This window comes from Hymenobacter sp. DG01, assembly GCF_006352025.1.
Taxonomy (GTDB): Bacteria; Bacteroidota; Bacteroidia; order Cytophagales; family Hymenobacteraceae; genus Hymenobacter.
In genome coordinates, this window is record NZ_CP040936.1 from 1,145,748 (window position 1) to 1,600,251 (window position 454,504).

The 454,504-nt window shown below is 60.1% G+C and carries 413 protein-coding genes, 2 tRNA genes, 2 pseudogenes and 1 riboswitch (2 of these 418 only partly in view); of the genes and pseudogenes, 191 read left to right on the forward strand and 226 right to left on the reverse strand.

Features of this window, described 5'->3' with window-relative positions; genetic code table 11:
- The 3 genes in view from FGZ14_RS04805 to pxpB are tightly spaced (each overlapping or abutting the next) and all read right to left on the reverse strand, a layout consistent with a single transcriptional unit that may run on beyond the window.
- Positions 1-316, reverse strand: partial view of a LamB/YcsF family protein gene (locus FGZ14_RS04805; RefSeq protein ID WP_139921756.1) — the 5' portion only. Its footprint begins 464 nt before the window's first position; the window shows 316 of its 780 coding nt (coding positions 1-316); its start codon is at positions 314-316; the stop codon falls past the left edge of the window.
- Complete coding sequence (locus FGZ14_RS04810; protein WP_139921758.1) at positions 313-1,320, reverse strand: biotin-dependent carboxyltransferase family protein; 1,008 nt, start codon at positions 1,318-1,320, stop codon at positions 313-315. The genes FGZ14_RS04805 and FGZ14_RS04810 overlap by 4 nt, the downstream gene beginning before the upstream one ends.
- Complete coding sequence (gene pxpB / locus FGZ14_RS04815) at positions 1,310-2,053, reverse strand: 5-oxoprolinase subunit PxpB (RefSeq protein WP_139921760.1); 744 nt, start codon at positions 2,051-2,053, stop codon at positions 1,310-1,312. Before pxpB ends, FGZ14_RS04810 begins: the two co-directional genes overlap by 11 nt.
- Before the next feature lie 51 nt (positions 2,054-2,104).
- On the opposite strand from pxpB, the gene FGZ14_RS04820 reads away from it, so the two are divergent.
- Positions 2,105-4,735, forward strand: a complete 2,631-nt coding sequence (locus FGZ14_RS04820) for a M1 family aminopeptidase (protein ID WP_139921762.1) — start codon at positions 2,105-2,107, stop codon at positions 4,733-4,735.
- Positions 4,736-4,757: 22 nt separating this feature from the next.
- Here the strand turns inward: FGZ14_RS04820 and FGZ14_RS04825 are convergent, their stop codons facing one another.
- From FGZ14_RS04825 to FGZ14_RS04875, 11 genes are all read right to left on the reverse strand, one after another.
- Positions 4,758-5,216 carry a hypothetical protein gene (locus tag FGZ14_RS04825; protein ID WP_139921764.1) on the reverse strand — a complete coding sequence of 153 codons (459 nt, stop codon included), beginning with the start codon at positions 5,214-5,216 and terminating at the stop codon, positions 4,758-4,760.
- A gap of 38 nt (positions 5,217-5,254) precedes the next feature.
- The gene (locus tag FGZ14_RS04830) at positions 5,255-7,615 is read right to left on the reverse strand and encodes a DUF5682 family protein (protein WP_139921767.1); all 2,361 of its coding nucleotides are present in this window, start codon (positions 7,613-7,615) and stop codon (positions 5,255-5,257) included.
- A gap of 28 nt (positions 7,616-7,643) precedes the next feature.
- A complete protein-coding gene (locus tag FGZ14_RS04835) occupies positions 7,644-8,126 on the reverse strand; it encodes a hypothetical protein (RefSeq protein ID WP_139921770.1) in 483 nt (160 codons plus the stop codon).
- 7 nt (positions 8,127-8,133) lie between these two features.
- Complete coding sequence (locus FGZ14_RS04840) at positions 8,134-8,784, reverse strand: SMI1/KNR4 family protein (protein WP_139921772.1); 651 nt, start codon at positions 8,782-8,784, stop codon at positions 8,134-8,136.
- A gap of 95 nt (positions 8,785-8,879) precedes the next feature.
- Complete coding sequence (locus FGZ14_RS04845) at positions 8,880-9,452, reverse strand: SMI1/KNR4 family protein (protein WP_139921774.1); 573 nt, start codon at positions 9,450-9,452, stop codon at positions 8,880-8,882.
- Between the two features lie 88 nt (positions 9,453-9,540).
- The gene (locus tag FGZ14_RS04850) at positions 9,541-10,248 is read right to left on the reverse strand and encodes a DUF1963 domain-containing protein (protein WP_139921776.1); all 708 of its coding nucleotides are present in this window, start codon (positions 10,246-10,248) and stop codon (positions 9,541-9,543) included.
- Positions 10,249-10,274: 26 nt separating this feature from the next.
- Positions 10,275-11,372 (reverse strand): AAA family ATPase, encoded by a 1,098-nt coding sequence (locus FGZ14_RS04855; protein WP_139921778.1) that lies wholly within the window; start codon positions 11,370-11,372, stop codon positions 10,275-10,277.
- A 304-nt stretch (positions 11,373-11,676) separates the two neighbouring features.
- Positions 11,677-13,281 (reverse strand): DUF5691 domain-containing protein, encoded by a 1,605-nt coding sequence (locus tag FGZ14_RS04860; RefSeq protein ID WP_139921780.1) that lies wholly within the window; start codon positions 13,279-13,281, stop codon positions 11,677-11,679.
- Positions 13,281-14,702 carry an SWIM zinc finger family protein gene (locus FGZ14_RS21680; RefSeq protein ID WP_180754497.1) on the reverse strand — a complete coding sequence of 474 codons (1,422 nt, stop codon included), beginning with the start codon at positions 14,700-14,702 and terminating at the stop codon, positions 13,281-13,283. Before FGZ14_RS21680 ends, FGZ14_RS04860 begins: the two co-directional genes overlap by 1 nt.
- 59 nt (positions 14,703-14,761) lie before the next feature.
- Entirely contained in the window at positions 14,762-15,112 is a 351-nt protein-coding gene (locus tag FGZ14_RS04870) for a hypothetical protein (RefSeq protein ID WP_139921782.1), read from the reverse strand.
- Between the two features lie 347 nt (positions 15,113-15,459).
- Positions 15,460-16,086, reverse strand: a complete 627-nt coding sequence (locus FGZ14_RS04875; protein ID WP_139921784.1) for a hypothetical protein — start codon at positions 16,084-16,086, stop codon at positions 15,460-15,462.
- A 39-nt stretch (positions 16,087-16,125) separates the two neighbouring features.
- On the opposite strand from FGZ14_RS04875, the gene FGZ14_RS04880 reads away from it, so the two are divergent.
- Positions 16,126-16,647 carry a hypothetical protein gene (locus FGZ14_RS04880; RefSeq protein WP_139921786.1) on the forward strand — a complete coding sequence of 174 codons (522 nt, stop codon included), beginning with the start codon at positions 16,126-16,128 and terminating at the stop codon, positions 16,645-16,647.
- A 66-nt stretch (positions 16,648-16,713) separates the two neighbouring features.
- Here the strand turns inward: FGZ14_RS04880 and FGZ14_RS04885 are convergent, their stop codons facing one another.
- On the reverse strand, positions 16,714-19,014 hold the full coding sequence (locus tag FGZ14_RS04885; RefSeq protein ID WP_139921788.1) for an RND family transporter: 2,301 nt from the start codon (positions 19,012-19,014) through the stop codon (positions 16,714-16,716).
- A 194-nt stretch (positions 19,015-19,208) separates the two neighbouring features.
- On the opposite strand from FGZ14_RS04885, the gene FGZ14_RS04890 reads away from it, so the two are divergent.
- The 7 genes from FGZ14_RS04890 (at position 19,209) to FGZ14_RS04920 (ending at position 23,471) form a co-directional block, all read left to right on the forward strand.
- Positions 19,209-19,436, forward strand: coding sequence for a hypothetical protein (locus tag FGZ14_RS04890; protein WP_139921790.1), 228 nt, complete (start codon positions 19,209-19,211; stop codon positions 19,434-19,436).
- Positions 19,437-19,611: 175 nt separating this feature from the next.
- Positions 19,612-20,781: a dienelactone hydrolase family protein gene (locus tag FGZ14_RS04895; protein WP_139921792.1), complete on the forward strand. Its 1,170-nt coding sequence runs from the start codon at positions 19,612-19,614 to the stop codon at positions 20,779-20,781.
- Positions 20,782-20,796: 15 nt separating this feature from the next.
- Positions 20,797-21,441 (forward strand): energy transducer TonB, encoded by a 645-nt coding sequence (locus tag FGZ14_RS04900; RefSeq protein ID WP_139921794.1) that lies wholly within the window; start codon positions 20,797-20,799, stop codon positions 21,439-21,441.
- Positions 21,442-21,607: 166 nt separating this feature from the next.
- Positions 21,608-22,402, forward strand: coding sequence for a thymidylate synthase (locus tag FGZ14_RS04905; protein ID WP_139921796.1), 795 nt, complete (start codon positions 21,608-21,610; stop codon positions 22,400-22,402).
- Between the two features lie 15 nt (positions 22,403-22,417).
- The gene (locus FGZ14_RS04910) at positions 22,418-22,723 is read left to right on the forward strand and encodes a hypothetical protein (protein WP_139921798.1); all 306 of its coding nucleotides are present in this window, start codon (positions 22,418-22,420) and stop codon (positions 22,721-22,723) included.
- 269 nt (positions 22,724-22,992) lie between these two features.
- The gene (locus FGZ14_RS04915) at positions 22,993-23,178 is read left to right on the forward strand and encodes a hypothetical protein (protein WP_139921801.1); all 186 of its coding nucleotides are present in this window, start codon (positions 22,993-22,995) and stop codon (positions 23,176-23,178) included.
- A gap of 86 nt (positions 23,179-23,264) precedes the next feature.
- On the forward strand, positions 23,265-23,471 hold the full coding sequence (locus FGZ14_RS04920) for a hypothetical protein (protein ID WP_139921803.1): 207 nt from the start codon (positions 23,265-23,267) through the stop codon (positions 23,469-23,471).
- 27 nt (positions 23,472-23,498) lie between these two features.
- Here FGZ14_RS04920 and FGZ14_RS04925 read toward each other — a convergent pair whose 3' ends face one another.
- The 4 genes from FGZ14_RS04925 to FGZ14_RS04940 form a co-directional block, all read right to left on the reverse strand.
- Positions 23,499-24,332 (reverse strand): aminotransferase class IV, encoded by an 834-nt coding sequence (locus tag FGZ14_RS04925; protein WP_139921805.1) that lies wholly within the window; start codon positions 24,330-24,332, stop codon positions 23,499-23,501.
- 56 nt (positions 24,333-24,388) lie between these two features.
- Positions 24,389-25,516 (reverse strand): DNA-processing protein DprA, encoded by a 1,128-nt coding sequence (gene dprA / locus FGZ14_RS04930; protein WP_139921807.1) that lies wholly within the window; start codon positions 25,514-25,516, stop codon positions 24,389-24,391.
- 334 nt (positions 25,517-25,850) lie between these two features.
- Entirely contained in the window at positions 25,851-26,210 is a 360-nt protein-coding gene (locus FGZ14_RS04935) for a MerR family transcriptional regulator (protein ID WP_139921809.1), read from the reverse strand.
- Positions 26,211-26,354: 144 nt separating this feature from the next.
- Positions 26,355-27,431, reverse strand: a complete 1,077-nt coding sequence (locus FGZ14_RS04940; RefSeq protein ID WP_180754499.1) for a glycosyl hydrolase 53 family protein — start codon at positions 27,429-27,431, stop codon at positions 26,355-26,357.
- A 310-nt stretch (positions 27,432-27,741) separates the two neighbouring features.
- On the opposite strand from FGZ14_RS04940, the gene alaS reads away from it, so the two are divergent.
- The 6 genes from alaS (at position 27,742) to FGZ14_RS04970 (ending at position 36,142) form a co-directional block, all read left to right on the forward strand.
- Positions 27,742-30,426, forward strand: a complete 2,685-nt coding sequence (alaS, locus tag FGZ14_RS04945; protein ID WP_139921813.1) for an alanine--tRNA ligase — start codon at positions 27,742-27,744, stop codon at positions 30,424-30,426.
- Between the two features lie 202 nt (positions 30,427-30,628).
- Entirely contained in the window at positions 30,629-31,510 is an 882-nt protein-coding gene (locus FGZ14_RS04950) for an energy transducer TonB (protein ID WP_139921815.1), read from the forward strand.
- Between the two features lie 82 nt (positions 31,511-31,592).
- Positions 31,593-32,561 (forward strand): hypothetical protein, encoded by a 969-nt coding sequence (locus FGZ14_RS04955; protein WP_139921817.1) that lies wholly within the window; start codon positions 31,593-31,595, stop codon positions 32,559-32,561.
- 175 nt (positions 32,562-32,736) lie between these two features.
- Positions 32,737-34,194 (forward strand): Asp-tRNA(Asn)/Glu-tRNA(Gln) amidotransferase subunit GatB, encoded by a 1,458-nt coding sequence (gene gatB, locus FGZ14_RS04960; RefSeq protein ID WP_139921819.1) that lies wholly within the window; start codon positions 32,737-32,739, stop codon positions 34,192-34,194.
- 106 nt (positions 34,195-34,300) lie between these two features.
- Complete coding sequence (locus FGZ14_RS04965) at positions 34,301-34,819, forward strand: peroxiredoxin (protein WP_139921820.1); 519 nt, start codon at positions 34,301-34,303, stop codon at positions 34,817-34,819.
- 177 nt (positions 34,820-34,996) lie between these two features.
- On the forward strand, positions 34,997-36,142 hold the full coding sequence (locus FGZ14_RS04970; RefSeq protein ID WP_180754500.1) for a TlpA disulfide reductase family protein: 1,146 nt from the start codon (positions 34,997-34,999) through the stop codon (positions 36,140-36,142).
- Between the two features lie 75 nt (positions 36,143-36,217).
- Here FGZ14_RS04970 and FGZ14_RS04975 read toward each other — a convergent pair whose 3' ends face one another.
- From FGZ14_RS04975 to FGZ14_RS04985, 3 genes are all read right to left on the reverse strand, one after another.
- Positions 36,218-37,048, reverse strand: a complete 831-nt coding sequence (locus FGZ14_RS04975) for a hypothetical protein (protein ID WP_139921824.1) — start codon at positions 37,046-37,048, stop codon at positions 36,218-36,220.
- A 75-nt stretch (positions 37,049-37,123) separates the two neighbouring features.
- The gene (locus FGZ14_RS04980; RefSeq protein WP_139921826.1) at positions 37,124-37,645 is read right to left on the reverse strand and encodes an acyl-CoA thioesterase; all 522 of its coding nucleotides are present in this window, start codon (positions 37,643-37,645) and stop codon (positions 37,124-37,126) included.
- Positions 37,646-37,786: 141 nt separating this feature from the next.
- Positions 37,787-38,440 (reverse strand): protein-L-isoaspartate(D-aspartate) O-methyltransferase, encoded by a 654-nt coding sequence (locus FGZ14_RS04985; protein ID WP_139921828.1) that lies wholly within the window; start codon positions 38,438-38,440, stop codon positions 37,787-37,789.
- A 210-nt stretch (positions 38,441-38,650) separates the two neighbouring features.
- On the opposite strand from FGZ14_RS04985, the gene FGZ14_RS04990 reads away from it, so the two are divergent.
- The 3 genes from FGZ14_RS04990 to FGZ14_RS05000 all read left to right on the forward strand — a co-directional run bounded on the left by FGZ14_RS04990 (position 38,651) and on the right by FGZ14_RS05000 (position 41,043).
- The gene (locus tag FGZ14_RS04990) at positions 38,651-40,066 is read left to right on the forward strand and encodes a sugar transferase (protein ID WP_257883342.1); all 1,416 of its coding nucleotides are present in this window, start codon (positions 38,651-38,653) and stop codon (positions 40,064-40,066) included.
- A gap of 122 nt (positions 40,067-40,188) precedes the next feature.
- A complete protein-coding gene (locus tag FGZ14_RS04995) occupies positions 40,189-40,779 on the forward strand; it encodes a riboflavin synthase (protein ID WP_139921830.1) in 591 nt (196 codons plus the stop codon).
- Between the two features lie 54 nt (positions 40,780-40,833).
- Positions 40,834-41,043 carry a hypothetical protein gene (locus FGZ14_RS05000; RefSeq protein WP_139921832.1) on the forward strand — a complete coding sequence of 70 codons (210 nt, stop codon included), beginning with the start codon at positions 40,834-40,836 and terminating at the stop codon, positions 41,041-41,043.
- Positions 41,044-41,142: 99 nt separating this feature from the next.
- Here FGZ14_RS05000 and FGZ14_RS05005 read toward each other — a convergent pair whose 3' ends face one another.
- The 3 genes from FGZ14_RS05005 to FGZ14_RS05015 all read right to left on the reverse strand — a co-directional run bounded on the left by FGZ14_RS05005 (position 41,143) and on the right by FGZ14_RS05015 (position 43,842).
- Positions 41,143-41,733 carry a phosphatase PAP2 family protein gene (locus FGZ14_RS05005; RefSeq protein ID WP_139921834.1) on the reverse strand — a complete coding sequence of 197 codons (591 nt, stop codon included), beginning with the start codon at positions 41,731-41,733 and terminating at the stop codon, positions 41,143-41,145.
- Positions 41,730-42,686 (reverse strand): oxygen-dependent coproporphyrinogen oxidase, encoded by a 957-nt coding sequence (gene hemF / locus FGZ14_RS05010; RefSeq protein ID WP_139921836.1) that lies wholly within the window; start codon positions 42,684-42,686, stop codon positions 41,730-41,732. Before hemF ends, FGZ14_RS05005 begins: the two co-directional genes overlap by 4 nt.
- A gap of 634 nt (positions 42,687-43,320) precedes the next feature.
- Positions 43,321-43,842, reverse strand: a complete 522-nt coding sequence (locus FGZ14_RS05015; RefSeq protein WP_139921838.1) for an N-acetyltransferase — start codon at positions 43,840-43,842, stop codon at positions 43,321-43,323.
- Between the two features lie 166 nt (positions 43,843-44,008).
- Between FGZ14_RS05015 and FGZ14_RS05020 the strand changes: the two genes are divergently transcribed.
- Positions 44,009-46,135 carry a thiamine pyrophosphate-dependent enzyme gene (locus tag FGZ14_RS05020; RefSeq protein WP_139921840.1) on the forward strand — a complete coding sequence of 709 codons (2,127 nt, stop codon included), beginning with the start codon at positions 44,009-44,011 and terminating at the stop codon, positions 46,133-46,135.
- A gap of 84 nt (positions 46,136-46,219) precedes the next feature.
- Here FGZ14_RS05020 and FGZ14_RS05025 read toward each other — a convergent pair whose 3' ends face one another.
- Positions 46,220-48,835: a BamA/TamA family outer membrane protein gene (locus tag FGZ14_RS05025; protein ID WP_139921842.1), complete on the reverse strand. Its 2,616-nt coding sequence runs from the start codon at positions 48,833-48,835 to the stop codon at positions 46,220-46,222.
- A 53-nt stretch (positions 48,836-48,888) separates the two neighbouring features.
- On the opposite strand from FGZ14_RS05025, the gene FGZ14_RS05030 reads away from it, so the two are divergent.
- Positions 48,889-49,638 carry an RNA methyltransferase gene (locus tag FGZ14_RS05030; RefSeq protein WP_139921845.1) on the forward strand — a complete coding sequence of 250 codons (750 nt, stop codon included), beginning with the start codon at positions 48,889-48,891 and terminating at the stop codon, positions 49,636-49,638.
- Positions 49,639-49,852: 214 nt separating this feature from the next.
- Here FGZ14_RS05030 and FGZ14_RS05035 read toward each other — a convergent pair whose 3' ends face one another.
- The 7 genes from FGZ14_RS05035 to FGZ14_RS05065 form a co-directional block, all read right to left on the reverse strand.
- A complete protein-coding gene (locus tag FGZ14_RS05035) occupies positions 49,853-50,989 on the reverse strand; it encodes a porin family protein (RefSeq protein WP_139921847.1) in 1,137 nt (378 codons plus the stop codon).
- 26 nt (positions 50,990-51,015) lie between these two features.
- Positions 51,016-51,837 (reverse strand): hypothetical protein, encoded by an 822-nt coding sequence (locus FGZ14_RS05040; RefSeq protein ID WP_139921848.1) that lies wholly within the window; start codon positions 51,835-51,837, stop codon positions 51,016-51,018.
- Positions 51,818-52,405, reverse strand: a complete 588-nt coding sequence (locus FGZ14_RS05045) for an RNA polymerase sigma factor (protein WP_110979353.1) — start codon at positions 52,403-52,405, stop codon at positions 51,818-51,820. Before FGZ14_RS05045 ends, FGZ14_RS05040 begins: the two co-directional genes overlap by 20 nt.
- Positions 52,406-52,666: 261 nt before the next feature.
- Positions 52,667-53,026 (reverse strand): CoA-binding protein, encoded by a 360-nt coding sequence (locus tag FGZ14_RS05050; RefSeq protein ID WP_139921850.1) that lies wholly within the window; start codon positions 53,024-53,026, stop codon positions 52,667-52,669.
- A 73-nt stretch (positions 53,027-53,099) separates the two neighbouring features.
- Complete coding sequence (locus FGZ14_RS05055; protein WP_139921852.1) at positions 53,100-54,680, reverse strand: NAD(P)/FAD-dependent oxidoreductase; 1,581 nt, start codon at positions 54,678-54,680, stop codon at positions 53,100-53,102.
- 150 nt (positions 54,681-54,830) lie between these two features.
- Complete coding sequence (locus tag FGZ14_RS05060) at positions 54,831-55,148, reverse strand: hypothetical protein (protein WP_139921854.1); 318 nt, start codon at positions 55,146-55,148, stop codon at positions 54,831-54,833.
- A 132-nt stretch (positions 55,149-55,280) separates the two neighbouring features.
- Positions 55,281-55,688, reverse strand: coding sequence for an acyl-CoA thioesterase (locus FGZ14_RS05065; RefSeq protein WP_139921857.1), 408 nt, complete (start codon positions 55,686-55,688; stop codon positions 55,281-55,283).
- Positions 55,689-55,883: 195 nt separating this feature from the next.
- Positions 55,884-56,095: riboswitch (cobalamin riboswitch) on the reverse strand.
- A gap of 100 nt (positions 56,096-56,195) precedes the next feature.
- Between FGZ14_RS05065 and FGZ14_RS05070 the strand changes: the two genes are divergently transcribed.
- On the forward strand, positions 56,196-57,515 hold the full coding sequence (locus tag FGZ14_RS05070) for an MFS transporter (RefSeq protein WP_139921859.1): 1,320 nt from the start codon (positions 56,196-56,198) through the stop codon (positions 57,513-57,515).
- Here the strand turns inward: FGZ14_RS05070 and FGZ14_RS05075 are convergent.
- A complete protein-coding gene (locus tag FGZ14_RS05075) occupies positions 57,509-57,925 on the reverse strand; it encodes a hypothetical protein (protein WP_139921861.1) in 417 nt (138 codons plus the stop codon). The two genes, FGZ14_RS05070 and FGZ14_RS05075, sit on opposite strands and share 7 nt — an antisense overlap.
- Before the next feature lie 193 nt (positions 57,926-58,118).
- Here FGZ14_RS05075 and FGZ14_RS05080 point away from each other — a divergent pair, with 193 nt between their 5' ends.
- On the forward strand, positions 58,119-58,676 hold the full coding sequence (locus FGZ14_RS05080; protein ID WP_139921863.1) for a DUF2911 domain-containing protein: 558 nt from the start codon (positions 58,119-58,121) through the stop codon (positions 58,674-58,676).
- Positions 58,677-58,758: 82 nt separating this feature from the next.
- Here the strand turns inward: FGZ14_RS05080 and FGZ14_RS05085 are convergent, their stop codons facing one another.
- Entirely contained in the window at positions 58,759-59,736 is a 978-nt protein-coding gene (locus FGZ14_RS05085; RefSeq protein ID WP_139921865.1) for a tryptophan 2,3-dioxygenase family protein, read from the reverse strand.
- A 264-nt stretch (positions 59,737-60,000) separates the two neighbouring features.
- Between FGZ14_RS05085 and sdaAB the strand changes: the two genes are divergently transcribed.
- From sdaAB to FGZ14_RS05115, 6 genes are all read left to right on the forward strand, one after another.
- Positions 60,001-60,681 (forward strand): L-serine ammonia-lyase, iron-sulfur-dependent subunit beta, encoded by a 681-nt coding sequence (sdaAB, locus tag FGZ14_RS05090; RefSeq protein ID WP_139921867.1) that lies wholly within the window; start codon positions 60,001-60,003, stop codon positions 60,679-60,681.
- A gap of 152 nt (positions 60,682-60,833) precedes the next feature.
- Positions 60,834-62,357 (forward strand): TolC family protein, encoded by a 1,524-nt coding sequence (locus FGZ14_RS05095; RefSeq protein ID WP_180754501.1) that lies wholly within the window; start codon positions 60,834-60,836, stop codon positions 62,355-62,357.
- 60 nt (positions 62,358-62,417) lie between these two features.
- Positions 62,418-63,860 carry an efflux RND transporter periplasmic adaptor subunit gene (locus FGZ14_RS05100; protein WP_257883343.1) on the forward strand — a complete coding sequence of 481 codons (1,443 nt, stop codon included), beginning with the start codon at positions 62,418-62,420 and terminating at the stop codon, positions 63,858-63,860.
- Positions 63,861-64,082: 222 nt separating this feature from the next.
- Entirely contained in the window at positions 64,083-65,072 is a 990-nt protein-coding gene (locus FGZ14_RS05105) for an NAD(P)H-dependent glycerol-3-phosphate dehydrogenase (RefSeq protein ID WP_257883344.1), read from the forward strand.
- A gap of 567 nt (positions 65,073-65,639) precedes the next feature.
- A complete protein-coding gene (locus FGZ14_RS05110) occupies positions 65,640-66,035 on the forward strand; it encodes a DUF4259 domain-containing protein (RefSeq protein ID WP_139921872.1) in 396 nt (131 codons plus the stop codon).
- Between the two features lies 1 nt (position 66,036).
- Entirely contained in the window at positions 66,037-66,465 is a 429-nt protein-coding gene (locus tag FGZ14_RS05115; RefSeq protein WP_139921874.1) for an EamA family transporter, read from the forward strand.
- An 88-nt stretch (positions 66,466-66,553) separates the two neighbouring features.
- On the opposite strand, the gene FGZ14_RS05120 is transcribed toward FGZ14_RS05115, so the two are convergent.
- Positions 66,554-66,988 (reverse strand): Fur family transcriptional regulator, encoded by a 435-nt coding sequence (locus FGZ14_RS05120; RefSeq protein WP_139921876.1) that lies wholly within the window; start codon positions 66,986-66,988, stop codon positions 66,554-66,556.
- 464 nt (positions 66,989-67,452) lie between these two features.
- Entirely contained in the window at positions 67,453-69,519 is a 2,067-nt protein-coding gene (locus FGZ14_RS05125; RefSeq protein WP_139921878.1) for an ATP-binding protein, read from the reverse strand.
- Between the two features lie 135 nt (positions 69,520-69,654).
- Between FGZ14_RS05125 and FGZ14_RS05130 the strand changes: the two genes are divergently transcribed.
- Positions 69,655-70,518 (forward strand): DNA/RNA non-specific endonuclease, encoded by an 864-nt coding sequence (locus tag FGZ14_RS05130; protein WP_139921880.1) that lies wholly within the window; start codon positions 69,655-69,657, stop codon positions 70,516-70,518.
- Positions 70,519-70,620: 102 nt separating this feature from the next.
- Positions 70,621-71,007, forward strand: coding sequence for a 4-fold beta flower protein (locus FGZ14_RS05135; RefSeq protein WP_139921882.1), 387 nt, complete (start codon positions 70,621-70,623; stop codon positions 71,005-71,007).
- Between the two features lie 162 nt (positions 71,008-71,169).
- Here the strand turns inward: FGZ14_RS05135 and FGZ14_RS05140 are convergent, their stop codons facing one another.
- The 5 genes from FGZ14_RS05140 to FGZ14_RS05160 form a co-directional block, all read right to left on the reverse strand.
- Positions 71,170-71,394, reverse strand: a complete 225-nt coding sequence (locus tag FGZ14_RS05140) for a hypothetical protein (RefSeq protein WP_139921884.1) — start codon at positions 71,392-71,394, stop codon at positions 71,170-71,172.
- A 157-nt stretch (positions 71,395-71,551) separates the two neighbouring features.
- The gene (locus FGZ14_RS05145) at positions 71,552-71,974 is read right to left on the reverse strand and encodes a hypothetical protein (protein ID WP_139921886.1); all 423 of its coding nucleotides are present in this window, start codon (positions 71,972-71,974) and stop codon (positions 71,552-71,554) included.
- 418 nt (positions 71,975-72,392) lie between these two features.
- The gene (locus tag FGZ14_RS05150; protein ID WP_139921888.1) at positions 72,393-72,896 is read right to left on the reverse strand and encodes a hypothetical protein; all 504 of its coding nucleotides are present in this window, start codon (positions 72,894-72,896) and stop codon (positions 72,393-72,395) included.
- A gap of 287 nt (positions 72,897-73,183) precedes the next feature.
- The gene (locus FGZ14_RS05155) at positions 73,184-73,414 is read right to left on the reverse strand and encodes a Kazal-type serine protease inhibitor (protein WP_139921890.1); all 231 of its coding nucleotides are present in this window, start codon (positions 73,412-73,414) and stop codon (positions 73,184-73,186) included.
- A 67-nt stretch (positions 73,415-73,481) separates the two neighbouring features.
- Positions 73,482-73,859, reverse strand: a complete 378-nt coding sequence (locus FGZ14_RS05160) for a VOC family protein (protein WP_139921892.1) — start codon at positions 73,857-73,859, stop codon at positions 73,482-73,484.
- 161 nt (positions 73,860-74,020) lie between these two features.
- Here FGZ14_RS05160 and FGZ14_RS05165 point away from each other — a divergent pair, with 161 nt between their 5' ends.
- Complete coding sequence (locus FGZ14_RS05165) at positions 74,021-74,638, forward strand: DUF6624 domain-containing protein (RefSeq protein ID WP_139921894.1); 618 nt, start codon at positions 74,021-74,023, stop codon at positions 74,636-74,638.
- A 115-nt stretch (positions 74,639-74,753) separates the two neighbouring features.
- Here the strand turns inward: FGZ14_RS05165 and FGZ14_RS05170 are convergent, their stop codons facing one another.
- Complete coding sequence (locus FGZ14_RS05170) at positions 74,754-75,137, reverse strand: hypothetical protein (RefSeq protein WP_139921896.1); 384 nt, start codon at positions 75,135-75,137, stop codon at positions 74,754-74,756.
- 66 nt (positions 75,138-75,203) lie between these two features.
- Here FGZ14_RS05170 and FGZ14_RS05175 point away from each other — a divergent pair, with 66 nt between their 5' ends.
- Entirely contained in the window at positions 75,204-75,467 is a 264-nt protein-coding gene (locus tag FGZ14_RS05175) for a barstar family protein (protein WP_139921898.1), read from the forward strand.
- 43 nt (positions 75,468-75,510) lie between these two features.
- Positions 75,511-75,981 (forward strand): hypothetical protein, encoded by a 471-nt coding sequence (locus tag FGZ14_RS05180; protein ID WP_139921900.1) that lies wholly within the window; start codon positions 75,511-75,513, stop codon positions 75,979-75,981.
- 137 nt (positions 75,982-76,118) lie between these two features.
- Here FGZ14_RS05180 and FGZ14_RS05185 read toward each other — a convergent pair whose 3' ends face one another.
- From FGZ14_RS05185 to FGZ14_RS05200, 4 genes are all read right to left on the reverse strand, one after another.
- Positions 76,119-76,373: an SHOCT domain-containing protein gene (locus FGZ14_RS05185; protein ID WP_139921902.1), complete on the reverse strand. Its 255-nt coding sequence runs from the start codon at positions 76,371-76,373 to the stop codon at positions 76,119-76,121.
- Positions 76,374-76,443: 70 nt separating this feature from the next.
- A tRNA-Thr gene (locus FGZ14_RS05190) sits at positions 76,444-76,516 on the reverse strand.
- Positions 76,517-76,688: 172 nt separating this feature from the next.
- On the reverse strand, positions 76,689-78,896 hold the full coding sequence (locus tag FGZ14_RS05195; RefSeq protein ID WP_139921904.1) for a DUF349 domain-containing protein: 2,208 nt from the start codon (positions 78,894-78,896) through the stop codon (positions 76,689-76,691).
- A gap of 42 nt (positions 78,897-78,938) precedes the next feature.
- Positions 78,939-79,505, reverse strand: a complete 567-nt coding sequence (locus FGZ14_RS05200; protein ID WP_139921907.1) for a YqgE/AlgH family protein — start codon at positions 79,503-79,505, stop codon at positions 78,939-78,941.
- Between the two features lie 249 nt (positions 79,506-79,754).
- Here FGZ14_RS05200 and pdxH point away from each other — a divergent pair, with 249 nt between their 5' ends.
- The 7 genes from pdxH to FGZ14_RS05235 all read left to right on the forward strand — a co-directional run bounded on the left by pdxH (position 79,755) and on the right by FGZ14_RS05235 (position 87,194).
- Positions 79,755-80,405: a pyridoxamine 5'-phosphate oxidase gene (gene pdxH, locus FGZ14_RS05205; RefSeq protein ID WP_139921909.1), complete on the forward strand. Its 651-nt coding sequence runs from the start codon at positions 79,755-79,757 to the stop codon at positions 80,403-80,405.
- A 155-nt stretch (positions 80,406-80,560) separates the two neighbouring features.
- Complete coding sequence (locus FGZ14_RS05210) at positions 80,561-81,883, forward strand: DUF1015 domain-containing protein (RefSeq protein WP_139921911.1); 1,323 nt, start codon at positions 80,561-80,563, stop codon at positions 81,881-81,883.
- On the forward strand, positions 81,864-82,475 hold the full coding sequence (locus FGZ14_RS05215) for a Maf family nucleotide pyrophosphatase (RefSeq protein ID WP_139921913.1): 612 nt from the start codon (positions 81,864-81,866) through the stop codon (positions 82,473-82,475). Before FGZ14_RS05210 ends, FGZ14_RS05215 begins: the two co-directional genes overlap by 20 nt.
- Positions 82,476-82,608: 133 nt before the next feature.
- Positions 82,609-83,175 (forward strand): biliverdin-producing heme oxygenase, encoded by a 567-nt coding sequence (locus FGZ14_RS05220; RefSeq protein WP_139921915.1) that lies wholly within the window; start codon positions 82,609-82,611, stop codon positions 83,173-83,175.
- On the forward strand, positions 83,157-85,472 hold the full coding sequence (locus FGZ14_RS05225; protein WP_139921917.1) for an ATP-binding protein: 2,316 nt from the start codon (positions 83,157-83,159) through the stop codon (positions 85,470-85,472). Before FGZ14_RS05220 ends, FGZ14_RS05225 begins: the two co-directional genes overlap by 19 nt.
- A 1-nt stretch (position 85,473) precedes the next feature.
- The gene (locus FGZ14_RS05230) at positions 85,474-85,926 is read left to right on the forward strand and encodes a response regulator (protein ID WP_219601058.1); all 453 of its coding nucleotides are present in this window, start codon (positions 85,474-85,476) and stop codon (positions 85,924-85,926) included.
- On the forward strand, positions 85,884-87,194 hold the full coding sequence (locus tag FGZ14_RS05235) for a hybrid sensor histidine kinase/response regulator (RefSeq protein WP_139921923.1): 1,311 nt from the start codon (positions 85,884-85,886) through the stop codon (positions 87,192-87,194). Before FGZ14_RS05230 ends, FGZ14_RS05235 begins: the two co-directional genes overlap by 43 nt.
- On the opposite strand, the gene FGZ14_RS05240 is transcribed toward FGZ14_RS05235, so the two are convergent.
- From FGZ14_RS05240 to FGZ14_RS21980, 3 genes are all read right to left on the reverse strand, one after another.
- On the reverse strand, positions 87,189-87,848 hold the full coding sequence (locus tag FGZ14_RS05240; RefSeq protein WP_139921925.1) for a flavin reductase family protein: 660 nt from the start codon (positions 87,846-87,848) through the stop codon (positions 87,189-87,191). The genes FGZ14_RS05235 and FGZ14_RS05240 overlap by 6 nt on opposite strands.
- Positions 87,849-88,021: 173 nt before the next feature.
- Positions 88,022-88,594, reverse strand: a complete 573-nt coding sequence (locus FGZ14_RS05245; RefSeq protein ID WP_139921927.1) for a fasciclin domain-containing protein — start codon at positions 88,592-88,594, stop codon at positions 88,022-88,024.
- Between the two features lie 414 nt (positions 88,595-89,008).
- Positions 89,009-89,140 (reverse strand): hypothetical protein, encoded by a 132-nt coding sequence (locus tag FGZ14_RS21980; RefSeq protein WP_257883345.1) that lies wholly within the window; start codon positions 89,138-89,140, stop codon positions 89,009-89,011.
- Positions 89,141-89,401: 261 nt separating this feature from the next.
- Here FGZ14_RS21980 and FGZ14_RS05250 point away from each other — a divergent pair, with 261 nt between their 5' ends.
- From FGZ14_RS05250 to FGZ14_RS05270, 5 genes are all read left to right on the forward strand, one after another.
- Positions 89,402-90,076 (forward strand): HD domain-containing protein, encoded by a 675-nt coding sequence (locus FGZ14_RS05250; protein ID WP_139921929.1) that lies wholly within the window; start codon positions 89,402-89,404, stop codon positions 90,074-90,076.
- Positions 90,077-90,092: 16 nt separating this feature from the next.
- Positions 90,093-90,335 (forward strand): hypothetical protein, encoded by a 243-nt coding sequence (locus tag FGZ14_RS05255; RefSeq protein ID WP_139921932.1) that lies wholly within the window; start codon positions 90,093-90,095, stop codon positions 90,333-90,335.
- A 129-nt stretch (positions 90,336-90,464) separates the two neighbouring features.
- A complete protein-coding gene (gene gyrA, locus FGZ14_RS05260) occupies positions 90,465-93,053 on the forward strand; it encodes a DNA gyrase subunit A (protein ID WP_139921934.1) in 2,589 nt (862 codons plus the stop codon).
- Between the two features lie 87 nt (positions 93,054-93,140).
- Positions 93,141-94,280, forward strand: coding sequence for a lipopolysaccharide assembly protein LapB (locus FGZ14_RS05265; RefSeq protein ID WP_139921936.1), 1,140 nt, complete (start codon positions 93,141-93,143; stop codon positions 94,278-94,280).
- A 1,348-nt stretch (positions 94,281-95,628) separates the two neighbouring features.
- Positions 95,629-96,684 carry a hypothetical protein gene (locus FGZ14_RS05270; RefSeq protein ID WP_139921939.1) on the forward strand — a complete coding sequence of 352 codons (1,056 nt, stop codon included), beginning with the start codon at positions 95,629-95,631 and terminating at the stop codon, positions 96,682-96,684.
- Between the two features lie 147 nt (positions 96,685-96,831).
- Here FGZ14_RS05270 and FGZ14_RS05275 read toward each other — a convergent pair whose 3' ends face one another.
- Positions 96,832-98,514, reverse strand: coding sequence for a glycosyltransferase family 39 protein (locus tag FGZ14_RS05275; protein WP_139921941.1), 1,683 nt, complete (start codon positions 98,512-98,514; stop codon positions 96,832-96,834).
- 75 nt (positions 98,515-98,589) lie between these two features.
- A complete protein-coding gene (locus FGZ14_RS05280) occupies positions 98,590-99,468 on the reverse strand; it encodes a glycerophosphodiester phosphodiesterase (protein WP_180754502.1) in 879 nt (292 codons plus the stop codon).
- 176 nt (positions 99,469-99,644) lie between these two features.
- Between FGZ14_RS05280 and FGZ14_RS05285 the strand changes: the two genes are divergently transcribed.
- Complete coding sequence (locus FGZ14_RS05285) at positions 99,645-100,619, forward strand: GDP-mannose 4,6-dehydratase (protein ID WP_139921945.1); 975 nt, start codon at positions 99,645-99,647, stop codon at positions 100,617-100,619.
- Between the two features lie 84 nt (positions 100,620-100,703).
- Here FGZ14_RS05285 and FGZ14_RS05290 read toward each other — a convergent pair whose 3' ends face one another.
- From FGZ14_RS05290 to hisG, 11 genes are all read right to left on the reverse strand, one after another.
- Complete coding sequence (locus FGZ14_RS05290; protein WP_139921947.1) at positions 100,704-101,354, reverse strand: lipid-A-disaccharide synthase N-terminal domain-containing protein; 651 nt, start codon at positions 101,352-101,354, stop codon at positions 100,704-100,706.
- Positions 101,355-101,369: 15 nt separating this feature from the next.
- A complete protein-coding gene (locus FGZ14_RS05295) occupies positions 101,370-102,158 on the reverse strand; it encodes a glycosyltransferase (protein WP_139921949.1) in 789 nt (262 codons plus the stop codon).
- A gap of 100 nt (positions 102,159-102,258) precedes the next feature.
- The gene (locus FGZ14_RS05300) at positions 102,259-102,537 is read right to left on the reverse strand and encodes a hypothetical protein (RefSeq protein WP_110979280.1); all 279 of its coding nucleotides are present in this window, start codon (positions 102,535-102,537) and stop codon (positions 102,259-102,261) included.
- A gap of 250 nt (positions 102,538-102,787) precedes the next feature.
- On the reverse strand, positions 102,788-103,432 hold the full coding sequence (hisIE, locus tag FGZ14_RS05305; RefSeq protein ID WP_180754600.1) for a bifunctional phosphoribosyl-AMP cyclohydrolase/phosphoribosyl-ATP diphosphatase HisIE: 645 nt from the start codon (positions 103,430-103,432) through the stop codon (positions 102,788-102,790).
- Positions 103,433-103,607: 175 nt separating this feature from the next.
- Entirely contained in the window at positions 103,608-104,366 is a 759-nt protein-coding gene (gene hisF / locus FGZ14_RS05310; protein WP_139921951.1) for an imidazole glycerol phosphate synthase subunit HisF, read from the reverse strand.
- A gap of 137 nt (positions 104,367-104,503) precedes the next feature.
- On the reverse strand, positions 104,504-105,220 hold the full coding sequence (gene hisA / locus FGZ14_RS05315; RefSeq protein WP_139921954.1) for a 1-(5-phosphoribosyl)-5-[(5-phosphoribosylamino)methylideneamino]imidazole-4-carboxamide isomerase: 717 nt from the start codon (positions 105,218-105,220) through the stop codon (positions 104,504-104,506).
- A 103-nt stretch (positions 105,221-105,323) separates the two neighbouring features.
- Positions 105,324-105,914 carry an imidazole glycerol phosphate synthase subunit HisH gene (gene hisH, locus FGZ14_RS05320; protein WP_139921956.1) on the reverse strand — a complete coding sequence of 197 codons (591 nt, stop codon included), beginning with the start codon at positions 105,912-105,914 and terminating at the stop codon, positions 105,324-105,326.
- 166 nt (positions 105,915-106,080) lie between these two features.
- Positions 106,081-107,193, reverse strand: coding sequence for a bifunctional histidinol-phosphatase/imidazoleglycerol-phosphate dehydratase HisB (gene hisB, locus FGZ14_RS05325; protein ID WP_139921958.1), 1,113 nt, complete (start codon positions 107,191-107,193; stop codon positions 106,081-106,083).
- Between the two features lie 66 nt (positions 107,194-107,259).
- Positions 107,260-108,309: a histidinol-phosphate transaminase gene (gene hisC, locus FGZ14_RS05330; RefSeq protein ID WP_139921961.1), complete on the reverse strand. Its 1,050-nt coding sequence runs from the start codon at positions 108,307-108,309 to the stop codon at positions 107,260-107,262.
- Positions 108,310-108,354: 45 nt separating this feature from the next.
- Positions 108,355-109,650, reverse strand: coding sequence for a histidinol dehydrogenase (gene hisD, locus FGZ14_RS05335; RefSeq protein ID WP_139921962.1), 1,296 nt, complete (start codon positions 109,648-109,650; stop codon positions 108,355-108,357).
- A 110-nt stretch (positions 109,651-109,760) separates the two neighbouring features.
- A complete protein-coding gene (gene hisG / locus FGZ14_RS05340) occupies positions 109,761-110,612 on the reverse strand; it encodes an ATP phosphoribosyltransferase (RefSeq protein ID WP_139921964.1) in 852 nt (283 codons plus the stop codon).
- A 513-nt stretch (positions 110,613-111,125) separates the two neighbouring features.
- On the opposite strand from hisG, the gene FGZ14_RS05345 reads away from it, so the two are divergent.
- The 3 genes from FGZ14_RS05345 to FGZ14_RS05355 all read left to right on the forward strand — a co-directional run bounded on the left by FGZ14_RS05345 (position 111,126) and on the right by FGZ14_RS05355 (position 113,345).
- Complete coding sequence (locus tag FGZ14_RS05345; protein WP_180754503.1) at positions 111,126-112,139, forward strand: DUF2911 domain-containing protein; 1,014 nt, start codon at positions 111,126-111,128, stop codon at positions 112,137-112,139.
- A gap of 93 nt (positions 112,140-112,232) precedes the next feature.
- A complete protein-coding gene (locus FGZ14_RS05350) occupies positions 112,233-112,799 on the forward strand; it encodes a Crp/Fnr family transcriptional regulator (protein ID WP_139921968.1) in 567 nt (188 codons plus the stop codon).
- Positions 112,800-112,874: 75 nt separating this feature from the next.
- Entirely contained in the window at positions 112,875-113,345 is a 471-nt protein-coding gene (locus FGZ14_RS05355; RefSeq protein ID WP_139921970.1) for a hypothetical protein, read from the forward strand.
- A gap of 9 nt (positions 113,346-113,354) precedes the next feature.
- Here the strand turns inward: FGZ14_RS05355 and FGZ14_RS05360 are convergent, their stop codons facing one another.
- The 6 genes from FGZ14_RS05360 to mnmA form a co-directional block, all read right to left on the reverse strand.
- Entirely contained in the window at positions 113,355-115,916 is a 2,562-nt protein-coding gene (locus FGZ14_RS05360; protein WP_139921972.1) for a carboxypeptidase-like regulatory domain-containing protein, read from the reverse strand.
- A gap of 8 nt (positions 115,917-115,924) precedes the next feature.
- The gene (gene rpe, locus FGZ14_RS05365; protein ID WP_139921974.1) at positions 115,925-116,626 is read right to left on the reverse strand and encodes a ribulose-phosphate 3-epimerase; all 702 of its coding nucleotides are present in this window, start codon (positions 116,624-116,626) and stop codon (positions 115,925-115,927) included.
- A gap of 208 nt (positions 116,627-116,834) precedes the next feature.
- Positions 116,835-117,155, reverse strand: coding sequence for a hypothetical protein (locus FGZ14_RS05370; RefSeq protein WP_139921976.1), 321 nt, complete (start codon positions 117,153-117,155; stop codon positions 116,835-116,837).
- 185 nt (positions 117,156-117,340) lie between these two features.
- Positions 117,341-119,056 carry a S8 family serine peptidase gene (locus tag FGZ14_RS05375; RefSeq protein ID WP_180754504.1) on the reverse strand — a complete coding sequence of 572 codons (1,716 nt, stop codon included), beginning with the start codon at positions 119,054-119,056 and terminating at the stop codon, positions 117,341-117,343.
- Between the two features lie 164 nt (positions 119,057-119,220).
- Positions 119,221-119,964, reverse strand: a complete 744-nt coding sequence (locus FGZ14_RS05380) for a hypothetical protein (RefSeq protein ID WP_139921980.1) — start codon at positions 119,962-119,964, stop codon at positions 119,221-119,223.
- A 187-nt stretch (positions 119,965-120,151) separates the two neighbouring features.
- Positions 120,152-121,300, reverse strand: a complete 1,149-nt coding sequence (mnmA, locus tag FGZ14_RS05385) for a tRNA 2-thiouridine(34) synthase MnmA (protein WP_139921982.1) — start codon at positions 121,298-121,300, stop codon at positions 120,152-120,154.
- A gap of 318 nt (positions 121,301-121,618) precedes the next feature.
- Here mnmA and FGZ14_RS05390 point away from each other — a divergent pair, with 318 nt between their 5' ends.
- The gene (locus tag FGZ14_RS05390; protein WP_139921984.1) at positions 121,619-122,239 is read left to right on the forward strand and encodes a hypothetical protein; all 621 of its coding nucleotides are present in this window, start codon (positions 121,619-121,621) and stop codon (positions 122,237-122,239) included.
- 80 nt (positions 122,240-122,319) lie between these two features.
- On the opposite strand, the gene FGZ14_RS05395 is transcribed toward FGZ14_RS05390, so the two are convergent.
- The 12 genes from FGZ14_RS05395 to FGZ14_RS05450 all read right to left on the reverse strand — a co-directional run bounded on the left by FGZ14_RS05395 (position 122,320) and on the right by FGZ14_RS05450 (position 136,395).
- A complete protein-coding gene (locus FGZ14_RS05395) occupies positions 122,320-123,162 on the reverse strand; it encodes a maleylpyruvate isomerase N-terminal domain-containing protein (protein ID WP_139921986.1) in 843 nt (280 codons plus the stop codon).
- Between the two features lie 55 nt (positions 123,163-123,217).
- Positions 123,218-123,880: a tRNA (guanosine(46)-N7)-methyltransferase TrmB gene (trmB, locus tag FGZ14_RS05400; protein ID WP_139921988.1), complete on the reverse strand. Its 663-nt coding sequence runs from the start codon at positions 123,878-123,880 to the stop codon at positions 123,218-123,220.
- Between the two features lie 142 nt (positions 123,881-124,022).
- Positions 124,023-125,324 (reverse strand): folylpolyglutamate synthase/dihydrofolate synthase family protein, encoded by a 1,302-nt coding sequence (locus FGZ14_RS05405; protein WP_139921990.1) that lies wholly within the window; start codon positions 125,322-125,324, stop codon positions 124,023-124,025.
- A gap of 104 nt (positions 125,325-125,428) precedes the next feature.
- Complete coding sequence (locus FGZ14_RS05410) at positions 125,429-126,325, reverse strand: energy transducer TonB (protein WP_139921992.1); 897 nt, start codon at positions 126,323-126,325, stop codon at positions 125,429-125,431.
- A gap of 165 nt (positions 126,326-126,490) precedes the next feature.
- Complete coding sequence (locus tag FGZ14_RS05415; protein ID WP_110979256.1) at positions 126,491-126,901, reverse strand: biopolymer transporter ExbD; 411 nt, start codon at positions 126,899-126,901, stop codon at positions 126,491-126,493.
- Between the two features lie 105 nt (positions 126,902-127,006).
- Entirely contained in the window at positions 127,007-127,741 is a 735-nt protein-coding gene (locus tag FGZ14_RS05420; RefSeq protein WP_110979255.1) for a MotA/TolQ/ExbB proton channel family protein, read from the reverse strand.
- 110 nt (positions 127,742-127,851) lie between these two features.
- On the reverse strand, positions 127,852-129,114 hold the full coding sequence (locus FGZ14_RS05425) for an SPOR domain-containing protein (protein ID WP_139921994.1): 1,263 nt from the start codon (positions 129,112-129,114) through the stop codon (positions 127,852-127,854).
- A gap of 187 nt (positions 129,115-129,301) precedes the next feature.
- A complete protein-coding gene (locus FGZ14_RS05430; RefSeq protein WP_139921996.1) occupies positions 129,302-130,987 on the reverse strand; it encodes a hypothetical protein in 1,686 nt (561 codons plus the stop codon).
- A 188-nt stretch (positions 130,988-131,175) separates the two neighbouring features.
- On the reverse strand, positions 131,176-134,436 hold the full coding sequence (locus FGZ14_RS05435; protein ID WP_257883346.1) for a tetratricopeptide repeat protein: 3,261 nt from the start codon (positions 134,434-134,436) through the stop codon (positions 131,176-131,178).
- A gap of 198 nt (positions 134,437-134,634) precedes the next feature.
- A complete protein-coding gene (locus tag FGZ14_RS05440) occupies positions 134,635-135,093 on the reverse strand; it encodes a hypothetical protein (RefSeq protein WP_139921998.1) in 459 nt (152 codons plus the stop codon).
- 121 nt (positions 135,094-135,214) lie between these two features.
- Complete coding sequence (locus FGZ14_RS05445; RefSeq protein ID WP_139920978.1) at positions 135,215-136,117, reverse strand: IS3 family transposase; 903 nt, start codon at positions 136,115-136,117, stop codon at positions 135,215-135,217.
- Complete coding sequence (locus FGZ14_RS05450) at positions 136,114-136,395, reverse strand: transposase (protein WP_139921999.1); 282 nt, start codon at positions 136,393-136,395, stop codon at positions 136,114-136,116. The genes FGZ14_RS05445 and FGZ14_RS05450 overlap by 4 nt, the downstream gene beginning before the upstream one ends.
- Before the next feature lie 324 nt (positions 136,396-136,719).
- Here FGZ14_RS05450 and FGZ14_RS05455 point away from each other — a divergent pair, with 324 nt between their 5' ends.
- From FGZ14_RS05455 to FGZ14_RS05465, 3 genes and pseudogenes are all read left to right on the forward strand, one after another.
- Positions 136,720-137,358: a hypothetical protein gene (locus FGZ14_RS05455; protein WP_139922001.1), complete on the forward strand. Its 639-nt coding sequence runs from the start codon at positions 136,720-136,722 to the stop codon at positions 137,356-137,358.
- 81 nt (positions 137,359-137,439) lie between these two features.
- Positions 137,440-139,134 carry an alpha/beta fold hydrolase gene (locus tag FGZ14_RS05460; RefSeq protein ID WP_139922003.1) on the forward strand — a complete coding sequence of 565 codons (1,695 nt, stop codon included), beginning with the start codon at positions 137,440-137,442 and terminating at the stop codon, positions 139,132-139,134.
- Positions 139,135-139,344: 210 nt separating this feature from the next.
- Positions 139,345-140,090 (forward strand): annotated as a pseudogene (locus tag FGZ14_RS05465) (IS5 family transposase).
- A 31-nt stretch (positions 140,091-140,121) separates the two neighbouring features.
- Here FGZ14_RS05465 and FGZ14_RS05470 read toward each other — a convergent pair.
- The 5 genes from FGZ14_RS05470 to holA form a co-directional block, all read right to left on the reverse strand.
- The gene (locus tag FGZ14_RS05470; RefSeq protein WP_139922006.1) at positions 140,122-140,403 is read right to left on the reverse strand and encodes a hypothetical protein; all 282 of its coding nucleotides are present in this window, start codon (positions 140,401-140,403) and stop codon (positions 140,122-140,124) included.
- Between the two features lie 150 nt (positions 140,404-140,553).
- Positions 140,554-143,907 carry a DEAD/DEAH box helicase gene (locus tag FGZ14_RS05475; protein WP_139922008.1) on the reverse strand — a complete coding sequence of 1,118 codons (3,354 nt, stop codon included), beginning with the start codon at positions 143,905-143,907 and terminating at the stop codon, positions 140,554-140,556.
- 231 nt (positions 143,908-144,138) lie between these two features.
- Positions 144,139-144,600: an RES family NAD+ phosphorylase gene (locus FGZ14_RS05480; protein ID WP_139922010.1), complete on the reverse strand. Its 462-nt coding sequence runs from the start codon at positions 144,598-144,600 to the stop codon at positions 144,139-144,141.
- 10 nt (positions 144,601-144,610) lie between these two features.
- Positions 144,611-145,072, reverse strand: a complete 462-nt coding sequence (locus FGZ14_RS05485) for an MbcA/ParS/Xre antitoxin family protein (RefSeq protein ID WP_257883347.1) — start codon at positions 145,070-145,072, stop codon at positions 144,611-144,613.
- A gap of 477 nt (positions 145,073-145,549) precedes the next feature.
- Positions 145,550-146,626, reverse strand: coding sequence for a DNA polymerase III subunit delta (holA, locus tag FGZ14_RS05490; RefSeq protein ID WP_139922012.1), 1,077 nt, complete (start codon positions 146,624-146,626; stop codon positions 145,550-145,552).
- A gap of 222 nt (positions 146,627-146,848) precedes the next feature.
- Here holA and tyrS point away from each other — a divergent pair, with 222 nt between their 5' ends.
- The gene (gene tyrS, locus FGZ14_RS05495) at positions 146,849-148,147 is read left to right on the forward strand and encodes a tyrosine--tRNA ligase (protein WP_139922013.1); all 1,299 of its coding nucleotides are present in this window, start codon (positions 146,849-146,851) and stop codon (positions 148,145-148,147) included.
- Between the two features lie 398 nt (positions 148,148-148,545).
- Here the strand turns inward: tyrS and FGZ14_RS05500 are convergent.
- A pseudogene (locus FGZ14_RS05500) lies at positions 148,546-148,719 on the reverse strand (histone H1); the annotation flags it as partial.
- A gap of 241 nt (positions 148,720-148,960) precedes the next feature.
- Positions 148,961-150,211: an aminotransferase class I/II-fold pyridoxal phosphate-dependent enzyme gene (locus tag FGZ14_RS05505; protein WP_139922017.1), complete on the reverse strand. Its 1,251-nt coding sequence runs from the start codon at positions 150,209-150,211 to the stop codon at positions 148,961-148,963.
- Between the two features lie 351 nt (positions 150,212-150,562).
- On the opposite strand from FGZ14_RS05505, the gene accC reads away from it, so the two are divergent.
- Entirely contained in the window at positions 150,563-152,071 is a 1,509-nt protein-coding gene (accC, locus tag FGZ14_RS05510) for an acetyl-CoA carboxylase biotin carboxylase subunit (RefSeq protein ID WP_139922019.1), read from the forward strand.
- 94 nt (positions 152,072-152,165) lie between these two features.
- Here the strand turns inward: accC and FGZ14_RS05515 are convergent, their stop codons facing one another.
- The 4 genes from FGZ14_RS05515 to bshB1 form a co-directional block, all read right to left on the reverse strand.
- On the reverse strand, positions 152,166-152,633 hold the full coding sequence (locus tag FGZ14_RS05515; protein WP_139922021.1) for a hypothetical protein: 468 nt from the start codon (positions 152,631-152,633) through the stop codon (positions 152,166-152,168).
- Positions 152,634-152,731: 98 nt separating this feature from the next.
- Positions 152,732-153,241, reverse strand: coding sequence for a hypothetical protein (locus FGZ14_RS05520; protein ID WP_139922023.1), 510 nt, complete (start codon positions 153,239-153,241; stop codon positions 152,732-152,734).
- A gap of 113 nt (positions 153,242-153,354) precedes the next feature.
- Positions 153,355-154,053, reverse strand: a complete 699-nt coding sequence (locus FGZ14_RS05525; RefSeq protein WP_180754505.1) for a hypothetical protein — start codon at positions 154,051-154,053, stop codon at positions 153,355-153,357.
- 262 nt (positions 154,054-154,315) lie between these two features.
- Positions 154,316-155,035: a bacillithiol biosynthesis deacetylase BshB1 gene (gene bshB1, locus FGZ14_RS05530; RefSeq protein ID WP_139922025.1), complete on the reverse strand. Its 720-nt coding sequence runs from the start codon at positions 155,033-155,035 to the stop codon at positions 154,316-154,318.
- Between the two features lie 249 nt (positions 155,036-155,284).
- Between bshB1 and FGZ14_RS05535 the strand changes: the two genes are divergently transcribed.
- The gene (locus FGZ14_RS05535; protein WP_139922027.1) at positions 155,285-156,310 is read left to right on the forward strand and encodes an aldo/keto reductase; all 1,026 of its coding nucleotides are present in this window, start codon (positions 155,285-155,287) and stop codon (positions 156,308-156,310) included.
- A gap of 147 nt (positions 156,311-156,457) precedes the next feature.
- Here FGZ14_RS05535 and FGZ14_RS05540 read toward each other — a convergent pair whose 3' ends face one another.
- The 7 genes from FGZ14_RS05540 to FGZ14_RS05570 form a co-directional block, all read right to left on the reverse strand.
- Entirely contained in the window at positions 156,458-157,609 is a 1,152-nt protein-coding gene (locus FGZ14_RS05540) for a M23 family metallopeptidase (protein WP_257883348.1), read from the reverse strand.
- A 126-nt stretch (positions 157,610-157,735) separates the two neighbouring features.
- Entirely contained in the window at positions 157,736-158,683 is a 948-nt protein-coding gene (trxB, locus tag FGZ14_RS05545) for a thioredoxin-disulfide reductase (protein ID WP_139922029.1), read from the reverse strand.
- A gap of 209 nt (positions 158,684-158,892) precedes the next feature.
- On the reverse strand, positions 158,893-159,756 hold the full coding sequence (locus FGZ14_RS05550; RefSeq protein WP_022823752.1) for an RNA polymerase sigma factor RpoD/SigA: 864 nt from the start codon (positions 159,754-159,756) through the stop codon (positions 158,893-158,895).
- Positions 159,757-159,894: 138 nt separating this feature from the next.
- A complete protein-coding gene (gene pnp, locus FGZ14_RS05555) occupies positions 159,895-162,054 on the reverse strand; it encodes a polyribonucleotide nucleotidyltransferase (protein WP_139922031.1) in 2,160 nt (719 codons plus the stop codon).
- A 200-nt stretch (positions 162,055-162,254) separates the two neighbouring features.
- The gene (gene rpsO / locus FGZ14_RS05560; protein ID WP_110979237.1) at positions 162,255-162,530 is read right to left on the reverse strand and encodes a 30S ribosomal protein S15; all 276 of its coding nucleotides are present in this window, start codon (positions 162,528-162,530) and stop codon (positions 162,255-162,257) included.
- A 144-nt stretch (positions 162,531-162,674) separates the two neighbouring features.
- Complete coding sequence (locus tag FGZ14_RS05565) at positions 162,675-164,108, reverse strand: LptF/LptG family permease (protein ID WP_139922032.1); 1,434 nt, start codon at positions 164,106-164,108, stop codon at positions 162,675-162,677.
- Positions 164,109-164,225: 117 nt separating this feature from the next.
- On the reverse strand, positions 164,226-164,636 hold the full coding sequence (locus FGZ14_RS05570; RefSeq protein ID WP_139922034.1) for an START-like domain-containing protein: 411 nt from the start codon (positions 164,634-164,636) through the stop codon (positions 164,226-164,228).
- A 135-nt stretch (positions 164,637-164,771) separates the two neighbouring features.
- Here FGZ14_RS05570 and FGZ14_RS05575 point away from each other — a divergent pair.
- Positions 164,772-164,845 (forward strand) — tRNA-Met (locus FGZ14_RS05575).
- A 713-nt stretch (positions 164,846-165,558) separates the two neighbouring features.
- Complete coding sequence (locus FGZ14_RS05580) at positions 165,559-165,960, forward strand: hypothetical protein (RefSeq protein ID WP_139922036.1); 402 nt, start codon at positions 165,559-165,561, stop codon at positions 165,958-165,960.
- 516 nt (positions 165,961-166,476) lie between these two features.
- On the opposite strand, the gene rplT is transcribed toward FGZ14_RS05580, so the two are convergent.
- The 8 genes from rplT to FGZ14_RS05620 form a co-directional block, all read right to left on the reverse strand.
- Positions 166,477-166,821 (reverse strand): 50S ribosomal protein L20, encoded by a 345-nt coding sequence (rplT, locus tag FGZ14_RS05585; protein ID WP_110979439.1) that lies wholly within the window; start codon positions 166,819-166,821, stop codon positions 166,477-166,479.
- A 166-nt stretch (positions 166,822-166,987) separates the two neighbouring features.
- Positions 166,988-167,182, reverse strand: coding sequence for a 50S ribosomal protein L35 (gene rpmI, locus FGZ14_RS05590; RefSeq protein ID WP_139922038.1), 195 nt, complete (start codon positions 167,180-167,182; stop codon positions 166,988-166,990).
- Positions 167,183-167,274: 92 nt separating this feature from the next.
- Positions 167,275-167,871 carry a translation initiation factor IF-3 gene (infC, locus tag FGZ14_RS05595; RefSeq protein ID WP_257883349.1) on the reverse strand — a complete coding sequence of 199 codons (597 nt, stop codon included), beginning with the start codon at positions 167,869-167,871 and terminating at the stop codon, positions 167,275-167,277.
- Positions 167,872-168,199: 328 nt separating this feature from the next.
- Positions 168,200-170,143, reverse strand: a complete 1,944-nt coding sequence (thrS, locus tag FGZ14_RS05600) for a threonine--tRNA ligase (RefSeq protein ID WP_139922042.1) — start codon at positions 170,141-170,143, stop codon at positions 168,200-168,202.
- Between the two features lie 137 nt (positions 170,144-170,280).
- Positions 170,281-171,405: a lipopolysaccharide assembly protein LapB gene (locus tag FGZ14_RS05605; RefSeq protein ID WP_180754506.1), complete on the reverse strand. Its 1,125-nt coding sequence runs from the start codon at positions 171,403-171,405 to the stop codon at positions 170,281-170,283.
- Positions 171,406-171,463: 58 nt separating this feature from the next.
- Positions 171,464-172,321: a hypothetical protein gene (locus FGZ14_RS05610; protein WP_139922047.1), complete on the reverse strand. Its 858-nt coding sequence runs from the start codon at positions 172,319-172,321 to the stop codon at positions 171,464-171,466.
- Between the two features lie 169 nt (positions 172,322-172,490).
- Positions 172,491-175,268, reverse strand: coding sequence for a DNA gyrase/topoisomerase IV subunit A (locus FGZ14_RS05615; RefSeq protein ID WP_374221713.1), 2,778 nt, complete (start codon positions 175,266-175,268; stop codon positions 172,491-172,493).
- Positions 175,269-175,587: 319 nt separating this feature from the next.
- Positions 175,588-177,507, reverse strand: coding sequence for a DNA topoisomerase IV subunit B (locus FGZ14_RS05620; protein WP_139922049.1), 1,920 nt, complete (start codon positions 177,505-177,507; stop codon positions 175,588-175,590).
- 192 nt (positions 177,508-177,699) lie between these two features.
- On the opposite strand from FGZ14_RS05620, the gene FGZ14_RS05625 reads away from it, so the two are divergent.
- The 4 genes from FGZ14_RS05625 to FGZ14_RS05640 all read left to right on the forward strand — a co-directional run bounded on the left by FGZ14_RS05625 (position 177,700) and on the right by FGZ14_RS05640 (position 181,815).
- Entirely contained in the window at positions 177,700-178,884 is a 1,185-nt protein-coding gene (locus FGZ14_RS05625; RefSeq protein WP_139922051.1) for an AI-2E family transporter, read from the forward strand.
- Positions 178,885-179,097: 213 nt separating this feature from the next.
- On the forward strand, positions 179,098-179,568 hold the full coding sequence (locus tag FGZ14_RS05630; protein WP_139922053.1) for a PA2169 family four-helix-bundle protein: 471 nt from the start codon (positions 179,098-179,100) through the stop codon (positions 179,566-179,568).
- 172 nt (positions 179,569-179,740) lie between these two features.
- Positions 179,741-181,252, forward strand: coding sequence for an exonuclease domain-containing protein (locus FGZ14_RS05635; RefSeq protein WP_139922055.1), 1,512 nt, complete (start codon positions 179,741-179,743; stop codon positions 181,250-181,252).
- 110 nt (positions 181,253-181,362) lie between these two features.
- Complete coding sequence (locus FGZ14_RS05640; protein ID WP_139922057.1) at positions 181,363-181,815, forward strand: hypothetical protein; 453 nt, start codon at positions 181,363-181,365, stop codon at positions 181,813-181,815.
- 185 nt (positions 181,816-182,000) lie between these two features.
- On the opposite strand, the gene FGZ14_RS05645 is transcribed toward FGZ14_RS05640, so the two are convergent.
- Positions 182,001-183,608 carry a hypothetical protein gene (locus tag FGZ14_RS05645; protein WP_139922059.1) on the reverse strand — a complete coding sequence of 536 codons (1,608 nt, stop codon included), beginning with the start codon at positions 183,606-183,608 and terminating at the stop codon, positions 182,001-182,003.
- A 150-nt stretch (positions 183,609-183,758) separates the two neighbouring features.
- On the opposite strand from FGZ14_RS05645, the gene FGZ14_RS05650 reads away from it, so the two are divergent.
- Entirely contained in the window at positions 183,759-185,354 is a 1,596-nt protein-coding gene (locus FGZ14_RS05650; protein WP_139922062.1) for a hypothetical protein, read from the forward strand.
- 228 nt (positions 185,355-185,582) lie between these two features.
- Here FGZ14_RS05650 and FGZ14_RS05655 read toward each other — a convergent pair whose 3' ends face one another.
- Entirely contained in the window at positions 185,583-186,704 is a 1,122-nt protein-coding gene (locus tag FGZ14_RS05655; RefSeq protein WP_139922064.1) for a DNA topoisomerase IB, read from the reverse strand.
- A 363-nt stretch (positions 186,705-187,067) separates the two neighbouring features.
- Between FGZ14_RS05655 and FGZ14_RS05660 the strand changes: the two genes are divergently transcribed.
- Complete coding sequence (locus FGZ14_RS05660) at positions 187,068-187,877, forward strand: M48 family metalloprotease (RefSeq protein WP_139922066.1); 810 nt, start codon at positions 187,068-187,070, stop codon at positions 187,875-187,877.
- A 147-nt stretch (positions 187,878-188,024) separates the two neighbouring features.
- On the forward strand, positions 188,025-189,206 hold the full coding sequence (locus FGZ14_RS05665) for an App1 family protein (RefSeq protein WP_139922068.1): 1,182 nt from the start codon (positions 188,025-188,027) through the stop codon (positions 189,204-189,206).
- A 223-nt stretch (positions 189,207-189,429) separates the two neighbouring features.
- Here FGZ14_RS05665 and FGZ14_RS05670 read toward each other — a convergent pair whose 3' ends face one another.
- Positions 189,430-189,879: a DUF4440 domain-containing protein gene (locus FGZ14_RS05670; protein ID WP_139922070.1), complete on the reverse strand. Its 450-nt coding sequence runs from the start codon at positions 189,877-189,879 to the stop codon at positions 189,430-189,432.
- 63 nt (positions 189,880-189,942) lie between these two features.
- Entirely contained in the window at positions 189,943-190,740 is a 798-nt protein-coding gene (mtgA, locus tag FGZ14_RS05675) for a monofunctional biosynthetic peptidoglycan transglycosylase (protein WP_308217169.1), read from the reverse strand.
- A gap of 78 nt (positions 190,741-190,818) precedes the next feature.
- On the opposite strand from mtgA, the gene FGZ14_RS05680 reads away from it, so the two are divergent.
- Both FGZ14_RS05680 and FGZ14_RS05685 read left to right on the forward strand, forming a co-directional pair.
- The gene (locus FGZ14_RS05680) at positions 190,819-191,454 is read left to right on the forward strand and encodes an LON peptidase substrate-binding domain-containing protein (protein WP_139922072.1); all 636 of its coding nucleotides are present in this window, start codon (positions 190,819-190,821) and stop codon (positions 191,452-191,454) included.
- Positions 191,455-191,535: 81 nt separating this feature from the next.
- Entirely contained in the window at positions 191,536-192,789 is a 1,254-nt protein-coding gene (locus FGZ14_RS05685; RefSeq protein WP_257883351.1) for a metallophosphoesterase, read from the forward strand.
- Here FGZ14_RS05685 and FGZ14_RS05690 read toward each other — a convergent pair.
- Complete coding sequence (locus FGZ14_RS05690) at positions 192,781-193,695, reverse strand: diacylglycerol kinase family protein (protein WP_257883352.1); 915 nt, start codon at positions 193,693-193,695, stop codon at positions 192,781-192,783. The two genes, FGZ14_RS05685 and FGZ14_RS05690, sit on opposite strands and share 9 nt — an antisense overlap.
- A 123-nt stretch (positions 193,696-193,818) precedes the next feature.
- Positions 193,819-194,592, reverse strand: coding sequence for a M48 family metallopeptidase (locus FGZ14_RS05695; RefSeq protein ID WP_257883353.1), 774 nt, complete (start codon positions 194,590-194,592; stop codon positions 193,819-193,821).
- Positions 194,593-194,819: 227 nt separating this feature from the next.
- Between FGZ14_RS05695 and FGZ14_RS05700 the strand changes: the two genes are divergently transcribed.
- Positions 194,820-195,014 carry a hypothetical protein gene (locus tag FGZ14_RS05700; protein ID WP_110979162.1) on the forward strand — a complete coding sequence of 65 codons (195 nt, stop codon included), beginning with the start codon at positions 194,820-194,822 and terminating at the stop codon, positions 195,012-195,014.
- 107 nt (positions 195,015-195,121) lie between these two features.
- On the opposite strand, the gene FGZ14_RS05705 is transcribed toward FGZ14_RS05700, so the two are convergent.
- Positions 195,122-195,934, reverse strand: coding sequence for a murein L,D-transpeptidase catalytic domain family protein (locus FGZ14_RS05705; protein WP_139922076.1), 813 nt, complete (start codon positions 195,932-195,934; stop codon positions 195,122-195,124).
- 117 nt (positions 195,935-196,051) lie between these two features.
- Here FGZ14_RS05705 and FGZ14_RS05710 point away from each other — a divergent pair, with 117 nt between their 5' ends.
- A complete protein-coding gene (locus FGZ14_RS05710) occupies positions 196,052-196,459 on the forward strand; it encodes a hypothetical protein (RefSeq protein WP_139922078.1) in 408 nt (135 codons plus the stop codon).
- A gap of 114 nt (positions 196,460-196,573) precedes the next feature.
- On the opposite strand, the gene FGZ14_RS05715 is transcribed toward FGZ14_RS05710, so the two are convergent.
- Both FGZ14_RS05715 and FGZ14_RS05720 read right to left on the reverse strand, forming a co-directional pair.
- Entirely contained in the window at positions 196,574-196,981 is a 408-nt protein-coding gene (locus FGZ14_RS05715; protein ID WP_139922080.1) for a hypothetical protein, read from the reverse strand.
- Between the two features lie 252 nt (positions 196,982-197,233).
- Positions 197,234-197,707 (reverse strand): DUF4199 domain-containing protein, encoded by a 474-nt coding sequence (locus FGZ14_RS05720; RefSeq protein WP_139922082.1) that lies wholly within the window; start codon positions 197,705-197,707, stop codon positions 197,234-197,236.
- Between the two features lie 296 nt (positions 197,708-198,003).
- Here FGZ14_RS05720 and FGZ14_RS05725 point away from each other — a divergent pair, with 296 nt between their 5' ends.
- Positions 198,004-199,626 carry an ABC-F family ATP-binding cassette domain-containing protein gene (locus FGZ14_RS05725; protein ID WP_139922084.1) on the forward strand — a complete coding sequence of 541 codons (1,623 nt, stop codon included), beginning with the start codon at positions 198,004-198,006 and terminating at the stop codon, positions 199,624-199,626.
- An 18-nt stretch (positions 199,627-199,644) separates the two neighbouring features.
- Complete coding sequence (locus tag FGZ14_RS05730) at positions 199,645-200,409, forward strand: hypothetical protein (protein ID WP_139922087.1); 765 nt, start codon at positions 199,645-199,647, stop codon at positions 200,407-200,409.
- A 104-nt stretch (positions 200,410-200,513) separates the two neighbouring features.
- On the opposite strand, the gene FGZ14_RS05735 is transcribed toward FGZ14_RS05730, so the two are convergent.
- Positions 200,514-200,684, reverse strand: a complete 171-nt coding sequence (locus FGZ14_RS05735) for a lmo0937 family membrane protein (RefSeq protein WP_139922089.1) — start codon at positions 200,682-200,684, stop codon at positions 200,514-200,516.
- A gap of 344 nt (positions 200,685-201,028) precedes the next feature.
- Between FGZ14_RS05735 and FGZ14_RS05740 the strand changes: the two genes are divergently transcribed.
- Together FGZ14_RS05740 and msrA are read left to right on the forward strand one after the other, a co-directional pair.
- Positions 201,029-201,919, forward strand: coding sequence for a 3-hydroxyacyl-CoA dehydrogenase family protein (locus tag FGZ14_RS05740; protein WP_139922091.1), 891 nt, complete (start codon positions 201,029-201,031; stop codon positions 201,917-201,919).
- A gap of 226 nt (positions 201,920-202,145) precedes the next feature.
- The gene (gene msrA / locus FGZ14_RS05745; RefSeq protein ID WP_139922093.1) at positions 202,146-202,691 is read left to right on the forward strand and encodes a peptide-methionine (S)-S-oxide reductase MsrA; all 546 of its coding nucleotides are present in this window, start codon (positions 202,146-202,148) and stop codon (positions 202,689-202,691) included.
- 98 nt (positions 202,692-202,789) lie between these two features.
- Here the strand turns inward: msrA and FGZ14_RS05750 are convergent, their stop codons facing one another.
- Both FGZ14_RS05750 and FGZ14_RS05755 read right to left on the reverse strand, forming a co-directional pair.
- Positions 202,790-203,596, reverse strand: a complete 807-nt coding sequence (locus FGZ14_RS05750; protein ID WP_139922095.1) for a hypothetical protein — start codon at positions 203,594-203,596, stop codon at positions 202,790-202,792.
- 159 nt (positions 203,597-203,755) lie between these two features.
- Positions 203,756-204,580: a 2,3,4,5-tetrahydropyridine-2,6-dicarboxylate N-succinyltransferase gene (locus FGZ14_RS05755; protein ID WP_139922098.1), complete on the reverse strand. Its 825-nt coding sequence runs from the start codon at positions 204,578-204,580 to the stop codon at positions 203,756-203,758.
- A 112-nt stretch (positions 204,581-204,692) separates the two neighbouring features.
- Here FGZ14_RS05755 and FGZ14_RS05760 point away from each other — a divergent pair, with 112 nt between their 5' ends.
- From FGZ14_RS05760 to FGZ14_RS05780, 5 genes are all read left to right on the forward strand, one after another.
- Positions 204,693-205,880, forward strand: a complete 1,188-nt coding sequence (locus tag FGZ14_RS05760) for a glycosyltransferase (protein ID WP_139922100.1) — start codon at positions 204,693-204,695, stop codon at positions 205,878-205,880.
- 115 nt (positions 205,881-205,995) lie between these two features.
- Positions 205,996-206,991 (forward strand): 3-oxoacyl-ACP synthase III family protein, encoded by a 996-nt coding sequence (locus FGZ14_RS05765; protein WP_257883354.1) that lies wholly within the window; start codon positions 205,996-205,998, stop codon positions 206,989-206,991.
- Positions 206,992-207,113: 122 nt separating this feature from the next.
- Positions 207,114-207,773, forward strand: a complete 660-nt coding sequence (locus tag FGZ14_RS05770) for a metal-dependent transcriptional regulator (protein ID WP_139922104.1) — start codon at positions 207,114-207,116, stop codon at positions 207,771-207,773.
- A gap of 127 nt (positions 207,774-207,900) precedes the next feature.
- Positions 207,901-209,289: a tRNA uridine-5-carboxymethylaminomethyl(34) synthesis GTPase MnmE gene (gene mnmE, locus FGZ14_RS05775; protein ID WP_139922106.1), complete on the forward strand. Its 1,389-nt coding sequence runs from the start codon at positions 207,901-207,903 to the stop codon at positions 209,287-209,289.
- Positions 209,290-209,563: 274 nt separating this feature from the next.
- Positions 209,564-210,856: a citrate synthase gene (locus tag FGZ14_RS05780; protein ID WP_139922108.1), complete on the forward strand. Its 1,293-nt coding sequence runs from the start codon at positions 209,564-209,566 to the stop codon at positions 210,854-210,856.
- A gap of 92 nt (positions 210,857-210,948) precedes the next feature.
- Here FGZ14_RS05780 and FGZ14_RS05785 read toward each other — a convergent pair whose 3' ends face one another.
- From FGZ14_RS05785 to lepA, 7 genes are all read right to left on the reverse strand, one after another.
- Entirely contained in the window at positions 210,949-211,311 is a 363-nt protein-coding gene (locus tag FGZ14_RS05785) for a hypothetical protein (RefSeq protein WP_139922110.1), read from the reverse strand.
- Between the two features lie 190 nt (positions 211,312-211,501).
- Positions 211,502-211,870 (reverse strand): hypothetical protein, encoded by a 369-nt coding sequence (locus FGZ14_RS05790; protein WP_139922111.1) that lies wholly within the window; start codon positions 211,868-211,870, stop codon positions 211,502-211,504.
- A 291-nt stretch (positions 211,871-212,161) separates the two neighbouring features.
- Positions 212,162-214,111: an OmpA family protein gene (locus FGZ14_RS22225; protein WP_139922113.1), complete on the reverse strand. Its 1,950-nt coding sequence runs from the start codon at positions 214,109-214,111 to the stop codon at positions 212,162-212,164.
- Positions 214,112-214,125: 14 nt separating this feature from the next.
- On the reverse strand, positions 214,126-214,776 hold the full coding sequence (locus tag FGZ14_RS05800; RefSeq protein ID WP_257883355.1) for a 7-carboxy-7-deazaguanine synthase QueE: 651 nt from the start codon (positions 214,774-214,776) through the stop codon (positions 214,126-214,128).
- 287 nt (positions 214,777-215,063) lie between these two features.
- On the reverse strand, positions 215,064-215,975 hold the full coding sequence (locus FGZ14_RS05805) for a bifunctional 5,10-methylenetetrahydrofolate dehydrogenase/5,10-methenyltetrahydrofolate cyclohydrolase (protein WP_139922115.1): 912 nt from the start codon (positions 215,973-215,975) through the stop codon (positions 215,064-215,066).
- 10 nt (positions 215,976-215,985) lie between these two features.
- Positions 215,986-216,177: a hypothetical protein gene (locus FGZ14_RS05810; protein ID WP_139922117.1), complete on the reverse strand. Its 192-nt coding sequence runs from the start codon at positions 216,175-216,177 to the stop codon at positions 215,986-215,988.
- A gap of 105 nt (positions 216,178-216,282) precedes the next feature.
- Positions 216,283-218,070 (reverse strand): translation elongation factor 4, encoded by a 1,788-nt coding sequence (gene lepA / locus FGZ14_RS05815; protein WP_139922119.1) that lies wholly within the window; start codon positions 218,068-218,070, stop codon positions 216,283-216,285.
- A gap of 271 nt (positions 218,071-218,341) precedes the next feature.
- On the opposite strand from lepA, the gene FGZ14_RS05820 reads away from it, so the two are divergent.
- The 9 genes from FGZ14_RS05820 (at position 218,342) to FGZ14_RS05860 (ending at position 228,976) form a co-directional block, all read left to right on the forward strand.
- Positions 218,342-218,749, forward strand: coding sequence for a heme-binding protein (locus FGZ14_RS05820; RefSeq protein ID WP_139922135.1), 408 nt, complete (start codon positions 218,342-218,344; stop codon positions 218,747-218,749).
- A gap of 88 nt (positions 218,750-218,837) precedes the next feature.
- The gene (locus tag FGZ14_RS05825; protein ID WP_139922137.1) at positions 218,838-220,688 is read left to right on the forward strand and encodes a glycoside hydrolase family 15 protein; all 1,851 of its coding nucleotides are present in this window, start codon (positions 218,838-218,840) and stop codon (positions 220,686-220,688) included.
- A gap of 104 nt (positions 220,689-220,792) precedes the next feature.
- The gene (locus tag FGZ14_RS05830) at positions 220,793-221,188 is read left to right on the forward strand and encodes a hypothetical protein (RefSeq protein WP_257883356.1); all 396 of its coding nucleotides are present in this window, start codon (positions 220,793-220,795) and stop codon (positions 221,186-221,188) included.
- A 175-nt stretch (positions 221,189-221,363) separates the two neighbouring features.
- Positions 221,364-222,215 carry a carboxypeptidase-like regulatory domain-containing protein gene (locus tag FGZ14_RS05835; protein WP_139922139.1) on the forward strand — a complete coding sequence of 284 codons (852 nt, stop codon included), beginning with the start codon at positions 221,364-221,366 and terminating at the stop codon, positions 222,213-222,215.
- 52 nt (positions 222,216-222,267) lie between these two features.
- Entirely contained in the window at positions 222,268-222,870 is a 603-nt protein-coding gene (locus FGZ14_RS05840; RefSeq protein WP_219601059.1) for a Uma2 family endonuclease, read from the forward strand.
- Position 222,871: 1 nt separating this feature from the next.
- Positions 222,872-223,324: a hypothetical protein gene (locus tag FGZ14_RS05845; RefSeq protein ID WP_139922141.1), complete on the forward strand. Its 453-nt coding sequence runs from the start codon at positions 222,872-222,874 to the stop codon at positions 223,322-223,324.
- Positions 223,325-223,412: 88 nt separating this feature from the next.
- Positions 223,413-224,285: a carboxypeptidase-like regulatory domain-containing protein gene (locus FGZ14_RS05850; RefSeq protein ID WP_139922143.1), complete on the forward strand. Its 873-nt coding sequence runs from the start codon at positions 223,413-223,415 to the stop codon at positions 224,283-224,285.
- A 133-nt stretch (positions 224,286-224,418) separates the two neighbouring features.
- Positions 224,419-227,895: a methylmalonyl-CoA mutase family protein gene (locus FGZ14_RS05855; protein ID WP_139922145.1), complete on the forward strand. Its 3,477-nt coding sequence runs from the start codon at positions 224,419-224,421 to the stop codon at positions 227,893-227,895.
- Positions 227,896-227,971: 76 nt separating this feature from the next.
- Complete coding sequence (locus FGZ14_RS05860) at positions 227,972-228,976, forward strand: hypothetical protein (RefSeq protein ID WP_139922147.1); 1,005 nt, start codon at positions 227,972-227,974, stop codon at positions 228,974-228,976.
- Between the two features lie 220 nt (positions 228,977-229,196).
- On the opposite strand, the gene FGZ14_RS05865 is transcribed toward FGZ14_RS05860, so the two are convergent.
- Both FGZ14_RS05865 and FGZ14_RS05870 read right to left on the reverse strand, forming a co-directional pair.
- Positions 229,197-229,511 carry a hypothetical protein gene (locus tag FGZ14_RS05865; RefSeq protein ID WP_139922149.1) on the reverse strand — a complete coding sequence of 105 codons (315 nt, stop codon included), beginning with the start codon at positions 229,509-229,511 and terminating at the stop codon, positions 229,197-229,199.
- Positions 229,512-229,560: 49 nt separating this feature from the next.
- On the reverse strand, positions 229,561-230,040 hold the full coding sequence (locus tag FGZ14_RS05870) for a ferritin-like domain-containing protein (protein WP_139922151.1): 480 nt from the start codon (positions 230,038-230,040) through the stop codon (positions 229,561-229,563).
- A gap of 798 nt (positions 230,041-230,838) precedes the next feature.
- On the opposite strand from FGZ14_RS05870, the gene FGZ14_RS05875 reads away from it, so the two are divergent.
- From FGZ14_RS05875 to FGZ14_RS05885, 3 genes are all read left to right on the forward strand, one after another.
- Complete coding sequence (locus tag FGZ14_RS05875) at positions 230,839-232,548, forward strand: penicillin-binding protein 2 (protein WP_180754508.1); 1,710 nt, start codon at positions 230,839-230,841, stop codon at positions 232,546-232,548.
- A gap of 192 nt (positions 232,549-232,740) precedes the next feature.
- Entirely contained in the window at positions 232,741-233,196 is a 456-nt protein-coding gene (locus FGZ14_RS05880; protein WP_139922155.1) for a DUF1572 family protein, read from the forward strand.
- A gap of 109 nt (positions 233,197-233,305) precedes the next feature.
- A complete protein-coding gene (locus FGZ14_RS05885) occupies positions 233,306-234,712 on the forward strand; it encodes an APC family permease (RefSeq protein WP_139922157.1) in 1,407 nt (468 codons plus the stop codon).
- Positions 234,713-234,774: 62 nt separating this feature from the next.
- Here FGZ14_RS05885 and FGZ14_RS05890 read toward each other — a convergent pair whose 3' ends face one another.
- Positions 234,775-235,743 carry an alpha/beta fold hydrolase gene (locus tag FGZ14_RS05890; protein ID WP_139922160.1) on the reverse strand — a complete coding sequence of 323 codons (969 nt, stop codon included), beginning with the start codon at positions 235,741-235,743 and terminating at the stop codon, positions 234,775-234,777.
- 217 nt (positions 235,744-235,960) lie between these two features.
- The gene (locus tag FGZ14_RS05895; protein WP_139922162.1) at positions 235,961-236,827 is read right to left on the reverse strand and encodes a helix-turn-helix transcriptional regulator; all 867 of its coding nucleotides are present in this window, start codon (positions 236,825-236,827) and stop codon (positions 235,961-235,963) included.
- Positions 236,828-237,048: 221 nt separating this feature from the next.
- Between FGZ14_RS05895 and FGZ14_RS05900 the strand changes: the two genes are divergently transcribed.
- From FGZ14_RS05900 to FGZ14_RS05950, 12 genes are all read left to right on the forward strand, one after another.
- Positions 237,049-238,881 carry a penicillin-binding protein 2 gene (locus tag FGZ14_RS05900; protein ID WP_139922164.1) on the forward strand — a complete coding sequence of 611 codons (1,833 nt, stop codon included), beginning with the start codon at positions 237,049-237,051 and terminating at the stop codon, positions 238,879-238,881.
- 112 nt (positions 238,882-238,993) lie between these two features.
- The gene (locus FGZ14_RS05905) at positions 238,994-239,479 is read left to right on the forward strand and encodes a hypothetical protein (protein ID WP_139922166.1); all 486 of its coding nucleotides are present in this window, start codon (positions 238,994-238,996) and stop codon (positions 239,477-239,479) included.
- Positions 239,480-239,542: 63 nt separating this feature from the next.
- Complete coding sequence (locus tag FGZ14_RS05910; protein WP_139922168.1) at positions 239,543-240,145, forward strand: hypothetical protein; 603 nt, start codon at positions 239,543-239,545, stop codon at positions 240,143-240,145.
- Positions 240,146-240,160: 15 nt separating this feature from the next.
- On the forward strand, positions 240,161-240,850 hold the full coding sequence (locus FGZ14_RS05915) for a hypothetical protein (RefSeq protein ID WP_139922170.1): 690 nt from the start codon (positions 240,161-240,163) through the stop codon (positions 240,848-240,850).
- A 117-nt stretch (positions 240,851-240,967) separates the two neighbouring features.
- Complete coding sequence (locus tag FGZ14_RS05920; protein ID WP_139922172.1) at positions 240,968-241,888, forward strand: hypothetical protein; 921 nt, start codon at positions 240,968-240,970, stop codon at positions 241,886-241,888.
- A 184-nt stretch (positions 241,889-242,072) separates the two neighbouring features.
- Positions 242,073-242,948 carry an aldo/keto reductase gene (locus FGZ14_RS05925; RefSeq protein ID WP_139922174.1) on the forward strand — a complete coding sequence of 292 codons (876 nt, stop codon included), beginning with the start codon at positions 242,073-242,075 and terminating at the stop codon, positions 242,946-242,948.
- Positions 242,949-243,098: 150 nt separating this feature from the next.
- Complete coding sequence (locus FGZ14_RS05930; RefSeq protein WP_139922176.1) at positions 243,099-243,902, forward strand: polysaccharide deacetylase family protein; 804 nt, start codon at positions 243,099-243,101, stop codon at positions 243,900-243,902.
- A gap of 245 nt (positions 243,903-244,147) precedes the next feature.
- On the forward strand, positions 244,148-244,285 hold the full coding sequence (locus FGZ14_RS21685; protein WP_180754509.1) for a hypothetical protein: 138 nt from the start codon (positions 244,148-244,150) through the stop codon (positions 244,283-244,285).
- A gap of 261 nt (positions 244,286-244,546) precedes the next feature.
- Entirely contained in the window at positions 244,547-245,173 is a 627-nt protein-coding gene (locus FGZ14_RS05935; RefSeq protein ID WP_139922179.1) for an FKBP-type peptidyl-prolyl cis-trans isomerase, read from the forward strand.
- A 163-nt stretch (positions 245,174-245,336) separates the two neighbouring features.
- On the forward strand, positions 245,337-245,939 hold the full coding sequence (locus FGZ14_RS05940) for a hypothetical protein (RefSeq protein WP_139922181.1): 603 nt from the start codon (positions 245,337-245,339) through the stop codon (positions 245,937-245,939).
- 134 nt (positions 245,940-246,073) lie between these two features.
- Entirely contained in the window at positions 246,074-248,011 is a 1,938-nt protein-coding gene (locus tag FGZ14_RS05945; RefSeq protein ID WP_139922183.1) for a KUP/HAK/KT family potassium transporter, read from the forward strand.
- Between the two features lie 292 nt (positions 248,012-248,303).
- Complete coding sequence (locus tag FGZ14_RS05950; RefSeq protein WP_139922185.1) at positions 248,304-248,489, forward strand: hypothetical protein; 186 nt, start codon at positions 248,304-248,306, stop codon at positions 248,487-248,489.
- Between the two features lie 362 nt (positions 248,490-248,851).
- On the opposite strand, the gene FGZ14_RS05955 is transcribed toward FGZ14_RS05950, so the two are convergent.
- Positions 248,852-250,660, reverse strand: coding sequence for a M61 family metallopeptidase (locus FGZ14_RS05955; RefSeq protein WP_139922187.1), 1,809 nt, complete (start codon positions 250,658-250,660; stop codon positions 248,852-248,854).
- Between the two features lie 193 nt (positions 250,661-250,853).
- Here FGZ14_RS05955 and FGZ14_RS05960 point away from each other — a divergent pair, with 193 nt between their 5' ends.
- The 7 genes from FGZ14_RS05960 (at position 250,854) to FGZ14_RS05990 (ending at position 258,098) form a co-directional block, all read left to right on the forward strand.
- The gene (locus FGZ14_RS05960) at positions 250,854-251,408 is read left to right on the forward strand and encodes a C40 family peptidase (RefSeq protein WP_139922189.1); all 555 of its coding nucleotides are present in this window, start codon (positions 250,854-250,856) and stop codon (positions 251,406-251,408) included.
- 264 nt (positions 251,409-251,672) lie between these two features.
- Complete coding sequence (locus tag FGZ14_RS05965; protein ID WP_139921999.1) at positions 251,673-251,954, forward strand: transposase; 282 nt, start codon at positions 251,673-251,675, stop codon at positions 251,952-251,954.
- Complete coding sequence (locus FGZ14_RS05970) at positions 251,951-252,853, forward strand: IS3 family transposase (RefSeq protein WP_139920978.1); 903 nt, start codon at positions 251,951-251,953, stop codon at positions 252,851-252,853. The genes FGZ14_RS05965 and FGZ14_RS05970 overlap by 4 nt, the downstream gene beginning before the upstream one ends.
- Before the next feature lie 334 nt (positions 252,854-253,187).
- Positions 253,188-255,116, forward strand: a complete 1,929-nt coding sequence (locus FGZ14_RS05975) for an alpha/beta hydrolase-fold protein (RefSeq protein ID WP_139922191.1) — start codon at positions 253,188-253,190, stop codon at positions 255,114-255,116.
- A 39-nt stretch (positions 255,117-255,155) separates the two neighbouring features.
- Positions 255,156-256,115 carry a glycoside hydrolase family 43 protein gene (locus FGZ14_RS05980; protein WP_139922193.1) on the forward strand — a complete coding sequence of 320 codons (960 nt, stop codon included), beginning with the start codon at positions 255,156-255,158 and terminating at the stop codon, positions 256,113-256,115.
- A 712-nt stretch (positions 256,116-256,827) separates the two neighbouring features.
- Complete coding sequence (locus tag FGZ14_RS05985; RefSeq protein WP_139922195.1) at positions 256,828-257,268, forward strand: DUF2147 domain-containing protein; 441 nt, start codon at positions 256,828-256,830, stop codon at positions 257,266-257,268.
- A 203-nt stretch (positions 257,269-257,471) separates the two neighbouring features.
- Complete coding sequence (locus tag FGZ14_RS05990; protein WP_139922197.1) at positions 257,472-258,098, forward strand: hypothetical protein; 627 nt, start codon at positions 257,472-257,474, stop codon at positions 258,096-258,098.
- An 86-nt stretch (positions 258,099-258,184) separates the two neighbouring features.
- Here FGZ14_RS05990 and FGZ14_RS05995 read toward each other — a convergent pair whose 3' ends face one another.
- Positions 258,185-260,209: a M1 family metallopeptidase gene (locus FGZ14_RS05995; protein ID WP_139922198.1), complete on the reverse strand. Its 2,025-nt coding sequence runs from the start codon at positions 260,207-260,209 to the stop codon at positions 258,185-258,187.
- Positions 260,210-260,347: 138 nt separating this feature from the next.
- Here FGZ14_RS05995 and FGZ14_RS06000 point away from each other — a divergent pair, with 138 nt between their 5' ends.
- Positions 260,348-262,594: a gliding motility-associated C-terminal domain-containing protein gene (locus tag FGZ14_RS06000; protein WP_139922201.1), complete on the forward strand. Its 2,247-nt coding sequence runs from the start codon at positions 260,348-260,350 to the stop codon at positions 262,592-262,594.
- 117 nt (positions 262,595-262,711) lie between these two features.
- Here the strand turns inward: FGZ14_RS06000 and FGZ14_RS06005 are convergent, their stop codons facing one another.
- The 3 genes from FGZ14_RS06005 to FGZ14_RS06015 form a co-directional block, all read right to left on the reverse strand.
- Positions 262,712-263,356: a cytochrome c oxidase subunit 3 gene (locus FGZ14_RS06005; RefSeq protein WP_139922203.1), complete on the reverse strand. Its 645-nt coding sequence runs from the start codon at positions 263,354-263,356 to the stop codon at positions 262,712-262,714.
- A gap of 243 nt (positions 263,357-263,599) precedes the next feature.
- Positions 263,600-263,947, reverse strand: a complete 348-nt coding sequence (locus FGZ14_RS06010) for a hypothetical protein (protein ID WP_139922205.1) — start codon at positions 263,945-263,947, stop codon at positions 263,600-263,602.
- Positions 263,940-264,173: a hypothetical protein gene (locus FGZ14_RS06015; protein ID WP_139922208.1), complete on the reverse strand. Its 234-nt coding sequence runs from the start codon at positions 264,171-264,173 to the stop codon at positions 263,940-263,942. Before FGZ14_RS06015 ends, FGZ14_RS06010 begins: the two co-directional genes overlap by 8 nt.
- A 201-nt stretch (positions 264,174-264,374) precedes the next feature.
- Between FGZ14_RS06015 and FGZ14_RS06020 the strand changes: the two genes are divergently transcribed.
- The 4 genes from FGZ14_RS06020 (at position 264,375) to FGZ14_RS06035 (ending at position 268,560) form a co-directional block, all read left to right on the forward strand.
- Positions 264,375-265,172, forward strand: a complete 798-nt coding sequence (locus tag FGZ14_RS06020; RefSeq protein WP_139922210.1) for a hypothetical protein — start codon at positions 264,375-264,377, stop codon at positions 265,170-265,172.
- Positions 265,173-265,214: 42 nt separating this feature from the next.
- Positions 265,215-265,763: a DUF4920 domain-containing protein gene (locus FGZ14_RS06025; RefSeq protein ID WP_139922212.1), complete on the forward strand. Its 549-nt coding sequence runs from the start codon at positions 265,215-265,217 to the stop codon at positions 265,761-265,763.
- Positions 265,764-265,948: 185 nt separating this feature from the next.
- On the forward strand, positions 265,949-268,102 hold the full coding sequence (gene ligA, locus FGZ14_RS06030) for an NAD-dependent DNA ligase LigA (RefSeq protein ID WP_139922214.1): 2,154 nt from the start codon (positions 265,949-265,951) through the stop codon (positions 268,100-268,102).
- Between the two features lie 80 nt (positions 268,103-268,182).
- Positions 268,183-268,560, forward strand: a complete 378-nt coding sequence (locus tag FGZ14_RS06035; protein ID WP_139922217.1) for a rhodanese-like domain-containing protein — start codon at positions 268,183-268,185, stop codon at positions 268,558-268,560.
- Positions 268,561-268,850: 290 nt separating this feature from the next.
- Here the strand turns inward: FGZ14_RS06035 and FGZ14_RS06040 are convergent, their stop codons facing one another.
- Positions 268,851-269,783: a polysaccharide deacetylase family protein gene (locus FGZ14_RS06040; protein ID WP_139922219.1), complete on the reverse strand. Its 933-nt coding sequence runs from the start codon at positions 269,781-269,783 to the stop codon at positions 268,851-268,853.
- A 126-nt stretch (positions 269,784-269,909) separates the two neighbouring features.
- Between FGZ14_RS06040 and dapA the strand changes: the two genes are divergently transcribed.
- Entirely contained in the window at positions 269,910-270,782 is an 873-nt protein-coding gene (dapA, locus tag FGZ14_RS06045; RefSeq protein ID WP_139922221.1) for a 4-hydroxy-tetrahydrodipicolinate synthase, read from the forward strand.
- Between the two features lie 192 nt (positions 270,783-270,974).
- Positions 270,975-271,529, forward strand: a complete 555-nt coding sequence (locus tag FGZ14_RS06050) for a VOC family protein (RefSeq protein ID WP_139922223.1) — start codon at positions 270,975-270,977, stop codon at positions 271,527-271,529.
- 32 nt (positions 271,530-271,561) lie between these two features.
- On the opposite strand, the gene FGZ14_RS06055 is transcribed toward FGZ14_RS06050, so the two are convergent.
- Both FGZ14_RS06055 and FGZ14_RS06060 read right to left on the reverse strand, forming a co-directional pair.
- The gene (locus FGZ14_RS06055; RefSeq protein ID WP_139922225.1) at positions 271,562-272,299 is read right to left on the reverse strand and encodes a (Fe-S)-binding protein; all 738 of its coding nucleotides are present in this window, start codon (positions 272,297-272,299) and stop codon (positions 271,562-271,564) included.
- A 148-nt stretch (positions 272,300-272,447) separates the two neighbouring features.
- Positions 272,448-273,302 carry a hydroxymethylglutaryl-CoA lyase gene (locus FGZ14_RS06060; RefSeq protein WP_139922227.1) on the reverse strand — a complete coding sequence of 285 codons (855 nt, stop codon included), beginning with the start codon at positions 273,300-273,302 and terminating at the stop codon, positions 272,448-272,450.
- Positions 273,303-273,622: 320 nt separating this feature from the next.
- Between FGZ14_RS06060 and FGZ14_RS06065 the strand changes: the two genes are divergently transcribed.
- The 5 genes from FGZ14_RS06065 (at position 273,623) to FGZ14_RS06085 (ending at position 278,502) form a co-directional block, all read left to right on the forward strand.
- Positions 273,623-274,957, forward strand: a complete 1,335-nt coding sequence (locus tag FGZ14_RS06065; protein ID WP_139922229.1) for a M23 family metallopeptidase — start codon at positions 273,623-273,625, stop codon at positions 274,955-274,957.
- Positions 274,958-275,269: 312 nt separating this feature from the next.
- Positions 275,270-275,752 carry a thioredoxin family protein gene (locus tag FGZ14_RS06070; RefSeq protein ID WP_139922231.1) on the forward strand — a complete coding sequence of 161 codons (483 nt, stop codon included), beginning with the start codon at positions 275,270-275,272 and terminating at the stop codon, positions 275,750-275,752.
- A gap of 93 nt (positions 275,753-275,845) precedes the next feature.
- Positions 275,846-276,895 carry an FAD:protein FMN transferase gene (locus FGZ14_RS06075; RefSeq protein ID WP_139922233.1) on the forward strand — a complete coding sequence of 350 codons (1,050 nt, stop codon included), beginning with the start codon at positions 275,846-275,848 and terminating at the stop codon, positions 276,893-276,895.
- A 25-nt stretch (positions 276,896-276,920) separates the two neighbouring features.
- Entirely contained in the window at positions 276,921-277,160 is a 240-nt protein-coding gene (locus FGZ14_RS06080; protein ID WP_139922235.1) for a DUF4266 domain-containing protein, read from the forward strand.
- A 43-nt stretch (positions 277,161-277,203) separates the two neighbouring features.
- Positions 277,204-278,502 carry a DUF3570 domain-containing protein gene (locus FGZ14_RS06085; RefSeq protein ID WP_139922237.1) on the forward strand — a complete coding sequence of 433 codons (1,299 nt, stop codon included), beginning with the start codon at positions 277,204-277,206 and terminating at the stop codon, positions 278,500-278,502.
- Between the two features lie 92 nt (positions 278,503-278,594).
- Here FGZ14_RS06085 and FGZ14_RS06090 read toward each other — a convergent pair whose 3' ends face one another.
- The 3 genes from FGZ14_RS06090 to FGZ14_RS06100 all read right to left on the reverse strand — a co-directional run bounded on the left by FGZ14_RS06090 (position 278,595) and on the right by FGZ14_RS06100 (position 281,947).
- Entirely contained in the window at positions 278,595-279,197 is a 603-nt protein-coding gene (locus tag FGZ14_RS06090) for a hypothetical protein (RefSeq protein ID WP_139922239.1), read from the reverse strand.
- A 282-nt stretch (positions 279,198-279,479) separates the two neighbouring features.
- A complete protein-coding gene (locus tag FGZ14_RS06095) occupies positions 279,480-280,208 on the reverse strand; it encodes a hypothetical protein (RefSeq protein WP_139922241.1) in 729 nt (242 codons plus the stop codon).
- A complete protein-coding gene (locus tag FGZ14_RS06100) occupies positions 280,205-281,947 on the reverse strand; it encodes a S8 family serine peptidase (protein WP_180754510.1) in 1,743 nt (580 codons plus the stop codon). The genes FGZ14_RS06095 and FGZ14_RS06100 overlap by 4 nt, the downstream gene beginning before the upstream one ends.
- Before the next feature lie 194 nt (positions 281,948-282,141).
- On the opposite strand from FGZ14_RS06100, the gene FGZ14_RS06105 reads away from it, so the two are divergent.
- Both FGZ14_RS06105 and FGZ14_RS06110 read left to right on the forward strand, forming a co-directional pair.
- Complete coding sequence (locus FGZ14_RS06105) at positions 282,142-282,948, forward strand: OmpA family protein (RefSeq protein WP_257883357.1); 807 nt, start codon at positions 282,142-282,144, stop codon at positions 282,946-282,948.
- A gap of 376 nt (positions 282,949-283,324) precedes the next feature.
- A complete protein-coding gene (locus FGZ14_RS06110; RefSeq protein WP_139922245.1) occupies positions 283,325-283,558 on the forward strand; it encodes a hypothetical protein in 234 nt (77 codons plus the stop codon).
- A gap of 58 nt (positions 283,559-283,616) precedes the next feature.
- Here the strand turns inward: FGZ14_RS06110 and FGZ14_RS06115 are convergent, their stop codons facing one another.
- From FGZ14_RS06115 to FGZ14_RS06130, 4 genes are all read right to left on the reverse strand, one after another.
- The gene (locus tag FGZ14_RS06115) at positions 283,617-284,171 is read right to left on the reverse strand and encodes a 2'-5' RNA ligase family protein (protein WP_139922247.1); all 555 of its coding nucleotides are present in this window, start codon (positions 284,169-284,171) and stop codon (positions 283,617-283,619) included.
- Between the two features lie 150 nt (positions 284,172-284,321).
- Positions 284,322-285,716: a M28 family peptidase gene (locus FGZ14_RS06120; protein WP_139922249.1), complete on the reverse strand. Its 1,395-nt coding sequence runs from the start codon at positions 285,714-285,716 to the stop codon at positions 284,322-284,324.
- A 104-nt stretch (positions 285,717-285,820) separates the two neighbouring features.
- Positions 285,821-286,393 (reverse strand): histidine phosphatase family protein, encoded by a 573-nt coding sequence (locus FGZ14_RS06125; protein ID WP_139922251.1) that lies wholly within the window; start codon positions 286,391-286,393, stop codon positions 285,821-285,823.
- A 96-nt stretch (positions 286,394-286,489) separates the two neighbouring features.
- Positions 286,490-287,485, reverse strand: a complete 996-nt coding sequence (locus FGZ14_RS06130; protein WP_139922253.1) for a DUF1028 domain-containing protein — start codon at positions 287,483-287,485, stop codon at positions 286,490-286,492.
- 215 nt (positions 287,486-287,700) lie between these two features.
- Between FGZ14_RS06130 and FGZ14_RS06135 the strand changes: the two genes are divergently transcribed.
- Positions 287,701-289,125 (forward strand): T9SS type A sorting domain-containing protein, encoded by a 1,425-nt coding sequence (locus FGZ14_RS06135; protein ID WP_139922255.1) that lies wholly within the window; start codon positions 287,701-287,703, stop codon positions 289,123-289,125.
- Positions 289,126-289,226: 101 nt separating this feature from the next.
- On the opposite strand, the gene FGZ14_RS06140 is transcribed toward FGZ14_RS06135, so the two are convergent.
- Entirely contained in the window at positions 289,227-289,937 is a 711-nt protein-coding gene (locus tag FGZ14_RS06140; protein WP_257883358.1) for a TIGR04283 family arsenosugar biosynthesis glycosyltransferase, read from the reverse strand.
- A gap of 175 nt (positions 289,938-290,112) precedes the next feature.
- On the opposite strand from FGZ14_RS06140, the gene FGZ14_RS06145 reads away from it, so the two are divergent.
- The 3 genes from FGZ14_RS06145 to FGZ14_RS06155 all read left to right on the forward strand — a co-directional run bounded on the left by FGZ14_RS06145 (position 290,113) and on the right by FGZ14_RS06155 (position 292,577).
- On the forward strand, positions 290,113-290,799 hold the full coding sequence (locus FGZ14_RS06145; protein ID WP_139922258.1) for a response regulator transcription factor: 687 nt from the start codon (positions 290,113-290,115) through the stop codon (positions 290,797-290,799).
- A 113-nt stretch (positions 290,800-290,912) separates the two neighbouring features.
- Positions 290,913-292,238, forward strand: a complete 1,326-nt coding sequence (locus FGZ14_RS06150) for a cell wall metabolism sensor histidine kinase WalK (protein WP_139922260.1) — start codon at positions 290,913-290,915, stop codon at positions 292,236-292,238.
- Positions 292,239-292,313: 75 nt separating this feature from the next.
- Entirely contained in the window at positions 292,314-292,577 is a 264-nt protein-coding gene (locus tag FGZ14_RS06155) for a hypothetical protein (protein WP_139922262.1), read from the forward strand.
- Positions 292,578-292,918: 341 nt separating this feature from the next.
- On the opposite strand, the gene surE is transcribed toward FGZ14_RS06155, so the two are convergent.
- A complete protein-coding gene (gene surE, locus FGZ14_RS06160; RefSeq protein WP_139922264.1) occupies positions 292,919-293,797 on the reverse strand; it encodes a 5'/3'-nucleotidase SurE in 879 nt (292 codons plus the stop codon).
- A 134-nt stretch (positions 293,798-293,931) separates the two neighbouring features.
- Between surE and FGZ14_RS06165 the strand changes: the two genes are divergently transcribed.
- A complete protein-coding gene (locus FGZ14_RS06165) occupies positions 293,932-294,630 on the forward strand; it encodes a hypothetical protein (RefSeq protein WP_139922266.1) in 699 nt (232 codons plus the stop codon).
- Positions 294,631-294,746: 116 nt separating this feature from the next.
- Positions 294,747-295,181, forward strand: a complete 435-nt coding sequence (locus FGZ14_RS06170; RefSeq protein ID WP_139922269.1) for a DoxX family protein — start codon at positions 294,747-294,749, stop codon at positions 295,179-295,181.
- Between the two features lie 36 nt (positions 295,182-295,217).
- On the opposite strand, the gene FGZ14_RS06175 is transcribed toward FGZ14_RS06170, so the two are convergent.
- Positions 295,218-295,892, reverse strand: a complete 675-nt coding sequence (locus tag FGZ14_RS06175) for a response regulator transcription factor (RefSeq protein WP_139922270.1) — start codon at positions 295,890-295,892, stop codon at positions 295,218-295,220.
- A 55-nt stretch (positions 295,893-295,947) separates the two neighbouring features.
- On the reverse strand, positions 295,948-297,333 hold the full coding sequence (locus FGZ14_RS06180; protein WP_139922273.1) for a cell wall metabolism sensor histidine kinase WalK: 1,386 nt from the start codon (positions 297,331-297,333) through the stop codon (positions 295,948-295,950).
- 141 nt (positions 297,334-297,474) lie between these two features.
- Between FGZ14_RS06180 and FGZ14_RS06185 the strand changes: the two genes are divergently transcribed.
- A complete protein-coding gene (locus tag FGZ14_RS06185; protein ID WP_139922275.1) occupies positions 297,475-298,215 on the forward strand; it encodes a DUF6624 domain-containing protein in 741 nt (246 codons plus the stop codon).
- Between the two features lie 397 nt (positions 298,216-298,612).
- A complete protein-coding gene (locus tag FGZ14_RS06190) occupies positions 298,613-300,346 on the forward strand; it encodes a M14 family metallopeptidase (protein ID WP_139922277.1) in 1,734 nt (577 codons plus the stop codon).
- A gap of 106 nt (positions 300,347-300,452) precedes the next feature.
- Here FGZ14_RS06190 and FGZ14_RS06195 read toward each other — a convergent pair whose 3' ends face one another.
- From FGZ14_RS06195 to proC, 4 genes are all read right to left on the reverse strand, one after another.
- Complete coding sequence (locus FGZ14_RS06195; protein WP_139922279.1) at positions 300,453-301,220, reverse strand: hypothetical protein; 768 nt, start codon at positions 301,218-301,220, stop codon at positions 300,453-300,455.
- Between the two features lie 120 nt (positions 301,221-301,340).
- Positions 301,341-302,138 (reverse strand): hypothetical protein, encoded by a 798-nt coding sequence (locus FGZ14_RS06200; RefSeq protein ID WP_219601063.1) that lies wholly within the window; start codon positions 302,136-302,138, stop codon positions 301,341-301,343.
- Positions 302,139-302,319: 181 nt separating this feature from the next.
- A complete protein-coding gene (locus FGZ14_RS06205; RefSeq protein WP_139922284.1) occupies positions 302,320-303,564 on the reverse strand; it encodes a bifunctional 3,4-dihydroxy-2-butanone-4-phosphate synthase/GTP cyclohydrolase II in 1,245 nt (414 codons plus the stop codon).
- A gap of 212 nt (positions 303,565-303,776) precedes the next feature.
- Positions 303,777-304,580: a pyrroline-5-carboxylate reductase gene (gene proC, locus FGZ14_RS06210; RefSeq protein ID WP_139926032.1), complete on the reverse strand. Its 804-nt coding sequence runs from the start codon at positions 304,578-304,580 to the stop codon at positions 303,777-303,779.
- 178 nt (positions 304,581-304,758) lie between these two features.
- On the opposite strand from proC, the gene FGZ14_RS06215 reads away from it, so the two are divergent.
- Positions 304,759-305,385, forward strand: coding sequence for a hypothetical protein (locus FGZ14_RS06215; protein WP_139922286.1), 627 nt, complete (start codon positions 304,759-304,761; stop codon positions 305,383-305,385).
- A 155-nt stretch (positions 305,386-305,540) separates the two neighbouring features.
- Here FGZ14_RS06215 and FGZ14_RS06220 read toward each other — a convergent pair whose 3' ends face one another.
- The 4 genes from FGZ14_RS06220 to FGZ14_RS06235 all read right to left on the reverse strand — a co-directional run bounded on the left by FGZ14_RS06220 (position 305,541) and on the right by FGZ14_RS06235 (position 311,508).
- Positions 305,541-306,746 carry a glycosyltransferase gene (locus FGZ14_RS06220; RefSeq protein WP_139922289.1) on the reverse strand — a complete coding sequence of 402 codons (1,206 nt, stop codon included), beginning with the start codon at positions 306,744-306,746 and terminating at the stop codon, positions 305,541-305,543.
- Positions 306,730-307,956, reverse strand: coding sequence for a glycosyltransferase family 4 protein (locus tag FGZ14_RS06225; RefSeq protein ID WP_139922291.1), 1,227 nt, complete (start codon positions 307,954-307,956; stop codon positions 306,730-306,732). The genes FGZ14_RS06220 and FGZ14_RS06225 overlap by 17 nt, the downstream gene beginning before the upstream one ends.
- A 100-nt stretch (positions 307,957-308,056) precedes the next feature.
- The gene (gene dnaG, locus FGZ14_RS06230; protein ID WP_139922293.1) at positions 308,057-310,129 is read right to left on the reverse strand and encodes a DNA primase; all 2,073 of its coding nucleotides are present in this window, start codon (positions 310,127-310,129) and stop codon (positions 308,057-308,059) included.
- A 113-nt stretch (positions 310,130-310,242) separates the two neighbouring features.
- Positions 310,243-311,508 carry a hypothetical protein gene (locus FGZ14_RS06235; RefSeq protein ID WP_139922295.1) on the reverse strand — a complete coding sequence of 422 codons (1,266 nt, stop codon included), beginning with the start codon at positions 311,506-311,508 and terminating at the stop codon, positions 310,243-310,245.
- Positions 311,509-311,693: 185 nt separating this feature from the next.
- On the opposite strand from FGZ14_RS06235, the gene FGZ14_RS06240 reads away from it, so the two are divergent.
- Both FGZ14_RS06240 and FGZ14_RS06245 read left to right on the forward strand, forming a co-directional pair.
- Positions 311,694-312,797, forward strand: a complete 1,104-nt coding sequence (locus FGZ14_RS06240) for an Mrp/NBP35 family ATP-binding protein (RefSeq protein ID WP_139922297.1) — start codon at positions 311,694-311,696, stop codon at positions 312,795-312,797.
- Positions 312,798-313,018: 221 nt separating this feature from the next.
- Positions 313,019-313,354, forward strand: coding sequence for a NifU family protein (locus FGZ14_RS06245; protein WP_139922299.1), 336 nt, complete (start codon positions 313,019-313,021; stop codon positions 313,352-313,354).
- A 246-nt stretch (positions 313,355-313,600) separates the two neighbouring features.
- Here the strand turns inward: FGZ14_RS06245 and FGZ14_RS06250 are convergent, their stop codons facing one another.
- The gene (locus tag FGZ14_RS06250; RefSeq protein WP_139922302.1) at positions 313,601-314,446 is read right to left on the reverse strand and encodes an HNH endonuclease signature motif containing protein; all 846 of its coding nucleotides are present in this window, start codon (positions 314,444-314,446) and stop codon (positions 313,601-313,603) included.
- Positions 314,447-314,704: 258 nt separating this feature from the next.
- On the opposite strand from FGZ14_RS06250, the gene fahA reads away from it, so the two are divergent.
- Entirely contained in the window at positions 314,705-315,988 is a 1,284-nt protein-coding gene (gene fahA, locus FGZ14_RS06255) for a fumarylacetoacetase (RefSeq protein WP_139922304.1), read from the forward strand.
- Positions 315,989-316,155: 167 nt separating this feature from the next.
- Here fahA and FGZ14_RS06260 read toward each other — a convergent pair whose 3' ends face one another.
- From FGZ14_RS06260 to FGZ14_RS06310, 11 genes are all read right to left on the reverse strand, one after another.
- On the reverse strand, positions 316,156-316,713 hold the full coding sequence (locus FGZ14_RS06260) for a DUF1003 domain-containing protein (protein WP_139922306.1): 558 nt from the start codon (positions 316,711-316,713) through the stop codon (positions 316,156-316,158).
- 212 nt (positions 316,714-316,925) lie between these two features.
- The gene (acs, locus tag FGZ14_RS06265) at positions 316,926-318,839 is read right to left on the reverse strand and encodes an acetate--CoA ligase (RefSeq protein WP_139922308.1); all 1,914 of its coding nucleotides are present in this window, start codon (positions 318,837-318,839) and stop codon (positions 316,926-316,928) included.
- Positions 318,840-318,911: 72 nt separating this feature from the next.
- Positions 318,912-319,292: a response regulator transcription factor gene (locus FGZ14_RS06270; RefSeq protein WP_139922310.1), complete on the reverse strand. Its 381-nt coding sequence runs from the start codon at positions 319,290-319,292 to the stop codon at positions 318,912-318,914.
- Positions 319,293-319,402: 110 nt separating this feature from the next.
- Complete coding sequence (locus FGZ14_RS06275; protein WP_139922312.1) at positions 319,403-322,144, reverse strand: sensor histidine kinase; 2,742 nt, start codon at positions 322,142-322,144, stop codon at positions 319,403-319,405.
- A 185-nt stretch (positions 322,145-322,329) separates the two neighbouring features.
- On the reverse strand, positions 322,330-322,554 hold the full coding sequence (locus FGZ14_RS06280) for a hypothetical protein (RefSeq protein ID WP_257883359.1): 225 nt from the start codon (positions 322,552-322,554) through the stop codon (positions 322,330-322,332).
- A gap of 275 nt (positions 322,555-322,829) precedes the next feature.
- A complete protein-coding gene (locus FGZ14_RS06285; protein ID WP_139922316.1) occupies positions 322,830-324,344 on the reverse strand; it encodes an MFS transporter in 1,515 nt (504 codons plus the stop codon).
- Positions 324,345-324,475: 131 nt separating this feature from the next.
- On the reverse strand, positions 324,476-326,008 hold the full coding sequence (locus tag FGZ14_RS06290; RefSeq protein WP_257883360.1) for a hypothetical protein: 1,533 nt from the start codon (positions 326,006-326,008) through the stop codon (positions 324,476-324,478).
- Positions 326,009-326,147: 139 nt separating this feature from the next.
- Positions 326,148-326,570 carry an IS1 family transposase gene (locus tag FGZ14_RS06295; protein WP_139922318.1) on the reverse strand — a complete coding sequence of 141 codons (423 nt, stop codon included), beginning with the start codon at positions 326,568-326,570 and terminating at the stop codon, positions 326,148-326,150.
- A gap of 730 nt (positions 326,571-327,300) precedes the next feature.
- The gene (locus tag FGZ14_RS06300; RefSeq protein ID WP_139922320.1) at positions 327,301-328,155 is read right to left on the reverse strand and encodes an SDR family NAD(P)-dependent oxidoreductase; all 855 of its coding nucleotides are present in this window, start codon (positions 328,153-328,155) and stop codon (positions 327,301-327,303) included.
- 23 nt (positions 328,156-328,178) lie between these two features.
- Entirely contained in the window at positions 328,179-328,961 is a 783-nt protein-coding gene (locus FGZ14_RS06305) for a DUF2490 domain-containing protein (protein WP_139922322.1), read from the reverse strand.
- 75 nt (positions 328,962-329,036) lie between these two features.
- Positions 329,037-329,957: a M28 family peptidase gene (locus tag FGZ14_RS06310; protein ID WP_139922325.1), complete on the reverse strand. Its 921-nt coding sequence runs from the start codon at positions 329,955-329,957 to the stop codon at positions 329,037-329,039.
- A gap of 99 nt (positions 329,958-330,056) precedes the next feature.
- Here FGZ14_RS06310 and FGZ14_RS06315 point away from each other — a divergent pair, with 99 nt between their 5' ends.
- Positions 330,057-330,983, forward strand: coding sequence for a flavin reductase family protein (locus tag FGZ14_RS06315; protein ID WP_139922327.1), 927 nt, complete (start codon positions 330,057-330,059; stop codon positions 330,981-330,983).
- Positions 330,984-331,006: 23 nt separating this feature from the next.
- Here FGZ14_RS06315 and FGZ14_RS06320 read toward each other — a convergent pair whose 3' ends face one another.
- From FGZ14_RS06320 to tsaE, 3 genes are all read right to left on the reverse strand, one after another.
- Positions 331,007-331,471 carry a hypothetical protein gene (locus FGZ14_RS06320; protein WP_139922329.1) on the reverse strand — a complete coding sequence of 155 codons (465 nt, stop codon included), beginning with the start codon at positions 331,469-331,471 and terminating at the stop codon, positions 331,007-331,009.
- A 113-nt stretch (positions 331,472-331,584) separates the two neighbouring features.
- Complete coding sequence (locus FGZ14_RS06325; RefSeq protein WP_139922331.1) at positions 331,585-332,814, reverse strand: alanine dehydrogenase; 1,230 nt, start codon at positions 332,812-332,814, stop codon at positions 331,585-331,587.
- Between the two features lie 104 nt (positions 332,815-332,918).
- A complete protein-coding gene (gene tsaE / locus FGZ14_RS06330; protein ID WP_139922334.1) occupies positions 332,919-333,344 on the reverse strand; it encodes a tRNA (adenosine(37)-N6)-threonylcarbamoyltransferase complex ATPase subunit type 1 TsaE in 426 nt (141 codons plus the stop codon).
- 92 nt (positions 333,345-333,436) lie between these two features.
- On the opposite strand from tsaE, the gene FGZ14_RS06335 reads away from it, so the two are divergent.
- The 5 genes from FGZ14_RS06335 to FGZ14_RS06355 all read left to right on the forward strand — a co-directional run bounded on the left by FGZ14_RS06335 (position 333,437) and on the right by FGZ14_RS06355 (position 341,130).
- Positions 333,437-333,784 carry a hypothetical protein gene (locus FGZ14_RS06335; protein ID WP_139922336.1) on the forward strand — a complete coding sequence of 116 codons (348 nt, stop codon included), beginning with the start codon at positions 333,437-333,439 and terminating at the stop codon, positions 333,782-333,784.
- An 89-nt stretch (positions 333,785-333,873) separates the two neighbouring features.
- Complete coding sequence (locus tag FGZ14_RS06340; protein ID WP_139922339.1) at positions 333,874-335,130, forward strand: pyridoxal phosphate-dependent aminotransferase; 1,257 nt, start codon at positions 333,874-333,876, stop codon at positions 335,128-335,130.
- Between the two features lie 280 nt (positions 335,131-335,410).
- Complete coding sequence (locus FGZ14_RS06345) at positions 335,411-337,873, forward strand: outer membrane beta-barrel protein (protein WP_139922342.1); 2,463 nt, start codon at positions 335,411-335,413, stop codon at positions 337,871-337,873.
- Positions 337,874-338,040: 167 nt separating this feature from the next.
- Positions 338,041-338,475 (forward strand): MarR family winged helix-turn-helix transcriptional regulator, encoded by a 435-nt coding sequence (locus tag FGZ14_RS06350; protein WP_139922344.1) that lies wholly within the window; start codon positions 338,041-338,043, stop codon positions 338,473-338,475.
- Positions 338,476-338,667: 192 nt separating this feature from the next.
- The gene (locus FGZ14_RS06355) at positions 338,668-341,130 is read left to right on the forward strand and encodes an outer membrane beta-barrel protein (protein WP_139922346.1); all 2,463 of its coding nucleotides are present in this window, start codon (positions 338,668-338,670) and stop codon (positions 341,128-341,130) included.
- A 617-nt stretch (positions 341,131-341,747) separates the two neighbouring features.
- Here FGZ14_RS06355 and FGZ14_RS06360 read toward each other — a convergent pair.
- Positions 341,748-343,313 (reverse strand): PglZ domain-containing protein, encoded by a 1,566-nt coding sequence (locus FGZ14_RS06360; RefSeq protein WP_139922349.1) that lies wholly within the window; start codon positions 343,311-343,313, stop codon positions 341,748-341,750.
- A 295-nt stretch (positions 343,314-343,608) separates the two neighbouring features.
- Between FGZ14_RS06360 and FGZ14_RS06365 the strand changes: the two genes are divergently transcribed.
- The 7 genes from FGZ14_RS06365 to FGZ14_RS06395 all read left to right on the forward strand — a co-directional run bounded on the left by FGZ14_RS06365 (position 343,609) and on the right by FGZ14_RS06395 (position 351,466).
- Positions 343,609-344,838 (forward strand): HD domain-containing protein, encoded by a 1,230-nt coding sequence (locus tag FGZ14_RS06365; RefSeq protein ID WP_139922351.1) that lies wholly within the window; start codon positions 343,609-343,611, stop codon positions 344,836-344,838.
- Between the two features lie 6 nt (positions 344,839-344,844).
- The gene (locus tag FGZ14_RS06370) at positions 344,845-346,647 is read left to right on the forward strand and encodes a hypothetical protein (protein WP_139922353.1); all 1,803 of its coding nucleotides are present in this window, start codon (positions 344,845-344,847) and stop codon (positions 346,645-346,647) included.
- Between the two features lie 21 nt (positions 346,648-346,668).
- On the forward strand, positions 346,669-347,709 hold the full coding sequence (lpxD, locus tag FGZ14_RS06375; protein ID WP_139922356.1) for a UDP-3-O-(3-hydroxymyristoyl)glucosamine N-acyltransferase: 1,041 nt from the start codon (positions 346,669-346,671) through the stop codon (positions 347,707-347,709).
- Between the two features lie 110 nt (positions 347,710-347,819).
- On the forward strand, positions 347,820-349,214 hold the full coding sequence (locus FGZ14_RS06380; RefSeq protein ID WP_139922357.1) for a bifunctional UDP-3-O-[3-hydroxymyristoyl] N-acetylglucosamine deacetylase/3-hydroxyacyl-ACP dehydratase: 1,395 nt from the start codon (positions 347,820-347,822) through the stop codon (positions 349,212-349,214).
- Positions 349,215-349,326: 112 nt separating this feature from the next.
- Entirely contained in the window at positions 349,327-350,127 is an 801-nt protein-coding gene (lpxA, locus tag FGZ14_RS06385) for an acyl-ACP--UDP-N-acetylglucosamine O-acyltransferase (protein ID WP_139922359.1), read from the forward strand.
- A 107-nt stretch (positions 350,128-350,234) separates the two neighbouring features.
- Positions 350,235-350,867 carry an ABC transporter ATP-binding protein gene (locus FGZ14_RS06390; RefSeq protein WP_139922361.1) on the forward strand — a complete coding sequence of 211 codons (633 nt, stop codon included), beginning with the start codon at positions 350,235-350,237 and terminating at the stop codon, positions 350,865-350,867.
- Positions 350,868-351,097: 230 nt separating this feature from the next.
- Positions 351,098-351,466, forward strand: a complete 369-nt coding sequence (locus FGZ14_RS06395; protein WP_139922363.1) for a hypothetical protein — start codon at positions 351,098-351,100, stop codon at positions 351,464-351,466.
- Between the two features lie 124 nt (positions 351,467-351,590).
- Here FGZ14_RS06395 and FGZ14_RS06400 read toward each other — a convergent pair whose 3' ends face one another.
- The gene (locus FGZ14_RS06400; RefSeq protein WP_180754511.1) at positions 351,591-352,352 is read right to left on the reverse strand and encodes a DUF4197 domain-containing protein; all 762 of its coding nucleotides are present in this window, start codon (positions 352,350-352,352) and stop codon (positions 351,591-351,593) included.
- A gap of 279 nt (positions 352,353-352,631) precedes the next feature.
- The gene (locus FGZ14_RS06405) at positions 352,632-353,432 is read right to left on the reverse strand and encodes a DUF4197 domain-containing protein (protein ID WP_139922365.1); all 801 of its coding nucleotides are present in this window, start codon (positions 353,430-353,432) and stop codon (positions 352,632-352,634) included.
- A gap of 98 nt (positions 353,433-353,530) precedes the next feature.
- Here FGZ14_RS06405 and FGZ14_RS06410 point away from each other — a divergent pair, with 98 nt between their 5' ends.
- The 3 genes from FGZ14_RS06410 to FGZ14_RS06420 all read left to right on the forward strand — a co-directional run bounded on the left by FGZ14_RS06410 (position 353,531) and on the right by FGZ14_RS06420 (position 356,688).
- Positions 353,531-354,781: a competence/damage-inducible protein A gene (locus FGZ14_RS06410; protein ID WP_139922367.1), complete on the forward strand. Its 1,251-nt coding sequence runs from the start codon at positions 353,531-353,533 to the stop codon at positions 354,779-354,781.
- 155 nt (positions 354,782-354,936) lie between these two features.
- Complete coding sequence (locus FGZ14_RS06415) at positions 354,937-356,346, forward strand: dihydrolipoamide acetyltransferase family protein (protein WP_139922369.1); 1,410 nt, start codon at positions 354,937-354,939, stop codon at positions 356,344-356,346.
- A 135-nt stretch (positions 356,347-356,481) separates the two neighbouring features.
- Positions 356,482-356,688, forward strand: a complete 207-nt coding sequence (locus tag FGZ14_RS06420) for a hypothetical protein (RefSeq protein ID WP_139922371.1) — start codon at positions 356,482-356,484, stop codon at positions 356,686-356,688.
- Between the two features lie 120 nt (positions 356,689-356,808).
- Here FGZ14_RS06420 and FGZ14_RS06425 read toward each other — a convergent pair whose 3' ends face one another.
- The 7 genes from FGZ14_RS06425 to FGZ14_RS06450 form a co-directional block, all read right to left on the reverse strand.
- On the reverse strand, positions 356,809-357,216 hold the full coding sequence (locus tag FGZ14_RS06425) for a DoxX family protein (RefSeq protein ID WP_139922374.1): 408 nt from the start codon (positions 357,214-357,216) through the stop codon (positions 356,809-356,811).
- 95 nt (positions 357,217-357,311) lie between these two features.
- Complete coding sequence (locus tag FGZ14_RS06430; protein WP_139922376.1) at positions 357,312-357,920, reverse strand: nitroreductase; 609 nt, start codon at positions 357,918-357,920, stop codon at positions 357,312-357,314.
- Between the two features lie 110 nt (positions 357,921-358,030).
- A complete protein-coding gene (locus tag FGZ14_RS06435) occupies positions 358,031-360,610 on the reverse strand; it encodes a TonB-dependent receptor domain-containing protein (RefSeq protein ID WP_139922378.1) in 2,580 nt (859 codons plus the stop codon).
- Between the two features lie 114 nt (positions 360,611-360,724).
- Positions 360,725-360,886 (reverse strand): hypothetical protein, encoded by a 162-nt coding sequence (locus FGZ14_RS21690; protein ID WP_180754512.1) that lies wholly within the window; start codon positions 360,884-360,886, stop codon positions 360,725-360,727.
- A gap of 108 nt (positions 360,887-360,994) precedes the next feature.
- Positions 360,995-363,124: a S9 family peptidase gene (locus FGZ14_RS06440; RefSeq protein WP_180754513.1), complete on the reverse strand. Its 2,130-nt coding sequence runs from the start codon at positions 363,122-363,124 to the stop codon at positions 360,995-360,997.
- A 251-nt stretch (positions 363,125-363,375) separates the two neighbouring features.
- Positions 363,376-366,006: a valine--tRNA ligase gene (locus tag FGZ14_RS06445; RefSeq protein ID WP_139922380.1), complete on the reverse strand. Its 2,631-nt coding sequence runs from the start codon at positions 366,004-366,006 to the stop codon at positions 363,376-363,378.
- 164 nt (positions 366,007-366,170) lie between these two features.
- Positions 366,171-366,521 carry a 4Fe-4S dicluster domain-containing protein gene (locus tag FGZ14_RS06450; RefSeq protein ID WP_139922382.1) on the reverse strand — a complete coding sequence of 117 codons (351 nt, stop codon included), beginning with the start codon at positions 366,519-366,521 and terminating at the stop codon, positions 366,171-366,173.
- 235 nt (positions 366,522-366,756) lie between these two features.
- Between FGZ14_RS06450 and FGZ14_RS06455 the strand changes: the two genes are divergently transcribed.
- Positions 366,757-367,782, forward strand: a complete 1,026-nt coding sequence (locus FGZ14_RS06455) for an acyl-CoA reductase (protein ID WP_139922384.1) — start codon at positions 366,757-366,759, stop codon at positions 367,780-367,782.
- A 122-nt stretch (positions 367,783-367,904) separates the two neighbouring features.
- On the forward strand, positions 367,905-368,216 hold the full coding sequence (locus FGZ14_RS06460; RefSeq protein WP_139922386.1) for a hypothetical protein: 312 nt from the start codon (positions 367,905-367,907) through the stop codon (positions 368,214-368,216).
- Between the two features lie 149 nt (positions 368,217-368,365).
- Here FGZ14_RS06460 and FGZ14_RS06465 read toward each other — a convergent pair whose 3' ends face one another.
- The 5 genes from FGZ14_RS06465 to FGZ14_RS06485 all read right to left on the reverse strand — a co-directional run bounded on the left by FGZ14_RS06465 (position 368,366) and on the right by FGZ14_RS06485 (position 373,948).
- A complete protein-coding gene (locus FGZ14_RS06465) occupies positions 368,366-369,238 on the reverse strand; it encodes a nucleoside phosphorylase (protein ID WP_139922389.1) in 873 nt (290 codons plus the stop codon).
- Between the two features lie 232 nt (positions 369,239-369,470).
- Positions 369,471-370,424 carry a rhodanese-related sulfurtransferase gene (locus FGZ14_RS06470; protein WP_139922392.1) on the reverse strand — a complete coding sequence of 318 codons (954 nt, stop codon included), beginning with the start codon at positions 370,422-370,424 and terminating at the stop codon, positions 369,471-369,473.
- Between the two features lie 80 nt (positions 370,425-370,504).
- Positions 370,505-371,137 (reverse strand): NeuD/PglB/VioB family sugar acetyltransferase, encoded by a 633-nt coding sequence (locus FGZ14_RS06475; RefSeq protein ID WP_139922395.1) that lies wholly within the window; start codon positions 371,135-371,137, stop codon positions 370,505-370,507.
- 210 nt (positions 371,138-371,347) lie between these two features.
- Entirely contained in the window at positions 371,348-372,604 is a 1,257-nt protein-coding gene (locus FGZ14_RS06480; RefSeq protein ID WP_139922398.1) for a hypothetical protein, read from the reverse strand.
- 60 nt (positions 372,605-372,664) lie between these two features.
- Positions 372,665-373,948, reverse strand: a complete 1,284-nt coding sequence (locus FGZ14_RS06485) for a DUF2851 family protein (protein ID WP_139922400.1) — start codon at positions 373,946-373,948, stop codon at positions 372,665-372,667.
- Between the two features lie 104 nt (positions 373,949-374,052).
- Between FGZ14_RS06485 and FGZ14_RS06490 the strand changes: the two genes are divergently transcribed.
- Positions 374,053-374,913, forward strand: a complete 861-nt coding sequence (locus tag FGZ14_RS06490) for a tetratricopeptide repeat protein (RefSeq protein WP_139922403.1) — start codon at positions 374,053-374,055, stop codon at positions 374,911-374,913.
- Positions 374,914-374,993: 80 nt separating this feature from the next.
- Here the strand turns inward: FGZ14_RS06490 and FGZ14_RS06495 are convergent, their stop codons facing one another.
- The 3 genes from FGZ14_RS06495 to FGZ14_RS06505 form a co-directional block, all read right to left on the reverse strand.
- On the reverse strand, positions 374,994-375,638 hold the full coding sequence (locus FGZ14_RS06495; RefSeq protein ID WP_139922406.1) for an outer membrane lipoprotein carrier protein LolA: 645 nt from the start codon (positions 375,636-375,638) through the stop codon (positions 374,994-374,996).
- 129 nt (positions 375,639-375,767) lie between these two features.
- Entirely contained in the window at positions 375,768-378,803 is a 3,036-nt protein-coding gene (locus tag FGZ14_RS06500; protein ID WP_139922410.1) for a DNA translocase FtsK 4TM domain-containing protein, read from the reverse strand.
- A 164-nt stretch (positions 378,804-378,967) separates the two neighbouring features.
- Entirely contained in the window at positions 378,968-380,701 is a 1,734-nt protein-coding gene (locus FGZ14_RS06505) for a DUF6044 family protein (RefSeq protein ID WP_139922413.1), read from the reverse strand.
- Positions 380,702-380,821: 120 nt separating this feature from the next.
- On the opposite strand from FGZ14_RS06505, the gene FGZ14_RS06510 reads away from it, so the two are divergent.
- The gene (locus FGZ14_RS06510; protein ID WP_139922415.1) at positions 380,822-381,244 is read left to right on the forward strand and encodes a hypothetical protein; all 423 of its coding nucleotides are present in this window, start codon (positions 380,822-380,824) and stop codon (positions 381,242-381,244) included.
- Positions 381,245-381,269: 25 nt separating this feature from the next.
- Here the strand turns inward: FGZ14_RS06510 and xerD are convergent, their stop codons facing one another.
- A complete protein-coding gene (xerD, locus tag FGZ14_RS06515) occupies positions 381,270-382,172 on the reverse strand; it encodes a site-specific tyrosine recombinase XerD (protein ID WP_139922418.1) in 903 nt (300 codons plus the stop codon).
- Between the two features lie 146 nt (positions 382,173-382,318).
- Between xerD and aroQ the strand changes: the two genes are divergently transcribed.
- The 6 genes from aroQ to FGZ14_RS06545 all read left to right on the forward strand — a co-directional run bounded on the left by aroQ (position 382,319) and on the right by FGZ14_RS06545 (position 386,555).
- Positions 382,319-382,765, forward strand: coding sequence for a type II 3-dehydroquinate dehydratase (aroQ, locus tag FGZ14_RS06520; RefSeq protein ID WP_139922420.1), 447 nt, complete (start codon positions 382,319-382,321; stop codon positions 382,763-382,765).
- Positions 382,766-383,010: 245 nt separating this feature from the next.
- Positions 383,011-384,078, forward strand: a complete 1,068-nt coding sequence (locus tag FGZ14_RS06525; protein WP_139922423.1) for an aminotransferase class V-fold PLP-dependent enzyme — start codon at positions 383,011-383,013, stop codon at positions 384,076-384,078.
- Between the two features lie 102 nt (positions 384,079-384,180).
- Positions 384,181-384,741, forward strand: a complete 561-nt coding sequence (locus FGZ14_RS06530; RefSeq protein ID WP_139922426.1) for a MarC family protein — start codon at positions 384,181-384,183, stop codon at positions 384,739-384,741.
- 123 nt (positions 384,742-384,864) lie between these two features.
- Complete coding sequence (gene rnhA / locus FGZ14_RS06535) at positions 384,865-385,332, forward strand: ribonuclease HI (protein WP_139922429.1); 468 nt, start codon at positions 384,865-384,867, stop codon at positions 385,330-385,332.
- 5 nt (positions 385,333-385,337) lie between these two features.
- A complete protein-coding gene (locus FGZ14_RS06540) occupies positions 385,338-385,826 on the forward strand; it encodes a hypothetical protein (protein WP_139922432.1) in 489 nt (162 codons plus the stop codon).
- Between the two features lie 6 nt (positions 385,827-385,832).
- Positions 385,833-386,555, forward strand: a complete 723-nt coding sequence (locus FGZ14_RS06545; protein WP_139922435.1) for a tRNA1(Val) (adenine(37)-N6)-methyltransferase — start codon at positions 385,833-385,835, stop codon at positions 386,553-386,555.
- A gap of 12 nt (positions 386,556-386,567) precedes the next feature.
- On the opposite strand, the gene FGZ14_RS06550 is transcribed toward FGZ14_RS06545, so the two are convergent.
- The 3 genes from FGZ14_RS06550 to FGZ14_RS06560 are packed head-to-tail and all read right to left on the reverse strand — an operon-like array spanning position 386,568 to position 389,622.
- On the reverse strand, positions 386,568-387,278 hold the full coding sequence (locus FGZ14_RS06550) for an ABC transporter ATP-binding protein (RefSeq protein ID WP_139922437.1): 711 nt from the start codon (positions 387,276-387,278) through the stop codon (positions 386,568-386,570).
- Complete coding sequence (locus FGZ14_RS06555; protein WP_139922441.1) at positions 387,271-388,215, reverse strand: hypothetical protein; 945 nt, start codon at positions 388,213-388,215, stop codon at positions 387,271-387,273. Before FGZ14_RS06555 ends, FGZ14_RS06550 begins: the two co-directional genes overlap by 8 nt.
- 39 nt (positions 388,216-388,254) lie before the next feature.
- Positions 388,255-389,622 carry a saccharopine dehydrogenase C-terminal domain-containing protein gene (locus FGZ14_RS06560; RefSeq protein ID WP_139922445.1) on the reverse strand — a complete coding sequence of 456 codons (1,368 nt, stop codon included), beginning with the start codon at positions 389,620-389,622 and terminating at the stop codon, positions 388,255-388,257.
- A gap of 264 nt (positions 389,623-389,886) precedes the next feature.
- Between FGZ14_RS06560 and cdd the strand changes: the two genes are divergently transcribed.
- Both cdd and FGZ14_RS06570 read left to right on the forward strand, forming a co-directional pair.
- Entirely contained in the window at positions 389,887-390,381 is a 495-nt protein-coding gene (gene cdd / locus FGZ14_RS06565; protein WP_139922449.1) for a cytidine deaminase, read from the forward strand.
- A gap of 88 nt (positions 390,382-390,469) precedes the next feature.
- Positions 390,470-391,144, forward strand: coding sequence for an alpha/beta hydrolase (locus FGZ14_RS06570; RefSeq protein WP_139922451.1), 675 nt, complete (start codon positions 390,470-390,472; stop codon positions 391,142-391,144).
- A 49-nt stretch (positions 391,145-391,193) separates the two neighbouring features.
- Here the strand turns inward: FGZ14_RS06570 and FGZ14_RS06575 are convergent, their stop codons facing one another.
- The 4 genes from FGZ14_RS06575 to FGZ14_RS06590 all read right to left on the reverse strand — a co-directional run bounded on the left by FGZ14_RS06575 (position 391,194) and on the right by FGZ14_RS06590 (position 395,776).
- A complete protein-coding gene (locus tag FGZ14_RS06575; protein WP_139922454.1) occupies positions 391,194-391,946 on the reverse strand; it encodes an SDR family NAD(P)-dependent oxidoreductase in 753 nt (250 codons plus the stop codon).
- 15 nt (positions 391,947-391,961) lie between these two features.
- Entirely contained in the window at positions 391,962-392,774 is an 813-nt protein-coding gene (locus tag FGZ14_RS06580) for a porin family protein (RefSeq protein WP_139922457.1), read from the reverse strand.
- The gene (gene ubiE, locus FGZ14_RS06585; protein WP_139922460.1) at positions 392,723-393,451 is read right to left on the reverse strand and encodes a bifunctional demethylmenaquinone methyltransferase/2-methoxy-6-polyprenyl-1,4-benzoquinol methylase UbiE; all 729 of its coding nucleotides are present in this window, start codon (positions 393,449-393,451) and stop codon (positions 392,723-392,725) included. The genes FGZ14_RS06580 and ubiE overlap by 52 nt, the downstream gene beginning before the upstream one ends.
- A 129-nt stretch (positions 393,452-393,580) precedes the next feature.
- Positions 393,581-395,776 (reverse strand): OmpA family protein, encoded by a 2,196-nt coding sequence (locus tag FGZ14_RS06590; RefSeq protein ID WP_139926036.1) that lies wholly within the window; start codon positions 395,774-395,776, stop codon positions 393,581-393,583.
- A gap of 508 nt (positions 395,777-396,284) precedes the next feature.
- Between FGZ14_RS06590 and yihA the strand changes: the two genes are divergently transcribed.
- From yihA to FGZ14_RS06605, 3 genes are all read left to right on the forward strand, one after another.
- On the forward strand, positions 396,285-396,902 hold the full coding sequence (gene yihA, locus FGZ14_RS06595) for a ribosome biogenesis GTP-binding protein YihA/YsxC (RefSeq protein ID WP_139922463.1): 618 nt from the start codon (positions 396,285-396,287) through the stop codon (positions 396,900-396,902).
- Positions 396,903-396,978: 76 nt separating this feature from the next.
- Positions 396,979-397,446, forward strand: coding sequence for an energy transducer TonB (locus FGZ14_RS06600; RefSeq protein WP_139922466.1), 468 nt, complete (start codon positions 396,979-396,981; stop codon positions 397,444-397,446).
- Between the two features lie 29 nt (positions 397,447-397,475).
- Entirely contained in the window at positions 397,476-398,039 is a 564-nt protein-coding gene (locus FGZ14_RS06605; RefSeq protein ID WP_139922469.1) for a DUF5606 domain-containing protein, read from the forward strand.
- An 83-nt stretch (positions 398,040-398,122) separates the two neighbouring features.
- Here FGZ14_RS06605 and fbp read toward each other — a convergent pair whose 3' ends face one another.
- Complete coding sequence (gene fbp, locus FGZ14_RS06610) at positions 398,123-399,151, reverse strand: class 1 fructose-bisphosphatase (RefSeq protein ID WP_139922472.1); 1,029 nt, start codon at positions 399,149-399,151, stop codon at positions 398,123-398,125.
- Between the two features lie 155 nt (positions 399,152-399,306).
- Here fbp and FGZ14_RS06615 point away from each other — a divergent pair, with 155 nt between their 5' ends.
- From FGZ14_RS06615 to FGZ14_RS06645, 7 genes are all read left to right on the forward strand, one after another.
- Positions 399,307-400,596, forward strand: coding sequence for an aspartate kinase (locus tag FGZ14_RS06615; protein WP_139922474.1), 1,290 nt, complete (start codon positions 399,307-399,309; stop codon positions 400,594-400,596).
- Positions 400,597-400,611: 15 nt separating this feature from the next.
- Positions 400,612-401,148, forward strand: a complete 537-nt coding sequence (locus FGZ14_RS06620) for a GNAT family N-acetyltransferase (RefSeq protein ID WP_139922477.1) — start codon at positions 400,612-400,614, stop codon at positions 401,146-401,148.
- A 153-nt stretch (positions 401,149-401,301) separates the two neighbouring features.
- On the forward strand, positions 401,302-401,760 hold the full coding sequence (locus FGZ14_RS06625; RefSeq protein ID WP_180754514.1) for a Fur family transcriptional regulator: 459 nt from the start codon (positions 401,302-401,304) through the stop codon (positions 401,758-401,760).
- Positions 401,761-401,866: 106 nt separating this feature from the next.
- The gene (locus tag FGZ14_RS06630; RefSeq protein WP_139922484.1) at positions 401,867-402,505 is read left to right on the forward strand and encodes a peroxiredoxin; all 639 of its coding nucleotides are present in this window, start codon (positions 401,867-401,869) and stop codon (positions 402,503-402,505) included.
- 249 nt (positions 402,506-402,754) lie between these two features.
- Positions 402,755-404,005, forward strand: coding sequence for a 3-deoxy-D-manno-octulosonic acid transferase (locus tag FGZ14_RS06635; RefSeq protein WP_139922487.1), 1,251 nt, complete (start codon positions 402,755-402,757; stop codon positions 404,003-404,005).
- A gap of 97 nt (positions 404,006-404,102) precedes the next feature.
- Complete coding sequence (gene rsgA / locus FGZ14_RS06640) at positions 404,103-405,029, forward strand: ribosome small subunit-dependent GTPase A (protein WP_139922490.1); 927 nt, start codon at positions 404,103-404,105, stop codon at positions 405,027-405,029.
- A 266-nt stretch (positions 405,030-405,295) separates the two neighbouring features.
- On the forward strand, positions 405,296-406,180 hold the full coding sequence (locus FGZ14_RS06645; RefSeq protein WP_257883361.1) for an NAD(P)-dependent oxidoreductase: 885 nt from the start codon (positions 405,296-405,298) through the stop codon (positions 406,178-406,180).
- Positions 406,181-406,311: 131 nt separating this feature from the next.
- Here the strand turns inward: FGZ14_RS06645 and FGZ14_RS06650 are convergent, their stop codons facing one another.
- Positions 406,312-406,965, reverse strand: coding sequence for a fasciclin domain-containing protein (locus tag FGZ14_RS06650; RefSeq protein ID WP_139922492.1), 654 nt, complete (start codon positions 406,963-406,965; stop codon positions 406,312-406,314).
- A 188-nt stretch (positions 406,966-407,153) separates the two neighbouring features.
- Between FGZ14_RS06650 and FGZ14_RS06655 the strand changes: the two genes are divergently transcribed.
- Together FGZ14_RS06655 and FGZ14_RS06660 are read left to right on the forward strand one after the other, a co-directional pair.
- On the forward strand, positions 407,154-407,612 hold the full coding sequence (locus FGZ14_RS06655) for a peptidylprolyl isomerase (protein ID WP_139922496.1): 459 nt from the start codon (positions 407,154-407,156) through the stop codon (positions 407,610-407,612).
- Between the two features lie 256 nt (positions 407,613-407,868).
- Complete coding sequence (locus FGZ14_RS06660) at positions 407,869-409,161, forward strand: dicarboxylate/amino acid:cation symporter (RefSeq protein WP_139922499.1); 1,293 nt, start codon at positions 407,869-407,871, stop codon at positions 409,159-409,161.
- 94 nt (positions 409,162-409,255) lie between these two features.
- Here the strand turns inward: FGZ14_RS06660 and FGZ14_RS06665 are convergent, their stop codons facing one another.
- Both FGZ14_RS06665 and FGZ14_RS06670 read right to left on the reverse strand, forming a co-directional pair.
- Positions 409,256-409,435: a hypothetical protein gene (locus FGZ14_RS06665; RefSeq protein WP_139922502.1), complete on the reverse strand. Its 180-nt coding sequence runs from the start codon at positions 409,433-409,435 to the stop codon at positions 409,256-409,258.
- A gap of 234 nt (positions 409,436-409,669) precedes the next feature.
- Positions 409,670-411,199, reverse strand: coding sequence for a sigma 54-interacting transcriptional regulator (locus FGZ14_RS06670; protein WP_139922505.1), 1,530 nt, complete (start codon positions 411,197-411,199; stop codon positions 409,670-409,672).
- A 160-nt stretch (positions 411,200-411,359) separates the two neighbouring features.
- Between FGZ14_RS06670 and FGZ14_RS06675 the strand changes: the two genes are divergently transcribed.
- The gene (locus FGZ14_RS06675; RefSeq protein ID WP_139922508.1) at positions 411,360-411,692 is read left to right on the forward strand and encodes a 2'-5' RNA ligase family protein; all 333 of its coding nucleotides are present in this window, start codon (positions 411,360-411,362) and stop codon (positions 411,690-411,692) included.
- Positions 411,693-411,718: 26 nt separating this feature from the next.
- Here the strand turns inward: FGZ14_RS06675 and FGZ14_RS06680 are convergent, their stop codons facing one another.
- Both FGZ14_RS06680 and FGZ14_RS06685 read right to left on the reverse strand, forming a co-directional pair.
- On the reverse strand, positions 411,719-413,197 hold the full coding sequence (locus tag FGZ14_RS06680; RefSeq protein WP_180754515.1) for a TlpA disulfide reductase family protein: 1,479 nt from the start codon (positions 413,195-413,197) through the stop codon (positions 411,719-411,721).
- A 91-nt stretch (positions 413,198-413,288) separates the two neighbouring features.
- The gene (locus tag FGZ14_RS06685; RefSeq protein ID WP_139922514.1) at positions 413,289-414,395 is read right to left on the reverse strand and encodes a VWA domain-containing protein; all 1,107 of its coding nucleotides are present in this window, start codon (positions 414,393-414,395) and stop codon (positions 413,289-413,291) included.
- A gap of 147 nt (positions 414,396-414,542) precedes the next feature.
- Here FGZ14_RS06685 and FGZ14_RS06690 point away from each other — a divergent pair, with 147 nt between their 5' ends.
- Together FGZ14_RS06690 and FGZ14_RS06695 are read left to right on the forward strand one after the other, a co-directional pair.
- Positions 414,543-414,824: a DUF427 domain-containing protein gene (locus FGZ14_RS06690; RefSeq protein WP_139922516.1), complete on the forward strand. Its 282-nt coding sequence runs from the start codon at positions 414,543-414,545 to the stop codon at positions 414,822-414,824.
- Between the two features lie 226 nt (positions 414,825-415,050).
- Complete coding sequence (locus FGZ14_RS06695; RefSeq protein WP_139922519.1) at positions 415,051-415,713, forward strand: hypothetical protein; 663 nt, start codon at positions 415,051-415,053, stop codon at positions 415,711-415,713.
- 74 nt (positions 415,714-415,787) lie between these two features.
- Here the strand turns inward: FGZ14_RS06695 and FGZ14_RS06700 are convergent, their stop codons facing one another.
- Together FGZ14_RS06700 and FGZ14_RS06705 are read right to left on the reverse strand one after the other, a co-directional pair.
- Positions 415,788-416,768, reverse strand: coding sequence for an acyl-ACP desaturase (locus FGZ14_RS06700; RefSeq protein WP_139922524.1), 981 nt, complete (start codon positions 416,766-416,768; stop codon positions 415,788-415,790).
- 109 nt (positions 416,769-416,877) lie between these two features.
- On the reverse strand, positions 416,878-418,521 hold the full coding sequence (locus tag FGZ14_RS06705; RefSeq protein ID WP_139922527.1) for a hypothetical protein: 1,644 nt from the start codon (positions 418,519-418,521) through the stop codon (positions 416,878-416,880).
- Positions 418,522-418,777: 256 nt separating this feature from the next.
- Between FGZ14_RS06705 and FGZ14_RS06710 the strand changes: the two genes are divergently transcribed.
- Positions 418,778-420,466, forward strand: a complete 1,689-nt coding sequence (locus FGZ14_RS06710) for a glycosyltransferase family 39 protein (RefSeq protein WP_180754516.1) — start codon at positions 418,778-418,780, stop codon at positions 420,464-420,466.
- Here FGZ14_RS06710 and FGZ14_RS06715 read toward each other — a convergent pair.
- The 3 genes from FGZ14_RS06715 to FGZ14_RS06725 form a co-directional block, all read right to left on the reverse strand.
- Positions 420,463-421,356, reverse strand: coding sequence for a glycosyltransferase (locus FGZ14_RS06715; RefSeq protein ID WP_219601065.1), 894 nt, complete (start codon positions 421,354-421,356; stop codon positions 420,463-420,465). The two genes, FGZ14_RS06710 and FGZ14_RS06715, sit on opposite strands and share 4 nt — an antisense overlap.
- 81 nt (positions 421,357-421,437) lie before the next feature.
- The gene (locus FGZ14_RS06720) at positions 421,438-422,739 is read right to left on the reverse strand and encodes a hypothetical protein (protein WP_139922537.1); all 1,302 of its coding nucleotides are present in this window, start codon (positions 422,737-422,739) and stop codon (positions 421,438-421,440) included.
- Positions 422,740-422,799: 60 nt separating this feature from the next.
- Positions 422,800-423,807, reverse strand: a complete 1,008-nt coding sequence (locus FGZ14_RS06725) for a GNAT family N-acetyltransferase (protein WP_139922540.1) — start codon at positions 423,805-423,807, stop codon at positions 422,800-422,802.
- A 186-nt stretch (positions 423,808-423,993) separates the two neighbouring features.
- Here FGZ14_RS06725 and corA point away from each other — a divergent pair, with 186 nt between their 5' ends.
- Complete coding sequence (gene corA, locus FGZ14_RS06730; RefSeq protein ID WP_139922544.1) at positions 423,994-425,202, forward strand: magnesium/cobalt transporter CorA; 1,209 nt, start codon at positions 423,994-423,996, stop codon at positions 425,200-425,202.
- A 150-nt stretch (positions 425,203-425,352) separates the two neighbouring features.
- Here corA and FGZ14_RS06735 read toward each other — a convergent pair whose 3' ends face one another.
- Positions 425,353-428,094, reverse strand: a complete 2,742-nt coding sequence (locus FGZ14_RS06735) for a hypothetical protein (RefSeq protein WP_139922547.1) — start codon at positions 428,092-428,094, stop codon at positions 425,353-425,355.
- Between the two features lie 136 nt (positions 428,095-428,230).
- Here FGZ14_RS06735 and FGZ14_RS06740 point away from each other — a divergent pair, with 136 nt between their 5' ends.
- Positions 428,231-429,694: an APC family permease gene (locus tag FGZ14_RS06740; protein WP_139922550.1), complete on the forward strand. Its 1,464-nt coding sequence runs from the start codon at positions 428,231-428,233 to the stop codon at positions 429,692-429,694.
- A gap of 105 nt (positions 429,695-429,799) precedes the next feature.
- On the opposite strand, the gene FGZ14_RS06745 is transcribed toward FGZ14_RS06740, so the two are convergent.
- Together FGZ14_RS06745 and FGZ14_RS06750 are read right to left on the reverse strand one after the other, a co-directional pair.
- Entirely contained in the window at positions 429,800-430,486 is a 687-nt protein-coding gene (locus tag FGZ14_RS06745; protein ID WP_139922552.1) for a carboxypeptidase-like regulatory domain-containing protein, read from the reverse strand.
- A 281-nt stretch (positions 430,487-430,767) separates the two neighbouring features.
- The gene (locus FGZ14_RS06750) at positions 430,768-431,172 is read right to left on the reverse strand and encodes a hypothetical protein (RefSeq protein ID WP_139922555.1); all 405 of its coding nucleotides are present in this window, start codon (positions 431,170-431,172) and stop codon (positions 430,768-430,770) included.
- 258 nt (positions 431,173-431,430) lie between these two features.
- On the opposite strand from FGZ14_RS06750, the gene FGZ14_RS06755 reads away from it, so the two are divergent.
- A complete protein-coding gene (locus FGZ14_RS06755) occupies positions 431,431-431,661 on the forward strand; it encodes a hypothetical protein (protein ID WP_139922557.1) in 231 nt (76 codons plus the stop codon).
- A gap of 99 nt (positions 431,662-431,760) precedes the next feature.
- Here the strand turns inward: FGZ14_RS06755 and FGZ14_RS06760 are convergent, their stop codons facing one another.
- From FGZ14_RS06760 to FGZ14_RS06795, 8 genes are all read right to left on the reverse strand, one after another.
- Positions 431,761-432,321: a hypothetical protein gene (locus FGZ14_RS06760; RefSeq protein WP_219601067.1), complete on the reverse strand. Its 561-nt coding sequence runs from the start codon at positions 432,319-432,321 to the stop codon at positions 431,761-431,763.
- A gap of 188 nt (positions 432,322-432,509) precedes the next feature.
- The gene (locus FGZ14_RS06765) at positions 432,510-433,448 is read right to left on the reverse strand and encodes a hypothetical protein (RefSeq protein WP_139922562.1); all 939 of its coding nucleotides are present in this window, start codon (positions 433,446-433,448) and stop codon (positions 432,510-432,512) included.
- A gap of 58 nt (positions 433,449-433,506) precedes the next feature.
- On the reverse strand, positions 433,507-434,142 hold the full coding sequence (locus FGZ14_RS06770; protein WP_139922564.1) for a TIGR04282 family arsenosugar biosynthesis glycosyltransferase: 636 nt from the start codon (positions 434,140-434,142) through the stop codon (positions 433,507-433,509).
- Positions 434,143-434,183: 41 nt separating this feature from the next.
- Positions 434,184-435,230, reverse strand: coding sequence for an arsenosugar biosynthesis radical SAM (seleno)protein ArsS (gene arsS / locus FGZ14_RS06775; RefSeq protein WP_139926038.1), 1,047 nt, complete (start codon positions 435,228-435,230; stop codon positions 434,184-434,186).
- A gap of 67 nt (positions 435,231-435,297) precedes the next feature.
- Positions 435,298-435,630 (reverse strand): arsenosugar biosynthesis-associated peroxidase-like protein, encoded by a 333-nt coding sequence (locus FGZ14_RS06780; RefSeq protein ID WP_139922567.1) that lies wholly within the window; start codon positions 435,628-435,630, stop codon positions 435,298-435,300.
- A gap of 89 nt (positions 435,631-435,719) precedes the next feature.
- A complete protein-coding gene (locus tag FGZ14_RS06785; RefSeq protein WP_139922571.1) occupies positions 435,720-436,262 on the reverse strand; it encodes a heme NO-binding domain-containing protein in 543 nt (180 codons plus the stop codon).
- A gap of 124 nt (positions 436,263-436,386) precedes the next feature.
- Positions 436,387-437,289, reverse strand: coding sequence for an anti-sigma factor domain-containing protein (locus FGZ14_RS06790; protein ID WP_139922573.1), 903 nt, complete (start codon positions 437,287-437,289; stop codon positions 436,387-436,389).
- A 2-nt stretch (positions 437,290-437,291) separates the two neighbouring features.
- On the reverse strand, positions 437,292-437,849 hold the full coding sequence (locus FGZ14_RS06795) for an RNA polymerase sigma factor (RefSeq protein ID WP_257883362.1): 558 nt from the start codon (positions 437,847-437,849) through the stop codon (positions 437,292-437,294).
- Positions 437,850-438,097: 248 nt separating this feature from the next.
- On the opposite strand from FGZ14_RS06795, the gene FGZ14_RS06800 reads away from it, so the two are divergent.
- From FGZ14_RS06800 to FGZ14_RS06810, 3 genes are all read left to right on the forward strand, one after another.
- A complete protein-coding gene (locus tag FGZ14_RS06800) occupies positions 438,098-439,498 on the forward strand; it encodes an NAD-dependent succinate-semialdehyde dehydrogenase (protein WP_139922579.1) in 1,401 nt (466 codons plus the stop codon).
- 174 nt (positions 439,499-439,672) lie between these two features.
- The gene (locus FGZ14_RS06805) at positions 439,673-440,641 is read left to right on the forward strand and encodes a YafY family protein (protein ID WP_139922581.1); all 969 of its coding nucleotides are present in this window, start codon (positions 439,673-439,675) and stop codon (positions 440,639-440,641) included.
- Between the two features lie 81 nt (positions 440,642-440,722).
- On the forward strand, positions 440,723-441,115 hold the full coding sequence (locus FGZ14_RS06810) for a RidA family protein (protein ID WP_139922583.1): 393 nt from the start codon (positions 440,723-440,725) through the stop codon (positions 441,113-441,115).
- Between the two features lie 87 nt (positions 441,116-441,202).
- On the opposite strand, the gene FGZ14_RS06815 is transcribed toward FGZ14_RS06810, so the two are convergent.
- Positions 441,203-441,598: a DUF2809 domain-containing protein gene (locus FGZ14_RS06815; RefSeq protein ID WP_257883363.1), complete on the reverse strand. Its 396-nt coding sequence runs from the start codon at positions 441,596-441,598 to the stop codon at positions 441,203-441,205.
- 132 nt (positions 441,599-441,730) lie between these two features.
- Between FGZ14_RS06815 and FGZ14_RS06820 the strand changes: the two genes are divergently transcribed.
- Positions 441,731-442,516 (forward strand): oxygenase MpaB family protein, encoded by a 786-nt coding sequence (locus FGZ14_RS06820; RefSeq protein ID WP_139922584.1) that lies wholly within the window; start codon positions 441,731-441,733, stop codon positions 442,514-442,516.
- Between the two features lie 492 nt (positions 442,517-443,008).
- Positions 443,009-447,532, forward strand: coding sequence for an Ig-like domain-containing protein (locus FGZ14_RS06825; RefSeq protein WP_139922586.1), 4,524 nt, complete (start codon positions 443,009-443,011; stop codon positions 447,530-447,532).
- Positions 447,533-447,724: 192 nt separating this feature from the next.
- On the opposite strand, the gene FGZ14_RS06830 is transcribed toward FGZ14_RS06825, so the two are convergent.
- Entirely contained in the window at positions 447,725-448,774 is a 1,050-nt protein-coding gene (locus FGZ14_RS06830) for an LLM class flavin-dependent oxidoreductase (protein WP_139922587.1), read from the reverse strand.
- 216 nt (positions 448,775-448,990) lie between these two features.
- Between FGZ14_RS06830 and FGZ14_RS06835 the strand changes: the two genes are divergently transcribed.
- Together FGZ14_RS06835 and FGZ14_RS06840 are read left to right on the forward strand one after the other, a co-directional pair.
- Positions 448,991-449,629, forward strand: coding sequence for a sulfite oxidase-like oxidoreductase (locus FGZ14_RS06835; protein ID WP_139922589.1), 639 nt, complete (start codon positions 448,991-448,993; stop codon positions 449,627-449,629).
- On the forward strand, positions 449,626-450,366 hold the full coding sequence (locus tag FGZ14_RS06840; protein ID WP_139922591.1) for a ferredoxin reductase: 741 nt from the start codon (positions 449,626-449,628) through the stop codon (positions 450,364-450,366). The genes FGZ14_RS06835 and FGZ14_RS06840 overlap by 4 nt, the downstream gene beginning before the upstream one ends.
- A gap of 116 nt (positions 450,367-450,482) precedes the next feature.
- On the opposite strand, the gene FGZ14_RS06845 is transcribed toward FGZ14_RS06840, so the two are convergent.
- The 3 genes from FGZ14_RS06845 to FGZ14_RS06855 all read right to left on the reverse strand — a co-directional run bounded on the left by FGZ14_RS06845 (position 450,483) and on the right by FGZ14_RS06855 (position 453,721).
- Positions 450,483-451,253, reverse strand: coding sequence for a YdcF family protein (locus FGZ14_RS06845; protein ID WP_139922592.1), 771 nt, complete (start codon positions 451,251-451,253; stop codon positions 450,483-450,485).
- A gap of 203 nt (positions 451,254-451,456) precedes the next feature.
- Complete coding sequence (locus tag FGZ14_RS06850; RefSeq protein WP_139922595.1) at positions 451,457-451,807, reverse strand: thioredoxin family protein; 351 nt, start codon at positions 451,805-451,807, stop codon at positions 451,457-451,459.
- Positions 451,808-451,939: 132 nt separating this feature from the next.
- Complete coding sequence (locus FGZ14_RS06855; RefSeq protein WP_139922597.1) at positions 451,940-453,721, reverse strand: DUF885 domain-containing protein; 1,782 nt, start codon at positions 453,719-453,721, stop codon at positions 451,940-451,942.
- A gap of 156 nt (positions 453,722-453,877) precedes the next feature.
- Here FGZ14_RS06855 and FGZ14_RS21695 point away from each other — a divergent pair, with 156 nt between their 5' ends.
- Together FGZ14_RS21695 and FGZ14_RS06860 are read left to right on the forward strand one after the other, a co-directional pair.
- Positions 453,878-454,018, forward strand: a complete 141-nt coding sequence (locus FGZ14_RS21695; protein ID WP_180754517.1) for a hypothetical protein — start codon at positions 453,878-453,880, stop codon at positions 454,016-454,018.
- Between the two features lie 54 nt (positions 454,019-454,072).
- The gene (locus FGZ14_RS06860) at positions 454,073-454,318 is read left to right on the forward strand and encodes a hypothetical protein (protein ID WP_139922599.1); all 246 of its coding nucleotides are present in this window, start codon (positions 454,073-454,075) and stop codon (positions 454,316-454,318) included.
- Positions 454,319-454,372: 54 nt separating this feature from the next.
- Here FGZ14_RS06860 and FGZ14_RS06865 read toward each other — a convergent pair whose 3' ends face one another.
- Positions 454,373-454,504: the final stretch of a hypothetical protein gene (locus tag FGZ14_RS06865; protein WP_139922601.1), read on the reverse strand. It continues 408 nt past the right edge of the window; the window shows 132 of its 540 coding nt (coding positions 409-540); the start codon falls outside the window, past its right edge; it ends in the stop codon at positions 454,373-454,375.

Genomic DNA, 454,504 nt, shown 5'->3' on the forward strand with positions numbered 1-454,504 from the left:
CCTCAGCACGCACGAAAGCGGCCAGGGCACCCAGCTGGTACACCGTCATGTCGTAGGCTTCCTCGGGAGAAACCGCCATTTCCCGGCGGCCGAAGCCTACCAGGTCGGGCAGGCCGGGGTGGGCCCCAATGGCTACTCCGTGCCGCAGGGCCAGGCGCACGGTGCGCTTCATCACGGCCGGGTCGCCGGCGTGGTAGCCGCAGGCAATGTTGGCGGAAGTCACGAAGGGCAGAATGGCTTCGTCGTGGCCCAGGGGGTAGGCGCCGAAGCTTTCCCCCATGTCACAGTTCAGATCAACGGCGTAGGGTTGGTTCATCGATAGTGGAAAAGGGCGAGGCCCCGTTGGAGTTGCTGAAGGATTTTTTCCTGGTGTAGGTACCAGTAGTGCGCTTCCGTGAGGCTGACCTCCTGAAAGCGCAGCCTACCCCCCGGCGGCACCTGAGCCAGGCGGGAAAAGTCGGCGGTGATAACCTGCCCGATGCGGGGGTAGCCGCCGGTGGTCTGATGGTCGGCCAGCAAGACGATGGGCGCGCCGGAAGCGGGTACCTGCACGGTGCCGAATGTAACGGCTGAAGAGAGAATTTCCTGATCGGCGCGGCGCTGCAGTTCCGGCCCGGCCAGCCGGTAGCCCATGCGGTCAGATTGCGGCGTCACGGTAAACTCTTCTTCCCAGAAAGCCCGCTGGCTGGCCGGCGTGAACAAGTCGTACTCCGGCCCCCGCAGGGCCCGAATGACCGGCGCCGCTTCTGGCCCCGGCGTCAGGGTCGGCTCCGGAAACCAGGGCGTAGTGGCCCAGCGCGGGCCGGGTTGTGGCTTGAGCAGCTGCTGATGCAGGCGCTGCCCGGCGGGCGTTGGGCCGGGGGCAGGCAGCACGTCGCCGGCCCGCAGGGCGCGCCCTGCCAGGCCGCCGATGCCGGCTCGTAGGTAGGTTGATTGGCTGCCCAGCACCGCTGGCACGGCCAGTCCCCCGGAAAAAGCCAGGTAGGCCCGACAGCCCGCGCGGGCCGGCCCGAAGGCCAGCTCACTGCCGCGCCTGACGGCTACGGGCCGGTTGAGGGGTAGGGCCTCGCCATCGAGCGTAGCGGAGAGGTGGGCGCCGGTCAGGGCTAGCAGGTGGTCGGCTTCAAACCGAAGGGTAGGCCCCAGCAAGGTAATTTCCAGGCCGGCCGCTTCGGGCGAATTTCCTGCCAGCAGGTTGGCTACGCGCAGGGCCAAGGCGTCCATCGGGCCGCTGACAATCACGCCCGCCTGCCGGTAGCCCCGGCGGCCGCCATCCTGAATGGTGGTGAGCAGGCCCGGCCGAAGAATGCTACAGCTCATGTTCCTGCAGGTGCTGGTACTCGGCTTCGGAAATGGGCACGAACCGCAGCCGCTGGCCCGCCCGCAGCAAGCTCGGCGACGCGGCCTCGGGCGTGAACAGGCGGCGCGGCGTGCGCCCAATCAGCTGCCAGCCGCCCGGGGTGGGGAGGGAGTAAATGCCCGTCTGGCGGCCGGCAATGCCCACCGCGCCCGCCGGCACCAGGGGCCGGGGCTGGGTTTTGCGCGGGGCCGCCAGCCGTTCGTTCATTCCGCCCAGGTAGGGAAAGCCGGGCGCAAAACCAATCATGTACACCAGGTACTCGGGCTCGGTATGCAAGCGGATAACCTCCGCCGCCGTCAGGCCGGTGTAGCGGCTCAGCAGGTCCAGATCAGGCCCGAAAGCGCCGCCGTAGCACACCGGTATTTCCACCACCGGCGCCGCGTCAGAGGCGGGCAACTCGGGCAGCTGGTGCAGCAGCTGCCGGAGCGACTCCGAAACGCGTTGGTAGGGGTCTTGCTGGCCGGCCTGGCTCACCACCCACGGGTCGTAGTACACAGTGAGGGTAGTGAAGGCCGGCACGTATTCCAGCAACCCCGGAAACGGGTGGGCATCGAGGCCGGCGCCCACGGCCTGAATGGTGCGGTGCGTGGCCTCGCTGATACTTTCGCCGAATTGCAGCACCACGGCCGCGTCGCCGAGGGGGTAGAGCTGTACCGGCGTTGGGCCGGAAGGAGGGGGTAGGGGCTGGTCCATCGGAGGGTTTGCGTTACCTTGGGTGTTCGACCTGATGGAATTTCTCTCGGAATGAAGCTTCAATATAGTACCGGCGCGCGCTGCAGCGTGTTTTTGTTGGCCCTAAGCCTGGTAGCCTGCTCTAAAAAACTCGTGGTTTCTAACCCTGCTACCCCCGCCGCCCCGGTTGCCGTGGTACCCGGCGTCAGCCAGGAGCTGGCCCAGGACCGCGCCCGCCGCCTTTCCCGCCTGTGCTATGAGCTGCATCTGTTCGTGCCGTCGCGCAAGGAGCAGCCCATTGCCGCCACCGAAACCGTCCGCTTTCACCTCACGGAGGCCAGCCAGCCCGTGCAGCTCGATTTCAAGGAGCAGCCCGACCACCTGAAAAGCCTGACGGTGAACGGCAAACCCACGGAAATTGACTTCCGGCAAGAGCACTTGGTGCTACCCCCCGCCAGCCTGCAAACCGGCCCGAACAAGGTGAAGATTGAGTTTACGGCCGGCAACCAGAGCCTCAACCGCAACGAGGACTTCCTGTATACCCTGCTGGTGCCCGACCGTGCCCGCACCGTGTTTCCAGTCTTCGACCAGCCCAATCTAAAGGCGTCCTTTCAGCTCACGCTCACGCTGTCGCCCGAATGGCAAGCCCTGGCCAACGGGCCGCTGCTGGACTCTACCGCCACGGCCGAGAGCAAAACCCTGCGTTTCGCGCCTTCGGACACTATTAGCACCTACCTGTTCTCGTTTGCGGCAGGTAAGTTTGAGCGGGTTTCGCGCACGCTGGGGGGTAGGCCGATGCAGTTTCTGCACCGGGAAACCGACCAGGACAAGGTGCGGCTGAGTCTGGACCCCATCTTCCAGATTCATGCCGATGCATTGAAGTTTCTGGAGCAGTACACCGCCATTCCATATCCGTTCCGCAAGTTCGATTTCGTGGCCCTGCCCGATTTCCAGTACGGGGGCATGGAGCACGTGGGCGCCATCGACTACAAAGCCAGCACCCTGTTTCTGGACGAAGGCGCCACACGTGACCAAGAATTGGCACGGCGTAATCTGATTAATCACGAAACCGCTCACATGTGGTTCGGCGACTTGGTGACCATGCAGTGGTTTAACGACGTGTGGATGAAGGAGGTGTTTGCCAACTTCATGGCCGATAAGATGAGTAGGGAAAGCACAGAGGGAGAGGAGCAACTTCTCAAGTTTGTGACTGAACATTACCCCACAGCTTATAGCGTTGATCGTACAACTGGTGCCAATCCCATCCGCCAAGAGCTGGAAAACTTAAAAGATGCTGGCTCACTTTACGGCAACATCATTTACCACAAAGCACCCATCATGATGCGGCAGTTGGAGGGGCTAATGGGTGAGGAACCCTTCCGCTTGGGCTTGCAGGAATACTTGCGCAAATACAGCTTCGGTAACGCCACTTGGCCCGACCTCATACAAATCCTTGATGCTCGCACCCCCGCTGACCTACAGGCTTGGAACAAAGTGTGGGTAAACCAGCCTGGTCGCCCGGTTTTCAGTTATGATTTGCAAACAGCAAATGGAAAAATCATTCGATTACAAATCAAGCAAAAGGCTGAAGATGGCTCGGACCGCCTCTGGCCGCAACAATTTGATATTACGTTAGTCTATCCAACTGGTGCGCACCATGGCAATGTGAACATGACAAAGGGCACCGTAGACTTACCTTGGGCTACGGGTGAAAAAGTGCCTAGCTATATAATATTTAATACATATGGGCTTGGCTATGGAGTCTTTCCGGTGCAAAAGGAGCTGATAAAGCAATTACCGACACTAACTGACAAAAGCAGTGGTTTTACTTACCGGGAGGCTTCCGTACGGGCGTCCATCTATATTGCTCTGTTTGAGAATATGTTGAATGGCCAAGAGAATAAACCACGCCAGTTGCTAGATATATACAGAAAGCAGTTGACTGCAGAAGATGAAGAGCTGAACATTAAATTGCTAACGGGCCAGCTGACTGATATGTATTGGAAGCTGCTGAAGCCCGCGGAGCGCCTGGCTTTGGCGCCGACTTTGGAGAAAGAACTGTGGCAAGCCATGCAGCAAAATCCGGCCGCCAACTCCAAAAAGCTGCTGTTCAAGGCCTATCAGTCGGTGGCCCTGACCAAGGGCGCGCAAACGCGCCTCTACCAGATCTGGGACCAGCAGCAGGCCCCCGCGGGCGTGAAACTCACCGAAGACGACTACACCGCCCTGGCCCTCGCCTTGGCCGTGCGCGACTACCCCGCCGCTACCCCCATCCTACCCAAGCAACTCACCCGCATCCAGAATCCCGACCGCAAAAAGCGCATGGAGTTCCTGATGCCCGCCCTCTCGCCCGACGTACAGACGCGCGACGCCTTTTTTGCCTCGCTCAGTGAAGAGAAAAACCGTGAGAAAGAGGCCTGGGTAACGGCGGCGCTGGCCTACCTGCACCACCCGCTGCGAACTGCTACCTCCGAGAAGTATCTCCCCCAAAGCCTGGCTTTACTCGAAGAAATTCAGCAAACCGGCGACATTTTCTTTCCGGCCTCCTGGCTGCAGGCGACGCTGGGTTCCTACCAAACGCCTACCGCCGCCCGCACCGTCCGCGACTTCCTGGCTGCCCACCCGAACTACAACCCTAAACTGCGCGCTAAGCTGCTGCAAGCCGCCGATGATGTATTTCGGGCCGAAAAGCTGGTGTTGTAGGCTTATATCATCTTCGGTAGGGCTAGGGAAGACTAAGGGTACTCTCGTAGAGCTGGGTGACTAGTTGGTCGCAAGCCGTGCGCACGTCGAGCAGGGCCGTTTCTGCTTCCGAAACGGCATGGCCTGTATCAACTCCCTGGAGCAGCCGCCCGAAGGGCTCTTCCACCTCAATGCGGTGAATACCCGCGGCCGTTTTGCCTACTACGAATCGGGCTCCTAAATCGTCCCAGTAAGCGGAATAGCGAGACGGAAGCTGCAAAAAGTCAGGCTGTGCCAACAAGGCTTTAATGGCCTGCGCTACTGTTGAAGGCAGCACATCAGCGAATACGTGCTCGTGCAGTTCATACTTTCCTTGGCACTGGTGGTGATACTGGACCTGAGCAAAGTAGTTGTACAACTTATCTACTGTGAGTACCACGCTCAAGTGTCGGGCTGTGAACCCATCGGAGTGCAGATAGAGGAAGATTTCGTTTTCATCCAATACTAGGTTAGGATACCTTGCCGCACTCTCATAGCATCTCATAGCAGTGCGGCAGTCGCGCTTTGGCTAGCCGCTGCCGGCTCGACAAGGCCTAATAACTCCCGCAACCCGGGCAACACCCGTAGCCCCCGTTCCAGGTCGAACTCCGCTTCTGGAGCCGCCGTGGCGGCTGGGCCGCCGTTGGCCAGCGCCAACACCTGCTGGCGCTCCGGCTGGCTGAAATCAGCGAAGGAGCGGCGCAGCAGGGGCACGGTTTCCTGAAATACTGCTTCATCTAGGCCAGTAAGCCACTGATCGAGCAGGCCGAAGAGCACGCGGTTGTGGATGAGCAGCAGGCCGCTACCGCGCAGGAAGCCCTCAACCCAGGCCGTGGCATAATCGGTGGGCTGGGCTGGGGCCAGGGCGAGGCCCAGCAGGGTAGCCGTGTCTTCCGGGGCGAGTTGCTGAGTGTCGAAGAGCAGGCGGGTAGCCACGCCGGCCAGGAGGCCACTGCTGGCCGGCTGGCGCGCAATGAGGTGCAGGGCAGCATACCAATGCGCCTGCTGGTCCTCGTCGGGGAGCAGGCGAATGGCTTGGTGAGCTGCTTCAATGCGCTCCAGGAGCTGACTGGCCGCGTCCCGGTCGAGGCCGGTGCAGGCCAGGGGCAGGGAGATGCACAGGCGCTGCACCAGGTGGTGCACTACCTGGGCTACCTGGGCGGTTTCGGTGCGGCGCACATTGCCGTAGCGCAGCACGTTTACCAGCGGGGGCAGGGCCGTGAGCAGGTGGGCGACGTCGCGGGTGCCGGCGCTCAGGGTTTCCAGGCGGGCCACCAGGCCGGGCAGGGCGGGCGCTAGGTCAGCGTGCAGAGCCTCTTCCAGTAACTGACTGATCTGGCCCAGGTCGGTGGCTTGGTGGGCGCGGTGGTGGGCCGCGCCGCTGGCGGCGGCCAGAATGGTATTGCCCCAACGGCCAGCTTCCAGCACGCCCAGCACCATTTCGGGGCGCCACTGCAGCTCCCACACCTCATGGAAGGTGCCGCTCTTGCCCTGCACGCGCTGGGGCCGGCCCCACCGGATGTTGAGAAGCTGCAGGCGGTGGAGCAGGTGGCTGCGGCCTAGGTCGAGGTCTTTGCGCAGGTCGAGGGCTAGGGTTTTGTGGGTGGCTTCGGGTTTGAGGCGGAGGGCTTTTTGCTGCTGGGCCAGGTCTTGCTGCAAAGGCGAGGCGGGCAACTCCTCGGGTACTTCACCCAGGGCTTCTCCAATTACCAGCTGCTGGTGCACCAGGTCCAGGGCCTCGGCGTAGCCACCCCCGAAAATGCTCACGGCCGCTTCTTCCAGCTCCTCAATGCCGGGCAGGGCCAGTCCGCGCACGGCGGCCAGGGCCTCGGCCAGGCGCACGGCCTCAATGGCGTGGGCCGACGACGCGTCAATCTGCTGGGCCCGCAACAGGTGGGCCGCCCGCACCATCCAGTGGGTGACTACCCGCTCGTGGGGCTCCTGAAACAGCAGCTCGTACCAGGCCGGCGACAACACCCCTGCCCCGTAGCCCGACTGCCGAGCCAGGCGCTCGTAGGTCCAGGGTACCCAGGTAGCTTCGGTGGAGGCTTTCTTGAGGCCTTTGAGGCGGGCTTTGTCATCCTTGGCGTAGGCAGGCAGTACCTCGGCGCGCAGCACGGGCGCGTGCCAGGCTCCGCAGACTACGGCTACCCGCTGGTAGCCCTGCTTGAGGGTAGCGCGCAATGTTTCGCGCATGTAGGCCTCCCGCAGCAAGGTTTCTTCCGATTCAGGCTGAGCCAGCTCCTCACGCAGGGCCGTCATCATTTGCAGCACTACCTCGAAGGTATCGGCATGGCCGGCGCTGTGCTCAATGCGTGCTTCCCACCACCGTTCTCCGTCGGTGTAGCCATCTAGGCGGGCCAAGTGGGCAATGGGGTCGAGGTGCAGCGGGGCTTCTTCGGGAACTGGTGCTTCGGCGGGTTCTGAATTTGTAGCGGGAGCTTCCGCTTCTGGTGGCGCAGGCTCCGAATCAGGTGCTGAGGGCGCTTCGGCAGCTACTGCAGCCGGTGGCAGCGGCTCGTGCTCCACGGCATCCGGGAGGGCAAAGCGTAGCGTCATCGGCAGGTCGAAGCAGCGCAGGTGGGCGCCGTGCTGCTGGCACCACTGCGCCGCCTGCCACTCCGGCGAGAAGTAGGCGAAGGGCAGAAACGTGGCCTGAGCGTGCTGCTTAGGGTTGTAAATGAGTAGGGCCACCGGCGGCTTCAGCTCCGGGTTAGAAGCCAGCGCCAGGGCCTTTTTCCCATCGGCGGGACACTCCAGCAGTACGATGTCGGGCTGGTAGTCGTCCAGGGCTTTGAGCAGGGAAGAAGTGCTGCCGGGGCCGTGGTGGCGGATGCCGAAGAGGCGGAGTTCGGAAGGCATAAGGGGGTAGGACTACAATAGGGGTAACTCAGGTTTCGGCAATGCCGCCCATTTCGGCCAGCTGGTTCGCCTCAAACCTGATTTCCAGGCCGTGTTCCGTGTCAAGGCCGTAGCGAATGGACAGGCGGAGCGTTTGTTCGTCCGTAATACGGAGGTAGGCCACGTCCTGCAAATAAGCAAAATGCTCCTCGGGCGTGCGCAGGTGCAGCACCGAGGCACCCGACTGGGCCGGGTTCTCATAGAGGGAAGCATACAGCTCCTGGTAGCGGGCAAAGGTCTGCTGCTGGAGCTCGGGGAGCAGGCGCGGCGCATCCGCAACGAAGGCCTGGAACGTAGCTGCGTACTCGTCGAGCTGCGCCGGGGAAAGATCGTATTCCTCGTCTTCCTCAAACAGCTCCTCGCCCAGAAACACCTCTACGGGCTGCTCAAAGCCTGGCAATACAAACTTCTTTTGCGGCGCCATGCCGGCCCAGCTTTCCTCCACAATTCCCCAGAACGGATGCTTTAGCATAGATAGTTTAGTTATAAGCGGCAGGAGGTAGCACGCCCTGCCACCGCTCTGCCACGTACCAGATGTTCACGTCAATACTTTCCTCAGGGCTAAGATATTCCTCCCCATCTTCCAGGGCATCGGGCTCCAAAGTGTAGCGCCCTTGCTCCAGGTCATCCGCAAACTGGGCGAGCAGGGCCGCCACAGATTCGGCCACCTGAAAAACAGATTCGTTTACCTCATCCACAAAAATAACCTGCCCGTAGGAGCCTGCCGGGGCCGGGTCAAGGTCCACGCACAGCCACGTATGGGAGCCGTCGAAGCTGAGTTGAAGCCAGTAAGGATTCAACACGTTATCGGCTTTTACTGAAGCCTGCGCATATACCGGCGGACACAGTTCTGAGTCTTGAGCGCGACTTTGAAAGGCGGCTGCTACCCTCGCCAGGGGAATAAAGCTCAGGCCGTAGAACAGGCTGCCGAAGTTATCAGCGTCTTCATCTAGGCCGTTGCGCCAGCGGTATAAGGCCTTATAGTCTTCAGGCAGCGGCTTGCCAACGGCAGCCTCCAGGCCACTCAGCTCGCGTTCGGCAGCGCCATCGTTCAGCGACTCAGTTAGAATTCGCGGGGCGTGGGTGGCCAGCCAGGTTTCGATTCGGTGGATAGATTCAGATAAGCTCATGAGGTAGGGAAAGGGTTGGCCGGGCTACCGGTTTTCGGTTCGGGAAATTGAATGGGGTAGGACGCGGCCATAGGCAACGACGCACCGGGAGCAGCCTACCCCGCTTCAAATTCCTGCGGAAACCCTTTCGGATGCTCTGGTTCCAGCTCTTCTAATTGCTCATCGGTCAGCAACATAGATTCGGCGCCGGCTTGCTCGTAGGCCTGTACCACGGCCGCCAGCCAGGCCGTCAGGTCGGGAAACAGCACGGTGCGGGCTTCCCAGTTGTGCCAGTGCTCTATGATCTGCCCGACCTGGCCGGTGAAGGTGCCGTGCAAATCCACGCAGACATGGTCGCCACCGCCATTTTCCAGGAAGGGCACCCAGGCCGGATGCCACCAGTTCGCCACGAAGTCGCCATCGGCCAGCAGCTCGTTGTTGATGCGCATGCTTTCGGCCGCGCTATCCAGCGACTGAAGGCAGTTGTTCTGGAAGAAGCTGTCGTAGCCTTCCTGCCCGTTGTGCCAGCCAAACCACTGCCGCAGCTCCGTCGGCAACACTAGGTTAAACTCCGCCTCAAAAGCGGCCAGCTCCGCCCCCGTAGCCGGTGGGCCCAGGGTAGCGTAGTACTCCGGCCGGTGCTGTTGGAGCAGGGTATCGAGGCGGTTGAGGAGGGAGGAAAAGGTCATGCGGTTAATTAGAAGCAGTGGCTGCTGGTGAAGTCGTGGTGGCGGATGCTAAAGAGGCGGAGTTCGGTGGGCATGGGACAAAGTTTTCTTACGATTGACCCCAGGCAAACTGGCAATTGGTAAAGTCGCGGCGGCGGAGGGCGTCGCGGTCAATCAGCACGCTGAACACACCCTCGTCGTTGAAATCTTCGCCCACTTGTAGTAGCAGTATTTGGTCGGAGAAGGTTATGGCTTTGATTTCTTCCTCTGACAGCTGGCAATGGGTATATATACCGAACAGCTTGGATTTCTTGCTGCCGGCGAAGTCGTTCCAGCCGGGCCAGTCATCCTCGTCATCCTCCTCCCCTGGACCATAACGCTCGGCCAGGGTTTCCGTTTCCGCGAAAAACCGGCCGATCAGCCGGCCTTCAAAGAAATTGTCCTCGTGTTCCTGCACGGTGCGCACCAACTGCTCGTTGGGTACATCGGCATAGAACACTATGCCTTGAGTGGTCGTGATATCGGCGAAAAAGTAGAGCTGGCCGGAAGTGGGCAGCAGGCCCGACGGGTCATGCGGGGCTACCTGGCTCAGGTCGAGTTGGGCGGCAAAGCGCAGGCCATCGGGCGGAGCCATGCCAGGCGGCAAATCGACAACTGGCCCACCGTAGCGGGCAAGGCCCAGTGGAATGTCCAGCTCGGTGTGCTTCACATATTCGCCTGATTCCAGTAGAATTGGCTGGAACTGAATGGAGGCCCCATAATAGCGTGGCCCCGTCGGGGTGAAACGGATGATGTCGAAAGCGGCATCTTGATGCATAATAAGCTGTTATAGTCTTTAATTCCTTACTCCACCACCTCCCGGCATGCGCGGTAGAGGTCTTTCCAACCGTCGCGCTCTTTTACTACGGTTTCCAGGTATTCCAGCCATACCACGCGGTCCTGGACGGGGTCTTTGATGACGGCGCCGGTGAGACCGGCGGCGAGGTCGGCGGCTTGCAGGGTGCCGTCGCCGAAGTAGGCGGCCAGGGCCAGGCCACTGTTGAGCACGGAAATGGCCTCGCCGGTGCTGAGGGTGCCGCTGGGGCTCTTGAGCTTGGTTTTACCGTTCTCCGTCACGCCCGAGCGCAGCTCCCGGAAGATGGTCACGAGGCGGCTGATTTGCTCCAGGGCCGCCGTGGTTTCGGGCAGCTGCAGGGCCCGGCCGGTTTTCTCCACCCGCGAGTGCACAATCTGCACTTCCTCGGCAATGGAGGTGGGTAGGGGGAGCACCACGGTGTTGAAGCGGCGGCGCAGGGCGCTGCTCAGCTCGTTCACGCCTTTGTCCCGGTCGTTGGCGGTAGCAATGACGTTGAAGCCGCGGGCGGCCTGCACCTCGGTGGCTAGCTCCGGCACGGGCAGCACCTTTTCGGAGAGGACGGTGATGAGCGTATCCTGCACGTCGGAGGGGATACGGGTAAGTTCTTCCAGGCGCACCATGCTGCCTTCCTGCATGCCCTTGAGCAGGGGCGAGGGCACCAGGGCAGCCGGGGAAGGGCCCTCGGCAATGAGGCGGGCGTAGTTCCAGGAATAGCGGATGGCATCTTCAGAGGTGCCCGCCGTGCCCTGAATCAGCAGGTTGGAGTGCCCGCTGATGGCCGCCGTGAGGTGCTCCGAAACCCAGCTTTTGGCTGTGCCCGGCACACCCAGCAGCAGCAGGGCGCGGTCGGTGGCGAGGGTTGCCACGGCAATTTCCATCAGTCGCCGCTGCCCGATGTACTTGGGCTCAATCACGAAACCATTATCCAGGGTACCGCCCAGCAGGTACGTCACCACGGCCCAGGGCGAGAGCTGCCAGTTAGTGGGCTTGGGTCGGTCGTCGAGGGCTTTGAGGGCGGCGAGTTCTTCGGCGTATTGCACCTCAGCGTGGGGCCGCAGGATATCGGAGGACGAATTTAAAGCCATATATGCGAAGGGTTTGGAAGCGGAAGTGGGGTAGGGAAGATGAAGCGTGGACTAAAGCTAGTTTTTAGCTCCCCTCCTCAGATGAGGAGGGGTTGGGGGTGGTTGATAGGGTAGGACCGATGCTAGCTAGAAGCTAGAGCTGCGAGTTGAGCTATGTGCTCGTCGGTATCTGCACCGGAACGATATTAGAAGTTAGAGGCTGTTCAACGACGGGTCAACCACCCCCAACCCCTCCTCATCTGAGGAGGGGAGCTAGTTGCTAACTCTAGCCTGCAGTGTGATTTACTCATTGCTTATCAATGGTCTAGCCCGGGCCAGGTGGCTCATCCAGCGCCGCCTCGAGCTGCTGGCGGAAGTGCAGGGTGTTGAGCAGGCGGGCGAGGCTGTTGTGGAGGTAAGGCACATCCTGGAGCAAGGGCTGCAGGGGTTGGGCACAGAGGTCGTACTGGGCGGCCGGCACCACGCGGCCCATGTGCTCCAGCAGCTGACTGGCGGCGTACTGGATGCGGTAGAGACGCTCGGGCTGGCTCAGAGCCGCGCGCAGCACCTCCACCACGCGGCGGGTGAGGCGCTCGGGCCAGGGCCCCGGCGTCAGCTGCAGTAGAGGCAGCCAGCGCACCTCCGGCCCAAATTCCGGGGCGGCGTCCAGCAAAGGCAGCACCAGCGCCAGCAGCTGCGCGGAGCTGAGCTGCTGGGTTAAACCGGCCAGGGGCAGGGAGAAAGGCTGCTTGCGGGGCAGCTCAAACAGCCAGCGCAGCAGTTCACCGGCCCATTCGGCGTCGTGGTGCAGAATGGCGGTTTCGGCCCAGGTGTTGAGCAGCAGCGCGGCCCACTCGGTAGCGGCGGCCAGCTCCAAAAGGCGGGCGGGGGGTAGGTTCCAGTGAGCTGCCCAGCGAGCAGGCGGAATCAGGGCCAGCACTTGGCCCAGCAGGGCGGCCTTTTCGCCCTGAAAGCGAGCGTCGCGCTGCTCAATGCCATCTGCCAGCCAGGTTTTGTCCCAGTCGGCGGCCGGCAGCTCCACCAGCAGCTTCTTGGTGAGCAGGCCTTTTTTCAATCGCACCAGGGGCTCGGCCCGTTGCCACAGGCGCTCCAACAGGGCGCTGTCGGGGAGGCGGGCCAGCAGGGGCAGCACGGTTTGGCGCACTTCCTTGCTTTTCGACGTCAAGTACTGGCCTAGCAGCTCCGCATCCGCCGCCGAGGGGTTTTCGCGGAGCGTAGCCAGCAGCGCCGCCTGGGTTTTGGCTGGTTCCTGGGGTAGGGTGGCGGCCAGTAGCTTACGGGCCTGCTCGGACTGTTGCCGGCGCAGGGAAGTCAGGTAACTCACGCGCTGAGGCAGGGTGCCGGTTTCCCACACGGCCTCGGACTGCGGGTGAGTTGAAGCCGCGAGGATGGGTGCCCAGTCGGGGTTTTGGGCGGCCAGCCACTCCCCGCGCCGACCTAAAACAGCAGCCGTGGCGGGTTGCAGGGCCGGACGGGTGCGCGCATATTCCAGCAGATACACCAGCTGCGGATGCGGCACCCGCCGCTGGTGCTCGGCCAGGGCCGTCAGGAAATCGGGCAGCAGATCAGTGTACTGGCCTTCTAACAGCACGTTCAGGGACTGAGCCCCGTTGGGACCTAGCGTATCCTCGGTTTCGGCGGGTGCGGGCGAGACAAAGGGCGTAGCGCTGGAGGCGGGCTGGTAGCCAGCCTTGCGAATCAGCGACAGTGCCCCGGCCGCTTGCAGCAGGTGCTTTTCGCGGGATGCTTCGTCGGTTTCCGACGCGGCAGGCAGATCGGGAATCGTGGGCAGCGCGTCGGGGCTTTGGCGGGTGCCCAGCAGGGCCACGCGCACCAGCTGCTGCCAGTCGGCAGCGGGCCGGAGGGGGTTGGCCGCTAGGTCGGGGGTAGGGGCTTGGAGGTTGGGCATCAGAGAGCAGATGAAGTTTCTACCGCCGCGCCCCAGCCTACCAGCGGGCGCAGTCCCTGGCCGGTCCACTCGCCGAATATAGTGAGTGGTACGCCCCCACCAACGGCCTGCAACTCCCACCCAAACAGGTCGTCGCAAAGCAGGGGAACTTCCTGCATAGCCGGAGTGGCAGGCTCAGGCAAAGCGGAAGCTAACGCTAGTTCGGGCGTGAACCGTAGCACCCAGCGGCCATCCGGGGTGAAAGCTGGGGTGCCGCCGGTCAGGAGCACGGGCCACTCGCGCAGCCAGGGCTGGCGGGCCAAGGCATTGGCGTAGGCATCCAGCAGTTCGGGCAGGGTAGTGGGGTAGGGCGGAGAGGCGTCGGAGGTAAGGCCGGCAAATGAGAGGGTGCCCGGTACGGCACGCAGGGAAAGCAGACCGGGGTAAAAGGTAAGGGTGCCGGTGTAGTGGCCGTCGGGTACCAGGGCGGTAGCAAACGCCTGCCCCCCGAAGGAAAACTCTACTACCAGCGCGTAGCGGCCAGTTTGCTGGCCCTGCAGCCAGCAGCGGCGCACTGTCAGGCGGTCTTCCTCAGTAACGTCCACCGAAAGCACCCGCCACTCATCGGCCACCGCCGGTTCCATGGCCAAAATGTCTTCTTTCTTCAAATTCACCCCCACCAGCTGCAGCAGTTCCTGGCGGGCGGCCTCCGGCAGCTCAGGCAGGCGCCGAAATGCCTGGGTCAGCAGGTACAGCTCGCCCAGGCGCGCCAGCATCCGCTCAGGCCAGTCGGCGCCCTGGTGGCGCAGGGTGGGCAGCTCCCGCACTATGCCGGCCAGGCCGGGCAGCTGGTTATCTACCAGCCGGGCCGCCTGGTTTTCCCAGAAACTCAAGGGCTGGTTGTCAGTGGCGGCCAGCCCGGCCCGCACCAGGTCCAGGAGCCACATCTGCAGCTCCTCAGCGCCGCGCTGCATACGGGCCATGCGCTGGGCCTCGCGCTTCTGCCGGGCCAGCTCGTTGTCGGTGGGGCCGGCGGCCGGAGTGGGACCCGTACCATCAGCGGCTGCTGAGGGTTCGGTTCCAGGCGCTTTCGTGGCTTTCTTGCCGGCCGACTGCTGGCGCTTTTCCAGCCACTCCTGCAGCCAATCGGGCGGGGTGGGGCCATTCAGCAGCTGGGGCTGCCGGGCCAGCAGCAGGAGCAGGGCCGCGCCGTGCTTACAGGGAAACACCCGGCTGGGGCAGGAGCACTTAAAGGCGGGCTCCGTCAGGTCGAGGCCGGTTTGGTATGGCTTGCTACCGCTGCCCTTGCACTCGCCCCAGGCGGCGGTGTCGGTGCGGCCCAGGTTGCTCCACTTGGCAGGAGCGGCCAGTTCCAGCCCGCGCTTCAGTGTGCCGGAGTCGGTGATGAGGGCGCGGGCCTGTTCTTCGGTCCAGGAGGTCAATGTTAGGCAAGGATTACGCCCGCAGTACATCGGGCCGGATACCCCGGCAAAGTAGGAGTTCAGCGGGGAAATTCCGCGTCGCAGCTCCGGCATTTGTGCAGGGTAGTGCCAGCGTAAAACAGCCGTTTCCACCACGCCGGCCGCGAAACCGGCACCGGGTCCGGCGCGCCACACCGGGGGCAGCGCGGTGCCGCTGGGGTAGTGCGCTGTTGCTCAAAGGCTTCCACTGTGGCCCGCGCCGAAGCGGTGTCGGCCTCCTCAATCAGCAACTGGTAGTACATGCCCTCGCCAAAAGGAAAGGTGGGCGGGCCGCCCGTCTTCACCAGGGCATCGACGCCAGCGGCCTGCAACTGCTGGTAAAGCGTTACGGCTTCGGCATAAGTCAGGTACTGGGCGGCGGGGGTGAGCATACGGCAAAAGCAAGGTCACAAACAAGGCGCAAAACCCCGGCTTCCGCAGTGGTCATTAGCCTGAAAAGAGCCGCCCGGAGGTAGTGGCGGGGGTAAGGCCGCTGGCATTGTGGTGAAGAGTGCTATTGCTCCTGCTTTCAAACAAGTCACAACCGGCGGGGCTTTTTCCTTTCCAATGCGGGTGAAAGGGCCTCTCTTTGCTGCGGCAGGAACAGGGCGCGGCCCCACACCCCGCAGCGCGTTCAGATGGTGAGTGACGAAGGCCGCAGCGGGTGGGCCTCTCCGCTGCAACGGGGAGGCCTTTTGCTGTTTCAGCCCTACCCCAGGCAGCCGCTCAAACCCTCCGCCTACTTCCGCCGTCGCGCGGGGGTAGCCAGGCGGCCGCGCAGCTTCATAATGTACCAGAGCAAACCCGCGCAGAGTACGGCCAGACCGGCCGCTAGCAGCTCCCGACTGGTGCGGGCCTGAGTAGCTTCGTCGGCGGTGGCCTGCAGCTCCAGCAGCTTTTTCTCCCGCTGCTTGTCGCGCAGCTGTAAGTTGCTAATCTGATTTTCCAGGTCGTAGAAACGCTGGCGGGTGCTGCTTTGGTCCGTCTGAGCGACGGTGATTTGCTGCTTGGCCTGCTGATTTTCGGCTACCACGGCGGCGGTGCGGCGCAGGGTAGCGGCCTGCACGGCCCGCACAATTTCGGTGTCTTTGCGAATGATGCCTTTCAGGGCATCTACCACTTCCTGCAGGTCTTTTTTGCTGGGCTTGTTGCCGAACAGGCTGTTGCGCTGGGCGTTGGCCTCTTCGTACTGCTGCACCATCTGCTGGCGCTCCTGAATCAGGCGGGGCAAGGGGTCGTTGTCGGTGGCAGAGGGGGTAGGCGTCTGGGCCAGGGCAGGAGCGGTCAGCAGCAGGGCGCCGGCCAGCAGCCCCCGCAGCGCGGAGCAACCAAAAAAGCGGGTAATGGAAACAGGAAGGTGGGTCATGAGGGCGGAAAGCTAGTAAATTGTGCGTATCTCGAAGCCATGAAACGACTATACTATCTGCTAAGTCTATCGGTAGTAATGCTGGCCGCGCCGGCCTGCCGCACCGCTAAAACTACGGCGCCCGCCTCCAGCGCTGCGGGCGCCCCGAACACGGACGCCAACCCCCGCATTACGGGCTCCATCAACGCACCGCAAAGCTACTACGACAATGCTCGTCGCACCGTGGAGCCCTTTTTCGTGGCCGGGGTCAGTGAAGACGCTACCTATGGCGTCACCCAGAAAAACCCGGTGTGCGTGGGCGGTAAAACCGATAGCGGGGCCCGCAATCAGCAACGCTACCTGAATGCGTTGCGCGGACCTCAGGGCGAGGAAATCAGCTACCGGCGCCGTGGTAGCTGCTGCGCCTTCGAAACTCCCAACGGCATTATCGGGGGCATGGGTATGCTGGATGTGTACGAGCTAACCTGGGCCGGGGCCGCCAAGCCCCTGCTGCTCTACCTCAACTTTTACGATGAAGGCCCCCTGCGCGCCCCGGCGGGCCTGACGGTGGTTAAACCCTGACCCCGACTCTCGGTTCAATACGTCAACGCCCCACTGCCGACGGTCTGGTAGTGGGGCGTTGTACGTTTAGGCTTCCAGCAGAGGCACCGGCTGCCGGATTTCCTTGGGCCGGTGGCGGTAAAACCACAGAATCAGGATGGGCAGCAGAGTCAGCTCGGCCACTACCCCGAACAGGAGCGTAAGGCCGATGAGCAGGCCCACGTAGAAGGTCCCGTCGAAGGAGGAGAAGATCAGGGTCGAGAAGCCGCCCACCAGAATCAGCGACGTAACGATAACCGCTTTACCGGCCATGAGATAGGTTTTGCGCACGGCCTTGAACAGGCTGGGCTCATCGAGCAGTACCAGCTTGAGCTTGCTGATGAAGTGGATAGTGTCATCGACGGCAATGCCAAAGGCAATGGTGAAGATGATGCTGGTGCTCACCTTCATGCTCACGCCGGCCGCACCCATCACGCCCGCCACAATCAGGATGGGCACCAGGTTGGGCACCAGCACCACCAGGGTCATGCGCAGGCTCCGGAACAAAAGCAGCACAATGAGCGTGACCATCACAATATCGATGCTCATGCCTGTAATCATGTTCAGGGTGAGGTTCTCGTTGTTTTTGTCGATGAGGTTAGCCGAGCCGGTGAGGCGGGTTTGCAGCACGGCGCTGTCCACGGAGGCGCGCAGGTAGCGGCGCAAATCGGCGTTTAGGGCATCGGCCCGAATGGAGCCCACATCGGGCATGCGGCCGGTGAGGCGGCCTTCCGTACCATCGGGCAGGGCCAGGGCCCGGAACTCCGGCTTCTTCCGAAACAGCTTCACCTTGCGCGTCAGGCGCTCCAATTCGGCTTCGGAATCGGGCAGGCGGTATTCCGTCAGCAGGCCGCCGTTCAGGGCCTTGCGCACCGATTTGATGATGGCAACCGGCGAGGCCACGAAGTTCAGCCCGTAGGTTTTTTGCAAATAGCCCTCAATTTTCTCCGTCTGGCGCAGCACTTCCAAGTCGTAGATAGTGCGGCCGGGGGCGGGTTTCAAATCCAGCTCAAAGGGGCGCACCCCGGCAAACTGTCGCTCGAAAAACTTGAAATCCAGCTTCACCGGGTCGTTTTGGGAAAGGTCGTCGAGCAGGGCCGAGTTGATGCGGATGCGCGAGGCCGAGGCCACTGATAGCACCAGCACCAGGGCGCTGATGGCCACTACCCAGTGCCGCCGCGCCAGCACCACCCGAAACAGGCGGCCCAGCACGCCGTCCCAGCTGTGGCCGGTTTCGCGGGGCACCCGCAGCTGGGGCTTGCGCAGGAGCACCAACATGGCCGGCAACAGGGTAAACGACAGCGCAAACGTTAGCAGCACGGCAATGCCCGTAAACAGCCCGAAGTTGTAAATGGGCCGGATAGTGCTGGTCATCAGGGTGAAAAAGCCGATGCTGGTCGTCAGGGCCGAGAGCCCCGAGCCGAAGCCGGATTCTTTCAGGGCAATCAGCAAAGAATCCCGCTTGCTGGCCCCGTAGCCCAACTCCGTAACGTAGCGCGTGATGATGTGGATGGTATCGGACATGCCCACCACGAACAGCATCACCGGCAGCAAGGCCGTCATCAAATCAATGCTCACCCCAAAGGCCGACATCACGCCCAGGCCCCACACAATGGCGCCCAGCACCACCACCAGCGGCAGCATTACCCCCCACCAGGTCCGGAACGTCAGCCACAGCAGCCCCGTCACGAGCACCACCGACAGGCTCATAAACACCATCAGCTCCACCTGCAGCCGGTCCACGAACACCGACTGGGCCACCATTTTGCCGGCCAAGTGGTACCGTTCTTCCGGAATGCCCTGGCGCTGCAGCTCCCCGCGCACGGCTGCCAGCAGGGAGTCGCCGGGGGGCTTGCTGAGGTTGGGCGAGGTCTGGAACAGGATGGTGGCCGCCCGCGCATCCCGGGAAATCAGGTTGCCCACCAGCCCCGGCGTGCGGTACACCAGCGCCGAGTCCTGGGCGCGGCGGGTTGGGTCCTGGGGGTGGAGGTAGGGAATGTTGAACACGCCCAGCCCCTCTACCACCGGGTTTACGGCATTGGTAGGCGACGACACCTGCGTAACGTGGCGCCGCTGCTGGATAAAGCGCGTCAGGGAATCTACCTGGGTCAGGAAGCGGGGCTCAAACACCGTCTGGCCCGCCGGGGCTTCCAGGCCCAGCAGCACGTAGTCGTTGTCGTTGCCGAAGCGGGCAGAGTACTGGGTGTAATAATCCAGGTCCGGGTCGCCGGCGGGGTAGAAGTCGTTGAAATTGTAGTTGAAGCGCAGCTGGGCCACGAAAAACACTGCCAGGGCCGTGAGCAGCCCGAGGGCCACGAGGGTAAGATGAGCGAGTTTACGAAGGGGCATAGGGTAGTAACGCGAAGCGGCAGCGCCCGGCCGGGGCCACCCTGCTTACAGATCTATACCGGAGTGGTGCCGGGAAGGCGCTGCCGGAGCGCGAGCGGCCCAGGGCTTTTTGGCGGATTCCGGTATCTTGGAAGCGGCAGCAAGCCAACTGTCAGTTTCCCGCTTTTGTTTCCTCTTCTCTATCCTTCTCGCTTATGAAGAACGTTCTGCTCGCCCTGGTTCTGTTTGCCTCCGTTGGTTCTGCTACTGCCCACGAGGGCCACAATAAGGGCAAAGGCAAGAAAACCAGGAAAGAAGCCTGCTCCGCTGACATGAAAGCCCACTGTGCCAAAACCGGCGCCACTGCGGGCACGCCCTCGTGCTGCATGAAGAAAGACGCCAAAGCTGCTGCTACCCCCGCCCCGGCCGTAAAGTCACTGTAGCGTACAGTAAAAACACAAAAAGCCGCTCCTAAGGAGCGGCTTTTTGTGTTTTTGTCTTTCAATTCACGGGTAGTAAGTAAGTCAGTAAATATTTTTCAATAGTACCTTGTATTGCATAGTACGATTGTTACCTTTAGATCAGTTTGAATAAAATCTACTTTATCTTATAAAAGCCATGCGTCAAGTAAGTATCCTACTAGGAATAAGCGGCTGGCTATGGGCCGCCCCCAGCTTGGCCCAAACCTACGACCAACACCTGCAACAGGCGTCGGCCAAGTTGAGCCAGCAAGACTACTGCGGAGCGGTACCGCATTTTCAGGCGGCTTTTGCGGACAGCGCCAAAGCCGGCCCGTTCGATGTGTTTGCTGGCACCGTTGCGGCTGCCAACTGCCCGGCCCAGCGCACTCAGGCCCTGCGGTGGCTGCTCCGGATTACGCGTTTCGCTGAGCTGCCCGTCAGCAGCCAGGATGTGCGCAACATCGCCCAGGAAGCGGGCCTGCGTCCCCTGCACGATACCCCACAGTGGGCCTACTTCCTAGAGCAGCTGCAGGTCCACGCCACCCGGCGCGAAGCAGCGGCCCGCCTGGCTGCTGAGCAGTGGCTAACAACGACCCAACGCAATGCGCTACCCGCTGCCACCCGCCGCAAGCGGTACGGGGCCGCTACCCCTGGTTTCGCCCGCTACGTGTTGTCTGTCGATACTGTACGAGCCCCCTATCTGGTGTACGTGCCCAAGAGCTATAACCCCGCCACGCCGGCGCCCCTGCTGGTGTACCTGCACGGCGGTGTAGCCAGCGCTACCCAGTTTCAGGTGCAAGAGCCCAGGGTGGCGCAAGAACCCATTTTTCAGGCCGCTGAGCAGCAGCGGGCCATTGTGCTGTACCCGTATGGGCGCAAATCATTCGGGTGGTTGGAGCACGAAGCGGCCTTGGCGGCGGTGCGCCGCATGGTCGCCGACGTGCAGGCGCGCTACCATGTGGATGCCCGGCGCGTGTACCTGGGCGGCATGTCGAATGGCGGCACGGCGGCTTTCTGGTATGCGTGCCAGCAGCCTCAAGGTTTTGCCGGCTTCTACGCCTTGTCAGCCATGCCCGTGAGCAGCTTAGGTCCGTTGCGCTTTCAAACCCTGGGCCAGGGGGCGCCACTCTACTCACTGCATGCCGAAGATGATGAGGTGTATCCTTACCAGAAAGTAGCCGCCATTCACCAGCAGTATCGCGCCCAAGCTCCTAACTGGCATTTCGCGTCCCGGCCCGCCGGCGGCCACGGCTTCCTCTACGGCCCGGATGGAACTCAAGCGCTAGAGGAGTTGCTGAAGAAGATGATGTCCGCTACGGCACCTTAAATAATACTTTTTAAAATGTATTCAACCCCGCAGTTGGATGACCTCTACGGTTTGACTTCGCGCATTCGGGTGGCCGTACAGCGCCTTAACAAGCATTCTGTTCCACTGCTGCTCCTGCTATTGCTTATCACTAGCTTTGGGGGTAGCCCTGCCTGGGCGCAGACGGGCTATAACCGCTGGGACGCCAAGCCGGTAACCACGCCCAAACCCGCTACCTCTGCCGCGCAGCGAGGGGCGCAGTTGGCGAGGGCCAAAGCACGGCAGGATTCTATTGTCAGGGCTCAACATCTCTATCAGGATTCCCTCCGCATAGCCGCCGCCACCGCTCCAACACTACTAAAACGCGGCATTGGTCAACGAATCAAGGACAAGCGCCTCCAACCCGAAGACGCTACATACTTTGAGTACATCCGCCGATTCATCAAGTACCCAGTAGAAGCTTTGCGAGCCCAGATTGGAGGCGACGTAGTAATGAAGCTTTCCATTGACGCCACCGGGAGAGTAACACACCTAAAACTTGTGGAGAGCACTATTCCGCCGGGTGCTGCTGGGGAAGTTGCCATGATTCAGCAGGCCCGCTTGCTGCTGCGGCAGCTGCGGTTTGAGCTCGCTGCTGGGGTTACCGAAGAGGAAATGAGAATAGGGTATCGATTCGAATAAAGAGATGATATGCATGAGGTTGATATGCAGGGCGACGAGGTAACCGGTGGATACTACACCCGGATGCATCCTGCCACCTAGCTATGAAAGAGCTACCTCTTGGGTAGAAGAGAAGCTACGGCCTAAAGTAGATTCCTTACTTTTAGGCTCTCATTTGGCCTACCCCATGCATCAGTACCAAACCCTTCTGCAGCACATTCTCACGCACGGCACCCGCAAAACCGACCGTACCGGTACCGGTACGCTCTCCGTGTTCGGCTACCAGATGCGCTTTAACCTGCAGGAAGGCTTCCCCCTGGTGACCACCAAGAAGGTGCACCTGAAAAGCATCATCTACGAGCTGCTCTGGTTTCTGCGCGGTGATACTAACATTGCCTACCTCAAGGAGCACGGCGTAAGTATCTGGGATGAGTGGGCCGACGAGAACGGCGAGCTGGGGCCCGTGTACGGCAAGCAGTGGCGCGCCTGGACCGGCCCCGACGGCCAGACCATCGACCAGATCAGTGACATTGTGCGTCAGCTGCGCCAGACGCCCGATTCGCGCCGCATCGTGCTGTCGGCCTGGAACGTGGCCGACTTGCCCCAGATGAAGCTGCAGCCCTGCCACGCCCTGGTGCAGTTCTACGTGGCCGATGGCCGCCTCAGCTGCCAGCTCTACCAGCGCTCCGCCGACGTGTTCCTGGGCGTGCCCTTCAACATTGCGTCCTACGCCCTGCTCACCCTCATGATGGCCCAGGTAGTGGGGCTGGAGCCCGGCGAGTTTATCTGGACCGGCGGCGATACCCACCTCTACAGCAACCACCTGGAGCAGGCCCGCCTGCAGCTAGAGCGGGAGCCGCGCCCGCTGCCTCAGATGCGCCTGAACCCGGCCGTGCAGGACATCTTCGGCTTCCAGTTCGAGGATTTCAAGCTGGAAAACTACGACCCCTGGCCCGCCATCAAAGCGCCGGTAGCGGTATAAACGCTACTGAAAGCCGTGCTGGACATCGACGATATTATTGGAGAGGCCGTTGCGGAATCCATCTTCGGCAGCCTGTTTCGCTTTGTAGGCCGGCTATTGAAAGCGGTGTTTTTATTCGTGGTGTCGCCCTATTTATTGCTGCGGGGCTGGCTGCGCGTCAGGCCCCGCGCTGCCGGCGTACGGGAGCTATACCAGCAAGGCAAGCAGGCGGCCGCCCACGATATGCAGTATGTGCTGTCGGTGGTGGTAGCGCTACCTCTGGCGGTACTATTGGGCGTGGCGGCGTGGCAGGGCTGGAAGGCGCTGTTGAGCTGGTTTTAGCGCTGAGGGTTTCGCGGATACGGCTGGCAGTCCGTGCCAGCACCGGGTAGCACCTCACATTCTCGGGCCAGTTCCCGACTATATTGGGTATTTGTCTGGCCGGCCAATAACATCTAAAAAATAGAACAACAGATAATTACCTACCCAGTAGTATATATATAATGCCATATGCCAAGAAAATTTATAAAAAAAGTATTGACGAGCTAGATCCGTTTTCTATTTTGACTGCGTAATGGTACTGTATGAAGGAAACTTTTACTCAACTACCTGTGTTCACCCGCTTTTCTTTGCTCACCCGGCAGCAGCGCGCGTGGGTAGCCCTGTATTCCTTGAGCGCGGGCTGCGCTAACCGCGCCGAGATATTGGAGCAAAACGAGGTGACGGAAGCCGACCTCGCCGAGTTTATTGACAGCTGGCTGCGCCTGCGCAGCCGTACCGCAATGCGCAGCTACTGAGCAAGAAAGAATTTGGACAGCTGATCAGGAAAAAAGTATAGGGCGGCTGAAAAATCCAATTAGGTGGAGTATGCGTATAGCGTAGCATGTCCCCCGGAGCGCTAACCTATTCTGCTACCAGTACCACTATCCCCGCTTTAAGCCGTCGGCAACGCGCCTGGATTGCCCTTTACTCCCTGGATGCCGGTCACCGCGACCGGGCAGCCGTGCTGCGGCAAAACAATATTACGGAAGCTGACCTGGCCGAATTCGAGGAAAGCTGGCTGCAGATGCGCTGCCGCTTGGATCAGTAGTTTCAGGGTCAGCCGTCAGAGGGCCGGTTACCGGGCCAGGGCCTCTGCCTCGCGCAGCCGAACCAGCAGCGGGTGGTGCTCAGACGCAAAGACAACCTCTTCTACCTGCTGCACCGCTCGGATACCCGCCACGTTGGCCGTGAATACGGCCTCGGCCGCTAATAGCTCCTTCGGCTCAAACAAACCTTCCTGCCAGGTAATATGAAGCTGCCGGGCTACCTCCCGTAGGTGGCCTAGCCGGGTGCCTAGTACGCACCCCGTGCTGAGGGCCGGACAGTAAATCGTACCATTCCAAATCCAGACTACGGCGGCGGCTACGGCCTCGGCTACGTGGCCCGCTCCGGAGAGCAGCAGTATTTCATCCAGATTGCGCTGCTCTCGTTCCCGGGCCGCCAGCACGTAGGTTAGGGCGTTGGGGCCTTTGCAAAAAGAGACGGGCGAGGCGGCCACGCGCACCGTATGGGCAAACGCCGCCTGGCCAACCGGCGCATTGTGCTCGGTAAAGGGTTGCAGAGTAACCAGCCAGTCGGGCTGCGGGGTAGTGGGCGCGTACAGGCCGCCGCCGCCGCGCCACAGCTGCAGCCGCACCCGGGCCGCCGCGGTGGCATATTCGGCATGCTGCCGCACCAGGCGCTCGATGGTAGAGGCCAGCGCCTGCGCAGAGGCCAGCTCCGGCGGCAGGGCAAAACCCAGGGCCGCCGCCGCTGCTTGTAGCCGCTGCCAGTGGTAGGGCAGGTAGCGCAGCGTACCCCGGGCCCAGACCATAGTTTCAAAAAAGCCGTCGTTGAAGTACAGCCCCCGGTTAGGAAGCGGCAGCGCAAAGTGGTCGTCGGGGTGAAGCTGGCCGTTGTAGAGAAGCACAGGGGTAGGATAGGAGGGCACGGCGGCCAGGCCTTGGAGCCTGGAACGCGAACAAGTTAGAGCAGCGCGAACCGCTTGCCCGGCAGGGCCTTGATAACGGCCCGGAACTCCAGGCCCAGCAGCAGGGAGGCCGCCGTATGAATGGGCAGCTGGGCCTTCCAGGCCAGGGTATCGAGGTGTTCTTCGCGGCCGGTGGCAGTTTGCAGCACCGCCACCAGCTGAAACTCCTCCGTGGTGAAGTCGGCGGGGTCGTAGGGGGTAGGGCCCTTGAATTTGCCCTGCAGGTGCAGCGCCGCGTCCCAGTTCAGCAGCTGCTCCAGGTCTTTGGGCTCGGAGTACAGCGCGGCCTTATTTGCTTTGATCAGCTCATGGCAGCCTTCGGAGGCCGGGGAGCCCAGGGGGCCCGGCACGGCCAGCACGTCACGGTTGTAGCCCTGGGCCAAATCGGCGGTTATCAGGGCGCCGCCCTTCCTTGCGGCTTCCACTACCACCGTGCCATCAGAGAGGCCGGCAATAATTCTATTCCTCGCGGGGAAGTTATATTTATCGGGCTGGGTGCCGAAGGGAAACTCCGTGAGCAGGCCACCCTGCGTGAGCATCTTCTCGGCGGTTTTGCGGTGGGCCGGGGGGTAGAGCTTGTCCAGGCCCGTAGCCATGACCCCGATGGTTTCCAGCCCTTCCTGCAAGGCGGCGCGGTGGGCGGCAATGTCAATACCGTAGGCCAGGCCGCTGATGATAAGGGGCTGGTGGGAGGCAATGCCTTTTACCAGCTTCTCGGTTTGTTCCCGGCCGTAGTCGGTGGCCTGGCGGGTGCCTACCAGGGCCACGGTTTTGGGGTGATTCAGGTCGGCGGTACCCTGGTAGTAAAGCAGAGTAGGCGCGTCGGGCAGCTGCTTGAGCCGCGCCGGAAACTGCTTGCTGGTGTAAAACAGAATCTGCACGCCATCCTTCTCCGCTTTGCGCAAAGCGGCTTCGGCTTGGTTCAGGGCAGCGGTGCGCTCAGCCCCGGTCAGGATGGCGACGGTAGCGGGGCCTACCCCCGGAATCTTGCGCAACTTACCCGGCGGCAGGTGCAGCACGTTCTTGGCCGAGCCTCCGTAGCTCATCAGCTGCCTCGTCAGCTGCGGCCCGATGTTGGGGAATAAGGTAAGCGCGACTTCGTGGAGGAGGGTGTCGTCGAACATTAACTATATATTAAGTATATAAAATAGACTTCTAGTGCCAGCAGTGGAATAACGCCAGCTACTAGTCCTTTGAAACGATATGGTGAGCAACGGCTCCTCTGCTTAGCGCAAACCCATAATCCGATTAGAATGAGTATGGCCAAATAAAACGTAACCCATCTGCCGTAAATAACATCCGTTTCAACGGAACCAGGATGTTGATGAATGGCACCTAGTAAGCCGGCTAAGATGACTAAGAAAGCATCTGTTAGAACAGTAAACAGAAAGACGGTCAGCCCGACGCCTTGTGTATCACGGGGTGTATTCGCAGCATTAGAGCTGATCGGAATTTCCATTAACCCTGCGCCTTCCCAATAGCGTCCAGCTCCTTTTTCATCGTCACCATAAACTTGCGGACCCGCTCCAGGCTCTGAATCACGTCGATTTTTTCCTTGAGCTGGGGGCCTTTCTGCTTGAGCATGTCGCGGGCGCCGGGAATGGTGTAGCCGCGCTCCTTTACCAAGTGATAGATGGTGCGGAACGTGTCGATGTCCTGGGGCGTGTAGAGGCGGTTGCCCTTCTTGCTTTTGCGCGGGCGCAGCTCCTCAAACTCCGTTTCCCAGAACCGAATCAGGGAAGGCGCCACGTTGAACTGAGCCGCTACCTCGCCAATGGTGAAATACTGTTTTTCGATGTCGCGCTCTTTATAAGGCATAGGAGGGGTAGCAGCACAAAGTGAAGGGGCCGGCCGAAAGCCTGATTACAAATAAAGCAAAACCGGCGCCAACCGCCTACCCCCATGCAGCACAGCTAACGTTTGGGCGGACAGTTGGCGCCGGTCAGGCGCTTGGCTGCTAGGCTACTTTACCTTGTGCTTTTTGCTGACTTCATCATAAATAGGCAGCAACTCATTGGCCTTGCCTTCCTTGTCGAAAATCTGCTCCCAGGTGTTGAGCGGCTCCCAGATAAAGGTGCCCTTTCCCTTGTTGCCAGGCAGACTGAACGCAATATCGTTTACCTCCCGCTTCAGCTCCGAGTACTCCACTACCACCACATCCTGAGGGTAGCGAGCGGCTAGGTCGGTGAGGTTGCGCTGCAGATCCGGCAGGGTGCGGTGCCACTTGGGGTAGTACGACTGCCCGATAACGTCGCAGGTGACGCCGCGGGCGAACATATTGTCGAGCCAGTACCTCGACTGCTCGTTCTGCCCGCCCAGGGCAATGTGCATCATGATGAGGCTTTGCGGAGTTGTTTCGCGCACGGCCGAAACGCCAGCTTTCAGCAGTCCGGCCAGGTTATCGAGGCGGGCTACGCTGTCGGCGCTGTGGATGTCGCCGTCGGGCCAAAGCAGACCGTGGTTGATTTCGTTGCCCACCTGCACCATATCGGGCGGGGTGCCCTGGGCCTGCAAGGACAGCAGCACGTCGCGGGTGTAGTCGTGCACGGCCTGCTCCAGCTGGGCGCCGTGCAGGTCTTTCCAGGCTTCGGGCTTAAACTGCTTCTGCGGATCGGCCCAGGTGTCGCTGTAATGGAAATCGAGCAGGAGCTTCATGCCCGCCTTCTTGGCGCGCGCGGCCATCTGCTGGGTGTGCGCTAGGTCGCAGAAGCCCTTCTGGGGCGAGTACCCGCTGTCGGCCGCCGGGTTGTGGAACAGGCGAAGACGCACGTAGTTGAATCCGTGGTCCTTCAGAATCTCAATGGCATCTTTCTGCTGGCCCTTGTCGGAGAACTTGATGCCTCGAGCTTCCAGCTGGGGTAGGAAGGAAATATCAGCCCCAAGCATCTTGCTTATTTTCTGCTTTTTACGGCCGATGGATTGGGCTATTTGGTCGGGGGTAGGCTGCCGCGTGGTTTGCGCCTCCGCGGGGGTAGGCAGGCACAGCCACACCAGCAACAGTTTGAGCAGCAGGCAGGGATAGGAAATGGGTAAGCGCACTGGGAAGGGGGGATGAAGTGAATAGAAAGGAAGAAAGGAACAGAACGTCATTCCGAGCGCAGCCGAGGAATCTCGCGTGCTGACGTTGCAATGGTAATGATACGTCAGCACGCGAGATGTCTTGACAAGCTCGACATGACGTTCAGACGAAGCAGTGCGAAGTACCGCAACAAGTACTGCTTCCACTTCCGGGCGAAGTGGCTACCTTTGGCAGCAAATGCCTTTCGGGCCCGGCCAGCCGGATTTCTGCATCGGCAAAGTAGCTAAAATTGTTGCCGCCACCGGTGTGGCGCATCCTTATACCTGTCTCATGTCACTCCCTACCGCCAGCCACGTCCGCCAGCAGTTTCTGGATTTCTTCGCCTCCAAAGGCCATCACATTGTGCCCTCAGCGCCCATCGTGGTGAAGGACGACCCCACGCTGCTGTTCATTAACTCGGGCATGGCCCCGTTCAAAGACTACTTCCTCGGCAACAAGCCAGCCCCCTTCAAGCGTATCGCCGACACCCAGAAGTGCCTGCGCGTGTCGGGCAAGCACAACGACCTAGAAGAGGTGGGCTACGATACCTACCACCACACCATGTTCGAGATGCTCGGCAACTGGTCGTTTGGTGATTATTTCAAGAAGGACGCCATTGCCTGGGCCTGGGAACTGCTCACGGACGTGTACAAGCTGCCCAAAGACCGTCTCTATGTCACCTACTTCGAGGGCGACAAAGGCGACGGGCTCGGCCCCGACACCGAGACCCAGGACCTGTGGCGCCAGTACACCTCCGACGACCGGATTCTGCCCGGCAACAAGAAGGATAACTTCTGGGAAATGGGCGACACCGGCCCCTGCGGCCCCTGCACCGAAATCCACATCGACCTGCGCGACGAGGCCGAGGTGGCCCAGAAAGGCGGCGCCGAGCTGGTTAACGCCGACCACCCCCAGGTAGTCGAAATCTGGAACAACGTGTTCATGGAGTTCGAGCGCCGCGCCGATAAGTCGCTGCTAAAACTACCTCAGCAGAACGTAGATACGGGCATGGGCTTCGAGCGTTTGATGATGGCCGTGTCGGGCGTGAAGTCGAACTACGACACCGACGTATTCCAGCCCCTCATCCAGTTCATTGCCGCCGAGGCCGGCCTGCAGTACCACGGCACGGCCCCCGCCACCGTGAACGACCAGCCTGCCACGGAGAACGAGAAAACGGATATTGCCATCCGGGTTATTGCCGACCACATCCGGACCATCAGCTTCACCATTGCTGACGGCCAGTTGCCCAGCAACGTGAAGGCTGGCTACGTGATTCGCCGCATCTTGCGCCGCGCCGTGCGCTACGCGTTTTCCTCGCTGAACCAGAAGCAGCCCTTCCTCTACAAGCTGGTGCCCGTGCTGGCCGACCAGATGGCGAACATCTTCCCCGAGCTGAAGGCCCAGCAGCAATTCGTGCAGCGCGTGATTGAGGAAGAGGAAATTGCCTTCCTGAAAACCCTGGAAAACGGCCTGCGCCGCCTCGACGCCCTAGAAGAAGCGGCCCGCCAGAACGGCAACCGCATCGATGGCAAAACAGCTTTCGAACTGTCAGATACCTTCGGCTTCCCCCTGGACCTCACCGCCCTCATTGCCCGCGAAAAAGGCCTGACTGTGGACGAGGAAGGCTTCAAGACGGAGCTGGAAGCGCAGAAAAGCCGTTCGCGCAATGCCCAGGAGGCCGAGCAGAGCGACTGGGCCATCGTAACGGAATCGGAGGAGCAGCCGGCGTTTGTGGGCTACGACCAGGAGCAGGCCCCGGCCCGCCTGCTGCGCTACCGCCGCACCGACCGCAAAGGCAAAACCGAGTACCAAGTAGTGCTCGACCAGACGCCGTTCTACGCCGAATCGGGCGGACAGATTGGCGACACGGGCTACCTGGTGTCGCCCCTGAGCAAGGTGCGGGTACTGGACACGAAAAAGGAAAACGACCTCATCGTGCACACCGTTCTGGAACTGCCCCAGGATCTGGATGCCGAGTTCAGCGCCGAAGTGGACCATGCCCGCCGCGACCAGATCCGCCGCAACCACACGGCCACCCACTTGCTGCAGGCCGCCCTGCGCGAGGTAGTAGGCACCCACGTAGCCCAGAAAGGCTCGTTGGTAAACGAGAAGCTGCTGCGCTTCGACTTCTCACACTTCACCAAAGTAACCGACGACCAGCTGCGGCAGGTGGAAACCATCGTGAACCGCAAAATCCGGCAGCAGATTCCGCTGGATGAGCGCCGCAACGTGCCCATCGACGAGGCCAAAGCTCTGGGTGCTACCGCCTTGTTCGGCGAGAAGTACGGCGAGTTCGTGCGCGTCATCACCTTCGACCGGGAATTCTCGGTAGAGCTCTGTGGTGGCACCCACGTCCGCACCACCGGCGACATTGGCTTCTTCAAAATCACCTCGGAAAGCGCGGTAGGAGCAGGTGTGCGCCGCATTGAGGCCGTAACCGCCGAAGCGGCCGAAGCCTTCGTGAACCAGCAGCTGGATTTGCTAGGCCAGGTGCGCGAGGCCCTGGGCAACCCCCAGCACCTCATTCCCAGCATCGAAAAGCAAACCGAGGAAATTGCCGGCCTGCGCAAGCAGATCGAGCAGTTTGCCCAGCAGAGCATCAACCAGCAGAAAGACCAGCTGGTAGGCCAGGTGAAGCCCCTCAACGGCGTGAGCTTCCTGGCCGCTCAGGTGCAGGCCACGTCCGCCGATGCCCTCAAAACCCTGGCCTTCAACCTGCGTCAGTCGGTGCCCAACCTGGTGGCCGTACTCGGCGCTGAAATCGACGGTAAGCCCCAGCTGGCTGTTATGCTCGACGACGAACTGGCCAAAGGCGGCAAGCTGAACGCCTCCCAGCTGGTGCGCGAGCTGGCCAAGGAAATTCAGGGCGGCGGCGGTGGTCAGCCGTTCTTCGCCACGGCCGGCGGCAAGAACGTAGCTGGTTTGGGTGCTGCTATTGGGAAGGCTGAGGAGTTGGTGAGCAAGGTGCTGGTATAGCAATACATGACTTCACCTATAGTCCGTTAGCGGGCCGGGGCGATATTAAAAATTTAATATCGCCCCGGCCCGTAATTTTTTATAGTTCCTAGTTTTTTAGGACTGGGAAGTACATCAGAGTTGGAATCAACACATTCTGATAACCGATATATAGCCGTCCAACATTTATATTTGGATACGTATCTTATTTCCGCATAATAAAGTGAGAAAACATCTACTGCTACTCAGTCTTGGGCTGAGCAGTATTGCCACTCAGGCTCAAGAGTATACTGGTTCGTCAACAACTACTACTGCTAAGTATTTCAACAAACAGGGAGACATACAGCCTACCGCCGAAGGGGCCTCTTACAGTGAGGAAACCGAACTGAAGGAGGGCAATGCCGCAACGGTTCGTACATTCTACATAAGCGGCAAACCTCGCTCCGTAATCTTCTACGAAGACCTGGCACGCCATATGGTGCATGGCATCAGTGAGGGCTGGCATGAAAACGGAAACCTGAGCTGGCATTCAGAAATGCAGCACGGCAAGCCTTCAGGTCCTTATAGAAACCACTATCCCAGTGGTCAGTTGCATTACGAGCAGAACTATGCAGATGGTAAACGGCAAGGAGAGCTAGTTGTCTATTACCCCGATGGCAGGCTCAAGAGACGTGAAATATACGCAGATAATCAGCGGGTAAACGGTACTTGTTACAATCCGCAAGGCCAGGAAATGCCTTGTTACGAATTTGAAGTGATGCCCTCGTTTCCGGGTGGTCAGCAAGCGCTGCTGCAATATATTGGTCAGAATACCCGGTATCCAGGTAAGGCTTTGCGACGGGGCGTGGAAGGTAAAGTATTCGTAAAGTTTGTCGTTGACACTACAGGTGTGGTAAGCAATGTGCGCATTGACAAAGGAGTTGACCCATTGCTAGATACAGAGGCTGTACACGTAGTCAAAAATTTGCCTCGTTTCGAGCCTGGAAGACAAGATGGGCGGCCGGTGCCGGTGTACTTTACTGTTCCCATCACTTTCTCTATAAATAAATCCTCTCTGTTCAGACAAAAGCCGCGTGCAGGCAATCAGCCGGCGTCAGGGCTCTAGCTCACTTCTACTCTATGCTAAGATTCTGCAGGCAGTGGAATGTATTAACTCAATAAGTCTTCATCACCTCTTACCATACTCTATGCGCCTTTCTACCTTCCTGCTTACCGCTGGCCTGCTCACCGGCCTCGCTACCACCGCCTCAGCCCAGACCTTCACCGATCCTGGCGCCTACAACAATTTTATCGTAGCCGAGCAGCGGGCCATGCTCAAGAAAAACCTGCGCTATATCAGTAAATCGGCCCACTCGGACAACGAGAAGAAGATTGACGCCAAGCGTCAGGACCTGATTAAGCAGACGGAAGCCTCCCTGAACAAAGTGGCTAAAATGCCCGCGTTCAAGGACGATAAAGGCTTCAAGGAGCAAACCACCGAGGCGTTTTACCAACTGCTGAAAGTGTACTCCGAGGATTACAAAGCCGTGGATATGATGGCGGCTACGCGCACGGCCACCGTCGAGAACATGGAGCAGTATTTTAAGCTCCAGGAAATTGCTGAGGCCAAGCTGCAGGTGGTCAACGACTCGGTGGACGCGGCCCAGCGCCGCTTTGCCCGGCGGCACAACATGACCATTTCCGCCGATCCTGAGGGCAAGCGCCTGGCCGAGTATATGCGGCAGGTGTCGGAGGTGAATAGCTACCAGCACAAGGTGTACCTGGCGCAGTTTCGGATTGAAAAGGCCACGGCCAAGCTCACCGATGCCCTAAGCGCCCAGGACCCGGCCGCTTTCGAAGCGGCCCGCCTGCAGCTGGTGGCCGATTCCAAAACCGCTACCACCGAGCTAACGGCCATTCCGGCCTTCCGGGGCAAAGACGCCCGCTACCGCGACGCGGCCCGCAACCTGGTGAAATTCTATGCTGGCTTTGCCGCCACCCAGGCCGCCCAGATGAAGGAGTTGCTGGAGCGCAAAGACGCTCTTACCAAAACCGACGCCGATAAATTCAACGGCTTTATCAACCTGTATAACACCCAGAATCAGAAGCTGGCTCAGGCCTACAACCAGGCTGGCAACGCCTTCCAGGCTACCTATATTCCGGTGTTCAACGATTAAGGAGGGGTAGGGCCTGCAGTATCATTCCGAGCGGAGCAAGAAATCGGGGTTGCCTTGGTGGTTCACCCAGATTCCTCGTTCCGCTCGGAATGACAAGTTTATGGGCCCGGCGGAATAGTGCTTACCTTGCAAAAAAATCAGCGCAATCAGCCTTAGCAGCGCGCATCAACGATTTATGGACGAAAGCATCAAAGCCAAATACCAGCCCGTCATTGGTCTGGAAGTACACGCCCAGCTGCTCACGCGCAGCAAAATGTACTCCTCCGACGAAAACGAGTACGGCGCTCTGCCCAATAACAACCTCAGTGTCATCACGCTGGGGCACCCCGGCACGCTGCCGCGCGTGAATTACACGGCCGTGGAGTACGCCATGAAAATGGGCCTGGCCACCAACTGCCAGATCCGGCGCGACAACCTGTTCGCGCGCAAAAACTACTTCTACCCCGACCTTCCCAAGGGCTACCAGATTACCCAGGACAAAACCCCCATCTGCACCGGCGGCCACGTAGAAGTGCGCCTTTCGGATGGCTCGACCAAGAAAATCGGCATTACCCGCATCCACATGGAGGAAGATGCGGGTAAGAGCATGCACCTGGCGGGCGAGGTGGAAACCCTGGTGGATTTGAACCGGGCCGGGGTGCCTTTGATTGAAATTGTGTCGGAGCCGGACATCCGAAACGCCGAGGAAGCCTACGCCTACCTCTCTGAAATCAAGAAACTGGTGCAGTACCTGGGCATCTGCGACGGCAACATGGAGGAAGGCTCTCTGCGCTGCGACGCCAACATTTCGGTGATGCTCAAGGACGCCGACCAGTTTGGTACCAAGGTGGAGGTCAAGAACATGAACTCCTTCCGCAACGTGCAGCGGGCCATTGAGTACGAGATTGAGCGGCAGATTGCCCTGGCCGAAGCCGGCGAGGTAATCGACAGCGAAACCCGGGGCTTTGATGCGCAGACCGGCACCACCAGCGGGCAGCGTAGCAAGGAAACCATGAACGACTACCGGTACTTCCCGGAGCCCGATCTGCCCCCGGTTATTATCGACGACGAGTGGCTGCACCGCGTGCAGGCCGAGCTGCCGGCGCTGCCCCAGCAGCTCTACGCCCGCTTCACCGGCGAGCTGGGCCTCTCGGATTACGACGCCAACGTGCTGACCGCCGACAAGGACGTGGCTCTGTATTTCGATGAGCTGACGCGCCTGACCACCAACGCCAAGGCCGCCGCCAACTGGGTAACCGGCCCCGTGAAAGCCTACCTCAACGAGCGGGCCCTAACCCTCGACCAGTTCCCGCTCACGCCCCAGCACCTGGCCGATATCATCGGGCTGATTGATGAGAACAAGGTAGGCCACTCGGTGGCTAGCAAGCAGCTGTTCCCGTACCTGCTCGAAAACCCTGCCCAAACCGCCGCTGCCGCTGCCGAAGCACAAGGCCTGTTGCAGCAGTCGGATGCCGGTGCGCTGGAAGCCATGATTCAGCAGGTACTCGACGCCAACCCGGCCAAAGTAGCCGAGTACCGCGCCGGCAAAAAGTCGCTAACCGGCATGTTTATGGGTGAGCTGATGAAGCTGACCGGCGGCAAGGCCGACCCCAAGATGGCCAACCAGCTGCTGCGCCAAAAGCTCGACGCTTAGGCCTCGCTACATTCAATATAAAACCACCGGCCCGGCGGCCGGTGGTTTTTTGTTTACTTGGGGGTAGGGCTATTTATTCCATTTGGTTTCAATTCACTACCCCCTTATGATGCGCCGAACTCTTATTGGGCTGCTAGTGCTGCTAAGCGGCGGTAGCTGCCAGCGGCCGGCGGTGCCTGCTACTTCAGCCGCCGCAACGCCCCGCGCCGCCCCCGAAGCTCCTGACATCAACCTGCCCGGGCTCGATGGCACCAAGCTGGCGCTGAGCAGTCTGCGCGGCAAGTATGTGCTGGTTGATTTCTGGGCTTCCTGGTGCGGGCCCTGCCGGGCCGAAAGTCCCAATCTGCGCAAAATTTACGGGCAGTTTCATAGCCGGGGGCTGGAAATCTACAGCGTGTCGCTGGATGTGAACCGGGCCCGCTGGCACCAGGCCATTGCCGCCGATGAGCTGACCTGGCACCACGTTTCGGACCTGCGCGGCTGGCAGAGCGCCGGGGCCCAGGCCTACGGGGTGCATTCCATTCCGTACTCGGTGTTGCTCGACCCGGAGGGCCGCGTACTGGCTTATAATCTGAGAGGTCGGGCCCTGGGCCAGAAGATTTCGGAATACATTCCGCTGGATTAACTACCCGCTGGCCGGCTGGCGCCAATGCCGGAACCAAACCCCGCGCCTCGCGTGTAGGTAGGCCAGGGAAGCCCAACCGCAATTCCGCCTAAAAGTGGCAACTTGCGGCCGGTTTCTACGTCCATAGCCACACGGTACCGGTGCCATCACCGGTCAGTTTTCCGAATGATGCACAAGATGAAAAGCTTGCTTTACGTAGGCGCCCTGCTGGGCATGACCAACGCCTGCAATAAAAACACTACCCCCACCAGCAGTACCAACGGGGCGGCTACCGATGCCAGCAGCTACCAGCTCACGGGCCAGCTGCAGAACGCCCCGGCCGGCACTAAGGTCTATCTGGCCGAGCTAGGCGAAACCCAATTCGTGTCGCGCGATACGGCTACGGTGGATGAGAAGGGGCAGTTTACGTTCAGCGGCAGCCTGCCCGAGGCGGGCATCTACCAGGTAAAGCTCAACGACCAGAACCAGGCGCTGGTGGCCCTGGAAAACGGCCGCCAGGTGCAGCTTTCCGGCGACGCCCAGCAGTTCGGGCGGAGCTATACCGTGAAAGGCTCCCCTGATTCGGACCTGCTCCAGCAAATCAGCCGGACCATGGAAACCTCGCGCCAGCAGATGCAGCAGCTGGAGCAGCGCTTTAACCAGGCCGCCGAGCAGAACCGCCGCGACTCCCTGAGCATTCTGCAGGAGAAGGCCATGGCGCTGCAAAAGCAAGGTTCCGCGAGCCTGAGCCGCCTGGTGCGCCAGAGCCCCAACTCGGTGGTGTCGGCCTTCGTGGTGACCAGCCTTATTAACCCCGACGACAACTTCGCGCTGGCTGACTCGGTGGCGAACGTGCTGAAGAAAAACCGCCCCGATTCGCGCTACACCAAGGCCCTGGTGGCCCGCCTGGAGCCCCTACGGACCACGGCCGTAGGCGTGGAAGCCCCCGAAATCAGCCTGCCAACCCCCGAGGGCAAAGCCGTGAGCCTGAGTAGCCTGCGTGGCAAGTACGTGCTCATCGACTTCTGGGCCAGCTGGTGCGGCCCCTGCCGACAGGAAAATCCCAACGTGGTGAAAGCCTACAACAAGTTCAAGGCCAAGGGCTTCGAGATTTACAGCGTATCCTTCGACCAGGACCGGGGTAAGTGGCTGAAGGCCATCCAGACCGATAAGCTCACCTGGACTCACGTTTCCGACCTGAAAGGCTGGGAAAGCGCTGCCGGCCAGACCTATGGCATCAAGTCTATCCCGCAGTCGTACCTGCTCGACCCCCAGGGCCGCATTATTGCGAAAAACCTGCGCGGCGAGGCTCTGGACGCTACCCTGGCTTCGGTGCTGAAGTAGAAGAGCGCTGCGCATTAGCCGCATAAAAAAGCCCCTGCAGCCAATGCTGGAGGGGCTTTTTTTATGCCGTTTCGTTTAGCTCATGAACATGCGCTGCACGGCCTGCCAGAGTTGCTTTTTGCGGCCGGCGTCGTATTCCAGCATGCTGATTTCGCTGGCCCCCAGGAAGGCGGTGTCTCCGAAGAGCAGCACAGGCTCATAGGGCTGGGTAGTGTACACGGCCACGTCGAGCAGGTTTTTGCCGAAAGCCAGAAACTGCCTGGCCGCCAGATGCTGACGCAGGCTGCACAAGGCCACTGGGTAGCTGGGGTGCTCCACGTTCACCAGCACCACGTCCTCCACAATCAGCCGAATGGCCTTGAGCAGGTTGTTGAGGAATACGTTGCGTGGCAGCTTCTTAAACTCCTCGGCCGGCAGGCGCACCAGAATAATGAGCCCGTTGGCATTGCTGCCCAGCGTGGAGAAGGGGATATGCGCCACCGGCGACTGGGTAGGCGTGGGCTGCACCCGGCCGGCTGGGGCTGCCGCGGCTGCCGGCAGTTGCGCTACCGTAAGGGTGGTAGCCTGGCGCGGAGCCTCTGCGGCCGGCAGGGGGGTAGGCGCGGGAGAAGCAGGCACTGCTGCCGGCACAGGCGTAGCAGGCGGCGAGGGGGGAGTGGCCCCTACCGAAGGCAAGCTGCTCAGGGAAGGCAGTTTGCCGGGCAAAGCAAGGGGTACAGCCGCTGCTACCGGGGTAGCAGGCACCGGGGCAGCAGGCGGCGCGGAGTTCAGGCTGGCAGCAGAGGTAGGCGCCGCTGCCGCCTCGGGGCTGCCGGCCGGGGTAGCAGCCGTGGGCTCCGGTACCACGTAGAGCGCGGCATCGGTATAGAAGTTCTGGAAGAAAGCCAGGGTAGCAGCAGTATCCATAGGGAGGGGCGCGGTGAGCCGGTAACAGCCGAAAAGATGGAATATTCAGGGCCTGACAGCCACCAGGCAAGCGGGTTATTCCAGGTCGAAAAGTGCCTTAAGCTCGGTGGCTTCGTGGGGGCTCATGCGGCCGCCCAGCACCAGGCGCAGCTGACGGCGGCGCAGTGCGCCATCGTAGAGGCTGATTTCCTCCGGGGTTTCCGCCACGGCTTCCGGCACGTCAATCGGTCGGCCCGACTGATCCACGGCCACGAAGGTGAGAAACGCCTCGTTAGACTTGATTTTAGTGCCACTCGGAATGTCCTCGGCCCACACGTTGATGTGCACTTCCATAGAAGAGCTGAAGGAGCGCGTCACCTGGGCTTCCAGCGTTATCACGCTGCCCAGCTTGATGCCTTCCCGAAACGAAACGTTATCGACGGAGGCCGTTACCACGATGCGGTTGGAGTGGCGCTGGGCCGAAATTGCCGCGCACACGTCCATTAGGTGCATCATACGGCCCCCCATCAGGTTGTTGAGCGTGTTGGTATCGTTGGGCAGCACGAGTTCGGTCATCCGAACGAAGGAGTCTTTAACGGGCTTTTGTTTGCGCAGCATGCGGGAGCAGATAGTCTGAATATTTTGACAAAGGTACGGAGGTAGTGAGATGGTGAAGTAGTGCAGTGGTGAGTTTGTCGTTCTGACGAGCCTAGCTGCGCAGATAGAACGTCAAGCTCACTATTGCACCAGTTCACCACTTCACTTATTCCAACCGGCCTGGCCCAGCAGGGGCACGAAGCGGAATTCTTCCAGCACCTGCCGCGAAAACTCTTCCTCGCTTTCCCGCACCACGCGCACCATGCGCTGGGTTTGCTCATCGCCTACGGGAATGACCAGCGCACCGCCTACCCGCAGCTGGCGCAGCAGGGGGCGCGGCAGGGCTGGGGAGCCGGCCGTAACCAGAATCTTATCGAAGGGGGCATGCTGGGGCAGGCCCAGGGAACCGTCGCCGCCGAAGAGGTGGGCGGGGCGGTGCATGGCGGCCAGGCGGCGGGCCGTGCGCTCGAACAGCACCGGGTTGTACTCAATGCTGAACACATGCGGGGTCAGCTCCAGCAGCACGCAGCACTGGTAGCCCGAGCCCGTCCCGATTTCCAGCACCCGCTCGCCGGGCTGCACCTGCAGCAGCTCGGTCTGGTAGGCCACGGTGTAGGGCTGCGAAATCGTCTGGCCCTCGCCAATCGGAAAAGCCTTATCCTGGTAGGCGTGGGGCTGAAAGGCATCCTCGAAGAACAGATGGCGCGGCACCGTGCCGATGGCCGTCAGCACCCGCTCGTCGCGGATACCTTTGCGGCGCAGCTCCTCCACCAGGGTGCGGCGCAATCCACGATGGCGGTAGGTGTCGGCGTGCATGAGACGAAGAGGAGGAATCAACTACGGATGAGGCGAGCCAGGCGGGGCGCCCATAAAGGCCTTCTGCGCAGATTGCGGGTAATTCCTACCTTTGCGCGACTCCGAGAAGCTGGGCCGCCCAGGCCCGGGGTTTTGAATGGAGCGCGAAATTACGCCTTTAGGCCATAAAATTACCCCGATTGCCGGCCCGGCCGGATAGTTTCCTCGCTCTTGATTCGTACTCTCCAAAAACTGAAGCTGATAGGAGCCGACTTCGGGGCGGCGTTGTTGGCGTGGATGTGCTTTTTCCTGTTGCGCAAGTATCTGCTCCAGGAAATCAACGTCAACTACCGCTTCGCGGCCGATGCGGCTTTTCTCTCGGGCTCGGCCCTGCTGATTGCCGGGTTCTGGACGGCGCTCTACGCCCTGATTGGGGAGTACAACGACATCTTTCGCAAGTCGCGCCTCTCGGAGCTGATTCGGCTGGGACAGGTGTCGGTGCTGGGGGCCATCATTATCTTTTTCGCCCTGCTGCTCGACGACCAGGGCGTGCAGAACTACCACAGCTACTACAAAACCATTTCGGCCTATTTCCTGCTCCACTTCTCCCTCACGGCCGTGCTGCGGGTGTGGGCCGTGAGCAGCGTGCAGCGACTGGTGCGGGGCGGCGTCATCACCTTCAATACCCTGCTGGTGGGCTCCGGGGCCCTGGCCCGCGACACCTACCAGGAACTGCGCCGTACGGGGCGGCACCTGGGGCTGCGGCTGGTAGGGTTCACGCCCCTGGGAGAGGTAGTGGACGAAACGCTGGCGGCTGAGCTACCCGCCCGGGGCTCCTACCGCCGCCTGCCCGCCCTGATTCGGGTACTTCAGGTTGAGCAGATCATTATTGCCATTGAGCCTTCCGAGCACCGGGTTATTGAAGAAATCCTGACCCTGCTGGAGGGTACGCCCGCCCGGGTAAGCATCCTGCCCGACCTTTACCAGATGCTGCTGGGCTCGGTGAAGGTGAGCCATGTGTTCGGGACCCCACTCATTGAAATCAAGCAGGACCTGCTGCCGCCCTGGCAGCGGGTGCTGAAGCGCCTGCTCGATGTGGTTTTATCGGTGCTGTTTCTGCTGCTGGCCTGGCCCGTGTATGCCTTTACAGCCGTGATGGTCAAGCTCTCTTCGCCCGGCCCGGTGTTTTACTCCCAGGAGCGTATTGGGAGGCACGCGCAGCCGTTCCGCATCTATAAGTTTCGCTCTATGTACGTGGATGCCGAGCGGCAGGGCCCGGCCCTGAGCTCCGACCACGACCCCCGTATTACGCCCTGGGGCCGCTTTATGCGTAAGGTGCGCCTTGATGAGCTGCCCCAGTTCTGGAACGTTATCCGGGGCGATATGAGCATAGTAGGGCCCCGGCCGGAGCGGCAGTTCTTCATCGACCAGATTATGCAGCTGGCTCCGCACTACCGCCACCTGCACCGGGTGCGGCCCGGCCTCACCTCCTTGGGCCAGGTGAAGTATGGCTACGCCGAAACCGTTCCGCAAATGGTAGAGCGCCTTAAGTTCGACATTCTCTATATCGAGAACATGAGCCTGGCCATGGACTTCCGGGTGCTGCTCTACACGCTGAAAATCATTATTGAAGGCCGGGGGAAATAGCGGACGATGTGGGCAATGCAGCACAGGCAAGGAGTGTGAAAACTTTCATCCGTACCAAGCGTGTTTTGCTACTTTGCTCCCAGCCTGCTGGTCGTATTTACCACATTTAGCGCATTCACTCTGTGTTCACCGGAATCATTGAAACCTTAGGCACCATCACCGACGTGCGTCGGGATGCCACCAATATTCACTTCACCGTAGCTTCCGGCTTTGCCTCGGAGCTGAAAATCGACCAGAGCGTGGCCCACGACGGCGTGTGCCTGACGGTGGTAGCCGTGGATGCAGCGGCCGGCACCCACGTGGTAACCGCCATCGACGAAACCCTGCAAAAAACCAACCTGAGCCAGTGGGCACCGGGTCGGAGGGTAAACCTGGAGCGCTGCCTGGCGGCGGGTGGCCGCTTTGATGGACACATCGTGCAAGGCCACGTGGACCTCACGGCCGAGTGCGAAGCAGTGGAGGACCAGAACGGCTCCTGGCTGTTTCGCTTCCGCCACGAGCCCGGCCCCGGCCGCGTAACCGTAGAGAAGGGCTCCATCTGCATCAATGGCACCAGTCTGACCTGCTTCAACAGCACCGACGACGGCTTTTCGGTGGCCATCATTCCTTACACCTACGAGCACACCACCTTCCAGGACCTGCGCCCCGGCCACCGCGTGAATCTGGAGTTTGATATTGTGGGCAAGTACGTGGCAAAATTGCTGGGGAAATAGGCCAACCGGCGGCATGGGGGTACGTATCAGGAGGGTACCTACCCGTTGAATCTCATGTCTAGCAAACGCGAATTGATAGAGCCCACGCCCGGCGACAAGCGCTACGTGCGCCGTAATGAAAAGGGCGAGTTTACCAGCAACGTGGACCTGAACCGCTCCCTCTCCCAGGACGACCGCCACAACTCCCAGGTGACCAGCAAGCCCGGCCAGGGTGACCACGGCGACGGCCACACGGGCAACCGCAAGCCCGCCGGCAAAAAGTAATAACAGCCACAAAGCCAAAAGCCCCCGCAGCGTAGTGCTGCGGGGGCTTTTGCGTGTGATTAGGGGTAGTAGGACTTGGAATGAGTTAAAAATGGCCTGTTACGCTGCCATTATAGGCTCATTCGCCGGCCACCAGCGCGGGGCCAGGTGCCGGTAGGCCGCTACGCACGCCCAGGCCGTACCGGAACCGAGCAAAGCGCCCGCCAGCACATCGGAGGGGTAGTGGGCGCCCAGGTACATGCGGCTGTAGCTCACGATAGCGGCCCAGATGAACAGCATCACCTTGGCTACCCGGTAGCGGGCCGGCAGCAGCAAGCCCATAAATACAGCCAGCGCAAAGGAGTTGGCCGCGTGCGATGACAGAAACCCGAACTGCCCCCCGCAGCCATTTACCAGGTTGAGCGTGGTAGAGAGAGTAGCGTCGTGGCAGGGGCGCAGCCGGGCGAAGTAGGGCTTGAACAGGCGGCTGGAAATGCCGTCGGCCAGGGCCACGCTCAGGCCCAGTAGGGGCAGAATGAGCAGGGCCCGCCGCTGGTAAAGGTACACCAGCACCACCACCAGCACGAAGTAGGCCGGAAACCACACAAACCGCTCCGAGAAAAAAACCATCCACGCATCTAGCTTGCGCGAGTGGTGCGAGTTGGCAGCCAGCAGCAGCCAACGGTCCAGGGATTGAAGGTGCTCGATCAAGCGGTAACGGGTGGGTCGGTGAGCCAGTCGATGCCCTTTTGGAGCCACTGCTGGGTAGCGGCTTCGGGGGAGCCGGGCTGGGGTTGTAGGTTATAGTGCCACTCGCACTGCGGGGGCAAGCTCATCAGAATGCTTTCGGTGCGGCCCCCGGTTTCCAGCCCAAAGCGCGTGCCCCGGTCAAAGGCCAGGTTGAACTCGGCGTAGCGGCCGCGGCGCACCAGCTGCCACTGCTTTTGCTGCTCGGTGTAGGGGAGGGCCGCGTTCTGGCGCATCAGCGTCACGTAGGTACGGCCATAGATTTCGCCCACGGCCCGCACAAAAGCAAACAGCTCATCGAAGGAACCGTCCTTGCCCACGGCGAGGCGGTCGAAGAACAGCCCGCCAATACCGCGGGTTTCCTGGCGGTGGGGCAGGAAAAAGTACTCATCGGCCCACTGCTTGAAGCGGGGGTAGTACGTGGCGTCATGCTGGGCACAGGCTTCAGCAATCTGCTCGTGAAACCAGCGGGCCTGAGCTACATCCACATAGATAGGCGTTAGGTCCAGGCCTCCCCCAAACCAAGCCTCACCGTTAGCAGCCTCAAAGTAGCGCACGTTCATGTGCGAAATCGGCACTAAGGGGCTGCGCGGATGTTGCACTACTGATACACCGGTAGCGAAGTAGCCAGGGTCAGGCATGAGCAGCACGCGGGCCGCCTGCTCGCTCATGGTGCCTTCCACGGCCGAGAAGTTGACGCCGCCCTTCTCGATAATGTGGCCCCCAGTCAGGACGCGGGAGCGGCCGCCGCCGCCGCTGTGGTGCTGCCAGGCATCTTCCTGAAAGCGGCCCAGCCCATCGGCGGCTTCGAGCTGCCGGCACAGCCAGTCCTGAAACTGGCGCATCCAGTGCTCCACCGTGTCGCGGTGGCGGGGCTGGGTGGCCGCAACGGGAAAATCAGAAGGGGAAGTGGGCATACTGGAAAGTTCAGGTGGCAGGCAGGGCGGGGCAGGTTGTCCGCCTAAAGAGGGGTAGCCCGGCGGCAATTTTCAGGCCGCAAAGGTAAGGGTTACGCCGCGTTTGGAAAGCGGGCGGTGTTAGTGGCGCTTGCCGAGTTAACGGAGCCTGTTCTTCAGACTATTCCAACCAACTGGCTTTGCCGCCGTTCATTTGATAAGTAGCGCCAAAATCTGACGGGCTCTTTGTGGGCGCACTTCTAGCTGCGTGATAGAATCTCCACGGGTGAGATAGTAGTTTCCATCTGCTCCCCGGCGCGGTATGGCTAGGGCTTCAACGCCCAAAGAATCCTGTCTTAAGATGCGGATGGCTCGGCTAAAGAAAGGTGTCCGGCTAAAAAGAGAATCCAAATTAGGCTCTTTCCTCAATTCATTCCGAAAGGTTACTGCATTAATATAGGTACTCTCATACTCTATATTCCTCTTCTCGTGGATGTCATGCCTTATCCCCGGGAGTGCTGCCCGCTTATAAGTTGCTATGCCAAAGCATGCTATCAGGCTAGCTAATGCGATACTTACGTTGATCCAAGCTTTCAAGGAAATGACCATTGCTTCAGCAAGACATCAGTATATGTAATCAAACATGGGCTGAGTGTTACAACTCCTTCCGTAGCAACAGCAGCTCCAGCTTCTGGCGCGTAACCCCAAAGCGGGTATCCGTCGGGAAAGCCATCGTTTCGCCGGTACGCCGGAAGCCGTGGCGCTCGTACCAGGCCAGCAGCTCTGCCCGCACCGAAATAACCGAAATCAGGATGCTGGTGCAGCCCAGCTGCCGGGCGTGGGTTTCGGCCGCGGCCAGCAGATGCTTGCCCAGGCCCTGGCCCTGCTGAGCAGGTTCCACAGAGAGCATGCCTAAATACAGGTCAGGGCGTTGGTTCTTCAAATAGACGCTGCCCAGCAGGTCGCCGGCCGGGTTGCGGGCCAGCAGGAAGGTAGCGCCCGGCGCGTGGAGCAGCTCCCGCAAGTCGTCGGGGTCGGTGCGCTGCCCGTCCAGCAGGTGGGCTTCGGTGGTCCAGCCCTGGCGGGAAGCATCGCCGCGGTAGGCGCGGTTTACCAGCAGGAGCAGGTCGGGCAGGTCGGCATCAGTAGCGGCGGAGAGCAAGGGAGCAGTGAGCATGAGGCGAAGGTAAAGCCGGCAAAATAAAACAGGAAAAAGCGGGCCATAGGGAAGCAGAAACTGAGTTTTGAGGGTTGTGCTCACAGAAAGCTTCCGGCTTGGTAAGCTCCTACTCCTTCCTTACCGCCGAACCCGTAATTTCGCCGGACCAACCCACCCTCCATCCATGTTCACGCAACCCGCCCCGACCCTGGAACCCGACTTTGCTACCACCCGCCCCAACCGCGAAACCCTGCGCCGGGCCTACCTGCTGATGCGCACCGCCGACGAGCTGGCGCGTCTCTACGAAGAAAACAAGGCCGTTACGGCTCGCTACGTGCACGCCACGGCCCGTGGCCATGAGGCCATTCAACTGGCCGCCGCCTTCCACCTCACGCCCCACGACTACGCCGCACCCTACTACCGCGACGATGCCTTGCTGCTGGGTATGGGGGTAGCCCCCTACGAGCTGATGCTGCAGCTCATGGCCAAGCGCGACGACCCTTTCTCGGGTGGCCGTACGTACTATAGTCACCCCTCGCTGCGGCGGCCGGGGCAGCCTACTATTCCGCACCAAAGCTCAGCCACGGGCATGCAAGCCATTCCGGCTACCGGTGTTGCCCACGGCATCAAATACCTGGAAGGGCAGGGGCTCACGCCCAAAGGCTCGGGTGAGCCAGCTGCTACCCCCCCGGTGCCGCCCGTAGTGCTCTGCTCCATCGGCGACGGGGCTATGACCGAGGGCGAGGTAGCGGAGGCCCTGCAAATGGCCGTGCTGCACCAGCTGCCCATTATTTACCTGGTGCAGGACAACGACTGGGGCATTTCCGCGACCAGCCAGGAGATGCGCGCCATGGACGCCTACGAATTTGCGGCCGGCTTCAAAGGCCTGTACCGTCTGCAGTTCGATGGGGCCGATTTCCTGGCCAGCTACGCCGGTATGCAGCAAGCCACCGAGTACGTGCGTGAGCGGCGCGGCCCCGTGCTGGTGCACGCCAAATGCCCTTTGCTGGGCCACCACACCAGCGGCGTGCGCCGCGAGTGGTACCGCGGCGACAACCTGGCTCAGCACACCCTCCAGGACCCGCTCCCGCGCTTTCATCAGCAGCTCCTAGAGTTAGGCTTCGAGGAAGCCGACCTGGAGGAGCTGGGCGCCCAGGCCCGCGCCACCGTGCTCGCCGACTACGAGCGCGCCCTGGCTGCTCCGAACCCCGACCCGGCCACCTTCGCCGACCACGAGTTTGCCCCGCCGGCCGTAACCGAAGAAACCGGTGAGCGGAGCCCCGCCGGGGCCGATAAAGCCCTGATGGTGGATGCCGCCCTGCACGCCGTGGACGACATCCTGCGCGAGTTTCCGGAGGCCTTGTTCTACGGGCAGGACGTAGGCGGTGAGCTGGGCGGCGTGTTCCGCGAGGCTGCCCTGCTGGCCAAAAAGTATGGCGATGCCCGCGTGTTCAATACGCCCATTCAGGAGGCTTACATTGTGGGCAGCACAGCCGGGATGAGCGCCGTGGGGGCCAAGGCCATTGTTGAAATTCAGTTTGCCGACTACATATGGCCTGGCCTCAACCAGCTGGTAGAGGAATTGAGCAAATCGTGCTACCTCTCCAACGGCAAGTTTCCGGTGCAAAGCCTGATTCGGGTGCCGGTGGGAGCTTATGGTGGTGGCGGGCCCTACCACTCGGGTTCGGTGGAAAGCACTTTGCTCACCATTCGGGGTATTAAGGTGGTGTACCCCAGCAACGCCGCCGATATGAAGGGCCTGCTGCGCTCGGCCTTCCTCGACCCCAACCCCGTAGTGCTGCTGGAGCACAAAGGCTTGTACTGGAGCAAAGTGCCTGGTACCGAAGACGCCAAAACCATTGAGCCGGCGGCGGGCTACGCTATTCCGCTGGGCAAAGCTGCTGTGGCGCAGGAAGCCGACGCTACCAAGCTCCGCAACGGCGAAACCTGCGTGGTAATTACCTACGGCATGGGCGTGCACTGGGCCAAAACCGCCAGCAAGCAGTTCCCCGGCCAGGTGGAAGTCCTGGACCTGCGTACCCTCAATCCTCTCGACTGGGATGCGGTGCAGGCCGCCGTGCGCCGCCACGGCAAGGCCCTGGTGCTCACCGAAGAGCCTCTGCTCAACTCCTTCGCCGAAAGCCTGGCCGGCCGCATTCAGCGCCACTGCTTCCGCCAGCTCGACGCCCCGGTGTTCACCCTGGGCGCTGCCAACCTGCCCGCCATTGCCCTCAATGTGGAGCTGGAAAAGCAGATGCTGCCCAACCCCGAAAAGGTAAGCGCCGCCCTGCAGGAGCTGCTGGCTTACTAACCGTGCAAAGGTCGGCTCCTAACGAAAGGCGCCCCACGACTGCAGTCGTGGGGCGCCTTTCGTTAGGAGCCGACCTTTGTATCGTTAGAAGGGGTAGCCGATGCCCAGGTTGAACGCCGTCTGATCCTCGGCCAGGCTGAACTTGCGGATAGCCCACTTGCTATCCGGCGCAGTGGGGTCATACACCTTCGTTGCCACGTCGAGGCGCAGAATCAGGAAGGTAAAATCAAAGCGGAAGCCAATGCCCGAGCCCACCGCGAACTGCCGGTAGAAGGCGTTGGGACGGAAAGTAGCATCCTGCTGCCGCTGCCGCTGCTCCGCCTGTTGGGTTGGGGTCTGATTGGGGTTGATGGGCTGGTTGCGCAGGGTCCAGACGTTGCCAAAGTCAGTAAACACCGCGCCTTTAATGAAGCTGTACAGCGGAAACCGAAACTCCACGTTGCCCTCCAGCAGCAGCTCGCCGGGTTGCTCCAGGTCGTAGTCGCGGATTAGGTTGCCATTTTTGTCCCGCAGCTCCTCCGACGGATTGGCCGGGTTCAGCTTGTACTGTGTGGCCGAGCCCACTCCCAGACGGCGGGGCTTCCAGGCCCGTACGCTGGAGCTGCCGCCCGCAAACAGGTACTTATCGTACGGAATCAGGTAGCCTTTATCTACCTGTTTGGTCACAGAGTTCTGAATGCGCGTGGCCGTCAGGGCTGCCGCCACGCCCCCGGCCAGCCGGTACACGAAGTACGTTTCGGGGCCTAGCTTGTAGTAGCGCCGGTAATCGGCCGTGAGCTTGGCGAAATCGTAGATTTTCAGCTTATTATTTCTCAGGTCCTGAGGGTCGTTTTCCAGGGGTTGGTCCTGGTACAGTTTCCGCGTCAGGCCACCTACCTCCGCAAACAGACGAAGGTAGCGCGCATCGCGGGTTTCGTTGAAGTCGTTGGAGTTATAGAGGGAGGTAGCGTTGAAGCTGGGAACAAACAGGTTATCGAAGCTGCGGTAAAGAGGGGAGCCCTGGCGGATGAGCAGGGTTTGCAGGTAGGCCGCAAACTCCGGGTCGATTTTAGCGGTACGAATTACGCTCACGTCGAACGGCGTGAGCACGTACTGATGATAGGCCGAGCGCTGCCAGATATAGTCCAGCGTGCCCTCCACGTTCGTGCGGGTGTAGTCCGGGCGCTGCACGTAGGTGTAGGTAGCGTTGAAGCGCGTGCGCGGGTTATATCGGCTCAGAAAGCGGCCTGAGCGCCAGGGCAGCAGAAACTGAGGCAGGATGAGGTTCACGTTGGCCCCCAGCTGGGTGGTGAGCACACTGCGGCCGGTAGTCACGTCTCCCACATTGCCTACCACGCTGTATTGGCCTTCGAAGCCCGCCCGCAGGCCAAACTCCAGCAGCTCGGCCCCGCCAAACACGTTCCGGATTTTCAGGCGCACGTTGCCGAAGGGGCCGGCCCGCTCCGCCACGTAGGTGCCCCCAAACTCCGAGGTTTCCTGAAATTTCTTAGCCGGAGAGGCATTTACGGTGGCATCCAGCAGCCCCCGGGCCGAGTCGGCAGGCGCCTCGGCGCCGCGCACACGCCGGTAAGTAACGGTGCTGAACCGGAACATATCCAGGTCGGAAAGCTGGCGCTGGGTGAGCTGGGTGTTGCTAAGGCTGTAGGCGGCGCCGGGGCGCACGGCCAGCTTGCGGTCCAGGGCCCGGGTGCTGAACTTATGCTGGTAAGCCAGGTAGTACACCGAGTCGCGGATAATGGTGTCGCGCTGCCGCCCGAAGCGTACCAGGCCCGCATCGGTAATGAAGTTTACCCGCCGCACGGTGTAAAGGCGGTGCTGCTCCCCGCGGGTTGGCTTGCTGATGAGCGTACGCAGCCGCACGGTGGTCGGCGCAAAGCTGGTATCGGCCTCCAGCGTAACGTACTGCTGGCGGAAATCAAAGTAGCCCTGGTTTTTCAGCAGGTTCTCGATGCGGCTGCGCTCGGCCCCGATCTGTTCCTCGTCATACTGGTTGCCCACCCGCAGCAGGCTCTGGGGCTGCGAGGCCAGCACCCGCCGCGAAATAGCGGTGTCGGCAATGTCGTAGTCGAGCTGGGAGTAGTGGAACGCCGGCCCCTCGTGAATGTGGTACACCACCGTCACGCGCTGCGAATCGGCATGGAACGGGGAGCGTAGCGTGAAGATGCGGAAGGGCGCAAACTGCCGGGTCGGCACAGTATCCGTCACGGAAACCGAGCTGCGGAAAAAACCCTTTGACCGCAGGAACGTGCCCAGCTGCTCCACGGAGGTAGCCGTCAGGGACGAATCGTAGATAACCGGGGGCTCGCCCAGGCGCATAATGGCGTTGCCTTTGTCGAGGGCCAGCTGGTGGCGCTGTACGTGCCGCTCGCGCTTGGTGAGCAGCTTGCCTACCTCCGCCGAGTCGGTACCGGCGGCTTTAATCAGCTGGTCGTAGTGGGCGCGGTCCGCCTCTAGCTTGCGCTGCAGGCGCTCGGGGTCATAAAACGAGCGGCCTAGCTGGTAGATGGCTACCTTTGGCAGCGGAAAGGTACTGTTGGGCTTCTGCTGCACCAGGGCCTGCAGGCGCTCAGCGTCGGCCTTTTCCGTGCCTTCTATCTTCACGCGGCTAAGCAGGCGCTGACCCGGCTGCAGCAGGCGCAGGGGTGAGCAGCCGCTGAGCCCGCCTGCTACCAGCAGACCGCCCAGCGCCACGCGTGCCACGTTTTTACCTGAAAAAAGACCCTGAGCGGGCCTCTGACCGTTAATTGACGAATATGGTTTCAAAAGCAGTAGCGAAATACGTGCACGCGCTGCACCTGAAGAAGTACCGAACCCGGCACGAAGCCTTCCTGGTGGAAGGCGGCAAAAGCGTGCGGGAGCTGCTAAGTTCCGGGATTCTAACGGAACGCCTCATCGTTACGTCTGAATTCGGTGAGAAAATCCGGTCGGAAATTCCGGCGGGCCTGCCCGTTGATGTTGTATCGGAGGACGAGCTGACCCGCCTGGGCACGCTCAGCACCAACAACACGGCTCTGGCCGTGGCCCGCCTACCCCCCGAGAAACCCCTGAACCCCACCGCCGGACAGCTTTTTCTGGCCCTGGATGAAGTTCGGGACCCGGGCAACGTGGGCACCCTCATCCGCCTGGCCGACTGGTACGGGTTGGCCGGCGTGGTCTGCTCCGAAACCTGCGCCAACCCCTGGGCACCCAAAACCGTGTCGGCCACCATGGGCTCCTTTACCCGCGTGCCCGTGTGGCAGCGCGAGCTGCCCGCCTGGCTGAGCGCCCTCCCCCCTGAACTGCCCGTGTACGGTGCCGACCTGCACGGCGACAACGTGCACCGCCTTACCCTGCAGCCCACCGGCGTGCTGGTGATGGGCAGCGAAAGTCACGGCCTCACGCCTCCCGTCGAAGCCTGCCTGACCCAGCGCCTGCACATCCCCGGCCGCGGCCAGGCAGAAAGCCTGAACGTCGCGGTTTCAGCGGCTATCCTGCTGGATAACTTCTACCGGCATACGGCCTAGCGGTGAGCTAGTGAGCTAGTGCGATGGTAAATGGTTATGGCGAGGGCGCCGAAGCCATCCGTCCTCTCCTCTGTGACAAGCCAGATAAACAGACAAGCCCTTACTTCCAGCTCGGAGGTAAGGGCTTATCACGTTTCAAGGGGGTAGCAGGTTGGTCGGGAAGGATGGCTTCGGCACCCTCGTCATGACCACTTACCATTTCACTAGCTCACCACTACTGCAGCAGGGAGATGCCGAAGCTCAGGGTTTGGGCCTGGGGGCCGCGGTTATTTTTGAACGTGTCGTTGAGGTTGTACTTGGCGAAGAGGTCGATGCTGCGGATACCGATGGTCCCCTGCAGACCGTATTGGAAATCGGCCAGGTTGTAAGAGCCGCGGTCCTTGTCTTTCTTGGTGTTGCCGCCGTCTTCGTACTTGATTTTGGTGTGCGAACCCAGGCGGTAGCCCACGAACCCGCCGGCCCCAATGCGGAAGGCGTCGCGGCCTTTCTTGTTCTTGAAGTCCAGCACGGGCATCAGGGGCAGGTTGATGCTGGAAACGGCCAGCTTGCTTTTTTGCAGCTCCCGGTTGGGGGTTTCCAGGTTCTGGCTGATGATGGTGCGGCCATCCACATCAAAGAACTGATTGTTTTTGTCCAGCATGTAGTTGTTGAAAGCCAGCTCAGGGCCCGTAATCAGGTGGAAAGGTGAGCCCTTTTTGCCGACCCGGATATCGTAGTGCCAGTTCAGGCTGAGGTAGCGCGAGCCGATGGGACGCAGGTCGAAATCCTCGCCGCCGGCGGGCGTTTCGCGGTTCACCAGCGTGTTCAGGCCCAGGTCGATGTTGAAGTTGCTGCGCACGGCCCGGTTGGCGCGTTGTTCGTCGCGGGCCTTGCGCTGAGCCTGTCGAGCCGAGTCAGACAGGGCGCCAACCCGCACGGAAACCCGGTCGTTGTCGCCGTTGGAACTTTCGTCCACCGTCACCCCAAACACACGGCCCAGGGTCACATCCACATGATCCGCCGATTTATTCTGGCTGCCGGGGCCCTGGTTGCGCACCGTAATCCGAATCTGCTCGGGTACTTTTTTGCCCGGCTGCTCCTTGGCGGGGTAGAATTCCATGGTTATCTGCTCCGATTTGGAGTTTTTGCCAGCTGCCTCGGCCTGAGTGATGTAGGCATCGAGCAGTACCAGGAGGGAATCAAGCTTGTACTGGCGCATTTGCCGGAGCTGGGCTTTGTCCTTCACGTAAAGGGTCATGGTAGCCTGGTTGGGCAGCTTCACCAGAATGGTGTCATCGTTGCCGGGGCGCGTGGCAGCCTGCGAGGCGAAACCCAGCAGCAGAAAGGCGAGGAGAGCGAAAAAGCGTTTCATGATAAAAGGCGCGTAAAGCGGGAGAGTTAGAGTTGGATGGTTTTGGTGAGCGTGCGGCCCGCTACGTGGGCCTGCACCGTCACCGACTCGGGCAAGCCAGCCTCCGTGAGGCTGACCCGCTCGCCTTTCACAGCATTGCGGGCCTGCCGGAGCAGGGAGGTCAGGCGGGGCCGACGAGCCGGCTCAGCGGCTAGTGCCGTAGCCTCCGTACCAGGCCGCACTTCCACCTCAATGGGACCTGTAAGGGCCACCGTGGCAGTAGGCAGCTCCGTTGGGCGGGCCAGCTCCGGGTCGGGCGTACGCTCCGGAAGCGTAGCGCGGGCGGGGGGAGTAGCGGTAGGGGCAGGCTGGGTAGCGGCGGGGGCGCTGGCCAGGGCTAGCTGGCGGGGCGCCGGCGCTGTGGAAGCCTGGGGCCGGGCGGGCCGGCGGCTCTCCGAAGCGGGGTCTGGTTGTACACCCGCAGACCGGGTTTCAGGAGAAGGTGCCGTAGTGGCCACTACGGCGGCTGGCTTATTGGCCTGGGCTTCTGGGAGGCTAGATGAGGAAGCGGGGGTAGGAGTTGCCTGAGGATTAGAAATATTTTTTGTTGAACCCTTAGGCGTGAAGCGGGCCGTGTTGGCCGCTATTTCGGTGGTGCCAGGGCGGCTGGGGTTGCTACCCGTCAGCACCCACCACGCGCCGCCCAGCAGCGTGAGCAGGGCCACGGCCGCCGCGGCCAGCCACAGCACGGGGCGTTTGCGGCGGGGCTGAATCTCGGCTTCAATTTCGGCCCAGAGGAAGGCGGGCGGGGTAGGCGCGTGGCCCTGCAGCCGCTCGCGGAACAGCTTATCAATATCTTCCGGTTGCATACAGTTCTTTCGGGGTGTGGGTGGAGGAGGCCGGCTGGGCTTGGGCGTTGGCTACCGCGAGGCGGCGCTGGAGCATGGCCCGGGCCTTACTGAGCTGCGACTTGCTGGTGCCCTCCGAAATACCGAGCAGCTCGCCGATTTCGGGGTGGGTGTAGCCCTCCAGGGCGTACAGGTTAAAAACGGTCCGGTAGCCAGCTGGCAACTCAGCCAGCAGGGCCAGCATGTCGTCGGCGTTCAGGCGGCTTTCGGCTTCGGCGGGGGTAGCAGGCGTTTCGTAGGTCAGGTCCTCGATGGCCAGGTGCAGGGGCTCTTTGCGCCGCAGCATGCCCAGGGCTTCGTTCACTACAATCCGCCGGATCCAGCCCTCAAAGGAGCCCTCGTGCCGGTACTGGTCCAGCGCCCGGAATACTTTCGTGAACCCCACAATCAGGGCCTCTTCCGCGTCTTCGCGCCGCCGCAGATAGCGCATGCACACGGATAGCATCAGCCCGGCAAACCGCTCGTAGAGCAGCTTCTGGGCCCGACTGCTCCCTTGGCGGCAGGCGGCTATGAGGTCAGCATCAGTCACGGAAGGAAGCGTAAGGTTCAGATCAAATCAGGGCGTTTGAGGGGCTAGATGTAAAGGGAGGGGTAGGGGTTGCCTGGGAAGTGAAAAAATATCCTGGTTAGTCCAATAAGGTTGTAATAATGCTGATAACCAATGGGAAAAATTTATAATCCAGCCTAGATATAAAGCCAGCCAGGAGAGATAAGACAGAAAAATGACCTCACAAAAAAGCCCCGATACCTAATGTATCGGGGCTTTACTGAAAACTGAGGGGTAGGAAACTTAGTAGTTACCAACTGAGAGCATTACCAGCGTGCAGGCTTCCTCAGTGCGGATACCGCGCTGCTGGGCCAACTCCTCCAATTCCGGGTTTTCGGTGCCGGGGTTGAAAATGATGCGCTTGGGGTTCAGGTCCAGAATATAGTCGTACCAGCCGGGCTGGTTTTGCGGGCCTACGTAGAGGGTTACGGTGTCAATGCCTTCGGCCGTAGGGCGGTCCGTGCGAATATCGAGGCCGGCTACCTGGCCTTTGCGGATGCCCACGGGCACTACCTCGTGGCCATGGCTCTTGAGCTGATGAACGGCGCGGTAGGCGTAGCGGGAGGGGTTATCAGTAGCCCCCAACACAAGGGTCTTTTTCATAGGAAGGAAGTTTGCCCTGCTGCTCCTGTAGCGGAGCGAAGAAGAACAGAAGAATGATTTCTCCTTATAACGATTATTTCGCGCCGATGGCTGCAAAAGCCGCTTCCGCGCACCGCTCGCCATCCATGGCGGCCGACACAATGCCGCCCGCGTAACCCGCGCCTTCTCCGCACGGGAACAAGCCTTGTACCTCGGGGTGCTGCAGGGTGTCCCGGTCGCGGGGGATGCGGACGGGGGAGGAGGTGCGGCTTTCTACCCCCACAATCTGGGCCAGGTTGGTAGCGTAGCCCGGAATCTTGCGGCCGAAGTTCTGGAAGCCCTGGCGCAACCGTTCTGCCAGCGCCGGCCCCAGCACCTGGTCCATGGGCACCGACACGAGGCCTGGTTGGTAGCTGGTTTCCAGCAGCTCCGGCGACACCTTGCTTTTCAGGAAGTCGCCGAGGCGCTGGGCGGGGGCCAGCTGGGTGTTGCCGGCTAGGCGGCAAGCGCGCTGCTCAATTTCCTGCTGAAACTTCAGGCCCGCCAGTGGCCCGTATTGGCGCACGTCCATGTCTTCCAGCTCCACGGCGGCCACAATGCCCGAGTTGGCAAAGCGCGAGTCGCGACGGCTGGGGCTCATGCCGTTTACCACCACCTCGCCGGGCGAGGTAGCGGCCGGCACGATAAAGCCCCCCGGGCACATGCAGAACGAGAAAACGCCGCGCTGCTGGTTTTTCCACTGCGTCTGGTGCACCAGCGAGTATGAGGCCGCCGGCAGCACGCCCCGGTCTGGGCGGCGATACTGGGCCTGGTCGATGAGGGCCTGCGGATGCTCTACCCGCACGCCCAGGGCAAAGGGCTTGGCCTCGATGAGCACGCCCCGGCGGTGCAGCAGCTCATAGATGTCGCGGGCAGAGTGGCCGGTAGCCAGAATAACGGCGTCGGCTTCCAGGGCCTCACCGGTGGCGGTTACTACCCCGCGCAGGCGGTTATTCTCCAGAATGAGGTCATCGACCCGGGTATCGAAAAGAACGTCGCCGCCCGCCTGGCGCACACTCTCGCGCAAGGCCGCCACCACGTAAGGCAGCTTATTGGTACCGATGTGGGGGTGGGCATCCACCAGAATATCGGGGGTAGCGCCGTGCTGCACGAAAATGCGCAGGATGCGCTGAATGTCGCCGCGCTTGCTGGAACGGGTGTAGAGCTTGCCGTCGGAATAGGTGCCGGCCCCGCCTTCGCCGAAGCAATAGTTGGAATCGGGGTTGACAAGGTGCTCTTTGTTGAGGGCAGCCAGGTCGCGGCGGCGGGTGCGTACGTCTTTGCCACGCTCCACCACAATGGGCTTAATACCCAATTCAATAGCGCGCAGGGCCGCAAACAAACCGGCCGGACCCGCGCCTACAATCAGCACCGAGCGGCGGGCGCGGCTAACATCGGGGTACTGAAACCAGGGGCCGAACAGGTCGGTGGGTGGGGGCGTCTGGTAGATATCGGCCCGCAGGCGAACCAGGGGTTGGCGGCCGCGCGCGTCAATGGAGCGCTTGCGCAGGTGCACAAAATCGGCCTGGCCGGGCACGAGGCCGGCGGCATCCAGCAGGGCACGGTAGCGCGCCAGTTCATCGTAGGCTACCTCCGGCGGGAGCAGTAGCTCAATTTCTTGTTTTTGAGAAGACATAAAAGAGGTGAAAGGGAGTTAGCCTTTGAACCGGTAACCAGGTTACGGAACTGCAAAGATACGCAGCCAAAAACAGCGTCTGGCCTCAGAAAGCCAATAAAAGACTCCTGAGGCCAGACGCGACAGATTAGGTGGTAGTCAGGGCGGGCCTTACTCGCCGATGGGGCGGGTTGGGTTATTCTGTAAGCGAGGCCAGAACTTTTCCATCGACTCATTAAACAGCGTGAGAACCTGGCTCCGCACCTCCCCGGAAGGGTGGCGCAGCAGCTGGCCAAGTAAGTGACGGTACATTTCCGTCGTGATTTCCAGGCCTTTGGCGCTTACCAAGCCGTGGTGGAGAAGGTCGCAGTTAGCGGCCACAGAATTTGCCATAGAGTCAGTGAGTTCTTCGCGGGCGAGGTCCGCTTCCCGAAACGACTGTTCCAGGCGGGCATTCATTTCGGGCGTGTAGTGCTGGTCGTTTGCCATAGCTACTCAGTAGGGAAGTAGCCTGTTTAACCTCAGGCATAGGCGGAAAGGTTCAGGCGGTTCCGGTAAAAGTCCACTCATTTCTGGTAACCGCCATAAAGCTAATTTGTTATATATACCCGCCGCGCCTTATTATCGGGCCAGAGTATCGGCCTGCAGGATGCGGACGGGGCGTTTATGTTCGTCGATAGCCACAAACGTAAACAGGCCCGATACGGCCCGGTGGCGCTCCTCGGAGTACATCTGCTCCACGAATAACTCGACGCGCACCTTCAGGCTGGTGTTGCCTACGTGCTCTACTCGGCCAATGAGTTCCACCAGCGTACCGCCCGGAATGGGATGGGTGAAATCCACTTTGTCGGAGGAAACCGTCACCATTTTGAGGCGGCTGAACCGGGTGGCCGTAATAAAGGCTACCTCATCCATGAGGTGCAGGGTAGTACCCCCAAACAGGGTGTCGTAATGGTTGGTGGTGTTGGGAAATACGGCTTTGAAAATCCGGGTTTCGGCGCGGCTGATTTTCTCTTCGAGGGTAAGCATGGGTAGCAAAAAAGTGAAAAGTAAAAGTCTTTTCGCTTTGGCCGCAGTTCACGGCTCCTCCCCAGTATTTTGGCCTTTATCGGGCTGAGGCGCACTGCGGTTAGCACGGAACGGACACAGATATACGCATCCCTACCCGCCGTAACCGGCCCTACGCCGCAGAACCCGACAAGGCCCTCAAGTCGCGAAGGAGCCTTATCAACAAGAGCGGCGGGCAGGTCTCCTGACTTACACCCTGCTTCCCACCCTTCTCACCCGGTAGGGCAATGGGCGTCATGGGGAAGCAGATGCCGGCACGCGGGGTGCTGGCGGGTACTTACAGTAGCGCGTCTGTCCGGGAGTTGCACCCGGTTCCCTTTTCATGCCTACCCCCAACGGGGCCGGCAACCTGCCGCTCGTCTGACTGAACTGAACAGACAAAGAACGAAGCGCCAAAGGTAGCAGAACCGGCGGCTTCGGGGCACTTTCGCTAGTTTGCGGCCGTCTGCCGCCTTCCGCTTTGTTTCCATGCCCCAACTTTCGCCCACCCCTGCGCGCACCATGGCTTCCCGCGTCCGCTCTATTTTCAGCGGCTCAGTAGGCAACCTCGTGGAGTGGTACGACTGGTACGTGTACTCGGCCTTTGCCTTGTACTTCGCGCCGGCCTTCTTTCCCAAAGGCAACCTCACGGCCCAGCTGCTCAACTCGGCAGCCATTTTCGCGGTGGGCTTTCTGATGCGCCCCCTGGGTGGGTGGCTGATGGGCATCTACGCCGACCGCGCCGGACGCAAAGCGGCGCTGCTGGCCTCCGTGCTGCTTATGTGCGGGGGCTCCCTGCTGATTGCCCTCACGCCTTCCTACCAGCAGATAGGGGTAGCAGCGCCGGTACTGCTGGTGGTGGCCCGCCTCTTACAGGGCCTGAGCGTGGGCGGTGAGTATGGCACCTCAGCCACGTACCTGAGCGAAATGGCCGACCAGCGCAACCGTGGCTTTTTTTCCAGCTTTCAGTACGTGACGCTCATTGCCGGGCAGCTGCTGGCTTTGCTGGTGCAGCTGGGGTTGCAGCAACTACTCACGCCCGCCGAAATGTACGCCTGGGGCTGGCGGGTGCCCTTCGGTGTGGGGGCAGTGGCCGCGCTGGTGGCCCTGTACCTGCGCCGCAGCATGGAGGAAACCGACCAGTTTACCCGCCGCACGGCGGCTACCCCCACCCAGCGGCCCAACCAGATGCGCCTGCTGCTGCGGCACCCCCGCGAAATCCTGACGGTAGTGGGCCTGACGCTGGGCGGCACGGTAGTGTTTTACACCTTCACTACCTACGTGCAGAAGTTTCTGGTAAACACTACGGGCTTTTCCAAAGGCCAGGCCACGCTTGTTTCCTTTGGGGCGCTGGGCGTGGCTATGCTGCTGCAACCCCTGTTGGGGGCCATTTCCGACCGGGTAGGCCGGCGGCCGGTGCTGCTGTTTTTCGGGGTAGGGGCCACGCTGCTGACGGTGCCGCTGCTGCGGGCGCTGGGGCAGGCCCCGGGGCCGGGCGTGGCCTTTGGCCTGCTGCTGGTGGCCTTAACGGTGGTCAGCGGCTACACCTCCATTAATGCGGTAGTGAAAGCCGAACTGTTCCCAACGGAAATCCGGGCCCTGGGCGTTGGGCTGCCCTACGCCCTGACCGTGGCTATTTTCGGGGGCTCGGCCGAGTACATTGCCCTGCTGGCCAAGGACCACGGGGTAGAGGAATGGTTTTACTGGTACGTGACGGCCTGCGCGGCCTTCTCCCTGCTGGTGTACCTGCGCATGCCCGATACCCGCACTACCTCCCGCCTGCGCGAGGAAGAGCCGGCCGCTCACTGAACGATAAGCGTATCGGTCAGGGGAGTAGCGGTGGCGCTGGGGAAGTGAAAAATATAGGTGCCGGGCTGGGTGGCCGTGAAGGGGTAGCTGCCCTCGTAGCTGGAAACTACCTCGGGGCAAACGCAGCCCTCGTACGCCACCACCGGACTGAGGTAGATGTGGTTGCCGCTACGCTGCTCGCTTACCGACTTGAACTGCCCGCAGCCGTTGATAATCTGGAGGGTGTAGCGCACGGTTACGGGCGTGCCTACCGTCCCGGTTTCCGGGCTGACCACGCGGGTAGTGGGGGCCAGTACCTCCGTAGAGCACTTGTCGGGCTTGCTGTCCAGGCTCAGGCAACCCGTAAGCACTGCTGGGAGCAGCGCGGCAGCTCCTAACCGGAAGCTCCGAAACAAAGCAGAATAAATCATGAATTGTAAATATTGCTTATCACCCAAAGATGCCGCAAATCATTGGTATGGTTGCACTGTTGGGCCGCAGCCCGGAGTATTTTTGGGCGCCGGGTAACCCAGGGCAGCGACTTAAGGTATAATTCTTGCTTCAAGCCGCTTTACCCCTAGCGTGCGGCCTGGGCCACCGGGGTATTCTTCCCTGGCTTCGCGTATGTATTACTTTCCCTTTATGCCCCTCGTGTATCCGCCTGCGCGGTTGTGCTTTCTGCTAACCCTGGCGCTGCCAGTAGCAGCGGCCTGTACCCAAGAGAAAAATCCGGACGGAAAACCTGCCCGCCCCAGCCCGCCCGCCGTAGTGACGGGTGGTAGCGGCGCGGCCACGTTCACGATTCGCTATAGCCGCCCTTCGGCCAAAGGCCGCAAAATATTCGGGGGCCTGGTGCCCTACGGCCAGGTGTGGCGCACGGGGGCCAATGAGGCTACTACCTTCTCCGTAAACCAGAGCGTAACCGTGCAGGGCCAGCCTCTGCCGGCGGGCAAATATGCCCTGTTTACCATCCCCGATGCCCAGCAGTGGACCATCATCTTTAACCGCACTCCCAATCAGTGGGGGGCCTATGAGTACCAGCAGGCCGACGACGTGCTGCGCGTGAAGGCTACCCCCGCCGCTACCCCCCGAACCCTGGAGCAGTTCCTGGTAACGGCCGACAAGACCGGCCGCGTAACCCTGGGCTGGGAAAATACCCAGGTGAGCTTTGTAGTGAAGTAGTGCCGGACAATACGTAGCGCTTCGGCTGGTTCTGAAAAGACGGAAGGCGGCAGGATCCCCTGCCGCCTTCCGTCTTTTGGAGCTACTCCCCGCCCAGCACGCTTTCCACCCAGCCTTTGCCCCAGTCCTCTAAATCCTGCGCGGTCCAGAGCTGGGGGTAGAAGATGCGACGCTGAAACTTGGGAGGCAGGTACTGCTTCCAGTTGGTGCCCCCGGTAGCGGCAATGGCATCGGGGCGACGCTCCAGGTAGCGCACCGCCGACTTATAGTGCATCAGGGGCCAGTTTACGTTCACGCACACATCCAGCTGCTTTAGCTGGCGCAGCAGGCGCGGGTGCTCCTGGCCGGTGGGGCCAGGCGGCAGGCGCTGCACCACGGCCCACACGTTGCGCTGCTCAAAGTGGCGGGCGTGCTGCAGCAGCTTATCGGCGTACTTCTTCTCAAACTCCACCAGGGTAAGCGCCTTGGCTCCGGTTTCCACCACCGTCGCCCCCGATTTCCAGTAGATGCAGCCCATCAGCTCGTCGTGGGCGGCGGCCTCGCCCAGCAGGCGGCGGCGCTCCTCGGGCACGAGGTTGCTGAGGCTGGTACTAGCCAGCTCAATCATGCGGTACTGCACGCTCTGGAAGCCCGAGGCCGGCATCAGGGCCATCCGGAACTCCAGGAACTGCTGCTTGTCCATGCCGTCCACCATCACATCAAACGAGTCGATCAGGTTTTCGAAGTAGCGGTTAATCCGGCCCACGCGCAGTACTATCTCGTCCACGGTGGGGGTAGTGAGGTCACCCAGCTGCTCGTACTCGCAAAGGCAGAGCTGGAAGTACAACTCAGTTATCTGATGATAGATGATGAAAATCTTCTCATCCGGAATCTTGGTCAGGGGGCGCTGCAAACTCAGCAGGGTATCCAGCTGAATGTAGTCCCAGTAGCCCAGGTAACGGGTGTGGTATAGGCCTTCGAGGTAGGCGGCCAGGTCCTGGTCGTCGGCGGAGTAGCGCTCCTGCAGGCGCCGCAGCTGCGCCAGCACTGCGGGCGAGAATTCAGATTCCGGAGAGGTCATGGGGGTAGGGCGGATGGATACTACACTGCAAAGATGGGAAATGGTAGTGAGGTGATGGGGTGAAGAGGTAATGAGGTAAATAGTGATGAGGTGAGAAGGTAAGGAGTGAACGGTCTGGCATAGAGCTTTGGCCGCAGGCCAGGCGTCTGCCGCTAGAACGTCCACCCCTTACCTTCTCACCTCATCACCTCGTCACCTCATTACCATTCACCTCTTCACCTCATTACCCCATCACCTCTTCACCTCTTCACCTATATTTACGCAATGGCAGAGAAATCCAGTATTTTCGACATGATCGGGCCCGTAATGATTGGGCCCAGCTCCTCCCACACGGCCGGGGTCGTACGCATTGCCCGCGCCGCAATCCGCATCCTGGGCAGCAGCCCCACCCACGCCACCATCACGTTCTACAACTCCTTTGCCCGCACCTATGAGGGTCACGGCTCCGACCGCGCCATCGTGGCCGGCCTGCTGGGCATGCCCACCGACGATGTGCGCATCCGCGAGGCCTTCGACCACGCCAAGGAAGCCGGCCTGCAATACACGTTTCAGGGGGTAGGCAATGCCTCCACCATGCACCCCAACACCATTCGCCTGCAGCTGCGCGACGAGCGTACCGGTCAGGCCGTGGAGGTTATCGGGCAGAGTCGGGGTGGGGGCGTCATTCGGATTGTGGAGGTAGATGGCTTTCCGTCGGACTTCTCCGCTTCCCTGCATACGCTCATCATCGACGCCGACGATGTACCGGGCTCCATTGCCTTTATTGCCTCCGTCATTGCTCATGATGAGTGCAACATTGCCACCATGTTCGTTTCGCGTAAGGGCAAGAACGACGCGGCCCGGCAGTTCATCGAAATCGACTCGGGCCTGCGCGACATCACCCTGGACTACCTGCGGCAGCTGCGCTGGGTGCACCGCGTTACTTATATTCCTACTATTGACTAACTAAGCGCCCGGCCGCTCCGGTTAAGGGCAAATTTCACCGGGTTGGTTGATTTCTGTCCATGCTACGTCGGCAGACTGATACCTTTGGTGGCCAGGGCCACCGCGCCGGATTGCGGTGTCTCCTACCTATTACAGCCTCATTTACTCTCCCTATGAAGCGTTTTTACTGGCTGCTGATGAGCGTGTCGGCCGGATTACTGGCCGACGGATCGGCGCGGGCCCAGACTACGGCGCCCACAGCGCCCGCCCAGCCCCCGGCGGGTACGCTGCGGGCCGCAACTCCTACCGGGCCCTGGACCCTGCAGCGGGCCATCGACTACGCCCTGCAGAACAACCTGACGGTGCGCCAGCAGCAGCTGACCTCGGAGCTTCAGAACGCCACCCTGCGCCAGAGCCGGGCCGCCCTGCTCCCCTCGGCTAATATCTCTGGCACCCAGGCCTGGAACTACGGCACCAGCCTTGATCCGCTCACCAACGACTTCGTGAGCCAGACCATTCGCTCGAACAACTTCTCGGCCAATTCCCAGGTGACCCTGTTTTCGGGGTTTCAGCTGCGCAATACGGTCAAGCGCAACGCCCTCGACTCACAGGCCAGCGGCCTGGATATTGAGAAGTCGCGCAATGATCTGGCCCTGAACGTGGCCTCTGCCTTTTTGCAGCTGGTACTGGCCGAAGAGCTGGTGCGCACCAACGAGGTGCGCGTGAGCAGCACCCAGGCCCAGGTAGAGCGCACCCAGAAGCTGCTGCGGGCCGGCTCCATTCCGGAAAGCAGCCTGCTCGATATTCAGGCCCAGCTGGCCAGCGACGAGCTGAACGTGATTACGGCCCAGAACCAGCGCGACCTGGCTCGCCTGACCCTGACCCAGCTGCTGAACCTGCCTTCGCCCACCGGATTCCAGATTGAGGTGCCCCCACTGGCCGACCCCGACGATGAGCCCCTGCTGGAGGCCGACCCCGACGGCACCTACCAGACGGCCCAGAGCCTGCTGCCCGAAATCAAGGCCGCGGACCTGCGCGTGCGCTCGGCCCAGAGCAGCCTCGATATTGCCCGTGGCGGTTACTACCCCCGCTTGGCGTTCGGGGCCGGTATTTTCACCGGTTTCTCCTCCTCGCGGCTGGCGCGCGTGTTCAACGGCGACTCCACGGATGCCGTGGCGGTGCCCGTATTTCAGCCCGGTACGGGCGGCCAGCCCGTGCCTTCGCAGTATTTTCTGCTTCAGCCCAAGCAGGCCATTCCGGAGCTGCTGCCTTCCAGCTTTAGCAGACAGCTCAAGGATAACTTGGGTAAAAGCCTGCAGTTTTCGCTGCAAATCCCGATCCTGAACGGCCTGCAGACCCGCACCGGCGTGCAGCGGGCCCAGATCAATATTCAGCAGCAGGAGTTGCGCGCCGAGCAGACGCGCCTGCAGCTGCGCCAGAGCATTCAGCAGGCCTACGCCGACGCCATTGCCGCCCAGCGCCGCTACCTCTCCTCGCGCCGCCAGGTGGAGGCTCTCACCACGGCCTACCGCAACGCCGAAATCCGCTTCAACAATGGCCTGCTCAACGGCACGGAGTTCAACATTGCCAAAAACAACCTCACGGCCGCCGAATCGACGATGATTCAGGCCAAGTACGAGTTTATCTTCCGCCGCAAAGTGCTGGATTTCTACCAGGGCCGTCCCATACAGCTGTAATAAGTAAACAAGGGAAGAAGTGAGGCACGAAGAGATGCCCGCTCACTCACCTATTTACTCATGCGCTCATTCACTCATTCACTCATTGATTTTATGCGAAATAACCGCACCCTGTACATTCTGCTGGCTATTGTACTGGTACTGATTGGCGGCATCGTGGTGGCGAAGAAACAGGGCTGGATCGGTAAGCCAGCCGGCACCGAGGTGCTGGCAGCCAAAGCCGCGCCGGCTACTATTGTGGAGAAGGTCAGCGCCTCGGGCAAAGTACAGCCCGAAACCGAAGTGAAAATCTCGCCCGACGTTTCGGGCGAAATCACGGAGCTCTATGTGGAGGAAGGCGACTCGGTGCAGAAGGGCCAGCTGCTGCTGCGCATCCGCCCCGATAACTATCAGGCCGTGGTTAGCCAGCAGAGCGCCGTAGTAGGCACCCAGCAAGCTAATGTGGCCCAGAGCCAGGCCCGCCTGCAGCAGCTGATAGCCAGCGCCCGTCAAACCGAGTTGACCTACCGCCGCAACGCCTCGCTCTACAAGCAGAAGGTGATTTCGCAGTCTGATTATGAAGCCAGCAAGGCCGCTTACGATGCCTCCCAGGAGGAAATCAACTCGGCCCGCCAGAACATCCGGGCGGCCCAGAGCAGCGTGCGCAGCGCCCAGGCCGGCCTGGAGGAAGCTCGCAAAAACCTGAACAAAACCACCATTTACGCCCCCGTAAGCGGCACGGTAAGCAAGCTCAATGTGAAGAAGGGCGAGCGGGTAGTAGGTACCTCTCAGATGGCCGGTACCGAAATCATGCGCATTGCCAACCTCAATAACATGGAGGTGCGGGTAAGCGTGAATGAAAATGACATCATCAATGTGGACCTGGGCGACTCGGCCGAGGTGGAGGTGGACTCCTACGCCAGCCAGGACCAGAAGTTCCGGGGCATTGTGACGGCCATTGCCAACACGGCCAAGGACGCCCTCACGGCCGAAGCCGTAACCGAGTTTGAAGTGCGCATCCGTCTGCTGCCGGAGTCTTACCGCAACCTGACCCGCACCATCAAGGGTCGGACGGTGGTACCGTTCCGCCCTGGCATGACGGCCTCCGTGGACATCATCACCAACCGCAAAGCCAACGTGCTGAGCGTGCCCCTGGCCGCCGTTACCACTCGCTCCGACAGTGCCCGCACCGCGGGCAACGACCAGAAGTCGGCTCCGACGGTTCGCGTGGGCCGCGGGGGTAGCAGCGGGGCCACGCCCGCGCCGGCCGCCGGCCCCAAGGACGACGTGCAGGAAGTGGTGTTCCTGATCCGCAACGGCAAGGCCGTACTGACGCCCGTGAAAACCGGCATCAGTGACTTCCAGAACATGGAAATCGTGAGCGGTATTCAGGCCGGCGACCAGGTAGTGAGCGGGCCGTTCCGGGCCGTATCCAAAACCCTCAAGGACGGCGCCCTGGTGGTTATCAAGGATGTCAAGACCCTCGACAAAGCCGCTTTGAAGGAAGATGGCGGAGGAGAGTAAGCTAACTGATAAGAAAAGTTACTGGCTCAGCTTGAGCCGCTAACCCCCATTGGAAGGCCGCTCTTGCAGCACGCAGGGGCGGCCTTCCGTTTTTTTTACCTAAGATTGACGTAGCGGTGAAATGGTGAGCTTATCGCTCAGGCGTGCGGTTCTGCGGCGCTAGCCCGTCACCTCACTATCTCGCCATTTCACTATCTCACCACCTCACCACCTTCCCACCCCTTGGAAAAAATAGCCATGCTTGGCGGCGGCTCCTGGGCCACCGCGCTGACCAAAATTCTCGCTGAAAATGGCAGCCGCGTCCACTGGTGGATGCGCAGCAAGGACGACGTGCAGCACCTGCTGCGCACCCGCCACAATCCGCGCTACCTCTCCTCCGTTGCTCACGACCTGAACCGGGTGTTCCCGACCAACGATCTGGAAGACGCCGTGCGCGAGGCCGACTGGCTGGTGCTGGCCGTGCCGGCCGCGTTCGTGCAGAGCACCCTCGATAAGCTGGACCGCGACGCACTCAAGCACAAGCGGATTATTTCGGCCATTAAGGGCATGATTCCCGGCAAAAACGTGCTGGTGACGGATTACGTAGCCGAGCGGTTTCGGCTTTCGCACGCCCGCCTGGGGGTAGTGGCCGGCCCCTGCCACGCCGAGGAAGTAGCCCTGGAAAAGCAGAGCTACCTCACCATCGGCTCCCCCGACGCCGACCTGGCCGAGGACTTCAGCCGCCTGCTGCGCAACCGCTACGTGAAGGCCAACCCCGCCCAAGACCTCGACGGGATTGAGTACTGCGCCGTGATGAAAAACATCATTGCCCTGACCTGCGGCATTGCCCACGGCCTAGGCTACGGCGACAATTTCCAGGCGGTGCTGGTCAGCAACGCGGTGCAGGAAATTAGGCGCTTCGTGCACGCCGTGAACCCCCAGCCCCGCGACCTGTCGGCCTCCGCCTACCTCGGTGACCTGCTCGTAACGGCCTATTCGCAGTTTTCGCGCAACCGCACCTTCGGCAGCATGGTGGGCCGGGGCTACTCCGTGAAATCGGCCCAGCTGGAAATGAACATGATTGCTGAGGGCTACTACGCCGTGAAAAGCATTTATGAGATGAACCGCAAGCTGCAGGTGAACATGCCCATTACGGCGGCCGCCTACCACATCCTCTACGAGAAGATTTCACCCGCTATTGAAGTAGAACTGCTAAAGGAGAAGTTTAAGTAGAATGGAAACAAGGGGTACTGGAGAATCCTGGCGCACAAGCTGGTATTTTGCTTTGGGCGCTGGCTGCTGCGGTTTTCTGTTACTAGCTGGCTCTTGGCTGGTGGCCGGCAAGCCGTATTGGCTGCAGCTTATGGATGGCACGAGTGGATGGACTATTTACCCGCCTTTATCCGCTAGGCCTCAGGTCATTCCAGGAGGAGAAGAAACTGTGCGGAGCTTGCTGGAAGCAATAGGGTGCGGTGGTCTCTTTCTGGCCGCGTGGCTGCGAGCATGGTGGCAGCGGCGAACTCAGCAGGGCGTATCGCACAGCTCCTGGTTCAGGTGGTCTTTCCTGTTGTTAGTGCCAATTGTAATCCAGATAGGGGGCATCCTGTACACCGTCCGACTAATACGTGCCGCCGAAGCTGATGTATTGTGGCAAATGCGCAATATGCCGTCTGATACGACTGCTGTGGACTAGTTGCCTGACCCTGGGTCAGAGAAACCCAACGCATTTTGAAGGGGTATAGGAACAATTCAGCGGTTTTTCCGTCTGCTAGCCAATATCTCTCGCCTAACAGTTATCACATGGCCACCTGGGACTACCATAATTTCGACAATGATGCCGCGGCCGACCTGGCCGAGGAATTCCGCAGCAACCCCAACGAAGCGCTGCTCTACGAAGTGCTGGCCACCGCCGCCGAGGCCGAGGAAGAGCTGGACGAGGAGGAAGCCAGCCAGGCCCTGGCCGCCGCCGAAATCGTAGCGGCTATCCAAGGACATCCTACCCCCGATTTTCTGCCAGGTCTTACTCTGGCCGTGAATGGCATGGAAGCCGATGAAGACCTGGCTGAGCTGGCCCAGGAAGCGGTAGAAGCCGTACTGAACAGCTCGGCCCTGCAGGTGCGCTGGGCCGAATCGGCGGAGTATGGAAACTGGCAGCAGCTGCAGCAGGACCTGCTGGCGCGCTTAACGGCCGAGTAGTATGCATTGGCTTGTGCTGGCCCTGCTCACGGCGTTGTGTCTGGCCTTTTACAACTTCTTTATCAAGCTGGCCGCCGACCACGTTTCGGCGGCGGCGGGCGCGGTAATTCTGCAATTGGTAGCCGCCGGCCTGGGCGGGCTGTGGCTGCTGTGGCTGCGCCTGAAAGGTCAGTCCCTGGAACTAAGCAGTAAAGGGGTAGGCCTGGCCGTTGCAGCCGGACTAGGAGTAGGCTTGGCCGAAATCCTGACGTTCGTGGTATTTAGCCGGGGTGTGCCTTCCTCAGTGGGTACGCCGGTTATCGTGGGCGGCTCAGTGCTGCTAACGGCCGTTCTGGGCCTGGTGGTACTTCGGGAGGCCTTGTCGTGGCCGCAGGCGTTGGGCCTGGTAAGCATAGTAGTAGGCATTGCCCTGCTGGCCCGTGGGCACTAGCAGGGGTAGGGATCCATCTGATACCAAAACAAGCAGGCCCACCGGACAAATCCGGCGGGCCTGCTTGTTTTGGGGTACTGTAGAGTGGTTACGCTTCCGTCTGGCACTGCTGGCACACTCCGGCCAGTAGGTAGTCGCGCGACTCCACCCGGAAGCCCTGGGGTAGCAGCACCGGCGGAATCGTGACGTGGTCGAGGCAGTAGGTATGCTGGCACTGGGTGCATTTGAAGTGCACATGGTCGTCGGAGTGGGCATGCTCACTGCAGTGGTCGGAGCAGGCCGCGTACCGAATGACGTCGGTGTTATCGATAACCCGGTGGATAAGGCCTTTTTCCTCGAAGGTCTTGAGGGTACGATAAAGCGTAATCCGGTCCGTATCATGGCCCAGGGCCTGTTCCAGCTCGTGGCTGGTAAGCGCGAAGGGGGAGCTGGTCAGCAGCCGGAGTACCCCGCGGCGCACCGGCGTCTGACGCAGGCTGTGCCGGGCTAGTAGGGAAGTAAGCGAATCAGCAGAAGCTTTCATGATTCTGCAAACATACTGCACATTGCGTCGCGTTCAGTGGAAGCCGAGGATTAGGCGTAGAATGCCCAAAGGCCAGAGCGGGTAGCTCTGGCCTTCGCGTAGTGGTTGTGGAAAAGGAACGGGAACGGTTTCGGGGGCAGGAGCAAGGACATCCTGACCGCCGGAGGGATAAGCAAATGTGCGGGGTTTAGGCCTCTCCGGCAAGGTAAAAACGGGCCTGTTTGTGACAGACGAGTTTTTTGCCCTTACACTAAAAAAAACAGCTTTAGAATGCTCACGCTATGTTTTTCGCTGCACGGCAGCTATAAATGACCCCCGAAAAGAATGATTTGTGACATAAGTGCCTGGGCTGGGGAGGATACCCTGAGCCGGCGGCCGGGCCAGGCAGGTCAGCCTAGCGGGAATCACTTCTGCTGGCCCTCCGCCAGGCAATGAACAGGGTGTAGTGGGTAGTGCCAGCCGCCTCAGGCAACCGTGTCGAGGGGGAGGGGCAGCGTAACAACATACTCGGTGCCCAAGCCCGGCTGACTGGTAGCTGTAAGCTGCCCCCTGAGCCCCCTCGTGACCAGATCATAGCTCAGGGGCAAGCCCAGGTCGGTGGAAGCATCCCGGTCGGGAAAGCGCTGAAAGAGCGTGGCCATAACTTCGGCCGAGAGGCCAGGCCCGTTGTCACGCACCAGCAGTTCTACGGTTTCGGCGGTGCGTCGGGTATGTAGCTCTACCTGCGGGATATAGTTTTCCTCGGCCTCTGCCGCCGCCTGGCGCTGCAGCACCGCCTGCAGGGCCGCACTGAAAATGCCCACCAGGGCCCGTCCGATGTCCTGCCGAACCACCTGCACCGAGCCTACTGCCGGATCAAGGCGCAGCAGCAGGGCCGCGTTGAAGTAGCGGTTTTTGGCACGCAGGTCGTGGTAGGTCAGGCGCAGGTATTCTTCGGCCAGCACATTGAGCTTGGTGAGCTGGCGCGGCCCGCTGCTATCCTGAGAATACTCCAGCATGCCCTGCACAATGGAGTCGGCGCGCTGGGCAAATTGCAGGATACGGGTCTGATTCTGGAGCAGGTTCTGCAGCATCTCATCCAGTATCTCCCGGTCGTAGGGGCGGGTTATCAGCCGGGCAGCTTCGTGGCGCAGCTCGGTGCACAGCTCGGCGCTGATAGCGGCAAACTTGCGCGCCGAGCTTACCGGCGTCTGAATCTCGTGGGCTACGCCGGCCATCAGCTCGCCCAGCGACGCCATTTTTTCGCGCAGCACCAGCTGGCTCTGGGTTATTTTCAGCTCTTGCAGGGTCCGGGCTAGGTTGTCGCGCTGGGCCGTGAGCTGCCGCGCCTGGTGGGTTACCTGCTCGTTGAGGCTCTGCAGGCGCTGGTTGGCCCGCTGCTGCTGCCGGTTGCTGCGCCCCAGCAGCACCGACACCAGCAGCAGCACGGCCACGCCGGCCAGCAGGGCCGCCGTCCGGATCTGGCCGGCCACCTTGTCCCGTTCTTCCTCCAGCTGGCGCAGGCGCTGCTGCTCGGCAAAGCCAATGGCATCCAGTTGCTTGATGCGCTGCGGGTTGTGCAGGCTGTCCTGGGCCATCAGCAGCAACTCCATATACTTAAGAGTGCTGTCGGGCTGCTGCCGCTGCCCGAACGCCTGGGTCAGCAGCTTGCTGTTGCGCACAATGCCCACCGTAAAGGGGAGGGACTGGCCCAGTGCCAGGGCCTTACGGGCGTAGTAGATGCTGGAATCCGGCTGCTGGAGGGCGTGGTAAAGCTCGGCCATGTACTGGTAAGAGCGGCTGGCACTGCGCCGGTCGTTTTCGGGTGCGGCCACCCGTACGCTCTGGCGGTAAAAGCGCAGTGCCGCCTCCGGCCGGCCCAGGGCCACCTGCAGCAGACCCAGCTCGCGTAGGACGTAGGGCGCGGGTGTGCCCCAGCAGCTTTGGTGCAGGGTGCGGGACCGGCGGGTAAGCTCCCAGGCCCGGTTCAGGAAAAAAGCGGCCGAGTCGTAGCGGCGCAGACCTTCATAGCTGGCGCCCATGTTCGTGAGTACGCTAACCAGCTGGGACGTGTCGGCGGTGCGGGCCTGCTGATAAAGGCGCCAGGCGCGGGAGTAGTACTGCAGAGAAGGACGATAGTCGTCAAGCGAGAAATACAGCAGACCGGTTTGGTTGAGGGTGCGGGCCGTGCCTTCCAGATCGTGGCTGGCCTGGTTCAGGTGCAGGGCCTGCAGATCCACGCGCAGGGCCTGGGGCAGGTTGCCCCGCTCGCCCAGCAGCAACGCAATGCGCGAAAGGCAGCGCCCTTCGCCTTTGGGGTAGCCGATGCGGCGGGCCAGAGCCAGGCCCTGCCGGGCATACCACTGCACGGAATCGAAGCGGGAATAGCGGTAAGTCGCCGCCAGGTCGGCCAGCAGCAGCGTACGGGCCGTGTCGGAGGTGGCGTTGCGCAGCGCTCGTTGCAGCACGCGGGTTTGCGGGCTTTGCGCCCATCCGGCCGTACTCGCGAGTACGACGGCCGCCAGCAGCAACCCCAGGAAGCGTTGAATCATGGGGGAAGGTACGCAAGGAAAACGGCCCCGGAAAGCCTGGGCCGGCCGCTGCCCACCCCTGGCTTTCCGCGCTACCCACCAGCCCAGCGGCCTCCGAGCCGGGGCATACTCGGCCCGCCGGCCTACCTTTGCCGCATGAGCTTTCTCTTTTCCTTCCGGCGGGGCAAGGGCCTCGGGCTAATGCTGGCGGTACTGGCCGGCGCCTGGTCCTGCTCTTCCCCTGACCCCGCCCCGGCCAATGAATCGGAGCACCTGACCCTGGGCAACCCCAGCGGGGCCACGGCCGATGTCAAAATGCCGTCCAACTACCTGCTGCTCAAGCCGCAGTTCGCGCTTTCCTACCACCGCAGCCAGGGCAAGCCCAATTGGGTAAGCTGGCACCTGACAACCCGCTGGCTGGGCAGCGCCGCCCGCCAGGACAACTTCCGGCCCGATTCTCAATTGCCTCCTACCTGGTACCGGGTTACAAGCGCCAGCTACGCGGGTTCCGGCTTTGATCGGGGCCACAACTGCCCCTCGGCCGACCGCACCAGCACGGCCGCCGACAACTCGGCTACTTTTCTGATGACCAACATGATGCCCCAGGCCCCGCGCAATAACCAGCGCACCTGGGCCGGGCTGGAAGAGTTTTGCCGACGCCAGCTTCAGAACGGCGCCAATGAGCTTTATGTGGTATGCGGAAGCTACGGCCGGGGTGGTACCGGCTCTGAGGGCTACAAAACCACCCTCGACCAGGGCCACGTAACCGTACCGGCCCGGGTGTGGAAGGTGGTGGTGATTTTGCCCGAAGGCGACGACGATGATGCCGCCCGCGTGACGGCCAGTACCCGGGTTATTGCCATTGACATCCCCAACGACAACAACCTGACCGACAGCTGGGAAGACTACCGCACCAGCGTGGATGCCATTGAGGCCGCAACGGGCTACGATTTGCTTTCGGCCGTGGCCCCGGCGGTGCAGCAGCAACTGGAGCGCCGCATCGATCAGGGGCCTATTTAGACCCGGGTTTCAGGGGGAGGGCACCGCTGACGCGGGCTAATAGCCGGGTTCCGGCGGGGCCGGAAATCCGCTTGGGGTGCAGCGCTCGTTTATAGCGCCAATATGATGCCCTATCCCATGATTCCGCTGTATAACGCTACCGGTATGCCGGTTGCTTACGCCGACGATGCCTGCCAGGCCATTTACGACGCCCAAGGAAACGTCGTCGCGTGGTTTGAGCAGGAGCTGCTGTACACTGTGCAGGGGCGCTACCTGGGTTGGGTGCAGCAGGGGTGGCTGTACGACCGGTGCGGCCGGCCCGCGCTGTTCGCTGAAAACGCTACGGGTGGGCCCGCCCGCCCGCCGCTAAGCCAGGGTACGGCGGCACCGGCCCGCTTCCGGCTGGCTGCTTTGTCGCATCCGCTGCCCCGCCGCCAGCCCCGGCCCGCCCGCCGCTCCCGCACGCTGGAATGGTCGCCTTTGTCGAGCATCACATACTTCGTGCAGTAGCCGACCAGAGCGCGGGCGGCCTGGTTCCCGTTACTTCCCAGGGAAGCATGCCTTAGCACAGCAGTGCTGAGACTACGCAGCGGCTGGTAGGTATGGGCTTGGTGAGCTAGAGGGGGGTAGGAAACGTGGAAGCGGCTGGGCCCTTCTCCTAAAAAGCCATACCTATTGCGGCAGCCATTGGCCGGCAGCCCTGATCAAGGCATCAGCTCCCGATACGGAGCGTTGACTAAGCAGATCCAGGCAAATGCGCTGCAACTGAATGTCCTGCACGAGGGTAAGCGGCTGCTGCGCATACCGGGCCGAGATAAGCTGGGCCAGCAATACGGCAGCGGTAGAAAACTGTTCTTCGTGCAAGGCAGCGCGAAAAGCTACTTCGGTATCCGACATCAAAAGAGAAATTAGACTCTTCTGGCGAGGCAATAAACATACCAAAGTACAATGCCACAGTGCCGCCCCGCTCCGGCGGCAACATCCCGCCCGGGAATTCGGCAGGGCTACCGCAGCTATTTTCAAAGTGGCCCTTAGCCGCGCCTGGTGTGGTTGGTTAGCTGGTTTGGCCGAGCCACGCCGCGGCCTGCTGCGCATCATTGAAGACGCGGTACACCAGCACGCCCTCGCGCTGCACGCCCTGCATCAGATTGCTCATCGACAAGCGCGCGAATACATCCTGGGGCAGGAGAACGGCCGCAATCATTTCGCGCTGCAGCGCATGAGAAACCGTCAGCCACTGCTCCCGAATCCAGTGGCTTTCCTCCGGGCTGAACGGCGTCAGTAAGCGTTGGTTGGCCAGCATCTTGTTCCAGCCCCGGCGTTTGAGCAGGTTTTCCAAGTGATTCAGAAATGCCTGAAACGTGTTAAACTGCCGTTGGCCAGCATTGTAATCTACTACTACATAACCATCGGGGTGCTCATATAACCGGCCAATAGGGTTTTCATAGTACAGAGGAAGACCTGCAAGCTGAAGCATAGGGTGGAGGGCGCGGAAAAGGGACGGTAAAAGCTGTGCAAGGTAGGGCATACCATCTTACGCATCAACTGTACGCTTCTGGAGCCCGTAAGTGAATTATAAAGCAAAAGCCCCAGCCTGTTTGGGTCGGGGCTTTTTTGTATCGTTGTGGCTATGACACGACTACTGGTTGCTACGATTTTCTCCCTTGCCTTGAACAGCTGCAGTCAGGCACCTCAGGAACAGGAGGCACAACAAGCCAATATTCCGATGAGAGGAGATAGTACTTTGCTGGATAGTGAAGACACGACCATAGAACTCGCTGATTCAGCTCAACATCTGGATTAGCTTCCACAGGTCCTTACTTCATTGTTTATAATAGTAGGCCTGTACGGATGCGACCTACCCGTTTGGTGCGAATAAGTTGTGGCCGCTTTGGCTAAGGCGCAGTTGTATATTGAACTCGGAAGGAGCCGTCTGTAAACTGCACTGTTTCCTGTTGTGCTGACCAATGCTTGTCACGCACCAGAGTCGCCGTAAAGCGTCCTTCCACCACTTTGGACACCGTATCGAGCCGCGTGATTTCCAGGGCGGGCACACCGGGGGTATCCGTGAGGCCGTAGCTATTGCTGATGACATCACCGCCGACGACCGTAACCCAGGAAGCCGACAAGGCCTGCACGGGCGTGAGTTGCGGCGCGGCAGGTAGCGCAAAGCTCAGATTAAGTATTTCGGCCTGTGCGGCATCACCCACCTGCCCGAAGACATAGAATTGCTTACGAGACTTGCTGAAAGTACCACTTCCTGCTGCCGTCCAGGAAGCACGGTCTTTCGTGGCTCGCACAAAAAAGTCTGGCTGCGGCGGGGAGTCTTCTTTGGTGCAGGAAGCTATTGCTGTGAGCAGGAGCAGGCTCCCGATAATCGAGGAAAAAGCAGGTTTCATAATGTGGCGAGGAAGTGGTTAGCTGTAAGAGGCCGCTGAGCACCGAAATAGTTGCATAGCCGCCAGATTGGGCTTCCGTCCGTTTTCTATTCCTCAGCTGGCATGCGCTTATTTCCCCCTGATGGGTCATCCATCTGCATATGCCTACCTAGGGGTAGCATCAAGGAACGGATTGCCGGGGTATGAAAATGCTAAGCGGAGTTGGATGCAAAAAAGCCCCGCCATGTGGGAGAGGCATTTAGTTTGCTGCATTCCATAGTCAAGGAGCAAGAGAATAGTAGAAGAATCTACTTACAGGCTCCAGGCGTAGCAGAAACCACCCCCGCACGACCGGCTTCACAGCTATTCAAATACGTCTTGCCATCGCAGCCGCACACCGGATCTACGTTAGTAGGGCAGGGGCCCGGCTTGATTTTGGTCACGTCGATGCAGGAAGAGGCAGGTTCCGCATCGTTATTCTTCGTAGCACAGGCTGCCAGGCACAGCAGCAGCAGGAAGGAGGGTAGTGATGTACGCATGGTAAGGTGGGTAGAGGTGACGTTACCAAGTATATTACACCAGCATCCAAAATGGTTGCACCCTTAGTTACTGCGCGGCGGTTTCGGCGGCTGGCTGTGGACAGGAGGCCAGATCCATGTACAAAATATTCCAGAGGTGGCCGTCCAGGTCCTGGAAGTTGCGTTCGTACATGAACTCCATTTCGTTTTCCGGCTGCTGGGGCACGGAGTGGCCCCCGGCGGCCACGGCCGCGTTGCCGATGCAGTCCACCTCGGCCCGGCTCTCGACCGACAGACAGATAATGACCTCGTTGGCCTGGTGGGCATTGACCAGGGGCTTAGCCGTGAACGTTTGGAAGAAGGACTGCTCCAGCAGCATTACGAAGATGGTGTCGCTGACGACCATGCAGGTGCCTCGTTCGTCGGTCATCTGCGGATTGAAGCGAAACCCAAGCTGAGTAAACAAAAGTAGAAGCTAAAACGCCCCCTGCAGGGTCGCTGAATGCGACAACTTGCGGGGGTGTTTGCGACACGTATTTTAGCAAGCCAGAGGGCTACCTGCTCCTGGTGGCAGCGCCTGGAGCGGTAGTAATCCGTAATTAGTACGAATTCGCTAGTTTGCTAAGGATGAAACGACTTGCCGTATTTACTGCCCTCTGGGGCCTATGCCTGGGGGCCGCGACGGCCCAGACCAAGCCGGTGCTGTATCCGAAGCTGAGCAAGACGCTGGACAGCTTGGCTTACGTCGATCAGTGGCCCATGCAGCAGATGTTCAAGCAGCTGCCCGACAGCGCCGGCCGGCACCTAGTCGAGGTGGAGAAGGAGAACTATGCCCGCCACCAGCCCGTGCTGGAAAAGATTGTGCGGCAGGTGGGGTACCCGGGTTTCCGGCAGGTAGGGGAGAAAAGCTCCCACAACTTCTGGCTGCTGGTGCAGCACGCCGACGCGCATCCGGCCTTCCAGCGGCAGGTGCTCAAGCTGATGCTACCCCAGGTAAAGCGCCAGAATGCCAGCTCCGTCGACTATGCCTACTTGGTTGACCGGGTAGCCCTGAATGCGGGTCAGCCGTTGGAGTACGGCACGCAGGTGGAGTACAAAGGCCCAGGGATAGGGAAGGCCGTACCCAGGTCGTTGCGCGACCCAAAGAACGTGGATAAGCGCCGCGCTGCAATGGGCATGGAGCCGCTGCAGCAGTATCTGGATAGGATGAGTGCATCGCACGAGCAGATGAACAAGCCTAAGTAGGCAGCACTGCAGGAGTAGATATAAACCCCAAGCCCCTCTCACGGAGGCGCTTTGGTTTGATAGGATGCCGTCCCTCTATGACTTTGTTGTGTAGGTTGAACCGAATAGTTAATGCTTATTGTCGTGCGGCGGTTACTATGGATACCAGCAGTGCAGCAAGTGCTATCACGACACCAATCTTAGCCCACAGTGTGCTTCGATCAGCAGCCTCCGCACTACGCACTGCCGCATCCGCGCTACGAACAGTTGCTTCAGCGGTAGTTCTGCTTAGTTCCTGTTGCTCTTCTTGGGCCTTGCGCTGGCGTTCTGCTTCTTGTTGTTGTCGAAGGGCATGCTGCTTATATCCCCCTCTTTGGTAAATGTCATTGCCTTTTGGGGTGATTGTTACGGAGCGGCTGATCTTAGCCGAAGCCTTTACCAAACCTTCTGCCTCCATCTGCTTTTGCACCAAGCTTATTTCTGCGTAGGAACAGTTAAGAAGCTTCTCGGCATCCTCCATATAGTATTAGCGTATTGGTACATCTACCCCAGCAATATCTTTCATTCCCTACTATCTTCCTAGGCTATGATCCTTGACCTTTCTGGTATTACCACAGAACATGCACTACACAAGCTCTTCAAAACACATCTCGGCTTTCCTGATTTTTACGGCCATAACTGGGATGCCTTCAGGGACAGCATCCGAGGGCTTGTAGAAATGCCGGATGAGTTAGTGCTGGTGAATTGGCATGCGTATGCCCAAGCCTGCCCCAAGGGTATGGCTATCCTGCAGGAAATCATACAGGACTATCCGCTGGATATGCCCGGCAAGCAAATCATCCTAGCCTAGGTAGTACCTTGCCATAATGCGTTTTATTTCCTTTAACCCCGCAATGCTCGCAGCTGTCCAAGCCGGCCGCAAAACGGTAACCCGCCGGCGCCTCCCTTTGGGCTTGCCAATTCAGCAGGAGCCCAGCCGTTACCAGTACTGTGGTATGGTTAAGGAAGGTGCCCTATTCGAAGATCCGCAGGCTCAGATGATTCCACCGGTTCCATGTCCCTTCGGTCAGCCGGGTGATATACTGCAGGTGCAGGAAGACCCAGCGCTACGCTTGCAGGTAGTCAGCCTTCGGGCTGAGCAGGTCCGCTGCCTTACCGAAGCCGACGCCTTGGCCGAAGGCATTCGCTCATTGGAGCAGGGCGGGCAGATACAATGGGGTGGGGTAGAGACGGATGCGGTAGGGGAATTGCAGTGGTTCAATACGCCGATAGCTGCATTCCAGAACTTACTCGAATCTATATATCCAACTGCCTGGTCGCGCAATGAGTGGATGTGGGTGGTGGAGTTTAGTAGATTGATATAGTTGCAAATAGGATCAACACGGCTGCCCAATAACAGCGAGGCCCCAGCTGTTCCACCAGCCGGGGTTTCAGGAAGGAGGAAGCGGCAACACCTTACTTCTCAGCAGTAATTCAACTTACGAAAGCAGTGGTGACGTTGCTACCGCAACAGCCGCCGCTTCTGCTCTTCAAACTCCTGCTCGCTGAGCACACCCTGCTCACGCAGCTGCTGGAGCTTGCGTAGCTCATCGGCCACGGAGACAGGAGCGCCCGGCTGCTGCACGATGACGGTCGGCTTGGCCGGACGAAGTAGGCGCCAGATGCCGGACAGGATCAGGATCAGCAGTAGGCACATGATGATAAGCACTTCGGCGCCACCGATGGCGCCTATAAGTAGGAATAAGGAGAGGAGCATGGCAAAAAAAGATACATAACGAAAAAACCCGTTGTAAATCAATGATTTACAACGGGTTTAGAATCCTGTGAGCCCCCTGCCGGGATCGAACCAGCGACCTACTGATTACAAGTCAGTTGCTCTACCAGCTGAGCTAAGGAGGCGTTAAGGTGGGACAAAAGTAGTAGTTGAAGGGAAACGGACCAAAGGTTTAGCCAGAAATTCTGCGCAGATGTAAGTAAGTGCCTGAGCTTCCGAAAAATAAAAAACGCCTCCGGCACGAAGCCGGAGGCGTTTTTCAAGAATGGCAAGAGCTGACGGCCGTGTCGGCCTGGACTAGCCGCGAATAAGCCGCAACTGTTTTTTCAGGCCGTCTATTTGCACCTGCGCTTCATTGATACGGCCCTGGTACTCCTCCCGCAGCTGGTTGGCATTTTTGGAGCGGGCAAAAAACTCCAGGTTGGTCTTCAGGGTGGAAATATCATTTTCCAGCTCGTTGATTTCCCGCCGCAAGGCCTGCTCTTTTTTGTACAGATGCTGCTGGGCATCGGGACCCGCTTTGAGGCGTTCTACCTGCAGGGCCAGCAGCAGGTCGCGCCGCTCAGAGGCCGGCAGGCCCGGCACCTGATCCAGGTACTTCGCCATCAGGCTCTGAAACTTCTCCTCGGCCCGGTCGGCGTGGCGGGCAGCCCCATCAAAGGCGCGCCAGCCCTGTACCAGCTGCTGGAAGCCCTCCACAGTGCCGGGCTGCTCGGGGGAGAGGGCCGCAACTACCTCGGCTACTTGGCTAAGATGCTGGCTCTGCTCCTGGCTGAGCTGCTGAGCATGCTGCTCGCGCTGGCGGGTTTCTTCTTTCTTACGGTCGAAGAAAGAGTCGCAGGCCGTGCGGAAGCGGTTCCACACTTTGTCGGATTGCTTTTCCGGAACGCGCCCAACAAGCTTCCATTCCTTCTGCAGCCGAATAACGGTTTCCCGGGCTTCCTCCCAATTGGGGTTCTGCAGGGCAGCCTCGGCCTGTTCGCACAAGTCCAGCTTGCGCTTCAGATTGGCATTCTTTTCCTCATCGAGGGCCTTGAAAAACTGGTTTTTACGCTGAAAGAACCCTTTATAAGCGCCCCAGAACTGCTTGTTCATGGCCTCAGCCTTGTCGCGCGGTACCAGGCCGGCCGCATCCCAGGCCTCCTTCAGCTTCTGCAGCTCGTCGGTTTTGGTCCGCCACTCGTTTACGCGCTCCGTCTGAAACTCGGCGTAGGGCCGGAGCTGGTCAAGCAGAGCCGTCTTGCGCTCGAGGTTGGTGTTTTCCTGGGTCTGGCGTGCGGTCAGAAACTCCTTCTTACGGTCGTGTACCTGCTCGGAAGCCTGCAGGAAGCGCTGCCAGAGGGTTTCGCGCTGCTCATTCGGAACGGGACCGATGTGCTTCCATTCCTCGTGCAGCTGCCGCAGCTCCTGCAGGGCCTTATTGATGCTGGGCTGCTGCTGCAGGGCCTCGGCCCGGGTAATCAGGGCTTCTTTGGCTTCGAGGTTGCGCCGCCGGTCCAGCTCCTTCATCTCGAAGAACAGGCCGCGGTTGTTATAATATATATCCAGCAGGGCGTGGTAGCTGTTCCAGAGCTCCTGGGCTTCCTTCTGTGGCACCGGGCCGGTTGCCTTCCAGTCGCTCTGCAGGGCCTTGATGCGGGCGGAGCTGTCCTTGGTTTCAGCCGACTCCACCAGCTGCCGGAGCTGCGTGAGTAGCTGCTGCTTGTGAGCCAGGTTTTTGGCGCGCTGCTCATCCTCGGCTTTGGCGTCGCGGGCGCGGCTGTCCCGGAACTCCTGGAGGGCCTTGCTTAGCTCAGCGTGGCCGGCGGGCCCGGCGTAGCTGAATTCTTCGGCCGGGCTGCCTTCCTCGGTGAAGCGCTGCCGGGCAGCGGCCCGGTCGGCTTGCTGGGCTGTCTCGTAAAGGCGGTGCAGCTCGAAAATCTGCTTGCGGTTCTGACGGGCATCGGGGCGCTGAAGCAGGGAAAGCAGGTGAGCGGCCTGCTCCGGCAGGGAGAGGGTAGCAAAATCAGTGGCCCCCTGTTCGGGTACGTATTCCTCATCCTCGTCCGTAGTGGCCGGCGCGTCGGATGAAGTAGGCAGTGAGCCTACCGTGGGCGCCGTTTCCAGGGCCGATTCTACGGTTTGCGTGGGCGCGACATCTACCACGGGGGTTACGTGAGGCGCTTCGGGCTGGCTGGCCTCGGTGGAAGCTGGCTCCGACTCAGAACCTGGGGTAGGCGTACCGTAATGGGCCACGGCGCGGGCCTCACCGGCCGAATGAATCGGCTGTGCGGCGGCCTCCGGAGCTACGTGAGAAGCTGACTCGGCTGTGGCCGCGGCTTCGGGACTCCCGGCGGCGTCGGGTGCGGGATGCGGGGAGGCTGCCGGCAGGGGGGGCTCGGCATTCGTCTCCGTAGGTTCCTGCCGGCCGCGGATTTCGGCCAGCCGGCGTTCCAGAATGCTCTGGGGCGACTCCGCCTCGTTGCCGGAATTAGTGGGGGTAGGGGCGTCTTGTTCGGGTAGCATAAAAGTCAGCAGAAGAACCCCGTAAAAAGGGGTGTGGAGCGCTTAGTTAAGACGGGGGTCGGTGGGGTAATTGGACAGGACGCGGTAGCGGCCGCCTTTTTCGCGCAAAATGGACCGCCAGAGGGCATCCGTGTCCAAAGTAAATACTTTCCCGGCAGCATTGGGATGCACAATCCAGACATTTTCCCGCACTTCCTCGGCCAGCTGCCCGGCCGTCCAGCCCGAGTAGCCCATGTACAGCCGCACGGCGTCGGGGGCAATAGTACCGGCCAGCAGATGGTCGAGCAGGGGGGCAAACTCACCTCCCCAGTACACGTCCTGTCCCAGACTTTCGGCCTGGGGCAGGCCGGGCTGCTGGTGCAGGTAGTGCAGCGTATCGGGCTGGACGGGGCCGCCAACGCCGAGCGGGATGCGTGCGGCCGGCAGAACGCTGCCGCCGGGCAGCTCCAGCACGTCGCCGAGCTGCAGGGTGGCGGGGCGGTTAAGCACCAGCCCGAAGGAGCCCTCTTCCTCGGAGTGGCTGCAGAGCAACACCACGGTACGCTCAAAATTGGGGTCCCCCAGGTACGGCTGGGAGATAAGTAAACTACCCGGACGAAGACGCGGCATGGGGAAGAAGGTTTGGTGAAGAAAGGCCAGGGGCCGGAAGAAAAGGCAGGATGCCCCAGGAGCGGCCCGGCCCTGGGTTATGGACGCGGGGCGGCCGGCCCGGTAGCAGAAAGTACGCGAAGCAGGGGGGCAGAGGTTCCGGCCCCCGGCCCTATTATGCTACCTTGCGCCCGAATTGGTTGTTTTAGGCAGTAGCAAGGTCGCTTGCCGACCCCGCTATTTAGTTTTTCGGTCCTACTTCTTTCTCCCATGACTGACCAGCAACTGGCCGCCCTGCGCCAGACGTATTCCCAACGCACCCTCACCGAGGCGGACGTGCTGCCTGATGCCGTGGGGCAGTTCCGGGCCTGGCTCGAGGAGGCCATTGCGGCCCAACTGGATGAGCCCACGGCCCTGACCCTGGCCACTGTAAACGAGGCCGGGCAACCGGCCGCGCGCATTGTGCTGCTCAAGGGCCTGCCCAACGATGAGGGCTTTCTGTTTTTTACCAATTATGATTCGCGCAAGGGCCAGGAGCTGGCCAGCTCGCCCTTGGCGGCCATGACGTTTTTCTGGCCGGGTCTGGAGCGCCAGGTGCGCATAGAAGGACGGGTGGAAAAAGCGCTGGAATCCGTCTCGACGGAATACTTCCAGAGCCGGCCCCGGGGTAGCCAGGTGGGCGCCTGGGCCTCGCCCCAGAGCCAGCCGATCCGGAGCCGGGAAGAGCTGGAGCAGCGGGAGCAGGAAATCGAGCGGCAATTCGCCGGCCAGGAGCCGCTGCCGCGCCCTCCGCACTGGGGAGGCTACCTGCTGCGGCCCCAGCGCGTGGAGTTCTGGCAGGGGCGCCCGTCCCGCCTCCACGACCGGATTGTGTACGAACGGGTAGGGCTGGACTGGCGGCTAAGCCGGCTGGCACCCTGAGCCAGTAACGGCTGCTGCCGGGGCTGAGGACGGCGCGGCGCGTCCGGCCGGAAACAGGTCGGCGCCGCCCGGTGGGGTAGGGAAGAAGCACCACCGCTTCTGGCGCCCCGCCTCCTCACCACCCTTCTTTCTTTATCACCTCATCACCTACTACGTTGCCTGATATTCAACCCGTACGGGGCTGGCGCTACAATCCCACGCTGAGCCAGCGGATTGACGAGTATGTTTCGCCCCTCTTCGACGTGGTATCGCCGAAGCAGCGGGAGGCCTTGTACCGCAACCCGCTCAACAGCATTCACTTATCGGTTCCGCGGGGCGAAAACCCGGCCGAAGCCGCCCGCCTGCGCCTGCAGCAGTGGCAGCAGCAGGGCGTGCTGGTGCAGGATGAGCTGCCCGGCATTTATGCCTATTATCAGTATTTCAGGCTGCCGGGTAGCCCCCGCGAGTACTGCCGCAAGGGGTTTATGTGCCACATCCGGGCCACGGAGTGGAATGAAAACGTGGTGCTGCGCCACGAAAACACCCTGCCCGCGTCCGTCAACGACCGGGCGGAGCTGCTGGCCTGCACTCAGTTTCAGACCAGCGCCACCCACGGCCTCTACCGCGACGATGCCTTCGAGCTGGAAGGCTACCTGGATGAGGCTATCTGGAACCCGCTCTACCAAACGGAAGAAGACTACCAGGGGGCCCGCGACGTGCTGGCCGTGATTCAGGACGCGGGCGTAATCCGGCGGTTTCAGGAAGTGCTGGCCGCGCGGGAGGTAATTCTGGCCGACGGGCACCACCGCTACGAAGGCTCCCTGGCCTACCGGCGGGTCCGGCGGGCGGCCGCCGGCGCGGGCTACACCGGCCAGGAAGCTTGGAACTTCCACCTGATGTACCTGACCAACGCCGCCGCCGACGACTTACGCATTCTGCCTACCCACCGCCTGTTGCTGGAGCTACCCGAAGGCCTGACGACGGAGCAGCTGCTTGCTCGCCTCACGCCTTATTTTACCTTGCTTCCCCTCGATGACCCCTACGATCTGCCTGAGCGTATCGCGGGCAAGCCGTGGGCCTTTGGCCTGTACCTGGGCCAGGGGCAAAGCTACAAGCTGCGCCTGCGGCCGGAGGTGCATTCCCAGCTGGACTGGGCGACGACCCCCGAGGTAAAGGCCCTGGATCTGACGGTGCTGCACTACTTCGTGCTGGAAAAGGCGCTGGGCATCGTCGGCCCCGAGGCCCAGCGGCAGTGGACCGGGGTAGCCTACGTGCGCAGCTTTTCCGAGTGCCTGAGCCGGGTGGACCGCGGGGAGGCGCAGGCCGCGCTTATTACCAACGAGGTGACCATGGCGGAAGTGGAGCGGGTTTGTCACTCGGGAGCCGTCATGCCGCCCAAGTCCACCTTTTTCTATCCTAAAACCATCGGCGGGTTTCTGTTCAGCAGTATCCGCGACGAGGAAACCGCTTCGCCCTTCTATGCTGCCTTCCGCAACTGATTTGCCCGCCGCCCGGCCCCGGCTAGTGCTGGCTTCCAACTCGCCCCGCCGCCGCCAGCTCCTGCGGGAGTTGGGGCTGACCTATGAGGTACGCCTGCGGGAAGTCGAGGAAAACTTCCCGCCCCACCTAGTGCGGGCGGAAGTGGCCGAGTACTTGGCCGCTCACAAAGCCGTCGCCTACGCCCCTGACCTGGCCTCGGATGAGCTGGTCATCACGGCCGATACCATTGTGTGCCTCGACGATGACGTGCTCAACAAGCCCGCCGACGCGGCCGAGGCCGTGCAGATGCTCCGGCGCCTGCAGGGCCGTGCCCACGACGTGTACACGGGCGTGTGCCTGCTGCACGGCGACGGCCGCCGGGTGGTTTTTTCCGACCAAACCCGGGTGCACTTCCGTTCTCTTTCGCTGGCTGAAATCGAGCATTACGTGGCCACGTACTCTCCCCTCGACAAGGCCGGTGCCTACGGGGCGCAGGATTGGATTGGCATGGTGGCTGTGGCGCGCCTGGAGGGATCTTACTTCAATGTGATGGGCCTGCCCGTGCACCGGGTGTGGGAAGAGTTGGAGAAGCTGGGCGCGGTAGGCGTCTGATCTACAGCTGAATAAGGCCTGTTTGCTAGAGTTGGCCGCGGCCTCCGGCGGCTGAGCTGGTCGGTAGTGTCCTCGCCGGTTTGGCCGGGATTAGTTTACTTCGTGGTTTCGCCGCTCCACTTTTCCTGCCCGTATGCTGCCCGCTTCCGCCTCTGTCTCCGTTTTGCACCGCCTGCGTCATGAAACCCAGCCCTACCACACGGCCCTGGAGCAGAATGCGTTCAACCGGGCGCTGATGGCCGGCACCGTAACCCCCGAAGACACGGCGCGCTTTCTCGCCAAGCTGTACGGTTTCCTGCTACCCTACGAAGCCGCGCTCCGGGCGCATTCGTTTCCGGCCGAGTGGGAGGTAGCCGCCCGTTGCCGGGCTCGTCTGATTGAGCAGGATGTGGCGCAGGCCGCCGGCTTACCCCAGTGCCCCGATATGCCTCCACTGCGCACCCGGAGCCAGTTGCTGGGCGCCCTATACGTGCTGGAAGGCTCTACACTGGGAGGCCAGGTTATAACCCGGCAGCTGGCCCGGGCCGGTATCGCGGCCCGCACGTACTTCACCGGGTACGCCGAGCAGACCGGCGCCCGATGGAAAAGCTTCTGCGGGCTGCTGAGTGACGCCGCCACCCACCCGGCTGAGCAGGACGAGGTGGTAGAGTCGGCTATTGTTACCTTTCAAAAGCTACACGCGTGGATCGAGCAACCGTAATCAACTCCGATGAGCCCCTGCTCAACGCACCCGTCACCCTGACCAACTGCGACCGGGAGCCGATTCATATTCCCGGTTCGGTGCAGCCCTACGGGTTTCTGCTATGCCTGACCGAGGATACCCACCGCATTGTGCACGCCAGCCAGAACACCCAGCAGCTGCTGGGCTGGCCGGCTCAGCAGCTGCTGGGCGGGGGGTTGGAGCAGCTGATGGGGCCGGAGCAGGTCGCCCACGTGCGGGAGCAGTTTGCTACCCTCACGGAGGCAGCCCGGCTGTTGGGTGTGCGCCTCGATGAGGTGGCCGGCCAGCCCTTCTACAAGCTAATTCTGCACCGCTACGATCAGCTGCTGTGGCTGGAATTTGAGCCCGTGAACGAAGCCGGGGCCAGCGTGCTGGACCTGCCCGCCCTGAACGTAACCCTGGGCCAGATGCTGACGGCCAGCTCCGTGCGCGAGTTCTGCCAGCGGGCCGTGGATGAAGTCCGCGCCCTGACCGGCTTTGACCGGGTGCTGATGTACCGTTTCGCCGAGGATGCCAGCGGGGAGGTAGTTGCCGAGGCCAAGCGCGAAGACCTGGAGCCCCTGCTGGGCCTGCACTACCCCGCCACCGACATTCCGCAACAGGCCCGGGCCCTGTACCTGAAAAACTGGCTGCGCTTTATTCCGGATGTGGCCTACCAGCCCGCCCCGCTCGTGCCCGTGCTTCACCCCACGGCCGCCCGCCCGCCCGATATGACCCACGCGGTGCTGCGCAGCGTTTCGCCCGTGCACCTGGAGTACCTGCGCAACATGGGGGTAGCCGCCACCATGACCATTTCCGTGATTCAGGAAGGCCGGCTCTGGGGGCTGATGACCTGTCACCACCTCACTCCCCGCCTGATCAGTTACGAGCTGCGCGAGTTGTGCCTGTTTATCGGTAAAACGTTTTCGGCCCTGCTGGCTACCAAGCAGCAGCAGGATGACTATGCCTACCAGCTGCACATCCGTCAGACCCAGGCCCAGCTGTTTGAGCAGGTAAGCCGGCACACCGATTTCATGGAGGGCCTCTACCAGCACACCCCTACGGTGCAGGACGTGATAAACTGCGGTGGGGCGGCCGTGTGCTTCGAGGGCCGGATAGTCACGCTGGGTACTACCCCCACCAACGACCAGATTCAGGAGCTGCTGCGGTGGCTGCGGGAAAACGTGCGGGAAGACGTGTTCAGCACCAATTCCTACGCCCGGCATAACCCCGCCGGAGTAGCCCTGCGCAATACGGCCAGTGGGCTGCTGGCCATTGCCCTGGCCCACGAGCCCGGCGACTACATTATCTGGTTTCGGCCGGAATTGGTGCAAACCGTGACGTGGGCGGGCAAAACCCAGAAAGCGGAGGTACTGCAGAATGGGCAGCTGCACCTCTCGCCGCGCCAGTCGTTTGAGGCTTGGAAGCAGCTGGTGGATAATACCTCCGCCCCCTGGACTCCGCTGGAGCTAACGGCCGCCGGAGAAATCCGCCTTCACCTCTCTGATGTGCGCCTGAAAATAGTGAACGAGCTGCAGGCTCGGGCTGCTATTCTCAGCCGTCTGAATACCGAGCTAGAGCGCAGTAACAACGAGCTGGACTCTTTTGCCTACGTGGCTTCCCACGACCTGAAGGAGCCCCTGCGCGGTATTCACAACTATTCTATCTTCCTGCTGGAGGACTACGCCGACCAGCTTGATGCCGACGGGGTCAGCAAGCTGCAAACCCTGGTGCGCCTGAGCCAGCGGATGGAGTCCCTGATTGAGTCGTTGCTGCAGCTCTCGCGGGTAGGGCGCCAGGAGTTGGTGGTAGCCGAAACCGACCTGGGGGAAGTGGTAACCGAAATTCTGGAGTTGCTGCAGCCCCGCCTGGAAGAGCTTCGTACCACCGTCACGGTGCAGGATCCGCTGCCTACCCTGCGCTGCGACCGAATCCGGGTACAGGAGGTGCTGGCCAACCTGCTGACCAATGCCATGCGCTACCACGACGGGCCCGAGGGCCGCGTGAGCATCGGGCTGGCCCCGGCGGGTACCACGGGCCCGCGCGGCACCGGAAACCCTCAGGATTATTTCGTGTTGTATGTGCGCGACAACGGCATCGGCATTGACCCCAAGCACCACCACGCCATCTTCCGGATCTTTAAGCGCCTGCACGCCCAGGACAAATACGGGGGGGGCACCGGCGCCGGCCTGGCCATTGCCCGCAAAATGGTGGAGCGTCACGATGGCGAAATGTGGGTAGAATCCGTACCAGGTCATGGCGCCACCTTTTACTTTTCCCTCTCAAAGCATTTATAAAGTGATTACCTCATCTCTCAAGCCCATCCTGGTGGTGGAAGACAGCGTGGAGGATTTTACGGCTCTGGGACGTGCCTTCCGCAAGCAGGCGCTGCCCAACCCGCTGTTGCGCTGCGAAGACGGCGACCAGGCGCTGGAGTACCTGCAGGGCTACGGCAGGCGCCCCGGCTGGCCGCAGACGCTGCCCGCCTTTGTGCTGCTGGACCTGAACCTGCCCGGCACGGATGGGCGCACGGTGTTGGGTATTCTCAAGCAGGACCCGCTGCTGCAGTCTATTCCGGTTATTATTTTCAGCACGTCTTCCAGCAGCCGCGACGTGGAGGAGTGCTACCGCCTGGGGGCCAATAGCTACCTTACCAAACCTATTGAGTACGCTTCGCTGGAAGAGAAAATGCGGCTGCTGGTAAGTTATTGGCTGAAAGCTTCGGAACTACCCCCGATAAGCCAGGCATGAGCGGAGCGAAGAAGATTCTACTGGTAGATGACAATGAGCAGGACCGGGTGCTCTATAAGCGCTACCTGCGCAAACACCTGGGGGCGGAGCAGTTTGAGGTATGCGAGGCCTCGTCGGGAGAGGAGGGCCTAGCCGCCTTCCAGTCCTGGCAGCCCGACTGCATTCTGCTGGACTACAACCTGCCCGATACCGATGGCCTGAGTCTGCTGCTGGCCCTGCAGCGCCTGGCTCCGCCCCATACCCTGTGCGTGGTAATGATTACGGGTGGCGGCAGTGAGCAGCTGGCTGTGCGCGCCCTCAATAACGGGGCTCTGGATTACTTGGTGAAGCAGCATTTCGACCAGGAGCTGCTGGGTAAGACGGTGCTCCATGCCATCGAGAAGAATGAGTGGCGCCAGCACATCAGCCAGCACCACGCCCAGCTGGAGGTTGTAAACCAGCAGTTGCGCGACTCCCTGCGGGAACTGACCGAAACGCGCCGGCAGGTGCAGGAGTCCAATCAGCAGCTGCAGCTGGCCCACGAAGAAGTGCAGGCCCGTAACCAGGCCCTGGATGCCGCCAACCAGGAGTTGGCCCGCACCAACGCCGACCTGGATAATTTTGTGTACGCTGCCTCCCACGACCTGCGGCAGCCTGTCAATAACCTGGAAGGGCTTTTTCAGGAGCTGCGGCGCTCGGCTACCTTCCACGACCCGGAGCAGGCCTACGTGCTGCGCCTGGTAGAGGAATCGTTGCGCGACCTCTCCACCACTATCAATGGCCTGACGGCTGTAGTGCAGGAAGAGCGCCCGCCCGGCCAGGATCTGACGGAGCCTGTGGAGCTGGCCGGCCTCACGGCCGACGTGCTCCAGACCCTGCGCCCCCAGGTGCTGGATACCCAGGCCACCATCCTGACGGAGTACGCGGCCCTGCCTCAGATAGTATTCGTGCGGGCCAACCTGCGCACCATTCTGCTTAACCTGATTGCCAATGCCCTTAAGTACCGGCACCCGGCGCGCTTGCCGCGCGTGCGCCTGCGCAGTTGGGCGTCGTCGGGGCAGGCCGTGCTGGAGGTAGCGGATAATGGCCTGGGTATTGACCTGGAGCGCCATGGTCAGGAGCTGTTCAAGCTGTTCAGGCGCTTTCACCACCACGCCGGTGAAGGAACCGGGGTAGGCCTGTTCCTGGTAAACCGGCTGGTGCAGGGGCAGGGCGGCCGTATCGAGGTCGAAAGCCAACCCGAGGTGGGTACTACCTTCCGGCTGTATGTCCCGGCCCTGCCGCTATAGCGGGTTGGGTTCGGGAGGCAGGGGTAGCTCCTCTAGGGGCTGGCCGGGTCGGGCGTAGCCATAGCGGGCTACTGGCGTAGCCGTGTAGTACGTGTCGAGGCCGCTCAGGGCCACAGTACCGGCCGCGGGCAGATCCAGGGAGCCATCGGGGCGTAGGGCGTCGGCGGGCAGGTATAGGTGCAGCACCCGCCCGATGAGCAGCACGGTGCCGTTGGCTTCAATGGGTACTTCCTGCACCAGCTCCAGGCCTATCTGCAAGCGGCTTTCCTGCACGTAGGGGGTAGGAAAGTCGTCCCGGAACTCCGGTGTCAGGCCGCAGGCCTCAAACTCCGATACCTCTGCTTCAAAATTGGCTGAGGTATAGTGGGCCTCCCGCACTATATCGGCGTGCACGTGGTTGAGCGTGTAGTAGCGGGTAGCCCGGATGTTGTCGTAGGAGTGGCGCGGTACGCTGGGTGGGCGCATAACCAGGCCCAGCAGTGCCGGGTTGGAGCCCAGGTGCACCACCGAGCTGATAATAGCCAGATTGGGCTGCCCCGCCGCATTGGCAGTGCTCAGCAGATTGGCGGATTTAAACCCAGTAATGGCGTTGATCAGATTGAGCCGAAAAACCTTTTCCAGCTCGGCCAGATCAGAAGCGGTAAAATGAGGCATAGAATAGCAGCGAAGGGGGTACGAGAAGCATAACCGCTTCGGCGGGAAAATGTCAGGATAACTGTTGCTTTTATTTTAAAATAATATCCATGATAAAAATAAAATACCGTCACCCCATTAAATTTATTAATGGGGTGACGGTATTTTATTTCGTAAATAATAAGGCTGCCGGGTTAGGGCATCAGAACCTTATCAATTACGTGAATTACGCCGTTGCTCTGCGTTACATCGTAGGTGGAAATCGTGCTGATATTTCCTTTTTCGTCCTGGAGCACAATGTTTTTCGGACCGTTCATCATGGCCTTCAGCGTGCCGCCGCTTACCGTCTTGAGCGTGGCCGTGCCCTTACCCGATTTAATAGCGGCCATAATCTTGTCGGCTGTCAGGTTGCCAGCTACCACGTGGTAGGTCAGGATTTTGGTGAGCGTGGCCTTATTCTCCGGCTTCACCAGGGTTTCCACGGTACCGGCCGGCAGAGCGTTGAACGCAGCGTTAGTGGGCGCAAACACTGTGAAAGGGCCTTTGCCTTGCAGCGTTTCTACCAGCCCGGCGGCTTTCACGGCCGCTACCAGGGTCGTGTGGTCTTTGGAGTTAACGGCGTTTTCAACAATGTTCTTGTTGGGGTACATGGCTTCGCCGCCTACAGCTACGGTACCTGGGGTGAGTTTGGCCTGAGCCACGGCCGAAGTGATGGAAACCGTGCCCAGCAGGGCGGCGCAGGCAAAAGAAAGCAGGTGCTTTTTCATAAATGTAATTAGGGGAGGGGTGAGGAGGAAAAGATATTTGACCGCATTTACGCCGCCCCTTATTTAATCGGATTTACCTGCTTGTAAATATTTTTATGCTGCTGCGAAACGGGGCGTCTATCTATTTGAGCTCACGGAGTTAATATTTCTGATTTTAAGTTAATTCCCGAGCTGGCGTATCAGCCATTCGGGGCCGGGTGTGGCAATCAAGCAGCTGCCATCCTGGTGCCTTGGTATTGGATAAGCCAGGCCACTCAGTTGGAGTAGTTGGGGCGGCCCAGTAGTTGCAGTTATGCGAAAAATCAGCCTATATTTGTTGACCCGCTGACCGGCGGTGAAGGCAGGGGGCAAACGGCTCCTGCCGGAAACAAATAACGGGATAAGCCCGTAAGCCTACCCCGTTACCGTGTTCTATCAGTGGCGTTCCAGAATAAAGGAAACCACCGCGCGAACGATTCCTCCCAGGGCTGCTTTGCCCAGCTCCAGGAGGACGCGGGCCAAACCAAGCTGCTCGGTTTGTTCCGCTTTCACACGTACCTTCTTCATTGGAGTCAGAAGTTAGGTGTTTGCCCACCTGCTTCTTGAAACCCCGGCTGCGCCAACAGCCGGGGTTTTCGCTTTTCTGAAGCGACCCGCGTTGGTGAGATGGTGTAACCGTGCGTTTGGGGCAAATATACCGGGCGCCGGCTCCAGACCCGCGCTCCGGCCGGGTTTTAGGCTCGAAAGGGGGTAGGGACGGCCGCGCGGGTGTCGGGCAAAGGCCAATCCGGCGTACTTTTGCCGGCTCATCTTTCCCGCTTGTTTTCTATGCCAACTGCCCCCGAGGAGCTTATTCAGCATACCGCCGACTTTATCCGCGACAAATTCCTGCACGAAGGCTCCGGTCACGATTGGGAGCACATCCGGCGGGTGTGGCAGGTGGCCCGCGCCCTGGCTCGCCAAACCCCCCAGGCCAATCTGCTCGTGACCGAGCTGGGAGCTCTGCTGCACGACGTGGCCGACTGGAAGTTCCACGATGGGGACGAGGAGGCTGGCCCCCGCGCCGCCCGCCAGTGGCTGGAAAGCCAGCAGACGCCGGAAGCTGTTATCGGGCAGGTAGAGGCCATTATCCGGGAAATCAGCTTTAAGGGCTTGGGGGTGGCTACCCCCATGAGCAGCCTGGAAGGGGAGTTGGTGCAGGACGCCGACCGCCTCGATGCCATTGGGGCCATTGGGGTAGCGCGGGCCTTTGCCTACGGCGGCCACAAAAACCGGCCCCTGCACGACCCCTCGGTGCCGCCGGTTCAGCACGAAAGCTTCGCGAGCTACAAGCAGAATACGGCGCCCACCATCAACCACTTCTACGAGAAGCTGCTGCACCTGCGGGAGCGGCTGAACACACCCGCCGCCCGCCGGGTAGCCGAGCAGCGTCACGCTTATATGGAGCAGTTTCTGGCCCAGTTTCTGCGCGAGTGGGAAGGCCAGGATGTGGAGGAGTTGTAATTCCTATCTTTACCCCATGGCCTTTTTACCCTCTGTTTCCCGCTGCCTGGCGCCCTTGTTGGTGCTGGTAGCGGTGGCTTCCTGCCGCACCTGCCCCATTGTTTCCTGTCATACCCGCAAGGTGCACCTGCACAGCGGCGTCAAGTACCGTGGCCAGCCTTTATTCAAAAAGCAAAACCCCGCAATTGGCGAAAAAATCAAGGTGCACAAGCAGGAAACGGGCAAGCACAAAAACGACCGGAGCAAGCCGCTGAAATAGCCCGCAAATCGGGCTTCTAGCTAGGTAAAACGGGTTTTTTTGCCTATCTTGCAGGCTTAAAGAAGTTCACTCTCACGGGCCGGCAAGCTCCACTATTCGGGGCCGCCGCCGGCCGACTACACTCTCCCTATGGCGGAAGGCGAAAAGATCATTCCGATAAACATTGAAGATGAGATGCGTGGGGCCTACATCGACTACTCGATGTCGGTTATCATCTCCCGGGCCCTGCCCGACGTGCGCGACGGCCTTAAGCCTGTGCACCGGCGCGTGCTCTACGGCATGTCGGAGCTGGGCGTATCCTACAACAAATCCTATAAGAAGAGCGCCCGTATTGTGGGGGAGGTACTCGGTAAGTACCACCCCCACGGCGACTCCTCGGTTTATGATACGATGGTGCGCATGGCCCAGGACTGGAGCCTGCGCTACCCCCTCGTGGATGGCCAGGGTAACTTCGGTAGCATCGACGGCGACTCGCCGGCGGCGATGCGCTATACCGAGGCCCGCCTTAAGCGCCTCTCCGACGAGATGCTCGGGGACCTGGACAAGGACACGGTGGATTTCCAGCCCAACTTCGACGACTCCCTGGAGGAGCCATCGGTGATGCCGGCCAAGTTCCCGAATCTGCTGGTAAACGGCACCACCGGTATTGCCGTGGGTATGGCCACCAACATGGCCCCGCACAATCTCACGGAGGTAGTGGACGGCATTGTGGCCTACCTGGCCAACCCCGAGATTACCGTGGCCGAGCTGATGGAGCACGTAACTGCGCCCGACTTCCCGACCGGTGGTATTATCTATGGCTACGAGGGCGTCAAGCAGGCCTTCGAAACCGGCCGTGGCCGGGTGGTGATGCGCGCTAAGGCTCATTTCGAAACCCTGCCCTCAGGCAAGGAGCAGATCATCGTTACCGAAATTCCCTATATGGTGAATAAGGCCGGCATGATCGAGAAAACGGCGGCCCTGATCAACGAGAAGAAAATTGAGGGCATTGCCGATCTGCGCGACGAGTCGGACCGCGACGGTATGCGCATCGTGTATGATCTGAAGCGCGATGCCATGCCTACGGTGGTACTGAACAATCTGTTCAAGTACACCCAGCTGCAGTCCTCGTTCGGAGTCAACAACGTGGCGCTGGTGAAGGGCCGCCCAATGACGCTGAACCTGAAGGATCTGATCCAGCACTTTGTGGAGCACCGCGCCGATGTAGTCGTGCGCCGGACCCGCTACGAGCTGGCCGAAGCCCAGAAGCGCGCCCACATCCTGGAGGGTCTGCTCATCGCCCTCGACCACCTCGATGAGGTAATTGCCCTGATCCGGGCTTCCCGCGACGGGGATGCGGCCCGTCTGCAGCTGATTGAGCGTTTCTCGCTGAGTGAAGTGCAGGCCCGCGCCATTCTGGACATGCGTCTGCAGCGCCTCACCGGCCTGGAGCGCGACAAGCTGGTAGCCGAGTACAACGAGCTGATGGCGCAGATCGACCACCTGAAGGCCGTGCTGGCCTCGGAAGACCTGCAGCGCGACATCATTCGTCAGGAGCTCATCGACATCAAGGACCGCTACGGCGACGCCCGCCGCACCAGCATCGAGTACGCCGGCGGCGACTTCTCAATGGAGGACATGATTGCCGACGAGAGCATGGTGATTACCATCTCCCGCGAGGGCTACATTAAGCGTACCCCGCTGGATGAGTACCGGGCACAGGGTCGGGGAGGGGTAGGCGCCCGCGGGGCGGCTTCCAAGCAGGATGACTTCACAGAGCATCTGTTTGTGGCCACCACCCACGAGTACCTGCTGTTCTTCACGGAGCTGGGCCGGGTGTTCTGGCTGAAAGTGTACGAAGTGCCGGAAGGAGGGAAGAACACCAAAGGTCGTCCTATCCAGAACCTGATTGAGATTCCGCGGGAAGACTCCGTCCGCTCCGTGTTGAACGTGCGCGGTCTGCGCGACCCGGACTACCTCGACAATACCTTCCTCATGTTCTGCACCGAGCAGGGCACCGTGAAGAAAACCCCGCTGGAAGCTTACTCGCGGCCCCGGGCTGCCGGCATCAATGCCATCACCATCAACGAAGGCGACCGACTGCTGGACGTGCAGCTGCTCAACGGCAACTCGGAGGTAGTGCTGGCTCTGCGCTCAGGCCGGGCCGTCCGTTTCCCCGAAGAGAAAGTGCGCTCCATGGGCCGCACGGCCGCCGGGGTGCGTGGCATTACGCTGGCCGAAGACATGGCTGACGACCGGGTAGTGGGTATGGTGTGCATTGATAAAGACAGCCAGGATGAGTTGCTGGTAGTATCGGAAAACGGCTACGGTAAGCGCAGTCCGCTGGAAGAATACCGCATCACCAACCGTGGCGGTAAAGGCGTGCGGGCCATGAAGCTGACCGACAAAACCGGCCAGCTGGTGGCCATCAAGACTGTCAGCGACTCCGACGACCTGATGATTATCAACAAGTCCGGTATTACCATCCGTCTGCGCATGAGCGAGTTGCGCAGCATTGGCCGGGCCACCCAGGGGGTGCGGCTGCTGAAAATTAGCCAAGGCGACGAAATTTCGTCGGTGGCCAAAGTAGCGGCCGAAGAAAAAGATGCCGAGGCGGAGGAAGCCGGCCTCGACGGGCTGTTCCCGGCGGTTAGTCCGGACGGGGAGGAGCCAGTCGGCGCCGCGCCGGACGCCGACCTGGAAGACCTGACGGGTCCGGATTCCATCAGCGCTAATTAACTTGCGACGGCAGAACTCATCGGTGAGTTCTGCCGTTTGCGTTGCAATTCCTTTCACTAACCCTGCTCATTCTTCAGTAAGACTCCCATGAAGAAGACTATTTTGACCCTCGTGGCCGCCGCCGCTTTCTACACGGCTTCGGCGCAGAACTCGGCCGTTACCAATGCCATTCTGTTTCAGAAGCAAGGCACGCTGGACAAGGCCCGCACCGAAATCGACAAGGCTATTACCAACGAGAAAACCCAGGGCAAAGCCAAAACCTGGTACACTCGGGGTGAGATTTACGAAGGCATTGTAGCCAGCCCGATTTATGGTAAATCGTTGCCGGCCAGCGAAGGCACCAAAACGGCCTTTGAGTCGTATTCGAAAGCTGTGAGCCTGGAAGGCAAAGACAGCGAGTACGGCAAGATGGCCTCGCAGAAGCTCGATGGCCTTTATGGCCTGGCCCTTAACTCGGGGGTAGAAAGCTACAACGGCAAAGACTACGCAAAAGCCATCGAAGCATACCGCATGGCCCAGCAGATCCGACCCCAGGACTCGACGGCGTATCTCTACGCTGCCTATGCTTCGGAAGCCAACCAGGATTTCACGGGCGCAAAGGAAATGTACAGCAAACTGCAGGGCATTGGCTATAAGTCGCCGCAGATGTATGGCCGACTGCTGCAGATTGCCCGTCAGGAGAAGGACGACGCGGCAGCGCGTAAAGTGCTGCAGGACGCGCTGGCAGCGTATCCTGCCAACAAAGGCTTTATGCTCGAAGACCTGAACATGGAGCTGAGCGCCGGTCGCGGCAAAGAAGCCATCAGCAAGATTGAGCGCGCCATTGCTGCCGACCCGACCAACTCCAACCTGTACGCAGTGCTGGGTTCCGTTTATGACCAGGACAAGCAGCCTGCCAAAGCTCTGGAGGCCTACAAGAAGGCTGTGGAAGTGGACCCGAATAACTTCGATGCCAACTTCAACCTAGGGGTGTACAACTACAACAAGGCCGCCGACTTGTACACACGGGCCAGCAAAATGAGTCTGGCTGAGTACCAGAAGTCGGGCAAGAAGTATGAGGCTGATGGGAAGAAGTTCTTCCAGGAGTCGATTCCGTACTTCGAGAAGGCGCTGCAGGCTCAGCCCGATGATCGTTCTACCATCTCGTCGTTGCAGAAAGCTTACCTGCGGGTTGGCCGTACCGCCGACTCAGAGCGAATGTCTGCCAAGCTGGAAGCAAAGAAATAAAAGGAACTCCTCGGCTTAAGCAGGGGAGTTGATTTACAGCCCGAGGTGCACGATCAAGCGCTTCGGGCTGTTTGTTAGAAACTCTAATTAACATAATATAAATTATAAGACAAAAGAATATGGCCTTCGATCAGCGAATAATCATCTATATCAGCCCTTGTGGTCAGACAGGATATTCTGCAGTTAGGCAACCAGCGCAATCGGCAACGCGTGTGGGACCGTGCGGCAGTTGATACCTATTAAGAAGGAGAAGTTGTGACGCGGAAACTGCGTGATGCTTTAAGTGTCTAATCCATTTCCATTGTCATACTTGTCATATGTGGCAGACAAGGCCGCGCTGCATTCGCAGATTGTGCACTCTATATGGTTATGCCTCGGTCCCAACAACGACTCAGCAACTGAGCGCACGAAAGCGTCCCTAGATCTTCGAGCTGCCTTTGCGGCTGGCTGAAGCTAGTGACACGCGATTGAGGGCTAAATTTACTAGGACAGCGTGTCGGATACTTACGCGTTGCGGCAAGAAGCTAGTGGAACGTCGGCAATGATGTTAGCCGGTATTAGTTTCCAGACGTTGCGTCTAGTGGGGACGGCAAGGTGCTGCGTGTGGATCAAGCAGCAGTGGGCAAGATCATCTGCTGCTTTAAACAGTATTGTTGAGCGGCTACTCGTGAGGCTAAATCGACAACCAGGTTCAGTTTATACACCTGGTAACTATTAGGCTATTGCTCGGCCGGGTGCAGTACTGCAATGGGCGTCAAATCTTAACTAATCTACGGGACGGATATCACAAAGCACATGGTCTTTGGGTTTGTATGCCATCTTTTAATGGCCAATCCCAGAGCTGTGATAAGGAGAATTATGTACTGACTGAGGTAGCCACTGTTCGAAGGAAAGTAAAGGTTCAGTCTGGCCTCTCCCCTATCCAACCTCGGGTTCTAGTCTTTACTTAAGCTGAAATCAGCATAGTATGAATTGGAAAGCTTGGTTACATGATTTGATGCTCTATAAGACATTCTAAGCATCGGGCATGTCGGATGTGGCTTCAGTAGCTGAAGTTTTGGTAGAGCAGATATATACTTGTGAGAAAGGCGTTTTATGTCCCCTACCCGCCCGGGCCCCCCTCCTCCATTGGGTGGTAATAAAAAAAGGAGTTAATAAAATACGATATGCAAAGGAGAGAGTATGTAGTAGATAATACAAGTATATAAAAGCACAAAAAGTATAATAAGGTAATACTTTTATATATTATTTTGTGCTTTTTATGCCTTTTATACACTTGCTCTGACAACATTGTCTTCTTATACCTCGTATATTTACTACCTCACATTCCTTCTTACAACTCTCTCTTATGCCTAAGACTATTGATTATCCCCGCACTAGCTATACAGGTGCTTGGGAAGTGGCTGAAGTGGTAGATGATACTGGGGGCAAGTGCGCTATTGAAACGGCAGCGCGTAAGCTCAATCGTAAAGTCAGCGGCTCCTTCAAGGCTATCATTGGCTCTGCTGTAAAGTTCGGTTTGCTTACTAGCAAGCGGGAACTGCTAACGACTACCAACCTGTTCCGACGCATCAAGCACGCCTACGATAAGCATGAGGAGAAAATTTATCACCGTGAAGCTTTCCTTCACCCCCCACTCTTTACCCAGATATGCCGCAAGTTCAGGAACCGGGAACTGCCTGTGCACATGTTCGACGTGATGCTTATTCGGGAGTTTGGGGTTGAAGAGATAAACGCACAAGGTGTAGCAAAGGCTTTTGTGGACGGAGCACGAATGGCAGGCATCCTGGATGAGCGAAACGTGATTATTGACATTGATCAGTTAGCAGCTCAACAAACGCCCCGGCGCGAACTGGCCAGCTCTGAAATGCCCCTGAATATGTTCCGGGCTGGATCAGCTGCTGCTACGGAATCTCAGCCACCACGAGCTGCTTCTAGTGCTCCTGCAGAGCCACAACAGACGCTCCCCCCTTCTAGTGGTATATCATCCATACCGTCTCTTGTACCTTCCGGGCGGACAATGGATGCTGTATCCAGCCTATTTGGCCTGGATACTTCGGATCTGGAAGACTTTACCCAGGAAGGCATCACGCTTGCGGGGCCAACCGGTGCTGGACCTGAGGCCGTGTTTATACCACCCGTAACGACTAATACTACCAATACGGGTAGCGTTCCTACACCCGAGCCGACCACCATACCCAGTGGCACTGCAAGCAGCATACCAGAGGCCCCGCAGCGGCCAGCACCAATTCCCCCCGCAGAACCTGCCGTAACGCCAGCAGTGTCCTACACCATCCGGATTAGCGGGCCTGGGTTGGACTCGCAGCTGTCCGTACAGGAACTGGATGATCTGGACATTGTAGAAGCGCTTTTGGAGAAGATCCGACGAAGGTTGAAAAGCTGAAACCCTTCCCTCCTTAATGAGTCCCGGGCAATTCACGCTAATGAGTGATTGACCCGGGACTCACTTCTCCAACTCTTGGTTATCTATTATGTTAAATAAATGTTTTATTCAATCAACTGCTTATCAGGCATTAATCAGCAACGCCGTTTATTCATTAATTGGATCTAGCCGGGAAACAAACCAATAACCCGATTGCCGGTCGCGGCCCAGATAGAATGTATCCAGTGGGGTGACCCGCACCCAGCTGGCCCAGCCAACGGGTAGTCGGCTTTTGGCGGGGGAAGCACTGAAAACCGCTAAGGGCTCGCGCAGAGACTGCAGCGTGGCCGCCGTGGGATGCCATACCGCAACCGTACGGCCGGCCGACCACACCTGCTTTACATGCAGGGTATCCAGGCTGCGCCAGTTCGCAACGCCCGCCAGGCCCGGGAGGGTACGCATGTTGGGCATACGACGTAGGCCGGGGGTCTGCTTGCGGGATTCCCAGGCCGGGTACGCGGGTACCAGCAGCGCTACCATAGCTACTCCCCCCAGCAGCGTGGCGCTAATCATCACCTCGGTGCGGACAAGGCGTATCCCCCACCCCCACACCCAGGCGGCCAGCCCTCCAAAAAGCACGACACCCAGTATAAACCGAGGACTAGCCCAGGCCAGTTCGGGCAAACGGCTCAGAACCATAGCCACGGGCAAAGCGGCATACGCCACCGCCAGCAGACTCCCCCAAACCCGGACCAGCCAAGCATCTGGGGTTGTTCGGGCCGTGGTCCGGGTACTTTCCCAGTACCGCAGCATTCCAGCAACAAGTAAAGCCAGTGCCGGCATGAGGGGTAACATATACCGCTCCTTTTTCTCGGGCACCAGACTCAGCAGTACCAACCCGATCATCACCCACCCCAACGCCACGGCGTACGGAATAAACCGCCCGGCCCGGGGCCGGGCGTAAGGGCTGACCAGGACAACCAGGGCAACCAGAGCCCACAATCCGGTGAAGGCAAAAAACGACCAGTAATACCACAGGGGCTGCACGTGCCGCTCCCCCCAGGAAGATATTTCCGTGCGGGCCACTTTTAAGGCCACCGGCGCAACTTTCAGCCAGATGTACACCGGCCAGCTGCCACCAATAAGCAACGCCACCGCTGCCGCGGCCAGAGTGCCCGCCTTGTGCTGCCCTAGCTGCCGGCGGTGCTGGGCCCGGGTAAGCAGGTAGGCCCCCACAAAGGGTAACAAAACGGCATATACCGCTACGGGCCCCTTACTCAGGATAGACAGCCCGGCCAGTACCCCGGCCCCAAACAACGGCAGCCACGAGTGTTGCGGGCGCTGCCAGCCGCGCACCAGCAGCCACAGGCTACCCACCATCATACTGGTGGCAAATATGTCCCACTGCCCCTCCCGGGCCGTAGTAACCACCAGCAGGCTACTGGCAAGCACTAGGGCCCCGAGCCAGGCGGTGCGGCCGGGGCGAAGGTCCTCCCCCGGGGCATGGCGGGTCAACTCCCGCGCCAGCCCCCAGAAAAACAGCACCAGCAGCGTGCCCGCCAACCCGGCCGGCACCCGCAGCAAACCTAGCTCTTCGGTGGGCCCAATCAGTTGCTGCCAGGCCGCTACGGCCCAGGTAGGCAGAGGCGGCTTGGCAAGGCGCAGCTCACCGTTCATCGTTGGGATAAGCCAGGACCCACCAGCTACCATTTCCCGGGCCGCCACAAAATTGCGCGCCTCCATCAGGCTGACTTCCGGAGCACCGGCGTACAGAAAGAAATTAACCCCACACACGGCCAGTACCACTACCCACCGCCCCCAGTGGGCAGTCCTACTCGTTGAAATCCGCATAAAATCTGTTCAGTATTTTCCTAAGGTAAGGGCCGTTGCGCTTCGGGCGTGGTAAGCCGGGGCAGCACCCGCTGGCTAGGGCCGACGCAAGATGGCCCGCAGGCGCCGCACGTTGTCCACCTCATACGCGTCGGGCCCTACTCCCGCCACTCGCCGGAGGGCCCGGGCCGAGCGCCCCCCAAACACCACCACCTGCTTGCCCAGCCCCCGCAGGCAGGCCACCCGCTCGGGGGTAACATCGTCTTTGTGCAGCACCGCAGACCCCACCGTGGGCAGCCCCTCCAGCTCCCGAAGCCCGGTTTCAAACTCCCCGGTAAACTCAAGGCCCAGCGCCACGGCCGGCAACAACCGGTGCAGATACCGGAGCGTAGCGGGGCGGTTGGTGAGGATAAGGACCCGCTCAGCCGGCACCTGGTAGCGCGTCAGCAGTTGCCGCAGCCTTCGGGCCAGGGCCTCGCTACGGGCCACGTCACCGCTGGAGCAGGCATCATCTTCGTGCAGATCCAGGTGGAGGTAGGGAAAGACCGGGCGCCGGGCGAGCTGCGCGAGTATCATTTCCAGCGTGGCTGGCTGCTCGTGCTGCCGCCAGTTGTGAAGCCAGCCCACCCGGTAGCGCAGCTGGGTAAGGCGGGCGGCCGGGGTCTGACTAACGCAGCCGGTACCGTTGGTCATGGAATTCAGGGTGTGGTCGTGGTAGAGGACCGGAATGCTGTCCTGGCTTAGGCGCACGTCCGCCTCTACCCCATCGGCCCCGTGCGCCAGGGCCCGCTGAAGGCTTCGCAGACTGCTGGGGGGTAGGGAATTGAAGACATGCACGAAGCCCGAACCGGCGTGGCCGATGACCAACGGCGGCCCGGGAGCCGTTTGGGCCAGCAACCCACCGGCAGGCGTCACAAAACTCAGCAGCAGGCCACCAAGCCAGCCCCACACCGCGGCCCGCGTAACTAGCATCATAGGTAGGGAGAGCAGAAAAGGAAAGAAAAACCAGACAGACGGCGGCCGCCCCATCCTGGGGAGCCATCTGCTGCTTAGCGTAACCGTAGAAGGGCATTTCCGGTTACATTTGCGCCCCACCCCTCCCACCGGGGCTTCTCCCCTTCATACACACTCTCTCCCGCTGCACTTCACGCATGGCTTCCATTCTGGTTACAGGCTGTGCGGGCTTTATTGGCTCGCACCTCGCCGAGCGGCTGCTCCACGACGGGCACCGCGTGGTGGGCCTGGATAATTTTGACCCCTTCTACGACCGTGCCCGCAAGCAGCAGAACCTCCGAATCTGCCTCCAGCACCCTCGCTTTACCTTCCATGAAGCCGACCTGCGCCAGGGTATGGATGCGCTGGTTGACGCCCTGCCCGCCGACCCCATAGAAGTAGTGGTACACCTGGCGGCCAAGGCAGGGGTAGGCCCTTCGGTGCGGGAGCCCATTGCCTATTTGGAAAACAACGTGGTGGGGACGACGCACCTGCTGGAATGGATGCGCCTGCGGGATATCCGAAAGCTGTTTTTCGCTTCCTCGTCCTCGGTGTACGGCAACACCCCGGAGCGGCCCTTCCGCGAGGATATGAACCTGCTGGCCTCCTGCATTTCGCCCTACGCGGCCTCTAAGCTCAGCGGCGAGCAGCTCACCTACACCTTCCATCACCTCCATGGGCTGGATGTACTCAATGCCCGCTTCTTTACCGTGTATGGCCCCCGCCAGCGCCCCGACCTGGCTATCCATAAGTTTGTGCGGCTGCTCCGGGCCGGCGAACCTATTCCGGTATTCGGCGACGGCACTACGGCCCGCGACTATACCTTCGTGCTCGATACGGTGGACGGTATTGCCCGGGGTGTGGCCTACCTGCTGACCCACGACCAGGTCTATGAAACCATTAACCTGGGCAACAACCGCCCGGTGGCCTTGCTGGAGCTGATTGAAGCCGTGGGGCAGGCCGTACACACTACCCCCCAGTTGGCCTTCCAACCCATGCAGGCCGGCGACGTGGACGTCACTTATGCCGACATCAGCAAAGCCCAGCGCCTGCTGGGGTACGAGCCCCAAACTACCCTGGCCGACGGGCTACAGGCCTTTGTGCAGTGGATGGACCAGTCGGAACCTATCTGACATCTCCTATACTCAGCCTCCTATCAAACAACAAAGGCCCGCCAGATACATTCTGGCGGGCCTTTGTTGTGCTTTCAGGTAAGGTTAGAGGGTAGGCGTCCGGGCCATGCGGGCTTCTTCCCGCCGCAGCAGCACAATGTTGCGGGCGTACACCACCGTGCCGAAGATATTCCCGATCAGCAGCACCACATCCCGCCGCAGAATGGCGTAAATCAGGATGAGTACAGAGCCCACGAAGCTGATCAGCCAGAAGCTCAGGGGTAGCGACGATTCGCCTTTGCGTTCTGAATACAGCCACTGGTACACGAAGCGCAGCAGAAAGATGGTTTGGCCCACTGCACCCAGCATGAGTACCCCGCGTGGAATGCGACTGCCCAGCATGGCCCGCAGGCTAAAGTGCTGGTTGCCGGCCACAAACCAGCCCAGCATAGCCACCGGAAACACGTAAGCCCCGGCCCGAAACCAGGGGTTCAGCTTGTTCCACTCGCCCAGCAGCTGCAGGTTGCGGATATAGATGGCGTAGCTGATGAGCTGAGCGGCCAGGATGATGGGGTCGTGACGCAGGATGCCGTACACAATCATCAGAAACGAGGACACCAGACTGATCTGCCAGAACAAGGTAGGCACCAGCACCCGCTTGGCCCGCTCGCTTTGGATCCACTGCAGCACAATCCGGCTGGAAAACAACAGCTGCGAAACCAGCCCAATACCCAGCGCCAGGGTTTGCGTGCTCATATCTAGGGCCCCCACTTAGCGGCTTGCGTTAGGAAGGCTATCCACCGAAGCTTCTGAGACCGACTGGCGGTGGTGCTCCCCGATTTCATAGTTCTTCCAGCGGCTGCGGATCCAGCGGAACCCGAAGGTATCGACCAGGGGCTTCCAGGCCCGGTTCCAGAGGTTGTACTTAGCCGTGCCCGCAAAACGCGGAAAGTGGCGCACCGGCAGCTGCTTCACCTTGCCGCCTTGCAGCTGCACCAGTGCCCCCAGGAAGCGGTGCATGCCGTGAAACAGCGGAATCCGACGGGCATACTCGATTTTCATAATCTTGAGTGGGCAGCCCGTATCCTGAATTCCATCGTTGATGAGGGTGCGCCGCACCCCGTTGGCAATCTTGGAGGAAAGCTTCTTGACGAAGGTGTCCTGGCGCTTGGCCCGGATGCCGTTCACCATGTCATACTCCGGGAAAAACGGCAGGAACTCCAGAAAATCCAGTGGGGTGGTTTGGATATCGGAGTCAATGTAGCCAATCAGGGTGGTGCGGGCGTAGTCAACGCCGGCTTTGATGGCCGTGCTCAGCCCCCGATTCTGGCTTAGGCTGATAAACTCGTAGTGGGCACTGCGGCCGCATACCTCGCGCAGAATGGCCAGGGAGCCATCGGTAGAGCCATCATTGACGAACAGGACGGTGGTAGCCACGGGCGTTACGGCCAGAAACTTGTCCATCTCCACCACAAACTGCCCCAGGCTTTCTTCTTCGTTATAAACGGGTACCAGCACCGTCAGGCTTTGCTGGGCTAAATACGCGGCATTATCGGGCATACAGGAAGGTTTCTGAGGGAAAGCCTGCAAGGTAACACAGATTTAACGTGTGCTCTTCCTTACGCAAAAGCGCCCTACCGGGTAGATAGGGCGCTTGCAGTTAATTCAGCCGAAGTTGCGACAGGGGCACCGCGTGCCATTTGGCAAACGCCTGCCACTGCCGTCGCCAGTAGGTGTATTCGCCCAGCACACAAATCACCTTGTCGCCTTTAAAGTAGATGCGGGTTTTAACCTGCTGGTTTTTCCAGTCTATGGGCCCAGCTTCATCGGGTTCCATATCTTCTACATTCTCCCAGAGAAAGGAGCGGGGCGTTTCATGTTCCTGGCCTAGCATATCCTGCCAGAGCCGCATAGCGTGGGCAACGGGTGAGGGAAACATACGAGCTGAAAAGTAAATCAAACCTGCGCCAGGCTCCATACAGCAAGCCCGACAGTTCAACTAATATAGTTATAAAAACTACATCATAATCAGCTCCGCCCCTCACTAGAATGAAATTATCTTATTCCATTTGGTTTACTCTTATCACCCGGCAAAACACGCGAGCAAGCATATTAAAAGTATGGTATATCCCAGTTGAAACATTATCCGCGCCTTACCCCATGTTTAATGGAATAATACAGATACCTGTTTACTCCCGCCGAACTCCCGCAGCAATGGTGGTGTGGCGCTGACGCAGTACCTGCACAATGTCTTCCAACGACAGACCTGAGGCCGTCAGGAGCACTAGCAGGTGGTAGAGCAGGTCGGCGGCCTCCCCTTTCAGGCCTTCCAGATTTCCGCCTACGGCATCAATCACCGTTTCCACGGCCTCCTCTCCCACTTTCTGGGCAATCTTTGGCATGCCCTTACGGAACAACGACACCGTGTAGGATTTGGGGTCTTCGTCGGGGAACTGCTGGCGGCGCTGCACTAAGCGCTCCAGTTCAGCAATAAAGCTAACAGCCGGGGCCGGGTAGGCCATTTGATCAGGCTGTTCAAAGCAGCTAGTCGTGCCGCGGTGGCAGGTGGGCCCGTCCGGTATGGCCCGGATCAGCAGGGCGTCCTGGTCGCAGTCGGGGTGTTGGCTCACCACGGTGAGGTAGTTGCCCGAGGTTTCGCCCTTGGTCCAGAGGCGCTGCTTGGAGCGCGAATAGAAGGTCACGCGGCCCGTTTGCTCGGTAACGCGCTGGGCTTCCTCGTTCTGATAGCCCAGCATCAGCACCTGGCCCGTGTGGGCATCCTGCACAATCACGGGAATCAGGCCATCGGGCATTTTAGCAAAGTCCATTTTCATAAAACTCATGAGGTGACAAAGGGATGAGAGGATAAGGTAAATGGCGACAAGTGACACGGCTGGGAGCTGCTCCATGAATCAGGCCGGATTCCTCCGCCTGATATGCAGGGCTGGCCTACCCCCTGCTTCCTTCTTAATCTGTCAACCTTTGCCCTATCACCTCCTCACCTGAAAACTACAGCCGCACCGGAATACCATCAGCCCGCAGGTGCTCTTTCAGCTCTCGGATACCAATCTCGCCGAAGTGAAAAATGCTGGCAGCCAACCCGGCGTCGGCGTGGGCCTGCTGGAATACGTTGGTGAAGTCCTGCTTGGAGCCCGCCCCACCGGAAGCCACCACCGGCACCGACACAGCCCGGCTTACGGCCCCGGTAATATCCAGCGCGAAGCCGTCCTTGGTGCCATCGTTGCTCATAGAAGTCAGCAGTAGCTCGCCGGCGCCCCGCTCAGCCGCCTCCCGACACCACTGCACCGCGTCGCGGCCGGTATTATGAGTGCCGGCCCGGGTGTAGATCTGCCAGCCGTCGGCATCGTTGTAGCGGGCATCAGCAGCTACCACAATGCACTGCGAACCAAAACGGGCGGCCAGCTCGTCAATGAGCTCGGGCCGGGCCAGCGCCGCGGAGTTGATGCTGACTTTATCGGCCCCGTTCAGCAGCAAGGCTTCCACATCGGCCACGGTGCCAATACCGCCGCCTACGGTGAACGGAATGTCCAGCTCACGCGCTACGTCGCGCACCAGCGCCACCAGGGTCGCGCGCTTTTGGTTGGTAGCGGTAATATCGAGGAACACCAGCTCGTCGGCGCCCTCGCGGGCATAGCGGGCAGCCAGGGCCACGGGGTCACCGGCATCGCGCAGGCCCTCAAACCGGACGCCCTTTACAGTGCGGCCATCCTTTACGTCGAGGCAGGGTATAATTCGTTTGGTTAGCATGGGTTGCTGAAATATGCTGTCATCCTGAGCGGAGCGAAGGACCTTATCACGCCGGCACGAAGCCGTTGTTATCCTTCAGCCGTAATAAGGTCCTTCGCTCCGCTCAGGATGACAAAAGAACCAATCAATAAACGCCCCTACAGCCAGGGTTGGAGCTCGGCCAGGGTAATGGTGCCCTCATAGATGGCCTTGCCAATAATAGCGCCGTGCATCCCGATTCTCGCCAGGGCTTCCACATCGGCCAGGGTCGTGACGCCGCCGCTGGCCACCAGCTGGGCAGCGGGTAGCTGCTTGCGCAATTGCTGGTAGGTAGCCAGCGCGGGGCCCTGCAGCTTGCCATCTTTGCTGACATCGGTGCAGATGAAGGTACTCGCGCCCGCCGTCAGGTAGTCGGCCACGAACTCCTGTAGGGTCCGCTCGCTCTGCTCGGCCCAGGCGTTAATGGAAATAAAGTTGTCGCGAAAATCAGCCCCCACGATGATGCGCTCAGCCCCAAAGGCGCGCAGCCAGCCGGCCACCGTTTCGGGTTCCCGCACGGCTATGCTGCCGGCCGTAATCTGACGGGCGCCCGCCTCAAAGGCCTGCCGCACGGTATCCTCGCTTTGCAGCCCCCCGCCAAAGTCAATTTCCAGGGCGGTGTGCCGGGCAATGCGCTCCAGTACCGGCAGGTTCACCGGCTGCTTGGCCCGGGCCCCGTCCAGGTCCACCAGATGCAGGCGCTTTACCCCATGCTGTTCGAAGCGCTGGGCTACGGCCAGGGGGTCGGAGTCGTAGGTGGTCTGCTGGGAGAAGTCGCCCTCGGTGAGGCGCACGCACTGGCCATTGATAAGGTCAATAGCGGGAATGATTTCCATGGGTGTCTGCTAGAATGATGAGGGTAGAAAGCGCCGCGGCACTTGGCCTGGCCACAGGGGGTAGCAGAATAATCCCTACCCCCTGTGGCCAGGCCAAAGGCGGCTAGAGCTTCAGAAAATTTTCCAGAATCCGCGTCCCGACCGGGCCGCTTTTCTCGGTGTGAAACTGCACGGCGTAGAAGTTCTGGTACTGCACGGCGGCACTAAATGGCGTGGGGTACTCGGCCTGGGCAATGGTATAATCCCCGACGGGTGCGTAGTAGCTGTGCACAAAGTATACGTAGTCCTCCTCGCGCAGCCCTTCAAAGAGCGGGGAGCGAAGCGCCTGCAGGTTGTTCCAGCCCATGTGCGGCACTTTGTACTCCGGAGCACTGGGGAAGCGAATCACGTTAAAAGGCAAAATACCGAGCAGGTCGGTACCGCCGCCTTCCTCACTATGTTGGCCCAGCAGCTGCATGCCCAGACAGATGCCCAGGAAAGGTTGAGTAAGCGTCGGTAGAAGCTCATCCAGGCCCTGGGCCCGCAGCTCGCGCATAGCCGAAGCAGCTTCGCCTTCGCCCGGAAACAAGACCTTATCGGCGCGCCGAATCACTTCGGGCTCCGAGGTCAGGGTAGCCTGTACTCCCAGGCGTTCTAGCGCAAACAGCACGGACTGTACGTTGCCGCCTTTGTAATCAATTACTGCTATTTCCATTTGAGGAGTTAAGAACAAATTGTCATTTACTCATTTGTATAAACATATGGTGCAACCCTTGCTCGCATTCAGCTGCCTTAATTCCCCTTCTTGACTCTCTAAGCAGATGTACTTGACAAACTAGAGACAATGAAGTCTTTACCATATGTTTATACAAATGTTAAAACTACAAAACTCCCTTCGTACTGGGAATTTCCATGCGGGCAGCATCCCGCACCAAAGCCATCTTGATGGACTTGGCTACGGCCTTGAAGATGGCCTCAATCTTATGGTGTTCGTTTTGCCCTTCGGCTTTAATATTGAGGTTGCAACGAGCCGCATCGGAGAAACTTTTAAAGAAATGGTAAAACATTTCCGTGGGCATGTCACCAATTTTTTCCCGCTTGAACTCCGCGTCCCATACCATCCAGGGGCGGCCGGAAAAGTCGATGGCGGCCTGGGCAAGCACGTCGTCCATGGGGAGCAGGAAACCGTAGCGGGCCAGACCACGCTTGTCGCCGAGGGCCTGGGTGAAGGCCTCGCCCAAGGCAATAGCCGTGTCTTCGATGGTATGGTGCTCGTCGATGTGCAAGTCACCCTGTACCGAAATTTTCATATCCACGCCCGAGTGCTTGCTGAGCTGATCAAGCATATGATCGAAGAACCCTAGCCCAGTGTGTATCTGCGGACGACCATTTCCATCGAGGTTTATTTCGATGCTGATTTTAGTTTCGTTGGTGTCGCGTTGTACTACCGCCGTGCGGGCGGGCAACCGCAGGAATTGGTATATCTTTTCCCAGTTGGTGGTTGTCAGAGCAGCGCGTTCATCCTCCTCCCCTTCCGGCCGGATCAGAATAGACTGGCAGCCTAAGTTCTGGGCCAGCTCCACATCGGTGAGCCGGTCGCCGATAACAAAGGAGCCGGCCAGGTCGTAGCCGCTTCCTTCTCCCAGGTACTGCTGCAGCATTCCAATGCCGGGCTTGCGGGTAGCCAGGTTTTCGTGGGGGAAGCTCCGGTCGATATGCTCGCGGGCAAACTCCACTCCTTCCGAGCGCAGAATATCGAGCATCATGGTGTGGGCCGGCCAGAAGGTGTCTTCCGGAAAGCTGTCGGTGCCCAGGCCATCTTGGTTGCTCACCAGCACCAGCTCGTAGTCCAGTTCGCGGGCAATGCGCGCCAGTCCGGTGATGGAGCCCGGCACAAACTGAAATTTTTCCCGGCTCAGGGAGTCAACCTGAAAATCGGTGGGCGGCTCGATGAGGATGGTGCCGTCCCGGTCAATGAAAAGAACTTTCTTCATGGTGGAGAGATGACCCCGCGGGGTCAGATGAAATCTGGAATGTCGTAACGTCGGGCAGATGCGGACTTACTCGAACTTCTGGAGGGCATCCAGCAGCTGCTCATTTTCCTGGGGTGAGCCCACCGTGAGGCGGAGCGTGCCGGCGCAGCCAGGCTGGGTAGTACGGTTGCGCACAATGATGCCTCGGCTTACCAGGAAGTCGTACACGGCTGTGGCATCAGGCCGGAAGCGCACCAGCAGGAAATTCGCATCCGAAGGAAATACGGTTTCCACGATGGGCACGGCCGGCAGACGCTCGGCCAGCCAATCGCGGCCCCGAAGCAGCTCCTGGCGCATACCCTCGAAGCGGGCGGCGTCGCGCAGGGCCTGCAGGGCGTGCTGCTGGGTAGCCTCCGATACGTTGTAGGGTGGCTTGATTTTGTTGAGGTAGCCGACGATTTCCGGACTGGCAAAGGCCATGCCCAAGCGCAGGCCCGCCAGGCCCCAGGCCTTGGAGAAGGTCTGCAGAATAACCAGGTTCGGAAACTCCTGCAGGCGCGTGGTCCAGCTGGGAGCCGCAGCAAAATCGGCATAAGCCTCATCCACTACTACCAGTCCCCGGAAGCCGCGCAGAATTTGCTCGATGGCTTCGGCGTGGAGCAGATTGCCCGTCGGGTTGTTGGGCGAGCACAAAAATACCAGCTTGGCCTCGGAAGCTACTACCCCCGCCACCGTCTCGGAAGAGAGCTGAAAGTCCTCGGTAAGCGGCAGCCGTTCAATACGCACATCATTCAGATTAGCGGCTACCTCATACATGCCATAGGTAGGCGGCAGAATCAGAATGCTGTCCTGGCCGGGAGTGCAGGTCAGGCGCACCAGCAGGTCGATGGCTTCGTCGGAGCCGTTTCCCAGAAAAATCTGCTCGGGCCGCACGCCTTTCAGCGGGGCCAGCTCGGCTTTCACGGCCCGCTGCACGGGGTCAGGGTAGCGGTTGAACCGCTCGGGGCCGGCGCTGCCCAGGCTATTCTCGTTGGCGTCGAGCATCACATGCGCCTCCCCCTGAAATTCATCGCGGGCCGAAGAATAGGGTTTCATGGCCCGGATGTTGGGCCGCACGAGGCTATCGAGGTTAAACATTGATTCTGAATTTAGGATGACCACGCTGTTAGCGCGGATTCTGTTCTATTGACCGTCGAGCGACTCCAGCCGCAGCGTGATGGCGCGGGCGTGGGCCCGTAGGCCTTCGGCTTCGGCCATCAGCTCCACCACCGGTCCCACATTGCGCAGGCCTTCGGTGGAAAGCCGTTGGAACGTTATCTTTTTCAGAAACGAATCCAGAGATACACCACTGTAGTTGCGGGCATAGCCGTTGGTGGGCAGCGTGTGGTTGGTGCCGGAAGCGTAGTCGCCGGCGGCTTCCGGAGTCAGGTGGCCCAGGAATACGGAGCCAGCGCTGGTAACACCTTCGGCCAATTGCTCGGGGTTCTCAACGGCCAAGATGAGGTGTTCGGGCGCGTACTGGTTCGAGAAGTAAAGCATTTCCTCCGGGGTGCGGAGCAGAATGGCCCGGCTTTCCTGCAGGGCCTGGGCGGCTACCTCAGCCCGGGGCAACTCCTGTAGCTGGCGGGTTACTTCGGCCTGAGTAGCTTCCAGGATGCTCATTGAATCCGAGAGCAGAATCACTTGCGAGTCGGGGCCGTGCTCGGCCTGGCTCAGCAAATCGGCGGCGACGAAAGCGGGGGTAGCCGAGGCGTCGGCAATAACCAGCACTTCCGACGGACCCGCCGGCATGTCAATGGCTACCCCATAGCGCGTGGCCAACTGCTTGGCGGCCGTCACGTAGCGGTTGCCGGGGCCGAAGATCTTATCAACAGCGGGCACCGAGGCCGTACCGCCGGTAAGGGCGGCAACGGCCTGGGCGCCGCCGGCTTTGATAATGGTGGTGATGCCCAGCAGCTGCGCCGTGAACAGAATCACTGGGTTCACGGAGCCGTCGCGCTGGGGCGGAGTGCACAGTACTACCTCCGGGCAGGCTGCCAACCGAGCCGGGACGCCCAGCATCAGCAGGGTGCTGAACAGCGGCGCCGTGCCGCCCGGGATGTAGAGGCCCACCCGCTGCACGGGCACCGCCCGGCGCCAGCAGTGTACGCCCGGCATGGTTTCTACTTGTTCTGGCTGCGGCACCTGTGCCTCGTGAAACCGTAAAATGTTGGCATAGGCCTGCCGAATGGCCGCCTGCAGCTCGGCCGGGACCTGGGCCGCGGCGGCCGTTAGCTCATCGAGACTGACGCGCAAACCGCCCGAGAGGTCGGCGCCGTCGAAGCGCTGGGCGTAGTCGAGCAGGGCCGCGTCGCCGCGCTGGCGCACATCCTCAAAAATCTGCTGTACCCGCTGGTCGATGTCCTGGGCCTGCTGGGCAGCGGCCCGCTGCTGCAGGGCGGGCCAGTCCGTTTGGGCGGGGTAGGAAAAGAATTGCATGAAGTTTTCTGGCTGACGTTTAGTAGTGATTTTACTAATGACTGCAAGTAGACGGCGCGAGTGCACTCCTATATATAAGGAGTAGCTGCTCGCGGCCTACCCCCGCCGGCTCAGGCAATCATCTTCTCAATCGGCAGCACCAGAATACCCTCGGCGCCTACGGCTTTCAGCTGCCCAGTAATGTGCCAGAAATCATCCTCATTGATGACCGACTGCACCGACACCCAGCCTTCCTCGGCCAGCTTGGTAACAGTTGGCGACTTGATACCGGGTAGCAACGCCTTCACGGCATCTAGCGAGGCCACCGGAGCGTTCAGCAGAATGTACTTGTTGCGCCGGGCCCGGCGCACGGCCTGCATCCGGAACTGTAGCTGCTCTAGCAGCTCCTTTTTCTCAGCGCTCAACTGCTGGTTGGCAATCAGCACGGCTTCGGAGCGAAACACGGTTTCTACTTCCCGCAGCCCGTTGCCAAGCAGCGTAGAGCCGCTGCTCACAATATCACAGATGGCCTCGGCCAGCCCAATGCTGGGGGCAATTTCTACCGAACCGCTAATGGTGTGCAGGTTAGCGGTTACGCCCCGCTCCTGCAGGTAGCTGCCCAGAATCCGGGGGTAGGACGTGGCAATGTTCTTACCTGAGAGGTCAGCCACGGAGTCGTAACCAGCGGCGCGGGGCACGGCCAGGCTCAGGCGGCACTTGCTGAAACCCAGCCCTTCGATTTCCAGCTGGGGTAGGCCGGCTTCTACCAGCACGTTTTGCCCCACAATGCCCAGGTCGGCCACGCCGTCCTGCACGTAGCCGGGAATATCGTCGTCGCGGAGGTAGAGGATTTCGAGGGGGAAGTTGGTCGCTTCAGTTTTAAGCTTGTACGAGGAGCTGAGGAAGCTGATACCGCACTCCCGAATCAGGTTCAGGGAGTCTTCGCTAAGGCGGCCCGATTTCTGGATGGCCAGACGGAGCATATAGTTAAGTTAAGGGGTGGGACGAAGAACTGACCAAAAGGCAGTTCCTGCTTGTACTTCAGTAAGATTCGGGAGGGAGTCGGGACCCAGGTCGTTGGAAAACGGCAATACGCTGCCGGGGCCACCTGTTTGCGGGGGCCGGGGAACCAAGTGCGGTTCGCCCAACGGGGTCAATATGATGCGTGCATTCCTCTAGAAAGAGGAATGATGCCCGTGATGATGATGGTGCTGCTGCGACGCGCTGGACCCGGCCCGGCGGCCCAGAGAGCGGGCGGCCATAGTACGGCAAGGGGTCAGAAACAACGCGGAGAAAAGCATACGGGGCTGATAGTAGCGGGACAAATGTACGGGCCAACGGGTAGGATGAAAACTTTTCAGCAAAAATTTTACATGAAAGCCGGACCTTTGCGTTTTCCGTGTTCCTGCAACCTGATTTTTGGCATCATTGTTTCAGGAAAATCTCAACCCGCATGCCCGCTAGGGTTTCGCTCCTTCCACCTACTGCTCTTTTGTATGCATAGTGTCCGGCTTCTGGCTCTTCGTCTGGGATTAGGAATCAGCCTGCTTGGGGCCGCTTCTCTGGTGCAGGCCCAAACGGCGGCCCCTACCCCCGCCGCGGCCGCCGAACCGGCTAGCCCTACCCCTGCTCCGGCTTCAAACACTCCCGCCTCAACAATTCCGCCCGTTACCAGTCAGGCCCCTTCTCCGGTTATGGGTGCCCAGCCGGTTCAACTGCCTCTGCCCCAGGCCAGCCCCCGGGCCTCAGTTATCCAGACGTTTGGCCTTACCGAAGTAACCGTGGACTACCATGCTCCCTCCGTGCGCGGCCGGGCCGTGTGGGGGGGCCTCGTTCCCTACGACCAGATCTGGCGGGCCGGCGCCAATGAAAACACCCTGATTAAGTTCTCGACGCCTGTGCTATTGCGCGGCCAGACGGTGCCGGCCGGGCAGTACTCCTTTTACGTCATGCCCCACCAGGATCGGGACTGGGAACTGGTGCTTAACCGCGTAACCACCCACTGGGGCGCCGAGGGCTACGATCAGCGCGACGATGTTATTCGGGTGCCGGTGATACCCGAGACGGCCCCTTTCCACGAAAACCTGCTGTACTGGTTTTCCGATATCAAATCTACCGGGGCTCACCTCAACCTGACCTGGGAAAAGCGGACGCTCGTTCTGCCCATCGAGACGGAAGTGCACAAGCAGGTACTCAGCGGCATTGAGCAAGTACTGCAGCAAAAGCCCGGCGACTGGCAGCTGCTAGCCCAGGCCGCCGACTACCTAGTGCAGAACAACATCGAAGCCGAACGCGCCCTGACGTATATTAATGAATCGTTGCGCCTGCAGGATGCGGCCTCCAATAATTGGATTAAGGCCCGGCTGCTGGCCCAGCAGCAGGACTTCGGCACGGCCATCGTATATGCCCGCAAGGCCATCAAGTTGGGCGACAAGGAAGACAGCGCCTTCAAAAATCAGTTACCCAGCATGCGCATTGCCCTCACGGAGTGGCAGGCCAAGGCGTATTAAAGGGACTCGTACAAGGAATACTTCCCTTGAAAAAGCAGCCCTCCTGAGGGCTGCTTTTTTGTTGCTTTCTCGCCGAGCCCTTTATTTCATGATATGGAGGAGTTTTTAGCGCTTTGTCATGCTATTCAGGCTTTGTCGCCGGAGCTGGAACTGGCCCTACGCCAGCAGGTACGGCAGGAAACTGTGGTCCAGCGGCAGCTCTTGCTTCAACCCGGCCAGATTGCACACCGCCTCTACTTTCTGGAAACCGGCCTGGTGCGGGGCTTCCACCTGAAAGACGGTAAAGAAGTAACCGCGTGGTTTATGCGGGAGGGCGACTTTGTCATCTCCATTCTGAGCTTCTTTTCCCAGCAGCCTTCGCACGAGTATCTGCAGGCCCTGACGCCCTGTACCTTGTGGTCGTTGAGCTACGAGCAGCTGCAGCAGCTCTACCAGCAGTTTCCGGAGTTTAACTATATCGGCCGCGTACTCACGGAGAAGTACTACGTACTCAGCGAGCAACGGGCTCTGCACCTGCGCATGCTTTCGGCCCCGGAGCGCTACGACAAGCTCCTGCTCGACTTCCCGGATATCTTTCAGCGCGTCCCGCTGAAGCTATTGGCGTCGCACCTGGGCCTCACCCCCGAAACCCTCAGCCGCTTGCGCGCCCGCCGTTCTTGATAAATGTCAAGAGTTGCCAGAAGCAGAAACCTCACCTTTGAGCATGGTTTCACCTTCTTTTCTGGTAACAGCGCCATGCTCCACCAACGCCTAACTATTTTAACGGCCACTTTGCTTTCAGCTCTGTTGCTGGGTAGCAACGTCCTGCTGGGCTACTATGCCGCGCCGTGGGAAATTCTGCTGACTCCGGTAGTGCTCGTAGCTACCAGCCTGCTCCTGCTCACCACCCGCAGTGTACGCCCTACCCCCGTACTCCGCGCTCTACTGCTAGCCCTGCTGATTTGTGGCCACGATATGGGGGTGAAGCTCTACGGCGGGGGTAGCCACGACGCGGAAGGCCAGGGAGTTATCCATGCCTTTCTGTTTATGGGCCTTCTGCCGGCCTACTGCATTCTGATCCTGAAAGTTAGCCAGCTGAAAGGACTGGCACCCTGGCACATCCGGCTGGCGGCCTGCCTGCTGTTTCCGCTGGTGCTGGCGGTCCATCTGTACTTCTTTGGCGCGCTTGGTTATGGCGTCTCAAATGATTGCCGGTACAGCTGCTGACGCGCCCGGCTAGAAACGGGCAATAACCCGCAGGTTCACCAGGCGGCGCGACAGAAAGTTAGGAACAGCGTAGGTGCGCCCGTTCAGGTCCTGGACGTAGTTGTAGCCGGCCAGGTTATCGGCGGCTAGAATATTGAGAATTTCCAGGCTGGCCCACAGGGTCTTGAGCTGCACCGCGCGGCCACTGGCTTCTTCCACGGGCGTGCGCAGGGTGAGCACTTTGGTAAAGCCCAGATCCACGCGCTTGTAGGCCCGGGTCAGCTCACTGGTACCGCGCAGGTCGGGGTCGTCGGGGGGGCTAAACGGCAGGCCCGTACCAAACACCAGGTTCACGTAGCCCTTCACGGAGGGATTACCCGGCAGGTTATCCTGCAGAAATATGCCCAGGTTCAGGCGCTGATCCGAGGGGCGCCGGATGTAGCCCTTGGGCTGGCGGCTGATTACGGTGGTCCGATCTTCGTTATAGATGTTGAGGGAGTCGCCGGCCAGGTTTTCGCGGGTGGTGAGCAGGCCCAGGCTAAACCACGACTCGGTGCCCGGAATAAACTCTCCGCTTACGCGGGCATCGAGGCCGGCGGCGTATGCTTTGGCGTTGTTCTGGGCGTAGTAGCGCAGGCGCACGTTATCAATGTCGTAGGGCACGACGTCGGTGAGGTACTTGTAGTAAGCCTCGCCGGTAAAGCGGAACGGCCGCCCCCACTTGGTAAAGCGCAGCTCATTGCCCACAATAAAGTGCAGGGAGCGTTGGGCCCGCAGCTCCGGGTTCAGCTGGCCCTGCTGGGCCTGTGGCGCCCCCGACTGGTAGCGCAGCTCCCGGTAGAACGGAGGCTGGTAGTACATCCCGGCGGCAGCTTTCCAGGATACGCGCGGGTTGCGGGCGCTGGTAAAAGCGTACTGCACCCGTGGGCTAACGGTGAGTTGCTGGTTGATGGACCAGTGGTTCAGACGCAGTCCGTAGGTGAGGGTTTTCAGCGAATCGAACTGGTAGGTGTGCTGGAGGTAGCCCTGGGTGCGGGTGCTTTCCAGCTTCAGATCGGAAACCAGCCGGGTGCGCCGGGCCTCCGGCACGTAATCGGCCGAGTCGGTGAAGCTGTATTCGTTGAGCTGGTCCTCAATCCGCTCCCGGCCCGCTTTCAACCCCCAGCGCACCGTGCTCCTCTCCCCGGGCGTCCAGGTGCCGCGGGTTTCCACGGTAGCAATGCGGGCCGTGAGGTTGTTGCGAGAGTGGTCGAAGCGCGAGCCCAGCCCCCGCCGGTTCACATCCAGGTTATAGTCCGGCGAGTTCGGGTCGCGGTTGATTTCAGCAATGCTGTAGGCGGCTTCCACGTCGCGGTACTCAAACTCGCGCGAATACAGCAGCCCGCCCAGTAGCTCCAGCTGCAGGTTGGGTCGCAGCTCGTGGCGCAGGTTCAGTCCGCCCTGGTAGGTATCGTACTGCATGCGCTCCTGCCCGGCGTAGCCAATATAAAGGCGGGAAAGCTGGTTGGCGGCCGTGCTGAAGGTGCTTTCCCCGCTTTCCGGGTTGAAGCGGTAATCGTTGTGGGCAAAGGTGTTTAGCAGGCCCAGCGTGGTACGCTCCGGGTTGTTCCGGGGGCCCAGGGCTACCGTAATCAGGCTTTGCCCGTCATAGAAGGTAGGGTTGTAGCGGCCCTGCTGTTGTTGCAGGGAGTTAAACACGTAGGTGGCATTCTTGTAGCGCACCCCGGCCAGGTAGCTGATGCGCTTGTTCGGTGAGGACGCTTCCACGTGGGCCGTGCCCCCCACCAGACTGGCCGTGGCCGAGGCACCAAACTTGGCGGGCTGCTTGTACTCGATATTCAGCACCGAAGACAGCTTGTCGCCAAACCGGGGCTGCCACCCCCCGGTCGAAAACTCGACCCGGTTGACCAGATCGGGGTTAATAAAGCTGAGGCCTTCCTGGGTAGCGGCCGTCACCAGAAACGGCCGGTACACCTCAAAGCCGTTGACGTACACCAGGTTTTCCTCGTAGTTGCCGCCGCGCACGGAGTAGGTGCTAGTTAGCTCGTTGGTGCTGGCTACCCCCGGCAGGGTCTTGAGCACGGCGCTGAAGTCGCCGAAGGGCGAGGGAATTTCTTTGGCCGTGCGCGGCTCCAGCTGCATAACGCTCACTTGCTCGCGCGTATCGGCCGCATCAGAGCGGCCCCGCACGGTTACGTTGCCCAGGGCCCGGGAATCTTCGATCAGAGTCAGGCTCAGCTCCCGCTTCTCCTGCAGGTTTAAGGGCAGGCGCAGGGTCTGGTAGCCCAGGCGGCGCGCTACCAACACGGGTTCCTTGCCGCTCTGGGGCCGCACCACGCTTAGGGCAAAGCGGCCCCGGTCATCGGTATTGGTGCCCCCGGCCAGGCCCTCCACTCCCACCGCTACCTGCTCCAACGGCTGTCCGGCCGCATCGCGCACGGTGCCCGTTACCAGCACCCGCGCCGTTGCCGGTTGCTGGGCCTGAAGTATCCCGAGGGGGCTGGCCACCAGCACCAGGGTAGCGCAGACGGGAAGCGGCCGGAGCAGCAAGGGCAGCCACAGCAGCGGATAAGAGCGGAAAAGAGTGGGCATCCGCGGGCTTAGTTGTAGTCTTCTGTATCAGCGGGGGCCGCTAGCTGCTGGCGCATCTGGGCCAGGGTAGCCACCGGATCAGCGGAGTTAAATACAAAGGAGCCGGCCACCAGCACGTCGGCCCCGGCTTCTACCAGCGCCGCAGCGTTGTCCAGGGTTACGCCCCCGTCTATTTCAATTAGTGCCCCCGAGCCGCTGTCCACCAGCAGTTCCTTGAGGGCGGCTACCTTGCGCAGGGTGTTCGGGATAAACGTTTGACCGCCGAAGCCCGGATTTACCGACATCACACAAACCAGATCCAGGTCGGCGGCAATTTCCTCCAGCACCCACACCGGCGTATGCGGATTGAGGGCTACCCCCGCCCGGCAGCCCAGCTGCTTGATCTGCTGCACCACCCGGTGCAGGTGAGGGCAGGCCTCGTAGTGCACCGTAATGTTGGCGGCCCCGGCGTCGCGGAAGGCACTGAGGTAGTGCTGGGGCTCCTCTATCATCAGGTGCACATCAATGGGCTGCCGGGCGTGCCGGTGCACGGCCTGCAGCACCGGAATACCGAAGGATATATTGGGCACGAAGCGCCCGTCCATCACGTCGAAGTGCAGCCAGTCAGCGGCCGAGCCGGCCAAACGCTCGGTTTCGAATTGCAGATTGCCAAAATCAGCGGCCAGAAGTGAGGGGGCCAGTAGCGGGGCCATACGGCGGGTCGGGTTCATAGCACGAAAGTAGCGGATTGCCGTGAGGTGCAAACAGGGTCAGCCCCGGATACTCACCGGAAAGCCAGGGGCAGTTCCGCCTGCTATGCTGCCCCTGGCATTTTCCCGGGCTACCTGCGGGCCCGTCAGGACGCCACCTCATATAAACGAGGCGCCGGAACAACCAGTGTTCCGGCGCCTCGGCTTCTATCAGGCAGCAGGCTAAAAGCTAGCTGGGCTTTTCCCAGGCTCGCCAATCGAGCTTGCCATCCTCGGTTTTACGCAGAAATACGGTTTGGTCGTCGTCCTGGCGCTTGCCAAAGGTCACGTCGCCGCGGCAGTCCAGGCACTTTACGGAGGTGTACTTGAACTTGTCCTGGGCTACCCGGGCCGTCAGATCCAGGTTGTCGGAGCCGCAGAGGCCGCACTTCGGCACATCGGGGAAGCTCAGCCGGTCGTATTCGGCCACCACTTCGTGGAAGTTGGCGCCTTGCACCGTGAAGTGAAACTGCCGGCGCCCGATGCGCTTGGAGACCATCATTTGTAACATACTGGAAGAGAGTTGGAAGTGTATAAATGCCTTGATGGCTGTTCTTATGAAACAAAGCAGGCCCCTGATGAGTGCCCTTTTGACTAATTAAATTTGCACATTACTAACCAAAATAGCAAACTAAAAACATCATTTCCATTAAAAAGCCGATGGAACCTGGTGTCCCTTGCCCCCGAAGCCGCTGTCTATAGCTTCACGAACCGCACGGTGCGCTGCTCCCGGCCGGCACTCACAGTGCAGGTGTACACCCCTTTTATCAGCAGGCCCGGCCGCAGGCGCACAGCCGCCGCCGTGGTGGCTGCTACCTCTTCCTCTGCCACCAGCGCCCCCCGGGCATCGTAAATCCGTACGCGCAGGGGTACGCCCTGAAAGCCTACCGCCAGCTGCAGATACAGCTCCGTTTCCTTCACCGGGTTGGGGTAAATAAATAACTCCTGCCGGGCCGAGGCGGTCTGGGTGGCCAGTGGGGTGCCGGGGTTAGCCAGGTTGTATGCCCGCACGAAGTCGGGGATGCCGTAGCCTACCTCATCGTTGGGGGTAGTGGCCCGGCTACCGGAGCGCTGCAGAAAGCTGATAACCTGCTGGGCCGTTAGCTGGGGGTTGGCCTGCCAGAAACCGGCCACCATCCCCGCCAGCACCGGGCACGAGTACGAGGTGCCGTTGCCACGGTTTACACGGCCATCCGGCGACACAATGGCGGTTTGCTGCCCCATAGCCGACAGGTTAGGCTTGATGCGCCCATCGGCCGTAGGGCCGCGGGAACTGAAGCTGGCTCGCGCCAGCAGTGAGTCCACGGCCCCTACGGTCAGGATGGAGTCGGCATCGGCGGGAGCCGTGACGTAGCGCCAGGTGTTGCCTCCCTCGTTGCCGGCGCTGTTCACCACCAGCATGCCTACCCGGGCGGCCAGGGTAGCGGCGCGGGTCGAAATAGCCGTGCGTCCGTTCAGGTCGGCGTAGGTATAGTCGATGGAAGGGTAATCAAAAGTGGTGTAGCTCAGCGAGGAGCTGATGATATCCACGCCCGCAGAGTCGGCATACTCGGCCGCAATCAGCCAGTTGGCTTCTTCTACGGGGTGTTCAGAGTAAATATCCTCCGTGATGCAGAGGTGGTAGGTAGCCTGGGGTGCCGTCCCGATATAAGCGCCGGGCTCGTTGGCGGCCATGGTGGACAGGCAGTGAGTGCCGTGACTGTTGCGCTGATAAACCGCCGTGTTCTTATCCACGAAGTTAAAGGTGCTGGCCAGGCGTTGCTCATTACGCAGGGAAGCAAAGGCAGGCGCCGTATTTACGCCCGGAAAACCGGCATCAAACACGGCAATCTGCAGGCCTTCGCCCCGGAAGCCGGCCTCATGCATACGCACGGCCCCAATCATGTGGGCCTGCGTGTACGCCTTGCCGTAGGGGTTGGCGCTGGTGCTTTCCGGCGTGGTGGGGGTCTGCTCGCCTTCCCCCCGCTTGCGGCTGCCGGGCAGGCCCCGGTTCAGGGTCCGGGCCCCGCGTACGCACGGCAGGGCCTGCAGCTGTTGCAGCGTGGCCGAGTCGCAGGCCACCACGGCGGCGTTAAACCAGCGGGAGGTGTACCAGAGCTGGGCGCCGGGCACGGCCTTTACCTGCTGCACGTAGGCCGGACTTACCGGTAAGTCGCGGGGTAGCAGGGCAATGTTCTGGCGCTGGCGCCGCTGCACGGCCCGGGCCGAGAGAAACGTCTGAGGCTGGCTAAGCTGGTGGGGTGTGCCGGCTTTATCTTTGAAATAAATCAGGTGCTTGCGCACGGTACCAGGGGCCGGGGAAGTGGGCCCCGGGGCCGCCAGACGGGAACTGGCTTCGACGGGCGCGGGGGCTGCCGATGCACTCAGCCCAAGGGCCAGCGCCAGGCCGGAAAAGAAACGAGAAAAAACCATTCGGATGGCAACTAGACTTGCCGGAAGATACAAAGGAATCCGGTCTTTTGTCCTTTTCCGGGGCATTTTGTACTGCCTCATCTACCCCCCGGAAAGCAAAAAACCGGCTAGTACAGCAAGCTGCACCAGCCGGTTTTGCTGGCAGAGTACTCCGCGTGAAACGCCTACTTGCCCGAATCAATCAGGACCTCACTGCGCGACTGGCCCTGCTGCCGGAAGGCCGGGTTGCAGCCAACGGCGTCGCAGCGGCTGATGAAGCGGCGGCGCACCCGGTACACCGGACCTACTCCCCGGGCAAAGGTGCTGCGGATGACGGTGTAGTATGCCGCGTTTATTTCCTTGTCCGATACGTCGCTGGTGGTGGTCACCGTGTTATCGTACTGGTAAGTTTTCCCGCCCCGACTGATGCTGAAGGGCTGCCCCACCCGGGTGTAAAAGCGGTTCACGGCCACCAACGTATCCAGGGAGTTGAAGGCGTTCCAGTTCCAGGACTTGTCTTCCTGCACCGGAAAAACCAGCTCTACGGTGCGGCGATTGTTGCGCTGCTCGGTCAGGGACCGGCTGGTGGCTGTCACGGTAATAATGGAGTCCACCTTCCAGGCATCTGTGGGCAGTGTGCGGCGCGAGCGGATAATGCGGTACACGGGTTGCCCGGTAGCATCGGTTTCCAGCCCGGTATCTACCTGCTCCTTAAACTGAAAGCGGCTGACGGTGGGCACATTGGCCTGGTAGGACGTATCTACCACGTCGTACACCCGGTAGGCGCCTGCTTCCAGGGGAAAATAATCGCGCCCCGACTCAGGAACGGCTTCTGTCTGGTTTTCGCAGCCGGCCAGTCCGGCCGCCATAAGTCCGCCCAGCAACAGGCTGGCCCGGCGGCCCGATACGAGAGTAGCTAGTGAATACATCTGGCACATAGAGTTGTAATAAGGGCAGAAAAATAGCACAGGATTCGGACTCCTACCCCCTACCGTCGGCCGAACCACCATTACGGCCGACCAGGGCAGGCACGGTCCATACCGGAAGCCGCAACACCTGGGGGCGCAAACAAGGGTTTGCGCCCCCAGGCCATAGGGCAGCGGCAGGACCGGCAGCTTAGCCGGCCGTGGCTACGGCGGCGGAAGGCTCCGGAATGTCGCCGATGGTGTGGCGCTCAATCCAGCCACCACCCAGCACATCCTGGCCCTCGTAGAACACGGCCGCCTGCCCGGGGGTAACAGCGTGTACTGCCTCCTCGAAGTAGATATAAATCTTGTCGCCCTTCTGCTCCAGGAAAGCCGGGGAGCCGTCGTGGTTGTAGCGGATTTTGGTGATGCTGGGCACCAGGCCGCGGCCTTCCAGGGAGGCGTACTTGCCCATGTTGAGCTTGCCGACTACCGTGCGGGTGCTGGCCAGATCCTCGAAGTTACCCAGCACGACCCGGTTGGTTTCGGGGTCGATGGCCGTGACGTAGGCCGGGAAACCCAAGGCCACGCCCAGCCCTTTGCGCTGCCCGATGGTGTAGAAGGGGTAGCCTTCGTGCTTGCCCACCACTGTGCCGTCGCGCAGTACAAACTCGCCCCCGGCTACGCGCTCCTCCAGGCCCGGCACCCGTCGGCGCAGGAAGCCGCGGTAGTCGTTGTCGGGGATAAAGCAGATTTCGTAGCTCTCGGGCTTGTTCACCAGCTCGGTAAAGCCCCGCTCCCGGGCAAAGTCATAAATGGCAGTTTTACGCAGCTGGCCCAGCGGGAACAGGGTGCGGGCCAGGCTCTCCTGGGTCACGCCCCAGAGCGCGTAGCTTTGGTCCTTGTTTTCGTCGATGCCCTTACTGATGACGTAGCGGCCGTTTTCCTCGCGCACCTGGGCGTAGTGGCCCGTAGCAATAAAGTCGCAGCCCAGCTGGTCGGCCCGGCGCAGCAGCGCGTCCCACTTGATGTGGGTATTGCAGAGCACGCAGGGGTTGGGCGTACGGCCCGCCAGGTATTCTTCGGTGAAGTTGCTGATGACAAAGTCGCCGAACTCGTCGCGGATATCAATGATGTAGTGCGGGAAGCCGAGCTCCACGGCAATCTGCCGGGCGTCGTTGATGCTGTCGAGGGAGCAGCAGCCGGTTTCCTTCTTGCTGCCGCCCGCCGAGGCGTAATCCCAGGTTTTCATGGTCATTCCCACCACTTCGTAGCCCTGCTCGTGCAGCAGCACGGCGGCCACGGAGCTGTCGATGCCGCCGCTCATGGCAACCAGCACCCGTCCTTTCGTTGTGTTCATATGCAGTGAAATTGCGCCCGAAGCGTGAAAGGTTCCGGCCGAATACGCAAAGGTACGCCAATTGCCAGTTTTGCCGATTGCCGGGGGGCGCGTTTCTGCCGGGGGCCTGTTTGGGCTGGCCCTAGTACCCGCCCCACGCGAAACGGTTATTTCTTTTTAGCGGGCTAGCGGTATGTTTTACAGGCATTTGCCCGCTCCGGATCAAGCAGTTCATACCAGGCACATAAAAATCCCCGAATATTGCACTCCCATACCGCGCCGGCTTTTCGCCGGCCCCCGCTTCTTCGGTTTCTTTTTGCCTCTGCTTACTCTTTTTCTATGCCTTTGATTGTTCCCGTGATGGTGCGCGGCATTAATAACCTTTCCGATGCCCGGTACTGCGCCGGCATGGGCGCCGACTCGCTCACCTTCCGTCTCGACCCCGCCTTCCCCGATGCCCTTACGCCGGAAACCGTGCAGGAGCTCAGCAGCTGGGTGGCGGGTGTGCAGCTCATCGGTGAGTTTGATGCCCTTCCCATCGACCAGATCAATGCCCTGGCCCAGCAGTGCGGCCTGCACGCGGTGCTCCTGCACCGCCGCCACACTCCCGACGAGCTGGCCGAACTGACCATTCCGGCCCTGCGTTCTATCAGCTGGGTTCCGGATATGCTGCCCGAGGACGTGGATATGCTTCTGCGGGAGCAGGCGTCGCACTACGCCGGCTTTGTTATTGCCACTGCCCCCCAGCCCCTACCGAACCCGGCCGAAGTAACCCGCCTTACAGAGCATGCCCGCATGTACAATATCTGGCTGGGAGCCGGCTTCGCGCCCGATAATCTGCGCAGCTACGTGGAGGCCGTAAACCCGGCCGGCATCGTGCTGCAGGGTGGCGACGAAATCAAGCCCGGCCTGCGCGACTTCGACGAAATGGAAGCCGTCTTCGAGCAGCTGGAAGACTAGTTCAGCGAGCCATACGCATACGGAAAGGGGGCTTCTCTGCGCAGAGAAGCCCCCTTTCCGTTTAGGGGTGCCGGTACTCCCTAAGCCATTACCGTCAGCAGAGAATAAACTGGAGCCGTTAAGAGCTCTGGCCCCCGTAGCACGAGGCGGGTTTCGGCCTCGGCGGGGGGTAGGCTTTTGGTGAGCAGCCGCCACGCTACCTCACCGGGCAGCTCCATATCAGCGGCTACCGGGCCCCCGGTATAATTCTGCCCCAGAACCCAGCCCTCTGCCGTCCGGAGTAGAAACCATGTGTCGCCGCCCTCGCCGGTAACGTGAAAGCGTATCACCGTGCCTTCCGGCGCCATCACGGCCCGGTAGTGATACGGCAGGGCCTGCAGGCTGGTAGCCAGGAAGGGCCGGTACAGCCGGGGGCTCAGCAGCGGGGCCTCCTGCCCCACTGCCTGCCGGATTTGCTGCTGATGATGCCACTTCTCGGTGTACTCGCGGGCCACGTGGAAGTGGTTGGTTGACTGCGCCTCTCCGGCCCACGCCACCGAGAACATGGCCGGGGCAGCAGGGTCCAGCGAGGTCAGAAAGGCGTTATACTCGGGTCCTACCCCTTCCAGCAGCCCAAGCAGCACCGCCGGGCTCAGCCGCTGCCCCACTTTTACCCAGGAGTTGTTCAGCTCATTGAGGTAGCGCACCACGTCCTGGTACTCGCCGCTGGCGGGGCCGGGGCCGGCGAAGTGGCCGTCGCGGAGCATGGAGAGGCTGCGCAGGCTGCCATCGAGCAGGTGCAGGGCCACGTCGCGCACCGTCCAGGCGGGCGCCAGGGTGGGCCGTTCCCAGCCGGCCGCAGAAAGGCTGCGGAGCACTTCCAGCAGCAGGCGGTCCAGCTCCGGGAACAGCGGCAGAGTGTCGGGGGTAGAAGCAGGTGTCATGGCGCTAAGCTAGCAGTTCCGGGCTTTCCTCCTACCCCTGTTACCGGCCCGAACACTAACTCAGTTGAAACTGCAGGTACTTGATGGGCACACCCAGCGTGCGGTATTTACGCTCGAAGGTCGTTTGGATGTACTCAGCGTGCGGGAGCAGTTCGGGGGTTTCGTAGAGGTCCTTGGTGTGCGCGAGGATGGTAGCGCCGGCCCGCTGCTGCAGGGTTTCGAGGGAGAAATCGAACAGACCTTCGTTATCCGTTTTGAGGTGGACGAGGCCGCCGGGGCGCAGTACCTGCTGGTAGAGGTCGAGGAAGCGCGGAGCCGTAAGGCGGCGCTTGATGTCCCGGTCGCGGGGGCGCGGATCAGGGAAGGTAATCCAGATTTCGTGCAGCTCGCCAAGCGCAAAATGCGTGAGCAAATCGTGGGCGCGAGTGCGCAGGAAACCCACGTTGGTCAGGCCCAGGGACTCGGCGCGGGTGCTACCCCGCCAGATTCGCTCCCCCTTGATGTCGAGGCCCAGAAAGTTGCGCTCGGGGTAGCGCTCAGCCAGCCCCACGGTGTATTCGCCCTTGCCGCAGCCCACTTCCAGGGTAATGGGGTTAGGGTTGCGGAAGAACTCTTCGTGCCAGCGTCCGCCTAGCTGCTGGTAGGTAGCCTTACCGGGTTCAATTACGTCGGGGCGCTCGGCGTTATCGGCGAAGCGCTTCAGTTTAACTCGACTCAAAACGAGGAAATGGTGAAATAGTGAAAGAGAGGGTTCGAGCAACCAACGGAGGTAGGAATACTCCGTTTGTGCTCAGATTTGGGAAAGCAGCGCCGGAAATCAGGCGGCCGTCTCGTGCAAAGACCTAGAAGCACCAGAGGCGCTACAGCCCTTCGATTTCGGCCACCACAAAAGTACTACCCCCGATGAAGACCACATCATCGGGCGCGGCGGCGGCGCGCGCGGCGGCTACGGCAGTAGGCACTGGTCCATACGCCTGGCCGTGTAGTCCCACAGCAGCGGCCCGCTCGGCCAGCTCTGCAGCCGGCAATGCCCGCGGAATAGTAGCCTGGCAGAAATAGTACGTAGCGTGCCGGGGCAGTAAGCTCAGCATCTTGCTCACGTCCTTGTCATTTACTACCCCCAGCACGAAGTGCAACTGCCGCTGCGGCAGCCGCGCCAGCTGCCCGGTGATGAAGCGAATCCCCGCTTCGTTGTGACCCGTGTCGCAGACCACCAGGGGCCGGCGGCCCAGGATGGTCCAGCGGCCCCGGAAACCGGTGAGGCGACCCACCTCCCGCAGCCCTTCGCGCACGGCCGCTTCGGGTATCTCGAAGCCCTGGCGGCGCAGCTCATCCAGCACGGCCAGCACGCCGGGCAGATTCAGGCGCTGGTAGTCGCCCACCAGGCCTAGCTCTACGTCTTCCAGGTAGGGCGCATTCTGGTAAGTCAGGCACAGGCGTTGCGTGTCGTCCTCGGGGGTAGGCTCCTGCAGTAGCTCGGCGCGGTACTGGTCATCGGCAAACAGCAGCGGGGCGCTTTCTAGCTGAGCTTTCTGCTCGAACACCGGGGCTACCTCGGGCTGGGTCTGGCTGATGATGGCCGGCACGCCTGGTTTAATGATGCCGGCCTTTTCGCTGGCAATCAGGGGTAGCGTGTGGCCCAACAGGTTCTGGTGGTCGAAGCTGATGTTGGTAATCAGGGAAACCAGGGGCCGGATGATGTTGGTAGAATCGAGGCGCCCGCCCAGGCCGACTTCTACCACGGCAATGTCCACCTGCTCCTCGGCAAAGTAATCGAAGGCCATGGCCACGCACATTTCAAAAAACGAGGGCTGCACCTCCTCGAAGTACCCGCGCCAGCGTTCCACCCAAGCCACCAGGTAGTCGGGGGTTAGGTCCTGGCCGTTTACTTTGATGCGCTCGGTAAACTCCTTGAGGTGGGGCGAGGTGTAGAGACCCACCTTATAGCCGGCCGCCTGCAGCACCGCCGCCAGCAGGTTCGAGGAGCTGCCCTTACCGTTGGTCCCCGCTACGTGCACACTTTTGAACTTCCGCTCCGGGTTGCCCATTGCCGCCGCCAGGGCCTCCGTGCGCTCCAGCCCCGGCTTGTACCCCGCTTCCCCTACCCGCTGAAACATGGGCAGCTGCTGGTAGAGGTAGTCGAGGGTTTGCTGGTAAGTCATGGGTAGGAAAGCGAGGAGTTCAGGGCGCAAAGGTACGTCCCGTCACTGCAAACTGCCGCCCTGGTAGCCCAGAGCGGCAGTTTGAGTTTGTGAGAATCTGCTACTTAGCGTCCACCAATGATATAGGTCACTGTCCCGGTAGCCCCTCCGCTGCCATCGGCAACCCTGCGAAACGTAGCTTTTCTTTGCACCATAGCCCGGTAAAACTCAGCTACGTTGCGGGAGACAGTGCTTTTGAAGATGCTGACACTTTCAACGCTTCCATCTTCATCAATCTTAATCTTCAGGGTAACTGAGCCTCTTTCATCAGATGGATCAACATCCCGCGGCTGATTTTCAAAGGCCCACCCGGGCATGCTGAGGGAACCGCCGCTACCGGGGCTGGTGCCGCGGCCACCCTTGCCCGGCTCACCAGAATAAGCGGTACCGCCGTAGGTGCCACGTGGGTCGCCTTTGTCGCCCACAGTGCCGGGGTTGTCGCCGTTGTTGTTGCCGGTAGGTGCGTTGCTGGTACCGTTCACGCCGTTACCACCCCCATCAGCGCGGTTGGCGCGCGGCGTAAATACGGCCCGCTGATCCACTTTCGGACGCGGTGGTTCAGGCTTCACTTCTTCCTTGGGCGCCTCGGCTACCTTTTTCGCGGGCGGCACCGTTACGGGGCTTTCCTCGGCCTCACTGGTTACTACCCGCTGCTCAGTGGGCGGTGTGAGGTCGGGTTGAGATACGGGGCGGGGCGGTGTGGGGTCAGGCTGCGAAGCGGGCGGGCGGCTGTCCTCCCGGTTCTTCGACTCATTGGCGGGGGCCTGGCTCTGGATGTCGCCGGAGCCTACCTCATCCACCCCGTAGTTTAGCTCTACCCCGTCGCCGCCGGCCAGCTCCTCCAGGGGCGGATCGGGACCCTTGAACACGGTAAAGAAGAACAAGGCAGCCAGCGCCGCATTTATCATCACCGTGCCCAGGAGGGCTTCCCGCCGATGCTCTTCCCGATATTCGGTTGCCATGGGACTTGTCTTTTTAAGAGGGCTACCCCGCCGGCAACAGCCAGCTGGCAGCTTCTGGTAATCAATACGCCCCGCTCCGAAAAACGGCAGACGGGGCGCTGTATTGTTTTCTATAACGGCCGAACCCGCTTAGCTGGTTCACGAGCCGCCGGCTGAGGTGGCAGCCTACTTACCCGACGCTTGCTGGGCCTGGGTGGCCATTACCATTTTAATCTTGAGGCGGTTGCCTACCTCCAGAATATCTACCAGCTTCTGCACGTTCAGTGAGGCATCTACGCGCAGCACAGCCGTGGGGCTCTCCAACCCCTGCACGCGGCGAGCCAGCTCGGGCTCCAACTGATCGGGGGTGATGTTCTGGCGGTCAATGAAGTACTTTCCGGCCGCGTCCACGGAAACCGTAATGGGCTGCTTCATGGCCTGCTTGCCCGAGCGGGCGTTAGGCAGCATAAGCTTAATAACGTTGGGGTTCACCATCGTCGAGACAATCAGGAAGAACAGCATCAGGAAGAACATGATGTCGTTCATCGAGCTGGTCTCGACGTGGGAAGAAACTTTGCGGCGCCGGCTGAGGTCCATGCGGTGAAATTGTGAACTTGTGAAATGGTGATTTTGAGGTTCTCATGGTGCGAATAGGAATAACTGAACGTCAACTCACTATTTCACCAACTCACCATCTCACCTTTAGTTATCCTGAAGAATGTCCATGAACTCGATGGCCGAGTTTTCCATGCGGAACACCATGCGCTCCACCATAATGCTGAGCCAGTGATAGCCGATGTGAGCCACAATACCCACAATAAGGCCGGCCGCTGAGGTTACCATTTTGGTGTACAGACCACCCGAAATCTGGGCAATACCGAAGTCGCCGGTGGAGCTGATGGCGTAGAAGATTTTGATTACGCCAATAATCGTACCCACGAAGCCGAGCATGGGCGCAATACCGGCCACAATGCCCAGCACGTTGATGTTCTTCTCGAGGCGGGCAATTTCAATCTTCCCCACGTTTTCCACACTGGTTTCGATTTCCTTGAGGGGTAAGCCAATGCGGCGGATACCTTTCTCAATCATGCGGGCCAGTGGCGTAGGGTTCTGGGCGCACAGCATTTTGGCTCCCTGCAAATCACCTTTCACCATCAGCCCCCGGATGCCCGGCATAAACGACTCGGGCACGGCGCCGGCCTTGCGGATGGTCAGGTAGCGCTCCAGAATGATGTAGACCGAAACGAAGAAGAGCAGGAACAGCGGCACCATAATCCAGCCCCCGGCCAGAATCAGGTCGATAAGCGAGAGGCCGGGCGCGGCATTGGCGGCCGCATTGGCAGCGGTAGCAGCCGAGTCGGCAGCGGCGGGCGAAGCGGCGGGAGCCGCGTCGCTGCCTACCTGGAGTTGCAGCAGCAGGGAGAGCAGGTGCGTCATGCGTGGGATACGGTGAGAAGCAAAAGAATAGCTAAAACACCCGAGGCTTATAATGCTTTGCCTGAGCGTTTTAGCTATTCAAGATTTCGAATTATTGATTCAAGTTCTGGTTAGTAGTTTTTAATCCACAGGTCGCCCATGCGCTTGCGCAGAATGCTGGCCTGACGGTCAGCCGAAGCCCGGTCGGGATAGTCGGCTACGGACAGCATGTACTGGCGGCTACCGGGCGCGGGCAGAATCACACGGGCCGGGTGACCCAGGCGCACCAGGGCCTGGCGGCCCTTCTCGGCGTTAGCCAGGCTGGTGTACGAGCCCGCTACGATGTAGTAACGGCCCGTTCGGCTTTTAATTGTCGCGGCCGAGGCCCCGGCGGTTGCATTGGTAGCGGCAGCTTTTTCCCAGCCCGGTGCTTTGGGCTTAGCGGCGGGCTTGCCTTTTACGGTTTGTACCGGTGCACCGGTTACCGTCACGGCGGGCTTAATTGCCGAAGCAGGTACTGTGGCCTTCACAGCCGGTTTAACTGCCTTGGTGGGGGTAGTAACGGGCTTGGCGGCTGGCTTCAGGGCGGCGGCTTTGGGAGCGGCAGCCGGGGTAGCGGCTTTCTCCCATTCGTCGTTAGCAGCGGCTTCGGCGGCTGTTATGGCCGGCGTGGGGGTAGCGGCCAGTTCCGAGGGCCGGGCGGTATTTGCCAGGTCAGCCTGCTGGCGCAGCACCGGCTTGGCGGCCAGCGTGGGGGTAGCAGCCGGAGCCTCCGCCGTGGTAGCCGACAGGGCGTTCAGGCGCAGGTTTTCGGGGAGGTAGCCGAACATATCGGCAAAGATGTAGTTGGCCGACAGCACCAGCCCGGCAATAGCCACCGAGCCGATAACGCGGAAGACGCGGGCTGCCCGTGCCGAACGGCTCGAAGCCAACAGCGGAGCTGCCACCGGCCGCTCGCGGGCCAGCAGGGCGTCCGTTGCGCGCACGGGGCGAGACACCAGCTCGGGCAGCCCGAAGCTGGCGTTGAGCAGGTTCTGACCGCCGGTGTACTCGAAATCCAGACCACGGCCAGGAGCCCGGCGGAATACGCCTACCCCCTGCAGCTCGGTGCGCTGCCCGGTTTCCAGCTCGGTTTCCATGCGTACCACGGCCTCGCGCACCAGTTGGCGGGCCTGGGCGGTGCTCACGTTCAGCTCCCGGCTCAGGGCATCTACCAGCAGCCCGTCGTTGCGGGTCAGGGACTGGTTGAAGGCCACGCGCTTGGCCGGCGGAGCCAGCGTATGCCGCACCGGATGAATCTGGGCGGGCGCATAATCGGCAATCAGGCCGCCAAAATCGGGGATGATGACGCAGTCATGGTCCCGGAGCAAGGTGCGGATATGGTCAGAAAGCATTCTGGAGGATTAGGCGAGGTGGGAAGAAGTTGAAGCGCCGGAAGGAGGTAGCAGCCCAGGCACGGCAAAGGACCTTATCAGAGTAGAACGGAACGCTGTTACGTTGGCTGTTCTCGCGTGATAAGGTCCTTCGCTATGCTCAGGATGACAGATGGCTAGTGCCGCGCCGCATCAATTTCAGATCAGATTAAAAGTCGTAGGTGACACCAGCCAGGACGTTGATTCCTTTCACGGGGTAGTTCAGGAATCGTTCGTATTTCTTGCCGATGAGGTTGTTGCCCAGAGCAAATATGGACAGATTTTCCATAATGCGGTAATCTCCGCGCAGATTCAGGTCGATGACCGTATCGGTGGGGCGCACCACGGCTTCGAAGGGCAATCCTACCGTGGTGGGCCGCCGGTAGCCCGTACCGTAGCTCGAACTATAGGTGTACAACTCGGCTCCTAGCAGGAGCTTGTCGTAGAGGTTATACGTGCCGAACAGCACCGACTGGAAGGCCGGGCGGTGGTAGGCTTTAGCCAGCGTTTTCACGTTGTACCCGTTGTAATCGGCCTTAAGGCCCAGGCGAAATTGTTCGGCGGCGTTGTAAATAATTTCGCCGTGCACGTTGATCAGTTGGGTAGCCTTGGGGTCGTACACCAGGTCAAACTTGCTGGAGTCGCGGCGGGAGTTGTTGTAGAAGTACAGGTTCCGGTCGTTAGACAGGGTCACGCGGGCGTTTACCTGCAGGGCCCGGGCCGGGGTAGCATTGAAGCCGAAGTAGAGGGTAGGCCCGCGGCGCGTATCGGCCACGCGTACGTTGGGAGCCAGCCAAGGGTTCTCGGTGGTCAGGTCGTACATCGTCACGCGCTGGATGGCGCCGCCCAGGCCCGCAAAGGCCACGAACTTATCCTCCGTTACGGTGTAGGCGACGCGCACGGCCGGGTAGGCGTTGAACTGTCGGGCCTTGCCAATGGTGTCGCCGGTGTAGCCCAGAGTAGCGCCCACCGACAAGGCCAACCGGTTCAGGGTCACTTCGTAGGCGGGCGTTACCTGCACAAAGGGCCGGCTTACGGTCAGGGAGTCCTTGTGGGACAGGAACGACACGTCGCCGTTGATGCTCACGCGGCTGGTTTCGCCCAGGCGGTAGCCCGAACGCAGCGTAGCGTACACGTTGCTTTCCCGGGCCTGGTAGTAGTCGCTCCAGTAGTTGAAGCCCAGCCCGAAGTCGTACTGGAAGGCGGCGTCCTGGGCGCGGTTGCGGGCGTACACCTTGATGGCCGCACGCTTGAACACCTGCTTGATGCTGTCCTGGGTGGGCAAATCGGCTACGTTGCGGTTGTAGCCATAAAAGTTGTACCGCTCACGCCCCAGGTCGATTTTGGCGCCCAGCGCCACGGGGCCGCTGTAGGTTTCCCCGTTGAGGCCCAGGCTGGTTTGGGCCTGGCTGGAGTTCTTCTTGTCAACTGGCCCGCGGGAAGACGACAGGTGCTGGAAGTCGAGGCCGTAGGAGGCTGTTTCGGAGCGGGTGTTGTGCAGGTAAGCCCGGCCGTAGGCCGTGCCGTAGTTACCCAGGGCTGCCTTGAGGTAGTTGCCCGTGAGCGGGGCCAACTCCTCTTGCCGAATGGTGAGTACCCGCACCGAGGGGTTGAGCTTATCGGCTGGCAGGCGGAAGTCGGGGTAGGTGTAGCCGACAGCCTCGCCGGTTTTGGCCGGGGCTTCAATCTTTACTTTCTCGAAGTTGCGGGTAGCCTCGGGTAGCTCGTTTACCCGCTCCTTCACAATCTCAATTTCGGCGTCCTCAATCTTGCCGCGCGTCTTCTGCGCCCAGGCATCCGTAGCCGGAACGGTGGTAGTCAGCAGGGCCGCGGCGGCCAGTAGTTTATGCTTCATATAGGGTCTTGGGGACTTGGGGTTTTGGATCCTGAATGATGCTCATAGGCTCATCCTTGCTTGCCACCCCCTCTCCTATTATTTTCTGACTTTAAATGATTTACAACCTTCTCCCTGAATACATACTTCAGGAAAATTCCCACCGTACTCCGTCCCGCTCGCTGCGGGACGGAGTACGGTGGGGTCGGCTACTCTTCCTGGGGTGAGGCCGTGGAGTTGGTTGTAGAATCGGTGGGCATGGCCTCGCTCGGCACCAGGGAGCTGCGCACCGACGTTTTGCCGGTAGCAGGCTTGCTGGTGGTTTTACCGGTAGCTGGTTTGGTAGCCGGCGTGGTAGTTTTGGGCGTGGCCTTGGGGGTAGCAGGTGTGGTCTTGCTGGGCTGGGTTTTGGGCGCGCTCGGGACCGGCGTGGCGGCCGGGTCGGCGGGCAGGGCAGCCAGGCGCTGCTTAGCACCCTCCACAATTTCCGCTACCGGGAATTTGTTGTCGATGATGGAGTTGAGCGTGGCGCGGGCTTGGAAGATTTCGTTCTGCTCCTTGTACACGTCGGCAATCAGCAGGAAGGCCCGTCCCAGCCACAAATCGTAGTTGGCGAAATCGGAGTTGCTCTTGTAGGCCGCATCCAGGGCTTCGGGGTACTTCTTCTGCTGGTAGAGGGCGCTGGCAATGAGGTACTGGGCTTCGGCCCCGCTTTCATCCTTGGCCGTGTTGGCGGCCGTGGTCAGCTCGCCAATGGCCTGCTCCAGGCTGCCGGCTTTGTAGCTGGCTTTGCCCATATACAGCAAGGCCAGGTTGGTGGCGTTGAGGGAAGCCCCGCCCTGAGCCTGCAGCTCCTGCGCTACCCGGCGGGTGCCTTCCAGGTCGCCGGCCTCGTAGTAGCTCTTCATCAGCCCGATACCGGCGTTGGCTACCTCCCGCTTGTTCTGGGACACTTCGCGCAGGCGGCTGTAATAGCGGGCTGCTTCGGAGTAGTTCTTGTTTTCAAACTCCAGATCAGCCACCCGGCCCACGGCACGGTTCACAAACTCGCTCTTGCCTTCCTCTACCACGGCCTTCAGGCGGGGCAGGGCGTCGGCTTTGCGGCCTGTGCGCAGATAGGCATCGGCCAGGAAGTAGCGGCCATCGGCGGCCAGGGTGGTGCTGGGATATTGCTGCAGGTAGCTTTCCAGGCGCGGAATGGCCTGGGCGTACTTCTCCGCCAGGTACAAGGACTTGGCGGCCTCAAACTCTACGCTTTCGGTGGCCTTGCTGTCGGGGTTCTGCTGCTTGAACTGGGCCAGGTACTGATCGAACTCCTCGGTTTTGCCCTGGGCCGAAAGGCTTTCCTGCAGGCTGTAGATGGCGCTGCCGGCCGCCTTCGTGCGCGGGTACTGGCTGAGCACACGCTTGAAGTCCTCGGCCGCCTTGGCGTGCTGCTCCAGGTTCTGGTAGGCCACGCCGCGCTTCTGCAGGGCCTGCGGAATCAGGGGGGAGTTGGGGCGGTTGGTAATCAGGCGGGAGAAGCCCTCCACGGCGGGCTGAAACGAGCCGGCCTCGAAGTCGAGCTGGGCCTGCTGGTACACCGCGTCGTCGGCGTAGCGCGAGGTAGGCGAAGTTTTCAGCAGAGTGCTCAGGGTGCTGCTGGCTTCTTCGCGGCGGCCCATCAGCCCCAGCGTTACGCTCTTCTGGTAGTAGGCGTAGTCCTTGTCGGCGGCGTTGGCCTGAATGACTTTGTTGTACTGATCCAGGGCCTGCTGGTACTGCTTGGCTACGTAGTAAGTGTCGCCGAGGCGCAGGGTCACGTCGTAGTAGTTCGGGTCGGCGGGCTTAGCTACTGGGTCCTGGAGCCAGGCCTGGAACTGCTGGCGGGCCCGGTCGTACTGCTTGGTGTTGTAGTAGGCGTAACCCAGGCCGTAGCGGGCTTTCTGGTCGAAGTCGGTTTCCGAAGCCGAGCCGGTGCGGGCCGTGCGCGCGGCCGCCGTGTAGGCTGTAATGGCAGGCTGGTACTGCTGGCCGTAGCTATAGATTTCGCCTTTCAGCACCTGAGCGGCAGCGCGCAGGGCGTCGTCCTGGGGGTACTTCAGGCTCTTGTCCAGCACGGGCAGCGCGTCCTGGTAGCGGTTGTTGTTGTAGAGGGTAGCGGCCTGCAGGTAGGCCACGCGCTGGTAGGTGGCGTTGAGCTTGGTGCTCCGCTCGTCGAGGTTATCGAGGTAGTTGAGGGCCTGGGCGTAGTCGGAGGAGTTCAGGAAACTCTCGCTCAGAATGTCGTCGGCGGCCGCCTGGTTTTTGGAGCGGGGAAAACGCTTGGAGAAGTCGCGCAGGGCGGCAATAACTTCCTGGGTGTTGCCTAGCTCGTAGTTTACCTGGGCATACTTCAGGGTCGCGTTTTCGGTGATGACCTTATCGAACGTCACCTTACGGGCCGCATCGAATGAGTTCAGCGCCAGCGGCTTCTGGCTGGTTTTCAGGTAGCTCAGGCCCAGGTGGTAGGCGGCGTTCTGGCCCAGGGAGTCGCGGCGGGCCGCTACCCCCTTCAGGCTACCAATGGCGCCCTTGAAGTCGCCTTGCTTGAAGTTGGCGTACCCGATTTTGTACTGCACCTTGGGGTCGATGTTCTTGCGGCCGGCGGCGTACTTATCAAAATACTCGGCGGCCTGCTTGAAATCTTCCTTCTGGTAATAGGCATCCCCCACCAACAGCTGAATTTCGTCGGCGCTCTGGGGCGGCGGGGTTTGCTGCAGGGCCTGGGTGCCGTAGGTAATCAGGCCTTCGTAGTCGCCCTCCTTGTAGTAAATCTGCGACATCACGGCCGGCACCACGGGCTTGTAGGCGTCGTTCTGCTCGGCCACGGCCAGGTCCTTGCGGGCCCCGGCGTAGTCGCCGGCGCGGTAGGCCAGGTAGCCGGCGTAGTAGGAGCTGGCGTAGCGGTACTCGCTGGCCCCGGCCTTGTTGCGGTCAAACTGCAGCTTGGCCTTGTCGAATTCCTTCTGGGCGAAATAGGCGTAGCCGAGCTTGAACTCGGCCTCGGCCCGCTGGTCGTCGCTGAGGTTGTCGGGCCCTACCTTCTGCAGGTAGTCAATGGCCTTCACATAGTCCTTCTTATCGAAGTAGAACTTGCCCAGCTCGAAATAGGCCTGGGCGGCTTTGGGGTGGGCCGGGTTGTTGGTGGCAAAAGCCAGAATGCGCGACTCCGAATCGGGGTGGAACAGGTAGAGGCCCGACACGGCGTAGTAGTACTCGGCATCGGTGGTGCGGCCTGGGGCCAGCTCGCCGGTGCGGCGCCGGGTTTGGTCGAGGTAGCGCTGGAAGGCTTGCTGGGCCGCGCCGTACTTGCCGCGGTCGAAGAGTTCGAGGCCTTCCTGGTAGTGGCGTTCGTCGGCGGTGAACACCTGCGTTTGCTGGGCCTGCGCGGCCAGGGGGGCGGCAGCGGAAAGGGAGGCGGCCAGCGCCAGGCGGGGGAATAGTTTCATCAGAAAGCGTTACGCACAAGGGAGGCCGGCGCCGCCAGGGCACCGGGAATCAGCCAAAAGTAGCGAAAAGTTCGGCCGAGGTTGCCCGGAAACGGCCCTTTTTGCCGGTGGTAACGCGGTGCGCGGTCGGTTTGGTGTACAGAAGCGGATCGGCAGCTCAGGTTTCCCCTCTCGTTTCACTCTGTTGTCACCTGATTTTTAACGCGCCAAAGCGTAGTCCGCAGCGGTTATTGTGTAGTTGAACCGACTAGTATGTTCACTCAAGGCCTCCACTTGGTATTGATTCAGGGCTAGAAGGTTGCGAGCAGGTAGGCACTGGCCGTTGATCTGCTGGGCCTGGGGGCAATAGTGCAGCAACTGCTTCCCGTCCTGGAATAGCAGCCGAACGGAATCACCCTGCGAAAACAATTCAGGATAAGCAATATTACCCGCCCCACCGTAGCTGACACGCTCTATACTAGCGGCATTAGGCAGCCGCAGAATCAAGGGCAACCGCTGCCGGTTGCTGGTGCTGTATATTTTCAGTTCAAGGTCCTGGCCGGATTGATTGTTAATGATAAAAACGCCTTTCTGTTCCTCATCCACCATTTTTTGGCAAGCGCCTAGCATTGCCGCGCTTAGGAGGAGCAAAGTCCCGTAGTGCAAATACTTATTCATCTTTATTTCCGGTAAAAATCAGAGCTAGTTACTTCCCTTACTAATAGCGCTACTTAGTTGTTAGAGCGTGTTTGGACTGCTACTGGCGCCGCTAAATGTAGTGAAAAGTGAGGTGGTCCAGTTAGAGCGTAGAGAATAGGGCGGTATTTTTAAGTTGTTGGAGGTAAAAGGTTTGCGGGGTCTGATACGCGAGTGCTGAATGCCGGCGCTCGTGGTTGTAGTAGTCGAAATAAGTGGCCACGCTGTGCTGCGCGTCGGCTAAGTCGCGGAACACGGGCCACTCGCGCGGCCCCAGCTCCTCAGTTTTGAGCCGCGACCACAGGCTCTCGGCCTGCGCGTTGTCCAGGCATTCGGCGCGGCGGCTCTGCGAGCGCTGACAGCCGTACTGGTCGAGCAGGGCGCGGTAGGTGTTGGCGCAGTACTGCCCGCCGCGGTCCGAGTGCACCACCAGGCCGGGGGCGGGCCGACGGGCCAGCAGGGCTTGGCGTAAGGCACTGGTGACCAGCTCTTCGGGCATCGTATCGAGCACCCGCCACCCGACCACCTGCCGGGTACAGGCGTCCTGAAAGGCGCACAGGTAGGCCCATTGCCCCGAGGCCAGCGGCAGGTAGGTGATATCGCTGACCCAGACCCGGTTAGGCGTGGTTGGCTTGGGCTGGTCGAGCAGCCGGTTGGGCGCGCAGCGCAGCCCGTGGGTCGAATCGGTGGTGCGCGGGGTGTAGGCGCGGGGCTGCAAGGCCCGCAGCCCATGCCGCCGCATGGCCGAGCGCAGGCGCTGGCGGCCCACGCAGTGGCCCTGGGCTTGCAGCTCGACCCGTAAGCGGCGGGTGCCGTAGCAACGTTTGTGCTGGCCGAAGGCTTCTTTCAGCGCCTCTTCCCAGTTCGCTGCCGTCGGCTGAGCCGGGGTGGGCTGCTGCTGCTTGCGCCAGGCATAGTAGCGGCTGGCGGACACCTGCAGCATCCGGCAGAGCAACTCAACCGCGTAGCTAGTACGCTCCTGGTCAATAAATTGCCAGCAGCTCATCGGGCAGGTGGGGTGGAGAAGATGGCGATGGCTTTTTTTAAAATTTCCAGCTCCTGCTCCAGCCGCCGGTTGGCGGCCCGCAGCTGGCGCACCTCGGCGGCCTCGGCCGGGTCGGCGGGCAGCGGCGGTTGGGCGGCTTTTTGCCACTCACAAATCAGCTTCGGGCGAATGTTGAGGGCGCGGGCCGCCGCCTGCGCCGAGCGGCTCTCACGGGCCACGCGCAGGGCTTCGGCTTTGAAGGCCTCGTCGTATTTGCGGCGCTTATCAGTCTTGTCCATGGGTCGGAAATTACCACCCAATTCTCTCTCCTCTAACTAGACCACCTCAAAGCTCAACCGATTTTAAGTCGGTACGCGGCTGGTTTAGTGTAGAAAACCCGAGGGTTCTGCCGTGTTTAGAGAACCTATTTCCTATATAGCTCTATGCAACGGTTCTATTCTGCTTTGTTCGCCGGGCTTACCGGCCTCTTCTTCGGTGGGGCCTCTGCTCCTATTTCTCCTACCCCCGCCTACCCATAAAACCCCGCCATTTCCGATGCGCAGGGCCGGCCCCGGGATACGACCACATTTTATTTTCCGGCAGCTTTATCATCTGTTGATCAGTTGACGGACAAAATGCAGTATTCGCAGACCGCTTACTGTCAGATGGCGTTGGTTTCTGCCTCGGCCAATCTGTTTTTCTTTAAGGCTCCAGTATTGTCGAACTATTACCTGGGCAACGATACCTACCGGTTTCTGTGGCTGCGCTCCTTCCACCGGCCCGTACTGCTGACGCTAACTCAGCAGACCGGCGGCGCCACGTTACGGACCCAGTTTCTCACTAAATCGGCTACAGCGCCCAGGCTTGAGCAAATTCTGTTCGTTCCACCTACCGCCTCGCAAGCTGAAGCTGCACGATTACAACAGGATTTCGATGCAAAACGCAAAAACCCAAAGGTGCAGCGCGAACTAGCCGAGCATAACCGTCCAGCGGAGCCACTACCTCAGCTAGAGAATGTTCATTCTATTACGCCGCGGCAGTGGCAACAGGTCGAACAGCTGCTAGCGACTAGTAGCTTTCAGCAATTGCCGCCTTGCGAGTTATCTCCCGCAACGGATGGGGCTTATTGGGTATTCGAATCCCACCAAGCCAACGGCTACCACATGGTTTTTCGCCATAGCCCAGATAAGCGGGATGGTTTCCGCAAAGCCTGCGAATATCTTATCGAGTTGAGCTCGGCACGCAACGAGGAGCGATACTAAGCCAAACCGGGTGCTTGGGTAGCTAAAGGCAACTTTCTTTCCGCCGTGCGGCTCCCTTAGCCAAGTCCCTACCTCCCTTCCATGCGTCTGTTTACGAGTTTGCTTTGCCTGCTGAGTTTAGTTACTACCCCCCATGTACTTGCCCAAACCCTGCTGCAAGGCACCGTGCTGGATGCACAGACCCAGGCGCGGGTACCCTTTGCCTCGGTGGGCGTAGTAGGCAAGCCGCTCGGGACGGTGGCCGATGAGCAGGGGCGTTTCCAGTTTACTACCCCTACCGACCTAGCCGAACCCGTAGTTGTTTCGTGCGTGGGCTACCAGTCGACCACCGTTGCCGCCGCTACGTTGCAGGCCGCCGGGCAGGTAGTGCGCCTGCGCCCCAGCGGCGTTAGCCTGGCGGCCGTGACGGTGCGGCCGGGCAAGGTGAAAACCAAGACGTTTGGCCGCACCAGCAGCTCCTCGCTGATGGGGGCCAGCCTGTACACCGAGGCTGGGTTAGTAAGCGACGCCCTGGCCAAAGAGCAGGGCACCATCATCGGCCTTGACAAAGACTGCCGCCTGCGCGACTTCAACATGCACGTGGCCTTCAACCGGTTCAAGTCCGTGAAGTTCCGGCTGAACCTATACAGTGTAAAAGACGGCCTGCCCGACCAGCCCCTACTCCGGCAGGATGTACGCTTCGACGTGACCCAGCCCCGCGGTTGGGTGCGGGTGGATCTTTCGCCCTACCAGGTGCAGCTGCAGGGCCAGCGGGAGGTAGCCGTAACCATCCAGTGGCTGCAGAGCGAGGCCCAGGAAGGCAGCCCGAAGGCTTTTGGCATATCGGCCGTACCCGCGCCGGGCCACAGCATCCTGACCCGCAACAAAAGCCAGGCGGCCTGGCAGCAACTGAAGGCCAGCTACCTCAGCTTCTACCTCACTGCCGATTCTTACGGTGCTAGTAAAACCGCACCCACTTCCCCTGCTGCCGACTACGAACTACCCGACAGCCTGCGGTATCTGCGCTACCTCGCGGCGCCTACCCTGCCGGGCCTCACCAACCCCCATCTCTACGGCGAAAATGCGCAAGCGGGCCGCTACGTAGCCGTGAAGGGCGGACGGCTGTACTACGAGCGGTACGGGAAGGGTACCCCACTCCTGCTTCTGCACGGCAATGGCCAATCCATTGCTGCCTTCCAGCGCCAGATTGGTGAGCTAGCTCAGCACTTCGAGGTACTTGCCGTGGACACCCGCGCCCAGGGCCGCAGCCAGGACCACACCACCGCCGACTTCACCTACGACCTGTTTGCGGAGGATATGCGCCAGCTGCTCGACTCGCTGGGCCTGCGCCAGGTCGATATTCTAGGCTGGAGCGACGGGGGCAACACGGCCCTGACGCTGGCGCTCCGCCACCCCGCGTACGTGCGGCGCTTGGCCGTCATGGGAGCCAACATGTTTCCCACGCCCGAGGCCATTGAGCCCGATTTCCTGGCGCTTCTGCGCCGGCAGCTGCGGGAAGAACAGCAGCTCCCCGCCCCAGATCTGAACCGTACGCGCTTACTGCGCATCCTGCTGCAAGAGCCCCAGCTGACGTTTGCCGAGCTGCAGGGGGTAGCGGCTCCTACCCTGGTCATGGCCGGTCAGCACGACGTAATTCTGGAAGCGCATAGCCGGGCCCTGGCGAAGGCCTTGCCCCATAGCGAGCTGGTTATCTTTCCCAACACCACCCACTACGCTCCCCAAGAGGCCCCGGAGGCATTTAATAAAGCCGTGCTGCGGTTCCTGCAGCAACGCTAGCGGCTTATCCAGTCAGACTGCTTGAATAGCTCATAAACAAGGTCATGCTTAATCCAACTACTTCGTGTCATGCTGAGCTTGGCGAAGCATCTCTACTGCTTCGTCCTCACAGTGGGACTTAGCCAGAGGTAGAGATGCTTCGCCAAGCTCAGCATGACATATTCTCTATCTAGGAAGTGTTAACAGTGAATATCTTGCGGTATGGAGCAGATGTTAACCGAGGCACAATGGGCGCGGCTAGCGCCGCTGCTGCCGGGCCGGCCGGGCACGAGCGGGGGGCGAGGGCGCGACAACCGGCAGTTCGTGGAGGCCGTGCTGTGGCTGGCGCGCAACGGGGCCCGGTGGCGGGCGCTGCCGAAAGAGCGCGGCAATTGGCACACGACGTACACGCGCTTCCAGCGCTGGGCCGCCTCGGGCGTGTGGCAACGCGTGTTCGAAGCCGTACAGGACGAGGCCGCCCTGCACACGCTGCTGGTGGACTCGACCACCGTGCGGGCGCACCAGCACGCGAGCGGCGCGCGCAAAAAAACGGGCCGCAAGCCCTCGGCCGTTCGCGCGGCGGGCTGACATGCAAGCTGCACCTGGCCGCCGATGCGCGCGGCCGGCCGCGGCGCTGCCGCCTGACGGCGGGCCACAGCCACGACGCCCCGCAGGCCTTGCCCTTGCTGGAGGGCCTGGCGCCGGCTTATGTGGTGGCCGACCGCGGCTACGACTCGGACCCGCTGGTGGCCGCGCTAGCCGCCCGCGGCACGCAGGCCGTGATTCCGCCCCGGCGAAACCGCCGCCAGCCGCGGGCCTACGACGCGGCCCGCTACGCCCAGCGCCACGCCGTGGAGCGGCTCTTCAGCCGCCTCAAGCAGTTTCGCCGCGTCGCCACGCGCTACGATAAGCTCGATGCCCATTTCTTGGCCTTCATCCATCTCGCGGCAACCGTCGTCTGGTTACGTGATTGTTAACACTTCCTAGTACGGTCTGCCTAGGCTAGCCCTACCCCTGGCGCACCAGCGTCACCTCGTCGCGGGTGAAGTCGAAGCGGCTTTTCTCAACGGGCGTGCGGCTCACGGCCACGCGGGGCGGCTGGAGCTTGCCTTTGCGGCCGGCTTCAATCTGGGCCTCGCCGGTGATATCCAGGGTGGCTACTACCTCCTCGTTCAGGCGCAACTCCCACGGGCCGGGCTTCATGGGTCCGTCGAGCCGGCCCACGAGAAAGGTTTCCTTCGGCGACATAACAATGATGTCGAGCACTTGCATGGTGGAAGTTTCGGGCATGGGATGGGATAGGAAAAATAATGGAGAGCGGATAACCGGTAGGGCCAAGTTACGGGCCTGATGCCAAACCACCTGTCATTCCGACGCAGGAGGAATCTGGGTTACCTTCTTAACCGAAACCCAGATTCCTCCTGCGTCGGAATGACAAGATTACGCAAACAACTCAAGCAGCTCTTGCTTCGAGAGGGTTTTCAGCAGGGCGGCGTCGGTGCGGATGAGGTCCTGGGCCAGCTCGCGCTTGGTTTGCTGGAGCTGCATGATTTTCTCCTCCACGGTGCGCGGGCAGATAAGGCGCACGGCTACTACCTTCTTGGTTTGCCCGATGCGGTAGGCGCGGTCAATGGCCTGGTTTTCCACGGCGGGGTTCCACCAGGGGTCTACCAGGTACACGTAGTCGGCCTCGGTGAGGTTGAGGCCGGTGCCGCCGGCTTTCAGGCTGATGAGAAACACCCGCACCTGCTCGTTCTGCTGAAACTCCTGCACGGCCGCGGCCCGGTGGCGGGTTTGGCCGGTGAGCTGCTGGTAGGGAATGTCGTGAGCTTCCAGCATGGGCCGGATTAGATCGAGCATGCCCACGAACTGGGAGAAGATGAGGATTTTGTGCTGGGGCGCGTGGTTCTGCAGCTCCTCCAGCAACACTTCCAGCTTGGCCGAGGCCGCCCCGTAATCGGGCCCGTCGGGGAGCAGGGCGGGCGAGTTGCAGATTTGCCGGAGGCGCGTGAGGCCCTGCAACAGGTGCATATGGTCTTTACCGAGCACGTCTTCGCGGCGGCCTAGCAGCAGGTTGCGGTAATCTTCCTTACAGGCCTCGTACACCCGGCGCTGCTCGGGGCCCATGTCGCAGTAGAGCACCATTTCGGTTTTGTCGGGCAGCTCGGGGGCTACCTGGGCTTTGGTGCGGCGCAGCACAAAGGGCCGGATTTTCTGCTGCAGCACCCGCGCTTGGCTGTCGTCCTTGAACTTATCAATGCGGGTAGCGAAGTGGGCCTTGAAGTGGGCCCGGCTTCCCAGCAAACCCGGACAGGCAAAGGACAGCAGCCCGTAGATGTCGTAGGTGTTGTTTTCCAGGGGCGTACCCGTGAGCACCAGCCGGTTGCGGGCCTGCAGCCGGCGCGCCGCCTTATAGCGCTGCGAGTCGGGGTTTTTAATGGCCTGGGCCTCGTCCAGAATCACGTAGTTGAACTGGTAGCTCTGCAGGGCGCGTACGTCGGCTACCAGCGTGCCATACGTAGTCAGCACGATATCGTAGCCGTCGAATTCTGCGGTGTGCTTGGTGCGGCTGGCTCCGTGCAGGGTATGCACCCGCAGCGTGGGCGCGAACTTCGCTACCTCGGCCTGCCAGTTAAACACCAGGGAAGTGGGTACAACTACCAAACTGGCGGACCGCTCCCCTTTTTCGCGCTGGAGCAGCAGAAACGCCAATACCTGCAGGGTTTTGCCCAGGCCCATATCATCGGCCAGGCAGCCCCCAAAGTGGAAGGTATCCAGGAAATTCAGCCAGTTCAGGCCCTGGTGCTGATAGTCGCGCAGGGTAGCCTGCAGCCCCGCCGGCACGGGCGCGGCCTGAATGCCGCCAAAATCGGCCAGGGCGGCGCGGTAGTCAGCGAGTTGGGTGCGGGCCTCGGGGGTGAGTTCTTCGGGCTGATACAGCTCCTCCACGGCCGCGAAGTTGACGGCGGGCGTGCGCAGCTGGTCTTCTACTACCTCGGCAGCGGCAAAGTAGCGGGTGAACTTATCAAGCCACTCCTGGGGTAGGATGCCGCGGGTTCCGTCGTCGAGGGTGACGTAGCGGCGCTGGTGGCGCACGGCCTGGTAAAGCTGGGGCAGGGTAGCGTGCTGCTTGCCGAAGCGCACGCCCAGTTTGGTGTCAAACCAGTTCGTTTCCCGGCTCACCTGCACCGTAACCCGGGCCTTGTGTGGGTTGAGGTTATTGCCCTTGAGCTGGTTGAAACCTAAAATAGTAATGCCCTGGGTGCGCCAGTCCTCAAAGGCCTCCAGAAACCAGTCCTCGTCCAGAAACTGCTTTTTCGATACGTACAGGGCATCGAGGTGGAGTTGCTCCTCAAAATGGGGGTAGTGGCGCAGCAGAGCCTTTAGCAGTCGGGTTTCGGCCGCCGCGTCGCGAGTCACGGCAAAGGTCTGGCCCAGGGCGTCCGTGTCCTGGAGTTGCTTGCGCGAAAGCACCGACACTTCCCGCTCGCCGTAGCGCATCACGGGCAGCACCTCTACGTGCGCGCCGGCCTCAGAGAGGTAAAGCAGCGGCCTGGGTTCTTCCTGGTACCCACCCAGGGCCAGCTGCTGGGGCGTCGCGGGCCGCACGTAGGTGTAGTGAATGTGGAGCTTGTCTTCGAGGCCGGCCAGCACGTCCTGCTGAAACTCCGGAAACTTGCTCTGGTGCAGCAGCAGGGTGTTGCTGCGCTTCTTGAAAAACTCCACCACCCGCCACACGTCCAGGTCATCGAGCAGGTACAAGTTGTCGTGCACGGCCACGAAATAGTCGTAGCGAATAGTCACGTCTTTCAAATCCAGCAGCTGATCCAGCACGCTGAGCTGGCCCGACACGCGGTAAAATTCGCCCTGCTCCGTCACTAGTAAGCGCAGTTCCAACCGGGCCCGATGCACCCACACCGGCACTACCGACTGGGCCGTGGGCTTCTCGCCCTGGGCGGCTTGGTGGGCGTACACGGGCAGCCCCAGCGGGTTTTTCACTACCGCCCGCAGCGCCTCCAGCGCCTGAGCCGACCGTTCTTCCTCATAGTTATGCTGGAAGCGCGCCAGGCCGGTGTAAAACTTGAGCACTTCGGGGTCCTGAATATTCCAGAGGCCATCCAGCGGGTTGAGGGTAGTCAGCGGGTTTTTCAGCTTGCCCGCGGCGGTGGTTTCGGCTTCGATGAGTTGCAGGGTCAGGTGGCCGTAGTAGCGGTGGCGGGTGAGTAGTACGGCGCGCGTGGCGGCGGGCCCGGCCGAGGGCAGCTGCCGTTTCTCGGGCAGCAGTTGGCGCACCAACTCCTGCTTACTGGCGGCCGTGAGGGGTAGCAGTTCCGGCTGGCGGGGCGTGATGCTGGTTTGCCCTTCGGCGTAGGTCAGCTGGAAATGTTTGTCGAGGTTGGGTTGCTGCTCCAGCCCGTAGTCCCGCGCCACGGTGCGCAGGCGACTTTGGCGCAGCGAGGCATCAAAGAAAATCCGCAGCTCCCGGCGCTGCACCAGGGCCAGCAGCACCAGCGCCTCATGCGCACACAAATGCCCGCCGAGGGCGGCGCATGTGCATTGCAGTACCAGGTCTGCGCTCTGGCTTACGACGACCTCTGGCCCTAGCCCGCCGCCCAGGCTAAACCTTCCATGATTAACGGTTAATTCTTCAGGGACCACCGCATTCAGGGCCCGGCTCTCTGGTAGCATGTCAGCGCCGCCATGCTGCTCGATGATGGCGCTGGTCAGGTCCGGAATAGTGAGCCCGGGAAAGGTGAACTGGTGTTCGTAAGGTGGCTCCGGCGTGTTGGGCATTGCTCCCGCTTCGGTGGTTCAGGCGCGTATTCTCGCCTTTCGTTGTTTAGATTGTCATTCCGAGCTGCGCGAGGAATCGGGTTCAGACTTCAACTCGCTTAACTCAGATGATGTATTCCACAATTCAGAGCCTGTTTCGTCAGACGCCAGCTGGTGAAATCAGATTCCTCGCGCTGCCCGAAATGACGGCTGGTATCAGTCGTGCTGGCGGCGAGACGCGAATACGCGCCTCTACCCCACCTCCGCGGCTTTAATGCGGGCGTCAAAGCTAAATTCTTCCCGCCCTACTATCTGAATGCGCTTGAACTCGGGATGGCGGCTGTTGAGGATGTAGTTGTACTCCTGCGGGATGATGGACGAAGGCACTCGCAGCACCGCCGACTGGCGTGCCGTGTACCAGGCCGCGCCCAGAGGCTGACAGAGAGCGTAGCGGCTGGCTTTTTCCCAGTTTTTGGGTAGTTGGGTCAAGTCTATTTCTTCAATTACCAGATCGTCGGACACGTCAATCACCAACACCCGGAACTGGTCGTTGAGCCCCTCTCCGCTTCGGTGCACCACGTTCTCAAGGCAGGCCAGCGCCCGCGAAGAGGCCGTGTAAATCACGAATTGGTCTTTGTAATTCCAGCGCGCCCGGTAGCCGGAGGCAAACAGGTCATCGGCGTATTTGGCCAGGCAGATGCGGTATACCAGCATACCGGAGGGGCTAGGATAAGTCGCCGTAGGCAATACGGGTCAGTTCCTCGGCTACCAGATCAATCCCCCCGCTGGTTTCCAACAGCCGCAGCGGCACCTCCTGGTCGAGGCCGTGGGCGGGTTTATCCAGCCAGCGCAGAAACGCGGCCGCCTCCCCGAATACTTCCAGCCCCAAGTTATAGAGGCTGATAATCTTCAGGGTCTTCTCGCTGCTGGCAACGCTCAGGGTTTTCTTTTCCTGCGAATACGTGCGCAGGGTTTTCGTGGAAAGCTCGTAGATGGCTTCCAGCTCGTTGGCCTGCAACTGAAACGCCTCCGCTACCTCAAACGCCGTGGCGGCCGGCACCCCTTTGCGCGCTTCCATTACCAAGGCAAACGCATCTTGGCCCGCTTGCCCCCAGGCTGCCCACTTCTTGCGCAGGGCGGCGGGCATGGTGGCGGTAATTTTAGGAGGATGAGCAGCAGCAGCCATAGGTGTGTTGGTTTAACAGGTCGAACGTAGGGAAATTTTTCCAATTAACGCGGAATTTTTTCCTTTGGTTCTTTTCTCGCACCACAGCTACTTAATCACCGAAGTCTAGTGTGTTCAGATAATCCACTTCAATAAGACGAATATTACGAACAAGAATAGTGAGGCGAGGCAACCTACACGCCTGAACTTGTCCTGCGCGCTCAGCTTGTTGCTGTACCTAACAGCTGACTTTTCTGGTAGGAAATAACCACGCCAAGAGTTTTCTGGCTCTGACAGCACCCATACGTCCTGGCAGCTACCACACTGATAATGGCGCTTATTCTCCAAAGTCGCCTCCTCACCTGGCCGCTGGATAAGAACCAACTGTTGGCTCAACAATTTCTTCTCAAATACTTCAAAATCCTGCCACGTAGCAAATTCATAAAAACCTGTCAAGAAGCAATTTTCACACATTTCCTTGGCCTACTAAACCGTTCCCTACATCCCCGCTACCGCGTGCAGAGGCACAGGGTGCAGAATCAGCCATATCAGTTCCCGCAGAATTTCGCCATCGGTCATGGAGCCCGAGTCGATGCCTTTGCTTTGGGCGTCGGCGCGGCGGATAAGGTGGACGATGTCGCGGGTGCGCTCGAAGTTGAACACTTTTAGACCGGTTTGGTAGTCGCGGCGGGCGTAGGCGTTGGCGAGGTTCAGGCGCTTCCAGTCGGCTTCGGTGGGGTTGGGCAGCTGATGCAGGGCCAGCAGGCGCGAGAAGTAATTGAACAGCAGCGTCAGGTTCGGGATGAGCGGGTTGTTCTTGGGGTTGGCCTCGAAATAGAGTAGAATGCGGTTGGCCTTGAGCACGTCGCGGCGAATAAGCGCCGACTGCAGCTCGAAGATGTTGTACTCCTTGCTGATGCCCACCATGCGCTGCACCAGGTCCTCATCGATGCTGTGGCCGGGCAGCAGGTTAATAAGCATCTTATCGACCTCGTTCGTGAGCCTGCCCAGCTCCGCCCCAATGTATTCGGCCAGCATGTTGGTAGCCTGGGGCGTAATCTGCTGGCCTTTCGAGCGCACGTAGTTCGTGAGCCAGGGCGCCACCTGGTTGTCGTAGAGCTTTTTGCTAGTAAGCAGCACCGTGCCGGCAGGTGCGGGGTTGTTTTTGTCGCCGGTGAGCAGCTTGCCCAGCTTTTTGCGGGCATCCAGGGTTTTGTGCTTGTAGCAGAAAACCAGCACTGTGCTTTGCAGCGGATTCTTGAGGTAGGCCTCCAGAAACGGCCACGCTTTTTCGGCTTCCAGATCAGCTACGGCTTGGGCTTCCTTCACAATGACCACGGAGCGCTCGGCCATCATGGGGAAGCGCTTGGCCTGGTTCAGGATGCCGGCCACGTCGGTGTCCTTGCCGTAGAGCACTACTTGGTTAAAGCCTTTTTCGTGCTCCTGCAGCACGGTTTTTTCCAGCAGATCGGCTACCAGATCAATATAGTACGGCTCCTCCCCTTGCAGAAAGTACACGGGCGCAAACTGCCGCTGCTGGAGCTGCTTCAGAATTTCGTCGGCGGTGAGGGTCAAGGGTGAATGAGTAAAGGAGTGAATGAGTGAAGTGGGTGGCAGGGCGTCCTTTCAACGAAAGCAGCCGGTGATTTTCACTCTCAAAAAGCAAAGGTACTGCTACCTTTGTCCAGTTGTGATAGGCCTCAGCTGGTTTCTCAAGGAGTACTAGCTGGGCCTGCTGGCAGCCTCCCTGGTTTGCCAGGGCCAACTCACTCATTCACTCACTCACCCATTCACTCAGTGGATTTAATAGAAGAACTGCGCTGGCGGGGCATGTTTCACGACATGATGCCCGGTACCGACGAACACCTGCGCCAGAACGCGCCCATCACCGGCTACATCGGCTTCGACCCCACCGCGCCTTCCCTGCACATCGGCAACCTGGCTACTATTATGCTGCTGGTGCACCTGCAGCGCGCCGGCCACCGCCCTCTAGCCCTGGTAGGCGGCGCCACCGGCATGATTGGTGACCCCTCGGGCAAGTCAGCGGAGCGGAATCTGCTGGATGAAGAAGCCCTGCGCCGCAACCAGGCCGGTATCCGGGCTCAGCTGGAGAAGTTCCTGGTGTTCGACGACTCGCCTACCGGTGCCCGCGTGGTGAACAACTACGACTGGTTCAAGGAGTTTGGCTTCCTGCAGTTCCTGCGTGAGGTAGGCAAGCACCTCACCGTGAACTACATGATGGCCAAGGACTCAGTAAAGCGCCGCATTGGGGGCAACGAGGAGTCCGGGGCCGAGGGCATCAGCTACACCGAGTTCAGCTACCAGCTGCTGCAGGGCTACGACTTTTACCACCTCTACAAAGAGCTGGGCACCACCCTGCAAATGGGCGCTTCGGACCAGTGGGGCAACATCACCACGGGCACCGAGCTGATCCGGCGCATGTCGGGCGGCGAGGGCAAAGCCTACGCCCTCACCGGCCAGCTCATCACCAAGGCCGACGGCACCAAATACGGGAAGAGTGAAACCGGTACCGTGTGGCTGGATGGCTCCATGACCTCGCCCTACCAGTTCTACCAATTCTTCCTCAACGCCGCCGACGCCGACGTGCCCCGCCTGATCCGGGTGTTCACGCTCCTACCCCAGCCGGAAATCGAAGCTCTGGAAGCTGAGCACGCCCAAGCTCCGCACCTGCGCACCCTGCAGAAAGCCCTGGCCCAGGACGTCACCATCCGGGTGCACGGCCAGGCGGCCTACGAGGCGGCCCTGGCGGCCTCCCAGGTGCTATTTGGGGGCGGCGACCTGGCTACGCTCGACGAAGCAACCCTGCTGGATGTATTTGCCGGCGTGCCGCGCGTAGAAGTATCCCGCGCCGCCCTAGCGGAGCAAAACGTCGTTGGTCTGCTGAGCGAAGCCACTAACAGCATCATCTTCCCTTCTAAGGGCGAAGCCAAGAAGATGATCCAACAGGGCGGCGTGAGCCTCAACCGCAGCAAAGCTACCCTGGAGCAGCAGGCCGCGGAAGTGCCGTTACTGCTGGGTCAGTACATTGTGGCCCAGAAGGGCAAGAAGAACTACTACCTCATCAAGGTAGTATAGCTCCTACCCTCCTAAAATGCTTAAAACCCCTGATGCCGGCCGGTATCAGGGGTTTTGTTTTGTAGAGCAGCCCGAGCCCTGAGCCGAGAGCAAAAGCGGCGGATCGGCAAGGTTTGGGTAAGCAGCGAGGGGTAGCCGGACCGGTTGCCCGGAGAGAAGAACTTGACGCAGGCAGCGCAGGATGCCCGGCAAGGGGTAGCCGGACCGGCTGGCACCCTCTCTGCCTATCCCACCGCAACCAAAAAGGCCCCATCAGCAACTGATGGGGCCTTAAGTGAAGCTATTACCACCGCAGAAGCTGCGGTGCCGAATTACTTCTTTTTAGCGGGAGCGGCTTTCTTAGCGGCCGGGGCGGCAGCTTTCTTAGCCGGAGCAGCTTTAGCCGGAGCGGCTTCGCCACCTTCGTTCTTTTTGTTCTGCACCTCGGTGCGGATGGTCTGGGCCATGTTCTTCAGCTCCTGCATGCCCTTGCGCACACGGGTGCCAGCGGCCGAGTTGCCCTTGTCGTAGAACTTCTCGAAGTCAGCTTCCAGCGACATCACGAGGTCTTTCAGTTGGCTAAAATTGCTCATTTGGGAGGGGTTGTTTGGTGTGGAAAAATGTGTTTAACCGGCTCTAATATACAGGGATTTCAAATACAAGCAAGTTGCCAAGTTTTTTTCTCAAACCCGTTTTCAAGCCTGTCAAGGCACTTTTTATACGTAAACAACTCAACAATAGGTTACCTGCCCATTAGCAGGTTCTTCAAATAATACTAAAACAAAAAGCCGACTCCCGGATGGAAGTCGGCTTTTGTACTTAGCGAAGCCCTGATTAGCCCTGCAGACCAGCAGGCACCTCGGCCTTGGAGTATAGCCCGTTGCGCAGCTTCTCCTGCACGGCCTCAAAGGCCTTGATGGTAATGGCCACGTCGTCGAGGGTATGCACGGCCGTAGGGATAATACGGAGCATAATTACGCCTTTGGGTACCACCGGATATACCACGATAGAGCAGAAAATACCGTGATTCTCACGCAGATCGAAGGTTACCTGGGTGGCGTCGGGAATTTGGCCCTCCAGCAGCACCGGCGTTACGGGCGAGGTAGTGGTGCCAATGTTGAAGCCTTTTTCGCGCAGGCCGCTCTGCAGGGCCCGCACGATGGTCCAGAGGTTTTCCTTCAGCTCGGGGCGGGTGCGCAACAGCTCCAAACGCTTCAGAGCGCCCACTACAAGCGGCATGGGCAGGCTTTTCGCGAAAATCTGGCTGCGCATGTTGTAGCGCAAATATTCAATTACGTTCTCGGGGCCGGCCACGAATGCGCCGATGCTGGCCATCGACTTCGCAAACGTTGAAAAATAAAGGTCGATGCCATCCTGCACGCCCTGTTCTTCGCCCGTTCCGGCGCCCGTAGTGCCCATCGTGCCGAAGCCGTGAGCATCGTCCACGAACAGGCGGAACTGGTATTTCTCTTTCAGCTTTACTACCCCGCGCAGGTCGCCCTGGTTGCCCGACATGCCGAACACACCCTCAGTAATTACCAGAATGCCGCCGCCGGTTTCGTCGATGATGCGCTGAGCGCGTTCCAGCTGCTTCTCCAGGCTGGCCATATCGTTATGCACGTACACGAAACGCTTGCCCGCGTGCAGACGCACCCCGTCAATAATACAGGCGTGCGACTCGGCATCGTACACAATCACATCGTGGCGGCCTACCATAGCATCAATAATCGATACCACACCCTGGTAACCGAAGTTGAGCAGCATGCAGTCTGGCTTTTGCACGAACTCAGCCAGCTCATTCTCCAACTGCTCGTGCAGGTTGGAGTTGCCCGACATCATGCGCGCGCCCATGGGCAGGGCCATGCCATATTCAGCGGCCGCATCGGCGTCGGCTTTACGTACTTCAGGGTGGTTAGCCAGGCCTAAATAGTTATTCAGGCTCCAGGTGAGAACCTCTTTACCGCGGAAAATCATGCGGGGCTTAATCTCGCCTTCCAGCTTGGGGAAAGTGAAATAGCCGTGTGCGTAATGTGAATGGCTACCCAGCGGGCCGCGGTTGGCGGCAATCTTCTCAAATAGATCCACGAGGGAACGGGTTGAATGTGAAACGAAAACGAGCGGTTATGCCCAAGGACCTAACGCCCGAGTAATGTACAAAGTTATGGCAATCCGCAAAGGTAGCCGCTTTCAGGCTGCATCCAACCTTCAGGAAAATGCCCGAAAGCGTTTTCTGGTGCGCCCGGAATGGCGTTTCTTTGGGTATTGAACGGTGCTGCTGCGCTAATTTCAGGCCGCTGTGTCGAGCTTGCCAAGACCTCTCACCGGGCTGATGTCTGGACAGCATTACAAAGTCAGCACGCGAGATGCTTCGGCAAGCTCAGCATGACGTTCTTATACAAAAGCTCTACCCTCTCTCCCACCCGCCTACCCTCTCACATGAAGAAAATCACCAAGCTGCTCGTTGCCAACCGGGGCGAAATTGCGTTGCGCGTGCTGCGCTCGGCCAAGGAAATGGGCCTGCAAACCGTGGCCATCTACTCCGAGGCCGACCGCAACGCCCTGCACGTCCGCTATGCCGATGAGGCCGTATGCGTGGGCCCCCCGGCCAGCAAAGACAGCTACCTACGCGGCGACAAGATTCTGGAAGTCTGCCGCCAACTCGGCGTCGATGCTATTCACCCCGGCTACGGCTTCCTTTCTGAAAACGCCGAGTTTGCCCGCATGGTAAAGGAAGCCGGGCTGATTTTCGTGGGCCCTTCGGCCGAGGCCATGGACATCATGGGCGACAAGCTTTCGGCCAAGCAGGCGGTGCAGGCCTACAACATTCCACTGGTGCCCGGCACGGCCGAAGCCATTTCGGATGTGCAGGAGGCTAAGCAGATTGCCCAGCAGGTGGGCTTTCCCATTCTGATTAAGGCCTCGGCCGGGGGCGGCGGCAAGGGCATGCGCCTAGTGCATAACGTAGAGGAATTTGAGGAGCAGATGCAGCTGGCTATCAACGAGGCCGTGTCGGCCTTCGGCGACGGGGCCGTGTTTATTGAGAAGTTCGTGACCGGCCCGCGCCACATCGAAATTCAGGTACTCGGCGACGAGCACGGTAACATCGTGCACCTGTTTGAGCGGGAGTGCTCCATTCAGCGCCGCCACCAGAAGGTAATTGAAGAGGCGCCTTCCTCAGTGCTTACGCACGAGCTGCGCGCCGAAATGGGCCGCTGCGCCGTGGATGTGGCCCGGGCCTGCAACTACACTGGGGCCGGCACGGTGGAGTTTCTGCTCGACGACCAGCGCAACTTCTACTTCCTGGAGATGAACACCCGCCTGCAGGTAGAGCACCCCGTTACGGAGCAAATTACCGGCCTCGACCTGGTGAAAGAGCAGATTAAGGTGGCCCAGGGCCTACCCCTCGCCTTCCAGCAAACCGATCTGCAGATTCAGGGCCACGCCCTGGAGCTGCGCGTGTACGCCGAAGACCCGCAGAACAACTTCCTGCCCGACATCGGAAACCTGACTACCTACGTGCGTCCCCAGGGCCCCGGCGTGCGTGTGGATGATGGCTTTGAGCAGGGCATGGACATCCCGATTTACTACGACCCCATGATTGCCAAGCTCGTTACCTTCGGGGCTACCCGCCAGGAGGCCATCGAGCGGATGCTGCGTGCCATCGACGAGTACCAGATTACCGGCATCGAAACCACCCTGGGCTTCGGCCGCTACGTGCTGCAGCACCCGGCCTTCGTGAGCGGCAACTTCGACACCAACTTTATCAAGGACCACTTCACCCCCGAGTCTCTGAAACCCGCCGCCCCGGACGAGGCCACCGCCAAGCTCGCCGCCGTACTCACGGCCATGCTCCTGACGGAAAAGAAAGCGCCGGTAGCCACTTCGGATGCTCCGGCCACTTCCAGCGGCTCCGCCTGGAAACGCAACCGACTGGGGGTGCGGTAAAATTTATTAATCCCGATAAAGTAAAATACCCGGCCTCACGGCTGGGTATTTTACTTTGCATTTATACCCCCTTGATAGATAACAGCCGATTTTATTACCACTGGTGCATGGGCATTTTCCTAAGGATGTCATTTCTTTGCTCTTCGGATAATGGCTTTAAAATTAAAAACAGCCCTTTTCTATCAAGAACATAGACTTTATTTTTCCATAAAATATTACCACCTACATCCACCTGCATTGATGTAGCCGTATTTTTTCCGCGGTTAAGAACAACCATAGCCCTTATATAATTATAGCCGAAACTATCTAAACTACTTGTTTTAGCGCTAGCCATCCACTCCTCAATTTCCGACAGGATTTCGTTGTTCCTATTTATTGTCTTATTAACTGTACAAACGCTTTTTATATTAGTGCTATCGATATGTAACCTGGTGAATCCGCTTATAGGCATTACGTAAAGATCAATACTCGATATATTTTTCTTTGTGAACAAGTTTGATGCACAGGAAAGCACAGTAAAAGCAAAACTAAATAGTAAAAGGCATCTAAGTATATTTTTCATACTAGGGTCATTTGTACATTATTACCAATCCAATGAGTTAATAAAGAACAAGGAAAGATATAACCTAGCTAGCCTACAGAAACTGGAAGCTTCGTTTACTAGGCTTGAGCCTGCTCTTTATTCGGATTTGTAACCTCTGTCGATTCAGTCCATTTGTAGCGCAGCAATACATACCACAGGATGAGTGCAGCAACCACATTCACTCCAAAAAACCACTCTTCCTGATTGTCTATCGCAAAACTGAATTTGACTTCAATGAGGGCATTTAGGGTCAGGCCTATGCTACTCGAGGCATCGAGGCCAAAAACGGCCAGCACCCCATTGCTAAGCGCGTACTTTACCCCTCCATATCGAAAGACCGGTAATTGCAGAATGGCCATAACGCCTATCAGTGTGGGGTCTTGCCGCTGCTGATATGTGACAAAAGAGAGGATGGAGAGCATGAAGGCCAACGCCGCGTATATGCCGCTGCCAATCTTTAGGCCTGATTGGCTTAACTCAGATATATGAGATGCTACGATAACCAGGCCAGCAATACCACCTACCAGATTGTAATAGCTCAGCAGCTTCAGGACTTTGTTTTGCAGGGCAGCGTTATCGGCGGGCATTGAGGAGTAGCATTATTAGACAGCTCAGAACCCAGAATTGACATATGAACAAACTGAGTAAGAAGTTTAATTTCCATCACAAGGTATAGTAGCCGAAGAGAATCTACCGTGTCCTAGGCTCGCTTCCAAGATAACTTGCTTGAATTGGATGCTAGCTCTTCCTCAAAAGAAACTGCTTGTTTTGGGGCCAGCCAGCGGCGCAGAGCCCAATGCGTGGGCAGATAAACTACTACCAACAGCGTAAGCATCCAACCCATTAAATAAAGCGGAGCCGGCAGCCAGGTTTGCGGGTGCGCGTCGTCGAAGCCGAACACGTAGTTGATGTTGACGGGAATTTTAGGATCAGGCATAAGCGCGCCGGCCGGTGGCAGGAAGAAGTAAGCCACCAAGCACAGGCCCCAGGCCAGCAGCGTCCAGGCCGGTAGGGCGCGGCGGTCGTAGCCCAGGCGCTTAACTAAAAACAGAATCAGGAAGGGCAGCCAGCCGTGAAAAAAGGAAAGTCCCCGCAGAAACAAGGACCGGTTCGGGTCGAACATGTAAGACGTCAGGCCCACCAGATGAAAGCCGAACAGCTCGCCCAGAAAATCGGCGCACCATAGCACCTGGGGCAGCAAGATACCCACCGCCGCCATAGAGGCCGGCAGTCGGCGCTGGGTCCACACACTGATGAAGCACAGCAGCAGCGCTACATCACAGAAATACAGAAAGTTGGTTGGGCCATAGTTTACCCAATACACCGGCACCATTACGACGAGAAAGGCGCTAAAACTCAGCTTTAGGCCCAAGGGTAAGGAGGTTTTTACAGTGCTCATGATAGATGGAAAGGTTACCAGATTTCAGACAATGGCGGGGCTCCCTGAGCCTTACCGAGAAACATGGCACCAAGTAGCATACAGCTTCTCCGAATGCAGCGCGAATAGAATAGCTTATCAGACTTTTGCATTCACACACAACCAGCCAAAAAATAGCCTAAACCCACTTTTTAGCGTATTAATCAGACTTTGATTTAGCTCTAACACATGCAAAAAGGGGAGCCAATCCAATGGATTGGCTCCCCTTTTTGCTCGATGCTTTCTAAATCAGCTCCGTCACCTCCCTTACCCCAATCGGACGCTCGCGGGTGAAGCCTTCCCCAAATTCTACCCCAATCAGGTGGCCGAACTCGCGGGCGCGGGCTTCCATAAAGTTGCTGAACACCGGCGTGGAAAGGTAGGTCGTGGGTTCGGTGCTTTCGGGGTCGTGGAACTGGGTGCGGTACGCCTGAATGCTTTCCCACTTCTTGGGCCAGTGGGCCGAAATGTCCACCACGAAATCGGCCGGAATCTGGCGGTCCTGGATGTAGTGGAACACCAGGCGGGGGCGCCAGGGCTGCTGGGGCTGCCCGTCGTCGCCGAGGGTTTCAATCATGCGCAGCCCCGAGAGAAAGCAGGATTCTGATACGAGTTGTGAGCCGCGCCCGTGGTCGGGGTGGCGGTCATGAATGGCGTTACAGAGCACGATGTCGGGCTGGTAGCGGCGCAGGGCGTCAATAACGGGCAGCTGGTGCTCCCGGTCGTTGCGGAAGAAACCGTCGGGCAGGCCCAGGTTTTCGCGGGCGCTCAACCCCAGGATGCGGCTGGCCGCTTCGGCTTCCTGGGCGCGGGTAGCGGGGGTGCCGCGGGTGCCCAGCTCACCCCGGGTCAGGTCCACGATGCCAATTTTCTTACCAGCGGCGGCGGCGGCTAGCAAGGTACCGGCACACGACATTTCTACATCATCAGGATGGGAGCCAATGGCCAGGATATCAAGTTTCATGCGGTTGAGGGAGAATACAGCGAAAAACGGCCGTCACTACGGCTGTTAAGCCGGGGCCATATTACCGGCCCGGCGGAAGCGGCAAAAGTACAAGGTTCCGGAGCTTTTACGGGGTAGCCCGGCCCGCAGGCGCTGCTCAGCTGAAAACCCAGGGGCGCGTCCAGGAGTTATTCAACCCGAACTGCGGCTCACGACGAGTTATCGGCCGGCCCCTTCACTGGCAGCACATCTGCCCCTACCCCTCATTCTATGGAATACCGTCAGCTTGGCCGCTCCGGCCTGCGCATCCCAGTCCTGAGTTTCGGCACGGCTACTTTTGGTGGCGGCAATGAGTTTTTCAAAGCCTGGGGCAGCACCCAGGTCGAGGAAGCCCGGCGGCTTATCGACATCTGTCTGGAGTCGGGCGTCACGCTCTTCGATACGGCCAACGTGTACTCCCAGGGCCTCTCGGAGGAAATACTGGGCAAGGCCCTGGAGGGCAGGCGCGGTGAGGTGCTGCTATCCACCAAAGCCACCTTCCCCATGGGCGAGGACCCAAACGGCTACGGCTCCTCCCGCCAGAACCTCATCAAAGCCTGCGAGGACAGCCTGCGCCGTCTCGGCACCGACCATATCGACATCTACCACATGCACGGCTTCGATGCCCACACACCGGTAGAGGAAACCCTGCGCGCCCTCGACGACCTGGTGCGGAGCGGTAAGGTGCGCTACATTGCCTGCTCCAACTTTTCGGGCTGGCACCTGATGAAGTCCCTGTCGGTGTCGGAGCGTTACGGCTGGGCTCGCTACGTGGGTCACCAGGCCTATTACTCGCTGGCCAACCGGGAATTTGAGTGGGAACTCCTGCCCTTGGGCCTCGACCAAGGGGTAGGAACTATTGTCTGGAGCCCGTTGTCGGCGGGGCTGCTGAGCGGCAAAATCCGGCGCGGTCAGCCCCTGCCGGAAAGCAGCCGCCTGGCCCAGGGCGGCGGTCAGGGCCCCAAGGTGCCCGACGAGCTGCTGTTCAACATTATTGATTCCCTGGACAAAGTAGCCGCCGAGACCGAGAAAAGCGTGGCCCAGGTGGCCCTGAACTGGCTTCTGCAGCGCCCCACGGTGGTTAACCTGGTTATCGGGGCCCGCAACGAGGAGCAGCTGCGGCAGAACTTGGCCGCTGTGGGCTGGAACCTAACGCCCGGGCAGGTTGCCCGGCTTGATGCCGCCAGCGACATCCCGCCCATTTATCCCTACTGGCACCAGCGCAACTTCCCCATGCTGCACCCCCGGCTGGTGTAACGCTATAACTCGGAATGGGGTGAGAAATATGAATTAGCTTTATTTGACGGCTCTCCAGGTTCCTAACTCCGCTCCAAATGATAAACGCCCCGCCCTGAGTTACTCGGAGCGGGGCGTTTTATTGAAATACTGACGGTGCGTAGCTGCCTACTTAATGCGCAGCGTCCGGCCGGGCCGCAGCACACCTACGTTGCCATTCAGGCGCCGCAGCTGGGCCTGCGACACCCCATACTTATCGGCAATTTCCGAGAGCGTATCGCCACTCCGGATTTTGTGGGTTACCACGCGCCGGGCCGCGGTAGGCCGGGCGGCGCTGCTGCTCCGACTACTACCACTGCCACTGCCCGCTCCTGGTACACTCCCACCTCGGTATTTCAAGGATTTGCTGTAGTAGGCAAACAGAGCCGAGGTAATCTGGAAGTTATCCTTAATCAGGCGGTAGTCGGGGAAGTCGTACATACGCTCCGGGTCAATAGGGTTACCCTCGTAGCGCACCTCAAAGTGCAGGTGGGAACCGCTGCTGCGCCCAGTGCTGCCGCCCCAGCCAATCAGCTGGCCGGCCTTCACGAAGGTGCCCGGCGTGACCAAGGTTTTCTGCATGTGCCCGTAGAGGGTCTCAATGCCGTTGTAGTGGCGCACCAGGGCGTAGTTACCGTAGCCCGAGCCATCCCACTTCACAATGCGCACCACCCCATCGAAGGCTGCCTTTACGGAATCGCCGGTTTCCAGGTCCAGGTCCACGCCGTAGTGCCAGCGGTAGCCCCGGAAACCGAAGTCGGAGGTGATGGGCGTGCGGTTCAGGGGCATTTTGGCGTAGCGCTGCTTCTCGGGCTCCGTCAGCTTGAGGTTGAGCGTGTCCTTGATGCGGCGGCCATCTACCCGGTAGGGGTTGATGTTGTGCGTGTCCCAGATAGCGTAGTAGCCGGCAACCTGAATCCAGCTGGAGTCAATCTGCACTTCTTCTTTCACCTCCACAATGTGCTGCTCGCCCTCGTTAAGCGTAGTGGTGTCTTCGCTGACGATGGAGAGCTTTTTGGCGGGATTAAAGAAAATGGACTTAGCCGCGTCGGAGCCCTCATCGGGCAGCTCCTCCGTTTCAATAAGAATGGTCGTATCGGGCCGCACGTAGCGGATAGTCGGGGATTTAATGCGGAAGAAATCTTTCCGCTTGCCCGCCGAGCCGGCTTTCGCCTTAGGCTCCGGCGCTTTCCGCCGCTGGGCCAGCAGCTGGCCGGGCAAGCCAAAAAACAGCCCGATCAGTAGCAGCGGCAGCAGCCAGGATTTTACAAAATTCAGCAAGAGAAAATCAGTGAAATGGTGAAGTAGTGAAATGGTGAGCGGTGAAACGGGAAGCTAACGTCCGGCGGGCCGATTTCGCGCAGCGCCAACGATAAAACTCACCATTTCACCACTCACTCATCTCACTTAATGGTCTCCTAGGGCGGCGAGGTAGCGCTCGGCATCCAGCGCGGCCATACAGCCAGAGCCGGCGGCCGTCACGGCCTGGCGGTAGGTAAAGTCCTGCACGTCGCCGCAGGCAAACACCCCGTCCACGTTGGTTTTGGCCGTACCCGGAATGGTTTTCAGGTAGCCTTGCTCGTCGTGGTGGAGGTAGGGCTGGAAAATTTTGGAGTTAGGCTCATGGCCAATGGCCACGAAGAACCCTTCAATAGCAATTTCGCGGGTAGTGCCGTCCAGGGTGTTCTTCAGGCGGGCACCTTCCACGCCATGCTCCCCTAGAATCTCGTCGGTTACCGTGTTCCAGAGCACTTCAATCTTGGGGTTGTCGAGCACACGCTTCTGCATGATTTTCGAGGCCCGCATCTCCCCTTTCCGCACAATCATGTACACTTTGGAGCACAGGTTCGCAAGGTAGGTAGCCTCCTCAGCGGCCGTATCACCGGCGCCCACAATGGCCACGTCCTTGCCCCGGTAGAAGAACCCGTCGCACACGGCACAGGCCGACACCCCCGAGCCGTTCAGGCGCTGCTCGGAGGGCAGGCCCAGCCACTTGGCCGAAGCCCCGGTAGCAATGATAACCGTGTCGGCGGTTAGCTCCAGAGTTTCGTCAATGGTTACGCGGTGCGGGCGACCCGAGAAGTCCACCGCCGTAGCAATGCCGTAGCGGATATCCGTACCAAAGCGGGCGGCCTGCTTTTTCAGGTCTTCCATCATCTCCGGCCCCATGATGCCATCGGGGTAGCCAGGAAAGTTTTCTACGTCGTTGGTGATGGTGAGCTGGCCGCCAGGCTGCAGGCCCTGGTACATCACCGGCTTCAGGCCCGCCCGCGACGCATAAATAGCTGCAGTATAGCCGGCTGGGCCGGAGCCGATAATCAAACACTTGATGTGTTCCGGGGTGGTAGTCTCCATGAGAAAGTAAGGCAGCAACCTAAGTTGGAGCCGTGAAAAGTTAAAAGAACGGAGTGCAAAGGTAATAAGCAGCACGTAGCACGGGCTCTAGCCCGTAGTACCGTTGCTCGTTACTTGCCAGCCGGCGCCAGAGCAGCCAGCTGAAGCCCACGCTACAACAAAAAACCCCAACACAAGGCCGGGGTTTTCGGTAATGGGGTAATATTTCCTTACCCCAGGTAAGGCTTCAGGGCCTTGCTGCGGGAGGTGTGGCGCAGGCGGCGGATGGCTTTTTCCTTGATCTGACGAACCCGCTCGCGGGTCAGGTTGAATTTCTCCCCGATTTCTTCTAGCGTGAGCGAGTGTTCCCCGTTCAGGCCGAAATAAAGAGTGATAACGTCGGCTTCGCGCTTGGTGAGCGTGCTTAGGGCGCGCTGCACTTCCTTGCGGAGCGAGTCGTTCATCAGACCCGTGTCGGGGCTCTCCTCGTCCTCGTTTTCGAGCACGTCGAGCAGACGGTTTTCCTCGCCCTGCACGAAAGGGGCATCCACGGATACGTGGCGACCCGAAATCTTCAGGGTATCCACCACTTCCGAGGTCGTCAGCTCCAGTACTTCAGCAATTTCTTCGGGCGAAGGCTCCCGCTCGAATTTCTGCTCCAGCTCGGAGAAAGACTTGGAAATCTTGTTCAGCGAGCCTACCCGGTTCAGGGGCAGACGCACGATACGCGACTGTTCAGCCAGGGCCTGCAGAATGGACTGGCGAATCCACCACACAGCGTAGGAAATAAACTTAAAGCCGCGGGTTTCGTCGAAGCGCTTGGCGGCTTTGATCAGACCGAGGTTGCCCTCATTGATCAAGTCACCCAGCGACAAACCCTGGTTCTGGTATTGCTTAGCCACCGACACCACGAAGCGCAGGTTGGCTTTGGTCAGTTTTTCCAGCGCCTGCTGGTCACCTTCCTTGATGCGTTGCGCCAGCGTCACCTCCTCATCGGGGGTCAGCAGATCCACCTTGCCAATCTCCTGGAGGTACTTATCCAGCGACTGGCTTTCGCGGTTGGTGATCTGCTTGCTGATTTTTAGCTGTCTCATTGCGGGCGCGTGAGAATTGAGTTATGGTTGCTTGTAAACGTCGTTGTCAAGTCCGATGTACGGAAGATACCCAAACGCGGGTACCGGCATTGATTCTGTGCAACACACCGGTACCCGCGAAAGTTCGGAAAGATCGGGTTACGCGGCGCCGTTCGAGTCGGCAGCGCGCTCGGGTTTGGGCAGAAGCACCTTGCGCGAGAGACGATATTTACCCGTTTTCTTGTCGATATCGAGCAGCTTCACGTCAATCTCCTGTCCTACTTCCAGCACGCCTTCCAGCGAAGCCAGACGCTCGTGGGCTACCTCTGAAATGTGCAACAGGCCGTCTTTGCCCGGCATGATTTCCACGAAGGCCCCGTAAGGCTGAATCGAGCGAACCTTGCCTTTGTAGGTTTCGCCTACCTCCGGCACGGCGGCGATGGCGCGGATACGACCAATGGCAGCTTCCATGTCTTCCTGGTTGGAAGCAAAGATGCTTACGTGGCCTTTCTCGTCCTTCTCCTCGATGATAACCGTGGCGTTGGTATCCTTCTGGATCTGCTGAATCACCTTGCCACCCGGCCCAATTACCGCACCAATAAACTCCTTGTCGATGAGCATCTTGTGCGAGCGGGGCGTATGAGGCTTCAGGTCAGCGGCGGGGGTAGCAATGGTCTTGGCCATTTCACCTAGGATGTGCAGACGACCTTCGCGGGCCTGGTGCAGGGCCTTGGTCAGGATTTCGTTGCTGAGGCCCTGGATTTTGATGTCCATCTGGCAAGCCACGATGCCCTTCTCGGTGCCAGTCACCTTAAAGTCCATGTCGCCGAGGTGGTCTTCGTCGCCCAGGATGTCCGAAAGCACGGCGTAGTCGCCGGTTTCTTTGTCCTGTACAAGACCCATGGCAATGCCCGATACAGCCGCGCGCAGCTTAATACCGGCGTCCATCAAAGCCATCGACGAAGCGCACACTGTCGCCATCGACGACGAACCGTTCGACTCCAGAATGTCAGATACTACCCGGATGGTGTAGGGGTTTTCGTCCTCTGAGGGCAGCACTTTCTTGATGGAACGCATAGCCAGGTTGCCGTGGCCTACTTCCCGGCGGCCGGGGCCGCGGTTGGGCTTCACCTCGCCGGTCGAGAAGGCCGGGAAGTTGTAGTGCAGCATGAACTTGTTGTAGCCCGAAACCATAGCCGAGTCCACAATCTGCTCATCGAGCTTGGTACCCAGGGCTACCGAAGTCAGCGACTGGGTTTCGCCGCGGGTGAACAGGGCCGAGCCGTGCGCACCGGGCAGGTAGTTCACCTCCGACCAGATAGGGCGGATTTCCGTCAGCTGACGACCATCGAGGCGGGTGCGCTCCTTGATCATCATGTCGCGGATGGCTTTCTTCTCAGCCGAGCCGTAGTAACGGCCGAACATCTTCATGTCCAGCTCGGGGTTCTCGGCCTGCAGCTCTTCTACCAGCGCTTTCTTGATAGCACCGAAGCCCTCCTTGCGGCCCGACTTGCTGGTATTGCCCGACTTGGCTACCTCGTAGGCTTTCTGGTAAACCGCCTCCGTGATGCGCTGCTTCAGCTCGTCGTTTTCTTCGTACTTGGGGTAGTCGCGCTTTACCTGCGACTTCTCCACGGCGGCGGCCAGCTCCTGCTGCACGCGCACCTGCTCTTTTATGGCTTCGTGAGCGTAGGCAATGGCTTCTACCATTTCCTCTTCGCTTACTTCGTCCATCTCCCCTTCCACCATGGCCACCGAGTCGGCCGTAGCGCCTACGATGAGGTCGATGTCGGCGCGCTCGATGTCGGCGGTTTTGGGGTTAATCTGCAGCTTGCCATCAATGCGGGCTACCCGCACCTCCGAAATCGGTCCAGCAAACGGAATATCGGAAACCGACAGGGCAGCCGAAGCGGCCAGAGCGGCCAGCGCATCGGGCTGCACGTCTTTGTCGGCGGAAATCAGCGAAATCATTACCTGCACCTCGTAGTGATAGTCCTTGGGGAACATCGGGCGCAGAATACGGTCCACGAGGCGCGACACCAGCACTTCGTAATCGGAGAGGCGGCCTTCGCGGCGCTGGAACGAACCGGGAATTTTACCGGCACCACCGAATTTCTCCTGGTAGTCAACCGAGAGGGGCAGGAAATCCACGTCGCCGCGGGCGCTGGGCTGGGAAACTACCGTCGCCAGCAGCATGGCGTCGCCGAGGCGAACGACTACCGCGCCATCGGCAAACTTAGCCAGCTTGCCGGTTTCAATGGAGATCTGCCGGCCGTCAGGCAGGGTAATGTGTTTGGTAACCGCGTTGTAATTGGGCATCTTCTAGGGTTGCTTTTTTAGAAAGCGTGCAGCGGGCGAGCAGCCGTAAAAACGGGGCCGCCAGTGGCCCCGCTTTGCTCTGGGGAATGATTCTTCGGGGGAGTAAACAACGAAACCGGCAGAATAATGCGGCCGGCTTCGGATAAAAAAAGAGCAGGGAACCTCCCCAGTGGAAAGGCTCCCTGCTCCGGAGCGTGGGCTTACTTGCGAATGCCCAGTTCCTTGATGATGGCGCGGTAGCGGTTGATGTCGCGGTGCTGGAGGTAATCCAGCATACGACGACGCTTACCAACGAGCTTGAGCAGACCCAGGCGGGTCGAGTAGTCCTTCTTGTTCACCTTCAGGTGCTCGGTCAGGTGAGAGATGCGGTGCGTGAACAGCGCAATCTGCGACTCGGCCGAACCGGTGTCGTTAGAGGACTTCTGCAGGCTGTTTTTTTCGAAAATAGCCTGTTTTGCTTCAGTTGTAAGTTGCATCGGCAGATAGGTTTCCCCGTCTTGGATTAAAAAAAGTGAAAAAGCCACCCCGCACTTCGGGGTGGCCGCAAAGGTAGTAGTTTAATGTGAGAACCGCGCTGAAATGTTCTTCCCCTCAAAGAAAAGCGGTGCTGGCTTTCACCTTTACGCCGCTTTTTTATAGCCGCGCAACGGCCAGCGCAGCCAGGAAGGAAATATCTGTGCCCAGTTAATGTCGAGCAGGCCGGAGTCGTGACGAGCCTGGTAGAGAAAGAACAGGCCAATGGGTAACAGGACGGCGGCGGCCATCCACATGCCTACCCCAACGGGCATCACCATCTCGCGACCGTACTTCTCCCCCATTATTGATACGACGTAGTACACAATAAAGAAGACGATAGAAACCAGAATGGGCACGCCCAGGCCGCCTTTTTTAATAATGGCTCCCAGCGGTGCCCCAATCAGGAACATGAGCAGGATGGCGGCCGACTGGGTGTACTTCCGAAAGCTTTCAATTTGATAGTTAGCGGTTTCCTTGGTAAAGCCAGTTAGCCGCTCGGCCGAGGTTCCCAGGAAGGAGCGCACGTTACGGGCCCGGTTGGCGGCCTGCTGCGCCACCGACATATTGACGGGCTGCAAGCGGGTTACGGGCACCTGCCAGCCAGCAATTCGCTGCTGAGTCGCCCGCCCGGTGGTGTCGAACCGGAGGTAGGTATAATAGGGATTGAGCTGGGTTATTAGCTGGGCGCGCTCCGTTCGCAGGCGCTGCTGCAGAGAATCAGTGTAGTGAGTCAGCTGCCGCAGGTTCAGCATCATCTTGTTGTCCTTAAACAGCTCCTTCTTCGTGCGGTCCAGCCCGAACGACTCCAGGGAGAAGGTTATCAGGTTGCGGCTGAAATTCTGGCGCGTGAACGTAGCACCGGACCGGTTGCTGGCATCGGGCTGCTCTACATACACCCGCCCCCGAAACAGCTCTAGGCCGAGGTACTGCCCGCCAAAACGCGTAAACATGCGGCCGGAGTCAGCCAGAATAACCCGCATGCTCCCCGAACTCTGCGTGTGGTCATAAATCATGATACCCTTGAGAATGTCTCCATTCTCGCCCAGCTTCTGGTTTACTTTGATCGTGCGCCCTGGAATGCCATTATAAAATACCCCCTCCCGGATATCGAGGGCCAGCTTTTGCTGGCGCACATCCCAGAGCAGACTGTATGCTTCCAGGTTGGCCAGGGGCACAATGGTATTGTTAAACCAGAACGCTCCGCCTGCCAGCAGCACACTAAAAATGAGTACCGGCCGCAGAATGCGCGTCAGGGAAATACCCGCCGTTTTGATGGCCGTCAGCTCGTGGTGCTCTCCAAGCGTGCCGAAGGTCATGAGCGAGGAAAGCAGCACGGCCAGCGGCAGGGAAATGGGCACGATCAGTACGCTGAAGTAAAATAGCAGCTGAGCAATAACCCCAAACCCCAAGTCCTTACCCACCAAGTCGTCCATGTATTTCATCATGAACTGCATCAGGAAAATAAACTGCACCACCGCGAAAGTGAGTAGAAAAGGGCCGGCGAAGGCTTGCAGAATCAGCTTATCGAGTTTTTTCATAATGAGTCGAAACCAGCAGTTTCCATTCCTGGTGGCTTCCTAACAAAAAAGGAGCAGACGAGAAACGAAGATACGGCTCGTTTCGCGTCTGCTCCCTGGCCTACGGCCAAAACAGCTTTACCCTCCTACCTGTTCCCGCAGCTTTTGAATCAGGCTATCCCACATTTCCTGCAGCTCCACGGTATCGGTTTCCTCTGAGTAGTCAACAATGCGCAGGTACACTTCCTGGGTTAGCTGCGATTCCTCAACCAAGAAGTCCAGGTAGTTGGCGTCGGGGGCGTGGCGTCTGTGTTCATCGAGGAAGACAAAGCGAACCGAGCGGTTCGTTCGGTGCGAAGCCATTTCCGCGTAATGGGGCTGATTGTCCCAAATGAAATTGTAACGCCCATCCTCCACGCGCACATCCTGGCAAAACCAATGCGACAAACCGGAAGCCGACGCTAGGTAGGGATACAGAATTTTGGGAGAGGCATTAATGGGATACTCGACCGTGAAGCGGTGTTTGAGGCGAGTGGCAGAAAGCGGCATAAGCAAAACAGTGTAAAGAATTTAGCGAGCTAGCTTCCTCGAAAAGCGGCCCAGCAGCCAATATACATGGGTTTTTTTTTGCGCAATGCTTGCATTACATTAAATCTTGTTCCTACATTTGCACCACCAAAACAGGGCGGGGTAGCTCAGTTGGTTAGAGCACAGGATTCATAACCCTGAGGTCACGAGTTCAACTCTCGTCCCCGCTACAAGTAAAAAGGCCTTCCTTTCACGGGAAGGCCTTTTTCGTTTTTCCAGGAAGCACTTCGGGGACATCCCATAAATTATCGGTATGTCAAGATGCTCTCAGTCCTGCGCTCCTATATTTACCGTTGTGCTTTAATTCACTTCTTAGTGCACTCCGACTCGAGTCACTGGCAGATCTATATCGCCCTAACTACTCCTACTCACTATCTACATACTTATACTGTAAGAATTATCTTCTCCTCATGAGGACAAGCAAGTATCCTTCAATTTTGTGGCCGTTCCCATCCGCGAGAACGACATCAAGGCGTCGGATCTGTTTTTACCAGCCTAGGAGTTGAGGGCGCTCGTGACGACCCTATCAGTGGTTTACTCCGACCTTTCCATCTTCTTTTCTCTCCTCATCATAGTATAGCCTTATTTTCCTCTATTGCCGGTACCCTGTTTTGCATTGGCATGGCGTTAGGGGTCAGGACCGGGTATTACTAGGTCAAGATTTTCTTCGTCATCTATTGTCTGTTTACCTTAACGCTAAATCTATTTAGCCTGACCACCTCGGCAATACCACTACCTCTAAAATTGTTGAAACTTTTGTTCCCCATTCTCTGCATCTGGGCTGCTATTATCGTCGCCCGTAACCCGTTGCGCCGGCCAACGGCTGAAGAGGCTAATGTTACAGCGGGGCAGTAGAAATCGACCGAATTAACTCACCTAAGCAATGGTACTACTTGCCGCGTATCCGTTTGTCAGTTTCTACCTACACGACATTGGTTGCTGCACCATTGAGGCTGTTTGGGGCGAGGACACCAACGACATATTCTTCCGTGAGGCCGTTCTACAGGGTCTTATGTTCATCCGGCAGCATAAAGTGGAGAGTTGGATAGCGGATGACCGGCGGCTTGGCCCTATGGAGCCGCACGTGCTGGAATGGGTCGCTGAAGAAGTGCTGCCAGCCATGGCCGCCAGTGGCCTGCGCCGGCTGGCCATGGTAGAGTCAGGCGACTGGCTAAACCGCGACCTCATCAAGGAAGCCTACATGCCGCCGGTTGAGAACCTTTCCATAGAAATAAGGCACTTTGCCGACGTATCCTCTGCCCGCGCCTGGGCACGCAGTAAGTAAGTTCTTGCCCCGTGACACGGTTTACAGAAGTAACGCTGTTACAATCAGGCAGCCACTAGTAATGCTGATGTATGTGCAAATCACAAGTATAGCAATAGGTTTTGACTGCTCTATCTTATCTAATGTCCTATCCGTAACACGAATGGCCTGTCTAAAACATTGTTATTTCACCTTTATCACAGGTCGAGTAAAGAAGCTTTTAGCCTATTTAGAAACCCAAAACTGCAGGGTTATATATAACACTAGCTTTTGCAGGCCGTATCAGGAGCAATTATGTGCCCTGCTTTTCTTGGTTAGCTTATGCGTACGCCCTTCATTAAGCAACGCCCCCGTAGCAACGGTAATATGCCCCGTGAGTCAGGCAATTGGCTTTGGTACGTTGTGGGGCTGCTCACCGTGCTGTGGCTTGTGTACACCTGGTTTTTTGAGTGATAACCAGCCAGCAAAAAAAGCGCCCGACCAGTTTTGGTCGGGCGCTTTTGGCTTATCAGAAACGCACCGGTAAACCGGTAACGCTTACTTGATTTTTTCTACGATACCTTTGAAGGCCTCAGGATGGTTCAGGGCCAGATCAGCCAACACTTTGCGGTTCAGATCAATGCCAGCCTTCTTCAGGCCGCCCATGAACTGCGAGTACGACAGACCATGCTCACGAGCTCCGGCGTTGATACGCTGAATCCAGAGGGCGCGGAACTCACGCTTCTTAACTTTCCGGTCACGGTAGGCATACAGCAGACCTTTTTCAACCGCGTTTTTGGCAACGGTCCATACGTTTTTGCGACGGCCGTAGTAGCCTTTCGCCAAACGCATTACTTTTTTCCGACGGTGACGCGAGGCCACGTGGTTTACACTTCTTGGCATAACCAGTTTTTTTTGGCGGCCGGCGGCGGCTCTAGCCGCAGCTTGCTTTCCTACCGGACGCCTGGTTTGGAGGAATTAAAAACTAAAAATTGGTAATTAAAAATCCGTAACCTGAAATGCCATAGCGCATCAATTCCTGATTTTTAATTCTCAATTTTTAATTGAATTAGATGGCAAGCATGTCCTTTACGCGGCCCATATCAGCCGAGCTAACCAGACCAACGTGCGTGAGGGCACGCTTCTGCTTGGTGGTTTTCTTGGTCAGGATGTGGCTTTTGAAGGCGTGCTTACGCTTCACTTTGCCCGTGCCGGTCAGCGAGAACCGCTTTTTGGCGCCGGACTTGGTTTTTACTTTCGGCATTGTCGTGAAAAAAAAGGTGAAAAAACTGCGGCGGTCGGCTGCCTAGGGCCGGTGCGCCAGCGAAAAACAGGAATGAAATTCCTGGAAAAAGCTTACTCAGCTGCCTTGTCGGCGGGAGCGGGCTTGGCCTCCTTGGGAGCATCCTTACCAGCTTCTTTCGGGGCGGCCTTCTTTACCGGAGCGGCTGCCTTAGGCGCCAGGTACAGGAACATACGCTTGCCTTCGAGTTTAGGCAGCTGCTCTACCTTAGCCAGATCCTCGAGGGCCTGGGCAAACTTGAGCAGCAGGATTTCGCCCCGCTCTTTGAACACAATGCTACGACCGACGAAGTGAACGTACGCTTTAATCTTGGCGCCTTCCTTCAGAAACTCCTGAGCGTGCTTCAGTTTGAAAGCAAAGTCGTGGTCATCGGTATTCGGTCCGAAACGGATTTCCTTGATGACTACTTTGGTTTGCTTGGCCTTCAGCTCGCGGGTTTTCTTTTTCTGCTCGTACTTGAACTTGGAGTAGTCAATTACGCGGCACACGGGCGGTACAGCCGTGGGCGAAATTTCGACGAGGTCGAGGTTCTGCTCCTGGGCCATACGGCGGGCCTGCTCGATGGAGTAGATGCCCTGCTCAATGTTGTCGCCAACAAGGCGAACTTCCCGGGCCGTAATCTTTTGATTGATTTTAAACGGCTCCTCCACTTGAGCGCGGGGGATATAGCGGCGGTTTGGGGTAGCTATGGCGTTTCTCCTTAAGGTGAAAATCGAAATCTATACTGAACTACTAGGACGTCGGAATGTCGTAGCGGGTTCAATCAGCGGGCGAATATCCGTCATTTTTTCCAAACGCTCAAAAATGACTATATAAAATTGTCGGACCCTCCCCTCCCCGAACTGCTTAAAAGAGGTTCCGTTTGCTTGTTTTGCACACCGGATGCCTACCCCCGGATACGACGCCAGCCCTATGCTGCTAGAGAGCAGCATAGGGCTGGGAGGTTGACCCGAAAAGGGAGCGGGCCGGATGGAGCGGCTATTTACCGTCCATCATGTCGTTTACTTGCCGCTGGAAGTTGGCAATGAATTCATCTACCGGCATAGAGCCCAGGTCGCCTTCGCCGTGCTTGCGCACCGATACGACTCCATTCTCCTGCTCCTTCTCGCCCACGATGAGCATGTAGGGCACCTTCGATACTTCGGCGTCGCGGATTTTGCGGCCGATTTTCTCGTCGCGGTGGTCCACGGTGCCGCGCAGCTCGGCGGCCTGCAACCGGTCGTACACCTGCTGGGCGTAATCGTGGTACTTCTCCGAAATGGGCAGCACGGCAAACTGCTCGGGCGAGAGCCAGAGCGGGAAGTTACCGCCGCAGTGCTCAATCAGAACGGCCACGAAGCGCTCCAGCGAGCCGAACGGAGCCCGGTGAATCATCACGGGGCGCTGGCGGGAGTTGTCAGGCGCTACGTATTCCAGCTCAAAGCGCTCGGGGAGGTTATAGTCAACCTGAATCGTGCCCAGTTGCCACTTGCGGCCCAGCGCGTCGCGCACCATAAAATCGAGCTTGGGGCCGTAGAAGGCTGCCTCTCCCAACTCGGTTACCGTGTTAAGGCCTTTTTCGGCGGCAGCTTCCTGAATAGCCGCCTCAGCGCGGGCCCAGTTTTCATCGGAGCCGATGTACTTGGTTTTGTTTTCGGGGTCGCGCAGAGAAATCTGAGCCGTGAACTCGGGGAAGTCGAGGGCTTTCAACACGTAGAGCACAATGTCGATAACCTTCAGGAACTCTTCTTTTACCTGGTCGGGGCGGCAGAAGATGTGGGCGTCGTCCTGGGTAAAGCCGCGCACGCGGGTCAGGCCGTGCAGTTCGCCCGACTGCTCGTAGCGGTACACCGTACCAAACTCGGCCAGGCGCACGGGAAGGTCGCGGTATGAGCGGGGCTTGCTACGATAGATTTCGCAGTGGTGGGGGCAGTTCATGGGCTTGAGGAAGAATTCCTCGCCCGGATTCGGCGTTTTAATGGGCTGGAACGAGTCGGCGCCGTACTTCTCGTAGTGGCCCGAGGTAACGTACAACTCCTTGGCGCCAATGTGCGGCGTCACTACGGGCTGGTAGCCGGCCTTCATCTGAGCCCGGCGCAGGAACTGCTCCAGCCGCTCGCGCAGGGCCGTGCCTTTGGGCAGCCACAGAGGTAGGCCGGCGCCTACCTTCTCCGAGAAGGTAAACAGCTCCAGCTCCTTGCCCAGCTTGCGGTGGTCGCGGCGCTTGGCTTCCTCCAGCTTCTCGAGGTATTCGGTCAGCTCTTTGGCCTTGGGGAAGGTGATGCCGTAGATGCGCGTGAGCTGTTTGTTTTTCTCATCGCCACGCCAGTAGGCTCCGGCCACGTTGAGCAGCTTAACAGCCTTGATGGGGCTGGTATCGGGGATGTGCGGGCCGCGGCACAGATCCGTGAAGTCGCCCTGGGTGTAGAAAGTGATAGAGCCGTCTTCGAGGCGCTCCAGCAAATCCAGCTTGTAGGGGTCGTTCTTCTCGGTGAAGTAGGCAATGGCATCAGCCTTACTTACTTCGCGGCGCTCGTACTGGCTTTTTTTCTTGGCCAACTCCAGCATCTTTTTCTCGACTTCCGGCAGGTCGTCGGTGGAGATGGTGCGGCCTTCGCCCAGATCGATGTCGTAGTAGAAGCCGTTTTCGATGGCCGGACCGATGCCCAGCTTCACGCCAGGGTAGAGGGCTTCGAGGGCCTCGGCCATGAGGTGAGCCGAGGAGTGCCAGAAGGTGGACTTACCTTCCGGGTCGTTCCAGGTCAGAATGGCCACTTCGGCATCCTGTTCAATGGGGCGGTGCAGGTCGCGCACTTCGCCGTTGACGCGCACGCCGAGGGCATTGCGGGCGAGGCCTTCGCTGATGCCGGCGGCAACGTCGTAGCCCGTGGCGCCATCTACAAACTGGCGCACCGAGCCGTCGGGGAGGGTGATGTTGAGCATAGAATGGGGATAATGGCTATACAAACAGCCGTGAAGCCGCAAGTTAGGAGTTTCTGCTTGCTCCGGGCGCAACTTTGGCGCCGCTGCCCCAGTAGGCCGCCGGTTCAGAGGCCCGGGCCGGCCCTACCCCTGTAGCGCTACAAACCGCTGTTGGGCTTCTCTACTACAATAGGCTCAACAGCTTCTACCGTCGGGCGACGAATTTCTTCCACCAGAATGCCTTTGGCGCGGTTGCTTGTCTTCCACACCTTATAGGTCCAGTGCCGATTACCCGGGTTTTCGGCTACCAGCAGCCGGTATTGCTCAGCGGCTTCGGGCCAGCGGGCCAGGCTTTCCAGACTTTCGGCCAGCATCTGGCGGGCGCCGGTCAACCGCGGAGCCCGGCGCAGGGCCCGTTGCAGGTGAGGTACGGCCACTGCGTACTGGTGGCGCTTGTAAGCGACCAGGGCCAGGCGGTAGTCGGCGCGGTAGAAGGTAGTATCGAGCTGCACAGTGCGGGCGTAGATGCGGGTGGCACTATCCGGCTGGTTCTGAAGTTCAAACTGCCGCCCGTAATCGTACCAGAGCGGGCCGTAGGTTGGGGCCAGCTTAAGGCCCCGGGCCGCGTAGAGGGCGGCTTGCTGGGGTTGCCGGAAGGCATTCGACAGAAAGGCCAGCTGGTGCAGGGTTTCCGGCTGGCGAGGGTCGCGGGCCAGGCTGGCCCGCAGGTAGTCCAGGGCCTGTACCGTATCCTGCAGGCCTACGTAGGCAACTCCTTTATAGAACAGCGCCGCGGCATCGTCGGGCTCCTGCTGCAGGGCACGGTCCAGCTGATCGAGGGCATCCTGGTAGCGGCGCGTGGCCAGGTGCATTTCCCCAACCAGCAGGTTCAGGCTGGGAGAGGCATAGCCACGGCGCCCCGCTTCCGTAGTAGCCGCCAGAGCCGACTTGATTTGCCCCCGCGCCCGCAGGGCCCGGGCCTTGGTGAAATAAAATTCCCCCGGGGCGTCATCCAGCTCCAGGGCTTGGTTGATGTCGCGGAGGGCGGCTTCGACCTGCCCGGCGTCGAGGCGAAAAGCGGCGCGGCGAGCGTACAGGGAAGCATTACGCGGTTGACGGGCAATGGCTCCATCCAGCTCTTCGGCCTGAATGCGGGGCCCGCTCTGTACCGTGCGCAGGTTCACCATGGTATCCGGGCGCTCGGCGGGCGCATCGGTGCAGGCAGCTAAGCCCAGGGCGCCGGCGGCGGGTAGCAGCAAACGATAGAAGGAGAAATGAGGCACGGTAGAAAGCAAGGACGCCGCAAAGATACGCCCCGCTACTATTCGTGCGGCCTCCAGCCTACAGCTTCCGGACGTGGCGGCTGATCTGGCGACGCAGCTTGCGGTTGAGCTGCTCCAGCATGCGGCGGCAGCGGCGGCTGATTTCCAGCTCATCGGCCGTAACGGGGGTAAGCGTTACGGCTTCCTGCAGCACGGCCGTGGCCCGGGTTTGCTGGCTGCGGTTGAGGTACACCCGCGCCAGATCATAGGCATACTGAATGCGCTTGGGGTCCAGCTCGTGAGCACGCTGCAGGGCATCGATGGCCCGAAACGTGCTGGCCCCGGCGGGCATTCCTCCCAGAAACAACCGGCTGAAAAGCCGCTCGAGCGGGTTGTAATGGTCAACGCGGTAATGCCAGCGGCCCAGCAGCTGCCAGGCTTCGGCCCATTCCGGGCGCAGCTCTACGGCCCGGAAAACATGAGGGCGCATTTCGCGGTAAGCCAGCAGCCGGCCCCGGGCCGTAAACAGGGTAGCCTGGTTGGCCAGTGTCAGGGCTTCGGCATAGTGGCCTTCGGCACCGTCGGGGTGCACCACCAGTGCCCGGCTGGAGTAGAGGCGGGCCGCCGCGAAATACGCCGATTTCCGGGTTTCATCGGTGTAGCGGGCCCCGATCCGGACGCTGAGTACGGCGGCCTGCCACAGAGCTTCATACGTGGCGGGAGCTTTACTAAGAGCTTGCTCGTACTTGGCCAAAGCCTCCGATTCGTGGTATTGGGCTTGCAGGCTGCGGGCCTGGACCAGCAGCTCAGCAACCGTGGGGGCGGGCGCTTCGGGAGGGCGGCTGGCTGACTGCGCCTGCTGGGACCTTGCCTCCCTACCCATCAGTAACAAGCCAAGCAGCACTATCCGCAGGAAAATCAGACCCGAACGCAACATGATAAGCAAAGGTACTTTTTAGGAGCCGGCAAGGGTACGGAACAGATCTGGGTGCGGCGCTTACCTACCCCAAACCTACTCATGAACCTGACTTCTTCTGAAATTCCTACCCCCGCTTACAAGAAAAGGCCGACCTGTTGGGTCGGCCTTTTCCGGTAGGCAAGCGCCGCTAAAACAATTTTAGCTGCGACTTAGGGGTTTTGAGCACGGCCTGGGCCTGGGCAACGTCGGCTTCCGAGATGTCTACAGGGCCGGTTAGCTCGGGCAGGGGCTCGTTATCGTTGGCAACGGCATCGGGGGTAGCAGCCGGGCGCGGAATGGTAGCCGGGCCGCGTTTCTTGGCTACTACGCGGCGCTCCGGCTCGGGACCTTCGTCGGTGAGCAAGGCTACGGCGTGCACCTTGAAGTAGTTAAGCTTGTTGCCCATGGCCTTCCAGCCTTTCACGTCGATGAATTCGTGCAGGTGGAACTTCTCCGTTTCCTTATCGGCCTTTTTGTCGCGCTGAAGCTTCACTTCTACCTGGGGCTCGGTGTGGCAAGTAGCGCACAGCAGCTTCGAGCCTTTGGTTTCCGATATGAAGACAAAGCGCTTTTCCAAGGTGCTGGTTTCAATCTTAAACCGCTTAACAAAGTGGGTTTTCGATTCGCCCTCCACGTACACGCTGCTGATAACGGTTTCGGGTTCCAGCTTACGGAGCAGCACAATATTGGGCACGTCGGCGTGCCAGGCTAAGTCAGGCAGGCGCACCTCGTAGGAGCCATCTTTGTACACCACCAGCAGGGTATCTTCGGTATCAAAGGTGCCCAGGTAGCGGCCGTGACCGGCGTGGTTGAAGCGGCCGACCACCGCATCAAAGAACACTTCGCGCCCGCCCAGGGTTGAGTCGCCCACGGCTTTGCGGGTGATTTTCTTGATGGGCTGCTTGGTTACAATGTTGCCCATGGAGCCCTTGCCCTTGATGGCCAGTTCGGCAAAGTCGAAGTCAAACTGCTTCACCCGGGCCGGGGCCTTGTCGGAAAGCTGCACGCTCACAATCTCCGACTCAGAGTTGGGGTTAGCCGTGAGGTAAAGTGTTTTGGTGCCCTTGGTGCCCTTGGTAAGGTCGTACACCTTGTCGCGGGTGATACCGGTCACCAGAAAGCGCTTAGCGAAAGCAATGCCCGAGGCACCATCCTGGTAAATCATGTTGTACACCAGCCGGTCGTCGTTCTTGTTGTAAACGCCGACGTGCAGGATGTCTTTACCAATGAAAGTCTTCTCGGCGATTTTGGACACCATAAAGGTCCCGTCGCGGCGGATGGCGATGATGTCGTCGAGGTCGGAGCAGTCGCACACGAACTCGGCCTTCTCGTCCTTTTTCAGCCCAAAGCCCACGAAACCATCCTGGCGGTTCACGTAGAGCTTCTGGTTGGCAATGGCTACTTTCTGGGCCGTCACGACGTCAAAAGTGCGCAGCTGAGTTTTCCGCTCCCGGCCGGCGCCGTACTTTTTCAGCAGGCCTTCGAAGTACTGGATGGCGTAGCGGACGATATTGGCCAAGTGGTCGGCTACCTCCGCTAGTTCAGCTTCCAGCTTCTGAATGTACTCGTCAGCCTTGAAGCCGTCGTACTTGGAAATGCGCTTGATGCGGATTTCAGTCAGGCGGGTGAGGTCGTCCTCGGTGATGGGGCGGCGCAGCACAATGCGCGTGTCGTTGGCCTTCTGCTTCTCCCCTTCCACGCGCACAAATTTCTTCAGGCCGGCGTCGATGGTCTGCAGAATTTCTTCCCAGGTTTCGCACTCCTCAATTTTGCGGTAGATGCGGTTCTCGATGAAGATTTTCTCTAAGGAAGCCGAATGCCACTTTTCCTGCAGCTCTTCCTGTCGGATTTCCAACTCACGCTCCAGTAGGCGCACCGTTTTCTGGGTGCTTAGCCGCAGCATATCCTCTACCCCCACAAAACGCGGTTTATCCTCGATAATCACGCAGGTGTTGGGCGAAATGCTGATTTCGCAGTCAGTGAAGGCGTAGAGCGCGTCCATGGTGAGGTCGGGGCTCACGCCTGCGGGCAGATGCACCTGAATCTCCACCTCAGCAGCCGTGTTATCGACCACCTTCTTGATCTTGATTTTATTCGCTTCCGAAGCCTTCACGATGCTTTCCATCAGCGCCGTGGTGGTGGTGCCGTAAGGAATGTCGCGAATTACGAGCATGGTCTTATCGACCTTCTCGATGGTAGCACGCAGGCGGATTTTAGCCCCGCGCAGGCCACCGTTGTAGTTGGACACGTCGCAGAGGCCGCCGGTCGGAAAGTCGGGGAACAACTGAATTTCCTTACCCCGCAGCACGTCAATAGAGGCCTTGCACAACTCGCGGAAGTTGTGGGGCATAATCTTGGTGCTCAGACCCACGGCAATGCCTTCTACCCCCTGCGCCAGCAGCAATGGAAACTTCACAGGTAGCGTGGTGGGCTCGCGCTTGCGACCATCGTAGCTCATTTGCCACTCCGTGATGTCAGGATTGAACACCACATCCAGGGCAAATTTGCTCAAGCGAGCCTCAATGTAACGCGCAGCAGCAGCTCCATCCCCGGTCCGGATGTCGCCCCAGTTACCCTGGGTTTCAATGAGCAGATCCTTCTGCCCCAGGTTCACGATGGCGTCGCCGATGGAGGCATCACCGTGGGGGTGATACTGCATGGTCTGGCCAATGACGTTGGCTACTTTGTTGAAGCGGCCATCGTCCATCTCGTTCATAGCGTGCAGAATGCGGCGCTGCACAGGCTTCAACCCGTCCTCAATGGCGGGCACGGCGCGTTCCAGAATCACGTAGGAAGCATAGTCCAGAAACCAGTTCTGGTACATGCCATTCACCGTAGCTACATCGTGGATGGTTTCGCCGGGAGCGAATTTGGGCTCCTCCTCCGTTTCTTCCGTAACTGGTTCGGGCTCGGTTACGGCGTCCACATCGGCGCCAGACTCAGCCAGCAGTAGCTCGCCGGTTTCGCTTACAACCAGTTGGGTAGTATCCTCTTCAGACTCAGAGGGCACAGCAGCATCCGCCGGCGTAGCCGACTCGGCCCCGAACTCAAAGGAGTCGCCGGCCCCGAAGGTGTTCGGCTGCTCGTCCTGGTTCGGGTCGTGGGGGTTCGTCTCTTCTGACACAGTAGGGTGTGGCGCTTGCCACGATTATTGTTCTTGTACCTCTCTCCCGCTCCCAGGGGGTAGCAGAAGGTTAAACTCATTTTTGTGGGCAGCCAAAACGCGTCCGGCAACCGCTTTGCCTTTAGGCCAAATCTGCTTCCGCCACTTCCTCCAGGGGTAGTACGTCGGAAGTCACCAGATCTTTCTCCAAACGCAGGTTTTCAATGATGAATTCCTGACGAGCCGGGGTATTCTTGCCCATATAGTAGGTTAGTACCTGCTGAATGGAGCGGTCGGACTGCAGGATGACGGGCTCGAGCTTGATGTTGTCGCCAATGAATTTACCGAACTCGTCGGGCGAGATTTCACCCAAGCCTTTGAAGCGGGTCACCTCGGGATTACGGCCCAGCTTGCGCATGGCAGCCTGCTTCTCCTGCTCGTTGTAGCAGTAGATGGTCGTTTTCTTGTTGCGGACACGGAACAACGGCGTTTCCAGAATGAAAACGTGACCATTGCGTACTAAGTCGGGAAAGAACTGCAGGAAAAAGGTGAGCAGCAGTAGCCGAATGTGCATACCGTCTACGTCGGCATCAGTGGCAATTACGACCCGGTTATAGCGCAGGTTTTCAATACCTTCCTCGATGTTTAGCGCGTGCTGAAGCAGGTTTAGCTCCTCGTTCTCGTACACGATTTTCTTTTTCAGCCCAAAGCAGTTCAGGGGCTTACCGCGTAGGGAGAAAACGGCCTCTGTTTCCACATTGCGGCTTTTGGTGATAGAGCCCGAGGCAGAATCACCCTCGGTAATGAAGAGGGTAGTAAGCAGTTCTTTCTCCGCATCCTTAGTTTCGCCCAGGTGCAGACGGCAGTCACGTAGCTTACGGTTATGCAGGTTGGCTTTTTTGGCGCGCTGGTTAGCCAGCTTCTTCACGCCGGCCATGTCTTTCCGCTCCCGCTCGCTTTGCTCAATGCGCTTGCGTAGCGCCTCGGCTACTGCCGGGTTTTTGTGCAGGTAGTTATCGAGGTGCTCCTTCAGAAAATCGACAACGAAACCGCGTACCGTAGGCCCATCGGGGCCCATGTTGATGGAACCTAGCTTGGTTTTGGTCTGTGACTCGAACACCGGCTCCTGCACGCGCACCGAAATGGCCGCAATGATAGAGCTGCGGATATCGGCGGCATCGTACTCTTTCTTGTAGAACTCGCGTACCGTTTTCACTACCGCCTCACGGAAAGCCGCCAAGTGCGTACCGCCCTGGGTGGTGTACTGGCCGTTTACGAAGGAGTAATACTCCTCGCCGTAATCATTACCGTGGGTCAGGGCTAACTCGATATCCGGACCTTTGAGGTGAATAATGGGGTAGCGCAGGCTTTCCGGGTCGGCTTTGCGAGCCAGCAAATCCAGCAGGCCATTCTCCGAGTAGTACTTCTGGCCGTTGAAGTTAATAGTCAGACCGGCGTTCAGATAAACGTAATTCCAGATCTGATTTTCCAGGTACTCCGGGATGAAGCGGTAGTTGCGGAAAATAGAATCGTCGGGCTGGAAGGTCATCAGCGTACCGTTGCGCTGGCTGGTTTTCACCGGCTTAGGGTCACTGGTAAGAACTCCCTGCGAAAACTCCGCCGACTTCATCAGGCCTTCGCGCACGCTCTGAACTAAAAAGTAGTTGCTGAGCGCGTTAACCGCTTTGGTGCCTACCCCGTTTAAGCCCACAGACTTCTGGAATACTTTGGAGTCGTATTTACCGCCCGTGTTAATCTTGCTTACTACCTCCACCACCTTGCCCAGCGGGATGCCGCGCCCGTAGTCCCGTACCTGTACGCGGCTGTCCGAAATCTTAATGTCGATGGTGCGGCCGTGGCCCATCACGTGCTCATCGATGGAGTTGTCAATCACTTCCTTCACGAGCACGTAAATGCCATCGTCGTAGCTGGAGCCATCCCCGAGCTTACCGATGTACATGCCGGGGCGCAGCCGGATGTGCTCGCGCCAGTCGAGGGAGCGGATGCTGTCTTCGGTGTAGCCGTGGTCGGGGGTAGCGGCGGGTACTTGTTCTTCAGCCATGAAATCGGGTAATCAAATTTGAGGTAAAATAACACAGAAAATTGGCCTTTTCCGCGTCTTTCTTTCGCTATTCAAGTTAGCAAAACTTCATTTACCAACCCAGTTGAGCGCCGGATTGTTCCTCTCAAACCGTACAAATCCTGCCAACCTCCTTGCTTTCACTTCTTTTGTTTTACCAATTTACTTAGCAACATGTTTCCTCCCGCTACCCAACATCATTTGCCTCCTTCGGGCCACAAACCCAATCCGGAGGTAAAGCAGGCTCCGGTGGTTCAGTTTGCCTTCCTCATGATTGGGGCAGTGCTGCTGGTGTACTCCCTGCGCGTTCTGGATGATGTGCTGCTGCCCTTGGTTTTTTCGGGCATTTTCTCGCTGCTGCTCCTGCCCATTTGCCGGTGGCTGGAGCTAAAGGGCCTACCCCGGGTGCTGGCCATCATCCTGTGTTTGCTGCTGCTAGTGCTTATTGTAGCCGGCGTGGTGGTAGGCTTTGGCTCGCAGCTAGCCCAGTTCAAAAACGAGATACCCAAGCTGCAAACAAAAACGATGGAGTTCTTCAACTCGGCTCAGGAGTGGGCGCACCAGCGCTTTGGCTACCAGCCCATGAGCATTGAGGAGGTAAAGGACTCCACGATGAAGGCGCTGAAAAAGTCGGGCGGCACGTATCTGGGCACCACGCTCAACACCACTACCTCGGCCCTAAGCAACATTCTGCAGGTTTTCATATACATCTTCTGTCTGCTGCTCTACCGCGACCATCTGCGCCAGTTTATGTTCCGCTTTGTGGCCCCCGATAAGCGCACGGCGGTGCTGCATACCGTGGACAGTATTCAAACGGTAGTGCAGGCGTACATCTCCGGCCTAGTGAAGGTGATTATCATCGTGGCCGTGCTCAACGGAATTGGGCTGGTAGCACTGGGGGTGAAATTTGCGGTGTTCTTCGCCATTTTCGCTTCGGTGCTGGCCGTCATTCCCTACATCGGCATCATGATTGGGGCTACCATTCCGGCCATTATTACCCTGGTAGAAACCGGCTCCATCGTGCAGGCCGCGCTAGTGATTGGGGTATTCGTAGTGGTGCAGTTTCTAGAAGGTAATTTCATCACGCCCATGATTACCGGCTCACAGGTGAGCATTAACCCGCTGGCTGCTATTCTGGCCCTGATTCTGGGCAACGAGCTGTGGGGCACACCGGGCATGATTCTGAGCATCCCGATCATGGCTGTTATCAAGGTAGTGCTGGATGCCAGCAAGGTTACCGAGCCCTGGGGCTTCCTGCTCGGTGATACGGCAGAAGGGGAAGATTCCACTAAGCCCGGCGAAAAGCAACCCGGTTTCTTTGGCCGGATCTGGGCACGCGTAACCGGCAAAGCTGCCTAGCACTTACGGGTAAGCGCCTGTTGCTTCAATGAATCCTCATCAGCCCCGGCCGGTGAGGATTCTTTTTTGGCCCGGGGTCAAAAAAGTACTGATAACCGAAATTTTATAATCCGGGGAAGGCAACCCGCGCAAGCCCGGCGGGGTATAAAAGCCCATCTGTCCCCTACTTCAGGACGCATAAATCTCTTTCCTTTCATTCAAAAACTCTTGATCATGGCCACTATAACCGGCGATACTGCCCGCGCTTACAACGACCTCGTAGAAATCAACAAAACCGCCGCTAAAGGCTACCAGGAAGCCGCCGAAGGTGCCAGCAGCGCTGATCTGAAAGCGAAGTTCAGCCAGTTCAGCCAGCAGCGCGCTCAGTTCGCTTCCGAGCTGTCGCAGCACGCCCAGCAGTACGGCATCAGCACGGAAGAAGGCAACACGGTAGAAGGCCTGGTAGCTGACGCCGCCGCCGCCGTACACCGCGGCTGGATCAACATCAAATCGGCCATTACGGGCCAGGACGACAGCGCCATTCTGGGCGAGTGTGAAACCGGCGACGCCGTAGCTCTGCAATCGTACGAAACGGCTCTGAAGGCCTCCGAACTGCCCGCCGAAGCCCGCAACGTACTGCAAAAGCAGCACGGCGAAATTCTTTCGGCCAAAAACTGGGTTACCCAGCAGAAAGGCACCCGCTAGGCCGCCTGCCCACATAATCACAAAAAAGCCCGCCTCATTGGCGGGCTTTTTTTGTTTTCCGGCTTCGTGCAGCTGGTACGGGTTTGGTGCTCCTACCCTATGCAACCTTCCGGGGGCCTATCTTTGTTACCAATAGGATTAGCATTTTTGTTTACCTGATTACGCGCCTCGTTTGTACGCTATCATTGACCTTGAAACTACCGGAGGGCAGCCCGCGCAGGACCGCATCACGGAAATAGCCATTTACATCCACGATGGGGAGAAGGTGGTGGATGAGTTCAGCACCCTGCTGAACCCCGGCCGGCCCATCCCGTTTTTCATCACCCAGCTCACCGGCATTACGGATGATATGGTGCGCGACGCCCCGAAGTTTCATGAGGTGGCGCGCCGGATTGTGGAAATAACGGAGGGGTGCGTGTTCGTGGCCCACAACGTGCGCTTCGACTATTCTTTTCTGAAAAAGGAGTTTGCCGACCTGGGCTACAACTACTCGCGCAAGACCCTGTGCACCGTGCGCCTGAGCCGCTCCCTGATGCCGGGGCAGCCCAGCTACAGCCTGGGCAAGCTCTGCCAAAACATTGGCATTCCGCTCAACGACCGGCACCGGGCCACCGGTGATGCCGCCGCTACGGCCATCCTGTTTGGGCGGCTGCTCAAGATCAGTCAGCAGGAAGAGGCGCTGCAGGCACCGGGCCTGAGCCCGGCTGAAACCCTGGCGGCGGTAGATGCCAACGCGCCTTCGGGCCGGAAGCCGGCAGCTAGCGCCACGGCACCGGCTACCAAGCAGCCCTCGGCCCGCAAAATCAAGGCCGTGCAGGATGCCATCCGGACGGCCCTGCTACCCCCCAACATCACCCCGGAAAAGGTAGCCTCCCTACCCCAGGAAGCTGGGGTGTACTACTTCCACGATGAGCAGGGGGAGGTTATCTACGTCGGGAAGAGCATCAACATCTATAAGCGGATTCAGCAGCACTTCGCCGTTGATTACAAGTCGCGCAAGAGCATTGAGTTCAAGAACTCTATTTCCGACATCACCTGGGAGCTGACGGGCTCGGAGCTGGTGGCGCTGCTCTATGAGTCGCATGAGATAAAGCGCCTGAAGCCCTTGTACAACCGGGCGCAGCGCCGCTCGGTGTTTCCGGCCGGCATCTTTCTGCGCACTGATGAGAATGGGTACAAGCACCTCTACTACGGCCGCGCCGACGACCACGCCCAGTCGCACCCGCTAATTGCGCTGGGCAACCAGTACAAGGCTAAGGGCTTCCTGTTTCATAAGGTCGCCAAGTTCAATCTGTGCCAGAAGCTCTGCGACCTGTACAAAACCACCGGTTCCTGCTTTGATTATCAGGTGCACCGCTGCAAGGGCGCCTGCATTGGGCTGGAGCCGGCCGAAGAGTACAACCAGCGCGTAGAGGCCGCCATTGAGTCGTTTACGTATGAGCACGGCTCCTTTGTAGTTACCGGCCCCGGCCGCCGCCCCGACGAGAAAAGCATTGTGGTGGTAGAAAACGGTCGCTACCTGGGCTTCGGCTACGTGGATGACACCTTCACGGCCCGCCGCCTCCCTGACTTTATTGAGGCCATTACCCGCTACAACGACAATAAGGATGTACAGCAGATCATCCGGCAATACCTGCGCACCAAGCACAAAGACAAGGTAAAAATCTTCAAGAATGCGGGGTAAAACCTATTGCCAGGTGTAGTGGGCGTGCCCTGCATTTAGCTGTTGTATTGAATAGCAGAACTGCTATCTTCAGGGCAGACGGTCGGTGGCCGCCTGCAACCCGATGAAGTATGGCCGTTGTGTACGAATCTTCCTACCTGCGAATACGGCACGAACCAGACAACCGACTGCTGGAGCTAGAATGGCTGCACCCAGTCAGTGGCGAGCAGCTGCGGGCCGGACTCATGGTAAGCCTGCGCTCGGCCGAAGAACTCCAGATCAGGGCCTGGATTGGCAACATGAAAAACCTGCAGACCATTGTGTTTCCCGATCAGCAATGGATTTACGAGGAGTGGTTTCCGCGTTTTGCACGGTTGGGGGTGCGCCGGCTGGCCGTGGTAGAGCTGGGCAATAGCGGCAGCCGGATGGGCATCGCGCAGATTATGCGCCATTCGGAGGGGCTGGTTCCGCTGGCTACGGCCTACTTTGCTACCCCCGAAGCGGCCCGCAACTGGGCCCGGCATTGGCGCGACGAAACTATGCTGCCGGGCAACGGGATTCCGGCTTATCCCTCGGGTTCCTGATTTAGGAAGAGGCACTGCCACTTTGCTGTTGTGGAAGCCACTGTAAGGCCTGGGTTTCCAGGCATTTGTTCGCGGAAGGAAGGGGCAGTGTAATCATACAATCCAGCACCGAAAGCTAAACTAATTGCCTACCCCTCCCGGCTAGGCCCGCGCCGGGCAGGTAGCGCTCCTGCCCAGCCGGGCGGCTAGTATAAGCGGTGCCGCAACAGCCAGCCGGCTCCATCAAACTCTTCGGCCCGGGGCTGGTATTTCTCTACCGCTGTTTTTCCGAGGCGCAGGGTGTTGCCATCGGCGTTGTCGTACACGGTGAGGCGGCTGCGGGGGCGGGCCGGCGCGGAAGCAGCCTCCAGCAAGTCCTGGCCGGCCCCATCGTACACCCCAATCTTGAACCGAGGGTCCGGGTCGCCGCGGAGCTCAAAGGCATCGTTGCCGCCTAGCCCAAACAGCTTGATGGAGCGGGTTTCGGGGCTATGGAATACGCGCTGCTGCAGCAACGTGGCGCCCTGCGGCGTGAGCCGGTACACCTGCACCCGCACCTGCCGGGGCCCAAGGGCCTCCAGCACAAACCGCTCGGCCTCATCAGTGCCCGGCAGCTCTACGTCCCGGGCCAGCAGCTCGTAGAACCGGGCGGCCACGGCCGGCAGCTGCTCGCGCCGGCTGCGCAGCTTACGGGTAAACTCATCGGCGCCCAGCTGCTGCACCTCCCGGGGCCACACAGCCAGGGCCCGCGCAATAACATCATCCGACAGAGCGCCGCGCAGGGAATCGGCAATCTGCTGAAAATCCTGCCGGGTCAGGTAGGGTAGCAGGGATTTATCCATGGGCCGGGCGGCGCTGTTCAGGCCCTCCACATCAGAAAGCCGGATTTTTTCGTGGAAGCTCTGGTAGTTGGGCTTCACCCACCCGATGATGTGGGTTAGCAGGCCGTCATCAAACTTAAAGAAGGCGTGGTCCCGGTCGCGCGGAATGGCCCGGTACACCGTACTGCCCCCGGCGGCCGGGAAGCTGGCCCAGCGCCACTGGTCCTCGCGGCGGCTCCAGTCGCCGAGCCACATATCAAACAGGCGACTGCGCAGATACTGGCGAGCATCTACCTGATACTGGGAGCTGGTTACCAGGTTGGTAAAGGCTTGGCGCGAGCTTACTACCTGGCTGGAAAAGCCGAAGCTACCGACGGTACGCTGGTCGCCCTCGGGGCGCTCCTCAAACAAGTACAAGGCATTCCCAAAACTTTCGCGGTACTCGCCCAGGGCTGGGTCATCGGCCACATACACCAGTCGCGGATTGGTATAGTATATGCCCGCGGCCTGGGCCAGGGGCGGCACTATATAGGCCCCATACGGATGAATTACGCTGGTCTGGTCCTTCATCAGACGACCAATGGGACCTTGCTGCAGGCCTTCGGGCAGGGCCTTGGTAGCATCCTTGTCCACGGAGCGCAACACGTACTGTACGCCGTTGCGGTCCACCAGACGCAGGTTTTTGGTCTGGAATGAGCCACCCTCCCGAATGGGGGTAAGTCCGCCCGGCACGGCCGTGCGCAGGTTGAATACCGGCGCCGTAACCGGCAGGGCCCACAGCGCCCGGTAGTGCGTGCCCCAGAAAAAGCGGTGCACGGCTCCCCGCTCGTACTGAGGGCCGGCCGCTACCAGCACGGTAGAATCGGGGCGGATGGCAGCCGGGGGGGCGGACGCAACGCGTTGGGCCGGGGCCGAGCAGGACATGAGTAGCAGGCCGGCGGCCGGTGCTACCGACCAGCGGACCGGCCGGAACACGCGAGAAGAAAAGGGCACGGAACCGAGTAGTTACTGACGAATAAAGGCCGCCCGTTCCCGGACCGCCGCCCTTATAGCGCAAACCGAGGGGTAGCGGTTGTACAGTGGAGCATGTACTTTTCCGCGGGAACTGCGTTCAAGGAGCCTAGCCGCGTCTTTTCGCTCTGCATGAACCTTCGCTACTCCAGTCTTCTGCTGCTTTTCGCCGCCGCGGCCTGCGGCCGGGAAACTTACTTCCAGCCCGATGCCCGGGTGGATTTTGCCACGCCCCTCCCCCCTGCCGCCGACAGTGCCCGCGTAACGGCCGGCCGCCATTACCAGCGCGGGGTGCCGGGCCGCCTGCTGCTGGGTACCCACCACCGACCCAGCTGGACGCAACCCGTTACCCTACCCGTGCTGCACCCCCAGCGAGTAGTAGCGGGCGGCTTGAAATTCAGCAAGATGGGCGGCGGCTTCCAGACTACCAGCGTGACACTGGTAACCCCTGAAGGCCGCAACTACGCCCTGCGTTCCATCGACAAGGACCCCTATCGTACCCTGCCCAAGGTACTGCGCCAGGGCTTCGTGCTGACGGCCGTGCGCGATGCTACCTCGGCTGGCATGCCTTACGGGGCGTTTGTGGTCCCGCCCCTGGCAGAGGCCGCCGGGGTTCCCCATACTTCCCCGCGCCCTTTCTACGTCCGGGCCGATGAGGTAGGGCTGGGCGATGCTTCGGAGCGGTTTCAGGGGAAGGTGGTGCTGCTGGAAGAAAAATTTGAGGGCAAACAGAACATCTTCGGGCCGGTGGCCGGGGCCACGGCCCTGGAAGAATCGGATGATGTGCTGGCTGAGCTGTACGCTACCCCTGGCCACAAGCTGGACGGAGAGGCCTTTCTGCGGGCGCGGCTGCTGGACATCTGGCTGGGCGACTGGGACCGGCACGAGGGGCAGTGGAGCTGGGCCGCCTACCCCCAGCCCAGCGGCCAAACCTTATGGAAGCCCGTTCCCCAGGATCGGGACCAGGTATTTTTCCGGTTCGACGACGGTTTGGTGCCCTGGTTGGTCAGCAAGCTGGTTAGCAAGTTCCGCACATTCGGGCCGCGCTACCAGAGCACCGAGGGGTACACCCGCAACGCCAGCTTCATTGATGAGCGGGCCCTGGCCGAGGTAAGCCGGCCCGCCTACCGCCGCATCGCCCTCGACCTGCAGGCCCGCCTCACCGACGACGTAATCCGGCAAGCCGTTCGCCAGGGCCTGCCGGCTGAAGTGTACCAGAAAGAGGGCCTGAAGATGGAAAACGCCCTCCGAGCCCGCCGGGCTAAGCTGCCGCAGGTAGCCGACGAGTTCTATGCCCTGCAGGCGCACCATGTAGTGGTAGCCGGCACCGACCAGAATGAGCGGTTTGTGGTGGAGCGCCGCTCCGATACGGCCACCGTGGTATCGGTGTACCAGCTGGCCAACGACAAAAGCCGGAAAACGCCCTTGCTGCTCTACCAGCGCAGCTTCAACCCTACCGACACCCGCACGGTAGCCCTACATGGCCTGCAGGGCAAAGATGAGTTTGTTGTGTCGGGTCAGGTGCGCCGCTCGCCCTTCCTGGACATTTATGGCGGGCCCGGCTCTGATCTGGTGCAGGATTCTTCGCGCGTGGCCGGCTGGCGCAAGCGCACCCGTTTCTACGACACACGCCGCAACAATGAGCTGGAAATCGGCCCCGAATTCAAGGACCGCACAGAGCACAGCGTTAAACCGCACGCCTTCGACCGTGACGGCTCGGGGCGGTAAATGGTGAGGTGGTGAATGAGTAAGTGAGTGAAGTGTCCTGGCGAGGAGGCACGACGAAGCCATCCGTCCTGACCACCGTGCTACCCCTTTAAGATGTGACAAGCCCTTACCTCCGTGCTGGAGGTAAGGGCTTGTTTATTTAGCAGGCTTTGAGCAAATCAGAGGAGGGATGGCTTCGATGCCCTCGCCATGGCACCTCATCCATTCACGGCGTCACCACTTCATTCCTCACTTCGCGGCTTCCAGCTCCTGGAGCATTTCCAGCACCATGTGCTCGGTGGGAGTCAGCAGGTCGTTTTCGGCGGGGTCGGCGTCGTGGCGGCGCAGGTAGTCGATGAGCTGGTCGGAGTTGAAGAGCTCTACTACCTGCGGGTGGATGTAGTATTTGGAGCAGACGCTGGGCGTATTGCCCAGGTTCTCGGCCACGTCCTTCAGAGCCCGTTTCAGCGACTTGGGCTTCGGAAACGCAGGCTCCTCATCAATGACCCGCTCCAGAGCTTCCACCATTTTCACGGTGCCGCCCCAGGTGCGGAAGTCTTTAGCCGAGAGGTTCATGCCGGTTACCTCGTGCAGGTACTCGTTCACGTCGCCCGATTCCAGCTCCTCGCGGTGCCCATCGGGGGCGTAGTACTGGAACAGGTGCTGGCCGGGTATTTCCTTGCACTTCTGCACCAGGCGAGCCAGCTTCCGGTCATGAATGGTCAGGTCGTGGGCTACCCCCTTCTTTCCCACGAAGCTGAAGCGCACATCGGCCCCGCTCACCTGCACGTGCTTGTCGCGGAGGGTGGTAAGGCCGTAGGTTTTGTTTTTCTTGGCGTACTCTTTGTTCCCGATGCGGATAAACGACTGGTCCATCAGGGTCAGCACCAACGCAATAACCTTGCGCTTATCCAGGGCGGGGCGGGCCAGATCTTTGTGCAGCTGCTGGCGCAGCTCGGCCAGTTTTTCGCCGAAGGCCCGCAGGCGGCTGAACTTGGTGAGGGCCCGGGCCTGGTCCCAGGCGGCGTGGTAGAGGTACTGCTTGCGGCCCTTGGCGTCGCGGCCGGTTACCTGCAGGTGGCTGTTGGGTGAGGGCGAAATCCAGACCTCCGTCCAGGCCGGCGGAATCACGAAGCCACGGATGCGCTCCAGCGTTTTCTCATCTTCTACCGGCTCACCCTTGGCCGTGAGGTAGCGAAACTCGCCCGTGGCGCTAGCCTCGCGGGTCAGGCCGGGCTTGGTATCCGTGAGGTAGCGCAGGCCGGCCAGCTCGGCCTGGCGGGCGGGGTCCTTGTAGAGGATGTGCGCTTCTTCCAGGGGCTCGAGCTTCATTTTGCGGGTTTTGGGGCGGGCGGTGGCGGTAACAGACATAGTTCAGAGTCGAAAGGCCGCCCGCTACACTGGCGGGCGGTTTTCTCTCTACGCAAGCTGCCCCCGAAATGATGAGGTTGCCCGGCAGGCTAGGATGCTGCTGGCAGTCTGTCAGCTCAGCCGGTGGCGCTGCCGGCCGGTTTTGGTTGCTCAAAATGCGGTTTGTTGCGGGCAGGACCAGAGGCCGCGCGGGTACTTTTTCCGGCTGATACTCCGAGGGGTATCTTCAGGAAAACCGCTTTGGAGCGCGCTAAAGTAACATCCCGCGCAGGAGTACCGTTAGGAGCCTGCTGGTTCTGGCATTATTTTTTCCAGGGGGCCAACATCATCTTTCTTTCCGTACATCCTTTTTCTCCGCGTTTTATGCGTCGCTTTCTGCTCAAACCCTGGCTGCTTCTCGGCCTGCTAGCTTCTCTTGGTACCTTTGCCTCCTGTTCGAAAGACGGCGACGGGGTTCTGCTGTTTTCGGTGGAGGACGATAAAGCCCTCGGCCAGAAAGTAGCCGCCGAAACCGATTCTACCTTCCGCGCCAAAGGCCAGCTGCTGGAGCCCGGCAGCAACCCCACCGCTTACGCGGCCCTGGGCCGCATTGTAACGCGGGTGCTGGACAGCGGCAAGCTTCAGTACCGCAACGACTTTCCCTGGGACGTTAAGATTATTCGCGACGACCAGGTGCAGAACGCCTTTGCTACCCCCGGCGGCCACATCTACGTGTACTCCGGCCTGATCAAGTACCTCGACAATGAAACTGAGCTGGCGGGCGTGCTGGGCCACGAAATTGCCCACGCCGACCGCCGCCACACCTCGCGCCAGCTCCAGAGCCAGTACGGCATCAGTGTGCTGCTGAGCTTGCTGCTGGGTGAGAATGAGAATACCCTGGTGGACGTAGCCGCCAGCCTGGGTCAGCTTAAGTTCAGCCGCGACTATGAAACTGAGGCGGACTCCTACTCGGTGGAGTATCTGAACGGCACCAACTACTACGCCTGCGACGGGGCCGCCGGCTTCTTTATCAAGGCCGAGAAAGAAGGCCAGGCTGCTACCCCTGAGTTCCTGAGCACCCACCCCAACCCCGGCTCCCGCATCCAGAACATTCAGAGCAAAGCCGACCAGATGGGCTGCCGCAACCGCACGGCGGGGAGCACTGACTTTAACACCCTCAAAAGCTCCCTGTAAGAGTATCAAGCTGCTTTACGCAACAGGCTCCCGGCGCTGGCCGGGGGCCTGTTTTGGTTTCGGGAGCGGGCAAATTCCCTACCCCACGCAACACCTCAAGGCCCGGCCTGCGTAAGGAAGGCTTCGTTTCTGCTTTCTTTACGCCCGATGCCTCTACTCGACAAACTCAGCAGCTGGGCCGAACGGGCCGATGATGCCCTAACCCGCGCCCGCGCCCGCCTAGGCCTGCTCCACCCGCTGCAGCTGCTTTCCTACCGCAGCTATGGTACTCCCGGCCGCCTCTACGTGAAGGGCCGCCTGCTCACGGACAAGGGCATTGGCGAGCCTGACCCCACCGACTCGCGCTGGCACAACCTGCTGAACATGTACCGCCGCTTCGACAGCAACGAAATCGGCGGGGCCCAGCTGCAGGTGCGGCCCGTCGATGGTTCGGAGCACTTGGTGGTAACGGATGAAGAAGGTTACTTCACCCTGAACCTGGAGCCGAAGGCCCTGCCCGAGCCTATTGATTTTCTGTGGTACCCCGTGGATGTGCTGCTCCGGCAGGCCCCCGCGCCCTTTCCTACCCCCGACAAGCTCGATACCAAGGCTCTGGTCCTGATTCCGCCGGCTGATGCGGAATACGGTATCATTTCGGACCTCGATGACACGGTTATTCAGACCTCGGCCACGGATTTGCTGCGCATGGCCCGCACGGTGCTGCTGCGCAACGCCCGCTCCCGCCTGCCCTTCAAAGGCGTGGCTGAGTTTTACCGGCAACTGCAGTTGGGGCGCAACGGCAAGCGCAACAATCCCTTTTTCTACGTCAGCAGTTCGCCCTGGAACCTGTATGATCTGCTGGAGGACTTTCTGAGCCTGAATAATATTCCGCCCGGCCCGCTGCTGCTGCGCGACATGGCCCTCAAGCGCAAGCAAAGTACCGATGCCTCGGAGCACCACGGCCACAAGCTCAAGGAAATCCACAACCTGCTACTGACCTACCCCACCTTGCCCTTCATCCTCATCGGCGACTCAGGCCAGGAAGACGCCAACATTTACCGGGAGGTAGTGCGCCGCCACCCCGGCCGCATTCTGGCCATCTACATCCGCGACGTAAACCGCCCCGACCGTGCCGCGCTGGTGGAGCAGGTTTCCGAGGAGCTGCGCTCTGATAAGGTGGAAATGCTGCTGGTGCAGGATACAGTGCAGGCCGCCCGCCACGCCGCCTCTACCGGCCTGATCTTCCAGGAGGCCATTCCGGCCGTGGAGCAGGAAAAACAGAAAGACGAATCGGCGGACGACGATACGGAGCTGGATGGACAAGGTACCGGCGAGCCGGTTATGCAGTAGTAGTGGATGCGCCGTCATGGTGAGGCGGTAGCTGAACCCATCCGCCCTGATCAATGCCCTACCCCCTGAAACGTGACAAGCCCTTACCTCCGTGCTGGAAGTAAGGGCTTGTCTGTTTAGCAGGCTTTTCACAGAGGTGAGGATGGATAGTTTCGGCAGTGACTTGAGGCGCCACATGCTCGCCATGACCAATCACCAGTTCACCATCTCATCAGTTCACTACTTAACTGGAATGGTCGGCCACCACGACCCATTTGCCGGCAATGCGGCGGCATACTAACAGGAAGTGCCCCTGCAGGTCGCCCTGGGTAGGGCGGGCCAGGTGCCAGCGCCCGATTACGTGGGCAGCATTGGGGCTGAGGGGCTGAATGCGCAGGTTGCTGAAATCGAGCTGCCCCATGGCGGCTGCATTGGGGTAGCTGCGCTGGTAGTTGGTGAGGGTAGGCTGCCAGCCGTAGGTCAGGCCGCTTTTGCCAATAAACACCAGGGAATCGTTTTGCCAGTAGCCCTGCATAAAGCCGGCAATATCGCCGCGGTTCCAGGCGGCGGTTTGCGTCTGGAGCAGCTGCGCTATGTCGCGGCGGGCCTCGGCCGAAGCGGCGGCGCTGAGTGGCTGGGAGCTGCTGCAGGCGCTGAGCAGCGGAAGGGCAAGGAGCAGAAGAAGGCGTTTCATGCCCGGAAGATAGAAGCCAAATGGCAAGCTACCCCACCGCCAGCGGCACAGGCACCGCTCCGCTTAGCGGTCCATCAGCTCGCGCACGTAGGCCGTGCCGCCCAGGCGGCGCATGTTGCGCATTACGCGCTGCTGCTTGGCGCGGGCCTGTGGGCCGGGGTTGGCAGCCCGGAACCGCAACGGGTTGGGCAAAACGCCGGCCAGGAGGGCGGCTTCGGCCGGGGTCAGGCGCTTGGCTGGTTTGTGGAAATACTGTTGGGAAGCAGCTTCGGCCCCGAAAATACAGTCGCCCATCTCGGCCACATTCAGGTACATCTCCATAATGCGGCGCTTGTTCCAGAGCAGCTCAATGAGCAGCGTGAAGTAGGCCTCGGCCCCTTTGCGGATGTAGCTCCGGCCCGACCACAGGAACACGTTTTTGGCGACCTGCTGCGAGATGGTGCTCCCCCCGCGCAGCTGCTTGCCTCCGCTCAGGTTTGACTTGGCCGCTTTCAGCAGAGCATCACCATCAAAGCCGTGGTGAATCAGGAAACGCTGGTCCTCGGCGGCCACCAGCGCCAGGGGCAGGTGAGGCGACACCTCATCCAGGGTCTTGAAGTGGTAGCTGATGCGGCGGTCCTGCTCCCGGATGCCGTGGTAGCCCATCCCGACGGGGGCATGGGCACGGCGGTCCAGCATCAGCCAGGTGGCCGGCGGGCTTACCCAGCGGTAGAGCAGCACCCAGGCAATGGAAGTCAAGAATAGCGCGGCCACTACTTGCAGGGCTACCCGCCCCACGCGGCGCAACGTTTGCCGGTAATCCGTCACGAAATCAGCAACTAACGTAAGATGAAAAGCCGAAGCCCGGGGCTTCGGAGGCAAAAGTAGCAGATTTTAGCCCCCAGGCGCGGTTCGGGCCCGGGGCCACAGACATTTCCTCGCTTTTTTGGTTATCTACCCATGACTCGTCCGCTGGCCCTGTTTCCGCTGAACCTGGTTGTGTTTCCGGGGGAAAAACTCAACCTGCACATTTTTGAGCCCCGCTACCGCCAGCTTGTGCACGACTGCGAACAGGAAGGCATCACCTTTGGTATTCCCTCCTACCTCAACAATCAGGTAAGCACCCTGGGCACGGAGATGAAGCTGGTCAGCGTGGAGAAAACCTATCCTTCGGGCGAAATGGATATCCGGACCCAAGCCGTGGGCGTGTTCCGGATTCAGGAATTCTTTCGCCAGCTACCCCAGAAGCTCTACGCCGGAGCCACTGTGGAAGACGTACCTGACGACCTCACGCCCGACCCCGCCCTGCACGAGCGTACCCGGGGGCTAGTTCGGCAGTTATATAGTATTCTGGGGCTACAGCGGCTGTTTCTGGAGCTCCCTCCCAATTTTCGGGTGTACGATATTGCCCACCACTTGGGCTTCAGCACCGAGCAGGAGTACCAGTTGCTGGAGGCAACTAGTGAGGTAGAGCGGCAGCAGCTGGTGCTGACTCATTTGCTGCAGATTCTGCCTGTGCTGCAGGAAACCGAACGCCTGAAGGAGCGGGTGCGCCTGAACGGCCACTTCAAAAACCTGACGCCGCCTTCTTTCTAGGCAGCCTGCAGCGGGCGAAGCGTGCCTTTTTCTTCGCCCCCATTGAGCAGGCCTCGTATAGCCCACGTATAACCTGACGCCGTGCCCGACCTGACGCTGCTTTTATATGGAAGTGCATCCGTAGCCCTGCTGCTGCTGGGCTGGCTGCTGTGGCGTTTCTGGCAGGAGCGGCAGTACCGGCGGCGCCCCTACGTGGCACCAGCCCACAACGACTGGGCCCGGCAGCCCCTACCCCCGCAGTCGCCCCTGCACCGGGTAGCCCTGCTCGGCGACCCGGGCGCCGTGGCTACCGATGGCACCGACCCCATTCTGAACCTGCTGAAAAGCTGGCAGCACGATACCGGCCCGGCCGGCACCATCATTATCCTCGGCGACAATGTGTACCCGACCGGCCTGCCTGCGGCCGGGCACCCCGGCCGGGCCGCTGCCGAAGCCCGCTTTACCAGTTTGCTGACCACGCTGGGTAGCTTTCCGGGGAATGTGGTTTTCCTCAGCGGCAACCACGACTGGAACAAGGGCCGTCCCGATGGCTGGGAATATCTGCGGCGGCAGGAGGCTTACGTGCGCGAGCATCTGCCCACGGCCCACTACCTCCCCCCCGATGGGCACCCCGGTCCCGTTACCCTGCAGCTGACCGATGGCCTGCTCCTGATTGTGCTCAATACCCAGTGGTGGGTGCAGCGCGGCCCCCGGCCGGCCGCCGATGCCAAAGAGCCTTTCCGGAAGCTGCGCCGGTTGCTGCAGGCCAATCGTCATCAGCAGGTGATAGTGGCGGGCCACCACCCGCTGTATTCCAATGCCCTGCACGGCGGCAAGTTCACAGCCAAACAGCACGTGTTTCCACTTACTACCGTGCACAAGCAGGCCTACGTGCCGCTGCCCGTTATCGGCTCCTTGCTGCCGCTGTACCGGAAGGTAGTGGGCGCCGCCGAGGACATGGCCCACCCCCGCTACCGCAAAATGCGCCGGCGTCTGCTACGGGTACTGCAGGAGTTTCCGGGCGTTGTGTACGCCGCCGGCCACGACCACAACCTGCAGTATTTTCAGCACAAGGGGGGGCATTACCTGGTTAGTGGCTCGGGTAGCAAAACCGCCTTCGTGCAGAAGGGCGGCCGCGCCACTTTTGTGCATGAGCACAAAGGATTTTTCAGCCTGGAGGTGTATGCCCCGGGCGAAACGTGGCTCCGGACGCTGGAGCCCGGGCAGACCGAAGAAGTGTTTCGGCTGCGCCTGGAGCCGCCAGCGCCTGCTCATCCGGTTTTGCTACCCCTGCCCGCTACGGTAAGCCAGCTAGCCGCGCCTTCCGGCCAGGCAACCGGCAACGGCTTACGCTGAGGCAGGCGGCCCGAGAATGCGCAGGCTCCGAGGATCAATTTCTACTTCCACGGGGGTAGGCAGCTGGCAGGGTTCCCCATCTATCTGAACTAGTACTTCCGTTTGACCCGGCACGCTAATGCGGGCACGCCGGCAGCACAGGCGCCGGGTATAGTCCGAAACGTCAAAATCGTTGGTGTACAGGTGGTAAAGCAGCCCGGGGGCGGCCAGGTTGGGAAAGGGCTCGATCAGGCAGATTTCAAACTGGCCGTCATCCAGCTCACTATCCGGGTTAATGATGACGTTGCTGCCGAAGGTGTTGGCGTTGGCAATGGTTACCATAAACGCCGGGCCTTCCCAGGTTTCCTGGTCGGTTTCAATATGATAGGTAGCTGGTTGGTAGCTGGCGTACTCCTGAGTGGCAATGCGCACGTAGGCACCCGGCCCGCGGGCATCACCCTGGTCGAAGCGTTCCACCACCAGGGCATTAAAGCCCAGATCGGCCAGGTGAGCCGAGAACTTGCCCCCTACCCGCAGCGTGTCCACGGTACGCAGCTGGTAATCCCAGGTAAGCCGCAGGGCCTGCTCTACCTCCTGCGGTATGCCCAGGTCCTTAGACAGGCCATTGCCGGAGCCCAGCGGGATGATGCCCAACGGTATTTCGCCGCCGGCCAGCGCCTCGGCCACCAGGCTGGCGGTACCATCGCCGCCGGCCGCGAAAACGGCATCGAAGGAGTGCGCGGCCAGAAAACGGCGCAGGCGGCCTAGGTCATCGTCGCCGCTGGTGTGAAAAAAGGCCGCCACGCGTCCCCGCTCCTGGCAGTAATGCCGGATGGTGGTTTCCAACTCCGTTTTATCAATGTCCCCGGATATGGGGTTGAGCACAAAAAGCAGGTGCCGCAGCACAGGACAGGCAAGGGGTGGCATGGCAGGCGAAAACTAGGGTTCAGGGTCTTTACGGGGGTAGCCTTTCCGGAAACAGGCTAGGTATAAAACAAGCATAGCCGACTCTAAGGTCGGCTATGGTACGCACTTTTGGCGAGGCGGGTACTAGGGTTTCAGGTTGCCGGGCAGGCCTTGGGGGTAATCTTCGGCTATATCGCGCTGCAACTCCTGAATGCGGTTGCCGGGGTTAGGGTGAGTGCTCAGGAACTCGGGCGGGCCACCGCCGTGGTTGGACTGCTCCAGAATTTCCATTACCTGAATCATGGACCGCGGGTCGTAGCCGGCGGCCGGGGTGAAGTCAACGGCGAGCCGGTCGGCCTCCAGCTCGTCCTCGCGGCCGTAGCGCAGCGTAAGCAGCTTACCGACCATCGCCGCCGCGGCTGCGCTGGCCATGGTGGCGGGCCGGTCGGGGTCGTAGAGGCCGATGGCGGCGGCGCCGGTCAGGCCCTGGGTCAGGCGCGACTTGGCAATCTGCTCGGCTGAATGTCGGCCTACCACGTGCCCGATTTCGTGGGCCAGCACGCCGGCCACCTGGCCTTCGGTTTTCAGGTTTTTCAGCAGGCCGGCCGTAATAAACACCTGTCCGCCGGGCAAGGCAAAGGCGTTAATCGTGTTTTCGTCGGCCAGCAGGTGAAACTGAAACTTGTAGGGGCTCTGGCGGACTTTGGTGCTCTGCACAATTTGCTGGCCAATCCGCTCGATGGCGGCGCCGGCCTGGCGGTCGGGGTGAATACCGCCGTATTGCTGGGCCATTTCGGGGGCGGCCTGCAGGCCCAGGGCTATTTCCTGGTCGGCCGACATATCCACGTGCTGCACTTCGCCGGTCACTTCGTTTTTCTGCGTGTTGCAGTAGTACGGGATGAACGCGAAGGCTGCCATGACCAAAGCAATTATATATCGAAGGCTTCCTCGCATGGTTAGGGGTAGGGAAAAGGGAGTGAAACAAGCTAAAAAGGGGCCGGGTGGCCTCTATGGCCTTGTAACGCGAAGCCTACGGTAGGGTTGTCGGAGCGGGTAGAACCCAAATCTGGCCACTCCACGTATCAGTCACTATTCCGGCCCGCTTACCTGGCGGGCTATTCCCCTCCACTGCAATTTCTCTCCTCATGAATCAGAAACGCACCTTTGGCAGCATCCTCACTGTCCTGGGCATCCTGGGCATTATTGCCGGCGCCCTGGCCTTCCTCCAGATCGGGGGGTTGGGCCTGAGCAAGATGAATTCGTTTGTACCGTTCGTAATCGGGCTGATTTTCTTTTTTGCCGGCATCAACCTGGTTAAAACCACCGGCGACCGGGCCTGACCCGCTCCCGGTTCACCCGGGGGTACCCCACTAGCATAGCCAAAGCCCCACCAACTGGTATAGCACAGTTGGTGGGGCTTTGTGATGTTTTGAAATCGAGGGCGATTCTATCCTACCTGCCCGAGCAGGCCCTTGCTACGGGCAAAACCTAGCAGGGCCGGGTCCAGGCTTAGCCAGTTGGAGCGGTAGCCGGCCTGGGTAGGTCCGTTGGCGAAAAGCACTGTCCCGCCTTTTATCGTCCGGATAATGGCAGGCGTTTCCTCCACGGGCAATGCCGGGCAGCCCTGGCTGCGCCCCAGCCGCCCGTGCTGCCGAATGAACTGCTGGCTCACGTAATCGGCCCCATGCACTACCACGGCGCGACTGAGGGCATTGGTGTTATAGCCGGCATCTACCCCATGCAGCTTCAACGACAGGCCGTGCTTGCCCTGGTAAGTAGCCCCCGTGACGTAGAAGCCCAGGCTGCTCATCTCCGAACCTTCGCGGTTCGAGAAATTCCGGGCCAAATCCTCGCCCGTGTACTTGCCGTGCGCTACCAGGGTGTGGTGCAGCAGCTTTCCTTTGGCTACATCCAGAATCCAGAGACGCTTTTGCGTGCTGGAGCGACTGAAATCAATAATGGACAGCACTTGGGTGGGGGCGCTGGCGGTGCCCCGCTGCTGCAGATGGTAAAAGCCAATCAGGGCACGGCGGTACACATCCAGGGGCAGGCCGGTGGCACTCAGGCCGGCCTGAGCGTAGGACAAGGCTACGTGCTGCTCAAAAGCGGCCATTACAAACGCTTTTTCCGGTCCGCTAAGGCGGGTGGTTTTGGCAACGGTGGCGGGTATCCGCCCGGTAGGCGGCGCGGCTACCACCGGAGTAGCTAGGCTGAGGGCGGTAAGCAGCAACCCGGCAAAGCGGGTAAACACATTCGTCATCGGCTAATTCAGTCGGGGCGAAGTAAATTGCGGAGGCATTGGGCCGCTAAGCGGCCCTGGGCAAATCAAAAATAGCTCTTTTCATTCACTACCCTCCGGGGGCCTAACTCTTTGTCTGTGCAAACCGTTCCCTCTTTCCTTCGGCGCTTCGCAGTCATCTTGGCGGTAGGAGCACTAACCGCCAGCTGCGGCCACTCCCTACCCGGCCTTCCGGGCTTCAACTCCGAAGCCTGGCGTGCGGATGCGTACGGCTGCCAGAGCCAGCGGGCGGCCCAGCTTCCGGTTCTGGAGAAACACCGCAACGAGCTTTACGGCGCCCGCGTCAATGATGTAACCCGCCTGCTGGGCCACCCCGACGAGGAAGAGTTGGGCGAGCAAAGCGACAAAGTGTACATCTATTACGTAACCACCGGCCTGCAGTGCGCCCCCGGACACCCCCGCACGGCCCGCGGCCGGGTACTGCTGCGCAGCGGCGCCACGGGCACTATCACGGAAGTTATCCTTCCGGTATTACAGGCCCAATAAGGCCCACCCCACCGGCACCCCTCTTACACACGGGGCTGGAACCCTGATAAAAACGAGAGGCCGCGCCATACAATATGACGCGGCCTCTTGGGCTTGAAAAAGTAAATAGGCGGCTTAGCCCAGCCCTCCCTCGTTGGAGTTAGCGGGCGGGGTAGGCACGGTGTCTCGCTTTTGCTCCTCCCGGAACAGGCTCAGCTGCGAAGGCGTCAGGATGCGGCTGCATTCGGCTTCATACTGCGCCTCCAGCTCGGCCATTTTGGCGTTGCGCTGCATCGGGTCCTCCTGATACTGCCACTGAATTTCCTCCAGTCGGGCCAGCTTTATCTTATTTACTTCGCGCAGCTTAATAAACTGAGCTTCATTCAATTGAAGCTGAGAGCTCATCTGCCGGGTAACTTCCTCTACCCGCTCCACGGCTACATCGGGGGCCCCGGGGCGCTCGGCATACCGGTCCCGGCGTTGCGCCACCGAAACGGTGCTCAGAATGGCAACAAGCAGAAAGGTGAGTACTGAAGTTTTCATATGAAAACGGAAAGCATGCAGGTATAAAGACTAAGTGCTGAGTTAACCAACATTTCCCAAGAAAAATTCAGCCCCTCTGCCCTTTTGTTAATACAAATATATACCAAAAAAAGCACAACAACAGAAACTCACTATATTTTTTATATAATTTATTATAAAAATAATCATGTATATTTATCTACTTCTATATAGCTAGGTATCAAAAGAGCGGACCCGCCGGGCCCGCTCTTGATTTAAGGCATGTGGCAGCGCCTACTCAATGCCCGTGATAGGCTTGTGGTCGGGGCTCTTGTAGTACTGCATGGCTACCAGGGAGATAATCACGCCAGACATGGCTCCCTGCAGGATAATTGCCAGGAAGGCAATGGTTACCGAAAGGTCGAACCCAAACAGATCCTCGGCGCGGATGCCTTCCATAATCTGGCGGTTAAGCACACCCGCATACACAATAAAGAAGAGGGCAAACACAATGGAGGCTACCAGGGCCGTAATGATGCCCGTGCCGAAGCCATGCAGGTAAGGCATGCGGTCCTGGCGGAAGCGCTTGTAGTTTACGATGGCCATGCACACGCCAATGGCCAGTATTACTCCGTTCAGGAAGCTGAACTCGATGCGTTGAACCAAGCCCGTCAGGGAAGCAACGATAAAATATACAATCATGCCGACCGATGTAAACAGGCCGTAGCGAATGCCATTGGTTTCGGGCGTAATGTGCGAAGTAGCCATACGGAAAGAAGGTGTTGGGAAAGATGGACAATCAAGGATGCTGACCGGCGGGGAACCAGCCTCGCAGATACAAGTGTTTTACCTATGCTCCGCGGGCGCTGGCAGTAGCCATCAGCTACTTTTTATACCGCATTGCTGGGCAGGTAGTTGTGTATTACGACGGCTTTTTTTTGAAAACCGCCGCAACTCTTTTCCGCAGCTCCGCCCGGCCGGGGCATTTTGCCTATTTTTGCGGGCTGCCACGCTGGGCCCTCATCTGGGCCGGCCGGCCCGAAGTTTCTCCGCATATTTTTCCTATGATCAGCACCTCCAACGTAAGTCTGCGCTACGGCAAGCGCGTATTGTTCGAAGACGTTACCATTAAATTTATGCCCGGCAACGTGTACGGCCTCATTGGGGCCAACGGGGCGGGTAAATCAACCTTTCTGAAGATTCTCTCGGGCGAGATTGAGCCGAACACGGGCTCGGTGGATATGCCCAAGGGCGCCCGCCTTTCGGTGTTGAAGCAGGATCAGTTTGCCGCCGACGCCTTCCCGGTTCTGCAGACGGTTATCATGGGCCACCAGCGCCTGTGGCAGGTAATGGAGGAGAAAGACGCTCTGTACGCCAAAGCCGATTTCTCGGACGCAGACGGGGAGCGGGCCGCTGTTCTGGAGGGTGAGTTTGCCGATCTGGAAGGCTGGAATGCCGAGTACGAAGCAGCCGAGCTGCTCTCCGGCCTGGGCATCTCAGAGGACAAGCACCACACCCTGATGGGCGACCTAGGCACCTCGGACAAAGTGCGTGTGCTGCTGGCCCAGGCGCTATTCGGCAACCCCGACGTGCTGCTGCTGGACGAACCCACCAACGGCCTTGATGCCGAAACTGTGCTGTGGCTTGAAAACTTCCTTGACTCTTTCCAGAACACGGTGATTGTAGTTAGCCACGACCGTCACTTCCTCGACGCGGTGTGTAACTACATGGCCGACCTCGACTTCTCCAAGATTACCATGTATCCCGGCAACTACTCGTTCTGGTACGAGTCGTCGCAATTGGCTTTGCGCCAGCGCCAGGAAGTAAACAAGAAAACGGAAGATAAGCGCAAGGAGCTGGAAGAGTTCGTGCGCCGCTTCTCGGCCAACGCCTCGAAATCCAAGCAGGCTACCTCGCGCCAGAAGCTGCTGCAGAAACTCACGCTGGAAGAAATCAAGCCTTCTTCGCGCAAGTACCCCTACATCGCCTTCAAATCGGAGCGTGAGGCCGGCAACCAGCTGCTGACAGTGGAAAACCTGAGCAAGTCGGTTGATGGGCAGACGATTTTCCGGAATGTGTCTTTCTCCCTGGACAAAAAAGACAAGGTAGCCATCATCAGCCGCGACGACCGGGCCGCCTCCCTCCTTTTCGATATTCTCTTTAATGAGACCAAGCCCGACACGGGCGAGTTCAAGTGGGGCACTACCATCACGCCCAGCTACTTCCCCAAGGAAAACACTGAGTTCTTTAATACCGATCTGAACTTGGTGGATTGGCTGCGCCAGTACAGCACCGAGAAAGACGAATCGTTTATCCGGGGCTTCCTGGGCCGCATGCTGTTTTCGGGTGAGGAGTCGCAGAAAAAGTCGAACGTGCTGAGCGGGGGCGAGAAGGTGCGCTGCATGCTGAGCAAGATGATGATGGAAGGTGGCAACGTACTCGTGCTCGACGACCCGACCAACCACCTGGACCTGGAAAGCATCACGGCTCTGAACAACTCCCTGAAGGACTTCGGCGGCACCCTGATTTTTGCTTCCCACGACTTACAGGTGATAGAAACCGTAGCTAACCGCATCATTGAGCTGACTCCGGACGGCATCATCGACCGCCGCATGAGCTACGAGGAGTACCTGGCCGACGAAAATATCAAAGCTCAGCGCCAGCGTATGTATCAGTTGGTTTCGTAGTTACGTTGTAACCAGCATATGAAACGACTCCTGTTATTTATATTGTTTGGTGGGGCCAGCCTTGGGTTGGCCCCTACCGTTTCGGCGCAGGTAACCGACACCACGCGCAACGTAAAGCCTCAGCTGAACACGGCGCCGCCTGGCTCGGCTCCGGCCCGTACACCGGCGCCCGTGTACCAGCCTACCCCCACGCCGCCTACTGAACCGGCCCAGCCCGGGGTACCGGCCTCCAACGCCCCTTACGACCCCAACCGCCCCTCTGGCCTCGACCTGCCGCAGCGGCCGGGGGTAGCGGCTCCCGAGCCGCCTATGCGCCGGTACTTCCTGTACAGCAACTTTGGCTTGGGCTTTAGCAGCTTGTATGGCCTCAACCAGTTTAGCGCCAGCCTTGCCCCAGCCATCGGGTACCGCATTTCCAAGAAGTTTGCGGTTGGCCCGGGCATTTCCTACGCCTATAACAGCTTATCGGGTCGGGGTTTTGAAAGCATCAAAACCAACAGCTTGGGGCTGAAAGGATTTGCCCAGCTGATGGTGTTTAACCAGTTCTTCCTGCACGGGGAGTACGAGGTAACCAAAGCCGAGGTGGTGTTTCAGGACCAGTACGGCCAGCTGCGTAAAGGCAAGCTGACAGTGAAGACGCCCCTGGCCGGAGCCGGCTACCGCCAGCAGATCAGCGACCGGGCCGCCGCCGACATTGTGGTACTCTACAATTTCAACGACGGCATCAACGACATCTACGGCCAGCCCGTTATTCGCTTCAGCTTTCTGTTCGATCTGAAATAAAACCTACGACGGGTAGCACACAAAAAAGCCTGACTCAAATGAGCCAGGCTTTTCGCGTTTTTCGGACTAAAGAATTCCACTACCAAGTGGAATGAGGTAGCTGGTTACACTACTCGCCCACCGCGAATAACACGCAGCAGAATGGCGATGATAGCAATAACGAGCAGTACGTGAATCAGGCCGTTGCCTTGAATGCCGCCACCGAGTACTCCAAAGAAACCCAGGGCCCAAATGATGATCAGAATGACGGCGATGATATACAGCAGATTACCCATGATGGAGAGGAGAGAGTAGGTGAAAAAAGGGAGAGAACTAAGGCCGGCTACCCGTCTGGAATAGGGAGAACAGGATGGGTAGCCGATCTGCGGTTTTGTACGCGCCAACTCCAGCAAAAGGTTTATCCTATATTCATATTTTTTTTCGCAACAGGATATTTCAACGGCAAAAACCCTATTTAAGCCTCAAAAACAGTATTTATTAAATCAATAAAATATGTATAGGCATACACAAATTTATGAGCTATGCACTGCCTGGGCTGGGTTTGGTGTAGCTTTGCAGCAGTCCTTTCGCGGCTACCATCCCTGTTTTTTCAGTTCCTCCCACCCACTCTTATTTCTCCATGCTTAACGTCGCCGTTATTGGCTCGGGCACCATGGGCAATGGCATTGCCCACGTGTTTGCCCAGCACGGATTTCCCGTCGCCCTCATCGACATCAACCAGCCGGCCCTGGACAAAGGCCTGGCCACCATCGGCAAAAACCTGGACCGCCAGGTAGCCAAAGGCGCCCTCACCGACGCCGACAAAACCGCTACCCTGGGTCGCCTCACTACCTATACCAGCATAGCAGAAGGCGTGAAAAACGCGGGCCTGGTGGTAGAAGCCGCCACCGAAAACGTGGAGCTGAAGCTGAACATCTTCCGCGAGCTAGACCAGCACGCCCCCGCCGAGGCCATTCTGGCTTCGAATACGTCCTCGATTTCCATTACCCGGATTGCGGCCGTTACCAAGCGCCCGGCCCAGGTCATTGGCATGCACTTCATGAACCCGGTGCCGGTAATGAAGCTGGTGGAGGTTATCCGGGGCTACGCCACTTCCGACGAGGTAACCCAGCGCATCATGGACCTGTCGCGGGAGCTGGGCAAAACGCCCACCGAGGTAAACGACTACCCCGGCTTCGTGGCCAACCGCATCCTGATGCCCATGATCAACGAGGCCATTTACAGCCTTTATGAGGGCGTGGCCGGCGTAGAAGAAATTGACACGGTGATGAAGCTGGGCATGGCCCACCCCATGGGCCCTCTCCAACTGGCCGACTTTATCGGGCTGGATGTGTGTCTGGCTATTCTGCGAGTATTGCACGAAGGCCTGGGCAACCAGAAATACGCCCCCTGCCCCCTGCTGGTAAACATGGTAACGGCTGGCCGCCTGGGTGTGAAATCGGGCGAAGGGTTCTACTCCTGGACCCACGGCACCAAGGATCTGGTGCTGGCCGAGCGGTTCCGGAAGTAATTTCCTACCCCTGCTTTGAAGTTAAACCGGCCCTTTTGCCTTCCCGGCAGAGGGGCCGGTTTGTTTTTATGGCAGCTCAACGGTATTCGCTAAACTTTTCGGCCCTCAAAATCCTTTTACCCGTATGATACGAGCTGTATTAACCGCTTTGCTGTGGATGGGCCTGCTGACGGCCGCCACCGCACAACGAGCAACCCCTAAGCCATCAACTACGAAACCCCCACGAATGGAACAGGCAACTTTTGGAGCCGGCTGCTTCTGGTGCGTCGAGGCTGTTTTTCAGGACCTCAACGGCGTCGAGAAAGTAGTATCGGGCTACAGCGGCGGACGCATCGCCAACCCTACTTATAAAGAGGTATGCAGCGGCCTGACGGGTCACGCCGAGGTGGCCCAGATTACCTACGACCCCAGCAAAATCAGCTTCGCGGAGCTGCTGGAAGTGTTCTGGAAAACCCACGACCCCACGACCCTCAACCGCCAGGGCGCCGATGTGGGTACCCAGTACCGCTCGGCCATCTTCTACCACAACGATGAGCAGCGCCGCCTGGCGGAGGAGTACAAGAAGAAGCTCAATGCGGCCCACGCCTTTCCTAACCCCGTGGTAACTGAAATTGTACCCTTGCAGAAGTTCTATGTGGCCGAGAACTACCACCAGAACTACTACAACCAGAACGGCCAGCAGCCCTACTGCCAGTTTGTGGTGAAGCCCAAAGTAGATAAGGTACGGCAGGTATTTGCCGACAAGCTTAAGCCGGAAGCCAAAGTGCACTAAGCCGCAGCTACTACAAAAAAGCCCGTCCTGACAGTGTCAGGACGGGCTTTTTTGTGTTCATTCTCGCCTGAGCGCGCAATAATACGCTCAAGTGAGCCTTACTGCTGCTCAATCAAATCAATCTGGAAGGGGCCATGCTCGCGGCCGAGGGCGTAGAACATTGCTACCTGGTTCATCAGGGTGCGAGCGTACAAATCGAGGCCGCGGGTTTCCAGAATCTGGTTGTTTTTCACGATAATGAAGCTGACCAACTCGCCGGGGTAGGCCCCATCCTCGCCTACGGGCGGAATTGCCTCGAAGGGGGAGTGCGACTTGACGGGAATAAAGCCGGTTTTGGGCAGCTCCATGAGGGTTTTCTCGCCGTAGGGAATAAAGCCCTTCAGGTGCGAGTAGCGGTAGTTGGGGTTCCAGACCCAGCTGCCATTAAAGATGTAGTACTCATCGGTGCCCAGGCGCAGAAACTCCCGCAACGACACATTGACGGCAATGCGCCAGTTGGTACGCTCCTCCAGCGTCTGGGTGATGATGGCCAGGCGCGTGGGGTCGGTTACGTCGGTGAGGGGCTGGGTCAGGCGTGCCTGCACTACCAGCTCGCAGCCGGCGTACAGGTTCAGCAGCTGCTGGCGCCAGGCGTTCTGGGCTCCCAGCTGGTAAGCATCAGCCCGGCTGAACTCGAAGAAGTTGTGGGTGTAGGGCCCGGCAATGGCTACCCCGTCGCGGCCGTTGGGTTCGGCCCACTCCACCAAGAAGCAAGGGCGCGTACGGCCATCAACCCAGGGCAGCTCCCGGTTAAAGGCCACACGGGTTTGCACCTGCTCGGGGCTGATGCCTAATTCCTGGGCTACGTAGTCGCGCACTTCGTCGCGGGCCTGGGCCGCAGACACTACTGATTTTAGGGTACTCATCAAGAAGGAAAATCGGGGGAATTCAGGTGAGTAGCTCACTCACCGCAGCGCAATATCTTGTATCTGACCGTGGAAAAAAAGAACCCCGGCACAAAGGCGCAGGGTTCTTTTTCGGGTTTCGGGCCCGTTACGCCGTGGCAACCGGGCCGGCCGGCAGATTTACACGGCTACGTTATGCTCGCGCAGGGCGTCGTTGAGCGAGGTTTTCAGGTCGGTGCTGGGCTTGCGCTGTCCAATGATAAGGGCGCAGGGCACATGGTACTCGCCGGCCGGGAACTGCTTGGGCAACGAACCCGGAATAACTACTGAGCGGGCCGGCACATAGCCGCGGTACTCCTTGGGCTCCGAGCCGGTGACATCGATAATGCGGGTGCTGCCGGTAATGGTCACACCCGCCCCGATAACGGCCTCTTTGCCCACAAAGCAGCCTTCTACCAGAATGCTGCGTGAGCCCACGAAGGCGCCATCTTCTACAATAACGGGGGCAGCCTGTACGGGCTCCAGTACCCCGCCAATGCCTACCCCCCCACTCAGGTGCACACCGGCCCCAATCTGGGCACAGGAGCCCACGGTGGCCCAGGTGTCCACCATGGTACCCTCGCCTACCCAGGCGCCGATGTTTACGTAGCTAGGCATCATAATTACGCCGGGAGCCAGGTAGGCGCCGTAGCGGGCTACGGCCGGGGGCACTACGCGTACGCCCTGCTGCTCGTAGTTGGTTTTCAGCCGCATTTTGTCGCGGAACTCAAAGGGGCCTACCTCAATGGTTTCCATCTGGCGGATGGGGAAGTACAGGATAACCGCCTTCTTCACCCAGTCGTTTACCTGCCAGTCGGCGCCTTCAGTAGCCCCGGGCTGGGCTACGCGCAGGCGGCCTTTATCAAGCTCTTCAATTACGTGCTGGATGGCCTCCGTGGTGGCGGCTTGCTGCAACAGGCTCCGGTCGGTCCAGGCAGCCTCAATCAGGGTTTGGAGTTCAGACATGAAATATGAGTTGTCGGTTGTCAGTCAGTTGCCGGTTGAAAGTGGCCAGCTTCCTGCCGGAAAGGCCTACCCTCTCAACACCTGACAACCGGTAACTCCCAACCGGCAACTGATGCCGTGCAAACTTACCATCTTCGCGGGCAATATGCCGCCTTCCCTGACCATTTTACTGGCCTCCGTGCTTAAGCCCCTCGACGATACCCGCATGCTGGGCAAGTTTGGGCGCACGCTGGCCCAACGGCCGGGGGCAGCGGTGCACGTAGCGGGCCGCCTGGCGCCTGCCCCCCCCGCCCTGCCCGACAACCTGCACACCCACGCTCTGCTTGCGGGTAGTCGCCTGAGCCTGGCCCGGCTACGGGCGCAGCGGAGCTACTGGCAGCTGCTACGCCGCCTGCAGCCCCAGGTGGTGGTAGTGCACGCCCCCGAGCTGCTTCCCCTTACGGTACTGTGGCAGTTGCTGGGCCCGGGCCGGCGCTTTGTGTACGACGTGCGCGAAAACTACGCCCTCAACATTCGCACCCAGCAGGTGTATCCGGCCTGGGCTCGGGCCTTGCTGGCGGGGTTGGTCCGTGGCCTGGAAGCCTTAGCTGCGCGCCGGGCCTGGGCCCTACTGTTGGCCGAACGCAGCTACGCCCAGGAGTTGCCCTTTGCTACCCCCGCCAAGACGCTGATTGTTGAAAACAAATACCAGCCCTATGCCGCCGAGGTGACCTCTACGGCTTTTCCACGCAGGCTCCCTACCCCCGCCGAACCGCTGAACCTGCTTTACTCCGGCACTATCTCGGAGCTGAACGGGGTATGGGAGGCCATCCGTTTTACCCAGCACCTGCGCGCAGCCTGGCCCCTGGCCCACCTTACGATCATAGGGGCCTGCCAGCAGCCGGGGCTACTGCCGAAACTGCAGGCGGCTGTTGCGGCAGCCGGTGGAAAGGTAACGCTAAGGGGCGGCGCGGAATTAGTGCCCCACGCGGAGGTAGTGGCCGAAATCCGGCGGAGCCACCTGGGGCTGCTGCCCTACCGTCCGCACCCGAGCACGGCCCGGTGCGTGCCCACCAAGCTGTTCGAATACCTGGCGCACGGGTTGCCAATGGTAGTGCCGCCCAACCCACTTTGGCAGGGGGTAGTACAGCAGCACGGGGCCGGGCTGGTGCTAGATTTTCAGCAGCCCGTGTATCCGGCGGCGACCGAACTGGCGGCGGCGCTGGTCCGGCCAGACTACTATGCTGCCGGCGTTCCGGCGGAGGCTTTCTGGGATTCCGAAGCCGAAAAGTTGCACCACCTCATGGATTCTATCCGGTAACTGCCGACCTTTGCGGGCCGTTTACGGGGCAGCGCCGAATTTTTCTACCTTCGGCTTGGTTTTCCTGTTCCAACTGCCCCGCAAATTCCCCCCTTTGATGAACAACACCCTACGAATGTCTGAAATTGCCGGTGTGGGCCACTACGTGCCCGACCGGGTAGTAACCAACGCCGACCTCACTACCCTGATGGAAACCACTGACGAGTGGATTCAGGAGCGCACCGGCATCCGGGAACGGCGCTGGTTTGAGGAAGGCAAGGACACGACGGCCAACATGGGCGCCAACGCGGCCCGCAAAGCCCTCGAAATGGCCGGCCTCACCCCCGACGACGTGCAGCTGATTGTGTTTGCTACGTTGTCGCCGGACTACTTCTTTCCTGGCTCCGGCGTGCTGCTGCAGCGCGAGCTGGGCATTCAGGCTCCCATTCCGGCCTTCGACGTGCGCAACCAGTGCTCGGGCTTCGTGTACGCGCTTTCGATGGCCGACCAGTTCATCAAGACGGGCATGTACGACACCGTACTGGTAGTCGGCTCTGAGATTCACTCCTCCGGGCTCGATATCAGTACCCGAGGCCGGGCAGTATCGGTTATTTTCGGCGACGGCGCCGGCGCGGTGGTGCTGCGCCCCAGCACCCGCGAGGGGCACGGCATCCTGAGCACGCACCTGCACTCCCAGGGCGAACATGCTGAGGAGTTGATCGTGAAAGAGCCCGGCTCGAACCGTAACAACCGGGTAGAGTACGTGGTAGCCAACGAGTTGGACATGTACCCCTACATGAACGGCCAGAATGTGTTCAAGCACGCGGTGGTCCGCTTCCCGCAGGTAATCAAGGAGGCCCTGGACCAGAACGGCTACCAGCCCCAGGACCTCAACATGCTGATTCCCCACCAGGCCAACCTGCGCATCACCCAGTACGTGCAGCAGAAAATGGGCCTTTCGGACGATAAAATCTTCAGCAACATCCAGCGCTACGGCAATACTACCGCCGCCTCCGTGCCCATGGCCCTGAGCGAGGCCGTGCAGGAGGGCCGCATCCAGCGCGGCGACCTGGTGTGCCTGGCCGCGTTCGGCTCGGGCTTCACCTGGGCCTCGGCCCTAATTAAGTGGTAGCGAAAGGTCAATTAAAAATTGAGAAGTAAGAATGAATAATGGCCGTTTCGCGACCCTCACGCAGGTTGTGAGCGGCCGTTATTCATTCTTACTTCTCAATTTTTAATTTTTAACTCAACCCAATGCCCAGCTACACCGAGGAAAACTACTTAAAAGCCATATATAAGCTGGCCGAAGCCACTCCCGGGACCGAGGTAAGCACTAACAGCGTGGCCGAGGCCCTGCAAACACGGGCTGCCTCGGTTACGGATATGTTGCGTCGCCTCGGCGAGAAAGGCCTGTTGCACTACACCCGGTACCGAGGCGTAACGCTCACGGCGGAAGGCCGCCGCCTGGCCCTGCTTACCATTCGGAAGCACCGCCTCTGGGAAGTGTTTCTGGTGCAGCAGCTAGGCTTCAGCTGGGACGAGGTGCACGACGTGGCCGAGCAGATGGAGCACATCGATTCCGACCTACTTATTCAGCGCCTCGATGAGTTTCTGGGCTACCCCCAGCTGGACCCTCACGGCGACCCTATCCCGACGGCCGAGGGAGTGCTGCACCGGCCCCAGCACCGGCTGGTAGCCGACCTCCGCCCCGGCGACCAAGGCATTGTAGTAGCCGTCAAGAATACCTCCGTGCCCTTCCTGCAATATCTGGATAAAGTCGGCCTGAACCTGGGCACGCACATTGAAGTATTGGATAAGATTTTATTCGATAACTCATTTGAAATCAGAATCAACAAGACCAGAGAGCATCTGATTTCTGCCGAAGTCAGCCGCAACCTTTTCGTGACGGGCTAAAGCCATCCGTAAGCAGGCAACGGGTGTGGATTGGGTTTACGGGGCAGCTCGGCAGGAGCTTGCCCACGCTACTTTTTCCCGCGGCCGAACCCCTACCTTTGCGGCCAACACTATCTTCTTCGCCACTGTGGCAGCTCTTCCTACCTCCCTTTCCGATACCATCGTTGCCCTCTCAACGCCCCCCGGCGCCGGCGCCATTGCCCTGGTCCGCCTCTCGGGGCCCGAGGCCATCCGCCTCACCGATGAGGTGTTTGCCGGTAAGCAGCTGCGCGACCAGCCCGGCCACACCCTGCACTACGGCACCATCCGGGACGGGCAGCGAATTATTGACGAGGTAGTAGTTTCACTTTACCGGGGGCCGCATTCCTATACCCGCGAGGATGTGGTCGAAATCAGTACCCACGGCTCCGACTATATCGTGCAGGAGCTATTAGGACTACTCACCAGGCGTGGTGCGCGCCTGGCCGAAGCCGGCGAGTTTACCAAACGGGCCTTCTTGCACGGCGCCTTCGACCTGGCCCAGGCGGAAGCCGTAGCGGACCTCATTGCTGCCGACTCGGCGCTGTCGCATCAGGTGGCCCTGCGCCAGATGCGCGGGGGCTTTTCGCAGGAGCTGAAGGACCTGCGTGGGCGGCTGGTACAGTTTGCGGCCCTACTGGAGCTGGAGCTGGACTTTGGAGAGGAGGACGTAGAGTTTGCCGACCGGACCGGGCTGGTGCAGCTGCTGCAGGAAGTGCAAACCCTGGTGCGTCGGCTCCTGCGGTCCTTCGAGTTAGGCAACGTCATCAAGAACGGCGTAACTACCGTTATTGCGGGGCGGCCCAACGCGGGCAAAAGCACCTTGCTCAATGCCCTGCTCAACGAGGAGCGCGCCATCGTTTCGGACATAGCCGGTACCACCCGCGACCTGATTGAGGATGAAGTCAGTATTGAAGGAATCCGGTTCCGGTTTGTGGACACGGCCGGTCTGCGCGACACCACCGACGTAGTGGAATCCATAGGCGTGGAGCGCACGCTCAAGCGCGTGCAGCAGGCCGCTTTCGTTCTATATCTGTTTGATATAACGAGCACTACCTCCGCTGAACTTGAAGCAGAGATTGAGGCTTTACAACTCCCGGCCGGTACCGCTGTACTGGCAGTGGGCAACAAAATGGATGTAGCGTCAGAGGTGGAGCTGGATGCCTTCCGCTCTCGCCCCGGCACAGTTCTGATTGCCGCATCCCGCGGCGACGGCCTCGACGAGCTACGGCAGGAACTGCTGAACCGCGTACGAATAGAGGGCCTGGACCGCACCGGGGCCAGCACCATTGTCACTAACGTGCGCCACGCCCGCAGCCTGGAGCAGGCCCACCAGCACCTCGACGCCGTGCTGGTAGGCCTCAGCAGCGGGGCCGGCACCGAGCTGCTGGCCGCCGACTTGCGCCACGCCCTGGCGGCACTGGGCCAGATTACCGGCGAAATCAGCAACGATGACCTGCTCACCAGCATCTTCACTCAGTTCTGCATCGGTAAGTAGCCACCTGTTGCGGCCGCAGGGGTGGCCTGCGGCCGGAAACAGCTGGAGTCGGCCGGCGTAATCGTACAGAATCAGGGCAGAAATGCGGTTAACGGTCGGAAAAAATCGGTTGGAATGCCGGACTTATCAGGTTGGGGGCTTTTCTTTGCGCTTTACCCAACTCAAACAACAACCCGGGTCGGATTGTAGTATAGGCGCCAAACTCTCACGGGGTTTTACTGCTAGTTGGTAATTCTTTAGTTTCGCCCCGCAACCCACCCTTCAACCCACGCTTATGGCAGAATCTGCTGAACTGATCCTCGACGGGAAATCGTACTCTCTCCCCGTTATTGAAGGCACCGAGCACGAAAAGGCCTTCGACATTGGCAAGCTGCGCGACCAAACCGGCTACGTAACCCTGGACTCGGGCTACAAAAATACCGGGGCCACCAAGAGCGCCATTACCTTTCTCGACGGCGAAGAAGGCATTCTGCGCTATCGGGGCTACCCCATTGAGCAGCTGGCCGAGCAGTCATCGTTTATTGAAGTAGCCTACCTGCTGATTTACGGTAAACTCCCCACGCAGGCTGAGCTGGCCGATTTCTCGGGGCAGATAACCAAGCATACCCTGGTGCACGAAGACGTGCGCAAGATTTTCGACGGCTTCCCGTCGGCGGCCCACCCCATGGCCATCCTAAGCAGCCTGATCTGCGCCCTGACCGCCTTCTACCCCGAAAGCGTGTCGCCGGACCTGAGCAAGGAGGAAATCGACCTGAACGTAATTCGGTTGATGGCCAAGCTGCCCACCATTGCGGCCTGGACCTACAAAAACCAGATGGGCCACCCGCTGAACTACCCGCGGAATGACATGGACTACTGCTCCAACTTCCTGCACATGATGTTCAGCTTCCCTACCGAGAAGTACGAGTTGAATCCGGTGGTAGTAAGCGCCCTGAACAAGCTGCTCATCCTGCACGCCGACCACGAGCAGAACTGCTCTACTTCCACGGTGCGTCTGGTAGGCTCGGCTAATGCCTCGCTCTACGGCTCGGTTTCGGCTGGTATCAACGCCCTGTGGGGCCCGCTGCACGGCGGCGCCAACCAAGAGGTAGTTGAGATGCTGGAAGCTATTGAGCGCGACGGTGGCGACACCAGCAAGTTCATTGCCAAGGCCAAAGACAAGAACGACTCGTTCCGTCTGATGGGCTTCGGCCACCGCGTGTATAAGAATTTCGACCCGCGCGCTACCATCATCAAGAAAGCCGCCGATGAGGTGCTGACGGCCCTGGGCCTGCAGGATAGCCCCCTGCTGAAAATTGCCAAGGAGCTGGAGCAAGCCGCCCTCACCGACGAATATTTCGTTCAGCGCAAGCTGTACCCCAACGTGGACTTCTACTCAGGCATCATCTACAAGGCCCTGGGCATCCCAACGGAGATGTTTACGGTGATGTTTGCCCTGGGCCGCCTGCCCGGCTGGATTGCCCAGTGGAAAGAGATGCGCGAGAACAAGGAGCCCATCGGCCGCCCGCGTCAGATCTACACCGGCGAAACCGTGCGGGACTACGTAGGCATCGAGCAACGCTCGTAGTAGCTTGGCCCTACCAACCTGTCAATAAAAAAGCCCGCTGCAGCGGGCTTTTTTATGTCCAGAAGTATTCTGATACACTTGTCGTGGGTCGATTAGCGTATGTTGGTGGCGGTAAAAGTCTGCTTCATGTCGTCGTAGGCGGCTATCTGCTTGGGCCGCAGCACACAGGCCAAGTCCCACTCGTAGCGCATCTGAATATCGGCCAGGGCCTTGTCCAGCTCTTCCACGTCGGCGCTGAACTGCTTACGCGCTTCCGCCATTTCTGTGAGCAGGCGCAGGTTCAGCTGACGCACTTTCACATATTGTCCTTCACTGAGCTTGGTGCGCTCAGCCATGCGGCGGGTGAGCTCACTGGCCCGGGCCGTTAATTTTCCGCCGTCTCCGGGGGCCGCCTGGGCGGTAGTTCCTGCGGTTACCAGCAATGCAAATGCGAGGCAAACGAATACGTTTTTCATAATGGTGTAGGGTTAGTGGAGGATGAAACCAGAAAGAAAATCGACTCTATAGCAGGTAATTAAATATAAACCTTATCTATAACATATCCAATATTATATTTTAACAAAATCATGTCATTTGACTTTTTCGAACTCTTCCTGCGGCCGCGCCTTCGCTTAGACACCGGCACGGCCGCGGAAGTAGCGGCTACTATTTAGGAGTAGCGCCCAACGCCGTCATGCTGGTGCGGCTCTGCTGAAACAGGGCCAGTTGGGCCGGACGGAGCATAGCAGTCAGGTCGGTTTCGTAGCGGGCCTGAGCTTCGGCCAGACGCTGGTCCAGGAGAGTAGCATCGCTGGCAAAGCGGGTCTTCAGATCTTCCTGCTCCAGCAGCATACGGATGTTGAGTTGCTTTAACCGCAGGTACTGGCCTTCATCGAGTCGGGCCTTATCTGCAATGGAGCGCGTCAGGGCGGTAGCGCGTGCCTGAATGCTGGTCGGGCCGTCTGGTTCAGTGCCAGCCGACACGGCGCCCTGCAGCCCAAACAACAAAACCGCGAAGAGAGTAGCTTTTTTCATGGTATTGGAATGAAAGTGAATAGAAAAAGAGGCAACCCGCTAACACTTTGAAAAGGGACGGATGTAACACAAATCCTTTCTCATGTGATTTTCGGGGTGGCCAAATATAGAATCTAATATTTAATAAAAAAAAGATTTTCTATAACTATTCTACTTTAATACTTTCACCAAAAAGTTCTATTTGCCTCATTTTGAATCCGGTAATAATCGTATTGCAAAGGAATACTACAACACAAAAAAGCCCGGCTGCTTATGCAGCCGGGCTCCAGAAAGAGTAACTAACCCTACCTCTTACAGGATACGAAGCTCAATGCGTCGGTTCTGCTGCCGGTGCTCATCGGAGTCGTTTGGGTTCAGGGGCTTGGTTTCACCGTAGCCTCTGAAACGTAGCCGCGTGGCCTTCACGCCCTGGCTCACCAGGTAAGTGTACACCGACTTAGCCCGATTTTGCGACAATACCAGGTTGTCGTCGTCGGAGCCCACATCATCCGTATGCCCCGAAATTTCCACCTGAATGTCGGGGTACTGCTTCATGAAGTTGATCAGGCGGTTCAGCTCGGTCCGCGACTTAGGTTTCAGCTCATACTGCTTCGTATCGAAGAATAGGTTATTCAGTACGATGCTGCGCCCCGAGCGCACGGGTTCGAGGTAGATATCCAGGGTCAGGGGGTCGAAATTGCGCTTGTCGCTGTAGTCGAAGCTCAGGCTTTTCATTAGGTACTTGTCGGCGGCGGCGTACATGGCGTACTGCCGACCCTCGTTGAGAACCACGGTGTATTCACCGTTTTCAGCGTCGGAGCCCACGTACTGCACCAACTCATCGGTATTGAGGTCGTAAAGCTGCACATCGGCCTGGATGGGCTTCTTGGTGTAGGCATCGAACACCCGACCCTGCGTGTAGGTACTGGTTTCGCGGGCCTTCACTTCCTTGGGTACTTCGAAGCCAAACAACTCCACCGGCCGGTCGCGCTCCTGCCGGACACCCGGCTCCGCCGCCCGGGAACGGGAGCAGAAGCCGCGCCGGTTATCCGAGCTGATGAACAGAGAAGCCTCATTCTCGAAGGTATTCAAGGGGTAGCCGAGGTTCTGGGGCGCACCCCACTTAGTACCAGCTACTTGTTCGCAGCGGTACACATCCAGCCCGCCCATGCCCACCAGCCCATCGGTAACGTAGTAAAGGGTAGTACCGCTGGCGTGAATGAAGGGAGCCATATCCTTGCCGGAGGTGTTTACCGGTTCCCCCAGGTTGCGGGCCAGGGTCCAGTTACCGTCGGCATCGAGGGTAGTCACGTAGATATCTTCCTGGCCCTTCCCACCCCGCCGGGTGCTGGTAAAGTACAAGGTGCGACCATCGGCCGAAAGCGTGGGCTGCGAGTCCCATTCCGGGGAATTCACGTTGCGGCCCAGGTTCTGGGGCTTGCTCCAGGTATTGCCCGTACGCCGGGAAATGTACAGGTCGCAGTTGCCCACGGAGTTAGGCCGGTCGCAGGAGGCAAACACCAGCGTCTTGCCGTCGCCGGAAATAGTGCCGGCTCCCTCGTTGTAGGGGGTATTAATGGCGGTTGAAATGGAGGCCGGCGCCCCCATGCTACCATCCTTATTCTGACGACTGACAAACAGGTCTTCCCCGCTTTCCGCCGTAGGCCGCCCCGTAAAAAGCAGAAAGCGGCTGTCGGCCGTCAGAGCCGGAAAATACTGAAAGCGGTAGGTGTTCAGGGGCTCTGGCAGGCGCTCGGGCTGAATGCCGGTGGGAGCAGCCAGAGCCTTCTGGGCAAACTCGCAGTTGAGCAGTTGCCGCTGGGCCCGGGGGGCGTAGCGGGGGCTTTTCGTGGCGGTTTTCAGATACTTTTTATAGCTATCTGCCGCCGCCGCATACTCTCCAAAGCTCATGGCCAGCTCTCCCAGGGTGTAGTAATCATTGGCCCGGCCGGGGTCCAGGGGGAGTTTGGCCAGTCCGTCGCGGTAGGCTTCAAAGGCGGAGCGGTTTTCGCCCAGCGCCTTCAGTAGCGAGCCTTTCATGACGTAAGGCTCCCCCAGGGACGGAAACTTCTGGTTTAACTGGGTAAGGGTTTCAATGGCCTTGTTGAAATCCCGGTCCTTGGCCTGCGCCTGCGCCTTGTCCCATAGGTTCCGGGCTTTCGTATTGGTACTACTCAGCTTGGCCTGAGCAGCGGCATCCAGGGAAATAACCTCACTCACTGCCAGCAACACCACGAACGGAACTATAAACAAAGGGCGCATAGGCGGGTAGGGCGCTACGGAATATCGAGAAACTTATGTGTCTGCAGCGACACCTGCCACTGCGGATTAGCTTTTACGTAGTCAACAATCAGCGGCATCATGGCCGAGGCTTTGCTCCACTCGGGCTGCAGGTACAAGCGGCACCCGGGCCCGACCTGGGCGGCGTGCTGCTCGGCCCAGTCGAAGTCGCTTTTGTTGAACACCACGATTTTCAGCTCGTGGGCCGCAGCCAGCACCGAGGGCAGAGGGGCCTTGAATTTTTTAGGGGAAACGCAGATCCAGTCCCACTGCCCACTCAGGGGGTAAGCCCCGCTGGTTTCAATCCAGGTGCGGCAGCCTGCCTGGCGCAAAGCGGCGGTTAGTGGCTCCAGATCGTGCATCAGGGGCTCACCACCGGTTATTACTACGTTACGCCCCGGCTCGGCGGTTACAGCCGCCACTAATTCCGCTATGTGCTGCCGGGGGTGCGCATCCACGGGCCAGGATTCTTTCACATCGCACCATACGCAGCCCACGTCGCAACCGCCGAGGCGGATGAAGTAGGCAGCGCGGCCAGTGTTGTAGCCCTCGCCCTGAATGGTGTAAAACTGCTCCATCACGGGCAGTGTGGGCGCCGCAGCCGCCTGGGCCGGGGCCGCCGACGTAACAGGAAGTTCGTGCAGCAAAATCGGGTAATCTGAAAAACAACCATGGGGATTCCGGGGATAAGCAACACACTTAGTGCCCAGCCTATTTTCCGGCAGCCCAATCTTAAAAGTAGTACACAGCCCCGAATTCTAAAAGCCTGACCAGGTTTTCATTGGATTTTACGAAACAAAGTCGAGGTTGAACTTCCCGCTCCTGCCGGCACGTAAAGAAAACACGCCCGGTAAAGTCGTGAGCAGCAAACAACACGGCCCCCTGATGCGGGCATCAGAGGGCCGGATGAGTAATGTGTATCAGGGACGAGAAACTATTTGGGGTACACTTCTCCCTTGGCCGCTCGCAGGGTGTTGAGCAGTAGCATGGCAATGGTCATGGGGCCTACTCCACCCGGCACGGGCGTGATGTAGGATGTAAGGGGTGCTACCTCGGCAAAGTTCACGTCGCCTTTCAGAGCCCAGCCCGATTTCTTGGTGGCGTCTTCTACCCGGGTAGTACCCACATCGATAACCACCGCGCCGGGCTTCACCATGTCGGCCGTTACGAACTCCGGCCGGCCCAGGGCGGCCACCAGAATATCGGCCGTGCGGGTTATTTCGGCCAGGTTCTGCGTGCGCGAGTGGCATAAAGTAACCGTGCAGTTGCCGGGCTCCAAGTTCTTGGCCAGCAATATACTAACCGGCGTACCTACGATGTTGCTACGCCCGATTACTACGCAGTGCTTGCCATCCGTCACGAGTTCGTAGCGGCGCAGCAGTTCCACGATGCCCGAGGGGGTAGCAGGCAACAGGGCCGGCAGCCCAGCTACCATCCGCCCGATGTTCATGGGATGGAAGCCATCCACATCCTTCTCGGGCCGAACGGCTTCGATGACCTTGTTGGTGTCGATGTGCCGGGGTAGCGGCAGTTGCACAATGAACCCGTCTATTTCCGGGTCCTGGTTTAGCTCTTCCACTTTGGCCAACAGCACCGCCTCCGTAATATTATCCTCGAAGCGCAGCAGCGTGCTCCCGAAGCCTACCCGCTCGCAGGCCAGCACCTTGTTGCGCACGTAGGTTTCCGAGCCCCCGTCGTGGCCTACCAGGATGGCGGCCAGGTGGGGCACCTTCTGGCCGGCAGCTTTGCGCTGGGCTACCTCAGCGGCAATTTCTTCTTTGATGGCCTCGGCGGTTTGCTTGCCGTCGATGAGGCGGTAGGTAGTGGCGTCGGGGGCGGTGGTCATAGGTACGGGGTTAAGCTGGGTCCTGAGGTTGGTTAGGCGTTGATTTGTTTTCGTAGGCGGCAATTGCGGCGGTACCAGCGGCCTGCAGCGCTGATTCCATAGCGGGCCAGTCGTCGCGCCACCGGAACTTGCGCTCCTGCCCTTTGATGATTTTGTCTAGCTGCTCCTGGCTTGTACAGTTCTTGAGAAGGGTATCGGACATGTTTGGGGGTAGTAAATCATAACACGCCCTGTCAAGAAGTGTATGAGGTGAAAAATAAAGTGAGAGCAAAAAAGAAACGCGCCCCGATGGAGCGCGTTTCTGGACTTAATCGATTTTTAGCACGGCCAGGAAGGCCTCTTGCGGAATTTCTACGGAGCCTACTTGGCGCATCCGCTTCTTACCTTCTTTCTGCTTTTCAAGCAGTTTGCGCTTGCGCGAGATGTCACCGCCGTAGCACTTGGCAATTACGTTTTTACGCAGGGCCTTTACGGTTTCGCGGGCAATGATCTTCTGCCCAATGCTGGCCTGGATGGCAATTTCGAACTGCTGGCGGGGTAGCAGTTCCCGGAGCTTTTCGCAGAGGCGGCGGCCCCAGTCGTAGCTCTTGGAGCGGTGTACGATGGCCGAGAGGGCATCCACTTTTTCGCCGTTCAGCATCACGTCCAGCTTTACCATGTCCGACTCGCGGAAGCCGATCAGCTCGTAGTCCAGGGAAGCGTACCCGCGCGAGATGGTCTTGAGCTTATCGAAGAAGTCGAACACAATTTCCGAAAGGGGCAACTCAAACGTCAGCTCCACCCGCTCACTGGTCAGGTAGCTCTGGCCCTTGATGATGCCACGCTTCTCCATGCACAACGTGATGATGGGCCCCACGTACTCGGCAGCCGTAATAATCTGGGCCTTAATGTAGGGCTCCTCGATGTGCTTGATCATGTTCGGCTCCGGCATTTCACTCGGGGCGTTAATGGTCAGCAGCTGATCTTTGGTGCCGGTAGCGTGGAACTGCACCGAGGGCACGGTGGTAATTACCGTCATGTTGAACTCGCGCTCCAGGCGCTCCTGCACAATTTCCATGTGCAGCATGCCCAGGAAGCCGCAGCGGAATCCGAAGCCCAGGGCCACGGAGGTTTCCGGCTCCCACACCAGGGAGGCATCGTTGAGCTGCAGCTTCTCCATGCAGGAGCGCAGCTCCTCGTACTCGGTGGTATCTACGGGGTAGATGCCGGCGAATACCATGGGCTTCACGTCCTCAAAGCCCTGAATGGCTTCCGACGTGGGCCGGGCTACGTGGGTAATGGTGTCGCCAACCTTTACTTCGCGGGCTTCTTTGATGCCGGAAATGAGGTAGCCTACGTTGCCGGCGCCAATTTCGGGGCGGGGCTCCTGGTTGAGGCCCAGAATCCCGATTTCGTCGGCGCCGTACTCCTTGCCCGTGGCCATGAAGCGGAGCTTATCGCCCTTGCGCATGGTGCCGTTCTTGATGCGAAACAGCACCTCAATGCCCCGGTAAGAGTTGAAAACAGAGTCAAAGATGAGGGCCTGCAGCGGGGCCTCCGGGTCGCCCTTCGGGGCCGGAATCCGCTCACAGATGGCGTCCAGAATTTCCTTGATGCCGATGCCCGCCTTACCCGAAGCAGGAATAATTTCCTCCCGCTCGCAGCCGATCAGGTCCACAATTTCGTCCGAAACCTCCTCCGGCATGGAGTGGGGCAGGTCGATTTTGTTGAGAACCGGAATAATAGTCAGGTCCGAGCCGATGGCCAAGTAGAGGTTGGAAATCGTCTGGGCTTCAATCCCCTGCGAGGAATCGACGATGAGCAGGGCACCTTCGCAGGCAGCAATGGAGCGCGAGACTTCGTAGCTGAAATCGACGTGGCCGGGCGTATCAATCAGGTTGAGCGTGTACTGCTCGCCCTTATACTGATACTGCATCTGGATGGCGTGGCTCTTGATGGTGATGCCCCGCTCCCGCTCCAGGTCCATGTTGTCGAGCAGCTGGGCTTGCATATCGCGCTTGGCTACCGTGCTGGTGAATTCCAGCAGGCGGTCGGCCAGCGTGCTTTTGCCGTGGTCGATGTGGGCGATGATGCAGAAATTGCGAATGTTCTTCACTAGAGGCGGTTTTTTGCAACCGCGAAGGTAGGCAAATCGGCCCGGAAAAGCTAACCAGTGGCTCCGGGCGGCCGCCGGCACATTCTGCCGGCCTACCCCCGGCTGAGCCCGCAACCCGCCTTGCCTTTCCCGGGCGGCGCGGGTCTCATACTAAGGACTAGGCAGCGGCCGGCGCCGGGTTTCGGCCTGGGCTCTACCCCCTATAGACCTGAACAAACCCTACGTAATCCCGTTGGGATAAAGCAACTTCCATCTACTCTTCTTCACTACCATGGGAATTACCCTGAAGCAAGCACAAACGGCCGTGCAGGCGGCCCACGACAAAGCCCTGGAAATGGGCGTAAAGATGAACATTGCCGTGGTCGATTCCGGGGCTAATCTGGTGGCCTTTATCCGCATGGACGACGCCTGGCTAGGCTCCCTGGACATTTCTATCCGGAAGGCTAAAACGGCCCGTTTTTTTGATATGCCTACCGGCGACCTAGGCAAAGCCTCGCAGCCCGGCGGCTCGCTTTATAACATTGAGCACTCCAACGGGGGGTTGATTACGTTTCCGGGCGGCATTCCGCTAAAGAATAGTGAAGGCCAGATATTCGGCGCCATCGGGGTTTCGGGCAGCACCGTGGAAGACGACCATGCGGTAGCAGAAGCCGGTGTCCGGGCTCTTCAGGGCCAATAGCCGGCCGCAACTATCCATCTTTCCTTTCTTATATCCCCCGCTCAGCCCCGGCTCCGGTTACCGGGGCTGAGCGGGAGCCTGGTCCTGCATGGCAGCCTACCTTCCGCTTGAAGACTACGGCCTGATTGGCAACCTGCACACCGTGGCACTGGTTTCCAAGATTGGGTCCCTTGATTATCTGCCCTTCACCCGCTTCGATTCGCCCACCATTTTCGCGGCCCTGCTGGATGCGGAGAAAGGCGGCTCCTGGGTGTTGCAGCCCACGGGCGCCGGCGTGCGCAGCAAGCAGCTGTATCTGCCCGATACGGGGGTACTGCTCACGCGCTTTTTCACCGATGAGGGCATAGCCGAACTCACGGACTTTATGCCCGTGAAGCGCTATGAGCAGAACTGCGCGGTAGTCCGGACGGTGCGGGTAATCAAGGGCTCTATGGAATTCCGGATGCAGTGCGCGCCCCGCTTCGACTATGCCTGCACCTCCCACCAGGCCCAGCCGCAGCCCGACGGCAGCATCCTGTTTAGGAGCGACGGGCCCGACGGATTTCAGTTCCGGCTCCTGGGCAACCAACCGTTTGATGCCACCGGCCCGGGCGACGCTGTAGGCTGCTGGCGCCTGCAGGCCGGCGAAACAGCCGGCTTCGTGATTGAGGCTACCCCCGTCAGTGACCCCAGCTTCATTGCCCGCGACCTGGCCCACTACACCGAGGCCGCGTTTGCAGATACACTCCGCTTCTGGCGGGAGTGGGTGGAAAGCAGCACCTACACCGGCCGCTGGCGCGAAACCGTGCTGCGCTCGGCCATCACCCTCAAGCTACTTACCTCCCTGCAGTATGGCTCCACAGTAGCCGCTGCCACCTTCTCGCTGCCTGAAGCCGTGGGTGGGGTCCGGAACTGGGACTACCGCTACACCTGGATCCGGGACGCGGCCTTTACCATGTACGCCTTCCTGCGCCTGGGCTTCATGCAGGAATCGAAGGCTTTTCTGCGCTGGATTATGGACCGCTGCGTGCAACTCCCGGAGGCCGGCGACCTGCAGCTGATGTACGCCGTGGATGGCACCTCCGACCTGCCGGAGCAGGAACTGGACCACCTCAGCGGCTACCGCGACTCCCGGCCCGTGCGCATCGGCAACGGCGCTTCCCGGCAGTTTCAGCTGGATATCTACGGGGAGCTGCTCGATACCATTTACCTCTACAACAAGTACGGCGGGGCCATTACCTACGATTTCTGGCAGCACGTATGCCGGCTGGTAAACTACGTGGCCGATAACTGGCAGCGGGCCGACCACGGCATCTGGGAAGTGCGCGACGAGGACCGGGAGTTCCTTTCGGGCAAGATGATGTGCTGGGTGGCCTTGGACCGCGCCATCCGCATTGCCCGCGACCGGTCGTTTCCGGCTCCGCTGGTGGAGTGGCACCGCATCCGCGACGAGATTTACCAGGATGTGTACGAGCACTACTGGAGCGAAGAGCGGCAGGCTTTCGTGCAGGCCAGGGGTAGCGAGGTGCTGGATGCCTCCGTCCTGCTCCTACCCCTGATCCGGATGTTCAGCCCCGCTGAGCCCCGCTGGCAGGCCACCATGCGCACCCTGGAAAAAGAGCTGCTGCTGGACTCCCTGATGTTCCGCTACCGCACCCAGGATGGGGCCACTGACGGCCTCACGGGCGAGGAGGGCACGTTTACAATGTGCTCGTTCTGGTACATCGAAAACCTCTCGCGGGGCGGCGAGGTGGATAAGGCGCGGCTGTTGTTTGAAAAGCTACTGGGTTTTGCCAGCCCCTTGGGCCTGTACTCCGAGCAGATTGGGCCGCAGGGGGAGCAGATTGGCAATTATCCCCAAGCCTTTACCCACCTGGCCCTGATCAGTGCCGCCTTTCAGCTCAACCGCGACCTGGACGCCCGGCACGAGGGCCGGGCCGGCGGGCACCAGTTTGTGTAGGTGGCGTGGCTGCTCCCGCGTTCTGGTGGGTAGTAGCTGCGTGAGGGCTGCAGCTCCACAGGAACGGAAAGCCACCGGCAGCGTACGTAAGCAAGTGGCAGGGCATGCCCCTACCCCTTCTGTTCACCCAAACCCCTCCCCTCCACATGAGTATGCACCTGAACCACGAGGCCGTCACGTTTGCCAAGCAGCTGATCCGGGACGGCAAACTGAAAAACGACGAAGGCCACTGGGGCCAGCACAACCCCGACAGCCGCCAGGAAAACGCGTTTCTGGAAAAGCATGAAATAGCCGAGTACGCCAATTGGCACTTGGGCCTGGATACCAGCAAAGGCGAGGACACCAAGGGCCGCTACCACTTCCCCTACGGCGACTTTAAAACCGTGCACCGAGACGGCCTGATTGCAGCCAAGGAGCGTGCCGCCCAGCAGGGCTACACCGACATAGAAAAAGCTGCCGATGAATTGCTGCAGGCCCTGGAAAAGCAGGCGGCTACATAGTTTACTTTATCTTCGTACCAGTTGTAAAGAGGGCCGCCCGAGAGCGGTCCTCTTCGCTGAACACTCCGCCCATTTCGTCTGTTTCGCTCGTTGGCTTCCCTGGCACGGGCTACCCCACCTACCGGTACCATGGGCTTGCTGAGAGCCACGGTCCGGGCTTTGCTCTTTACTCGGTATGCTGTACCGCTTGTTTTCCCTCCTGCCGCTTTGCCTGGCCGGCTTCAGCCTGCAGGCACAAACCATTCTGGAGGGCCGCGTTCTGAACTCTCAAACTAACGAGCCTGTGCCCTTTGCTACCCTTGGGGTACCCGGCCGGGGCATTGGTACCGTAGCCGACGAGCAGGGCCGCTACCTGCTGCGCCTGCCGAGCCTGCAGGATACTCTTATTGTTTCCTGCGTAGGCTTCGACCGGCAGGTGGTGCTGCCCGGGGCGCTGGCTGCCGGCGCGCACGAGTTTCTGCTGGCACCGCAGGAGCAAGCCCTGCGGGAGGTGAAAGTAGAGCGCCGCCGCGTGCACGACGGCCTGCTGGGCCGTAACAAGGAAAAGGCCGACGTACTCTGGATGGGCGGCTCCAGCGGCAAGGAAACCGTGGACGATGAGTGGGGCTGGGAGTTGGGGACCGTGCTTCGGCCCGTCCGCCGCACCTACCTGGAAGAGTTCCATCTGTTTCTTTCCGCCAATACCTACGAGCACCTGCGCTTCCGCCTCAACCTGTACACCCTGGAGCAGGACCGCCCTGGCCGGATGCTGCTGTCCCAGGATATTCAGCTGGTGCTCACGCGCCAGCAGCGCGGGTGGCAAACCGTGGACTTGCGACCTTACGGACTGCAGCTGGAAGCTCAGCAGCCCGTAGTAGCCACCATCCAGTGGCTGCAAAGCGAAAAAACCAACCCCTGGGACAAATACTTCTCTATTCCGGTTACCCGACAACCCAAGCAAATGATGGTGGAGCGCGAGAACAGCCAGGCCATCTGGACCGTGCACCCCCTGCAGCCAAGCCTGTATTTCACGGTGCTGACGGAGTAAGATGGCACTAAAGCGAGTAGCGGCAGTAGCGGTTTTTGCGTATGTTTAACGTATGCGTACTTCCTTCGAATCTGGTGGCATTCTGCTGGGCGGCTCCTACCTGGGGCGCATGACCGACGACGAATTCTTCGACTTCTGTCAGCAACACCCCGAGTTGCGCATCGAGCGTACCGCTCACCACGAAATCCTGCTTATGTCGCCCACCGGCAGCCGCTCCGGCAAACGTAATTTTCGCCTTAACCTTCAACTCGGTAAATGGTGGGAGCAACACCAGCACCTAGGCGAAGCCTTCGATTCTAACACCGGCTTCACCCTCCCCGACAGCTCCGTGTTGTCGCCGGATGCCTCCTGGGTTTCGGCTGCCAAGTGGAACGCCCTGACCCTGGAGCAGCAGGACAAGTTTGCGCCCGTGTGCCCGGAGTTTGTGGTGGAGCTGAAATCAGCCACCGACTCCCTGAAAACCTTACAGGCCAAAATGCTCGATTGGCTGCGTAACGGCGCTCAACTGGCTTGGTTACTCGTGCCGGAAACCGAAACCGCCTACCTCTACCGCCCGGGCCAACCCGAACCGGAGGTGGTGCAGGGGTTCGATAATGAGCTGTCCGGGGAAACGGTGCTGCCGGGGTTCCGGCTGCGGCTCTCGGAGCTGCGGTAGCATGCGTATTTATGGCATCTTGTTTTTCCTGGCATCAGCCATCAACTGTCAGCCTGTTCGGCAGGTAGGCGACACCGAATTTACCGACGCGCAGCGGCAGCGGCGCTTCCGGCTCACACCAGCTAAAGTGGAGGTTCTGCGGCGCGCTGCTAATAATAGGCTGCCGGCGGAGTATCGCGACAACCCTCAGCTTTTGAAGCGCTATGACTACTGGCCTATTGTGGTGGATCAGCACTTCCGGGGCCTCTGGCACTTCGACAACTACTCGCACGAAGGCCCGATTCTGGTCATTAATGGCAGGAAAACAGCCACTGTAGTTCCACTCAAGCTGGACAAAACCTCGACCCTGGATTCCGTAAATGCCGCACTTCGGAAATATTCACTCACCGAACTCAACGCGAAGGTGCGTACCGGAATACTACAGCACATTGAATCCATTCGGTTTCTCCGATAACGGCTACCCCACCAAGGCATACTTCCTGCGGTTTGCAACGCTTTACGCTTCTAGCTGCTCTCCTGCCTGAACCTATTCGGCAAGATGTATGCGTTTGATTTTTTGGTGGAGCGTTGTGTTTACCTTACTTCCATTTTGCAGGCTACAAGCCCAAACTCTGCGCGGCTCCGTGCTGCACGATTCCCTGGCTACACCCGTGCCGTTTGCCTCCGTAGGCGTCCGCAATAAACCCCTGGGAACGGTAACCGACGCGCAAGGGCGCTTTAGTTTTCCCGACTCGCCGGAACTGTCGGCTCAGGATACCGTCATTGTTTCCTGCGTGGGCTACTGGCCGGTTCAGCTGTCAGTGCCGCTGCTGCGGCAACATCCGGCCCTGGTTCGGCTGCGGCCCCGGCCCCAGGAGTTGCGGGAAGTGACCGTGCGCCACCAGCAGCTCCGGCCGGAAACATTGGGCCACACGGGCAAAATAGGCCTGGCCCGCTGGGGCGTCAGCAGCATGACCCTGGACAGTTCCCGCCGCGACATGCGGGGCCGGGAATTCGGCACCTTTCTCCGGCCCGCCCGCAGCTGCTATGTGGATGGCTTCAACGTGTACATCGAAAGTAATCCGTTTCAGGCAGTGCGGTTCCGGCTGATGCTCTACACTGTGCTTGATGGGAAGCCGGCTACGCCTCTGCTGCCCGATGACGTGCAGTTTGTGGTGCGCGACCAACGCACCGGCTGGATTTCAGTGGATTTGCGCTCCTATAACTTACAGCTGGAGAAGAAGCAGCCGGTGGCCCTGGCCCTGCAGTGGCTTGACAACGATACTCCTACCGCAAAACGCTGGTTTTTTGGTATTCCGGCCGTGTTTCCTGCCCCGCTGCACCGGGTGTTCGGTCGGGATAAAAGTCAGGCCAACTGGACTACCTACCCCATGCAACCCAGTATGTACCTGCGGGTTCAGAGCTGGCGAGAGTGAGGTAAGTGGTGAGCTAGCTGCTGCACTGCACTGCCAACGCGCTGCTCCTTACCGCTGAACTGGCCCCGCACTACCCCGCCGGGGCTTTTTTCGTACCTTCGCTACCCCCAAATCCACCCAAACCCTTCGCGCTATGCAAGCAGCTCCCGTAGCTCCGTATAAGCCCCAGAACCACATCCGTATCGTGACGGCCGCCGCCCTGTTCGATGGGCACGACGCCGCCATTAATATCATGCGCCGCATCATCCAGAGCAGCGGCGCCGAAGTCATTCACCTGGGCCACAACCGCTCGGTGCAGGAAATTGTGGACTGCGCCATTCAGGAAGACGCCCAGGCTATTGCCATTACCTCCTACCAGGGCGGGCACAACGAGTACTTCAAGTACATGTTTGACCTGCTGAAGGAGCGCGGCGCCGGCCACATCAAAATCTTCGGTGGCGGCGGCGGCGTGATTCTGCCTTCGGAAATCGAGGAGCTGCAGGGCTACGGCATCACCCGCATCTACTCCCCCGACGATGGCCGCGCCCTCGGCCTGCAGGGCATGATTAATGACCTGCTGCAGCAGTCGGACTTCCCCACCGGACAGCACCTCAACGGCGAGGTGAAGCACGTAAAAGAAAAAGACGCCCGCAGCATCGGCCGCCTCATTTCGGCCGCCGAGAACTTCCCCCAGGAGTTTGAGCGGGTGAAAGACCAGCTGATTGCCGACTTCCAGAAGGCAGAAGGCGACGCGGATCAGCGCCTGACCCCTACCCCCTCTGACACGGCAAAGGCTCCCATCCTGGGCATCACCGGCACGGGCGGCGCGGGTAAGTCTTCGCTCGTGGATGAGCTGGTGCGCCGCTTCCTGCTCGACTTCCCGGAGAAGACCATTGCCATTATTTCCGTGGACCCGAGCAAGCGCAAAACCGGCGGGGCCCTGCTCGGGGACCGTATCCGAATGAACGCCATCAACTCGCCGCGGGTGTACATGCGCAGCCTGGCCACGCGCCAGAGCAACCTGGCTCTGAGTAAGTACGTGCAGGATGCTGTGGACGTGGTAAAAGCTGCGGGCTTCGACCTCATCATCCTCGAAACCTCGGGCATTGGGCAGTCGGACACCGAAATCATTGAGCACTCCGACGCCAGCCTTTACGTGATGACGCCTGAGTACGGCGCCGCTACCCAGCTGGAGAAAATTGACATGCTCGATTTCGCCGACGTTATTGCCCTCAATAAGTTCGACAAGCGCGGCGCCCTCGACGCCCTGCGCGACGTGCGCAAGCAGTACCAGCGCAACCACCAGCTCTGGGACAAGCCCCTGGACGAGATGCCCGTGTTCGGCACTATCGCCTCGCAGTTCAACGACCCCGGCATGAACCGCTTGTACCGCGCCGTGCTGGCTACCGTAGAAGGCAAGACGGGCGTCACGTTTGCTTCCCAGCTTGAAACCAGCGCCGAGCAGTCGGAGAAGGTGTACATCATTCCGCCCCACCGCACGCGCTATCTCTCTGAAATCACCGAAACCATCCATCAGTATGACCAGTGGGTTGAAAAACAAGCTGACACCGCTCAGCAGCTCTACGGAATCCGGCAAGCCATCGGAGCCGTTGAAAGCCTCGGGAACAACGCCGCTGGAGGATATGGCGCCGGGAACGGCCGCGACGGATCCGAACCAGGAGGGCTCGTGGCCGGCCTGGAGAGCACCTTCGAGGAGGTCAAGCTCCGGCTGGACGGCCAAAACTGGAAACTCCTGGAAACCTGGCCGCAAAAGGTAGCCGCCTATAAAGCCCCGGAGTTCATCTTTAAGGTGCGCGACAAGGAGCTGCGCCTGAAAACGCACACCGAAAGCCTCTCCCACCTCCAGATTCCGAAGGTGAGCCTGCCGCGCTACACCGCCTGGGGCGACCTGCTGAAGTGGCAGCTCCAGGAAAACGTACCCGGTGAGTTCCCCTATACCGCTGGCGTGTTCCCCTTCAAGCGTGAAGGCGAAGACCCCACCCGCATGTTTGCCGGGGAAGGCGGCCCCGAGCGTACTAACCGCCGCTTCCACTACGTATCGGCCGGGCTGCCGGCCAAGCGCCTGAGTACGGCCTTCGACTCGGTGACCCTCTACGGCGAGGACCCCGACCACCGGCCCGACATCTACGGCAAAATCGGCAACTCCGGCGTGAGCATCTGCTGCCTCGACGACGCCAAGAAGCTATACTCCGGCTTCAACCTGGCCGATGCCATGACGTCGGTTTCCATGACCATCAACGGCCCCGCCGCTACCCTGGCTGCCTTCTTCATGAACGCGGCCATCGACCAGCAGTGCGAGCTGTACATCAAGGAAAACGGCCTGGAAGAGGAAGTAAACCGGAAGATTGACGCCATCTACCAGGAGAAAGGCCAGCCCCGCCCCCGCTACCAGGGCGAGCTGCCCCAGGGCAACGACGGCCTGGGCCTGATGCTGCTCGGCGTAACCGGCGACCAGGTACTACCCCTCGATGTGTACCAAACCATCAAGACTCGTACCCTGGCACAAGTGCGCGGCACCGTGCAGGCCGACATCCTGAAGGAAGACCAGGCTCAGAATACCTGTATCTTCTCAACGGAGTTCAGCCTGCGCCTCATGGGCGACGTGCAGCAGTACTTCATCACGAACAAGGTGCGGAATTTCTACTCCGTGTCGATTTCGGGCTACCACATTGCCGAGGCCGGCGCCAACCCCATCACCCAGCTGGCCCTCACGCTCAGCAACGGCTTCACCTTCGTGGAGTACTACGTGAGCCGGGGCATGGACGTGAACGACTTCGCGCCCAACCTGTCGTTCTTCTTCTCCAACGGCATCGACCCCGAGTACGCCGTGATTGGCCGGGTAGCTCGCCGCATCTGGGCCAAGGCCATGAAGCTGAAGTACGGCGCCAACGCCCGCTCGCAGATGTTGAAGTACCACATCCAGACCAGCGGCCGGAGCCTGCACGCCCAGGAAATCGACTTCAACGATATCCGCACCACGCTGCAGGCCCTCTACGCCATCTACGACAACTGCAACTCCCTGCACACCAACGCCTACGACGAGGCCATTACCACGCCCACCGAGGAATCGGTGCGCCGGGCCATGGCCATCCAGCTCATCATCAACCGGGAGCTAGGCCTGGCCAAAAACGAAAACCCGCTGCAGGGCTCCTTCATTATCGAGGAGCTGACCGATCTGGTAGAAGAAGCCGTACTGGCCGAGTTCGACCGGATTACGGAGCGCGGCGGTGTGCTGGGTGCCATGGAAACCATGTACCAGCGCGGCAAGATTCAGGAGGAAAGTATGCACTATGAGATGCTCAAGCACACGGGCGAGTATCCCATCATCGGCGTGAACACCTTCCTCTCCTCCAAAGGCTCGCCCACGGTCATCCCGGCCGAGGTAATCCGCGCCACGGAGGAGGAAAAGCAGTATCAAATCACGATGCTTCAGAACCTGCATGCCCGCAACGAAGGCACCGCCGAGCAACGCCTGAAGCAGCTGCAGCAAGTAGCAGTCGCCAACGGCAACCTCTTCGAGGAGCTAATGGAAACCGTGAAGTTCTGCTCCCTCGGGCAGATTACGAATGCACTGTTCGAGGTTGGCGGGCAGTACCGCCGGAATATGTAAGCTGTCAATTTATTTGAATGAAAAAGGGCGCTATCTTAGTGGATTAGCGCCTTTTTTTAACAAACCAATTTTCATAATGAAACATTTCTCTCTCACAATTATCAGATCAATATTCTTTTTAATCTGTGTATTTGTTTCCAAAGAATCTAACTCACAAAATATTTCAAGCAAGAATCAGTTATCTGAAGTCAGTAGAACATACGGTTATTTACTAGGACAAGATTATTCATTAGACAGAATATCCAGAGAACATCCCAACTTACAAATGCAAGCAATACAAGCAAAAGGCGAATTCAAAATAAAATTTGGCAATGCCAGAGAAAAAATAGAAAGCGCCTTAAAAAATATTTTGGCAGAATCATACAATACATACGAGAACAACTTGAATCACCAACTGGACTCAGTATTAAGCAAGCAGTTACTAACTGAAGAAATTTCTAATAACTTCATCAAAGAGGTGATTGATAGATCGAAAGGAAACATACCTAGCCCAATTATAGAAACTCTATTAATTTATCAATATAACAGCAACATAGAAGAAGAATTTACAGATAAATATACATTCAATTTTAACACTAAGGGACATATAAAATCAAAAGGGACTGATTGGAAGATGAAGATACCTAAGAGCTGGAAAGCATCAGAGGCTGAAAGGCCTAATATTATCCAGAAATTTACAAGTGAAAATGGCAATGGAAATTACACCTTGATGTTAATGATTAAAGACCTTCCACTACCCAAAGGATATAAGATATCAAACAAAGAGCTACTGGAAACTTTCTCTCTCAGTAATGCAAAATCAATGATTCCAGAAGGGGGTGTTTTTATATCACACAAGAGAATGATAATTGATAATCAACCAGGAATGGCAGTTGAGTCTAGTCACATAGAGAAGCGTCTTGACCTAGAAATAAAATTCAGGATGATTCAATATATGTTCATCTATAAAAATCAAATGTATATAGCACAAAGTATGATTACTCAAAAATCATCAAGCATGAATCTAGATCAACTAAGTGTAAGGTTTTATCCTTTACTCAGGTTGATGATGAACTCGATTGTTTTAAATGCACAATACTAATCTCTATCTGGCATCTAGCGCGAGTTTAGGCGCAGCCGTAACTTGTGACCAGCCATAAAGTGCAGGTTGTACCTCCACTATCGCAACGCAGCAAACCCGGAACTGCGCCGCCTGGAGAAATTCGGACGGCGTGGTGCATTCGTATCAAATCGTAACAGCACCCCCAAATACAAAACCGGCCCACTCACACGAGCGGGCCGGTTCTCATTTCACCCAACCCCTACACTGCTGCTCCTCCTCTCCCGCCCGTCGTTACCAGCTTGCGGGCCTGGGTGTAGCCGTCGTACAGGCTCCGGTCCAGCAGCTTGAAGGCTTTCATGTCGGCGTCCAACTGGCGCACCTCGTCCATCAGGGCATCCACCAGCTCTTCCAGCGCGGCCCCGGCCACCACCCGCTCATTGATGGTTTTGCGCGTGGCGGGCTGAGCCGTTTTGAAGGCGGCCAGCGCGTCGCGCAGGGGCTGCAGGGCTTTGGCCGTGAGGCCCTGCTTGGCCAGCTCGGGCACCACGTCGGGGCGGGCGGCACTGGCCAGCACCGCCTCTACTACCGCCGCGAAGGCTAGGGGCCGCAGCTTCCGCAGCTGCTTACTGCTCGGCGAGGATACGCTGGGCGATGTCGGTGTGCTTGTCGTCGGCTTGCTTGGCTTCCTGCACGCAGGCTTTCAGGTTTTGCTCGGTTTGGGTTAGGCCTGCGGAGGCGGCATACGAGGCTACCGTGCCGAAGGAAGCAATCCAGTAGTGCAGGGCCAGTTGGCCGCTGGCGATGATGCCCAGGTCGCGCGTGGTATCGGAGGTAGCTTTGGCCCGGATTTCCTTGCTCACCCGGTAGTGGGCCTCCAGAATTTCGTTGTTCTGGTTTTCGGCGCCGCCTACTTCGGCAATGGCGTCCTCAATACGTTGGGCCCACTTCTTGGAGGTTTCGTTGCCTTCCTGCAGGGCGGCTTTCAGCTCGGGGTGCTTAGCATCGTTGAGGATTTCGTCGGTGGCCTGGGCTGCTACCTGGCTGCCGGCCCGCTGGGCCGATAGGCCGTCTTTGATGAGTTGTTTTAGGTCGTCGGTTTTCATAGCTCAGAAAGTTGATAGATCAAGAGCAAGTATCACATGCTCAGCCATTTCAACGGCCCATATTTCACTTGGTTGGCCTCTGCTGCTATCAGTAAACACCGCGCATTTGTTTGGGCTTACATTCTTATTATCAATATTTTACACCTGCAAAGTATCTGTTTGGCTCTTGTTACCAGGAAGGATGCGTAGCGCTTCGTATCCGCTAAATCCAATTGGTGTTGCTACCTGGCTTCTAGCAGAATACTTCAATTTTATAACTCAAGGTATTTGCCTGGTAATCAATAGTGTATTACCTACTCCGTAGCGTGAATATTATAAATAAGAACCATAGGCCTTCACGCATAAATCGTTCTTTAATAATACTTTATTATCACTCATTGAGGAGCCAGAAAAGACGTGTTAAGTATCGGTTACCTTATCACTACACTCTATCAAACCGAATTGAGTAAGCTGAAAATGACAATATCCTGTAGGTAACTCCTCGTGAGTAGAGGGCCTACCCCTTATAAGTCAACAAAGTATGTTTTGCTTGGTCTTGTGACAGAGCTCTGGGTAAAGTAGTAACTACAGAAAGGCCAGTAAAGCCACTCTACTTATTGGTAGCAGATAACCCACGCTTGAAGGTTTGGGCAACACATCTAGGAACTCGGCAACTGCGTAAAGAACCCCGAATGCCCGTGGCCTTACCTGTTTGCAATTTGAAGAATGAGTTTACTAACCGTGTTTTTGGTGCTGGTCACCTGTTCCTCATTTCAACAGCCGCAAACTAACATCCCGCCACCGGCTCCCGATACGAGCATGGTTTACACCAAACGGCGCATCGTGCTGCCCGAGGTGCCCCAGCGCGGCCGCATCCTGGACCGCCACGATTCGGTACTGGTAGCCACCCGTCCGCAATACCTCCTGAAACTCCCGCGCCGACCGCCGCTTGATACGCTGGCCCTAGGCCAGTTGCTGGGCTGGGGCCCTACCACCATCCGGAGACGAATTGCCGATGCCCTGCCGTACGAGGAAGCTCCTGCGGGCTACCCAGTACAGTTGCGCCTCACGGCGGCCGAAGCGGCGCGGGTACGCCGCAAAAGCCGTGACTGGCCTACCCTCACCTTAACCGAAGGCCGCCAGCGCACCTACACCACCAGCGTGGGCGCCCATGCGCTAGGCTACATGGCAGCCGAGGCCGAGGCCTTCTATAACCAAGCTCAGCGCTACCGCCGGGGCCGTTTCTACCAACTGCGCAACAGTGGTATAGAGGGGTACTATAATGGCATTCTTAACGGGCGCCGGGGCACGCTACACCCCTTGGTGGATGAGCAAGGCCAGACGCAGGGCAGCTGGGCACCCGATACCACCTTTCAGCAAGGCCAGGATCTGCACCTGACCCTTGATATAAAGCTCCAAGCTTACGCCGAACAACTTCTGGGCCGCCGTAAAGGGTACCTGGTGGCCCTCGACCCGCGTACCGGTGAGATACTGGCCTACGTGTCGGCGCCCATCTACAAGCCCGCTACCATTACCGCCCCCGATCTGGCTGCGGTGCGCGCCAAGCTGCTGCAACAGGAAGGCATGCCGCTGATTAACCGTCCGGCCATGCGCGCCAATCCGCCCGGCTCCGTGTTCAAGCTGGTGAATGCCGCCGTGGCGTTGCAACTAGGTTCTATTACCCCTGCTACCGGTTTCCGCTGCGACCAGAAACTCGTCAGCTGTGTGCATCGCCACCCGGCGCCCAGCAACCTAACCGCCGGGTTGAAGTACAGCTGCAACCCCTACTTCTACCAGGTGATGGGGAAACTCATCAACTACGTGCCCGATAGTCTGGTGCAGGACACCGTAGCTGCCCGCCACGCCAACCTGGCCCAGTGGCGGCGCTACGTCCGCTCATTTGGCCTCGACTCCGTGCTGGGGGTAGATATGCCGCGCGAGGCACCGGGCTTTCTGCCTACCCCCGAGTATTACGACAAGGCCCGGGGCACCACCCGGTGGCGGTACCGCTCCATCTACTCCCTCAGTATTGGGCAGGGTGAAATCAATATGACGGGCTTGCAGATGGCCAATATGGCCGCCATTGTTGCTAACCGCGGCTGGTACTACCCCCCTCATTTGGTACGAAGCATCGGGGAAGGTGGGCCACTGCCGCGCTTTACCCAGAAGCGCCACACCCTCATCGACAGCGCCCACTTTGCGGCCCTGGTGCCGGGCATGGTAGCTGTGATGCAGAAGGGAGGCACGGCCGATGCCTCCAGTCTTGCTGATGTAGGCATTACGGTGGCGGGCAAAACCGGCACCGTGGAAAACGACGAAGGCGACGACCATGCCGCCTTCGTCGGCTTTGCCCCGGCCGATAATCCCAAAATAGCCGTAGCCGTGTATATTGAGAATGGGGGCTTTGGCGCTGATGCCGCTGCACCCTGCGCCGCGTTGGTCATGGAGAAGTACCTGCGCGGCTACATCGCGCCCAAGCGCAAACGCTGGGAGGCCCGCATTCAGAGCCGGGCCCGGCATGGCTACTAGCTGGTACTGGGATATACTCGTTGGTTGCTTACTGCCGTGTTGCCTAACCGCAGCTGAAGCCGAGCAGGTTTAAGCTACCTTCATTCGAGCCGTTGGACAGGCTGGCGAGACACTATGGGTAACTAGATATAGCCTTTAAAGCGACTCCCGAAGCAAAACCAAGCGCTGGTCCAAGTAAATGACCTACTGTATATGCTGATTGATACTCTCCGCCACCTGTTCCAACGTGACCTGAACCGGGTGAAGCAGGAACTCACCTTGTACAACGACGAGCACATAATTTGGCACGTTGAAAAAGGTATAGCTAATTCGGCCGGCAACCTATGCCTGCATTTGATTGGGAACCTGAATACGTATATCGGGGCTGAACTTGGTGGTATAGCGTATATCCGGCACCGCGAATTAGAATTCTCGCTAAAAAATATTCCTCGGCTGGAGCTTCTGGAAATGCTACAGGACACCAGCCGCAGAGTAGATGTATCACTAAAGCAAGTAAACCCCGACATGTTGGCGCGGGAATACCCCCTCCTGGTTTTTGACCAGAAGACATCGACCGAATATTTCCTGGTGCATCTGGCCACTCATCTGGCCTATCACTTGGGCCAGATTAATTACCACCGGCGCTTACTCGACTCCGGGCAGCAGTAGCCAGTTTAGCTACGCGCATAGGTAGGAGTTGAGACTTGGGGCCTGCTTCGCTATCCATATGACAAACCAGCATTGCGCCGCTCAGTAGCAAACCCATTTACCTTGAACCATGAAAGATCCAGAAAAGCTACCCGGTGCCGCTCCCGTAACGCTGGTTCGGGCCTTTGGGGTAGTGAGCGGGACGCTGCTGGTGGCAGGCATCGTGATTGGGTCCGGGGTGTTCAAGAAGATTGTGCCGCTGGCGCAGAGTGGCCTGAGCGCCGAGTGGATTCTGGCCGCCTGGGTGGTGGCGGGCCTGGTGACCATCTGCGGAGCCCTGAACCTATCGGGCATGGCCTCACTCACCGAAGAATCGGGGGGCGTGTATGAGTACCTGCGGCTGTCGTTTGGCAATTTTGCTTCGTTTCTGTTTGGATGGACGGATTTTGCCATCATTGGGTCGGCGTCGGTAGCGGCGCTGGCCTTCATCTTCGCTCAATCGGTGAATGCCCTGCTACCCCTGCCCAACCCGGCCGAGGCTTGGGCGCACCTCTCCATTGGCGGGCTGATTTACCCATTTGCTGACTCGGGCATCAAGCTGCTGGCTATTGGCACCACGGCGGCGCTTACCTGGGTAAACTACCGCGGCGTGAGTGACAGCGGAAGGCTGAGCAACGTATTTACAGCAGCCAAAATCACGGGGATTCTGCTGCTCATTCTAGCGGGCCTGTTTCTGGCTTCACCGGATTCGGGCAGCACCGCAGCAGCGGTAGGGCCTGTGCGGGAAGTGTCGCTGGGCAGTGCTTTTTTTGGCGCCTTGCTCAGCGTATTCTGGGCTTACGACGGCTGGGTGGACCTTTCCTTCGTCACGGGCGAAATCAAGAACCCGCGACGCAATGTGCCCCGCGCCATCGTGGGTGGGGTGAGCATAGCCATTGTGCTGTACGTGCTGATTAACTACGTGTACCTGCGCACCCTACCCCTAGGCCAGCTGGCAGCCGTTGGCCCGAATGAAATCGGGGCAGCCGTAGTAGCGGAGGGCTTGCTAAGCCAGTGGGGCAAAACGGGCGTCACGGTCCTGATTCTGGTGAGCGTATTCGGCACGCTCAACTCGGTGCTGCTCTCGCACACCCGCGTGCATTTCCGCATGGCCCAGGAGGGGTATTTCTTCCAGTCGGCCGCGACGGTACACCCGCGCTTCCGCACTCCTTCCCGTGCCCTGGCCTACACCTTTACGTGGAGCAGCCTGCTGATTGTCTCGGGCACTTTCGAGCGCCTGACCGATCTGGTTATTTTCGCCACTTTCCTGTTTTATGGTTTGCTGGCCGTAGCCGTTGTGAAGATGAAGCACCAGGGGCGTATTCCCGGTCCGGTGCCGGGCTACCCTTTTGTGCAAAGCGTGCTCATCCTGTTTGCTCTCACTTTCACGGGCCACACGCTCATTACCCAACCTACTCAGTCGCTGCTAGGCCTAGGCCTCATTCTGACAGGGCTACCGTTTTTCGTGTTCTTCCGGCGGCAGCAAGCCCGTGATTAGCTGGTCGTGGCCTACGAGGACGCAAGCTGTTGTTAACCCCGCGTCCCCGTAGGCCACTCATGCTACCGCTGGGCAGGCTTAGCCTGCAGGAAGGGCAATACCACATCGAGCACCCGGGCAGGCTTCTCCTCAAACATGTAGTGGCCACTGTCGGGCAGCCCGATTACTTCTACGTTCTCGGCTACGTGGGGCAGGCCCATGCTCATGTGGTTGTAGGCCACGTAGCTCGCAATGCCCAGCACGGGCATGGTCAGGCGGGGGTACGAGTTGGCATCGGCAATATCCTGGTTAAAGGCCTGGTACCAGCCAGTGGCAGCCCGGATGCTGTCGGGGTGGTTGTAGGCGGCGGCATACACCTCCCGGTCAAATTCCGACATGTGGCTATCGTCAATCATTACGTACCCAAAGAGCCAGTCGAGCAGATAGCGGAAGCGGCCGGCCAGCAACTGCTCGGGCAGCTCCTTGATCTGGTTGAACGCCATCCACCACATATAGGGGTTGTCGCCGTTCATCTTGGCCTCGAAGGTGCCGGGAGCGGGTAGCATCGTCATGTAGCGCATGCCTTCGGTGGGGTGGCTGCCGTCCAGCAAAATCACCTTGTCCGTGGCCTCAGGGTAGTTAAAGGCAAAGCTCAGGGCCACCATCCCACCGATGTCGTGCCCCATCAACGCCACTTTCGAGAGGCCTAGCTGCTGGGTCAGGGCATACACGTCCTGGCCCATGGTCTTTTTGTCATAGCCCGTGGCGGGCTTGTCGGAGGTGCCCATGCCGCGAATATCCAGCATGATGACGCGGTAGTGCTCGGCCAGCTGGGCCGCCACCGGATGAAACGACCACCAGGTTTGCGGCCAGCCCGGCAGGCAAATCAGCGGCTCGCCGCTACCCCCTTCCACATAGTGGACTTGGATGCCATTGACGGTGACGTAATGATTGGTGAAGCCAGGCAGCTTTTTCACCAGCTCGGCATCGGAGTAGCTATCTGGGGCTACTGTGGGGGCGGCGGGGCTGGCTGTTGGGTGGGGCGTTTTCATAAAGAAAGAAGTGAAGGTTGGGGCAGATGGTAACTGCCGGTTTGCATGTTGCAAAGCTCCTCCCATTACCTCCGGCACTCTGCCCGATTCCTGCTTACTTCTTACACATTCTTGCTGTTGTTATCCTGAGCGGAGCGAGGAATCCGGGTTGCCCCGTAGTAGCTACTCTGGCCTCTCCACTTAAGCAACTCTTACCAAAGCTCCTTCCAGACTTGGCCTAGCCGCGCTGAAACTCACGTGGCCCCTGGCCTACGGCTCGTTTGAAGGCCGACGAAAAGTGAGCCGGCGATGCAAAGCCGAGCGCGTCGCTGATGGCAGCAATGGGTAGGTCGCCGGTACGTAGCAGGTGACGGGCCCGCTTGATCTTCCAGTCAAGCACATATTGGTAGGGCGAACTGCCCGTAGTCAGCTTGAAGCGACGCGCGAAGTGAAAGACGCTCAGATTGGCGAGGCTGGCCAGCGCGGCCAGCGTGACGGTCTGCTCCGCGTAGGCCTTCAGATACGCGTCGATGCGGGCCAGCACCGCCGCCGATAAGCGGGCCCCGGTGCCCGCAATGCGCCGCTCATAAGAGGCATGGTACTCGATGAGATGGTAGCCCAGCGTGTTCACAAGCGACTCCACGTACAGCTGCCCCAACGGGTGCTCCTTCCCGGCTGCAGTCAGCAGTTGCCGCCCTAGGTGGGCCAGCAGTGCATCCTCAAACCGAAACCGCTCATGCAACCTGAAATGCGCCAGATCCAGACTTTGGCGGGCGCGGCTTTCCAGCCAGTCAGGGTCTATGTGCACATGAATAACGTCAGCGGGCCCATCCCAGGCAGATGGTCCGTACTCACCGGCCGGGTACAGGCCTGTATCGCCGCACCGAAACAGGCCTTCCTGTACCCCGTTTCCCTGCGGGCGATGCGAGTGTACGGCCTGTGCCGCCTGATGAATAAGTAGCAGGTGCTGCCCGTGAAAATGCGCTGGCACTCCTCCAGCAGCCAATTCGTAACGCTCCACCCGCACCCCCGGCCAGGCCTGTGCCGCGCTGGTTTGCACGGCTGGGACAGCATACAGCTCGGAGGTATAGGTGGAGTAGTTCATTGATGTAACCTAGGTAGCAGATAACTGTTGAGGCAGCTATATGTTCGCTTTGCCAAGGTCCGACTCTTTGTTCAGTTCTCATACCGGGGGCCCGGGTAGGCTATCAGGATAAACAGGCCTCCTTCCGCAACGAAGCCCCCCGGGCCGGCTTCAACTGGCAACCAGTACCGTTGACCGAGAACCTCCGGACCTACTTCGGGCAATTGCATAGCTTTGCCCGCATGCGTATTGGTTTCAACAGGTGGGGCAAGAGTCTATTCGTTCTGCTGCTAGGCCTGGCCGCCTGCTCGTCACCCGAACACCCCACCAGCACCCCCACCCAGGAGGACCCCACAACCGGCGAGGTGTACACCCGCCGCCGCGTAGTAGTAGCTGATTCGCTGATCCGGGGCCGCATTCTTGACCGCAACGATTCCGTGCTGGTGGATACCCGCCCGCAGTTTCTGCTGAAGCTCCCGCTACGCCCCCCGCTCGATACCCTGGCCCTGGGCCAGCTGCTGGGCTGGGACTCCACTACCGTGCGCCGGCGCATTGCTGAGGCCCTGCCCTACCCCGGCGCCCGGCCCGGCTACCCCGTGCAGCTCCGCCTGACCAAAGCCGAAGCCGAGCGCATCCGCCGGGACAGCAGCGCCACCGTCCCGCGCCTGACATTGCTGGAGCGCCCCCGCCGCACCTATACCACGCCGGCCGGAGCACCCATACTGGGCTACCTTGGCGCCGAGGCGCAGGCCTTCTACCGCCAGGCCCAGCGCTACCGCCGGGGCCGCTTCTACCGCCTGCGCAACGGGGGTGTGGAGAGCTACTACAACGGGTTGCTCACCGGCCGCCACGGCTACCTGCACCCCCTGGTTGACAAGCAGGGCCGTCAGCACGGTACCTGGGCCCCGGACACGACCTTCCGGCAAGGCCAGGACCTGCACCTGACCCTGGATGTGAAGCTGCAGGCCTACGCCGAAAAGCTGATTGGGAGCCGCAAAGGCTACCTCGTGGCCCTCGACCCACGCACGGGCGAGATACTGGCCTATGTATCGGGGCCGGTGTACCCGGCGGCTACCCTCACGGCCCCCGATCAGGCCGGGGTGCGGGCTGAGCTGCTGGAAGATGAAAACATGCCCCTGCTCAACCGGCCCGCCATGCTGGCCAACCCGCCGGGCTCGGTATTTAAGCTGGTAAACGCCGCCGTAGCTCTGCAGATGCAGGCCATAACTCCGGCTTCGGCCTTCCCCTGCGACCAGCGCCTGGTAAGCTGCGTGCACCGGCACCGGCCGGCCAGTAGCCTCACGGCGGGGCTCAAGTACAGCTGCAACCCCTACTTCTACCAGGTGATGCGGAGCCTTATCGACTGCGTGCCTGATTCCCTGGCGCAGGATACGGTAGCGGCCCGCCACGCCAACCTGGCCCAGTGGCGGCGCTACGTGCGCTCCTTCGGGCTCGACTCCGTGCTGGGCGTGGACCTGCCTCGGGAGGCGCCCGGCTTTCTGCCTACCCCTGCTTACTACGACAAGGCCCGCCGCACCCGCAACTGGACGTACCGCTCCATCTACTCCCTCAGCATCGGGCAGGGCGAAATCAACCTGACGGGCTTGCAGATGGCCAATATGGCCGCTATTATTGCCAACCGGGGCTGGTACTACCGGCCTCATCTGGTGCGTAGCGTGGGCAGCACCGGCCCGCTACCGCGCTTCCGGGAAAAGCGCCACACCCTCATCGACAGCGCCCATTTCGCGGCCCTGGTGCCGGGCATGGTGGCCGTAATGCAGCGCGGGGGCACCGCCGATGCCTCCAGTCTCGCCGATGTGGGCATTACGGTGGCCGGCAAAACCGGCACCGTGGAAAACGACGAAGGCGACGACCACGCGGCTTTCGTGGGCTTTGCCCCGGCCGATAACCCCAAAATAGCCGTGGCCGTGTACCTGGAAAACGGGGGGTTTGGGGCTACGGCCGCCGCGCCCTGCGCCGTGATGGTGATGGAGAAGTACCTGCGCGGCTACATCGCGCCTAAGCGCAAGCGCTGGGAGGCCCGCATTCAGCACCGGGCCCGCAACGGGTATTAACGCCCCTGGCAAATATGGGGCGGTGGCAGGCCTAGGGTGCGAGGCTGAAAGCTTAACACGTGATGGTTTGGGTAAAAATCTCTAAGCTTACCGCTTCAAACCCCTTATACAGATGCGAAAAACCTACCCTCTATCTAGCCTTCATAAGTTATTAGCGGTCCTGGTACTGGCCGCACCGCTTAGTGCCTGTGACAGCCTATTCGGCAAAGAAGTAGCGCGCCTTCCTATCAACACGATCAGCACGCCGGGCCAAGAGGTAGTGAAAGACGCTACCTTGCAGTTGCAGCAAGGCGAAGAGCTAGCCCTGTGGTCGGATATAGACATGGCCTACGATGGCGAAGCTCCGGTACGCTTTCAGGTGCAGGTGTTTCAAAACGGTGCACCATACCAGCAGCTTGAGCTTGATCCGACGGAGAAAAATGTAACGGTGGGTGAAGTAAAAACCACCGTTAACGGCAAAACCAACTGGAGCTTTACAGGCAAAAACGCGACTCTCACGGCACCTAAAATGGGTACCTATATGTTCAAAGCGCGTTTGGTAGCGGCCCCCAACCCTACACTAGTGGTCAAGAAGGCTGAGCTAGTACTGAAAAAATAAGCGCCTGGGCAATTTATTGTCCAGCGCTTTTCTCAGCAGCTCTGCAAGCCATAAGCCGCGCGTATGACACCTGAAATCCGCCAGCAACTTCATCGTCTGGGCGGGACCACTACGGCCGGGCCCACTGCTACGCTGGCAGAGTTTCTGCAGGCCACTACCTTTTCTCATCCGCTCTACCCCCGAAGCTACGCCGAACAGCCCTCAGGCCTCGATGAGTTCTACCAGCGGCACTCGGCACTATACTCCACCAATGCTACAGCTTTCTACGAGGCCTTGCTGCAGCACTTTTTCTCCAACCACGAGCTTCCCTACGGGCAAGACTTCTTCCGCAACTTCCGCTTTACGCCCTTCACCCCAAACACTCCCGATTTTGGCGAGTTGGAGGGCCTGGTAACTCCCAACGACCTCCGCCCCATTGTAGCCGGAACCGACCCGTTGGAGTTCAGTTGCATCTGCTATTCTTATGGCTTCCCCGACCATTATTTTGTGTGTCTGAGCGACCCCAGACCCCATAACCCGACCGTATATGGTACCGATCATGAAGTTTTCTTCGAGGAACTAACCGTTGTGGGCAGCCTGCAGGACTTCTTGGACCGCTACCTATCGAAAGAGGAATTTCTGCGTATCGCCCAGCAGCATTTTACCTCCCGAAACGCCGCCAACTAAGCTATCTGTTTACGCATGGTTCGTGCTCTTTTGCTTGTTTTCGGGCTCGGAACCGCCTCTATCGGCCCAGGTCCGCGTAGCTTTACCGTTACCCAGGGCTCGGCGCGCTACGCTGCTACCATTACCGTGGCCGATTGCGCCGACGACCACTGCGCGGGTGCGGGTACCATCCGGCTACTTAACAAGCAAACCCGGCAGCTCGTCCAGTCCTTCACTTCCGAGGACCTTTCCTTCTACCTCGACGCCCCCGGCCGGCAGCCTACCGTGAATACAGTGGAGCTGTACGGCGAGCAGAGCCCTCTCATTTTCGGCGACTTCAACTTTGATGGCAGCGAGGACCTGGCTATCCGCAACGGCAACCGCAGCAGCTACGACGGCCCCTCCTACGATGTGTACGTGTACGCCAGCCGCTCCCGCCGCTTCATCCGTAGCGCCGAGCTGACGGCCCTGGCCTCCGACAATCTGGGCATGTTTCAAGTGGATAAGGCTCGCAAACGCCTCATTACTTTTCAAAAAGATGGCTGCTGCTGGCACCTGACCACGGAATACGAGGTAGTGCCCGGCCAGGGCCTGAGCGAGGTATTGACCCTGGAAGAGGATGCCCGCGGCGGGGAGAAAGTCACCGTTAAGACGCGCCGGAAAACCAATGGCCGCTGGACCAGTACTACCCGCTCCTACCCCATCAAGGAGTATTACAAGGACTAAGCCGCCCCTAGCATTCCAGATTATCTATATAGATTACCGCCCGTTATCCGGCTTTTTGTCTAAACCAGTCGGGTAGCAACCTTGCCCTTACCTCCTCCTTTCCTACTCCTTACACGCATGCGCATTCGTCGTTCCGTGATGTTCTCGGTGCTGCCGCTGGCGGCCATGCTGGCTGCGGCTGGCTATTCTACTATCCCACTGGCCGGTCCGGAGCCATTTAGCCAGGGGGTTATCGTAACCAAGGTATCGTTGCCGGGCAACCCCTACGACAAAATGCTGAGCCGGATTGACCCCTCGAAAGGCAACGTGCAGGCTCAGGTACAACAGCTGGCCGCCAGCCTGACGCCCGCCGAGCAGCGCCAGTTCCAGGCCGAGGCACAAGCCATGAGCCCGGCCATGACCATGGGTGCCCTGATGCTGCCGCGCAAAGGCACGATTTACTGCCGAGGGCAGGAAGTACGTGTGAACACCGACGGCCTCACCTACCACCTGGAAAACTATTTTAACGGAGCTAAAAACGCGGGTCTGGTGCTGCTGAAAAGCCACACGGCGGCGGAGCAGGTAGCCTATACCTATGACGCGGCCTCCGTGAAGAAAACCTGGCAGAGCATTGTGGTAGTGGACACCGATTACACCATCCAGCCCACCACCGAAACCGTGCTGGTGGCCGGTTACCCCAGCCAGAAAACCACCTATACCCTGAAGCCCGGCGCGGCCGCAGCAAACGCCAACGAGCAGAAGCCCGTGGCCCTCGACGTCTGGACGGCTCCCCAGCTGCCGCAGGTACTCAATTTTGCGCACCCAGTGTACGTGAAGCAGAAAAACGGCATTTCCAAGCTCACCGTGTACTTCGATCAGGCCCGCAAGCAGCAGCTGGTGTACGAAGTAGCCAGCGTGCAGGCCAAACCCGTAACCCCCGAGGATCTGCAGGTCAAAACTACCTCCCCGGTGCTCGATTACGCCAAGGACGAAATGCAGATCGGTATGAAGTTGCTGGCCATCATGCTGGGCGGCCGGCCCTCGGCTACCGACGAGTAAACGCCCGGTTGCCGGCTGCCCGGCGCTGTGGGCACTAGGCAGGAAGCGGGTCACTACTTCCTGCGGCGGCCGCGAAGTGGAAGCATGGCTTTCACCTCGCGGCCGCTTTTTTTTGGCAGATACTCAGAGAACAAAAACTGATGGAGCCTGTACTACAGGGCATCTGCCCGCTAGCTACTTCCTTATGTCCTCGACCATCACCATTGCCCCCGGCTCTGCCCAGCCCCTTACCGTGTCGCGCCTCGGCTACGGCACCATGCGCCTGACGGGCCCCGAAATATGGGGCGAGCCCGCTAACCGCCCCGAAGCCCTGCAGATTCTGCGCACGGCCGTGGAGTCGGGCGTGAATTTCATTGATACGGCCGACTACTACGGCGAGGACGTAACCAACCGCCTGATCCGCGAGGCCCTGTACCCCTACGCCCCCGGCCTGGTGATTTGCACCAAGGTAGGCGCCACCCGCCGGCCGGACAAAAGCTGGGTGCCCTTCAATACCCCCGAAAACCTCCGTCAGAGTATTGAGAACAACCTGCGAACCCTGGGGCAGGAGCAGATTCAGCTGGTGCACCTGCGCCTAATGGGCCACGGCCCCGTGCCTCTTGACGAGCAATTGGGCGCCATGTTCGAGCTGCAGCGCGAGGGCAAGATTCAGCACGTAGGCCTGAGCAACGTAACCCGCGCGGAGCTGGAAGCCGGCCTGCGGCTGGGCCCCATTGCCACCGTAGAAAACATGTACAGCTACGCCCAGCGCACCACCGTGCAGCTGCCCCACGGCCATAACCCCGGCGGCGAGGAGGTACTGGACCTCTGCGAGCAGCACCAGATTCCGCTGATTCCGTTTTTCTCCCTGCTGCATGCGCTGCCCAAGTCCCTAGATAAGATTACCGAGGTAGCCCGCCAGCACGAGGCCACTCCGGCTCAAATCAATATCTCCTGGCTGCTGCACCGCTCCCCGTGGCTGCTGCCCATCCCGGGCACATCGTCGCTGGCCCACCTGCACGAAAATCTGGCGGCCGCTGCCATTCAGCTGAGCGCGGAAGACATGGCCTACCTAGGCTAGGCAAAGCTGCCACAACGGCCTGGCCACAGCATTTTTTGGCGCTTGTGGTCCGCCGGAAGTCGGTGCTGAACATATTTGTACCCGCCTTTTGCCTAAGGGCCGGGGTACTGCTACCTTCCCGGCCGCGGCTTCTTTCTCCGCTTTTCCTGCATGAACCGACTCGTTCTTTTTTCCCTCACTGCTACCCTGCTGCTCAGCGCCAAGCCGGCCAGCCAGGCCCAAACCACTGGCCCCTGGAACAACAAATCGTGCGCCGTGGTGCTGACCTACGACGACGCTATTGATGTGGACCTGGACAACGTGGTGCCCGCACTGGATTCAGTGAAACTGCGGGGTACGTTTTACCTGATTGGGTCCTCGCCGGTGGTGGCCCGCCGGCTGCCGGAGTGGCGCCGGGCCGCCCAGCGCGGCCACGAGCTCGGCAACCACGCCCTCATGCACCCCTGCGACGGTAGCCTGCCTGGCCGCGGCTTCGTGACGCCTGACAACGACCTGAGCAAGTACACCGTGACGCGGGCCGTGAGTGAGGTGCGCGCCAACAATACCCTGCTCAACGCCATTGATGGCAAAACGGCCCGCACCTTCGCCTACCCCTGCGGCGACCGGCAGATCGGGGGAGTGTACTTCTACGAGCAGCTCAGGAACGATTTTGTGGCGGCCCGGGGCGTAACCGGGGGCCTGCAGACCGCCGCCCAGGTGGACCTGACCAACATCAACAGCTACATGATAAACGGGCAAACCGGCGCCCAGCTGATTGACCTGGTGAAAAAGGCCCAGCAGTCGGGTACGGTGCTGGTATTCCTGTTTCACGGCGTGGGCGGCGGCCACTCCCTGAACGTGGACCTAAAGGCTCACCGGCAGCTGCTGCGCTATCTTAAAGCCCACGAACAGGACATCTGGGTGGCTCCGATGGTGGATGTAGCCGCCAAAATCAGGGCGACTCAGCAACGCTAGGCTGCCAAGCAGCTCCGGCTGTGCCCGCACCGTGGCAGCCGGTGACCCTAACCTTTTTTCCGCCTTCAGCATCATGCTTAACTTAACTGCTCATGCTGCAGGCCGAACCCTTACGGGCAGGGCGCTGACTGCCTGTGCGTAAGGCTAAGGCAACAAATAAATGATGCTTGCATAACAATTTTGTTACGCAGCCGTATTATCTTTGCATCCAACAACTTGATCTGCAACCTTCTATCTGCCTTGCCATGAAAAAGAGCGCCGCTGCCGTTTCCTCCCTGCTGTTTCTGGGGGGCCTGGGGTCTTTGGGTTACCTGGCCTCCCAGGTTCGCGACCTGAATCTGTTTTTTGATCTTCGCGACGAAGAAGAGCTGCACTTCTGCTAGCGTAGTCAGATAGCCGAATTTTGCGCAAACCCCGCCGCTGGCGGGGTTTGTTGCGTTTGGGGGCTGCACAAACCGAGGTTCAAAATCAGGGCATTACCTCTCTGGTCCGAAAAAAACAACATCCATTCGCGGCGGTTTTCGGTACTTCACGCTAGCGGCGGCCCACGGTGGGCCGCCTTACCTCTCACGCGCTGACGGGCTGAAAGGATTTCTACGAAGGAAATCAGCGTTATCAGCTCTGTCAGCGGAAATCTGTGATTTATGAACCTGACCGGCTTGAAAGAGCAAATCAGCTACATCATCGGGCGCGACATGGCCCGCAACTTTGCCCAGCAGGGCCTCGACCTGGACATTGACGTATTTGCCCAGAGCATGAAGGAAGCCCTGGGCGGGGAGCCCAGCCGCCTGACTCCTGAGCAGATGCAGAGCGCCATGCAGCAGCTGCAGCAGCAGATGGAGGCCCACGAAGAAGCCAACCAAGACCCCAGTGCCATGAGCAACAACAAAGCCGAAGGCGAATCCTTCCTGAAAGAAAACGCCGGCAAGCCTGGCATTACTACCCTACCCAGCGGCCTCCAGTACGAGGTGCTGAAGGAGGGTAATGGCCGCAAGCCCGGCCCTGGCTCGTCGGTGACCACGCACTACCACGGCACCCTCATCAACGGTAACGTGTTCGACAGCTCTTACCAGCGCGGCCAGCCTGCTACCTTCGGGGTAAACCAGGTAATTGCCGGCTGGACAGAAGCCCTGCAGCTGATGCCCGAAGGCTCGAAGTGGCGCCTCTACATCCCCTCGGACCTGGCCTACGGCAAGCGTGGCGCCGGCCGCGACATCGGCCCCGACTCGGCCCTGATTTTCGATGTTGAGCTGCTGAAAGTAAATAATTAAGGCCACTGGCCTGCCCGGGCTCGATAGTGCTTCTGCCGGGCTTTGGGCTGCCTACCCCCGGCTTTCTTTTTAACCTCCCAGTACGGCCCCGCTGTTGCCCATGCTTGTTGCTGCGCCCCTTCACCGGGGACGGGCTACCGGGGCCGGCGGGGCTTTTTCGGCCATGTCTGATGCATCTGTTCCCCTTCCTCCTGACCCGGATACCCCGCTACACGGTGCGCGCCCGCTATTGCCGGCTGGCTCCTTGCCTGCCTTGCCGGAGCCCAGGTTTCAGGCTCAGCCGCCCCTACACCCCACACAATTCCGAACCCTACGCAGCGAGGATGGCCGGGTGGCCCTTACCAACGACGCGCTGGAAATTAATGGCGAGCTGTTTGGCTGGCGCGAGCTGGCAGGAGTAGATGTGCAGCCGGTGCGGTGGCTGCTGGGGGTGCTGCTGGGAGGCTTTGTGCTGTGCGGGTTTATGCTGGGCTACTTGCAGTTCTGGCTGCGCACCATGCCAGCCGCACTGGGCCTGAGCGTGGGGGCCTTACTGCTGGTGTGGGGCGTGCGGGGCACTAACCGCTGGCGCCTGCATCGCCCGGGCCAGGAGCCCCGCCATTTTGCGTTTTCCGGCCCGGCCCGCAGCTGGCAACAGCTGGCCCAGGAAGCCAACTACCGGATTCGGCAGCGCCACCACGAGGCCGCCACGGAGGCCGCCTATTGGCTGGCCAGATCCGATGAAGCCACTGATTTGCCCGCGCCGGACCCGCCGCTGCCGGCCTGATTTTCAGGTAAACTGTCACTTTTCGTGGGGTGGCTGCGTAAGCGCGGCTGAGTTTGTAGCCGGCATTAGCGCTCAACTCCTACCTTTGGCCCCGCTCGTCAAAAAACGGCTTCCCTCACCCTTTCATTTCTCTCATGGACGCCAAACATCAGCACACCGCCATTTCAACGGCCGGGCTGCTTATTGCCCTGGGCATCATCTACGGCGACATCGGCACCTCGCCCTTGTACGTGATGAAGGCCATTGTTCCGGGGCGCATCGATCCGGACCTAGTGTACGGGGGCATTTCCTGCGTGCTCTGGACCCTCACGCTGCAAACCACCATTAAGTACGTGCTGCTAACCCTGAACGCCGATAACAACGGCGAAGGCGGCATTTTCTCGCTCTATACCCTGGTGCGGCGGCGCGGGGCCTGGCTTTCGGGCATTGCCATCGTGGGCGGGGCTGCCTTGCTGGCCGACGGCGTGATTACCCCACCGGTATCGGTTTCCTCGGCCATTGAGGGGCTGGAGACGGTGTACCCGCATATTCAAACGGTACCCATCGTTATTGCCATCCTGATTGCCCTGTTTCTGCTTCAGAGCTTCGGCACCCAGATTGTGGGCAAGGCCTTTGGACCCATTATGTTTTTGTGGTTCTCGATGCTGGCGGCCCTGGGCGTGCACGGCATTCTGCAGCACCCCGAGATTCTGAAGGCCATCAACCCTTACTACGCTTACAACATGCTGGCCAACCGGCCCGGCGGGTTCTGGCTGCTGGGCTCGGTGTTTCTGTGTACTACCGGGGCCGAGGCCTTGTACTCCGACCTGGGCCACTGCGGCAAGGGCAACATCCGCATCAGCTGGGTTTTCGTGAAGCTATGCCTGGTGCTCAACTACTTTGGGCAGGGCGGCTGGCTGGTGGCGCACCAGGGCGAGCAGCTTAACGGCCGCAACCCCTTCTATGCCCTTATGCCCGACTGGTTTCTGCTCATCGGCATTGGCATTGCTACTATTGCGGCCATCATTGCCTCCCAGGCCCTGATTACGGGCTCGTTTACGCTGGTGGCCGAGGCTATCCGGCTGAACATGTGGCCGAAAGTGCGTCTCAACTACCCTACCGATGTAAAGGGCCAGCTGTACGTTCCCAGCATGAACCGCCTGCTGCTGCTGGGCTGCATTGCGGTGGTGCTCTACTTCCGCCGCTCCGAGAACATGGAGGCGGCCTACGGGCTGGCCATTACCGTCACCATGCTCATGACCACGATTCTGCTGTCCATGTGGCTGTTGTTCGTGAAACGGGTGCCCAAGCCGGTGGTGGCGCTGTTTGTGCTGGTGTACGGCCTGATTGAGGGCTCCTTCCTGGTGGCTAACCTCATCAAGTTCCCGCACGGGGGCTGGGTTTCGGTGGCTATCAGCCTGGCCCTGATTTCGGTGATGTACGTGTGGCTGCGAGCTTACTTTATCAAGCGCCGCCTCACCGAGTTTGTGAAGATTGAGCCCTACGTAGAAGCCCTCAAGCAGCTCTCCAACGACGAAACGGTATCCAAGTACGCCACCCACCTGGTCTTCATGTCGTCGGCGGAGCGGCAGTCGGAAATTGAGTCGAAGATTATCTACTCTATCTTCCAGAAGCGCCCGAAGCGGGCCGATATCTACTGGTTTGTGCACGTAGATACCACCGACGAGCCCTACACCATGGAGTACAAGGTAACCGAGCTGGCCCACGACGACGTGTTCCGCATTACCTTCCGCCTGGGCTTCCGGGTGGAGCAGCGCATTAACCTCTACTTCCGCAAAGTGGTAGAGGACCTGGTGCGCAACAAAGAGGTGGACATAACCTCGCGCTACGAGTCGCTGAGCAAGCAGCACGTCACCGGCGACTTCCGCTTCGTGGTGCTGGAGAAGTTCTTGTCGGTGGAAAACGAATTCCCCATGGTCGAGAAGCTGGTGATGCAGGCCTATTTCTACATCAAGCAGTTCATTGCTTCGGAAGACAAGTACTTTGGTCTGGATACTAGCTCGGTGAAAGTCGAGAAGGTGCCGCTGGTAATTACGCCGGTCCGCGAGGTAGCCCTCAAGCGCATCCGCTAGCCCTGCCCAGTCCGCAGCGTAATCAAGAAAGCCCTACTGAAGATATCAGTGGGGCTTTTTTTCTTTAGAAAGAAGTGAACTGGAGGCCTCATTTGATTCAACTACGTTGTCAGACTCCGACGTACACCTTGGCTCCGGTAGGAAGCGGCAGGTTTCTCCTGCTACACAATACCTACTCAGGGGTACGCGCCGGGACTAAGCGATGGTAGCACCACCCGTACACACCGCCGGCGCAAGTGTATATAAATAGCAGCTTACCATTATGCCACGGGCTATGTAGAAGCCACTGATCTTGGAAGATGCTGGCGTAGAGACAAGCAACCCCACCGATGACTGCCCCCAGCAGTACGTGCTGCCAGAGGCTGGCCAAAGCCCTACCCTTCGTTTTGGCAACAACCCAATAAATGCCAGTTGCCAGAAGGTGCGCCCAGCCAACGTAAAGCAGCTCAAAGGCAGGCCCCGCGAGCAAGCTGCCTAACCAGAAAGAAACCGGCTGCCCTATTGTTTCAGACCAGGACCTGATGGATAATGTCGGGTCCAACATGCTCAGCCAGCCACTGGAGGCCGCACTAATCAAGAGTAAAACCAGATAGGAAAAGATAGAACGCATTGTAGTACGGCGCTGTGCTGAGCGATTCAGGCTGCTTGAGCGCCTCTTTTTGCGCGCTGCCAGTTAAGACAATTAGCGGGGAAATATAACCTGTAGTGTTCTTCTATGGCTATTCACGAAGTCCTACCTTCATCCAGAACCTAACCCAGTGGCCCCTACCCCGGCTGGCAAGCAAAACCCCGGCCTGCTGGGCAGGACCGGGGTTTGAATAATTGAACGGGGTAGCCTGGTTACTTGCGCACCGGCAGCCACTTGGCCAGTACGGTCTGCTGTTCGGCAGTGGGGCTGGCCTGCCGCTCAATGCGGTAGCGGCGCAGGGAGTTGGCCAGCAGCGGGAAGCTCAACTCCTTGATCTGCCCGTCGCGGTTTACCAGCAGCCGCACCGTGGAACCGGCAGTTCGGCCGGCCAGCAACCGGTTTACATCGTCGGTTACGCGGGCGCCATCTACGGCCAGAATTTCGTCGCCCACGCTCAGGCCGCCCTGCCAGGCGCTGCCCTCGCGCAGTACGCTGCTCACCGTTTGGCGGCCACCGGCAGCGCTGATGCTGGCACCCAGGCTGGCCTCCGTGGCCGCGGCGGGCGTTACCGTCAGCTTCAGGCCGGCATAGCCCAGGGCCTGCTCGTAGGGCAGGGTCTCTACCCCGTACACGTGGCGGCGGAAAAAGTCATCGAAGCGGCGGCCGGCTACTTTGGCCACGGCATCCTGGTACTCCTCGTCGGTAAAGCCCCGGCCCAGCTGCTTGTAGTACCGGTCGTAGAGGTAGCGCATCACGTCATCGAGGCTTTTCTGGCCTTTGGTTTCGTTGATGATCATCAAATCCAGCACAGCCCCGATTACCTCGCCTTTATCATAGTAGCTGATGCCGGTATTCGCGGAATTTTCGTTCGGGCGGTAGTACTTGATCCAGGCATCGAAGCTCGACTCAGCGGCCGACTGCTGCCGGTTGCCGGGCGTGTTTTCTACGCGGTTGATGCCGTTGCTCAGGTCGCCCAGGTACTCATCCGGCGACACAAAGCCGGCCCGCTGCACAATCAGGTTCGAGAAGTACTCGGTGCCGCCTTCACTTACCCACAGCATGCGGGTATAGTTTTCCTGGTCGTAGTCGAAGGGGCCCAGGGCTACGGGCCGGATGCGCTTCACGTTCCAGAGGTGGAAGTACTCATGGGCCACCAGTCCCAGAAACCCTTTCCAGCCGGCCTCCGAGGAGTAGGCATTGCGCGAGACGGAGAGGGTAGTAGAAAAGAGGTGCTCCAGGCCGCCGGTGCCCCGGTCGATGTTGTGCACGATGAACACGTAGCGGTCCAGGGGGTTTTGGCCTACCACTTTCTGGGCCTCTTCGCACACACGCTGCATGTCGCGGGTCAGGCGTTGCTCGTCCACTTTCGGGTCGCCGAACATGGCTACCGTGTGGGGCGTGCCGTTAGCCGTGAAGGTGTAGAGCTTCTGGTTACCGATTTCGATGGGTGAGTCGGCCAGCTCATCGTAGCTGGAGGAACGGAACGTGAATGTGCCGCCAGCCGGCTTCAGGCTGGTGCTTACCTGGCTCCACCCCTGCGCGGGCTGCACTTCCAGAGTGCTGGGCAGCTGCTTGCCCTCGGCCGGGTACATAAACACGCTGGTACCGTTTACGTAGCCGTGGGCCGCGTCAATAAAGCTGGTGCGCACGCTCAGCTCGAAGGCATAGACCCGGTAGCGCACCGCAAAGCTCTTGGCCTTGGGATGATAGACGCGCCAGGTATTCTTGGTTACTTTCTCTACCCGCAGCTGCTCGCTGCCGGCCGTGGCCTGAAAGCCTTCCACGTTCTTGGCAAACTCGCGCACGAGGTAAGACCCAGGGGCCCACACCGGCATTTTCACGTCGGTGTACGCTTTATTGAAGCCATCGAGCTTCATTTCTACCTCGAAGTAGTGCGTTTGCGGCGCGGGCATCGAGAGGGTATAGCGCAGAGTGGGTGCGGCGGCCGCGGCCGAGCCGGCCTGGCTCAGCAACAGTCCCAGGGCCGCTACCGCCAGATGGCGGGTACGAATCAGGAGCATCAGGAAAGAGGGTGAGGAGGTGAATGAGCTGATTTGGTCGTCAAAGAACGGCGAAAACTGCCCGAAGCTGCAAGGTAACGCCCAAAAGCCACCCGATTACTTCCCGGGCAGCCCAACCATACGGAACCCGCTCCCGGCCGGACCCGTTACGAAAGCAGTCCGGTTTCTCACTGCTCTTTTCCTACCCCCACTTATGCGTTACGTCTGGCTTGGATTTCTGCTGCTGGTTAGCCTGGTGGTTGGGTGGGCCATGTACTCGGGGCCTGAGGCGCAACCCACGGCCCGGCCGCAGCCCCGCACGGTGCCGGTACATGCTACGGCCTACGTAATCAGCACGAAGCCCCTACCCCGCGCCGACAGCGTGGTGGCGTTTGCCCTGCGCCAGTTGGGCACCAATTACTGCTACGCCGGCAGCACCCCCGAAACCGGCTTCGACTGCTCGGGCTTTGTGAACTACGTATTTGCCCGCTACCGCATTCCGGTGCCCCACTCCACGGCCCTGCTGATTAGCACTGGTCGGGCAGTGGAACGCACCCAGGCCCGCCCCGGCGACATTGTAGTATTTACGGGAACAGCCGCCACCTCCACTACCCCCGGCCACGCCGGCATTGTCATCAGCCGCCCCGGCGAGCAGCCCCTGCGCTTTGTGCATTCTTCCTCGGCCCGTCGCGAATCGGGGGTGAAAATCAGCCAGGTGGAAGGCACCGACTACGAGCGTCGCTTTATGCAGGTACGCCGGGTGCTATAACAAGTAATGCATTGGCGAGGTAATAAGGTAACAGTCAGCATTTCGCGGCATAAGCCAAGGCTTAGCTGACGAGTTGGCGCCGACTTACTTTCGGCCGGCTGCGGATATGCTCCTGCCTGCTTGTTGCAGCCCTTCCTACTCAGCTGCGGCTATGCTCCTGCTCTGTTTCTACGGCCTCATTCGCTACGCCCAGCGTCCAATCGCCTGAGCAACTCTGAGGTGGTCTAGTTAGAGGAGAGAGAATTGGGTGGTAATTTCCGACCCATGGACAAGACTGATAAGCGCCGCAAATACGACGAGGCCTTCAAAGCCGAAGCCCTGCGCGTGGCCCGTGAGAGCCGCTCGGCGCAGGCGGCGGCCCGCGCCCTCAACATTCGCCCGAAGCTGATTTGTGAGTGGCAAAAAGCCGCCCAACCGCCGCTGCCCGCCGACCCGGCCGAGGCCGCCGAGGTGCGCCAGCTGCGGGCCGCCAACCGGCGGCTGGAGCAGGAGCTGGAAATTTTAAAAAAAGCCATCGCCATCTTCTCCACCCCACCTGCCCGATGAGCTGCTGGCAATTTATTGACCAGGAGCGTACTAGCTACGCGGTTGAGTTGCTCTGCCGGATGCTGCAGGTGTCCGCCAGCCGCTACTATGCCTGGCGCAAGCAGCAGCAGCCCACCCCGGCTCAGCCGACGGCAGCGAACTGGGAAGAGGCGCTGAAAGAAGCCTTCGGCCAGCACAAACGTTGCTACGGCACCCGCCGCTTACGGGTCGAGCTGCAAGCCCAGGGCCACTGCGTGGGCCGCCAGCGCCTGCGCTCGGCCATGCGGCGGCATGGGCTGCGGGCCTTGCAGCCCCGCGCCTACACCCCGCGCACCACCGATTCGACCCACGGGCTGCGCTGCGCGCCCAACCGGCTGCTCGACCAGCCCAAGCCAACCACGCCTAACCGGGTCTGGGTCAGCGATATCACCTACCTGCCGCTGGCCTCGGGGCAATGGGCCTACCTGTGCGCCTTTCAGGACGCCTGTACCCGGCAGGTGGTCGGGTGGCGGGTGCTCGATACGATGCCCGAAGAGCTGGTCACCAGTGCCTTACGCCAAGCCCTGCTGGCCCGTCGGCCCGCCCCCGGCCTGGTGGTGCACTCGGACCGCGGCGGGCAGTACTGCGCCAACACCTACCGCGCCCTGCTCGACCAGTACGGCTGTCAGCGCTCGCAGAGCCGCCGCGCCGAATGCCTGGACAACGCGCAGGCCGAGAGCCTGTGGTCGCGGCTCAAAACTGAGGAGCTGGGGCCGCGCGAGTGGCCCGTGTTCCGCGACTTAGCCGACGCGCAGCACAGCGTGGCCACTTATTTCGACTACTACAACCACGAGCGCCGGCATTCAGCACTCGCGTATCAGACCCCGCAAACCTTTTACCTCCAACAACTTAAAAATACCGCCCTATTCTCTACGCTCTAACTGGACCACCTCACTCCTCCTGCCTCACTCAAAAGAAAGCCCGATTTCCAGAGCAGAAATCGGGCTTTCTTATATACTACATTGCCTATACTTAGCTGGCAATAGCACCGGCACTGTAATAGCCAGCATGAAAAAGCTCCGGTGGCTACCATCCGTCCGTGCGTGTGCTGCGTGGTCTGATATGCCAAACCCTACCCCCTAGTACGGTGTCTTTAGCCTGCTTCCATCGTTTTGCAGGGAACAGCCCAGCAGGAAAAATCCGCCGCTTAACTCTGACCGCGTTGATGGAAAACCGGTTACTTTTCCATTCGTTACGAGCCTCTTTCGCCAAGCTATGAGAAACATACTACCCCTGATTGTGAGCGTTGTGTTACTGGGTGCAAGTAGTGCAGTTGCCCAAAAGGCGCCAACTGAAGCCCCCAAAGGCTTCGATCAGCCAAGAATGGGTATAGCTACCGGTAGTATAGACAGCATCAGCTACCCCTCCAAAACAGTGGGCACGGTGCGTAAGGCGCTGGTGTACACGCCGCCGGGCTATTCCAAGAAGAAAAAGTATCCGGTGCTCTACCTGCTTCACGGCATTGGGGGCGACGAAAAGGAATGGCTTAAAGGGGGGCACCCGCAGGTGATTCTCGACAACCTATACGCGGCCGGCAAGCTCAAGCCCATGCTGGTGGTAATGCCCAACGGCCGGGCCATGAAAGATGACCGGCCCGTCGGGAATATCTACGGCCCGGAGAAGGTGGCTGCTTTCGCCAACTTTGAAAAAGACCTGCTGACGGACCTGATTCCTTTCATAGAAAAGAGGTACCCGGTTCTCACCAACCGCGAAAACCGGGCTATTGCCGGGTTGTCGATGGGCGGCGGGCAGTCGTTGAACTTCGGGCTGGGCAACCTGGATAAGTTTGCCTGGGTAGGCGGCTTTTCCTCGGCCCCGAATACCAAACTGCCCGAGCAGCTCCTACCCGACCCCACCAAAGCCACAAAGCAGCTCAAGCTCCTCTGGATTTCCTGCGGCGACCAGGACGGCCTGCTGCCCGTCAGCCAACGCACCCACGACTACCTCTACGAGCACCGCGTGCCGCACGTGTACTACCTGGAGGCTGGCGGGCACGATTTCAAGGTCTGGAAGAATGGGCTGTACATGTTTTCGCAGCAGCTGTTCAAGCCCGTTGATGTGGCGGCACTGCCCACCTTCACCGTGCTTGGCACCCCGGCCGCTACCAACGTGCGCAACGCCAAGTACCCCCAGATTCTGCCCGACAATCGCGCTGTGTTTCGCCTGAAAGCCCCCGGCGTGCAGCGCGCCCAACTGGACCTAGGCCGCAAATACGACATGGTGAAAGACAGCGCCGGCACCTGGACCGTGACCACCGACACGCTGAGCCGGGGCCTGCACTACTACTCGCTGGTACTCGATGGTCTGGCCGTAGCCGACCCCGCCAGCGAAACCTTCTACGGAATGGGACGCATGGCCAGTGGTATTGAGGTTCCCGGCCGCGGCACCAGCTTTTACGCCCAGAAAGACATGCCGCATGGCGAGGTGCGACTCAGGCGCTTCTACTCAACGGTTACCAACTCGTGGCGGCAGATGTACGTGTACACGCCGGCTGGCTACGATACCAACACCGCCACGAAGTACCCGGTACTGTATCTGCTGCACGGTGGCGGCGAAGACGAAACTGGCTGGGCCCGGCAGGGCAAAGCCGATATAATTCTCGACAATCTGATTGCCGCCCAGAAAACGAAGCCCATGCTGGTAGTGATGCTGGATGGAAATATGGGCGGCCCAGGTGGCCCGGCGGGCTTCGGCGAGGGTACCCTGAAAAGGTTTGAAGACGAGCTGAAGAAAACTGTGCTGCCGGTGGTGGAAAGCAACTACCGGGTAGCTCCCGGAGCCCAGAGCCGGGCCCTGGCGGGCTTGTCGATGGGGGGCCTGCAAACCCTCTACGCCGGCATGAAGAACACTGATATGTTCGCCCACCTCGGCGTGTTCAGCTCGGGCTTTTTCGCCAACAATCCGGCCCTGTCAGACCCGCAGTATGCGTTTATGAAGGCCAATACCAGCACCATCAACACCAACCTGAAACAGCTGTGGCTCTCCATGGGCGGACCGGCCGATATTGCCTACGCCAACAACAAGGTAATGCGGGCCAAGCTGGATGAGTTGGGTATTAAGTATGTGTACAGCGAGTACCCTGGCGGCCACACCTGGCCCGTGTGGCGCCACGATTTATACCAGTTTGCCCAAGGGTTATTCTAGGCTACTCTGTCTGTTTTCCTACCCTATTACTTTGGTTCGATGAAGAATACCTGGCTTGGAGCCCTGCTGCTGACCTTCGGGGCTTACCTGCCTGTGCAGGCACAGAATCCAATCATTAAGGGTGTGTTTACGGCTGACCCGGCCCCGCTGGTGTACCGCGACACCCTATTTCTGTACACCAGCCACGATACGGCTTCGGTGCAGGAAACCAACTATAAAATGCCCGACTGGCGGATCTACTCCACTACTGATATGGTGCACTGGAAAGATTACGGCACCCGCCTCTCGCCCCGCACTTTTGCCTGGGCTACCGGCGATGCCTACGCGGCACAGTGCGTGTATCGGAATGGCAAGTTCTACTGGTTTGTCTCTACCTTTCACAAGAAAGACGATAACAGCCAGGGTGGTGCGGCCATCGGCGTAGCCGTGTCGGATAGGCCAACGGGACCTTTCAGGGATGCCATCGGCAAGGCACTCATCGTCAATGAGATGACCAAGGACAAGCCCCACGCCTGGGACGACATCGACCCCACCGTGTTTATATATGACGACCAGCAGGCCTACCTGTACTGGGGCAACGGCAGCTGCCGATGGGCGAAGCTCAAGGATAACATGACCGAGCTAGCGGGCCCTATCACGGTGCTTACGCCCAAAAACTACATTGAAGGCCCGTGGGTGTACAAGCGCAAAAACCTGTACTACCTGGTATATGCCAGTGAAGGCACCAAGCCCGAAATGATTGAATACTGCACGGCCCCTAGTGCTACTGGCCCCTGGACGTACCGGGGCATTCTCCAGGAAAACGTACCGAACAGCTTTACTACGCACCCCGGCATCATCGATTACAAAGGCAAAAGCTACTTTTTCTACCACAACGGAACCTTGCCCACGGGTGGCAGCTACCGCCGCTCCATCTGCGTAGACTATCTGAACTATAATCCCGACGGCACTATCCAGAAAATTGTACAGACGGTCAATGGGGTGGCCCCCGTTAAGTAGAGGCGGCTGTTTCCGGGTCAGCGTGCTGATTTTGGGAGTTCTGGTGAGGCTACTCTAATGCGTTATCTATACGCATGTAAACTCCCCTCTTTGTTCCTATTGACCTAAACGAACGATGCCCGGTCGCCTATGCAGATCCTCTTACTGAGGCTGCTGGGCGAACCGGGCATCTAATCCTTCAAATCTTACCAAGCGATGAGTCTGGGGTAACAGCCCCATCATCCACTTAACCAGTAAGACCTTGCCAGAATGCGGGAACTACTCAAATGGGAGTGGGTTCCGCGCGAAAGCTGTTGTTAAGCGCGTCCGGCGGTGAAGCGGACTACATTCGACAGGCTTGGCAGGATTTGGTTGGGACTACTAGACATTTTGTACCTCCTTTCTTTAGATCCGACATAACCCGGGCCGCGCTACCCAGCACCTTAGGGCTGCTTGGCGGGGGCTGTAGCACTCGCTACGGTAGGTAAAGTTAAAAGCCCCTCGGATGGTTCAAAATAAAAACACTATTATTTACAGCCCCGAGGCCGCTTTTTAGCCATCTACTTGACCATCAACCGCTTTAAAACACAAATATTTTTCTCAAACAGCACCGGGCATAATCTGGCCCTAAAGTTGCCCTTCGGCCAGTGTTGAAAAAACGGGGCTGCAGCACTTCTTCCCGACTTTTTCCTATCTTTTTCCCGGAAAAACTCCACTCACCACTTCTCTCACCATGAAAAAAATTCTGTTCCTCTGCCTGGGTATGTTCTTGGGTTTGCTAGGGGCCGCCTCCGCCCAGTCTCTCTCTCCCCTGGGGGTGTGGACCAACGCCGAGAAAAAGGCCACCTTCGAGATTTACAAGTGCGGCAACAAGCTGTGCGGCAAAATTGTAAGCCTGACGGTACCGAACGACCCCAAGACCGGCAAACCCAAAATGGATACCATGAACCCCGACCCCAAACTGCGCACCCGTCCGCGCCTGGGCCTGGTGTTTTTGCAGGACTTCGAGTACGATGACGACAACAAGTGGGATGATGGCAAAATCTATGATCCGGAGAGCGGCAAAACTTACTCCTGCTACATGAAAATGCTGAATGCCAATAGCATGGAAGTAAAAGGCTACATCGGTTTTTCGCTGATTGGCAAGTCGCAGACCTGGACGCGGGTTAAATAAATAATAGGTAGCAGCTGTTTTCCGCTGCCGCAGGGCGGCGCTTCCGGTCAGGAGGCGCCGCCCTGTTGTTTTTAGCTGGGTTAAGCCCCTTATATGGGCGGCCTGGCGTAAAGTGGCGCCCTGTTTGGTAGCTGCGGATTCGTGGCCCTCAAAACCATTTGCAGGGGGGCATGTTACTCTCCTACACCTTACCTACTACGTTGTTGAATCTGTTCAAACGGCTTTTTTCAGGCTCTGCTCCCGCTTCTGCCGACTGGCAGCCGCTGCAGCGCAGCGCGGCCGAGGAGCAGACCCGCCAGCAGTGGGTGGCCCAGCAGGTTTACCTGAACTGGATGGGCCCCTACTTCAAGGCGTATCATTACCAGAAAGCGGGGCTGCCCAACAGCCAGTTTCGGGTAGAGCTGGCCCGGGATGAGGCGCGGCCGGGCGCCGTGTTTCTCTACGACCCCAGCATTGGACCCGGCAACTTCCGCCACCTGTTTGATTTTATCCGGGACCGGATTCTGGCCCTGGGCTACCATCTGGGTGCCTCCAGCCAGCGTACCCTCCACCACGAGCAGTACACCGAAACGACCCAGAAGCACTTTCTGAAGCCCCGCCCCCAGGATTGCACGGCCACCGGGCGGTGCAACCAGCGCTACGGCAACATTACCGTTGACCTGGTGAGCATCAATGGGCAGCCGGGCTTTCTGCGCCTGCTGAGCAACCCCTTCGCCGATGCCATCTTCACCCCAGCTCATTCCTTTGATGAGCTGATGGAGGCCGTATTCAAAATGCCTGAGGCGCCGCCCGAGGTGCAGCAGCTTATCAGCAAATACGCCCGGCGGTAGCTCTTGCCGGTTGCTGGCACGAGCATCAACGCAAAACAGCCCTTCTGCCGGTGGCAGAAGGGCTGTTTTATTGAACACGTGGCCTCCTAGTCAGCCTCGCGGACAAAGCGGGCTTGTGAAATCAGGCCGTTGGCATCGGTCAGGCGCAGGTGGTAGAGGCCGGGAGCCAGAGGGCCAGTCTGCAGCAAGGGCGCCGCGGCGCTAATGGTCTGGCGCAGCACTACCCGGCCCGTAGCATCCGACACCTCGGCCTGGGCGCGGGGGCCCGCAAAATCCGCGAAGCGAAGCTGGCTGCGGCAGGGGTTGGGATATACCGTGAGGGTAGCAACCGACTGAGCGCGCTGGTTGGCGGTTATCAACCCATTGTCGCGGATGTTCATGCCCGCGCCGCTGAGAATCCACTTATTGGGGTTGGGCAGGATAGTGAATATTGGGCGAGACTCGGTGAAGCTCACCGACATCTGGGGCTTGTCCTGGCGCAGGCGCACGATGCGGCTGGTGTTGTCGGTGAAGGTGAGCAGGTACTCCATCTCCACGTCAAAGAAGGGCGTCACGGTTGGCATGGAAACGGTTTCGGTGGTAGCCAGATATACCGTAGAGCCTACCTGATTCCAGCGGATGGAAAAGATAGGGTAGCCCTCACCCCGAAACCACTGGTCAAAGAAATACTGCAGCGAGCGGCCGGCTTCGGCCTCGAAGATGCGCTGCAGGTCGCGGGTGCGGGCGGTGCGGCCGGCGTAGGTGGTCTGGTAAGTGCGCAGGGCCCGGAAAAACTTGGCGTCGTCGTTCAGCAGGTAGCGCAGCATATGAATGACTGCCGCACCTTTCTTGTAACTGAGGCGGGAGCTGAAGATGCGGCTGACGTTAGTGGTATCGGAAACAAAAACGCTGCCGCCCGGCTGGCTCATAGCCGAGTTGTGGGCCTGGTCGAGCCACTCTCGCCCGGCCTGCGGGGTAGAAAACCGGGTCAGGGACAGGTACTCCCCATAAGAAGCAAAGCCCTCATTCAGCCAGATATCTTCCCAGGCTCCGCAGGTTACATTGTCGCCAAACCACTGGTGAAACAGCTCGTGGGCCGTAAGCGTGAAGTTGAAGCCATCCTGAGTGGTCATGGTCTGGTGCTCCATACCGCCCCCGATGGGTGCCATGCTGTGGCCGTACTTTTCACCCGCGAAGGGGTAGAGCCCTACCAGCTCCGAGAAGTTTTCAATAAAGCCGGGGGTGCGGTCAATTTCGGCGCGGTAGAAGTTTAGGGCCTCCTGATTGTACACGTAGTTGACGATGGGAATGCGCGGTCCGCCGGCCGGGTTGGCGTAGTTCACATACTCAACGTAGGGTCCCACGGCCACCGAAATCAGGTAGTAGGCAATGGGGTAGCGCGACTTCCACTCGTAGCGCACCTGGTTGCCGGGCTGGGGCGTCACGGCCCGCAGCACCCCATTGGACCCCACGCGGTTGGTAGCGGCCGTGGTAATCCACACATCCACGGAGTCGGCCTTATCGGTGAGGACCTGCTTGCAGGGCCACCACTCGTAGGCGTTGTAGGGCTCCGACAAGCTCCAGGTAGTGCTGACGTTGAAGCCCGGCGCCACCCGGGTATTGAGGGCATTGCCAATGGCAGCCGCGTTGCTGTTGGGGGCCGTGCCGTGGTACACAATCTGGGCCGTGAACAACGCATTGGGCTTCACGGGCTGGCTCAGGCCCACGGTTACATCGCCCAGGCCCTGGCGGCGCGTGCCCTGCGCGCTGCTGCCATCCATATACACGGCGTCAATTATCAGGGAAGAGTACAGCTCGAAAGCCAGGGAATCGAGCCCCTGGGGACCGGCCTGGCCCTTGATGGTCACGATGCCCCCCACGTTGCGGGAGGTGTTGCTCAGGTTCAGATCCAGCTTGTAGTACTTCACATCGTAGCGCGCCATTTTCTGGCGGTGGCTGAGGCTGGCGTAGCTGGTGGAGCGCTGAGCGGCTCCTTCGTGCGCCTGGGCACAGGCCGCGGCGGCGGCCCCGGTCAGGTCGGCTGGTACGGGCTGGTACGTGGGCAGCTGGGCCGCGGCCATCAGGCTACAGGCCAAACCGGCAAGCATGAGAATAAAGCGTAATGCAGGCATAGGGACAGGAAAAATAGAAAGGCGGGATGCTGGTAGCAAGGTAAGCAGTGGCCCCTAGAAAAACGCTGAAGGGCAATGACTTTGGGGTGAATGCCTTGTATCTTTCCGTACTGCTCACTCACTACCTGCACTGCCTATATGCCAACTTCTACTCTTGTGGTTATTTTCCAGCGTGGCGTTCTGCTGTGGCTGCTCTGCCTGCTGGCCCCGGCAGCCCGGGCCACCCACATTGTGGGCGGCGAGCTGGACCTGCAATACCTGTCGGGCAACCGCTACCAGCTGACCCTTAACCTGTATTTCGATGCCGTAAACGGGCAGGCCGGCGCCCTCGACCGGGAGCTTACGGCCAGCATTTTCGAGAAGGGCAACAACCGCCGGATGCTGGACGTGCCGCTGCCCCTGACCAGCAACACCCTCGTCAACTACACCAACCCGGCCTGCACTACCCCCTCCCTGGTTACTAGGCGCCTGATTTATTCCCAGGTCATTACCCTGACCAGCCAGGCCTACGGCAGTCCGAACGGCTACTATGCGGCCGTAGAGCGCTGCTGCCGCAACAATGGCATCAGCAATATTATTGATCCGGGCGGGGCCGCTCAGACGTTCTACCTGGAGTTTCCGGCCGTGGTGCGGGGCGGGCAGGCTTTCCGTAACTCCACGCCGCGCATTTTCCCGCCCCTGAGCGACTATGCTTGCCGCGGCGAGCTGTTCTATTACAACTTCAGCGGTACTGATGCCGACGGCGACTCCCTGGTGTACGACCTGGTAACGCCCCTGAATGGCTCGTCCAACACGTTTACCCCCAAACCCGCCCGGGCCTCCGCGGCCCCCTACAGCACCATACGCTGGGCCGACAGCCTCTCGGTAAACCGCCAGATTCCGGGGCGGCCTACCCTGAGCATCGGGCGGTTTACGGGGCGGCTGGAGGTACGGCCTACCCGCCTAGGCCTGTTTGTGTTTGGGGTGCGCTGCACTGAGTACCGGAAGGGAGTGCGATTAGGAGAAGCCCGGCGCGATTTTCAGCTCAAAGTCATCAACTGCCCCACCAATGCCCGCCCGAAAGTAGTAATGCAGGTACCCGGCCGCAGCCGCCCCTACCAGCTCGGGCGCGATACGCTGCGCATGACGCCCACCACCGGCCGCTGTTTCACCCTGAAGTTCACTGACCCGGACCCCACCTCGACCCTGACGTTGTCGTTGCGGCCGGTTAATTTCTCGGTGCCCCTGCCCACGCTCAGCGTGCAGCAGGGCATGGTGCGGGCGCCCGGCGCCCCCGATACGCTGGTGTCGCAGCTTTGCTTCCCGGCCTGCTTTAACACCCGGGGCCAGGTGTTTCTGCTGGATGTGATTGTGGCCGACGATGGCTGCAGCCTGCCCAAGCGCGACACCGTGCGGGTAGCCGTTACCTCCATTCCTGACCCCAATGCCCCACCCCTGCTGCGCACCACTGCCGCCCTGCCCCTGCGCGCCCGTCCCGGCGACCTGATTAACTTCGAGTTAGTAGCGGCCGACCCCGACAACGACCCGCTCACCCTGGAAATGAGCGGCCGGGGCTTCTCGCCGACGGCCCTCGGCGCCCAGCTTACTCAACTGCAAACCAATGGCCAGCTAACGGGCCGCTTCAGCTGGCGCGTTGATTGCCGGGCTGTGGATAAGCCACTCTATGAGTTTGAATTTACGGCGGCGGCTACCCCCTGCGCCGAGCGGCAGGCCACCACGGTGGTCGTGCCCATCCAGATTGATTACCTCAACCACGCCCCCGCCCTAACCAGTACCCTGCCGCCTGCGGCTGGCTCTTCGCCCGTGCCCGTCGTGATTAGGCGGCCCATCGGGGGCATGTACGAAGCAACGTTGGCGGGGCTGGATATTGACCAGGATGCCCTGACCCTGGCAGCTACGGGCGCCGGCTTCGACCTGGCCGCGGCCGGCATGAGCTTCGAGGCTCGCAACGGCACGGGCCAGGCCGCTGGCACATTCCGGTGGGAAGCCAACTGCGAGGCCGTGCGCCGTAATGGCCTGGAGGTAACGTTCGTGCTCCAGGAAAGCACCTGCCGCCCGCAGCCCCAGACCCGGGTGGTTCGTTTTGAGGTAGAGCCCCCGCCCGCGCGCGAATTCATTCCCTCCAACATCATTACGCCCTACCAGCGCGACGACAAAAACGACTACTTCGAGCTGGATAACCTAAAAAACAACCTGCCCCCGGATTTCTGCGACTCCCGCTTTGCCGACATCGACATCTTCAACCGCTGGGGCGCCCGCGTGTACCACACCACCAACCGCAGCTTCCGCTGGGACGGGGACGGCCTGCCCGCCGGGGTGTATTATTACCTCATCGAATTTACGGACAAGAAACGCTACAAAGGCACCGTTACCATTGCCAACTAAGCGGCTTCGGTACACACAGAAAAAGCCCGGCCGGGCCGGGCTTTTTCTGTGAAACGCGGGGGCTTTCTACCTCCCGCCAAAGTATTAGGCAACGGGGCAGCCGGGTCGAGGCGGGCTTTAATACAGGAACAGAAACACCGCGAACAGCCCTACCCATAGCACATCAATGAAGTGCCAGTACAGGGTAATCATGCGCAGCTGCAGGCGGCGGTAGGGGTTGCGAATGAATACCAGGCTCCGGACGGCGTCGCGGGAGGCATGGTGGGTACGCAGCAGCAGGGCCAGCAGAAACAGCATGCCCCCCAGCAGGTGGGCTACGTGCAGGGCCGAGAGCAGGTACACAAACGTGCCGCTGGCTACCCCATCCAGGGCCACGCCCTGGGTAGTCAGCTCGCGCCAGCCCAACACCTGCAGGCCGGCAAATACACTGCTCAGCAGCAGCGTAGCCCCCAGACAACGGCCCAGCCCGGTCAGGTCGTCGTGGGCGTAAAGGCGGCGGGCCTGGTTGATGGTGTAGCTGCTAATGAGCAGCACAATGGTACTCAGGGAGAAGAAGCGCGGGAGCGGGTAAATGCCCGTAGGGGCATCACTCTGGTGGCGGGTGTAGGCATAGGCTACTACCAGCATCAGGAACAGCACGGTAATGCCGCCCAGGCCCAGGTAAAGCATCAACAGCATGGGCGGTACCCGCTCCATACGCTGGAAGGCCGAAGCCGGCCGGCCGGCTCCAATTTTGTTGGTTCGTTCTTGGTCGGAATTCATGAGGTGAGAGGCGGGACTACGTGCCAGTAAGCAAACCAATCTGCAGCCCTTTAGTTCCGGCCCACCGGGGCCAACCTGACAGGAAGAGCGTTGGAGCAAGATACGTAAAAAGCTCCTCGCCCGGCGTGCTTCTTTCGGGCGAAAAGCACACGCAGCGAGGAGCTTACTACTCCGGAATACATATCAGTCCAGCCCCTGACCCCGAGCCGCCGGAAAGCAGGCTCGCCCGGGTAAAGCGTACAGCTAGCTACCCCGAAAAAACGAGCCGATTTTGCCCAGCACGGCATTCAGGGTAATCTTGGCTGAGCGGCCCGTACCGAAGGTGACGTGGGTTTTGCCCGCTACCCGCATATCCAGCACCAGGCCTAACTGCAGGGCCAGGTCGTTGAGCTGCTGCAGCGGGTCGAGGGGGGAGCCGGTTTTGGGTTTGGGGGGCGCGTTGGGGTCTTTAGGCGGGCCGCTGGTGATTTTATCGAAAACGCGCTGGCTGGGAAAGTTGACGATGAGGTAGCCCCCGGAGCCCGCCACCTGCACGTCGTCGCCGTCGAGGGTGATAACCAGCCGGGCTTCTACGTCGAGGCCGCTAGCCAAGGGTACTGGGGTTGGCGGGGGGTAGGGCGCCGGAGGGCGGGTTTTCGCCGCGGGTCCGGATGCGCAGGGAGCCGTTCAGGCGCCAGGTGGTGGGCGTGGTTGGGTTGGCGGGGTTGGGCACCTGCAGTTCCATTTGCTCGAAGTTGAAGGCTACCTCTACCCCGCCCGAAAGCTTGGATAACAGGGAAGCGGCCGTATCGGCCCAGGAAGTAGGTTGGTCTGGCATAGCTGCGAAGCTAAAGGAAGAATGAATTGAAAAGCGCGGAAACGAAGCCGCCGGCCTCTGCAAACGGTCCGGCGCGGGGCAAGTTACGAGTTGGGGCTGGCAAGACCTTTGCAACGGCCGGTTTGGCCCTCCGGTATCAAAACCCGAAAAGCTTGCGTATGCAGCTCAACGGTTGGTTTTCCACCTCCTTCTTTCTGCTCTATGTCTTCCCTTCGTCTTTTGGTAACCGGCCTCAGCCTGGCCGCTACCCCCGCCCTGGCCCAAAACCTTCCTTCCATCGACTGTGCCCACCCCTTCGGCCTTTACGATAATATGGAGATGGTGTATCAGCTGCAGGATGCCCGCGGCAAAGCCACTGGCACCATCCGCAACCGTGTGGTTAGCCTGGGCTCCGAGCAAAACAAGAATCAAACGATTACTACGAATACCGTGCTGCTGAAAAGCGGTATGTACGATACGAAAAACAAGCTCCTGCGCCTTCAGGACCTTACCTTCCGCTGCCGCCAGGATACCAGCTTCACCGATGGCAGCGCTGAGCTAAATCCCGAGAGCCTGCGCTCCTTCCGCGACCGGCGCTTTGCCTACGCGCCCGTGCCTTTGGCCTGGCCCAACCAGCCTACGGTAGGCTCGGAGCTGCCCGGCGGCGGTATTACGGTGCAGGTCAGCAGCACGGCCGTGGATATTGCCCAGGTATATACCAGTGTGCGGAAGCGGCGCGTAACGGGCACTGAAAGCGTGACTACCCCGGCCGGTACCTTCCAGTGCTATAAGGTGGAAGCCGAGCGGGAAAGCGCCACCGCCGCCCGCGCCGATATGGTGATGCGCAACGTGGTGCGCGTAGTTGATTACTACTCCCCGGCCGTGGGCCTTGTGAAGTCGGAGGTGTACGATAAGAAAGGCAAGCTGGAGCAGGTGCGCCTGCTGGCCGCCATCAACAAAGAGTCGGCGGCGGATGCAGTGGAGAAAACCAAGGAGAAGTACAAGGTCAAAAAATCGTAACTTCAGGTCGGGTTTTCCTTTCACCTCTCAGCCTCTCTGATCATGCCGAAGTCCTTCTTATATGGTACCGCATTTGTTCTGCTGGCCCTAAGCCAGCCCTTGAGTGCCAGCGCCCAGAAAAGCAAAGCCAAACCCAAAGAAGCCTGCGACGACAAGGCGGAAACAGCTGCTCAGGCCAAGGCCGCAACCCAAGCCCCCGGCAGCATTTACGGCGCTAGCTTTGCCGCCGCCGACGCCCGCCCCATAAGCGAGCTGCGCCAGCTCCTGGGTACCCGCGACTCGGCCCAACTGAAGCTGGTGGGCACGGCCGAGGCGGTGTGCCAGGCCAAAGGCTGCTGGCTTACCATGGCTATGCCCGACGGCCAGAAGGTGCGCGTGCGCTTTAAGGATTACGCTTTCTTCGTGCCCAAAGACATTACCGGCCGCCGGGTGGTAGTAAATGGCTGGGCTCACCGCGAGGTAGTATCGGTGGCCGCGCAGCAGCACTACGCCCAGGATGCCGGCAAATCGGCCAAGGAAATTGCGGCCATCACCCGCCCCCAGGAGCAGCTCAACTTTGAGGCCGACGGGGTGCTGATTGAAGGCAAATAACCTAGCTTTTCAGGCGCCGGCCTGATTCACTAAGACTGTATTTGGGCAAGCCCGTCTGCTAACTCCAGGCGGGTTTGCTCGTTCACAGACTCACATAAAGCCGTAGCTTGCAGTCCTGAAATCGGGCGGGCAGCCAGGGCTTTGCCCTCCGGCCGGCGCTTGTACCTGTGCTCCAACTTCTTCCCATGACGACCGACATCCAGCAGCAGATAACGGCCCTCACCGAGCGCCTCCACCACCTCAACTACCAGTACTACCAGCGCGATATTTCCGAAGTACCGGACCAGGAGTTCGACCAGATGCTGGCCGAGCTGGCCCGCCTGGAGCGGGAGTACCCACAGTTTGCCCACCCTAACTCGCCCACCCAGCGCGTAGGAGGCACCATTACGAAGCAGTTTCCCACGGCCAAGCACCGCTACCCCATGCTAAGCTTGGGCAATACCTACTCCGAGGCCGACCTGCGCGAGTTCGACGAGCGGGTGCGTCGGGGCCTGGAAGGGGCTGATCTGCATTACGTCTGTGAGCTGAAATTCGATGGGGTAGCCATGAGCCTGACCTACCAGGAAGGCCAGCTAACCCAGGGCGTGACGCGCGGCGACGGCACCCGCGGTGATGTAGTCACCAGCAACGTGCGCACCATCCGGACCCTACCCCTGCACTTGCGCGCTGAGGGTCCTACCCAGCCCCCGGAGTTTGAAGTGCGCGGGGAAGTATTTATGCCCCTGCCGGTTTTTGCCGAGCTGAATGCCGAGCGGGAAGCCAACGGTGAGGCCCTGCTAGCCAACCCGCGCAATGCCGCCAGCGGCACGCTCAAGCTCCAGGACTCGGCGCAGGTGGCGGCCCGCAAGCTGCGCTTCTACGCCTACTCCTTCCTGATGCCGGGGCGCAACCAGTTTCCTACCCATAGCGCCTCGCTGGAAGCCCTGCAAGCCTGGGGCCTGCCTGTGTCGGATACGTGGCGTTTGTGTGGCACTATTGAGGAGGTGCTGGATTTCGTGCATGAGTGGGAGAAAAAGCGGTTTACGCTACCCGTTGCTACCGATGGCATCGTAATTAAGGTAGATGATTTCCGCCAGCAGGAGCTGCTGGGCTTCACCGCCAAAAGTCCCCGCTGGGCCATTGCCTACAAGTACCCCGCCGAAGCCGCCCGCACCCGCCTCAACACCATTCAGTACCAGGTGGGCCGCACCGGCGCTGTAACGCCCGTTGCCCTGCTCGATCCGGTACCCTTGGCCGGCACGGTGGTGAAGCGCGCCTCGGTGCACAACGCCAACCAGATTGCCGCCCTCGACCTTCGCCTCGGCGACTTAGTGTTTGTGGAGAAAGGCGGCGAAATCATTCCCAAGATTACAGGCGTTGATTTTGCTTCGCGCCCCGCTGATGCCGTTCCTATTGTGTACCCCACTGAGTGCCCGGCCTGCGGCACTCCGCTAATTCGGCCCGAGGGGGAAGCCCACTTCCGCTGCCCCAACGATCGGGGTTGTCCGCCCCAGCTCAAAGCCAAGCTGGAGCACTTCGTGTCGCGCAAAGCCATGAACATCGACGGGCTGGGCGCCGAAACTGTGGGCCGCTTCTTCGACCTGCGCCTGGTGACCAACGCCGCTTCCCTCTACGATCTGCCGGCCAAGGCCCACGAGCTAGCCCAGTTGGAACGCATGGGCGAAAAATCGGTGCAGCGCCTCACTACTGGCCTGGAGCAGAGCAAGCAGGTACCCTTTGATCGGGTGCTGTTTGGCCTGGGCATCCGGTACGTGGGCGAAACCGTGGCTGAGAAGCTGGCCAACCACTACCGTACTGTTGATGCGCTGGCGGCGGCTTCGGCTACGGAGTTGGCGGCCGTGCCGGAGGTAGGCGGGGTTATTGCCGAGTCGGTGGCTGCGTGGTTTCAGGAGCCAGAGAACCGGCAGCTGGTAGAAGGCTTGCGGGCCGCCGGCGTGCAGCTGGCCCTGACCGGCGAAGCGCCCCAGCCCGTGAGCGACCGGTTGGCCGGCCTTACGTTTGTGCTTTCCGGAGTATTTGAGCAGCACAGCCGCGAGGAGCTGCAGCACCTGATTCAGCAAAACGGCGGCAAGATTACGGGCAGCATCAGCAAAAAGCTCAGCTACCTGGTAGCCGGCGACAAGATGGGCCCTGCCAAGCGCGAAAAAGCCACCGACCTGAAAGTGCCCATCATCACCGAAAACGAGCTGCTAGCCATGATTCCAACCAGCCTCGATGCTACCGACGCCGTGCTGGACCAAATCCTGGGTGCTCCGGCTACCGAAACCTCGGCGGCTTCGGAGGAAACCCTACCCCCCGCTCCTTCTTCAAACCCCGGACAGCAGGGCACGCTTTTCTAATCGATTTTGTCCGTTGCGTGGGGTAGCAACTTCCCGGAGAAGCTGCCTCAGCTTGTTCCTTTGATTCTTCTTATTTGCTTATGTCTCTTCGTTTGTTTGCCGCTGCTGCTCTGCTGAGCATCGCCAGCCCCGGCTGCTCCCAAGATGGGGGCCAGTCCATTACGCCGCCGGCTGCCGTGCAGCAGCAACTCAACCAGCCCGGCACCGTGCTGCTGGATGTGCGTAGCCCCGAGGAATTTGCCGCCGGCCACTTGCCCGGCGCTCAAAACCTGGACTACCGCGCCGATGACTTCGCCCAGCAGGTCGCCAAACTCGACCCCAAGCAAAACTACGTGCTTTACTGCGCCTCTGGCAACCGCAGCGGCAAAGCCGCCATCCTCATGCAGGAGAAAGGCTTTAAGCAAGTGGTCAACGCCGGCGCTTACAAGACGCTGCAAGAGAATGGCGTGAAAAAGTAAGGCCTTCCTATCAATACAAAAAGAAGCCAGGGCATCAGCTGATGCCCTGGCTTCTTTTTGTCATTCCGAGCAGAACGGGGAATCTGCGTTAGCAACTCATGGTGACAACTGACTAATAAGACCGTCATGTCGAGCTTGTCGAGACATCTCGCCCGAATCGTTGGGGTAGTAATCCAACATCAGTACGCGAGATGTCTCGACAAGCTCGACATGACAGGTTAGAAGGCAGGATGCTTCGGCTACGCATGAAGTTCTTGTAACTACCTACCAGCTCCGGCATCCCTACCCCCTTAGAAGCTTTGAACCATGCTGTTGTGCAGGGTGCGGGGGCTCCAGTAGCCGCTGGCAATGATGCGGCGAATGGTGTAGAGTGGGTCCTGCTGGTCGCGCTTCTCAGCCAGGATGAAGGCCGCATCCATGCCGCGCTTCTTCAGCTCCGGAATAGCCTCGGGGTTCCAGAGGCCAAAGGGGTAGGCGAAGTAGTTGATTTTCTTGCCGGTAATTTCTTCCAGTTGCTTAGTGGGTTTCTCGATCTGCGTCACCCAATCATTGCCCTGGTATTTCTTTACGTTATGGTGGTCCCAGGTGTGCGAGCCAATCACGTTGCCTTCATCCGAAAGCTGCTTTACCTGCGCCTTGCTCATGTAGTTGGGGCGGCCCAGGCTTACCGTCATGATAAAGTACACGGCCTTGAAACCATACTTGTCCAGCGTGGGGCGGGCCACCGTGAACTGGTCGAGGTCGGTGTCGTCGAAGGTCAGCATCACGGGCTTGCTGGGCAGCGGAGCGCCGGTGGTGAGGTAGGCGAACAGCTGGTCGGGCAGGATGGTGTGGTAGCCCGAGTCGGCCAGCATCTTGATCTGGGCCTTAAACTGCTCTACCGGCACGATGTAGTCCTTGGCTCCTTTGGAGTCCTTGGCGCGCCAGTCGCGGATCTGGTGGTAGCACAGGATGGGCACCTGGGGCCGGGCAATGATGGTAGCGGCGTCGGCGCGCTTGTTGGCCGGGATGGTGGCGGGGCTGCCGCCATTGCCGACACTAGCGGCAGTGGCATTACCGGCAGTGGCAATAGTAGCCGTTTCGGCCGAGTCGGCGGCCAGGGCCGAGGAGGTGGCGGCGTTGCTTTCAGCGGCGGTAGCATTTTTGGCGTCGCTGCAGGCCGTGAGGGCGCCTAGGCTGGCCAGAGAAACCGCGGCCAGCAGCGGGTAATAAGTAAATTTCATGAAGGAGAGAAACGCGGCCGGCACCAGGGGAACCGTACTTTTGAAAGAAACGGGCCGACCTTCGCCGCTGGTATTGTACCTTCGCCGCGGGTCTTCCCTCCTACAAATCAACCGCTAATTTCCCGCATGGACAAACTCCGTGGCACTGGCGTAGCCCTCGTTACCCCCTTCACTCCTACCCCCGAGCGCGCCGTGGACTACGCCGCCCTGCGCCGCCTCGTCGACTTCACTATTGAAGGCGGCGTGGAGTACCTCGTTATCAACGGCACCACGGCCGAATCGGCTACCCTCACCACCGAAGAGAAGGCCGAAGTGCTGCGCGTAGTGCGAGAGCAGGTGGCCGGGCGCGTACCGCTGGTGTACGGCATCGGGGGCAACGACACGGCCGCTACTGTGCGCACCATCCAGAATACCGACCTGACCGGCATTGTGGCCCTGTTGTCGGCCTCGCCCTACTACAACAAGCCCAGTCAGCGCGGCATCATCGCCCACTACCAACAGCTGGCCGACGCCTCACCGGTGCCCGTGATTCTGTACAACGTGCCCGGCCGCACCAGCTCCAACATGACGGCGGCCACTACCCTTACCCTGGCCCAACACCCCAACATCATCGGCATTAAGGAAGCCAGCGGCAACCTGGAGCAGTGCATTGCCATTGCCGCCGCCAAACCCGATGGTTTCCTACTGATTTCCGGCGACGACATGATGACGACTTCGCTCATCAGCTTCGGGGCTGTGGGCATCATTTCGGTACTGGCTAACGCCTTCCCGCGCCGCTTCTCCGATATGACCCGTGCCGCCCTCCAGGGCGACTTCAAGGCGGCCAGTAAGCTGCTGTTCAGCTTCGTGGAACTGAACCCGTTGATGTACGAGGAAAGCAACCCCGTCGGGGTAAAAGCCGCCCTGGCCGCCCAGGGCCTCTGCGCCGATGCCGTGCGCCTACCCCTGGTAGAGGGCTCAGAGAGCTTAAAGCAACGGATTGCAGCTTGCGCTCAATAGAATACTGCAGGATGTATAATAAGAAAAGGCGGCCTTGTGCCGCCTTTTCTTGTAAGTGGTTATCCGTGCCAGCCATAAGCAAGGCTATGTTCCCTGCTCATGCCTTTGTCTTATTACCCAACTTATGTTGGTAATACGCTTCTGCAAAAACTGAAATATTCACCATAGCGCCCACCAGAAAGCTCCGGACCTTTGTATTACTCAGTTACTTACTCTTTCGGTCGTCCCGAGGTAGCCGACGAGCTTTTTGATACAGCACCAACGGCGGCTTACGGTTCGTCTTACGCGAAAAACACGATGGAAAACACTCAGTTGCCAATGCCAGCCAAAGCACCACACGGCATCAACGGAAAAATGCGCGCCGCCCACGTTGGCCTGCGCACTACCGACTATGCAGGCACCCTGAACTGGTACACGGAAAAACTAGGCTTCCGAATAGTAAAGGAATGGACGGTAGGAAACTTACAGCTAGCGTTCCTGGCGCCGGCCAATGATGACAACTTTTGGCTAGAAGTAGTTTGCGAAGAGACACTGGACTCTACTCCCGAACCGCCCCGCCCCATTACCTCAGGCTTCCATCATCTGTGTCTGGAAGTCGACAATGTGGAAGAAACTCTGTCAGCGTTGCGGGAAAAGGAAGTTCGGGTTATCCGGGAGCCTTTCTCTGTGCCGGCCATTGGCAAGCGCTGCGGGTTCATTACCGACCTGCATGGCAATGTGATTGAGTTTGCTGAGAACATCAACTAACTTCTATCAGACCCTGGCACAGTACTTCCCAATTACCACCCACTAGCCAGCACATCGGCCACGTGCAGGGTTTTGATGGGTTTCTTCTCGCGGCGGATGTAGGCGTCGAGGTGCATGAGGCAGCTCGTGTCGGTGCTGATCAGGTAGTCGGCGCCGGTAGCCAGGGCGTGTTCCACTTTCTGCTCGGCCATGGCCACGGATATAGCTTCGAACTTCACGGCGAAGGTGCCGCCGAAGCCGCAGCAGGTTTCGGTTTCGGCCATTTCCAGCCGCTCCAGGCCCGGAATAGCATCGAGCAGCTGGCGCGGAGCCTCTCGAATACCACACTCCCGCAGGGCCGAGCAGGAATCGTGGTAGGTGTATTTGCCGGCCAGCTGAGCCTTCGGGATGGACGTAACGCCCAGCACTTCTACCAGAAACTCCGTCAGCTCGAAGGCCCGGCGCTGCACCCCATGGTAGCGACCCGAGTCGGGGGTGCCCTCAAACAAATCGGCGTAGGTGTTGCGCACCATGCCAATGCAGGAAGCTGAGGGGCTTACAATGTAGCGCTCCTCCTGGGTCGGGAAGTCATCGAGAAACTTGCGAGCCACCTCGCAGCTCTGCTCCTTGTAGCCTGCGTTGTAGGCCGGCTGCCCGCAGCAGGTTTGGTTGGCGTTGTAGTGCACCCGGCAGCCCACAGCTTCCAGCACTTTCACCATGTTCAGGGCAGTGTGCGGGAACAGCTGATCTACAAAGCAGGGAATAAACAGATCGACTTGAGGAGCTGGCATGGTGTGGAGGGGGAAGTCAGGTAAAACTGGCTGTCATCCTGAGCGCAGCGCAGGACCTTGTTACGGTATCACCAGTCGTTGGTGCGCTTGCTGTTCCCGCGTGATAAGGTCCTGCGCTGCGCTCAGGATGACGGACGGCAAAGTACGGCTAATGCCCTGAAAAAATCTGCTGATTCAGCCGCATGACCTTTGCCAGAGCCGGCTGGTTAAGCTGCGGCCCTACCCCCGCCGCCTGGGCAAACTCCAGGAGCCGCTCGGTGGGCATATTGCCGGTGAGCTGGTCAGCGGCCATGGGGCAGCCGCCGTAGCCGCCCAAAGCCCCATCGAAGCGGCGGCAACCGGCCTCGTAGGCGGCCTGCACTTTTTCGCGCCAGGTGTCGGGGGTAGTGTGCAGGTGGGCCCCGAAGTTAATTTGCGGGAAGGCGGCCGTCAGCTCCCGGAAGGCCGGGCCAACGGTAGCGGGCGTGGAAACCCCGATGGTATCGGAGAGGGCCACGATGCCCACCTTCAGGTTGGCCAGCTTCTGGGTGAACTCGCCGAGCACTTCCGGGCTCCAGGGGTCACCGTAGGGGTTGCCGAAGCCCATGCTCAGGTACACTACCTGCTCCTGTCCGCTGCGGGCGCACAGCTCCTGCATCCGGGCTACGTCGTCGAGAGCCTGGGTTATGCTTTTGTTGGTGTTGCGCTGCTGAAAGGTTTCGGACACCGACAGCGGGAAGCCGATGTAGCGGATCTGCGGGTGCTGGGCGGCGGTTTCGGCCCCGCGCAGGTTGGCCACGATAGCCAGCAGCTGGGTTTGGGTCTGGCTCAGGTCGAGGCCGGCCAGCACCTCGGCGGTATCGGCCAGCTGCGGAATGGCCTTGGGCGACACAAAGGAGCCGAAATCGAGGGTATCAAATCCTACCTGCAGCAGGGCGTTGAGGTAGGCCGTCTTATCGGGGGTAGGAATGAACGTGGGCCAGCCCTGCATGGCGTCGCGCGGGCATTCGGTGAGGTGGAGCATGGGTGGGGAGGTGGTGAAGGTGCGAAGTTGGGAAAAGTGGTGAAATAGTGAGGTGGTGAGTTAGTTGTTCTAGTGGCGCTAGCGGCCCCGATTGCCCGGTAACCTCGGCGTCCCCTACCCCCTTGCAACAACCAAAGCCCCATCGGGGCGGCTGGTCGTTGAATGTTTCATGTTGCCCCTCCGCGGCTACCCTATCTGCGCATACTGAACATTAAACTCACCATTTCACTAGTTCACTATCTCACCGCTCCCCTATCGAACTACTAACCGCCAACTGGGGTTTGTCCTATTACCTACCTCCTATTACCCACTACCCCTTGATGCTACTTCGCTTGCGGACCCTATCGGCCGCGCTGTTCGTCCTATTTCTTACTGCCTGCAGCCAAAGCCAGACGCTGCAGGGAATCTTCCAGCAATCCACTCCGCACGAAGCCTACGCCCGCAAGCTAAAACAGGCCGGCCTGGCTGAAACCGCCCTGGGCCGCGACTGGCTACGGGCCGCCGACCAAGCCCTGCGCGACTCGTTGGTGGTGAAGCTGCCGTTTCAGGAAAGCGGCTTTTTCCCCGCCGACCGGGCCGTGGCCACTGGTCTGCGCTACCTCGTGCGGGCCGGTGAAACCATTCAGATCAGCCTGACGCTGGCGCCCGGCACCCAGGCTCCCAAGGTGTTCGTAGATGCCTTCGAGCTGAGCCCCGACCGTTCTGCTCCCCGCCATCTGGCAGCCGCTGATACCGCTGCCCTCTCATTTCGCTACGTGGCCGAGGCCGACCGCCAGCATGTGCTGCGGGTGCAGCCGGAACTGCTGCGCGGCGGCCGCTACACCCTGCGCATTCGGCGCGAGCCCAGCCTGAGCTTCCCGGTAAAAGGCAAGACCGATGCGGCCGTGGGTTCGTTCTGGGGCATGCCCCGCGACGGAGGTGCCCGCCGCCACGAGGGCATCGATATTTTTGCTCAGCGCGGTACGCCGGCCGTAGCCTCGGCCCACGGCTATATCACCCGCGTCAACGAAACCAAGCTGGGCGGCCGGGTAGTATGGCTGGCCGATACCGACCATAATCAGCACCTATACTATGCCCACCTCGATAAGCAGCTGGTGCAGCCCGGCCAGCGCGTGAAGCCCGGCGATACGCTGGGGCTGGTGGGCAACACCGGCAATGCCCGCACCACCTCGCCCCACCTGCACTTTGGGGTGTACCGCAACGGGGCCGTTGATCCGTTTCCGTTTGTGCGCCGCCCCGATGCGATGCCGCCCGTGCCCAAGGTACTGCCGAGCCGCCTGGGCCAGTGGGTAAGGGCCCGCGAAACCCGCCTCACGCTGCGCCGCATGCCTACTACTACTGGCGTAACGGCCGCCACCGCCACGCGCCCTACCCCCCTGCTGGTGCTGGGCGCTACCGCCGAGTGGCTGCGGGTGCAGCTGCCCACCGGCCGCACGGGGTTCGTGCCGGCCAAAGCTGTGCTGACGGCTACCCCCCTGCGCCGCGAAAACCTCACGCTCCCCACCGATTTGCGGGCCCGCCCCACTGCCGATGCCCTGACCATAGCGGCCCTCCCGGCACAAACCACCGTGGCGGTACTGGGCGAGTACGGCAAGTTCCGGCTGGTGCGCCAGCCTAACGGCCGCACGGGCTGGCTGGCGGTAGCCGCCTCGTAGGGTACGGCAGGCCACACGTAGCCCGGCTTACCTTAGTTCGGTAGATAGTCTTGTTCTTCAGTTACCTCGAGCCGTAAGCGGCAGAAGGCAGGCGGGAAGCGCGGGCTCCCGTTTTTGCTTCTTAATTTTTCTTATAAAAAAGATGACGCGAGGGAGGTTCTTCATCTGTTGCTCATGTAACGGCTAGTAGGTTTGTTGTGGTGATTGGAGTAAAAACGCGGAGTAGTTTCTTGTGGGAAACTGCTCCGCGTTTTCCGTTGTACCCGCCGGGCCGTCTCCCGTATATCGCTGAACATTCCTTTTCTGCCCCTCATGCGCACTCCCCTCCTGCTCCTGATCTGCTCCCTACTGCTGGCAGCGCCCGGCGGCGCAACGCCTCCGGCACCCACCCAGGCGGCGGCTCCGGCCGTGGCCTGGGTTTCTACCCTCGATGCGGCCCTGCAACAGGCCAAAGCCACCAACCGCCCCGTGCTGGCCGTTTTCTCGGGCTCCGACTGGTGCAAGCCCTGCATCATGCTCAAGCAGGAGGTATTCGATCAGCCTGAGTTTACGCGCTACGCCCAGGACAAGCTAGTGCTGGCCCGCTTTGACTTTCCGCGCAGCAAGAAAAACAAGCTCCCGGCCGAGCAAACCCGCCACAACGAGCAGGCCGCGGCCCAACTCAACAAGGAGGGCTCCTTCCCGCTGGTGGTGCTACTCTCGCCCGAGGGCAAAGTGCTGGCCAAAACCGGCTACCGGCCGGGCGGAGCTGCGGCTTACACCAGCTACCTCAGCTCCCTGCTGGCCCGGCGGTAACGGGGCATAGCCCACCAACGGTATTGCGGCCTGTTGCGGTGGCTGGTGCTGCAGTGCGGCCCCTTCGTCCTGACCCTTTGTATTCCCCTCCCTATGCTGTTTAACCTGCGCTTTGCGTGGTTGTGGTGCTTGCTGGTGCTGCCCGCGCTGGCGGTGGGGGCTACCCCTGGCCGCCTACGCAACTACACCAAAGAGGCCCGCCTGATGGGCTCCCACTTCGCCTACACCGTGGTAGCCGATAACGATACGGTGGCCTGGCGGGCCCTGGAAGCTGCCGTGGCCGAAACCCGCCGCATCGACCGGCTCATGTCGTTCTGGGATTCGACCTCCCAGATTACCCAGATCAACCGGGCGGCGGGGCTGCGCCCGGTGGCAGTTGACCAGGAGGTGTTCGATTTGATTAAGCGCACCCTGCGGATTTCGGAGCTAAGCGAGGGCGCGTTTGACATCACTTTTGCCTCGGCCGACAAGATTTACCGCTTCGACCGCCAAGAGCACCCGCTGCCCGCCCCGGCCGTGATGCAGGCCGCCGTGGCCCGAATCAACTACCGAAAGGTGGTGCTCGATCCGGCTCGCCGTACGGTACTGCTCCAAGACAAGGGCATGCGCCTGAATCTGGCCGGGGTGCTGCAGGGCTACGGCATCCGGCGAGCCCGGCTGGTGCTCGACCAGCTCGGTATTAAGGGCGGCCTGCTCAACGGCTCGGGCGATATTCTGTGCTGGGGCCGGCAGGCCGATGGCTCGCTCTGGCGCGTAGCCATCGGCGACCCCGACCACCCGGCCAGTATTTCGGCCTGGGTGCAGGTAACGGACGTAGCCGTGGTAACAGCTGGCAACTACGAGCAGTATTTCACCGCCCAGGGCCGGGTCTATGGCCACATCATCAACCCCGCCACCGGGCTGCCGGCCACGGGGCTGCGCTCGGTTACCATCATCTGCCCCGATGTGGAGCTGGCGGACTGCCTGGATGAGGTGGTGTTTGTGAAAGGACCCGAGGCCGGGCTGGCTTTCATCAACACCCTGAAAGGCGTTGACTGCACGCTGATTACCGACGACAACCGCACCCTGGTTTCCAGGAACATGCAGATTAATTACTACCGCGGCAACGCCCTGGCCCAGCCGGGGTCGGCGGCCCGGCCCTGATTTTGCGCCCTAACTCCCCTCTGCCATGACTCCGCATCTTTATTTCCTACCCCGCCCCGCGCTGCTGGCCCTCGGGCTGCTGGCTGCGGCGGCGCTGCCCGGCTGCGTGTCGGTGGCGGCCTATCAGAAAGCCTACCTCAACGATGAGGACATGAAGCTGGCCAACAAGCGGGTGGAAGTGTACGAAACCAACTTTGAGTCGTACCGCGAGGGTGCCGGCGGCGCCAACGGCGGCAAGGTGGGCGGGGGCTGCGGCTGCAACTAGCGGCCTTTGCTTTTTATTTCTGATCCTGTCCTTCTCCCCTTATATGAGCAATACAATTACGTCTGTAGCTAGCCGGCTCCGGCCGCTCCTGCTCTTGCTGGCGCTGGGCCTGGCCCCGGTTGGGGCCTGGGCCCAGGGCGGCATCACCCCTAACCGGGTTGACGGCTACGGCGTGCCTGCCACGCCCACCAGCACCAACACCAGCCACGCTCCCGGCGAAACCGAAGTCAACATCCTGACCAGCTACTATGAGCAGGATGGTATTCACGGGGCTGTGCAGGGCGGGCGCGGCACCGAGAAGCTCACCGACATTACGCCCACCATCATCCTGAATATTCCGCTGGATACGGCAAGCCTGTTTTCGGCCAACATCGGGGCCGATTTCTACGCCTCCGCGTCCACCGACCGCATCGACGGGGTAGAGGGCCTTTACCTTTCCACGCCCTCTTCCCACGACACCCGCTACCACGCCGACCTGGGCTACACCCGTCAGAACACGGCCAAACGCCGCACGGTGGGCTTTGGCGGGGGCGCCTCGAAGGAATATGACTACCTCTCCCTCAACGTGGCGGGCTCCTGGGCTCAAACCTCTCGCGACGGCAACCGGGAGTTTAGCGCGGCGGGGCAGGTTTTCTTCGATAAGGCCAAGCTGATTTACCCCGTGGAGCTGCGCACAGGCCAGCAGCTGGTGCCCACCGACCGGCGCCAGAGCTACAATTTGTCTTTGGTGCTCTCGCAGGTGCTCACCCAACGCCTGCAGGTGGCCCTGAGTACTGAGCTGGTGTACCAGCACGGGCTGCTGAGCACCTCGTTTCACCGGGTGTACTTCCGCGACGCGCCCAATCTGGTGCGGGTAGAGCAGCTACCCCAGAATCGCATCAAATACCCTGTGGGCCTGCGCCTGAGCTACTATGCCACCGACTTGGTGCAGCTGCGCGCATACTACCGCTACTACCAGGACAACTTCGACATTCGGGCCCACACCCTGGAGCTGGAAACGCCCCTGAAGCTGACGCCCTTTTTCGTGCTCTACCCCTTCTACCGCTACCATACCCAAACGGCGGCCCACTACTTTGCCCCCTACGCCCAGCACCTGGCCACCGATGTTTTTTATACTTCCGACTACGACCTGTCCTCGTTTTCGGCCAATAAGTACGGGCTGGGACTGCGCTACTCGCCCGTGTATGGGCTGGGCCGCTTCAAAACGCCCTTCCACCACGCCCAGGGCGCCCGCAAAGTGGCCAAGTTCAAGGCCCTGGACGTGCGCTACGCCCACTACCAGCGCAGCAACAACTTCACAGCGAACATCATCAGCGCCGACCTTTCATTTACCATGCCCTAGCCGCCGCCAGGTTTTAGGGCCGGAGCCGGGCACAAAAAAGCCGCCGGATATAGTATCCGGCGGCTTTTCGTTTTTACTAGGGGTAGTAAGTGCTATTCAGCAATTACCACGGCCCGGCCCAGCTTCTTGGAGTAGGCCACGCGCCGCTCCCGGCCTCCGGCCGAGGGGTAGTCGAAGCCCACGGCCCGGGTGTCTTCTTTCACGGAGTTCCAGGATTGGGCATCCACGTTCTCGGGTTGGGTGGCGGTGCGGGGCACGGCGGGCTGGACAAACCGGTCTTCGCGGAAGAAGCTGTTCATGCCCTGCAGAATGGCAATTTCCTTGTCGCGGACGGTGGCCGCCTGGGGGTCGTCCAGGTCCCGCTCGTTAATCAGGGCTGAGGCCGGAATGATTTCCTTGCGCAGCGTATCGCCGGTGCTGCTGATAATCATGAAATAGGCCTGTGCGGTGGCAATTTTGGGCCCGCGCAACTGCAGCACAAAGTTGTCTTTGCTGCGCGAATTGGAAAAGGCGTGGGCCGTATTGACCGTCCGCAGCACGGTACGCTCCGACACGCGGCCCCGGTTGGCCTCGGGAGTAGGCGTAAATACCCGGTCAGAATTTTTGGAAGTGCCTACCTCCCGCTCTGTATTAATACAGGAAGCCAGCTGGAGTAAACATAAAGCCCCACAAGTGGGGAGAAAAAGCTTTTTCATGAAGGAAAAGTCAGCCATCATCTATTCAGTTCGGCAAATTACAAAACTACCGACAGCCCAGTGCCAAAGCAGCTGGTTGGAGGAGGGAGTACTTGTGGAATGGGTAGTGAAACCGTGTACCGCAAAAGCCGGTGCCAGGTTGTGCACAAAATAAAGGAAATCCGGCGCGCTGCCCCCTCCCTGCAATCAGGCCTTCAGCCCGGCGAGCCAGGGAGCCGACGTGGGCCGGGCCGGAACCCGCATATTTTCGCTGGGGTAGCGGCAGCGGGGCTCACCGTGGCTTCAGAAAATACCCAGTTCCAGCCCTACTACCCAGCGGGGCAGCTCGGCATACGCCGGGTTAGCCTGGGCCGTAAACGTATCGGAGAGACGGTAGCGGGCCGTGGCCGCGTAGCGGCCGCTACCCAGACGCGCGCCTACCCCAAAGGGCCAGCGACGCAGGTAGCCAAGGTCGCGTTCCACTACCACCGTGCGCTTTCCGCCGCCGGTGCCGGGTCGGTCCTCGTAATGGTGGGATGTACCCAGGGCCCAGCCGCCCCAGCCGCTTAAATCCAGGTAATGCCCGATAACGTTGCCCCGGCGGCCGAAGCCCAGCCTTAGGTAGGGCTCCAGCTGCAGCTGCGAAATCACCAACGACTCGGAGTGGTGCAGGCTGGCAGTTGGCAGCAGTTTCCAGCTGTTTTGCTCCAGATGATATGCCAGGCGGGCGTAGCGCACATCAAAGCCGGCTGCTACCGCCTGGGTCAGGCGAAACTTGTGGCGCACCCCCACGAAAAACTCCGCCGACTTGAAATAGCGCAGGTCGGCCCCGGGCCCCTCCGGCAGCCCAACCACCGGCGCATAGCCCAGGTACAGATGGCTGTAAACGGCCCGGTTGGGCCCGTAGTTAGTCCGGACCGAATCGGTGGGTGGGTCGGCCCGCAGCAATACCCGCTGGGCCCGTGCCTCAGACGTCAGCACCAGTAGCCCCACCAGGCCAGCGCCGGTCAGCCTCAGAACGTGCGTTTTCATGGCGCAAGGTAGCTTTTAGTGTACCCCCGGTAATGCACCCGCACGGCGTAGCCGGGGCGCAACAGGTGCAGCGGCACCCGCAGTACCGCGCGTTGCTGCACATCCAGCACTTCGTAGCGCAGCAGCTGGCCCGCCTGGTTTATTAGTTGCCAGTATAGGTAGGCGGGCGGGGTAGCCGGCACCAGCTCAGCGGAAGCAGGGGCCGCCGGGTGGGGCTGCTCCTGTCCAACGGCCGCTACGGCCGGGTCTGCTGGCTGCGTCACGGCCCGCACCGAGTCGGCGAACAGGGGTAGGGTGCGCGCGGGTATGCGGGCGGCTTCTTCCCGGATTATCACGGCCAGCACCGAGTCCTGGCGCACTATATCAAAAGAAACCGGGGCCTCGGCGGGGGTAGGTCGGGTAAAGAATGCTGCCCGGGGCAGACCGTAGCCGTGGGCATAATCAAAGTAAGGATGCAACGACGCCGACTCCTGGAGCCGGGCGAACAGCTGCATGGCCGTCAGGTGGCGCTGCTGCTGCCAGACGCAGGCCGCAAAGCCGGCCACCAGCGGACTGGCAAAGGAGGTACCCTCCGTGCGCACGTAGCCGCCGGGCGCAGCGGCTATTACCACCCCAAAGGCCGCTACGTTGGGTTTCAGCCGCTGCCCTCCCGGAGCGGGGCCGTAGCTGCTGAAATCAAGGTGCAGATACGTGTCGGGGTCAATGCCGCCCACGGCCAGCACGGAGTCGCCATCGGCGGGGGTACCTACGGTGCGCCACTGCGGGTCGTCGCCGTCGTTGCCGGCGGCGTTTACTACCAACATGCCTTTGCGCACAGCCAGCTCGGCGGCCCGGGCTACCAGGCTGGTGCGCCCATTCATCTGCTCCGGAAAATAGCGGCGGGTAGTATAGCCCAACGACGAGTTAATGATGTCGGCTCCGTTGCGGTCGGCCCACTCGGCGGCGGCCAGCCAGGCTTCTTCTTCGGCGTACTTCTCGCGGTGCATCTGCTCGGTACGCGCCAGCAGAAACTCGGCCCCCTCCCCCAGCCCCAGACGGGTGCTGTCGGGCAGACGGCCGGCAATGCAGGACAGAACTTCGGTGCCGTGGCTGCCGCCCTGGTACACGGCGGGGGTGCGGCGCAGAAAATCGTAGGTAGCCACAATGGCCCCGCGGCGGCGCAGATGCGCGAAAGCCGGGTGTCGGTCGGCCCCGGTAAAGCCCACATCGAAAATGGCAATGCGCAGCCCGCGCCCGTTCAGGCGGGCCTGCCGGAAATCAGGAGCCCCCAGGCTGGCCGTCTGCCGCCGGGCCAACGAGCGGTCGGCGGCGGTGAGCGGCCCGCCGGCCGCGGCCGGCGCGTGGGCGGCCGGCACCAGCACCTCTTCGGGCCAGGCCGTTACGGAGCGAACCCCTGGCAGCTGGCGCAGGCGGGCCACCTGGCTGGGGGTAGCGCGGCAGGCCACAGCATTAAACCAGCGGCTGACCAGCGTGACCGTAGCGGTGGCCGCCCTAACCCGGGCCAGGTAGTCGGGGCGTACCGGAAAATCGGTGCTGTCGGCGGCGGGCAGGTGCTGGCGGCGGCGGCGGGCCTGAGCGGCGGGGCTGAAATACGTACCGGGCCGAAACTGCTGCCCCGCTTTGTCGCGGAAGGTAACCCAGTAGCGGCTGGCGGGCGGAGTGGGTGTCGCCGGGGCGGCAGTACCTGCCAGCAGGCTACCCGCCGCAAACAGGACCAAAAACGTGATACAGAAACGCAAGCGAAAATAAACTACGGGAAAACGCAAACCGGTTTCCAAGGTACGACAAACCCGGAGTTACGGGCGGCACGCTCGGGGTAATTCAGGAAGACGTAAATTACCGGGGTTGTAACTCCGCTGCGTGCCGGCCCGTTTCAACGACGTCATTTTTCACTTACGCGCTTTTCAACATGAATCGTTTCTGTACTTCGCCTGTGCTAATTTCCTTATATGGTGCGGCGCTGCTGACCACTGCGGGTTGCGTATCGCAAAAAAAATACACGGCGCTGCAAACCCAATACGCGGAGTCGAGCAAGGCACGCGAGCAGCTACAGGCAGAAAAAAGCGCACTGCAGGAAGAAAAAAACCGGAGCGAAGAAGCTCTGCGCACCAGCTTATTAACCAAAAATCAACAGGTAAATCAGCTGAACGCCAGTTTGAGCGGGGCGCAGCAGGAAAATACCCAGCTTTCTGCCGATCTGCGCGGGAAAGAACAGCGCATAGCCGAAATGCAGCGCATTCTTGACCAGAAAGACGCGGCGGTAAAAGCCCTGCGCCAGAAAGTAGGCGACGCCCTGCTCGGATTTAATGCGCAGGACCTGCAGGTAAATGTGCGCAACGGTAAAGTATATGTTTCCCTTTCCGAGCAATTACTATTTAAATCGGGCTCCACGAAAGTAGATCCGAAAGGACAGGAAGCCCTAAGTAAGCTGGCGGCGGCCCTGAAAGGAAACCAGGACGTGAATGTGCTGGTGGAAGGCCATACCGACACGGTACCCATTGCCAAAGGCACCCCGGGCATGCGCGACAACTGGGACCTGAGCGTGCTACGGGCCACTGAAATTACCCGTATTCTGACCCAGGCGGGCCTACCGGCCTCCCAGGTTACCCCTTCCGGCCGGGCGCAGTACGTACCCGTAGCGCAAAACGACACACCCGCCAACAAAGCCCTGAACCGGCGCACGGAAATAATCCTGACTCCAAAACTCGACGAGCTGTTTCAAATTCTGGAGCAAAACTAAGCGTCTGCGCCTGCAGTCGGCTGCCCTATTCCTCTACCCCCTGAATGCACAATACCGCTTTGTTTTTTCTTGACAGCCTGCAGCAGGTATAACATTATTTTTCAGCTACTTATCCAGCCTGCAGCAAATAAAGTCAGCCATATAATAAAGCTACCAATTATAAGACGCAGGTTTTATTCGCTATTTTCAACTAATAAAAAGTATTCCCGTAAGCTCAGAATACGGGTTGCGCTATTGCAGAATTTTCAGCCAACCCAAACACATGGTATCGGAATTAAACCAGCTGATTTCTTGATTGATTCAGTTTGTTTTTTGAGCTACTAAAAAAAATCTTCACCTTTGAATAATATCTCTCTTCTACAATAAACAGTAAATCATGGCAACTGCTGACCTCAACAAGCTGCAACAAATCCTGGCTAATGCCGAAGAAAACGACGCCGTTCTGATTCAGATTCGTAAGCACGTAGTGAAAATAAACGAGTTGATGACGGAGTTGAACACGATGCTGGAGCCCGGTTTCCGCGTTGAAAAGAAAGAGCGGAAGCCCCGTGCTACCAACGGAACCGGCAAGCGTCCGGGTCGCCCGAAGAAAAATGCCAGCGCCGAATAATTCAGCTACTTAGTATAAAGAAAGCCCCCGTTTTCTCGGAAAACGGGGGCTTTGCAATTTATTCGGGGGTAGCAGTATCGGGTGGCAGGTGCAGCGTTTCGCGGGACTGCCACTTGCGCCCATCGTGCCGAAATAATACCAGCTCGTGCCAGCTAGCCGAGGCGGCGTAGGTGCGCTGCTTAAATTCCTCGTACAGCGCGGCCGTCATGTCGGGGGGCAGGTCGCGGGTGGCCAGCGTTACGTGTGGCACAAACGGACGGGTTGGGGCCGGCACGGCGGGTAGGTGGGTGGCGCACCACGCATACAGGGCCTGGTGGAGCGCCTGCACGGCAGCGGGCCGCGATACGTGCACGTACAACGTGCGCCGCTGAAACCACGCGAAATTCTCAAGCCCGATAAGGCAGGCCGACTGCGTAGGGACAAACGCGCGCAGGGCCGCCACCGTCGCTGCCTCGAAGGCCGGCGGCTGGCGCAGGGGAGGCACCAGGGTAATGTGAGCAGGCAGGTTAATGGCGTTGCGGCTGCCCGTCCGCTGGTGCACTTCCTGTTTCAGGTCCCATACCTCGCGGCGGATGGGCTCAGGCGGCAGCAGAGCGACGAGGTACAGATTCATGGGCTGGGCGTGTTATATACACTCACAAGAAGAAAGGCCCGCCGCCTGCCCGGGGCCGCTGCGGAAACAGCAGGCACCGGTGGGCGGTGGGTCTTGGTGTACGCAGGAGGCGGGGCCGCGTTCCTACCCCACCTTGCCCTGGCGGGCCCGCTACAGGCCGTATTTGCTCAACAGGTACACCAGCGCGGCCATACTGGCCCCACCCAGCTCCAGTTCGCGGCGATTCACCTTATCGAAGGTATCGGCGGCGGTATGGTGGATGTCGAAGTAGCGCTGAGAGTCGCACTCGTAGCCAATCAGGGCTTTGGCCTGGCTTTTCAGGGGGCCGATGTCGGTGCCTGCGTGGCCCGCCGAAAACTCGGCGCTGCCGTAGGGCACAAACAAGGGCTGCCACTGCTGCACCTTGCGCACGGTGGCCGGGTCGGCCTCAATGTTGAAGCCCCGGGGCGTGAACCCACCCCCATCCGACTCCATAGCAGCCAGGTGCTTTTCGCCGGCGGCTTTGGCCAGCTCAGCGTACTTGTTGCCGCCGCGCACCCCGTTTTCCTCGTTCATGAACAGTACCGCCCGGATGGTGCGCTCGGGGCGCAGGCCCGTGGCTTTCAGCAGACGCAGCACTTCCATGCTCTGGGTGCAGCCCGTGCCGTCGTCGTGGGCACCCTGGGCCAGGTCCCAGGAGTCGAGGTGGCCGCCCACGGTAATGATTTCGTCGGGGTACTTCGAGCCCTTGATTTCCCCGACCACGTTGTAGCTTTTCACCTCAGGCAGCTGCTGGCAGCTCATTTCCAGCTCCACGGTCAGGCCGGGGTCGGCCCTGAGCAGGTGGCTGAGCTCATCGGCCCCGTTGGTGCTGACGGCCGCGGCCGGCACTTTGGCTACCTGGTCGTTGTAGCTCATGGTACCGGTGTGCGGGAAATCATCGTGGGCCAGGCTGAGGCTGCGTACCAGGGCACCCACGGCCCCACGCTTGGCGGCCTCAATGGCCCCGCTGCGGCGCTGGTCGCCGGCTTCGCCGTAGGCGCGGCCGGTTTCAATGTAGAGGGGGTTCATGGGGCGGTTGAAAAACACAATTTTGCCCTTCACCTTTTCGGCGGGCAGCCCAGCCAACTCCTGCAGGCTCTGCACCTCCACCACTTGCGCCTTCAGCTTGCCGTTGGTCCCGACAGAGCCGCCCAGGGCGCACACATTCAGGTTGAGGGCTTTACCCTTAGAGCTTTTCACCTGTGCTTTTTCCTTGGCTCCACGCACCCAGTGCGGTACCATCACCTCCTGCAGATACACCCGGTCGAGGCCCATCTTTTCCATTACCGTTTTGCCCCACTGTACAGCCTGCTCGGCCTGCGGCGACCCACTCAGACGCCCCCCAATGCGGGTAGTGAGGTAGCGAAGATTCTCGTAGCTCTGCCCGCGGGCCAGGGCTTCGTCGTAGATTTTACGAATGACAACGGAGTCGATTTTGGAAGTGGCCGTTTGAGCCGTTGCGGCCCCGGCAGGGGCTAGCAGAACCAAAGCCCCCAGGGTGAGGCGGCGGAAAGAAGTGAGCATGAACGTGGAGAGAAGGTAGCAAAACAAAGCCGCCCGGCGGTGCCTTGGCAGCACCGGGCGGCTTAAAAGTAGCAGAAAACGGCCGGCGGTTGCAGCCCCGGCCTCTAGCGGCCAGCGGCGGCTCCGTAGCGCCGGGCTACGGCTGTGGCGGCCTGGGTGGTATCGGCGGGAATGCGCACCTCCAGCAGGTAGTCGTACTCATTGTCCTGCACGGTGGGCACCGGGCGTTTGGCTCCCAGGGCCTCTACCGTTTCCAGAATGGTATTGGAGTGACCTACCACCACAAGCGTCTTCCCCCGGTACTCGCGGCGGATACGAGTAGCCAACGCGGCCAGCTGACCGGCATCGTAGGGCTGCACCGTAAGCGAGCGGGCCGCCGCCAGCGGTGCGGCCGTGCTGCGTGTGCGCGTAGTGGCTGTGGAAAATACTGCCTCTACCGATGCTTTGCGCAGGGTATCGGCCAGGGCCTGGGCACGCTGCTGCCCGGCGGCCGTGAGTGGCGGGTCCTGCAGGCCGGGGGTGGTTTCCTTTTCGCCGTGGCGCACCACGTACACCACCGTTGGGGATGTCGGGCGGGGCCCTACCTTATGATCTACAGAGGCACAGCCAGCCGCCACGAGTAGTACCAGCACCGAGAGCAGCCAGGGCCGTAAGAATAAGGGTATGCGAGTCAGCATAGAAGAAAAGATTGTAGCACGAAGCTCCGGCCTCGCGCCTCGTTAAACAACAGTCTGCGCGGCCGGAGCCTTGCGTTACGGTTTATGCGGCCGGGCTTACTTAGCCGCCAGAATCTGCTTCAGCTCGGCGTCGCTGACGGTGAGCAGGCCTACTTTGGGTAGGCGCTGGGTTAGCGTGCGCCAGTTGGCATCCTGCCGGAAGATAGGGCCCAGCAGCTTAATGGCCTGGGGCACCTGCTGCTTGTTGGCCAGGCTGATGGCGTGCCAGTACTTCATTTCCAGGTTCTGGGGAAACAGCTTTTCGGCCGCCTCATACTCCCGGATGGCGCCGGGCACGTCGTTTTTCTCCACGGCCAGGTCGCCGGCGTTCATGTGCTCGTAGGCGCGGTGCAGGCGCAGCAGGCGGCTGAGCTCCTGCAGGGGCTGGGCGGCATCATCCACCCGCAAATCAATGGCCCGATCTTCCCAGATGCCGGCGCCGGGTTTGCCCCGCACCACCAGCAGGGCCGCCGACTGCCGCCCCCGAATGTCGCCGCCTGCGGCCTGAGCTGCCTCCAGCGCCGATACGACCCGCTCGGCGAAGGGCAGCTTCGCGTTCTGCTCGTAGGCCTTGGCCATGGCGGCGGGCACCGTGCCCGTGAGCATCATGTTGGCCTGCACCGAGAACTGCGCGCCCTGTTGGTGGCCGGCCATGTCAATGCATTTACTGCCGGTGTGGGTGGCTACGCGGCCCTGGTTATCAATGATGGCTACTTGGCGCACGTCGCGGCCCTCATCGGTGCGCAGCAGCCCATCGAGGGCCTCCTGGGCGGTTTTGCCGCTTTTCAGCAAGGCCAGGCCACGCGGCCCGAAGGATTTGTTGGTGAAGGACTGGGTAGCCACCGCCCCCACCCCGGCTTCGGCCCAGCTGACGCTGGTGCCTACAGAAAACCAGTGGCTTTGTACGGCCACGGCCAGGTCGCCGGTTTGGGGGTCGCGGGCCACAATGCTGTAAGTATGGGCCAGCGGATCGGCGGCGGTATATACCTGGGCGGCAGCGGGGCGGGCCAGCAAACTCAGCAGTAGGGGAAGCAGGTAGGTAAGTCGTTTCATAGGCTAAAGCAAGGAAGAATTGTAACGCAGTGCAAATTACCAGCCGCCAGGGCCGCGCGGCAGGCCTGAAGCAGTGGTAAAATTTATTATTTCCTTTCCGGCCATTTGCACAATTCCACGGATTACTTTTGCCCGCTCAGCCCTGGGCCGGCACGCGGCGCGGGGCAGTAGCACGCATATCCTTTCCGTTTACCTGCCAGTACTCTATAGCGCCCATGCTCCGAAAGTTACCCTTGCTCCTGGCCGGAGCGGTAGGCCTCACGGCCTCGGCCCACGCCCAGACGGTTACCAACATCACCGAAATTATTACCGATTACGGCGGCTTCTGGCAAAGCTCAGCGGCCGCGCCCAACCCTGTGTTGCCCGATAACTCACACGATTTGCTGGCGTTTGAAGTTAACGGAACGCGCTTTTCTACCGGCGTTGATGACGCCCTGCTCACTAGCCGGGGTATTCAGTTTGTTCCCGGCGACTTCCGGGCCCTACCCGTGGCCGCTATCAACAGCACCCTCAGCAGCAACACCAAAATTGGGGTGGGCGCCCTCTATGATGGGGTCGCCAACGGGGCCAGCAACCCGGCGCCCGCCAACGGCCTGGCTACCTACCTGCGCGACGGGCGCAAGGGCCTGAACCTGGGCACCGGCGCGGCTAACATTCCTAGGGGCACCCTGACCTTTGAGGTGAGTGCCATTACCACGGGTGGTGTGGGCGACCGGGTGCCGGACGTGGTGGTGACCCAGTTCGCGGACCCCTCCGACTCCCAGGACCAGTATCAGTTCACGGATGAGAATGACAACGTTATCGGCAACACGGTAACGGTGGTGTTTACCAGCATTCCGCCTGTTGGCGACTGGGTAGCCGATTTCTATGAGGCCTCTCAGACGCCCATGCGACTGGAGGCGGGCTTCACCCAAACCAACCGGCAGCTGCGCCTTTGGACCGCCGATTTAAGTGCTTTCGGCATTACCAGCACTAACGCCAGCCAGATCCGGAAGTTTAAGGTGCTGCTCAGTGGCAACAGCGACGTGGCCTTCGTAGCCTATAACTCCCAGACGGCCACCGTAACCAATCCGCTGCCCGTACAGCTGGTGAGCTTTGGCGGGCAGGCCACTCCCACCGGCACCGACCTGACCTGGCAAACCTCCCAGGAGCTTAACTCGGCGGCTTTCGAGGTGGAAGCCAGCCCCGACGGGCGCACGTTCCAGACCGTGGGGCGGGTAGCCGCTGCGGGCACCTCGGCCCAGGCCCGGCGCTATAGCTTCCGGCACACCACCAGCGGTACAAGTACCCGCTACTACCGCCTGCGCCAGCTGGACCTGGATGGCAGCAGCACGCATTCGGCGGTCCTGACGCTGACCGTGCCGCCCCACCACCGCCCGGCGGTGCGCGTAACGGCCGCCCCTAACCCGTTCGGTGCTACCCTGCAGCTGCGGCTAAGCCCCACCGAAGCACTGCCTACTCACGGCTCGGTGCGGCTGACTACCTTGGCCGGCCGCGTGCTGTACCAGCAGGACATCAGCGAGCTGCTCCGCCAATCCGTCGTAGATCTGCCGGGGCTGCCGGCATTGCCCGCCGGTGTGTACATGGCTCAGGTTGTGCTCGATGGCCACACTACCGTCCTGAAGCTGGTGCGCGAATAATAAACTGCAGCGCCTGTCTCTTGTTACCGCCGAAGGCCTTCCCTGCTTGTCCAGGGAAGGCCTTCGCTGCGTTTTGACCTGACATATAGTAAGCCGGCTGCTTACACTTTGTCCTGCCGGATGAGGTAGCGGTAGAGGCTCACCAGCTGAGTCTGCGAGGCGCCCAGCCAGTGCAGCACGGCAATGAGAGTAAACACCAGCTGCAGGCGATACACGCCGTTTTCCAGGTACTTGCGCGCCGAGGTTACCACGGCCTGGGGCAGCACCCGAAACGCCCCGTAGCGCCGCAGCCGCCCAATGATTTCCTGGTCTTCCATCACCACCAGCTCCTGGCGGTAGCCGCCGGCCCGCTCAAACACGTCGCGGCGCACAAACAGGCTCTGGTCGCCGAAGCGGATCAGGTCCACATCGAAGCGGGTAAACCAGGCGTTGAGGCGCAGAAACCAGTGCGGATGATCGAACTGCAGGCGGAAGCAGCCGCTGCCCGCACCAGCAGCCACGGCCTGCCGGATGAGCGCCGGAAAGCCGGCCGGAGGGTAGGTATCGGCGTGCAGGAAGTACAGAATCTGGCCGGTAGCCTGCCGGGCGCCGTAGTTGAGCTGGGCAGCCCGGCCGCGCCGTGGGCTTTGCAGCACCCGGGCGCCGGTGGCCTGGGCAGCGGCGGCGGTGCCATCGGGGCTGGCGGCATCCACTACCAGTACTTCCGCTGTCCCGGCCACTTGGGTGTGCAGCCACGTCACCAGCCGGCCAATGCCGGCGGCCTCGTTGTAAGCCGGAATAATAATACTGATCAACGGAGGCGTGGGGTCCAAGAGAGCGGCGCAGGAGAGGTAGATGAGGCCACAAGAACCGATATTTTGCGTACCTAACGCAACTGCCGCGCGCATGGCCGGGCCCCTACCCCCTCGGCCGGCCCGAAGTCGTCCTTCACACGCTCTTCATGCCGACGCGGCGTAGTTGCATCATCACCTAGCTTTCCGCGTTTTTATGCACGTGCTCATTGTTGAAGACGAAAAAAGTCTGCACCAGGAAATCCGGCAATTTTTGCTTCAGTCGCAGTACCTCACCGATTCGGCTTACACCTACGCTGAGGCCTCGGAGAAAATCTTTGTAAACAGCTATGACTTTGTGTTGCTCGACCTGGGCCTGCCCGGCGGCGACGGCCTGGATTTGCTGCGGGAAGCCCGCCAGAACGAGCGTCAGGAAGCCTCATTCATCATCCTGACGGCCCGTGGCGCCATCGACGACCGGGTGAAGGGCCTGGACCTGGGGGCCGATGACTACCTGCCCAAGCCGTTTTCATTGCTGGAGCTGCAAAGCCGGATGCAAGCCATTATGCGCCGCAAATTCGGGCTGAAGCGCCAGGAGCTAACCTTTGGGCAGGGGTTTGAACTGGATGCCACCGGCCGCACCCTGCGCTACCACGACCAGGATGTAACTCTGACCAAGAAGGAGTTCGATCTGCTGCACTACCTGCTGCTGCACAAAAACCGGGTGCTCACGCGCCTGCAGCTAGGCGAGCATCTTTGGGGCAACGTGCTGGAAGACGACTCCGACTCCAATTACATCGATGTGCACATCAAGAACATCCGCAAGAAGCTCGCCCAGTTCGCCCCTACAGACTTCCTGGAAACCGTCCGCGGCATTGGCTATCGAGTAACTGACGCCAATTAAAAATTGAGAATTAAAAATTAAAAATTGGCGGTCCATTGCCCTCTCAGACCCGAGTGCTACGCCGCCATAGCGCAGCCACGCAGTACAATTTTTTAATTTTTAATTACTTCAAGATGCGCCTGGAAGCAAAGCTGGCCCTATTTAATGCCTTGTCGAAGCTGCTGCTGGTGCTGCTCGGAACGGTGGTGATTCCGCCCATCGTGAGCCGGGTCGCGGTGCTGCACACCGATCAGCGCCTGCTGGAAAAGCAGGCCGAAGTGGTGCAGCTAATTCACCGCAACGGCATTTCGGCCTTCGTGCAGGGCGAGGCCTACGCCGACTACAACATCCTGAAGCAAGAGTACATCACCCTGACGCCCCTGCCCGCCAGCGCCGGTACGGCCACCCGGCGCCCGCGCATTTTCAACGAGCAGCGGCAGGTGGACAATGAAATTGAGGATTTTCGCATTCTGAGCGAGCAGTTTACCGAGGCCGGCCGCCACTACCGGCTGGAAATTGGCTCCTCGCTGGCCACCGTGGAGCTGCTCACCGATACGCTGCGGCGCATGGCTCTGTGGGTGCTGGTGATTGGGGCCGCCCTGACCATCGTGACGGATGCCGCCTTTGCCCACTACCTGCTCCGGCCCCTGCGGCAGCTGATCCGGCGCAAGCTTCACGGCGTGCATCACCCCTCGGCCTATTCCTACGCCCCCCTCGACACGGATACCACCGATTTCCGCCGCCTCGATGACAGCCTCAGCGAGATGATGAGCAAGATTCAGTCGGCATTTGAGAAGGAGCGGGAGTTTATGTCGAACGTGTCGCATGAGCTGCTCACGCCGGTCAGCATTTTGCAGTCCAGGTTTGAGAACATGCTTCAGGACCCCACCCTGGGCCACGCGCACTCCCTGAAAATCGTGGATTCGCAGAAAACGCTTTACCGCCTGCGCAACACGGTAAAAACCCTGCTGCTCATCGCCAATATTGAAAACGAGCAGTACCTGCGCGAAGACACCGTATCGGTGGCGGGCGTGCTGGCCGAGGTAACCAATGAGCTGGAGGACCGCCTGACCCAGCGGGAGCTGCAGCTGGAGCAGGACCTGCGCCCCGACTACGTGCTGGCCAAGGCCAACCGCACGCTGCTGTTCACGCTGTTGTTTAACCTGATCAGCAACGCCATTAAGTACAACCGCTGGGGCGGCAGCATTGTGGTGCAAGGCCGCCCCGGCCCCCAGGGCGGCTACGTGCTGTGCGTAACCGATAGGGGCCCCGGCATTGCCCCCGAGCACCTCCCCCACCTCTTCGACCGGTTCCGGCGGTTTCAGGCCGGCGCCTCGGCGCCGGAGGGCTACGGACTGGGCTTGCCCATTGCCAAAACCATTGCCGAGTTCCACAAAATTGAGCTTACGGTGGAGTCGGAGGTAGGCAAGGGCACCACGTTTGGGCTGCATTTCCCCTGAGGCGGTCAAAAGCACATCCGCGAGGGGCCAGATGCGTAGAAGAAACTGATTCCCACCCCTTATCCTCTCCCACCCATGAAAAAGCTTTTTGCCTTGTTGATGTTGTCAGGTGTTGTTTTAGGCGCCCGGGCGCAGGCCTTGCAGCAGAAAACCACGGCCACCCGCACCACGACTACCGCTGCGGCTTCTGCGCGCACTACCACCCGCACCCACGAGGTATCTACTCCCAGCGGCAACACCCACACCACTACCCGCACGCAAACCGTAACCAAACCGGCCCCGGTTAAAAAGGCAACCACCCTACGCAAAACCACGGTGGTGCGCCACGGCCGGCGCTAAGCCGGGGTTCACGCAGCCTTCATGCAGGCTGCCCTAGCTTTGAGCACCATCCTTCGCCGTGCTCGTTATGAAAAAGATGCTTTGGGCGGCGGTTTTAATCGTCGCCCTTCTGATTGCCCTTGGCTACTGGCTGCGCTCCCCAATCGTGCGGCCACCCATGGCGGCGGTGCCCGTTATCCGGCGGCACCTGCCCGAGGCCCACAAACGGGTTTTGGTCGTTCCCTCGCACCCGCACCGCCCCTATTCGCATACTCCCTAGCCCAACGCAAACCGCCCCGACCAGTAATGGCCGGGGCGGTTGCTTTTCGGATTATGGGTGGCCGGCCTCAGGCCAGCCCCGGCTACCCCAGCCCCGCGGCCGATTCGCCGGGAGCGGGCTGGGCGCTGCCCGGGGCCGGAGCCGCGGCTGCGGCCTTTCCTGTGGGGGTAGGGCTGAGCTGCCAGGAGGTATTCATCTCGCGGAGGGCGTGCAGGGCCGTGAGGTCGAACTGGCAGGGCACGATGGATATGTAGTTGTGAGCCAAGGCGTATTCATCCGTATCCTGGCCCTGATCTTCGTTCACGAAGTTGCCCAGCAGCCAGTAGTAGGGCCGCTTGTACGGGTCGTAGCGCAGGTCGAACTCTTCCTGCCACTTGGCGCGGGCCTGGCGGCACAGGCGGGCACCGGCAATGGGCGCCGCCGATTTCTTGGGAATGTTAATGTTCAGGGCCGTGCCCGAGGGAATACCGTGTTCCAGAGCCTGGCGCGTCAGGTATTCTACCCACTCTTCCACGTGCGAAAAATCGGCGCCGTGGCCGTAGTCGCAGAGGGAGAAGCCGATGGCCGGCAGTCCTTCGATGGCCGCCTCAATGGCCGCCGACATGGTGCCCGAGTACAGCACATTGACCGAGGAGTTAGAGCCGTGGTTGATGCCGGATACCACCAGATCGGGCCGGCGGTCCTTCAGAACGTGGTGCTTGGCCAGCTTCACGCAGTCGGCAGGCGTACCGCTGCACTCGTAGGCTTCAACTCCCTCGAAAATAGTACTGGGGTCGAGGCGCAGCGACGAACCGATGGTAATGGCGTGACCCATACCCGACTGGGGCGAGTTAGGGGCTACTACCACCACCTCGCCCAGGCGGCGCATTACGCGCACGAGCGTGGCAATGCCGGGGGCCGTGATACCGTCGTCGTTGGAAATCAGAATAAGCGGTTTGCGGGCTTCAGCAGACACGGGCAGCTTGGATTGAGTGAACAGAAAGGTCCGGCAAAGGTAGGAAAGCGCAGGCCGCCCCGTGGCCGGACCCTAGCTGCTAACGCCTGGCTGCGGCCCGGGGTTATCAACGCCCGGCCCGGCGCCTGCGTATAGCCCCCATGCACTACCGCCTTTCTTTACTAAGTACCGCGTTGGCGGGTAGCCTGTTAGCCACCACGCTGCCGGGCTGCGACTCTACTACCACCCGAAACGCTACCGATCCGGGCACGCCGCCGTTTACCCCTGCGGCCGGCACTACCGCCGGGGCCTCGCCCGGGGCAGCCGCGGTGGCCCAAACGGCCAGCCCCCCGGTTACTACCCCCGGCGCCCCCACCCCCGATTCGCTGCACCTGCTTAGCCCAGGCCGGGCTGGACGCCTGCGCCTGGGCATGCGCGAGGAGCGTATCAGAGCCGTAGTGCCGGCCAGCCTCCTCCGCGCCACTACTTACCAGGACAAGGGCCAGACCCTGCCGGCCTACGAGATGCGCGACGCCCAGCGCCCCGACGCGCCGCCCACTGTGCTTCACCTCATCGGCGACTCTGCCCAAGGGTTCCGCCTGCGCCGTATTCGTATCTATGACCCGCAGTACCGCACCGCCGAGGGCATTGGAGTAGGCTCCCCGTTCGGGGCCGCACGCCAGAATCTGGGCCTGACCAAGGTGCGCGACACGCCGGCCGGCTTCGCGGCGGTATCCGGTGAGGTGCAGATGGCCTGGCTGATTGACCCAAAGTCGTTGCCCAACAAGCAGCCCCAGGAAATCAGCTCGGCGGATATTCCGCCGGCGGCCCGCATCACGGGGGTATTACTTTACCAGTAAGCGCCTGAGCGTAGCAGTTGCATTCCGGCGCAAATATTGTACTTTGGCCGCGCCGGCTCCAGTAGCTTACTTTTCACCATCGAACTTTCCCGCCCGGCCTGCCTTCGTCTCTGCTTATGGCCCTGTTTGAGAACCGCTACCGCACCCACGACTTCGGCTTGCTGGCCCTGCGCGTCGGGATTGGCGTTATGTTTACCATCCACGGATACCCCAAGCTCACGGGCGGCCCCGAGGCCTGGGCCCAGGTAGGTGGTGCTATGAAGCTGGTAGGACTGGATTTCGCGCCGGCTTTCTGGGGTTTTCTGGCCGCGGCGGCTGAGGCTGTAGGAGGGCAGCTCATTGCCATTGGCTTGTTTTTCCGGTGGGCCTGCGCGCTGCTGCTGGTCACCATGGTAGTAGCCACCATCATGCACCTGAGCAGCGGCCACGATTTCAATACCTACTCGCATGCCCTGGAAGCGGCCTTTCTGTTTTTTGGGCTGGCTTTCACCGGCCCGGGGAAGTACAGCGTGGATCAGCTCCTTTTCCCGGCCCCGCGCCGACTGTACTAAAGTCTGGTACAAAAGGGGGGCATGGGCCGCAACCGTTCAAAGCATCAACTTATAGCCGATGCCGCGCACATTTACAATTTGCACCTGCTTGTCGTCCGTCAGATAGCGGCGTAAACGCGTGATGTACACATCGAGGCTACGGCCGTTGAAAAATGTGTCATCGCCCCACAACGCTTGCAGCACGGCCCGGCGTTCGAGCACCTGGTTGCGTTGTATATACAAGTGATACAGCACTTCTGCTTCGCGATGAGTCAGTTCCTGCGTGTGACCCAGGCGAGACAAGCGCTGGTGAGGATAATCGAACTCGTACTGCCCAATGCGCAGCAGGGCAGGCGCCGTAAGCGGTTGGCCGCTCGGTTGCAAACGGGCTTGGATGCGGACCACCAATTCCTCGATGCTGAAGGGCTTGCGAACGTAATCGTTGCCACCTATTTCAAAGCCGCGTACGACATCGGCTGTCTGCCCACGGGCCGTGAGGAAAATAATGGGCACCGTGCCATGTTCGCGCCGCAACTGTTCGGCCAAGGCAAAGCCATCCAGGCGGGGCATCATCACGTCGGCTACCACAAGGTCGGGCTTTGCTTGCCGAAACAGAGCCAGCCCGGCCTGCCCATCTGCCGCATGAACTACCCGGAACCCGCGCGACTCCAGGTTATCCTGCACGATAAAAGCCAGGGACAATTCGTCTTCGACCAGGAGAATAGTTGGCATCTCTCACTTATTACTAGATGGGTACCCCGTTGCCGGCTTTTATTTTTCTTACCCTCTACGCGGTCGGCAGCCACAAACTAAAGGCGCTGCCCTGACCCAGTTCGCTGCGCAGGGTAACGTGGCCGCCGTGGCGTTCCGCCACCTGGCGCACATAATAGAGCCCCAGCCCGAACCCTTTCACCGGATGCAGGTTGCCGGTTGGCACGCGAAAAAAGCGGTCAAACACCGCCGCTTGGTCACTGCCGGCAATCCCGATGCCATCATCCTGCACCGTCATTTGCCAGCCACCGGCCGTACGACGGCTACTTACCTGGATGGATACGGATTCCGTGGAATACTTAATGGCGTTATCGAGCAAGTTGTTAATCGCGCCTTCCAGATGGAAACGGTCGGCCTGTATCACCTCGTCTGGGGCCATTTCGAGCTGGAAATGCACCGGCTTGTCGGCTTGTAGCTGGTGCCGGCGCACGGCTGCCTGTACCAACTCGGCTGGTCGTACTGCTTCCGGATGCAACACCAAGTGGGCCTGTTCTTCCGTGGCGATGGTCAGGACTTTATCAACTAAGTCGGCGAGGCGTCGCAACTCGGTGCGGGCAATGTGCAGGTAAGTCCGGGCTTTCTGCGGGTCGGCCTGCAAGCCAAAGCACTCGAGGGTTTCAACGGCCGCCGCCACGGTTGCCAGCGGCGTTTTTAACTCGTGCGTCATGTTATTGATAAAGTCATTTTTGACCTCCGCCAGCTTGCGCTGAGCGCGCAGTGTGTGCCATACCAGCACGAAGCAACTGCCGGTTAGCACGAGCAGGAGCAGGGAGCCACCGAGCAAACCGCCCAAACGCTGCCAGAGGTACGGGGTAGGCGACAACGGACGGGCCTGCGCGTAGATGCCATACGCAGGACTAAGGAGTACCGGTGGCGGGTGGTGGGCCGTCTGCAGGGGTGGTTGGGCAGCTAACGCAGATACCTTCGGCATGCGCCTCAGCGAAAAGGTATCGAGCCCGGCCGCTGCCGAATCAATGCCGCGCTGGTGGAGTTGCTGCCGGTAAGCATGCGTTAAGCTGGCCAGGCCCACGTGGTTACCGCTGCTCCAGTCGTCTAAGATGATATAATTAGGGTTAGGGTTACGATTACTCGTTTGAGTATCCTGTTGAGCGCCGCGTCCGGGCTGAATAGTGACCGTTGGCGCTTGCATGAGACGACGGCGAGGGCTAATGCGGGAAACATTGGTGCCTGCCAGGTGCAGGTCGAAGCGAGGCGTTTGCGGAGCCCACACGTCGGCCAGCAGTTGCTGCTGCACCGCCGCCACTACGGCCTGGTGTATCTCCCGGTCAAACTGCAGGCGGGTGAGTCGGTACGTGCTGACCAGCCAATAGGCCTGAAACCCATTCATGCCCAGCAGGCAACCGGCTAATAGCCAGGGAAGAAGAAGCGCGCGGGATTTCATGTACAGGCAAAGGGCATACACAAAAATACAACCTGCTATATGCCAACCAGGGCATTTAACACTAGTTAACACTATATAACAGGGGTTTACATAGGCGGGAGCTTGCTTTGTATCGGCAAATCATCTCTCATACCTCCATCCATGCGACAACTAATCAGTACTCATTCGGCACGCCTCCTCCTACCCGCCCTGACTCTCCTGCAGGCTCCCGCCAGAGGGGAAGCCTACGTGAAGCCACGCCTCTTTAAGCTGTACTTATTGCTTCTGCTCATGGCAATGATTGGGCGTACGGATGCCACTGCCCAACGTACGCCGCCGGCCGTGCTGTTTCCCCATTTAAGCCAAACACTTGATATCCTAGCGTACGTTGACCAGTGGCCTATGCAGCGTATGTTTCAGCAGCAGCCCGACAGTGCCGGCCGCAATCTGGAGGAGGTTGAGAAAGAAAATTATGCTCGCCACCAGCCCATTCTGGAAAAAATTGTGCGCCAGTACGGATATCCTGGATTCCGGCAGGTAGGCGAAAAAAGCTCTACCAATTTTTGGCTGTTGGTGCAGCACGCTGGTGCCTACCCCAGATTTCAACGTCAGGTGCTCAGATTGATGAAGCCGGAAGTAAAACGCAAAAACGCCAATCCGGTTAATTACGCCTATCTGACGGACCGGGTCGCGCTTAATACGGGGCACCTCGGAGAGTATGGCACCCAGGTTATCTACGAAGGTGCTGGCCCGACGATACGAGCCGTAGCGAGGCCTTTGCGTAAGCCCGCCCACGTCAATAAGCGTAGAGCCGCTGTTGGTTTGGAACCACTGGAAACCTATCTGGAAAACACAACCAATATGACCCGCGAGATGAGTGTCCCAAAAGGCTTGGTAAAATAAATCGGCCGTCCGCTCCAACTACAGAGGAAGTGGCCACATGCTTGGTCTTGATTAAAGTGATGGTTGTATAATCAGATGTAGCGAGACAAATGCTTAGGCAGGCGCTGATGGAGACGCAGCAGTTTGCTTCAGGTGCGTTGCTGACCATCAGGTAAGAAACAGACAACCGCTAAGGGAAGGGCCCGCCAGGTTGAGGTATTTCGGTTTGGCAGGCCCTTCACCAGCAGTTTTTTACCGGCTATCTTTTTTCCTCTTCCGCACTTTGCCCCGATGAATTATAGCGCAAAATGGTACTGGGGCAGCCTGCCAGGTAGTGAAAAAGTCCGGAGCCATGCGCAGGATGCCGCGTTTTTAGGCTATTTGCACTTCAGATATCCGCCTCTCGTCTTCCTGCCTTATGCTCGCACTGCTCCTGTCCTCCTTCCTGCTGACTGGCCCCACCCTACCCCCCACCGACTGGCGAACCCCTTTCGAGAAAGGCAACGGCAACACCACTACCACCCACGCCGAGTGCATCAGCTACTACCAGCAGCTCGACGCGGCCTACCCTGAGGTTCAGCTGCGTGAGGTGGGTAGCACCGACAGCGGCCGGCCCCTGCACGAGGTGGTGGTATCTTTGGATGGCGACTTCGAGCCGGCTTCCTTGCGCGGTAAGAGCAAGCGGGTGGTATTTATTCAGAACGGCATTCACCCGGGCGAGCCGGAGGGTATTGACGCCAGTATGATGCTGGCCCGGGACTACGTGCAGAAAAAGGAGCTGCGCCGCCAATTAGCTGATGTGGTACTCGTGTTCATCCCGATTTATAACGTGGATGGCTCCCTGAACCGCAATTCCACTACCCGTACCAACCAGAATGGGCCCGAGAGCTACGGCTTCCGGGGCAACGCCCGCAACCTCGACCTGAACCGGGACTATATCAAGCAGGACTCGCGCAATGCGCGGTCATTCGCTCAGCTGTTTCAGCGCTGGCAGCCCGACATCTACGTGGACACCCACACCTCCAACGGGGCCGACTACCAGTACACCATGACGCTCATTGCCACGCAGAAAGACAAGCTGCATCCGGCCCTGAGCCAGTACCTGCAGCAGAAGCTGCTGCCCTCTCTGTACGGAGGCATGGACCAGAAGAAGTGGTACCTGACGCCCTACGTCGATTTTGAGGGCCGTACTCCTGATGCCCGCGGCCTGGTAGGCTTTCTGGAAACGCCGCGCTACTCCACGGGCTACACTACCCTGTTCAACACCATTGGGTTCGTGACGGAAACCCACATGCTGAAGGCCTACACGCCCCGCGTAAAAGCCACCTACGACTTCCTGGACCTGCTGATTAAAACCGTACACCAGGACGCTGCCGCCATTGCCCAGGCCCGCGCCACGGCCGCCGAGCAAACCCGCACCCAGCAGCAGTTTGCGCTGGGCTGGCGCCTGGATACTACGGCCGCTGAGCGCTTCAGCTTCCGGGGCTTCGAGGGCAAGACCAAGCCCAGCGAGGTCAGCGGCCTGCCCCGCCTCACCTACGACCGGAAGACGCCCTACACCAAATCCATTCCGTACTACAACACCTTCCGCCCCACCGCAACGGTGCAGCGGCCCCGGGCTTACGTGGTGCCCCAAGCCTGGGGCGAGGTAGTGGACCGCCTGCGCCTGTCGGGGGTGCAGCTGCGGCAGCTCCCGGCCGATACCACCATCAGCGGGGAGGTGTATTACATTCAGGACTACAAAACCAGCCCCCGCCCCTACGAAGGCCACTACCTTCACTCCCAGGTGCAGGTGCGCCCCGTGCGCCAGAGCCTGCCCTTCCTGCGCGGCGACTACGTGGTAACGCTCAGCCAGCCGGCGGCTCGCTACCTCATCGAAACCCTCGAACCCCAGGCCACCGACTCGTTTTTTGCCTGGGGCTTTTTTGACAGTATTCTGCAGCAGAAAGAGCACTTCTCCGACTATGTGTTCGAGGACATAGCAGCGGAACTCCTGCGCCGCAAGCCGGAGTTGCGCGCTCAGCTGGAAGCCAAAAAGAAAGCCGAGCCCGCCTTCGCGGCCAGCGCTCAGGCCCAACTCGACTGGGTGTATCGCCAATCGGAGCACTACGAGCCGAGCTACCTGCGCTACCCTGTGCTGCGGGTGCTGTAAACCGGAGCAGGCAGCGCTTCATTACCTGTCATCCTGATAAAGGAAGGACCTCTACCGCTTCATTGAAGTAGTAGAGGTCCTTCCTTTATCAGGATGACAGGCTGGTTTATTGCTTTCCCCCGGCTCCCAGAGAATTAGCGTAGTTCACCAGGAAAGCCAGCTCGCGGGCTTCCGTGAAGTTGAGCTTGTTTTGCTTGGCATACTGCTCAATCTGGCGGGCGTAGGTATGGAAATAGTTGAGCAAGTCCTTTTTGGGATTGCGCAGGCTCAGCACATTGCCGTTGGGCAGGCCCAGATAGAAGTTGTCTTTTACATCGGTGTAGTACCCCATGGTGCGCCCTGTCATGCCGCCGCCATAGCCACCGTAGCCGTAAGGTCCGTTGTAGGTAATGGGGCGCTCAACCAGCCCCTCGCGGCGCAGCAGAATAATGGGGCCGCCGCTGAGCTGCTCAAAAAAGCCCGGGGCGCGGAAGTCGCTGTAGTCGTTGTCGCGGTTCCAGCGGTAGGTCCGAAATACGCGTACCAGGGTCGTATCGGGCCGCTCGCGGCGCAGGGGGCGCGGCTGGCTGGTGAAGTAGGGGTTGCCGTAGTAGTAGCCCTGGCGCATGGAGTAAAAATCGTCGTAGTAATACCGCTCCCGGCTGCGGTCGTACCGCTCGCCCTGCACCGCGAAGCTTTGCACACTAATGGCGGGTAGGGTGCGCACGGTGTTGTCGGGCAGGGTCATGGTCAGCATTTCCTCAGAGCGGTGTAAAGCCAGCGGCCCGGCAATGGTGTCGCCGGTACTCAGCAGCACGGTGGCCCGGTTGAACTGCTGGGTAAAGCCCTTGCCGCTTCGTTGAGCCTGGGCAGCCAGGGACCAACAAAGCGCCATCGTGACCAGCAGCCACTTGCTACTACCCCAGCCCTTTGGACGGAAAGGTGGCGTACTGTTTTTCAAACCCATCATAGATGAAGGTGCGAAGTGAGAAAGAATTTGCTGCGGCCATTCCGGCTACGGAGCCGTAGCGCGGGCTTCAACTAAGGTATTGAGCGTCTGCACCAGCTGCTTCATACCGGAGGCATGCACATTGTCCATTTTACGGGCGGCGGCAACCATTTGATTACGGTAACGAGGTTCGCACGCAACTATTTCGGACACTGGTTTTTTCAGCTGCCGAAAGGCGCCATCGGGAGCAATCAGAAAATACGTGGAATGCCATTCCGGTATCCAGCGAGTCTCTACCTCCGTCTTCACACCGAACGGCTGGCTGTACCTTTTGACTACCCGGTTTTTCTCGCTTTGCTGCTGCAGCAAAATAAACGCGCCGCTTTCCAGCACTTCAAACAGCTCGTACTGCGGCCCGGCTCCACTTGCGCCGGTAGTTACCACGACTCGTGAAATGAAATGCCGCCTTCCTACATGCACGGTTTGGCCGGCCTGCTGCGGGGCACCGTATTGCCATACCCCTCCCTGCTGCGCAGATAGTACCTCTTTCCTCAGGTCGCTAGGCCGATTGTCAATCAGCATCGGTTGCTGGCGGATTTGCGCACTACGTGTCACCTCGTTTTCTGCCACTACCAGCCTGATTTGCTTGGCCGGGAGCGTATGGGTAGGCTGCCCGGCACGCCGGACAGATACGGTATGCAGCTGCGGAAACAGCTGCAATGCTCCGCGTAGCGTATCGCCCTGCTGCGTTACAACCAGCCCGGCCAGGAAATTGCGCTCCGCAGTTGCCTGAGCAGCCGCGCGGCTAGCTACGCTGCCACCTATCAGTAATGCTAAAGTAATCCGGTGTAAAGCTTGCGTCATGGTATAGGAATTAAAAAACTATCCGTAGTTCTATTTCTGACAACAATAATCACACCATATCAGGCCACTCCGCTGTGAGGTAGCTACCGAAACTGGTGAGAGCCTCATCGGCCAATAAAAACGGCTGCCTCCCCACACGTATTCAGTGCGAGAAGGCAGCCGCCAACAGGTTTACCTCGCTTTACTCCGCCGCCGTGGGCGTCACATCGGGATGCGGGGTGCGGTCTTTGTGCAGAATGGTGTGGCCCAGCTTGTCGCGCTTGGTAGTGAGGTAGCGCTCATTGTGCTCGTTGGGCTCTACCTCAATAGCTACCGATTCCACGATTTCGAGGCCGTAGCCCATCAGGCCGGTGCGCTTGCGCGGGTTGTTGGATAGCAGGCGCATCTTGCTGATGCCCAGGTCGCGGAGTAGGGCGGCGCCTACCCCGTAATCCCGCTCATCCATGCCAAAGCCCAGCTCGATGTTCGCCTCTACGGTGTCGCGGCCCTGCTCCTGCAGCTTATAGGCGCGCAGCTTGTTTAGGAGGCCAATGCCGCGGCCCTCCTGGTTCATGTACACGATAACGCCACGGCCTTCGCGCTCAATCTGTTGCATGGCGCGGTGCAGCTGGGGGCCACAGTCGCAGCGGCAGCTTCCGAAGATGTCACCGGTTACACAGGAGCTGTGCACGCGTACCAGAACGGGCTCGGGGCCCGAAATGTCGCCTTTCACCAGAGCCAGGTGCTGGGCGTTGGTGCTGCGCTGGGTGTAAGCAATCAGATCGAAGTCGCCGTAGTCGGTAGGGAGCTTCACCGAAATTTCCCGCACGATGAGGCTTTCCTTCTCGAGGCGATACTTAATCAGGTCCTGCACCGAAATCAGTTTCAGGTCCCATTTATCGGCAATTTCGCGCAGCTCCGGCAGGCGGGCCATTTCCCCGTCCTCCTTCAGAATCTCTACCAGCACCCCGGCCGGCTCGAACCCGGCAAGGCGGGCCAGGTCGATGGCGGCCTCAGTGTGGCCGGCGCGGCGCAGCACGCCTTCCTTGCGGGCTTTCAGGGGGAAGATGTGGCCCGGCTTGCCCAGCTCCTCGGGCTTGGTATCGGGGTCGATGAGGGCCAGAATGGTTTTGGAGCGGTCAGAAGCGGAAATACCGGTGGTTACGCCGTTTTTCAGCAAGTCAATGCTGACAGTGAAAGGCGTGGAGTGCAGGGCCGTGTTGCGGCCTACCATCAGCTCCAGACCCAACTCTTCGCAGCGCTGCTCAATGAGCGGGGCGCACACCAGGCCGCGGCCGTGGGTGGCCATGAAATTGATAACTTCGGGGGTGGCACAACGGGCGGCGCAGATAAAGTCGCCTTCGTTTTCACGGTCTTCGTCGTCCACAACCACCACTACCTTTCCGGCGCGGATATCGGCAATGGCGTCTTCGATGGAATCCAGCATGAAATAGCGGATTTAAAACAGATGAGAGGGATTTCGCGGGGTTGCTCCGGCGGGAACAGGTGCGAAGCTGCTGCTACAACCAGCAACGGCCGCCCGAAGTTACGAAAGGTGAAATAGTGAGATGGTGCACGGGTGAGTTTGCTGTTCCGCTGGCGCTGATTGTACAGCCAGAACGTCAAACTCACCCGTGCACCATCTCACTATTTCACAACTTACTCTCTGGCCAGCTCGGTGGCGCGGTGCTGGGCGGCTTTTATGCCGGCAGCCAGGGTTTCGGCCAGGCTGCCGGCCTGAAATTCGCGCAGGGCAGCTTCGGTGGTGCCTCCTTTTGAGGCCACGGCGGCAATCAGCTCGTCGGGAGTTTTGTCGGAGGTGTTGAGCAGATGGTAGGCGCCCAGCATGGTTTGCTTCACCAGCAGCCCGGCTACCGATTCGGAGAAGCCCAACTCCTGCCCGGCCCGCATCATGGCCTGCACGATGTAATAGAAGTAGGCAGGCCCGCTGCCGCTCACGGCCGTTACGGCGTCCAGGAGGCTTTCATCTTCCAGGAAAATAGAGCGTCCGGTGGCGTTCAGCAGGTTTTCTACCTGGTGCAGGCGGCTGCGCTCTACCTCCGGCGCGGCCGAAAACCCGGTGATGCCCATGCCCAGCAAGGCCGGCGTGTTGGGCATGGCCCGCAGCACCTGCTGGTGCCCCAGCTCCCGCTGCAGCCGCGCAATCGGGATGCCCGCCATGATGGACACTACCACCTGCTCTGGTTGCAGTACGGCGCGTAGGCCCTCGGCTATTTTGCCAAAGTCCTGGGGCTTCACGGCCACCAGCACCACATCGTAGGTGCCCACGGCGGGCGTCAGCTCGGCGCTGGGCAGGCCGGGGTGGGCGGTTGCCAGGCGTTGGCAGTGTTCCTGATGGCGGCCCAGCAGCAACAGGTCGGTGCGAGCCACGAGGTTGTAGTGCAGAAAGGCTTTGGCGAAGGCCATACCCATGTTGCCACAGCCCAGAATGGCGATACGCAGGGTTTTCATAGGGGCAGAAAGTCAGAAGCCGATGGAAGTATCAGCGCCTCAACATAGCCAGGAAACCCGACAAGCGCATGATTTTCCGTTTCGGCCGGGGCAGCCTTACCCCTCGCCGTGTGAGCAAGTCCTTTATATTTGAAACCGAATATATACCTCCTCTCCCTTTTCTTTCCCTATGAACAAACTCCTACCTGCACTCGTGGGCGCAACCCTGCTGCTGGCTTCCTGCGAGCAGGCCCAACAAGCCAAGAAATCCTATGACTCGCTGGCGAAGCTAAAGGACGCGGGCGAGAAGATGACAACGGCCCTGGATGAGGCCCAGAGCCGCCGGGCTGAGCGCGAGAAGCGCGGCGACACCCTGGCCCTACCCTATAAAGAGCTGCAAGCCTTCCTGCCCGCCGAGGTAAGCGGCTACACCGCCGCCAACCCCACCGGCCAGTCGATGAAGATGAGCGGCATGGCCTTTTCCAATGCTGGGCGGGAGTTCACCAAGGACAGCATAACCCTGAAGCTAGAGCTCATCGACTACAACGGCGCCAATAAGCTGTACCAGGGCGCGGGCGCTATTCTGGGCATGGGCCTGGAAAGCGAAGATGACGAGCAGATTACCAAATCGACCACCCTGGGCATCGACGGGGCTTCCGGCCTGGAAACCTACCGCAAAAAGGACCGCCAAGCCGAGCTGATGCTGGGCGTAGGGGGCCGCTTCCTAGTGAAAGTAACGGCCGATAAGCAGCCCGACCTGGAGCTGGTAGAATCCGTGGCGAAGCAAATAGACCTCAACAAGCTAGCGAAGCTGTAGGTCTGCGAACAGGGAGTACCAGAACGGTCATGTCGAGCTTGTCGAGACATCTCGCGTGCTTGACGTCTGAATAGTATTGCAACATCAGCACGCGAGATGTCTCGACAAGCTCGACATGACCGTTCTTTATTTTTCACCTGTCACCTGTCACCCCTTCACCTTTTGTGCTGAAACCGTTGCGTGGGCTCCCAGACGGTAGTTTTTACTCCTTTCAGGAAGCGCCACAAGCCCACTAGCAGGGCCATGTTCATGCTATAGAAGTGAGTGATGAAGCGCAGGAGCCGGAAATGCACGTTCAGGCGGTGCAGAGCCGAATCCAGAAGTAGCAGGGCCGGGGCCGCGACCTGTCCGGCCAGCATGAGCTGGTAAAACCAGCCCGCGCCGCGCAGCACCAGTATCAGGTTGCTCAGCAGCATTAACACCAGCAGCAGGGGCGTCAGCCACCGCAGCACCTTATGCGACCAGTAGGCAAAGCTCACGCCCCGCCAGGGCGGCCACAGCAGGCGCCGGAACGCCACCAGGTTCTGGAAGTTGCCGGTGGAAATGCGGGCTTTGCGCCGGAACTCCTCCGGCAGCTTATCCGATACGTCCTCGTGGCAAATGGCCTCCAGCTCGTTGATGGCTTGGTAACCCTCTTGCAGCACGGCCATCGAGATAAAAAAGTCATCGACGATAAAGGAGCTCGGCGCGGGGTAGTAGCAGGCTCGGCGAACGGCAAAGCAGCCGCCAAAGGCCCCAATCATGGCGCCCCACACCACGCCTTCCTGGTATTTCAGCAGGTTTTCACGCTCCAGGTAGGCTTTTTCCTGGCCGGAAATGCCGGTGTGGCGGCTGTCGGGGTTGAGGATGTTGCCGCCCACTTGCCCGATGCGCGGGTTCCGGAAATGCTTGACGAGGTGGTAAAGCGTGTCGGGGGTGAAAAACACGTTGGCATCCGTGAGTACCAGCACGGGAGCCGTAGCCTCCGCCGATAAGACCTCTATCACGCCGGGCTTGCCGGTGCGCTGGTGGAAGGGTCGAAACTGCAGCTGGGGATAGGCGGCGCAGAGCCGAGTTATCAGGGCGTTGGTTTGGTCTTGGGAGTTATCGGAACCGATGTAGAAGGTGAGCTTATCGAGCGGATAGGTGGTAGCAAACGTGGAGCGAATCTTCTCCTCTATTACCTGCTCCTCGTTGTACACGGCCAGCAGAATGTCTACCCGGGGCAGCTCCGGGTCAGCGGGCTGATACACCTGCTGGTTTTGCTTGCGGCCGCGGGCCAGGCGGGCCAGCAGCAACGGAAACAGCACGTAGGTATGCGCCACCAGCAGCAGGCTACCCCAGAGCACGGCCGCAACCCCGGCATCAACGAGTGGCAGCACGGGGTTGGGGCGTCAGGATGGTGTACAGATCCAGGAAGCTTTCCACCACCCGGCGGTTGTCGTAGAGGCGGGCGATGGTGCGGGCGGCTTCCTCGCCAATGTCCTGCTGGCCCAGCTCGCCGCGGTAGTAGCGGCCCAGGCGCTCAATCCACTCCGAGGGCTCGTCACAGAGCACAATATCAAAGTTGTCGCGCACATGAATACCTTCGGAACCCAGGCCGGTGCTGATAATGCACTTGCCCAGGGCCATGCCTTCGATGATTTTGATGCGCATGCCGCCCCCGCTAAGCAAGGGTACCAGCATCACCTCGTACTGCTGCATAAACTGCGCCGCTGATTCCACGAAGCCGTGAATGGTGACGCCGGGAAGGTTCAGGTTGCGGATGTGGGGCGGAGTTTCCTTGCCGGCAATGTGCAGCTCCAGCTCGGGGTATAGCTCGTGCGCCCGGGGCCACACCTCGCGCAGCAGCCAGTCCACGCCTTCCTGGTTGGGCAGCCAGTCCAGGGAGCCAATCATGAACAGGGTGCGCGGCTTGGGCCGGATGGCGGGGTCGCGCTGAAACCGGTTCAAATCGACGCCGGCGGGCACAAACACCACTGGTTCCTGGCAACCTAGCTCCCGCAGGCGGCGTTGGTCGGGCTCAGTAATGGCGGCCACGGCATCAAAGCGTGGCAGCGTCTGGTGCTCGAAGCGGCGCAGGCGTTTGGCCAGATGGCTGAGGTAGAAGCGCTTCAGCACGTTGGTTTCGCGCTCAGCCAGCATCTGCCAGATGGTGTACTCCACGTTATGGGCCCGCAGCACCACCGGAATGCCGGGCGCCAGGCGCTGCACCGTATCCACGTACCAAGAAACCAGGCCGCCTTCCACTTGAATCACATCAATGGTTTCCGTGCTTAGCACTTGCTGCAAGCGCACTACCACCGTCTGGCTCACAAACCGCTCGATGTTGTAGGGCAGCTCACTGAACAGCAGATTCCGCAGGGCTTTCACCGGCGAAAGGCGGGTGTCCACGTCCACCGGAATCAGGCGCACCAGGGGGCCCAGATGGTCGAGCACGTCGGCGGGCTGGTGGTGCTTGGGCGTGTTGAGGGCCAGTACCGTTACCTGGTGCCCCGCCCGACTCAGGCCCGCCGTTACGTCGTACATGGCAATGGCCCCGCCATCGGTGGGCGGATACGGAACGCGCGGACAGAGCTGGAGGATGTGCACAGGCAAAAGGAGCTGGTGAGGCGCGTAAAGCTACAAAGAAGAACCACTGCCCATCGACAGCCCGGCCAGTTTCCTACCCCCGCCCGCGCCGCAAACCCGTTTACATAGCCGCACGCGGAATAACAGTGCCTAGCAGGTTAGCTAGTTGGTTATCCATCTGCTTGAGCAGGCGAATGTTGGTCAGGTGCTCGTCGAGGGCGGCTTCATCCATGGGGCGGCGCAGTGCCTCCATGTGCTCGGCCAGGGCGCGCTCCACGTTTACCTTGTTGAAGCGCAGAATTGCGTTGTCGCAGGCGGTTTGGAGCAAATCCAGCTCCCGGGGCACGTAAATCTGGTGGGTGGTCCAGTTGGGACTCAGCTCGTATTTCTCGGTAGCCAGCTCCGCCACCAGGGCCCGAATATCAGAGCGGCCGTGCTGAATGAGGGTGCGCACTTCGGGCCAACGGCCCTGGTTCATTTCCTCCTGACATAGGTGGAGCAAATCGGCGTAAATACCGGTTTTGAAGGGCGTATCGAGCTGCTGCAGCAGGTACTGGGCCACGCTGATGTCGGGGGCCAGGGGCTGGGGCGAGTACAGCAGCAGCAAGCGCACAATTTCCCGCTCGCACTGCTCCAGCACGTCGGGCACGGGCTCCAAGTCTTCTTTGGTAATGGTCAGTAGGTCGCCGCCACCGCCCATCAGGTCTTCGGGCGAGGCCCCGTACATCAGGGCCTCCGCTTCCTCCTCGGGGCTCATGGGCCTTGGGGCCGGGCGGGGGGTAGCAGCCGTAGCCGGGGAAGCCGCACTGCTGCCAGCCCCTACCCCACTGTTGCTGCCCGAAGCCCCGCCGGCCGCCTTGCCCGAGGCGTTGCGCACCAGCTTGTTATATTCCGAAATCAGGACTTGCTCATCAATGCTGAAGGCCTGGGAGGTTTGCTGCAGAAACACCTGCCGCTTAATCGGGTCGGGTACTTTGCTGATGCTTTGCAGCACCTCCCGGATGGCCTCGGCCTTCTTCACCGGGTCCTGGGCGGCCTCACGGCTTACCAGATCCGTTTTAAACTGAATAAAGTCCTGGCTGGCGTTTTCAAGGTGGTCTTTGAAACGCTGGTCGCCAACTTTGCGGATGTAGCTGTCGGGGTCGTCGCCGTCGGGAAACAGCACCACGCGCACGTTCAGGCCGCCTTCCAGCAGCATATCAATCCCCCGCAGCGAGGCCCGAATACCGGCCGCGTCGCCGTCGTAGAGCACCGTTACGTTGTCGGTGTAGCGCTTAATGAGGCGAATCTGCCCATCCGTAAGCGAGGTTCCCGACGAGGCCACCACGTTCTTAATCCCGCCCTGGTGCAGGCTCAGCACGTCGAGGTAGCCCTCCACCAGATAGCACAGCTCCTCCGTCCGGATGGCCTGCCGACCCTGGTAGAGCCCGTACAGTACATCGGACTTGTGGTAGATTTCCGACTCTGGCGAGTTGAGGTACTTGGCGGTTTTGTCGTTGGGCTTGAGCGTGCGCGCCCCGAAGCCGATGACGCGGCCCGACACGTTATGAATCGGGAACATCACGCGGCCCCGGAACCGGTCGTAGCGCCGGCCGGTATCCTGGCCCTGGTCGTCTTCCTTGGTGATGACGAGCCCGGTTTTCTCCAGGTACTTGCGCTCGAAACCCGCCTTCTCCGCCGATTTCAGCAGGTCGTCCCACTGGTCGAGGGAGTAGCCGAGCTCGAAGGTTTTGATGGTCGTCTGGTTGAGGCCGCGCTGGCGCAGGTAGCTCCCTCCAATGCCCTGGCCTTCATCGGTGTTCAGCAGCAGGCGGTGGTAGTGGTCCTTGGCCCAGCTCGAAACGATGTACTGGGAGTCCTTTTCGTTTTGGGCCAGCTGCTGCTCGGGGGTCTTTTCTTCCTCCTCAACATCAATCCCGTACTTCTTGGCCAGGTATTTCAGGGCCTCCACGTAGGAGGTGCCCTCAATGTCCATGATGAACTGGACTACCCCCCCGGCCTTGCCGCACCCGAAGCACTTGTACAGCCCCTTGGCCGGCGCCACCGAGAAGCTCGGCGACTTCTCGTGGTGAAATGGGCAGCAGGCCCACATGTTCTGGCCCTTGCGCTTCAGCGACACAAAGTCGCCGACTACCTCCACAATATCCGCGTGGTGGATGATCTGATCAACGGTTTCTTTCGGGATGCGCGCCATACTACCCGCAAAGGTAGGCAGGAAGTGATGTGATGTTTCCCGCTTCCATCATATGCCCACTATTCGGCCGCCGGATTAGGCCCGACGGTATTTTCGCTACCCCTCCACCTACCTCAGAAGTTTCGGCTGGCGGTGGTTTCAGGAATGATGACCACGTAGTCGTACCCCAGAATGGTGGCCTGCAGCTCGGGAGCTGGCACAGGCATATGCTGGCGAAGCAGGGCCCGGCGCAGGGGGCGCACATCAAACACCTGCCAGGCGGCCCCGGGCGGGGTGGCGGTCATGAAGGGCTTGAGCATGGGCGCGTCGGCGTTGGAATACGGCGCTACGTTCTTGCTGAAATCCTCGGGATTCTGGCCGCCCACCTGGGTTCCCTGCTTGCCGATAACGAAAATGTGCAGGGTTTTCTGGTCGTGAGCATCAGCCAGGTTTATGGCCAGGTTGCCCACGTCGTAGATGTCGCCCCAGACGCTGCGGCCGCGGCCCATGTGGTTGGCCCCGAACTTAAACAGCATGGGTGGCAAAGGCTCGCCGGCCTGCTGGTAGGAAGCCAGCTCCCGGAGCAGGTTGCGCTTCATGAGGTTGATGCGCGTTTGGTGGCCGCCGGGCTTGCCGGCCGCGTTGGTCTTGAAGATGGCCACGCTGGCTTCCAGGTCCTGAACCAGCTGTCGGGACTCGGGACGCTCCCGGCGCGTGAGGCTCCGCAGACTATCAAGCAGGGAAGCGCGCAGGGTGTTTACGGCCACGGCGCCGTAGTTGCCGGAAACCAGCGCGGTCCGGTCCAGGGCCTGGATAGCGGCCGCCTGCCGGCGCAGGTAGGCCTGGGCAGATGTGCTTTTCACCTGGTCGGCCAGCAGCGTGAGCAGGCGGCCCGTGGAGGCAAACCCGGCTTGCTCGATGCCCACCAGCGCCGTTCCCTGGGCGCGCAGGCTGCGGGCCAACTCGTACTCCTCAATCCAGCTATAAAACGACAGCGCCATGGGGTGTTGGCGAAGAAAGGCGGCGGGCAGGCCGGGCTGGGCCGTAAGCCGGGTCAGGTCCTGGGCCTGATACCGGTCAATTTCTGCCACGTACACCTTGGGCCTGAGCACCTGAGCCAGGGCCTGGGTAAACGGCGGAATCTGGGCCATGCCGTGGTCCTCGCCTACCAGCACCAGGATGCTTTTCTGAATATCAGCCTGCAGCTTGTCCCAACCAGAACCACTGTACCGGGAGCCGTCGGGGGTGAGCGTGAACTGGTTTTTGCGCATCAGGCGCGTGAAGGTGGTATCAGTCGGCGCCTGGGCCTGCGCAGCCCCGCCCAGGCTGGTCAGCAGCGCCAGAAATCCTAGTATCCGATAGTGGAACCGGCGGGCCGGCAAGCAGTAAAAAGGCATCATGTAAAGGAAGGAATACAAACAAATAATTGCAGCCAAGATAGAATTCTGCCGACAAGTTGCCTGTTTTTCATTTTTCCCCGTCCCTGTCTTCGCGCCCGCTCACCAGGAGGCAGCCCCACTAACTTCCTCCTCAGTTTCCGGGTTATCTTTGCGCTTTGCTTTCGCACTTTCTTCCCCTGACTATAATGGCAACTATAACCAAAGAAGCCGTCCTCAAGGCCCTGAGCTACGTGGAGGAGCCCGACCTGGGCAAGGACCTCGTAACGCTCAACATGATTGAGGATGTGGCCATTGAGGGCCGCCGCGTGTCGTTTACGGTGGTGCTTACTACCCCCGCCTGCCCCCTCAAGCAGCTCATTCACGATGCCTGCGAGCGGGCCATTCATACGATGGTGGACCCGGAGGCTGAGGTGGTGATTGTAATGACCTCGCGCGTAACCACCATGCGCCAGAACCAGGATGTACTGCCCGGCGTGAAGAATATTATTGCCATTGCCTCGGGCAAGGGCGGCGTAGGCAAGAGCACCGTTACGGCCAACCTGGCCATTGCCCTGGCCAAAACCGGCGCTAAAGTGGGCCTCGTGGACGCTGATATTTCGGGCCCCTCCATGCCCCTGATGTTCGGGGTAGAAGCCGCCCGCCCTCACGTTTATCAGAACGAGCAGGGCCGCAACCTGATTCAGCCGGTGGAAGCCCACGGCGTGAAGCTGATGAGCATTGGCTTCCTGGCCCCGGCCGAGTCGGCTATTGTGTGGCGCGGCCCCATGGCTTCGTCGGCCCTGAAGCAGTTTATTACGGAGGTGGAGTGGGGTGAGCTGGACTACCTGCTCCTCGACATGCCTCCCGGAACTTCCGACATTCACCTGACTATGGTGCAGACGGTGCCCGTAACCGGCTCTCTCATCGTGACCACGCCCCAGAAAGTAGCCCTGGCCGACGCTGAGAAAGGTTTGCAGATGTTCCGCCTACCCCAGATCAACGTGCCGGTGCTGGGCATCGTGGAAAACATGGCCTGGTTTACGCCCGCCGAGCTGCCTAACAACAAGTATTTCATCTTTGGGGAAGGCGGCGGCCAGCAGCTGGCGGCCAAGCACGAAGTACCCTTGCTGGGCCATATCCCGCTGGTGCAGAGCATCCGCGAAAACGGCGACCAGGGCACGCCCGCCATCCTGCAGGACGGCTCGCCGGCCGCCGCGGTGTTCGAGCAGCTGGCCGAAGATCTGGCCCGCCAGGTTTCCATCCGCAACGCCGTGGCACCCCGCACCAACGTGGTGAAAATGAACTCCTAAACAGGTGCTGGCACCTGGCCGCTAGTAGCTCTGCCTGGGGTGGGGGTACCAGCGGCCAGTAACTCTGCCGAGGGGTTGGCGTAAGCTCAACCCTAGCCTTAGGCAACTTTACGGCTGAACCAGGTGTTGCCCTCATACGCCCCAAAAGCGTTACCTTTGGTAAAGTACTCCGCTGCTATTTGTTTCCTTCCGGACCTAATCAGCAGCAAAATCATAGCTCCATGACGCATTCCGCCGCCGTAGAACAACACCCGCTCTTGCCCCGCATTGAGCAGGCCCTGGACACCATCCGGCCCTATCTCGCCGCCGACGGAGGCAACGTGCGCGTGCTGGACATCACCGAGGATATGGTGCTGCAGCTGGAGCTGCTGGGTGCCTGCGGCACCTGCCCCATGTCGCCGATGACCCTGAAAGCCGGGGTGGAGGAGTCGGTGAAGAAGGCCGTGCCGGAAATCCGGGCTGTGGAGGCCATCAACTCCACGCCCATGGCAGAGCAGCCCGCCGGCCAGACCGGCCACCCGGTGCCGCCTACCCCCGTGCCGACGCCGCAGTTCTAGATTTCTGCTTTAATACACGCAGCGCCCCGCTCCTGCCGGTTTTCCGGTTGGGGCGGGGCGCTGTGGCTTTTTGTGGTTTGTAGGAGTAAATGTCAACGCTTTGCAAAGGCGGAGATTTTTAGCGCTAAATATCATTAAATTCACAATGCTTCAATTCAGCACATTACTTTCATAAAAGCACGTCCCCGATTTTGTAAAACGGCTATTACGAGCAATTTATTTTCACAAACTATACCTTTATAATTATTATTTTAAATTAGAGGCGAATAGTGATGCACTTATATTTCCAGGGTGGAAACCTACTTCTTCGCAAGAGTAAACAACCAAAGAAACATTACTAGCCAATTTTTCTACTCCCTTTCGAGTATATTCTAAGTACCTATCTCCGATCATTCTTTTATACCCCACTACTACAAGTAAAATTCCTTTTGCTTTGCGACCTGTTAGCATTTCATATATTTCCACCTTTTTATCAACCCATGACCCATATACAGTTGCATCTTGATATGACTTCCTCAAGTATTGAAACTCAATGATTATATCTTCTGGCAAATCATCATCTTGTCGTAATGCATCTAATAATAGCCGATCATTACCTCTAACAAATTCTACTTGGTGTTCAAAATAAACTTGGTTCTTTTTTTCATAGTGAGCTATGGCAATATGACACAAACAAAAATTTAAAATCTCATATCGATCAGGCACTAATTTCTTAACATTTTCATCAACAGGCTGAATAACAGAGGGCTGAGGAATTGGTTGATTAATCTTATCTTCTTTAATTAGTTTTTCTAATTGATTGAATCTTTCAATTAGTATAGAATTATATGAGTTTACCAATAATTTTTTATATTCCTGAAGAGATTTTCTGTCAATCACTTTTGCGTGTGCCATTTTATGATGTTTGTCACACAGTAGTATTAAGTTTTCTAATTTATTATTCTCTCTATTTTCATCTATATGATGTATCTCCAAGTAGGTATGCTCACCACAGTTTTTAACAGCACAGCTATATCCTGATTCAACTTCAATTGCTCTGCGAGTTTCAGCAGGAATAATTGGTCTTGGCTTTTCGTAATGCTTATTATCCATAGCTTAATGTTAAAATTATGGCCTGATGTACTTTTTACTAGATTGCTCACAATAGTCTATTGCCGAAACACTGCTGTGTTTCAATTTCGGTTATATGTCCGACATGTGTTCTATAACCGAAACAACACTCCTGAAGCAGTAGCGGCAATACGTGGCGGGAGCTACGGCACAAGATAGTGGCTTCGTAGGATTCCACGGCCCGGCGCTATTCCTCCCACCCCACTACCTTTGCCGGACCATCCACCATCCCTACCCCCTATGGCGAACCCCAACGACCCGAGCCTACACTCCTGGATTGATATTGCCCCCGGCAGCGACTTTCCCATTCAGAACCTGCCCTTTGGTGTGTTTGAAACCGAGGAGCGCGGGCCGCGCCTAGGCGTAGCCATTGGCGAGTACGTGCTGGACTTGTACGCTGTGTCACAATTCGGCTTCTTCCAAGACCTGGAGCTGGGGCCGAAGATGCCGAAGGTTTTCCGGCGCCGCTCGCTCAACCAGTTCATTGCCCTGGGCCGGCCGGTGTGGCGGGCGGTGCGCCAGCGCGTCTCGGAGCTGCTGCGCCACGACAACGACGCCCTCCGCTCCGACGAAATCATGCGCGAGTGCCTCGTGCGCCAATCCGAGGTGCGGATGCTGCGCCCCGTGAAGCCTCAGAACTACACCGATTTCTACAGCAGCATTGAGCACGCCACCAACGTGGGCATGATGTTCCGCGACCCGGCCAACGCTCTGCTGCCCAACTGGCGCCACATCCCCATTGGCTACCACGGCCGGGCCAGCTCCATTGTGGTGAGCGGCACCGATATCCGTCGGCCCAACGGGCAGCGCAAGGCCCCTGATGCTCCGGCACCTTCTTTTGGCCCCTCACAGCAGCTGGATTTTGAGTTGGAAATGGCCTTTGTGGTAGGCCGCGGCACCCAGCTCGGCGACACGGTGCCGGTGCAGAACGCCGAGGACTACATCTTCGGGCTGGTGCTGTTTAATGATTGGAGCGCCCGCGACATTCAGAGCTGGGAATACGTGCCGCTGGGGCCGTTTCTGGGCAAGAGCTTCGGCAGCAGCGTGTCGCCGTGGGTGGTTACCCTCGATGCCCTGGAGCCCTTCCGGGTGGCCGGGCCGGTGCAGGAGCCCGAGCCCCTGCTCTACCTGCGCCAGCTCGACCAGCATAACTTCGACATCAACCTGGAGGTAGCCATTCAGCCCGAAGCCGGCCCGGAAACCACCGTGTCGCGCTCCAACTTTGGGCTGATGTACTGGAGCATGGCCCAGCAGCTGGCCCACCACGCCTCCAACGGTTGCAATATGCAGGTGGGCGACCTGTACGCCTCGGGCACCATTTCGGGCCCTACCCCCGACTCGCTGGGCTCCATGCTGGAGCTGGCCTGGCGCGGTACCCGCCCCCTACCCCTCTCCGACGGCTCGGAGCGCAAGTTCCTGCTCGATGGCGACACTGTAACTATGCGTGGCTACTGTGAGCGGGACGGCCTGCGCATTGGCTTCGGGGAGGTAACGGGCAAGGTACTGCCGGCGCCACAGTTGTAGGAGCCCATACCCGGGTGCCGGGTCAGCAGGAGAAAAAAGCGCTTTTGAACCGCATAGAAACGGCCGCCCTGCTTGGTAGGGCGGCCGTTTCTGTAGTACCCGGCCACAACTCTCTCACTAATAAAAGAGTCCGTCTGGGTCAGGCGGCCGTGCGGGTGGCGCGGTGCTTATTTCGTTTGCTCCATCTGCCCCTGCTTCTTCTCAATGGTCTCCAGGACGTGTTCGGGCTGCACGTCCTTCGCCAGCTCATGTATTTCAGGGTCATTGGCAGCCTCGATGTTCATCTTGCGGGCCATTTCGGTTACCAGAATCACCAGACGCGTGATTTCGTGCTCTCCCAGCAGGTTTACCTGCAGGTTCAGTTCCGCCCGCTTTTCGGCCAGCGCCGCCGTGCGGTTCTGGCTGATGAGCACAAAAGTGGACAGGAAAATGGCCTCTACCGACGCGAACATGGCCAGCACCACAAACGAGGGGTCGAAGGGCTTAAGTCCCAGCCAGCCCACGTTCCAAAATATCCAGAGTCCAAACAGCACCAGGTGAATAAAAACGAAGGTTATGCTGCCCGTGAAGGCTGTAACGGCGTCAGCCAGGCGGTCTTGCCAGCACTTCTGCCCTTCCTCTTCCTGCTGCCGTTTTAGCAGCGCCTCAATATTGCGCTCCACCACCCGCGCCATACTAGGCTTACCCACCGGGGGCACAGCTGGTTGTGCATTTTCTGATTTCATACTGCAGTACTATTAGGGAGCTCTGCATACGGAAGCAGCCTGTAAAAAATCTCAACTATAAAACACAAGACTCTGATAGTTAATAGCTTTAATTTCACATATGGTATTCTTTTATGTCAGAATAAGGGTCTCCCCTCAGCGAATACCCAGCACATTATAACGCCAAACGCCGGCCTGTACAGGCCGGCGTTTTAAGCAAGAACAAAGGAAGTTTACTTCCGGCCGCTGATGATTTCATCTACTACCAGCGGATCGAGCAGGGTGGTGGTGTCACCGAGGTTGCTGGTGTCGCCCTCGGCAACCTTGCGCAGAATGCGGCGCATGATTTTGCCGGAGCGGGTTTTCGGCAGGCCCGACACAATCTGAATCTTATCGGGCTTGGCGATTTTGCCGATTTCGGCCACAATGGTTTCAATGATGCTGGCCTCAATGCGCTGGCGCTCTACCTCCGCCTCCGGCACACCCTCAGGGCAGATGACGTAGGCGTAGATGCCCTGCCCCTTTACATCGTGGGGGTAGCCCACCACCGCCGACTCCACCACGTGGGAGTTCTGGTTGATGGCGTTTTCGATTTCGGCGGTGCCGAAGCGGTGGCCCGATACGTTAATCACGTCATCGACGCGGCCGATGATGCGGTAAAGGCCGTTTTCGTCGCGGCGGGCGCCGTCGCCGGTGAAGTAGTAGCCGGGATACGGGGCGAAGTAGGTTTGCCGGGCGCGCTCATGGTCGCCGTAGGTGGTACGGATGATGCCGGGCCAGGCCTGCTTGATGGCGAGGTAGCCTTCCTGGTCGTTGCCCTGAATTTCCTGCCCTTCCTGGTTGAGCAGCACGGGGTGCACGCCGGGCAGCGGCAAGCCGGCGCGGGCTGGCACCGAGGGCGTAATACCGGCCAGGGCCGAAATCATGATGCCGCCAGTTTCCGTCTGCCACCAGGTATCCACCACCGGGCATCGCTCCTTGCCTACGTGGGTGTGGTACCAGTGCCAGGCTTCTTCATTAATAGGCTCTCCCACCGACCCGAGCACCCGCAGGGAGTCCAGCGAGTAGCTGAGTACGTGGTCCAAAGGAGCGGCCATTAGGCTGCGGATGGCCGTGGGCGCGGTGTAGAAAATAGTAACTGAGTGCTTGTCAATCACCTCCCAGAAGCGGCCGGGGCTGGGGTAGGTCGGCACGCCCTCAAACATGAGGGAAGTGGAACCGGCCAGCAGCGGGCCGTAAAGCAAGTAGGTATGGCCCGTCACCCAGCCAATATCGGCAGTACACCAGTACACGTCGTTTTCCTCGATCTGGAACACGTTGCGGAAGGTGTAGTCGGCCCACACCATGTAGCCGGCCGTGGTGTGTACTACCCCCTTGGGCTTGCCCGTACTGCCCGAGGTATAGAGGATGAACAGCGGGTCTTCGGCGTCCATTTCCTCGGCCGGACAGGTTTTGGCTACCCCCTCGGCTTCCTCATGGTACCATACGTCGCGGCCTTCCTGCATGTGCACGGGCCAGCCCAGGTGCTCAGTTACAATCACGCGGCGTACCGACGGGCAGCTATCGAGGGCCTCATCCACCACGCGCTTCACCGGAATCTGCTTGGCGCCGCGGTTCAGGCCATCCGAAGTCAGTACTACGCTGGCCTGGGCGTCATTCACCCGGTCGGCAATGGCCGTGGCCGAGAAGCCGGCAAAAATGACGGAGTGCACCGCCCCAATGCGGGCGCAGGCCAGCACGGCAATGGCCAGCTGCGGAATCATGGGCATGTAGATGCACACCCGGTCGCCCTTCTCTACCCCGTTGTTGTGCAGCACGTTGGCGAATTTACAGACCTCCTGGTGCAGTTCGCGGTAGGTAAGGCGCAGGTGGCGGGTGTGCGGGTCGTTGGGCTCGAAGATGATAGCCAGCTTGTTGCCGCGAGTAGCCAGGTGGCGGTCAAGGCAGTTTTCGGTGATGTTGAGGCGGGCGCCCCGGAACCACTCGTTGCGGCCGGCCGGCATGTCGGAGCTAAGCACTTGGTCCCACTTGCGGCGCCAGGTAAAGGGCTCGGCTACCGAGGCCCAGAACTCTTCGGGGTGATTGATGCTGAGGTGGTAGGCCTCGTGGTATTCTTCCAGGGTGCGGATGCGGGCATGTTCGGGCATGGGTGGAGAGACGGTTAGGGTTAGATAGTTTTCAGTTCAAATGAGGGGGTAGGCTTCCCGGAAGTTTGGCGCTCAGGCGGGGGTAGCCAGCAACTCTTTTACTTTATCCATGAGCTGGCGGGTGCTGAAGGGCTTCGGAATGTACATATCAGCGCCCACTTTGTAGCCCTTCTGGATGTCGGCATCCTTGCTTTTGGCTGAGAGAAAGATGACGCGGGTGCCCGAGCGGTCGGGGCGCTGGCGGAGGTGGCGGCACACCTGGTAGCCGTCCACATCGGGCATCATCACGTCCAGCAGTACCACGTCGAAGGCGGTGCGGTCCACGGCTTCCAGGGCCTCGGTGCCGTTGCGGGCTATGCTGACCTGGTAGCCGCTTTTGCGCATCAGAAATTCGAGCGACATGACAATGTTGGGCTCGTCATCGACCAGGAGAATATGAGGAGTCGTTGGCATGACGGGTGGTTTGTTTTCGGGGGCGGGTGAGGTTCAGACGTGGTTCCCGCAGAGGAACGCAGAGGGTTTCGCGGAGGAGCGCAGAGGTCGTTCAGGCCAATTTTTAATTATCAATCAAAAACGGGCAGCTCAAACGAAAACCGGGCGCCTTGCTCGGGGGCGCTTTCGACCCAGATGCGGCCGGCGTGCAGCTCCACGATTTTCTTGGTGATGGCCAGGCCAAGGCCGGAGCCTTCGGGCTTGCGCATAGTTTGGTTGCGGGCCTGAAAGAACTTGTCGAAGATGAGCTGGTGAAACTCCGGGTCAATGCCCTTGCCGTTGTCCTGCACCGTGATGCGCAGCACGTTGACGGGGGCTTCTACCAGCACTGCTATGCGGCCGGAGCCATCGGGGCGGCACGATTTCACGGCGTTGGATAGCAGGTTTACCAGCACCTGCATCAGCCGGTCCCGGTCGCCGGCCAGGGGTGGCAAACCGGGCGGCACGGCCAGATCCAGGTGAATCTGTTTGTCACGCAGGAGCTGGCCCACGGCCTCCAGAGCGTCAGTGATAACATCGGCCACATCCACGGGCGTTTTGTCGAGGGTGGCCTTGCCCGATTCGTATTTCTCCAGGTCCAGCACCAGCGTAATCAGCCGGCTGAGCCGTTCCGACTCCTTGGTGATGGTGAGCAGGAAACGGTGGCGCTCTTCCTCTTCTAAATCGGGGTTATCGGAAAGGATTTCGGAGAGGGCCCGGATGCTGGTGAGGGGCGTGCGCAGCTCGTGCGTAACGGTGTACAGGAACTCGTCCTTGTGCTGATCAAGCTCCTGGAGCTGATCGTAGGCGGCTTGCAGCTCCTGGGTGAGGCGCTGCAGCTGGCGCTGCTGCTTCTGGAGCTGGCGGTTGGCCTCCAGCAGTTGCTGGCTTTCCTTCAGAATGCCCACCACATTATCGAAGCTGATGTCCTCTACCCCCACCGAGGAGCGCAACAGCAGCCGAGCCGAGGCCGGACCGATGGAGCCGGCCAGCAGCTTTTCGGCGTAGGCCAACAGGCGCGGATCAGCCTGGGTGGGTGTTACGCTGTCCGGGCTATGGGCATCTGGAAAGCGGTCCTGAAAAGCGTGCAGAGCTTGGTTGGTGCGCTTTTTTCCCAGGAAGCCCGTGAGCAGGGCCCGCACGTCGGGCAAGGGCGCGGCGCCCTGCCAGCCAGCCGCCCCCTCGAAGCCGGAACCGTGCCGGAACACATCCACGAATACATCGGCCTGGTGCTGCTCCAGGGCCGAAGGCGCCCGCAGCAATGACACGCCCACATAGAGCCCCACGTTGAAAAACCAGCTCCAGAACAGACCGTGAGAAAGATAATCGAGGCCTTCCAGCCCAAACAGTGCAAATGGCCGCAGCCCGCTCAGCCCAAACAGCCCCTGGGTCAAAACGGAGTCGGGCAGAAGCTCAGGCCCTACCATAGTGGGCAGCACCAGCGTGAAAAACCACACCACAAAGCCCGCCATAATACCGGCGGTAGCGCCCGGCCGGGTGCCACCCTTCCAATAGAGGCCGCCCAACACTACGGGCACAAACTGCGCTACCGCCGCAAACGACACCAGCCCGATATTCACCAACGGCAGCAGGTGCCCTACCTCGGCATAGTAGCCGTAGGCCAGCAGTAGCACCAGTACCACGGCCAACCGACGGCTGTGCAGGGCTACCTGCCCCAGGTAGGCAAACCAACTGGGACCCTCACCGCGGGCGGCCGGCACCCGCACCAGCAGGGGCATGAGCAGGTGGTTGCTCATCATCACGCTCAGAGCAATGGTTTCCACGATAATCATGGAGGAAGCCGCCGACAGTCCGCCCAGGTAAATGAGCAGCGCCAGCCAGGGCTGCCCCGCCTGCAGAGGCAGGGCCAGCACAAACGTATCAGCATCGAAGTGCCCATCACCGTCCAGCAACCTTCCGCCAAAGGCCAGGGGTAGCACAAATAGGTTGATGATGATGAGGTAGAGCGGGAACAGCCACATGGCTTTGCGCAGGTGGTCCTCATTCACGTTTTCCACCACCGATACCTGGAACTGCCGGGGCAGCAGCAGGATGGCGGCCATGCTCAGCAGCAGCAGTGTCAGCCACTGTCCGGGCGCGGTACCGGCTCCCTGCAGGGTGAATAGCCGGCTCAGGTCGGGCACCTGGGCGGCGCGCTCAAACACGTCGGCAAAGCCGCTGAACAGGCCGTAGGTTACGAACAGGCCAGCCGCCAGAAAGGCCACCAGCTTCACCAGACTTTCCAGAGCCACGGCCAGCACCATGCCCTCGTGCCGCTCGGTAGCCTCAATGGAGCGCACCCCAAAAATGATGGTGAAGAAAGCCAGCGCCACCGTGGTAACGAAGGCCGAGGAAACCCCTACCCCCCCACTGGTCAGCAAGGTCTCTCCACCTCCAGTCAAGATATCAAAGGAAGCGGCAATAGCCTTGATTTGCAGAGATATATACGGCACCACTCCCAGCACACAAACGCCCGTCACGAGGGCCCCGAGGGAGGCGCTTTTGCCGTAGCGGGCCGAAATAAAATCGGCAATGGAGGTGAGACGCTGCAGCCGGCAGATGCGGATGATCTTGCGCAGCACCAGCCAGGCTACCGGGGCCATCAGCGTGGGACCCAGGTAGATACCCACGAACTCTAGGCCGTAGTGTGCGGCCCGCCCCACCGAGCCGTAGTAAGTCCAGGCGGTGCAGTACACGGCCATGCTCAGGGCGTACACGTAGGGGTTGCTCACCAGGCTCCGCCGCGCCGCCGAACGTCTTTCCGCCGCGTAGGCCACCGCGAACAGCAAGACGAGGTAGCCGAAGGAAAAGCCAATGACAAGCAGGGTGTTCAAGGGGTGATGGGGTGACAGGTGAGGAGGTGACAGGTGACAGGTGATGGGGTGACAGGTGACAGGTAGAAGGAGAAGGCAGGACGAGTTGATGTGGCAATGACTGGGCAGATGGAATGAGGCCTAGCGCAGGTTTAAGACAATCAGGGTTGCCCCTTTACCTGTCACCTGTCACCCCATCACCTTATTCACTTTTCGCCTCTTCTCACCAGCCAACCCGTGAGCAGCACCAGCAGCGCCCATACCAGCAGCACGTAGAGGTAGAGGACCGGGATGCCGCCTACCCTACCCTCGTGGTCGAAGACGGCCAGCAGGGGAAAGTTAAGCAGCACGGCAAACAGCACGGCCACGAAAAGCAGCTGCTGCCCCCGGCGCTGTTCCGGGCGCTCCGGCGGGGAAATGGGCGGCATCATCCGGGGAAGTTGAGAGTTGGGAGTGGTGTTCTGGCTCTTCGCCTGCGGTGTCAGCCTGAGGTGGTAGCCGAACGACCTTTTGCCGCTCCGTTGGGGGTAGTAATTACTGACGGGAGGAGTCCTTCGGCTGCCGCCTTAGGCTGACACATGAGGTGAATGATATACAAACCGGCTGGCTTTTCATACAGAGTCCGCCGAACCACCGGCCCGACGGACTCTCTTCTGCCTACCCCTGGGGGTAGGGCGAAGTATCTACCTAAGTGTCAAGGAGCAGCTTAAGCCGTCTGGTTGTCTTCCATCAGTCTTACGTTGCGCACGTCTTTCATCAGGGCCTGTCCGATAAACCAGCAGATCAGGGCAATGCCTACCGGGTACACGAGGCCGGCCAGGGTGCTGTGCTCCTTGATAAAGGGCGTGTCGGAGGCAGCGGCGCGCAGGGTGAGGGCGGTGGCAATCAGCGGCACGAAGCCCCCGAATACGCCGTTGCCGATGTGGTAAGGCAGCGAGAGGGACGTGTAGCGCACCTTCGTGGGGAACAGCTCCACCAGGTAGGCGGCAATGGGGCCGTAGGCCATGGTTACGAACAGCACGAGGCAGAATGTGAGGGCCGTCATGGCAAACAGATTGGGCGACAGGGCCTTCATTACGGCCGGTACGGCTTTGCCCGTAGCATCTACGGTGGCAGCGGTTACTTCCGTGAGCGGACCGGCAAACTGCTTGAGGCCGTAGAAAATGGGGAAGGTGAACAGCGCCCCGCAGAGCAGACCCATCATGATGATCTTCTTGCGGCCGATGCGGTCCGAGAGAGAGCCGAAGTACACGAAGAAGGGCGTAGCCAGAATCAGGGCAATGCACAGCACCAGGCTGGCATCAACCAGGTCCAGCTTCAGGGTATTCTGCATGAAGGAGTAGGCGTAGAACTGGCCGGTGTACCACACCACGCCCTGGCCCATGGTAGCGCCAAACAGCGAAATCAGCACCAGACGGCGGTTTACGGGGTTCACGAACGACTCGCGCAGGGGATTGGCACTGGTTTTACCCTCCGACTTAGCCTTAGCAAACAGCGGCGACTCGTGCAGCTTACGGCGGATGTAGTAGGAGGCAATGACTAGCAGGCCCGAGAGCAGGAACGGAATGCGCCAGCCCCACTCCTTAAACGCTTCCTCGCCCATGGTTTTGCGCGTCACGATAATCACCAGAATGCTCAGCAGCAGGCCAGCCGTGGCCGTAATCTGTATGAAGCTGGTGTAGTAGCCACGTTTGTTGTCCGGCGAGTGCTCGGCCACGTAGGTAGTGGCGCCGCCGTACTCGCCGCCCAGGGCCAGGCCCTGCAGCAGGCGCAGAATGGTCACGATAACCGGCGCGGCAATGCCAATCTTGTCGTAGCTCGGAATCAGGCCCGTTACAAAGGTAGCCCCGCCCATAATCAGCAGCGTGAGCAGGAAGGTGTACTTGCGGCCCACCAAATCACCGATGCGCCCGAAGAACAGCGCCCCGAACGGCCGCACCACAAACCCGGCCCCAAACACGGCCAGCGTCCCGAGAATAGTATCCTCAATCTTGCCCGTGGAGCCAAACAGCACCGGCCCGATAATAGCCGCCAACGAGCCGAAGATGTAGAAGTCGTACCACTCGATAACGGTGCCCACCGACGAGGCGGTAATCACCTGCCAGATTTTACTGGTCGAAACAGCATTGTTGTCGTGGGTTACGGCCTCGTCCGAGGACGAGGAGCCGCCCACCGGAGCGGTGCCCGCATAGGCGTCGCGCTGGGGAAGGTTCTGGTGCATGATTGGTGGGAGTTGTGGTGGTGAAAATCAGTTGTCAGGTATCAGTTGCCGGTTGATAGTTGCTGGTTGGCAGCCTGTGCCGGCATAACCGTCTGGCCACTGGCAACTATCAGCCGGCAACTGATAATTGATTACAGGAAAATCTGGGTCTGGAGCGTGATTTCCGGCTTATAGTCCAGGCCGTTGACCTGGCCCGTAGTGAAGTTGGTGCGCGAGAAATCAGGCCGGGCGCGGTAGTTCAGCGTCACTTTCGCATTGTGCCCGTCCAACAGCACGTTCGCCCCGATGTCATAGACGTTGGCGGCTTTAGAGAGGAACTCGTAGTCGCTGTGCAGGTAGGCCACGTAGGGCTGCAGGCGCGCTTTCGGCCCGAACAGCTTCTGGGGCAGCAGGTAGCCTACCTGCCCATAGAAGGAGTTGCCCGTACCCGACTGCGGCACGGCATTGCCGCGGGCGGCGGCGTTAAACCCGTTCACAACCCCAAAACCGGGGTTTTCGGGCCCGATGAACCGGACGTGGTTGGGTCCCATGTCGTAGTTGTAGTACACGCCGTAGAGCGTGATGGCCGTGCGGGCGGCCGTATCCAGGGGCACATCATAGAAGGCATCTACCCCAAACAGCTTCATGTCGTGCTTGCGGGTAGGGATGTTGGCGAACTGGTCGAGGGTAGCGGGGGCCGTGGTGTAGGTAATGCGGCTGTCAGTGCCGCGCGAGTACATGGCGTCCTTGTTATACATGAAGCCCGCCCCGATGCTGAACACCCGCTTGGTGCCCAGGTAGGTGCCCGTGAAGTAGGGCAGCAGGTTGGCCTCGGGCTCCAGGAAGTTATAACTCACGTAGCCCTGATACACATGACTGGTATTCTGCGGATTATACTGCGCAATACCGGTACCGGTGTTTGTAGTAATACCGCCCACGGTAGTGGCCGTGCCGAGGCTCAGGGGGCTGCTGGCCTGGTTGGTCAGGAACGGGTCACTGACGGAGAAGCGGTAATCGAGCTTGTTGATGCGGCCCTTGGCGTACACGCCCAGCCAGCGGGCAAACTGGTCGCTCTGCTCAATGGTTGGGAAGTTGGTAAGGGGTAGGTCGATGGGCAGAATGCTGGTGGTACTGGCGCTGGTGAGGCGCGAAATACCGTTGAGGTAGTGCAAGCCGGCGCCCAGACTCAAGTACTTGTTGACTTTGTACTCGGTAACGGCCTCATGAATAAAGAACTGCGGCTTTTTGCCGGGGCCAGTGGCCTCGCCGGTAGCGCCGCCGCCCACCGCGTTCTGGTTGTTGATGCCCAGGTGGGTGTAAATCACGAAGCGTGGGTTGAGCTGGGCCAGCAGCACGAGGCGCGAGCGGCGCAATCCGAAATCAACCTGGCCTTTCTGCTCTTTGCCGGGGGCGCGGGTGGTGCCTTCGTTGTTTTTGGTGTAGCGGGTGTACACCTGGTGCCAGGTCATGAAGCGCAGGTACTTCGAGCCGTCGGGCGAGAGGTTCACCTTCATACCGGCCCCGTAGGGTGCCGACTTAGCCGGGGCGGGCGGCGCGGGTACCGGGGCGGGCGCGGCCGGTGCGGGGGCAGGGGTTTGTCCGGCGGGTGGGGGCTGAACCTGGGCCGTAGCACCGACTGCCGACAGCAGAGCACTGGCGGCCAACGCGTAGCGAATGTTTCGCATAGGGTTTGGTGGGGTTGAGGGTTGGGATGGGTCGGGGCAGGTAGGCCGCCACCATCACAGTGCCGGACCGGTGCCCCAAGTAGAAAAATCCCAACGCAGAACCCACGCAAACGTTATACTTCTGCTAAGCTCTATAGCTCTACCCCTGCCGAAACCGCTCCCAGCGAATCATCATGTACTTATCGCCCAGTTCCGTTACAATCAGGCCGGCCTCCTTCAGGTTCTCAGCCTTCTGAAAAAAATCCGCAAGCTCCTTCTGATTCAGTATTTTGTACGTAGGATGGTATTCGGTCTGACGAGGTGCTTTTACCCCATACTTTTTCACCCAGTTCATCACCGAAACGTGGCTGACACCCAAGAGCCGCTCAATTTCCCGGTAGCTCACGCCTTCCACAAACAGTTGCAGAGCCTTGATGACGTAGTAGGAGTTGATTTCCTTGCCGGCCTTGGCTACGGAAAAGTGGTAGCCACAGTTCTTGCACTTGTACCGCTGCCGGCCGCCCACAATCCCGCTTTTGGTAGCATCTGTCGATTCGCATTTGGGGCAGGCTGTTACGGACATAAGCGGGTGAGTAAGGGGTTACTACTAAAAACTATATCTATTTAGTAAACATATAGTATTTTAGCAACTATTATTAACGTGTGCATCCTAAGAACGTTCTGAATTGATGGGATATAGCTACAGAAAGAAGGTCCGGGGAGGCAGGCGCGGCTTACGACGCCTGCAGCAGCAAAGCAGTACACCAGCCGTATTTAACCAAGCAGGGTTGGCTGAGCGTCATTACTACTATGAGAAACTAGGCTTACACCCGTGGCACTGGCATCATCGGCAACCACCCAAGCTGGTGCGTCAGTTGGCCGCTCAACATTTGCTGAAGAATTTTTTCGATTGGCAGCACAGCCTGACTTCATTATCAGGGCCTTCTTACTTGGCCGTGTGGATTGTGCAACCAGAGTTTGTGCACAGCTCGCAGGTAGTAACCGCTATCCAAAGCCAGCTGGACCGGTACAAACATATCTTCGGTGCGCCCAGCCCTAACGGCCCGCCCCTGCCAGCAGAGTATCAGGAATTGCCCGGCGCAGATAAGCTGATATGGCAGACATACCCCTGGCACGTTCTTGTGGATTCGTTTGATTACCCAGTGGATGGCCAGCTTGGGCTCTCGCAAAACCACACTACCTACGTGAACCCGAGGGCAACGACGTATACCTGATGGTGCAAACTGGCTGGGTCTGGGTAGGGATGGTGCCAGAAGCCGCCTACTCCTCCGCTCCTCCCAAAATCTCCGTACCTACGCCGTAAACAGGGCACTGTCGCCGGCATCCACATCAAAAGAAGCGCCACTGATGCGGGCGGCGCCGTCAGTAGCCAGGAACACGGCCATGGGGGCCATGTCTTCGGGCTGCAGCCAGGGCAGGCGGAAGGGCGTGTGCTCGGCCCGGACCTTGGCGGCTTCTTCGGGGGTAGGCGGCGTGTTGGGTTGGGGGCGGTAGTCACGGTAGGCTTCCGTCAGGCGGGTGTCGTTCATGGTCATATCGGTGGCAATCAGGCCGGGCACCAGGGCATTCACGGTGATGTTGTGCGGCCCCAAATCCAGCGCCGCCGACTTCATAAACCCCAGTAAGCCCCACTTGGAGGCCGCGTAGCTGCTGCCGTGCCGGAAGCCTTTCTTGCCCTGCCCTGAAGCCGTAATGATGATGCGCCCGCTGCCTCGCTTTACCAGCAGCGGCGCAAACGCCCGCACCGTGTTGGCCGTGCCCGTCAGGTTCACGTCGATGACGTCGTGCCACTGCTCGTCGGTCATTTCCAGCAGGGGCGCAAACACCTGAATGCCCGCGTTAGCCACGATAATGTCCAGGCCACCCAGCTCCTGTTCTATCTGCTGGGCGGCGGTGCACAGGGCCGCTAGGTTGCGGATATCCAGCTCTAAAGTCAAGGCCCGGCTTCCCTCCCGCTCCACTAACTGCTGGGTTTCGCTTAGGTCTTCGGGGGTAGCGGCGGGGTAGGCGGTGGTAGTGCTGATCGGGCCGGCTTTATCCAGCAGCGCCAGGGTAGCGCCTTCACGGGCGTAGGCCACGGCAATGGCCCGCCCAATGCCGCGGGCCGCGCCAGTTACCAGGGCAGTTTTCCCTTCAAGTCGTTTCATAGGGGGAGCAGAATGTGGAGCGGCTACCGGGCCGCCGCGCGGGTGAAATCCAGGTCGTAGAGTACGTTGAGGCGGAAGCCCTGGTTGATTTCAAACACGGGTCTTCCGGAAGCTGCGTCCGGCTCGGCGTGCTGGCTGATCTGGTGGAGGTAGTTCAGCTCTACTTTGGCGTTATCCCGGAACTGATACCCCAGCCCCCCGGAAAGTCGGTTTTGGTTGAATACATTGTCGCCGACGTTGCGGCCGAAGCCGATGAACAGCTCGTCGAAGGCATTCAGGTACCACTCGTTATCCTCCACAGTGGGCCCCTGCAGCGGAAACTGCCCCGTCAGCTGGTAACGAATCCGGTTCTGAAACACCCAGTCCTGCACCGGGCCCTGCCCTTCCTCGGCGCGGGTGCCCAGCCAGCGCTGCTCCAGGCGCAGGCGGTGCGTGAGCGTCAGTCGGCCCAGCGGGTCCTTCAACGACACATCCTGGTAGAGGCGGTGCTCCGGCTCGGGTCGGGCGGGCACGGTGGGGTAGCTGCCGTAGCGGTGGGTCTGGAAGTAGGTGTAGCCGCCCGAAATTGTAACGCGGGCCGTTAGGGTGCGCACCAGCCCCAGGCGGGCCAGTTGCTGCTGGGGGGCCCGCAGCAAGTTCACGCGGCGCCATTGGTACTCCGTATGGAGAGCCCACTTTTCGGCCAATTTATGGTCGCCGGAGTACACCATCCAGCCCAGCGTATTTCGGTCGTTGAGGCGAGTGGCTTGCCCGTATCCGCTGAAAGTCAGTGCCCAACCGCCGAGCAGAAGTAGTATTTTCTTCATCCGAAATGCCTGCAAAAGGCAAGCATATACCGATGCGTACGCTCCCCAGGGCCCGGAGTTGGCGCGGGCCGGTACTTACAGACTCAGTACGGTGGCCAGCACGGCATCTACGGCCAGCCCGAGGCGGCGCAGGTCCAGGCGGGCCAGGGTGTCGGTGGGCTCGTGGTAGCTTTTGTTGCGGTAGAAGGCCGTATCGGTGAGCAGCAGGGCTGGGTAGCCGAAGTGCCAGTAGTTGAGGTGGTCGGAGAAGTCGATACCGGGCAGCCAGGCTGGGGCTTTGAAGCGCTTCACAGGTAGCGCGGCCGCCGTTTTGTAGCGCCGGGCAAACTGCCGCCCAAACCGGCCATTCCCGAATTTCTGAGCTACAGTCACGTAGTTGCCGCGCGTCCCGAACAGCAGTTTGAGCGGCCCAAAGGGGTAGGACTGGCTGCCCTTTCGGTCATCGTAGTACCCCAGCATTTCCAGGGCCACCATGCCGCGCACGGGCACCCCGGCCGCGTGCAGGGCCTGGGCGTGTATATAGCTGCCCATTTGTTTGGTCCGGAAAAACGGCGGCTCTTCCAGCGTGTACGCCACCACATCCACGCGGCAGGGCAGCTGCGGCTGCCGGCCCAGCAGGCGCGCCAGCTCCAGCAGGGCCGCCACGCCCGAGCCGTTATCATCGGCGCCGGGCTGCTCCCCACACACATCATAATGCGCCCCCAGCACAATGCGCGGCCCATCTTCCGGCCCGAAGTGCCCCAGAATGTTGCGATAGGTGCGGCCATTTACCTCGTAAGGCTGATCCGTTGGCCGGGCTCCGGCGGCGGCCAGCTCCGCTTTGATGTAGTCGGCGGCCTGGTTGAGGCTGGCTTCGTGGAGATAGTTGCGCGGCTCAGGGGTAGTGGTGAGGGCCACCAGGTCGCGGCGCAGGCGGGCGGTGTCGGCGGTGGTTTGGGCCAGGTTGAGGCGGGGAAACAGGGTAGCAAATAGCAGCACCGGGAATAGTCGCAGCATAGGAAAAGGTAGGGAGGTATGGCTACCAGATGCCGACGCCGTACTTTTGGTTGCTTCGGCGCCTCGGCTGCCCCTGTTCCGCTCTCACTCCCACCCCGCATGCCCACCCCCCCTACCCCATTCCGCACCGTCAACCCCTCCGACCTCAAAGCCCCCGACTGGCACGCCTTTATGGTGGGCGCCGTGGCTCCGCGCCCCGTGGCCTTTGTGAGCACCCAGGATGCCGAGGGCAACGTCAACCTCAGCCCCTTCAGCTTCTTTAACTGCTTCGGCTCCAACCCACCCATCCTGGTGTTTTCGCCCGCCAACCGCGTCCGTGACAACTCTCAGAAGCACACCCTGAAAAACGTGCGCGAGGTGGCCGAGTGCGTCATTCACATCTGCGACTACGCCATGGTCGAGCAGATGTCCCTGGCCAGCACGGAGTATGCTAAGGGCGTGAACGAGTTCGTGAAGGCCGGTTTTACCGAAGTAGCCAGTGAGCAGGTGCGCCCGCCGCGGGTGCTGGAAGCCCCGGCCGCCTTCGAGTGCGTAGTGGAGCAGGTGGTGGAGCTGGGCACCAACAACGGGGCCGGCAACCTGGTCATCTGCCGGGTGGTGCTGGCCCATTTCCGCCAGGACATCGTCCTGCCCTCCGGCGTGGGCATCGACCCGCACAAGCTTGACGCCATTGCCCGCCTCGGCGGCGACTGGTACACCCGCGCCTCGGGCAGCAGCCTCTTCGAGGTGCCCAAACCCAACCGCAACTTCGGCATCGGTATTGATCAGCTGCCCGAGCACATCCGCACTTCCGATATCCTCACCGGCAATAACCTGGGCCGCTTGGCCAACATCGAGCAGCATGCCCTACCCTCGCCCGAAGAGGTAACCGCCTTCCGTCAGGAACCCATCGTGAGCTACACGCTCAACAAATTCCAGGAAGACCCAACCCAGCAGCGCCAGGAGCTGATGCAGCTGGGCAAGCAGCTACTGGAAGAAGGCCGCCTGCCGGACGCCTGGAAGGTATTGCTACTGGCGGCGGGGTAGGGCGCAGGCTTATAGCGACCTGCTTAGAACGGCCGATACCGGAAATACTTAGTTTTGAGCTTCCTGGTTAGGTAGGCAGGTAGGGGGGCGCCTTGCTCGTATGCTTCCGTCACGCGCTGATACTGCTGCGGACCAAACCGGCTGAGGCGAAAGAGGCCGTAGGTGGTGGCCAGCCCGCCAATCAGCAGGTCGCCGTTGGCTTCCTGCTGCCGCGCTTCATAAAACGACTTGTCCCGCTTTTTCATGCCGGAGGAAGCAAGCGCAGCCTTCTCTACGGCCGCCGTAGCCACGGTACTGGTACCCATCTGCAGCCACCCCCGGGTGGCTTTGCTCCGCTGCACAAATAGGTGCATTACCGCCCGTAAGGTATCGGCGCGGTCATAGCGGGCAGTGCTCAGGTCGGAATGAAGTGGCGCGGTTGGCGCCTGGGCAGCGGCATTAACAGCCAAACCGCACCCAGCGGCAAGCAATAGTATAGCTCGGAACATAAAAACGGATAGAAGATGGTGAGAAGGAAACAGATATATCCCTCGCGCAATATTCGGGCCGGTTGCCCTCACTCCATTTGTGCAATCCGAAAAATCCGTCTAAATCCGCGATTCTAGTTCCGCACCGCAATCATCAACGCCAGTTCCTTATAGCGCATGTTGAATTTGCGGGCGATGCTGGCGTTGGTGAGCGAGCCTTTGTAGACGTACACCCCGGAGCGGAAATGCTCGTTGGTGAACAGCACCTCATTGATGCCTCCGTGCTGGCTGATTTCCTGCAGAATGGGCGTGAAGATGTTGCTCAGGGCATTGGTGGCGGTGCGCGGTACCCGCGAGGCAATATTAGGCACGCAGTAATGAATCACGTCGTACTTGCGGAAGACGGGCTTGCTGTGGCTGGTCATCTCGCTGGTTTCAAAGCAGCCGCCCTGGTCAATGCTCACGTCGATGATAACGGAGCCCGGCGCCATCTGCGACACGACGTCTTCGGACACCATGAAGGGAATCCGGCCTTCCTCGGCATTCAGGGCCCCAATCACCACATCGGCGCGGCGGATCTGCTGGTTCAGGGCGTAGGTATCCAGGGTGCTGGTGTAGAGCTGCGGGGTGCACAGGTTCATCTTCAGTCGGCGCAGCTTGTAGAGGTGGTTGTCGAACACCTTCACCTCGGCCCCCAGCCCGGTGGCGGCGCGGGCGGCGTACTCAGCTACCGTACCGGCCCCCAAAATAACTACCTGCGAGGGCGGCACGCCCGTAATACCGCCCAGAATCACACCCTTGCCCTCGTTGGAGCGGGCCAAATACTCAGCCGCAATCAGCATGACGGTAGAGCCCGCAATTTCCGACATAGCCCGCACCACCGGCCGCGCCCCCGAGGGGTCCCGGATCAGCTCGAAGCTGATGGCGTTGATTTTTTTCTTGGTCAGGGCGGTGATGTACTCACTGGTAAGCGTGCCGAACTGCAGGGCCGAAATCAGGGTCTGACCGGCCCGCATGAACTCGATTTCATCATAGGTAGGCGGGGCTACTTTCAGGATGATATCAGCCTCGAACACCTCTTTCTGAGAGTAGGCGATGGTAGCGCCGGCCTCGGAAAAGTCGTGGTCGGAGTACTTGCTGGGCTCCCCGGCTCCGCTTTCCAGCAGAATTTCGTGGCCGGCTTCCACCAGGTGCTTCACGGCCTCGGGCGTGAGGCAGATGCGGTTTTCCTGCAGGGAGGTTTCCCGGGGCAGCCCGATGAACAGCTTCCGCTTCCGGGTTTCCACGGCCAGCATGGATTCCTGGGTGAGGTAAGCGCGGCTGGTAGCCAGCGACTCGAATCCGGGGGGTACTGCGTCGGGCATTCTGTGTTTAATTAGTAATCAAGAATTAATAAGTAGGAATGAAAACGACTTCAACAGGCTGCTGACTTTCAGCACAACCACAAACGAAGTCAAATTATTCATTCTTAATTACTAATTATTAATTCCCTGGAGGAGGGTCCGGTAACGTTGAGCGTGATGATCAGCCGATCTGAAGGCAATAGGGCCTCGACGCGGCTGGGCCACTCAATCAGGCAAAGATAGCCAGAATCGAAGTATTCCGGCGCACCGATTCCTTCGGCTTCAGCAGCGCTGTCGAGGCGGTAGAAGTCGAAGTGGTAGATGGGCTGGTCGTGGGCGTCGCGGTACTCGTTTACCAGCGAAAACGTGGGGCTGCTTACCTCATCGGCTACCCCCAAGGCCTGGCACAAAGCCTTGATGAAGGTGGTTTTGCCGACCCCCATTTCGCCTTCAAAACAAACAATGGAGTGGCCCTCAATGGCCGCTCGTACCTGCTCGGCGGCCTGGGGCAGGGCGTCGAGCGAGGAAATTTCAAGGGTTTTGCTGATCATCAGATGAAAACAGAACAAGTGAGCCGTAGTGCACAGCCCCCAGGCGTAAACCTGTAGTATGTTGCGCCTGCAAATTTGGTTATTCTGCCGCAATGGCCGCTCCTACCCCTCCTTCAGCCGAAAACTCTGCTACGTATCCGAACCGGGCGTTGCTGTGGGTGCTGGGCGTTATGCTCATTTTCGGATTCCTCATCTTTGGCCTGTACCAGGATGCCCGGCTGCGCAAGCAGGGGGTAGCCCGCCGGGCCCTGGTGGTGCGCAACCGGCTGGACCACAGCACCCACGTCCTGACGCTGCGCTACTGCTACGGTCCCGACACCCTGCAGGCTGAACACGCTGAAAATCACCGCCGCCGGGTGCAGGAGCTACGCCCCGGCGACTCCGTAACCGTCCGGTTCTGGGCCAATGCGCCGCGCCGGGTGGAGGTGGAAACGCCCTGACTAAGCTGTTTTTAAGGAGTTTTTCGGGCGGTGGGGCTCCGGACCGGCGGGGCCTTCTATATTTGGCCGATCCAAACCAACACCTGACCATGCAAGTTTCCCGAATGGCCGGCAGCCTGATTGGCTCCGAAATCATCAAAATCGGCAACGAAGTCAACGATATGATTCGCAAGGGGGAGCAGATCTGCAACCTCACCATCGGCGACTTCGACCCGAGCATCTTCCCGATTCCGGCCGAGCTACAAACGGAAATTACCCGCGCCTACCAGAGCGGCCATACCAACTACCCCCCGGCCAACGGCATGGCCGCCCTGCGCGAGGCAGCGGCCGCCTTCACTCAAACCCGCCTGGGCCTGGCCTACTCGCCCAACGATTTTCTGGTGGCCGGCGGCTCCCGGCCCCTCATCTATGCTACCTACCTGGCCCTGGTGGACCCCGGCGACAAAGTGGTGTTTCCGGTACCTAGCTGGAACAACAACCACTATTGCCACCTGTCGGCAGCGGAGGCCGTGATGGTGGAAACCCGTCCCGAGAACAACTTTATGCCCACGGCCGCTGAGCTGGCCCCCCACCTGGCAGGCGCGACCCTGCTGGCGTTGTGCTCCCCCCTGAACCCCACGGGCACCGTGTTCAGCCGCGAGGATCTGGAGGCCATCTGCGACCTTGTGCTGGCCGAAAACCAGCGCCGCCAGCCTGGCGAAAAACCCCTCTACCTGCTCTACGACCAGATTTACTGGCTGCTGACCTTCGGGGCCACCGAGCACTACGACCCCGTGAACCTGCGCCCCGAGCTGCGCGACTACACCATCTATATTGATGGCATTTCTAAGTGCCTGGCCGCTACCGGTGTGCGCGTGGGCTACGCCTTCGGGCCGGCGGTGGTGATTGACAAGATGAAAGCCATTCTGGGCCACGTAGGTGCCTGGGCTCCCAAGGCCGAGCAGGTGGCTACCGCCAGCTACCTCCCCCAGACCGAGGCAGTGGATGGCTTTCTCGGCCAGTTCAAGGACAAAGTGCAGCACAGCCTCGACGCCCTGCACCAGGGCCTGCAGGCCCTGAAAGCCGATGGCCTGCCCGTGGACTCCATGATTCCGATGGGCGCCATTTACCTCACGGCCAAACTGGATGTGCTGGGCAAAACCACACCCGGCGGCCAGGTGCTCACAACCACCAAGGAGCTGACTTCCTACCTCATTAGTGAGGCTCGGCTGGCCCTGGTACCGTTCAGCGCTTTCGGCACCGACCACAGCGCTCCGTGGTTCCGCATGTCGGTGGGTGGCGCCTCGCTGGAGTCTATCCAGGCGGCCCTGCCCCGACTGCGCGCGGCTCTGGAGGCCCTGCGGTAGTATCGCCACCGCAGGCCGCCGCTGGCTTGCTAAACCACAGAAGCCCTGCCTCCCGGAGGCAGGGCTTTTTATGTGGATGGGTAGCGCAGGCCCCTCCCGTCCGTTTCTGTATGATGTCTGTAGTTTATTGTTATCTTCCGGCATTCAAATCTTAACCAGTTCGGCAAGAAGCGAATAACCTGTCCTCTACCTCCTTTATGGCTGGCTTTGCTCTGCGCCAGCTTTCTGCTCCAGCCCCTATTGCACTTTCCGTCTCTCTCAACCACCGGAACGTGTATCTATGCAATTTCGCTTACTCCGCCTAACCAGCGGATTTACTATTGTGGCCGGAGTCAGCCTGCTGGCGCTGCCATTTTCGGGCTGGGCTCAGGTACGGCCCGCCCCGCTTAGCGGCTCGGTCCGCACCAGTACCGGCAGCCCCGTAGAGTACGCCACGGTTATGCTGCACCGCGCCGCCGACTCGGTAGTTGTTAAAACGGAATTCACCGATGCTACCGGGCAGTTTCGGCTGGAGCCGGGGGTAGCAGGCCGCTACCTGGTTTCGGCCGTACAGGTGGGGCACGGCCGCGTGTGGCTGGGGCCGCTGGAAGCAACCCTGGCTCCGCTACCCACCCCGCTGGCTTTTGTGTTGCCCGCCAGCGCCGCCACTCACCTGGGTGGGGTAACGGTAACGGGGCAGCGCCCGCCGTTTGAGCGCCTGGCCGACCGCACCATCGTAAACGTGGAAAACAGCAGCCTCAGCGCCGGTAGCACCACGCTGGAGGTACTGGGCCGCGCGCCCGGCGTTTCCCTCGATGCCAACGACAACCTGACGTTGCGCGGCAAGCAGGGCCTGCTGGTACTCATCAACGGCAAGCGCCAGCCCATGACCGGGGCCGAGTTGGCCAACCTGCTGCGCTCTTTACCCACCGAGCAGGTAAGTACCATTGAGCTGATTACCAACCCGCCAGCCAAGTACGACGCCCAGGGCGGTGCCGGCATTATTGCCATCAACCTCCGGAAAGACCAGCGCTTGGGCACCAATGGCAGCCTGAACGCGGCCTATGGCCGGGGGCGCTATGGCAAGTTTACCACGGGCCTGACCCTGAACCACCGCCGCAAGGGGCTCAACCTGTTCGGGGCTTACGCTTACACAGATCGGCAGAACTACCAGGAGCTGGATTTCAACCGTCGTTACCTGCCTGAGGGGGGAGCCGCCACCAGCAGCAGCCAGCAGCGCAACGCCGTACGCAGCCACCTGCAGTCGCACACCTGGCGGGCCGGGGCCGACTACTCCCTGGGCACCCGTACTACCCTGGGAGCGGTGGTAAGCGGAATCAGCAGCCGCCTGCCTTCGCATGCGCTCAACAAGGCCGATTTTTTTGATGGGCAGGGCCAGCTCCTGAGCCGCTCCTCCTCCACCAACCAGCGCAACCTGCTCACACCTAACCTGGCCGCCAACCTAAGCCTGCGCTACCTCTTCGCGAAAGACTCTTTGGGTACGCCTGAGCTGACCGCCGACGCCGACATAGCCAGCTACGGCACTACCCGGACCCTGCAGTTGGGTACTACCTACCTGGTGCCCACAAACCTCCTGTTCAGCCTGCTCACCGCCGACCAGAACGGCACGCTTACCATCTGGTGCGCTAAAACCGATTATGTGCGGCCCCTGCGCTACAACCTGCGCCTGGAGGCCGGCGCCAAAGTCAGCCACGTTGACTCAGATAACGACGTGCTGTTTCTGCTTACTCGCAACGGCGTAACTGAGCCCGTACCGGGCCTGACGAACCGGTTCCGTTACTCCGAGAATATCAACGCCGCCTATGTTAGCCTGACGCGCACCCGGCCGGGCCTGACAATTACGGCGGGCCTGCGCGGCGAGCAAACCAATGCCGTTGGTCGCCAGGAAGTGGGCCAGGCCTCATTCGCGCGCCACTACTTCCAGCTTTTCCCCAATCTGAGTCTGCGCCGGCCCTTGTCGGACAAGCACGAGCTGGCCTTTGCCCTGAGTCGCCGCCTCGACCGGCCCACCTACAGCCAGCTCAATCCGTTTCGGTCCTACGTAGATGCTACCTCCTACCGCACCGGCAACCCCAGCCTCTGGCCCAAAACCAGCGTACAGGCCGAGCTGACCCATACGTTCCGGCATAAGTACAGCACGAGCCTGAGCTACACCCGCTCCAACCGTCCTATCGTGGGTGCCTACCTGCTGGACACCGACCGGCTGGTGGCCGCCACTGATGTAAACCTGCAGACCCAGGAGTACTACAGCCTGAGCCTGACGGCCCCGCTGGAGCCCGCTCCCTGGTGGAAGCTCTATGCCAGCGCTGAGGTATTCTATATTCAGTTTCAAGGGGAACTAGCCGACTCTCCCCTACCCGCCGCCCGCCCCGGGGCCCTGGTCAGCCTGAATAACGCTTTCACGCTCGGCCACGGCTGGAGCGCCGACCTGAACGGCAGCTACAACTCGCGGGAGCGGTTTGCTTTTCAGGATGTTCGGTCCTTTGGGCAAGTGGGCATGGGCGTGCAGAAATCGTGGGGCAAAGCCACGGCCCGGCTCAACGCCGCCGACTTGTTCTATACCACGCCCCTGCGCGTGACGGCGCGCTACCGGGTGCTGGAAGAAACCTTCCGCTCTGCCCAGGACACGCGCGTAGTCACGGCCTCGCTTTCCTACCGCTTCGGCAACGAGAAGGTGGCCGCTGCCCGCCGCCGGGCCTCCGGGGCCGAGGAAGAAAAGCGCCGGGCTGCTGCCAGCCAGTAAGCTTCACCAGTTACGACTGGCTTTCACGCCTGCTTTGCCCGGAAGGCAGGGCAGGCGTTTTTTATGGAAGGCGAAGTTTTTTGTTGCCGGCTCTTTCGTTTATTTGTCCGGTCCAGGCAACCTTCATGATATATCATACATCTTTATGATATATCATGAAGCTTCCTATGCTCTCTAGCATCATTTTCTACTCCCTGGACAAAGCCATCCGGCAGTACCGCCGCATGGCCCAGGCCAACATCGACCGGGCGGGCATTGCCATAACTATTGACCAATGGCTGGTATTGCGCGTGATTCAGGAAAACGACGACCTGACTCAAACCGACATAGCCGAACGGGTTTTCAAGGATCAGGCCTCGGTGGCACGCATTATCCGGCTGCTGCTAGAGCGGGGGCTGCTGCTGGCCGAGCCCCTACCCCACGACGGCCGCCGAACCCAGCTACGGGTATCGGTAGCTGGCCAGCATACGCTGGACGCGGTGCAGCCCGTAGTGCTTAGCAACCGGGCTGTTGCCCTGAACGGGCTCAGTGAAAACGACTTAAACACGCTACGCTTCCTGCTGGAACAGATTTCGACGAACTGTGGCGCCCCTCAGCGGTAAGCGAGTAAAGCGCCTGTGAGACAATAAAAATCTGAGTTTGGAAATATTTTGTTTTGCAAATACGAAAACATTCGTACGTTTACTACGAAATCATTCGTAGTTACTATGCCTTCCCCTTGGCCGTCCGCTTTTTGGCTGCTGGCTTCGGAGCCGGGCACCAGTTCTTCCATCACCATCTCATTCTATTTGCTCATGAAAAGGTTGTTTGCCAGGCTGCGGCGCGGCTTTGCCTTGCTGCTGTTAGTTTCCGGGGTGTCCACGCTGTCGGCAGCTGGGCAGGGTGTATCGGGGCAGGTCCGGACGGAAGCCGGGGCGCCGGTGGAGTTTGCCACGCTGGTTCTGCACCGCTCCGCCGACTCAGCGGTGGTCAAGACTGAGTTCAGTGACGAGAAGGGCGGGTTCCGCTTTGAGCAGGTGGCAGCGGGCCGCTACCTGGTGTCCGCCACGCAGGTAGGCTTTGCTCGGGCGTGGGCGGGCCCGCTGGAGCTTACCGCCGGGGCTGCTTCTCCCCTCCTTACGCTTACCCTGCGCCCCAGCACTGCCACGGCGCTCAAGGAAGTAACCATTACAGGGCAGCGGCCTACCTTCGAGCGGGAGGCCGACCGGACCGTGGTAAACGTGGAGGGCAGCCCGCTGGCGGCCGGCAACACGGCCCTTGACGTACTGCGCCGCTCGCCCGGCGTCACGGTGGACGGTAGTGACAACCTGGCCCTGCGGGGTAAGCAAGGCCTGCTGGTACTCATTGATGGCAAGCGCCAACCCATGACGGGCACCGAGCTGGCCGACTACCTGCGGGCCCTACCCGCCGAGCAGCTAAAAAGCATCGAGCTGATTACCAACCCGCCCGCCAAGTACGACGCTCAGGGTGGGGCCGGCGTTATTGCCATTAACCTGAAGAAGGACCAGCGCCTGGGCACCAACGGCACCCTAAACCTGAGCTACGGCCGCAGCCAGTACAACAAGTACGTGTCGGGCCTGAGCCTGAACCACCGCCAGAAAAACCTGAACCTGTTTGGCTCCTATAACTACGCCGACCGCTCGGGCATCGGCAAGTTGACCATTCACCGCGACTTTTATAGGGTAGATGACCTGGGAGGGGCAGCGCGCCAGCTTATCCGGACCACCGACCAGGAAAACCGCTCCCCCAGCCAGTCCCGCTCGCATACCTGGAAAGCCGGCCTCGACTACACGCTTTCGGACCGTACTACCCTGGGTGGGTCGGTGAACGGGCTGCGAAACCGCAACGAGCAGAACGCCCGCAACGAAACGTTTGTGCGCGACCTGGAAAGTGCCCACGACCAGCAATACCGCTCCGCCAATAACCGCTGGGGTAGCTACGATAACGTAGCGGCTAACCTGAACTTTCGCCACACCATCCCGGATTCCTTGGGCACGCACGAGCTGACGGCTGATGCCGATTATGCCCGCTACCTCAACAACCGCGACCAACGCCTGGAAACCCGCTTCGACGGAGCCGAGCAGGTAGGCGAAATCATCACCGGCGACCAGCACGGGCGGCTGTCTATTCAATCGGTGAAGGTGGATTACGTACGGCCGCTCAGCAAGCAGCTACGCCTGGAAGCCGGGGCCAAAACCAGCCTGGTAACGGCCGATAACGATGTGGTATTCTACACCAACGGCGCGCTGGACCTGAACCGCTCGAACCGTTTCCGCTACGATGAGAACATCAATGCCGGCTACTTCAATCTGAATTATACCCTGGCCAAAATGACCTTGCAGGCGGGTTTGCGGGGCGAACAGACCAACGCCGTGGGCAAGCAGCAGATGGAGCAGGTAGGCCGCAACCCCGGTTTCAGCCGGCACTACCTCCAGCTATTTCCCAGCGCGGCCCTGAAGCGGACGTTTTCGGACAAAAACGAAACCAGCCTTTCCCTGAGCCGCCGCATCGACCGGCCTTCGTATGGGCAGCTGAACCCCTTCCGCTCCATTATTGATAAAACCACCTCCGGAGCCGGCAACCCCGACCTGCGCCCCCAAACCAGCTACAACGTGGAACTGACCCACACCTACCGCCAGAAGTACAGCCTGGGCCTGAGCTACAGCCTGACCAGCAACCCGCTCATTGGGGTAGTGCAGCCGGAAACCGATAGCACCGTGGTGGCCACTACCCGCAACCTGAGCCGGCAGCACTACTATGCCCTCACGTTCACGGCTCCGGTGGAGGTAGCCAAATGGTGGAATATGTACAACAACGTTGTGTTCTACTACAGCCGCTTCGAGGGCAGCCTGGCCGGCACCAACCTCGACCGGGGCCGTAGCTCCTTTAACCTGAGCTCCAACCACACTTTCACGTTTGGCAAGGGCTGGAGCGCCGAGCTGAACGGCTCTTACCAGTCGCAGGAGGTGTACGGCTTTATTCTGGCCCGGCCTTACGGGGAAGTAAGCGCGGGAGTACAGAAAAGCCTCTGGAACCGCAAAGGCAACCTGAAGCTAAGCATGGCCGACATCTTCTTTACCCGGCCGGAACGGGCTATTTCTTCCTACGACAACTACGTGGAGCGCTTCTACCAGCGCCAGGATTCGCAGCTCGCGACCCTGGCCTTCACCTACCGCTTCGGCAACGACCAGCTGGCGCCAACCAAGCGCCGCGGAGGCGGAGCTGAAGAAGAAAAACGCCGGGCTGGCGGGCAGTAAATCCAGCACCGCATTTTCAGGCGTGAGTAGTGTAACAGCTAAGGGAGTAGCCCCTCTGTCGTGAAGGGGTGTATATTCCAGGCATTATACGCCCCTATTGATGCCTGTATGAATTTGAGTAGCGAGTGGAATCTGTATATCATGGCGTACAGCTTGGTATTTTGGATTCCCCAATTCTTCTGCATTCGCCTGGCCCGTAAATCCCGGCGAAAAGGCTCCAGCTTAGCCAAGAGCTACCTGACTTTGTATGCTCCATTTCTGCTTTTTTGCCTACTAGGTTTTTCGTTCGCGCTTGGCATGTTGCTCGTCTTCGGAGTATTTATGCTGCTGATATGGGGCCCTACGCTGGTATACACTTGCGTGCTTCCGTTTTCGAGTACGCAGCCAGAACCTAGTTCAGAGTGGCAAAAGAAATGGCTAGACAAGTAGCCTTCACTTACCGCTTCGGCAACAACCAATTAGCGCCTACCTGGCGCCACGGCGGGGGCGCCGAAGAGGAAAAGCGTCGGGCTGGCGGGCAGTGGAACTAGTAAAAACAAGTGGCTATTTGAATATAAACAAAAAGGGCCACCCATCCGGGTGGCCCTTTTCCTATAGCTATCTGCTTTGGTTGCTACCTACCCTTTCGGGCTGAGCACGACGTAGGGAATGATGCATTCCTCCAGCGAGATGCCGCCGTGCTGGAACGTGTCCTTGTAGTAGTTCACGTAGTAGTTGTAGTTGTTGGGGTAGGCGAAGAAGTAGTCGCCGACGGTGAAGACGTAGGCGGTGCTCACGTTTTCACGGGGTAGGAAAATACGCTCCGGCTTGCGCACGGTGTACACGTCCTTGCTGTCGTCGAAGCCCAGGTTTTTGCCGTGCTTGTAGCGCAGGTTGGTGTTCGTGTTCCGGTCGCCCACGATTTTATAGGGGCGCTTTACCCGAATGGTGCCGTGGTCGGTGGTGATGATGAGCTTGCCTTTCTTCTCCGAAATCACCTGCAGCATTTCGTACAGAGGCGAGTGCAGGAACCACGAGCGGGTGATGCTGCGGTAGGCCGACTCATCGGCCGCCAGCTCCCGGATCATGGCCATGTCGGTGCGGGCATGGCTGAGCATGTCCACGAAGTTGTAGACGATGACGTTCAGCTTGTAGTTGTTGTGCAGGTTGGCCATTTTGCCCAGCAAGTCCTTGCCGGCCTGCAGGTTGGTTACCTTATTGTAGCTGTACTTGTGCTTCTGGCCGGCCTTCTGGAACATGATTTCCATGAACTCGGCCTCGTGCATGTTCTTGCCCTCGTCGTCGTCGTCCCACACCCACAGGTTGGGGTACTTCTTCTGAATTTCGCCGGGCATCATGCCCGAGAAGATGGCATTGCGGGCGTAGGCGGTGGTAGTGGGCAGAATGCTGTAATAGGTTTCCTCCGAGTCAACCGTGAACAAGTCGGCAATGATAGGCTCCAGCACTTTCCACTGGTCGTAGCGCAGGTTGTCGATGAGCACGAAGTACACGGGCGTGTCGCCGGTATCCTTCAGCATCGGGAACACGCGCTCCTTAAACAGCTGGTGCGACATGAGCGGGGCGTCGTCATCGTCACCGTTCACCCAGTCCTCGTAGTTTTCCGTGATGAAGCGGCCGAAGTAGGTGTTGGCCTCGTCTTTCTGCATGTTAAAGACGTCGGCCATGCTCTTGCCTTCCGTCTCGTTGATTTCCAGCTCCCAGTACACCAGCTTCTTGTACACGTCGGCCCACTCCGAGGGGCTGAGGCGGTCAGAGAGCTGCATGCCCAGCTGGCGGAAGTCGCGCTGGTAGCCGCTGTTGGTAGCCTCGCTCACCAGACGCTTGTTGTCGAGCACCTTTTTCACCGACAGCAGAATCTGGTTGGGGTTTACCGGCTTGATGAGGTAGTCGGCAATTTTGGCCCCGATGGCCGATTCCATGATGTGCTCCTCCTCGCTCTTGGTAATCATGACCACGGGCACGGTAGGGCGCACGGCCTTGATTTCGGTGAGGGTTTCCAAGCCCGTCAGGCCGGGCATATTTTCATCCAGGAACACGATGTCGTAGGTCTTCTCCTGAATTTCCTCAATGGCATCGGCCCCGGAGTTCACGCCGGTCACGTCGTAGCCTTTTTCCTTAAGGAAGAGAATGTGGGGCTTCAGGAGGTCGATTTCGTCATCGGCCCATAGAATGGAGTATTGCATGAGTTGGGGTCTTGGGGACGTTGATGATCAAGGGCTTACTTGCAGCCTACGAGCACCAAGAGGTTTGTTTTTTATTGTCGAGCAAGCGCGTTGCCGCCTTACATACGTAAGAGAGTAACCAAATAGCGGCAAAAAATATTGCGCAAGGTAAATTCCCGGTGAAATTAGAGCACTGCTTTTAGCGGGGCGCTTCCGTTGTTCCGGGCGTTTTTACCGTAGTCTGCGCTACGACCACTTCCTTTGCGTTGTCCCTACCCCCGGGGTGGACGCCAACCCTTGGTAATCCTCAAGTCCCTTGAATAAGAAAAAGATCTTCAACGACCCGGTGTATGGCTTTGTCACCATCCCGACGGAGTTGCTGTTTGACCTGATTGAGCATACGTATTTCCAGCGCCTGCGCCGGATTCAGCAGCTGGGCCTCACCAGTTTCGTGTACCCCGGGGCCCTGCACACGCGCTTTCACCACGCTCTGGGCGCCATGCACCTGATGACCCTGGCCCTACGCACGCTGAAGGATAAAGGCGTCAAGATTTCGGCCAAGGAGGGGGAGGCGGCTATGGCGGCTATTCTGCTGCACGACGTAGGCCACGGTCCCCTCTCCCACGCCCTGGAGCACAGCATATTTCATAAAGTGCACCACGAAGAGCTGAGCCTGCACCTGATGCGCAAGCTCAACGTCCAGTTCAACGGCGCCCTGGACCTGGCCATCCAGATTTTTGAGGGCACGTACTCGCGGCCATTCTTTCACCAGCTGGTGAGCTCCCAGCTCGACATGGACCGGCTGGACTACCTCAACCGCGACTCCTTTTACACCGGCGTGCAGGAAGGCCGCCCCGGCGCCGACCGCCTGATCAAGATGCTGACGGTAGTGGATGAGCGGCTGGTGCTGGAAGAAAAGGCCGTGTACAGCATCGAGAACTTTCTGGTGAGCCGCCGGCTGATGTACTGGCAGGTGTACCTGCACAAAACCGTGACCAGCGCCGAGCAGATGGTCATTCGGATTATGCAGCACGCCCGCGCTCTGGTGCGCAAGGGCGTGGACGTGCCGGCCTCGCCCAACCTGCAGTTCTTTCTCTCGCGCAGCGTCACGCAGCAGGAGTTTGAGCAGGACGATGACATCCTGCGCCGCTTCACCCGCCTCGATGATACCGACGTGTGGGGAGCCGTGAAGCTCTGGGCCGACCACCCCGACAAGGTACTGAACTACCTCGCCCAGAGCCTGCTGGACCGGCACCTGTTTAAAATCACGCTCCAGACCGAGCCTTTCGACGAGGATTTCCAGCTGGGCATTGTGGAGCTGATTGCCGAGCATTTCCACCTCCCCCACGAGGACGCGGCCCAGCTCATGCTCACCGGCCGCATCAGCAACAACGCCTACGACGCCGACGGCCAGGACCCGATTGACGTGCTTACGAAGCGCGGCCGGGTAGTAAACGTAGCGGAGGCGTCGGATTTGCCCAATATTCGCGCTATCAGCCAACGGGTAGAGAAGCATTATATCTGCTACCCCAAGGAAATCCTGTAGGCCGGCATGCGCGCTCTGCTTCGCCGTTTGTTTTCAGACCTGCCCCTGGGCCTGCTGGCGCTGTTTTTCCTAGTGCTAAGCGGTAGTCTGGCGGTGCTCTACAGCTGGGTTTCCATCCCCGATCTGTACGCGCTGCGCCAGGCCATCTATGCCCGTAACGAGATGCCGGAGTTTGTGCTGCAGGTTACGCCGGGCCGCTACGCCGCGCTGCGCGGGGGGCTATGGGCCGTAGCCGCCGGGGCGGCCGCCCTGACCGGCTACCATCTCCGAAGCGGCCGCCTGCCCCTGGAGTTGCGCGGATTGTGGCAGAGCCTGCGTGAGGCCGCCCACAGTGTGGGGCGGGCCGTGGCCGGGCTTTCTGCCCTGGAGAAGCTGCTGGCCGGGCTGCTGCTTGCCAGCGTGCTGGCCCTGCGCCTGTATTACACCCGGGTGTATCCGCTGAGCACCGATGAAATAGCCACCTACGACTACTTTGTGAGTGGCGGACCGGTAGCCAGCACCAGCTTCTACCCCATCCCGAATAACCATGTGCTGTTTAGCCTTAGCTGCTGGGCAGTAAGCAGGTTTACTGCTCACGACATGCTGATTCTGCGGCTGCCTACCTTGCTCATCAGCCTGGTGGGTACCGTGCTGGCTTACGCCCTGCTGGTGCGCGTTACTACTTTCCGGGTTGCCACGCTGGCAGTAGGGTTGTTCAGCCTTTCGCCCCTGAGTTTGTACTACGCCATGGCGGGCCGGGGCTACTTCCTGCTGATTGCGCTGGCAATAGCGCAGTTTTTCGCGGCCCTGGCTGTTGTGCACTCCACCCGCTGGCGGCAGTTGGGCTGGGCCGGGTTTGTGGTAGCGGGCATCCTGGGGCTCTATACTATTCCTACGTACGCCTACCCCCTGGTTTCGCTCGGAGTCTGGGCGGGCCTGGTGTTTCTGCGGCGCCGTGATATGGCCGGGCTGGCTTCTCTGCTGGGGGCCAGTGCGCTGGTGGGCGCCGGGGCGCTGGTGGCCTATGCACCGGTTATCAGCGTCTCGGGGCTGCGGGCTTTGGCGGCCAACAGCTACATCGCCCCCCAAAGCCTCACGGATTTCTGGCGCTCCTACGCGCTGTACCTGTTGAAGCCCGCCCGGGAGCTATTTGGGCATGAGCAGCTGAGTGCCCCGGGGTTCGTGGGGCTGCTGGTAGCGGCGCTGGCGGTGCTGCCGGCCCTGCCCCGCCCCTGGCGCCGGGTGGCCCTGCCGGCCCTGCTACTGGTGCTGCTGCCCTTCGTGTTCATGCCCATGCAGCGGGTGTACAGCCCGGCCCGGGTGCTACTGTACGCGGCGTTTTTCTTTTTTGTGGGGGTAGCCGTACTGGGCGAGTGGCTGCTGCGGCGGCTGCGCGTACCGCCCCGGCTGGGCCTGGCCAGTATAGGGGTAATACTTTGTTTGTATGGCACTTACCAGGCTGCCCACTTTCGCTATGCCGTGCGCTCAGCCCAGAACATGGCCCGGCAGCTGGAGGGCTCCTACGCCTGGCTGCGGCGGCAGCAACCGCACCGGGTGTACTTCGCGGCCCCATTTCATAAGCTATACTTTCACCACTACGCCCTGACCACGGGCTACCCCCTGCACTTGTTCGAAGCCACTTCGGCGCCGGGTACCCGCTTTGATTATGTAGTCCTGGTGCGCGGACAAACGGTAGTGCGGCCCTGGTGTACCCCGCAAGCATACCGCCGGGTTTATTCTGATGAAGGGGCCACTATCTACCAGAGCGCTGAGCACCCGGCCGCGCGCCCGCCCCAGCCCCCGGCAGCGGCACCCCGCGCCGGGAAATAGATATTTCTCTACTTTTGCCCGATGGAATTTACCGTAGGTCAGATAGCAGAAGTACTGCGCGGAACCGTGGAAGGAGACGCCACGCAGCCAATTAACCGCTTGGCCAAAATTGAAGAAGCCCAGGCCGGCGCCCTCTCCTTTCTCTCGAACCCGAAGTATGAGCCTTACCTCTATAGTACGGGGGCATCGGCGGTTATCGTGAGTCGGGCCCTGGAGCTGCGGCAGCCTGTTACGGCCGCCCTCATCCGGGTGGAGGACCCCTACACCAGCTTTACCACCCTGCTTGAGTTCTACCAGCAAGCTACCCGCACCGGCAAGCGCGGCGTAGAAGAGCCCGCCTACCTGGCCGCCAGCTCCCGCATCGGCGAAAACCATTACCGTGGCGCCTTCTCCTATATTGGGGAGAACTGCGAAATCGGGCGCGACGTGGTGATTTTTCCGCACGTTTTCATCGGCGACCGGTGCAAAATCGGGGATGGCACTATCCTTTACGCTGGGGCCAAGGTGTACGCCGAAACCGTTATCGGGGCACGCTGCACCATTCATGCGGGCGCTGTACTCGGCTCCGATGGCTTCGGCTTCGCGCCCCAGCCCGACGGCTCCTACCGCACTATTCCGCAGATTGGCAACGTGGTGCTGGAAGACAACGTGAGCATTGGGGCCAACGCCACCATCGACTGCGCCACCATGGGCTCGACCATCATCCGGGAGGGCGCCAAAATCGACAACCTGGTGCAGATTGCCCACAACGTGGAGGTAGGCCGCCACACGGTTATTGCTTCCCAGTCGGGCGTGTCGGGCTCCACCAAAATCGGCGACTTCTGTGTGTTGGCCGGCCAAACGGGGCTGGCCGGGCACCTCACCCTTGCCAACCGCACCACGGTTACGGCCCAGTCGGGGGTAGGAAAATCCATTAAGCAGGAAGGCGTGCTGCTGCAGGGCTCCCCCGCTTTCAACCTGCGCGACAGTCTGCGCGCCAATGCCGTGTTCCGCCATCTGCCCGACCTGGAGCGCCGCCTCACCCTTCTGGAACGCAGCCGCACCGAACCGGAAAAGCCCTAGCTTTGCAGTCTATTGAGTTGTCAGTTGCCAATTGCCAGTTGCCGGGTCCGTTCTGTTTTCTGATGGCCTGCTTCCTGACAACTGGCAACTGACAACTGACAACTCAGAAAATGAACGACAAGCAACATACCATCAAGGCCCCCGTCACCGTGAGTGGCATTGGCCTTCATACCGGCGTGCAGGCCACCATGACGTTCTGCCCCGCCCCCATCAACCACGGCTATAAGTTTCAGCGCATCGATTTGCCCGGCCAGCCCCTCGTGGATGCCGACGTGGACAACGTGGTGGACCTCTCGCGCGGCACGACCATCGAGCAGAACGGCGCCCGCGTGAACACCGTGGAGCACACGCTGGCCGCCCTGGTAGGCCTGCAGATTGATAATGTGCTGATTCAGCTGGACGGGCCCGAGCCGCCCATCATGGACGGTTCCAGCTTCGAGTTCATCAAGCCCCTGCAGGAAGTGGGCCTGGAAGAGCAGAACGCCCTGCGCAATTACTTCGAGATTCCCGACGAAATCCGCTACGTGGACAACGGCCGGGCTGTGGAGCTGGCGGCCCTGCCCCTGAACAACTACCGCCTCACGGTAATGGTCGATTACAACTCGCCGGTGCTGGGCTCGCAACACGCTTCCCTGACCCACATCGACCAGTTCACCTCCGAAATTGCCTCGTCGCGCACGTTCTGCTTTCTGCACGAGCTGGAGGCACTCTACAAATCCAACCTCATCAAGGGCGGCGATTTGAGCAACGCCATTGTGGTGGTTGACCGGGTGGTAAGCGACGAGGAGCTGGACGAGCTAGCGACCATGCTGGGCAAGCCCAAAGTGGCCGTGAAAAAGGAAGGCATTCTCAACAACGTGGACCTGCGCTACAAAAACGAGCCGGCCCGCCACAAGCTCCTCGATTTGGTAGGCGACCTGGCCCTGGTGGGCCGCCCGCTGAAAGGCCAGATTCTGGCCGCCCGCCCGGGGCACGCGGCCAACGTGGCCTTTGCCAAGCGCATCAAGAAAAAGATGATGGAGGCCCACACCAGCGCCGTGCCCACCTACGACCCTACGCGCGAGCCGGTGATGGACATCAACAAAATCAGCGCCATCCTGCCCCACCGCTACCCCTTCCTGCTCATCGATAAAATTATTCACCTGGATGCCAACACGGTAACCGGGGTGAAGAACGTTACGATGAACGAACCCTTCTTTCCTGGTCACTTCCCCGGTAACCCCGTGATGCCCGGCGTACTGCAGATTGAGGCCATGGCCCAGACCGGGGGCATTCTGGTACTGAACACCGTGCCGGACCCCGAAAACTACTGGACCTATTTTCTGGGTATCGAGAATTGCCGCTTCCGCCGCATGGTGAAACCCGGCGACACCATCATCTTCAAGTGCGACCTGACGGCCCCCATCAAGCGCGGTATTGCCAAAATGAGCGGGAAAGCCTACGTGAACGGGAAAGTGGTGATGGAAGCCGAAATGTCGGCCAGCATCGTCCGGAAGAACGCCTGATTTTCAATTAGTAATTAATAATTAAGAATGTATAATTCTCATACGACATCCGCTTCCCGGGTCATTGAGGCATTTCTTAATTATTAATTCTTAATTACTAATTACCCAACGAATGAACCAGCCGCTCGCCTATATTCACCCCGAAGCCAAAATCGCCCAGAACGTGGTAGTGGAGCCGTTCACGACCATCGACAAGGACGTGGAAATCGGGGAAGGCACCTGGATTGGGCCCAACGTGACCATCATGGCGGGGGCCCGTATCGGCAAAAACTGCAAGATTTTTCCCGGCGCCGTTATTGCCGCCCAACCCCAGGACCTCAAGTTTGCCGGCGAGAAAACCACCGTGCACATCGGGGATAATACGGTAGTGCGCGAGTGCGTGACAGTGAACCGCGGCACCGTGGACAAGCTCAAAACCGTAGTGGGCAGCAACTGCCTGCTGATGGCCTACGTGCACATTGCCCACGACTGCGTGATTGGCGACAACTGCATTCTGGCCAACACGGTGCAGGTGGCGGGTCACGTAGAGGTGGGTGACTACGCCATTGTGGGCGGGTCTTCGGCCATTCACCAATTTGTGCGCATCGGGGCCCACGCCATGATTTCCGGGGGCTCCCTGATCCGGAAGGATGTGCCGCCCTTCGTGAAGGCCGGCCGCGAGCCGCTTAGCTACGCGGGCATCAACAGCATTGGGCTGCGCCGCCGCGGCTTCTCCGACCAGAAGATTTCCGAGATTCAGCAGCTCTACCGCCTGCTGTTCATGAGCGGCCTGAACAACAACGCCGCCCTCGACCAGATTGAGCTGGAACTGGCTCCTTCGCCCGAGCGCGACGAGGTAGTAAACTTCATCCGTAACTCGGGCCGTGGCGTCATTAAGGGCTACGGCCGTAACGGCAACGGCAACGGCGAGTAGATTTCGGAACCGCAACCCAAGAGCTTAGGGCCCGGAGAATGTTCTGACGCGCGTACGTTAGCAGAACATGGTCTGGGTTCTAAGCTCTTCTTTCTTAGCGCCACGATATGCAGATTACCGCCACCGGGCTGGGCAAGCGCTTTGCCCGGGAATGGATTTTCCGGGACCTGACCCACACCTTCCGGCCGGGCACGGCCACCGCTATTCTGGGCCCCAACGGCGCGGGCAAAAGCACGCTGCTCAACACTTTGTCGGGGCAGCTCCTGCCCACTACCGGCACGCTCAGCTACGAGCACGCCGGCCGCGCTACGGCCGTGGAAGACGTACCGCCCCTGCTGGCCTACGCGGCGCCCTACCTGGAGCTGATTGAGGAACTGACCCTAACGGAGCAGATTCAGTTTCATACCCGCTTCAAGCCTCTGCGGCCGGGCCTGACGGCGGCGCAGCTTATCAGCATCATGTATCTGGAGAAATCGCGCCACAAGCTGGTGCGGGATTTCTCTTCCGGCATGAAGCAGCGCCTGAAGCTGGCCCTGGCCCTGTACGCCGATACCCCCCTGCTCCTGCTCGACGAGCCCACCACCAACCTGGACCGCACCGGCGTGGAGTGGTATCTGGAACATGCTCGCGCTACCCTGAAAGGACGCACCGTACTGGTTTCCAGCAACGTACCAGAGGAATACGACTTCTGCCAGGAGCAGCTGCTGATAACTGATTTCGGGGCGAAAGCAGCCAGGTAACGGCAGTGTCGCGTACGAGGGCGTAGCGCCCATTGAAACCCGGCAGCTCAGGGTATTTTCAAAAATGCTACCCCCGGAAAGTGCCTGAGCCAGCGGCTAAAAGCTCTTTTGAGGCCGCAGGGTGCAGCGCCACCGCAACCTTCCAAACCTTCCGGCTCGTATCTTCGCATTCGAAATGCTGCGGCACCTTTCACTCGACACTTTTCACCCTTACCGCCCCTAGCAAGGCCATGAGACAATACGACGACCTCGACGACGACCTCTTCGACGATGACGACGAGATGGATAGCTTCGCCAAAACCGGCGGCAGCAAAACTCGCGGCAGTTCCGAAGACCAACTCTCCGCCAAGTACGCCGACTACCTGATGTGGCGCGACACCGGCTCCTCGCACGATGAGGCCCTGGACCTGGCCAGTATGACCGAAGACGAGTTTGCTACCGCTGAAGCCGCCGAAGACCCCGACGGCAGCCGCGGCTTCGGCAGCCTCGATGATGACGACGACTTCAGCGACGATGATGACGACGACGACAGCGGCTACGGCAGCCACCGCACCGGCAGCGGCCGCCGCAACTCCGGCTACGACGATGATGATTTTTAGTAGGCCAAGGCTCTGATTTCTGCTCAGGCCCACTAGGTTTAACAGGAAAGGCCCGCGCTCCGTTATGGAACGTGGGCCTTTCCCGTTAAAGCCAGCGGCGGCAAGTTATCTGCCCGCCCCTGCATCAGCTCTGCTTTTTGCCGAACACGCGTTTCAGCAAATCGGTGGTCCGGGCCACGGGGTTTTCGCGGATGTTGGCTTCCTCCTGGGCAATGAGGGTAAACAGGCCGTCGATGGCCTTGCCGGTGGCATACTGGTTCAGGTCCGTCTGCACGGGCTTCACCAGCGGAATGCGGTTGTAGCGGGTGGTCAGGTCGGTGTAGTAGCGGGTGGCCCCAACCTGGTCGAGGCTCTTCTGCACGATGGGCCGGAAGGCTACCGTGAGCTGCTCGGTGGTCGTGCGCTTGAGGTAGTTGGTGGCGGCGTTCTTATCCCCCGTCAGAATCCCCCACACGTCCTTAAACGTGAGGCTTTTAATGGCCGTGAGAAAAATAGGCTTGGCGCTTTTCGCGGCTTCCTCGGCGCCCCGATTCAGAGTCAGCTCAAACCGGTCAACCTGGCTGCCCAGACCAATGGAGCGCAGGGTAGTAGCCACGCGCTGCGCATCAGGCGGGAAAGGAATCCGAATCAGTTTGTTCAGGTAGAAGCCATCTGGCTTCGAGGCTTGGTCGGCACCTTTGCTGATGCCCTGGGTAAGGGCCTCCTTGAGGCCCCGGGCAGCCTCGTCCTGGGTGATGTTGCCCGTACTCCCGGCCTTGGTGGTTGGGGGGGCCGGAATGGTTGTTTTGAGAATGTCGCCGAGCTTAGGCAACTTAATCTGGGCCGAAGCAGCCACGCTCAACCCCAACAGGGCCACGGGCAACACAAGGAAACGGCGGTAGTTCATAGCAGTAAGAAAAGCAGTACAAATGCTGCTCAAGCACAAGGCACAAACCAGACCAGGTTTGATTTTGGGTAAGGAGGGGAATGAGATGAGGAGGTAACTGGTGACAGGTAAGCTTATTGGCTCTGAGCGGCTGACGTTGCCAACGCCAGGCCAGGGTTTAACGCATTTCAGGAGGGTAAGTGGGTCGTTCTTTTGGCATAGCTGGTGCAGGCGGAGCCCGTCGGACCGAGGTGAACAGCTAACCTGCCACTTGTCACCTGTCACCAGTTACCTCCTCACCTATTTCCCAAACACGCGCTTGAGCAGGGCGCTGCCTTGGCCAGCGGGGTTTTGGCGGATACGGCCTTCCTCAGCGGCTATCAGGGCAAAGAGGCCATCCACGGTTTTCTCCGTAGCATAGGGTGCTAGCTGCGGACTAAGCTTGGTTACCAGCGGAATTTTGTTGTAGCGGGCTACCATTTCGGCGTAGAGGCGGGTAGCGCCCGTCTGGTCCAGCGACTGTTGCACGGTAGGCTGGAAGGCAGTGCGCAGGTCGGCGGCGGTTTTCTCGTAGAGCAATGTGGTAGCCGCATCACTTTCCCGGCTGGTAGCCAGCGTGAGGGCGTCCTGCAGGGTCAGGTTCTGCACCGCGTTCAGGAAGATGGGCTTCGCCTGGGCCGAGGCAGTTTCGGCGGCGCGGTTCAGGGCTACCTCAAAATTATCGACCAGGGCTCCGGCTTTCAGCTTGCGCAGCGTAAGAGCAACTATTTCCGCTTCGGGCGGGAACGGGATGCGGATATCCGCGTTGGCAGTAAAGCCGTCGGGGGCGCTACCCTGCGCCACGGCGCGGGTTACGCCCTGGCTCAGGGCTTCGCGCAGGCCGCTGCTGGCTTCGTCGGCCGTGAGCGGGACTTTCACCGGGGTAGCAGGGGTAGCAGCCGGTTTGGCAGCGCTGGCGTTGGGGGTAGCCTTTTTGGCGGTTGTAGGCTTTTTGCTAACCGTAGTGGTCTTTTTCGGGGTGGTTTTGGATTGGGCGGCGGCCAGTTGGGCGCTGGCCAGCGTAAGCGTGAGGCCGAGGGCCAGGGTGCGGAGGGGAGGCATAAGACGAAAAAGGTAAACCCAACGGCTGTTGTGGCGTTGTTAGCCGACGGGTTGCCAATATTGCGCCAAATCCGGCACTCCTCCTAACCTCCTCCGCTATGCCCTCCCTCCCCGACGTTGAAATCATGACTATTGGCGATGAGCTGCTCTACGGGCAGGTCATCGACACGAATTCGGCCTTTATGGGCCAGGAACTGGCTAAGCTGGGTCTGCGGGTTCGCCAGATCACCAGCGTTTCGGACCGCGCCGACGAAATAGTGGCGGCCCTGGACCTGGCCCGGCAGCGCGCCCAGGTGGTGCTCATGACCGGCGGGTTGGGTCCCACCAAAGACGACCTGACCAAGCACGTGCTGGCCCGCTATTTCGGGGCGGAGCTGGTGCTGCACCAAGCTACTTTGGAGCATGTGGAAGGCATTTTTCGGCGCTTCAACCGCCCCATGCTGGACGTAAACCGCCAACAGGCCCTGGTGCCCGCCAATTGTCAGGTGCTGTTCAATGCGGTGGGTACGGCACCGGGTATGTGGTTTGAAAGCCAGCAAACCGTGTTCGTGAGCATGCCGGGCGTGCCGCACGAAATGAAATACCTGATGACCCACGAGGTGCTGCCGCGTCTGCAGCAACACTTCCGGACACCCCCCATCGAGCACGTAGTGGTGCAGACCATTGGCCTGGGCGAGTCGTTTCTGGCCCAGCAGATTGAAGCCTGGGAAGCCGCCCTACCCCCCAACGTCAAGCTAGCCTACCTACCCTACCTCGGTGGGGTGCGCCTGCGCCTGACCGGCCACGACGACGGCCAGCCAAACCTGCGCGCCCGCATGGAAGCCTTGCTGCCCAGCCTGCAAGAGCTGTTGGGTGAGCATATTTTTGCCGAAGGCGAAATAAAGCTGGAAGAAGCCGTGGGACAGCTGCTGTTGCAACGCGGCCTCACCGTAGGCACTGCCGAGAGCTGCACGGGCGGCCTGCTGGCCCACCGCCTTACCAGCGTGCCTGGCAGCTCGCGCTACTTCCAGGGCAGCGTCATTGCGTACTCTAACGATATAAAGGTGCGCGAGCTGGATGTGAAGCCTGAAACCCTGGCCACCCACGGCGCCGTAAGCGAAGCCACCGTGGCGGAAATGGCCGAGGGGCTGCGCCGCCGGCTGGGGGTAGATGTAGCCCTGGCTACCAGCGGCATTGCCGGTCCCGAGGGCGGTACCCCCGAAAAGCCCGTCGGTACCATCTGTTTCGCCTATGCCGATGCTCACCGGACCGTCACGCGGCAGATCAGCTTTGACCGCGGCCGCCAGCTGAATGTGGAGTACACTACCACCATGGCCCTGAACCTGCTACGCCAGGAAGTGGTGAAATAGTGGAAAGGCGAAAGGCAGAGTTTGCCGGTGCTTTGCCGCAGCGCCGGGCAGATAGGCCACCAACTCGCCATTTCACTACTTCACCTTTCGCAACTTCACTTACCTTTGAGGCTCCAAACCCACCCCACCCCTTTTTTCCTAACTACCCCAACCGCATGGCACGAGTGGAAATGACGATGCCCAAGATGGGCGAATCCATCATGGAAGGCACCGTCCTGAAATGGCTTAAACAAGTAGGCGACTCCATTGAACAGGATGAATCGGTGCTGGAAGTAGCCACCGATAAAGTGGACACCGAAGTTCCGGCCCTCCACGCCGGCGTTCTGCAGGAAATTCTGGTGCAGGAAGGCCAGGTAGTGGCGGTGGGGGCGCCCATTGCCATCATTGAAACCGACGCCAGCGCTGCTACTGCCGCTCCCGCCGCGGCCGCCGCTGACATGCCTGCGCCCTCCGCTAATGGCGCAGAAAAGGTAGCTGCTGAGGTTCCGTTTGTTCCGGCCGCCGCTCAAACTTCGGCCACCGAGGCTACAGCGGCCCAGCCCCAGCCGGGCCGCTTTTACTCGCCCCTCGTGCTGAGCATTGCCCGCGAAGAAGGCATTTCCATGGCCGACCTGGAACACCTGCCCGGTACTGGCAGCGAAGGCCGCGTCACGAAAAAAGATATTCTGGATTATGTAGCCGCGGGCAAGAAGCCCCTGGCGCAGCCAGCGGCGGCCCCCGCTGCCCAGCCCCAGGCCGCGCCGGCCGCGCCGGCCCCTACCCCGGCCCCGACGGCCCAAGCTCCTACGCCAGCCGCCGCACCGGCCCAGCAGGCTGCTTCCGCTCCGGCAACCAAAGCGGTGCCCTCCATCAGCGGCAACCAGGAGCTGCTGGAAATGGACCGCATGCGCAAGATGATTGCCCAGCGCATGGTGGACTCCAAGCGGATTTCGCCCCACGTTACCTCCTTCGTGGAAGCCGACGTGACCGACATTGTGAACTGGCGCAACAAGCACAAGGATGCATATAAGAAGCGCGAAGGCGAGAACCTGACCTTCACGCCCATCTTCATTCAGGCCATTGCCCGCGCCATTCAGGATTTCCCGAACATCAACGTATCGGTGGAGGGCGACTACATCATCAAGAAGCGCGACATCAACGTGGGCGTGGCCGTGGCTCTGCCCTCGGGCAACCTCATCGTGCCCGTAATTCACAACGCCGACCAGCTTAACCTCAATGGCCTGAGCAAGCGCGTGAACGACCTCGCCAACCGGGCCCGCGCCAACAAACTGAAGCCCGAAGATCTGGAAGGCGGCACGTACACGGTTTCCAACGTGGGTTCCTTTGGCAACGTGATGGGCACACCCATTATCATGCAACCTCAGGTAGCCATTATGGCCGTGGGCGCCATCAAGAAGAAGCCCGCCGTGATTGAAACGCCCCAGGGCGACTTGATTGGCGTGCGTCACTTCATGTTCCTCTCCCACTCCTACGACCACCGCGTGGTGGATGGGTCGCTGGGCGGAATGTTCGTGCGCCGCGTGGCCGACTACCTGGAGCAGTTCGACCCGAACACCACCATTTAGTGCTTGGCGCTCTATAGGAATAGAAAAGGCCCTGCCGTGGTTACGGCGGGGCCTTTTTGGTTGGGCCTGATGCCTTATTTTTGTGTACAGGCCGGGGCTCTTTCTCCCGGCTTGCGTTTTTGAATCTCCCGTCTCATGAATAAAGTCCTGCCCCTGGCAGCCCTGGTTATTGCCCTGGGCCTGATTATCTTCCTCTACCAGCGCCTGCGCACCACGGAAGCCGCGCTGGCAATGGCCCAGAAACGCTTCGATGACTGCGAGCAGGTGAACTTCCAGCTGCAGAACCAGCTGGTGCAGGCTACCCGGGGCCCCGTTCCCGACAGCCTGAAAATCGTGGACTAACCCGGAGAGGGTAACGCAACGAGCCGCTGCAAACGAAACCCGAGTGCCAATAAATGGCTCCTTGCGCTTCGTTTGCAGCGGCTCGTTGGGTTTACTAGTTATGATGGGGTAGGCCCCTACTTACGCTACGGGCCCCGCGTTGCGGCTGCGGGCGGCATCCAGGCTCCAGGGGCCGGGGCCGGCCGCCGACAGGTACAGATACACAAAGCAGTAGAGCACGGCCAGCTCGCCCTGGTTTATAATGGGAAGGGCATGCTGGGGCGCGTGGGCCATGAAGTAGGCCACGGCCATCAGGCCTGATAAAATGAAGGCCACCGGCCGGGTAAACAGCCCGATCAGCAAGAGCAGACCGCCGCCGAATTCCAGAATACCGGCCACCAGCATCAGGCCCGTGGCCCCACCGCCGTGGTCAGAAGGCGGCCAGTTAAAAAGCTTCTGGGAGCCATGAAACAACATGAGTAGTCCTGAAACGATGCGCAGGACGCTGAGCAGCCGGGCAGCCCAGGGTGAGAGGAAAAAAGCAGCCATACTATATAGGAAAAGGAGTGAGTACCACCCCGACAACGCAAAAGCGGCCCGCCGGGATACAGCGGACCGCTTCAGGGGCAAGCAAGGGGTAGGAACTAGCCCAGCACCCAGGTCACTTTTTCTTCCAGAGGCCGGCGCGTACTGCGGGCCTGGGCTCCGGCTTTGGGGTAGCCCAGGTAGAAGAAGCCCAGCAGCTGGTCGTCGGGGCCGAGGCCGAAGAAGGGCTTGGCCTCGGGGAGGTAGGTAACCCCGCCACTGCTCCAGAAGCCCGCCAACCCGTGCGCCACGGCCGAGAGGTGCAGGTTTTGTACGGCGCAGGCCACGGCCGCTACCTCCTCTACCTCGGGCACCTCGGGGTTGCGCTTCAGCCCAATGGCAATAACATGGGAGCTAAGCCGCGGATTGTTCATCATCTTCTCCAGCTTAGCTGGCTGAAACTTCTCGCCTGCGGTGGCCCGGTATAGCGCCGCCTGAAAATCGGCCAGCTTCTGGCGGCCAGCTCCCGCGAACACCACGAAGTGCCAGGGCTCGGTGCGCTTGTGGGTGGGCGCCCAGGTGGCATTTTCCAGCAGCTCGCGCACCAGCGCATCGGGCACCACGCGGCCTGGCTCAAACAGCACAGGCTGCATGCTGCGCCGCCCCCGAATCAGCTGGGTGACTTGGGCGGCATCGAGGGGGGTAGATATTTCGGCTTGATTGATCATGCTTGAGAAAGAGGTTTGAATGCCGAATGTTTTGATGCTCTATTCTGAGCTTCTACAAAGAAAAGCCCCCGACCGAATGGCCGGAGGCTCTTTTCCTGTTGCAGAACCGGTTAGGGCCGGCCGCCGCTGGGGCCCTGGGCCGGGGTAGCCCCGGCGCCGTTGCCGCCGTCGGAGCTGCCGCCGTCCTTCAGGTCGTCGTTGCTGATGGAGCGACGGCGCTTGGGCTGGGCCATGCTCATCTTGCCGATGCGGTAGCTGAAGTTCACGCGGAAGCCGGAGCGCCGCAGCACGTTTACGCTGTACTGATCCAGAGTAGGCGAGCTGATGGAGCTGCGGATTTTGTTGGTGGGCGTAAAGAAGTTATCGGCTCCGAAGCCAATGCTGCCTTTCTTCTCGGCAAAGTCCTTCTTCAGGCCCACACTGTACACCCCAAAGCCGCCCTGGTAGCCCTGCAGCTGCACCTGCCGGCCCCGGTAGAAGCTGAAGGCCTGAATGCCCCAGCCTTTCGTGAAATTGTAGCCCCCCATCAGGCGGCCGCTTACCACCCAGCCCTGGTTGCTGGCCGCGAACAGCACATCCGAGACGTTATTATCAAGGGCGGCGTAGTACACATCGGCCCCGCCGCCCAGCGTGAGCTTGTTCTGGATGTTGACGTTGGCATTTACGCTGCCGCCGTAGGCGTTTTCAGTACCGATGTTAGCGTACGATGTGCGAATACGGGCTCCGTCCTGGGTACGTACCGGCTGAATGGAGCCGTCGGTATTGCGGGCGAATACACTGAAGCTCAGTGAGGTTTGTTTGATGAAGGTATTGTAGCCCAGCTCGAAGTTGTTGGTTTTTTCGGGCTCCAACTCGGGGTTACCTACCGTGTACAGCAGCGGGTTACCCGACTGCTCGTTGGGGTTCAGGAACTGCAGGGAAGGGCGCTGAATCCGGCGGTTGTAAGCCGCTTTGAGCACGTTGCCGTTAGCCAGCTTCCGCGAAACATTCACGCTGGGCACCAGCACCCCATACGACGGAATGGAAGGTGCATTTTCCGTCCGGAAGTCGGCGTTAATGGTGGTATACTCGTAGCGGGCCCCGGCCTTCAGGGTGTAGCTTTTCAAGAAACCCAGGGTATAGGAAGCGTAAGCCGCCGCTACGTTCTGGTTGTAATCGAAGACGTTGGAGAGCGTGGTGCCAGTTTGGCGCTGGCCGTTCAGGAAGGTGGTGTAGTCGCTATTTACGCGCCGCATGATGTCCTTGGCCCCAAACTCCACGAGCTGCGTTTTGCTCAGGGGCGTCTGGTAGTCAAGCTGCAGGGTTACCTCCTCGTTATAGCTGTCGTTGAGGTTGCGGCGGTAGTCGCCGGCGCCCTGGCCTTCCTGGGTGGTGTTGGTGAAGTTGTTGGTGCGGGTGTTGCGGCTGTACTGGGCCAGCAGGCTCAGCTCGCGCTGGGGCGTCTCGAAGGTGCGGGTGTAGTTGAGGGTAGCATCCAGCGTATTGGAGTTGTCGAGCACCTTCACGTCGCTGATGCGGTTGGTCAGCGAGTCGCCTAGCACGGGCCGGAAAAAGGTGGTTCTGGAGGCCAGGTCATCCTGGTAGCTGGTGCCGTTGCGCAGCCCTAGCTGCACCGAGGCCGAGAGGAAGTTGTACTTATTAATGTCGTAGTCCCAGCCCAGGGAGTAGCGCCCGAACACGTTCTGCTGGCGCGTGTCGGCCGCCTGCACGGTGCGGCTCAGCAGCTGGCGGCCGGCAATGTCGTTGCCCTGAATCCCGTACGTCGTCTGCTCGTTGCGGAAAGAGCCGGGCACGTTGTACTGGCCCCGGCCCCCGCCGCTCAGCGAAAAGCCCATCTTCCCTACCCGGTACGAGGCGTTCAACCCCAGATCGGAGCCGCGCAAACCGGCACTGCTGCGCAAATCCAGGGTAAAGCCCTGCAGGTTATTCTGCTTGGTGACGATGTTGATGATACCGCCCGAGCCTTCGGCGTCGTACTTGGCCGAGGGCGAGGTAATTACCTCCACGGTCTTGATCTGGTCGGCCGGAATCTGCTTGAGGGCGTCGGCAATGCTGTTGGCCGAGATGGTGCTGGGCCGGTTGTTGATAAGCACCCGAATGTTCTGGCTGCCGCGCAAACTCACGTTGCCATCGAGGTCCACCGAGAGGTTGGGCACGCGCTTGAGCACATCGGTAGCGTCGCCGCCGCGGGTGGTTTCGTCCTTCTCGGCGTTGTACACCGTGCGGTCCACCTTTTCCTCGACCAGGCTGCGCTGGCCTTCCACCCGCACCTCGCCCAGGGCCTGCGCCGACGACTCCAGGGCCACGCTGCCCAGGGCCACGGTGTTGCCGGCCGCGGTAATGACTACCCCGGTTTTCTCCACCAGCTTATAGCCGATAAAGCTGATTTGCACGGTATAGGTGCCGGCGGCAATGCGCGGAATCGTGAATTTGCCGTTGTCGTCGGCGGCAGTGCCATCCACCGGTTTACCGGTGGCCGGGTTTACCAGGGCCACGGTAGCGTAGGGCACCGGCTGCTTGGTAGCAGCGTCGGTAACCGTGCCCGTAATGCGGCCACTCCCCGGCTGGGGCTGGGCCGCCGCGCCGGCGGGCCGACCCGCGCCGGCGGGCCGCTCGCCACCACCGGGCATCTGGGCCAGCACCGTGTGGCCGCTGCCGGTTATCAAAATAAGAAAGAAGAGCTTTTTCATATGCGTGAGGGGAAATAGCGACGCCCGGCAAGCAGTATTCATCATGCTACCTACATTGCTAGCGCAAACCTATCCGGCTGGCCAGCGCTACAGAAATGAACCCGACCAAGCGGTTTATTTCTGCCCCGAAAGCCGAAGAAAGTCCGCGCGAATGCCAAGCAACCGCAGCCACAGACGCAACTTTGGCTGAAGGGTCGCACGCAGGCCCGGATATTTAGGGAAATACTGCCCAGACGAAACAGAAAAGCCGCTCCATTCCTGAAGCGGCTTTTTCATTTGGCCTGGGCTTGCGAAGGACCTCATTCCGTTGACACGAGTCGTGACACGTCTTGTTCATGAGTGATAAGGTCCTTCGCAAGCTCAGGATGACGGCTGTAGCAGCAGCTACGCCTTCACGCCCAGTAGCATGAGCATGAAGGCAAACTGCCGGGCCGTATCGTGAATGGATTTGAAGCGGCCGGAGGCGCCGCCGTGGCCAGCCGCCATGTCGGTGTGCAGCAGCAGCAGGTTTTGGTCGGTTTTCACGGTGCGCAGCTTGGCTACCCACTTGGCCGGCTCAAAGTACTGCACCTGCGAGTCGTGCAGGCCGGTGGTAACCAGCATATTGGGGTAGGCCTGGGCTTTCACCTGGTCGTAGGGCGAGTAGCTGAGCATGTACTCGTAGAACTCCTTTTTATTGGGGTTGCCCCACTCGTCGTACTCGCCGGTAGTCAAGGGAATGCTTTCATCAAGCATGGTCGTTACCACATCTACGAAGGGTACGGCCGCCACTACCCCCTTGTAGTACTCAGGGTGCAGGTTCACCACGGCGCCCATGAGCAGGCCGCCTGCCGAGCCACCCATGGCGAACAGCTTCTGGGCGGAGGTATACTTCTGGTCAATCAGGAACTTAGAGCAGTCGGTGAAGTCAGTGAAGGTATTTTTCTTCTTGAGCTTCTTGCCATCCTCGTACCACTGCCGGCCCATTTCCTGTCCGCCCCGGATGTGGCAGATGACGTAGGCAAAGCCCCGATCCAGCAAGCTCAGTCGCGCTGCGCTAAACGTGGGGTTGGTAGAGTAGCCATAAGAGCCGTAAGCGTATTGCAGTACCGGCGCGGAGCCGTCCTTTTTAAAGCCTTTTTTGTAAACAATGGACATCGGAATCTTCGTGCCGTCAGTAGCCGTGGCGTACTGGCGCTCGGTCACGTAGTCTTCCTTATTGAAGCCACCCAGCACGGCCTGCTCCTTGAGCAGCTTTTTGGTGCGGGCGTTCATATCATAGTCGAACGTTGAGCCGGGCGTCGTCAGCGAGGAGTAGCTGTAGCGCAGTACGGGCGTATCAAACTCGGGGTTGATGCTGATGGCGGCGGTATAGGCCGGCTCCCCGAAGTTGAGGTAGTGCTCCTGCTTGTCCTTCCACCGAATCACGCGCAGTTGCAGCAGTCCTTCCTTTCGCTCGCCCAGCACGAGGTAGTCCTTGAACAGCTCCATGTTCTCCAGGAACACATCCTTGCGGTGCGGAATAACCTCTTGCCAGGCTGTTTTGGCGGTATTCGTGACGGGCGTTTTCAGCAGACGGAAGTTGGGGGCGCCAGCGTTGGAGCGCACGTAAAACTCGTTACCGAAGTGCTCCACGTCGTAGAGGTGGTCGGCCTCGCGGGGCAGAAACACCTTCAGCGCCGCCGTGGGGGTACCCGCGTCCAGGAACCGGGTTTCCGACGACATGGTGCTGCCGGCCTCCAGGAAGATATACTTACGCGACTTCGAGCGGCCGACGTGGATGCGGTAGGTGTTATCCTTTTCCTCGTACACCAGCTGGTCCTTGCTGGGGTCGGTGCCCAGGGTGTGGCGGTAAAGCTGGTAATCGAGCAGGGTGCCAGGGTCCTTGCGGGTGTAGAACACCGTTTTGTTGTCGGCAGCCCACACGGCGTTGCCGCTGGTGTTCGTGATTTGCTCGGGGTAGAGCTGGCCGGTTTTCAGGTTACGAAAACGCAGGGTGTACAAGCGGCGGCTAACTACGTCCTCGGAGTAGGCCAGCACCTGGTTGTCGTCACTGACTTCGAAGCCGCCAATCTGGTAGTAGGATTTGCCCTTGCCCAGTTCGTTGGCGTTGAGCAGCACTTCCTCGGGGGCGGTCAGGCTACCCTTCTTGCGGCAGTAAATCGGGTACTCGGCTCCGGCCTCGAAACGGGTGTAATAGTAGTACCCATTGTCGCGGTAGGGCACCGACTCGTCCTGCTCCTTGATGCGCCCCTTGATTTCCTGAAACAACTTGTCTTCCAGCCCTTTCACGGGGGCCATTTGCTGTTCGAAGTAGGCGTTTTCGGCGTTGAGGTAGCTGATTACCTCCGGGCTTTCGCGCTGATTCAGCCAGTAGTAGTTATCCGTACGGGTACCAAACGGCGACTTCAGCTCTTTGGGCTTGATGGCCGCTACGGGAGGTTTGTTCATGGCGGAGGGGGTAGCCGACTGAGCCACGGCCGCACCGCTCAGCAGCACGCCCAGGCCCGTCAGCAGGGTATATAGAGGTTTCATAGCGCAGAAGATGAAGTGAACTACTGCACTAAAGGAAAGAGAAATTTAGATACGAGGGTGCGTCCTATCTCACTTGCCTGTCATCCTGAGCAGAGCGAAGGGCCTCTACTGGTATTAATTACTACCCCCAACGAAGCGGTAGAGGTCCTTCGCTGCGCTCAGGATGACAGGCGGATTTTCTAACAGCAACCAGCAAACAAAAAGGCCGCCACGTTACCGCGGCGGCCTTTTTGGCAGGTTCTCAGCTTATGCTACAATGCCGCAAGGCTTTGTTCCAACGCCGTAATCTTGGCTTCGGCGTCGGCCAGCTTCTGCCGCTCACGCTCTACCAGGTCGGCTTTGGCATTGGCCACGAACTTCTCGTTGGCCAGCTTTTTCAGCACTGAGTCGCGGAAGCCCTGGGCGTATTCCAACTCCTTGGTCAGGCGCTCCTTCTCGGCCCCGAGGTCAATCTGCCCTTCCAGGGGCACGAAGAACTCCGCCCCGCCCGACACGAAGCCGACCGCAGCAGCCGGAGCAGCATCTACTACACCGATTTCAGTAAGCGAAGCCAGCTTGCGGATAATGCCGTCGTAATCCTGCAGCAGTTGAGCGTCATCAGTTTTGGCCGCCAGGGTCAACGGCTTGTTGGGGCCCAGGCCCTTCTGGTTCCGGATGTTGCGCACGCCGGCCACGACGTCGAGGGCGCGGTCCATGCGGGCCAGCAACTCGGGGCTGCCGGCTACCGGCTGGGCTTTAGGCCAGGCCGCCACGCACACGTAGTCCTTGGGGCCCCGCTCGGCCAGTTCGTGCCAGATTTCCTCCGTGATGAAGGGCATGAACGGGTGCAGCAGCTTCAGCAGCGTTTCAAGGTAGCCGGTCGTGAGGCGCAGGGTTTCGGGGTCGATGGGGGCTTGGTAGGCGGGCTTGATCATCTCCAGGTACACGGAGCAGAAATCGTCCCACACCAGCTTATAAATGGTCATCAGCGCATCCGACATCCGGAACTTGTCGAAGTGTTCGTCCAGCTCCTGCAGGGTCGTTTGTAACTTGGCGCCAAACCACTCTACCGCCTTTTCATTGGCAAACGGTAGGGTGGCATCTACCTCCCAGCCTTTGATAAGGCGGAAGGCGTTCCAGAGCTTATTGGTGAAGTTGCGGCCCTGCTCTACCAGCTTGATGTCAAAGAGTAAGTCGTTGCCGGCCGGTGAGGAGAACAGCATGCCGGTGCGTACGCCATCGGCGCCGTAGTCGGCAATGAGGTCCAGCGGGTCGGGCGAGTTGCCGAGGCTCTTGCTCATCTTGCGGCCCTGGGCGTCGCGCACGATACCCGTGAGGTACACGTTGCGGAAGGGCACTTCCTTGCGGTACTCCAGCCCGGCCATAATCATGCGGGCCACCCAGAAAAACAGGATTTCCGGAGCCGTTACGAGGTCATCGGTGGGGTAGAAATAGTTAACGTCGGCGTTGTCGGGGTCCTTGAACCCATCGAACACCGAAATCGGCCACAGCCACGAGGAGAACCAGGTATCCAGCACATCCTCATCCTGACGTAGATCTGAGAGCTGAAGGTCGTCGTTGCTGCTTTGCTCGCGCGCTTGCTTCAGGGCTTCTTCGGCGCTCAGGGCTACCATGAAGGTGCCATCGGGCAGGTAGTAGGCCGGAATGCGCTGGCCCCACCACAGCTGCCGCGAAATGCACCAGTCGCGCACGTTCTCCATCCACACCCGGTACATGTTCTTGAACTTGGGTGGGTGCAGCTTGATTTCGTCGCTCTCGACTACCTCCAGGGCGGGCTTGGCCAGGTGCTCCATTTTCAGGAACCACTGCAGGCTCAGGCGCGGCTCAATTACGGCGCCTGTGCGCTCCGAGGTCTGCAGCACGCTGGCGTATTCCTCCACCTTTACCAAGTGGCCGGCATCTTCCAGGTCCTTCACAATGTTGCGGCGAGCGGCAAAGCGGTCCTGCCCCACGTACAGCTGCGCCTTTTCGTTCAGCGTGCCGTCGTTGTTCAGGATGTCGATAACGGGCAGGTTATGCTTCAGGCCCAGCTCGTAGTCGTTCAGGTCGTGAGCGGGCGTTACCTTCAGGGCGCCCGTTCCGAAGTCGATGCTTACGTACTCGTCCAGAATCACCGGAATTTCCCGGCCCAGCAGCGGAATGCGCACTTTTGCCCCGTGCAGATGAGCGTACCGCTCATCGTTCGGGTTCACGGCCACGGCTACGTCAGCCATGATGGTTTCGGGCCGGGAGGTGGCTACCGTCAGGAACTGGCCCTCCTGGCCTACTACCTCGTAGGTCAGGTGGTACATCTTGGCCATGGTGTCCTTCGGAATTACTTCCTCGTCGCTGAGCGCAGTGCCGCCTTTCGGGTCCCAGTTTACCATCCGGATACCGCGGTAAATCAAGCCCTTCTGGTAAAGGTCCACGAAGACACGTAGCACGGCCTCGGTCAGCTCGGGCTCCATGGTGAAGCGTGTCCGGTCCCAGTCGCAGGAGGCGCCCAGCTTCTTGAGCTGCTCCAGAATGATGCCGCCGTACTTCTCCTTCCACTCCCAGGCGTGCTCCAGAAACTGCTCCCGGGTCAGGTCCTTCTTCTCGATGCCTTTCTCCTTGAGCAGGGCCACTACCTTGGCTTCGGTGGCAATGCTGGCGTGGTCGGTGCCGGGCACCCAGCACGCCTCCTTGCCCTGCATACGTGCCCGGCGCACCAGCACATCCTGAATGGTATTGTTCAGCATGTGGCCCATGTGCAGCACGCCCGTCACGTTGGGCGGCGGAATTACTACGGAATACGGCTGTTTGCGGGGGTTAGCTTTGGCTTTGAAGAAGCCCTGCTCCTGCCAGCGCTGGTACCACTTGGCTTCAACATCGGCGGGAGTATAGGTTTTGGCGATGGACATCGTCGAAGGGAATCAGTTCAAAATACGGGCAAAAGTAGGCATTTCGGGCGGGCTAGCCCAGGTATGCTTCCGAGCATAGCACGGAGCAGCCCGGTAAACAACAAGAGCTGCCTCCAGGTGGAAGCAGCTCTTGAGTAGCTTAGGCTGGTGGCAGCAGGTAGGGCCTAGGCTTCCTGGTGCAGCCACTGCTTTTTGCTGAGCAGCTTTTCCTGCGATTCACGGTAGTCGGGGTCGTCCACGCAGCAGTCCACGGGGCACACGGCAGCGCACTGGGGCTCCTCGTGGAAACCCACGCACTCGGTGCACTTATCGGACACAATGTAGTAGTACTCGTCAGAAATAGGCCGCTGGGGCGCTACGCCCGATACAGTGGCTCCGCCGTCAACCTGCACTTCCTGCAAGCTCGTGCCATCGGCCCAGCGCCACTGAGCGCCGCCCTCGTAAATGGCGGTGTTGGGGCATTCCGGTTCGCAGGCACCACAGTTGATGCACTCGTCGGTTATCATGATGGCCATAGCCTCGGGTATCTTAAAAAGGTAGGAAAAGAGGATGCTTTGCTAGTACGCAACCCGCCGCAGGCAGGATGCCGACAGGCAAAATTAGGAATTAGCCGTACTCAACAAGAATTTTGGTCTCCGAATTCCGTATTCTCTCCCGGAATCCAAACAGGGGTTCCGGGGGTTTACCTACTGGTGTGACGGGCGCTTCTGCTTGCTCCTACCCTTTTATCGTTTCGTTTTCCCTTTCTGTATGACGCACGCCGACCGCCTGGCTGCTTTCGTGGCCCTGGGCCAGCGCCTCTCTGATCTTACTACCCCCGCCTACGCCGATGAACTGGCCGGCCTGGCTGCCCGGGCCCGCAACCAGAACAACTGGTTTGATTTACCCAACGTCACGTCGGCCATTCGGGGCATTGCGCATCTGCTCGCGGAGAAACCTCTGCGCCAGTGGTCGGCCCGCTACCCCCAGGAGCCCGCCCAACCCCGCAAGATTGGGGTAGTTATGGCCGGCAATATTCCCCTGGTGGGCTTTCATGATGCTTTGTGCGTGCTGCTCTCGGGCCACATTCTGCTGGCCAAGCTCAGCTCCGATGATACCGCGCTGATGACGTGGGTACTGGAGGAGCTGACGCGCCTGGAGCCGCGCTTTACGGAGCAGATTCAGCTGGTGCCGCGCCTGAATGCCGCCGACGCCTTTATTGCCACCGGCTCCGACAATACGGCCCGCTACTTTGAGTACTACTTCGGCAAAAAGCCCAACATCATCCGGCGCAACCGCACCAGCCTGGCCGTACTCACGGGCCGCGAAACCGACTACGATTTGGGTATGCTGGGCGAAGACATTTTCCGCTACTACGGCCTGGGCTGCCGCAACGTAAGCAAGCTCTACGTGCCCGAAGGCTACGATTTCACGCCCCTGCTCGACTCCCTGCAGCCCTGGCACCGCGTACTGGAGCACAACCGCTACCAGAACAACTACGACTACAACAAGAGCATCATGCTGGTGAACCGCGTGCCTCACCTCGACTCCGGCTTCCTGCTGCTCACCCAAAGTACTCAACTGGTGTCGCCTATTTCGGTGCTGCACTACGAAACGTACGGCAACGAGGTGGACTTGGTGGTGCGCCTGGCCGATGTGGCGGCTCAAACTCAGTGCCTTGTCTCGGCGGGCGGGCTGTTTGCGGGTAGCTTTCCGTTTGGCCGGGCCCAGCAGCCGGGGGTAGCCGATTACGCCGATGGCGTGGATACTATGGCCTTTTTGGCGGAACTGGCGTAAAAAAGGAGAGCAGGCTCAGAAGGCCTATACCTGCCGGGGCCCGCTCATGCGTTCTTCACGCACGTTCTGGCACCTTCGTTGCCTTCCCCTGTTCATCGTTGAACGTTCTATTCCGTACTACCATGATTCCTGAACTGAAGACCACCGACCCGACCATAGAAACCATTGAAAAAGAAGTTATTCCGAGCCTGCGCTTCTCTACTGAAGATGTCCTGACGGAAAAAGCCGACATCCAGCGACGCCGCCACGACGCCGAACGCGCCGCGACCCTAGGCAACGCCTACCACGGCAAACTCGACATCTACTTTCAGACCGCCGATGGTAGCGTAAAGCGCGTGTACACCACTGTGTGGGCTACTCACGAGGAATACCTGACGCTTAAGTCCGGCATCTCCCTACCCCTGCGTGCGGTCCTAAGCTTCGACTTCTATTAATCACGGATTTTTGACTTACCCGAACTTCCTCGGGTAAGCTTCTTCTATAAAAAAGCCCGTTCGACAAGTTGTCGAGCGGGCTTTTTTATAGAAGAAAGGTGCTTTATCAGACTGCTACTTGCTCAATCCGATTTAGTCACGATTCGTGACTAAATGCGCTCCAGGGTGGTGGCAATCAGGTTGTTTACTACCTGGTCGGAGTTGGTGGCAAATTCGCCGGTGGCACGGTTGGCCACAATGGCGTTCAGCGACACTACCTCGTGGCCCAGCATGCGGCCCAGGGAATAATAGCCAGCCGTTTCCATCTCAAAGTTGGTGAGGCGGAACTCGCCTTCAGCGCTGTGGTAGCGGAACTGCTGGAACTGCTCAATCAGGTTGGCAAGGCGCAGGTCCAGGCGCAGCACGCGGCCCTGGGGACCGTAGAAGCCGGGGCAGGTGAGCGTGTTGCCAGTGACCATGCCCGCGCCCAGCTGCTCGCGCAGCAAATCGGAGCCGCGCACGCAGTACGGGCGGTAATCAAGCTGCAGGCTTTGTTGCACACCACGCGCTACCTCTACCTCCAGGCCCGTTTCCACCAGGGGGTAGAACTGCATCAGCGAGTCCAGGCCCACGGCGTGTTCCGACACCAACAGGGAGCCCACCGGAATATCGGCCTGCAGAGAGCCGCTGGTACCCACCCGCACGATGCGCAGGTTGATCCGCTCCTCCAAAGGGCGTGGCTCGCGCGTCACGAAGTCGATGTTCACCAGCGCATCCAGCTCATTCATCAGGATGTCGATGTTATCAGTACCCATGCCCGTGCTGATAACGGTGAGGCGCTTACCGCGGTAGTAGCCCACATGCGTCACAAACTCGCGCTTGTGAATGATGGTTTCGATGGAATCAAAGTGCTGGCTAACCGTGGGTACGCGCTCCGGGTCGCCGACCGTGATGATGGTTTCGGAAATATGGTCGGGTAGCAGGTTCAGATGGTAGATGCTGCCATCCTTGTTGAGGATCAGCTCCGATTCGGCGATGGGCATAAGAGGGGGATTTTTAGAAAAGGAAGGTGCAATGGTACGGCAAAAACCGCAGTTTGGGTTCGGGGATAATCTGGCGAACAATCTTCAACTACGTGCCGACGCACACGAAAGCGCGTCATCCTGAGCAGAGCGAAGGACCTTCTCACGCCAGAACGATTCCTGTACAAGCGGCTCGTTCTGGCGTGAGAAGGTCCTTCGCTCTGCTCAGGATGACAGTTGGGTTCAGAGGTTTTTACCGGGCCGGGGCGCGGTACGACAGCAGGCCCTGCTCGGGGTTGTAGTTGTTGCTGTTCTTGGGGTAGGCGCCGGTTCCGTCGTAAGGGCGCTTATCGGGGTGCTCCTGGCAGGTGGTGGAGCAGGCACCATCGAGCTGCTGGCCGCAGGTTTCGCAGAGTGGAATGTGGGCGTTGCAGTGCGGGTTAGCGCAGTTCACCATCCGGTCGGAGGGGGTGTGGCAGTGGTGGCAGTGGCTGATGATGCTGGGGTTCACGCTGTTCACGTCCACGGCCACGCGGCCATCGAATACGTAGCACTTGCCCTCAAAATCTTCGCCCCCGGCTTCCAACCCGTACTTAATGATGCCGCCGTGCAGCTGGTACACATTCTCGAACCCCTGCTCCAGCAGGAAAGCCGAGGCCTTCTCGCACTTGATGCCGCCGGTGCAGTAGGTCAGAATTTTCTTGTCCTTGAACTGCTCCAGCTCCTGCACCTTATCCGGAAACTCGCGGAAGTTCTCAATGTCCAGCGTAATGGCATTCTTGAAGCGGCCCAGGTTGTGCTCGTAGTCGGAGCGCACATCCAGCACCACTACATCCTCCTGGTCCTTCAGGTCGCGGAATTCAGTAGGCGAGAGGTGAATGCCGGTACGCTCGTAGGGTTTGATGTGGGGTAGGCCCACGTGCACGATTTCCGGCTTCACGCGCACATGCAGCTTCTGGAAGGTGTGAGCTGGAGCTTCTTCCACCTTGAATTCCAGCGCCGCAAAGCGCGGATCGGCTTTCACCAGGCGCATATATTCCTCACAGTCGGCCCGCAGGCCCGACACGGTGCCGTTCAGCCCCTCAGAGGCCACGATGATGCGCCCCAGCAAATTCAGGCTCAGGCACAGCCGGTGGTGCTCCTCCCGAAACTGCTCGGGGTTCTCAATGGGCGTGTAGCAATAATACAGCAGAACGAGGTAGTCCATTCTTCTATAGAAGTGAGTGCAAGAGCTTCGAACTGAGAATGGTTTCTGCAGACTTAGCTCTTCGTCCTAAAATCTTGGTCCTAAACTTTTTGGGCGGGGTTGCCGAACACCGTCTGGCCGGCAGGCACGTCGGCTACCACCACGGAGCCAGCGCCTACGCGGGCCTTGGCGCCAATTTTTACACCAGCCACAACTACTGCTCCGGCCCCGATAAAGGCCAGCTCCCCTACCGTTACTTCGGCGTTGAGGATGGCACCGGCACCTAGCTGAGAGTAGTCGCCCATTTCAGCCTTCACATCTACCACGGCATTAGCCCCGAGGATGCAGCCATCACCGACTTTGGCGGTGCCGGCCACCACGGCGTTGGCCCCAATGAGGATGCCATGGCCCAGCCACGCGTGCGGCGATACGCTGGCCCGCTGGTGGATGGCGTTGACGGGGGCTACCTCGTATTCCTGGCGCAGCATGCCTGTGAGGCTGCGGCGGCTGGCGGTATCTTCAGTAGCCACGAATACCTCGCACTTCTTGCCCAGCAGCTTCAGCAGCTCTTTGTCGTCGGTGCTGCCCATCACGGGCACATCGTTGAGTTCGGTGTTCTGCAGAGCGGCGTTGTCGTCGAGCAGGCAGTATACCACTACATCGTTGCTTTGAAAGACATCGAGGGCTGCGGTACCGACGGCTTGTGCGCCCAGAATGATGACAGGGTTTTCCATAGTATCAAAAACGGCCGCGGGGCGGCCGGGGAGAATAGGTTTTGGGAGGGCAAAGATACACGTTCTGCCGGCTAGGCCGAGTATGCACGGTGTATGAGGGACAGAACAAAGGCTGCGGACGTTTAGCTCCCGGGCTTGCGCCTACCTCCTACCGGAGCTTGAACCGAGCCGAAGTCGCAGCCTAGAAGCCGGGCATTGCCCTACCCCCTATTAAAGCCTGAACCTTCGCAGCAGGGTAGCCGCGTAGTCGTTTTGCAGCAGGAGCACCAGCAGAAACGGCAGGAACGTCACGCGGTAGCGGTTGAGGGTGCCCAGGTTGGGAGTAGTGAGGCCCAGCAACACCGCCAGCACCAGGCAATACACCAGCAGGGCCAGCACCAGGGCAAAGGGCAACTGCCCCGCCCGGCCCCGCACCGCCGCCACTGCCGCCGCACCCAGGGCCACCAGCAGCCCCAGGTTTTCGAGGCCCGCCAGCCGGTACAGAACCGAGCGTCCCTCCCAGGGCCAGGGCCGGGTCAGGGTATTGAAGGCGGCCTGGGGCGAGTGCAGCACTACACTTTCGGTAGTGGGCTTGAGGTCGGGGTACTCCAGATGGGGCCGCCCCTCCGAGATTTTAAGCAGATCGGAATAGTTGCGCTGCAGCTGGGAAGTGAATTTGTTGGCCCGAAAAACCGGACTGATTTCACCAGCGACCCAGGCGCCACCGCTCAGCAGCGCCAGCAGCAGCAGCGCCTGTACTACCCGGCTGCGGGCCCCACCCAGGTGCTGCACCACCCGGATCAGCCCCAGCCCTGCCAGGCAACCAAACAAGACGATGGCAAAGAAATACCGCATCTTGAAGTGCAGAACTACGGCCGCCAGCAGCCCCAGCACCAGCCACCCGCGGCGACCGTCGGCGTAAGCCAGCCGAATAACCAGCGCCAGCACCAGCGCGCCGCTGCCTACCAGCAGGCTTTCCTTGGTCAACCCCGAGGTCCAGTACACAACAGTGGGCCAGAGCAGAAACCCCACGACCACGCTGCCGGGAGTAGCCGCTGGCCACCGCAGCCGCAGCAGCCTGACCAGCTCCCAGCTGCAGATAAAGCTGAACAGCGACAGGTAGCAGCCATTCAGCAGGGCATTGCCCAGGCTGGCCAGGTTCAGCGCCGAGAGTACCTTAATGAGAAACAGCGTGTTGGAAAAGCCATGAAACACCAGGTGCCAGCGCCCCCAATGGAACTCATCGGTAGGCAGCATCCGTAGCCACTGGCCGGGAGCCTGCCACAACTGCTCACTCAGGCGGTCGGCCCACACCAGAAAGTAGCCCGCGTCTTCGCTGAGTACGGTAATGGAAACACCGGTTGCCAGCAGCTTGAGCGCCATGGTAGGCAGCACCCACCGCCCTAGGTCCGGGGTACGGCGCGCCCGCCCTACCCACCGATACACGGCCCACACCAGCGCCACATTCAGAACCAAAGCAAGCAGCAAATGGGGCAAGATGGCGGGGGCTTAACGTGAAGGATGGACAGGTGGTACCAGCGGCAGAGCCTACCGCTGCCGCAAGATACTACCCCCAATGGCACAGCGCACGCACTGGCGGGGCGCGCAGTAGCCCCGGTGCAGGGCCAGCAGCCCCTGGGAGTCGGCGGCCGAGGCATTGCGGAAGCCCGCCAGCTGATATACATCCAGTACGTGGTTCTGCTCGGCCGGCAGCTGGTCGAGCAGGGTAACGGCCGCTTCTACCAGTTCGGGGTTGCCCAGGTAGCGGGCATAGGCTACCCGCAGCGGCACTACCAGGTTAGTTACCAGCAAATGAATGCTGCTCCGGCCTAGCACGGCCACTTTCCCGGCTTTGCCGGGCCGGTAGTGAGTTTGCCAGTACTCGGGCAGCGGAGTGGCAAAGAACTGCTCTAGAGCCCGGATGTCGCGGGCGCTCAGCAAGACATCAAACAAAGCAGGGCGGGCGTGGAGCAAGCCCGTAAGCTGGGCCAAGCGTACCGTCGGGAAGTTGGCCGGGCGCAACCGCAGAAAGTTCCAGTCGTGGGCAGCCAGGGCCGTGCCACTGAGGTTGTACTTGTGGCGCAGAAAGGCAAACTCCTGCCGCAAGTCCTGCAAATAGGCATCCGTAGGCTCAATTTCTTCCAGGAAGCCTGCCTGCCCAAACACCAGCGCGGCTAGCTGGCGCGCATCATGGCGGTGGCGGCGCAGCACCGGGAGCGGCAGGGCCTTGGCCAGGCGGGACATAGGCTCGGCGTTTTTCTGGAAGCCGAAGGCGGCGGCTAGCGCGTGCCAGGTAGTGGCCTCCCAGTCCTGGCCCTGCTGCTGATGCAGGGCCGTTATCAGGTCGGCCTTGTGCTCCATCCGCTCCAGCAGGGTGCGGCCGGTCATCATGGTGCGGGTTAGCTCCGATGCCTGACTTAGCAGCGGGGCACAGGGTAGGGCGGCCTCGGGGGGTTGCTCCCGCAGCTGCTCATAGGTAGCCAGCAGATGCGGCGCTATCCGGCTGCCAAGGGCCAAGGCCGGCACCACCGAGCCATTGGTTCGGCACACTTTCTGATCGGCAAGGTACACCACGTGTAGTACCACCTGGTCGTACTTGAGGTCAGTCTGGTGCTGGTGCCGAAACCAGTCGGAGGCTCGGATATGAATTTCTACTGCCCCGTTCCACTCTACCTCCCCTAACTGCAGGCGGGCATTCAAGAAATCGGGGCCGGCATCGGGGTTGCGCTGGCCAGGCCGCAGCACGGTTACTGGCTGACCATCCTCCGTCTGCAAACTGGTTTTATCGAAGTACTGGTGCTGCCAAACGTAGTGCAGAAAGTCTTCTTGCATAGCGGGATAATACAAGTATAGTAATGTAAAAATAACCTTCTCAGGCTCCTAAAGATAGAAGCTCTGTGCTATCTTGCTAGCAGGCTTTCATCATTCCTTACTATTTGGCACACCTTTACTCTGATTCGCGGGTACTGCCGGACAGCGTCCGCCGGGCCCTGACGTTTTTCTACCGCTCACGCTTTACGCGCAACTACAGCTCCCGCTACGTCCGGCGGGCGCTGGCGCTACTGCAGGAAGCCGCCGAACGTGGCAATGGCAGTGCCATGAGTTTTCTGGGGGTAGCCTACGGCGAAGCCTGGGGCTTACCTCAGGACCTGGAAAAGGCCGTTTACTGGCTGCGAAGAGCCGCCGACACCGGGCATCAGCTGGCCCGCTACAACTTGGCCGTTGCTTATGATAACGGTCTGGGAGTTGCGCGCAACCGCGTGCAGGCTTGGCTGCTGTTTCGGAGGCTGGCCACGGAAGGCTACCGCGACGCCCAATTCGGTGCGGCTCATATGCTGTTTTACGGCGAGGGGGTAATGCAGAACTACCCCCAGGCCCGCTACTGGGCCCGGCAAGCCGCGCGGCAGGGCCACCCGGAGGCCATGCAATTGCTGGGCACCTGCCTGTTGCGCGGCCTGGGCGGGCCAACCCGCCTGCCGGCGGCCCAGCGCTGGCTGAAGCGTGCCGTAGCCGCTGGAAGCTGCCTGGCCGTAAAGCGCCTGGCCGAGTCCTGGCAGCACTCCGCCAACACCGTCCAGCCCGAGGATATTATCCGCTACCTCGAAAAGCTAATTGAGGCCCGGAGCAAAGCCATAGCAACCCAGGCGCTCTATACGCTGGGCTGCTTCGGGCAGCAGTACCCTCACCTGCTACCGGCACGCCGCTCCAACGTCAGGGAATATTTCCGCTGGGCAGCCCGGTTCAAGCACCTGGAAGCGGCCCTGAAATTTGCCCAGCTTCAGGGCGAAAAGTTTTAAGCAGCCAGGGTACAAATCAAACCGGCCCGCCTCTGCAGGTAGCAGAAGCGGGCCGGGTCGTTTGTAACGCAAGGTCAGGGTTAGCGCAGGTCAATCACCTTCACGCCTTTATACTTGCTTTTGTCGAAGTTGAAGGTGGTAGCATCCACCGGCACGTTGGGCTGGAACTTGCTGATGCGGTAGGTATAGCGGTTGCCGTTCTTCTTGAACATCTGCCAGCTTTTCACGGCTTTATCGGCCCGGCCTACCTTCAGGCGCACCTTGTACACGGGGTTGCTGCGGTCTTCGGGTGAGAGTTCGATTACGTCCACCACTTCGCCGCCTTCCTTGGCTTCCTGCACGTAGGCGTACTTGTAGCCTTTTTTGTAGAGCGTATAGATCTGAGAGGGCGAAATTTCCTGATCCTCAGGCTCGTAATCAGAGATATTCACCTCATTTTCGGCCTTCATGTAGGTCCACATGGTTTGGCCGTTGTTGATGACCTCCTGGCCGCTCATTTTCAAGCGAAACTTCTGGCCGCTCACGGTAATATCGCCGGAGAGGTTCTCCTTCACTTTCGCGGCGTCATTCTCGAGGGTCTGGGTAAACGTGGCCTTGAAAGCCTTCATGGCCTGATACTTGGCACTCATCTGGTCCAGAATCTTGCCGGCTTTAGGGTCCTGCTGAGCCGTGGCGACGGAGGTCAGCGACACGGAAAGGGCGAGCAGGGCGAGATATTTTTTCATTGCAAAAAGAGAGGTGGTGTTTGGAGAGCAGGTAGCTCCGGCGTGAGAGCGTAGAAGAGATATAAGGTTTAAACGCAAAACGGAATGTTATAGAACAAATTCTACGCTCTAAGTTCTATTTTCTTCGCGCTACTTCGGTAGGCTATTCAACAACTGTTCCAAACTGTATTCATCCGGAATCAGCACTTCGCGCGCCTTGCTACCCTCAAACGGCCCAACGATGCCCGCGTGTTCCAATTGGTCAATTAATCGGCCGGCGCGGTTGTAGCCCAGCTTGAGCTTGCGCTGAATCAGGGAGGTACTACCCTGCTGATGCAGCACAATCACGCGGGCGGCTTCCTCGAACATGGAGTCCCGGTCGGAGGGGTCAAAGTCGTCGGCGTCGCCGTTGCCGCTGCCGGCCTCACCGGGCACTTCGGGGAGCTCGTAGGCATTGGGGTAACCCTGCTGCTCGCCCACGAAGTCGCAGAGGCGGTCCACCTCGGGCGTATCAATAAAGGCGCACTGCACCCGGATGATGTCGGAGCCCTGGGAAATCAGCATGTCGCCCTGGCCGATCAGCTGGTCGGCGCCGCCGGCATCCAGAATGGTGCGGGAGTCGATTTTGCTGGTCACCTTAAAGGAAATCCGGCAGGGGAAGTTGGCCTTGATGATACCCGTAATAACGTTTACTGATGGGCGCTGGGTAGCCACAATCAAGTGAATCCCGATGGCGCGGGCCAGCTGGGCCAGGCGGGCAATGGGCGTTTCTACCTCCTTGCCGGCGGTCATCATCAGGTCGGCCAGCTCGTCAATTACCAGTACAATAAAGGGCATGTAGCGGTGGCCCTTCTTGGGGTTGAGGCGGCGCTCCACAAACTTGCGGTTATACTCCTTCAGGTTGCGGCAGCCGGCGTCCTTGAGCAGGTCGTAGCGCTTGTCCATCTCCATGCACAAGGAGTTGAGCGTGTTTACTACCTTTTTGGTATCGGTAATGATAGGCTCCTCCGACTCGGGCAGCTTGGCCAGGAAGTGGCGCTCAATCTTGTTGAAGATGCTCAATTCCACCTTCTTCGGGTCAACGAGCACGAACTTGAGCTGGCTGGGGTGACGCTTGTAGAGCAGGGAAGCCAGAATCACGTTCAGGCCCACCGATTTACCCTGGCCCGTAGCACCCGCCATGAGCAAGTGAGGCATTTTGGCCAGGTCCACCACGAACACTTCATTGGTAATGGTGCGGCCAAAAGCAATGGGCAAGTCCATTTCGGTGGTCACAAACTTGTCGGTGTTGAACACCGAGCGGATGCTCACCATTTCCTTCTTGGTGTTCGGCACCTCAATACCGATGGTACCCTTGCCCGGAATGGGCGCGATGATGCGGATGCCCAGGGCCGCCAGGCTCAGGGCAATGTCATCCTCCAGGCTCTTGATTTTGGAGATGCGCACCCCGGCGTCGGGCACGATTTCGTAGAGCGTAACCGTGGGCCCAATGGTAGCCTTGATGCTGGCGATGTTGATGCCGTAGTGCCCCAGGGTTTCCACGATGCGGTCCTTGTTGGCTTCCAGCTCTTCCTTAGTTACCTGGGCCTTGGCTACTCCGTAGTCGTTGAGCAGTTCCAGGGTGGGGTACTGGTAGCGGGGCAGGTCGAGGGTAGGGTCGTACTCGCCGGTGGGCATGGCCTCTTCTTCCTCATCTTCTTCGGCAATAACGGCCATATCGGCGCCGGCCGAAGGGTCCAGCTCATGGGTAGAGGTAGTAGCATCTTCTACCTCAAACGACAGCCCGGCTGGCACGCTCGGAGCCACGGCTACGGGTGCCACGATTGGCGCGGTTGGTGCAGGCAGCGGGGTATCATCCGCTACCAGATCGGCCAGGGACAAGGGGGTAGGCACGCTGGCCACTGCCACCGGAGCTTTAGGTGCTACAGAGGCGGGCGCTACCTCTGCCTCCGGCATTTCGATGGAGAAGCTGGGGCCGCTGGAGGGGGTAGCAGCCAGGGCAGCCGCAGCCCCGGTCAGGGCGGAGCCGGCCGTAGCGGCCACACTCAGCGGCACGGCTGAAGCCGCTGCCAACCCACCCGCGCCTACCGTGGCAGAAGCAGCGGCCACGGCCGGAGCCGGGCTAGCCACGCTGAAAGCGGGCGATACTCCGGCCACCGGGCCGGTACGCTGGGGTTGCGGGTCTTCGTCCTCCTCGTCTTCCTCCAGTGCGGGCTGAGCAGCCAGGGGGCCTACCCGCTTGAGCGTGATACCCAGGGTATCCTCCTGGGGTTCATCGGGTTCGAAGGCGGCAGTGGGGGTAGCGGCGTAGTTGCCCCGACCCGAAGCCGTTGAAAAGGCCCGCTCCTCTTCCGCTTCATCCTCGTCTTCTTCGCCGGCACTGCGGCGCAGGTTCAGGTTGAGGCTGGTGACGTTGAAGAAGAACACCACGAAGGAAATCAGCAGGAAAGCCAGCAGCAGCACCGTGCCCCATCCAATAAGGCTATCAAGCCAGAAGGCAGTTTCGTAGCCCACGCCCCCGCACAGGAAGTCGAGGCTGTGGGCCAGGGCCGGGTCCACGTCGGGGCTTTGAATGGTGAGCACCACGTAGCCCATCAATACACTCAGCCAGAGCATGGTAAACAGGCACAGCGCCAGCACGTAGGTAAACGACACGCCCGCCCGCCGGAACACAATCTTGTACCCGATAAAAAACACGATGGGAATGGCCGCGAAGGCCGCCACCCCAAAGCCGTCCTGAATCAGGAACTGGGCCAGCATAGCCCCCACCAGCCCCAGCCAGTTGCCGGTTTCCTGGCCTGCTTCCTTAAGCGAAGTGCGGCCTACCGTTTCGGTTACGCTCTGGTCGGCGTGGCCCGTAAACAGGAAGGAAATGAAAGCAATGGTGAGGTAGATGGAGCCAATCAGGAAGAAGAAGCCCAGGAACAGCTGAAACCGCCGGTCGCGCAGGAAGCTGAACAGGCCGCTGAGGTTCACGGCCGGCAGTTGCATGGGTTTGCGGGCAGCTTTGGGCGCCGCCGGCCGGGTAGCCCGGGCAGCGGGCTCGTTGCGGCGGGCTTCGCGGGGGGGCTCCGGCTCAACGGCGCGGGGCTGGTTGCGGGCCGCGCGCGGCTCGGCCGCCGGCCGAGGCTCGTTGGAGCGGCCCGGAGCCGCTGATGAGGGTTGTTTGTAGGTATTTTTAGCCATTAGAGACACGCCAAAGACCAAATCTAGGCAATTATGTGATGCGCCGAAGGCCTAATTTGCTAAGGTGCTGATTAGGTGAGGTCGGGAAATAGTGCCACGCCGTGTTGCCCAAGTGCACATCGGCCCCGGACGGCACCCTTACTCGGCTGCCGGGCCGGCGGCCGCTACCGCACTTCGTACACCCAGATGCGCCAATAAGCCCCCGGAGCGGTATAGCGGCCCCGCAGCTGGAGGCCGCTGCCCTCGGGACGGAGCAGCCGGGCCGCCGACAGCACGTAGCGCCCGCCCAACCGCCGGAACGCCCGGGCATCGAAGGCCCAGTGGCTGACGACCCGTTCCGGCAACGCGCCTACCCGAAAGTTCTTGCCCAGCTCGGCCGAAAATAAGTAGCACCGGTTTCCCCAGGCATCGTAATACGTGCGCAGCCCGGGGCTTTTGGCCAGCTCCCCGGCTATCAGGGTCCGAAACTGGTGCTTGTAGGGTAGCGGGTAGTTGTTCTGGTACCCATCCAGGGTGTAAAATCCGTTGAGCGAGGCCACGGCCGGCGCAAACCCAAGGCAGGCTACCCGGTACTGCGCCGGCCGCTGGCCGGTGCGGGCCAGTATATCCTGGCGAATGTGCCCAAACAGCGCCGGGGCCACATAGGCGGCGTAGGTAGGCTCGGTGGCGGGCAGGCGCCCCAGCAGGCGGCGTATGTTCAGGGTCCACTCGGTGTTCATGCCCAGCCCAATCAGGAGCTGCAGCCCCACCAAAGCCGCCCGTGGGCCCGGAGCCGGAATGTAGCGCAGACTAAGAACCAGAATGCCAAACCAGAGCAGTGGGGTCAGGAAGTGAAAGCGGGAAAGGTTGAAGGCCCGCAGCGGCGGCACCAGCTGTTGTAACGCTTCAATCAGCTGGGGGTAGAAGCCGCAGAACAGGGCTACCCCTGCCAGCACGCTCAACCCCACCAGCAGCTTCCGCAGCAAGCGCCGCCGGGCAGGACCGGCCGGCACGTACGCCAGCGCCAACCCGGCCGCCAGTAACGGCGCCGCCCGCAGAAACAGCCCGGCGTGATACTGCCCCAGCAGCAGGTAGCGCCCGGCGCCAGCCAGCCCCGCCCCTACCCCACCGGGCGCCAGCCGCGCATAGTCGAACTCCAGCCGGTGGGGCACAAACTGCCGCTGCACCAGCAGCGAATACACCAGCGGATACTCTACTACCGCATAGCTCAGGCCCAGCACCAGCAGGCCCAGCACCGGCCGCCAGGCCACCCGGCGTCGGTGCCCGGCATCCAAGGCCAGCAGCAGGCCAGCCGCCGCCAGCACAAACACGCCAGCCAGCACCAAACTCGACCAGAAAGCAAAGGCCACCAGCAGCAGCCAGTCGGACCAGTGGCCGGGGCCGCGGCGCAGGTTCAGCAGGGCCAGCGCCACCCAGGGCTGCCCCAGCACCGAAACCCCGTAGGCCGTGTACGTCGGCAGCACCGCCCAGGCCAGGGCCAGCCCCGCGCACAGGGTTGCCCGGCCGGGTCCGGGCAGGCCATAGCGGCGCAGTAGCAGGTACATGCCCAGCAGCCCCGCCAGGCGCACCAGCAGCTCGTGCAGCAGGTAGGCTTGCAGGGGAGGAAACAGGGCCATCAGCCCGACCAGGGGCTGCAGACCGGGACGCAGGGCGTTGCGGGGCAGGCCGTTCATCAGCCGCTCCACGCGGGTAGTGGCGCGGTAGTCGAGGGTCTTGCCTTCCTGGAGCAGGGCGTAGGGCGGAGCCAGCTCCGTGTCCAGGTTATCATCGATGAGAATGTAGGTGGCTCCCGATGGCGCCGCGTAGGCCAGGCTTAAGGTCAGCAGGAGTGCTATGGCCCAGAGCAACGGCGGGAAAGCGGAAAGCCGAAAAGACTTCCCCGTGGTGTAGTCAGGCATAAGCAGCAAAAGAAGGCAGTCGGCAAAAATAAAATTTTCCTTTCGGGAGGCTTGGCCGCCTCGGGCCCCGCGCCGTTAAATAGAACTCTCCCCTATGGTCTGTTCCCTGCCTCCTACCCTATGCACCAACGCCTGCTTTCTGCGCCCGGCAGCCCCAACTTCTGCCAGATAGTATATGATGAAGCCAACCACTGGCTTTTCACTACCTGGGCGGGCTATGTAGGGCCCGACTACGCCCACGATGGAGCCACCGTGGGCCTGCAGTTGCTCAGGCAGCTGCACTGCTCCTGCCTGCTCAATGACAATAGCCGCATTCAGGGTCCCTGGTTTGATTCGCTGGAGTGGCTGGCAACTACGTGGGGGCCGGTAGCCGCCGAGGCCGGCCTGCGCTACATCGCGCACGTAGCCCAGCCCAATGCTGCGGTCAGCTCCTCGTTCGATCCATCGGTGCAGCGGCTGTTGGGGCAGTTTGAAATTCAGGTCTTCGATGACCTATATGAGGCCACGGATTGGCTAAGCAGCTGTCAGCGCCTGGTGGGGTAGCCGGCCGGAAGCCCGCGTCGCCGGTTTAGCTGCGCGGATGAAACTCGGTAATCACCTGGCGCAGGTAGTCCCGGTCGAGGTGGGTATAGATTTCGGTGGTCGTGATGCTCTCGTGGCCCAGCATTTCCTGCACGGCCCGCAGGTCGGCGCCGCCTTCAATGAGGTGGGTAGCAAAGCTGTGGCGGAAGGTGTGCGGGCTGATGCTTTTGCGGATACCTGCCTTTTCGGCTGCCGCCTTAATGATGTTGAACACCATCACCCGCGAGAGGCCCGCCCCGCGCTTGTTCAGGAATACCGTGTCCTCGTGGCCGGGCTTGATATCGAGGTGAGCCCGGATGCCCTGCAGGTAGAAGCCCAAGTGCTTGAGCGCGTCGCGCCCGATGGGCACCAGCCGCTCCTTGCTGCCCTTGCCCAGCACCCGCACAAAGCCCTGGTCGGCGTAGAGATTGGAAAGGCGCAGCCCCGTCAGCTCACTCACCCGCAGGCCGGAGCTGTAAAGCACTTCCAGCATGGCCCGGTTGCGGGTGCCCTCGGGCGTACTCAGGTCGATGCCGTCGAGGAGCTGCTCAATTTCGGGGTAGCTGAGCGTGTCGGGAAGCTTGCGGCCGGTTTTGGGCGCATCCAGCGTATCAGTTGGATCCAGGGTGAGAAGGTCTTCCATAATAAGGAAGCGGTAGAAGGCCTTGATGCCCGACAGGATGCGGGCTTGCGAGGTGGCCGACATGCCCAGACTCCCGAGCCAGGCCAGAAAGTCGCGCAGGATGCGGGTGGTGACCTGCTGGGGCGAGGCCGGCAGCTTTTCTACCTCCAGGTACTGGCGCAGCTTCTGCACGTCGCGCACATAGGCCTCTACGGAGTTGGCCGAAAGGGATTTTTCCAGCTGCAGGTAGCCCTCAAACTGCTTAAGGGCAATAGACCAGGTGGACATAAGAAGCGGGGTAGAAATGAGGAAGTACGGCAAGTAGGCCGTAAAAGTACAGGTTAGCAGCTGCCGCTCCAGGCCGCAGCCGCAGTTGCGCCCCGAATGCCAATACCTTTGCTTTGTATTTCGTCTGTTCCCTACCCCCCTGCCTTATGCAAATACTCCTGCTCAACGGCCCCAACCTCAACCTGCTTGGTCGGCGCGAGCCAGGCATCTATGGCTCCCGCTCCTTCGAAGACTACCTGCCCGAGCTGCGTGAGGCCTTTCCGCAGTTTGAGCTGGAGCACTTCCAGAGCAACCACGAAGGCGAGTTGATTGACAAGCTGCACGAGGTAGGCTTCAGCTACCATGGCATTGTACTGAATGCCGGCGGCTACACTCACACCAGCGTAGCCCTGGCCGACGCCGTGGCCGCCATTCATACGCCCGTGGTAGAAGTGCACCTAAGCAACCTGCACGCCCGCGAGGAGTTCCGCCAGAAAAGCCTGCTGGGCCGCAACTGCGTAGGCAGCATCAGCGGCTTTAAGCTTGAGAGCTACAAGCTGGCTCTGCATTACTTCGATGGCCAACGCCCGAAGCGGGTGGGGTTTAAGGTTTAGTAGGGTGAATAGTGATGAGGTAAATGGTGACAGGTAAAAGGTGCCGTGCCGAGGGTTTGGTGGGTACCAGGGGGTAGGCGGATATCGTTCTTTCGGCGCACATGGCCAAACGGGCTTCCCCCTGTCACCTGCCATCATTTCCTATTCACTTGTCACTTTTTACCTGTCACCTCATCCCCATTTACCCTATCACCTCATCCCCCAATCAATACCTTTGCGTTTCCACTGCTTAGCCTTTCCTTCCTATGTATACATTCAACCCTGGCCCTTCGCAAGTGTACCCGCAGGTGCGCCAATACTTGCAGGATGCGTTTGATGAGGGCTGGCTCTCGGCCCAGCACCGCGGCGAGCGATTTGTGCAGCTAATGCGCCAGACGGTGCAGGAGCTGAAAAATAAGCTCAACGTTCCGCAGGATTACACCGTGTTCTTTATGAGCTCGGCCACGGAGTGCTGGGAGGTGCTGGCCCAGAGCCTTACCCCTACCAAGAGCTTCCACCTCTACAACGGGGCTTTTGGCGAAAAATGGTACGAGTACGCCAAAGCCCTGCGTCCCGCTACTACCGGCATCCAGTTCGGGCCCGACGAAACGCCGGATGTGCACCGCCTGCCGGGCCTCGATGAGCAAACCGACCTGGTATGCATCACCCAGAACGAAACCAGCAACGCCACCCAGCTCCGCGACGGCGTGGTGCTAAACATATACAACCGCCTGCCCGGCAACGCCCTGCTGGCCGTTGATGCTACCTCTTCACTGGCCGGCATTCAGCTCAAGTACATCAAGGCCGATATCTGGTATGCTTCGGTGCAGAAGTGCTTCGGGCTGCCGGCGGGGCTTTCGGTGATGCTGCTCTCACCCCGGGCCGTGGAGCGCCTGCGCAAAATCAATGAGCGCAGCCACTACAACTCGCTCACGGCTCAGTACGAGAAAATGCTCAACTACCAGACCACCCACACCCCCAACGTGCTGGGCATCTACCTGCTGAGCCGCGTCATGGCCGACCGGGCGCCCATCAAAGCCATTCATCAGCATCTGCAGGAGCGCGCCACCAAGCTCTACGATTACTTCGACCAGGCCACCCAGCTTTCCCCGCTTATCACCAACCCCGAGGCCCGCTCCACCACGGTCATTGGCTTGCAGGGGGCGCCGGCTTTGATAGACGAGGTGAAGCGGCGGGCCCTGGCCCAAGGCCTGCAGCTGGGCAGCGGCTACGGCAGCTGGAAGCCTACCAGCCTGCGCATCGCCAACTTCCCCGCCATCCCCGACGCAGCCTTCGAGCAGCTGGTGCAGTTCTTCGCCCGCGAGTTTGCCTAGCGGTGAAATAGCGAGATGGTGAAATGGTGAGTTTAATGTTCTGTCACACTCCTGTTTCAGCCACTCATCAACTCCCTGTTTCACCATCTCACCATTTCACTTATGTTCAGCTTCAAGGAAATTGCCTCCGTCACGCTCACGCTTTTTGCCATCATTGATATTCTGGGCTCCATCCCGATTATCATCCAGATCCGGCAGCGCGAGGGCAAGATTGAGTCGGAGAAAGCAACCCTGGTGGCGGGGCTGCTGATGGTGGCCTTTCTGTTTCTGGGCCAGAGCATCCTTTCTCTCTTCGGGGTTGATTTTCAGTCTTTTGCCTTGGCTGGCGCCATTATCATCTTTCTTATTGGCATGGAGATGATTCTGGGGGTGGAGCTGTTCAAGCACAACCCGCTGGCCTCCACGGGCTCCATTGTGCCCCTGGCGTTTCCGCTGATTGTAGGCGCCGGCACCATGACAACGCTGCTCTCCCTGCGGGCGGCCTATCAGCTGCCCAATGTGCTGGCCGGTGTGCTCGTGAACCTGGTGTTTGTGTATCTGGTGCTGAAAAGCTCGGCCTGGATTGAGCGCAAGCTGGGCAAGGCCGGCGAGGATATTCTGCGCCGCGTGTTCGGCGTCATTCTGCTGGCCATTGCCATCAAACTGTTTAAAAGTAATTTTTAATTTCTAGTGTAGGGAGCGGGGCTTGGCCCCGCCCGTTGGTCGCGCCGTAGTTACAATTCCGCATGTGACGCGGACGCCGGGCGGGGGCAAGCCCCACTCCCTACACGCTTTTTCCCTGTTCTCTTGATTCATTTATTTACCGACGGCTCCTCGCGGGGCAACCCAGGGCCGGGCGGCTACGGGGCGCTGCTGCGCTTCGGGCAGCACGAGAAAGAGCTGACCCAAGGCTTCCGCCTGACTACCAACAACCGTATGGAGCTGCTGGCCGTGATTGTAGGCCTGGAAGCCATTAACCGCCCCGAGCTGCCCATTACCGTGGTTACCGACTCGCGCTACGTGGTGGATGCGGTAGAGAAGCGGTGGGTATTTGGGTGGGCCAACAAGCCCGATTTCGGCAAGAAAGCCAACGAAGACCTCTGGCGCCGCTTCCTGAAGGTGTATAAGCAGCGCACCGTGCAGTTTCGCTGGGTACGCGGCCACAACGGCCACCCCGAAAACGAGCGGTGCGACCAGCTGGCCGTGTGGAGTGCTACCCAGGGCAAGCTGCTGATTGACGAAGGCTACGAGCTGATTGAAGCCAAGCGCGGCTAACTAGATTGGAGGCCTTTGCCACACGCAGCTACAAGCACATTGCGCCGCCCGTTTTGGTGTGCTTTATTGGCCTGTCGGCAGCAGGTCAGCAGCAACAACCTGCTTTTCAGGATTTCAGCGTTGCCAAGGTTTACAAAGGGCCTCACGCACTACCCCGGATTTCCAGTGGCTCCGCGGCCTGGCAGTTTAGAACCAGGATTCGCGAAGCGGCCAAGCACCCCCCAAACTTTGCGGGTCACTACGTTCTGGCGGCCTGGGGCTGTGGTTCGGAATGCCTGCGCTATGCCGTGATTGATGTTGTTTCGGGCCAGGTGTACTTCAACAACGAAACCAACATGAGTTGGTGGGGCGCAACTTTGCCTGATCATTTTGTTCCGCTCGATTTCAGATCGAGCAGCCGATTACTTGTGCTAACCGGCGCGCTGGGTGGAGAGGGCCGGAATACAACCCACTATTTCATTCTGCGGCGCGGACGACTTACACCGTTGCGCTAACCTACGATGCCCAACTCCTACTTCCAGTTCAAGCAGTTTCGGGTGGAGCAGGGCGCGTGTGCCATGAAGGTGAGCACCGACGCCTGCGTGCTGGGCGCTGTGGCAGCCGTAACAGATGTCAGCCGTATTCTGGATATTGGCTCCGGTACCGGCCTGCTGGCCCTGATGGCGGCGCAACGTAATCCGAGGGCCTGCATTGAGGCGGTGGAGCTGGATGCCGCGGCGGCAGCCCAGGCCGCCGAAAACTTCCGGCTGAGCCCCTGGAGCGCGCGCCTGGTACTGCACGCGCAGCCGCTGGCCGCGTTTGCCGCCACCCGGCCCGCGCCCTTCGACTGCATTATCTGTAACCCGCCGTTCTTTCGCAATTCGCTGCGCTCCCCCCACGCCGGCCGCACCACCGCCCGCCATACCGCCCCCGAGTCGCTTACCTTCACTGAGCTGGCCCGCTTCGCCGCCGATTTCCTGACGCCGGCCGGGCAGCTCACCGTGCTGCTACCCCCGCCCGAAATGCTTTACTTCGAGCGGGAAGCCGCCGCGGCCGGCCTCTACCCCACTACCCGCCTGGTGGTACATCATCGGCCGGGTAGCAAGGCCCTGCGCCACATTACCGGCTTTGGCCGCCAGCCGGGGGTAGTGCGGGAGCAGCTGCTTTTTTTGCACGAAGGAAATGAGGCAGCCTACTCCGATCCGTTCAGGGAGTTGCTGGGTCCCTTTTATCTGGCCCTGTAACAAGGCCGGAAGTTAGGCGCCGGCGCCATCAGGCAGCAACTGCCGCAGGTGAGCGAGTTTTTGTTGGTGCAAAGTATCGAGCAGGTCGGCTTGTAGCTGTCCGAAGTGGGTAGCGGGGTAGTGGCGCAGTACCCGGCCCTCGGCCAGCACGGTTATTTCGTCGCATAGCTCCGTAAGGGAACCCAGCAGGTGTGAGGTAAGCAAGATGCCTACCCCCTGCCCCCGCAGGCGGCGCAATACTTCCATTACCAGCAAATTCGTGCTTAAATCCAGGCCGTTGAAGGGCTCGTCGAGGATGAGGTAGCGAAAATCCTGCACCAGCAGTGCCAGCAAGGCCAGTTTCTTTTTCATGCCCGCCGAATACTGCTCGGCGTACTGATCCAGGGGCAACTCCAGCAGGTAGTTCCAGCCCGCCAGATCGGGCACCGGCCGGCCGCGGGCCTGCAGGCAAAACTCCACGTACTCGCGCCCCGTGATGCGCGGATAGAAGTAGGGCTCGTAGGACAGCAGGCCCGTGTGCTGGCGGATGGGCCGGCCGCCGGTTTCCTGTATGGTGCCCGTGTAATCAGTATGCAGGCCGTAGAGGCAGTGCAGCAAGGTAGTTTTGCCGGCCCCGTTGGCGCCTACCAACCCGTGCAGGGTACCGGGCCGCAGGGCCAAGTCAATGTGATGCAGAACGGTTTGGGGGCCGAAGCTTTTACGCAGGCCACGAATTTCAAGCATGTTGATACTGAGCTAAACGATGGTGGCTTTTCAGTCCCAGCCCCAGAAAACAAGCCGCCAACAGGGCCCCGAAGGCTGGGTTGCTGCCGAGAATAGAAAACCCAACGACCACCGCACCCGCCTGGGTAAGGCGGGCCAGGGTAGCGTGCGGATAAAAAGCATACTTGGCCAGCACCACCATCATCAGTACCACGGCGCACCACAGCAGCACGGCGGCCGTTCCGCCGGCTCCGGCCGGCCCCTGAGCCAGCACAGCGGCCAGCGGGGCCACCGTTAGGCCAAAATACAGCAGCCCCCACCCTACCCGCTCGCGCAGCCAGCGGCCCGGCGAGGAAAGGGCGGGCAGCAGCCAGGTCCAGGGCTCCACGGGGCCATACACCTCCAGCATCACCAGCAACCACCCCACTACTGCCAAAGCGGGACCCGTGGCAGTATGGCGGGTAGCAACGGCGGCACCCAGCAACCCCAGCCACAGCAGCCCGGCCCCACGGCGGCTTGCCCCAACCCACTCAAATGCCACGCTCCGAAATACAGTCCGGCCGTGGCGGCGGCCGGCGCGGGCCGTAGCGGGCGGCGCCAGCGCCACTAGCGCCGCCAGCACAATGGTAAGCAAGGCAGCACCTATGCGCCCGAAGGCCACCAGCACCCCAAGGGCCGGCAGACTGAGCAAGGCGTATTCTGCCCCCAGCCAGGGCCTAAAACCGGGAGCCGTAAGCTGCAGAAACGAATAGTCGTCCCGCTGCCGGTGCAGGCTCCAGATCAGGCCAGCCACTACTACGGGTACCAGCCACGCTGCTCCGGCGCTACCTGCTGCCATTAACAGGGCCCGCGCCGTGGCAAGCCCCAGCAAAGTACCCAGTAGCAACAACCGCCACCAGCCCAGCTCGCGCAGCAACCGGATGAGGAGTCGGACCCGCAGCGTCAAATAGGTTTGCATAGGCTGTTCAACGCCCGGATAGAGGTTCTATTTTACCAGCTACAGGGCGCCGGCCGGCACATGGGCGACAAGCTCCTCTTCCACGAACCGAATTCCGTAATCCTGCTCCAGCTCTTCCAGAATGGGCTCGTAGAGTTCAGGTAAGGTTGGAATGACTACCCCTCGCTGCCCGAAGGTGCCGCGGGCCAGCTGCCGCACGGCCATGGCTACGGGCAGGCCTACCGTTTTTGCCATGGCCGTCTGGGTGATATCATCGCCCAGCACTACCAGCGAGGAAGTAGCCAGATGCGGCTGCCCATTCAGCGTGAACCCAATCTGATGCTGCATCACAATCATGTCGTGGTCAGAGGGCTGCAGGGCCCATTTTTCGGTGAGCAGGCGCTCCAGCAGTTGGGCCGGGGTAGCATCAGGCCGGCCTACCGGGCGCTCCGAAAACAACTCCAGCCACTCCAGGCGCTGCATTTCCGGCCCCGATACTTCCAGCCCTAAGTAAGCGGCTACCCGCTCGGGCAGGCTCAGGGCTTCCATTCCAGCTGGCAGGTAGGCCTCCACCAGCTCGGCCCAGGTCAGGTCGGCGGGGTTGCCCAAGTGCACGGCATCATCGGTGAGGCCCAGGCGCACCAGGGCGTGCCAGGCGGCGCAGTATTCGGGACGGCGCAAGGTGCCGCGCAGCATTGTGGGTACTTGGTGCAGGCCATAGGGCTCCCGGTAGCTTAGGGAGTCACGGTTGGCGTAGCCTTCCAGCTCACCTACCCCGGGCACCCGCAGCTTTTCGGTACGGGCAAACAGCTGTTGATAGGGAATAAAGCGCAGCCGTCCGTTTTCGAGGTATTTGGCCGTACTCTGGCCAGCCAGCACCACGTTGCGCGGGTTCCAGGTAAACTTATACTTCCACGGATTACTACCTTCCGCCTCGGGCGCCAGCAGCCCCCCACAGTACGATTTGAAGCTGGTTACCTGTCCGCCCCGGCTCCGGATGTCGGTCAGCAACCGCATGGCCGACATATGATCTAAGCCGGGGTCGAGGCCGCACTCCATCAGAATGGTGATGCCAGCGGCCCGGGCTTCTTCATCCAGACCCCGAATTTCTTCGCTCACGTAGCTGGCCGTTACCAAATGGCGGGCATACCGCACGCAGGCCCGCGCCACAGGGCCGTGCAGCATAGCCGGCAGCATGGATATCACTATGTCAGCCCCTTGGACCAGACCTTCCAGCCCGGTCTCATCCTGCAGGTCAAAAGGCACGGCCTGCGCGTAAGCGGCGTGGGCAGCCAGCACCGGCACCAAGTGCGCAGGCTGCATATCGGCCACGATAAGCTGCCAGCCTTCGGAAGGGGCATGGCGGAGCAAGTAATGCAGCAACGACGAGGCCGAGCGGCCGGCGCCCAGAAGCAGGATACGGGTCATGGGGGTAAGCTGGGTGGAAAGGCAGGAGACGCGGGCTGGGAAAAGAGTCCGCCGCCAATATTAGAAATTTGCGGCACAGCAGCCGCTTGGCCTGCCCCGGCCCAGGCCGCTACGGAGCAAGCCGGCCGCGCCGGGCGAGCACTGGAGACGCAGATTTTTTGCGGGTCATCGTGTCCGTATGCAAAATAGTTGTACATTCACCGCCCCTTTTCACTACCCGGGGCCGCCAGCCGGAACCGGGCCGTTCCCTTCCCGCCTCCCCCGATGGCCCAACCCCTCCACCTGACCATCACCATTGACGTGGTGGCCTCCGAAGCCGACCTCACCCCAGCGGAAGCTACCACCTGGCAGGCGGCCCGCGCGGCCACTGACCACGCCTACGCCCCCTACTCCCACTTCCACGTGGGCACGGCTCTGCTCCTCGACGATGGCACTATTTTCCGGGGTACCAATCAGGAAAATGCCGCCTTTCCTTCGGGCCTGTGTGCCGAGCGTACGGCCCTGTTTGGCCTCGCAGCCTCGCAGCCCGAGCGCCGGATCCTGGGCATGGCCGTAGCTGCCCGTCCGGCCCAGGGGGAATTTGTGCCGGTTACTTCGTGCGGAGCTTGCCGCCAGGTAATGGCCGAGTATGAGCACCGCCAGAAACAGCCCATTCCGCTGCTGCTGCAGGGCCCCAACGGGAGCATCTACCGGTTTCACTCCCTCTCCGACCTGCTTCCCTTCGGTTTTTCTTCCGACGACCTGCCGGCGGTGAAATAGCGGCCTGGTGAGTGGCGCGTTCAAGCCGGGCGACTAAGCCAGCAGAACGCTCTGCTCACGGTTTCTTTACTTCCCTTGCTCCCGCTTTATGCCTGCTCAGGAACATCACCTGCCCGTAGTTCGCACGGCCCGGTACTACCAGTTAGGCGAGCTTTCCGCGGCTACGCGCCGGGTGTGGTTTGTAGCCCACGGCTACGGACAGCTGGCAACGTACTTTATCCGGCATTTTGCCTTCCTCTCTGAGGCCGATCCGCAGCTGGTAATTATTGCCCCCGAAGGCCTGTCCCGCTTTTACCTGCAGGGTACGGGCGGACGGGTAGGCGCCACCTGGATGACCCGCGAAGACCGCCTCACGGAAATCGAGGACTATGTAGCCTACCTCAACCAGCTGGCCGAAACTATTCTGGCCCAGGCTGCTCCCAACGTGGCCGTTACCGTGCTGGGCTTCTCGCAGGGCGCCGCCACGGTTAGCCGCTGGCTGGCCCAGGCACCATTCCGGCCGGCCCACCTGGTGCTATGGGCCGGCGCTTTCCCGCCCGATATGGATTTCACGGCCGCTTCTCACTTGCTGCAGGGCCTACCGGTTACCCTGGTATGCGGCACCCAGGATGAGTTTGTATCGGAGGAGGCCCTACAGAAACAGCTGCAGTTTTTTCGCGCAATGCAGGTAGAGCCCACCCTGATTCGTTTCGAGGGCAAGCACGCGCTGAACGCTGGTGCCCTGGCCCAGCTCCAGGAAGCCGAGCAACTGGCATCTGAATAAAAAAGGCCGCCCTCAACGGGGCGGCCTTTTTCGTTTGGCGGGGGTAGAGTTAGGCGTCCTTGCGGATGGAAGTAGCAGCGGCTTGGGCCGCCGGCAGAATGAGTACCTCGGCAATGTTGACGTGGGCCGGGCGCGTAACCATAAACCCAATCAGGTCGGCCACGTCCTCAGCCCGCAGGGGCTCGAAGCCTTTGTACACAGTAGCAGCCCGCTCCGTGTCGCCCTTGAAGCGCACCTGCGAAAACTCGGTTTCTACGGCGCCGGGGTTCACCTCCGCCACCCGAATATGGTGGGGTAGCAAATCCAGGCGCATACCTTTGGTAAGGGCTGCCACGGCCGCCTTGGAGGCGCAGTACACGTTGCCGTTGGCATAGGTTTCGTGTCCGGCAATGGAGCCGATGTTGATGATGTGGCCGGTGTTGCGGCGCGTCATGGAGGGTAGCACGGCGCGGCTCACGTAGAGCAGGCCCTTCACGTTGCCATCCATCATGTCGTCCCAGTCCTGGGGGTCACCGTCCTGAATGGGGGCCAGCCCGTGGGCATTGCCGGCGTTGTTGATGAGCACATCGATATTCTGAAACTCGGGGGGCAGGCTCTGGATGGCAGCGTCCACGGCGGCCCGGTCGCGCACGTCAAAGGTCAACAGGTGAGTAGGCACCTCGCCCAACTCCCGGGCCAGTTCTTCCAGCCGCTCCCGGCGCCGGCCGGTTAGCACCAGCCGGAAACCGGCCTTACCCAGCGCCACGGCCGTAGCGCGCCCTATGCCCGAAGAGGCCCCCGTAATCAATGCTGTTTTCGTCATTTCGCGGAAAGAAGGTTAGCGGCCCGACCAGATGTTCAGGTACAGGGTTACGGTATTGCTTTTCATGCTCTGCAGGCTGCGGCTGTACACATCGGTGCCGGGTTTGTAGAGGTTGCGGAGGCCGTGGGAAAAGCGCAGCTCAGGCGAGAACTTGAAGAAGGGATAAAACAGGTCCATCCCTACCCCATACTCCAGCGCTATGTCGCTGCTCTGGGCCTGCAGCAGGTTTACCTCGGGGTCTTTGCGGCGGTTCCCGATGTTAAAGCTCGGCCGCACGCCCCCGATAATGTACACCCGCGAGTTGCGCCGCCGCTCCGACTTCAGCTTGAACAGCACCGGTAAGTCAACCTGGGTACTGCCTATTTCCTGGTCCTCAATTTCGGCGGGGTCGTTGCTGGTTTGCGGCGAGTAGCCGTAGGGCTTGAACTCAATCCGGCGAGTCAGGAAGCTGACGCCCGGCGAGAAGTTCAGGGCGCCGTAGTCACCCACCCGGAAGTCGCTCAGAAAGCCCACCGAGAAGCCGGGACTAATGATAGAGTTAGCCGATACGCCCTGGCCGGGGTAGCCCGCCGCCTGCTCAATCTTATAGCGCGAAAAGTGCGGAGCTACGTACATGCCCAGGTGCAGCCACCGGCTGTCGTAGCCCGGCAGGTTGTCCACCGTCACCGATTTCACTTGTCCGTTGCGGCCGCGGCTGGCGCTGGTCCGGCTCTTGCGCTGGGCCTGGGCACTGAAGGGCAGCACGCCCAGGGCCACGGCCAGCAGCGCCAGGCGGGTTACTTTTGAGCCGTGTAAATAGAGCTGATGCCGAACGTGAGGGGTTGCCATGCGGGAGAGTTAAAGCCAATTTTACGCAGGATGGCCAGGAAATCCTGTCCGTCCGGAAAGGCCTGCACCGATTCGGGCAGGTAGGTGTAGGCGGCGCGGTCTTTGGAAATCAGCTTTCCGAACACCGGCAGGATATTCTTGAAGTAGAAGTTATAGGCCTGCTTCATGGGAAAAGCCGTAGGCTTGGAAAACTCCAGTACCACCATTTTGCCGCCTGGGCGCAGCACCCGGCGCATTTCGGCCAGCCCCTTTTCCAGGTTCTCGAAGTTGCGCACCCCAAACGAGGCCGTTACGGCGTCAAAATGGTCATCCGGAAATGGCAGGCTCTCGGAGTCGCCCAGTTCCAGCCGGATGCGGTGGCTCAGGCCCTTCTGCTCCAGCTTGCGGCGGCCTACCTCCAGCATGCCTTCCGAAATGTCCACGCCCGTAATCTGAGCGTCGGGGGTAGCGGCCCGCAGGGTTTCAATGGCAAAGTCGGCGGTGCCGGTGGCAATGTCCAGAATGCGGGCCGGGCGCAGCTGCTTGAGCTCGTTCACGGCCTGGCGACGCCAGTAGATATCCGTGCCCACGCTCAGAAAGTGGTTTAGGAAGTCATACTTGCCGGCAATGCTGTTGAACATCTGGGCCACCTGCGACTTTTTGCCGGCGGCGTCATCTTTATAGGGTACTACGGACATACTTCTCAGGGCGAAGAACGAGGAAACAGGGGCGAAATTGCCCAAATAGAACGGGCCCGCCCGCATTATGTTGAAAAAAAACGGGTCGGACTAGCAGCCCGACCCGTTTTCTTAGTAGCAGACAACTGATTAGTCGTTGTCCGTCTTCACTTTGGTTTTCGATCCATCCGCTTGTTTAGCCTTCGAGTCGATGGTACCATCCTTGGTGATGGTCTTGCTCTTCTCGTCGTTGGCGCCTTTGGTTTTCACTTTCACCTTGTCGCTGTCCTCGTCCACTTTGGTTTTCACCTTAGTGCCGTCGGGCAGCTTAGCCTTGCTCTTGCCTGGCTGCAGGGGGGTAGTGGTACGGGTAGCCGACGAAGAGGAGCTGGTGGTAGAAGTACCGGTAGTACCAGCGCCAGCCGAGGGGTTGGTCAGCTGCGGAGCGGCTTCACCCTCTTTTACAATCACACGGAACTCCACGCGGCGGTTCAGCTGCATGTTTTCCGGCGAATCGTTGGCGGCCGCCGGACGACGCTCACCGTAGCTTACCGTTACCATGCGCGTTTCCGCGATACCCGACTTCTTCAGGTAGTTGTAGGCAGCGTCCGAGCGGTTCTGGCCCAGCACCATGTTGTACTCGTCGGTGTTGCGCGAGTCGCAGTGGCCCTCAATAGAGATGTTCACGCCGGGGTTAGCCTTCAGGATGCGGCTGATGTTGTTCAGCTCCGTAATCGACTCCGGACGCAGCTTGTACTTATCCGTGTCGAAGTAGATTTTCTTGAACTGAGCGAACTGAGTGCCGCTGGTATCCACGTAGGGCACGTAGAAATCCTTCTCAATTACCGTCGAATCGTTGGTTGAAATCGGAACGGCAAATTCCTGCGTTTCGATGTTCTTACCGTCTTTCGATACGGCTACCTGGTAGCTACGGCCCGACAGCACGTTTACCTGGTAGTCGCCGGTTTCGGGCTTGGTTACGTCGCGGTAGCTCAGGGCCGTTTTATCGGCCTGGGTGCCACTGAACACCAGCTCTACCCCCGGAATAACGGTGCTGTCGCGCTGCGAGAGCACCCGGCCCCGGATAATGGCGTTCTTGATGTAGTTGATGGTGTAGATGTCCTTCTCACCGTAGCCCCCAATGCGGTACGACGACAAGTAGGCGTAGCTGCCATCCGGGCTCAGGCGGTAGTAGGAGTCATCATCGGGGGTGTTGATGGGGTAGCCCATGTTCTCGGGGCGGCCCCACTTGTTGCCCACCGAGTCCCACTCCGACTTGAAGATGTCGTAGCCGCCCATGGTGTTGTGGCCGCGCGAGGAGAAGTACAGCGTTTTGCCGTCCTTGCTCAGGTAGGGGCTGTCATCGTCGTACACCGTATTAATGGCGTTACCGATGCTCTTGGCCGGACCCCAATCGCCGCCGGGCTGGCGGGTGGAGTAGTAAATATCGAGGGTGCCTTCCTCAGAATACTTGGCCGTGGAGAAGTAAATGGTCAGGCCATCGGGCGTAATGTAGGCGTCACCTTCATAAGCCTTGGAGTTGATATTACCGTTCAGTTTTTTAGGGGCCGTCCAGTCGCCGCCCGACTTCTCCGTGTAGAAGAAGTCACCGTTTTCGTCCTGGCGGTACATCAGCATCTTGGTGTCGTTGTCGAACACCTGAATGGAGGCATCGTGGCCTTTACCGTTGAGCACACCGCTCAGGGACCGGGGCTTTTCCCAGTTCTCGTCGTCGATGCGCTTGGCTTCAAAGATGTCCTCGAAGTATTCGCCGTCGGAAGCCAGGTTGCCACCTTTCTTGCCATCGGCATTGCCCGCGCCCGTTACGTTTTCACCCCGCGAGGTGAAAAGCAGCAGTTTGTCGTCGCTGGAAATTACGGGGCTGTGCTCCGAGTACTGGGTGTTGATGGTAGGCCCCAGGTTCTTCACAAAAATGTCCTTGGGGCTGTTGAACTGCACCTTGGCGTTTTTGCTGTGCTGGATTAGCTGAGCCAGTTCCTTCTTGCGCGTGTCTTTGCTTTTGAGGGTAGCGTTGTAGGCCTGAAAGTGAGAGATTGCCTCATCAAAGTTGTAGTTCAGGTGATCTACCCGCCCCAGCCAATATTCCACGTCCTTCGAGACATTTTTCTTTAGCCGCTGCGCCTTATAGATATAGTCGCTGGCTTTCTCTTTGTCGAAGGACATATAAGCAATACCCGCCCGGAACAATGCCTGCGCATTGTTTGGCTCCTTGGCCAACACTTGTTCAAAGTAAGGAATGGAGGCCCGGTAGTTTTCCTGATTGAAAAACTTGTTCGCAGTCTTCAGTTGCTTGCGCGTGCTTTGAGCCAGGGTAGGCTGGGCCATAGCAGCCGTAAGCGCGAAGGCGCACGAGGCTTTCAATAACCTTCTGACTAAGTTGTCCATTGTTGGAGGGGTTAGGGAAATAAGGAGTTGCAAAGGAGGAGTTGAGAAATGCCGTACACCGGCTGTGCGGGCACTTTTTCAGGAGTTGCCTCTTATACTGAAAACCTGCCTCAGGGTTGAGGCGGGCGTGGCGAAAATGTAAGGCTGACGCGAAACTTGCATCATTTTCTTTTCAGTATCGCCGCCATATACTGCCGTAAAATCAAGTAATTGGCGGGCAAAGATAGAAATTCTATAATACGACCTTAGTCGTATCCAATTATGTGAAATAGTGGTAGTAAAAAGAAAAAGAAGTGAAGTTTTCTAATCCTAAGCTGTAACTACGGCCATTCCTGACCGCACAAATATAGTCCGCCTACTTAAACTACAAGGTTTTTCCTTAAAAAATTATGAATCTACCTGGTAGCGCTTGAATATCTACCTTTGCCCTACAGTTTACGCTTGGCTTATGAATATCCAGGAAGCAAAATTTCTGATGAGCAACTCCCGCGTGGAGGATTGTCCGCCCCCCACGCTGCCGGAGTACGCCTTTATCGGCCGGTCCAACGTGGGCAAATCGTCGCTGATTAATATGCTGACGGGCCAGAAGGGCTTGGCCAAAACGTCTTCTCTTCCTGGCAAAACGCAATTAATCAACCACTTCTTAATAAATAGTACGTGGTATCTGGTTGATTTACCCGGCTACGGGTATGCGCGCGTCAGCAAGGAATCGAGGGTAAAATGGAGCCGCATGATTAATTATTATCTGCGCAAGCGCGAGAATCTGGCGTGCGTGTTTGTGTTGCTCGACTCGCGGCATGCACCACAAGCCGTGGACCTGGAATTTATGGAGCAGTTGGGCAGCGAGGGGGTACCGTTCGTTATGGTCTTTACGAAAGCCGACAAACAATCCGGCACCCGCACCCAGCAGAACGTAGCGGCCTACCTCGAAACCATGGAGCAAACCTGGGATGAAGTACCCCGTCATTTTGTAACGTCGGCGGAAGAAAAGACCGGCCGGGAAGAGGTTTTACAATTCATTGCGGAGGTAAATCAACAGCTCGCGCAAGCAGCCGATAATACGTAAATTGGCCCCGTAATTGCCCCGTGCGGCCCGGCCTCGCAGCCGTTGTATCTCTCGTCTGTTTCTTGCTTACCTTTTTATGAAAAAACTGCCCGTTCTGTTGGGTATTGGGCTGCTGGCTTGCTCCACGGCGGCTGTAGCCCAGAAGACCAAAGTAAAAATCAAAACCGACGGCCCGGCGCCGGAAGTAGCCACCGAGGCTCCGGCCCAGACGGCCCCAGCCCACGCTCCCAAAGCCATTCCGGTGGCAGAGTACTACGAAGGCGGCCAGGAGGCTATGTACGCCTTTATTGAGAAGGAGCTAAAGTACCCGGTTATGGCCCGGCGCAACCGCATTCAGGGTCAGTGCATTGTGAGCTTCACCCTGAACACCGACGGCACCATGTCGGGCATCAAGCTGGTGAAGAACATTGGCGGCGGCTGCGGCGAGGAAGCCCTGCGCGTGGTGCGCCTGCTCAAGTTCAACAAGCCCGACTACGCCATCCTGACCAGCCTGCCGGTTACCTTCAAGCTGCCCGCGCCCGGGCAGGCCGCCCCAACTGAGTAACTTCGCACTTTCAACAACTGCTTTTTCTTATGCCCTACGACCTGAAGGAAGTTGCCGCCATCAGCGGAATGCCCGGTCTGTACCGCCTGCTCAAGCCCACCCGCGCCGGCGTTATCATTGAAGCCCTCGACGAGAAAGGCACCCGCTCCGTGGCCTCGGCCCGCAACAAGGTGTCCCTGCTCCACGAAATTTCCATCTATACCCAGGACTACGATCAGACGGTGCCCCTGTCGGAAGTATTCGACCGGATTCATCAGAAGCACGGCGCCGAGCTGAGCCTGACCCACAAGTCGGACGACCGGGACCTGACGGCTTTCATGGCTGACATCATGCCCGACTACGACCGGGACCGGGTGTACCTCTCCGACATCAAGAAGCTGGTGCAGTGGTACAATACCGTAAGCAAGCGCCTGGAATACCAGGCCCCGGCCGAGGAGGAAACCACGACTGAGGACGGAGCCGCTACCGCTGAGGAAGCCCTGAGCACCGCTGGCATCATTCCGGCCGCTGAGGAAACCAACGCCGCTGGCAGCCCCGAAGCCGTTACCGAGGCCAAGCCCGCCAAGAAAACGACTAAGAAAAAGGCTGAGTAGTACCTGTTGCTACCCCCTTAGCATAAACAAAGCCGCCCGGCGTACCGGGCGGCTTTGTTGTTTCAGTATGGCAGCGTTGCCGACTAGGATTTCAGCACGGCATCGGCGGCAAACTCGGGCGCCAGGAATTCTTCCACTTTATCTACCATGTCGGGCGAGCCGATGAAGAGGGGACACCGCTCGTGCAGCTCGCGGGGCTCAATTTCCAGGGTGCGGCGGCGGCCGTTGCTGGATTTGCCGCCGGCCTGCTCCACAATGAAAGCCAGCGGGTTGCACTCGTACATCAGACGCAGCTTACCGTTGGGCGCTTTGCGGGAGGTAGGGTACATATAAATGCCGCCCTTGAGCAGGTTGCGATGAAAATCGGCCACTAAAGAGCCGATGTAGCGGGCCGAGTAGTTCTGCTCCTTGCAGAAAGCCACAAAGTCCTTCATTCTCTCCGAGAAAGACTCCGACACGCCCTCATTAACAGAGTAAATAGCGCCTGATTTGGGGGTCTGAATGTTGGGGTGCGAGAGGAAAAACTCGCCCAGGGAGGGCTCGTAAGTGAAGCCGTTTACGCCGTTGCCGGTGGTGTACACCAGCATAGTGCTGGAGCCGTAAATCACGTAGCCGGCCGCTACCTGGTGGGTGCCCGTCTGGAGGCAGTCCTGGCGGGTGCCTTCGCTGCCGGTGGGCGATACGCGGCGGTAAATACTGAAAATGGTGCCAATGGATACGTTCACGTCAATGTTCGAGGAACCGTCCAGGGGGTCGATGGCTACCACGTACTTGCCCTGCACGTTGCCGGTCTGAATCATCTCGTCATCTTCCTCCGAAATGATGGTGCACACTTCGCCCCCATTGCGCAAGGCCCGGATAAAGCGGATGTTGGCAATAACGTCGAGCTTCTGCTGGTCCTCGCCCTGCACGTTGCGGTTGCCGTAGGCACCGGCAATATCAATGAGGCCGGAGCGGTTGATTTCGCGGTTCACGATTTTGGCCGCCAGAGCAATGTCGCGCAGCAGCTGGGAAAGCTCCCCGGTGGCATACGGGAAGTCTTCCTGCTTGCGCATGATGAAGCGGTCCAGGGTGGTACCAACGGGCAGGGCCAGCTTGTCGTGGTTTGTCATGGGTAAGGAAATAGGATGCGGGTGGGAAAGACCAAAATTAACCAATTTGCCGGAGTAGTCGGAGCGAAATTTCGCTACTCAGTAATTCCGGGGGCCCGCTGCGCAATTTGGCGGGTGTCGTGGGGCAAAGCAGTGCGGGCTCCTACCTTTGGGCCATGCACGCATCGCATCAACTCCGCGTTTATAAGTTCGGCGGCGCTTCGGTCAAGGACGCCGCAGCCATTCGCAACCTCGCTCACATTGTGCGCACGCACGGGGGTAGCAGCCCGCTGCTAATTGTGGTATCGGCCATGGGCAAGACTACCAATGCCCTGGAGGAACTCTTCCAGCTGGCCCACGCAGGCCAGGATTACATCGCCCCGCTGACCAAGCTGCGCGAATTTCATCTGGGCGTAGCGCAAGAGCTGGGTGCCGCTGATGACTCCACTTTTACCCCCACGCCTACCCTGACCGAATTGCTGGAACAGCTGCAGGATAAGCTGGCGACCCTTTCGCCCGGCGAGTTCGACAAGCAGTACGACCAGGTGGTGAGCTTCGGGGAACTACTGGCGACGCTGATTGTGGCCCGGGCGCTGCAGGCCCAGTGGCTCGACTGCCGCCCCCTCATCCGCACCGACCATACCTGGCGCGAGGGCCGGGTGGACTGGCCGACTACGGAGCGCAACCTGGGCGCTGCCCTACCCCCTCAGCTTCAGCAAGGGCCCGTGGTTACGCAGGGCTTCCTGGGTGGTACGGCCAGTGGGCAGACCACTACGCTGGGCCGGGAAGGCTCCGACTATACGGCCGCCATTCTGGCCTACTGCCTGGGTGCCGAGTCGGTAACGATTTGGAAGGATGTGGCCGGCTTGCTCAACGCCGACCCCAAAATCTTTGCTGACACGGTGCGCTACCCCGAAATCAGCTACCAGGAAACCATTGAAATGGCGTACTACGGGGCTTCGGTCATTCACCCCAAAACCATTAAGCCCCTGGCCGTGCGCGGCATTCCGCTCTTGGTAAAATCGTTTCTGCACCCCACGGCCGAGGGCACGCGCATCCACGACTGCCGCCACGGCCTGCTGGCCCCCGCCTTCATCCGCAAAACCAGCCAATGCCTGATTTCTTTTGAATCCAAGGACCTCACCTTTATATCAGAGGAGAACCTGGAGGTGATTTTCGGGGCCCTGGCGCAGGTTAGGCTCAAGATCAACCTGATGCAGAACTCGGCCATTAGCTTCTCGGTCTGCACCGATTTCTCGGCTTACCGCCTGGAAAAACTGCTAGCCGCGTTGCGCGAGCAGTTCACCATTCACTACAACACGGGCCTGGAGCTCTATACCATCAAGAACTACGACGCGGCCAGCATTCGGCGGCTTACGGAGGGTAGGGAGCTGCTGCTGGAGCAGCGCACACGCCAAACGTTTCAGTTTGTGTGCCGGGGCGGCGAAAACGAATTCATCAAGTAAGCCGCGCTGGTTTTCATGATTGATACTCCCCGCCTTCAGTTGCTGCCCTGTACTCCGGCCCACTTTGCGGCCCTGCTGCGCCACGATCTGGCGGAGTTGGCTGGGTTGCTGAACGTGCGGCCGGAGCCGGACTGGCTGCGGCAGGATGAGGTATGGGACATTCTGCCACAGGCCGAGCGTTTCCTGCGGGAGCACCCCGAGGCCGCCGCGTGGTGGCTATACTTTTTGGTGCACCGCACCCACAAGACGCTGCTGGGGGTAGGCGGATTCAAAGGGGCTCCTTCGGCGGATGGTTCGGTAGAAATCGGTTACAGCATTGCTCCGGTTTTTCGGCAGCAGGGCTACGCTACGGAAACCGTGCAAGGGATGCTGGCCCACGCTTTTGCTCAGCCGGCAGTACGCCAGGTGCTGGCCCACACCCTACCCCAGCCCAACTGGTCAACCCATATTCTGCAGAAGGCAGGGTTTGTTTTCCAGCAGGAGGTAGCAGACCCCGCCGACGGTCCGGCCTGGCTATGGGTCCTACCTCGCACCGCGTACCAAAGCCACTAAAACACTAGCTGCGGCAAGCGGCTTAGCGGGCGTTTTGGGGCAAAGCAACAGGCACTTACTGTGTCGGTTCAGATCAAGAAACCGGCCCATACGAAACAATTTTGCCCTTCTGCCCCTTATAGCTGTATCTTTGCGGAGAATTATTCTTGTCTGGTGGCTCTTTCTACTGATCCATTTTCTCCTACCCCGCCCGATGCGGGGCACCTGCGCACCCGGCTGGCCCAGGCTGGCCTGCGGGCTACGCGCCAGCGCCTCGTGATTCTGGAAAGCCTGCTTACGCTGCCGGGCCACCCGACGGCCGAGCAAGTGCATCGCCAGGTAATCAGCCAGGAGCCTACCATTTCACTGGGCACAGTGTATAAGGCCCTCGATTCGTTTGTGGCGGCTGGCCTGACCCGGCGCGTGGCCGCGGCAGAAGGTACTTCCCGGCGCTACGATGCCGACTGCACGGAGCATCATCACCTGTTCTGCACCAACACGCAGGAAATCATTGATTACTGCGACCCGCAGCTGGATGCGCTCATCCGCGACTTCTTCGCGGCGAAAGGGCTGCAAAACTTCCAGCCCCACTCCTTTTCCCTGCACATTACGGGTAGCAAGGTGATGAAGTAACAGATGACCGGTAATGCGGCTTGTTATCCGCTTCCTTACCTGCTCACTGCCTTCCTCACATTCAACCTGATTTTCCCTTTACCCCTTTCACTTCATTACCAAACTCATGGCAGTTCTCGTAGGTAAGCGCGCTCCTTCTTTTAAAGCTACCGCCGTTATTGATGGCGAATTCGAGGAGGATTTCTCCCTCGACCGGTACCTGGGTAAGAAGCACGTTATCTTCTACTTCTACCCCGCCGACTTCACGTTCGTGTGCCCCACCGAAATCATTGCCTTCCAGGAGCGTCTGGCTGATTTCGAGGCCAAAGGCGTGGCCATTGTGGGCTGCTCGACCGACACGCACTTCTCGCACTTTGCCTGGCTGCAAACCCCGCGCGACAATGGCGGCATCGAGGGTGTAACCTACCCGCTGGTGGCTGACGCTACCAAAACCATTGCTGCTAACTACGACGTGCTGGGTGGCCACTACGACTACAACGAGGCCGGCGAAATGACCTTCGTAGGCTCACCCCTGGCCTACCGTGGCCTGTTCCTGATCGACAAGGACGGCATCGTTCGTCACCAGGTAGTAAACGACGGTCCGCTGGGCCGCAGCATCGACGAAGCCATGCGCATGGTGGACGCTCTGCAGTACTTCGAGGAAAAAGGCGAAGTATGCCCCGCTAACTGGGAAGAAGGCAAAGAGGCTATGTCGGCTACCCGCGAAGGTGTGGCTAACTACCTCGGCAAGCACGCTTCTCACTAAGCGTACTGCTTCCTCTAAACATAAAGCTCCGGCCCGCTGGTCGGGGCTTTTTTTGCGCCAGTGCGGCGGCAGAACCGGAACCATGTACTTTTGCATGAAGCCTCTCCCGGAGCAAGCTGTTCGTATTGCTACTTGCTTCCATTGAGCTTTTTTCATGGGAGCGGCTTCTTTCAGCCATGGCGCACAGAAGCCACGCGCTGGCCCGTCACTTGCGGGCCGCTTCACCTGACATCTGACCTTACACGCACGTTGCTTTTTCTATATTCCATAGCCCTCCCCCTTTACGCGCTGCTGCTGCGGCTGGTGGCACCCTTCGTGCCCAAGGCGGCACAGTGGGTAGAAGGACGGCGCGGGCTGCTGGCTCACATTCAGGAAACTCTGCGCAGTGAAACCGCGCCCCTGGCATGGTTTCACTGCGCTTCCCTGGGCGAGTTTGAGCAGGGCCGCCCCCTGATAGAGGCCTACACCGCCCGCCACCCTGGCCACAAAATCGTGCTGACGTTTTTCTCGCCCTCCGGCTACGAGGTGCGCAAAAACTGGCCCGGCGCCGCCTACGTGTTCTACCTACCCCTCGATACAGCTGAAAACGCCCGTGCTTTTCTGGATGCCGTGCGCCCGGAGCTGGCCGTGTTCGTGAAGTACGAGTTCTGGTACCACTTCCTCACGGAGCTTCAGCGCCGCCAGGTGCCTACTATCTGCGTATCGGCTATTTTTCGGCCCGAGCAGTCGTTTTTTCAGCCTTGGGGTGGCTTCTTCCGGCGCATCCTGAGCCGGTTCACGCATATCTTCACTCAGAACCAAGCATCCGCTGACTTGCTGCGCCAGGCCGGCCTAACCCACGCAAGCGTGGCCGGCGACACTCGGTTTGATACGGTGGTACGCACGGCCTCGGCCCCGCCTCGCTCCCTACCCCTCGTAGATGCCTTTACCGATGACTGGTGCCCGGTGTTTATCGTGGGCAGCAGCTGGCCAGAGGACATGCCGGCCCTCACGCCCCTGCTACAACAGTACGCCGATCAGCTCCGCTTCATTGTGGCCCCGCACGAAATCAATGAGCACAACCTGCGCTTGGTAGAAGAAGCCCTGCCCAGCCGGGTAGTACGCTACTCCCGCGCCGAGGTGGCTACCGTTGCAGATAGCCGTGTGCTGCTCATGGACAATGTGGGCCTGCTCAGCCAGCTCTACCGCTTTGGGCACTACGCTTACATTGGCGGGGCGTTCGGCAAGGGGCTGCACAACACGCTGGAAGCAGCGGCTTTCGGCCTACCCCTGTTCTTCGGGCCAACCTATTACAAGTTTCAGGAAGCCCAGGACCTGGTGGAGTTGGGTTGCGCCTTCCCGATTTCCTCAGCCGATGAGCTGCTGACGGCTTTCGGGCCCCTTTTCCACCGCGAGGAAGCTCGCCTGACGGTGCAGGACCTCAGCCTCGACTACGTGCACGACCACAGCGGCGCCACCGGTAAAATCATGAGCTGGCTCGGGGAGAGAGAAACTGAGTAATGGAGTAGCTGAGCATGACGTCCTCCCCGACTGTCTATTCAGCCACTCCATTACTCAGTTTCTCCACTCAGCTACTCCGCTACTCAGTTACTCTCCCATGATCGGAATCATCGTTAAATCTACGGGCTCGTGGTACGTCGTGCGCGAAACGGCAACGGGCCAGCTGCACCGCTGCCGCCTGCGGGGCAAGTTCAAGCACAAAGGCCTGAAGGTGAGCAACCCATTAGCCGTGGGCGACCAGGTGGAGTTTACGGTAGAGGAACAGACGGAAGGCGCGGGCGTTATTCATCACATCGAGCCGCGCCGCAACTACATTATCCGCCGCTCGGTACACAAGGCCGAGCACGCCCACATCGTCGCCGCCAACCTCGACCAGGCTCTGCTAGTTGTAACGCTGGCCTCACCGGCTACCTCCTTTGGCTTCATCGACCGGTTTCTGGTAACGGCTGAGGCGTACAGCATTCCGGTTACGCTGCTGTTCAACAAAACTGACCTCTACGACGAGGACTTGGCCGATTATCAGGAGCAGATTCTGAAGATGTACCAGCGCGTAGGCTACCCTGGCCTGCGCTGCTCGGCGCATACCGGCGAGGGAGTAGCGGCCATTGATGCCCTGCTTGATGGCAAAGTATCTCTGCTCTCGGGCCACTCGGGGGTAGGCAAGAGCACCCTCATCAACGTACTGGTACCCGACCTTGATCTAAAAACGGCTGAAATCAGCGAGTTTTCCGATAAAGGTGTGCACACCACTACCTTCGCCGAGATGCTGGAGGTACGCCCCGGTACTTACCTCATTGATACGCCCGGGATTAAGGAATTGGGGTTGGTGGATATGAAGGCCGGTGAGCTGGCCCACTACTTTCCCGAAATGCGCGCCCTGCTCAACCAGTGTCGCTACCACAACTGCCAACACCTGCACGAGCCCGGTTGCGCCGTGCGCGAGGCCGTGGACAAAGGGAAAATTGCTCTCCCCCGCTACGACAGCTACGTGAGCATGCTGGAAGGCGACGACAACCGGAAATAGGTAGTGAAGTAGTGAGTTGGTGAAACGATAAGATTGAGGTTCTGTCTGTCTGAAGGGGTAGTAACGCGTCTTGATTGTTGATGAGAGTGTTCAAGCCACGCGGAAGAGCCGTTCAACGCTGAGGCGCAAGGTTGTGTCATTACACCCGCTTGTCAGTAATGAATTGCAAACAACCAGCGAGGTTTGCCGCTTGAACGGGGGTAGCGCCGTAAGCGTAAAGCACTCCTGAACGACAACTCACCCCTTCACCTTTCACAGTTTCACTCTTGACACAGCATACAATTGCCTTCCTGGGCCTGGGTAGCATGGGCCTAGCTATGGCCACTAACCTTTTGAAAGCCGGCCACCGCCTCACCGTATATAACCGCACCGTCAGTAAAGCAGAGCCATTGCGCCAGCTTGGCGCTACCGTAGCCGCTACCCCTGCTGAAGCCGTGAAAGACGCGGAATTCGTGTTTACCATGGTCACCGACGATGCCGCGCTGCAGGAAATCTGCCTGGGCCCTGAAGGTATCTTGTTGGCTTTGCCCCAGGGCGCGGTGCATGCCTCGTGCAGCACTGTAGCCCCTGATACTAACCGTCGCTTGGCCGAGGAGCACGCCCGCCACGGCAGTTCTTTGGTGACGGCCCCAGTGTTCGGCAAGCCTGATGTAGCAGCAGCCGGCAAGCTGTGGTTGGCTGTAGCCGGCGAAGCTAGCGCCCGCGAAAAACTGAAGCCAGTACTGGAGCCCCTAGGCCAAGGCGTCCATGATTTCGGCGACGATGTAGGAGCAGCCAGCATCGTGAAACTCTGCGGCAATTTCATGCTAGGGGCCGCTATTGAGGCTATGGCTGAGGCCTTTACGTTGGCCCAGAAAAGCGGCTTGGAGCGGCAACAGGTTTACGAGTTCTTTACTTCTACCCTCTTCAACACGCCTATCTACAAAAGCTACGGCAAGCTGATTGCGGAGCGCCACTACCAGCCGGTGGGCGCGCCGCCGGCCATCATCCGCAAGGACCTACGCCTGATTCTGGACGAGTCGCGCGCCCGCGTGGTGCCCATGCCCTTTGCCAACATCATCCACGACCACCTCTCCACAAGTGTGGCCAAAGGTGAGCAAAACGACTGGGCCGGTTTCGCCGAGCGCGTAACTGAAGGCGCGGGGTTATAACTGATGAATGGTGACGGAATGACAACCATCCCCCTTGTCATCCCGTCACCATTAACTCTTCTCGCCCAAAACAAAAAAGCCCGGCTGAAACAACCGGGCCTTTTTAACCAATCAGGAAGATTGAAAATTGCTTAGCTGGCGGGCGGCGGAGGTAACAGCACGCCTTCGATGAGGTGGGTAACCCCATTGCTGGAAATGACGTCGGGGGTCTGGATGTTGATGGGCGCATCTTTGCCATTGCTAACCATCACCTTGCCGTTTTGCACCGAAATCTTGATTTTCTCGCCGTTGACGGTGGTTAGCTCCTGACCGTCGCGCAGGTCTTGCGCCAGCAGGCGGCCCTGAATGACGTGGTAGGTGAGTACGCCTTTCAGCTTTTCTTTGCTTTCGGGCTTCATTAGGCTGGCCAATGCACCATTGGGCAGCTTATCGAAGGCGGCGTTGGTGGGCGCGAATACGGTGTAAGGACCCGCGCCGCTCAGCGTCTCATCGAGGCCGGCAGCCTTCACCGCTTTTACCAGGGTAGTAACGCTGGGAGCCAGCACCGCATTCTGCACGATGGTTTTGTCGGGCGTCATGGGCACATTATCGACCAGTACACCTTCCTTTTTACCCATACGCGCCGAGTCCGACAGCATTGCCGTGGAATCCACGGTGGTGGCTCCGGGCTCGGCAGTGGTTGCGGTTTCGGTGTTTTTAGCGGTATCGCCGCAGCTGCTGAGCCCAACGCTCAGGGCAGTTGCCGATACCAGGGCAAGGGTAGTAAGGCGGAAAGTCTTTTTCATAAGACGCGAAACAGGGTGTTAAAGGGAGAGATGGTAAAGAGCAGCTCCAGATAGGTGCTATGCTTACGCACCAAAGCTATATCCGGATGCCGCTCGCCCCCAAATTGGCTACCTTTGCGGCTTCCTTCTGTACCCACCCACAGGTCGGGCGCGTATAGGAGGCCATTCCACCTACTTTTTTACAGACGATGAAAACTGCCGAAATCCACACCAACAAAGGCGTGATGAAAGTGGAGTTCTACGAGAAGGACGCTCCCAACACGGTTAAAAACTTCACCGACCTGGCCCAGCAGGGCTTCTACGACGGGCTGAAGTTTCACCGCGTGATTCCCAACTTCGTGATTCAGGGCGGCTGCCCCAACTCCCGCGACGGCGCCAAGGGCATGCCCGGCACTGGTGGCCCCGGCTACAAGATTGACTGCGAACTGAACGGCGAAAACCAGTACCACGACCGTGGGGTGCTGAGCATGGCCCACGCCGGCCGCAACACCGGTGGCTCGCAGTTCTTTATCTGCCACTCGCGCGACAACACTGCCCACCTCGACCGGAACCACACCGTGTTCGGTAAAGTGGTAGAAGGTCAGGACATCATCGACCAGATCAAGGCTAACGACACTATCGACAAAATCGTGGTAAACGAGGCCTAAGCCCTAGCCAAGCCCACCACAAAGGCCGTCTGCTTTCGTAGCAGGTGGCCTTTGTTCTTTTACGTAGCTTGTCACCAGAGGCTACCAACCAAATTTTTGCTGGGCCACCTGCGCTTTCCTGCCATACCCCCTGAGGTGGGCTTAACCTTTGGCAGGCAGTAGCGCCAAGTCAAATGGCCATGCCACCTATCGGCCTGTAACTGTTGTAGCTTGCCTCTCTGGACCCCGGCGCACTCCCAAGCCTGCTTTCCATCTAATGAAAAAACTTGCTTCTAACCTTACGTTTCAGGTTCTCACCGCTATTGCCCTAGGCATACTTGTCGGGGCTGTGTTTCCCGACTTTGGAGCGGCGCTCAAGCCTATCGGCGACACGTTCATCAACCTGATCAAAATGCTCATCACCCCCATCATCTTTCTGACGGTGGTGCTGGGCATTGGCGGCATGGGCGACCTGAAGAAGGTGGGGCGTGTAGGCGGCAAGGCACTGCTGTACTTCGAGATTGTAACCACGCTGGCCCTAGTTATTGGCATAACGGCGGCCAACCTGGCTCACCCCGGTGCCGGCATTGATGCCCGCGCCTCAGTAGCTACGCAAAGCGCTGCACAAGCCGCTGAAGCCTCGAAATACACTGCGCAAGCCGCCAGCGGCGAAGGCATGCACTGGGTTGATTTCGTGACGCACATTGTGCCGCATAGCGTGGTAGGCGCTTTTGCTGAGGGCGAGGTACTGCAGGTGCTGCTCTTCGCGGTGCTGTTCGGGTTTGCCCTGAGCCGCATGCCTCAGGACTTAGGAGCACCTCTTCTGAAAACCTTCGACCGACTTTCCCACGCCATGTTCGGGGTGCTGGCTCTGGTTATGAAGCTCGCACCTATTGGGGCGTTTGGGGGTATGGCCTTTACCATCGGCAAATACGGGTTGCACACCCTACTGCCTCTGGGCAAGCTGATGCTGGTGGTGTACCTAACGATGTTCCTGTTCGTGTTCGGGGTGCTCAATGCCATCATGCGCTTCTACGGCCTGAGCTTGTGGCGCTTCCTGGGCTTTATTAAGGAAGAAATTCTTTTGGTGCTGGGCACCTCATCGTCCGAGTCGGCATTGCCGCGCATGATTGACAAGCTGGAGCGCTATGGCTGCTCGCGCTCCGTAGCAGGCCTGGTCATTCCTACCGGTTACTCTTTCAACCTCGACGGCACGTCCATCTACCTTTCCATTGCGGCCATTTTCCTAGCCCAGGCCTTTGATATCAACCTCACGCTCAGTCAGGAAATTTCCCTGATCGGCATCCTGATGGTGACCAGCAAGGGCGCAGCCGGCGTGACGGGCTCCGGGTTTATTGTGCTGGCTTCTACGCTGGCCGCTACCCGTATCATTCCGGTAGAAGGGGTAGCCCTGCTGCTCGGCGTCGATCGGTTTATGTCCGAGGCGCGGGCCATTACCAACGTTATCGGCAACGGGGTAGCTACCCTGGTCATCGCCAAGAGTGAAAACGAGTTCGACAAAGCCCGGCACTTATTGGCCCTGCAGGGGGTAGGCGTAACACCAGAGTAAGCCTAAAACTGTAGTGCTCCTTTATAGAAACGCCCCGTGTACCAACAGGTGCACGGGGCGTTTGCTATACAAGGGGAGTGCGCGGTACGGGGGCCTAGCGCTTCTGGAAAATCCAGCGGCAACCGGGCTGATATTTTTTATAAACGGGGCGGTGTAGGCCACCTTTGTAGTAACGGGCTGGGCCAAAGACACTAGCTGTGGCGGTCAGGGTAGGCGCCAGCAGGGCCAGTACGAGGGCAAGGCAAGCGAAGCGGGCGGCGAGAACAGCTTTCATATATGCAGGGGGTAGAGAGTTTCAGGGAGGATACCGACGGGGCTTGCCCGCTGGGAACACTACAAAGGAACAGTACCCAGAGCGGTGCAAGCAGGGAGTTAGCCAAGCTGGGCTAAATCCTATCCTAACCACTCATTTTCCCGGGCGAAGCCTACCTCCAAGCTCAAAGCAAACGGCCCGCCTCCAGTTCTCACTGAAAGCGGGCCGCCTTCTATTCTGCCGTTACATCAGTATCTAGCGGCGCTTGCGCTTCTTCGATGACAGGTATTCCTCATCATCGTCGTCATCGTCGCCAAAGTTAGGCATGGTGAACATGCTGCTGAGCAGGTCCTTGAACTGCGCACCGGCCGTGAGGCGGTTACGCGAAATCAGGCTGTGCTCCGACATACCGTGCAGAGCGAATTCCATCCAGAAGTGCAGGTTTTCCTTGCTCAGCTCGCTGGGCACGCTCTGCTGCACCAGGTCCTTGAGGCCAGGAACTACGTCCAATACCTTGCGGTAGTCCTCGTCGGAGGCATCGTGTAGCAGATCAATGGTGCGGGAGCCAAACCAATCCTGGACAGGCTTATACGGGTTGGGCTTGTCCTTCTGCTTCTTGGTTTTCTCAGGGTCAGGGAAGTACTGCAGGAATTGGGTCCGGATGGCTTTGCCCATGAGCTTCTCGGCCACGATGCCCGCGCCTTCCTGCTCGCCTTCGTACACCAGCTCTACCTTGCCCGTTACGGCAGGCACAGCCCCCAGAAAATCGGCGATGCGCACGTAGGTTTGGGTTTCGCCGTTGAGCAGAGCCCGGCGCTCAGCGGCGGCAATAACCTGCTCGTAGGCCGAAATAGTAAGACGAGCCGACACGCCCGACTTGGCATCCACGAACTCGGAGCCGCGGGCCTCAATGGCTACCTGCTCTACCAAGTCGTGCACGATTTCGTTGGTGGTCACCAGGCCGCGCTGCTCTTCCCGGATGCGAGCTTCCTGCTTGGTGATGCGCTTGCCGATTTCAATGCTCTTGGGGTAGTGCGTGATAATCTGCGCGTCGATGCGGTCCTTGAGCGGCGTTACAATGGAGCCGCGGTTGGTGTAGTCCTCGGGGTTGGCCGTGAAGACAAACTGGATATCGAGGGGTAGGCGCACTTTGAAGCCCCGAATCTGGATGTCGCCTTCCTGGAGAATGTTGAACAACGACACCTGGATGCGGGCCTGCAAGTCGGGCAGCTCGTTGATGACGAAAATGCCCCGGTGCGCCCGCGGAATCAGGCCGAAGTGAATTACCCGCTCGTCGCTGTACGGCAGCTTGAGGGTAGCGGCTTTGATGGGGTCAGCATCACCGATAAGGTCGGCCACCGATACGTCGGGGGTAGCCAGCTTCTCGGTGTACCGGTCGTCGCGGTGTAGCCAGGTAATAGGCGTGTCGTCGCCTTTTTCAGCAATGAGGTTGCGGGCAAACACCGACAGGGGCTGCAGGGGGTCGTCGTTCAGCTCCGACCCTTCCACTACGGGCACGTACTCATCGAGCAGGCTCACCAGCAGGCGGGCAATGCGGGTTTTGGCCTGCCCGCGCAAGCCTAGCAGGTTGATGTGGTGGCCGGCCAGAATAGCGCGCTGCAGCTCCGGAATAACGGTTTCCTCGTAGCCAAAAATGCCGGGAAACACGTCTTCCTTGCTTTGTAATTTCTTAATCAGATTGTCGCGTAGCTCCTGTTTCACGGAGCGGGGCTGGTAGCCGGACTGCTTCAGGGCACCGAGGGTGCGGATGTCAGGTTGAGTCATACGGGGGAGTGAGTTACCGGCCTGCCTACGTACCCAGACCAGGGTCAGTCTGGTTCAGACAGCCGGAATAATAGTATAACTAGCAAGCCGGGCGGTTGGTTCGGGTAAAATAGACTTACCTATACTAGCAGCCGAAGTATATCAGCTATTTATCTGTACTATGAATCTAGCAGAGCATTACGACGCCATGCGCGAAGCAGCGGAATCTGATACCCTAACCCGGCTGCGCAACCAGCTGCGAACGGCGTTCCGACGCTCTGGGCTGCTGCAATCCATTGACCAGCGCTACCCCCTGCAAACGGCTCACTCCCCCGTGCTGCGCTTTACTACTCCCCTGCACTGCCCGAACCAACTGGTAGCCGCGCTCCGGCACTATCAGCACACCCCCATCGGCACTTTTCAGGTCGATACCCTGGAGCTGGTGTATAACGACTGGTACCAGCGCGCCGCCAACACCGTAGTACTAGAGCGGTACCTTCTCAGCAGTTTGTAGCAGGAAATAAACGCAAGGCGTGTGCGCTAGGGCTGGGCGGCTAACGCTTGCTCCAGCAGCGCTGCTATTTCGGGGCCGGCTGAAGGGCGCGGGGCACCGCCGCGCCAGATACGGCCGTTGCGCCCAATAACCCAATAGTTAGGGTAACCGCCCACGCCGTAAGCCGCCGCAGCCTGGGTTGCGCCCGGGTCCAGCAGGTGCACACTGGTAGGGCCAGTTAGCGGGTATTTCGCCAATGCGCGTTGCCAGTCTTCGGCTTTGCGGTCCACAGATACGTACAGGAATACTACGTCGCGGCCCTGAAATTGCTTTTTCAGCTTCCGGGCGGCAGGGGCCTCCGCCAGGCACGGGGCGCAGCTGCTGTACCAGAAATCCAGGTACACTACTTTACCCCGGAAGTCGTGCAGAGAAACATTTTTACCGGTGGCATCGCGCAGAGTGAAGTCCGGGGCTTGGCTTCCCGCTTGTAAGCCCGCCGTGCTGCGCCAGGCCTCGCGCAGATTCCGGGCGATGGTGGAGTCGCGGTTGTGGACCCGAAATGCGGGTAGGGCTGCCCGTACTGCCAACCGGCCCTCATCCGGGAAGTCGTACAGCTGGTTTATCAGCAAGTCGCCTACTACCTGGTCGCGCAGGGTAGTTGCACCAAAATCAGCGGTGGTACGAGCGTAGAGTTGCTCCCCTGTGCCAGGGGTAGTAGCCAATCGTCCGGAAGGTGCCACCAGAAAAGCGTAGCGGTAAGCACCCAGCATGAATGCTACCGTTTGCAGTTGCGCAGGTCGGCACGCATACACGCCTTCCGGAGGCCAGTGCAGCTCGCGCAGAGACGCAAAGTAATCAGGTGGCAGTACTGGCTCCTGCTGGGTGGTCCCCTTCACGTGGCCAGCGTAGCGCAACAGTGAAAGCGCCCGTTGCTGCGCTATTACTCGCCGTCGCAACCGCAGCAATGGTTCCGGCAGCGGGGCGCGGGCCTGCCAGGCGGCCAGGGTATCTAGCTGGCGCTGCTGGTAGGCATCTACCCGCCGTACAAATTCCGCGGGGCTGCTCGAGCCGACCTGGCTTTCAGGCAGGCCGTCGAAATTATAGTCAAAATGGTGCTGGGCCCGGGCCAGGTAGTTGTTGACGTGGGCACCGCGGCCCCTGAAATGGATGGTTTCGTAAAAGTTTTTGCGGTCCACCACTACGTCCAGGGAGTCGCCGGCCCGTAGGTAGAGCGTCAGGGCATTACTTACCCCGAACTGAACGTCCAGGGAGTCTGATACATTTTCTTCTAGCAGCCGGAATGTACCATCCGGGGCAATAGAAACCGCCCGAGCGGTGCGTTGCGGGTGCCCGGGCTGTTTGCGCCACAGCCGCACACTGTCGCCGGGCTGGGCATTTTTCACGGTGCCGCGCAGCACGGCCGTGGTAGCTGGCTTAGCAGTCGCAGTAGGGGTAGGTTGCGAGGACCGGACAGCAGTACAGCTGCCCAGCAGCAGGTATAAGCTCACCAAGGATAAAGGCTTCATATCAGTAGGATACAAAAAAAGCCGCTGAGGTAGCATTACCCCAGCGGCTTTCTTATAATTCTCTCACGAACAAGAGATTATAAACTACTTATTATACCGACTTCCGGCGGTTGCGCTTGTAGTCCTCGAAAATCAGGTGGCCCAACCCTTTCAGGGAGCTGTAGTAGGCTTTGCCCTGGTTGACCTCCGTGAACTCCTGTACGAACTGTTGCAGGTAGGGGTCGGAGGCAATCATAAAGGTGGTGATGGGCACCTTGAGGCGGCGGGCGGCGGCGGCTAGGTTCAGGGTGCGGTTTACTACCTTCCGGTCTAGCCCGAAGCTGTTTTTGTAGTAGCCGTTGCCTTCCTTCAGGCAGGTGGGCTTGCCATCGGTAATCATGAAAATCTGCTTGTTGGGCGTTTTGCGCTTGCGCAGCAGGTCCAGGGCTAGCTCCAGGCCGGCAACCGTGTTCGTGTGGAAAGGGCCAACTTGCAGGTAGGGCAGTTCTTTCACCTCAATCTGCCAGGCATCGTTGCCGAACACGATGACATCGAGGAAATCCTTGGGGTACTTCTGCTTTACCAGTTCGGCCAGAGCCATGGCTACCTTCTTGGCGGGCGTGATACGGTCCTCGCCGTACAGAATCATGGAGTGCGAAATGTCAATCATGAGCACCGTACTGGTCTGGCTCTTGTGCTCATTCTCGCGTACTTCCAAGTCGCCCTCGGTCAGCATGAAACCGTCGCCATCCATGCCGTGGTTGAGCTGGGCGTTGCGAATAGACTCAGTCATCTGAATCTGCTCCAGCGAGTCGCCGAAGCGGAACTCCCGCATGTCGGTGCTCAACTCGTCGCCCTGCCCGGTGTGCGGGGTGCGGTGGTTACCCTGGCCCGACTTCTTGAGCTTGCCAAAGATTTCCTCCAGCGCCGAGCGGCGGATGTTCTGCTCGCTTTTGGCCGTGATGTTGAACGCGCCCGGCTGCTGGGGGTCCTCATCAATGAAGCCCTTCTTCTTGAGGTCCTCAATGAAGTCGCCCATGCCGTACTCGTTGTCGGTGAGGCCGTACTGTTTATCCAGCTCGTTCAGCCACTGCAGGGCTTCGCTCACGTCGCCGCTGGTGATGGTGACGAGCTGCATGAATATCTTGAAAAGGGAGTCGAAGCCTTTCTCACTTGACTCCTCGGGCACGAAGTCCCGGAAACGAAAGCCTGCTGACATATCTGGGGGAGTGAGTCTTTAGAACAACGGCCGGGGTAGCAATGTTCATCCGAAGCGCCAACACCTGCCGGCCAGCCGCCGCGCCGGGGCCGGCACTTCCTGCAAGAGCCCGCTAAGCCCGGGCTTCACCCTACCCCCTTCCCCATCATGAAAGCCATCTGGAACAATACCGTCGTGGCCGAGAGCCCGGACACCGTAGTCGTGGAAAACAACCATTACTTCCCCGCCGACTCCCTTAAGCGGGAGTATTTCGAGGACAGTATCGCGGGCACTACCTGCCCCTGGAAGGGCCGGGCCAGCTATTACTCCCTGCGCGTAAACGGAGAGCTGAACAAAGATGCCGCCTGGTTTTACCCCGAGCCGAAAGAAGCGGCTGCCCACATCAAAGGTCGGGTGGCCTTCTGGAAAGGCGTTCAGGTGGTGCCCTAGCTGCCGGCAGCCGGGCAGCATGCTTCCGGGAATAAATTGGCCCGAACCGTTAATAACTCCTGAATATATATATATTTAGGGAATAGTGTGTTAATCAATATATAATAGAAAAAATACAACTCATTCTTGCTAACTTGCGTTTACAAACGCTGAATTCTGCCGGGCTACCCTGGCGTGCGGTGAGTTCCGCGCTTTCCTCAGAATGCTCCCTAATTCCTCCTTCATTATGCTTACTTCTTCCTTCTCTCGTTTGCTGTTGGTAACCGGCGTTGCGGCTGCTGCCCTAACGGCCTGCGACTCAACCCGCCAGATAGCCAGCGAATCTTCCGCTGACTCGGTTCCGGCTTCCCCCACCGTTGATGAAACGGATGTCAGCTTCAACCGGGAGATAACCCAGGGCGACTACCGCTTCGCCGTGAAAACCTACGGCTCCCAGGAGCCGCGCGTGATTAGCATCCGCTCGTACCGCGGCACCGCCCAGACCATTGACCCGCTGCGCCTGGAAGTAAACGGCGCCGTGACCAACGTGGCTTCCGGCGACCTGAACGGCAACGGCAAGCCTGAGCTCTACATCATGACCGATAACAAGCGCGCCAACGGCGGCCTGTATGCTTTTGAGTTTGGTGAGCGGGGCTACACCCCCATTACGGCTCCCGGCACCCCCGGCGGCACGGCCGGTAGTGGCTACACCGGCCAGGACACCTACCAGATCAGCGGCAACAAGCTGGTACGTACGTTCCCGGTAACCACGGCAACGGCCAGCGCCACCACCGGCGGGGCTACTACCGCTGGTAGCACTACCCCCACGGCCAGCACCCGCACCGTAGAGTACACCCTCGATAACTCGGGTAAGCTGGTGATGGGCCAGTCTATGGACGCCCGCCCCTAGCCTCTGGCTTTCCCCGATACTAAAAAAGCCCCCGCAACCAGGTTGCGGGGGCTTTTTTATGGCTGGCAGGGCTTCTACTCAATCCATTTGAACTTGTACTCCAGCTTCGGAACGGGCATACGTTCCGCTACGCGGCGCAGGCGGTTAGGCAGGGCCATGATGTACTCGCGGCCTTTTTCGGCGGCGCCGTTGAGGCCGGTAATCTGGTCGATTTTCCAGTCCTTGATCAGGGTTTCCAGAATGTCGGTGTAGTCCTGGCTCGTGTACACACCCAGGCGCTGGGCGGCATCGGTGAAATGGCCGAAGGTTTTGCCCATTTCTACGCCCATTTCGCGCATGTAGTGAGCAGGCATCACAATCTTCTTGCGCATCATGTCCTCGAAGGCCAGCATCATTTCCGAAGGATCGACCTCGAAGATCTTCTCCACGAAGGTTTTATAGACGCGGGCGTGGCGGGTTTCGTCGCCGGCAATCATGCCGCAAAGCTTAGAAAGCTGGTCGTCACCGGCTTTGCGGGCCAGCTGCCCTACGCGGCGGTGCGAGATATTGGTGGCGGTTTCCTGGTAGCTGGTGTACACGAAAGCCCGGTAAGGGTCGTGGGCGGTGCCCAGGTCGAAGCCGTCGGCAATGAGGTACTGGGTGCTGACCTCAAACTCGCGCATGTTCACGCGGCCGCAGAGGTAGAGGTAGCGGTTGAGCAGGTCGCCGTGGCGGTTTTCCTCGGCCGTCCAGCCCCGGATCCACTGGGCCCATCCGTTGTTGGGGTCCCGGTTCAGGTCGTCGAGCTCGTGAAACCAAGCCTCGTAGTTAGGCAGGGCTTCCTCGGTAATGGTGTCGCCGATAAGCACGGCCAGCAAATCGTAGCTGAGTTCCTTGGCCCGCTCGCGCAGCAGCTTTACTTCATCAAAGAAATTATCGAGGCGGGAATCGGGCAGGAAATCGGAGGGCTGCCAGCTGCTTTCCACGCTTTTCAAGAACGAAGCCATGTTCTCTTTCACGAAGGATTCAAGGTGCTGGAGCACTTCCGAGCGGGAAGTAACGGAGGCAGTAATCATGGCAATGGGTGGCAAAGGGAGAAGTATTCGAAACCAAAGGTATATTCTTCCTACCCCGTCACTAACCGAATAAGTCCATGCGGGACTACAAAATTTTGGCTTCCGGGCCCTATTGCGGGAATTTTACACGCATCCGGTAAAGCTGAGCCGTTTCAGGCCGGGCTGAACTGGGGCGCACTGACTCCAGCAGAGAAGCGGCAGGCGTGGCGCGTTGCGCCAGGCGCAGTTGCTGATTAATAATGGCGGCCCCCTCGGGTGTCAGGACCCAGGCCACGTCGGACCGCGCGCCCAGGTGCCGCAGAGCATCCGGGAAGTAGCGGGTGCCGGTGAGTTGCTGCCGGAGTCTCGCCTGAGCAGGGTGCAGGGTTTGCCAGCCGGCCACATCAACCTGCCCGGCCGGCTGGTTACGCCCCAACAGGTTGCCTTCCGCAAAAGGCGCCTCCGACTTGTAGGTAGTCACGAGGGCATCAGCGACTATGATACGCGCCGGGTGAGCCAGGCGCAGCTGTCGGCGGCGCTCTGCCTGGTTTTGCTGCCGCTCCCGGGCCAGCACCTGGCTGCGGTGATACACTTTGTAGCCATAAGGCAGGGCCACCCCAAGCAGCACCAGCAGCACCAGATGCCCGGCGCGACGGTCAGCAGCCGGGCCTGGGCGCCGAAAAAGAAATACCAGATTGCTCAGGACCCAGAAGTCGAGCAGAGGGAGGGCCAGCCGGGGCGGCAGCTTCAGCAGAGTGCCCAGGCCCAGCAAGAGGCCCGTGTATGCCAGCTGCACCAGCCAGAAGCCCCGCCGCGAGCCGGACGGCCTACCCCCCAACAAGGCGGTAACCCCCAGCAGCAGCAGCAGCGGAAAATAGTCGCGGGCTAGCTGGGCCGGCAGAGCCGCCAGCTTGGCGGGAGCCGTGTGCAGCAGAAAGTACGCGGGGTTGAAAGGGGCGGCCCGCCGGAAAAACGCCTCGTTCACCAGTGTGGAGTCGGAAAACATCCAGTGGCGGGCAGCGGCCAGACCCAGACTATCCCGCGCAGTTAGCGGCTGTGTAGGTGGGGCCGTGAGCTGGAAGTCATTGATGTTAGACTTGAGCACATCGAGGCGGCGGAAGGTGGCGGCCTCCGGGCTCCAGGTCAGGTTCAGCAGCAGCGCCCCGGCCGCCGCCCACGCTCCTACCCCTGCCAGCAGCGGCAGCCCTTTTCGGCCGGCCAGCCACCACACGCCGGGTGCGGCGGCCAGGGCGCCCAGCAGCGCCACGCTCGGCCGAATCAGCCAGGCCAGCCCAAACATGCCTACCCCCACCAGCAGGGCCCACCGGACCGAAGCGCGCTGGGCAGCAAACAACAGCCCGGCCCCGGCCAGCAGCACCGGCACCCTGGCGTAGTTAAACCAGAAACCGTGTTCCAGCCACGCTACCCCCCAAAACAGCACCAGAAGCAGCACCAGCGCCCCTACCCCCAGCTTCGGCCGCAACAGCCGCCAGAGCACCGCAAACACCAGTACCGTAGCCAGGTACAGCAGACCATATAGCGTTAGGGCATACCACGGCACTAGCGGATACGCCGTGTACAGCTGGCTCCACAAGGCAGCGTAGCCGTGGAAATATAGGTGCAGATCCGTGACCGGGGCGGCGGCCGTGGTGCCGCGCAGCAGCTCAATAATTGTCAGGTCGTCGTTGGTTTCGAAATAGCAGCCCAGCCCTACCCCACTCAGGAGTAGCAACAGCAAGGGCAACCCCACCAAACAAAACCGACGAAGCATCATGACCCGCAAGGTAGGGGTGAGATGGTGAAATTGTGGGGTGGTGAGTTTGACGTTCTGAGGACTCGCGTCCCAGTCAGCCGGTGCGCCGGCTCCGTCATCGGGCCGGTTGACGTTGCTGACGCCCACCCGGCCGAGGTTCAGCGTATTTCAGGGGGTAGGCAGAAACTGTTCAGCTGCCGCAACTGGCGCGGAAGCGTCAACCGAGCCCCAGAACTTCAACCTCACAATTTCACCATCTCACCCCTACCTTGCCAGCGTGAACCGTTTGACCTCCCGTTTGCCCGACTGGACGCTGCTGCTGGTAGTGGTCCTGACGGTGGCTTACTTCCTGCTGACACACGAAGGGCTGTACGCCCTCGACGACTATTTCTACTCTCGCTACGCCCAGCAGCTGCTGAGCGGCACGTTTCGAGTGGAGCCCGATCCGCTGGGCCTGCTACACGACCCGCTGAAGGAGCGGCCCCTCATTTTTGGGCCGGTGGCGGCCTGCTACGCCCTGTTTGGCATCAACATCATCAGCACCACCCTGTGGCCGCTGCTGGCTACGCTGGGCTGCGCCGTGCTGATCTGGCGGCTGTACCGGCGGCGGGAGCCGGTGGTAGCGGCCGGGGCCATGCTGCTGCTGGGGCTGCACTACTTCACCCTCAACCTTACCAACTACCTCTACCCCGATAACATCCTGATGTTCTGGTGCCTGGCCGGGGCCGCCACCTTGCTGCGGGGCCGGGAGCCGCACCGCAGGGCGGGCTGGTGGGGCGCGGCTTTTGCCGGATTGTCGTTTGCGGCCCTGCTGAGCAAGGAAACCATTGTGTATTACCTGCCTTTCTACCTGGGCGTGCTGGGAGTTGACCTCTGGCAGCGCCGACACGGGTGCTTCTGGGGGGCGGCCCTGGCTACGGGCGCGGTGTTGCTGGGCGCCTACCTGGCTTTCTACCAGCACTATACCCACGATACCCTCTACCGCCTGCACCTGATTGAGCGCACCAACGAGTTTCTGAAGGAGGGTAACTACCTGGCCGGCAACCGGGCGGCCCTGTTCTCCCGCCTGACCGGGCAGCCACTGCTGTTTTTTGTCGGGACAGGGCTGGGGCTGATGCTGACGCTGGCCGCCGCTGCCTTCGGCGGCCCTACGGCCCCGATGCCTGCCGGTCCGGCAGCGGCGGCCAGCACTCCGCATGGCAGCTCTGACCGCCGGTTCTGGCTGCTGCTGGGGCTGGTGACGCTGGTGCTGTACTGGGTTGGCAGCACTTCCCTGAGCCAGTATAACCCCATCACGCTGGTGCCCCGCATGACTACGCCCCTACTGCCTCCGCTGGCCCTGGCCGCCGGGTTCGGGCTGCGCCGGGTGGTGCAGCAGGCCGGTGGGCGGGCGCTGGTGGCGGGCCTGGCCTTGCTGCTGATGGCGGCCTGGCTGCGCAGTGCCGTAGCTGTGGTATATGCGCTGCCTGGGCTGTATTTCGTGCTGATTGGGCTGCTGGCCGCCCGCCCGTTCTGGCCGGCCGCCATTCGGCGCGCTACTCCCGGCCTGGCCGCCGCTACGGTGCTGGTGCTGGCGGGGGTGCTGGCTATCCGGCCGCTTTACTTTATGGGCAAACCTTCGGTTTCGGGGCATTTCGCGCAAGACCGCATCATCTGGCAGCACCTGCAGCGGCCGGCCCAGGGCGTCGTTTTCGTCGATGACTACCTGATTGGCAACTACGACTTCTACTACGGCTTCCGGGTGCCTCAGGGGCTGCAGTACCGCCGCTACTGGGCCCGCGACTCGGTGCGGCTGCGCCCTGGCCAGCGGGCCTGGTTGCTGCTCAACCGCGCTACCCTCTCCAACGACGAGCTGACCCGCAAGCTGATCCGCTACTCCCCCGACTCGGTGCTGATTTGGTACCCACGGCGCCGACTGGTGGCTCAGGACGGGCCGGTTTCGCTTTTCGAGGTAGAAGGCCGCTAGCAGGTCAGTTGCAGCAGCCAGTCGAGGGGGCGCACGGCGTCCAGCTCGCGCAGCAGTTGGTAGAGGCTGAGGGCTTCGGGGCGGTTGCGGTGGCGCACGGCCTGGCGCAGCTCCCAGCGCACCCGGGTGGCCAGGGCGGCCCGCTCGGCCCCGGTGCGGCACAAAGCCAGAGCCTTGCGGCACACCTGAATAGTAGAGGCCAGGTAGGGGTCGTGGGGACGGTAGCCCTTGCGCGACATAGACTGCGGGTGCAGGCGCTTCTGGGTGGTAACCTCCGGCAGCAAATGAAACTCCCAGTTACGGCTGGCCCGCACCCAGAAGTCGAAGTCCTCATAGGCCAGGGTTTCGTCGTAGCCGCCCAGCTCTTCCAGGGTTTCCCGCCGCATGGTCATGGTAGGGGTGCTGATGAAATAACGGGCCAGCACATCGGCGAAAACCAGCCCGGAAGCCGGCCGGGGCTGCAGCTGGCCTTGCGCATCGGGGCGGAAGTGGTAGCGCACGTGCCGGCCGGCTTCGTCAATCAGCTCGGCATCAGAATATACCATGCCGCAGCGGGACCCTACCTGCTCAAACTGCCTGACTTGCTTGCTAATACGCTCGGGCAGCAGCACATCATCAGTAGCAAAATCGATGACAAACTCCCCCTTCGACCGGCGGAAGCCCTGGTTAAAAGCCTGGCAGTTGCCCACGTTTTCGGGCAGCAACAGCAGCTGCCAGTGCGGGTGGGCCGCGGCGTAGCGCTGCAGAACTGCCGGGCTCCCGTCCGTGCTGGCATCATCTACCAGAATAACTTCCAGGTTGGCGTAGGTCTGGGCCAGAATAGAATTGAGGGCCGTTTCCAGAAACGGAGCGTGGTTGTGGCACAGCGCCACAATAGACACGAGAGGCATGTGGGCAGCAGCAGGCATAGGGGCGGCAAGTTACGTCAGTTTCGGGGCGGCTACTGCCAGGGAGCCCCGGCCAGGCTATTCTCAGGCCCAACCTACCTGCCGCCGGAAATACCAGAGGCACCACCCCAGCAGCAGACCGTAGCGGGCGGCCTGCGCCAGCGGGGCACCCAGCAGCCCGTAGCGCGGCAGCAGCAGCGCCAGCAGGAGGGCCAGCAGCGCCGCCGAGGCCGCCTGCACGGCCACGTAGCGCCCTACCCTGGCCTGGGCCGTGAGCAGAAACAGCAGCACCCAGGTCAGAAACTTCAGCCAGTCGGCGGCCAGCTGCGGGGCCAGCAGAAACGTAGCCTGCGCGAAGCGCTGCTCGAAGAGCAGGGGCAGCAGCAGGTCGCGTAGCAGCCACAGCAGCCCCAGGCCCAACGCCAGCCCGGGAGCCAGCAGGGCCAGCACCGCGCGTACCAGCTGCGCCCGCTGCTTCGGGTGGCTGCTCAGGGCGGCCAGCCGGGGGTAGTACACGCTGCTCATCACTGCCGAAAACACCATGGTATAATTATCGGAGAGCTTAGCTACAGCCTGCCAGAGGTCGGTAGGTCCCAGCCCGAAGCGCCAGATCAGCACCTCCCGCAAGCTGAAATCCACGGCTTTGCTGAAGAGCAGCACACTCAGGGCCATCAACAGAAAGCGGCCCAGCGCCCGCAGGCTGGCCTGGCTTACCGGCCCCCGCAGCGCCGGCAGGAGGCCAGCACGGCGGGCTATCACCAGGGCCGGGCCCTGCGTAGCGCCCTGGGCCAGCAGGTAAGCCAGTAGCGCCGTACTTACGGTACCGCCCGCCAGCAGCGTGAGTCCCACGGCCACCGGCCCCAGCAGGCTCAGCAGCACCGTCAGGCCCACGTAGGCCCGCAGCCGCCCCGCCGCCAGCAGCACCGACACCACCAGGGCGTGCCCCGTCAGCAGCCCCAGCCCCACCAGCAGGCCCCCTACCCAGCCCGGCCCCCGCCCGAATACGCTCACCAGTGGGCCCGGCACCAGCAGCAGGGCCAGAGCCGCCACGCCCAGCGCGGCCAGGTTCAGCAGCACGCCGGCGCCCAGCCAGGCCCGGTAGCGGCCCGAGCCGGCCCGCAGCGGAGCCAGGTATTTGACTAGCCCCACGTGCACCCCATCGTTGGGCAGGGTGGTAAACAGCGCCATCAGGTTCTGGAAGTGGGACAGCAGCGTGAGGCCGCCGGGGCCGCCGTACACGGCCAGCAGCTTACCCAGCACCAGCGCCCCGGCCGTGCGGGCCCCCACCGCCACCCCCGAGCCGAGCGAGCCGCGCAGAAAGCGGCCCAGCACGGCCGCGCGGGGCTCGGGCCGGGAATCTGGAGCAGAATCGGGGGTAGGCAGCATAGCCCGCAAGGTTAGAAGATAAGGCCGGCCGCCAACCCAGAGAGCCGGGCCGCCCGGGCCCTATAAGGTTTTGGTGAAGGTGAGCTTGAGGCTGGGAACTCCGCCCAAGTGGCGCTTAAACTGCAGCAGCGAGTGGTTGAGGCCAGTGGGTAAGGTGGAGGTGCCCAAGTCCAGTAGGCGCATGCCGCTGGCCTGCCCGAAGGCGTGCAGCCCGGCGTTGAGCAGCACCATAGGGCTCAGGGTATTGTAAGCCAGCGGACTAGCCGGGTAAAAGTTGTACAGCACGTCGTCGCTGACTTGGATAACCACCGTCAGGGCAGCCCACTGGCCCTGGGCATCGCGCACGGAGTACAGAAAATGCTGCCGCGGAAACTGCCGAAACAACTCCTGCAGCCGCTCCAGGGGCATGGAGAGGGTCTGGCCTTTTTCCTCGCGGCACCGGCGCAGAAAATCGTAGGCCAAGGGCAGCAGCAGCGGGGGCTCCTGCTCGAAGCGCAGCCCGTGCCGCTCGCATTTTTTCAGCCGGCGGCGCTCCGAGGGGTGCAGGCCGGCCATGTAGCTTTGCGCCAGCGGCAGGTGCATGTTCAGCTCGGCCAGCCTTACCTCGTAGCCCAGCCGGGTCAGCACCTGGGTAAGCCGGGCGCTGAAGTGGGGGTGGTAGGCAAAAGCGTGCGGACGCAAAGTCAGCTGCCTGATGCCGCGTTGAATCAGGTGCCGATGCACTACCTCCAGAAAAGCCATCAGGGCTGCCTCCGATAAGTAATCAGAGGCCTGCACCGCGCCAAACGGGGCCTGCCAGGGGCTGCGGGCGGCCTGCCCGTCCTCGGTTTCAAACACCGAGAGCTGCGCCACGGTCTGGCCGGCGGCCTCATCTTCCAGAAAGAAGTGCAGGGGCTCGTGGGGGCTCTGCTGCAAAGCCAGGTGGGGCGGCGTAAGGTAGAGCCAGGGCTGGTAAGCCGTAGGACGGACCGGCGCGGCCACTCTCCCCGGCTGCAGCCGTACTACCAGGCGCCCGGTGGGCAGCGGCAAGGGGCCCAGAAGAACGGATGCGGTGGCAGACAACGACAAGGCGGTACGGATAAGGACAAGTCAGCGGGCGAAAGTACAAGGATTTTGCCCGGAATGTGGCCGCACCGGCTAACCTGGGTGCCTAGCAGGCAGTAGCCCATCGTGCCGGGTCTAACAGGAGCAGCGCTGGACAGTTTTCGCGCGAATCCCGTAAACTGCTCCCAGTATTGGCTTCTGCTTTCCCTGATGATGTCCGCTCCTGACTCTACTCCCCTCCCCCTGACCCCGCCCCCGGCTCCTGTTCCCGAAGACGATGACGACCAGATACCAGCCCGCGGGGTAGCCGACCACAACGCCACCCGACAGGCGCGGGAGCAGCAGGTAGGCCAGCGCCCGGGCACGCTCGTCATCCGGCCCGATGCCCTGCCGCCCCGCTTATTTCTGGTTTCCTACGGCAATGAGCACGTGGTAGAGCGGGAATATCAGCACTACGATGAGCTGCTGGTTTACTTTCGGGCCCACCCCGAGCTGCGCCACTGGATTGACGTGCGCGGCTACAATAACCTGGCCCTGATGCAGCGCCTGCAGGACGATTTCCGCATTCACCCCCTGCAGATGGAGGACGTGCTGGGCGACTACCAGCGGGCCAAAGTGGAGGAAAGCGAGGAAGGGCTGTTTATGGTTTCGCGCATGACGGAGTTTACTCGCCTGCTCGATATCAACGACGACCAACTCTCCATTTTCACGGGTCCGAACTACGTGCTCACGTTTCAGGACGACTACGAGGACTGCCTGGATGCCGTGCGTCAGCGCCTGCGCTCTATGCGCAGCTCCATCCGGCGCCGCTCTTCCCTGTACCTGGCCTACGCCCTCACCGACGTGGTGCTGGACCATTACTACCCCACTATGGCCGCCATCGGCGACTACCTGGAAGTGCTGGAGGAACGTATTTTTCAGGGCCGCTCCGATAGGCGCGTGCTCAACCGCATTCTGCACATCAAGAAGGACATCGTGCGTTTCCGCCGCCTGGTGTATCCGGAGCGCGACAAGATTGCGGAAATCCTGCGCCTGCCCGACGAGGAAATTCCGGAGGAAATAAAGGTCTTCTTCCGCGACTGTTACGACCACGCTATTCAGGCCCTGGACCTGGCCGAAAGCTACCGCGAAACCGTCAGCAGCCTGATTGATTTGTACATGTCGGACCAGAGCAACCGGGCCAACGAGGTCATGAAGGTGCTGACCATCATCAGCAGCATTTTTATCCCACTGAGCTTCGTGGTGGGGCTGTACGGCATGAACTTTCAGCGCGAAGGCCCCAATGGCCGCATCAACTACCTCAACATGCCCGAGCTGTACAGCCCCTGGGGCTACGTGGGCGTCCTGAGCTTTATGCTGGTAGTGGTAATTGGCCAGCTCACTTTCTTCTACCGCAAGGGCTGGCTTTCGAGGCGGTGATGAAGTGATGGGGTAAATAGTAACAGGTAAAAGGTGAGAAGGTAAAGGGCTAAGTAAACTGGCGCCAGACTTCTGGCCGCCGGCTTTCCTCTTCTCCTCCTCACCTCTCACCTGTCACCATTTACCTCATAACCTCATCACTCCATCACCTCACTGCGCCAGCCGAATGTCGGTGCGGCGGAGCTCTTTGCCTACCACCCGGTACAGGTGGTACAGGCCGGTAGAGGCATCGTAGGCCAGGGCAACCTGCGGGGTGCTGCTGTCAAAGGGCTGCCCCCCAATGAGGCGGGCGCGGGCGTCGTAGAGGTAGGTTTTGCCCGGCCCGGTTTCGGTGAGGGCGTACACCTGTCGGCCCGGCCCAAAGTTGAAATACTGCACCGAGCGCGGGGCCGATGTAACAAAGCGCTGGCTCAGGAGCTGCTGGCCGCTGAGCGTGAACAGCGTGAGCTGGCCCCCATCTTCGCGCGCAATCACACTGGTGCGTTGGGCCTGATCGGGGATGAGCCGGAACTGGGAGGTGCGGCTCCAGGTGGCTACCCGGCCGCGGCTTACTACCTCCCCACTCAGGTTAAAGCTCACCCGCTCGCCCCGCTGGCTGACCACCGTGAGGCGGGCCCGGCGCAGGGTCGAGCCGGCCTCCACGAGTACGCCGCTGCCCAGCCGCGCACCCACGCTAATAGGAAAGCCGGGGTACGTGCCGCCCGCCTGATCGAAGGCATAGACGTAGCCGTTTTCCAGGAGTACCACCACCACGTCGCGGCCATTCACCACCAGGTACTGGGGCGGCCCCACCAGTCGGAACTCCAGCTGCTTGGGCTGCCAGCCCGGGAAAGTATGCCCCTGGGTATCATACAAAAACAGGTTGCCACTGCCCCCGGCCACCAGCAGACGCGCCGCCGCGCCGCCCCCAGGCGGCGACACTGTCAGGGAGGTAGCCCGCACGGTATCGGGGAGGTTGAGGGGGAAGTTGGGCTGAAGCTGCCCCTGGTAGTTGTATTGATACACCTGGCCGGGGGTAGCCAGCAGCAGCCCCGCCCCGCCCGGCAGCCGGTACGGTGCCCCCACCACCGGCCCCGACAAAGAATCGGACCAAGCCACCACGTTATCGGGCGTGACGTAGTGCAGCATCCGGGCCGTGTCCTGCACCAGCACCCCGGGCAGGCGGGCTCCGGCCACAGCCAGCAGCTCCGGAGAGCTGCTCAGGGGCAGCTTGAAATCCAGGACGCTGCCGGTACCATCGGGGTTTTGCGGCCGGGCTGTGGCGGGACCTGCTACCGGGTGTCGGAGCACAAACTGCGTGAAATACTGCGCCCCGGCCTCCTGCTCATTGGCGGCCGGCACCCATTGCAGGGCAATCTGGGGAAAGCGCTTAAACAAGGTTTCGTTGCGCAGCAGGCCGGCCCGCCGCTCTTCCTGCAGCCCGCGCAGCAGCAGGTTCCAGCAGTTGCGGGTATCCAGCAGCACGCTCAGGCGGGCCATCGGCTGGGTTTCCTGCAGAAATGCTACCTGCGTGGGCGAGCGGCTCCACACTTCCCCGGCGGCCACATCGGTCAGCCACTGGTGCAGGGCGGGCTCCGTGTCGCCGAAGGCCACGTAGTTGCCTACCTGCGCTACCACGGGCTGCTCGAAGCCCTGAAACAACGACCCCAGCAGCCGCTGCGGTAGTTGGGGCACGCCAGTTTGGTACAGTTGATAGGGCCCTACCCGCCCGAAAGCAGGGGTAGCGCCCACCGCCCGCCGCAGCTGCCCCAGCAGGTTAGCTACTTTAACGGGGTTGGCCGTGTAGGCCAGGGCCAGCTTACCCGGCCGGGCCCTAGCCGAGGGGGTAGCCAGGTAGCACAAGGCAACTTCCTGGCTCAGCTCGGCGGTGAGGCTGTCCAGCAGGGGCTGCACGCGGGTAACGGCCGAGTCGGGAAAGGCTTGCTGGGGCGGAAGCGGGCCGCGCAGGGCGGCCACCGGCCCCAGCCCGAGGTGCACCACCAGGGCCGCGCGCAAGGGCAGCACCTCGGCCATGCGCAGGCGCTGGGCCGGCTGCCCCACCAGGCGCTGGTGCAGGGCATCGTGGGCGGTTTCGGGGTTGGCAAAGCCATTGAATACCACCTTGTTGCCCGCCAGCTGCATCTGCGTCATTTCGTTGCGGGCCAGACTGGCTACGGCGGCTATTTCGGGACTCAACTCCTGGCGAAAAAACACACTCAGCAGCTGGGGCAGCCGCCGCTGGTTCAGGAGCAGGGTGGCATCTACCCCGCGCAGCCGGAAGTAGTCGGTGCTCTGAAACTCGGCGGCTACGGTGGGCGCACTCAGATTGTCGAGGCGCCGGGCTACGGCCTCCACCAGCGCCGGGCTGGCACTAATGAGCAGATGGTTTCGGTAATTAAGCAGGGTAACCCCTTCCTCGTGGCCTTGGGGCCTGATTTCGGTTAGCTGCTGATCCTGGTACTCGCGGGTGGTTACCTGAAAGCGGGCGTCGCGGCCCAGGCCCTCAATCAGCCCACGCACCTGCCGGTACTCCCGCACGCTGCTGATGGGCACCTGAAACAGCACATCAAAGCGGCCCGGACCCGTCACGTGCAGGGAGGTAAGAACGCGCTTGCGCCCCAGAAACCGCAGCACTACCTGGCGTCCGCCGGTCAGACTATCGGCCACGGCCAGGTTTTCTTCCAGCTGCTGGAAGTAGCGCACGGCCATCAGGTTGTCCCAGAGCTGGGTTTCCTTGAGGTGGCGCACCAGCGTAGCGTGGTCCCGTGTGACGGTTACCAGCACGGCGTCGTCGGGTACCAGGGCCCAGGGGTCCACGGGCACGCGCGCCACGGTGCGGCGGTAGTACACATAGGAGCCCAGCGCTGTAAGCAGCAGCAGACCCGTTAAAAATACCAGTACTCGTTGCGACATGCGGGAAACCCAGGGAGGTGGGCCGGCAAAAATAGGGATTAGGATGGCAGCACCGGCCCTACCCTTTACGGGAGAAGGACGGGTTTGGAAGCCAGTTTTCTATCTTCCGGCCTGAAACACTCTCTACCTTCCCTCTATGTCTGAAAAACCAGGCCATTTTCAGCGGGCCATTACGCTGTTCGACGCCGTCATGATTGTAACCGGCAGCATGATTGGCTCCGGCATCTTCATCGTATCTACTGACATTGCCCGGAAAGTAGGCTCTACGGGCTGGCTGCTGGTGGTGTGGCTCCTGACGGGCGTTATTACCCTGGCCGGGGCCGTGAGCTACGGCGAGCTGTCCTCGATGTTTCCGAAGGTAGGGGGCCAGTACGTGTACCTGCGCGAGGCCTACAACAAGCTGGTGGCCTTCCTGTATGGCTGGACGCTGTTTCTGGTGATTCAGACCGGGGTTATTGCCGCCGTGGCCGTTGCCTTCGCCCGCTTCACCGGGGTGCTTATTCCGTGGTTCTCGGAGGAGAACGTGCTCATTGATGGCGGCGAGTACAAATTCACAACGGTGCAGCTGCTGGCTATCGGCCTGCTAATCTTCCTGACGTTCATCAACTCCCGCGGGGTGCGCTCGGGCAAGCTCATTGCCAACGTGTTCGGGAGCACCAAACTGGTTGCCTTAGCCTTGCTGATTCTCTGCGGCATCACCTTCGGCATGAACGACACGGCCGTCAGCCAGAACTTTCAGAACATGTGGCAGGCCATGAGCTTCGACAAGCTGGGCCAGGGTAGCCCCCTGACGACCAGCGCCCTGGTTACGGCCATTGGCCTGGCCATGACGGGCTCCCTGTTCAGCTCCGACTCCTGGAACAACATCGGCTTCTCGGGCGACGAGATTGTGCGGCCCGAGCGCACTATTGTCATGAGCATGGCGCTAGGTACGGCTATTGTTACGGCGCTCTACATTCTGATTAACGTGGTGTACCTGCTGGTGCTACCCCTGCACGGCGACCCAAACGCCACCGATGTACTGGGCCGCGGCATCATGTACGCCACCAATGAGCGGGTAGGCACGGCCGCCGCCGAAAGCATTCTGGGCGCGCCCGGGGCCTACGTAATGGCCGTGCTCATCATGATCAGCACGTTCAGCGCCGATAACAGCATCCTCATGTCGGGGGCGCGGGCTTACTACGCCATGGCCCGCGACGGAGTATTTTTCCCGGGCATGGGCCGGCTCAACAAGGCCGGTGTGCCCAGTGTGGCCTTATGGGCGCAGTGCGCCTGGGCCTGCGGGCTGTGTTTGTCGGGGTCTTACGGCGAGCTGCTCAACTACGTCATGTTCTCCGTGATTCTGTTCTACGTCATCACCATCATCGGCATTTTCGTTTTGCGCCGCACCCGCCCCGAGGCACCCCGCCCCTACCGCGCTTTCGGCTACCCGGTGGTGCCGCTGCTGTACGTGGTGCTGGCTTCAGCCTTCTGCTTTATCCTGCTCACTGACCCCGAAAACTCCAAGTTCGCGCAGCGGGGCCTGCTGCTGGTGGCCCTGGGCATCCCGGTGTACTTCCTGTTCGGCAAGCGTTTCGCGGGCACTACCGAGGAGCAATAGCGGGTATTACTCTGACTATCAGCATTGAAAACAAAAAGCCCCGCCGGACATCCGGCGGGGCTTTTTGTTGTGCGGCACGACCTGGGCTGGCCGGCCTGGGGCACTCTAGCGCCGACGGCGGCGCGGGGCGTTTTCGCGGGGTACCAGGGTTACGTTCTGCGCCTGGTTGTTGCGGGTGTGCACCTCCTGGTCCTCGTAGCCGCCGTAGCCGTACACCAGCGTATTGTCGCCGGCCGGTACTTCCAGCGTGTAGTTGCCGTTGGCATCGGTGCCGGTGGCCTTGCGCGAGCCTTTGAGCATCACGGTGGCTCCTGCCAGGGGGTAGCCATCTTCATCCAGAATGCGGCCCGAAATGGCTACTGTCGCGGGAGCAGCCTCGGCGGCTGGTGCGGCCGCGGGTACGGGCTCAATGGCTACAGGCTCGGGAGCCGGGGTGGCCGGTGCTACCTCCGGTTTGCCCGCCACCGACGCGGCAGTAGCGGCACGGTTTGTTCCCTGATTGGTGGGGGCCGGGGCGGCAGCAGTAGCATCCTCTCCCGGGGCTTCCGCTTTGGCCGACTCGGAAATCCGGTGGCCGGTTACGCTGGCTTCACCCAGCTCCATAACGGGCATGGCATTGGCAATGCGGCGCGTGGTTTGGCTGGGCAGCAGCACGTAGCCCAGCACAACTACTCCCACCAGCAGGGCCACAATAATAGCTAGCCGGCCATTACCTGAGGATAACTCCTCTTCCGGGGGCAGCGTGCCAGTGGTTTCTTCGTCTTCTAAAGGGGTAGTTGTTTTGGCATTCATAAATAAATTGATGTGAAAAAGGTGTGGGAATGGTAGTGCGCGGCGAAGACAAAAAGCAAACCGCCCTGCTGCGGGTCAGCAAGCCGGTTTTACCCGAATCCTAAAGGTAGCAGCAAAGCAGGCGGCAAACCTAATTTTTGCATTTATACCATTTCCCTCCTTTCACTGGCAGTCTTGGCAAACTTTGTCGGTAATTCCTGAAATATCTACCAATAAAAAGACCGACCTGCTTCCAAAACGGAAGCAGGTCGGTCGGGTTGAAGCTTGCTGGGGTAGCAAGGCTAGTCTTCTACTGGCTTCGAGGGGCCGCTGGTACCTTTTTCGTCCAGCTTCTGGTCCTGGGTACGCAGCTGGTAGTCCAGCTCGTAGCTACCCTCCGACTCGAAGCCGGGGCCGCTGGCGTGCTCACCGGCGTCGTTGTGCTCATTGCCGCCCTGGGGTACACCTTCAGCCCCCCCGATGTGCAGGTTCTCGAGCTGGTCTTTCTGGTCGGAGCGCTGTGTGTAGCCGCCGGCGCCCTGGTTACGATAGGCAGTAGGGTCGTTGCCCTCCTTGCCATTGCTCATCATTTTTTTCCACTCCTTCTCTTTTTCCTGCTGCTCGCTGTAGGGCGCGGCGTGCTCGGTATTTTCGGAGAGGTTCTGATTTTCGTTATCGTTGTTTACTTCGTTCTGGGGCGTTATCATCGGTGGAGTAGCTTAGGTGGAAAATGCTTTCATAACCTGTACGGATGGCACCGGTCTGGGTTAGGCAGCCCAGCCTGGCCAGCCGCCTGGCCCCGACTTTTGGCCGGGCGGCGTAGCTTTGCTCCAGCAGGCGCCGCAGGCGGCCAGTGGCTGCCGGCTACGCATACGCACTGGTGCCGCCGCCTGCCTTTCTTCCCTAAGTGAACTGCGACTTTCTGAGTGGGTTTGTCGTAGAAAAGTTTCGTTTTCCTTTTCTCTATGGATTTCTCCAAACTCTATCGGCCCAGCGCCCTCAACAGCTTTCAGTACATTGCTGTGGTAGGAGCCATCATGAGCGGCGCGGCCCAGCTCATTATCCGGGGGCTCGGCAACGCCCAGCCCGAGGGCTACAACTGGCTTTACCTCTGCTGGCTGGGGCTCTACATCTTTGGTTCTGTGCTCAACCTGTTCGGCAAGCCCCACGACCCGCACCACCATCACCACCACTAACACCAGGCTGGCCGCACGTCAGGCGCCCTACCCCCTGCTAGGGCCTGAACCCCGGCGCGGTACGCGCCATACCCGGCCCTCCCCTGTCAGCCGGCCCGATTAGCCTTTGCCTTCGGGTTTCTGCTGCCGGAGCAGGAGCTCAATGGTCCGGGTGTCTTCGTCGCTCCAGATAACACTGCGGATGCTGTCCACATCCAGCACAGAGTGGCCGTCGGGCTCGCCATACTGGGTGTACACTTCCAGCATCAGCTCGTCTTCGGTCAGGCGCGAAACAAAGCCGTACAGGTCGTGGTCGGAGTGGGTTTCCAGCTGAATCAGCTGGCGCGCTTCCTGGGCCCGCTGCAGCAGCGCCGACACGGTCAGGTACTGCTGCTCCAGGCCTTCGGGCGCGGCGGGCAGGGCGTACACCACCTCAGGGTTGTGCTCCTTGAACTCAATCAGCCGCATATACCGGTCATCGAAATGGGCCTGCAGCACCGCGCTCAGCTCTACCGTGCGCACGCCCGTCAGCAGCCCCTGCCGCGTAATGGTGCGCAGGAGTATCATCTCGGGGTTCTGGCTGAGCACGTAGCCGAGATATGCGCCCCCACTGGTTTGTAATGATACCACCCGGCGGCTGCGCTGGGCCCGCTGTAACAAATCAAGCAATAAAGCTCCCATACAATGGCATAGAACGGCGCCCACCCTGGGCGCCGGGCGGCAAATATACTCGTCGGTACCGGGGCGTGGGATTTTGAGCCGACAATCAGGGCCACTGCCTTCGGCCAGGGCTTTGCGGCCGGTGTCGGCTGCCCGGAATAGGGTCTGCTGCTACCCTACCGGGCTTGTGCACCTGCCTGGTTTACAGTTCACTTGCTTACATCTCCTGTAGCCAGGCCACCGGTCCTGCCTGCAGGCAACTGAGGTACACGGCGTACCTGTTTCAGGCGAAGCGTACGGCCATCCCAGGTGGTTTGGCGCAGCAGCACATTGGGGTACTCTTTGCTGAACCAGTACACGTTCTGCTTCTGGCCGGTGAGGGCTACGTGCACGCGCCAGGCGGGCTCCGGGGTATCGGCCGTGAAGGCGTCCTCGGTGCGGACCTGGGCGTGGTAGAGCACCGGCGGGGTAGCCTGGTTGGTTTGCTGCAGCTCGTAAATATCGGTCTGGAAGCGGGGTAGCTGCTCAAACTGCAGGCTGCGCAGGGTATAGGGCAGGGCATCCTCGAAGAGCACGGTGCGCCGCAGCTGCCGCTCGCCGGTGCCCTGGCCATCTTGGTAGGAGTTATAGGCCTGCACATACTGCATCCCGTCGTCGGTTATGGCCTTGAAGGTAATGCCGCCCCACTCCTGAGTAGAGGCCGTGAGCTTGTGCAGCTGCACGGGTTGGTCGCGCCGGAAAAAGAGGCAGGTCTGGAAGTGAGACGGGTACGTATCGGTGGGAATACTCCCGATCTGGCTGCTGCGCATCACCGGAAAGATGTCCTTGCGCTGGGCGCTGTCGGTTCTGACGTTGTACTGCTGGTTGAATTCCTCTTTCGCCGTAATAAACGTGTACTCAAACCGGCGGCTTTCCCCCTGCACCATCTGCTCGGCCTCATACGTAGCCACCTCGGCTTTGCCATCTTCCCAGAGAGGGTCCATGGCCCACTGTTGCCGCAGGGGGCCGCCCCGGCGGGTCAGGGGACTTTCGATGGCCGCCGCTACGGTGGGCGCGGCCGGGGCGGATTTGGTGCCGGAATCGGAGGAGCAGGCAAGCCCACCCGCGCTCAGCACGGCCCCGCTCACAACTAAAACAACTATACGCATGCAGGTACACATAAGCTCAAGGGTGCGCTAGAGTACGCGCAAACCCGCTGCAAATGTTTTACCTGGCCGCAGCTTCCCAGGTGTGCAGATCGGCGGCCGTATCCACGTCGCGCAACTCGGGTAGCAGGTGCAGGCTCAGTTGCAGCCGCTCCACATCGGCTAGGGTAGCCGTCCGCACGGTGGCGGTACTCCAGGCTTTGCGCTCAAATAAATCGGGCCAGAGCTGCTTCATTCCCAGCAGGTAGTAGCCCCCATCGGTGGCGGGGCCCACTACCACATCGTGCGTTTCCAGGGCCCGGAAAGCGTCCGACAAGTGGGCCGTGGTCAGACCCGGGCAATCAGTACCGATAATTACCACGGCCCGGGCCCCGCAGGCAAAACTTTGGGCAAAAGCGGCCTGCATTTTCTGACCCAGGTCGCCGGGGGGCTGGGGTTGCTGCTCGTAGCCGATCCACTCGTCGGGCAGACTGGCGGCAGCGGTGCCGGCCTCAGCCAGCCACACAATTTTGTGCGCAGCCAGTGGAGCAGCCGCGGCCCGCGTGTGGGCCAGCAGCTGGCGATACACCGCCAAGGCGGCCTCGTCGCCGAGGTCGGCGGCCAGGCGGGTTTTCACGCGTCCGAGCTCCGGCCGCCGGGCGAAAATAAGCAGGTGCCGATCTGGCTCCGGGCGGGCCTGGGGTTGGGAGTGGGTCATGGGGGTAGGCCTTAGGGTGAACCAGTGTTCGGGCGGAGCGGCTAGGTAGTGGCCCCGCCGCAGCTGGAGCCTGCCCCGGCGGTGCAGCCGTAGCAGTGCTGATTGACCACAATGGCGCGCCCAGCCAGGGTGGCCTCGTGAAAGTCGCGGATGTGACGCACGGAGCTGGCTACCGGCAGTTCAAGCATCTGGTTGAAGTCGCAGTCGTAGAGCTGGCCGTCCCAGCCGATGCTGAGAGTGGAGCGGCACATTACATTGGCCGCCGCCACAGGATTGTAGGCCGCTACCAGCTTCTGCATGTAGCTTTCGTAGTTGCCGCTTTCCAGCAAGTACTCCAGAAAGCGGCTAACCGGCAGATTAGTAATGGTAAGCAGGTTGTTGAACACGATGCCGTGCTCCCGCCCCAGCCGCTGCTTGAACTCCCGCTCCAGCCCTACCTGGCTGCCGGGCATGAAGGCCCCCGCCGGGTTGTACACCAGATCCAGGGTAAGGCCGGAGCCTTCCACGCCGTAGCCCGCCGCGTTCAGCAGCTGCAGGGCCCGGATGGAGCGCCCAAAAACACCGTCGCCGCGCTGGGCATCGGTGCGGCCCGCCGAGAAGTGCGGCAACGACGACACCACCCGCACCTGATGCCGGGCAAAGAACTCGGGCAGATCGTGGTATTTGGGGTTAGCCACGATAATGGTGAGGTTGCAGCGCACGATGGTCTGGCGGCCCAGAGCCGAAATCTGTTCTACCAGCCACCGGAAATCCGGATTCATTTCCGGCGCCCCGCCCGTGAGGTCCACCACCGGAATATCGGTCTGGGCCAGGGCCTGCAGACAGAGCTGCATGGTTTCCCGGGTCATGATTTCGGTGCGGTCGGGGCCGGCATCTACGTGGCAATGCTTGCAGACCTGGTTGCACATCTTGCCTACATTTATCTGCATCACACCCAGCTTGGTGGGCTGCAGGGGCAGCAGGCCGCTTTCCCGCAGGCGGTGCGCAAACGCGGGCAGCTGGGCCCCCACGGCCTCCGCCTGGGTCAGAACGGTAAGCTGGTAAGCGGTATCGGCTAGTGGGGCCTGCCGGGCCTGAAGTGACTTGATCATGTAGCGCTAACCTTCAACCTGAGAGAGTGGTTCGAAGCCGGGGCGGCGCCTCCCTCTGCTGCATTTACATACTGAGCTCCTTGGCCTTATTCATCATCTGCACGCCGTGCACCAGGGCGGCGCCTCCCTTAATGGCGGCGGCTACGTGCACGGCTTCCATCATCTGAGCTTCGTCGGCGCCTTTCTGGAGCGAGTCGGTGGTGTAGGCATCAATGCAGTAAGGACATTGCACGGCGTGGGCCACGGCCAAGGCAATCAGGGCCTTTTCCCGCTCCGTCAGGGCGCCTTCCTTGAATACCTCGGCGTAGTAGGCAAAAAACTTGTTGCCCATTTCAGACTGCCACTCCGTGATGTTACCAAATTTAGCCAGGTCGGCGGGGTTGTAGTAGGTGCTCATGGTGGGGGAAAGGATTTAGGGTAGAAAATTCAAAGGGAGCGTTCCGGCCTGGGCCGAACCGTAGTTTTGTTCTGACGCGGCCGGGCAGCTTAGCGCATCCGGCGCACCCGAATCCGGACTTCCTCGCCGTTTTCGCTGGTGGTGGGCTCTATCTGAATTACTTCAGCCTCGTCGTAGTATGCGGCTACCCCGCGCACGATACCCACCGCCAGCGCGCCCATGCGCCGCTTCGAAACGTAATCAATATACAACTCATCGGGGCCAATGCGGGTCACGTTCAGAACCGGGGGCGCGTTTTCGGTGTGCTCACTGCGCACCTGCCGGTGCATGGTGTTCTCCGTATGCTCCAGCATATCCAGGGTAGTCCACTCGGGCTGCAACAGTTTCTTATACATATACATCAGGTCAGGCACCAGGTATTCGCCCAGTTTTTCGTGCAGCTCATGGGCCGGAATACCGGTCATCTGCGCGGCCTCGCCTACCAGCCGGTACATGTGCTCATCGGGGTACACATGCTTGTGGTCGAAATCAGTAGCTGCCAGCCCGGAGTTTTCCAACAGCTGAATCCAGGTGCTGTGGTCATACTGGGTCTGAACGTAGCGCTTAAGAAGCGTAAAAATGGTTCCGTGCACGAGAAGGACTTATGAATGACTGGAAGATAGCCGAAAACCCTTTACGCAGAACTGCCCGATACGATAAGGAGCAGGCCGCTTGCACGACCTGCTCCTTTCTTACGCTTCAGAAAACCGCTTCCTCTTAGAGGTTGCCGATGACCGTCATGGTGCTCAGCGTGGGTGAGGCTACCCCGCCTTCGTCCTCTACCGTCATGGCAAAGGCCTGGGCGCTGGCAATATCCTTCATCTGCTGGATGCTGTCGCCGGCGGCGGTAGCGGAGGCCAGTACGCCGGCATCCACGGGCTTACCGTTGTCGAGGGCCCAAAGCTGGTACTGCTTGCCGGCCGGCGGCGCGGGCAGGTTCCGGACATCCACGTACACGGCCTTGGTCTGCGGGTTGTAGTACACGCGGGCCAGGGCATCCGGCGACTTGGGCGTACCCTTCAGCTCCACGGCCCGGAAGGCCTCGTTGCGCAGTACCCGCAGCTGCTGGTCCCGCTCGTTAAGGGCCGCTTTCTGGGTAGCCGCGTAGCGCGACTGCTCCGTTTGGGCTACTTCCAGGTTGGCTTCGGTTTCCTTCAGCCGGTTATAGAGCATAAAGTTGCCCAGGGCGCTGAGCATGAGCAGGGCCACGGAAGCGGCAATCAGCCACCGGGTGCGGCCGCTGTTGCTTTCCGGAGCGGGCATCTGCCGCACCACGGCTTCGGGGGCGGTGGTGGGGGTAGCCCCAGCCGCTTCCGCCGAGGAAGCCACCATGGAGGGGGCCACCGGGCCCGTGCCGTTAGCGGTTACCGCGGCGGCCGGGCTGGTTTCCCGGATGGCTTGCTGCCAGCCTCGCAGCACCCGCTCGCGCATGGCGGGGGGCGGCGTCACGGCGTGGGCTTCGGCGTAGGCATCCAGGGCCTGTATAGCATTCTTCAACTCCCGGTCAACTTCCGGGTGTTCCCGTGCGATGCGCTCCACTTCGGCGCGCTCGACCTCGGAGAGTACGCCCAGTGCATACTCCTCCAGGATACCTGATTCGATATACTCCTGAATATTCACAATTACCGAATCAATTTGGAAAGTACTTTGATGGCCGCCCGGGCGCGGGTTTTTACCGTGCCGAGCGGAAGGTTGAGTTCTTCTGCCACTTCGCTTTGCGTAAATCCGCCGAAATAAAGCAGGTCCACGATTTGCCGCTGCTCCGGATTCAGCTGGCGCGTCATTTCCTGCAGGCCAATGTGCTCAGGCCGGAACGCGGGTTCGGCGGCCTGGCGCAGCGCTGCACTTTCTTCGATGGGCTGCGTACGACTACCTACGCGGTACTGCCGGGACCGGATTTTGTCGATGGCTAAATTTCGGCACACATTCATCACCCACGTAAACAAACGGCCCTTATCGGCATCGTAGGACGGAAATGAGTGCCAGATCTTGACCATGGCCTCCTGCAGCACGTCCTCAGCAATTTCTTCTTTCTTTACAATGCGCAGAATTACCCCGTACAGCGCCGCGGAGTATTTGTCATAGAAGATGGTCATGGCCCCTTCGTCCCGGTCGCGCAGGCGTTGCACGAGCAGAACTTCAGTTTCGAGGGCGGCTGACTCTGGAGTTGGAACAGACACGGGCAGCAACTAAAGGAAACGGGACGGCGTAGCACCACATGCCCCGCAGATGAAACGAAAGTACTGGATAAACCTAAACTTCGGCGCGCAGGCACCCAAATAGTGCAAACGTACACGCCAGGGCCGTACTGCTACGGTGGCCTTACGGTTGAAGTTACCACGGACGAGCTTAACCCGAAAGCCGGTTGGCTTGTTTTGCTTTCCGCAGGGGCTTTATTCCGGGCCCCGCACCCTACTTTTCTCTCCTGATGGCTATTGAATCCTTTAACCCTTACACCGGCCGGGTGGAGCGCCGCTTCCGCGCCTTCAGCTGGACCAAGACTGAACGTATTCTGGGCCAGGCCCACCGGGCTTTCAGCGAGTGGCGCACTACCCCCTTCGAGCTGCGCAGCCGCCTGATGCACCGCGCCGCCGACTTGCTGCGTGAGCGGCAGGACGAGTTGGCCCGCCTGATGGCCCTTGAAATGGGCAAGCCTGTGGTGGATGGCCGCGCCGAAGTGCAAAAGTGCGCCCTCACCTGCGACTACTACGCCGAGCATGCCGAACAATTCCTGGCCGACGAGGAAATCAAGACCGAAGCACAACACAGCTTTATCTCGCACGAGCCCATTGGGGTAGTGCTGGCCGTGATGCCCTGGAACTTCCCGTTCTGGCAGGTGGTGCGCTTTGCCGCCCCGGCCCTGATGGCCGGCAATGTGGGTTTGCTCAAGCACGCTTCCAACGTGCCCCAGTGCGCCCTGGCCCTGGAGCAGATTTTCCACGAAGCTGGCTTTCCGCCTGCCATCTTCCGCACCCTGCTTATTGGCTCCGACCTGGTAGGCAAGCTGATTGAGGACGACCGGGTGAAGGCCGTAACACTAACCGGCTCGGAGCCGGCTGGGGCCCAGGTAGCCGCCACCGCCGGCCGCGAAATCAAAAAAACTGTGCTGGAGCTGGGCGGCTCCGATGCCTTTATTGTGCTGGCCGACGCCGATGTGGAGCTTGCCGCTAAAACCGCCGCCCAGGCCCGCATGATTAACGCCGGCCAAAGCTGCATTGCCGCCAAACGGTTCATCGTGGAGAAGGGGGTAGCCCGGGAGTTCGTGGCGAAGATGAAAGCGCACCTGCTGGCCTTCCAGACCGGCGACCCGCTGGATGAAGCCACCCAATACGGCCCCCTGGCCCGCCCCGATCTGGCCGACGAGCTGACCCAACAGGTAGAAGACTCCGTGAAGCAGGGTGCCAAAGTGGAGCTGCACGGCGGCCAAAGCAAGCCGGGCACCGCCCTGTTCCGCCCTACCATTCTCACGCGCGTGAAACCCGGCCAACGGGCTTACGAGGAAGAGTTTTTCGGGCCCGTGGCTATTATTCTGGAAGCCAGGGACGCCGACGATGCCATTCGCCTTGCCAACGACTCCCGTTTCGGGCTGGGCGGCTCCATCTGGACGCGGGATGTGCAGCGCGGCGAGCAGCTGGCGCGGCGCGTAGAGGCCGGGGCCGTGTTCGTGAACAGTATGGTGAAGTCGTCGCCGGAAATGCCGTTCGGGGGCGTCAAGAAATCGGGCTACGGCCGTGAGCTTTCCCACCTAGGCATCCGGGAGTTCGTCAACCAGAAATCCATTTGGGTGGCCAAAGAAACCAAGCCGGAAGCTCAGAAAAAGGTGGAGTAGCGGCAGAGGCGGTAAGATCTTCAGGTCAGGAACCGGTGGTTTCAGTGGTTCCCAGCTCTCGTGCGCCTACCCCTCATTACCCGTCAAACCTAGATCAGAGCAAGTACTTTTACTGCGCGGTAGCTAGTAGTGCACTGTTTGCCCACGCACTTGTACTTCCTTTTTATCTGGGTAATGAATCGATTTGACCGCGTAACAGCTATCCTGATTCAGTTGCAGGCCAAGCGCACGGTAAGCGGCCCCGCTTTGGCGGAGCAGTTTGGGGTGAGCTTGCGCACCATCTACCGCGACCTGCGCACCCTGGAAGAAGCCGGGGTGCCCCTGCTGGGCGAACCGGGAATAGGCTACTCTCTGGTAGAAGGCTACCGGCTGCCGCCCGTGATGTTTACCCGCGAAGAAGCCACGGCCCTGCTCACGGCCGAAAAGCTGGCGGCTCGCCTCACCGACGCGCCCACCGCCCGCCTCAGCGGCGCCGCTATGGACAAGCTGCGCGCCGTGCTGCGCCGCCCCGACCGTGACCATCTGGAAACCCTGGCCCCGCATATTCAGGTGCTCGGTCCCCGCGAACCGGCCGGCTCCCCCGAGGCCTATCAGCGGCTGGTAATGGCTGTGGCCACGCATCGGGTGGTGCGCCTGCGCTACCAGTCCGCCGATACCGCCGCCCCCTCCACCCGCGACGTTGAGCCCGTCAGCTTGTACCGAAGCCGGGTATGGCACGTAGTAGCCTACTGTCGGCTGCGCCAGACGTTCCGGGATTTTCGCCTGGACCGGGTTCAGCATCTGGAGCTACTAACGGAAGTGTTTACCCCGCGCCCCGACGCCCTGCGGCAGCACTGGGCTGCCCAGGCCAAGCAACGGCCCCGGGAGAAAGTCGTGCTGCGGTTTCAACCCGCGGCCATGCTGCCGGCCCTTGCCCAGCACCTACAGGATACCAAGTACCAATACGGCTGGACCCAGGAGCAACTATTGCCGGATGGCAGCCTGGAAATGACCTTCTTCATCGGCGACCTGCCCTACCTGGCTACCTGGCTGCTACCCTACGCGGGGGCCGTAACCATTGCAGAACCCGCGGCTTTAGAAGAGCACCTGCGTGAGCTGGCGCAACGGGTTTATTCTTTTTTTGCGGGCCCAAAAACATGCTGACATAAGGCTGTCAGTGAGCGCCCGAACCTTTGTAGAGTCGAAGGTGACAAACACCTTTTCATACCTCTTTACAAAGCCAAAATGGAAAAGCGCACCGTTGACCCCTGGAAATGGGGAGAACAAACTAACTCCGTACAAGCCGTTGAAATCAAGCAGCCCGCCGGCACGCTCTACTGCTCCGGGCAGGTAGCCATTGACCCAGAGGGCCGCCCCAGCACCGCCGACATGCACAGCCAGCTGCAGCAGGTTTTCCAGAACCTGGAGCAACTCATCGGCGAAGCAGGGTATGAGTGTCAGGGCATTGTGCGGCTGAATGTGTACACCACGTCGGTAGCGGAGTTCTTCACTACCTGCACCGATATCTACCAGGCCTGGATTGCCCGGCACGGCATCAAGCAAGCCACCACTATGGTAGAGGTTCAGGGCCTCTTCGCGGGCCTGACTATCGAGCTGGAAGCTATTGTAGTAAAATAAGCTCCTCCGTAATTAAGCCACCCACAGGGCAGGTGTATAGCTTGCCTGGTGGGTGGCTTGATTATGTATGAACCGTGGCGCGCGTGCTCAGGAAGTCTTGGCTTTGGCGCGCTGCCAGAGTCGCTCCAGCCCTACCCCCGCCAGTACGCCCAAGGTATAGCACAGCAGGTCGGTCCATAGGAAGCCTTGCCCCAGCACGAGGCGGCCGGGCGTGGTGGCACGCAAGGCGTTCAGCCAGGGCGCCTGGTACAGTTGGCTCGCTTCAATAAGGAATGCAAACCCTAGCGCTACCACCGCCGCCCGCCGCCTACCCCACCGGGGCCAGCTAAACCCTACCAGCCAGAACACGAGCAGAGCCCAGAGCGCGTCGCCGACGTAAGCGCCCACCCAGGTGGGCAACATGGCCTGGTACCGGCGGGAGGCCAGGCCCAACGCTATAGTAAGCAGGCTCAGAGTGGCATACGTCAGGCGGTTTCTGTTCACCGGCAAAAGAAAATATAGGTGCAGAAGCAAAATTAGTACTTACTTTGTATTTCAAAGTAATTTGCAATACATTAATGTATGGGGCATAGCACCGGATGCCGCGCCGGTTTGTTTGCCCGACTACGCTAGCTTATGGAATACTTCGTAAATCAGGAATCGGTGGTCCGTACCATCTGGGGCAAGGCCGATACGGTGCTGTTCATTTTTGCCGGGGCCGCCGCCGAGTTTGCCGTGAACAAGGCCGTGGATTGGCTCTACTTCACGGGTCGCCTGCCCGCCGACCCGCTGGGCCGGCTGTTTTCTACCGTGGAGTATGCCCGGCAGATTGTATTTGCCGACCGCGCCGGGGCCGAGCGGGCCATTGACACCATCACGGCTATTCACGAAGCGGTGGAAGCCAAACGTGGGCAGCGCATCCCGGCCTGGGCCTACCGCGACGTGCTCTACATGCTTATCGACTACTCCATTCGTTCTTTTGAGCTGCTGGAGCGCCCGCTTTCGGAGCTGGAGAAGGCGGAAGTGTTTGCCGTGTTTTGCCGGGTAGGCCAGCGCATGGGCATTCCGGAGTTGCCGACCACCTACACCGCCTGGCTTACCGACCGGGCCCAGCACCTGACCCAAAACCTGGCGCATAGCTCCTTCACTACTAACCTCTACCAGCAGTACCGCAAGCATCTGGGGCCGCTGCGCTACGGGCTGCTCCTGCAGGGGCAGGCGCTGGTAGTGCCCGAGCCGGTGCACCAGCTGCTGCACCTGGGCCGGCGCTCCTGGCTGAAGCCGGTGGTACCCCTCTACCGCTATACCCAGCACCTGGCCCTGAGCCAGTGGGTGAAAACAAGCCTGCTCCCCGCCGAATACCGGGCCCAGATTAAGGCCCTGGACGTGGAGCCTACCCTGCCGACGCGGCGGGCCGCCTAAGCCTGAAAGAAGCTCTACGCAGCAGAACAGGGTAGCACCGCCCGGCCGCAGATTTTGCTCTGGGCCGCCGCTGCTACTCTTGCTCCCGCGCGGTACCGTGCCAACCGGGGAAGAGCCTGCCGGCGCCGGGTAAAAAAATCTTGGGGTCGGCGTTTGTTTTTTAACCGTTAGGGAGCCTTTGCTACCACCTGCTATCCGGGCCATCTGCCCCCGGATGGCAGGTGGTTTTGCTTGTGCGCTAAGCGTATGAGCGTGTGCCTAAGGCAGGGATTGTGACCCGCGCAGCCACCAACACCGCTTGCATAAGGCCTGTAAACGCCGATACATTAGCATTATTAGCGGCTGTTATTGAATTTTTCCAAAGCCTGCCCGGCCTATCCCACTGGCCGCCCGCCACTTCCCGGCTACTGCCTTGCCTTCTGAACCTCAGCCGAACCGCTGTGGCTACCCCGCTCTCTCCGTCCCATTTTTTTGTCCCCAAATCCCACCTGTATGAAAATAACCTTCTACAAGTATGTCCGCCAGGTTCGTAGCCAGGGCCTGGCCTTGCTCGGCGGACTTTTGCTGCTAAGTCAGGCGCCGGCCCAGGCCCAGCAGCAGCTCGTCTGGGAAGAAAACTTTGAGAGCACCACCATCAACCCCAATACCTGGACCTTTGACCAGGGCGACGGGTGCGCCCAGGGCGTGTGCGGCTGGGGCAACAGCGAGCTGGAAACCTACACCAATCGCCCCGAAAACGCGCGCATCGAGAACGGGAACCTTGTCATTGAGGCCCGGCGCGAAAACTACCAGGGTAAGGCCTTCACCTCGGCCCGCCTGAAAACCCTGGGGCGCGTGCAGTTTAAGTATGGCACCCTGGAAGCCCGCATCAAAGTGCCCAACCTGCAGAACGGGCTGTGGCCGGCTTTCTGGACGCTGGGCGCCAGCGGCACCTGGCCCGCCAGCGGCGAAATCGACATTATGGAAATGGGCTCGGCAGCGGCTATTCAGGCCGGCCTCACCAACCGGCGCCTGGGCGGGGCTACCCACTGGGAAAACAACAACTCCCACGCCGCCTACGACACCCACTACGACAGCCCCACCGACCTGACCACCGACTACCACGTGTACCGCATGAGCTGGGACAGCCAGTTTATCCGGATGTTCATTGACGGGCACGAGTACTACGCCATTGATATTTCCAAGGCCGCAGCGGCTGACCTGGAAGAGTTTCACCAGGCTCAGTACATTCTGCTGAACCTGGCCGTGGGCGGGCAGTACACTGGCATCTACGACCAGAACGCCATTTCAGCGCCCCTACCCGGCCGGATGCTGGTGGACTACATCCGTCTCTACCAAAGCCCCGGCGACGAGCTGTACCTGGGCTCCAACAACAGCATAGCCGGCGACTTTGGCATCTACACCGAAAACCCGGCCATCACCAACCGCCTCAACTACGGGCAGGATGCCAACCTCTACCTCTGGAACAACCTCACCAACATCGCCGGCGCTACCCCCTTCGAGGGGCAGGAAGTGCTGGCCCTGCGCGCCAACGCCGGCACTTGGTTTGGCTTCGGGGTCGATAATCAGGTAAAAAACCTGGTAGCCTTCGATAAGGGCTCCCTGAAATTTCAGTTCAAGACCTCCTACGCCGGACAGTTCAAGTTCGGTATTAAGTCGGGGGCCGGGGAAAGCTGGGTTGATTTCCCCGCCGGCGCGACCAAGTACGGCCTGCTGCGCGACGGGCAGTGGCACGAGGTAGTCATTCCGATGTCGGCGTTTGGGAACGGGGACCTGGGCTCGGTGACGCAAACCTTCATGTTTGCCGGCGACGCGGCCAGCTCCCAGGCCGATTTCTACTTCGACAACATCTACTACAGCGGCGGCGTGGCCACCAACCCCGCTCCCACCGTCAGCCTGACCTCGCCCACCAACGAGGCCCTGATTACCACGCCTGCTACCCTCACCCTCACGGCCAACGCCGCCGACGCTAATGGCTCGGTGACGAAGGTGGAATTTTACAACGGCTTTACCCTCATTGGCACCGCCACCACCGCGCCCTACAGCGCCACCTGGGCTAATGTAGCGCCCGGCGTGTACACCCTCACAGCCAAGGCCACCGACAACGAAGGGGTAGTAACTACCTCGGCCCCGGTAACCGTGTTTGTGGCCGCGCCCAACAACGTAGCCCCCGCCGTGAGCCTGACCTCGCCTGCGGCCAGTGGCAGCTTTACCACGCCCGCTACCATCACGCTGGAAGCCAACGCCACCGACTCCGACGGCAGCGTGTACAAGGTGGAATTCTATAACGGCACGACCCTGCTCGGCACCGATTTCACCAGTCCCTACACCTACACCTGGAGCGGGGTAGCGGCCGGCACCTACTCCCTCACGGCCCGCGTGACAGACAACGGCAAGGTTTCGACGACTTCCGCCCCGGTGAGCATCACGGTGAAAAGCAACGTTATAGCTGGCCCCAACTTCGGAGTATATACCGATAACGCCCAGATTTCTGATAAGCTGGTATTTGGGCAGGATGCCAACCTGTATATCTGGAACAACCTTAGCAACATCGCCTCCCCTACCCCCTTCGAGGGTCCGAACGTGCTGGCCCTGCGCGCGGCGGCGGGTAACTGGTTTGGCTTCGGTATTGCCAACGATATCAAGAACCTGGCGGCTTTTAAGGATGGCTCCCTGAAGTTTCAGTTCAAGACGTCCTACACCGGGCAGTTCAAGTTTGGGGTGAAAACCGGGGGCGTGGAAGGCTGGGTTGATTTCCCGGCCGGCGCCACCCAGTATGGCTTACTGCGCGACGGACAGTGGCACGAGGTGGTCATTCCGCTTAAGGCCTTCGGCAACCTCGACTGGGCTACCCTGGAGCAGTCGTTTATGTTTGCCGGCGACGCCCCCGCTGCGCAGGCCGACTTCTTTTTCGACCATGTGTACTACAACACCCAGCCGGTGGTACTCCCTCCGGTTACCTACTGCGCCACCGCCCCCAGCGGCGACTACAGCTACGCCGTAACCACTACCGGTACCAGCGTAAACTTCACGTTTCATCCCCTGGGTGGGGTAGCGGGCGGTAACCTGGCTATTCTCTACGTGAACGGCCCCGGCTACTCGATGACCAAAAATGCCGCCGGCGACTTCACCTACACCCTGCCCAACCAAACGGCCGGCCAGGCCCTGAACTTCTACTTTACCTACCAGGTGGGGGCCGGCGGACCGGAGCGCAACTCCGCGGCCGCGCCCCACAGCTACACCGTGGGCACTGTATGCGGCAGCACGCCCGCGCCCGCCGCGCCCACCGTCAGCCTGACCTCGCCCACCGCCTCGGCTACCTTCACGGCTCCGGCTACTATTACCCTCACGGCCAACGCGGCTGATACCGACGGGACCATCACGAAAGTAGAGTTCTACCAGGGTACTACCCTGCTGGGCACCAGCACCGCCAGCCCCTACTCGTTTACCTGGGCGGGTGCCACGGCCGGCACTTACTCGCTTACGGCCAAGGCCTTCGACAATGCCGGCCTCTCCACTACCTCGGCCCCGGTGACGGTAACCGTTACGGGCGGCACTACCCCCGGCGGCTCCGGCGACTACTGCGGCACGGCCCCCAACGGCGACTATAGCTGGAAGGCCGTAACGAATGGCAGCAGCGTCACCTTTACCTTCCACCCATTGGGCGCCACGGCGGGCGGCAACCTGGCTATTGTGTACGTGAACGGGCCCGGCTATGGCATGACTAAAAACCCGGCCGGCGACTTTACTTACACGGTGCCCAACCAAACCAGCGGCACTGTCCTGAGCGTGTACTTCACCTACCAGGTTGGCCCCGGCGGTCTGGAGCGCAACACGGCAGCTACCCCCCATATCTACACGGTAGGCACCAGCTGCGCCGCCGCGCCCGCCAACGTAGCGCCTACCGTAACCCTTACCGCGCCCACCTCGGCTACCTTCACGGCCCCGGCTACCCTTACCCTCACAGCCACGGCCGCCGATGCGGATGGCAGCGTTAGCAAAGTGGAGTTCTACCAGGGCACTACCCTGTTGGGCTCCGATGCTACGGCGCCCTACAGCTTCACCTGGACGGGCGTGGCAGCCGGCAGCTACTCGCTCACGGCCAAGGCTTTCGATGACAAAAACCTCTCGGCTACCTCCACCGCTGTGGCTATTACGGTCATCGTGCCGGACGCCGATGGCGACGGCTACCCCGCCGACCAGGACTGCAACGACCAGGATGCCAGCATCAACCCCGGCGCCAAGGACGCCTGTGGCATTGACCGCAACTGCGACGGCCAGCTGGACCTGCCGGCTCAGGTAGCACCTACTATTGCGGTGCAGCTTTCTTCCACAGTGTACACCGGCGGCGACGGCAAGACTATTTACCTGGGCTATGGGCCGCAGGGAGTAGTGCTGACCGCAGCCGCTCCGGGCGCCGCTACCTACCGCTGGAGCTGGAACTCGGCAATGGGAGTTGGCAGCAGCACGGGCGCCAGTATCCGGCTTTCGCCCACCAAGCCCGGCAGCTATCCGTTCACGGTGGTGGCTACCAACGCCGCTGGCTGCACCGCCGAGGCGACCATCACGATTACGGTAATCAATGTCCGCGGCATTAAGCAGGCCGACAAAGTGCTGGTATGCCACCAGGGCGAAACTCTGGAAATCAGCTCCAGCGCCGTAGCGGCTCACCTTAACCACGGCGACAAGCTTGGCAGCTGTGCCGCGCCGGCTGCCCGGCCTGCCGCTTCGGCCGCGCCCACGGCTACCGTGGCTGCTTCCGATGTAAGCTTCTACCCCAACCCGGGCCAGGGCCGCATCAGCCTGGAAGTAGCCCTGGCTCAGGCCACGCGCTACACCCTCAGTGTGTATGATCTGAAAGGTGCGCTGATGAAAACCATCCGTAGTGGGCAGGCCCAGGCCGGGGAGCGGCTGACCCTGGACTGGGATGCCCACGAGGCGGCCAATGGCCTCTACCTGGTGCGGCTCGTCACGGAGCAGACCGTCATCAACAAACGCCTGGAAATCCGACACTAACCGAAAACAAGCTTGGCCATCAGTAAAAAAGCCCCAACCGGATGGTTGGGGCTTTTTGATTTCGGGTACCTGCGTAAGCAAGGACACCCTACACTTCGGTTCACCCTCAGCAAAGCGGGGAATTGGAGCTGGCTTCCAAAGTAAAATCCCGGTTTTTCGCTTTGCCCGGAATGACACCGTGAGTTCAACTTCTTACACTTGATTGGGCACTACTTCTAGCGGCACAACCGGCCGGGCGGTGCCGGCCAGCTCGGCCAGGATTTCGTAGGAGCGCAGGCGGGCGGCAGGGTCGTAGATGTGCGACACCACCATCAGCTCCTGCACCTGGGTTTGCGCCCGGAAGGCTTCCAGCTTGCGGGCCAGGGTTTCGGGGCCACCAATAAACACGTAGGTCATCATCTGGCGCACGGCGGCCTCCTCGTAGTCGGTCCAGTAGCCGTCCATGGTGTCCAGCGGGGGCTGGAGCGGGAACGTAGTACCCCGGATGATGCCCAGGGCAAACACATAGAATGAGGTAGCCAGGCGCTCGGCTTCCTCATCGGTATCGGCCGCAATAACATTCACGCAGGCCATAGCATAGGACTCCGAAAGCTGGGCCGAAGGCCGGAAGTTGTTGCGGTACAGGCGCAGAGCTTCGTGCAGATACGTGGGCGCAAAGTGGCTGGCGAAGGCGAACGGCAGGCCCAGCATAGCCGCCAGCTGAGCACTGTAAGTGCTGGAGCCCAGCAGCCAGATGGGAATATCGAGCCCTTCGCCCGGCACGGCCCGCACCCGGCTACCCCGGTTTTCGGCCGAAAGATAGGTTTGCAGCTCCTGCACGTTCTGGGGGAAGTCGTTGGCGGCCGTATGCTGGTCGCGCCGCAGGGCCATGGCCGTGAGCTGGTCGGTGCCGGGGGCGCGGCCCAGGCCCAGGTCAATGCGGCCGGGGTAGAGCGAGGCCAGCGTGCCGAACTGCTCGGCAATAACCAGGGGGGCGTGGTTGGGCAGCATAATGCCCCCCGAGCCAACCCGGATGGTAGAAGTAGCTCCGGCTACGTGCCCAATCAGAATGGATGTGGCCGAGGAGGCAATGCTGGCCATGTTGTGGTGCTCGGCCAGCCAGTAGCGCCGGTAGCCCCACTGCTCGGCGTGGCGGGCCAGGTCCACAGTGTTGCGAAACGTATCGGCGGCGGTGTAGCCGGCCCGGATGGCGGCCAGATCCAGCACCGAGAGGGTGAGGTTGGCAAGCGGCGTGGTAGTCATAGCAAAAACGAAAGAAAAAGCGTTGGGTAGCGGCCCCGCCCCGTATGAGCGGTTTTTGGCCGCGGTGGGCCTTCTGCGCTGCCGGCTGTTTTGCCAGGAAGCAGAAGACAGAAAAACCAAGCCGGAGCCCCAAAGGTTTAGGGTTCGTTTGGACTATTGCACCGGAGCCCGACAGAACCAGCTGCCTCCGTCCGGCGCCGCCCTACCCCCTTTGCTATGCAGAACCCCTTCTTCAACCGGGGCTTTCAGCGCAAGCGGCCCGCCAGCCAGCATGTGCTACCCCCCGGCCAGTACGAAACCCAGGATTTTCCGGTGCTCAGTGCCGGGCCCACTCCCCGCATCGGCACCACCAAATGGGCATTCGGGCTGGATGGACTGGTAGCGCAGCCGCAGCACTGGAGCTGGGCCGGGTTTAACGCCCTGCCCCAGCAGGATTTCACGGTGGATATTCACTGCGTAACTCAGTGGTCGAAGTTTGGCACCCAGTGGCGCGGCGTGAGCCTGGATACGCTGCTAGCCCTGGCGGGCCCTACTCCCGAGGCTCGCTATGTAATGGCCCACTGCTACGGGGGCTACACCACCAACCTGCCCCTGGCCGACCTGCTGGGCGGCAAGGCCTTTATTGGGCTGGAGTACGATGGCAAGCCCCTGGCACCCGACCACGGCGGCCCGGCCCGATTGGTAGTGCCTCACCTCTACTTCTGGAAAAGTGCCAAGTGGGTGCAGCGCCTGGAGCTGCTGGCCGAAGACGCGCCTGGATTCTGGGAGCGGGCCGGCTACAGCATGTACGGCGACCCATGGAAGGAGCAGCGCTACCTCGATGATGACGAGGACCTGTCCGCCGGCACCCGATGAGCCGCCTGGAATGGCAGCTGGCCACCGTGGAGGCCGTAGTGCCGGAAACGCCCCGCGTCAAAACGTTTGTATTGCGCCTACCCGCCTGGCAGCCCCACCGCGCCGGCCAGCACTATACCCTGCGCCTCACCGCCCCCGACGGCTACCAGGCCCTGCGCAGCTACTCCATTGCCTCCCCACCCGAGCAAACCGGCCAGATTGCCCTTACCGTGGAGCTGATAGAGGAAGGTGAAGTATCGGGCTACCTCTTTGAGGGCGTGCAAGCCGGCGACCAGCTGGAAGTGCGCGGTCCTATTGGTGGGTATTTCGTGTGGGAAGCTACGCCCCAGGCCGGGCCCCTGCTGCTAGTAGCCGGCGGCTCGGGAGTGGTGCCCCTGATGGCCATGCTGCGCCACCGCCAGCAAGCGGGCCTGCGCAACCCCACCGTACTGCTGTACAGCATCCGGACACCCGACGACGTGATTTATGGGCCCGAGCTGCAGGCCATGGCCGCCGCTGATGCCTTGTTTACCTTGCTGCCCACATTCACCCGCCAGGCCCCGGAGGGCTGGATCGGCTACCGGCGGCGCCCCGATGCGGACATGCTAACCGAAGTGTTGAGCCGGTTTCCTACCCCGCCCGAGTGCTTTATCTGCGGGCCAAACGGGCTGGTAGAAGCCGCTGCCACTGGCCTGGCTGCCCAGGGCGTGCCCCCGGAACACATCCGGACCGAGCGGTTCGGCCCCAGCGGCGTGTAGCCACCGGCCAGCCCGGTGCCGCCCGCCCAGTCCAACGCCAAAGGCATCCGACCGGGCGGGCGGAAGAGTTTGGGTTGATTCAGGGGGTAGGCAGGCACTGAGCCGGTTGGGCGTGATTACGCCAGGTAGCCCCGTACCTGGTACACCAGGTACCCGGCTATTTCGTGCACCAGAATACCCCAGAGGCGAGGGGCATCATCCGAGGGAATCAGCCAGTAGGTGAGTGTAGGCTGCCGGTCCATGGAGTAGTAGGAAGCCGGAAAAGCAGCCGGGTGCAGCCCTACCCCCCGGAAGCAGCCCAAGGCCCGGCGCTCATGAAAAGCGGAGGTAATCAGCACGATGGACTTTATTTCGGGGTTCCGCGCCAGCAGGCTCTGGGTGTTGAGGGCGTTTTCGCGGGTGTTGCGGCTGCGGGTTTCCAGCAGAATATCCTGGCGGGGCACGCCGGCCAGCCGCAGCAGAATCCCCAGCTCCTCGGCTTCGGTGCGGGTTTTGGGGCCACCCAGGGCCCCCGACCCGCCTGACACGATGATCTTCCGGATACGGCCCGCGCGGTACAGCCATAGCGTGTGCAGCAGCCGGTCGGCGCCCTGCTCCACGTACACCCGGTCGTGGGGCGACTTGCGGCCCTTGGTGATGCCCGTCAGCAGCACCCCGGCATCGTGGCTCCCTAGTTGCTGCAGGGCTACTGGGGGCACCTCCCAAGCCAGCAGGGCCTCGTTTACCAGCGCCCCATTGGTGAGCACCAGGGCCAGCACCAGGGCGGCCACTTTCAGCCGGTGGCCCCAGGGCGACTTGCGCAATATCAAGGCCAGCACCAGCAGCCCCACCAGCCACAGCGTAGGCGACAAAACAAAATCCAGCAGCTTGGACAGAACGAAAAACATAAGCGCAAAACTACAAGCGCCCACCTAACCAGCCGCGCCCAATGGCACTTTCACTGGTCTGGCAGAGTGAATATGCCGCACGAAAAACGCCCGTCTCCCAGCGTGCCGCACACCAGAAAACGGGCGTTATCATTGATTGTCAGACTATTCAACAGCTACCTCCAACCGCTACGGAGCGCTGCAGCCGGGCCGGCAGCGTTCAGCTAGGCTTCAGCAGAAGCGGTCTGCTCGGGGCAGGTTTGCAGCTTGCCCAGCATTTCCAAGACCTCGTCTTCGCTGCGTAGCGTGTCGCATTCCAGCAGGCGGCCCCGGCAGTAGGCTGCAAAGAACGGAGCCACTTTGGCGTCCATCATTTTGCGGGCCACGGGGTTTTCATCTGAGTCAAGACGCAGGAAAACCGTTTTCTGGAACCGTTCGTCCATGGAAAACCGCTCGAAGGGCGGAGCCAGCAGGTCGCACACCTCACAGTTCTCGGAAGTGAATTTGGCCAGCACGCGGGGGTAGTCGTGAATGAGGGTGCGCAGGCCGGCGTCGTTCGTGTCAATAACTTTCATGCGGTAGGAAAAAGGTGCCTGAAGCAGCCAACCAGTACCGGTTAGCTTAATTTTTCGGCAGACAAAAAGTCCGGCCCGAAAAATTCCATTTCGGGCCGGATTTTCAGTTTCTACGACAGTGCTTCTGATGGGTTAGCTACTTTTCAGCATCATCTGGCGGATGTACTTCACGGGGGCGCTGCCGTAGCTCAGGAACTGCTCGTGGAAGGACTTCAGATCGAACTTGCTGCCCTGCTGCTTTTTCAGCTCCTGGCGCAAATCATAGATTTCGGTGGAGCCGGTGAAGTAGCTGTTGAGCTGCACCTGGCTCAGGGTGGCGCGGCGCCACTTGTTACGGGCCTCGGCTTCTTCCTGAAACCCGTCGCGCTGGAGCAGGGCCACGGCCTGGGTTTCGGTGATGGTACCGGCCTGCACGTCGTGGTCGAGGATGGCGTTCAGGGTCACGCGCATGTTCCACTTATCCCACATCAGCCAGATTTCGTCGGTGTTGCCGCCGTAGCCGCTTTCCAGCATCATGCGCTCGGTGTACACGGCCCAGCCCTCAATCATGGCCCCGTTGCCGAAGATGGACTTCACCAGCGAGGGGCTACGGTTGGCGTACACCAGTTGGGTGTAGTGGCCCGGAATGGCTTCGTGGATGTTAAGAATCTGGAGGGTGTACTGGTTGTACTCGCGCAGGTAGCTTTCGGCCTGGGCCGCCGTTTGCCCATCCAGAGGCTCCACGTTATAATAGGTATTGGCAGCCTTATCGTAGGGGCCGGGGGCCGAAATGCTGGCCCCGGCGCCGCTGCCGCGCATGTATAGGGGCGTTTCGCGTACTACCAGGGGCTTGGTGGGGTCCTGGGTGAGCAGCTTATGATCATCCACCCACTTCACGAGGGTAGGCATCTGGTCCTTCACGGCCTGCACGAAGCCGGCGGGGGTAGCGTGCTTCTCGGAGAGCTTACCGATAACCTGCTTGATCAGGGCTACGGAATCGGTGGGCGCGGTCTGGCCAGGGAAGTACTTGGGCCAGAGGCGGGCGGCGCGCTTGCCCATGTCGCGGAGCAGCTCCTGGCGGTGCTGCTGGGCCTTTTGGTACACCTGGTCGGCGGAGTAGGTGGACTGAATATCCAGGGCGAACTTGCGGTCAAACAGGGGCTTGCCGATGCGGAAGCTCCGGAACTTGCTGGCCGGCAGCACCTCCTGCTGCAGAAAGCGCACGTAGCCTTCCATCACGAGGCGGGTGGTAGCAATGCGGCTCTGCAGGTCCTTCTTCTCCTGGGCCGTCAGCCCCGACTTCGCCACCGAATCCTGCAGGGCCTGACCGAACACGGCCAACCCGCCCTGGTTTTGCAGAATGGCCAGGTTGGTATGCTCGCGGGTGGGCGTCTGGATGTTCTGCTTAGCGGCCTCGTAGTAGTCGGCGGCGCGGCTGATTTTGCTGCTGATGGCGCGCAGGCGGCGGTCGAGGGGGTGGTAGCGGCCGTTCAGGATTTCGGCCACCGAGGAGCCCAGATTGTAGTTAGCCGGGTTCCATTGCCAGTCGCGCAGAGTATCGGCGTAGAAGCGGGCCGATTCCAGGTAGTTCTGCAGCAGGCGGTAGTCGGTCTGGTTGTTTACCGACAGATCCTCAACCTTGAAGATTTCCATTTCCTGGCGACGGCGCGCCAGGGCGGCGGCCTCCGTCTGGCGGCGGCCGGCGTTAGGAATTACCAGCAGGGAATCGTAGCGGTGGTAGCCGGCCGAGGAGGCCCATTCGGGGTTATAGTACCACAAGGAGTCAATGAAGCGCTGCTTATACCGGTCAAAGTCGGCATCAACGGTTTCGGGGGTGCCAGAGGTGGGCTTGGAGCCGGAGTTGCAGGCGCCGAGGGCCGCCAGGCCCGCCACAGCCGCCGCCAGCACCAGCCGGGAGGGGTAGGAGTTCGTCATGAATACAGGAAAAGGGGTAGTTCAGGTGCCAAGGTAGCGGACAAGGACGCAGAAACCGGCCGGGCGTTGCGGCCCGCGGCCTGCCCTCGCGGCGTCCGTCGCAACTTACTTATCTTACGGCCGCTAGTATCCTACCCCTGTTTTTATTCCTGACTTATGCGCAATGCTTCCTTAGCAGCTTATCTGAACCTGGAGGGCTACGCGACGGCTATCCCCTTGGATGCCAGCCGCTACGAGAGGTTTCAGCACCTTGATTACCGGGGTCGCCCCCGCAGCCGGGTGCGGGCCGGGCGCTAGAACTTCGTTACCAGCAACCTCGACCCCGCCCATTACCAGCAGTTCCTAGCCCTGATGCTCAGCCCCGGCGCCCTGGTAGATGCCCGCGCCACCTACGGCCGCGCCGACGGGCAGGGCACCTTCGTGACGGTGTGGGGCCGGCGCTGCAGCGTGTGCCACGTGTTTAGCTACTTCGACGCCCACGGCACCCAGGGCCAGCAGCCCGGTTGGACGCTCTACTTTACCCTGGCCGCTGAGGAAATGGGCCGCGAAGCGGGTTCGGCCGATCCGTTTGTGACCGATGGGCCGGGGGTAGCGTAGCCGTGCCAGGAGGCCAAAGACGAGACATAGTTCTGCTTTGGCAGAGTCCGGCTGCTAGGCCACCGTCCAACCGGCCCGTGCAGGTACGGAGGCCCGGTCGTAGAGATGCACTTTGATTTTCAGTGGCTTGAACATTGTCTTTAGCTTAGTGAGCAGGTTCTGCCGGTTGGTGCGCTGGTTTTGCTT

What these genes read in the sequence shown, in the direction of transcription:
- FGZ14_RS04810 (WP_139921758.1), bottom strand. Translation starts at nt 1,320, where the DNA reads ATGAGCTGTAGCATTCTTCGGCCGGGCCTGCTCACCACCATTCAGGAT.
- pxpB (WP_139921760.1), bottom strand. Translation starts at nt 2,053, where the DNA reads ATGGACCAGCCCCTACCCCCTCCTTCCGGCCCAACGCCGGTACAGCTC.
- FGZ14_RS04820 (WP_139921762.1), top strand. Translation starts at nt 2,105, where the DNA reads ATGAAGCTTCAATATAGTACCGGCGCGCGCTGCAGCGTGTTTTTGTTG.
- FGZ14_RS04830 (WP_139921767.1), bottom strand. Translation starts at nt 7,615, where the DNA reads ATGCCTTCCGAACTCCGCCTCTTCGGCATCCGCCACCACGGCCCCGGC.
- FGZ14_RS04835 (WP_139921770.1), bottom strand. Translation starts at nt 8,126, where the DNA reads ATGCTAAAGCATCCGTTCTGGGGAATTGTGGAGGAAAGCTGGGCCGGC.
- FGZ14_RS04840 (WP_139921772.1), bottom strand. Translation starts at nt 8,784, where the DNA reads ATGAGCTTATCTGAATCTATCCACCGAATCGAAACCTGGCTGGCCACC.
- FGZ14_RS04845 (WP_139921774.1), bottom strand. Translation starts at nt 9,452, where the DNA reads ATGACCTTTTCCTCCCTCCTCAACCGCCTCGATACCCTGCTCCAACAG.
- FGZ14_RS04850 (WP_139921776.1), bottom strand. Translation starts at nt 10,248, where the DNA reads ATGCATCAAGATGCCGCTTTCGACATCATCCGTTTCACCCCGACGGGG.
- FGZ14_RS04855 (WP_139921778.1), bottom strand. Translation starts at nt 11,372, where the DNA reads ATGGCTTTAAATTCGTCCTCCGATATCCTGCGGCCCCACGCTGAGGTG.
- FGZ14_RS04860 (WP_139921780.1), bottom strand. Translation starts at nt 13,281, where the DNA reads ATGCCCAACCTCCAAGCCCCTACCCCCGACCTAGCGGCCAACCCCCTC.
- FGZ14_RS04870 (WP_139921782.1), bottom strand. Translation starts at nt 15,112, where the DNA reads ATGCTCACCCCCGCCGCCCAGTACCTGACTTATGCCGAAGCCGTAACG.
- FGZ14_RS04875 (WP_139921784.1), bottom strand. Translation starts at nt 16,086, where the DNA reads ATGACCCACCTTCCTGTTTCCATTACCCGCTTTTTTGGTTGCTCCGCG.
- FGZ14_RS04880 (WP_139921786.1), top strand. Translation starts at nt 16,126, where the DNA reads ATGAAACGACTATACTATCTGCTAAGTCTATCGGTAGTAATGCTGGCC.
- FGZ14_RS04885 (WP_139921788.1), bottom strand. Translation starts at nt 19,014, where the DNA reads ATGCCCCTTCGTAAACTCGCTCATCTTACCCTCGTGGCCCTCGGGCTG.
- FGZ14_RS04890 (WP_139921790.1), top strand. Translation starts at nt 19,209, where the DNA reads ATGAAGAACGTTCTGCTCGCCCTGGTTCTGTTTGCCTCCGTTGGTTCT.
- FGZ14_RS04895 (WP_139921792.1), top strand. Translation starts at nt 19,612, where the DNA reads ATGCGTCAAGTAAGTATCCTACTAGGAATAAGCGGCTGGCTATGGGCC.
- FGZ14_RS04900 (WP_139921794.1), top strand. Translation starts at nt 20,797, where the DNA reads ATGTATTCAACCCCGCAGTTGGATGACCTCTACGGTTTGACTTCGCGC.
- FGZ14_RS04905 (WP_139921796.1), top strand. Translation starts at nt 21,608, where the DNA reads ATGCATCAGTACCAAACCCTTCTGCAGCACATTCTCACGCACGGCACC.
- FGZ14_RS04920 (WP_139921803.1), top strand. Translation starts at nt 23,265, where the DNA reads ATGTCCCCCGGAGCGCTAACCTATTCTGCTACCAGTACCACTATCCCC.
- dprA (WP_139921807.1), bottom strand. Translation starts at nt 25,516, where the DNA reads ATGTTCGACGACACCCTCCTCCACGAAGTCGCGCTTACCTTATTCCCC.
- FGZ14_RS04935 (WP_139921809.1), bottom strand. Translation starts at nt 26,210, where the DNA reads ATGCCTTATAAAGAGCGCGACATCGAAAAACAGTATTTCACCATTGGC.
- alaS (WP_139921813.1), top strand. Translation starts at nt 27,742, where the DNA reads ATGTCACTCCCTACCGCCAGCCACGTCCGCCAGCAGTTTCTGGATTTC.
- FGZ14_RS04955 (WP_139921817.1), top strand. Translation starts at nt 31,593, where the DNA reads ATGCGCCTTTCTACCTTCCTGCTTACCGCTGGCCTGCTCACCGGCCTC.
- gatB (WP_139921819.1), top strand. Translation starts at nt 32,737, where the DNA reads ATGGACGAAAGCATCAAAGCCAAATACCAGCCCGTCATTGGTCTGGAA.
- FGZ14_RS04965 (WP_139921820.1), top strand. Translation starts at nt 34,301, where the DNA reads ATGATGCGCCGAACTCTTATTGGGCTGCTAGTGCTGCTAAGCGGCGGT.
- FGZ14_RS04970 (WP_180754500.1), top strand. Translation starts at nt 34,997, where the DNA reads ATGAAAAGCTTGCTTTACGTAGGCGCCCTGCTGGGCATGACCAACGCC.
- FGZ14_RS04975 (WP_139921824.1), bottom strand. Translation starts at nt 37,048, where the DNA reads ATGGATACTGCTGCTACCCTGGCTTTCTTCCAGAACTTCTATACCGAT.
- FGZ14_RS04980 (WP_139921826.1), bottom strand. Translation starts at nt 37,645, where the DNA reads ATGCTGCGCAAACAAAAGCCCGTTAAAGACTCCTTCGTTCGGATGACC.
- FGZ14_RS04985 (WP_139921828.1), bottom strand. Translation starts at nt 38,440, where the DNA reads ATGCACGCCGACACCTACCGCCATCGTGGATTGCGCCGCACCCTGGTG.
- FGZ14_RS05000 (WP_139921832.1), top strand. Translation starts at nt 40,834, where the DNA reads ATGTCTAGCAAACGCGAATTGATAGAGCCCACGCCCGGCGACAAGCGC.
- hemF (WP_139921836.1), bottom strand. Translation starts at nt 42,686, where the DNA reads ATGCCCACTTCCCCTTCTGATTTTCCCGTTGCGGCCACCCAGCCCCGC.
- FGZ14_RS05015 (WP_139921838.1), bottom strand. Translation starts at nt 43,842, where the DNA reads ATGCTCACTGCTCCCTTGCTCTCCGCCGCTACTGATGCCGACCTGCCC.
- FGZ14_RS05020 (WP_139921840.1), top strand. Translation starts at nt 44,009, where the DNA reads ATGTTCACGCAACCCGCCCCGACCCTGGAACCCGACTTTGCTACCACC.
- FGZ14_RS05030 (WP_139921845.1), top strand. Translation starts at nt 48,889, where the DNA reads ATGGTTTCAAAAGCAGTAGCGAAATACGTGCACGCGCTGCACCTGAAG.
- FGZ14_RS05035 (WP_139921847.1), bottom strand. Translation starts at nt 50,989, where the DNA reads ATGAAACGCTTTTTCGCTCTCCTCGCCTTTCTGCTGCTGGGTTTCGCC.
- FGZ14_RS05040 (WP_139921848.1), bottom strand. Translation starts at nt 51,837, where the DNA reads ATGCAACCGGAAGATATTGATAAGCTGTTCCGCGAGCGGCTGCAGGGC.
- FGZ14_RS05050 (WP_139921850.1), bottom strand. Translation starts at nt 53,026, where the DNA reads ATGAAAAAGACCCTTGTGTTGGGGGCTACTGATAACCCCTCCCGCTAC.
- FGZ14_RS05055 (WP_139921852.1), bottom strand. Translation starts at nt 54,680, where the DNA reads ATGTCTTCTCAAAAACAAGAAATTGAGCTACTGCTCCCGCCGGAGGTA.
- FGZ14_RS05060 (WP_139921854.1), bottom strand. Translation starts at nt 55,148, where the DNA reads ATGGCAAACGACCAGCACTACACGCCCGAAATGAATGCCCGCCTGGAA.
- FGZ14_RS05065 (WP_139921857.1), bottom strand. Translation starts at nt 55,688, where the DNA reads ATGCTTACCCTCGAAGAGAAAATCAGCCGCGCCGAAACCCGGATTTTC.
- FGZ14_RS05070 (WP_139921859.1), top strand. Translation starts at nt 56,196, where the DNA reads ATGCCCCAACTTTCGCCCACCCCTGCGCGCACCATGGCTTCCCGCGTC.
- FGZ14_RS05075 (WP_139921861.1), bottom strand. Translation starts at nt 57,925, where the DNA reads ATGATTTATTCTGCTTTGTTTCGGAGCTTCCGGTTAGGAGCTGCCGCG.
- FGZ14_RS05080 (WP_139921863.1), top strand. Translation starts at nt 58,119, where the DNA reads ATGTATTACTTTCCCTTTATGCCCCTCGTGTATCCGCCTGCGCGGTTG.
- FGZ14_RS05085 (WP_139921865.1), bottom strand. Translation starts at nt 59,736, where the DNA reads ATGACCTCTCCGGAATCTGAATTCTCGCCCGCAGTGCTGGCGCAGCTG.
- sdaAB (WP_139921867.1), top strand. Translation starts at nt 60,001, where the DNA reads ATGGCAGAGAAATCCAGTATTTTCGACATGATCGGGCCCGTAATGATT.
- FGZ14_RS05095 (WP_180754501.1), top strand. Translation starts at nt 60,834, where the DNA reads ATGAAGCGTTTTTACTGGCTGCTGATGAGCGTGTCGGCCGGATTACTG.
- FGZ14_RS05100 (WP_257883343.1), top strand. Translation starts at nt 62,418, where the DNA reads ATGCGCTCATTCACTCATTCACTCATTGATTTTATGCGAAATAACCGC.
- FGZ14_RS05110 (WP_139921872.1), top strand. Translation starts at nt 65,640, where the DNA reads ATGGCCACCTGGGACTACCATAATTTCGACAATGATGCCGCGGCCGAC.
- FGZ14_RS05115 (WP_139921874.1), top strand. Translation starts at nt 66,037, where the DNA reads ATGCATTGGCTTGTGCTGGCCCTGCTCACGGCGTTGTGTCTGGCCTTT.
- FGZ14_RS05120 (WP_139921876.1), bottom strand. Translation starts at nt 66,988, where the DNA reads ATGAAAGCTTCTGCTGATTCGCTTACTTCCCTACTAGCCCGGCACAGC.
- FGZ14_RS05125 (WP_139921878.1), bottom strand. Translation starts at nt 69,519, where the DNA reads ATGATTCAACGCTTCCTGGGGTTGCTGCTGGCGGCCGTCGTACTCGCG.
- FGZ14_RS05130 (WP_139921880.1), top strand. Translation starts at nt 69,655, where the DNA reads ATGAGCTTTCTCTTTTCCTTCCGGCGGGGCAAGGGCCTCGGGCTAATG.
- FGZ14_RS05135 (WP_139921882.1), top strand. Translation starts at nt 70,621, where the DNA reads ATGATGCCCTATCCCATGATTCCGCTGTATAACGCTACCGGTATGCCG.
- FGZ14_RS05140 (WP_139921884.1), bottom strand. Translation starts at nt 71,394, where the DNA reads ATGTCGGATACCGAAGTAGCTTTTCGCGCTGCCTTGCACGAAGAACAG.
- FGZ14_RS05145 (WP_139921886.1), bottom strand. Translation starts at nt 71,974, where the DNA reads ATGCTTCAGCTTGCAGGTCTTCCTCTGTACTATGAAAACCCTATTGGC.
- FGZ14_RS05150 (WP_139921888.1), bottom strand. Translation starts at nt 72,896, where the DNA reads ATGAAACCTGCTTTTTCCTCGATTATCGGGAGCCTGCTCCTGCTCACA.
- FGZ14_RS05155 (WP_139921890.1), bottom strand. Translation starts at nt 73,414, where the DNA reads ATGCGTACATCACTACCCTCCTTCCTGCTGCTGCTGTGCCTGGCAGCC.
- FGZ14_RS05165 (WP_139921894.1), top strand. Translation starts at nt 74,021, where the DNA reads ATGAAACGACTTGCCGTATTTACTGCCCTCTGGGGCCTATGCCTGGGG.
- FGZ14_RS05170 (WP_139921896.1), bottom strand. Translation starts at nt 75,137, where the DNA reads ATGGAGGATGCCGAGAAGCTTCTTAACTGTTCCTACGCAGAAATAAGC.
- FGZ14_RS05175 (WP_139921898.1), top strand. Translation starts at nt 75,204, where the DNA reads ATGATCCTTGACCTTTCTGGTATTACCACAGAACATGCACTACACAAG.
- FGZ14_RS05180 (WP_139921900.1), top strand. Translation starts at nt 75,511, where the DNA reads ATGCTCGCAGCTGTCCAAGCCGGCCGCAAAACGGTAACCCGCCGGCGC.
- FGZ14_RS05185 (WP_139921902.1), bottom strand. Translation starts at nt 76,373, where the DNA reads ATGCTCCTCTCCTTATTCCTACTTATAGGCGCCATCGGTGGCGCCGAA.
- FGZ14_RS05195 (WP_139921904.1), bottom strand. Translation starts at nt 78,896, where the DNA reads ATGCTACCCGAACAAGACGCCCCTACCCCCACTAATTCCGGCAACGAG.
- FGZ14_RS05200 (WP_139921907.1), bottom strand. Translation starts at nt 79,505, where the DNA reads ATGCCGCGTCTTCGTCCGGGTAGTTTACTTATCTCCCAGCCGTACCTG.
- pdxH (WP_139921909.1), top strand. Translation starts at nt 79,755, where the DNA reads ATGACTGACCAGCAACTGGCCGCCCTGCGCCAGACGTATTCCCAACGC.
- FGZ14_RS05215 (WP_139921913.1), top strand. Translation starts at nt 81,864, where the DNA reads ATGCTGCCTTCCGCAACTGATTTGCCCGCCGCCCGGCCCCGGCTAGTG.
- FGZ14_RS05220 (WP_139921915.1), top strand. Translation starts at nt 82,609, where the DNA reads ATGCTGCCCGCTTCCGCCTCTGTCTCCGTTTTGCACCGCCTGCGTCAT.
- FGZ14_RS05240 (WP_139921925.1), bottom strand. Translation starts at nt 87,848, where the DNA reads ATGCCTCATTTTACCGCTTCTGATCTGGCCGAGCTGGAAAAGGTTTTT.
- FGZ14_RS05245 (WP_139921927.1), bottom strand. Translation starts at nt 88,594, where the DNA reads ATGAAAAAGCACCTGCTTTCTTTTGCCTGCGCCGCCCTGCTGGGCACG.
- FGZ14_RS21980 (WP_257883345.1), bottom strand. Translation starts at nt 89,140, where the DNA reads ATGAAGAAGGTACGTGTGAAAGCGGAACAAACCGAGCAGCTTGGTTTG.
- FGZ14_RS05250 (WP_139921929.1), top strand. Translation starts at nt 89,402, where the DNA reads ATGCCAACTGCCCCCGAGGAGCTTATTCAGCATACCGCCGACTTTATC.
- FGZ14_RS05255 (WP_139921932.1), top strand. Translation starts at nt 90,093, where the DNA reads ATGGCCTTTTTACCCTCTGTTTCCCGCTGCCTGGCGCCCTTGTTGGTG.
- gyrA (WP_139921934.1), top strand. Translation starts at nt 90,465, where the DNA reads ATGGCGGAAGGCGAAAAGATCATTCCGATAAACATTGAAGATGAGATG.
- FGZ14_RS05265 (WP_139921936.1), top strand. Translation starts at nt 93,141, where the DNA reads ATGAAGAAGACTATTTTGACCCTCGTGGCCGCCGCCGCTTTCTACACG.
- FGZ14_RS05270 (WP_139921939.1), top strand. Translation starts at nt 95,629, where the DNA reads ATGCCTAAGACTATTGATTATCCCCGCACTAGCTATACAGGTGCTTGG.
- FGZ14_RS05275 (WP_139921941.1), bottom strand. Translation starts at nt 98,514, where the DNA reads ATGCGGATTTCAACGAGTAGGACTGCCCACTGGGGGCGGTGGGTAGTG.
- FGZ14_RS05280 (WP_180754502.1), bottom strand. Translation starts at nt 99,468, where the DNA reads ATGATGCTAGTTACGCGGGCCGCGGTGTGGGGCTGGCTTGGTGGCCTG.
- FGZ14_RS05285 (WP_139921945.1), top strand. Translation starts at nt 99,645, where the DNA reads ATGGCTTCCATTCTGGTTACAGGCTGTGCGGGCTTTATTGGCTCGCAC.
- FGZ14_RS05290 (WP_139921947.1), bottom strand. Translation starts at nt 101,354, where the DNA reads ATGAGCACGCAAACCCTGGCGCTGGGTATTGGGCTGGTTTCGCAGCTG.
- FGZ14_RS05295 (WP_139921949.1), bottom strand. Translation starts at nt 102,158, where the DNA reads ATGCCCGATAATGCCGCGTATTTAGCCCAGCAAAGCCTGACGGTGCTG.
- FGZ14_RS05300 (WP_110979280.1), bottom strand. Translation starts at nt 102,537, where the DNA reads ATGTTTCCCTCACCCGTTGCCCACGCTATGCGGCTCTGGCAGGATATG.
- hisIE (WP_180754600.1), bottom strand. Translation starts at nt 103,432, where the DNA reads ATGAAAATGGACTTTGCTAAAATGCCCGATGGCCTGATTCCCGTGATT.
- hisF (WP_139921951.1), bottom strand. Translation starts at nt 104,366, where the DNA reads ATGCTAACCAAACGAATTATACCCTGCCTCGACGTAAAGGATGGCCGC.
- hisA (WP_139921954.1), bottom strand. Translation starts at nt 105,220, where the DNA reads ATGGAAATCATTCCCGCTATTGACCTTATCAATGGCCAGTGCGTGCGC.
- hisH (WP_139921956.1), bottom strand. Translation starts at nt 105,914, where the DNA reads ATGGAAATAGCAGTAATTGATTACAAAGGCGGCAACGTACAGTCCGTG.
- hisB (WP_139921958.1), bottom strand. Translation starts at nt 107,193, where the DNA reads ATGAAGAAAGTTCTTTTCATTGACCGGGACGGCACCATCCTCATCGAG.
- hisC (WP_139921961.1), bottom strand. Translation starts at nt 108,309, where the DNA reads ATGTTTAACCTCGATAGCCTCGTGCGGCCCAACATCCGGGCCATGAAA.
- hisD (WP_139921962.1), bottom strand. Translation starts at nt 109,650, where the DNA reads ATGCAATTCTTTTCCTACCCCGCCCAAACGGACTGGCCCGCCCTGCAG.
- hisG (WP_139921964.1), bottom strand. Translation starts at nt 110,612, where the DNA reads ATGCTCCGTCTGGCCATCCAGAAATCGGGCCGCCTTAGCGAAGACTCC.
- FGZ14_RS05345 (WP_180754503.1), top strand. Translation starts at nt 111,126, where the DNA reads ATGCATAGTGTCCGGCTTCTGGCTCTTCGTCTGGGATTAGGAATCAGC.
- FGZ14_RS05350 (WP_139921968.1), top strand. Translation starts at nt 112,233, where the DNA reads ATGGAGGAGTTTTTAGCGCTTTGTCATGCTATTCAGGCTTTGTCGCCG.
- FGZ14_RS05355 (WP_139921970.1), top strand. Translation starts at nt 112,875, where the DNA reads ATGCTCCACCAACGCCTAACTATTTTAACGGCCACTTTGCTTTCAGCT.
- FGZ14_RS05360 (WP_139921972.1), bottom strand. Translation starts at nt 115,916, where the DNA reads ATGCCCACTCTTTTCCGCTCTTATCCGCTGCTGTGGCTGCCCTTGCTG.
- rpe (WP_139921974.1), bottom strand. Translation starts at nt 116,626, where the DNA reads ATGAACCCGACCCGCCGTATGGCCCCGCTACTGGCCCCCTCACTTCTG.
- FGZ14_RS05370 (WP_139921976.1), bottom strand. Translation starts at nt 117,155, where the DNA reads ATGTTACAAATGATGGTCTCCAAGCGCATCGGGCGCCGGCAGTTTCAC.
- FGZ14_RS05375 (WP_180754504.1), bottom strand. Translation starts at nt 119,056, where the DNA reads ATGGTTTTTTCTCGTTTCTTTTCCGGCCTGGCGCTGGCCCTTGGGCTG.
- FGZ14_RS05380 (WP_139921980.1), bottom strand. Translation starts at nt 119,964, where the DNA reads ATGTATTCACTAGCTACTCTCGTATCGGGCCGCCGGGCCAGCCTGTTG.
- mnmA (WP_139921982.1), bottom strand. Translation starts at nt 121,300, where the DNA reads ATGAACACAACGAAAGGACGGGTGCTGGTTGCCATGAGCGGCGGCATC.
- FGZ14_RS05390 (WP_139921984.1), top strand. Translation starts at nt 121,619, where the DNA reads ATGCCTTTGATTGTTCCCGTGATGGTGCGCGGCATTAATAACCTTTCC.
- FGZ14_RS05395 (WP_139921986.1), bottom strand. Translation starts at nt 123,162, where the DNA reads ATGACACCTGCTTCTACCCCCGACACTCTGCCGCTGTTCCCGGAGCTG.
- FGZ14_RS05405 (WP_139921990.1), bottom strand. Translation starts at nt 125,324, where the DNA reads ATGACTTACCAGCAAACCCTCGACTACCTCTACCAGCAGCTGCCCATG.
- FGZ14_RS05410 (WP_139921992.1), bottom strand. Translation starts at nt 126,325, where the DNA reads ATGGCAACCGAATATCGGGAAGAGCATCGGCGGGAAGCCCTCCTGGGC.
- FGZ14_RS05415 (WP_110979256.1), bottom strand. Translation starts at nt 126,901, where the DNA reads ATGGACCTCAGCCGGCGCCGCAAAGTTTCTTCCCACGTCGAGACCAGC.
- FGZ14_RS05420 (WP_110979255.1), bottom strand. Translation starts at nt 127,741, where the DNA reads ATGACGCACCTGCTCTCCCTGCTGCTGCAACTCCAGGTAGGCAGCGAC.
- FGZ14_RS05425 (WP_139921994.1), bottom strand. Translation starts at nt 129,114, where the DNA reads ATGCTTTCTGACCATATCCGCACCTTGCTCCGGGACCATGACTGCGTC.
- FGZ14_RS05430 (WP_139921996.1), bottom strand. Translation starts at nt 130,987, where the DNA reads ATGAAGCATAAACTACTGGCCGCCGCGGCCCTGCTGACTACCACCGTT.
- FGZ14_RS05435 (WP_257883346.1), bottom strand. Translation starts at nt 134,436, where the DNA reads ATGAAACTATTCCCCCGCCTGGCGCTGGCCGCCTCCCTTTCCGCTGCC.
- FGZ14_RS05440 (WP_139921998.1), bottom strand. Translation starts at nt 135,093, where the DNA reads ATGAATAAGTATTTGCACTACGGGACTTTGCTCCTCCTAAGCGCGGCA.
- FGZ14_RS05445 (WP_139920978.1), bottom strand. Translation starts at nt 136,117, where the DNA reads ATGAGCTGCTGGCAATTTATTGACCAGGAGCGTACTAGCTACGCGGTT.
- FGZ14_RS05450 (WP_139921999.1), bottom strand. Translation starts at nt 136,395, where the DNA reads ATGGACAAGACTGATAAGCGCCGCAAATACGACGAGGCCTTCAAAGCC.
- FGZ14_RS05460 (WP_139922003.1), top strand. Translation starts at nt 137,440, where the DNA reads ATGCGTCTGTTTACGAGTTTGCTTTGCCTGCTGAGTTTAGTTACTACC.
- FGZ14_RS05470 (WP_139922006.1), bottom strand. Translation starts at nt 140,403, where the DNA reads ATGCCCGAAACTTCCACCATGCAAGTGCTCGACATCATTGTTATGTCG.
- FGZ14_RS05475 (WP_139922008.1), bottom strand. Translation starts at nt 143,907, where the DNA reads ATGCCCAACACGCCGGAGCCACCTTACGAACACCAGTTCACCTTTCCC.
- FGZ14_RS05480 (WP_139922010.1), bottom strand. Translation starts at nt 144,600, where the DNA reads ATGCTGGTATACCGCATCTGCCTGGCCAAATACGCCGATGACCTGTTT.
- FGZ14_RS05485 (WP_257883347.1), bottom strand. Translation starts at nt 145,072, where the DNA reads ATGGCTGCTGCTGCTCATCCTCCTAAAATTACCGCCACCATGCCCGCC.
- accC (WP_139922019.1), top strand. Translation starts at nt 150,563, where the DNA reads ATGAAGAAAATCACCAAGCTGCTCGTTGCCAACCGGGGCGAAATTGCG.
- FGZ14_RS05515 (WP_139922021.1), bottom strand. Translation starts at nt 152,633, where the DNA reads ATGAAAAATATACTTAGATGCCTTTTACTATTTAGTTTTGCTTTTACT.
- FGZ14_RS05520 (WP_139922023.1), bottom strand. Translation starts at nt 153,241, where the DNA reads ATGCCCGCCGATAACGCTGCCCTGCAAAACAAAGTCCTGAAGCTGCTG.
- FGZ14_RS05525 (WP_180754505.1), bottom strand. Translation starts at nt 154,053, where the DNA reads ATGAGCACTGTAAAAACCTCCTTACCCTTGGGCCTAAAGCTGAGTTTT.
- bshB1 (WP_139922025.1), bottom strand. Translation starts at nt 155,035, where the DNA reads ATGAAACTTGATATCCTGGCCATTGGCTCCCATCCTGATGATGTAGAA.
- FGZ14_RS05535 (WP_139922027.1), top strand. Translation starts at nt 155,285, where the DNA reads ATGGAATACCGTCAGCTTGGCCGCTCCGGCCTGCGCATCCCAGTCCTG.
- trxB (WP_139922029.1), bottom strand. Translation starts at nt 158,683, where the DNA reads ATGGAGACTACCACCCCGGAACACATCAAGTGTTTGATTATCGGCTCC.
- FGZ14_RS05550 (WP_022823752.1), bottom strand. Translation starts at nt 159,756, where the DNA reads ATGAGACAGCTAAAAATCAGCAAGCAGATCACCAACCGCGAAAGCCAG.
- pnp (WP_139922031.1), bottom strand. Translation starts at nt 162,054, where the DNA reads ATGCCCAATTACAACGCGGTTACCAAACACATTACCCTGCCTGACGGC.
- rpsO (WP_110979237.1), bottom strand. Translation starts at nt 162,530, where the DNA reads ATGCAACTTACAACTGAAGCAAAACAGGCTATTTTCGAAAAAAACAGC.
- FGZ14_RS05565 (WP_139922032.1), bottom strand. Translation starts at nt 164,108, where the DNA reads ATGAAAAAACTCGATAAGCTGATTCTGCAAGCCTTCGCCGGCCCTTTT.
- FGZ14_RS05570 (WP_139922034.1), bottom strand. Translation starts at nt 164,636, where the DNA reads ATGCCGCTTTCTGCCACTCGCCTCAAACACCGCTTCACGGTCGAGTAT.
- FGZ14_RS05580 (WP_139922036.1), top strand. Translation starts at nt 165,559, where the DNA reads ATGGTACTACTTGCCGCGTATCCGTTTGTCAGTTTCTACCTACACGAC.
- rplT (WP_110979439.1), bottom strand. Translation starts at nt 166,821, where the DNA reads ATGCCAAGAAGTGTAAACCACGTGGCCTCGCGTCACCGTCGGAAAAAA.
- rpmI (WP_139922038.1), bottom strand. Translation starts at nt 167,182, where the DNA reads ATGCCGAAAGTAAAAACCAAGTCCGGCGCCAAAAAGCGGTTCTCGCTG.
- thrS (WP_139922042.1), bottom strand. Translation starts at nt 170,143, where the DNA reads ATGCTCAACATCACCCTCCCCGACGGCTCGGTGCGCCAGTTTGTAGAT.
- FGZ14_RS05610 (WP_139922047.1), bottom strand. Translation starts at nt 172,321, where the DNA reads ATGTTGCGTTCGGGTCTGATTTTCCTGCGGATAGTGCTGCTTGGCTTG.
- FGZ14_RS05620 (WP_139922049.1), bottom strand. Translation starts at nt 177,507, where the DNA reads ATGGCTGAAGAACAAGTACCCGCCGCTACCCCCGACCACGGCTACACC.
- FGZ14_RS05625 (WP_139922051.1), top strand. Translation starts at nt 177,700, where the DNA reads ATGTTTCCTCCCGCTACCCAACATCATTTGCCTCCTTCGGGCCACAAA.
- FGZ14_RS05630 (WP_139922053.1), top strand. Translation starts at nt 179,098, where the DNA reads ATGGCCACTATAACCGGCGATACTGCCCGCGCTTACAACGACCTCGTA.
- FGZ14_RS05640 (WP_139922057.1), top strand. Translation starts at nt 181,363, where the DNA reads ATGGCCGTTGTGTACGAATCTTCCTACCTGCGAATACGGCACGAACCA.
- FGZ14_RS05650 (WP_139922062.1), top strand. Translation starts at nt 183,759, where the DNA reads ATGAACCTTCGCTACTCCAGTCTTCTGCTGCTTTTCGCCGCCGCGGCC.
- FGZ14_RS05655 (WP_139922064.1), bottom strand. Translation starts at nt 186,704, where the DNA reads ATGTCTGTTACCGCCACCGCCCGCCCCAAAACCCGCAAAATGAAGCTC.
- FGZ14_RS05660 (WP_139922066.1), top strand. Translation starts at nt 187,068, where the DNA reads ATGCGTCGCTTTCTGCTCAAACCCTGGCTGCTTCTCGGCCTGCTAGCT.
- FGZ14_RS05665 (WP_139922068.1), top strand. Translation starts at nt 188,025, where the DNA reads ATGCCTCTACTCGACAAACTCAGCAGCTGGGCCGAACGGGCCGATGAT.
- FGZ14_RS05670 (WP_139922070.1), bottom strand. Translation starts at nt 189,879, where the DNA reads ATGAAACGCCTTCTTCTGCTCCTTGCCCTTCCGCTGCTCAGCGCCTGC.
- FGZ14_RS05680 (WP_139922072.1), top strand. Translation starts at nt 190,819, where the DNA reads ATGACTCGTCCGCTGGCCCTGTTTCCGCTGAACCTGGTTGTGTTTCCG.
- FGZ14_RS05690 (WP_257883352.1), bottom strand. Translation starts at nt 193,695, where the DNA reads ATGCCACCCCTTGCCTGTCCTGTGCTGCGGCACCTGCTTTTTGTGCTC.
- FGZ14_RS05695 (WP_257883353.1), bottom strand. Translation starts at nt 194,592, where the DNA reads ATGGCAGCCTTCGCGTTCATCCCGTACTACTGCAACACGCAGAAAAAC.
- FGZ14_RS05700 (WP_110979162.1), top strand. Translation starts at nt 194,820, where the DNA reads ATGAATCAGAAACGCACCTTTGGCAGCATCCTCACTGTCCTGGGCATC.
- FGZ14_RS05705 (WP_139922076.1), bottom strand. Translation starts at nt 195,934, where the DNA reads ATGACGAATGTGTTTACCCGCTTTGCCGGGTTGCTGCTTACCGCCCTC.
- FGZ14_RS05715 (WP_139922080.1), bottom strand. Translation starts at nt 196,981, where the DNA reads ATGAAAACTTCAGTACTCACCTTTCTGCTTGTTGCCATTCTGAGCACC.
- FGZ14_RS05720 (WP_139922082.1), bottom strand. Translation starts at nt 197,707, where the DNA reads ATGGCTACTTCGCACATTACGCCCGAAACCAATGGCATTCGCTACGGC.
- FGZ14_RS05725 (WP_139922084.1), top strand. Translation starts at nt 198,004, where the DNA reads ATGATCAGCACCTCCAACGTAAGTCTGCGCTACGGCAAGCGCGTATTG.
- FGZ14_RS05730 (WP_139922087.1), top strand. Translation starts at nt 199,645, where the DNA reads ATGAAACGACTCCTGTTATTTATATTGTTTGGTGGGGCCAGCCTTGGG.
- FGZ14_RS05735 (WP_139922089.1), bottom strand. Translation starts at nt 200,684, where the DNA reads ATGGGTAATCTGCTGTATATCATCGCCGTCATTCTGATCATCATTTGG.
- FGZ14_RS05740 (WP_139922091.1), top strand. Translation starts at nt 201,029, where the DNA reads ATGCTTAACGTCGCCGTTATTGGCTCGGGCACCATGGGCAATGGCATT.
- msrA (WP_139922093.1), top strand. Translation starts at nt 202,146, where the DNA reads ATGGAACAGGCAACTTTTGGAGCCGGCTGCTTCTGGTGCGTCGAGGCT.
- FGZ14_RS05750 (WP_139922095.1), bottom strand. Translation starts at nt 203,596, where the DNA reads ATGAGTACCCTAAAATCAGTAGTGTCTGCGGCCCAGGCCCGCGACGAA.
- FGZ14_RS05755 (WP_139922098.1), bottom strand. Translation starts at nt 204,580, where the DNA reads ATGTCTGAACTCCAAACCCTGATTGAGGCTGCCTGGACCGACCGGAGC.
- FGZ14_RS05760 (WP_139922100.1), top strand. Translation starts at nt 204,693, where the DNA reads ATGCCGTGCAAACTTACCATCTTCGCGGGCAATATGCCGCCTTCCCTG.
- FGZ14_RS05765 (WP_257883354.1), top strand. Translation starts at nt 205,996, where the DNA reads ATGTCTGAAATTGCCGGTGTGGGCCACTACGTGCCCGACCGGGTAGTA.
- FGZ14_RS05770 (WP_139922104.1), top strand. Translation starts at nt 207,114, where the DNA reads ATGCCCAGCTACACCGAGGAAAACTACTTAAAAGCCATATATAAGCTG.
- FGZ14_RS05780 (WP_139922108.1), top strand. Translation starts at nt 209,564, where the DNA reads ATGGCAGAATCTGCTGAACTGATCCTCGACGGGAAATCGTACTCTCTC.
- FGZ14_RS05785 (WP_139922110.1), bottom strand. Translation starts at nt 211,311, where the DNA reads ATGAAAAACGTATTCGTTTGCCTCGCATTTGCATTGCTGGTAACCGCA.
- FGZ14_RS05790 (WP_139922111.1), bottom strand. Translation starts at nt 211,870, where the DNA reads ATGAAAAAAGCTACTCTCTTCGCGGTTTTGTTGTTTGGGCTGCAGGGC.
- FGZ14_RS22225 (WP_139922113.1), bottom strand. Translation starts at nt 214,111, where the DNA reads ATGCGCCCTTTGTTTATAGTTCCGTTCGTGGTGTTGCTGGCAGTGAGT.
- FGZ14_RS05805 (WP_139922115.1), bottom strand. Translation starts at nt 215,975, where the DNA reads ATGACCACCGCCCCCGACGCCACTACCTACCGCCTCATCGACGGCAAG.
- FGZ14_RS05810 (WP_139922117.1), bottom strand. Translation starts at nt 216,177, where the DNA reads ATGTCCGATACCCTTCTCAAGAACTGTACAAGCCAGGAGCAGCTAGAC.
- FGZ14_RS05820 (WP_139922135.1), top strand. Translation starts at nt 218,342, where the DNA reads ATGGGAATTACCCTGAAGCAAGCACAAACGGCCGTGCAGGCGGCCCAC.
- FGZ14_RS05825 (WP_139922137.1), top strand. Translation starts at nt 218,838, where the DNA reads ATGGCAGCCTACCTTCCGCTTGAAGACTACGGCCTGATTGGCAACCTG.
- FGZ14_RS05830 (WP_257883356.1), top strand. Translation starts at nt 220,793, where the DNA reads ATGCCCCTACCCCTTCTGTTCACCCAAACCCCTCCCCTCCACATGAGT.
- FGZ14_RS05835 (WP_139922139.1), top strand. Translation starts at nt 221,364, where the DNA reads ATGCTGTACCGCTTGTTTTCCCTCCTGCCGCTTTGCCTGGCCGGCTTC.
- FGZ14_RS05840 (WP_219601059.1), top strand. Translation starts at nt 222,268, where the DNA reads ATGCGTACTTCCTTCGAATCTGGTGGCATTCTGCTGGGCGGCTCCTAC.
- FGZ14_RS05845 (WP_139922141.1), top strand. Translation starts at nt 222,872, where the DNA reads ATGCGTATTTATGGCATCTTGTTTTTCCTGGCATCAGCCATCAACTGT.
- FGZ14_RS05850 (WP_139922143.1), top strand. Translation starts at nt 223,413, where the DNA reads ATGCGTTTGATTTTTTGGTGGAGCGTTGTGTTTACCTTACTTCCATTT.
- FGZ14_RS05855 (WP_139922145.1), top strand. Translation starts at nt 224,419, where the DNA reads ATGCAAGCAGCTCCCGTAGCTCCGTATAAGCCCCAGAACCACATCCGT.
- FGZ14_RS05860 (WP_139922147.1), top strand. Translation starts at nt 227,972, where the DNA reads ATGAAACATTTCTCTCTCACAATTATCAGATCAATATTCTTTTTAATC.
- FGZ14_RS05870 (WP_139922151.1), bottom strand. Translation starts at nt 230,040, where the DNA reads ATGAAAACCGACGACCTAAAACAACTCATCAAAGACGGCCTATCGGCC.
- FGZ14_RS05875 (WP_180754508.1), top strand. Translation starts at nt 230,839, where the DNA reads ATGGTTTACACCAAACGGCGCATCGTGCTGCCCGAGGTGCCCCAGCGC.
- FGZ14_RS05880 (WP_139922155.1), top strand. Translation starts at nt 232,741, where the DNA reads ATGCTGATTGATACTCTCCGCCACCTGTTCCAACGTGACCTGAACCGG.
- FGZ14_RS05885 (WP_139922157.1), top strand. Translation starts at nt 233,306, where the DNA reads ATGAAAGATCCAGAAAAGCTACCCGGTGCCGCTCCCGTAACGCTGGTT.
- FGZ14_RS05890 (WP_139922160.1), bottom strand. Translation starts at nt 235,743, where the DNA reads ATGAAAACGCCCCACCCAACAGCCAGCCCCGCCGCCCCCACAGTAGCC.
- FGZ14_RS05895 (WP_139922162.1), bottom strand. Translation starts at nt 236,827, where the DNA reads ATGAACTACTCCACCTATACCTCCGAGCTGTATGCTGTCCCAGCCGTG.
- FGZ14_RS05900 (WP_139922164.1), top strand. Translation starts at nt 237,049, where the DNA reads ATGCGTATTGGTTTCAACAGGTGGGGCAAGAGTCTATTCGTTCTGCTG.
- FGZ14_RS05905 (WP_139922166.1), top strand. Translation starts at nt 238,994, where the DNA reads ATGCGAAAAACCTACCCTCTATCTAGCCTTCATAAGTTATTAGCGGTC.
- FGZ14_RS05910 (WP_139922168.1), top strand. Translation starts at nt 239,543, where the DNA reads ATGACACCTGAAATCCGCCAGCAACTTCATCGTCTGGGCGGGACCACT.
- FGZ14_RS05915 (WP_139922170.1), top strand. Translation starts at nt 240,161, where the DNA reads ATGGTTCGTGCTCTTTTGCTTGTTTTCGGGCTCGGAACCGCCTCTATC.
- FGZ14_RS05920 (WP_139922172.1), top strand. Translation starts at nt 240,968, where the DNA reads ATGCGCATTCGTCGTTCCGTGATGTTCTCGGTGCTGCCGCTGGCGGCC.
- FGZ14_RS05925 (WP_139922174.1), top strand. Translation starts at nt 242,073, where the DNA reads ATGTCCTCGACCATCACCATTGCCCCCGGCTCTGCCCAGCCCCTTACC.
- FGZ14_RS05930 (WP_139922176.1), top strand. Translation starts at nt 243,099, where the DNA reads ATGAACCGACTCGTTCTTTTTTCCCTCACTGCTACCCTGCTGCTCAGC.
- FGZ14_RS21685 (WP_180754509.1), top strand. Translation starts at nt 244,148, where the DNA reads ATGAAAAAGAGCGCCGCTGCCGTTTCCTCCCTGCTGTTTCTGGGGGGC.
- FGZ14_RS05935 (WP_139922179.1), top strand. Translation starts at nt 244,547, where the DNA reads ATGAACCTGACCGGCTTGAAAGAGCAAATCAGCTACATCATCGGGCGC.
- FGZ14_RS05940 (WP_139922181.1), top strand. Translation starts at nt 245,337, where the DNA reads ATGTCTGATGCATCTGTTCCCCTTCCTCCTGACCCGGATACCCCGCTA.
- FGZ14_RS05945 (WP_139922183.1), top strand. Translation starts at nt 246,074, where the DNA reads ATGGACGCCAAACATCAGCACACCGCCATTTCAACGGCCGGGCTGCTT.
- FGZ14_RS05955 (WP_139922187.1), bottom strand. Translation starts at nt 250,660, where the DNA reads ATGCTCCTGATTCGTACCCGCCATCTGGCGGTAGCGGCCCTGGGACTG.
- FGZ14_RS05960 (WP_139922189.1), top strand. Translation starts at nt 250,854, where the DNA reads ATGCGTTACGTCTGGCTTGGATTTCTGCTGCTGGTTAGCCTGGTGGTT.
- FGZ14_RS05965 (WP_139921999.1), top strand. Translation starts at nt 251,673, where the DNA reads ATGGACAAGACTGATAAGCGCCGCAAATACGACGAGGCCTTCAAAGCC.
- FGZ14_RS05970 (WP_139920978.1), top strand. Translation starts at nt 251,951, where the DNA reads ATGAGCTGCTGGCAATTTATTGACCAGGAGCGTACTAGCTACGCGGTT.
- FGZ14_RS05975 (WP_139922191.1), top strand. Translation starts at nt 253,188, where the DNA reads ATGAGAAACATACTACCCCTGATTGTGAGCGTTGTGTTACTGGGTGCA.
- FGZ14_RS05980 (WP_139922193.1), top strand. Translation starts at nt 255,156, where the DNA reads ATGAAGAATACCTGGCTTGGAGCCCTGCTGCTGACCTTCGGGGCTTAC.
- FGZ14_RS05985 (WP_139922195.1), top strand. Translation starts at nt 256,828, where the DNA reads ATGAAAAAAATTCTGTTCCTCTGCCTGGGTATGTTCTTGGGTTTGCTA.
- FGZ14_RS05995 (WP_139922198.1), bottom strand. Translation starts at nt 260,209, where the DNA reads ATGCCTGCATTACGCTTTATTCTCATGCTTGCCGGTTTGGCCTGTAGC.
- FGZ14_RS06000 (WP_139922201.1), top strand. Translation starts at nt 260,348, where the DNA reads ATGCCAACTTCTACTCTTGTGGTTATTTTCCAGCGTGGCGTTCTGCTG.
- FGZ14_RS06005 (WP_139922203.1), bottom strand. Translation starts at nt 263,356, where the DNA reads ATGAATTCCGACCAAGAACGAACCAACAAAATTGGAGCCGGCCGGCCG.
- FGZ14_RS06015 (WP_139922208.1), bottom strand. Translation starts at nt 264,173, where the DNA reads ATGCCAGACCAACCTACTTCCTGGGCCGATACGGCCGCTTCCCTGTTA.
- FGZ14_RS06020 (WP_139922210.1), top strand. Translation starts at nt 264,375, where the DNA reads ATGTCTTCCCTTCGTCTTTTGGTAACCGGCCTCAGCCTGGCCGCTACC.
- FGZ14_RS06025 (WP_139922212.1), top strand. Translation starts at nt 265,215, where the DNA reads ATGCCGAAGTCCTTCTTATATGGTACCGCATTTGTTCTGCTGGCCCTA.
- ligA (WP_139922214.1), top strand. Translation starts at nt 265,949, where the DNA reads ATGACGACCGACATCCAGCAGCAGATAACGGCCCTCACCGAGCGCCTC.
- FGZ14_RS06035 (WP_139922217.1), top strand. Translation starts at nt 268,183, where the DNA reads ATGTCTCTTCGTTTGTTTGCCGCTGCTGCTCTGCTGAGCATCGCCAGC.
- FGZ14_RS06040 (WP_139922219.1), bottom strand. Translation starts at nt 269,783, where the DNA reads ATGAAATTTACTTATTACCCGCTGCTGGCCGCGGTTTCTCTGGCCAGC.
- dapA (WP_139922221.1), top strand. Translation starts at nt 269,910, where the DNA reads ATGGACAAACTCCGTGGCACTGGCGTAGCCCTCGTTACCCCCTTCACT.
- FGZ14_RS06055 (WP_139922225.1), bottom strand. Translation starts at nt 272,299, where the DNA reads ATGCCAGCTCCTCAAGTCGATCTGTTTATTCCCTGCTTTGTAGATCAG.
- FGZ14_RS06060 (WP_139922227.1), bottom strand. Translation starts at nt 273,302, where the DNA reads ATGCTCCACCTCACCGAATGCCCGCGCGACGCCATGCAGGGCTGGCCC.
- FGZ14_RS06065 (WP_139922229.1), top strand. Translation starts at nt 273,623, where the DNA reads ATGCTACTTCGCTTGCGGACCCTATCGGCCGCGCTGTTCGTCCTATTT.
- FGZ14_RS06070 (WP_139922231.1), top strand. Translation starts at nt 275,270, where the DNA reads ATGCGCACTCCCCTCCTGCTCCTGATCTGCTCCCTACTGCTGGCAGCG.
- FGZ14_RS06075 (WP_139922233.1), top strand. Translation starts at nt 275,846, where the DNA reads ATGCTGTTTAACCTGCGCTTTGCGTGGTTGTGGTGCTTGCTGGTGCTG.
- FGZ14_RS06080 (WP_139922235.1), top strand. Translation starts at nt 276,921, where the DNA reads ATGACTCCGCATCTTTATTTCCTACCCCGCCCCGCGCTGCTGGCCCTC.
- FGZ14_RS06085 (WP_139922237.1), top strand. Translation starts at nt 277,204, where the DNA reads ATGAGCAATACAATTACGTCTGTAGCTAGCCGGCTCCGGCCGCTCCTG.
- FGZ14_RS06090 (WP_139922239.1), bottom strand. Translation starts at nt 279,197, where the DNA reads ATGAAAAAGCTTTTTCTCCCCACTTGTGGGGCTTTATGTTTACTCCAG.
- FGZ14_RS06095 (WP_139922241.1), bottom strand. Translation starts at nt 280,208, where the DNA reads ATGAAAACGCACGTTCTGAGGCTGACCGGCGCTGGCCTGGTGGGGCTA.
- FGZ14_RS06110 (WP_139922245.1), top strand. Translation starts at nt 283,325, where the DNA reads ATGGCAACTGCTGACCTCAACAAGCTGCAACAAATCCTGGCTAATGCC.
- FGZ14_RS06115 (WP_139922247.1), bottom strand. Translation starts at nt 284,171, where the DNA reads ATGAATCTGTACCTCGTCGCTCTGCTGCCGCCTGAGCCCATCCGCCGC.
- FGZ14_RS06120 (WP_139922249.1), bottom strand. Translation starts at nt 285,716, where the DNA reads ATGCTCACTTCTTTCCGCCGCCTCACCCTGGGGGCTTTGGTTCTGCTA.
- FGZ14_RS06125 (WP_139922251.1), bottom strand. Translation starts at nt 286,393, where the DNA reads ATGCTGACTCGCATACCCTTATTCTTACGGCCCTGGCTGCTCTCGGTG.
- FGZ14_RS06130 (WP_139922253.1), bottom strand. Translation starts at nt 287,485, where the DNA reads ATGAAACGACTTACCTACCTGCTTCCCCTACTGCTGAGTTTGCTGGCC.
- FGZ14_RS06135 (WP_139922255.1), top strand. Translation starts at nt 287,701, where the DNA reads ATGCTCCGAAAGTTACCCTTGCTCCTGGCCGGAGCGGTAGGCCTCACG.
- FGZ14_RS06145 (WP_139922258.1), top strand. Translation starts at nt 290,113, where the DNA reads ATGCACGTGCTCATTGTTGAAGACGAAAAAAGTCTGCACCAGGAAATC.
- FGZ14_RS06150 (WP_139922260.1), top strand. Translation starts at nt 290,913, where the DNA reads ATGCGCCTGGAAGCAAAGCTGGCCCTATTTAATGCCTTGTCGAAGCTG.
- FGZ14_RS06155 (WP_139922262.1), top strand. Translation starts at nt 292,314, where the DNA reads ATGAAAAAGCTTTTTGCCTTGTTGATGTTGTCAGGTGTTGTTTTAGGC.
- FGZ14_RS06165 (WP_139922266.1), top strand. Translation starts at nt 293,932, where the DNA reads ATGCACTACCGCCTTTCTTTACTAAGTACCGCGTTGGCGGGTAGCCTG.
- FGZ14_RS06170 (WP_139922269.1), top strand. Translation starts at nt 294,747, where the DNA reads ATGGCCCTGTTTGAGAACCGCTACCGCACCCACGACTTCGGCTTGCTG.
- FGZ14_RS06175 (WP_139922270.1), bottom strand. Translation starts at nt 295,892, where the DNA reads ATGCCAACTATTCTCCTGGTCGAAGACGAATTGTCCCTGGCTTTTATC.
- FGZ14_RS06180 (WP_139922273.1), bottom strand. Translation starts at nt 297,333, where the DNA reads ATGAAATCCCGCGCGCTTCTTCTTCCCTGGCTATTAGCCGGTTGCCTG.
- FGZ14_RS06185 (WP_139922275.1), top strand. Translation starts at nt 297,475, where the DNA reads ATGCGACAACTAATCAGTACTCATTCGGCACGCCTCCTCCTACCCGCC.
- FGZ14_RS06190 (WP_139922277.1), top strand. Translation starts at nt 298,613, where the DNA reads ATGCTCGCACTGCTCCTGTCCTCCTTCCTGCTGACTGGCCCCACCCTA.
- FGZ14_RS06195 (WP_139922279.1), bottom strand. Translation starts at nt 301,220, where the DNA reads ATGGCGCTTTGTTGGTCCCTGGCTGCCCAGGCTCAACGAAGCGGCAAG.
- FGZ14_RS06200 (WP_219601063.1), bottom strand. Translation starts at nt 302,138, where the DNA reads ATGACGCAAGCTTTACACCGGATTACTTTAGCATTACTGATAGGTGGC.
- FGZ14_RS06205 (WP_139922284.1), bottom strand. Translation starts at nt 303,564, where the DNA reads ATGCTGGATTCCATCGAAGACGCCATTGCCGATATCCGCGCCGGAAAG.
- FGZ14_RS06215 (WP_139922286.1), top strand. Translation starts at nt 304,759, where the DNA reads ATGAACAAACTCCTACCTGCACTCGTGGGCGCAACCCTGCTGCTGGCT.
- dnaG (WP_139922293.1), bottom strand. Translation starts at nt 310,129, where the DNA reads ATGGCGCGCATCCCGAAAGAAACCGTTGATCAGATCATCCACCACGCG.
- FGZ14_RS06235 (WP_139922295.1), bottom strand. Translation starts at nt 311,508, where the DNA reads ATGATGCCTTTTTACTGCTTGCCGGCCCGCCGGTTCCACTATCGGATA.
- FGZ14_RS06240 (WP_139922297.1), top strand. Translation starts at nt 311,694, where the DNA reads ATGGCAACTATAACCAAAGAAGCCGTCCTCAAGGCCCTGAGCTACGTG.
- FGZ14_RS06245 (WP_139922299.1), top strand. Translation starts at nt 313,019, where the DNA reads ATGACGCATTCCGCCGCCGTAGAACAACACCCGCTCTTGCCCCGCATT.
- FGZ14_RS06250 (WP_139922302.1), bottom strand. Translation starts at nt 314,446, where the DNA reads ATGGATAATAAGCATTACGAAAAGCCAAGACCAATTATTCCTGCTGAA.
- fahA (WP_139922304.1), top strand. Translation starts at nt 314,705, where the DNA reads ATGGCGAACCCCAACGACCCGAGCCTACACTCCTGGATTGATATTGCC.
- FGZ14_RS06260 (WP_139922306.1), bottom strand. Translation starts at nt 316,713, where the DNA reads ATGAAATCAGAAAATGCACAACCAGCTGTGCCCCCGGTGGGTAAGCCT.
- acs (WP_139922308.1), bottom strand. Translation starts at nt 318,839, where the DNA reads ATGCCCGAACATGCCCGCATCCGCACCCTGGAAGAATACCACGAGGCC.
- FGZ14_RS06270 (WP_139922310.1), bottom strand. Translation starts at nt 319,292, where the DNA reads ATGCCAACGACTCCTCATATTCTCCTGGTCGATGACGAGCCCAACATT.
- FGZ14_RS06280 (WP_257883359.1), bottom strand. Translation starts at nt 322,554, where the DNA reads ATGATGCCGCCCATTTCCCCGCCGGAGCGCCCGGAACAGCGCCGGGGG.
- FGZ14_RS06285 (WP_139922316.1), bottom strand. Translation starts at nt 324,344, where the DNA reads ATGCACCAGAACCTTCCCCAGCGCGACGCCTATGCGGGCACCGCTCCG.
- FGZ14_RS06290 (WP_257883360.1), bottom strand. Translation starts at nt 326,008, where the DNA reads ATGCGAAACATTCGCTACGCGTTGGCCGCCAGTGCTCTGCTGTCGGCA.
- FGZ14_RS06295 (WP_139922318.1), bottom strand. Translation starts at nt 326,570, where the DNA reads ATGTCCGTAACAGCCTGCCCCAAATGCGAATCGACAGATGCTACCAAA.
- FGZ14_RS06300 (WP_139922320.1), bottom strand. Translation starts at nt 328,155, where the DNA reads ATGAAACGACTTGAAGGGAAAACTGCCCTGGTAACTGGCGCGGCCCGC.
- FGZ14_RS06305 (WP_139922322.1), bottom strand. Translation starts at nt 328,961, where the DNA reads ATGAAGAAAATACTACTTCTGCTCGGCGGTTGGGCACTGACTTTCAGC.
- FGZ14_RS06310 (WP_139922325.1), bottom strand. Translation starts at nt 329,957, where the DNA reads ATGCTGCGACTATTCCCGGTGCTGCTATTTGCTACCCTGTTTCCCCGC.
- FGZ14_RS06315 (WP_139922327.1), top strand. Translation starts at nt 330,057, where the DNA reads ATGCCCACCCCCCCTACCCCATTCCGCACCGTCAACCCCTCCGACCTC.
- FGZ14_RS06320 (WP_139922329.1), bottom strand. Translation starts at nt 331,471, where the DNA reads ATGTTCCGAGCTATACTATTGCTTGCCGCTGGGTGCGGTTTGGCTGTT.
- FGZ14_RS06325 (WP_139922331.1), bottom strand. Translation starts at nt 332,814, where the DNA reads ATGCCCGACGCAGTACCCCCCGGATTCGAGTCGCTGGCTACCAGCCGC.
- tsaE (WP_139922334.1), bottom strand. Translation starts at nt 333,344, where the DNA reads ATGATCAGCAAAACCCTTGAAATTTCCTCGCTCGACGCCCTGCCCCAG.
- FGZ14_RS06335 (WP_139922336.1), top strand. Translation starts at nt 333,437, where the DNA reads ATGGCCGCTCCTACCCCTCCTTCAGCCGAAAACTCTGCTACGTATCCG.
- FGZ14_RS06340 (WP_139922339.1), top strand. Translation starts at nt 333,874, where the DNA reads ATGCAAGTTTCCCGAATGGCCGGCAGCCTGATTGGCTCCGAAATCATC.
- FGZ14_RS06345 (WP_139922342.1), top strand. Translation starts at nt 335,411, where the DNA reads ATGCAATTTCGCTTACTCCGCCTAACCAGCGGATTTACTATTGTGGCC.
- FGZ14_RS06350 (WP_139922344.1), top strand. Translation starts at nt 338,041, where the DNA reads ATGCTCTCTAGCATCATTTTCTACTCCCTGGACAAAGCCATCCGGCAG.
- FGZ14_RS06355 (WP_139922346.1), top strand. Translation starts at nt 338,668, where the DNA reads ATGAAAAGGTTGTTTGCCAGGCTGCGGCGCGGCTTTGCCTTGCTGCTG.
- FGZ14_RS06360 (WP_139922349.1), bottom strand. Translation starts at nt 343,313, where the DNA reads ATGCAATACTCCATTCTATGGGCCGATGACGAAATCGACCTCCTGAAG.
- FGZ14_RS06370 (WP_139922353.1), top strand. Translation starts at nt 344,845, where the DNA reads ATGCGCGCTCTGCTTCGCCGTTTGTTTTCAGACCTGCCCCTGGGCCTG.
- lpxD (WP_139922356.1), top strand. Translation starts at nt 346,669, where the DNA reads ATGGAATTTACCGTAGGTCAGATAGCAGAAGTACTGCGCGGAACCGTG.
- FGZ14_RS06380 (WP_139922357.1), top strand. Translation starts at nt 347,820, where the DNA reads ATGAACGACAAGCAACATACCATCAAGGCCCCCGTCACCGTGAGTGGC.
- lpxA (WP_139922359.1), top strand. Translation starts at nt 349,327, where the DNA reads ATGAACCAGCCGCTCGCCTATATTCACCCCGAAGCCAAAATCGCCCAG.
- FGZ14_RS06390 (WP_139922361.1), top strand. Translation starts at nt 350,235, where the DNA reads ATGCAGATTACCGCCACCGGGCTGGGCAAGCGCTTTGCCCGGGAATGG.
- FGZ14_RS06395 (WP_139922363.1), top strand. Translation starts at nt 351,098, where the DNA reads ATGAGACAATACGACGACCTCGACGACGACCTCTTCGACGATGACGAC.
- FGZ14_RS06400 (WP_180754511.1), bottom strand. Translation starts at nt 352,352, where the DNA reads ATGAACTACCGCCGTTTCCTTGTGTTGCCCGTGGCCCTGTTGGGGTTG.
- FGZ14_RS06405 (WP_139922365.1), bottom strand. Translation starts at nt 353,432, where the DNA reads ATGCCTCCCCTCCGCACCCTGGCCCTCGGCCTCACGCTTACGCTGGCC.
- FGZ14_RS06410 (WP_139922367.1), top strand. Translation starts at nt 353,531, where the DNA reads ATGCCCTCCCTCCCCGACGTTGAAATCATGACTATTGGCGATGAGCTG.
- FGZ14_RS06415 (WP_139922369.1), top strand. Translation starts at nt 354,937, where the DNA reads ATGGCACGAGTGGAAATGACGATGCCCAAGATGGGCGAATCCATCATG.
- FGZ14_RS06420 (WP_139922371.1), top strand. Translation starts at nt 356,482, where the DNA reads ATGAATAAAGTCCTGCCCCTGGCAGCCCTGGTTATTGCCCTGGGCCTG.
- FGZ14_RS06425 (WP_139922374.1), bottom strand. Translation starts at nt 357,216, where the DNA reads ATGGCTGCTTTTTTCCTCTCACCCTGGGCTGCCCGGCTGCTCAGCGTC.
- FGZ14_RS06430 (WP_139922376.1), bottom strand. Translation starts at nt 357,920, where the DNA reads ATGATCAATCAAGCCGAAATATCTACCCCCCTCGATGCCGCCCAAGTC.
- FGZ14_RS06435 (WP_139922378.1), bottom strand. Translation starts at nt 360,610, where the DNA reads ATGAAAAAGCTCTTCTTTCTTATTTTGATAACCGGCAGCGGCCACACG.
- FGZ14_RS21690 (WP_180754512.1), bottom strand. Translation starts at nt 360,886, where the DNA reads ATGAAAAAGCCGCTTCAGGAATGGAGCGGCTTTTCTGTTTCGTCTGGG.
- FGZ14_RS06440 (WP_180754513.1), bottom strand. Translation starts at nt 363,124, where the DNA reads ATGAAACCTCTATATACCCTGCTGACGGGCCTGGGCGTGCTGCTGAGC.
- FGZ14_RS06445 (WP_139922380.1), bottom strand. Translation starts at nt 366,006, where the DNA reads ATGTCCATCGCCAAAACCTATACTCCCGCCGATGTTGAAGCCAAGTGG.
- FGZ14_RS06450 (WP_139922382.1), bottom strand. Translation starts at nt 366,521, where the DNA reads ATGGCCATCATGATAACCGACGAGTGCATCAACTGTGGTGCCTGCGAA.
- FGZ14_RS06455 (WP_139922384.1), top strand. Translation starts at nt 366,757, where the DNA reads ATGACGCACGCCGACCGCCTGGCTGCTTTCGTGGCCCTGGGCCAGCGC.
- FGZ14_RS06460 (WP_139922386.1), top strand. Translation starts at nt 367,905, where the DNA reads ATGATTCCTGAACTGAAGACCACCGACCCGACCATAGAAACCATTGAA.
- FGZ14_RS06465 (WP_139922389.1), bottom strand. Translation starts at nt 369,238, where the DNA reads ATGCCCATCGCCGAATCGGAGCTGATCCTCAACAAGGATGGCAGCATC.
- FGZ14_RS06470 (WP_139922392.1), bottom strand. Translation starts at nt 370,424, where the DNA reads ATGGACTACCTCGTTCTGCTGTATTATTGCTACACGCCCATTGAGAAC.
- FGZ14_RS06475 (WP_139922395.1), bottom strand. Translation starts at nt 371,137, where the DNA reads ATGGAAAACCCTGTCATCATTCTGGGCGCACAAGCCGTCGGTACCGCA.
- FGZ14_RS06485 (WP_139922400.1), bottom strand. Translation starts at nt 373,948, where the DNA reads ATGCAAGAAGACTTTCTGCACTACGTTTGGCAGCACCAGTACTTCGAT.
- FGZ14_RS06495 (WP_139922406.1), bottom strand. Translation starts at nt 375,638, where the DNA reads ATGAAAAAATATCTCGCCCTGCTCGCCCTTTCCGTGTCGCTGACCTCC.
- FGZ14_RS06500 (WP_139922410.1), bottom strand. Translation starts at nt 378,803, where the DNA reads ATGGCTAAAAATACCTACAAACAACCCTCATCAGCGGCTCCGGGCCGC.
- FGZ14_RS06505 (WP_139922413.1), bottom strand. Translation starts at nt 380,701, where the DNA reads ATGCCTGACTACACCACGGGGAAGTCTTTTCGGCTTTCCGCTTTCCCG.
- FGZ14_RS06510 (WP_139922415.1), top strand. Translation starts at nt 380,822, where the DNA reads ATGCACCAACGCCTGCTTTCTGCGCCCGGCAGCCCCAACTTCTGCCAG.
- xerD (WP_139922418.1), bottom strand. Translation starts at nt 382,172, where the DNA reads ATGTCCACCTGGTCTATTGCCCTTAAGCAGTTTGAGGGCTACCTGCAG.
- aroQ (WP_139922420.1), top strand. Translation starts at nt 382,319, where the DNA reads ATGCAAATACTCCTGCTCAACGGCCCCAACCTCAACCTGCTTGGTCGG.
- FGZ14_RS06525 (WP_139922423.1), top strand. Translation starts at nt 383,011, where the DNA reads ATGTATACATTCAACCCTGGCCCTTCGCAAGTGTACCCGCAGGTGCGC.
- FGZ14_RS06530 (WP_139922426.1), top strand. Translation starts at nt 384,181, where the DNA reads ATGTTCAGCTTCAAGGAAATTGCCTCCGTCACGCTCACGCTTTTTGCC.
- FGZ14_RS06545 (WP_139922435.1), top strand. Translation starts at nt 385,833, where the DNA reads ATGCCCAACTCCTACTTCCAGTTCAAGCAGTTTCGGGTGGAGCAGGGC.
- FGZ14_RS06550 (WP_139922437.1), bottom strand. Translation starts at nt 387,278, where the DNA reads ATGCTTGAAATTCGTGGCCTGCGTAAAAGCTTCGGCCCCCAAACCGTT.
- FGZ14_RS06555 (WP_139922441.1), bottom strand. Translation starts at nt 388,215, where the DNA reads ATGCAAACCTATTTGACGCTGCGGGTCCGACTCCTCATCCGGTTGCTG.
- FGZ14_RS06560 (WP_139922445.1), bottom strand. Translation starts at nt 389,622, where the DNA reads ATGACCCGTATCCTGCTTCTGGGCGCCGGCCGCTCGGCCTCGTCGTTG.
- cdd (WP_139922449.1), top strand. Translation starts at nt 389,887, where the DNA reads ATGGCCCAACCCCTCCACCTGACCATCACCATTGACGTGGTGGCCTCC.
- FGZ14_RS06570 (WP_139922451.1), top strand. Translation starts at nt 390,470, where the DNA reads ATGCCTGCTCAGGAACATCACCTGCCCGTAGTTCGCACGGCCCGGTAC.
- FGZ14_RS06575 (WP_139922454.1), bottom strand. Translation starts at nt 391,946, where the DNA reads ATGACGAAAACAGCATTGATTACGGGGGCCTCTTCGGGCATAGGGCGC.
- FGZ14_RS06580 (WP_139922457.1), bottom strand. Translation starts at nt 392,774, where the DNA reads ATGGCAACCCCTCACGTTCGGCATCAGCTCTATTTACACGGCTCAAAA.
- ubiE (WP_139922460.1), bottom strand. Translation starts at nt 393,451, where the DNA reads ATGTCCGTAGTACCCTATAAAGATGACGCCGCCGGCAAAAAGTCGCAG.
- FGZ14_RS06590 (WP_139926036.1), bottom strand. Translation starts at nt 395,776, where the DNA reads ATGGCCCAGCCTACCCTGGCTCAAAGCACGCGCAAGCAACTGAAGACT.
- yihA (WP_139922463.1), top strand. Translation starts at nt 396,285, where the DNA reads ATGAATATCCAGGAAGCAAAATTTCTGATGAGCAACTCCCGCGTGGAG.
- FGZ14_RS06600 (WP_139922466.1), top strand. Translation starts at nt 396,979, where the DNA reads ATGAAAAAACTGCCCGTTCTGTTGGGTATTGGGCTGCTGGCTTGCTCC.
- FGZ14_RS06605 (WP_139922469.1), top strand. Translation starts at nt 397,476, where the DNA reads ATGCCCTACGACCTGAAGGAAGTTGCCGCCATCAGCGGAATGCCCGGT.
- fbp (WP_139922472.1), bottom strand. Translation starts at nt 399,151, where the DNA reads ATGACAAACCACGACAAGCTGGCCCTGCCCGTTGGTACCACCCTGGAC.
- FGZ14_RS06615 (WP_139922474.1), top strand. Translation starts at nt 399,307, where the DNA reads ATGCACGCATCGCATCAACTCCGCGTTTATAAGTTCGGCGGCGCTTCG.
- FGZ14_RS06620 (WP_139922477.1), top strand. Translation starts at nt 400,612, where the DNA reads ATGATTGATACTCCCCGCCTTCAGTTGCTGCCCTGTACTCCGGCCCAC.
- FGZ14_RS06630 (WP_139922484.1), top strand. Translation starts at nt 401,867, where the DNA reads ATGGCAGTTCTCGTAGGTAAGCGCGCTCCTTCTTTTAAAGCTACCGCC.
- rsgA (WP_139922490.1), top strand. Translation starts at nt 404,103, where the DNA reads ATGATCGGAATCATCGTTAAATCTACGGGCTCGTGGTACGTCGTGCGC.
- FGZ14_RS06650 (WP_139922492.1), bottom strand. Translation starts at nt 406,965, where the DNA reads ATGAAAAAGACTTTCCGCCTTACTACCCTTGCCCTGGTATCGGCAACT.
- FGZ14_RS06655 (WP_139922496.1), top strand. Translation starts at nt 407,154, where the DNA reads ATGAAAACTGCCGAAATCCACACCAACAAAGGCGTGATGAAAGTGGAG.
- FGZ14_RS06660 (WP_139922499.1), top strand. Translation starts at nt 407,869, where the DNA reads ATGAAAAAACTTGCTTCTAACCTTACGTTTCAGGTTCTCACCGCTATT.
- FGZ14_RS06665 (WP_139922502.1), bottom strand. Translation starts at nt 409,435, where the DNA reads ATGAAAGCTGTTCTCGCCGCCCGCTTCGCTTGCCTTGCCCTCGTACTG.
- FGZ14_RS06670 (WP_139922505.1), bottom strand. Translation starts at nt 411,199, where the DNA reads ATGACTCAACCTGACATCCGCACCCTCGGTGCCCTGAAGCAGTCCGGC.
- FGZ14_RS06675 (WP_139922508.1), top strand. Translation starts at nt 411,360, where the DNA reads ATGAATCTAGCAGAGCATTACGACGCCATGCGCGAAGCAGCGGAATCT.
- FGZ14_RS06680 (WP_180754515.1), bottom strand. Translation starts at nt 413,197, where the DNA reads ATGAAGCCTTTATCCTTGGTGAGCTTATACCTGCTGCTGGGCAGCTGT.
- FGZ14_RS06685 (WP_139922514.1), bottom strand. Translation starts at nt 414,395, where the DNA reads ATGTCAGCAGGCTTTCGTTTCCGGGACTTCGTGCCCGAGGAGTCAAGT.
- FGZ14_RS06690 (WP_139922516.1), top strand. Translation starts at nt 414,543, where the DNA reads ATGAAAGCCATCTGGAACAATACCGTCGTGGCCGAGAGCCCGGACACC.
- FGZ14_RS06695 (WP_139922519.1), top strand. Translation starts at nt 415,051, where the DNA reads ATGCTTACTTCTTCCTTCTCTCGTTTGCTGTTGGTAACCGGCGTTGCG.
- FGZ14_RS06700 (WP_139922524.1), bottom strand. Translation starts at nt 416,768, where the DNA reads ATGATTACTGCCTCCGTTACTTCCCGCTCGGAAGTGCTCCAGCACCTT.
- FGZ14_RS06705 (WP_139922527.1), bottom strand. Translation starts at nt 418,521, where the DNA reads ATGATGCTTCGTCGGTTTTGTTTGGTGGGGTTGCCCTTGCTGTTGCTA.
- FGZ14_RS06715 (WP_219601065.1), bottom strand. Translation starts at nt 421,356, where the DNA reads ATGCCTCTCGTGTCTATTGTGGCGCTGTGCCACAACCACGCTCCGTTT.
- FGZ14_RS06720 (WP_139922537.1), bottom strand. Translation starts at nt 422,739, where the DNA reads ATGCTGCCTACCCCCGATTCTGCTCCAGATTCCCGGCCCGAGCCCCGC.
- corA (WP_139922544.1), top strand. Translation starts at nt 423,994, where the DNA reads ATGATGTCCGCTCCTGACTCTACTCCCCTCCCCCTGACCCCGCCCCCG.
- FGZ14_RS06735 (WP_139922547.1), bottom strand. Translation starts at nt 428,094, where the DNA reads ATGTCGCAACGAGTACTGGTATTTTTAACGGGTCTGCTGCTGCTTACA.
- FGZ14_RS06740 (WP_139922550.1), top strand. Translation starts at nt 428,231, where the DNA reads ATGTCTGAAAAACCAGGCCATTTTCAGCGGGCCATTACGCTGTTCGAC.
- FGZ14_RS06745 (WP_139922552.1), bottom strand. Translation starts at nt 430,486, where the DNA reads ATGAATGCCAAAACAACTACCCCTTTAGAAGACGAAGAAACCACTGGC.
- FGZ14_RS06750 (WP_139922555.1), bottom strand. Translation starts at nt 431,172, where the DNA reads ATGATAACGCCCCAGAACGAAGTAAACAACGATAACGAAAATCAGAAC.
- FGZ14_RS06755 (WP_139922557.1), top strand. Translation starts at nt 431,431, where the DNA reads ATGGATTTCTCCAAACTCTATCGGCCCAGCGCCCTCAACAGCTTTCAG.
- FGZ14_RS06760 (WP_219601067.1), bottom strand. Translation starts at nt 432,321, where the DNA reads ATGGGAGCTTTATTGCTTGATTTGTTACAGCGGGCCCAGCGCAGCCGC.
- FGZ14_RS06765 (WP_139922562.1), bottom strand. Translation starts at nt 433,448, where the DNA reads ATGCGTATAGTTGTTTTAGTTGTGAGCGGGGCCGTGCTGAGCGCGGGT.
- FGZ14_RS06770 (WP_139922564.1), bottom strand. Translation starts at nt 434,142, where the DNA reads ATGACCCACTCCCAACCCCAGGCCCGCCCGGAGCCAGATCGGCACCTG.
- FGZ14_RS06780 (WP_139922567.1), bottom strand. Translation starts at nt 435,630, where the DNA reads ATGAGCACCTACTACAACCCCGCCGACCTGGCTAAATTTGGTAACATC.
- FGZ14_RS06800 (WP_139922579.1), top strand. Translation starts at nt 438,098, where the DNA reads ATGGCTATTGAATCCTTTAACCCTTACACCGGCCGGGTGGAGCGCCGC.
- FGZ14_RS06805 (WP_139922581.1), top strand. Translation starts at nt 439,673, where the DNA reads ATGAATCGATTTGACCGCGTAACAGCTATCCTGATTCAGTTGCAGGCC.
- FGZ14_RS06810 (WP_139922583.1), top strand. Translation starts at nt 440,723, where the DNA reads ATGGAAAAGCGCACCGTTGACCCCTGGAAATGGGGAGAACAAACTAAC.
- FGZ14_RS06820 (WP_139922584.1), top strand. Translation starts at nt 441,731, where the DNA reads ATGGAATACTTCGTAAATCAGGAATCGGTGGTCCGTACCATCTGGGGC.
- FGZ14_RS06825 (WP_139922586.1), top strand. Translation starts at nt 443,009, where the DNA reads ATGAAAATAACCTTCTACAAGTATGTCCGCCAGGTTCGTAGCCAGGGC.
- FGZ14_RS06830 (WP_139922587.1), bottom strand. Translation starts at nt 448,774, where the DNA reads ATGACTACCACGCCGCTTGCCAACCTCACCCTCTCGGTGCTGGATCTG.
- FGZ14_RS06835 (WP_139922589.1), top strand. Translation starts at nt 448,991, where the DNA reads ATGCAGAACCCCTTCTTCAACCGGGGCTTTCAGCGCAAGCGGCCCGCC.
- FGZ14_RS06840 (WP_139922591.1), top strand. Translation starts at nt 449,626, where the DNA reads ATGAGCCGCCTGGAATGGCAGCTGGCCACCGTGGAGGCCGTAGTGCCG.
- FGZ14_RS06845 (WP_139922592.1), bottom strand. Translation starts at nt 451,253, where the DNA reads ATGTTTTTCGTTCTGTCCAAGCTGCTGGATTTTGTTTTGTCGCCTACG.
- FGZ14_RS06850 (WP_139922595.1), bottom strand. Translation starts at nt 451,807, where the DNA reads ATGAAAGTTATTGACACGAACGACGCCGGCCTGCGCACCCTCATTCAC.
- FGZ14_RS06855 (WP_139922597.1), bottom strand. Translation starts at nt 453,721, where the DNA reads ATGACGAACTCCTACCCCTCCCGGCTGGTGCTGGCGGCGGCTGTGGCG.
- FGZ14_RS21695 (WP_180754517.1), top strand. Translation starts at nt 453,878, where the DNA reads ATGCGCAATGCTTCCTTAGCAGCTTATCTGAACCTGGAGGGCTACGCG.
- FGZ14_RS06860 (WP_139922599.1), top strand. Translation starts at nt 454,073, where the DNA reads ATGCTCAGCCCCGGCGCCCTGGTAGATGCCCGCGCCACCTACGGCCGC.